The 331,281-nt window shown below is 46.2% G+C and carries 286 protein-coding genes, 13 tRNA genes, 6 rRNA genes and 5 pseudogenes (1 of these 310 only partly in view); 124 read left to right on the forward strand and 186 right to left on the reverse strand.

The genetic code is table 11. The features are described from left to right. The 4 genes and pseudogenes from ATG66_RS18760 to ATG66_RS18775 form a co-directional block, all read left to right on the forward strand. Positions 1-659, forward strand: partial view of a hypothetical protein gene (locus ATG66_RS18760; protein WP_098416724.1) — the 3' portion only. 622 nt of this gene lie to the left of the window's left edge; only the last 659 of its 1,281 coding nucleotides appear in the window; the start codon falls outside the window, past its left edge; it ends in the stop codon at positions 657-659. A 286-nt stretch (positions 660-945) separates the two neighbouring features. After that, positions 946-2,109 (forward strand): tyrosine-type recombinase/integrase, encoded by a 1,164-nt coding sequence (locus ATG66_RS18765; protein ID WP_098416725.1) that lies wholly within the window; start codon positions 946-948, stop codon positions 2,107-2,109. Beyond that, positions 2,106-2,717 carry a hypothetical protein gene (locus ATG66_RS18770; RefSeq protein WP_098416726.1) on the forward strand — a complete coding sequence of 204 codons (612 nt, stop codon included), beginning with the start codon at positions 2,106-2,108 and terminating at the stop codon, positions 2,715-2,717. The genes ATG66_RS18765 and ATG66_RS18770 overlap by 4 nt, the downstream gene beginning before the upstream one ends. Before the next feature lie 353 nt (positions 2,718-3,070). Continuing rightward, positions 3,071-3,460: pseudogene (locus tag ATG66_RS18775) on the forward strand (ATP-binding protein); the annotation flags it as partial. A 332-nt stretch (positions 3,461-3,792) separates the two neighbouring features. Here the strand turns inward: ATG66_RS18775 and ATG66_RS18785 are convergent. The 23 genes and pseudogenes from ATG66_RS18785 to ATG66_RS18885 form a co-directional block, all read right to left on the reverse strand. Further along, a complete protein-coding gene (locus ATG66_RS18785) occupies positions 3,793-5,220 on the reverse strand; it encodes a trypsin-like serine protease (protein ID WP_179885728.1) in 1,428 nt (475 codons plus the stop codon). 167 nt (positions 5,221-5,387) lie between these two features. Further along, entirely contained in the window at positions 5,388-6,512 is a 1,125-nt protein-coding gene (locus tag ATG66_RS18790) for an ISAs1 family transposase (protein WP_143699721.1), read from the reverse strand. Between the two features lie 228 nt (positions 6,513-6,740). Continuing rightward, positions 6,741-7,034: pseudogene (locus tag ATG66_RS18795) on the reverse strand (DUF6444 domain-containing protein); the annotation flags it as partial. Positions 7,035-7,441: 407 nt separating this feature from the next. Beyond that, entirely contained in the window at positions 7,442-7,615 is a 174-nt protein-coding gene (locus ATG66_RS20895; protein WP_179885717.1) for a hypothetical protein, read from the reverse strand. Positions 7,616-7,678: 63 nt separating this feature from the next. Continuing rightward, positions 7,679-9,640: a polysaccharide biosynthesis protein gene (locus ATG66_RS18800; RefSeq protein ID WP_098416728.1), complete on the reverse strand. Its 1,962-nt coding sequence runs from the start codon at positions 9,638-9,640 to the stop codon at positions 7,679-7,681. 132 nt (positions 9,641-9,772) lie between these two features. Then, positions 9,773-11,551 carry an asparagine synthase (glutamine-hydrolyzing) gene (gene asnB, locus ATG66_RS18805; protein WP_098416729.1) on the reverse strand — a complete coding sequence of 593 codons (1,779 nt, stop codon included), beginning with the start codon at positions 11,549-11,551 and terminating at the stop codon, positions 9,773-9,775. A gap of 1 nt (position 11,552) precedes the next feature. Then, positions 11,553-12,107: a sugar transferase gene (locus ATG66_RS18810; protein WP_179885729.1), complete on the reverse strand. Its 555-nt coding sequence runs from the start codon at positions 12,105-12,107 to the stop codon at positions 11,553-11,555. 79 nt (positions 12,108-12,186) lie between these two features. Next, positions 12,187-13,377 (reverse strand): hypothetical protein, encoded by a 1,191-nt coding sequence (locus ATG66_RS18815; protein WP_143699722.1) that lies wholly within the window; start codon positions 13,375-13,377, stop codon positions 12,187-12,189. A gap of 89 nt (positions 13,378-13,466) precedes the next feature. Continuing rightward, positions 13,467-14,273: an aldolase/citrate lyase family protein gene (locus ATG66_RS18820; protein ID WP_098416731.1), complete on the reverse strand. Its 807-nt coding sequence runs from the start codon at positions 14,271-14,273 to the stop codon at positions 13,467-13,469. Continuing rightward, the gene (gene murJ, locus ATG66_RS18825) at positions 14,266-15,744 is read right to left on the reverse strand and encodes a murein biosynthesis integral membrane protein MurJ (protein ID WP_098416732.1); all 1,479 of its coding nucleotides are present in this window, start codon (positions 15,742-15,744) and stop codon (positions 14,266-14,268) included. Before murJ ends, ATG66_RS18820 begins: the two co-directional genes overlap by 8 nt. Before the next feature lie 35 nt (positions 15,745-15,779). Next, positions 15,780-16,808 (reverse strand): EpsG family protein, encoded by a 1,029-nt coding sequence (locus ATG66_RS18830; protein WP_098416733.1) that lies wholly within the window; start codon positions 16,806-16,808, stop codon positions 15,780-15,782. A gap of 38 nt (positions 16,809-16,846) precedes the next feature. After that, positions 16,847-17,869 carry a glycosyltransferase family 2 protein gene (locus tag ATG66_RS18835; protein ID WP_179885731.1) on the reverse strand — a complete coding sequence of 341 codons (1,023 nt, stop codon included), beginning with the start codon at positions 17,867-17,869 and terminating at the stop codon, positions 16,847-16,849. After that, positions 17,856-18,563 carry an acylneuraminate cytidylyltransferase family protein gene (locus ATG66_RS18840; RefSeq protein ID WP_098416735.1) on the reverse strand — a complete coding sequence of 236 codons (708 nt, stop codon included), beginning with the start codon at positions 18,561-18,563 and terminating at the stop codon, positions 17,856-17,858. The genes ATG66_RS18835 and ATG66_RS18840 overlap by 14 nt, the downstream gene beginning before the upstream one ends. After that, entirely contained in the window at positions 18,560-19,624 is a 1,065-nt protein-coding gene (locus ATG66_RS18845; RefSeq protein ID WP_098416736.1) for a nucleotidyltransferase family protein, read from the reverse strand. Before ATG66_RS18845 ends, ATG66_RS18840 begins: the two co-directional genes overlap by 4 nt. After that, complete coding sequence (locus ATG66_RS18850; protein WP_098416737.1) at positions 19,621-20,295, reverse strand: acetyltransferase; 675 nt, start codon at positions 20,293-20,295, stop codon at positions 19,621-19,623. The genes ATG66_RS18845 and ATG66_RS18850 overlap by 4 nt, the downstream gene beginning before the upstream one ends. Further along, complete coding sequence (neuB, locus tag ATG66_RS18855) at positions 20,288-21,361, reverse strand: N-acetylneuraminate synthase (RefSeq protein ID WP_098416738.1); 1,074 nt, start codon at positions 21,359-21,361, stop codon at positions 20,288-20,290. Before neuB (ATG66_RS18855) ends, ATG66_RS18850 begins: the two co-directional genes overlap by 8 nt. Positions 21,362-21,368: 7 nt before the next feature. Further along, positions 21,369-22,562, reverse strand: a complete 1,194-nt coding sequence (gene neuC / locus ATG66_RS18860; RefSeq protein WP_098416739.1) for a UDP-N-acetylglucosamine 2-epimerase — start codon at positions 22,560-22,562, stop codon at positions 21,369-21,371. Positions 22,563-22,579: 17 nt separating this feature from the next. Next, positions 22,580-23,731, reverse strand: coding sequence for a LegC family aminotransferase (locus tag ATG66_RS18865; protein ID WP_098416740.1), 1,152 nt, complete (start codon positions 23,729-23,731; stop codon positions 22,580-22,582). A 17-nt stretch (positions 23,732-23,748) separates the two neighbouring features. Continuing rightward, positions 23,749-24,939, reverse strand: a complete 1,191-nt coding sequence (locus ATG66_RS18870; protein ID WP_098416741.1) for a UDP-N-acetylglucosamine 4,6-dehydratase — start codon at positions 24,937-24,939, stop codon at positions 23,749-23,751. Between the two features lie 208 nt (positions 24,940-25,147). After that, entirely contained in the window at positions 25,148-26,140 is a 993-nt protein-coding gene (locus tag ATG66_RS18875; RefSeq protein ID WP_098416742.1) for a Wzz/FepE/Etk N-terminal domain-containing protein, read from the reverse strand. 241 nt (positions 26,141-26,381) lie between these two features. Continuing rightward, positions 26,382-27,527, reverse strand: a pseudogene (locus ATG66_RS21250) (SLBB domain-containing protein); the annotation flags it as partial. A 111-nt stretch (positions 27,528-27,638) separates the two neighbouring features. Next, positions 27,639-29,084 (reverse strand): annotated as a pseudogene (locus ATG66_RS21255) (SLBB domain-containing protein); the annotation flags it as partial. 67 nt (positions 29,085-29,151) lie between these two features. Beyond that, on the reverse strand, positions 29,152-29,664 hold the full coding sequence (locus tag ATG66_RS18885; RefSeq protein WP_179885732.1) for a porin family protein: 513 nt from the start codon (positions 29,662-29,664) through the stop codon (positions 29,152-29,154). Between the two features lie 587 nt (positions 29,665-30,251). Between ATG66_RS18885 and ATG66_RS18890 the strand changes: the two genes are divergently transcribed. The 11 genes from ATG66_RS18890 to ATG66_RS18940 all read left to right on the forward strand — a co-directional run bounded on the left by ATG66_RS18890 (position 30,252) and on the right by ATG66_RS18940 (position 41,774). Further along, entirely contained in the window at positions 30,252-30,470 is a 219-nt protein-coding gene (locus tag ATG66_RS18890; protein WP_017449110.1) for a hypothetical protein, read from the forward strand. A 66-nt stretch (positions 30,471-30,536) separates the two neighbouring features. After that, entirely contained in the window at positions 30,537-31,211 is a 675-nt protein-coding gene (locus tag ATG66_RS18895) for a YjbF family lipoprotein (RefSeq protein WP_179885733.1), read from the forward strand. Further along, positions 31,208-31,969, forward strand: a complete 762-nt coding sequence (locus ATG66_RS18900) for a capsule biosynthesis GfcC family protein (RefSeq protein WP_098416746.1) — start codon at positions 31,208-31,210, stop codon at positions 31,967-31,969. The genes ATG66_RS18895 and ATG66_RS18900 overlap by 4 nt, the downstream gene beginning before the upstream one ends. A gap of 2 nt (positions 31,970-31,971) precedes the next feature. Then, the gene (locus tag ATG66_RS18905) at positions 31,972-34,173 is read left to right on the forward strand and encodes a YjbH domain-containing protein (RefSeq protein ID WP_098416747.1); all 2,202 of its coding nucleotides are present in this window, start codon (positions 31,972-31,974) and stop codon (positions 34,171-34,173) included. A 151-nt stretch (positions 34,174-34,324) separates the two neighbouring features. Then, positions 34,325-35,266: an ADP-glyceromanno-heptose 6-epimerase gene (gene rfaD / locus ATG66_RS18910; protein ID WP_098416748.1), complete on the forward strand. Its 942-nt coding sequence runs from the start codon at positions 34,325-34,327 to the stop codon at positions 35,264-35,266. Between the two features lie 130 nt (positions 35,267-35,396). After that, positions 35,397-36,572, forward strand: coding sequence for an O-antigen ligase family protein (locus ATG66_RS18915; protein WP_098416749.1), 1,176 nt, complete (start codon positions 35,397-35,399; stop codon positions 36,570-36,572). Continuing rightward, positions 36,529-37,266 (forward strand): glycosyltransferase family 25 protein, encoded by a 738-nt coding sequence (locus ATG66_RS18920; RefSeq protein WP_098416750.1) that lies wholly within the window; start codon positions 36,529-36,531, stop codon positions 37,264-37,266. Before ATG66_RS18915 ends, ATG66_RS18920 begins: the two co-directional genes overlap by 44 nt. Before the next feature lie 214 nt (positions 37,267-37,480). Further along, the gene (lpxM, locus tag ATG66_RS18925; RefSeq protein WP_098416751.1) at positions 37,481-38,470 is read left to right on the forward strand and encodes a lauroyl-Kdo(2)-lipid IV(A) myristoyltransferase; all 990 of its coding nucleotides are present in this window, start codon (positions 37,481-37,483) and stop codon (positions 38,468-38,470) included. After that, positions 38,467-39,525: a lipopolysaccharide heptosyltransferase II gene (gene waaF / locus ATG66_RS18930; protein WP_098416752.1), complete on the forward strand. Its 1,059-nt coding sequence runs from the start codon at positions 38,467-38,469 to the stop codon at positions 39,523-39,525. Before lpxM ends, waaF begins: the two co-directional genes overlap by 4 nt. After that, positions 39,519-40,772: a lipid IV(A) 3-deoxy-D-manno-octulosonic acid transferase gene (gene waaA / locus ATG66_RS18935; protein WP_098416753.1), complete on the forward strand. Its 1,254-nt coding sequence runs from the start codon at positions 39,519-39,521 to the stop codon at positions 40,770-40,772. Before waaF ends, waaA begins: the two co-directional genes overlap by 7 nt. A 3-nt stretch (positions 40,773-40,775) precedes the next feature. Then, entirely contained in the window at positions 40,776-41,774 is a 999-nt protein-coding gene (locus ATG66_RS18940; protein ID WP_257145774.1) for a glycosyltransferase 52 family protein, read from the forward strand. Here the strand turns inward: ATG66_RS18940 and ATG66_RS18945 are convergent. The 9 genes from ATG66_RS18945 to ATG66_RS18985 form a co-directional block, all read right to left on the reverse strand. After that, positions 41,737-42,447, reverse strand: coding sequence for an acylneuraminate cytidylyltransferase family protein (locus ATG66_RS18945; protein WP_098416754.1), 711 nt, complete (start codon positions 42,445-42,447; stop codon positions 41,737-41,739). The two genes, ATG66_RS18940 and ATG66_RS18945, sit on opposite strands and share 38 nt — an antisense overlap. Beyond that, positions 42,447-43,508 (reverse strand): nucleotidyltransferase family protein, encoded by a 1,062-nt coding sequence (locus ATG66_RS18950; protein WP_098416755.1) that lies wholly within the window; start codon positions 43,506-43,508, stop codon positions 42,447-42,449. Before ATG66_RS18950 ends, ATG66_RS18945 begins: the two co-directional genes overlap by 1 nt. A 14-nt stretch (positions 43,509-43,522) precedes the next feature. Next, entirely contained in the window at positions 43,523-44,176 is a 654-nt protein-coding gene (locus ATG66_RS18955; protein WP_098416756.1) for an acetyltransferase, read from the reverse strand. Continuing rightward, positions 44,169-45,242 (reverse strand): N-acetylneuraminate synthase, encoded by a 1,074-nt coding sequence (neuB, locus tag ATG66_RS18960; protein WP_098416757.1) that lies wholly within the window; start codon positions 45,240-45,242, stop codon positions 44,169-44,171. The genes ATG66_RS18955 and neuB (ATG66_RS18960) overlap by 8 nt, the downstream gene beginning before the upstream one ends. Positions 45,243-45,280: 38 nt before the next feature. Further along, positions 45,281-46,456, reverse strand: coding sequence for a UDP-N-acetylglucosamine 2-epimerase (gene neuC / locus ATG66_RS18965; RefSeq protein ID WP_098416758.1), 1,176 nt, complete (start codon positions 46,454-46,456; stop codon positions 45,281-45,283). A gap of 13 nt (positions 46,457-46,469) precedes the next feature. Next, the gene (locus ATG66_RS18970) at positions 46,470-47,621 is read right to left on the reverse strand and encodes a LegC family aminotransferase (protein WP_098416759.1); all 1,152 of its coding nucleotides are present in this window, start codon (positions 47,619-47,621) and stop codon (positions 46,470-46,472) included. A 12-nt stretch (positions 47,622-47,633) separates the two neighbouring features. Continuing rightward, a complete protein-coding gene (locus ATG66_RS18975) occupies positions 47,634-48,824 on the reverse strand; it encodes a UDP-N-acetylglucosamine 4,6-dehydratase (protein ID WP_098416760.1) in 1,191 nt (396 codons plus the stop codon). A 97-nt stretch (positions 48,825-48,921) separates the two neighbouring features. Next, positions 48,922-49,638 carry a 3-deoxy-D-manno-octulosonic acid kinase gene (locus ATG66_RS18980; RefSeq protein ID WP_098416761.1) on the reverse strand — a complete coding sequence of 239 codons (717 nt, stop codon included), beginning with the start codon at positions 49,636-49,638 and terminating at the stop codon, positions 48,922-48,924. Positions 49,639-49,649: 11 nt separating this feature from the next. Continuing rightward, positions 49,650-50,057: a diacylglycerol kinase gene (locus ATG66_RS18985; RefSeq protein WP_098416762.1), complete on the reverse strand. Its 408-nt coding sequence runs from the start codon at positions 50,055-50,057 to the stop codon at positions 49,650-49,652. A 108-nt stretch (positions 50,058-50,165) separates the two neighbouring features. Here ATG66_RS18985 and ATG66_RS18990 point away from each other — a divergent pair, with 108 nt between their 5' ends. The 5 genes from ATG66_RS18990 to ATG66_RS19010 are packed head-to-tail and all read left to right on the forward strand — an operon-like array spanning position 50,166 to position 54,468. Next, positions 50,166-51,221, forward strand: coding sequence for a glycosyltransferase family 9 protein (locus ATG66_RS18990; protein ID WP_098416763.1), 1,056 nt, complete (start codon positions 50,166-50,168; stop codon positions 51,219-51,221). Between the two features lie 35 nt (positions 51,222-51,256). After that, positions 51,257-52,039, forward strand: a complete 783-nt coding sequence (locus ATG66_RS18995) for a glycosyltransferase family 2 protein (RefSeq protein ID WP_098417122.1) — start codon at positions 51,257-51,259, stop codon at positions 52,037-52,039. 1 nt (position 52,040) lies between these two features. Continuing rightward, on the forward strand, positions 52,041-53,072 hold the full coding sequence (locus tag ATG66_RS19000) for a glycosyltransferase family 4 protein (RefSeq protein WP_098416764.1): 1,032 nt from the start codon (positions 52,041-52,043) through the stop codon (positions 53,070-53,072). After that, positions 53,069-53,548 carry a pantetheine-phosphate adenylyltransferase gene (gene coaD / locus ATG66_RS19005; RefSeq protein ID WP_098416765.1) on the forward strand — a complete coding sequence of 160 codons (480 nt, stop codon included), beginning with the start codon at positions 53,069-53,071 and terminating at the stop codon, positions 53,546-53,548. Before ATG66_RS19000 ends, coaD begins: the two co-directional genes overlap by 4 nt. Continuing rightward, a complete protein-coding gene (locus ATG66_RS19010; protein ID WP_098416766.1) occupies positions 53,545-54,468 on the forward strand; it encodes a glycosyl transferase family 90 in 924 nt (307 codons plus the stop codon). Before coaD ends, ATG66_RS19010 begins: the two co-directional genes overlap by 4 nt. An 18-nt stretch (positions 54,469-54,486) precedes the next feature. Here the strand turns inward: ATG66_RS19010 and mutM are convergent, their stop codons facing one another. The 6 genes from mutM to ATG66_RS19040 form a co-directional block, all read right to left on the reverse strand. Further along, the gene (gene mutM / locus ATG66_RS19015; RefSeq protein WP_098416767.1) at positions 54,487-55,296 is read right to left on the reverse strand and encodes a bifunctional DNA-formamidopyrimidine glycosylase/DNA-(apurinic or apyrimidinic site) lyase; all 810 of its coding nucleotides are present in this window, start codon (positions 55,294-55,296) and stop codon (positions 54,487-54,489) included. 104 nt (positions 55,297-55,400) lie between these two features. Continuing rightward, positions 55,401-55,877 (reverse strand): hypothetical protein, encoded by a 477-nt coding sequence (locus ATG66_RS19020; RefSeq protein WP_098417124.1) that lies wholly within the window; start codon positions 55,875-55,877, stop codon positions 55,401-55,403. A 164-nt stretch (positions 55,878-56,041) separates the two neighbouring features. Then, positions 56,042-56,212 (reverse strand): 50S ribosomal protein L33, encoded by a 171-nt coding sequence (rpmG, locus tag ATG66_RS19025; RefSeq protein WP_004410866.1) that lies wholly within the window; start codon positions 56,210-56,212, stop codon positions 56,042-56,044. Between the two features lie 13 nt (positions 56,213-56,225). Then, positions 56,226-56,462 (reverse strand): 50S ribosomal protein L28, encoded by a 237-nt coding sequence (gene rpmB / locus ATG66_RS19030; RefSeq protein WP_098416768.1) that lies wholly within the window; start codon positions 56,460-56,462, stop codon positions 56,226-56,228. Positions 56,463-56,766: 304 nt separating this feature from the next. Further along, a complete protein-coding gene (radC, locus tag ATG66_RS19035) occupies positions 56,767-57,441 on the reverse strand; it encodes a RadC family protein (protein WP_098416769.1) in 675 nt (224 codons plus the stop codon). Between the two features lie 113 nt (positions 57,442-57,554). Then, positions 57,555-59,228: a methyl-accepting chemotaxis protein gene (locus ATG66_RS19040; protein ID WP_098416770.1), complete on the reverse strand. Its 1,674-nt coding sequence runs from the start codon at positions 59,226-59,228 to the stop codon at positions 57,555-57,557. Positions 59,229-59,421: 193 nt separating this feature from the next. On the opposite strand from ATG66_RS19040, the gene coaBC reads away from it, so the two are divergent. The 3 genes from coaBC (at position 59,422) to ATG66_RS19055 (ending at position 62,340) form a co-directional block, all read left to right on the forward strand. Next, positions 59,422-60,621: a bifunctional phosphopantothenoylcysteine decarboxylase/phosphopantothenate--cysteine ligase CoaBC gene (gene coaBC, locus ATG66_RS19045; RefSeq protein WP_098416771.1), complete on the forward strand. Its 1,200-nt coding sequence runs from the start codon at positions 59,422-59,424 to the stop codon at positions 60,619-60,621. Positions 60,622-60,792: 171 nt separating this feature from the next. Next, complete coding sequence (gene slmA, locus ATG66_RS19050) at positions 60,793-61,383, forward strand: nucleoid occlusion factor SlmA (protein WP_098416772.1); 591 nt, start codon at positions 60,793-60,795, stop codon at positions 61,381-61,383. Between the two features lie 6 nt (positions 61,384-61,389). Continuing rightward, positions 61,390-62,340, forward strand: a complete 951-nt coding sequence (locus ATG66_RS19055) for a Kdo(2)-lipid IV(A) acyltransferase (RefSeq protein WP_098416773.1) — start codon at positions 61,390-61,392, stop codon at positions 62,338-62,340. Between the two features lie 85 nt (positions 62,341-62,425). Here ATG66_RS19055 and pyrE read toward each other — a convergent pair whose 3' ends face one another. After that, entirely contained in the window at positions 62,426-63,067 is a 642-nt protein-coding gene (pyrE, locus tag ATG66_RS19060) for an orotate phosphoribosyltransferase (RefSeq protein WP_098416774.1), read from the reverse strand. Positions 63,068-63,180: 113 nt separating this feature from the next. Next, entirely contained in the window at positions 63,181-63,897 is a 717-nt protein-coding gene (gene rph, locus ATG66_RS19065) for a ribonuclease PH (protein WP_098416775.1), read from the reverse strand. A gap of 182 nt (positions 63,898-64,079) precedes the next feature. Here rph and ATG66_RS19070 point away from each other — a divergent pair, with 182 nt between their 5' ends. The 9 genes from ATG66_RS19070 to ATG66_RS19110 all read left to right on the forward strand — a co-directional run bounded on the left by ATG66_RS19070 (position 64,080) and on the right by ATG66_RS19110 (position 75,014). Beyond that, positions 64,080-64,946: a YicC/YloC family endoribonuclease gene (locus ATG66_RS19070; RefSeq protein ID WP_098416776.1), complete on the forward strand. Its 867-nt coding sequence runs from the start codon at positions 64,080-64,082 to the stop codon at positions 64,944-64,946. A 219-nt stretch (positions 64,947-65,165) separates the two neighbouring features. Continuing rightward, the gene (locus tag ATG66_RS19075; RefSeq protein WP_098416777.1) at positions 65,166-66,521 is read left to right on the forward strand and encodes a tyrosine-type recombinase/integrase; all 1,356 of its coding nucleotides are present in this window, start codon (positions 65,166-65,168) and stop codon (positions 66,519-66,521) included. A 118-nt stretch (positions 66,522-66,639) separates the two neighbouring features. Then, entirely contained in the window at positions 66,640-66,855 is a 216-nt protein-coding gene (locus ATG66_RS19080; RefSeq protein ID WP_098416778.1) for a helix-turn-helix transcriptional regulator, read from the forward strand. After that, on the forward strand, positions 66,848-67,057 hold the full coding sequence (locus ATG66_RS19085; RefSeq protein ID WP_098416779.1) for a helix-turn-helix transcriptional regulator: 210 nt from the start codon (positions 66,848-66,850) through the stop codon (positions 67,055-67,057). The genes ATG66_RS19080 and ATG66_RS19085 overlap by 8 nt, the downstream gene beginning before the upstream one ends. Before the next feature lie 176 nt (positions 67,058-67,233). After that, a complete protein-coding gene (locus ATG66_RS19090; protein ID WP_098416780.1) occupies positions 67,234-67,851 on the forward strand; it encodes a YagK/YfjJ domain-containing protein in 618 nt (205 codons plus the stop codon). A gap of 309 nt (positions 67,852-68,160) precedes the next feature. After that, positions 68,161-69,732, forward strand: coding sequence for a type I restriction-modification system subunit M (locus ATG66_RS19095; RefSeq protein WP_098416781.1), 1,572 nt, complete (start codon positions 68,161-68,163; stop codon positions 69,730-69,732). Further along, positions 69,729-70,859, forward strand: a complete 1,131-nt coding sequence (locus ATG66_RS19100; protein WP_098416782.1) for a restriction endonuclease subunit S — start codon at positions 69,729-69,731, stop codon at positions 70,857-70,859. The genes ATG66_RS19095 and ATG66_RS19100 overlap by 4 nt, the downstream gene beginning before the upstream one ends. 87 nt (positions 70,860-70,946) lie before the next feature. Next, positions 70,947-71,963, forward strand: coding sequence for an Abi family protein (locus ATG66_RS19105; protein WP_098416783.1), 1,017 nt, complete (start codon positions 70,947-70,949; stop codon positions 71,961-71,963). A gap of 162 nt (positions 71,964-72,125) precedes the next feature. Further along, positions 72,126-75,014: a type I restriction endonuclease subunit R gene (locus ATG66_RS19110; protein WP_098416784.1), complete on the forward strand. Its 2,889-nt coding sequence runs from the start codon at positions 72,126-72,128 to the stop codon at positions 75,012-75,014. A gap of 421 nt (positions 75,015-75,435) precedes the next feature. Here the strand turns inward: ATG66_RS19110 and ATG66_RS20900 are convergent, their stop codons facing one another. From ATG66_RS20900 to ATG66_RS19145, 7 genes are all read right to left on the reverse strand, one after another. Beyond that, positions 75,436-75,597, reverse strand: coding sequence for a hypothetical protein (locus ATG66_RS20900; RefSeq protein WP_179885734.1), 162 nt, complete (start codon positions 75,595-75,597; stop codon positions 75,436-75,438). A 388-nt stretch (positions 75,598-75,985) separates the two neighbouring features. Further along, positions 75,986-76,411, reverse strand: a complete 426-nt coding sequence (locus tag ATG66_RS19120; protein WP_098416786.1) for a phosphate-starvation-inducible protein PsiE — start codon at positions 76,409-76,411, stop codon at positions 75,986-75,988. Between the two features lie 127 nt (positions 76,412-76,538). Beyond that, complete coding sequence (locus ATG66_RS19125; protein WP_098416787.1) at positions 76,539-77,423, reverse strand: ABC transporter ATP-binding protein; 885 nt, start codon at positions 77,421-77,423, stop codon at positions 76,539-76,541. 31 nt (positions 77,424-77,454) lie between these two features. Beyond that, a complete protein-coding gene (locus ATG66_RS19130) occupies positions 77,455-78,312 on the reverse strand; it encodes an ABC transporter ATP-binding protein (protein ID WP_098416788.1) in 858 nt (285 codons plus the stop codon). 9 nt (positions 78,313-78,321) lie between these two features. Next, entirely contained in the window at positions 78,322-80,148 is a 1,827-nt protein-coding gene (locus ATG66_RS19135) for an extracellular solute-binding protein (protein WP_098416789.1), read from the reverse strand. 37 nt (positions 80,149-80,185) lie between these two features. Then, entirely contained in the window at positions 80,186-81,229 is a 1,044-nt protein-coding gene (locus ATG66_RS19140) for an ABC transporter permease (RefSeq protein WP_098416790.1), read from the reverse strand. A gap of 1 nt (position 81,230) precedes the next feature. After that, positions 81,231-82,256 carry an ABC transporter permease subunit gene (locus ATG66_RS19145; protein WP_098416791.1) on the reverse strand — a complete coding sequence of 342 codons (1,026 nt, stop codon included), beginning with the start codon at positions 82,254-82,256 and terminating at the stop codon, positions 81,231-81,233. Positions 82,257-82,822: 566 nt separating this feature from the next. Between ATG66_RS19145 and gmk the strand changes: the two genes are divergently transcribed. The 6 genes from gmk to ATG66_RS19175 all read left to right on the forward strand — a co-directional run bounded on the left by gmk (position 82,823) and on the right by ATG66_RS19175 (position 90,633). Next, positions 82,823-83,446, forward strand: a complete 624-nt coding sequence (gene gmk, locus ATG66_RS19150) for a guanylate kinase (protein ID WP_098416792.1) — start codon at positions 82,823-82,825, stop codon at positions 83,444-83,446. Positions 83,447-83,633: 187 nt separating this feature from the next. Next, entirely contained in the window at positions 83,634-83,906 is a 273-nt protein-coding gene (gene rpoZ, locus ATG66_RS19155; RefSeq protein WP_098416793.1) for a DNA-directed RNA polymerase subunit omega, read from the forward strand. Between the two features lie 39 nt (positions 83,907-83,945). Continuing rightward, positions 83,946-86,066, forward strand: a complete 2,121-nt coding sequence (spoT, locus tag ATG66_RS19160; RefSeq protein ID WP_098416794.1) for a bifunctional GTP diphosphokinase/guanosine-3',5'-bis pyrophosphate 3'-pyrophosphohydrolase — start codon at positions 83,946-83,948, stop codon at positions 86,064-86,066. A 52-nt stretch (positions 86,067-86,118) separates the two neighbouring features. Beyond that, the gene (gene trmH, locus ATG66_RS19165; RefSeq protein ID WP_098416795.1) at positions 86,119-86,802 is read left to right on the forward strand and encodes a tRNA (guanosine(18)-2'-O)-methyltransferase TrmH; all 684 of its coding nucleotides are present in this window, start codon (positions 86,119-86,121) and stop codon (positions 86,800-86,802) included. Positions 86,803-86,915: 113 nt separating this feature from the next. Then, the gene (gene recG / locus ATG66_RS19170; protein ID WP_098416796.1) at positions 86,916-88,997 is read left to right on the forward strand and encodes an ATP-dependent DNA helicase RecG; all 2,082 of its coding nucleotides are present in this window, start codon (positions 86,916-86,918) and stop codon (positions 88,995-88,997) included. 235 nt (positions 88,998-89,232) lie between these two features. Continuing rightward, positions 89,233-90,633, forward strand: coding sequence for a uracil-xanthine permease family protein (locus ATG66_RS19175; RefSeq protein ID WP_179885735.1), 1,401 nt, complete (start codon positions 89,233-89,235; stop codon positions 90,631-90,633). Between the two features lie 178 nt (positions 90,634-90,811). Here ATG66_RS19175 and ATG66_RS19180 read toward each other — a convergent pair whose 3' ends face one another. The 6 genes from ATG66_RS19180 to ATG66_RS19205 form a co-directional block, all read right to left on the reverse strand. Continuing rightward, the gene (locus ATG66_RS19180; RefSeq protein ID WP_218925184.1) at positions 90,812-98,278 is read right to left on the reverse strand and encodes an Ig-like domain-containing protein; all 7,467 of its coding nucleotides are present in this window, start codon (positions 98,276-98,278) and stop codon (positions 90,812-90,814) included. Between the two features lie 483 nt (positions 98,279-98,761). Then, entirely contained in the window at positions 98,762-100,054 is a 1,293-nt protein-coding gene (gene envZ / locus ATG66_RS19185) for a two-component system sensor histidine kinase EnvZ (protein WP_098416799.1), read from the reverse strand. 98 nt (positions 100,055-100,152) lie between these two features. Beyond that, positions 100,153-100,872, reverse strand: a complete 720-nt coding sequence (gene ompR / locus ATG66_RS19190) for an osmolarity response regulator transcription factor OmpR (protein WP_098416800.1) — start codon at positions 100,870-100,872, stop codon at positions 100,153-100,155. Positions 100,873-101,001: 129 nt separating this feature from the next. Beyond that, on the reverse strand, positions 101,002-101,397 hold the full coding sequence (locus ATG66_RS19195) for a DUF1090 domain-containing protein (protein ID WP_098416801.1): 396 nt from the start codon (positions 101,395-101,397) through the stop codon (positions 101,002-101,004). Between the two features lie 107 nt (positions 101,398-101,504). After that, the gene (gene greB / locus ATG66_RS19200; protein WP_098416802.1) at positions 101,505-101,996 is read right to left on the reverse strand and encodes a transcription elongation factor GreB; all 492 of its coding nucleotides are present in this window, start codon (positions 101,994-101,996) and stop codon (positions 101,505-101,507) included. A 116-nt stretch (positions 101,997-102,112) separates the two neighbouring features. Next, positions 102,113-103,993 (reverse strand): putative ATP-dependent zinc protease, encoded by a 1,881-nt coding sequence (locus ATG66_RS19205; protein WP_098416803.1) that lies wholly within the window; start codon positions 103,991-103,993, stop codon positions 102,113-102,115. Positions 103,994-104,198: 205 nt separating this feature from the next. Here ATG66_RS19205 and ATG66_RS19210 point away from each other — a divergent pair, with 205 nt between their 5' ends. Next, a complete protein-coding gene (locus ATG66_RS19210; RefSeq protein ID WP_098416804.1) occupies positions 104,199-106,520 on the forward strand; it encodes a Tex family protein in 2,322 nt (773 codons plus the stop codon). 186 nt (positions 106,521-106,706) lie between these two features. Here ATG66_RS19210 and ATG66_RS19215 read toward each other — a convergent pair whose 3' ends face one another. Both ATG66_RS19215 and bioH read right to left on the reverse strand, forming a co-directional pair. Beyond that, positions 106,707-107,171 (reverse strand): ATP-dependent Lon protease, encoded by a 465-nt coding sequence (locus tag ATG66_RS19215; RefSeq protein ID WP_098416805.1) that lies wholly within the window; start codon positions 107,169-107,171, stop codon positions 106,707-106,709. A 120-nt stretch (positions 107,172-107,291) separates the two neighbouring features. After that, a complete protein-coding gene (gene bioH, locus ATG66_RS19220; protein ID WP_179885737.1) occupies positions 107,292-108,059 on the reverse strand; it encodes a pimeloyl-ACP methyl ester esterase BioH in 768 nt (255 codons plus the stop codon). Between the two features lie 84 nt (positions 108,060-108,143). Between bioH and ATG66_RS19225 the strand changes: the two genes are divergently transcribed. The 4 genes from ATG66_RS19225 to cysQ all read left to right on the forward strand — a co-directional run bounded on the left by ATG66_RS19225 (position 108,144) and on the right by cysQ (position 111,152). Then, entirely contained in the window at positions 108,144-108,869 is a 726-nt protein-coding gene (locus ATG66_RS19225; protein ID WP_098416807.1) for a ComF family protein, read from the forward strand. Positions 108,870-108,966: 97 nt separating this feature from the next. Next, positions 108,967-109,551: a Fe-S biogenesis protein NfuA gene (nfuA, locus tag ATG66_RS19230; protein WP_098416808.1), complete on the forward strand. Its 585-nt coding sequence runs from the start codon at positions 108,967-108,969 to the stop codon at positions 109,549-109,551. A gap of 159 nt (positions 109,552-109,710) precedes the next feature. Continuing rightward, entirely contained in the window at positions 109,711-110,280 is a 570-nt protein-coding gene (gene nudE / locus ATG66_RS19235; RefSeq protein WP_098416809.1) for an ADP compounds hydrolase NudE, read from the forward strand. Positions 110,281-110,324: 44 nt separating this feature from the next. After that, a complete protein-coding gene (cysQ, locus tag ATG66_RS19240) occupies positions 110,325-111,152 on the forward strand; it encodes a 3'(2'),5'-bisphosphate nucleotidase CysQ (RefSeq protein WP_098416810.1) in 828 nt (275 codons plus the stop codon). Between the two features lie 171 nt (positions 111,153-111,323). Here the strand turns inward: cysQ and ATG66_RS19245 are convergent, their stop codons facing one another. The 12 genes from ATG66_RS19245 to gspC form a co-directional block, all read right to left on the reverse strand. Continuing rightward, a complete protein-coding gene (locus ATG66_RS19245; protein ID WP_098416811.1) occupies positions 111,324-112,085 on the reverse strand; it encodes a type II secretion system protein N in 762 nt (253 codons plus the stop codon). 1 nt (position 112,086) lies between these two features. Next, positions 112,087-112,578 carry a type II secretion system protein M gene (locus ATG66_RS19250; RefSeq protein ID WP_179885755.1) on the reverse strand — a complete coding sequence of 164 codons (492 nt, stop codon included), beginning with the start codon at positions 112,576-112,578 and terminating at the stop codon, positions 112,087-112,089. An 8-nt stretch (positions 112,579-112,586) separates the two neighbouring features. Beyond that, entirely contained in the window at positions 112,587-113,789 is a 1,203-nt protein-coding gene (gene gspL, locus ATG66_RS19255; protein WP_179885738.1) for a type II secretion system protein GspL, read from the reverse strand. After that, positions 113,758-114,768, reverse strand: coding sequence for a type II secretion system minor pseudopilin GspK (gene gspK, locus ATG66_RS19260; RefSeq protein WP_098416814.1), 1,011 nt, complete (start codon positions 114,766-114,768; stop codon positions 113,758-113,760). Before gspK ends, gspL begins: the two co-directional genes overlap by 32 nt. Next, positions 114,761-115,429, reverse strand: a complete 669-nt coding sequence (gene gspJ / locus ATG66_RS19265) for a type II secretion system minor pseudopilin GspJ (RefSeq protein WP_098416815.1) — start codon at positions 115,427-115,429, stop codon at positions 114,761-114,763. Before gspJ ends, gspK begins: the two co-directional genes overlap by 8 nt. Further along, positions 115,416-115,805 (reverse strand): type II secretion system minor pseudopilin GspI, encoded by a 390-nt coding sequence (gene gspI, locus ATG66_RS19270; protein WP_098416816.1) that lies wholly within the window; start codon positions 115,803-115,805, stop codon positions 115,416-115,418. The genes gspJ and gspI overlap by 14 nt, the downstream gene beginning before the upstream one ends. Further along, complete coding sequence (locus ATG66_RS19275) at positions 115,792-116,391, reverse strand: GspH/FimT family pseudopilin (RefSeq protein ID WP_098416817.1); 600 nt, start codon at positions 116,389-116,391, stop codon at positions 115,792-115,794. The genes gspI and ATG66_RS19275 overlap by 14 nt, the downstream gene beginning before the upstream one ends. 30 nt (positions 116,392-116,421) lie before the next feature. Next, positions 116,422-116,865 carry a type II secretion system major pseudopilin GspG gene (gene gspG, locus ATG66_RS19280; RefSeq protein ID WP_098416818.1) on the reverse strand — a complete coding sequence of 148 codons (444 nt, stop codon included), beginning with the start codon at positions 116,863-116,865 and terminating at the stop codon, positions 116,422-116,424. Positions 116,866-116,928: 63 nt separating this feature from the next. Further along, on the reverse strand, positions 116,929-118,146 hold the full coding sequence (gspF, locus tag ATG66_RS19285) for a type II secretion system inner membrane protein GspF (RefSeq protein ID WP_098416819.1): 1,218 nt from the start codon (positions 118,144-118,146) through the stop codon (positions 116,929-116,931). Next, positions 118,146-119,648, reverse strand: a complete 1,503-nt coding sequence (gspE, locus tag ATG66_RS19290) for a type II secretion system ATPase GspE (protein ID WP_098416820.1) — start codon at positions 119,646-119,648, stop codon at positions 118,146-118,148. The genes gspF and gspE overlap by 1 nt, the downstream gene beginning before the upstream one ends. After that, the gene (gene gspD, locus ATG66_RS19295; protein ID WP_098416821.1) at positions 119,641-121,671 is read right to left on the reverse strand and encodes a type II secretion system secretin GspD; all 2,031 of its coding nucleotides are present in this window, start codon (positions 121,669-121,671) and stop codon (positions 119,641-119,643) included. Before gspD ends, gspE begins: the two co-directional genes overlap by 8 nt. A gap of 36 nt (positions 121,672-121,707) precedes the next feature. Then, positions 121,708-122,631 carry a type II secretion system protein GspC gene (gene gspC, locus ATG66_RS19300; RefSeq protein WP_098416822.1) on the reverse strand — a complete coding sequence of 308 codons (924 nt, stop codon included), beginning with the start codon at positions 122,629-122,631 and terminating at the stop codon, positions 121,708-121,710. Positions 122,632-122,873: 242 nt separating this feature from the next. Between gspC and hslR the strand changes: the two genes are divergently transcribed. The 4 genes from hslR to ATG66_RS19320 all read left to right on the forward strand — a co-directional run bounded on the left by hslR (position 122,874) and on the right by ATG66_RS19320 (position 128,409). Then, positions 122,874-123,260, forward strand: coding sequence for a ribosome-associated heat shock protein Hsp15 (gene hslR / locus ATG66_RS19305; RefSeq protein ID WP_098416823.1), 387 nt, complete (start codon positions 122,874-122,876; stop codon positions 123,258-123,260). Positions 123,261-123,291: 31 nt separating this feature from the next. Further along, positions 123,292-124,167, forward strand: coding sequence for an Hsp33 family molecular chaperone HslO (hslO, locus tag ATG66_RS19310; protein ID WP_098416824.1), 876 nt, complete (start codon positions 123,292-123,294; stop codon positions 124,165-124,167). 336 nt (positions 124,168-124,503) lie between these two features. Further along, on the forward strand, positions 124,504-126,132 hold the full coding sequence (gene pckA / locus ATG66_RS19315; RefSeq protein WP_098416825.1) for a phosphoenolpyruvate carboxykinase (ATP): 1,629 nt from the start codon (positions 124,504-124,506) through the stop codon (positions 126,130-126,132). Positions 126,133-126,306: 174 nt separating this feature from the next. After that, entirely contained in the window at positions 126,307-128,409 is a 2,103-nt protein-coding gene (locus ATG66_RS19320) for an AsmA family protein (RefSeq protein ID WP_098416826.1), read from the forward strand. On the opposite strand, the gene ATG66_RS19325 is transcribed toward ATG66_RS19320, so the two are convergent. The 3 genes from ATG66_RS19325 to ATG66_RS19335 form a co-directional block, all read right to left on the reverse strand. Next, the gene (locus ATG66_RS19325) at positions 128,389-129,306 is read right to left on the reverse strand and encodes a bifunctional GNAT family N-acetyltransferase/hotdog fold thioesterase (RefSeq protein ID WP_098416827.1); all 918 of its coding nucleotides are present in this window, start codon (positions 129,304-129,306) and stop codon (positions 128,389-128,391) included. The two genes, ATG66_RS19320 and ATG66_RS19325, sit on opposite strands and share 21 nt — an antisense overlap. Positions 129,307-129,414: 108 nt before the next feature. Beyond that, a complete protein-coding gene (dtd, locus tag ATG66_RS19330; protein ID WP_098416828.1) occupies positions 129,415-129,849 on the reverse strand; it encodes a D-aminoacyl-tRNA deacylase in 435 nt (144 codons plus the stop codon). Continuing rightward, entirely contained in the window at positions 129,821-130,765 is a 945-nt protein-coding gene (locus tag ATG66_RS19335) for a virulence factor BrkB family protein (RefSeq protein ID WP_098416829.1), read from the reverse strand. The genes dtd and ATG66_RS19335 overlap by 29 nt, the downstream gene beginning before the upstream one ends. Positions 130,766-131,066: 301 nt before the next feature. Between ATG66_RS19335 and ATG66_RS19340 the strand changes: the two genes are divergently transcribed. Next, complete coding sequence (locus ATG66_RS19340) at positions 131,067-131,708, forward strand: DUF2959 domain-containing protein (RefSeq protein ID WP_098416830.1); 642 nt, start codon at positions 131,067-131,069, stop codon at positions 131,706-131,708. 31 nt (positions 131,709-131,739) lie between these two features. Here ATG66_RS19340 and ATG66_RS19345 read toward each other — a convergent pair whose 3' ends face one another. After that, positions 131,740-132,282, reverse strand: coding sequence for an AAA family ATPase (locus ATG66_RS19345; RefSeq protein WP_098416831.1), 543 nt, complete (start codon positions 132,280-132,282; stop codon positions 131,740-131,742). 72 nt (positions 132,283-132,354) lie between these two features. Then, positions 132,355-134,184, reverse strand: a complete 1,830-nt coding sequence (gene typA, locus ATG66_RS19350; RefSeq protein ID WP_098416832.1) for a translational GTPase TypA — start codon at positions 134,182-134,184, stop codon at positions 132,355-132,357. 529 nt (positions 134,185-134,713) lie between these two features. Here typA and glnA point away from each other — a divergent pair. From glnA to add, 5 genes are all read left to right on the forward strand, one after another. Beyond that, complete coding sequence (glnA, locus tag ATG66_RS19355) at positions 134,714-136,123, forward strand: glutamate--ammonia ligase (protein ID WP_098416833.1); 1,410 nt, start codon at positions 134,714-134,716, stop codon at positions 136,121-136,123. A 193-nt stretch (positions 136,124-136,316) separates the two neighbouring features. Further along, positions 136,317-136,898, forward strand: coding sequence for a DUF4124 domain-containing protein (locus ATG66_RS19360; protein WP_098416834.1), 582 nt, complete (start codon positions 136,317-136,319; stop codon positions 136,896-136,898). A 131-nt stretch (positions 136,899-137,029) separates the two neighbouring features. Beyond that, positions 137,030-138,076, forward strand: a complete 1,047-nt coding sequence (gene glnL / locus ATG66_RS19365; RefSeq protein ID WP_098416835.1) for a nitrogen regulation protein NR(II) — start codon at positions 137,030-137,032, stop codon at positions 138,074-138,076. 62 nt (positions 138,077-138,138) lie between these two features. After that, on the forward strand, positions 138,139-139,542 hold the full coding sequence (gene glnG, locus ATG66_RS19370) for a nitrogen regulation protein NR(I) (RefSeq protein ID WP_098416836.1): 1,404 nt from the start codon (positions 138,139-138,141) through the stop codon (positions 139,540-139,542). A 191-nt stretch (positions 139,543-139,733) separates the two neighbouring features. Continuing rightward, positions 139,734-140,738, forward strand: a complete 1,005-nt coding sequence (add, locus tag ATG66_RS19375; RefSeq protein ID WP_098416837.1) for an adenosine deaminase — start codon at positions 139,734-139,736, stop codon at positions 140,736-140,738. Between the two features lie 69 nt (positions 140,739-140,807). Here add and hemN read toward each other — a convergent pair whose 3' ends face one another. The 5 genes from hemN to ATG66_RS19400 form a co-directional block, all read right to left on the reverse strand. Beyond that, positions 140,808-142,199, reverse strand: a complete 1,392-nt coding sequence (gene hemN, locus ATG66_RS19380) for an oxygen-independent coproporphyrinogen III oxidase (protein WP_098416838.1) — start codon at positions 142,197-142,199, stop codon at positions 140,808-140,810. A gap of 181 nt (positions 142,200-142,380) precedes the next feature. Then, positions 142,381-142,869, reverse strand: a complete 489-nt coding sequence (locus tag ATG66_RS19385; RefSeq protein WP_098416839.1) for a DUF2489 domain-containing protein — start codon at positions 142,867-142,869, stop codon at positions 142,381-142,383. A 7-nt stretch (positions 142,870-142,876) separates the two neighbouring features. Beyond that, complete coding sequence (gene yihI, locus ATG66_RS19390; protein WP_098416841.1) at positions 142,877-143,419, reverse strand: Der GTPase-activating protein YihI; 543 nt, start codon at positions 143,417-143,419, stop codon at positions 142,877-142,879. Next, positions 143,419-144,057, reverse strand: a complete 639-nt coding sequence (locus ATG66_RS19395; RefSeq protein WP_179885739.1) for a class I SAM-dependent methyltransferase — start codon at positions 144,055-144,057, stop codon at positions 143,419-143,421. Before ATG66_RS19395 ends, yihI begins: the two co-directional genes overlap by 1 nt. A 335-nt stretch (positions 144,058-144,392) precedes the next feature. After that, complete coding sequence (locus tag ATG66_RS19400) at positions 144,393-145,010, reverse strand: c-type cytochrome (protein WP_098416844.1); 618 nt, start codon at positions 145,008-145,010, stop codon at positions 144,393-144,395. Between the two features lie 159 nt (positions 145,011-145,169). Between ATG66_RS19400 and yihA the strand changes: the two genes are divergently transcribed. Continuing rightward, a complete protein-coding gene (gene yihA, locus ATG66_RS19405; RefSeq protein ID WP_098416846.1) occupies positions 145,170-145,829 on the forward strand; it encodes a ribosome biogenesis GTP-binding protein YihA/YsxC in 660 nt (219 codons plus the stop codon). 516 nt (positions 145,830-146,345) lie between these two features. Here yihA and ATG66_RS21260 read toward each other — a convergent pair. From ATG66_RS21260 to hemB, 4 genes are all read right to left on the reverse strand, one after another. Further along, positions 146,346-146,393 (reverse strand): hypothetical protein, encoded by a 48-nt coding sequence (locus tag ATG66_RS21260; RefSeq protein WP_438356636.1) that lies wholly within the window; start codon positions 146,391-146,393, stop codon positions 146,346-146,348. A gap of 193 nt (positions 146,394-146,586) precedes the next feature. After that, positions 146,587-149,373: a DNA polymerase I gene (gene polA / locus ATG66_RS19410; protein WP_098416847.1), complete on the reverse strand. Its 2,787-nt coding sequence runs from the start codon at positions 149,371-149,373 to the stop codon at positions 146,587-146,589. A gap of 618 nt (positions 149,374-149,991) precedes the next feature. Beyond that, on the reverse strand, positions 149,992-150,426 hold the full coding sequence (locus ATG66_RS19420; protein WP_179885740.1) for a GNAT family N-acetyltransferase: 435 nt from the start codon (positions 150,424-150,426) through the stop codon (positions 149,992-149,994). Between the two features lie 127 nt (positions 150,427-150,553). Next, positions 150,554-151,615: a porphobilinogen synthase gene (gene hemB / locus ATG66_RS19425; RefSeq protein ID WP_098417127.1), complete on the reverse strand. Its 1,062-nt coding sequence runs from the start codon at positions 151,613-151,615 to the stop codon at positions 150,554-150,556. A gap of 184 nt (positions 151,616-151,799) precedes the next feature. Here hemB and ATG66_RS19435 point away from each other — a divergent pair, with 184 nt between their 5' ends. Further along, positions 151,800-152,561, forward strand: coding sequence for a TatD family hydrolase (locus ATG66_RS19435; protein WP_098416849.1), 762 nt, complete (start codon positions 151,800-151,802; stop codon positions 152,559-152,561). A gap of 36 nt (positions 152,562-152,597) precedes the next feature. Here the strand turns inward: ATG66_RS19435 and tatC are convergent, their stop codons facing one another. From tatC to rmuC, 7 genes are all read right to left on the reverse strand, one after another. After that, on the reverse strand, positions 152,598-153,350 hold the full coding sequence (tatC, locus tag ATG66_RS19440; protein WP_098416851.1) for a twin-arginine translocase subunit TatC: 753 nt from the start codon (positions 153,348-153,350) through the stop codon (positions 152,598-152,600). 68 nt (positions 153,351-153,418) lie between these two features. Then, entirely contained in the window at positions 153,419-153,817 is a 399-nt protein-coding gene (tatB, locus tag ATG66_RS19445) for a Sec-independent protein translocase protein TatB (protein WP_098416852.1), read from the reverse strand. Between the two features lie 3 nt (positions 153,818-153,820). Beyond that, positions 153,821-154,066 (reverse strand): Sec-independent protein translocase subunit TatA, encoded by a 246-nt coding sequence (gene tatA / locus ATG66_RS19450; protein WP_098416854.1) that lies wholly within the window; start codon positions 154,064-154,066, stop codon positions 153,821-153,823. Between the two features lie 48 nt (positions 154,067-154,114). Beyond that, complete coding sequence (gene ubiB, locus ATG66_RS19455) at positions 154,115-155,749, reverse strand: ubiquinone biosynthesis regulatory protein kinase UbiB (RefSeq protein ID WP_098416855.1); 1,635 nt, start codon at positions 155,747-155,749, stop codon at positions 154,115-154,117. Next, positions 155,746-156,381: a ubiquinone biosynthesis accessory factor UbiJ gene (locus ATG66_RS19460; protein ID WP_098416857.1), complete on the reverse strand. Its 636-nt coding sequence runs from the start codon at positions 156,379-156,381 to the stop codon at positions 155,746-155,748. The genes ubiB and ATG66_RS19460 overlap by 4 nt, the downstream gene beginning before the upstream one ends. A gap of 11 nt (positions 156,382-156,392) precedes the next feature. Then, positions 156,393-157,172 carry a bifunctional demethylmenaquinone methyltransferase/2-methoxy-6-polyprenyl-1,4-benzoquinol methylase UbiE gene (gene ubiE, locus ATG66_RS19465; protein WP_098416859.1) on the reverse strand — a complete coding sequence of 260 codons (780 nt, stop codon included), beginning with the start codon at positions 157,170-157,172 and terminating at the stop codon, positions 156,393-156,395. 77 nt (positions 157,173-157,249) lie between these two features. Further along, positions 157,250-158,782: a DNA recombination protein RmuC gene (gene rmuC, locus ATG66_RS19470; RefSeq protein ID WP_098416861.1), complete on the reverse strand. Its 1,533-nt coding sequence runs from the start codon at positions 158,780-158,782 to the stop codon at positions 157,250-157,252. A 168-nt stretch (positions 158,783-158,950) separates the two neighbouring features. On the opposite strand from rmuC, the gene ATG66_RS19475 reads away from it, so the two are divergent. Then, entirely contained in the window at positions 158,951-159,859 is a 909-nt protein-coding gene (locus ATG66_RS19475; protein ID WP_098416863.1) for a DMT family transporter, read from the forward strand. 188 nt (positions 159,860-160,047) lie between these two features. Then, positions 160,048-162,486 carry an EAL domain-containing protein gene (locus ATG66_RS19480; protein ID WP_098417129.1) on the forward strand — a complete coding sequence of 813 codons (2,439 nt, stop codon included), beginning with the start codon at positions 160,048-160,050 and terminating at the stop codon, positions 162,484-162,486. A gap of 48 nt (positions 162,487-162,534) precedes the next feature. Here ATG66_RS19480 and ATG66_RS19485 read toward each other — a convergent pair whose 3' ends face one another. From ATG66_RS19485 to ATG66_RS19500, 4 genes are all read right to left on the reverse strand, one after another. Next, on the reverse strand, positions 162,535-163,551 hold the full coding sequence (locus ATG66_RS19485) for an AI-2E family transporter (RefSeq protein WP_098416864.1): 1,017 nt from the start codon (positions 163,549-163,551) through the stop codon (positions 162,535-162,537). A gap of 61 nt (positions 163,552-163,612) precedes the next feature. Further along, positions 163,613-163,972 carry a DUF883 C-terminal domain-containing protein gene (locus ATG66_RS19490; RefSeq protein WP_257145775.1) on the reverse strand — a complete coding sequence of 120 codons (360 nt, stop codon included), beginning with the start codon at positions 163,970-163,972 and terminating at the stop codon, positions 163,613-163,615. Beyond that, complete coding sequence (locus tag ATG66_RS19495) at positions 163,917-164,441, reverse strand: phage holin family protein (protein WP_098416868.1); 525 nt, start codon at positions 164,439-164,441, stop codon at positions 163,917-163,919. Before ATG66_RS19495 ends, ATG66_RS19490 begins: the two co-directional genes overlap by 56 nt. 72 nt (positions 164,442-164,513) lie before the next feature. Beyond that, the gene (locus ATG66_RS19500) at positions 164,514-164,762 is read right to left on the reverse strand and encodes a hypothetical protein (RefSeq protein ID WP_098416870.1); all 249 of its coding nucleotides are present in this window, start codon (positions 164,760-164,762) and stop codon (positions 164,514-164,516) included. A gap of 397 nt (positions 164,763-165,159) precedes the next feature. Here ATG66_RS19500 and ATG66_RS19505 point away from each other — a divergent pair, with 397 nt between their 5' ends. Then, positions 165,160-165,594 (forward strand): DUF2383 domain-containing protein, encoded by a 435-nt coding sequence (locus tag ATG66_RS19505; protein WP_098416872.1) that lies wholly within the window; start codon positions 165,160-165,162, stop codon positions 165,592-165,594. A 290-nt stretch (positions 165,595-165,884) separates the two neighbouring features. Next, positions 165,885-166,139 (forward strand): hypothetical protein, encoded by a 255-nt coding sequence (locus ATG66_RS21130; protein WP_257145776.1) that lies wholly within the window; start codon positions 165,885-165,887, stop codon positions 166,137-166,139. A 154-nt stretch (positions 166,140-166,293) separates the two neighbouring features. On the opposite strand, the gene ATG66_RS19515 is transcribed toward ATG66_RS21130, so the two are convergent. From ATG66_RS19515 to ATG66_RS19535, 4 genes are all read right to left on the reverse strand, one after another. Beyond that, positions 166,294-167,934, reverse strand: a complete 1,641-nt coding sequence (locus ATG66_RS19515) for a diacylglycerol kinase family protein (protein ID WP_098416876.1) — start codon at positions 167,932-167,934, stop codon at positions 166,294-166,296. 146 nt (positions 167,935-168,080) lie between these two features. Further along, entirely contained in the window at positions 168,081-168,512 is a 432-nt protein-coding gene (locus tag ATG66_RS19520; protein WP_098416878.1) for a hemerythrin domain-containing protein, read from the reverse strand. 103 nt (positions 168,513-168,615) lie between these two features. Further along, complete coding sequence (locus tag ATG66_RS19525; protein ID WP_048624594.1) at positions 168,616-168,813, reverse strand: hypothetical protein; 198 nt, start codon at positions 168,811-168,813, stop codon at positions 168,616-168,618. Positions 168,814-169,042: 229 nt separating this feature from the next. Then, positions 169,043-169,594, reverse strand: a complete 552-nt coding sequence (locus tag ATG66_RS19535) for a BON domain-containing protein (protein ID WP_098416880.1) — start codon at positions 169,592-169,594, stop codon at positions 169,043-169,045. A 432-nt stretch (positions 169,595-170,026) separates the two neighbouring features. Here ATG66_RS19535 and ATG66_RS19540 point away from each other — a divergent pair, with 432 nt between their 5' ends. Then, the gene (locus tag ATG66_RS19540; RefSeq protein ID WP_098416882.1) at positions 170,027-171,370 is read left to right on the forward strand and encodes a sigma-54 interaction domain-containing protein; all 1,344 of its coding nucleotides are present in this window, start codon (positions 170,027-170,029) and stop codon (positions 171,368-171,370) included. A gap of 83 nt (positions 171,371-171,453) precedes the next feature. Here ATG66_RS19540 and ATG66_RS19545 read toward each other — a convergent pair whose 3' ends face one another. From ATG66_RS19545 to ftnA, 3 genes are all read right to left on the reverse strand, one after another. Further along, on the reverse strand, positions 171,454-172,647 hold the full coding sequence (locus tag ATG66_RS19545) for an NAD(P)/FAD-dependent oxidoreductase (protein WP_098416884.1): 1,194 nt from the start codon (positions 172,645-172,647) through the stop codon (positions 171,454-171,456). A 185-nt stretch (positions 172,648-172,832) separates the two neighbouring features. After that, a complete protein-coding gene (uspB, locus tag ATG66_RS19550; RefSeq protein WP_098416886.1) occupies positions 172,833-173,156 on the reverse strand; it encodes a universal stress protein UspB in 324 nt (107 codons plus the stop codon). 90 nt (positions 173,157-173,246) lie between these two features. Further along, positions 173,247-173,774: a non-heme ferritin gene (gene ftnA / locus ATG66_RS19555; RefSeq protein ID WP_098416888.1), complete on the reverse strand. Its 528-nt coding sequence runs from the start codon at positions 173,772-173,774 to the stop codon at positions 173,247-173,249. 155 nt (positions 173,775-173,929) lie between these two features. On the opposite strand from ftnA, the gene uspA reads away from it, so the two are divergent. Both uspA and ATG66_RS19565 read left to right on the forward strand, forming a co-directional pair. Next, positions 173,930-174,355 (forward strand): universal stress protein UspA, encoded by a 426-nt coding sequence (gene uspA / locus ATG66_RS19560; protein ID WP_098416889.1) that lies wholly within the window; start codon positions 173,930-173,932, stop codon positions 174,353-174,355. 64 nt (positions 174,356-174,419) lie between these two features. Next, positions 174,420-175,298, forward strand: coding sequence for a carboxylate/amino acid/amine transporter (locus ATG66_RS19565; protein WP_098416891.1), 879 nt, complete (start codon positions 174,420-174,422; stop codon positions 175,296-175,298). A gap of 74 nt (positions 175,299-175,372) precedes the next feature. Here ATG66_RS19565 and ATG66_RS19570 read toward each other — a convergent pair whose 3' ends face one another. Further along, positions 175,373-175,945 carry a hypothetical protein gene (locus ATG66_RS19570; protein WP_098416893.1) on the reverse strand — a complete coding sequence of 191 codons (573 nt, stop codon included), beginning with the start codon at positions 175,943-175,945 and terminating at the stop codon, positions 175,373-175,375. A 187-nt stretch (positions 175,946-176,132) separates the two neighbouring features. Then, positions 176,133-176,912 (reverse strand): class I SAM-dependent methyltransferase, encoded by a 780-nt coding sequence (locus tag ATG66_RS19575; RefSeq protein ID WP_098416894.1) that lies wholly within the window; start codon positions 176,910-176,912, stop codon positions 176,133-176,135. A 134-nt stretch (positions 176,913-177,046) separates the two neighbouring features. Here ATG66_RS19575 and asnC point away from each other — a divergent pair, with 134 nt between their 5' ends. Continuing rightward, on the forward strand, positions 177,047-177,511 hold the full coding sequence (gene asnC, locus ATG66_RS19580; protein ID WP_098416896.1) for a transcriptional regulator AsnC: 465 nt from the start codon (positions 177,047-177,049) through the stop codon (positions 177,509-177,511). A gap of 63 nt (positions 177,512-177,574) precedes the next feature. On the opposite strand, the gene prlC is transcribed toward asnC, so the two are convergent. After that, the gene (gene prlC / locus ATG66_RS19585) at positions 177,575-179,617 is read right to left on the reverse strand and encodes an oligopeptidase A (protein WP_098416898.1); all 2,043 of its coding nucleotides are present in this window, start codon (positions 179,615-179,617) and stop codon (positions 177,575-177,577) included. 384 nt (positions 179,618-180,001) lie between these two features. Here prlC and ATG66_RS19590 point away from each other — a divergent pair, with 384 nt between their 5' ends. Beyond that, a complete protein-coding gene (locus ATG66_RS19590) occupies positions 180,002-180,841 on the forward strand; it encodes a 23S rRNA (adenine(2030)-N(6))-methyltransferase RlmJ (RefSeq protein ID WP_098417131.1) in 840 nt (279 codons plus the stop codon). Positions 180,842-181,098: 257 nt separating this feature from the next. Continuing rightward, the gene (gorA, locus tag ATG66_RS19595; protein ID WP_098416899.1) at positions 181,099-182,454 is read left to right on the forward strand and encodes a glutathione-disulfide reductase; all 1,356 of its coding nucleotides are present in this window, start codon (positions 181,099-181,101) and stop codon (positions 182,452-182,454) included. Between the two features lie 80 nt (positions 182,455-182,534). Here the strand turns inward: gorA and ATG66_RS19600 are convergent, their stop codons facing one another. Then, positions 182,535-183,440, reverse strand: a complete 906-nt coding sequence (locus tag ATG66_RS19600) for a LysR family transcriptional regulator (RefSeq protein ID WP_179885741.1) — start codon at positions 183,438-183,440, stop codon at positions 182,535-182,537. 121 nt (positions 183,441-183,561) lie between these two features. On the opposite strand from ATG66_RS19600, the gene xapA reads away from it, so the two are divergent. Beyond that, a complete protein-coding gene (gene xapA, locus ATG66_RS19605; protein ID WP_179885742.1) occupies positions 183,562-184,386 on the forward strand; it encodes a xanthosine phosphorylase in 825 nt (274 codons plus the stop codon). 125 nt (positions 184,387-184,511) lie between these two features. On the opposite strand, the gene ATG66_RS19610 is transcribed toward xapA, so the two are convergent. Then, complete coding sequence (locus tag ATG66_RS19610; protein ID WP_098416903.1) at positions 184,512-185,123, reverse strand: bifunctional 4-hydroxy-2-oxoglutarate aldolase/2-dehydro-3-deoxy-phosphogluconate aldolase; 612 nt, start codon at positions 185,121-185,123, stop codon at positions 184,512-184,514. Positions 185,124-185,132: 9 nt separating this feature from the next. Beyond that, a complete protein-coding gene (locus ATG66_RS19615) occupies positions 185,133-186,509 on the reverse strand; it encodes a GntP family permease (RefSeq protein ID WP_098416905.1) in 1,377 nt (458 codons plus the stop codon). A 154-nt stretch (positions 186,510-186,663) separates the two neighbouring features. On the opposite strand from ATG66_RS19615, the gene ATG66_RS19620 reads away from it, so the two are divergent. Next, entirely contained in the window at positions 186,664-187,191 is a 528-nt protein-coding gene (locus ATG66_RS19620; protein WP_098416907.1) for a gluconokinase, read from the forward strand. Continuing rightward, entirely contained in the window at positions 187,188-188,984 is a 1,797-nt protein-coding gene (edd, locus tag ATG66_RS19625; protein WP_098416909.1) for a phosphogluconate dehydratase, read from the forward strand. Before ATG66_RS19620 ends, edd begins: the two co-directional genes overlap by 4 nt. Before the next feature lie 215 nt (positions 188,985-189,199). Here the strand turns inward: edd and ATG66_RS19630 are convergent, their stop codons facing one another. Further along, a complete protein-coding gene (locus ATG66_RS19630; protein WP_179885743.1) occupies positions 189,200-190,207 on the reverse strand; it encodes a LacI family DNA-binding transcriptional regulator in 1,008 nt (335 codons plus the stop codon). Positions 190,208-190,427: 220 nt separating this feature from the next. On the opposite strand from ATG66_RS19630, the gene ATG66_RS19635 reads away from it, so the two are divergent. Genes ATG66_RS19635 through ATG66_RS19650 form a run of 4 tightly spaced genes read left to right on the forward strand, consistent with a single transcriptional unit; the run spans position 190,428 to position 195,412 of the window. Continuing rightward, a complete protein-coding gene (locus tag ATG66_RS19635) occupies positions 190,428-191,780 on the forward strand; it encodes a serine/threonine-protein kinase (protein ID WP_098416912.1) in 1,353 nt (450 codons plus the stop codon). A 16-nt stretch (positions 191,781-191,796) separates the two neighbouring features. Continuing rightward, positions 191,797-193,266 (forward strand): chromosome partitioning protein ParA, encoded by a 1,470-nt coding sequence (locus ATG66_RS19640; protein ID WP_098416914.1) that lies wholly within the window; start codon positions 191,797-191,799, stop codon positions 193,264-193,266. Positions 193,267-193,268: 2 nt separating this feature from the next. Then, positions 193,269-193,841 (forward strand): ECF-type sigma factor, encoded by a 573-nt coding sequence (locus tag ATG66_RS19645; protein ID WP_098416916.1) that lies wholly within the window; start codon positions 193,269-193,271, stop codon positions 193,839-193,841. Between the two features lie 2 nt (positions 193,842-193,843). Next, a complete protein-coding gene (locus ATG66_RS19650) occupies positions 193,844-195,412 on the forward strand; it encodes a hypothetical protein (RefSeq protein ID WP_098417135.1) in 1,569 nt (522 codons plus the stop codon). 9 nt (positions 195,413-195,421) lie between these two features. Here ATG66_RS19650 and ATG66_RS19655 read toward each other — a convergent pair whose 3' ends face one another. Next, positions 195,422-196,288 carry a hypothetical protein gene (locus tag ATG66_RS19655; RefSeq protein WP_098416917.1) on the reverse strand — a complete coding sequence of 289 codons (867 nt, stop codon included), beginning with the start codon at positions 196,286-196,288 and terminating at the stop codon, positions 195,422-195,424. 242 nt (positions 196,289-196,530) lie between these two features. Between ATG66_RS19655 and ATG66_RS19660 the strand changes: the two genes are divergently transcribed. Continuing rightward, positions 196,531-198,750, forward strand: coding sequence for a putative Ig domain-containing protein (locus ATG66_RS19660; protein WP_098416919.1), 2,220 nt, complete (start codon positions 196,531-196,533; stop codon positions 198,748-198,750). A 57-nt stretch (positions 198,751-198,807) separates the two neighbouring features. Here the strand turns inward: ATG66_RS19660 and ATG66_RS19665 are convergent, their stop codons facing one another. The 5 genes from ATG66_RS19665 to ATG66_RS19685 all read right to left on the reverse strand — a co-directional run bounded on the left by ATG66_RS19665 (position 198,808) and on the right by ATG66_RS19685 (position 205,409). After that, the gene (locus tag ATG66_RS19665; protein WP_098416921.1) at positions 198,808-199,803 is read right to left on the reverse strand and encodes an SPOR domain-containing protein; all 996 of its coding nucleotides are present in this window, start codon (positions 199,801-199,803) and stop codon (positions 198,808-198,810) included. A gap of 163 nt (positions 199,804-199,966) precedes the next feature. Beyond that, positions 199,967-200,923, reverse strand: a complete 957-nt coding sequence (locus ATG66_RS19670) for an ABC transporter permease (protein ID WP_098416922.1) — start codon at positions 200,921-200,923, stop codon at positions 199,967-199,969. A gap of 2 nt (positions 200,924-200,925) precedes the next feature. Further along, entirely contained in the window at positions 200,926-201,903 is a 978-nt protein-coding gene (locus ATG66_RS19675; RefSeq protein WP_098416924.1) for an ABC transporter permease, read from the reverse strand. Between the two features lie 144 nt (positions 201,904-202,047). Continuing rightward, the gene (locus ATG66_RS19680) at positions 202,048-203,601 is read right to left on the reverse strand and encodes an ABC transporter substrate-binding protein (protein WP_098416926.1); all 1,554 of its coding nucleotides are present in this window, start codon (positions 203,599-203,601) and stop codon (positions 202,048-202,050) included. A 92-nt stretch (positions 203,602-203,693) separates the two neighbouring features. Further along, a complete protein-coding gene (locus tag ATG66_RS19685) occupies positions 203,694-205,409 on the reverse strand; it encodes a dipeptide ABC transporter ATP-binding protein (RefSeq protein WP_098416928.1) in 1,716 nt (571 codons plus the stop codon). A 665-nt stretch (positions 205,410-206,074) separates the two neighbouring features. On the opposite strand from ATG66_RS19685, the gene ATG66_RS19690 reads away from it, so the two are divergent. Continuing rightward, positions 206,075-206,800 (forward strand): HAD family hydrolase, encoded by a 726-nt coding sequence (locus ATG66_RS19690; RefSeq protein ID WP_098416930.1) that lies wholly within the window; start codon positions 206,075-206,077, stop codon positions 206,798-206,800. Between the two features lie 180 nt (positions 206,801-206,980). On the opposite strand, the gene ATG66_RS19695 is transcribed toward ATG66_RS19690, so the two are convergent. The 5 genes from ATG66_RS19695 to ATG66_RS19715 all read right to left on the reverse strand — a co-directional run bounded on the left by ATG66_RS19695 (position 206,981) and on the right by ATG66_RS19715 (position 207,538). Next, positions 206,981-207,057: transfer RNA gene (locus ATG66_RS19695), tRNA-Pro, on the reverse strand. A 23-nt stretch (positions 207,058-207,080) separates the two neighbouring features. Next, positions 207,081-207,156, reverse strand: a tRNA-His gene (locus ATG66_RS19700). A 50-nt stretch (positions 207,157-207,206) separates the two neighbouring features. Further along, positions 207,207-207,283, reverse strand: a tRNA-Pro gene (locus tag ATG66_RS19705). 70 nt (positions 207,284-207,353) lie between these two features. Then, positions 207,354-207,429: transfer RNA gene (locus tag ATG66_RS19710), tRNA-His, on the reverse strand. 32 nt (positions 207,430-207,461) lie between these two features. After that, positions 207,462-207,538 (reverse strand) — tRNA-Arg (locus ATG66_RS19715). A 335-nt stretch (positions 207,539-207,873) separates the two neighbouring features. On the opposite strand from ATG66_RS19715, the gene ATG66_RS19720 reads away from it, so the two are divergent. Further along, a complete protein-coding gene (locus ATG66_RS19720; RefSeq protein ID WP_098416932.1) occupies positions 207,874-208,287 on the forward strand; it encodes a c-type cytochrome in 414 nt (137 codons plus the stop codon). A gap of 94 nt (positions 208,288-208,381) precedes the next feature. Here ATG66_RS19720 and rep read toward each other — a convergent pair whose 3' ends face one another. Continuing rightward, entirely contained in the window at positions 208,382-210,397 is a 2,016-nt protein-coding gene (rep, locus tag ATG66_RS19725; RefSeq protein ID WP_098416934.1) for a DNA helicase Rep, read from the reverse strand. Between the two features lie 169 nt (positions 210,398-210,566). Here rep and ATG66_RS19730 point away from each other — a divergent pair, with 169 nt between their 5' ends. The 4 genes from ATG66_RS19730 (at position 210,567) to ubiK (ending at position 215,789) form a co-directional block, all read left to right on the forward strand. Next, positions 210,567-211,148 (forward strand): TetR/AcrR family transcriptional regulator, encoded by a 582-nt coding sequence (locus ATG66_RS19730; RefSeq protein WP_098416936.1) that lies wholly within the window; start codon positions 210,567-210,569, stop codon positions 211,146-211,148. A gap of 18 nt (positions 211,149-211,166) precedes the next feature. Continuing rightward, complete coding sequence (gene vmeC / locus ATG66_RS19735) at positions 211,167-212,273, forward strand: multidrug efflux RND transporter periplasmic adaptor subunit VmeC (RefSeq protein WP_098416938.1); 1,107 nt, start codon at positions 211,167-211,169, stop codon at positions 212,271-212,273. Between the two features lie 11 nt (positions 212,274-212,284). Next, positions 212,285-215,407: a multidrug efflux RND transporter permease subunit VmeD gene (gene vmeD, locus ATG66_RS19740; RefSeq protein ID WP_098416940.1), complete on the forward strand. Its 3,123-nt coding sequence runs from the start codon at positions 212,285-212,287 to the stop codon at positions 215,405-215,407. Positions 215,408-215,537: 130 nt separating this feature from the next. Beyond that, the gene (gene ubiK, locus ATG66_RS19745; protein WP_098416942.1) at positions 215,538-215,789 is read left to right on the forward strand and encodes a ubiquinone biosynthesis accessory factor UbiK; all 252 of its coding nucleotides are present in this window, start codon (positions 215,538-215,540) and stop codon (positions 215,787-215,789) included. A gap of 204 nt (positions 215,790-215,993) precedes the next feature. On the opposite strand, the gene ilvC is transcribed toward ubiK, so the two are convergent. Further along, a complete protein-coding gene (gene ilvC / locus ATG66_RS19750) occupies positions 215,994-217,478 on the reverse strand; it encodes a ketol-acid reductoisomerase (RefSeq protein ID WP_098416944.1) in 1,485 nt (494 codons plus the stop codon). Between the two features lie 143 nt (positions 217,479-217,621). On the opposite strand from ilvC, the gene ilvY reads away from it, so the two are divergent. After that, positions 217,622-218,512 carry an HTH-type transcriptional activator IlvY gene (ilvY, locus tag ATG66_RS19755; protein ID WP_098416946.1) on the forward strand — a complete coding sequence of 297 codons (891 nt, stop codon included), beginning with the start codon at positions 217,622-217,624 and terminating at the stop codon, positions 218,510-218,512. A gap of 547 nt (positions 218,513-219,059) precedes the next feature. Here the strand turns inward: ilvY and istB are convergent. The 11 genes from istB to ATG66_RS19810 form a co-directional block, all read right to left on the reverse strand. Beyond that, a complete protein-coding gene (gene istB / locus ATG66_RS19760; RefSeq protein WP_098413846.1) occupies positions 219,060-219,815 on the reverse strand; it encodes an IS21-like element helper ATPase IstB in 756 nt (251 codons plus the stop codon). Next, positions 219,805-221,319 carry an IS21 family transposase gene (gene istA, locus ATG66_RS19765; protein WP_143699666.1) on the reverse strand — a complete coding sequence of 505 codons (1,515 nt, stop codon included), beginning with the start codon at positions 221,317-221,319 and terminating at the stop codon, positions 219,805-219,807. Before istA ends, istB begins: the two co-directional genes overlap by 11 nt. 269 nt (positions 221,320-221,588) lie before the next feature. Further along, positions 221,589-221,665 (reverse strand) — tRNA-Trp (locus tag ATG66_RS19770). A gap of 68 nt (positions 221,666-221,733) precedes the next feature. Next, positions 221,734-221,810: transfer RNA gene (locus ATG66_RS19775), tRNA-Asp, on the reverse strand. A gap of 44 nt (positions 221,811-221,854) precedes the next feature. After that, positions 221,855-221,971 (reverse strand): 5S ribosomal RNA (gene rrf / locus ATG66_RS19780). Between the two features lie 114 nt (positions 221,972-222,085). Then, positions 222,086-224,975, reverse strand: a 23S ribosomal RNA gene (locus tag ATG66_RS19785). Between the two features lie 293 nt (positions 224,976-225,268). Then, positions 225,269-225,344 (reverse strand) — tRNA-Val (locus ATG66_RS19790). 35 nt (positions 225,345-225,379) lie between these two features. After that, positions 225,380-225,455, reverse strand: a tRNA-Ala gene (locus tag ATG66_RS19795). 13 nt (positions 225,456-225,468) lie between these two features. Beyond that, positions 225,469-225,544 (reverse strand) — tRNA-Lys (locus ATG66_RS19800). 2 nt (positions 225,545-225,546) lie between these two features. Beyond that, a tRNA-Glu gene (locus ATG66_RS19805) sits at positions 225,547-225,622 on the reverse strand. A gap of 88 nt (positions 225,623-225,710) precedes the next feature. Beyond that, positions 225,711-227,263, reverse strand: a 16S ribosomal RNA gene (locus ATG66_RS19810). 534 nt (positions 227,264-227,797) lie between these two features. Between ATG66_RS19810 and ATG66_RS19815 the strand changes: the two genes are divergently transcribed. Then, entirely contained in the window at positions 227,798-228,346 is a 549-nt protein-coding gene (locus ATG66_RS19815; RefSeq protein WP_098416948.1) for a gamma carbonic anhydrase family protein, read from the forward strand. Positions 228,347-228,362: 16 nt separating this feature from the next. On the opposite strand, the gene ATG66_RS19820 is transcribed toward ATG66_RS19815, so the two are convergent. From ATG66_RS19820 to ATG66_RS19835, 4 genes are all read right to left on the reverse strand, one after another. Beyond that, a complete protein-coding gene (locus ATG66_RS19820; protein WP_098416949.1) occupies positions 228,363-228,626 on the reverse strand; it encodes a DUF1488 domain-containing protein in 264 nt (87 codons plus the stop codon). A 3-nt stretch (positions 228,627-228,629) separates the two neighbouring features. Continuing rightward, positions 228,630-229,463, reverse strand: coding sequence for a shikimate dehydrogenase (aroE, locus tag ATG66_RS19825; protein WP_098416950.1), 834 nt, complete (start codon positions 229,461-229,463; stop codon positions 228,630-228,632). An 87-nt stretch (positions 229,464-229,550) separates the two neighbouring features. Then, positions 229,551-230,468 carry an oxygen-dependent coproporphyrinogen oxidase gene (hemF, locus tag ATG66_RS19830; RefSeq protein ID WP_098416952.1) on the reverse strand — a complete coding sequence of 306 codons (918 nt, stop codon included), beginning with the start codon at positions 230,466-230,468 and terminating at the stop codon, positions 229,551-229,553. A 47-nt stretch (positions 230,469-230,515) separates the two neighbouring features. After that, a complete protein-coding gene (locus ATG66_RS19835) occupies positions 230,516-231,073 on the reverse strand; it encodes an L-threonylcarbamoyladenylate synthase (RefSeq protein ID WP_098416953.1) in 558 nt (185 codons plus the stop codon). Positions 231,074-231,272: 199 nt separating this feature from the next. On the opposite strand from ATG66_RS19835, the gene purE reads away from it, so the two are divergent. Both purE and ATG66_RS19845 read left to right on the forward strand, forming a co-directional pair. Next, entirely contained in the window at positions 231,273-231,758 is a 486-nt protein-coding gene (gene purE / locus ATG66_RS19840; protein ID WP_098416955.1) for a 5-(carboxyamino)imidazole ribonucleotide mutase, read from the forward strand. A gap of 4 nt (positions 231,759-231,762) precedes the next feature. After that, positions 231,763-232,884 carry a 5-(carboxyamino)imidazole ribonucleotide synthase gene (locus tag ATG66_RS19845; RefSeq protein ID WP_098416956.1) on the forward strand — a complete coding sequence of 374 codons (1,122 nt, stop codon included), beginning with the start codon at positions 231,763-231,765 and terminating at the stop codon, positions 232,882-232,884. 74 nt (positions 232,885-232,958) lie between these two features. Here ATG66_RS19845 and ATG66_RS19850 read toward each other — a convergent pair whose 3' ends face one another. From ATG66_RS19850 to ATG66_RS19865, 4 genes are all read right to left on the reverse strand, one after another. After that, positions 232,959-233,528: a DNA topoisomerase family protein gene (locus ATG66_RS19850; protein WP_098416958.1), complete on the reverse strand. Its 570-nt coding sequence runs from the start codon at positions 233,526-233,528 to the stop codon at positions 232,959-232,961. Positions 233,529-233,609: 81 nt separating this feature from the next. Further along, the gene (locus tag ATG66_RS19855) at positions 233,610-234,089 is read right to left on the reverse strand and encodes a DUF494 family protein (RefSeq protein WP_098416960.1); all 480 of its coding nucleotides are present in this window, start codon (positions 234,087-234,089) and stop codon (positions 233,610-233,612) included. A gap of 2 nt (positions 234,090-234,091) precedes the next feature. Further along, the gene (gene dprA, locus ATG66_RS19860) at positions 234,092-235,201 is read right to left on the reverse strand and encodes a DNA-processing protein DprA (protein WP_098416962.1); all 1,110 of its coding nucleotides are present in this window, start codon (positions 235,199-235,201) and stop codon (positions 234,092-234,094) included. Then, positions 235,185-236,279, reverse strand: coding sequence for a LysM peptidoglycan-binding domain-containing protein (locus tag ATG66_RS19865; protein WP_098416963.1), 1,095 nt, complete (start codon positions 236,277-236,279; stop codon positions 235,185-235,187). Before ATG66_RS19865 ends, dprA begins: the two co-directional genes overlap by 17 nt. A 137-nt stretch (positions 236,280-236,416) precedes the next feature. On the opposite strand from ATG66_RS19865, the gene def reads away from it, so the two are divergent. The 6 genes from def to ATG66_RS19895 all read left to right on the forward strand — a co-directional run bounded on the left by def (position 236,417) and on the right by ATG66_RS19895 (position 242,793). Next, a complete protein-coding gene (gene def, locus ATG66_RS19870) occupies positions 236,417-236,935 on the forward strand; it encodes a peptide deformylase (RefSeq protein WP_098416965.1) in 519 nt (172 codons plus the stop codon). 36 nt (positions 236,936-236,971) lie between these two features. After that, on the forward strand, positions 236,972-237,919 hold the full coding sequence (gene fmt, locus ATG66_RS19875; protein WP_098416967.1) for a methionyl-tRNA formyltransferase: 948 nt from the start codon (positions 236,972-236,974) through the stop codon (positions 237,917-237,919). Between the two features lie 80 nt (positions 237,920-237,999). Continuing rightward, positions 238,000-239,283: a 16S rRNA (cytosine(967)-C(5))-methyltransferase RsmB gene (rsmB, locus tag ATG66_RS19880; RefSeq protein WP_098416968.1), complete on the forward strand. Its 1,284-nt coding sequence runs from the start codon at positions 238,000-238,002 to the stop codon at positions 239,281-239,283. A gap of 64 nt (positions 239,284-239,347) precedes the next feature. Beyond that, the gene (trkA, locus tag ATG66_RS19885) at positions 239,348-240,727 is read left to right on the forward strand and encodes a Trk system potassium transporter TrkA (protein WP_098416970.1); all 1,380 of its coding nucleotides are present in this window, start codon (positions 239,348-239,350) and stop codon (positions 240,725-240,727) included. Between the two features lie 9 nt (positions 240,728-240,736). Beyond that, positions 240,737-242,182, forward strand: a complete 1,446-nt coding sequence (locus ATG66_RS19890) for a TrkH family potassium uptake protein (RefSeq protein WP_098416972.1) — start codon at positions 240,737-240,739, stop codon at positions 242,180-242,182. Positions 242,183-242,208: 26 nt separating this feature from the next. Next, positions 242,209-242,793: a DUF3157 family protein gene (locus ATG66_RS19895; RefSeq protein WP_098416973.1), complete on the forward strand. Its 585-nt coding sequence runs from the start codon at positions 242,209-242,211 to the stop codon at positions 242,791-242,793. A gap of 74 nt (positions 242,794-242,867) precedes the next feature. Here the strand turns inward: ATG66_RS19895 and trhA are convergent, their stop codons facing one another. Both trhA and ATG66_RS19905 read right to left on the reverse strand, forming a co-directional pair. Further along, positions 242,868-243,521 (reverse strand): PAQR family membrane homeostasis protein TrhA, encoded by a 654-nt coding sequence (gene trhA, locus ATG66_RS19900; protein WP_179885746.1) that lies wholly within the window; start codon positions 243,519-243,521, stop codon positions 242,868-242,870. Between the two features lie 69 nt (positions 243,522-243,590). Beyond that, positions 243,591-244,397 carry a sporulation protein gene (locus ATG66_RS19905; RefSeq protein ID WP_179885747.1) on the reverse strand — a complete coding sequence of 269 codons (807 nt, stop codon included), beginning with the start codon at positions 244,395-244,397 and terminating at the stop codon, positions 243,591-243,593. A 296-nt stretch (positions 244,398-244,693) separates the two neighbouring features. On the opposite strand from ATG66_RS19905, the gene ATG66_RS19910 reads away from it, so the two are divergent. The 6 genes from ATG66_RS19910 (at position 244,694) to ATG66_RS19935 (ending at position 249,974) form a co-directional block, all read left to right on the forward strand. Continuing rightward, positions 244,694-244,861 (forward strand): hypothetical protein, encoded by a 168-nt coding sequence (locus ATG66_RS19910; protein ID WP_098416978.1) that lies wholly within the window; start codon positions 244,694-244,696, stop codon positions 244,859-244,861. A 143-nt stretch (positions 244,862-245,004) separates the two neighbouring features. Further along, a complete protein-coding gene (locus tag ATG66_RS19915; RefSeq protein ID WP_098416980.1) occupies positions 245,005-245,271 on the forward strand; it encodes a YihD family protein in 267 nt (88 codons plus the stop codon). A gap of 263 nt (positions 245,272-245,534) precedes the next feature. Beyond that, positions 245,535-246,956 carry a cytochrome c oxidase accessory protein CcoG gene (ccoG, locus tag ATG66_RS19920; RefSeq protein ID WP_098416982.1) on the forward strand — a complete coding sequence of 474 codons (1,422 nt, stop codon included), beginning with the start codon at positions 245,535-245,537 and terminating at the stop codon, positions 246,954-246,956. Positions 246,957-247,011: 55 nt separating this feature from the next. Beyond that, positions 247,012-247,998 carry a serine/threonine protein kinase gene (locus ATG66_RS19925; protein WP_098417137.1) on the forward strand — a complete coding sequence of 329 codons (987 nt, stop codon included), beginning with the start codon at positions 247,012-247,014 and terminating at the stop codon, positions 247,996-247,998. A 50-nt stretch (positions 247,999-248,048) separates the two neighbouring features. After that, positions 248,049-248,651: a thiol:disulfide interchange protein DsbA/DsbL gene (locus ATG66_RS19930; RefSeq protein ID WP_098416983.1), complete on the forward strand. Its 603-nt coding sequence runs from the start codon at positions 248,049-248,051 to the stop codon at positions 248,649-248,651. Positions 248,652-249,017: 366 nt separating this feature from the next. Then, the gene (locus ATG66_RS19935; protein ID WP_098416985.1) at positions 249,018-249,974 is read left to right on the forward strand and encodes a DUF2860 domain-containing protein; all 957 of its coding nucleotides are present in this window, start codon (positions 249,018-249,020) and stop codon (positions 249,972-249,974) included. A 58-nt stretch (positions 249,975-250,032) separates the two neighbouring features. Here the strand turns inward: ATG66_RS19935 and ATG66_RS19940 are convergent, their stop codons facing one another. Then, positions 250,033-251,556, reverse strand: a complete 1,524-nt coding sequence (locus tag ATG66_RS19940; protein WP_098416987.1) for a YifB family Mg chelatase-like AAA ATPase — start codon at positions 251,554-251,556, stop codon at positions 250,033-250,035. Positions 251,557-252,020: 464 nt separating this feature from the next. Between ATG66_RS19940 and ilvG the strand changes: the two genes are divergently transcribed. Genes ilvG through ilvA form a run of 5 tightly spaced genes read left to right on the forward strand, consistent with a single transcriptional unit; the run spans position 252,021 to position 258,320 of the window. Then, on the forward strand, positions 252,021-253,667 hold the full coding sequence (gene ilvG, locus ATG66_RS19945; protein ID WP_098416988.1) for an acetolactate synthase 2 catalytic subunit: 1,647 nt from the start codon (positions 252,021-252,023) through the stop codon (positions 253,665-253,667). Between the two features lie 11 nt (positions 253,668-253,678). Continuing rightward, on the forward strand, positions 253,679-253,963 hold the full coding sequence (ilvM, locus tag ATG66_RS19950; protein WP_098416990.1) for an acetolactate synthase 2 small subunit: 285 nt from the start codon (positions 253,679-253,681) through the stop codon (positions 253,961-253,963). A 12-nt stretch (positions 253,964-253,975) separates the two neighbouring features. Then, positions 253,976-254,914 (forward strand): branched-chain-amino-acid transaminase, encoded by a 939-nt coding sequence (gene ilvE / locus ATG66_RS19955; protein ID WP_098416991.1) that lies wholly within the window; start codon positions 253,976-253,978, stop codon positions 254,912-254,914. Positions 254,915-254,928: 14 nt separating this feature from the next. Continuing rightward, a complete protein-coding gene (gene ilvD, locus ATG66_RS19960) occupies positions 254,929-256,770 on the forward strand; it encodes a dihydroxy-acid dehydratase (protein ID WP_098416993.1) in 1,842 nt (613 codons plus the stop codon). Positions 256,771-256,775: 5 nt separating this feature from the next. Further along, entirely contained in the window at positions 256,776-258,320 is a 1,545-nt protein-coding gene (ilvA, locus tag ATG66_RS19965; protein WP_098416994.1) for a threonine ammonia-lyase, biosynthetic, read from the forward strand. A gap of 33 nt (positions 258,321-258,353) precedes the next feature. Here ilvA and punR read toward each other — a convergent pair whose 3' ends face one another. Further along, on the reverse strand, positions 258,354-259,256 hold the full coding sequence (gene punR, locus ATG66_RS19970) for a DNA-binding transcriptional activator PunR (protein ID WP_098416996.1): 903 nt from the start codon (positions 259,254-259,256) through the stop codon (positions 258,354-258,356). Between the two features lie 153 nt (positions 259,257-259,409). Here punR and punC point away from each other — a divergent pair, with 153 nt between their 5' ends. Together punC and ATG66_RS19980 are read left to right on the forward strand one after the other, a co-directional pair. Then, on the forward strand, positions 259,410-260,615 hold the full coding sequence (punC, locus tag ATG66_RS19975; protein WP_098416997.1) for a purine nucleoside transporter PunC: 1,206 nt from the start codon (positions 259,410-259,412) through the stop codon (positions 260,613-260,615). Positions 260,616-260,667: 52 nt separating this feature from the next. Then, positions 260,668-261,006, forward strand: a pseudogene (locus ATG66_RS19980) (hypothetical protein). Positions 261,007-261,090: 84 nt separating this feature from the next. Here the strand turns inward: ATG66_RS19980 and glmU are convergent. The 17 genes from glmU to ATG66_RS20070 form a co-directional block, all read right to left on the reverse strand. Further along, positions 261,091-262,452: a bifunctional UDP-N-acetylglucosamine diphosphorylase/glucosamine-1-phosphate N-acetyltransferase GlmU gene (gene glmU / locus ATG66_RS19985; RefSeq protein WP_098416999.1), complete on the reverse strand. Its 1,362-nt coding sequence runs from the start codon at positions 262,450-262,452 to the stop codon at positions 261,091-261,093. A 148-nt stretch (positions 262,453-262,600) separates the two neighbouring features. After that, positions 262,601-263,023 carry a F0F1 ATP synthase subunit epsilon gene (locus tag ATG66_RS19990; protein WP_098417001.1) on the reverse strand — a complete coding sequence of 141 codons (423 nt, stop codon included), beginning with the start codon at positions 263,021-263,023 and terminating at the stop codon, positions 262,601-262,603. An 18-nt stretch (positions 263,024-263,041) separates the two neighbouring features. Beyond that, positions 263,042-264,445, reverse strand: coding sequence for a F0F1 ATP synthase subunit beta (atpD, locus tag ATG66_RS19995; protein ID WP_098417003.1), 1,404 nt, complete (start codon positions 264,443-264,445; stop codon positions 263,042-263,044). 35 nt (positions 264,446-264,480) lie between these two features. Beyond that, the gene (atpG, locus tag ATG66_RS20000) at positions 264,481-265,347 is read right to left on the reverse strand and encodes a F0F1 ATP synthase subunit gamma (RefSeq protein ID WP_098417005.1); all 867 of its coding nucleotides are present in this window, start codon (positions 265,345-265,347) and stop codon (positions 264,481-264,483) included. A 44-nt stretch (positions 265,348-265,391) separates the two neighbouring features. Then, positions 265,392-266,933 carry a F0F1 ATP synthase subunit alpha gene (gene atpA, locus ATG66_RS20005; RefSeq protein ID WP_098417007.1) on the reverse strand — a complete coding sequence of 514 codons (1,542 nt, stop codon included), beginning with the start codon at positions 266,931-266,933 and terminating at the stop codon, positions 265,392-265,394. A gap of 13 nt (positions 266,934-266,946) precedes the next feature. Continuing rightward, positions 266,947-267,480, reverse strand: a complete 534-nt coding sequence (gene atpH / locus ATG66_RS20010; RefSeq protein ID WP_098417009.1) for a F0F1 ATP synthase subunit delta — start codon at positions 267,478-267,480, stop codon at positions 266,947-266,949. Between the two features lie 14 nt (positions 267,481-267,494). Beyond that, complete coding sequence (atpF, locus tag ATG66_RS20015; protein WP_098417011.1) at positions 267,495-267,965, reverse strand: F0F1 ATP synthase subunit B; 471 nt, start codon at positions 267,963-267,965, stop codon at positions 267,495-267,497. 74 nt (positions 267,966-268,039) lie between these two features. Next, positions 268,040-268,294, reverse strand: coding sequence for a F0F1 ATP synthase subunit C (atpE, locus tag ATG66_RS20020; protein WP_002540812.1), 255 nt, complete (start codon positions 268,292-268,294; stop codon positions 268,040-268,042). A gap of 56 nt (positions 268,295-268,350) precedes the next feature. Further along, entirely contained in the window at positions 268,351-269,163 is an 813-nt protein-coding gene (atpB, locus tag ATG66_RS20025; protein WP_098417013.1) for a F0F1 ATP synthase subunit A, read from the reverse strand. 8 nt (positions 269,164-269,171) lie between these two features. Further along, positions 269,172-269,561 (reverse strand): F0F1 ATP synthase subunit I, encoded by a 390-nt coding sequence (locus tag ATG66_RS20030; protein ID WP_098417015.1) that lies wholly within the window; start codon positions 269,559-269,561, stop codon positions 269,172-269,174. Positions 269,562-269,750: 189 nt separating this feature from the next. Beyond that, positions 269,751-270,632 carry a ParB/RepB/Spo0J family partition protein gene (locus ATG66_RS20035; RefSeq protein ID WP_098417017.1) on the reverse strand — a complete coding sequence of 294 codons (882 nt, stop codon included), beginning with the start codon at positions 270,630-270,632 and terminating at the stop codon, positions 269,751-269,753. A 24-nt stretch (positions 270,633-270,656) separates the two neighbouring features. After that, on the reverse strand, positions 270,657-271,430 hold the full coding sequence (locus ATG66_RS20040; RefSeq protein ID WP_098417019.1) for a ParA family protein: 774 nt from the start codon (positions 271,428-271,430) through the stop codon (positions 270,657-270,659). A gap of 10 nt (positions 271,431-271,440) precedes the next feature. After that, positions 271,441-272,076 carry a 16S rRNA (guanine(527)-N(7))-methyltransferase RsmG gene (gene rsmG / locus ATG66_RS20045; RefSeq protein WP_098417021.1) on the reverse strand — a complete coding sequence of 212 codons (636 nt, stop codon included), beginning with the start codon at positions 272,074-272,076 and terminating at the stop codon, positions 271,441-271,443. Further along, the gene (mnmG, locus tag ATG66_RS20050) at positions 272,073-273,971 is read right to left on the reverse strand and encodes a tRNA uridine-5-carboxymethylaminomethyl(34) synthesis enzyme MnmG (protein WP_098417023.1); all 1,899 of its coding nucleotides are present in this window, start codon (positions 273,969-273,971) and stop codon (positions 272,073-272,075) included. Before mnmG ends, rsmG begins: the two co-directional genes overlap by 4 nt. Before the next feature lie 473 nt (positions 273,972-274,444). Next, entirely contained in the window at positions 274,445-274,879 is a 435-nt protein-coding gene (gene mioC, locus ATG66_RS20060; protein ID WP_098417027.1) for an FMN-binding protein MioC, read from the reverse strand. A 264-nt stretch (positions 274,880-275,143) separates the two neighbouring features. Next, positions 275,144-276,001 carry a hypothetical protein gene (locus ATG66_RS20065; RefSeq protein ID WP_098417029.1) on the reverse strand — a complete coding sequence of 286 codons (858 nt, stop codon included), beginning with the start codon at positions 275,999-276,001 and terminating at the stop codon, positions 275,144-275,146. A 195-nt stretch (positions 276,002-276,196) separates the two neighbouring features. After that, positions 276,197-276,580 carry a hypothetical protein gene (locus tag ATG66_RS20070; RefSeq protein WP_098417031.1) on the reverse strand — a complete coding sequence of 128 codons (384 nt, stop codon included), beginning with the start codon at positions 276,578-276,580 and terminating at the stop codon, positions 276,197-276,199. A gap of 93 nt (positions 276,581-276,673) precedes the next feature. Here ATG66_RS20070 and ATG66_RS20075 point away from each other — a divergent pair, with 93 nt between their 5' ends. Further along, positions 276,674-276,997: a helix-turn-helix domain-containing protein gene (locus ATG66_RS20075; RefSeq protein ID WP_098417032.1), complete on the forward strand. Its 324-nt coding sequence runs from the start codon at positions 276,674-276,676 to the stop codon at positions 276,995-276,997. A gap of 138 nt (positions 276,998-277,135) precedes the next feature. Here ATG66_RS20075 and ATG66_RS20080 read toward each other — a convergent pair whose 3' ends face one another. From ATG66_RS20080 to ATG66_RS20125, 10 genes are all read right to left on the reverse strand, one after another. Beyond that, a complete protein-coding gene (locus ATG66_RS20080; protein ID WP_098417034.1) occupies positions 277,136-277,834 on the reverse strand; it encodes a hypothetical protein in 699 nt (232 codons plus the stop codon). 107 nt (positions 277,835-277,941) lie between these two features. Beyond that, the gene (locus tag ATG66_RS20085) at positions 277,942-278,451 is read right to left on the reverse strand and encodes a hypothetical protein (RefSeq protein ID WP_098417035.1); all 510 of its coding nucleotides are present in this window, start codon (positions 278,449-278,451) and stop codon (positions 277,942-277,944) included. After that, positions 278,451-279,029, reverse strand: a complete 579-nt coding sequence (gene mobI, locus ATG66_RS20090) for a conjugative transfer protein MobI(A/C) (RefSeq protein WP_257145777.1) — start codon at positions 279,027-279,029, stop codon at positions 278,451-278,453. The genes ATG66_RS20085 and mobI overlap by 1 nt, the downstream gene beginning before the upstream one ends. A gap of 560 nt (positions 279,030-279,589) precedes the next feature. Next, the gene (locus ATG66_RS20095; protein WP_064489087.1) at positions 279,590-280,615 is read right to left on the reverse strand and encodes a virulence RhuM family protein; all 1,026 of its coding nucleotides are present in this window, start codon (positions 280,613-280,615) and stop codon (positions 279,590-279,592) included. Between the two features lie 32 nt (positions 280,616-280,647). Then, positions 280,648-281,490: a hypothetical protein gene (locus tag ATG66_RS20100; protein ID WP_064489088.1), complete on the reverse strand. Its 843-nt coding sequence runs from the start codon at positions 281,488-281,490 to the stop codon at positions 280,648-280,650. A gap of 2 nt (positions 281,491-281,492) precedes the next feature. Further along, on the reverse strand, positions 281,493-282,047 hold the full coding sequence (locus ATG66_RS20105; RefSeq protein WP_179885748.1) for a hypothetical protein: 555 nt from the start codon (positions 282,045-282,047) through the stop codon (positions 281,493-281,495). After that, positions 282,047-285,268, reverse strand: a complete 3,222-nt coding sequence (locus ATG66_RS20110) for a type I restriction endonuclease subunit R (RefSeq protein ID WP_098417039.1) — start codon at positions 285,266-285,268, stop codon at positions 282,047-282,049. The genes ATG66_RS20105 and ATG66_RS20110 overlap by 1 nt, the downstream gene beginning before the upstream one ends. Continuing rightward, positions 285,268-286,590: a restriction endonuclease subunit S gene (locus ATG66_RS20115; RefSeq protein ID WP_098417041.1), complete on the reverse strand. Its 1,323-nt coding sequence runs from the start codon at positions 286,588-286,590 to the stop codon at positions 285,268-285,270. Before ATG66_RS20115 ends, ATG66_RS20110 begins: the two co-directional genes overlap by 1 nt. Next, positions 286,587-288,569, reverse strand: coding sequence for a type I restriction-modification system subunit M (locus ATG66_RS20120; RefSeq protein WP_098417042.1), 1,983 nt, complete (start codon positions 288,567-288,569; stop codon positions 286,587-286,589). The genes ATG66_RS20115 and ATG66_RS20120 overlap by 4 nt, the downstream gene beginning before the upstream one ends. Positions 288,570-288,625: 56 nt before the next feature. Further along, on the reverse strand, positions 288,626-289,123 hold the full coding sequence (locus tag ATG66_RS20125; protein WP_098417043.1) for a type II toxin-antitoxin system RelB/DinJ family antitoxin: 498 nt from the start codon (positions 289,121-289,123) through the stop codon (positions 288,626-288,628). 579 nt (positions 289,124-289,702) lie between these two features. On the opposite strand from ATG66_RS20125, the gene ATG66_RS20130 reads away from it, so the two are divergent. The 3 genes from ATG66_RS20130 to ATG66_RS20140 are packed head-to-tail and all read left to right on the forward strand — an operon-like array spanning position 289,703 to position 291,955. Next, on the forward strand, positions 289,703-289,894 hold the full coding sequence (locus ATG66_RS20130; protein ID WP_000139304.1) for a helix-turn-helix transcriptional regulator: 192 nt from the start codon (positions 289,703-289,705) through the stop codon (positions 289,892-289,894). A 13-nt stretch (positions 289,895-289,907) separates the two neighbouring features. Next, entirely contained in the window at positions 289,908-291,566 is a 1,659-nt protein-coding gene (locus ATG66_RS20135) for a DUF927 domain-containing protein (RefSeq protein WP_098417044.1), read from the forward strand. A 53-nt stretch (positions 291,567-291,619) separates the two neighbouring features. Continuing rightward, the gene (locus ATG66_RS20140; protein ID WP_098417046.1) at positions 291,620-291,955 is read left to right on the forward strand and encodes a helix-turn-helix domain-containing protein; all 336 of its coding nucleotides are present in this window, start codon (positions 291,620-291,622) and stop codon (positions 291,953-291,955) included. A gap of 20 nt (positions 291,956-291,975) precedes the next feature. Here ATG66_RS20140 and ATG66_RS20145 read toward each other — a convergent pair whose 3' ends face one another. The 9 genes from ATG66_RS20145 to ATG66_RS20185 form a co-directional block, all read right to left on the reverse strand. Further along, on the reverse strand, positions 291,976-293,160 hold the full coding sequence (locus ATG66_RS20145; protein WP_098417047.1) for a site-specific integrase: 1,185 nt from the start codon (positions 293,158-293,160) through the stop codon (positions 291,976-291,978). A 171-nt stretch (positions 293,161-293,331) separates the two neighbouring features. Further along, positions 293,332-294,693, reverse strand: coding sequence for a tRNA uridine-5-carboxymethylaminomethyl(34) synthesis GTPase MnmE (mnmE, locus tag ATG66_RS20150; RefSeq protein WP_098417139.1), 1,362 nt, complete (start codon positions 294,691-294,693; stop codon positions 293,332-293,334). Positions 294,694-294,810: 117 nt separating this feature from the next. After that, positions 294,811-296,433 (reverse strand): membrane protein insertase YidC, encoded by a 1,623-nt coding sequence (yidC, locus tag ATG66_RS20155; protein WP_098417049.1) that lies wholly within the window; start codon positions 296,431-296,433, stop codon positions 294,811-294,813. A gap of 2 nt (positions 296,434-296,435) precedes the next feature. Continuing rightward, positions 296,436-296,693: a membrane protein insertion efficiency factor YidD gene (gene yidD, locus ATG66_RS20160; RefSeq protein ID WP_005378822.1), complete on the reverse strand. Its 258-nt coding sequence runs from the start codon at positions 296,691-296,693 to the stop codon at positions 296,436-296,438. Further along, the gene (gene rnpA / locus ATG66_RS20165) at positions 296,660-296,983 is read right to left on the reverse strand and encodes a ribonuclease P protein component (RefSeq protein WP_257145778.1); all 324 of its coding nucleotides are present in this window, start codon (positions 296,981-296,983) and stop codon (positions 296,660-296,662) included. The genes yidD and rnpA overlap by 34 nt, the downstream gene beginning before the upstream one ends. 46 nt (positions 296,984-297,029) lie before the next feature. Then, complete coding sequence (gene rpmH, locus ATG66_RS20170) at positions 297,030-297,164, reverse strand: 50S ribosomal protein L34 (RefSeq protein WP_005378825.1); 135 nt, start codon at positions 297,162-297,164, stop codon at positions 297,030-297,032. A gap of 244 nt (positions 297,165-297,408) precedes the next feature. Beyond that, a complete protein-coding gene (locus tag ATG66_RS20175) occupies positions 297,409-298,146 on the reverse strand; it encodes an amino acid ABC transporter ATP-binding protein (RefSeq protein ID WP_098417052.1) in 738 nt (245 codons plus the stop codon). Next, the gene (locus tag ATG66_RS20180; RefSeq protein ID WP_098417054.1) at positions 298,143-298,814 is read right to left on the reverse strand and encodes an amino acid ABC transporter permease; all 672 of its coding nucleotides are present in this window, start codon (positions 298,812-298,814) and stop codon (positions 298,143-298,145) included. The genes ATG66_RS20175 and ATG66_RS20180 overlap by 4 nt, the downstream gene beginning before the upstream one ends. A gap of 115 nt (positions 298,815-298,929) precedes the next feature. Continuing rightward, positions 298,930-299,676 carry an amino acid ABC transporter substrate-binding protein gene (locus ATG66_RS20185; RefSeq protein WP_098417056.1) on the reverse strand — a complete coding sequence of 249 codons (747 nt, stop codon included), beginning with the start codon at positions 299,674-299,676 and terminating at the stop codon, positions 298,930-298,932. A gap of 418 nt (positions 299,677-300,094) precedes the next feature. Between ATG66_RS20185 and dnaA the strand changes: the two genes are divergently transcribed. From dnaA to ATG66_RS20220, 6 genes are all read left to right on the forward strand, one after another. Then, positions 300,095-301,501, forward strand: coding sequence for a chromosomal replication initiator protein DnaA (dnaA, locus tag ATG66_RS20190; RefSeq protein ID WP_098417057.1), 1,407 nt, complete (start codon positions 300,095-300,097; stop codon positions 301,499-301,501). A gap of 63 nt (positions 301,502-301,564) precedes the next feature. Further along, on the forward strand, positions 301,565-302,665 hold the full coding sequence (dnaN, locus tag ATG66_RS20195) for a DNA polymerase III subunit beta (RefSeq protein ID WP_098417059.1): 1,101 nt from the start codon (positions 301,565-301,567) through the stop codon (positions 302,663-302,665). 9 nt (positions 302,666-302,674) lie between these two features. Then, positions 302,675-303,754, forward strand: coding sequence for a DNA replication/repair protein RecF (recF, locus tag ATG66_RS20200; RefSeq protein WP_098417061.1), 1,080 nt, complete (start codon positions 302,675-302,677; stop codon positions 303,752-303,754). A gap of 13 nt (positions 303,755-303,767) precedes the next feature. Further along, complete coding sequence (gene gyrB, locus ATG66_RS20205) at positions 303,768-306,185, forward strand: DNA topoisomerase (ATP-hydrolyzing) subunit B (protein ID WP_098417063.1); 2,418 nt, start codon at positions 303,768-303,770, stop codon at positions 306,183-306,185. Between the two features lie 359 nt (positions 306,186-306,544). Then, positions 306,545-306,979 carry a GreA/GreB family elongation factor gene (locus ATG66_RS20210; RefSeq protein WP_098417065.1) on the forward strand — a complete coding sequence of 145 codons (435 nt, stop codon included), beginning with the start codon at positions 306,545-306,547 and terminating at the stop codon, positions 306,977-306,979. Positions 306,980-307,495: 516 nt separating this feature from the next. After that, entirely contained in the window at positions 307,496-307,933 is a 438-nt protein-coding gene (locus ATG66_RS20220) for an Hsp20 family protein (RefSeq protein ID WP_098417069.1), read from the forward strand. 84 nt (positions 307,934-308,017) lie between these two features. Here ATG66_RS20220 and ATG66_RS20225 read toward each other — a convergent pair whose 3' ends face one another. The 4 genes from ATG66_RS20225 to glyQ form a co-directional block, all read right to left on the reverse strand. Then, positions 308,018-309,271: a valine--pyruvate transaminase gene (locus ATG66_RS20225; RefSeq protein ID WP_098417071.1), complete on the reverse strand. Its 1,254-nt coding sequence runs from the start codon at positions 309,269-309,271 to the stop codon at positions 308,018-308,020. Positions 309,272-309,499: 228 nt separating this feature from the next. Next, entirely contained in the window at positions 309,500-311,584 is a 2,085-nt protein-coding gene (locus tag ATG66_RS20230) for an alpha-amylase (RefSeq protein WP_098417073.1), read from the reverse strand. A gap of 219 nt (positions 311,585-311,803) precedes the next feature. Continuing rightward, the gene (gene glyS / locus ATG66_RS20235; protein ID WP_098417074.1) at positions 311,804-313,870 is read right to left on the reverse strand and encodes a glycine--tRNA ligase subunit beta; all 2,067 of its coding nucleotides are present in this window, start codon (positions 313,868-313,870) and stop codon (positions 311,804-311,806) included. 13 nt (positions 313,871-313,883) lie between these two features. Next, a complete protein-coding gene (glyQ, locus tag ATG66_RS20240; protein WP_098417076.1) occupies positions 313,884-314,801 on the reverse strand; it encodes a glycine--tRNA ligase subunit alpha in 918 nt (305 codons plus the stop codon). Between the two features lie 486 nt (positions 314,802-315,287). On the opposite strand from glyQ, the gene ATG66_RS20245 reads away from it, so the two are divergent. Further along, positions 315,288-315,842 (forward strand): TMEM165/GDT1 family protein, encoded by a 555-nt coding sequence (locus tag ATG66_RS20245; protein ID WP_098417078.1) that lies wholly within the window; start codon positions 315,288-315,290, stop codon positions 315,840-315,842. Between the two features lie 161 nt (positions 315,843-316,003). Beyond that, positions 316,004-316,264 (forward strand): hypothetical protein, encoded by a 261-nt coding sequence (locus tag ATG66_RS20250; protein WP_098417079.1) that lies wholly within the window; start codon positions 316,004-316,006, stop codon positions 316,262-316,264. 42 nt (positions 316,265-316,306) lie between these two features. On the opposite strand, the gene tusA is transcribed toward ATG66_RS20250, so the two are convergent. Then, the gene (gene tusA, locus ATG66_RS20255) at positions 316,307-316,555 is read right to left on the reverse strand and encodes a sulfurtransferase TusA (RefSeq protein ID WP_098417080.1); all 249 of its coding nucleotides are present in this window, start codon (positions 316,553-316,555) and stop codon (positions 316,307-316,309) included. Between the two features lie 132 nt (positions 316,556-316,687). Here tusA and ATG66_RS20260 point away from each other — a divergent pair, with 132 nt between their 5' ends. Together ATG66_RS20260 and ATG66_RS20265 are read left to right on the forward strand one after the other, a co-directional pair. Further along, entirely contained in the window at positions 316,688-316,870 is a 183-nt protein-coding gene (locus ATG66_RS20260) for a hypothetical protein (RefSeq protein ID WP_098417081.1), read from the forward strand. Between the two features lie 164 nt (positions 316,871-317,034). Next, entirely contained in the window at positions 317,035-317,979 is a 945-nt protein-coding gene (locus ATG66_RS20265) for a LysR family transcriptional regulator (protein ID WP_098417083.1), read from the forward strand. 51 nt (positions 317,980-318,030) lie between these two features. Here the strand turns inward: ATG66_RS20265 and acuI are convergent, their stop codons facing one another. The 3 genes from acuI to fadB form a co-directional block, all read right to left on the reverse strand. Next, positions 318,031-319,011: an acrylyl-CoA reductase (NADPH) gene (gene acuI, locus ATG66_RS20270; protein ID WP_098417084.1), complete on the reverse strand. Its 981-nt coding sequence runs from the start codon at positions 319,009-319,011 to the stop codon at positions 318,031-318,033. 238 nt (positions 319,012-319,249) lie between these two features. After that, the gene (gene fadA, locus ATG66_RS20275) at positions 319,250-320,425 is read right to left on the reverse strand and encodes an acetyl-CoA C-acyltransferase FadA (protein WP_098417086.1); all 1,176 of its coding nucleotides are present in this window, start codon (positions 320,423-320,425) and stop codon (positions 319,250-319,252) included. Positions 320,426-320,440: 15 nt separating this feature from the next. After that, the gene (fadB, locus tag ATG66_RS20280; protein ID WP_098417087.1) at positions 320,441-322,612 is read right to left on the reverse strand and encodes a fatty acid oxidation complex subunit alpha FadB; all 2,172 of its coding nucleotides are present in this window, start codon (positions 322,610-322,612) and stop codon (positions 320,441-320,443) included. 260 nt (positions 322,613-322,872) lie between these two features. Between fadB and ATG66_RS20285 the strand changes: the two genes are divergently transcribed. The 8 genes from ATG66_RS20285 (at position 322,873) to rrf (ATG66_RS20320) (ending at position 331,261) form a co-directional block, all read left to right on the forward strand. Further along, positions 322,873-323,496, forward strand: coding sequence for a YigZ family protein (locus ATG66_RS20285; RefSeq protein WP_098417089.1), 624 nt, complete (start codon positions 322,873-322,875; stop codon positions 323,494-323,496). A gap of 46 nt (positions 323,497-323,542) precedes the next feature. Then, entirely contained in the window at positions 323,543-325,000 is a 1,458-nt protein-coding gene (locus tag ATG66_RS20290) for a TrkH family potassium uptake protein (protein WP_098417091.1), read from the forward strand. 9 nt (positions 325,001-325,009) lie between these two features. Continuing rightward, positions 325,010-325,537, forward strand: coding sequence for a menaquinone-dependent protoporphyrinogen IX dehydrogenase (gene hemG / locus ATG66_RS20295; protein WP_098417093.1), 528 nt, complete (start codon positions 325,010-325,012; stop codon positions 325,535-325,537). 494 nt (positions 325,538-326,031) lie between these two features. Next, positions 326,032-327,584: ribosomal RNA gene (locus ATG66_RS20300) — 16S ribosomal RNA — on the forward strand. 68 nt (positions 327,585-327,652) lie between these two features. Next, a tRNA-Ile gene (locus tag ATG66_RS20305) sits at positions 327,653-327,729 on the forward strand. Positions 327,730-327,771: 42 nt separating this feature from the next. Then, positions 327,772-327,847, forward strand: a tRNA-Ala gene (locus tag ATG66_RS20310). A gap of 293 nt (positions 327,848-328,140) precedes the next feature. Further along, positions 328,141-331,028 (forward strand): 23S ribosomal RNA (locus ATG66_RS20315). Positions 331,029-331,141: 113 nt separating this feature from the next. Beyond that, positions 331,142-331,261 (forward strand): 5S ribosomal RNA (gene rrf, locus ATG66_RS20320). Positions 331,262-331,281 lie beyond the last annotated feature (20 nt).

Here is a 331,281-nt window from a genome sequence, read left to right on the forward strand (position 1 = left end):
CGCAACAAATGACCGAACTGTGTCGCCTCACCAGTGGTAACGAGATTGAGATCGCTCAGCAGGGCGAGGCGGTCACCTTTAAAGCGCCAGAATGTACCTTAACTTGCTCGATAGCGGGGGTCGAAGCGTTCTACCAGAAAAAGCCCGATCCGATACGCACATTAAAATATGTCGCTCTGAACCTGTTCGCGTTTAAAAAAGAGCTCGAGCATTGCTTTAAACATTACGGGCGGATCAAAAAAGCCAATGACGCCCTGCTTTACTTAGGCGAGAACCAAGCGGCGATTGCGGTGCTGACCGACCCTTATGAGTTTGTGCATCCCATTCATGTGTTTGAAGTCGGTCAAAGCGAACCTCATGCCGGCTCACTGTTTCGTTTCTCACCGCGTGATTTAGAGAACATCAAGATCAAAAACTCGTTAGACGCCAAAAAGACCCGAATCGACATTTTTGAAACGTCACACGGCGAGCTAAAGCTGGGTGTGTACTATTCTCTGGAAGAGAAACTGCCGTATGACACCATTGCCATCGAAAAAGACGAACGTCACCTGAAAAAAGTGTTCACGATGATAGAGAGCATTGAGATAAAACAAGGAGACACCTCATCCACTGCGTCAGAACAACAAGGCGATCTGTTTACCTTTGACGATGATGAGTAAAGCAAAGAGGATGAGTAAAAACACAAGTGGAAAGAAGAGGAAAGACAAAAACACTGGACAAACGCACAGTATGCCTTATAGTAAATGATGATATTTCAACCAATAGTGACGCTTTTCGCTCCTATTGAAAAAATAGAAAAGCAGTTGGGATAGGAAGGCGGCAACCTCCCTACCCCGCACCGGCTGCGACGACGTTTAACCCACCCCAGCCGATGGCTCAGATTCTAGCGAATTCCATCGGTCAGGGACAGATCTATTTATCGATCTCATACTGATGGAGGCCAGCATGGCACACATTCGTATTCGCCCAAACGGGCGCATTCAATTCGATCTTCATTTGTACGGCCGCCGCTTTCGTGAAGGCACAAAGCAAATGGCGACCTCAAAAAACCTCAGTCAAGCCAAAGCTCTTCTCAAGCAAATGAATGCGGAGATTGACTTGAACACCTTTCAGTATCGCGACTATTTCCCCCACAGCAAAAAGGTGCCCATTTTTGAGGCGCTACAACGAGCAAAGCACCCCGATCGCCTCTATCCGTTTTTTGATGAGTTCGCCAACGAATGGTTCGAGCGCCAAAAAGGCAAATGGAAAAGCAGCTATCAACAAACGGTGCGCAACACCTTAGACCGTTACCTGCTCCCCGCCTTTGGCAATACGCTCATTAATGAGGTGACGTTAGCGAATATGGAATTCTTTCGTGAAACGCTCATCAATCAATTGGACGATAAGGGCCATCGCAAGCTTTCCAATAAACGCATCAACGGTATTTTATGGCCACTGGTCGCCATTTTAGGCCTCGCCGCAGATGAGCACCAATTTACCTACCCACTTCGCCGCTACAAAACACTCAAAGAAGAACAAGCCGACTCGCATCCGATGACCGTGCAAGAGGTTCACCACTTTTTGGAGACGGTGCCCGCCAACTGGCGTGACTATTTTGTCGTCCGATTCTGGACTGGGATGCGCAGCTGTGAAATTCATGGTCTGCACTGGGAACACATCGACTTTGAGCACCGATTGATCCGTATTCGTCAAAACCTTGTCAACGGTGAGCTAGGCGACGTTAAGACCCCAAAATCCCGACGCGAACTCAAAATGTGCGACACACTTCTTGATGTCTTCACCCGTCTCAAAGCCCAACGTTTGGATGACTCGCCCTTTGTTTTTACTCACCAAGGCAAGCCTATCGATACGCATTTCGTGAGTAAACGCCTTTGGTATCCGACGCTTGAAAAAGCTGGGCTTAAACGTCGACGTCCCTATGAAACACGGCATACCGCCGCGGTGCTTCATATTGCAGCCCACGAAAACCCGCTGTATATCTCACACATGCTAGGACACAGCGATACCCAACTCTTGTTCAAAGTCTACGCGCCCTATGTGGCCAATGCGTCACGATCCGATGGCAGTTCGTTTAATGAATTGATGAAACAGGAGGGGTGTCGATGAACACGGCTCTTTCATTCGAAGCGCAGTGGGATAAGCTCAACACATTGCTTGATTTTCAGCACGCGCACGACAACACGCTGGTTATCCTTGCATTAGGCGGGTTATCTCAAGAGGTACAGCGGCTTTGGTGGCAGTCCGAAGCGCCTTTTGATTTGCAACCTTCGGCACTTTTACAAGACAGCCTGTCGTTGTATGCCCAGCGCGGCTGGCAGCAATACCGAAACGATACCCTTTTGTTTCATGCGCTCAATGAGCATGTGAGCGCATGTTTTGGCTCACAGAGCCATTGTTATTTCGATCTTGATCTGCACCAGCGTTATCCGCAACTACTGCTCATTAAGTTTTGGCTCGCGTCAGCATCATGTTGCTGCCGCGCCTACCCAGTGGATCAGGGAGAACTGTGGTTCAAGCACCTTCGATTGACTCAAGCCATGACCCTTGCGATGGAGCAGAAGTCATACTGTCCAGATAGTCTCGTCGGGTATGGCGAGAAGTGGATTATGATCTTAGATGTGGAAACTCGGTGGATTGTGATTTGTAGTAACCAACCATTTCTGCCATTCAAAGCATTGGGGTTTCAGTTTTGGCACTGTTGCTATCCCTCATAAAACATAAAACTGAGGTGACGGTGCGATAAAACGCAACGAGTCGCGATGGCCAACAAAAAGAGAGAAAAGACATAAAGAGAGAGCGCCGATCAGTCAATCGGTGCTCTGAATAAAACTGGATCACTACAGCGTCAATTACCTTCAGGATGACCCTCTCGTAATAACATTGCGATAGAATCAGGATCAAACGTCAGGCTATTTTTCCCCAGCATCACGGAAACCGCAGAACATCACCGTCACGTAGGCTTACAAGAACTTTGTTTAGGTAGTTTTCGTCCATTGCGCAGTTCACCCGTTAGCTACAGACCCCATTTATGCCAAGAATACAGGTACTTGATAATCCATTTTTAACAACAGCAGCGGACTTAATGCTTCAACTGTCTACAGCGAAAGCTCAGGGCAAACTTGAAAGCTATTTGAGACGAAGCGTGCTTGCGCCAAAGCTCCTTATCGTGGATGAAATCGGCTATCTACCGTTCGGCAGAGAAGAAGCTAACTTGTTCTTCAACGTCATCGCTAAACGATATGAGCAAGGCAGCATTATCGTAACCAGTAACTTGCCGTTCTCTCAATGGTCAAATGCGTTCGCCGACGATACGACGCTGACGGCGGCATTACTGGATAGGCTTCTTCATCACTCGCACATCGTACAAATCAGTGGAGAAAGCTACCGATTACGGGGAAAGAAGGCGGCTGGAACCATACCAACGGTTCTAGAAAATCTATCTGAAAGTAGAAGTTAATTACGTGGGTGGGTCAGTTTTACTTCGGCGATAACGCCGATAAGTGGGTCAATTTTAAACTGGCGTTGACAATATGGTGATCGACAATTTCTCGAAGCCATTTATAAGTAGATAGCTTCTGTAACTTTGCCGTAGGGTTCGTTCGGCAGCATTACTCGTCAGTGGACATTATGAGTCATCTATAAAGCGCCATACTATTGCATCATCAGCGATAATATTGAGACTCCGTCAATTTATTTTCAATGTACCTATGATGACACCTGAATACGCTATGAGCGAAAAAAAAGGGGCTAATAAGCCCCTAAAATGTGGTGTGTGTGGTGTTATTTGTTTTAATTTACCGCAACTTTACGTTTAAAGAACAATCCTAACAAAGCAAGTAGGCTGAATATGCCCGTTGAGCCACCGCTAGAGCCGCCTTCATCTGACCCATTACTACCTCCGTTACCAGTGTCAGCCTCACGAACCGCAGAGATAGGAATCTCAGTATTCATATTGTCGTTAAGGTAGATAGTGCCCTGTTCATTATCTACAGGCTCATCGACGCTTGCGTTAATGGTAAGCGTGATTTCACACCATTGTGTTGGCTGCAAAGTTTGCTCACAACCGGACACTTGTAATTTGCCATTACCGCTATCGACGGAGGGCATCAACGTAGCTGTAGAGGTAGACAGGTTTTGCACCGCAAACGTTCGTACTGTTGGCTGTGTTAACGTGTTTTGTAATGTGATAGCCATTTCACTTGGCGCAACCACTTTATTGATCATCTGAGTCAGGTCTTTTAAGTACCACCCAAGATGCGTAAATTGGTTGTATTCCGGCACAAGACTCATATGTTGCGTTTTTGCCAGTGCGACCACTTGGTTGTCAGCCAGTTCTAGTGGTGTGCCTGAATCACCGCCACTCGCCGTACCGCCGATGGTGGTTGGAAATGTGTGAATATAGTCGGTATCACCGTAACGGCAGTCGTATCCGTCCGTTGAGTTGCAGTCCTTGTTGTAAGTATTTTGAATTTTGCTTGGTATGTAGGCGATTGCTGATACCCACTTGTCGTTTTTTTCCATGACCAATGTGTTCTTCTTCATGGTGTCGGGGTATTGTTCGTCTTCGGTTTTCCCCCACCCCTTGAATGTAAATTTATGTTGCGCTTCGATATTGAAGTGTTGTTCCAGACTATCAAACATCGGAACCAATGCCGCATGGTCGTTTTGGCTGATTTTCTTGTTTAGCTTAATCAAGCCAATGTCATAGTGGTAGCCAGCATTTACAGTTTGGTCGATTCGGCTTTCTTCTGTTTCCCACAAGATTTGACCACGCCAGTCGATTTCAGGATGCAAGGAGCGTACATAAGACGCTTCTTCTACCCAACTGTTAAATACGTTCATGCCGTTACCAATAAAGGTAACGGGTTCGTAAGTTGTGGTGGTGACTTTTTCTGCATCAAATTTGATGCCTTGGTAAACCTTGATGCTGTTTGTAGCGCCGTTATCTGTCCACCATAAGTAGCGAGGCTCAATATCAATAGGGTTATGGTAACTATCATTATTCATATCCCCAATGCAGTGAGCAGCAGTTAAGATGTATTCACCACCAATTAATAGGCCACCACAAGACGCACTTTTACCGGACTGGTCAGGAATTTCTACTCGTACCGTGTAGTCACGGTATTCACTTGGCATAACGTCCGTACCAAAACGTACCGCGTGAGCAGATGGAATAGAGAGCGCAGTGAGTACGCAAAGAGTTAAATAGTTTTTCATTGGTTTAGATTCCTTTTTTATGTCGTAGATACCAATGTACCTCGTTATTTTTAAATGCAAGTCACTGACTAAAGGTGGTGTAACATCCATAGCCCACAGAAGAAAAGCGCAATACTAAACAGGCGTTGAAAGATCGCCATAGCACGGAAAAATCATGAACATCCCCGTCAATAAAGGCTCGCAAGAACCTTCAACAAGTACTCTGAATCCATCGCACACATCGCTCTTTTATGTTTAATACTCGCTTTCAAAGTCGTCTCACTCTTCAGCATGTTTAAACACATCTGTCTGATCCTTGCGAAGTTCTCTGCACTTTCTTCCGCTCGTTTTCGGCAAGCATATTCACCAAATGTCGTATCGAGGGACCAATGCATCGACTCGACCAACCAATGTGAACGCGTTGCATTTAACAATTCTTTAGCATTTAAATTCTTCGAGCTAATGTAGTATCTCACCGTGATTTCTGACTCTTTCGCCACGGCTTCTTCTTGTCTCACAGAAACAACGATACCCATCGTTTTTAGCTCGGGCCAATCAAACTCTAAATCACCTAAAACGCTTAAATCTGTGTTGGTTAATGCCAACCTGGTTTCTTGTCTGCCACGTGATTTTTCTTGTGTGCTGTAAGAATCACCATCGTGTTTTTGTAGCATACTCATATCGAAATAATTATCGAATGCTTGCTCTAAACGACCTTGATTACCTTTCACCGCCAATAAGTAATCTGCGTTTTTGTTTAACACTTTTTGAGCAATTTTCTTTTGGCATCCCATCGCGTCAATAGTGACTAAACAACCTGATATATCAAGCAGTTCGAGCAACTCTGGGATGGCGGTGATCTCGTTGCTTTTTTCGTAAACTTTATGTTGTCCGAGACTAACACCATTTTCAGTCGCAAAAGCGTTCACCATGTGAATTGCGCCTAGGCCGCGAGAGTCATCATAAGAGCCCCTGACAGTCTTACCATCAATGGCAATAACTTCACCTTTAGTGAGCTCACAGCAATCTTTCATCCATTCAATGAAGCACTTTTGTAGTCGAGTCGCATTAATCATTCCCATCGCTCTGGCTATCGTCGATGTTGATGGTATGCCATGGCTAAAATCACCAAGTCGCTTCAAGAAATCCAGCTTAGCTTCACCGTAAAGGCTAATCGCTTTCCAGTCGTCTTGACCAGAAAGCACAGCACAAATTGTTAACAGAATGATATCGGTTAACTTATGTTCGACTTTGCCTTGTTGTCGGTAATCTGGAATGACATCGAAATGCATAAATGGGTGCTGGTTACTCATCGTTGAACCTCCAATTTGTCTATGGAGGTATTAAAAAACACTGAAAATGATCTACAAATCGATCATCAGACAATTGGTTGTTATGTGATAACGCTAACTAGTGAGATTCTAAAATTGAGAACTCACTACGCCACGAACCCTTTAAACATGGGCATGTACGTGAATTTTCCCTGATCGCCATAGCGATGGTGAATAATACTCGCATTAATACCTTTGCTAACCAGATTGACATTGCAAATCAGGGAAACAATCAACAACCGTATCAGGTTCTTTTAGTTTTGAGAGTTGTCGCTTATGCCCTTCGTGACCTTGTTTAACTCCTCTCGGATTGCGACCACTAGGGCTTTGAGCTTTTTTCGTTCAGCCCGCTATTTAGGTCCATCAGAGGAGAGAGATTGGAAGAGTTAGCGCTGCTGGTTTTTAGCTTCATAACGGCGTAATTGTTCCATAGCTCCACGATCAACGCGTTTGCTTCGTTGATATCTGAGGCTATGGGGGTGAGGATGAGAATTTAGATTTTTTTTAGTCATGTAGTCAGCATGAAGGCTATGAATGATCACTCAATAGGCAAAGTGAGATCCAGTGTTAATGATCACGTTTTTGATGTGTAAATACCATGCTGGTGAACGGTTACGGTGCTGACATCTTGGAACTTCAAACACTAGAGTATCGCCCCGTGGGTTCATCGTGCGTTTACTTATTCACGGTTTACTCATTCGCCATCGAATCTCACCCGAAGAAAAGGAACACTTTACACACGCTGATGTTCCCCCAATAGGTGCTTTATCTCAGGCTATTAGAGCAAAATTAAGCGTAAAAAGCGTCTCAACTTTGTCTCAGCACTGAGACAAATATTGTCTTAAACCATCGTTTCTATTATAAAAAAAAGGATCTCTAAAGATCCTTTCTAATAGGTTCGACGACTGGGGTCAGGCATCAAGATTTGAACGCTGCTTTTCTTCTTCCTTGTCCTCAACCTCTTGCTGAAGCTTTTGGTAGTCGGTTTCCCCTAAGCGGTCTTCACGGCGCATCTGTTTGGCTTGGCGGTCATGTTCATCAAGATCAGTAAACCATTGTTTAATAGTGCGCAAAAACGTTAGCATCGGCGTACTTCCTCTTCTTTTTTTGACCATTTTGCGTACAGGTCACGGGATAATTATCAATAATTAGGTATTACCGATCCTGTAAATGGACGATGACTCGAGCGCCATCGGCTCTTCCTCGATTTGCCTGTTCCGCCAGACTAAATCACCGATGCCATCAGTTGGAGTAAACCCGGCTGGGGCCTCTAATAGCAAAGCGCGGATCTTCTCGTGCTCCATACCATGACACGCAGAGTCTAACTCATTGAGCAATGAATCATATTCATCGAGTGGTAAAAATACTTCATGCGCCGTCATGATCCGCTCATGAGCAGTTTGCTTAACATTATCCCCAATAAGCAACTCTTCATACAGTTTTTCACCTGGACGCAAACCTGAAAATTGAATTTCAATATCCCCATGCGGGTTCTCGTCTGATTTAACTTCAAGGCCCGATAGATAGATAAGGTTACGCGCTAAATCGGTAATTTTCACCGACTCGCCCATATCAAGCACAAATACATCCCCGCCTTTACCCATTGCCCCCGCCTGAATCACCAATTGTGCGGCTTCGGGAATGGTCATGAAATAACGCGTGATGTCTGGATGCGTAACCGTCACTGGACCACCTGCAACGATCTGCTTTTTAAACAGAGGAATAACCGAACCTGATGAGCCCAATACGTTACCAAAACGGACCATACAAAAACGTGTACCTTTAGGCTTATGATTTTCTTGCTCTGCTAGCGCTTGCAATCCGAGCTCAGCCATACGCTTTGTCGTCCCCATGACATTGGTCGGTCGAACGGCTTTATCGGTAGAAATTAACACAAATGACTCAACCCCTGCCTTAATGGCAGCACAAGCCGTATAATAAGTACCGTAAATATTATTACGCACCCCTTCTATCACATTGAACTCAACCAATGGAACATGCTTGTATGCAGCCGCATGATAAACCGTTTGAACTTTAAACGATGTCATCGTTGTTTCTAAACGATGCTTACGCTGCACAGAGCCTAATAGCGGGATGATCTCGCAACTTAGTCCTTTTTCGACTTTAAGTTGATTAAGCTCTCGATCAATTTGATACAGACCGAACTCAGACAACTCAAATAAGATTATAGATTTTGGGCTTTGCTCTACAATTTGTCGACATAGCTCTGCACCAATGGAGCCACCCGCTCCCGTCACCATCACAACCTTGTCTTTGATATTCGCTTCTAATAGCACTTGTTGTGGTGCAATCGGATCACGTCCGAGCAGATCCTCGATGGCAACATCTTTTAACTCATCGATTTTTGCTTTGCCTGAGACAATATCCGTCATATCAGGAACAGTAAGCACTTCAACAGGCAGCTTAGCTAATTCATCAAGAATTACTTTACGACGAGAACGTTTAGCACTAGGGACCGCAAGCAACACTTGAGAAACATCGTACTTGTTAATAATTGGCATTGCATCTTCAATAGCAATAACAGGTAAACCTAAAATCATGGTATTGCACAATGTTGAATCGCCGTCAATAAATGCTCTTACACGATAGTCCCCACTACTTCTCAATGCCATCGCGAGTTGACGACCACCAGAACCAGCACCATAGATAAGGACCTCTTTACTCTGTGTAGAGTAGCTCTGAGCAATCAAAGAGCGGACGATAACACGAGGCCCACCACAAAAAAGCGCAAGAAATGCGCCATAGATGATCGGAACAGTTCTAGGAAGCGGATCACTCATATAGAAGCTAAAAGCTGCTACGAGCAAGGCAGAAATGGTGGCTCCGGTAGCAACTACGAATAAAGTCTGAAAAGTCAAATAGCGAAGAACTGCTCTATAAAGCCCTAATCGCGCAAACACAGCAATTGTCACTATAGTAACTGAAATTTGAATCCCCCAAACAACGGGGGTATAAAAGCTATGCACTTCTCCGGAGCGTACGAGAATTGCCAGATAAAAAGCCATAATTATCAGTAACATGTCGATTATCACACTAACAATTCTTTTGTTAGTTCGAGAAAGCTGCCATATAAATTTGAGACGTTGCATAAAAAATTATTCTGTAGAAAAGAAAAGCCGATACCAAGTGATTATAATGAACATGCGCCCCTTTGACCAACGAGACGCATTCAAACACTAACGAGAAAAATAAACCAGACCGAAATATTACATTACATTACATTATAGGTGTACATCTAGAAACTCTCTGAACCATAGCTCGATAGCCATTAAAGCTCGAATTTCTCTCGTATTATTAGCACTACCTTTACAATGGTTTTCATATAAATCAATCACGTACTGAGGTTCGTATAAACCTCGAGCTAGTGCTCTATCACTAAATAAAAGATCCTCAACCATAGGTTTTAGTTCGAGCTTGAGCCATTCACCTATCGGTACAGTAAACATTTGTTTCTGACGGTAAGCCAAATCTGCACCAATCAGATTTTCCACTGCTTTCTTAAAAATGTATTTTGTCTCACCATTATTAAGCTTTAGCTGACCAGGGATAGAAAACGCTAGTTCAATCATCCGGTGATCAAGAAAAGGAGCTCTATTTTCGATAGATGCAGCCATCCCCATTCTATCCGGCTTCACTAGATTATTACCAGATAACAATAGCTTAGTATCCACATACAGGACTTGGTTTATTCTATCTTGATGGGGGACATTTTCAAAAAGCGCCCTAGCATTCGCATGACTATCAAAGTCACCAACAGCTGCTTTCATCGAAGGGCTGTAAAGTTTTTCTTTTTGTTCTTTTTGGAATAAAGAGATACTTTCTAGATACTTAGATTGAAACTCATCTTTCGTTAAATTTTCCGATTGTTTTTCGAAGAAATGTTTATATTTATCATAGCCAGCAAACAATTCATCAGCCCCATCACCTGTCAATACCATTTTAACTTGCTTGGAGGCTAATTCAGCGACCTTATAAGTTGGCATAAAAGACACGTCTCCATGAGGTTGATCGCAATGGTATGTAGCCTTACTCCATAACCCAAGTAAATTAGCTTCTACCTTCTCGCAAATATGTTCAGTACCAAAACGTTTCGCCGCTGTCTCAGCAAAAAGGGACTCATCATACTTCTTATCGTGAAAGCCTATTGAAAATGTTTTAACAGCTTTATCCAAGTTTTGGCTCATAAAACCGACAACTGAGCTTGAATCAACCCCTCCGGATAAAAAAGCCCCAAAGGGAACATCAGCCCTCAAACGAATTTTTGTAGCACTGTCTAAAGTACTATTCAACCTCTCAATCCATTGTTCCTCCGAATACTCTACGGGTTCGATGACAGCCATGTCCCACCACTCAATCTCTTCTACTTTATCATTTGATACTTTTAGATAAGTTCCTGGCATAACATGTCTTACCCCCTCAAACATGGTCAATGGAGGAACAACATAGTTGTATGAAATGTAAGTATCTAATGCCTGGTGGTTAAGTTTGCGCTCAACACCCGTTTGGAGAATTGACTTAATTTCAGAGCCAAATGATAAACACTGATGATTTTGGTGAAAATAGAGAGGCTTCTCTCCAACACGATCTCGAATTAGGTACATCGAATCAATGCGCTTATCATAGATAGAGATTGCAAACATACCATTCAACATACTAATAAATTCAATGCCATATTTCTGGTATAGTCTTAAGATAACTTCAGTATCGCATGATGTTTCGCAAGCAAAAGGACCATCTTCCAAATCTCTAGCAAGCTCAATATGATTAAAAATTTCACCATTTTGCACCACAATAATATCGTTATCGTCTGAGTAAAATGGTTGTTGACCATGATCAATGTCAAGTATGGCTAAGCGTTGATTACCTAAAGCACGTCCTTTATCATGGTAATATCCCATGCCATCGGGGCCTCTATACCAAATAACCTCCCCCATAGATTTGACAACAGCTTCATCTTTTGACTCATTTTTAAAATCAAAGTAACCAAAAATTCCACACATATTAATTGCCACCTTTACATATTATTTGTTTAATAGTCATTAAAATAATTTTCATATCAAACATAAAATTATTATTATTTATATATTTCATATCCAGTTGAATACGCTGCTCTGGATTTGCGCACGAACGAGCTGTCGCTTGAGCAAGTCCTGTAATGCCAGGTTTAATACTGATCCTTGCGTTCCATTGTTCTTTCGTATAATTTGCTTGTTGAATCGGAACATCAGGTCGGGGACCGACTATACTCATTTGTCCCAATAGAACGTTTATTAGTTGTGGCAATTCATCAATACTAGTTTTCCTAATAAAAGCACCAACTTTAGTTATCCTTGGATCGTTTTTTTCTGTGTAGTAGGGGCCAAGCTTTTCCGCATTAACCTTCATACTTCTAAACTTGTAAATCCCAAAAACTTCTCCTCCTTTTCCTACACGAAGCTGTTTAAAAAAAGGAGAGCCTCTATCTTCAACAATGATAAATATTGAGACTAAAACCATAAGTGGAGATAGTAATAACAAGGCCATTATTGTGACCACAATATCAAATAATCTTTTCATCAAACTTTCCATTTAACATGATAAACTCAATTGAAGCTTTATAATCATTAAATAACAACCTATTAATTTAAAAATAAAATCAAGAAGAAATCATAACATTAATACAATGATGAATGTTATCAACGGCAAAGCCTTTGTAAAAGCTCGTATTGATATTTTTGCTTCTTAAAAGCTGTTCATCAATTGCATCTTCTAAATCAAACTCTGAGAAAACAGGGCTTGAAAGATTATAGTCAAAATAAGAGTTTTCTTTACCATAAACTGTTCCCTCAATAGATACTAACCCAGCCCCGGACATGAGCCCCTCTATTCCAACTGTACTAATTGCAGTTACAACTATATCCGTACTAGCAAGAAGATCAGAAACATCATCCGTGGGTTTAGATAGAATAACATTTTTGTACTCAGTGTAATCATAATTCTGACTTGGGTGAGGCCTAAAAACAACGCTCCAAAACCGCTTAACTGCAAGAAAGTCCAATTGTTTTCGAATTTTTTCACCTAATTCAGGATCCGCAATAACCCCAGGATATAAAGGATGAGTGCTGGGTAGATCACAATCAGCTAAAAGTATCGTTTTTTTATCCTTTGACCTGCTTTGTATATTTTTTGATTTTACTTTTAATTTATCAAAGACAGGGGTACCTGTTACTTCGACATTAACCGAAGGGTTAATGTTTAGAAGCTTGCTCTTAACCGTATCGGATAGCACACAAATAGTATCTGTTAGACCTTTGCTTACTATTTCACTCGCGCCACCGGAAATCCATAAGTTATCATTTATACAGATCGTTTTTATACCCAATGATTTAGCTGAAATTAAAGCAGCTCTTTCTGCTCTCGGAGCATTAGTTGTCAATACGATATCAGGAAGTTCGAGTTTTAATATCTGGCTTAGTGTATCTATAGGTAAAAAAGCAGAACGCCCTTTATTCTTATAGATTAAGTAAGCTTCTTTCTCTCCATACTCTTTAACTAACTCATAAAAAGAGCAACCTAGGTAATAAATTGAATTTTCATGAGAAACTTGGGAAGAGGAAGACAAAGATTTTATTAAAACTTCTCCATATTCTCTTACTTTACCTTCAAACAACTTCGAATAATCTTTAAATGTTAGATATGGTATAGACAGGCTATCTAAAAACTCACCCGCTGTTGTCAATGCTAATATTTTAACATCATAAGAATGAATTAGCTTCTTATACAATGGGGCTATAATACGAACATGACCACCACCGTAACATACCATATAAATCTTTTTCTTTTTCACTTCAAGCCTCTGGTAAATTTCACAGTCTATTCAGGCACCTTTAAAAAACAAAGTAAATATTCAAGGCTATCATCTACTTCATAATGCAATCAATTCTTACATAAGCATTCTTTAACCTTAGAGTTAAACAAGTTTATTTTGTTTTCTAAATCAACTGGAGATAATTTAAGCATGCTTTTTCTTGTTACTTCTAACTTGTTGAACTCTTCATTTAAGTCAATTTGTCCCTTCAATTCCAAAAGTGATTTAGCACTCTTATGGAAGGCACGAGAAAGAATTACTCCCGAAGAGCCAAGCTTCAAATGTTGTGCTAACACTAGTTCAGCAGGAACAACTCCCTGACCAACTGTCGCTATTCCTCCAACACCAAAAGGCTTCTTTACATTTTTCGTGATTGAACTAATAAAACCAGAAGAAATTAGCTCAAACATAAAATTTAGTCCCATATCAAGATGTAAGTCGTTCAAACCGATATGAATCTCATCAACACCATCTAACTCACTTATTTCTTGAAACTTGCTCGCCGCATCATATGTCTCAACCAAAGGGATAAATTTAGCTCTGCCATTGATTAGTTTAATTACTGATTCTAACTCTTCAATTGTTTTAAACATAGGAAGCATTATTATATCTGCCCCTTCGTTTATAACATCGTTGACTTCTTTTTCAGTTAGTTGATTAAAAGGATTAATTCTCACAAGCAATTCAGCTTTTCGTAAAACTCTTTTTACTGGATTAATATCCGTAATTAAGTGCTTGCTTATAAATGTATTCAAATGCCCTTGACGTTCGACTTTACCTAGGACTTCTAAATCGATAAAAATCCTATTTACACCAGAATCCTCTGCATATGAAGCTATCTCTGGTACATTTGTTATATATAAATAATTAAACAAAATATTTCCTCATAATTAATTGTCTAATTTTCCCATGAGCAATAGAAATAATACACATCCAAAAAACTCCAAATGCGATAATTCCTGAAAAAAATATAAAACTGTTAAAGGCACTACTATCGTTAAATATGTAATTAGCTAAGCACCCACCAGAAAAAAGTGACAATATAAAAAATCCATCTTTAAAAAAATCGGTTGAATTGATAGATGAAGAATTAAACATCATCAAATGAATACATAGACATAAACAATAAGAAACTAGAAGACATGTAATAGCTTCGTAGGGTGATATATTACCCGAAAAACTAGAAAGCATGACAAAAAGAAAAGTAATACCAATAATATTAATAACCATTGGACGCTTTGCATTACCTTGAGAAAAACAGATTGTAGACATATAGGTATTCAATGCATGAAAAGGGATTGTAAGTGCGCCATAAGAAATCATTTTAGATACAACATATGAATCGTTAACATTGAGGCTTGAGAATATAATTGAAACGACTTGTTCAGATGAATAATAAAGTAAGACTGAGAGTACAACTGATAATCCTAACGCCAGATGAAATCCAGATATAATTAATTCACCGTGATATTTTTTGTTATTATTAAAAGAAGAAGACAACTTAGGTAATAATAAAGTTATTACAAAAGTTATAGATAACATCTGAGGAAGTTCAACTAAACGCATGGAATAATTGAACATTGCAAGGTAACCATCGCCATTAGATGATACAAATGTTCGAACAACGATAGGATACAAAACTAAAACACATCCTGCTCCCATAGCTTGAATATATCTAAAAACCAATTTTTTATCTATTAGCCACGGATAGAAGCTATTCCTTCTAAAATCAACTTTAGCGTAATAAAACTGTATGGAAAAACGAATCAATGAAGCTAATAGAATGAAGCCACACAAGAAATATAATGAGGACACTTTAAAAAGATATATTACAATTAGAGAGAAAATGATAACTCCGTTAAAAACAACGGTATTCAGACCTGAATAGAAATATTTACTCATGGATTGCAAATAAGCAGTATAAATCCCAGTAACTACAGATATAGGTATCGAAATTATGACAATAAAAAATAAACTTGAATACGCTTCAGCATCAGAGGTAGACATAGTGGGTGAGAATAACTTGAGTATTTCACTAGCATTTAAGCCAAGGAATAACGCTAGTATTAAAAATATGCCACCAAGTACTAATGACGTCTGAACTGCATATTTTTTTGCATGCTCTTTATTTTGAGAAAAAACAGGAATTAAAGCAGAGGAAATTGCTCCTCCAACTAAAATAGCAATTATAAGATCTGGAAATGTTAGTAATATCACAACTATATCGGCATTTATTGATACGCCATATATTTTTGCTACGAGAATTTCTCTCAAAAATCCCGAAAGCTTACCAGCTATTAGTAGAGAGTTGATAATAAAAGACGAGATGAAGATTTTTTTTATCATCTTAATTTACACCAATATTAGCAAGAATTATATCCTTACAGACTCAGAATCGTTTTAATATCCCATATATACAAGTTTTTGAAGTTACCTGATAATATAGAAAATGAAAAAACTGCAAAAAAAACAAAAATAATTAGACGATCAAACTTAAACCTAAAACATCCTATTAAATTTGGAATCAATATAATATCCAATACTTTAAAGAGAAGGTTAATTCTAGTTGCCAATAAGCCATTAAAAGAAAAAATCGAATAAAAAAGAAAACCAAAAACATACACTTTGGCTAAGCTCTTATTGAATTCATCTAGTCTATTATAGAAAATTAAAAGTGGTATTATTATGACAGCTCTTTGAATTATACTAGTAATCTTTACACTTGCATCATATTGTTCTGCATAACTTGACATTTTTACTGACAAAACATCAATTGGTAAAAGTATTATTACATTATAAAGATAAGGTGAAATTAAGAAAGCAAATATAGACCCTATAAAAATCATCCATAGTTTTTGAATTTCAACTTTACGTATAAATGTACAATAGACAAGATAAATGAAGATTCCAGATATGTGTATGGTTGCTGAAAATACCGATAATATAGCTACAGTTTTATTTCTATTTTCCTTTATCAGTAAAATAGAAGAGAAGAATATTCCTGAAATTAAACCTTGAGCTACTGCATTGAAATTTAATGGAATAAGATAAAGACAAAAATATATAGCCAACGATAATACTGGAAACCTACTATACTTCCAACAAGCATTGGCTACAGGAAAAATCGAAACTAATGCAAAAAAGAAAAATATATTATATGCATTGAAACCAAAATCTTTCAATAACTTAACTAAAACTGTAAATCCCGGTTCAAAATTAATATTGAACCAATCATCTAAACTAGAAAATAGCGAAAAATATATAGGATAGTCTTTTCCTGCATCTAGCCGTATTCCCGTAAGAATTATCATACATAACGATAATGAATAGAATAATATTCTCGAATTATAACCATATACATTTACGCAAGAAAAAAACAGAATAACGAGAGCAAATAATGATATTATCATAGTTATTGATGCGTTTTAAAAGTTGAAGATAATATTAATTACTTACGAATGATTTTTTTACATAAGAGTAACAACGAAAATCCAGAATCCAAAATGAATTTATGATTAAAAAGAAGATAAGAAAAAACACCATATTTCCAATTTTTTTTGCATTTATCTCTTAAGTATTCATTTTCTTTAAACTTAGGTAAGATGTTTTCAATTTCTTTTAAAACTTCGCAAACTTTATCTCTTTGAATTGGCTCAAAAGCAGTATAACATTTTGCAGCAGTATTAATTAGAAATGTTTCAATAAAGAAAAACTCTATAGCCTTATTTAATTCCGGATTAAACTTTTTTTCCTTAAAGTCATTAAGCAGCATTCTGCTACAATCTAATCTATCGAAAAAGTTATAGTTGTTGACAGAGCGTGTAACAGAGATATTACCTTGAAAATAATTAACTAACGCATCTTCAATTTTGTTTATATTTTCTGAATGACATATCAATAAAGGAACAAGGAAGTTATCTTCATAAAACAACTTTTCAGGAAATCTTAACTTAGCACAATCAAAAAAATCCCTACTATAAATCCCACTCCAAATCGACGAAGGCTTAATTAATAATTGCTTTTGGAGTTCCAATTGCTCTTCTTTACCCCAGTCTATTTGACTTGTTCGATTGATAACAGAAAAAACCTCTTCTGTTGTATATCTTGTATTATAATTACAGTAGCATATACTGTATGGTTTTTTGACAACATTTTCATACAATTTCTCAAACATTGTAAGCTCAGCCCAATCATCACTGTCTATAAAACCAATATAGTCACCTTGAGCTATTTGAATTCCTAAATTTCTTGCCCCTCCCTGTCTAAGGTTTACTTCTGAATCTATAACCTTCACTTTTCCTGGAAATTGCTCTTCATAATACCGTAGTATGTCAATTGAGTTATCTGTAGAAGCATCATTTACAAGTATTATCTCGATATCATTTAAAGTTTGATTGACTAAGCTATCGCAACAACGGTTTAAGTATTTTTCCATATTATAAACTGGAACTATAACACTAACTTTTGGCATAATATGAAACTCTTTCATTCAATAAAAAATCGGCAAATTTAAAATCTAGTTCTGTATCTATATCGATAGATGATTCATTGTCCATTAAATACGCATAACTATCCTTTGAGTACTTCATCCCACAGACTTTAAAGGTATCTATATCAAAAATGTAAATTGCACCATTTAACCGATAAAAAACAGGCAGTTCTTGGTATCTTTTAGTATTTTTTTCTGGAATAAACCTCCCCATATTAAAGTCTTCAGGAAGAATATTTGCCCATAATGGAGAGTGTTCACATTGTGTCACTGTTACGACAGATTTTGCTGATTTTTCTATGTAATACTCTAAAGATTTTTCAATATCTAGCGCGCTTCTTAAAGGAGATGTAGGTTGTAAAAGGACGATTATGTTTGCGTCTATTTCATATTGTTCTAAACAATACAATAATAAGCTTTCAGTCGTTGCGCTATCTGAAGATAAATGAGATGGTCTTAATTCAGGCATATGCACGCCATGCTGTAAGGCAATATTACTTATCTCTCTGTCATCTGTGCTGACTAAAATTTCATCGATATATTTACACTCTTTAGCTGCATCTATCGTCCATGAAATCAAAGGTTTCCCAGCAAGATTTAGTACGTTTTTCCTTGGCAACCTTTTACTACCACCTCTAGCAGGTATAATAGCGATTACTTTTTGTTTCCCAATCATTCGTTTATACCTAAAGAAAGAATATCAACTTGAGCTTTTTTAAAATCGTCCATACGACCAATATCAAGCCAATATTCGTGAATTGGGAACATCAATACTTTTTGTCTCTCTTTCATATGTTGCTCGAGCAACGTAGGCATGTCGATTTTCTGATTCTTTTCTACTGATTGAATCACTCGAGGAGACACAACATAGATACCAGCGTTAACAAAAAAGCGTTGAACTGGTTTTTCAACCATGCTGGTAATTTGATTACCGTCCCCATTAATAACACCATAAGGAATTTGGTAGTCGTACTCTCGAACACACATCGTTGCATCTGCACCATTTTCTATATGGAAATTTAACAAACGCTCGAAGTCTACTTTAGTCAACACATCGCCATTGATCATAATTAATGGTAGATCTCTTGGCATATCGTCTGGTAGCAGGCCTAGCGCACCACCAGTGCCTAAAGGAGCCTCTTCGTGTACATATGAAATGCTAACCCCCAAATCAGTACCATCACCAAAATGTTGGTGAATTTGTTCTGGCATGTAGTGCGTTGAAATGTAGAAATTGTTGAAGCCCGCTCTAATAAAACTCCTAATTACAGTTTCTAGAATGGGTTTATCACCAACTTTTAACATTGGTTTAGGACAGTTGTCCGTCAGCGGTCGTAAGCGAGTACCAAAACCACCAGACATAATGAATACTGGGTTCTGATATTTGTCTTTACTCAGCGCACCGTGAAGAGTTTCTAAACCTACAACTTTGTTGTCTTGGTCAAGTAATGGAACCGATAGAATTTGCTTTCTTTCCATTAACTCTACAAGATGCTCTTTTTTTGTACCTTGCTCTGCGGTAACAGGCTCAGAATTCATCACCTTTGAAACCGAGTCGGTTAACGCCAGATCATTTAATAAGCCACGTCGAATATCACCATCTGTAATCATGCCTAGAAGCTTTTTATCTTGATCAACAACCACAGCGACACGCAATGCTTCGCTGTTAATGATTTCTAATGCCTGCTTGATTGTACTTGATTCTGATATCAGCGTTTTTTGCCAACAATGACTCATATTCTACCTTTTGTTTTATAAGAATTTGTTTTAATTACTGCTCTAGCAGGATATGCAATGGTATTTTCTTCTAAAGACTTAGTGAGACTAGTACCAGCCCCCACGATAGCGCCACTGCCAATAGATATCCCTTGGATAACCGTTGAACCAGCTCCAACATAGACACTTTCTTTTGTCTTGACTTGACCACATAACGTTGCTTTAGGAGCAATATGGTTATAAGCACCTATTTTACAATCGTGCTCAACCAAAGCGCCCGTATTGATTATACTATGGCTCCCCACTGTAGCCCCAGTCTGAATCATCGCCATAGGTAAAATCTGAGCACCAATTTCAATTTTAGAAAAAGGTGAAACGAATGCACTGTCAGCGATGACCGTCTCAAATTGATAACCTAATGAGAGAAAGTATTCATTAATTTTTTTCTTAAAGCCGGATTTGGGCATCATTCCAATACCGTTGACCAAAAAAATCTTGTCTTTGTCAAACCTCAGAATATCTTCGTCTTTTTCAAGGATGGAAATTCCTTTAAATACAGAACGCTGACTGACATCTTCAGGGCTTATCACGGCAAGTATGTTTCTTCCCTGCGTAAGCAGTATTTCAGCAAGAACGGAGGCATGACCGCCTCCACCAATCATTACAATAGGAAGATTCACCTCATCACTCAATGATCAACTCTCCTGCTTTGTATCCTTTGGTTGCTTTAGTGCTCAGAAGTTCCCAATAGCGATAAGGGGACAAACCAATGCCTGGACGCTTAATTGTGAGGTTAGATTCTGTTAACTCCTCGCCTTTTTCAATATCCTTTGCTGCTACTAAGCTTTTGCGTGCTACGGATTTGTTTTTCACTTCAGAAACTGTAGGAGTTTTTACGCTAGAGCCTAATGCAATCTCAATCTGACGGATGGCTTTTACCATTGCCTCTAGCTCTTGTGGCTCTAGAGAGGCTTTGTGGTCTGGACCTTCCATGTTTTTATCTAACGTAAAATGCTTCTCTATAAGAACAGCACCGCGAGCAACAGCCGCAATTGGAATCGTAATTCCTTCACTATGGTCCGAATAGCCTGCCGCCAAGTCAAATGCTCGCCCTAGCGTATCCATTGCTCTTAGGTTGATTTCTTCCATTGGAGCAGGATATTCCGTTGTACAATGAAGAATTGTTACTTTCTCTTTTAGCGCTTTTTGACCAGCTTCTGATGCATAAGCTTCTTGGAAACCTAGCATCGAAGGTTCTGCTTTTTCATCTGTTGTATAACCGAAAGCAATCACTCCAAGAGCTGTCTCAATTTCGGAAAGTGTTGCCATACCTGTTGACACAATAAGATCACAACCAGTACGAGCATGAGCCAATACAAGAGGAGCGTTCGTTAACTCACCGGAAGGCAACTTCAAGCGCGTTAAACCAAGATCATTGACTAAGAAATCTAAACTTTCTAAATCGAAAGCTGTTGATAGAAACTCAATACCAAGCGAACCACAGTATTTGACGAGATCATGGTGGGTCTCGTACGACAGTTCTAAACGGCTTAACATCGCTAACTGAGACTCTTGCTTTTGAGTATTTGTTACTTGATATTCAGCTTGCTTAGCCTCTTCGGTAACTAGGTTTTTTGCTTTAAAAGTTTGGAACTTTACTATATCCGCTCCAGCTTTGTGAGCTGCATCGACCAAAGAAAATGCTAGTTCTTCTTGGCCGTTATGGTTTACACCCGCTTCGGCAATAATCAAGGTCATTATTGTCTCACTCTACTTTCTTGTTTAAGTCAGGTTCAATGTTTACATCATAAAAAGACTTACAAGGATCAAAATCCAGTCCTTTAATCATCTCTATGACTTGCTTGCTACTATCACCTTGCCCGTAGGGATTCGCAATATTTTCATCTTCAGCTTTATACTTTCGGCTCACAGCGAGGCCAATCGCGTTACTGATGGATTCTTTCGTAGCAGTGGTGTTTAAAACACTTTTTGCGGCCAAGCGTCCCTTTTGTCTGGCCCCTAAATTCACTGTAGGAACATCAAAGGCTGGTACTTCAATAATACCACTCGACGAATTACCAATAACTGCAGTCGCGTGCTTTACCGAGCTCAAATAACGCACTTGCCCTAGTGATGGGATTGCCAAGACACGTTTTGGTTGACTTGCCGCATAATCTTCTAGCATTGGGATAATGCGTCGACCACCGTCATCGGCGTTAGGGTAAGTCAATATAACTTGATGATCAGGGTATTCATCCAATGCGTCTAAAAGCGACTGAAAGCTTTCCTCTGGAGATTCATTACCCAAAGTAACAGGGTGATAAGTAACAACAAAATAAGGCTCTGTGAGTTCAAAACTTAGTGATTCACTCAACTCAGAAACCGTCATAAAAGACGCTCGGTTTAGGTGATCTAGGCCAATTGCACCAATATTTCTTACACGTGCTGGTGATTCACCAAGTTGAATCACTCGGTTTCGGTATTCGTCTGTCGATGTCCCATGTAGGTAACTCAACTTGGTAATCGCATGACGAATTGCATCGTCATAAGCACCTTCTGTTATTTCACCACCATGAAGGTGAATGATCGGAATACGAAGTATCATAGCCGTTTGCGCTGCAGCGAGCGCTTCAAAGCGATCCCCTAGAATGACAAGAACATCTGGCGCTAGTCGCGACAAGGCATCGGCAAACCCTAAGACACCCAGCCCCATACTTTTCGCTGTACCTACAGCGGAATCAGAAGACAACAAAATCTCTATTTTCTCATCGATATTGAAGCCATCTTTTTCAATTTGTTTGTAAGTATCACCGAATTCCGGTGATAGGTGCATACCAGAAACAAGCAATTGAAGTGTTAGGTCAGGATCGCTTTGTATGTCCTTTAAAAGCCAAAAGAGCAGACCATACTCTGCTCTTGTACCAGTAAAGACCGCAACCTTTTTATCTGTCTGCGTCATGTATGTATTAAACCTACTTAGCCTTTGATTTCCACTGGGGTACTTGGAAGATTGATTAGGTGCGCCTCAAAAAACTCTGAGTAAGTTAGATCACCACGTATTGCATTCTCAAACATAGGTAATCTGTGCATGAGCTGCCAAATAGGTCGAGTCATTACGCCTGAACCATTTGTGCCTTTAAGTACCTCTTCGCGACTTTCTTTATCCGGACAAATGACAGCATTTAGCCAATAGTTTGACTTCGCATACTCAGGCTCAGTGACAAAGTTAAAATCTGTACCTTTGAAGAAGTTTTTATAGCTTTCTGCAAGCAATCTCTTTTGCTTCAAATACTGCTCGATAACTTCCATCTGAGCACATCCCAGAGCAGCATTCAGGTTAGGCATACGGTAGTTAAAGCCAGGTTCATCATGGAAAAACTCATACGGATGAGGAACTTTTGCTGTCGTCGTGACATACTTAGTACGCACACCTAATTCTTGAGTCTTACATAACACCATGCCACCACCACCTGTGGTGATGATCTTATTTCCATTGAAGCTGACAGCACCAAAATCACCAATAGTACCGGTGTGTTTGCCTTTATAGAACGAGCCTAGGCTTTCTGCGGCATCTTCAACCAACGTGATGTTCCATTTCAAGCAAACAGCAACCAGTTCATCAAGCTCCACAGGGTGACCAAATGTATGCATAGGAATAACAGCTTTAATTCTCTTACCTGTTTGTTTATGAATACAACCAATCTTGGTTACTTCTCCATGCTCATTTAAAAAAGCATCTACAGCTTTAGGACAAAGTCCTAAGCTCACCGGAGAAACATCCACAAAGATCGGCTCGGCCCCCATATGATATAGAGCATTACAGGTGGCAACGAAAGTCAAAGCTTGCGTGATAACAAGGTCATCTCGTTGAACATCAGCCATATACAAAGCCGCATGCAATGCCGCCGTGCCATTAACTGTCGCTACCGCTTTAGCCGTGCCAGTATAAGCTTCTATCTTTCGCTCAAAGTCATCAACAAACTTACCTACGCTAGAAACAAACGTACTTTCAATCGTTTCCATTACGTAAGCTTTTTCGTTGCCATCGAACGTTGGACAGTGCAATGGAATAAACTCGTTGGTTTTGTAGGTATCCCTAACAAACTCAACAATAGATGCTGCCTTCATTGTTTGCTTTGCTCCACTTACATCTTGCTATCGAGGTATTTACCCGTTTCTTTGTGCCCAAAATCAGGGATCATTGTAAAAAACAGTTTTACAATTTTATCCTTAGTCCAAGCCCGTTCGCCTTTCATCTCAGAAATACTATCTTCAAAGAAAGTTAGTAGATCTTGCTCATAAACTGATTCATTTTTGATGATACCTAAGTTTTCAAAGCGCGCCATATCAAGGACTTCTTTATCAGTGAAGAACTCTTCAAAATCCTTCTCACCAGTAGTGTCACTCGATGTAAATAAACATGGCCATTTACCTTGTTCTGGTAGCGTTTGTACCAGTTGACGAGCTTCTTTTTCTGTCTCACATAAATGAGGTTCGTAGCCAAGCTGCTCTAAATATTTCACTGCAATATCAGCAAATGAAATAAGATGTAGGGCCTCACTTAATTTAGGGAAAAATATATCGCGGTTTTCACCAAATAGACACGACATTAGGCACAGCTCACCTGACTCTTGAGGTGTAACAAAGTAACGTTTGATATCATTTGGAGCTACGATTGGCTGACGCTTTTGAATGCGTTGGTTAAACCCATGTAGCAGCGAACCATCAGAAAAAGCGACATTAGCGAAACGTGCTGTAGAGATAGCAATTTGTTCACTTTTACGCATTAGGAACATTTCCATAATCCGCTTTGAAGCACCCATCATATTGACTGGATTTGCGGCTTTATCCGTTGAAACACAGAAATATTTTTTAGCTCCAGCGTCAATTGACTGCTGAATGGTTTTATCGGTATTGAACACGTTCACATCGATCATTCGCATCAATGTGTAAGGGTCTTTCTCACTTCTCACATGCTTAAGTGCTGATAAGTTCAACACATAATCAAACTTCCCATCGGCTTTAATGAATGCATCATACTCCAGAGAACCAATGTCTAAAGCGAATGTCTGAAAGTCACCATCGATGTACCCTAATGAACTACGAATATCTCGTACTAACTCAACCATATTGTTTTCGCTAATATCAACAACATGCAGTTTTTTCGGATTACGCTTAAAAATCTCTTTGGTGACAGCTTGGCCAATCGAGCCTGCGCCACCTAAAACTAAGAATCTTGATTCCGATACCATACGCTTTAACTCAGTTTCATGAGTTGAGATATCGGCACTAAATAACTCTTTTTCTCGTCCGATAAGAGGCAAAATATTACTCATATTTTCGATTCCTAATTCGTGTTTTTTCATCATTTAATCTCAGGAGTGAGATTAGAACTGAGACACTTTCTATTCATTTTGAGACAGTTTATTTTCACTATCTCTTTGTAATTTATTGATTTAGGTATTTTTCTCTAGCCCGCCCCAATAGCCCCTTTTTTTTTTTTTTTTTATTTTTTATTACTATTTATCCGCCTAAGAGAAGAAACTAAGCCATGCTCTCTTCAGGCGTTTCTTCTTTACGAAACGCAAAACGACCCAACACTATCGCAACACCTAACATGCCACCAAGCAAGGTCCCTAGAACACAAATAAGGGCCCGTTTGGGGCTATCTTTTAGCTCTGGCACTACCGCTGGGTCAACCACTTTAAACACAAACTCTTCTTGCACTTCTGCTAGCATCAAGCTTTTCGTTTGCTCTTCTATGAGTTTGTAAAAGGTACTTTGCATGTCGGCTACCGCGGTTTTTTGTAATTGTGTATTGAGATAAGCTAAGTTTTGTGAGACTTCTGCTATTGTGCGTTCTCGCATCACTTTGTTAATGTCTTCGACTAACCAGTTGACCCATTGTTGCGCTATGTAGGGAGAATAGTGCTTAACTGCTACTGTATATAAACCCGTTTCTTTATCTTGATTTACACTGATAGTGTCTTTACTAAATACTTCAAATGCTTCTTGTGCTGTTGGTTTTACACCGCGTAGCCCCTGCGGTTCACGGAGCCATTCACCGGTTGAAGCATTATATATTTCTTCATCAAGAATGAGCTTGTTATGTGTTATATCCCACTCTTTTGCTGCCATTAAAGGCACAAGTAATTCATGTTTGCTAATGAAGGCTTCGATAAATTGGCGCGACTTCATTACTTGCACTGCCAAGTCGGTTTGTGATGATTCCGCGCCGCCTAAGTTAACCCCTGCCAGTGCCGCGAGACCGCCTAGCTGTCCCGCCATTTTTGATAATCCACCACCGTTAGAACTTTCTGCAGGCGAAAGTAGCGCATCAGCTTTGTAAATATTCGGTAGGCTTAATGCGTAAAGGACTGCACCTACGGCAAACACAAAGGTGGTCACGATGATGAGCCATTTACCTTTCCACAATGCCATAAACAATTCACGGAGATCGATTTCATCTTCAGCGAGTTGAGGTTGGTATGGAGGATTTGGTAAATAGTGTTGTGGATGTTCTTTTTGTGGTTCCATGGGTGTTATAAAGTCCTAGCTGCCTAGAGCTTAGTATTCAGAATACTAGGCTTGGAAATTAGTAAAATCGATAAATTTTCGAATACTATGAGTGAATAGCGGTAACTACATACTTTTAGAGTGCAATTAATCACTGCGATCTCGCCTAGTCTTGTCGAATGACGTAAACATGCTCGGCATACGGTGATATTACATTCAGGAGTTAGGTCCTAGAGATCTCGTTCTTAGGACCTACCTTTTCTTATTTTAATGCATTGATCGCTACACCCGTTTGGTACAGGATTTGCGTAGCCGCTGTCCACGTACTTAATGCATCGCGGTAATCGGTATCAATTGGCACAACGATAGTATCGCCCGCTTTTAGCTCTTCGTGGTTGTTACCAAACCAGTAACCAGAAGTTGGTTTATACACTGAGCCGTCTGCACGTACAACGAAGATACGGTCTTCATCCGCTTGCTTTTTAGCACCACCGGCTTTGTTTAGGTAATCATTCACATCGAGCTTATTGTCGAGTAGATAAGTGATTGCCACTTGGACTTCACCCATGATAGACACTGTATTACGGAAAGTGGGCACAAACAGGAAGTCGCCATCTTCTAACATAAAATTCGCTGATCGCTCACCTTTTAAGATTCGATTTAACTGGACTACCATTCGCCCAAGCGCTTTGCTGCGACTCGCTTCTTCAACAAAGGTCAGTGTTTTTTCTGGGTCAGAAATTACGGAACCAATATTACTGTCGGCGCGAAAAGTCTTTTTAGCCGTCTCTGCACGCATATCTGCCGCGTATTGGTTTAGTAGTTTTTGCTCTTGTAAACGCAACGCTTCACGAGTAAAGATGGCTCCTTGAGGGTGCGCAAACTCGGTTAAACCACCAGCACGCTCGAGTAACTCGCTTAGCGTTTCACCTTGACGCACTGTGTAGGTTCCTGGAAAACGCACTTCACCTTGTAAAGTTACGGTACTCTGTAATTTCACATTTGGCTTTTCCAAAATATTTAAGCGATCTCGACCAACGATAATGGCATCGTCAGAAGCACTTCCTTGGATGGCTTTGCGCAAGTTTATACGTTCAACATCAATATAAGCGCGTTCATCCGCACTATTAATCGCAGTACGAGCTAACTCTGCATTGATTGTGAATGCGTTGTAAGTTAAGCCACCAGCCGCTTCAATCAATGTCGAAACGGTCATACTCGGTGTAATTGGGTAGCGTCCAGGATGCTTCACTTCACCAAAAACTTCTGCTATTTGAGGAGCAAGGCCTAGACGTGACTGTTGTTGGAGTTGTAACAGTACTGGAGCGAGCAAAGTACGACGGGTATTTTGTTTCAGCTTTTCCAAGTCTTCCTTCGTGATCTCTTGGCCACGGAAGATTATCTTATAGTCATTGTCTTTTACCGGTAAGCCATTAGTTGTCGTCTGGACACCTAAAGAAGGCTTGGATTGTAAACCCTGAGTCTGCTGAGAGTTAATCATAGCAATAGAGCCATTCATCTGTTGCTGAGCTTGCTCTAACGTCTTTGCTTTAACGAATTCTTCATCATTCGCGAGAGTATCTAAGTCTTCATGATTGAAGCGGTTAAAAACTAACACTCTGTCACGAGATTGCAGTTGAATATTGTCTCGACTATTTGGCGAGAGAATGGCACTGGCCAAATTTAGTTGTAAGACCTCGATATCACGCTGGGCGTTGATTTCTCTTACTACAACGGCATAGTTCACATCAGCAGTAGCGTTAAAAGCAGAATCTACCGACTTAAAAAGATCGGCAATACGGAGGCCTTTATACCATTCAATATACCCTGGATGGCGAACATCACCTTCTATTTGAATGTAACGGGTGAGCTCTTCACTTTTTTTCAGCACCTTGATAGCGTCACCATTTCTCACTTTGCTCTGCTGATCTTGCGCTTTAGAAAAGTCGAGTGTCAAAGCTTCTCGAGTGCCATGCGTGGCATAGCGTTTAATCTCTAACTGTTCGCTATAGGCATTTGCTGTAAAACCACCCGCCATCTGAACAACTTGTTTGTATGTTTCACCTGGCTTGACTTCGTAAATTGCAGGGCGGTTAATTTCACCTTCTAAGGAAACCGTATCTCCGACAGACCCTATTAATACAACGTCACCTGGCAATAAGCGTACGTCATTACTCGCATTACCTTTAAGCAATAAATCATACATATCCAACTTGCGGATAACTTTGCCGTCACGTTTTAGCTGAATATCTCTTAATGCCCCACTATCACCAAAGCCGCCGCTATAGTAAATAGCTTGCGAAATAGTGGTTAATGCACTCACTGTATACGCGCCAGGCTTATACGCGCCACCCATGACAAACACTTGCATGGTACGCAGTTCACCTAATGAAATATCGCTACGAACACCTATCATTTGCTCTTTGACACGCTGAGTCAGTGAGTTTCGAACCTCCGAAAAATGCATACCAGCCACATTGACTGGTCCAAGTGAAGGAAAATTGATCGTACCTGCACGATTCACACGTAAGCGATGCGTTTCATTTTCCTTGCCAAATAGCTGCACAATTATTTCATCACCAGCACCAACCGTATAGTTGGAAGGCACAGGAACGTCACTGATTGGAGCAAACGTACTCGGAGAGCCCGAGAAAAGCGCTAAACCAAACCGTTTAATCTCTTCCTTCTCTGCTTTTTTGAACCACGGTTCTTCCACGTCTGAGGAAGCAGCGTCACTAGCTTGCTCCCGAGGCTGGATCACTTGTGGATTTTTATATGATGCGCTTTGAGAGGAGGAACCAGAAGGGATAGAGAAGCCATATTTACTCGCTAAAGCTTGTTGTTGATCGGCCGGCAAGTTTTGAAACATTTGTACCTGTTCAGGCGTTGGAGATTGCGCATAAGTAAGCGGCGTAAATAGGCTTGCCAATACACCAACGGCAACTGAGAGATATCCTTTGAACATGATAATTCGCTATCTAAATCGAGAATAAAAAATCCTAGTTACTAACACTAGGCACTAGGTCTTTTGATTAAAATCGGTGCTGAAATCCGAGCGTAATTGCATTCAGGCGAACCTGATCTTCTGAAGCGCTGTCCACAAATTCAAACACCACTGCATTATGCTTATCCAACGCGTAGTGCATACCTAAACCAAAGCTAAAACCTTGCTTCCTGTCCGAGCTAATATTTTGTTGGTCTATCTGGACGCTAGAGTAACCAGCAAGTCCGTACAGTGCAACACGCTCAGAAACTGGCATATTTAACTTAACAAAGCCACTTGCCACGTTATCTACGGCGAGGCCACTATCACGCTGTATAGATGTTCCATAACGCGCTTCTAGAGCTAGGTAGTCATTAAAGAAGTAGCCTGCTTGTGCTTGAAGAAGGAAGGGGTTTCCTTCGGCGATAGAGGAGGAGTGTTGATACTCGGCGTTAGAGTAACTTACTAACGCACCTGCATAAAAATCTGCTGAGGCAGAAAATGAGCACAAGCCTAGGCTGACTGCACTCAACGCCCCTAGCCATGGTCGCTTATTAATCACGTAATTGTTCCCTAGGTATCGACTGACCGCTGCACATGAATAACGTCCGCAGTGGATGTCTGTTAATATCTTGCGTTTCCACGCTACCGCCCTGCGGCATTACGCATTAGCCACTGTTCGCTGATTACCGACTGACTCGGATTATTGATATAAATATTATCTTAAGCCTGACTTTTGCAGCGTCGAATAAAAAACAACGCTTGAAATACGCCACACAAAATCCGACGAATTATGCATGAATTGGCGTAAAACGACAAGTGGCTTGGCTCTAAGGTTTGCGGTTGGATGACTCCCCTAAAGCTCAAAAGTTCTAACCGGAAGTACTATTGAGTCGGCGAAAATTGTCAGCCACATCCCAACGTGTTTTGAGGGAATATGCAGTGCTTCGTTTACGAAATATCAAGACCAGAAAGGCAGGTTTAAGATTCTAAGCCCTTCTCCTTCTTTCAAGACGCGATCCTATTGAACTGAGTAAAACCCATAAGAAACTGTTTACATGCTGATTAGTTTTTAACTAGAATAACTAATGGTGTGCTATAAGCAGACCAAACATCGATGTTTTAAAACCCGAAATACAAGGATTAATAATGAAGAACACAGCTCTAGCCATTCTGATGGCTCTAAGCGCGTCAACTGCATTTGCAGCAACTGAAGCTGGTACGACTGGCACAGCAGCGGCTTCTGCAACAGGCACAACAGCGGTAGCAGTAGGTGCAGCAGCTGCAGTCACTGTCGTGGCAGTTGCTGCTTCAGACAGTGATTCAACGTCTACTTCTACTTCTACTTCTACTTCAGTAACTAAGTAATTTAGCTTCGTAGAATAGATAATCGCCCTGAGCTATTCAGGGCGATTTTATTTGTAAGAGGGAATAATGAACACCTTTCTATCGTTAAAATGGACGCGTTTGCTTGTTGCCCTGCCCGTATTAAGCCTTACCTTCGGTTGTACTCAAAAATTCAATGATGTTTCGGCCACCGTGCAAGAGGCCTATGGCAACTACATCGATGTGGAGCTGACTCCAAATGAAATTGAAGCCATTCCTTATGCCAGCGCCTACCTAAAAATTGGCAGTCAAAAACAAGTGTTCGTTGTGTTGGCCTTTGCCGAAAGAAATCCTTTGACTGGCAAAATCCAACAAAAATGGGTTAGCGCAGATAAAGCCATGGTCGTGACGGAAAATGGCTATATTGTCAAAACCATTGGCCTTCAAGCCACCAACCTTGCTGGGGTTTATGGGCAGATCCCCGTTTACTCACGCACACCTGAGCAGTACTCACTGTCTTACGATTGGTCAGACAAATACCGTTATGGCTTTTCTGCCAACGTTAAGCGCTCTTACCAAGGCAAAGAAACGGTTGTGACGCCTGTTTCAAGCACGTCGGCGCACGTCTACAAAGAAACGCTAGAATTTACTCGTTTATCAGAAACCGTTGAGAACCTTTACTGGGTCAATGACAAAGGGCAAGTAGTGAAAACGCGTCAGCACTTGGGACCAAACATGGTGGCGGTGGAATTGACCATTTTAAAAGGATACAGCAAATCATGAGTAGACGACTGTTCCCTTTATTAAGTCTGGCTTTGGTAGCCAGCATGCTGACAGGGCCCGTTGTAGCTAAAGCGGAATATAATAATGCGCCACCGTTGAGCGTGGCGTTACTTGGTACCGACAAAGCATTGCAATTCGAACAACCAGCACGTTTAGATAGAGTTCTTAAGCTCGCGCAAGATCAGCAGCAAGTCTTGCAATACTCTTTAGCGGTTACACTATTCGATGACTCAGAAAAAGCGCAACAAGAAAGTACCGCGTTAAAAAACTTTGTATTGAACCAGATGATTCAACACAATTTAGTGGCGCATCCGTTTTATAAGTTTCTTAAGCAAAGTCAGTTTGCGCCTCGCGTGTTATCGGCAATAGATATCGACCAAGTTCGCCTAGATAAATTTGACAATCCCTTGTTAACTGGCCAGTTCACTTTGAGCGCTTCTCCACGAGAAGAGAAGGTACTCTATGTGGGTAATGTCGACCAAATCTATAATGTTAAGAATCAAGCAGGTATCCCACTTCAGCAACAAGTTGAAAACTTACAAAATGGCGAAATTGGCAAGCTTGCTTATCCACCGATTGTGATTTACCCAGATGGAAACGTTATCCAACCTCACCACGGGAATTGGTTAACGACACAATATTACTTGCCACCGCTCACTATGGTGTATATCCCGTTTGGAGACTTTGAACAGTCACCAATGGATCAGGATATCGTCAAGCTGCTTGTGCAGCGTAAACCAACCTCATCGAAGAATTAATCATGAACCTGATTAGAACCAGTTTATCCCTTTCTTTAATGAGCCCGATGTTGGTTTGGGCTCAAGATATGCCGTTTGAAGCTCCCCCATTACAACCATCGCAAATGGACTTTGGTGGTGTCGGCCTACTGCAAATGCCAACCGGCCGTATGGCGCCAGAAGGGGAATTCAACTTTGCCGTCACGGGCAGTGATGAATACTTATTTTATAACGTGACGCTCCAAGTAATGCCTTGGTTGGAAACGACCATTCGCTACACTATGGTCAATGACCTATTCTACAGTAGTGATCCTGATTTTTCCGGCGATACCAAATACACTGACAAAGGTATCGATTTTAAAGTTCGCTTATTAAAAGAATCCGAGTACTTGCCGGAGCTTTCTGTTGGTGTACGTGATTTTGCAGGGACAGGCCTGTTTGATGGTGAATTTATTGCGGCAACGAAACGCTATTCTAACCCCAATTTAGGTACCTTTGATTTTACCTTAGGTATGGGCTGGGGCTACCTTGGTACCCGGGATAACATGAGCAACCCAGCCTGCAAATTATCAGACAAATTCTGCGAACGCCCTTCTGATTATAAAGGCAACGGCGGGAGTGTTGATTTCGAGCGCTGGCTTAAAGGGCCAGCCGCTCTGTTTGGTGGGGTTGAATATCAAACCTTGCATGATCCGTTACGGTTTAAGCTCGAATACGACAGTAATGATTACAGCGAAGATTTCCCAGTTGTACGTGGCGGCGTAGATATGACGCCTCATACTCCTTGGAACTTTGGCGTACTTTACCGTTTAGGTCATATGGCAGACTTACGTTTGAGCTATGAACGCGGTGATACCTTAGTCGCGGGAATAAGTCTGTATACCAACTTTAATGATATGCCTTCTTTCTGGCGGGACACGCCAACCCCTGAAATTGAAGATAAGCAGCCAGAACAGGTGTCTGATGTAGAGTGGAAGCAAGTTACCGAAGATCTGGATAAAATTGCTGGTTACCAAAACACGCAGATTTACGTCAAAGATAACACCGTCTCTGTCGTTGGCGAACAGAAAAAGTATCGAGATCGTCATGAAGCTCATGAGAAAATGGCAGCAGTATTACACAACCAAACGCCTGACAGCATTGAGAAATTTACCATCAACGAACGCAGTGGCGGTTTACTTGGTGACCAGACTGTCATTTCTAAAGACAAATACCGTGACTTTGCAGAAGTTAACTACCTCAACCCTAACATTGAAGATGCAACTTCAATATCAAGCGAGAAACCGCAAGGTAAGCCAGCCTACGACAGTTTTGAACGTTTTGATTGGGGGTTCTCTCCTAAACTGGCTCAAACCCTAGGTAATCCTGAAGAGTTCTACCTATTTAGTGTAGGTTTAAGGGGTAGCGCATCTTACTGGCTGACGGATAACCTTGAAATCGGCGGTTCGCTCTACTGGGATTGGTACAATAACTACGATAAGTTTAACTATGTCACTCCGCCTGATGGGACAGCGATCCCACGTGTTCGAACCATGTTCCGTGCTTATCAAAACGAACATGCGGTGACGATGTCAAACCTGCAATTAACTTGGTTCCAAGAGCATTCCGATACCGTAGACCAACAATTTTATGCCGGTTACTTAGAGAGCATGTTTGCGGGTGTCGGGACGGAATTTCTATACCGTCCGAAAGGCGCTAGCTGGGCGATTGGGGCAGATGCTAACTTAATTTCTCAGCGCGACCCGCAAAGCTACTTTGGCGTGTACGATGAGAAGTGGCAAAATGTGCCGGAATATGGGAACCGATTCCAAGTAATAGATAAGGGCTTCACTGGTTTTGTATCCGGTTACTACTATCCGCAGTGGCGTTTCCTACAGGACTTGATGATTCAAGTCGATATAGGTCAGTTTCTCGCTGGAGATGTCGGCACTCAAGTAAACGTATCGAAACAGTTCAAAAGTGGTGTGATTGCAGGGGCATTTGCTTCCATTACTGATTTGTCTGCGCATGAGTTTGGTGAAGGTAGCTTTACTAAAGGCTTCTATATTTCGCTCCCATTCGACATTATGACGGTAAAACCAAGTAACAATCGTGCCTTCTTCAGTTGGCAACCGCTGACTCGAGATGGCGGTCAGAAGCTGGGGCGTAAGTACAGCTTAATAGAGCTCACCGATGAGCGTAATCCTTGGTATCAAAGACCAAACCGTTCAGACACGGAGCAATAAAGCAGTTAAGGGAGCTTCGGCTCCCTTTTTTCGCAATAAGAGCCGTTTGTAGACTCATAGGTAACCAAAACCTATCTTTCTCCTTTCGTAGCGCAACTTTTCGTTTCTTGCTAGAATTCCTAAGAAAATTTTAACCTATGGTGGAAGTTCTATGATCATCGTAACTGGTGGCGCTGGCATGATCGGCAGCAATATTGTTAAAGCACTAAACGAAGCTGGTATTAACGATATCTTGGTTGTCGACAACCTGAAAAATGGCAAGAAGTTTAAGAACTTGGTTGATCTTGATATCACTGATTACATGGATCGCGATGACTTCCTCACGCAAGTGATGGCGGGTGATGACTTCGGCCCTATCGAAGCAGTTTTCCACGAAGGCGCTTGCTCTGCAACGACAGAATGGGATGGCAAATACATGATGCTAAACAATTATGAGTACTCTAAAGAGCTACTGCATTACTGCTTAGATCGTGAAATTCCATTCCTTTACGCCTCTTCTGCTGCCACTTACGGCGATACAGATACGTTTGTTGAAGAACGTGAGTACGAAGGTGCACTAAACGTATACGGTTACTCAAAACAACAGTTTGATAATTACGTTCGTCGCCTATGGCAAGATGCTGAAGAGCATGGTGATAAACTGTCTCAGATCACGGGCTTCCGTTACTTCAACGTCTATGGTCCACGCGAAGATCACAAAGGAAGCATGGCTTCGGTAGCATTTCATCTAAACAACCAACTCAATGCAGGTGAAAACCCTAAGCTTTTTGAAGGTAGCGGTCATTTTAAACGAGACTTCGTCTACGTTGGTGATGTTTGTAAAGTAAACCTTTGGTTCTTAGAAAACGGCGTATCTGGCATCTTTAACTGTGGTACTGGCCGCGCTGAATCTTTCAATGAAATTGCCAAAGCAGTCATCACACACCACGCAAAAGGCGAAATGGAGAACATTCCATTTCCAGAGCATCTAAAAGGCGCTTATCAAGAGTTCACCCAAGCCGATCTTACCAAGCTACGCGCTGCTGGCTGTGATGTTGAGTTCAAAACAGTTGCCGAAGGTGTTGCGGAATATTTAGCAATTCAAAATCGTTAGCAACTCCGCGTCACTCTCTCAAAGTCTATACCCAAGTTACCGCAGGGTTTTATTGGGTATAGTTGCATAAAAACTCGTATCTAAAAATGAGAGCGCATTGCATGCCCCCTCTCCAGTATGTAAGTGACTTATGACTAAGACTATTCGCACCATCGCAATGTTACCTTTTTTATTTACCTTCACTGCGATGTTTTGGTATTCCGATGCAACAAAAGATATCGTTATAATTACTCTACCTTCGATTGCGGTGTATCAATTCCTGTTTTACCGAGAAAATAATCATCTATCTCTTTGTTGGGACTGGCTCAGTAAAGCCTTAGTTATAATATCCATTTACTATGTCTTTAGTAAAACTTACCATGGCTTTAGCTCAAGCTCTTTAAGAATCGTGCTTTCCTTTACTCTATGCTCTCTTTTTCTTCCAAGGCCAAAATTATCAAGAAATATGCTGGCATGCTTTGTTGCGTTATCTGCTACATCAGCTTGCATCTACTATGTAGTGCTTGGCAGTGAAAATATCTGGTACTTGAATCGTATAAACTTTGCCACCTACACCGCTGCGATTGCAGTACTTAGCCTTTATTTGATAACACAAAAAAAACAGCACTTGATGTTCATCGGTATTGCCTCTTTTATACTGGTAAGTTTTCCATTCATTGGCGCTTCCTCTCGTGGGCCACTGCTTGCTTTTGCTATTACAGTTGGTGTCTTGCTCTTACAAACTCTCTTTGAGAAAAAACACATGAACGCCATACTCATTGTGATTCTCAGTATTGGCGTTCTGACTCCGCAAATATTTTCTAACTCTTTTCTGAGCCATAAGTTAAATCAAGTCAGTGAATACAACGAGAGTGCCTCAAATAAAGACTACAGCATCCACTCTCGACTTGAGCTCTGGAAGGCTGGTTTATCTATTATCCCATCAGCTCCATTACTGGGACACGGCTATGAGGATAAGCCTTTACTGGAGGAGCGGTTCGAAAATCATGGGGGGCTAGATTTAACCGTCCTATACCACTACCATAATCAAGTTATCTCAACTTGGGTACGTGATGGCTTGATTGGGGTGATAATTGTAATGGTTTTTTTATTAACACCGGTTGTTTATTACCTTCGACATTCTTTACCCCATACAGATGCAATGCTACTGGTGTGTTGTATATATGCTATCTCTGGTTTAACCGATATTCCTTTGAGTAATGCCAGTACTTTAAGCTTCTATTTATGTTGCTTTATTTTATATTTTTCAAAAGAGCGTTGTAATGAAAATCTTTGTCTTGAGCCTGAAACGATCAACCGAACGTAGAGAGCGTATAGAAGCGGCATTAAGTGCGGCTAATATTGATTTTGAGTTCTTTGATGCAATAACCCCCCAGGAATTGTCTCATGAACAAAGAAGTAGATTAAACCCAGCAAAAACACGCTATTTAAAAGGCTATGAGCTAACAGAAGGTGAAATTGCATGTTTTTTTAGCCATATGGCGATATGGCAATGGAGCGTCCAGCACAAACAAGATGTATTAGTGTTGGAAGACAACGTTGATATACACCAACAGTTTGCCTCTTTTGTTACCGATTTAAGCAAAGCTCGACCTCCATTAATGAAATCAAGAACACTTATAAAACTAGCGGCCTCTAAAAAAGGAGTTCCCTTTAAAAAAGCAAGCTGCCTCAACGACACTTTCGCTTTAGGCACCTACGTTCGACCAACAACAGGAGCAATGGGATACCTCATAAGCACAACGGCAGCACAAAGTCTTATAGAGCATGCAAAAGAAATACTAGCCCCTGTGGATGACTACATGGAAAAAGTATGGATTCATAAAGTTAACATCGTTAGTGTTTATCCCGATGTGGTTTCTCGAGCGGCAATCCCATCCACAATAGGCCGTATAAGGAAAAATAAAATCACATTAACATTGGCTGATAAAATGCTTATCGAAGCATTCCGTTTTTATGAACAAATGAGACGAAAGGTCTACACGTTGATAAATCGCTAAACGATATGGCTAAGTCACGGCAATTATAGGCTCATACGCAGTGAGTCGGGTAACCCAATAATGATAAGCTAACAATCCGATTCAAGATAAAATCAAAGCTCTCAGGACAGTGAATGAACGTACCGCGCTTACACCGAAAACGTCTATATAATTAACGAATAAGGCAGACAAAGCCCGTTCATGACTGCAAATAATATAGGTTACAAATACCCAAATGACTTCTGAACGTAATGACTTCGATCCCAAAGCATATAACCCTGAATTTAAGCGCCACTTTCTGTCGCCTAAATATTGGGGAACGTGGCTAGGTGTTATCTTATTCTTACCTCTGGCGTTAATGCCACTGAGCGTACAAAAGTGGTTAGCGAAAACCATCGCAAAAAAACTGTCTAAGTCTCACAAGGGCCCCGCTCATCGAGCGCGTGTTAACTTTGAACTGTGCTTTCCGGAAAAGCCTTTTCAAGAACGCGAAGCTTTGATTGAAAAAACACTCTATACCGCAGCCGTGTTCTTTTTCCGCTTTGGACTATTAAGTTTACGCTCCCCAAAATGGCTTCAACAGCGTTGCCACATCCGCGGCTTGGACATTTTACGCCAGCACATTGATAACAATGAGAACGTAATTTTGATGGTGCCGCACTCCTGGGCAATTGATGTTCCTGCCATTTTATTTACCGCTATGGGCATTCCAATTTCTGCTATGGCAAAAAAACAAAAGAATGAGGTTGCGGATTGGCTGATGCACAAACAGAGAGTGCAACATGGTGGTCGAGTATACGAACGCTCTGGCGGCATCAAACCTTTTTTGAAATCAATTCGTGATGGTTATGTGGGTTATTACCTGCCAGACCAAGACCATGGCCCTAAACATAGTGTGTTTGTCGACTTTTTTGCCACACGTAAAGCAACACTGCCTGGGCTAGGAAAAATAGCGAAACTATCTCACGCAAAAGTGCTGCCACTATTTACTTCCACTAATACGGAAGACGGCACGTTCGATATCGAGATTTTGCCGGCTTTTGACCTGGGTAAAAGTGAAGAACAAGACGCACGTACCTGTAACGAAGCGATTGAATACTTTGTAGGCCAAAAACCAGAACAATACATGTGGGTACTGCAACTATTGTACTCACAAGAAGACGGTAACAATTATTACAATATCTTTAAGCCAAGATATAAGACTGACTGGCAAATAAAAAAATGAAAAAGATTTTAATCATAGGCCCTGCTTGGGTCGGCGATATGGTGATGTCGCAATCATTATATATCGTGTTAAAACAACGCCATCCTGATAGCCAAATCGATGTGATCGCACCGAGATGGTGTAAACCGATCCTTGAACGCATGCCAGAGATCCACCAAGCGATTGAAATGTCTATCGGTCATGGTGAATTTAATCTATTAGGCCGCAGAGAGATAGGTAAGTCTCTGCGTGAAAAGCAATACGACCAAGCCTACATCCTACCTAAATCAGCGAAATCGGCATTGATCCCATGGTTTGCCAACGTCCCTCTGCGTACAGGATGGAAGGGAGAGATGCGTTATGGTTTGTTAAATGATTTACGACCTAATATGAAGTCTTTTCAATACATGGTCGAACGTTATGTTGCGTTGGCTTACCCCAAAGAAAAGATGATAGACTCCACCTCCCTAGGCGGACTCGAAACCTTACCTCGCCCACGCCTTGCGATCAACGAAGCCGAACAGCAAGCAACCATGCATAAGTTCAACTTAGAGCAAAACAGACCGATTATTGGTTTATGCCCGGGCGCAGAGTTTGGTCCAGCGAAAAAGTGGCCAGAAACGCACTATGCTGAAGTCGCAACACAAATGACTAAAACAGGGCATCAAGTATGGTTATTTGGTTCACAGAAAGATCTCGAAACCTGCAACAGTATTCGTTCGTTGGTACCACAGCAGTTGCAAACTCAAATTCATGTCCTAGCGGGGCAAACTAGTCTGATTGAAGCCGTTGACCTGCTTGCCGCATGTAAGACTGTCGTTGCAAATGACTCAGGCTTGATGCATGTGGCTGCCGCTGTTGGCTGTAATGTGGTTGCAGTATACGGGTCTACGTCACCTAAATACACACCACCGCTAGCGGAACAAATAGAGATAGTTCATACCGATATTGAGTGCCGTCCTTGCTTTCAGCGCGAATGCCAATACAAACATCTTAAGTGCTTGACGGAGCTCTCACCTCAACAAGTGTTAGATAGCATTCAAAAACTTGACGCGATTACTGTCATCCCATGTTAGTGCGTATTGTTTATACCTTTTTACTCGCTCTAGCGTCGCCACTACTTTTGTTTGGCTTGTATAAGAGCAAACCAAACAAGCCCAAATTTGGTACACGCTGGAAAGAGCACTTTGGTATCACACCTAAGCTAAAAAGCCACGACAAACCTATTTGGATACATGCTGTTTCGGTGGGTGAAAGTATTGCTGCAACACCTTTAATTAAAGCTCTTAAGGAACAAAGTCCTGAACAGCCTATTTTGGTGACAACCACGACAAGTACCGGAGCAGAACAAATTGCGAAGCTGGGGGAGATCGTCGAACACCGCTATATGCCGATCGACTTTGGGTTCGCGATCAACGGTTTCCTTAAAGTAGTACAGCCAAAGCAAATGCTGATCATTGAAACTGAGTTATGGCCAAACACGCTCAATATTGTTCATAAAGCAGGCATCCCCATTACCGTCGTAAATGCGCGATTGTCTGAAAAGTCATGCCAAAACTACGCTAAAGTGCAGTGGTTGTTTAACCAGCTTCACCCATGCTTAACCCAAGTACTCTGTCAGAGTAAATCTGATGCACAGCGCTTCGCGTGTTTAGGGGTTAACAAAGATAAACTAGCCGTGACTGGTTCAATTAAGTTCGACATACAGGTTTCTGAGCAAGTAAAGCAACAAGGCATAGAACTTCGCGCTCAGCTTGGCAATGATCGCCCAGTTTGGATTGCAGCCAGTACCCACAAAGGCGAAGATGAACAAGTATTAGAAGCGCATAAACAAATCTTAAAGTCTCATCCAAACGCTTTACTTATTTTGGTTCCTCGTCATCCGGAACGATTTGATGATGTCTTTGCACTTTGCCAACAGCAAGGCTTTGAGACTGTGCGCCGCACATCGACATTGGCGATAGAAAGCAACACACAAGTCTACCTTGGTGATACCATGGGTGAAATGCTGACTTTAATTGGCGCTGCTGATGTCTGCTTTATGGGAGGGAGTTTGCTTGGCGACAAAGTAGGCGGACACAATGTTTTAGAGCCTGCGGCGTTAGGTGTTCCTATTATTACAGGGCCAAGTTATTATAATTTTACACAAATAGTAGATACGCTGGCGGCAGATGAATCTATTCTTATTACAGATAATCTTGCCCACAGCTTGCATCAACTATTTACAAACTCAGCTACTCGCAACATGATGCGTCACCGCGCGCTGGCATTTATTTCTGCTAATCAAGGGGCACTAGCCACAACATTGAAGATGACAATCTAATAAATGATGAATCTCTTTTTAGTTACTTCACCCCTTCAATATCTTTGCGCTTTAGAGGCCAAGACCCATTTTCAGTGCGAGCAATCCATACTGGTTCTTATCAGCCAAAAAAGTGAACATGGACTGGCACAGCAAAACGCTCTCTTTCAGCCGAACGAATGGCAGCACATCATTCAAATTGAGCGTGGCAACCGCAGCTTTTCGATCCCTAGCGTCATCAAAAAAGTTAAGCGTATTATTGGCAACTCACCGCTCTCTTGTTTTTTTTACGCGGAATATAATGCTTGGTGGACCAAATTACTGATACGCAACTTACCCATTGAAAAAGAGTGTTATTTTGATGATGGCACCCTAACTTTATTAGAATACTCTGAGTATATAACATCGAAAAAGTCGTTTTATCGCCCTCGTTTGTTGCAAGACTTCCTAGTTCGCAGCCAGAGATGTCAACCTGTTGGTCGCTTACCACAATCAGATAACTTACACCTTTTCACCTTTTTTGAGCTTCCACCTTCGCACGTAAAGATCCACAAAAACAACTTTTCAAGGTTAAAGCAGACCTATGGGTGCGCTGATTTATATTCGCCTAATGCGCCCATTGGATTTATTGGGCAAGGCGCGGTAGGCGATAAACGACAAAAAACCACAGAGCAATATTTACACGAACTTGAGCAGCTATCTGAACATCTACAACAGAAAATATTATATTTCCCCCACCGAACAGAAAAACAAGAAGTCACAGCCGCATTAAAAAAAGCGGACTATATCACCTACTACCGTAATGAGTATCCGCTTGAAATAGAGCTTATCGATAAGCACATTCAGCTATCTGCACTAGTCGGTATGTTTTCGACTGTGATGTTCACGGCACGTACTCTCTATCCAAAAATGCCGATCTATTCGCTTTCTAGCACTCATCCAAATAAAACATTCCAGAAGCGGCTAGAAGAGCAGATGCAAACAATTAATGTTCAGCCTTTAGAACACTTAATTTCGACATAAAAAATTCGGCCAGTTCGAAATCAAATTGAGTATCAATATCCAATGAATATTGATTAGGCATAATGTAAGCAAATGAATGCTCGGTGTAGCGAATTTCACCTTTTTGTCTCAGAGTTTTGACGTCAAAAATATATACGGCACCATTAATACGGTAAAAGTCACCTAAATCTTGCGATCGCTGCAAGGCGTCAGGCCGGATGAAGCTTCCCATTGAGCCATTACACGGAAGTGTATTCGACCACAAAGGAGGATGCTCACAAGGAGTTAGTGATACTACTGACTCAGCGTCTTTTTGATGAAATAGACTTAGAGCTTCATCAATGTGCTGCGCGGTACGCAATGGGGAGGTCGGCTGTAAAAGCACTACAATGTCAGCATCAGCGGCAAACTTATCTAACGTGTAAAGCATTACACTAGCCGTTGTAGCGGTGTCGTTCGCTAACTCAACAGGGCGAAGTTCGGGCACATTCGCGCCAAACTGTAATGCGATATCCGCTATTTCTTGGTCGTCGGTGCTCACGATCACCTTATCGATGTACGAGCAGTTCTGCGCCGCTTCAATAGACCACCCGACCAAAGGCTTCCCATTAAGCGGCAATGTGTTTTTTCGAGGTAAGCGCTTACTACCACCTCGGGCAGGAATTAACGCGATAACTTTCTTGCCATGAATCATTACAGCACCCCTAATGTATGAATGTCTGCTTGGGCACGATTAAAGTCATCCATTCTACCGATATCCAACCAATACTCATGAATCGGGAACATTCGTACATTGTCGCGTTCATTCATGTGTTGCTCGAGTAAAGTAGGCATGTCGATACGATGATTTTTAGGCACCGACTTAATCACGCGTGATGAGACGACATAAATTCCCGCGTTCACAAAAAAACGTTGAATTGGCTTTTCTACCATTGAGGTAATTTTATTTCCCTCACCATTAATCACACCATAAGGAACTTGATAATCGTACTCTCGCACACACATGGTCGCATCGGCCTGCTGCTCCGCATGAAAAGTGAGTAAACGCTGAAAGTCGATTTTAGTCAGCACATCTCCGTTCATCATGATCAACGGCAAATCAACCGGTAAATCATTAGGCAGCAGGCCTAAAGCCCCTCCCGTACCCAGTGGCTCTTCCTCATGCACGTATTGAATGCGTACCCCCAGCTCGCTACCGTCGCCAAAATGTGCACGAATTTGCTCTGGCATGTAGTGGGTAGAAATATAAAAGTTCTCAAAACCGGCCTTGATGAAACTGCGAACTACCGTCTCTAAAATAGGTTTATTGCCAATTTTAAGCATGGGTTTGGGACAGCTATCCGTCAAAGGTCGCAGACGAGTCCCAAATCCACCCGCCATGATAAACACTGGATTTTGATATTTGGGTTTGTGCAGCGCGCCATGCAGTGTTTCTAACCCGACAACTTTTCCCTGAGCATCGACCAATGGTATCGATAAGATGCTCTTCGCTTCCATCAGTTTAATCAGCGTTTCGCGGTCGGTATTCACGGCAGCCGTGGTCGGTGAGGTATTCATCACCTTAGCCACTGACTCTGTCAGTTCTAGGTTATTCAATAATCCACGGCGAATGTCGCCGTCGGTCACCACACCTAACAGCTGCTTTTCTTGGTTAACCACCAAAGCGACACGCAATGCTTCAGTGTTAATGATTTGCAGTGCATCGCGTAAAGTACCTTGAACAGTAAGCAGCACATTTGTCCAACAACGACTCATGAGTATCCTATTTTCTAATTTGTATGTCGTTTGGTAATAGTTGAGCGACTGGAATAACAAACGGTATTAGCGGTTAAATGTTTTGTGACCACGGCACCTGCGCCAACTAACGCATGCTCCGCAAGGTGAACATCTTGTATCACCGTCGCTCCGGCACCAATAAAGACATGATCTTCTGTTTGTACCTGACCACATAACGTGGCTCTCGGAGCGATATGGTTATATTCACCAATCATACAGTCATGCTCTACCAGTGCCCCCGTATTAATGATGCTATGACTACCAATCATGGCGCCAGCCTGAACGATGGCATGAGTAAGAATTTGTGCACCTGCTTCAATTGTTGCAAAGGGTGACACCGACGCAGCAGGTGCGATGACGGTTTCAAACTGATACCCATGAGTTAAAAAATACTCATTAAGCCGGCATCTCAGCTTAGAGTGTGGAAGAGCGCCAATACCATTAATCAGTTTCACCTCATCACTAGGAAAGGACAAGATCGCATCATCCTGATACCAATGGCTCAAGCCATCGAACGCTGCGCGCGCAGTGAGCTCGTCTGGACTGACGACCCCCAATATTGCTCGCTGTTGGGAGCGAAGTATATCGACTAATACACTAGCATGCCCGCCACCGCCAATCACAATCAGAGGTTTCAAATCACTCAAAGATCAGCTCTCCTGATTGATAGCTGCGACTGGCCGCCTGCCCTTGTAGTTGCCAAAAACAATAAGGCGACATACCACTTCCCGGGCGTTTAATGGTCAAGTTTTCATCCGTAAACACTTCCCCTTCCTGAATGCATTTGGCCGCGACGAGACTTTTACGCGCAATGGGACGGTTTTTTACTTCTGACAGTGTCGGACTTTTTAACGAGTGACCGAGTGCAGATTCGACTTGGCGAATGGCCGATACCATGGCCGTCAACTCTTGAGGCTCTAGGGATGCTTTATGATCCGGACCCGGCATGTTTTTATCCAAAGTGAAATGTTTCTCGATTAGTACGGCTCCGCGAGCAACCGCCGCAATGGGAATAGTAATGCCTTCACTGTGATCGGAGTAGCCTGCTGGCAGCTCAAACGCATTCGCTAGGGTATCCATCGCCTTGAGGTTTATCTCGTCCATTGGAGCTGGATATTCCGTCGTACAATGCAATAATGTTACTTTTTCTTTTAACGCCTGTTGGCCAACTTCAGAGGCATAAGCTTGTTGAAATGCAAGCTCACTTGGCGTGGCATTGTTATCGACAGTATAACCAAAAGCGATAACCCCCAACACCGCTTCTACTTCCGATAGTGTCGCCATTCCAGTAGAGACAATCAGGTCGCAACCTGTGCGTGCATGCTCTAACACAAGAGGTGCATTCGTGATCTCGCCGGAAGGTATTTTTAATCGGCTTAGATTCAAATCGTTAACCAGGAAATCCAAACTCTCCGAGTCAAAAGCCGTGGATAAAAACTCAATCCCCAGCGACTGACAATGTGCAACTAATTGATTTTGAACCTCATAAGAGAGTTCCAACCGGCTTAACATCGCCAGTTGCGACTCTTGCTTTTGCGTATTCACGACTTGATAGTCAGCCTGCTGCGCCTGCTCCGTCACTAAGTTTTTCGCTTTGAATGTCTGAAACTTAACGATGTCCGCTCCCGCTTGATGCGCGGTATCGACCAATTCAAAAGCTAACTTTTCATCGCCGTTATGATTCACTCCGGCTTCCGCGATTATTAACGTCATGGACTCTCTTTCTAAAGTTGCTTTGCTCTGCAAGAAGATTATAAATGTTCACATTTGAGGTCATAAAAGATTTTGCTTGGCTCAAATTGTAAAGACTTGATCATCTCTATAATTTGACCACTGGCGTCACCTTGACCGTACGGATTCATTACCACTTCATTGTCTAACTTATATTGTCTAGAAACTGCCTTCTTTAGCGCTAAAGAAATACTTGCCACCGTAGGCTCAGCATCTATGACACTTTTAGCAGCTAAACGACCTTTCTGTCTCACGCCTATATTAACTGTTGGGACATCAAAAGATGGCACTTCTATGATGCCACTAGATGAATTACCAACGACAGCCGAAGCATTTTTTATTGCACTAAGGTAACGAACCTGCCCAAGAGATGGAGTAGCTAAAATACGTTGCGGGTTAGCTTGAGCATACTGTTCCAAAATCGGGATAATACGTCGTCCACCATCATCTGCATTCGGATAAGTTAGGATGACTTGATGATCAGGGTACTCATCTAAAGCGTCTAAGAGTGCCTGAAAACTTGCTTCATGCAGCTCATCACCCAAGGTTACAGGATGATAGGTCACTACAAAAAATGGTTGAGTCAGGTTAAAGTCTAACGACTTAGCAAGCTCATCTACACTCATAAACGTTGCGCGTTTGAGATGATCTAAACCAATCGCACCTACATTTTTTACTCGGGCTGGCATTTCCCCCAATTGAATAACACGCTGTCTGTAATCCTCTGTAGATGTCGCATGCAAATAGCTTAGCTTGGTAATCGCATGGCGTATTGCATCATCGTAAGCACCTTCGGTAATTTCTCCACCGTGTAAATGCAAAATTGGGATACGCAGTATCATTGCTGTCTGAGCCGCGGCGAGCGCTTCAAATCGGTCACCTAAAATAACCAATACATCCGGCTTTAAACGCGCGAGTGCATCAGTAAACCCAAGCACTCCCAGCCCCATGCTCTTCGCGGTGCCGACAGCAGAGTCTGACGAGAGCAAGATCTCGATTTTTTCATCAATGACAAAGCCATCTTGCTCGATCTGCTGGTAGGTTTCGCCAAATTCAGGCGACAAATGCATCCCCGAGACTAACAGTTGCAGTTGCAACTCAGGATCGTTTTGTATGTCTTTTAAAAGCCAAAAGAGCAGACCATACTCGGCTCTTGTTCCAGTAAAAACGCCAACTTTCTTTTTCTGTTGTGTCATTATTCAGCCTGTCTTAGCAATTTAATACGATCGGAGTACTTGGTAAATTCACCACATGCGCTTCGATAAATTCTGAGTGACGCAAGTCTCCGCGCAATGCATTCTCGAACATCGGCAAACGATGCATTAACTTCCAAATAGGTCGTGTCATGACGCCTGCGGCATTGGTCTCTTGCAATATAGTTTCTCGTGATTCGCTGTCCGGGCAAATGATCGCATTCAACCAATAGTTTGATTGCGCGTAGTCAGGCTCAGTCACAAGCTGAATATCACTCCCAGAGAAGAAGTTCTGATAGTGTTTGGCCAATTCACGCTTTTGAGCCAAGTACATTTCCATTACTTCCATCTGCGCACAGCCCAGCGCCGCATTGAGGTTGGGCATACGGTAGTTAAACCCCGGCTCATCATGATAAAACTCATAAGGATGAGGTACTTTGGCTGTCGTCGTCACATGCTTGGTATGTTGGCCAGACACTGTCGTCTTGCACAGCACCATACCGCCGCCACCGGTGGTAATGATCTTATTGCCATTAAAGCTAACCGCACCAAAGTCACCGATGGTTCCGGTGTGTTGCCCTTTATAAAAAGAGCCTAAGCTTTCGGCCGCATCCTCCACCAAAACAAGCTGCCACTTAAGGCAAACTGCCATCAATTCATCCAACTCAACGGGATGACCAAAGGTATGCATGGGCACCACCGCTTTAATCCGTTGTCCCGTGGTTTTATGAAAGCAACCCTCTTCGCGAAGCGTTGCATGCTCACTCAGATAAGCATCCACGGCTTTAGGGCACAGACCCAGGCTCACCATCGAGACATCAACAAAAATAGGCTCCGCCCCCATGTGATAAAGCGCGTTACACGTGGCGACAAACGTCAATGCTTGCGTGATCACCAAGTCGCCACGTTGCACTCCGGCCATATGAAGCGCAGCATGCAGTGCGGCAGTGCCATTAACGGTGGCGACCGCTTTGGCACTCCCAGTGTATTGCTCGATTTTCTGTTCGAACTGATCAACAAACTTACCAACGCTCGATACAAACGTACTATCGATAGTTTCCATTACATACGCTTTTTCGTTGCCTTGAAAGCTTGGTACATGTAATGGGATAAAGTCTTCGCTTTTATACGTCTCTCGTACAAACTCAACAATAGATGTTGGCTTCATTATTCGCTCCGCTTACATCTTGCTGTCTAGGTATTTACCCGTTTCTTTGTGGCCAAAGTCAGGAATCATAGTAAAGAACAACTCGACAATGTGCTCCTTCGTCCACTCACGGCTTTCTTTCATATATGCAATACGTTGCTCAAACAGAGTCAAAAGTTCTGGATCGAAAAGCGGATCATTTTTGATGATGCCTAAATTTTCAAAGCGCGCCATATCTAGGTTTTCTTTGTCAGTGAAGAATTCTTCAAAATCTTTCTCCCCTGTGGTATCGCTTTCTGTGAACAAGCATGGCCACTTACCTTGTTCAGGTAAGGTTTTCACCAACTCACGAGCTTCATCTTCATTACTACACAGATATGCTTCATAGCCCCGCTGCTGTAGATATTTCACCGCAATATCGGCAAATGAAATTAAGTGAAGTGCTTCACTCAATTTCGGGAAGAAGATGTCTCGGTTTTCACCAAAAATGCAAGACATTAGACAAAGCTCACCCGATTCTTGTGGCGTAACGAAATAGCGCTGGATGTCGTTAGGGGCAACGATAGGTTGACGCTTTTGAATGCGCTGGTTAAAGCCATGCAGTAAAGAGCCGTCAGAAAAGGCTACATTGGCAAAGCGCGCGGTAGATATCGCCATTTGCTCACTTTTACGCATCAAGAACATTTCCATAATGCGCTTAGATGCGCCCATCATGTTGACGGGGTTTGCCGCTTTGTCTGTCGATACACAGAAATATTTCTTCGCACCGGCATCGATGGATTGCTGAATCGTTTTATCGGTATTGAATACGTTCACATCGATCATGCGCATGAGAGTGAAGGGATCTTTTTCACTGCGCACGTGCTTAAGCGCTGACAAGTTCAACACGTAATCAAACTGGCCATCCGCTTTAATAAACGCATCGTATTCAACCGAGCCAATATCCAAGGCAAACGTTTGAAAGTCTCCATCAATGTAACCAAATGAGCTACGGATATCGCGCACCAACTCCACCATATTGTTTTCGCTAATATCAACAACATGAAGTTTCTTTGGATTACGTTTAAAAATCTCTTTCGTGACCGCTTGACCAATAGAGCCAGCGCCCCCTAAAACGAGAAAACGCGATTCAGAGACGATCTTTGATAGTTCAACTTCATGATTTAAGAGATCTTGAGTGAACAGGGCATCGGTTCGACCGATAAGTGGAAGTATATTGCTCATGGATTACCTTAGAGTTTTCGGACCCAACTTTAATTATATAGGCGCGCAAGAACGGAGGTAAGACTTTGCCATTAAGCAAGCGTTATCACTAAGGGCTTTATACTTTACCGCCGCGATCATAGCCTTCCTGCAAATGCTCAAAATCGGACTCTTGCCAAATAATCTGCCGCTTAAGCCGCTCTTTATTAAATGAACGCAGAAGCCTATCGAAATTTTTCTGCTTCCACCCACCCGAAGTTTCAAGACGACACTTATCAAAATCGATAAGCCACACCTTATCTTTGTCGTCGATCAAGATATTATGGATATTCAAGTCGGTGTGATTAACACCAGCATTATGCATTTTGGCAATTTCTTGCCCTATTTTCTGATACATTTCTGCCGATAAGGATTGTTTTAGCAAGATGCTGACCAGATCTCTTGCATTGGGAATACGCTCACTTAACAAGTCAGCTTGATAGGTGAGCCCAGTTTTAACCGCTCTTGCTGCAATTGGGTGAGGAACATGCACTCCAGATTCGCTTAAGGTTAACAATAACTGAAACTCTTGCACGCAACGGGTGTTATCCCAGCCAGAGAACCAATAGTGATCGTTAACTAACTTCCCAAACAAACCGCCACGACGATAATGACGCAATGCCGCCTGCATGTTCTCCAGTTGGATAAACCATGTCGTACCTCGCCCCGTCGCACTGCCAACCACCTTGTCGGACGACTGCCAGTATTCGGCATCAAATATCGGTTGACTAGGGTCTGTAATGATCTCGTCATCAAACCAAATCATCTGGTTATTGCTTTGATATTGCTGAATCATGTTCTTACTCTCTAGCCTAAGTATCGACAAGCTAATATGTACAACCAAGTAAATGCAGCGAACGCCAATGTAACCATAACGGCCGCAGAGCCTATATCTTTAGCACGCCCGCTGAGCTCATGCCGCTCAAATCCAATTCGGTCAACCACCGCTTCAATGGCTGAATTCACGAGTTCAACAATCAGTACGAGTACCACGACCCCGATCATCAAGATACGCTCAACCATACCGACATCCACTAGCCAAGCCAAAATCGCAGCGATGCATAGCAGAGCCAACTCTTGGCGAATGGCGGCTTCATGTTTAAAAGCGGCTTTTAATCCCTGTATCGAGTAACCCGTCGCTTTAATGATGCGCTTGATTCCTGTACTACCCGGTTTACCAGATTCTTGCGATTGGCGCGGTGTTGTCTTTGACATTGCAGAACACTTATCAGTACTTAGCTATATTCGAACCGTGTATTTTACATTTATTGGGGATGTCTGCATAATTTACCTGCCTCTATCCCTTTAACCAGACAAATAATTATGTTCACTTCTGCCCCATCGTCATTATGCATCTTGCGTTTATCCGCTATTGGAGACGTTTGCAATACCATCGCGACCGTTCAAGCGATTCAAAAACAATGGCCATCGACCCAAATCACTTGGATAACAGGCAAACTTGAAGCCCAATTACTAGCCGCAATTGATGGCGTAGAAGTGATTGTTTTTGATAAAAAAGCGGGACTCGATGGCTATAAATCGCTTTGGAGACAATTGAAAGGCCGAGAGTTTGATGCGCTATTGCATATGCAGTACGCGATTCGAGCCAGTATCGCGACGTTGGGCATTAAAGCAAAATACAAACTTGGTTTCTCTTCTGATAGAAGCCAAGATTTTCAGACGCTCTTTACCAATGTCAAAGTGCCTTCCCCACCATCTCTGCATGTCGCCGATGGCTTAATGGCTTTTGCCCATCAAATTGGGGTGCCAAAAGCAGAACTGGACTGGGCACTTTCCTACTCTGCACAAGACCAAGCGTGGGCAGAGACGCAGATTTCTCGCAATAAACCGAACCTATTAATTGTGCCGGGCGCGAGTAAAGCTTATAAAAACTGGAACGCTGAAGGTTATGTGGATGTGATTCATCACGCCAGAGCCAAAGGTTGGAACGTAATTCTTGCGGGCAGCCCCGCTCAGGTAGAATTGGATCTGGCAGAAGCGATTCAGTCTCGCTTGGAAGAGCCGTGTCTAAATTTAGTTGGACAAAGTTCGATCCTACAAATGCTGGCGTTAATTGATAACGTTGAAATGGTTATCGCCCCCGATACCGGACCTGCGCACATGGCAAATGCCATGCAAACGCCGATCATCGGGCTTTATGCGCACCATAATCCGCTTCGAGTGGGACCTTACCGCTACCTAAAATACGTTGTCTCGGTTTATGAAGAAACGATCTTTGCGGAAACAGGCAAAAACAGTCACGAGTTAAGCTGGCGAACTCGCGCTAAAGATGAAACGGCAATGAACCGCATTACCAGCACTCAAGTAATGAGCATGTTCGATCAAGTCTTAGAAGATTTGTATCCGCAATACCAGTAAACTTACTGTCTTGATTTGTTAAGAAGGAAATGACCTTGTCCAAACCCACCTTAGCCGTTGCCTTAATCGTAAAAAATGAAGAGAAGCACTTACAAGCTTGTCTCGACACTGTAAAAGATTGGGTCGATGAGATTGTCCTTCTAGACTCAGGCAGCACTGACCGCACGGAAGAAATTGCCCGACAATACACAGATAAGTTCTATAGCAACTTGGATTGGCCCGGTTTTGGTAAGCAGCGCCAACTTGCGCAAACGTATATCGAATCAGATTTCGTTCTTTGGTTAGATGCAGATGAGCGCGTTACAGATGAACTGCGCCAAGAAATACTCAATGCGATAAGCCAGCATAACGACATAAACATCTACCAAGTTAACCGTCTAACCACTGCCTTTGCCAAAGAAATTCGTTATTCCGGCTGGTCTCCTGACTGGGTAGTCCGTTTATATAAAACGTCAGAAACTCAATACAATGACGCATTAGTACATGAAAGCGTCGTTATCCCGAAGGGATTTAATGTCGTGTCATTGAATGGACGACTCAAGCACTTCACCTATGAAAGACTCGGTGAGTATACGCGTAAAACTCAACTGTATATGCAGTCTTGGGCAGATCAGCGTGAAGGAAAAAAAACGGCCTCTCTATTCAGTGCACTTGCCCATGGCTTTTTCCGCTTTATCAAAATGTACATCATCAAGCGGGGTTTCTTAGATGGACGACATGGCTTTTTACTGGCGGTGTTAAGCGCCAATACTACTTTTACGCGTTATGCCGATCTATGGCTGCGTGACTACGTGAAAAAGAACAACAAAGAACAGTGATATGAATATTTGCCATGTTAACTTAGCTTCTGGCTACCACGGAGGGGAAAACCAAACCCTCCAACTCATCAAACAACAAGTCAAATTGGGTTATCACCTTACGGTTGTTGCTAACCCCAAAAGTCCGTTCGCTGATGCGGTGAACAAGCTTAATGTTAAGCTCGTCCTAGCAAACCATTTTACTAAGGCACATTCAAAATCGATTACCAAAGATTGCTCACTCATTCATGTTCACGAAGGTCGTGCGATTTATTGGGCTCTCATTCAACATTTACTTTATGGTATGCCTTATATCGTTACTCGCCGTATTGATAACCTGTTGAAAAAGAAATGGCTAGCAAATTTGGCATATTCAAAAGCCAGTGCAGTCATTGGATTGAGTTCGGAAATCGTTCAAAGAGTAAAAGACACCTATCCTAATCTCACAACTCATAAAATTCCGAGCTCACCAGTCAACTACCCCATTGATAAAGAAAAGGTCCAAGCCATTCGAGATCGCTTTACTGACAAGTTTTTGGTGATTCATGCTGCAAACATGCTCAAACACAAAGGTTTTGATGTCTCCATTGCAGCTGCAACGTTACTTGAACAGTCAGAGCCATCTATCCACATATGCTTGCTCGGTGATGGTCCAGAAAGGCCGACTCTTGAGTTACAAGCAAAGGCTTTGAGTAACGTAAGCTTTGAAGGCAAGCAAAACAATATGGGGGACTGGTTTGAAGCGGCCGATTTACAAATCCACCCTTCTTATACAGAAGGCTTAGGCTCCGTGATTCTGGAAGGGATGGGTGCTGGCTTACCAGTGATTGGCACCAATGCTGGCGGAATACCTGACATAATAGAGGATGAGTCGAACGGAATACTGATTCAACCAGGTGATGCCAACGCACTTGCCAAGGCAATAACCAGAGTCGCTAAAGACGCGGTCTTGAGAGACTCTTTTGTCAAAAACGGACAAGAAAAACTAAAAACATTTCATATCACCTACACTGCAAACCAATACGCAGATGTTTATGAGAAAGTACTACGATGAAAAAAGTCATATACCCAGGGACATTCGATCCTATTACGAATGGTCATTTAGACATCATCACTCGCGCTGCAAATATGTTTGATGAAATCATCATCGCTGTAGCGGCGAGCCCGTCAAAAAGTACGTTATTTTCGCTAGAAGAGCGAGTGAGTTTGGTCGAAAAGTCTACCTCTCATTTAAGCAACGTGTCGGCTTTAGGGTTTAGCGGTCTATTAGTCGATTTTGCTCGTGATCAACAAGCCAATATTCTTGTGCGAGGCCTGCGTACAACGGTCGACTTCGAATATGAATTTGGTCTTACCAGCATGTATCGCAAATTGCTTCCTGATGTCGAAAGTGTTTTCCTGACGCCCGCTGAAGAGTTTGCTTTTCTGTCTTCAACCATCGTGCGTGAAGTTGCTATACATGGTGGCGACATAAAACAATTTGTGCCTTCTTGTGTTAACGAAGCTATCATTAACAAGGTAAAAAAGTGAGTTTAACCAAGTTTAACTATTACTTTAGTAATGCTTTACTAACTATCGTCCCTGCTGCGTTATTTCGAATTGCCAATCAGCATTTGCTGAAAAAACTTAGCCACTATGACATGGCATATATCCAAGATAGGGTGGACTACTACAACAAGCAGGCAGTTTCCTTTCATCTAGAGAAGGGCGAAACTATTGGCTCATTTAAGAAAACTGGCGGTACAACTTATTATTTTGACTTGTTAAAAGTGCTCAAAGGCTTTCCCTCATCTTTTACGTTTCGCTACTTAAATGGCGACATACGCCACGTTCCTGAAGTTCCAACTTTCTTAAAAAGCCGCCCTATCTCGGACAAAAATCAAAACTCCATCGTGTTAAAATTAAATGCGATAAGGCACTTTCAGTTTGTTGATGACAAATTGAGTTTTCGTGATAAAAAAGACATGGCGGCATGGCGTGGCGTTGGCTACCAGCCACACCGTAAAAAAGTCCTCGAGCAGTTTTATAATCACCCTCGCTGTAACATTGGACAAACCCAACCCAAAGATGGCAATCCTTGGGAAAAAGGCTTCATGTCAATCGAAGAGCAACTTCAATACAAATTTCTGCTTGCTATTGAAGGGAATGATGTTGCAACCAACCTAAAATGGGCGATGTCGTCGAACTCATTGGTAATAATGTCCAAACCTAAATACGAAACTTGGTTTATGGAGGGCCGCCTTCAAGCTGGTACTCACTACGTTGAAGTACAAGATGATTACTCAGACTTAATAGAAAAGATAGAGTATTACACCTCTCATCCTGAAGCAGCAGAAAACATCATCCAAAATGCGCACGACTGGGTGGAACAGTTTAGAACTGCGAAACGAGAAAGGTTGATATCTTTATTGGTCGCCAAGAAGTACTTTGAAAAATCAGGGCAAATATAGTTTGCCTTGATTCATGTTTCACTTTTGGCACTCACCACAAAAGAAGGTATTACGCTGTCCAATTTTTAGTTCTTGGAGTAATTCACCACATTCAGGACAAGGTTCTCCTGCTTTCCCATACACTAAGAGCTCTTGAGCAAAATACCCTGGCTTTCCATCCGCTTGAGCGAAATCTTTTAGTGTAGTACCACCTTGGTTGATGGCAATTTCGAGCGTCACTTTAATGTTTTCAACGAGCAATGCCCACTCTTGAGTAGTGACTTTTCCTGCAGGCTTGGAGGGGTGAATTCGCGACTTAAATAAGGATTCGTTAGCGTAAATGTTTCCTACACCAACCACGACTTTGTTGTCCATAATCAACTGTTTCACCGCTATTCGCTTGCCATTGGCTTTCTCCGCGACGTAGTCAGCGTTAAACTCTTCGGTTAAAGGCTCAGGCCCCATACGATCTAACACCGCATGCGATTCGCCTGAGGCGCACCACAACCAAGCCCCAAAACGACGCGGATCGTTGTAACGTAATACTTTGCCATTAGTCAGTTTGAGATCCACATGATCATGTTTAGCCGCTGGGAAATCCGCATCCAGTACACGCAACGAGCCCGACATGCCCAAGTGGACGATTGCCGTGCCTGCATCCGTCTCTATCAGTAAGTATTTCGCTCGGCGACTGATCGCACGGATAACTTGACCTTCAAGGTGTTTGAGCTCTTGAGGGATATCCCAACGCAATTTTGGCGTTCGAAAGACAAAAGCCTGAATAACTTGTCCTACCATGTGTGGACTGATCCCCATACGACTGACTTCTACTTCGGGTAATTCAGGCATTACTCTCTCCATTGGGCTGGACGAATTAAATTGCGTGGCTAGCATAATAGAAAAGAACCACGATAAATACTGGGTAGCCTTAAGGCTATTCATTCAAAATGGACTTACTCGGGCATGATAAAGTCTGCATCGACGGAAATAGCAATCCACTTATCTTGCCAGTTTTTAAATAACCAAAAACTAGGCAAGCGATAGAATGTTACTCGCTGTGGCTCCTCCAACTCTTGATACCACACTTCTACTGTTTCAGCAGAGGTGAGCTTAGGTTTTAAGCGCGTGTATTGTTCTTGCGTTAGCTCCGTTCCTTCTAATGATTGCCAACGTGAAACGAGCTCTTTAATCGACGTACTTGCTTTGAGATTGGATTGCCACTGCTCATTATGCCGCTCAAGCTCCCAACCATTAAAGTAGAGTGCACTAACCGTATAATCTGGGCGCAGCAAGTTGGGGTAAGGGTCGGAATCGTCCGTTAACAAATAAGTTTTGATCCACATGGGCGCATTTAAGATCACAATAAAAGCGATAATGCCCAGAATAAGCATATTGTTCCATCGACGACGACGGGCCGGACTCACACGCATAACCATTCCTGATCTCTTTAGTTAAGAATAAACTACCAAAGCGCATCAGTTTTGACTAGAACATCTGCGTGCAAACCTAATAAGGAAAAGAGAAGTAAATTTTAGATAATAAAAAACCCAACTCGAAAGCTGGGTTTTCAATTCATCAAAGAGACTGAAACCAATTATTTGATTTTTGCTTCTTTGTACATAACGTGCTGGCGAACTACTGGATCAAATTTCTTGATCTCAAATTTGCCCGGCATATTACGCTTGTTTTTATCAGTTGTGTAGAAGTGGCCTGTACCTGCAGAAGATACTAGACGGATTTTCTCACGAACGCCTTTCTTTGCCATTGCCTATTTCCTCTTAAACGTTTTCGCCACGTGCACGGATATCGACAAGAACAGTATCAATACCTTTCTTGTCGATGATGCGCATACCTTTAGCAGATAGGCGTAGTTTAACAAAACGTTTTTCGCTCTCTACCCAGAAACGATGAGTTTGTAGGTTCGGCAGAAAACGACGCTTAGTAGCATTTCGTGCGTGTGAACGGTTGTTACCCGTTACTGGACGCTTACCAGTTACTTGGCATACTCGTGACATGAATGTCTTCTCCAAAATCGTTTCAGCTCGATATCAACCTTGGTGGCCGAACCTCTCTATTTCTCGAAAAGAAGTTAGAGGTTAAGAACCGCTATGGAAAATCCATACAAGGCTATCAAAGGTCGCGCATTATACTAACTTGATATGCATTGCTCAAGACCCGAACAGATCCTTTTTACAGGTTTTCGTGATCTTTTTTTAGACAGCAGATTTTTTTCTAGCAGTCCAAGCTGAATTCAGTTAAAAATTTAGTGGCGAGGATGATAGCAGATTTTTAGCAACTAACAACCTAAAATACACACCATTATACCCAACCTCTTTCAGCAAAAGAGACACTTTCCCCATCACCAATGACGAAATGGTCCAAAACACGAATATCCACCAGCGCCAAAGCGTCGATTAACCGCTTTGTAATCCTTCTGTCAGCTTGACTCGGCTCGGCCACCCCTGACGGATGATTGTGTGCCAAAATCAAAGCCGCCGCATTATGGTGTAAGGCTCGCTTCACCACTTCTCGTGGATAAACCGACGCAGCATCTAATGTTCCTTCAAATAAAATTTCATCTTTTATTATTCTGTGCTGGTTATCGAGAAAAAGAATGTAAAAAGCCTCTCTTTGTCGGTCTCTTAATATAGAAGACAAATAAAGCTTAGTTTGTGCTGGACTGGTTAATGCGTCACCGCGCTTTAAGGTTTCCGCTAAATACCGCTGCGTCATTTCTAGTACAGCTTGTAATTGTACGTATTTTGCTTGGCCCAGCCCTTTATGTCGGCAGAACTGCTTTTCTGAAGCAGAAAAAAGCTGCCTTAGCGAACCAAAATCTTGAATCAGGAAGTCGGCAAGCTCGATCACATTCATCCCTTGCGTTCCAGTACGTAAAAAAATGGCGAGTAGCTCTGCATCGGTCAGCGCTTGTGGCCCTCGCTGCAGCAACTTTTCTCTGGGCATCGACTCACTTGGCATCGCTTTCAGTATCATCAGGTGTCTCTTTTGTGGAATAGGCCTCTATTCCACAAAACCAAAAACGAAAGTCGAGAGTGACTTTCGCTTTCTTCGTTCCATCAGCACTTTCAATGCAATTTAATAGTTTATCAGAGTTTAAAATTGCCAACTAAACCGTGAATTTCTGAACCAGATTGCGACAACTGATTACTGATCGTTTCAGCGTGCTGCAAGGTCTCATTGATGTTAGTTACGATCTGTTGAATCGCCACTAAATTTTGATTGATATCTTCTGCCACTGCACTTTGTTCCTCTGCCGCTGACGCGGTTTGAATTCCCATATTTCGAATCGTACCAATCGAATGATGAACGCCCGACAGTGATTGTTGGATGAGCGCCGACTCTTGCGCCGTTTTTACCCCACGCTCTTGACTAACCGACATCGTACTCACCGCCCTTGAGACGCCACTTTGTAGCTGTTTGAGCATATCGCCAATTTCATGAGTGCTGTTTTGGGTGCGACTGGCTAGCGAACGTACTTCATCCGCAACCACCGCAAAACCGCGTCCTTGCTCTCCTGCTCGCGCAGCTTCAATCGCGGCGTTCAAAGCCAGCAAATTGGTTTGCTCCGCAATCTCACCAATCACATCCAACACCTTGGTAATTTGTTCCGTTTGTTGGCTCAGCTCGGCAATCGCATCCGACGTGCTGTCTATCTCCGTCACCAGCTCAGTAATCCCTTCAATGGCTTGATCAACTTCACGCTGGGCTTCGGTAACTTGACTATTGGCATCTTCAATCGCTTGTGCGGTCGCATTCGTGTTACTCGCCACCTCCTTCGCTGTCATGCTCATTTGAGTTACCGCTGTGACAACTTTATCGGTTTCCAGACAGTGATCTTGCATTTGACCACTCGCCTGACTGGTTTGTGTATCCAGATTTTGAGAAACGCTTTGCACTGTGGTTGCAGAGCGATGAATATCTTGCATCAGTGGATGAAGCTTATCCATAAACTCGTTGAACGCCGCCGCCACTTCACCGACTTCATCCTTACTTTCCACTTTCAAACGAGCGGTTAAGTCGCCCCCACCCGCCGCAACATCTTTCAGTGAAGCCGCAACGTGTTGCAACGGTTGAATCCCTTTAGACACCACAATGCTGGTCAGAATACTGGTAATGACCAACCCAATGAGGGAGATCATCACAGCCGATAAGGTATGCTCATTTAATTCCTGGGTGCGCAACTCTCGCTGCATCGCGACTTGTTGGTCAACATCATCAATGTAGACACCCGTTCCTAGGACCCAGTCCCACTTAGGCAAATATTCCGCATAACCTAACTTCGGTGCTTGAGCGTCAATGGTCGGTTTATGCCATGAGAAATTCAGGAAACCATCCCCTTGTTGTGACGCGTCAATTAAACCAGCGATCACCGCCACACCATTTTCATCTTTGAGATCGTAAAGGTTTTTCCCTTCTAACGATGGTTTAATGGCATGAAGTGTATTTACCCCTTGAGAATCATAAGCAAAGAAATAGCCATCACTCTCAAAGCGCATTGCTTTGAGAATGTCTTTCGCCGCCTCTTTGTTATTACCATTCACGTCAGCATCGTAGAGTGGCTTTATCGCGGTCACTCCCATCATCATGTAGGCTTTAAGCTCTTTCTTTTTCGTTTCAATAAGCTCTTGCCTGTCTCTTGCCAATTCGGCTTCCAAACTATTACTACTGTTGATGTAGTACACCATTGAGATCAATGTGGTGATCAACAGTAGAGGAATGAGCGTTATCAGCAGCAATTTGTTTCGACTTTTCAACATCATGATTTCCACTACCTCTTTTTCTTATCAGCCTCGCAAAATTCGCGCAATTTGTCTGTGAGATAAACGAGCATTTTCTCTCCCTTGGTCAAATTTATATGATGGCGTTTGATATCGATTATCTTCTCGTTATATATGCACGGGCGGTCAGACTTTGAATTGTGTTAAAATCCGATCATCAAATTGGAGATCTCACATGCAAACACTAGCAGGAAAAAAAATTCTACTCGGTATTAGTGGCGGTATTGCTGCGTATAAATGTGCGGAGCTAACCCGTCGCCTCATAGAGAGAGGCGCGCAAGTCCAAGTCGTAATGACGAAAGCCGCACAAGAGTTCATTACTCCTTTGACCATGCAGGCCGTCTCGGGCCGTCCGGTCTCTAACAGCTTATTAGACCCTGCAGCAGAAGCGTCAATGGGTCACATTGAGTTAGCAAAATGGGCAGATTTAGTGCTGATCGCACCGGCAACCGCGGACTTAATTGCCCGCATGTCTGCTGGCATGGGGAATGATTTGCTGACCACGTTAGTGTTAGCGACCGAGTCGCCCGTTGCCGTCTCTCCTGCGATGAATCAGCAAATGTACCGCAATGTCACCACCCAAGAGAATATTGCGACGTTACTTCGCCGTGGTATGCATATCTGGGGACCCGCGGCAGGAGAACAAGCCTGTGGCGATATCGGACCGGGTCGAATGTTAGAGCCGATGCAATTGGTGCGGCAGTGTGAACGGTTCTTCCAACCTAAAGTATTGGAGGGTAAATCGGTGTTGATCACCGCAGGGCCCACTCGTGAAGCGCTTGATCCGGTACGTTACATCACCAACCATAGCTCCGGTAAAATGGGCTATGCATTGGCAAGTGCGGCGGTTCAAATGGGCGCAAAAGTAACCCTCGTGAGCGGCCCGGTAAGCTTAAGTACACCTGATGGTGTTGAGCGTATTAATGTTTCTAGTGCACAAGAGATGCATGACGCTGTAATGGCCAAGGCGACCAACCACGATGCATTTATCAGCTGCGCCGCGGTGGCGGATTATCGCCCAGAAACGATCGCGTCTGAAAAATTGAAAAAAACAGCAGACAACGATCAGATGGTCATCAATATGGTCAAAAACCCTGATATTGTTGCCTCGGTTGCAACAATGCCTGCACAACGTCCATTTACTGTTGGATTTGCCGCTGAAACCAATGACGTAGAAACCTATGCGCGCGGCAAATTAGTCAAAAAAAAACTCGACATGATCTGCGCGAATGATGTTTCAATCAAAGGACAAGGCTTCAACAGTAACGACAACGCACTGACCCTTTTCTGGCCTGAGGGTGAACTTGCACTCGCTTTGGAATCAAAAGAAGCATTGAGCTTTAAAATACTCGAAAAAATGCATGAATTGATGTAATTAACATCCGAGCCCATTCATATTTTCATCGAAAACTGGCATAAATTTGGTGCAAACATGACAACTGAGGGTGTTAAATCTCCCATTCCACTCTCAGTAGTCTAGTTTGAGATGACAGAGCGTCTTATAATCCCCTCCGCTCAACTTTGTATTTTGAAAGGAAGTAAACTAATGGCCGGCAGTAAAAAAACCAATCGTCGTGAAGAGATCTTGCAAGCATTAGCACAAATGCTTGAATCTACAGAAGGCGCTTCCCGCATTACTACGGCAAAGTTGGCGAAACAAGTCGGTGTTTCAGAAGCCGCTTTGTACCGTCACTTCCCAAGTAAAGCTCGTATGTTCGAAGGCTTGATTGAGTTCATCGAAGAAGCATTGATGACACGCATTAACCGAATTTTAGACGACGAGAAGGATACTCTAGAGCGCATTCGCATGGTGATGCACCTTATGTTGGCGTTCTCTGAGCGCAACCCCGGCCTAACACGCATTCTGTCTGGTCATGCCCTAATGTTTGAAAATGAACGCCTACGCGAACGCATCAACCAGTTGTTTGAGCGCATTGAAATGCAATTGCGCCAAATCTTGCGTGAACGTAAGATTCGAGAAGGTAAAGCTTTCCCTGTCGAAGAGCGCATTCTCGCCGCGCAGATTCTTGGGCAAGTAGAAGGTAGCCTCAACCGTTTTGTTCGCAGCGACTTTAAATACCAACCAACGGCAAACTTTGACGAGTATTGGGCGCTGCTTAGTGCACAAATTAAGTAAAAGATTATGAGTAAAGACAAATACACGCAGCCGGAGTTTTCTCTTTCACTTCTCCACCCACGAAACTGGAGTGTTTGGCTTGGATTTGGCTTACTGGCCATCCTCGTCAATATTCTCCCGTATCGATTGCTGCTGTTATTAGGTCATTCCGTCGGTAAGCTTGGCCTGCGCTATGGCAAAAGTCGCGTCCACATTGCCAAGCGTAACCTAGAACTCGCTTTTCCAGAAAAAACGCCGGAAGAGATCCAACACATCGTTGAAGAGAACTTTAAAAACACCGGTATGGCTCTAATCGAAACGGGCATCACTTGGTTCTGGCCCACTTGGCGTTTTAAAACGCTTATCGTGGAAAAAGACCTAAGCGCAGTCAGAGAAAAAGACGCGGAAGGTAAAGGCGTACTACTTTGTTGTGTGCACGCCTTAAATCTCGAAGTTACGGCACGCGCGTTTGCGGTACTTGGTGTCGCTGGCTATGGGGCATTTCGTCCACACGATAATCCCGCCTATAATTTCATTCAGTACTGGGGCCGTACGCACAATGGCAACAAACTGATTGACCGTAAAAATGTAAAAAAAATGATTCGCGTTTTACGCAGCGGTGAACGTTTATTTTATTTACCCGATCACGATTACGGTCGCAATAAATCCGTATTCGTTCCCTTCTTTGCCGTAGAAGATGCGTGTACGACAACCGGTACCACCATTCTAGCCTATACCTCTAAGTGTGCGATTATTATGGGTTCGGGCTTTCGTAATTCAGAAGGTAAGTACGACATCATCGCAGATAAGTGCATTGAAGCAAACTACCCGCAAAAAGATGAAGTGGCTGCCGCCGCTTACATGAACAAACATGTGGAAGAAGTGATCCTCCGTGCTCCAGAACAATGGATGTGGCTACACAAACGCTATAAAACCATGCAGGATGAAAGTGTAGAAAAAGGCATTCGCTACAAATAAAGAGCAAAACCCTCTAAAAAGAAGGAGCTGATGGATACCCACCAGCCCCTTTACACTTCACAATAACCAAAGAAACGCTATCTGGTTAAATACCGTATTCCGCGCGGTACGCTTTCACCGCTTCTAAATGTTCGGCTGAGTCGCCTTTTTCTGCTAGGTAAGTAACAAGATCGCCCAAGCTCACGATAGAAATCACGGCACAACCAAAATCACGTTCGACTTCCTGAATCGCAGACAGCTCACCTTTGCCTTTCTCTTCACGGTCGATAGCGACCAGCACGCCCGCTAAGTCTGCACCACTTGCTTGAATAATTTCCATCGACTCACGAATTGCCGTACCCGCCGTGATCACATCATCCACCAGCATGATACGCCCTTCTAATGCAGAGCCAACAAGGTTACCGCCTTCACCATGGTTTTTCGCTTCTTTACGATTAAAGCAGTAAGGCGTGTCGAGGTCGTGGTGATCAGCCAGCGCTACCGCGGTGGTTGTCGCAATCGGGATACCTTTGTACGCTGGGCCAAACAGCACATCAAATTCGATGCCAGAGTCAGCCAGTGCCGCAGCGTAAAAACGACCAAGACGCGCAAGATCTCGGCCAGTATTGAAAAGACCAGCGTTAAAGAAGTAAGGGCTTTTTCGGCCTGATTTCAAAGTAAACTCACCAAACTTAAGAACCTCTTTCTCAAGTGCAAACTCAATAAATTCACGCTGGTATGCTTTCATGGATTTCTCTCAATTGTCAGTGTGTGGGTATTCATCTCTAGGTCCTAGGCCTAGGCCTAGGCCTAGTAACATGCAAAAAAATAGCTTCCTTTATGAGGAAGCTATTGAAGTCATTATTTTTCTAACGCCGCCTTCTGCGCCGAGACAATGTCGGTAATACCGATTTTCGCTGATTCTAGCAATGCCATTAGCTGCTCATGACTGAACGGTTCACCTTCTGCAGTGCCTTGGATCTCAATCATCTTACCTTCTTCGGTCATCACCACATTCATGTCAGTATCCGCCGCTGAATCTTCAACGTATTCAAGATCACATAACACGTCATCACCTAACAAACCCACAGATACTGCCGCAACATGACCTTTCATCGGGTTCGCTTTTAATTTGCCGCGGTTGACAAGATGCTGAAACGCATCAGCCATTGCTACGCTTGCGCCACTAATTGATGCGGTGCGAGTGCCGCCATCCGCTTGGATCACGTCACAATCAACCGTGACCATGAATTCTCCCATGGCTTTCAAGTCTACAACTGCACGCAGACTACGTGCGATAAGACGTTGGATTTCCATGGTACGTCCGCCTTGTTTGCCACTTGCAGCTTCACGACGAGTACGCGAGTGTGTCGCGCGTGGCAACATACCGTACTCAGCAGTTACCCAGCCTTTACCTTGGCCTTTCAACCAACGTGGTACCGATTCTTCGACGGTCGCATTACACAACACTTTGGTGTTACCGAACTCAACTAACACTGAGCCTTCAGCATAAGCGGTGTAGTTACGAGTAATTTTGATAGGGCGAACTTGGTCCGCCTTGCGATCGTTTGGACGCATGGGCATCTACCTTAAATATGAGGAGAAGACGATTTGGTGGGCGAAGATTATAACGGAATCCATTCCTGATTCATAGGTTACGCCCCCAACACAGCGCAAACATTCAACACACTTCGCGCACCTAACGACGCTCCGTGATACACTCTTTAAGTAATTTTCAAAAATGAAGACAGGAAAATTCGATGATTTACAGTATGACTGCGTATGCGCGCAAAGAAGTAAAAGGCGATTGGGGCTCCGCTGTATGGGAAATCCGTAGCGTAAACCAGCGCTACCTAGAAACTTACTTCCGCATGCCAGAACAGTTTCGAGCTTTAGAGCCGGTTCTACGTGAGCGTTTTCGTAAGCGTCTTGCGCGCGGCAAAGTAGAATGTAATCTGCGTTTTGAAGCCAATCCCGCCGCTAAAGGCGAGCTTAGTATTAACGAAACACTGGCCAGCCAAGTCATTAAGGCAGCAGAGCAAGTGATGCACATGACTGGCGAACGAAGCCGCATCAATCCATTTCAATTAATGCAATGGCCGGGCGTAATGGAAACGCCAGAGCAAGACATGGACACCGTGAATAAAGCCCTGTTAGAAGCGTTTAACGAAACGATGGATGACTTTATTGACGCGCGCGCGCGTGAAGGCGACAACATGAAAGCGTTGATCGAACAGCGTCTGGCAGCGATCACTGCAGAGGTGGTTAAAGTTCGTGCGCGTATGCCAGAAATCCTAGAATGGCAACGTGAACGCCTGTTTTCTAAATTCGAAGATGCGAAAGCTGAATTAGACCCATCTCGTGTAGAGCAAGAGCTGATTCTGTTGGCACAAAAATCGGATGTGGCAGAAGAATTGGACCGCTTAGAGTCTCACGTGAAAGAAACCACGAACATCCTGAAGAAAGGTGGCGCTGTTGGTCGTCGTCTCGACTTTATGATGCAAGAGTTCAACCGCGAATCGAACACACTGGCTTCAAAGTCGATCAGCACCGACATCACCGCGTCTGGCGTAGAACTCAAAGTACTTATCGAACAGATGCGAGAACAGATCCAGAATATAGAATAAGGTTTCTACCAGTTTCTTACTGTTTACATAAACAACCTAAGCCCGTGACTTTCATGGGCTTTTTTGTTTTAATCGTTTCAGCTTGTTTCACATTACTCCCTCTAGTTACGTGCCAAATGATGACACAGATGATGACACAAACGGCTGTGTCATCATTTTAGAACAGAGAAGTGATGACCCGAAAATTCACTAACAACGCACTTTAAAAAGCGATAAACGATGAACAATAAACAGCTAGATGCATTAATAAGAAAAGGTGAGAACACCATGCTTAGCATTGGGGATGGGCTCTACTTTCGCATTGCCAGAAAGAACCCCTCTTGGGTGGTGAAATACATCATCGCAGGTAAGCGTTCACAAATTGCTCTCCCGCAGTCTTACCCTTCTTTATCAATCAGTGACGCAAAGCAGCAAGCTCTACAGATCAAACAAAACATCAAACTCGGCATTGACCCTAAATCAGAAAGGAAGAAAACCGAATTCAAAGTCATCCATAATATAGATGGCCTGTTTGACGACTGGTACCAAAGTTATGCGCTCAGGAACCTAAAGCACTCGGATATTCCCAAGAGTCATTACAACAACAAAATAAAGCAACACATCGGTGTAATGACCATCAAAGATGTTACGCCGCAGCACATCAGAAAAATTATTAACACCATTCTTGAGTCGGGTCATAACACCGTCGCCAATAAGGTGCTCGCTCTCTTAAAAACACTATTTAACCATGCGATAAAGTTAGATCTGACCGCCTTCAACCCTGCTCAGGCTTTCACGCCTAAAGATGCTGGTGGCACAGAAGAGAGCCGTGAACGCAGTCTACGCGTCGATGAAATTAGTTATGCATTTCCAATAATGCGCGCGCAAAGCCCCTCCTTTACCAGAGATAACTATCTTGCCTGCTGCTTGCTGCTTTGTTTAGGTTGCCGAAAAGGAGAGCTCATCTCTGCAAAATGGGAAGAGTTTGACCTGTTGGGCAAAATATGGCGTCAACTTCCCAACAAACAGAGAAAAAACGTTGCGGTCAGGCCTGTCACTATTCCTATCCCCAATATCGCTATCCCATGGTTAGAAGAACTCAAGTACCGATCAGGTGGTTCTGCGTATGTCTTCCCTGCACGAAAGACAAGCAAACGTGGATATATCTCTGACGATACGATCAATCATGCACTGCAAAAACTATTTGGCATAAACAAAACTAAAACCACCAAGGTCTACCCAAATGTAATGCCAAATATCGAGCACTTCACGCTACATGACTTGCGCAGAACATGCAGAAGCTTACTTTCTCAGCTTGGAGTTAATGAACAAGTCGCAGAACGCTGCTTAAACCACAAAGTAAAAGGCATCGTCGGCGTTTATGATCGATACCAGTACTTTGACGAACGAAGAGAAGCGTTAAATAAACTTGCTGACTTTCTCGCGCCCTACTTAGTGCCACAAGCAGCAGCGCAGAATAGCGCCAAAGCCGTTGGTGACAACGTTTCTAATCATATTGAACACCTTCAATTTGCAAAGGTGACACCGATAACATCTTTTGCCGAGCAAGATCACAAATCTAAAGAAATAGGCTGAACAGCATCTCAGTAGCCCTTTAGGATGTGCTTGTTGGAACGAAGAGGAATACTCTGAAACGCCAACAATTCAGTTTCCCCACCAAACTGAAACGCTACTATCACGAAGGAGAAATCCCATGGGTGCTAGTAGCAAAACAAACCTTGAGCTTGACCGTATTGTTCGAGAGGAAGAACGGAGAGCAATCACCGCCGTCTCGAGAACACAAGCTTGGCGTTTGGAAAAACGTGGACAGTTTCCACAGCGAGTAAAGCTGGGCGGTTCACACGCGGTAGGTTGGAGACTATCAGAGATAATGGCGTGGGTAGAAAGCCGAGGTGCAGGTCATGAGTAATTATGATTTTGCTAACGCGGTATCAAAAGACTCCCTAGCTTTAGTTAGAAAAAAGGAGTTGGCCCAAAGACTGAATGTCAGTGTGCGCACAATTCATCGTATGGTGGAACGCGGAGAGATTAAAAAGCCTTTGATATCCAAAAAAGGATACATTCGTGGTTGGCCAGAGAAAGATCTCTATAGCCTTTTTCTCAAAACGTAATTCAACCTACCACTAAGGGCCTTCGGGCCCTTATTTTTTACTCGAGGTGTCCCAATATGTCCTGATTTGACTCCAGATGGCAATAACTACTCAGCGAAAAAAGCTACCCCATTCCTGTCCAGATCTAAGGGCAGCACTCAAACGTAACAAGGTTATTAATATAGTTATAAATCTCTATGGCAGATAAAGAAATTACCATGCACCCAAGGTATCGAAATGTTGCCTACTACGAATACAAAGGAATGCAACAACCCATATTCTGTTATCAAAGTGGCATTGACTTAAAAGCTCTCGCCAGAGCCTATGACCAGCTAGACAATCTTTTCACTTATCATTCACGTGTTACTGTTGCTCTGATCCAGTTTAACCAGACGACTCAACTGCCACACAATAAACACCTCTCCAAGTTTATCTATAAACTCAAGACGCTCTGCGTAGAGCACTATAACATTAAAGGAGAGCGTTTTGGGTATGCGTGGGCACGTGAAGGAGGTAAAAACGGCAACAATCAGCATTATCACATTGCCATTATGATTGATGGTTCCGTTTGCAATAACGCCTATCAAATAACTCAACTAGCCAAAAAAGCATGTCAGGCCATCAATCCTAAATACTCCATATACGCCCCCAAAAGGAATGAGTTTAAGCTTCATCGCACAGGAGACGAACACAGGCTAAGAACCGCGCGTATGAGGGCAAGCTATGCGTACAAATACGCAACCAAAGAACATACCCCAAAAGGAGTGAGAAAGTTCGGTACGAGCAGCATTAAACCTAAGTTCACTGATCGTTAAATTGTTCCCTTTTTTGATCTTTTTGACCGAAAAATCGCAAATATCAGAGCCAAAAGACGCGCATAAAAAAGTAAAAACCCAATAGAACAACTGGTCTCACACCAAGGTGGAAAACACACATCCGGCGAGATTAAAAATAAACAGGAACAAAACAGGAGAACAAAATCCGGATCACACGTCATGATTTGTTCCTTTTTTAAATCGAAATGTGAGCTTCTCCACTTAAAAAATGCAAGTGGTCATTTCCCCGCTTCGAGCATAAACCAATTCTGATACACTACTGCACATCGTTTTCATTGAAGTATCACCATGGTCGAACAACATCAACAAGCATTAAAAAAACAACTTTGGAACATCGCCAACACGCTGCGCGGCAACATGGCCGCCGACGATTTCCGTGATTACATCTTAGGGCTGATTTTCTACAAGTACCTCTCAGACCACCTTTACCAGTACGCCAATGCCCTGCTGTCTGAAGATGGCATGACCTTTACCGATATTGATGAAAAGAGCGACGAAGGCAAAGAAATTTTAGACGCCATTCGTGAAGAGGCGATCGACAAGCTCGGCTACTTTTTCGCCCCGTCGGAGCTGTTCCATGTGATCGCCAAAGCAGGCGAAAACGGCGAGTTTATTCTCGATGATGTACGCGATGTACTCAACGATATCGAGCAAAGCACCATGGGGGCAGACAGTGCCGACGATTTCAACGGCCTGTTTGATGAACTCGATCTGCAATCCAACAAGCTAGGCAAAACCCCTGATGCGCGTAACAAGCTGATTGCGCAAGTGTTGGTCCACCTCGACAACATTGATTTCCACCTAAAAGACAGTGAAATAGACATTCTAGGTGATGCCTATGAATTCCTGATTGGCATGTTCGCCAGTGGTGCAGGTAAAAAAGCCGGCGAATTCTACACCCCACAAATGGTCTCGAAGCTGTTGGCGAAATTGGTCACACTTAATAACCCTGTGATCAAATCCGTCTACGACCCAACTTGTGGCTCAGGCTCTTTGCTGCTGCGCGTGGCGAAAGAGGCGCAAAACCAAGACATTAAATACTACGGCCAAGAGCGCAACCCGAGCACGTATAACTTGGCACGCATGAACATGATCATGCATGGCGTGCATTACAAACGTTTCGATATTCAAAACGACGATACGTTAGAAACGCCAATGCATTTTGATGATCGCTTTGATGCCGTGGTCGCCAACCCGCCCTTCTCGGCGCAATGGTCCGCTAACCCGCTGCACCTCAACAATGACCGCTTTGCCGATTACGGTAAACTCGCGCCCAAATCCAAGGCCGATTTTGCCTTTGTGCAACACATGATCCACCAGCTCAATGACACCGGCACCATGGCGGTGGTTCTACCACACGGGGTGTTATTCCGTGGTGCGGCTGAAGGGCACATTCGTCAGCACCTACTCAAAGAGAAAAACTACCTTGATATGGTGGTCGGCCTGCCTGCTAATATCTTCTTTGGTACTTCTATCCCGACCTGCGTATTGGTATTTAAAAAGCATCGCAAAGCCGATGACAACGTCCTATTTATTGATGCCAGCCAGCATTTTGAGAAAGGCACCAATAACAACTACATGCGAGAGGAAGACTTACAGCGCATTCTCGATGCCGTGGCTAAACGTGAAAACATCGACAAATTTGCCTTTGTTGCGACCCAAGCCGACCTTGCCGAGAATGACTACAACCTCAATATTCCGCGTTATGTCGATACCTTTGAAGAAGAAGCGCCCGTTGATTTGTCTGCCGTCGCGAAACAGCTGGTGGAGAATGATAACGCGATGCTAGAAACCGATAAGACCATTGCGGAGTTCTGTGAAGAGTTGGGGATTGATGCACCGTTTGAGGTGAGAGGATGAGGAAAAATACTAAGCCTCAGTTGCGCTTCCCTATATATGATTCAAACTGGGCAATAAGAAAGATAAAAGATGTCGCTCCCTTGCAAAGAGGATTTGACCTACCCACAACCAACGTAATAGAAGGTAAATACCCCGTCGTTTATTCAAATGGGATAGGTCGATACCATAACGAGTTCAAGGCTAAAGCTCCCGGCATTGTTACAGGTCGCTCAGGAACTATTGGTGCGCTAACTTATGTCGAGAAGGACTATTGGCCTCACAACACCTCCTTGTGGGTCACAGATTTTATAGACTGTACTCCAAAGTTTGTATTTTACTTGTACCAAAAAATTGGCCTTAAGCGGTTTGCAACTGGTTCTGGAGTTCCTACGCTAAATCGAAATGATGTACATGACTTTCGTACCCATATACCCGAACTTAACGAACAAAAAAAAATCGCTGACTTCCTTACCTCAGTCGACAGCAAAATCAGTCAATTGACCGAAAAACACCGCCTACTTAAAGAGTACAAGAAAGGCGTGGTGCAGCAGGTTTTTAGCCAGCAGATCCGCTTTAAGGATGAGAATGGAAAGGCGTTTCCTGAGTGGGAAGAGAAGCGTCTTTCGGAAATGTTAGTTGAATATAAAGCGAAATCCACTGTAGAGAATGAACATGATGTTCTAACCTCATCGCGTAATGGGTTAATTAAGCAGTCTGATTACTATGGGGAGGGTCGTATAACTGATAGGTCTAACGTTGGGTTTCATATTATCCCAGCGGATTATATAACCTTTAGGTCCCGTAGTGATGACAGGCTTTTCTTTTTTAATAGAAACACTACAGGCTGCACTGGAATAATAAGCCACTATTATCCTGTGTTTAGGATGAAAAATAATCAGAACCATTTTTTCATCGAGTTAACGCGATATCACTCTAGCTCATTTGGTAAATACGCTGTAGGCACATCACAAGTAGTTTTATCTTATAAGGCTTTGTGCAGCATGAAGTTTTCATTTCCCACTACTGATGAACAACAAAAAATCGCTCAGTTCCTGCAATCCATCGACCACAAAATCGATGCGGTAGCAGAACAAATCGAACACACCAAGCAGTTCAAAAAAGGCTTACTGCAACAGATGTTTGTGTGAGTAAATCAAGTCCGGACTTAGGAGATAAAAGTCCGGACTTCATGAGGGGAACTCCGGACCTTTAAGAAAGAAGGAAGACAAAAATTCATGCCCTACGATAAACCATGGCACTCCTGCGAAGAGATGATCGACAAGCTGCGCGCACGTGGTTTATCGATAACCGATGAGGAAAAGGCTCTCTCTTACTTATCACGTATTGGTTATTACCGTTTGAGTGGTTATTGGTATGCTTTTCGTCAATTCACTGGCCTATGCTGCCCGATACCCAAACAAAAAGGTAAAAAAGGCCGCCCTCAGCGTTTGGCATTGGACCACTTTGAGCAGGGTGCCCGCTTTGAAGACGCAATAAAGCTGTACGTGTTTGATAAAAAACTGCGCCTGTTAATCATGGATGCCCTTGAAAGAATTGAGGTTGCTTTTCGTGTCGAGATCGCACATTTACTCGGACAGAGAGACACATTCGCTTATTTAGATAAAAATCAATTTTTCTCAAAGTTTTCTCAATCTATTGATCCCCAAACGGGCTTAACAAAACACCATGAATGGCTCACAAAGCAAGCCGGACTGATTAGGCGTTCGCGTGAGAAATTTATCGAGCACAATAAAAATAAGCATGGTCTACCACTACCGATTTGGATTGCTTGTGAAGTGTGGGACTTTGGTGCGCTGTCATTACTTTATGACGGAATGAAAGAAGAAGACCAAGACGCCATTGCTGCTAAGTTTGGTCTACACAATGGTCGTGTATTAGCTAAATGGTTGCGTTCTCTCAACTATTTAAGAAATGTCTGTGCACATCATAGCCGCCTATGGAATCGTAATATTATTGACCAACCAAGCCTTCCTTCTAGTAAAGAGGTGCCTTGGGTGCAACATTTTGAAGGCACTGGAAGAGAAAAGGAACGCTTAAGAGCACGCCCATTTATGCTTTTTTGTATTACTAAACATCTGATGGATTACATCAACCCGAATTCCACTTGGTGGATGCGTCTTACTGACTTGATGATGAATGAATTTCCAGAGATGACTCATATCGGGCTTGATTTAAACAGCATGGGCGTGATCGAGAACTGGAATACGCTTTTCTTGGAAGAAGAGAAATAAAAAACCCCTAAGCGATTCGCTTCCACAAGGGATGCTAACCGATAGGGGCCGTGTTGATGCAAACTATAGGTGAGCAAGTGTCATTTCGCAATCACTTTTACTGTTTTTTTTGAACTAATACGCACTGAAATGCGCTGATCTATAAGGACCAATGGCAGGACAATGGCTTATCAATCTGAACAACAACTCGAAGATAATCTGATCACGCAACTCAGTATGCAGAGCTTTGACGTGGTCACACTCAAAGACAACGATGCGCTAGAGGCCAACCTCAAAGCGCAGTTGGAGCGCGTCAATCATTGCGTGCTCTCTGAATCGGAGTTTCGTCAGGTACTCGGTAAGTTGGAGCAAGGCAATATCTTCACCAAGGCCAAAACCTTGCGTGATCGCGTCGCGATTACACTCGATAACGGCGATGCCATCCACCTTTCTCTGTTGTTCGATAAGCCACAAGACAACCATTTCCAGATCGCGCAGCAAATTACGCTCAAAGATATCTACACCAACCGTTATGATGTGACCATTCTGGTGAATGGTCTGCCACTGGTGCAGATAGAGCTAAAACGCCGAGGCATTGAGCTGAAAGAGGCGTTCAACCAAATTAAGCGTTACCAAAAACACTCTTACCACGCTAACCATCGCCTGTTTAACTATATTCAGTTGTTTGTGGTTTCTAATGGCGTCAATACCCAATACTTTGCCAATAACGGCGAGCTTTCTGCCAAACAGACTTTTGACTGGACCGACGTTGAGAATAACCGTATCAGTAAGCTGCATGAGTTTGCCGAGGTATTTCTCACCCCGCAGCACCTCACCGTGATGCTCAATCGGTACATTGTGCTTAACGAAACCATGAAGTGTCTGATGGTGTTGCGCCCTTATCAGTTTTACGCGGTAGAGGCCATTCTGCACCAAGTAAAAACCTGCACCGACAATGGTTACATTTGGCATACCACAGGCTCTGGTAAAACCCTGACCTCTTTCAAAGCTGCTCAATTAATGACAGCTCTACCCGAGGTGGATAAGGTCGTATTTGTCGTCGATAGAAAAGATCTCGATTATCAAACAGCGGAAGAGTTTAACGCTTTCTCTAAAGACTGTGTCGATACCACCAGCAATACACGTATTCTCTTCCATCAATTGTTAGACAAGCCAATCAAGGGTCAAAAAGTTAACCAGAAGCGCAACAGTAAGCTGGTGGTCACGACACTGCAAAAACTCAATAGTATCGTGACCAAGCCACGCTACCTGCGCGAAATGGCAGCCATCAAAGACCAACGTGTGGTGTTTATCTTCGATGAGTGCCACCGTAGCCAGTTTGGTGACACGCACCAGAACATTGTGAACTTCTTTACTCGTGCGCAACTATTTGGCTTTACGGGGACGCCCATTTTTGTCGATAACGCCGTTGCTAAAAACTCGGTGAAAAAGACCACGCAAGATCTGTTTGGTCAACGTCTGCACGCCTATGTGATTGTGGATGCAATCCGTGATCAGAATGTGCTCAAGTTTGCAATTGAATACGTCGGACGCTATCAATACAAAGATGGCTCCAACAATAACCTTGATATCGAAGTAGAAGATATTGATACCAAAGAGCTGCTCACCTCCCCTGCTCGCTTAGAGAAAATCACCGACTACATCATTGCCAACCATAAGCGCAAAACCCACAGTGGCGATTACAACGCGATATTCTGCGTGTCTGGTGTACCTGAGCTGATCCAATACTACGAACTGTTTGCCAAGAAAAAAGCGGAAGGTAGACACAACCTCAAAATCGCCACCATTTTCAGTTATGAGGCGAACGAGGAAGAAGAATTTGAACTCGGTAGTAGTGACGATAGCAAAGTCAAAGAGGTTGCCGCTCAATACCTTAACCGTGGAGATAAGGTCAAACTGCACAGTCGCGAAAAGCTCGACGGGTTTATTGTCGACTACAACAAGATGTTTGGCTCAAGCTACAGCACCAAAGACAGTGATGCTTTCTACGATTACTACAAGAACATCTCTAAACGGGTGAAAGACCGAGAAATCGATATTTTGCTGGTGGTGAATATGTTCTTAACTGGTTTCGATGCGAAGAAGCTGAATACCATTTATGTCGATAAGAACCTCAAACACCATGGTTTGATACAAGCCTTTTCACGCACTAACCGCATTCTGGATGAAAAGAAATCGCATGGTAATGTTGTCTGCTTTAGGAACCTGAAAAAAGCCGCTGATGAGGCATTTACGCTGTTTTCTAATAAACAGCCAAAAGAGTGGATAGAACAGCCACCTTTTGAAGCCTTACTCGCCGATTTTAACCAAGCCTGCGCCGCCCTTAAGGCCATCACGCCTGATGTTGATGCCGTGGATACACTGCCAGACGAAGAGGCACAAAAGCACTTTGTGATGCAATTTCGCAAGCTGATGCAACTCAAGAATATGCTCAGTAACTACGCGGACTTTGCTATGTCTGATACCGATATGGATGAGCAGGAGTTCCAAGACTTCACCAGCAAGTATGCTGATCTCAACCGCCAGATCCGTGAGTCCACCAGCAAAGAGAAGGTTTCTATTCTTGAAGACGTGGATTTCGAACTTGAGCTTTTGCATCGAGACGAAGTTAACGTCGCTTATATCTTGCATCTACTACGTGAATTGCACGAAGAAGAGAGTCAAGAGAGCAAAGAGAATAAACGCCAAGTCATTGCCAACATCATTGGCTCGGACCCGCTCTTACTGAGTAAAAAAGAGCTCATCGAGAAATTTATGAATGAGCACCTCGATGGCATTCCGGCGCATGCCGATGTGGAAGAAGAGTTCGAGTATTTCTGGGAGCGCGAAAAACGCCAAGCCCTAGAAGTGATGGCAAAGGAAGAAAGTCTCGATACGAATAAGCTACAAATTCTAGTGAACCGTTACGAGTTAAGCGAAGAGATGCCCTTACGCGATGACTTTGCCAATACCCTAGAGGCCAAGCCGACTATCCTACAACGCAAAAAAATTGTAGGCCGACTGGCTGAACGGTTTAAAGGTTTTGTCGATACGTTTATTGGTGGGTTTTGATGGAGAAATTATATTATCTCGGATGGAGGGGATTATATAATTTGGATGGCAACATGATATAACGCGCAATAAAGCGGCATATCGGGTGGCAAAGTGAATAAGGGCAATATAGGCTTGCCCTCGCTAAATTGGCTAGTTAATTTTTACAACCATTTTTTTTGCATGTCACTTTACTGTTAGTGTTTGTCCAGTGACTAGGATTCTCTCTGGTATTAAAACCGCAACCGGTAGTTTCACCCTTTTGTCCTTTGTGAACAGTGCTTGGTCCATCTGGTGGGGTGTGTTTTACTGGCATATCATATCCTTATTCAAACTGCCTTTATTGGCACTAACAACATAGTTCAAAATTACATCAAATATGATAATAAGTGCATATTTTTTGTGTATTTGTGACTTTTAACGATGCCGTCACATCGCCACATTACAAAACGCCCGACACGGTATTACGCTTTTCACCTTTAAAACGATACAGTTCAAAGACAGCAACCAATAAACAGCTCAACGCAGATACCGTGATTAAAGACACCTGATACGCGCCTCCCGCCAACTCAATCTCTTTTAGTAGTTCGGTTATCGCAACCATAGAAAGCTAACTTTTCTCCTACCGAAAACTAGCTTACATATGTGAGTATGCGCATTCTCATTTTCAATATGCATGAGTCAGATCATAAGCTGTTTTTTAAGCACTTAATTTCCACATTTATAGATTATCGCAACGTCGTTGATGGCCTCCGGTAGTCACTCCACAAAGTAAAAAAGAACTAAAAAATAAATACTATTGGCGACTTGCAGGGTGACAAATGATGACACAGAGTATGACACAGGTTAAAAATAGCCAAACTAAATTAACATAAGATTATGTTTTAAAAGAAAAATAATAAATTAATCAACATTCAGATCCAGAATATTGAATGACAAAAATATCATCGCTTTATTAATAACAAAGCCCCGTTAATTAGCGGGGCTTTGTTTTATTCATCCTTTTCTAACGTGCGATGATCAACATACGGCCAGTAGTGATGTCCGACTCTGATGAGCAAGGTTGCTGCCGCCAATATAAAGGCTGCCACGGACAACCACACAACCAGCACCGCATCCAGCTCTTTCATTCCGAGGGTGATATAACGCGCAATGGCCATCATCGCGATATAAATAGGATAACGTACCGGAATTTTTCCGTTCATCGCGAATTGCTGCACCATGGCCAACACTTCAAGATAGATAAACATCAATAAGATATCAGTCAGCTGGACACGTCTTTCTACAAAAACATGTATAAACTCTTGCACCATGGCGTACAAGGTTGCCAAGGTAATCGCAACTAATAACACGGCTTCCAAAATATGGAAGACTTTCAAGAACGGTCGACTAAAAGATTTAGGTAAATTCGACGGCATGGCTAATTATCCAAACAAACCAAAGAGATGAGTTTTGAGTTTAGCATGCAACTATGCACAAGTAATCAGAGGAAATAAGGACACGGTCTAAACTTTACGGCGATGTGAGTACATCCAACCGCTCCATTTACTCACTGGGGCGTTTCTTAATTAGCGAGTCTGTGGTGCTGCTTACGCGACTTTCTGCTTTTTTTTCTGCCCGCCGCTTTTTCTTCCGATATTTAGGGTGCGTAATGGGAATCGCGGATAATAATTTCTTGGTGTAGTCGTTTTTCGGGCTGGTATAAACGTCTTTGGCATTGCCCATTTCCACGACTTTGCCAAAGTACATCACCGCGACTTGATCAGAAACATGCTTTACAACGGATAGATCGTGAGAGATGAAGATGATCGCAAGGTTCATCTCTTGTTGAAGTTGCAGTAGTAGATTGAGGATCTGTGCTTGCACCGAGACATCAAGCGCCGAAACGGATTCATCACAAATCAAAAATTTAGGCTTTAATGCAATGGCACGTGCGATACCGATGCGCTGGCGTTGACCGCCGGAGAACTCATGCGGATAGCGAGTTACTGCTGCTTCAGGCAACCCCACTTTAACCAATAACTCTCTCACCCACTGCTTACGCTCTGCTGGTGTCCCTACTTTATGAATAACGAACGGCTCTTGTAGAATCATCCCGATTGTATGGCGTTGGTTGAGTGATTCCATCGGATCTTGAAACACGATTTGCATGTCTTTGCGTAAGGCGCGCATCTCTTTAACAGGTAGGTGCGTGATGTCTTTACCTTCAAAGAAAATATTGCCTTCGGTCGGTTCATACAACTTTAGGATCGTGCGCCCCAACGTACTTTTGCCACAGCCAGATTCGCCAACTAAGCCCAGTGTCTCACCTTCGTTTACCGACAGCGACACGCCATCTACGGCTTTAATGGTGTAGCCTTTTTTAAACAACCCTTTACCAGAAACAAAGTGCTGCTTAAGATTTTCAATTCTTAATACTTCTTTTGCCATAATGTCCTCTTTGATGACTCGGCCACTTTGCTTAGTCAGCAAACATACTGACGTCAATCGGTTTAATGTCGATCATCTGCTTCGGCTCGTGATCCAAGCTCAGCATTAAGCCCATCAAACGTTCTGTATATGGGTGCTGCGGGTTATCAAACAATTCGAAGATTTCAGCTTTCTCAACGATGCGCCCGCCATACATAACAGCCACATCGTCACACACCTCCGCGACGACGCTGAGATCGTGAGTGATGAAGATCATCGCCATGCCCGTTTCATCTTGAAGCTCATTCATCAGCTCAAGAATTGACGCTTGTACTGTCACGTCCAATGCCGTCGTGGGTTCATCACAGATCAAAATGTCGGGTTTACATGCCAACGCCATCGCGATCATCACGCGTTGACGCATACCCCCAGATAAATGATGCGGGTATTCATTGAAGCGTTTGTCTGGCATGGGAATTTTTACTTTTGCCAGCATTTCAATCGCGTAGGCTTCACGCTCCTTTTTATTAAATTCCGGGCGATGCAGCTCAAGCACTTCGCAAATCTGACGCCCAACACTGTGCACTGGGTTTAGTGCGGTCATGGGATCTTGGAAAATGACGGAAATACGATTCCCACGCATGGCGTACATTTCTTGGGCTGGTAACGCCACCAGATTGGTGCCGCGGTATTTCACTTCGCCTTTAATGATATGGCCGTATGGTTTAGGCAAAAGCCCCATGATAGACATTGCCGTGACACTCTTGCCACTGCCTGACTCACCCACTAGGCCGAGTGTGCGCCCCGCTCGAACATCAAAGTCCACCCCATGCAATACTTTTACGGGGCCATCGTCGGTCATAAATTCAACTTCAAGATCTTTAATACTTAAGATGACATCGTTTCCCATAATCGATCCTTACAGCTTATAAGTGTCATCAACCACGACAACTGGCTGATAGGTTTTCCCTTCCTCCATCGCTTTTTGGGTGGCTTTCTTTATATCGCTATCAATCCAATAAGTGCCGTCACCGATAATCGCACCACTAAATAAAGCTTCTGTCATCCGGTGCATCGGTTGGTCTGGAAGCTTCAACCAACGCCAGTGGCCATAGCGTACATAAGGCACCATATAACCAGAGACAATCACGTGAGCATCCATAATGTCACGTTGGATCTCATGGCCCAGTCGGGTCTTTTTATCCATATCCATACTAAAACGGTACGCCATGATTTTTTTATCGAGCTCGGGAGTGCTGTAGTTGGTAAATGAATTGGTTTGCGGTTTATTCGCATTAACTGAGTGAAAATACTCCCAATATGTGGGGATCTCCGATGTCCCCATCTCCAAAAATGCTAGGTCGTGTTTTTTCTCTCGCACAAATTTGAACATTGAAGAACCATCGATTAACTTCAGCTCTATCTCTAAGCCTGCCAACTTGGCTTGTTCTTTTAAGTATGCGATTCGTGGCGTGTGGACTGGGGTTCCGTAGGTCAACTCAAAGCTCAAACGCTGACCTTTGTCGTTAATACGAATCCCGTCCGCGCCGATTTTATCAAAACCAGCCGCCTCAAAAGCAGCGATCGATTTATCCACATCAAACGCCGATGCTTTCACATCTGGTAGCGTATACTTACCGTGTCCAAAGCCCGTTGGGTTCGGCTTGCGCGTGTAGTCTCCGCGCATGACGTTTTCGATCATGCCATCAAAGTCCGTGGCGTAAGTCACCCCTTGACGAATATTTAAATCGTTCAACAACGGCTGCGCGGTGTTCATCCAAATACCGCCCGCTCCAACCGGATATTGGTTGTAACCCCAAAATTTTTCGATATAACCTTTCTGATAGGGTTCCGTATTCGATTTGTCATGCCATAAACTTGGCAGCACAAGTCCAAAGGCATCGAGCTTGCCTTTCTCGAAGTGTTTCATGGCAATATCGTTATCGCGAATCACCGTGATACGAATTTTGTCGACGTTATAGCGATTTTGATAATATTGATTGCTATACCCCCACCAATTCTCCCCCACATGCTTGAACGTCACGCTTCTTCCTTTTTTTACCTCTGCTAGGTAGTACGCGCTCGTTGTCGGCTCACTTTTGAAGTTGTAATAACGAACAAAATTGTCATGAATACCATCGCCGTTTTCATCCTTGGAAGGGTTTGCATAAAAGTGGGCAGGACGCGGGCGTAACGATCCCATACGCAATAATAACTCTTCAGGGTTAAACTCTTTTGCCGCTGTGACAGAAAAGGTATGCGCATCGTACTTAACGACATCCGCGACGGTTTTGTTGTAATAGTCGTTGTACCAAGGTTCCAAGATATCCTTGGAACGATAAAACTTAAGCATGAAGACAAAGTCATCAGCCGTAACTGGTTTGCCATCAGACCATTTCGCTTCTGGATTAAGCTTGAAGTAAACCGTTTTATTATCGTCTGCTAACGCCCATTCATTGGCTAATTCGGGAATAAACGCCAAAGTATCTGGGTGGCGTACGACTAATCCTGGCGTTTCATCTAAAAAGTAGGAACGCAATCCGGCATTCGCATCCGGCCCAACACTTCTCAATGTCTGAGGAAAGCTGGACATGTAAGTGCGGTATGTGCCGCCACGCTTTGCTTCGGCAGAGCCGTACTGCGGCTCATCCCAATTGGTTTGCCAGTCTAGATCGGTCGGAAGCGTCGCAGAGATCACGCCAAAACTTAGCGCGCTTAGCGTTGACGTCAATAATATTCTGTTCATAAAATTTCCCTTTTTATGTTCTTCTCACTGCGCTCATTTAAACATAGCGTGTGAATTTTTTCGGGTCGAAAGCCGCTCGGATAGCCTCACCGATGAAGGTGACCATCACCAGCACCAAGACAATGGAAGTCACTACAGACGTAACGATCCATGGCGAGTCCAAATTCGACTTACCTTGTTGCAGTAATTCACCCCAACTTGGTGTCGGTGGCATTAATCCCAAGCCTAAATAATCCAGTGCGGTTAGCGCAGTAATATTCGCTGCGATGGTAAACGGGGCTAGCGTCACAATCATCACCATCGTGTTTGGTAAGATATGGTTAAACAAAATACGAGCAGTTGATGCCCCCAGCGCACGCGCGGCCATCACGTATTCTCGCGCGGCCTCTTTGTACGTCATGGTTCGCATGTACCATGTCATCCCCATCCAGGTAAAGAGCACGTTGATCGCAACAAAAAGAGCGAAAGTGGGTTGTACAACCGAGACCAAAATCATGATGACGTATAAGAACGGCACCATTGACCAAATCTCGATAAGTCGCTGTAAAAACAAGTCAAACTTGCCTCCCCAAAAGCCCATTGCGCAGCCGACCGCAGTACCAATGGCATACGAAATCGCCATGGTTAACAGCGCAAACCCCATCGCGGTTCTAAACCCATAGAACAAGCGCGCTAAAATATCGCGGCCAATCACATCGGTGCCTAAGTAATGCTTATTCTCAGCACTTGGCGCTGTCGGTGGGAAATCACCACTAAAGTCTTGTTCGTATGGGTTCCACGGCACAAGAGGTAAAATCACAAAGTTGTCATTTCCTTCCGCCTCAAAGGTTTTTTTTAGCTCACGGTAATCCGCTTCACTTGATGATTCTTGGCCAAATTCGCGGCCAAGCCGCACATCACTCACCACCGGAAAATAGTAGCGTCCATCGTATTTGACGACCAAGGCTTGGCTATTAATCAGTAACTCGGCGAAGAGCGAAAGGATCAACAGGATAGAGAGAATCACAAACGACCAGTAGCCTCGTTTGATCTGCTTAAAGTGGCGGATTTTCTTTTGAGTTAATGGACTGATTTTAATCATGTTACGCTCCAAATCTCACCCGTGGGTCGACCAAAGCCACACAGATATCTGAGATTATGTTCCCGACCAACAGTAGCAAAGCGTTAATGGCAACAATGCCCATCACTACCGGGTAATCACGCTCCATGATGGATTCATAACCCAATAAACCGATGCCATCGATATTGAAAATAACTTCAATCAAAAATGCCCCAGTCATGAAGAACAGCAAAGAGTTACCAAAGTGGCTCGCCAGTGGGATTAAACTGTTACGCAGTGCATGTTTGCGAACCGCTTTTTTAAATGGTAGCCCCTTGGCGATAGCGGTGCGGATATAATCTGACGACAAGTTCTCCATCAGATTGTTTTTCATCATCATCGTGAGCGTGGCAAAATCACCAATCAGATAACAGATCAACGGCAGAACGGCATGCCACATGATGTCTTTTGCCCGTTCAAAGAAGGTTTCATAATCATCAAAGTCATCACCAACAAAGCCCCCCATCGGAAACCACTCTAGGTGATAACTAAACAAAGTGATCAGCAAAACCCCCACTACGTAGCCAGGCAAAGCGTAGCCGACAAAAATCAGAATTGAAGAAGCAGAATCAAATACCGAACCGTGCTTGAGAGCTTTGTAATAACCCAGCGGTATCGATATAAAATAACTGATAAAAAAGGTCATTCCACCATAAAACAAAGACACGGGTAAGCGTTCAGCGATCATGCCAGAGACAGGCTCGTAGTAACGCGTGGATTCACCCAGATCCAACTTGACCAAACGACTTAACCACTCAACATACGCTTCGATGACGGGCTTATCTAGGCCATAGAAAGCATTAAGTTCCGCCATTTGATCATCAGAAAGCGCGGTATTACCGCCAGCAGACGTCATCGATGCTGCGCCGTCTCCCTGAGATTGCATTTGTGATAGCATGCGTTCAACAGGGCCGCCCGGCACAAAACGGGTAATGGCAAAAATAAGAATAGTAATGCCAAGAAAGGTGGGAATAACTAACGCTAAACGGCGTAAAAAGTACGACAGCATATACAACTTGCTCCTTGTCTACTGTCCAATTTAGGCGGTACGGTAAGACCGTTCCTGCCCCAAAATGGTGCACATCTATTCTTGTCGTCACTCACAACGGTTGAAACACACTCCCTGCGTGTTCAGCGTCATATTTATCTTGAATCTACACTGGCTTCAAGTAGTTGAAGCCAAAACATGACAAACGGCTTACGATAGCGAAAAACAGATATGTTTTTGTAAAAATGATAAAAAACCACAAAAAAGCATTCACATAGCATATTTAATCTAGGTGGTTTAGTGTTAAAAACCAATCAAAATTAGAAAACATCGCCAATCATTGGGCCGCTAAGGCCTGCTGATCTTCCTTTGAAAAGATGGAATCAATGACAAGGAAAATACGCCCAAAAGATCAACTGGCAACTGCATAGAGTTCGTGATACCCTTCGCCTCCATTTTTCTGGCGGGATCATCACCAATCTCCATCCCTTTGGTGGTCGATCTATCATTGCCAGTACTATCATTATAAGAATGTCGGATCTTTCCTTCGGCACTCAATCTATCCAATCAAAAAGTGGAACAGTACAATGGGCAAAGGTACTCTCTATATCGTATCTGCACCGAGCGGGGCAGGTAAATCTAGTTTGATCTCAGCGATGTTGGAACGCAATCCGACTTACGCCATGAAAGTGTCTGTGTCTCACACCACTCGCGAGATGCGTCCTGGTGAAGAAAACGGTATCCACTACCATTTCGTCGCGAAAGACGAGTTTGAAGCATTGATCGAAAAAGGCGACTTCTTAGAGTATGCCGAAGTGTTTGGGAACTACTATGGCACCTCGCGCGTCTGGATTGAAGAGACCTTAAATAAAGGCATCGATGTTTTTCTCGACATCGATTGGCAAGGCGCACGCCAAATCCGCGAAAAAATGCCTGAAGCCAAAAGCATCTTCATTCTACCGCCATCCAATGGTGAACTAGAACGCCGCTTGAACACCCGTGGTCAAGATAGTGACAAGGTCATCGCCAAACGCATGGCAGAAGCGAAATCAGAGATCTCGCATTACAACGAATATGACTACGTTATTATCAATGACGATTTTGATAATGCATTGATGGACTTTAAAGCCATCTTACGTGCAGAAAGATTGAAGGAAGAAAAGCAAGCTGCTAAATATAAAGGTATGCTTGACGCGCTGTTAGCAGAATAACTCCAACCCGAGTCACCCTCTGCACAACAATAAAGAATTTCTATTGCTTTGCCCAGCGCAAAGAATAGCAATAATAACACCAGAGAAAGTCCACATATCGTGGCCTGTCTAATTGCTAGTAAATAAAGTAGTTAGGTTGTATACTTTCTCGTCATTCTAAAATTTTAGTTAACTATTTGGAGTCCTCATGGCACGCGTAACTGTTCAAGACGCTGTTGAAAAAGTTGGCAACCGTTTCGACCTAGTACTGATTGCGGCTCGCCGCGCTCGTCAAATGCAAACTGGCGGTAAAGATGCACTAGTGCCAGAAGAGAACGATAAGCCAACGGTTATCGCTCTACGCGAAATCGAAGAAGGTTTAATTACTAAAGAAGTGCTAGACGCACGTGCACGTCAAGAGCAACAAGAGCAAGAAGCGGCAGAGCTAGCAGCAGTAAGCAGCATCGCTCACAACCGTTAATTCTTACTTTAGTACTCAACAACCTCCCGGGCCTATAATTTGTATCTATTCGATAGCCTCAAAGACGTTGCCCAAGAATACCTAACAGAGCCTCAAATTGAGGCTCTGCGTCAATCTTATGTGGTAGCGAGAGATGCCCATGAAGGGCAAACCCGTTCTAGCGGTGAACCGTACATCATCCACCCAGTCGCTGTGGCTCGTATCTTGGCCGAAATGCACCTCGATATTGAAACCCTCCAAGCTGCTTTGCTGCATGACGTCATCGAAGATTGCGACGTCACAAAAGAAGACCTCGAAGAGAAATTCGGTAACACTGTCGCTGAGCTCGTTGATGGTGTGTCTAAACTGGATAAACTCAAATTCCGTGACAGAAAAGAGGCTCAAGCCGAGAACTTTCGTAAGATGGTTCTGGCCATGGTGCAAGATATCCGCGTTATTCTGATCAAACTGGCTGACCGCACGCACAACATGCGTACGCTAGGTGCACTTCGACCAGATAAAAAACGCCGCATTGCTCGCGAAACTTTAGAAATTTACTCACCGCTCGCTCATCGTCTTGGTATCCACAATATTAAAACCGAGCTTGAAGAGCTGGGCTTTGAAGCGCTATATCCAAACCGATACCGCGTACTAAAAGAAGTGGTCAAAGCGGCGCGCGGCAATCGTAAAGAGATGATCCAACGTATTCACAGCGAAATAGAAGGCCGTCTGCAAGATTTCGGCTTGAATGCTCGCGTGGTCGGCCGTGAGAAAAACCTGTTCTCTATCTACAACAAGATGAAAACCAAAGAACAGCGCTTTCACACGATTATGGACATCTACGCTTTTCGAGTGGTGGTGGATACTGCCGATACTTGCTATCGCGTTTTAGGCCAAGTACACAGCTTGTATAAGCCACGTCCTGGTCGCATGAAAGATTACATCGCGGTACCAAAAGCGAACGGCTATCAATCTTTACACACTTCGATGGTTGGTCCTCACGGTGTGCCAGTAGAAGTACAGATCCGTACGGAAGATATGGATCAAATGGCGGACAAAGGTGTGGCGGCACATTGGTCTTATAAAGACAAAGGCGATAAGTCAGGGACCACCGCGCAAGTGAAAGCACAGCGCTGGATGCAAAGCTTGCTAGAGCTTCAACAAAGCGCGGGTAACTCATTCGAATTCATTGAAAACGTCAAATCCGATCTTTTCCCTGATGAGATTTATGTCTTCACTCCCAAAGGCCGTATCGTCGAGTTACCGCTAGGCGCCACCGCGGTTGATTTCGCTTATGCTGTGCATACCGATGTCGGTAACTCATGCGTTGGGGCACGTGTTGATCGTAATCCTTATCCACTGAGTAAGGCATTGAAAAACGGTCAAACGGTGGAAATCATCAGTGCACCTGGTGCTCGTCCGAACGCGGCATGGCTGAACTATGTGGTGACATCCCGTGCTCGTACGAAGATCCGCCAAGTACTCAAAACCATGCGTCGTAAAGAATCCATCACGCTTGGCCGCCGGTTGCTCAATCATGCGCTCGGTCGTCACTCGATTGATTCCATCTACCCAGACAATATCCAAGAAGTCTTGAATGACCTTCGTTTAAATACCATCGATGACTTATTGGCCGCCATTGGCTTGGGTGAATTGATGAGTATTGTGATTGCGCGCCGTCTTCTCGGAGATACCGAAGAGTTGACGACGACCAGTTCAATTCCGACCGACTCGAAGAAGAAACTGCCAATTCGTGGTGCAGAAGGCATACTGCTGACCTTTGCCAAATGTTGTCATCCAATTCCAGATGATCACATTATTGCTCACGTATCGCCTGGTCGTGGTTTGGTTGTGCACCGTGAAACGTGTCCTAACGTTCGCGGTTACCAAAAAGAACCGGAGCGTTATATGGCTGTCGCTTGGTCTGAAGATTACGACAAAGAGTTCATCGCAGAACTTAAAGTCGACATGCTCAATAACCAAGGGGCTCTGGCTGAGCTCACTAACGTGATTTCGAAAACAGGCTCGAATATTCATGGCCTCTCTACGGAAGAACGCGACGGTCGTTTATACACCGTTACCGTACTGTTGACGACCAAAGATCGAGTTCACCTTGCTGGCATCATGCGTAAAATTAAAGCGATGCCACAGACCACTCGGGTTCGACGCAGAAAGAACTAACCTCTATCGCCACCCACTCCGTTGGGTGGCGATTTTTTATGTCTCTATAAATATGAATCTAGAACGTTATAACCGCATTCACCAAGTCCTAAAAGCTCGTCAAACTGACCTGACACTGTGTCTCGAAGAAGTCCATAAGCCTAACAATGTCTCCGCTGTGATCCGCACCGCGGACGCAACCGGCTTACATAAAGTCCACGCCATATGGCCAGATAAAATGCGCACCTTGAGTCATACCTCTGCTGGCGCGCGTAATTGGGTCGAGGTCGACACCCACGACTCCATCGAAGCGGCGATTACCGAGCTGAAAGCACAAGGTATGCAGGTGCTGGTGACCAACTTATCCGATACTGCGGTCGACTTTCGTGATATCGACTACACTAAGCCAACTGCAATCATTTTAGGCAGCGAGAAAGTTGGAGCATCAGAAAAGGCCAAGCAATTAGCCGATCAAGACATCATCGTTCCTATGGTGGGTATGGTGCAATCACTTAACGTTTCCGTCGCGAGTGCTGTGATCCTTTATGAAGCCCAGCGTCAACGTGAAGCGGCAGGTATGTATGACAGACAAGAAAGCGCACTGCCTAAAGAGGCCATCAATCGCGTTCTATTTGAACGCGGCCACCCAGTCTTAGCAAAAGTAGCCAAGCGCAAAGGGCTTACTTATCCTCCCCTTGACGACGAAGGTCAGATCATCGCTGATCAATCATGGTGGAAAGAGATGCAGAGCAAATGAGCGAGGCCGCGATTTGATTATGATGCAGACTAAAGCTTGGCGATTTTTTCCTGTACAAAAACACAGCTCCATGGTTAACATACTGCTCTGTTAACCATTTTCCTGAGCCTTCTATGTCTGCCCAAATGTTATCTGCTGTCCCATTAACCTCCCTTTCTGGGGTTGGCGCTAAAGTCGCAGAAAAACTCGCCAAAGTTGGCTTAGATTCCGTTCAAGATTTGCTGTTCCACTTACCTCTTCGTTACGAAGATCGCACTCGTATTTATCCCATCGCAAAACTGCATGCTGGTCTTTGGGCTGCGGTGCAAGGTAAGGTCATGACGGTAGATACCATTTTTGGTAAGCGGAAAATGCTCACCGTAAAAATCAGCGATGGTAACGGCACCATTACGTTGCGTTTTTTCAACTTTACCGCCGCAATTAAGAACAATTTCACGCAAGGTAAGTTAGTACACGCTTACGGCGAAATAAAGCGTGGCGGAATGGGCTTAGAAATTGTTCATCCTGATTACAAATTTTATGTCAGTGAACAAAAGCCACAAGTGGATCAAAGCTTAACCCCCGTTTACCCGACAACCGACGGCCTACGACAAGTCACGCTGCGCAATCTGACAGACCAAGCGCTGGCTTTACTCGACCAAGCCGCTATTCAGGAGTTACTCCCACCTGGGTTATACCATCATCAAATCACCATGAGTCAGGCGCTGCATACCATCCATCGCCCACCACCCAATATCAATTTGGATGAGTTTGATGACGGCAAGCATCCGGCGCAAATTCGCCTGATCATCGAGGAATTACTCGCGCAAAACCTATCCATGCTGGCCGTACGTAACCAAGGTCAAAAAGATATCGCGCTTCCTCTAGGGCCCTGCGGTCAGCTCAAAGAGCAGTTTTTAGCACAATTGCCTTTTTCACCCACCAATGCCCAAGCTCGGGTGGTGCAAGAGATTGAAGCCGATCTGGAAAAACCGCACCCTATGATGCGCCTTGTTCAAGGTGACGTTGGCTCAGGTAAAACACTGGTCGCAGCCTTAGCAGCGGTTCGCGCTATTGAACACGGTCATCAAGTGGCTTTGATGGCCCCCACCGAACTGCTCGCTGAGCAGCACGCGATTAACTTTGCTCATTGGTTTCAAGAAATGGGCATTCAAGTTGGTTGGTTGGCAGGCAAACTCAAAGGTAAAGCCAAAGAAGCCGAACTGGCGCGCATTGCCAGCGGTGAGGCTCAAATGGTAGTGGGTACTCACGCGCTATTCCAAGAACATGTCGAATTTCATCATCTCGCGCTGGTTATCATCGATGAACAACATCGGTTTGGTGTTCACCAGAGATTAGAACTGCGGGAAAAAGGGGCAAAACAAGGTGCTTACCCACATCAATTGATCATGACGGCTACGCCGATTCCGAGAACATTAGCGATGACGGCGTACGCCGATTTAGAAACCTCGGTGATTGATGAACTGCCACCAGGCCGAACGCCAATTCAGACGGTTGCCATTCCGGATACCAAACGAGACGATATTGTTGAGCGTGTGCGTCATGCTTGTTTAAACGAAGGCAAGCAAGCGTATTGGGTGTGTACCTTAATTGACGAATCGGAAGTTTTAGAAGCACAAGCGGCGGCGGATACCGCCGGAGAACTACAACGCACATTGCCTGACGTCAATATTGGTTTGGTGCACGGACGAATGAAACCTGCTGAAAAGCAAGCGGTCATGCAGGACTTCAAAGACAATAAGTTGCACCTGTTAGTTGCCACCACGGTGATTGAAGTCGGGGTCGATGTGCCAAATTCCAGCTTGATGATCATCGAAAACCCAGAGCGCCTAGGTTTGGCTCAGTTGCACCAGTTGAGAGGCCGTGTGGGACGTGGGTCAGTCGCGAGCCACTGTGTGCTGCTGTACCACTCACCACTTTCCAAAACCGCGCAAAAACGTTTAGCTGTGCTGCGCGAAAGCAATGATGGTTTCGTGATTGCTCAAAAAGATTTAGAGATCCGAGGGCCAGGTGAACTCCTCGGGACCAAACAAACCGGTCTGGCAGACTTTAAAATAGCGGACTTAGTGCGAGATCAACGCTTAATCCCTGAAGTTCAGCGCATCGCTCGTCATATTCACCACAACTATCCGACCCATGCAGCCGCCATCATCGACCGCTGGTTAGGCGAACGCGATATTTACTCCAAAGCTTAACAATGTCCAACGAGTCTCATCCGTTCGTTTGTCCTTTGTTTTTCATTTTTAAGCAAACGTTTGCTTTTTGGCTAAATCTCTCTATAATCGCGCACAAATTTTTAAGGTGTGTTTATCACACGCCACCAACCTGAGTTGACACTGATTAACAGCAATCACAGGTAATAACGTCAACTCCACCCAGCTCTCCCATTCAGCGAGATCTGGGCAAACATTGCGACTAGCGAGACAAACCATGACAACTTCAAACCGATCTTCGGAACTGGTCTATCAATTAAATGATCGTCCACCTCTACCTCAAACTATTTTTGCGGCCGTTCAACATTTATTAGCAATGTTCGTCGCCGTTATCACCCCTTCTCTGATTATTTGTCAGTCTTTAGGTGTGCCAGCAGACCAAACCAACACCATCATCAGCATGTCATTGTTTGCCTCTGGTGTGTCCTCGTTTATTCAAATTCGTACCTTTGGCCCAGTTGGATCTGGTTTACTCTCGGTTCAAGGCACCAGTTTTAACTTTTTAGGTCCAATCATTGGTGCGGGCCTATCGCTAAAGGCTGGTGGCGCCGACATTAGCACGATGATGGCCGCCATTTTCGGTACCATTTTAGTTGCCTCCTTTGCCGAAATTCTACTTTCTCGTGTGCTTGAGCACGCACGTCGTATCATCACCCCTCTGGTCTCGGGTATCGTGGTGACTCTTATCGGTCTCACTTTGATCCAAGTTGGCTTGGTATCGATGGGTGGCGGCTACGCCGCAATGGATGATGGATCGTTTGGCCGTTTAGACAAACTGGCGCTCGCAGGAACGGTACTTGGTTTGATCGTGATGCTGAATCGCTCCAAGAACCCTTATATTCGCGTAGCCTCGATTGTGATTGCCATGTTCGTTGGTTACGTGATGGCTTATTTCATGGGCATGGTGGATACGTCTGCGCTAGGCGAGACCGCTTTCGTTGCGCTGCCCGTGCCAATGCAATACGGCCTATCGTTTGACTGGTCGCTGTTTATTCCGCTGGTCTTGATTTTCTTTATTACCGCACTGGAAGCGATAGGCGATATTACCGCGACATCTGAAGTGTCTGGTGAGCCTGTAAAAGGGCCGGTTTACATGAAGCGCATTAAAGGGGGCGTACTGGCAGACGGTCTAAACTCAGCGATTGCGGCGATATTTAACAGTTTCCCGAACTCTACGTTCAGCCAAAACAACGGAATTATTATGCTCACCGGCGTGGCTAGCCGTTACGTCGGATACTTCATTTCCGGCATGCTGGTGATTCTCGGTTTATTCCCAGGTGTGGCGAGCTTTGTTCAACTGATCCCAGAGCCAGTGCTTGGCGGCGCTACCATCGTGATGTTCGGTACCATTGCCGCAGCCGGTGTGCGCATTATCTCCCGCGTTGAGCTCGACCGCCGCGCCATTCTGATCATGGCATTATCCTTTTCAATGGGACTTGGGATTGCACAAAAACCGGAAATTTTGCAGTTTATGCCAGAGTTCATTAAAAGCATTTTCTCAACCGGCGTGGCTGCAGGTGGTATTACGGCTATCATTTTGAACTTGCTGCTTCCAGAAAAGCTGGAAGAAGAGGATGAAGTTGCAACGTGCGAAACTCAAAAAGACACACAGTCTTAATACATCTCGTGCTCATGTTGCTCTAAAAACTATAAAGCCTAGCCAACTTGAGTTGGGCTTTTCGTGTTCAGAGCGTCAACAAAAAAGCATGCCATGTTGCCATGGCATGCTTTTTATCTCTTGTTATAAATTGCACTTATCTAGCTAGAAAAGTCGATATTTGCCGCTCTCTAGCATACTACCTTTTGACGGGCACTAACTCACTAGCATGTAACTCTGCAACTACTCGGCGGTTCAATTGGTGTGCTTTCGCTGTGTTTTCGTCGCTGAGCAAGCGAGTTTCACCAAAGCCGATGCCCGTGATTCGACTAGGGTCAACTTCGAACTTATTGTTCAAAATAGTGACAACCGAGTCTGCACGGCTTTGAGACAGCTTCAAGTTACTCAATGCACGACCCTGTACATCTGTATGTCCCTCAATCACCACTTGGCTATCAGGATGCGCTTGCATGAAATCCGCCACCTTTTTGAGCTCAGTAAAATACTTAGGATCAACTTGCGCTGAGTTCAAGCCGAATTGAATATTCAAACGAACACTTATGTTCAACTGTTCCAATAAAGTACAGCCCAACTCATCCACTTGAAAGGCAATATTACTGTCTGGACACTGATCTAACTCATCCGACACACCATCACCATCGGCATCCAGAATTTGTACTTCCACTAACAAGACTGGCTCAGGCTGAGGAACAACCTTTGACTTGATTTGAAGTACAGGCTTGAGCTCAGCTTCAGCCTCAGTTTGAAGCGTGAGCTGAGGCTCTGATTTTGTCTCTGGTTGAGGTGTGATTTTAAGCTCAGCCTTTGGTTCTGGTTTTGTTTCTAGGTGAGAAGACTCAACTGGCTCAAGCGTTATTGGCATTGGTTCATCCATTGCAGCGTATGCCCTAGTAAAGTAATAACGTACGCCGAGTGAAAAATTATTCACCCTGTCATTATCCAACTGCACTGTCTCTGCTGCTGCATACAACTGCCATTGCTTAGTCAGATCATAATTCACCCCCAGACCAAGTAGGAGGTCAGTACCACTAATACTGTCTGAGCCGACTGAGTGCGAATTGACCTGCGTATCGTAATCACGCTGCCAATTAAACAACCCAGCTTTACCCGAGATCGTCCAATCGTCCGCTAACGGATAGTAGATCAATCCCGAGAGTGCAAAACCTTTACCGGTATCTGGATAAAGATGCTCAACCGCATCATAAAAAGCAATTTCTTGACTAGCAGGGAGAGCGCCATTGATCGTCAATTGACGCGAACCTAAATCCAAATACTCTAGCTGCGCCGCCCACATCTGCGCGAACTGATAACCAGCAAATAGACTGTAGCTTGCGCCACTTTTATCCATATCGATTGCGGCATCACTGAGGTTAAAGTCACTTAAAGCCCCAGTAAGATCACCGTTAGAAACTGCAGTTTGAGCCACCCCTAATTGAGCACCTACAAACCAGTTCTGCTGCACACGATCACTGGCTTGGGTTACAAAGCTCGGCAGCAATATCATCATCGCTAAAATAATAGTTCGCTTGTGCTGACGCACCTGCCTTACTGTCAGTAGTAATACCGACATCAAAACAAACAGCGGATGTAATGCACCACCACTCGACTCTGTGACCGTTGCCACTCTGCTCATCTCTTTCACCGCCATCAACACCGTCCCAGTGGCTTGTCCTCCCTGCTCATCTTCAATAACATAAGTTAGGGTGTCGATACCAAAGAAATCAGCATTTGGCGTGTAACGCAGTTTTCCACTTACCGAGATACTAACCGAACCATGATTTGCTGCAGCATTAACCACGCGAATCACGTCAAACTCAGGATCACTCGCAAGTGAAAGTACGTCCACGACAACATTAGACGCGCCTTGATCGAGCTCGACCGTAAACTCATCACCAGCTTGTGGTGCTTGGTTAACAATAAAGTTAAGAGTTATCGTACCGAACGCAGTGCCACCGTTACCATCAGACACACCATACTGGATGGTATCTGGTGCGATGCTGTTTGCCATCGGTTGATACTCTATCAGCGTGCCCGTCCAAGTCGTCGAGCCCAGGTTTGCCGTTACTGACTGTACGACCAAAGCGTCGTTATCTGGGTCGGTAATCAAATCTGAGATATCAATGCTCACCGGCTGATTGTATTTAACGCTGAGCGTCTTATCTAACGCCTGAGGCAAAGTGTTTCCAGTATTCAGAACGCCAACAAAACCAGGGTCGACCACCGCACCATTTCGCTCACCGTCATCGTCGTAGAGACCACCATCTTCAATCTCAACTTGAACACACCAGTGCCCTTCCGTCAGACCTTGCGTCCATTCAGGATTTCTCGGTGGTGGACAGTAACCAGGCTCACCGGCGGCTGACCAAAGGCGATTTTTATTATCGTCTGCCGCAGGCTCAAAGGTATGCCAACCACGAGTTGCGTTGTATTTACGATAAAGGGCGTTAGCAGGGATTGGCTTACGTTGGGGGAAAACTACCGCTACCGACTGGCTGCTCTCTGGCAATCCATAAGAGATAAAGTCAAAAATACCGCCCACGTTGACCGCTGCGCTGTCAGCCACAATACCGCCGATTTGGTTGGTTACGTCTTGCTCAGTAATGTGCGCGCCGCCCGTTTCACCTTGCAAGGTAAACGCGCCACGGCGTAAACACACCCCCGGCTCTGATTCTACTAAGTAGCCATCTTGGGTGTCGATTTGCTCGAACAAAATGTTACATTCGTTGATGCGATCTTGTGCATCAGGAATGCCATCACCATCCGAATCGACAAAACCTTCTAGATAATCCGGAATATTATCACCATCGGAGTCCTCTTCACCCAACACCGGCAGACTATCGACTACCTGTACGTACACCGAGCTGCGGTTAGTTAAGCTGCCACTATCGGTGACCAATAGATCGATATGATACACACCAACAGTCAGTCCTTGAGGGTCGAACTGATACAGCCCTTGATCACTACTTACATTTGCCAGATCAAGGTCGCTTGGCACCCATCGATAATCGAAACTATCGGATAAATTGGGATCGTACACGTCCGATTGAATGCTCACCAAACCGCCGTCACGCGTGACCAACATACGCTGCTCATCGCTTTGGCTTACAACCAACTCGACCTCGGGCGCAATATTACCTTGCGTGATAGTAGTGGTATGGTTCGCTTTTGCACCTCGGTTAAGCGACGGATCTAATATCACCTCAACGCTGACCGCTTCACCCGCTAATACACTTCCTTCAACCGTATTAAACTGAATTCGCGCAGAGGTGCCGCGTTCAATCGTGAGACTACCCGACTGCAAATCATGCGTTTGGGTTTTGGAACTTGTGCTCACTGTAAATGGCACCACAACTGGATACTCGGGTGATGGTCCGTTGAGCAACACCTCAATCTCTACCGATTCACCTGCTAATACGGTTTGATCTTTTTGCAGAGAAATCAACGGACGAACACACACTTTTTGCGCAGTAATCGCCGAGTTTCCTTCTTTATCCGTCGCTTGCCAGTACACCGTACTAATTCCTGCTGGGAACAGCGTGACGCCATCCACTAACGAGACTGGAATATCGTTGCCATATTTATCCAGTGCTGACGCTTCACCTAAATTAACTTTGGTATACAAAGCTGTCGCTTGCACTTCCTGATCACCACAGCGATCAGTTGGTGCCGTAATGCTAGGTAAGCTGTTTGGATCGTTAGGCTCTACAGTCACAAATACCGACGCATTTGCCGTCTCTTTGTTGCCATCGCTGATGGTGTAAGTAATGGTCGTGTTGCCAATATAAGCCTCTGGCGGAATGTAGTTGAGCGTGCCATCACTGTTAATCTTGACTTGCCCTTGCTCTACGCTCGCAAATACCACACTGAGCGCATCACCATCGACATCGTAGTCGTTCGCTAGCACATTAATCGGTGTGTTCTGATAAATAGTGACACTACTGTGAAGTTCACTCACCATTGCGCTATCGTCTATCGCTACTGGCGCATCATTGATTGGGACGACATTGATGTTGCTGCCACTTGTGCTATTGCTTACGGCATCTTTAACGATAACCGTTAACCCAACATCACCATGGCCATTCTCCACATTGATAAACTCGACATTATCACCTTGCAAAAATGCCTGAATATCGCTAGCCAACCCCGTTAGCGTTAAAGTGCCAGTGTCGTTACCTGTCACAATCACAAGGTTGTTACCCAAAGCGTTTAAAGTGCCACTGTCCACTTGCAAGGTTACGGTCAATGAATCACCATCGTCATCGCGCAAAACAAGGTTCGCAAAACTCAGTGAGCCTTTGGTATCTTCAACGCCACTCAGGCTATCCGGTACGCCTGTCACCACGGGTATGTCATTGATATTCTCAATGACTGCGGTCGGTTCACTGTGTAATAAGGTTGCCGTATCTTGCGACTCATGCGTACCAAACCCATCCACGTACCAGACGGCAACCGACAACTGTTTATCAACATCCACATCGGAGGTCAGGTAAGTGTTTCGCGTTTCACCATTAAGAAGTTCGCCATTGCGATACCACTGGTAGTGCAATTCGCCCAAACCGTCTTCATCGGCCAAGGTACTCGTATTCGCCGTTAGAGTTTGATCCTCTTGCGCTAAACCGTCTATGGTCACCGCTCCAGTCGGCGCATCGTTGACATTGTCGATAGTTACGGTAAAGCACTTCTGCTCCGTGGTTGTGCCATCACTAATGTCAAAACAGAAAGTATGTTTTCCAATATCGTTCTGACTTGGAGTTCCGCTAAGCTGCGGTAGAACATGTTCGACTTTACGAAACTTTTTATTATCAAAATCGACCACATACAAATTTCCATCTCGATCAATGGTGATGCCTTCAGGTGAGGAGAATTGAGCGCTCGTACCACTACCATTTTGAAAACCCTTTTTTGACCCCGCTATATGACTCACTGTTTTGTCTGTGGAAATTTTAACCACACGATGAGCCATTCTGTCAGTGACAAATAGATTGCCTTCTGTATCTATGCTTAAAGAATGAAGAGTATCGAGCATCTCTAGAGGTTCACTTTGCGACCGCACATAAGTTGACACTAAACCGGTTGGGGTGATTTTTCGTATGCCGTCATATTCCATATCAATAAGGTAGAGATTATCATTGCTATCTACAACAATGCGCCAAGGACGACTAAAGAGCGCTGCAGTGCCTTGACCATCAACATAGCCACTGCTTGCACCAGCAAAGGTGGTTACCTCCCCTTCGGGAGTTATTTTTCGGATCTTGTGGTTTTTATAGTCAGCAACAAATACATTGCCTTTGCTATCTACAGCCAAACCTCGAGGTTGATTAAATTTCGCCGCGGTACCAACACCATCCACGTACCCAGGCCGACTTCCGCCTTTACCTGCTAGCGTAGTAACCCTACCATCATCGGTAGAAACCTTACGAATGGTGTTATTATCTAGATCACTGACATACAGGTTATCTTGTGCATCTATCGCTAACGATGAGGGGCGGTTAAACTGCGCGACATCTGCCGAGCCATCGAGATATCCCTGTTTACTGCCAATGGTTATTAACACTTCCCCTTGAGGGGAAACTTTCAATATCTTGTGAGCTGTATGGAAAGCTATGTAAAAATTACCCGCGCTGTCGATGACAATATCGCGAGCATAATAAACCTGACTCAACGGTAAAGATGAAAATACAGTGCTAACTTGCCATTCATCGAGCCTAGCCCAATTTGGTAGCTGAGATTGTTGGATGCCATCGTTAAATTGATACGAGGTCAAACGCCACTGCATTGCATCACCGTCAATATCAGTGCCAAGTGCGCCCAAATCCAGAGCATAGGCCTGCTCTTCATAGCCATGCAGCTGTTCCGACGTTGGCTGAGTAATGACAGGGGTATCGTTCGCTCCATGGATAGTGATCGCTAACGTCGCCGTATCGCTCAACGCACCATCGCTCACGGTATATGTCATGCTCTCACTCAGTGTTTCACCACCTTTTAGTGCATTGACGGCTGACAATGTATTATCAAGTTCATAATGATAGCTGCCATCCGTATTCAAGGTGATGCTGCCGTATTTAGTAGCAAGCTCTCTACCAACGTAACCCTCTGTGATGGCAGTAACACCAATAGCGTCTCCATCCGCATCGCTATCGTTGTCGAGCACGTTACCAGTTGCAACCGAGCTATTTTGCAGATTCGGCAGTTCGGTCACGCTTGCCATATCATCGTGAGCTTGGGGGGGACTGGTCACGGTCACGACATAACACTGCTCTGCAAAGCCTGCGCCATCGGTCACCTCGAAGCAGAAGGTATGTTGACCGACCTCATCAATAGTCGGTGCGGCACTCAGTTGGTCGGTAGCGGACAGTTTGGTGACATTGCCTGTTCCTAACTGGGTGAGATAAATCTCGCCAGAAGATGTGGCATCAATCGCAACTGGTCGAGAGAATGTTGCATCACTTGTTAGAGTGGTAACAATACCTTGTGACGAAATGGCACGAATTTTGTTATTAGAGGTATCGCTAATGTATAGAGTGCCATCGTCGCCAAAACTCATCTGCTGAGGTCGATTAAAACTAGCACTGACAGTGAGACCATCATCAATGCCTTGATCTCCAGTACCAGCAAATGTACTTACCATGCCATCTGGCGATATCACACGAATGCGATTGTTTTCGGTATCAGCAACATAAAGGCGGCCATCACTCGCCATGGCGAGACCTTTTGGCGTATCAAACTGGGCATTAGTCGCATCGCCGTCTGCAAAACCTTTCTCACCGGTTCCGGCAAAGGTGCTGACGGTGCCATCTGGTGCAATGCGACGAATACTGTGGTTTAGAGAGTCAGCGACATAGAGTGTGCCATCAACTCCCAAAGCCAACCCAAAGGGGTAATTGAAGCTGGCGCTATCGCTCGTACCATCCATAAAGCCTCTGCCACCACCTGCTAGGGTACTGACATCGCCGTTAGGCAGTACTTTACGAATACGGTGGCTTTGATAATCTGCAACATATAAGGCCCCATCTGCTGCTAATGCTAATCCACTTGGTTGCCAGAAACGCGCATTTTCGCTTGTGCCATCAGCAAAACCGTAATCCGTGGAGCCGGCTAATACGCTAGTGAGGCCATCTGGAGCAATATCCACGATATGGTTTTTGCTTGAGTTGCTCACATAAAGCATACCATTTGGACGAACAACCAAACCTCGTGGGCCCGAAAGACGTGTTATCTTTTCCGCTTGCCAGTTTTCACCTAAATGGGCCCATGCGGGCCAATCTGTTTGGCTCGGGCCACCGTTAAACTGATAGCTTTTTAGCTGCCAACGAAGGGAAGCTCCATCAGGTGCCGAACCTAAAGTTCCCAATTTCAGGGCATAAGGCACGCCTGCGCTTGCTTGCAGTTTGGCATCACTAGGGTCTAAATCGGTAAGCGTAAAGTCAGCTCGGACGAATAGATAAAGGAGAGCTTCCTTTGAAATATTGTAATCACTCAAAGTTCGAGTGTCTTCTAGTGCACTATCTTCAAAAATAAGTCGTTGAGCGTAATCGGGGATGCCTTCACGGTGCTGAATTTGGGTTTTGACAATTGCGATAGAATCGGACGCCTCCACATCCAATGTAATGGTTTTACCTGCTGGTGTTTTAACGAATATCTGCATTGCCATTAACGGTGGTGACAATAAAGAAAACAAAATAAAAAGCCCCAATTTGGGCAAAATATATCGAGGATATTTATTGTAAAGAAAAAACATCAAACAACCTTTTTTCAATTAGTTATATTAATTCATGCAATAGTTGTGACTATCGTTTTAACGAAATGGCGTAAAAAATTAATCTTATCTATCCAGTAAATAATTAAATGATAAGAACGACCTAAACTTTTGTTAACCGTTACTTCATATTATCAACAGGTCTGATCTGAAAATTTGTAGCGCGAAGTTATATTAATCTTGGACAGGAATCACTATTTTTTTTCAATCTTATGACACTACTCTGACTTAATTACAAAAAATAATGTCTAGTTATTGAGGTGCTAAAGTGATTTCATCAACGCGCTCGAGGTCCAAGACGAAGGGATAACTAAGATAAGATAGGCAAGGGAGCGACATCCCCCTTGGCTTGGCTTTTTGATTGGAAATGAATTAGCGTGTCGGAAAACTGATTTGTGCAATCAAGCCGCCTTCGCTGCGATTACGCATCACGACAGACCCAGAATGCTGGCTCACGATACGCTTGACAATGGCCAGCCCCAGCCCTGTCCCTTCGCTACCACGAGCGGTATCGCCGCGCGTAAAGGGCTCAAATAGCTTAGCGACTTGAGATTGCTCTATCCCCGGCCCGTTATCTTCAACGCATACCCAGACCAGTTGCTTATCTGCGGTGGCGCCCGTGCTGATTTTTACCCAACCATTACCGTAACGCAGTGCATTCACGACGAGATTACTCACCGCTCGTTTGATCGCAATCGGGTTGCCTTTCGCGGGAGGTAGATTGGGATTGAGATCGGTTTCAATTTCGACCTCATAACCACCTTCTGAACTGGCCACATCACTGGCAATCGTACTGATATCCACTGACTCAAGTGACTCTTTATTCACGGGTTTGAGATAATCCATAAATTGGCTGATGATTTCGTTACACTCTTCGGTATCACTGATGATCCCTTCCGCGAGGTAGCTGTCTTCAGGCGACATCATTTCCGTCGCCAAGCGAATGCGAGTTAACGGCGTGCGCAAGTCATGACTGATGCCGGCCATCAGTAAGGCGCGATCTTCTTCCAGCTCTTGAATGCCTTGGGACATTTGATTAAACGCTCGCGTTACCGAACGAATTTCAGATGCTCCTTTTTCAGGCAGGGGTGGCGGAATGTCACCTCGTCCTACGCCTTTCGCCGCTCTTTCTAAAGCCACCAGCGGACGGTTTTGTAAACGTATAAATAACCAACCGCCCACGATGATCAATAGCGCCATGATGAGGCTGTTACGAAACAGTGGCGCAAAGTCTTCTTCTTGAAGTTCAGAGAGAGGGATGCGAATAATCGAATTCGGTAGCTTTTCGATGTGCATCCATAAAATATAACTGTCACTCCCCAGCAGTAATCGCACTTCTGTCGGCGAACCTAACTCCTGGCTCATTTCTTCCGACATCAAATCAATCGACATGGCGTGATGAAATTCCGTGGTTTTTTCACTATCGAGGCTGTGAACCGTCACTCCTAACCTCTCGAGTAACTGGCGTCGCAAAGGCGCATCGGACTTTAAATCGCCTTCATCATCCAGCACGAGGTTTAATTCATGAGCGAGAATTTTATTGAACTGTTGCAAGCTTGGCATCAAGGCGTAGTTAAAAACGGCGTAATAAGAGAAGACTTGGCTAGCGAGCAGCAAAGAGATGAACAGCAAAATGGATTGTGTCAGTGAACTACGAATACGCATGCAACGTTCCTGGTGGTTATAATCGCAAGATTTCAGCCCTCAACAATGGTTGAAGGCTGAAGTTCTATCGCCCAGAGCAGGCGTTTGGAATCAGCGAGTTAAACCGCGTTACCATCCGGGACAAAAACGTAACCCAAGCCCCATACGGTTTGAATATAACGAGGCTTGCTCGGATCATCTTCCAGCATGCGACGTAAACGCGAAATTTGCACGTCAATAGAACGTTCCATCGCCGAGTATTCACGTCCACGAGCCATGTTCATCAACTTATCGCGTGACATAGGCTCACGCGCATTCATCACTAAAGCTTTCAGCACCGCAAACTCACCCGAGGTCAATGGCATCGATTCTTCACCTCGGAACATTTCTCTCGTGCCTAAGTTGAGGCGAAATTCACCGAACTCAACCACTTTTTCTTCCGTGCTTGGTGCCCCAGGCAGCTCCACGGTTTGGCGGCGTAATACGGCTTTAATACGCGCGAGTAACTCACGCGGGTTAAAGGGTTTCGGTAGGTAGTCATCTGCGCCCACTTCCAGGCCGACAATACGATCCACTTCATCACCTTTGGCGGTCAGCATTAAGATGGGTAACATGTTGTTGGCATGGCGTAAGCGGCGACAAATCGACAAACCATCTTCGCCTGGCAGCATTAAGTCCAGCACCATTAAATGAAAATTTTCGCGCGTGAGCAGGCGATCCATCTGTTCGCCATTGGCAACACTTCGGACCTGAAAACCTTGCTCAGAAAGGTAACGCTCCAATAGAGCACGCAAACGAGCATCGTCATCAACCACTAAAATTTTATGATTTTCTTGCATTGAAACATCCTTTCAGAAGCGTCTATTGTCGAAAATGTATCACTGTTTTTTCAAACGTGCTTGAGCAAATTGTTACTCTTTTTATCTTAAGTGGTTTATTCGCTCTTAAACGTGCGTTTTCAGCACCATTTATTGGCCGTAATTCCACTCCAGCTCGCGCTTAGCATCAAGTAACTCTTGCTGAGATTCTTCGAGTTTCTGACGCTTTTTCTCAATTTTATCTGCTTTTCCAGATCGTTTAGCCTCCGCCAACTCTTGTTCACGCTCTTGTACTTCTTGCGCTTTTTCTTCAACTTCAACTTGCAGTTCCTGACGCAATGTTTCTTCTGAACACTCGTTTTGAATCCCGGCCAATGCACGCTCTAAGCCCTTAATACGATACTCATTGCCTTGTGCTTTGGCGTACTCTATCTGCTGTTCAACCGCTAACTCTTTAGCCTCACAGCCTTTCACTTCATCTTTAGCGAAAGTTGGCAGAGAAAACCCCATCATGAGCACAGTGCCACACATTACTGCTTTGATCATTTTACGTCTCCGATAAACGCATACGCGCTTTTTGTATAGAAAGTATATTGGCGTTCAAACCTGTATCTAACTTGCCAATATCGACTCACCAAACAGGTGGTAAAGCCTTATTCCCCCGTGTTTGGCTTGGTGTATTCAATCGAGTTGATGAACCACTCTTTTTCCCCTTCCGGCGTTCGTACCGTGAACTCGTCATCCACTTGTTTTTTTAACATCGCTCTCGCCATAGGCGAATCAATGGAGATGTAATCTTTCGCATCGCCATAAATCTCTTCCGGCCCAACAATGCGAAACCGTTTCACATCGCCCGCTTCGTTTTCAATCTCAACCCACGCTCCAAAAAAGACTTTGCCTTCTTGTTGAGGTGAGTAGTCCACAATGGTGACGTCAGGCAAAAACTTTCTGAGAAAGCGAACACGACGGTCGATCTGACGAAGCAGACGTTTATTGAAGGTGTAATCCGCATTTTCTGAGCGATCGCCTAGGCTCGCCGCCCAAGTCACGATTTTAGTAATTTCTGGGCGCTTTTCATGCCAAAGGTAATCGTGTTCTTGTTTGAGCTTGTTGTAACCTTCACGTGTAATCAGCTTAGTTTTCAATTGAACTCCTTCCTCCACTAAAAAATGCCACTCTTCAGCAGCATTAAGGAAATGACATAACCAAAGCGTACCTCAAGGCAGGCTTTGGGGCTTAGTATGATAAAGCGGTCGAAAAGCTACTTTTCGTAATCCGGCTTTTTCGTCACGATATAGTTCGTATCACTGGAAACAACTGCACCATGTTTGAGAAAGTTTTTACCTAAAATCATGCTGTAATGAAAGCGGCCACGGTTTTGTAAATTGACTCGGATCTTCTTCTCAAGTTCCCCTAATTTTACCTGCATTTCGACCACGGGACGTACGTTGGCTTTTTCTCCTTTTTTTGCTTTGATACGCATCACATCGACCACTTCTCGGGTAAATTTTTTCGTCATGCCTAGGTCGTTTTCATAGGTGAAGCTGACCAGATTCTTGCCATCTTGTTTAAATTGTTTGATGTTCTTGGCGTTGATAGAGCTAACGTCAGCGCCAGTATCCAGTTTGACAGGGAAAGACATCCCTTCGACTTGCGCCACTTCGATGTGACCGGCTCTAAACAACGGTCTCGCATCCAATAAGTGGTCGGCTCGTGTGTTGAGCAACACTCCACCTTTGGCGATATCATGCCCAAAGACAAAGAACGGGTGAGGCTCATCTTCATCCAGTACATCGAGCGCAAACTCCATCGGTCTTTCTTGGCTACCGAAGAGGAAACTCCCCTCAACAACAGGGCGAGTTGAGTTACCCACCTTGAGCTTTTTCAAGACGAGCTTAGTGAGTTTTTTTTCTTTGCCCTGTTCATCATTCAAATAAAATGTGACTAACTCGTCTTTGCCTTTTTCGGTCAGCTCAAACCCATTCACACGCAATAACGGGGTTTTTACGGTAAAAGTTGGGTAAGCTGAGACGGTATAACCATCAATAGTGACTTGTTCTTCTGGCGAGATCACTAGGGGGTTTGACTTAAGCGCATTTTGGAACGTTTTTTCTACCCCACCTAATAAGTTTTCTTTGTCAGTATCAATCACAAAATGCTGGCTAGCGACATCCTTGCCAAGGCGAATTTGCGAGCTGAATTTGCTGCGATCACGTAAATACACCAACCACCGCTGGGTTTCATTTTCGCCCACCTTGACTGGCAAATACACCAGCGGGCGTTCCCCTTTTGTCGTTTTCAGCATGCGTACTAAAGGCAATGTGATGGGATGACGTTTACCGTTCTCACCCTCTAAGGTGAAAGACACTGTTTTTTGCTTCTTATCAATTTCGATGTCGAGTGCATGTGCGTTGGTGTAACGACTGGTGGTCGAAATGCTCATTTTGTAAGGTACGCCCTCTACAGCAACGGTTTCCTTCTTTCCAACCATTTTAGCCTTAGGTTGTGCTTGTAGGTAATCGTATCCCGCAAAGACCCACGCATGGTTATCGAGAAATGTTTTACCAACCAAGATGGGAGCAGAAAACTGAGTACGTTTAGTGAGGTTGACGACCGTATCGACAGTCTGTCCGGCAATGGTCATGGGCATTTTCACGGTTGGACGTAAAATGGGTTGCTTACTCGTGCGGCTGCGAATGGCACTCACCCGCTCAAGGTCGTCAGTGATTTTGATGGCTTTGCCTGTATAGGGGTGCGGGATAGTAAAACTCACCGAGACCTGATAAGGCGCAAAAGTACCGGCTTCCCACTTCGCTTTGGTCCCTCCCAAGTCATCGACAATGGCCCACAGTAACTGACTGTTTTTCAAACGCTGGTAGTCTGGATGAGTGCTGCTGACCTGAATATTCTCTGCATGCATGGAGGTGGTATCCGCCCCCGTATCAATCTTGCCGATAAAGGGCACATCTCTTAATTCTGGGATCTGACTGTAGTAAACGCTCTCCACCCGCCCTAACACCAGCTTGTCGTCTAGCTGATATACAGGCATTTGCGTGGTGGCTGATATGGATTGCGCCCAACTAAACGTGGCAACAAGTAAGGCACTCGTGAGAGCTAAAACCAAAGAGATTTTTTTCATCATGATGATCCGTATGAGTCGAGGGTGCATTTGTTAGTCGATAACTGAGGGGATAAGTTCTCAATTTAATTACAGTTTTGACATAAACCTAACCAATGTCCAACAGCGCTCGGTAAATTTTTGCCAAGCTAATTTTAAAACATTGCAAATTGTTTAAATAACCCCAATGTTCTATACAACTAAAACCGAATTGAAAGAGAATACACGGATGAGCCAAGCTATCTGTCGCATGATTGCTCAAGAGCTAAATGCTCGCCCTGAGCAAGTCAACGCCGCTGTCACCTTAATTGATGACGGTAACACGGTCCCTTTTATTGCACGATATCGTAAAGAGGTGACGGGTGGCCTTGATGATACCCAGCTGCGTACTCTGGACAGCCGTCTATCTTACCTTCGAGAATTGGACAGCCGTCGTCAAACCATTCTGAAATCCATTCAGGAACAAGGCAAATTAACCCCAGAGCTGGAACAAGAAATCACTCAAGCAGACAGTAAGACCCGCCTTGAAGACCTTTACTTACCTTATAAACCTAAGCGTCGCACCAAAGGTCAAATCGCCATTGAAGCGGGGCTAGAACCGCTCGCGGACACACTTTGGAACCACCCACACACGGAACCGGAAAGCGAAGCAAGCCACTATATTGATGCGGACAAAGGTATCGTCGATACCAAAGCGGCACTGGATGGTGCACGTGCGATCATCATGGAGCGCATTGCAGAAGACGCAAACTTACTTGAGAAGGTTCGTCACCACCTAAACCGTAACGCCGAGTTGGTCTCGCGTGTGGTCGAAGGCAAAGAACAACAAGGTGAGAAGTTTAAAGACTATTTCAACCATAGTGAGCCTCTGAGCAAAGTACCATCGCACCGCGCACTGGCCATGTTGCGTGGCCGTAATGAAGGCTGCTTAACCTTGGCGATGAATGCCGATCCTGAGCAACAAGAAGGGGCGCGTCAATCTTATTGCGAAACCATCATCGCCGACCATTATGGGGTGACGCTAAGCAGTGCTCCTGCGGATGCATGGCGCAAACAAGTGATCAGTTGGGCATGGCGCATCAAAGTATCGATGCACATGGAAACCGAATTGATGGGCGCACTGAAAGAGCGCGCAGAAATCGAAGCGATTGACGTCTTCGCGACGAATCTAAAAGATTTATTGATGGCTGCACCGGCGGGGCCTCGTGCCACTTTGGGTCTGGATCCCGGTCTGCGAACAGGCTCAAAAATCGCCATTGTCGACGCCACAGGTAAAGTGTTGGCAACAGAAACCATTTACCCTCACCCGCCACAAAAGCAATACGACAAGTCAGCACAACTCATTGACCAATTGGTACGTAAATACAATGTCGATTTGATTGCGATTGGCAACGGCACCGCCTCTCGCGAAACCGATAGCTTTGTGGCCGACGTTATCAAGCGTGGTAACCTGAAAGTACAGAAGATCATTGTCAGTGAAGCGGGCGCGTCGGTTTACTCGGCATCGGAGCTCGCCGCGAAAGAGTTCCCAAATCTGGACGTATCATTGCGCGGCGCGGTGTCGATTGCCCGTCGCCTGCAAGACCCGCTGGCAGAACTCGTGAAAATCGACCCGAAATCAATCGGGGTCGGCCAGTACCAGCACGACGTAAGCCAATCTATGCTCGCCAAGCGTCTCGATGCCATCGTTGAAGACTGTGTCAACGCGGTGGGCGTCGACGCCAATACTGCGTCAGCAGCACTACTCTCTCGCGTCGCGGGGTTATCGAGCACCATCGCACAAAACATCGTCGCGTTCCGTGATGAAAATGGCCGCTTCAACACCCGGACCACCTTAAAAAAAGTCCCCCGTTTAGGGCCTAAAGCGTTCGAGCAGTGTGCGGGCTTCTTGCGTATTATGGACGGAAAAAACCCACTGGATGCCTCTGCCGTTCACCCTGAAGCGTACCCTTTAGTTAAAACCATCGCCGAGAAGAACAACAAAGACATCAAAGCACTGATTGGGGATTCTCCCTTCCTAAAAGGTCTGCATGCGGTGGATTACACCGACGATCACTTCGGGGTTCCAACGGTGACCGATATCATCAAAGAATTGGATAAGCCGGGACGTGATCCGCGTCCTGAGTTCAAAACCGCCACCTTTGCCGACGGTGTGAACTCCGTTTCTGATCTAGAACTGGGGATGATTTTAGAGGGAGTGGTATCAAACGTGGCCAACTTTGGGGCCTTCGTGGACATCGGCGTTCACCAAGATGGGCTTGTACACATTTCTGCCCTCACAGACCGTTTTGTCTCCGATCCCCGCGAAGTCGTAAAAGCCGGCGATATCGTCAAAGTAAAAGTAATGGAAGTCGACGTCCAACGTAAGCGTATTGCCTTAACGATGCGTCTCAACGATGAGCCCGGTCAAGACAACCGCAGCCAACGCTCATCAGCAGCGCCGCGTCGTAACGATCAACCGCAACGTCGTCAGCCTCGCCGTGATGACTCTTCATCGAACAACGCGATGGGTGGTGCCTTTGCGGCCGCTTTCGCTAAAGCGAAGAAGTAGTCGAGGTTTAACGCCCATAGTCAAAATAATTGCAGTTGCCATTAGGTGACAAGTTATTCCAACCGTGATTAGGGTGGGATGGCATAGTCAACAACGCTGCAGCTTCAAGTAGGAAGAGTATAAAAAGAAAACGCTCCAATCAGTCAATCTGCTTGGAGCGTTTTATTTGCGTCGGATATTGAGTCGTCATAATACTGCTATCACTTCTGACGGTGTATGGGGCGCGACGGAATGACCATAATGGAACTTGATCACTTTCCGGCGCCTTTCCATTAATCCTTCATTGATCGCAGCATCCAAAATGCGCTTCGGTAAGCGAAAGCGTATCGTGTAGCCCTTGCCCTGATCTTCACTGTACGACTTGAGCGCCAGCAAACTGAAAAGCCGCTCCAAGGTTTCTTCTGGCTCTTCGTGATAATGCGTATCGACTTCAGTCCCTACTTCATAGTCGGGATGCTCGGAAGGATCCCAAGAAGATTGGCGTCGCCGCTTATCATCACCTTTTACTTTTCGCTCTGCATTGGTTTTTGCCAAGGCGATCGTTGGCGTCACAGGCTCTCGGACTTTGTTGTCACGAGCAGCTTGCTCCGTTTGCACATTCACGGATGGGACGATCAGTGGCACACTGATGTTGGTCGGTGACACAATCATTGCGGACCCTCCTCAGAGTCGCCCAACTCGTCAATATGGCGAGCTTATAAGATAAAGCTCAGCCAACCTTTATATCGACCAAAATTTAAACAACTTTAGTTTTTTTCAGCTCGCCATTCGTTAATTGTGAGCAAAGCCTCGGATTTGGGAGCAAAATTCATCATGTTCCGTCATAAACGGCGCATGAGAGGATTGGCTGAACACAAACTGCTGGGTATGCGGTAGCTGAAAGCTTAAATCGTTTGCCACTTTAATCGGTACCAAACCATCCAAGCGACCATAGAGGCGCAACATCGGCATCGTTAACGAGCTAAGTGCATCTCGCAAATCCACCTCCGCTAAAATATTTAACCCGACGAGAAGAGAGTCGGGGTTGGGTAGAGGGCGTGACAACACCGCTTGTTTGAGCTGTTTAACGTCTTGGCGAGCTGACGGACTCCCCATGGCCTGCAGAGCCATGAAGCGCTCAATCGTCAGCGCAAAATCTTCGTTCAACTGAGAGGTAAACGCGCTAAGCACATGAGGTTGAATGCCCCGCCACGGTTTTTCTGCCGCAAATTTAGGCGAACTGGCCACCGTGATCAGTTTATGGACGCGATCCGGTCTAGTGAGTGCAATGTGCATCGCCACCAAACCACCTAGCGACCAACCGAGCCAAATCGCTTTCTCTGGCGCGTCTTGTATGACCAAATTCGCAATATGCGCTAAATCTTCGCCATGCTGCTCGGCGCTATGTCCGTACCCAGGAAGATCCACCACATGGACACAGAAATCGGTTTCAAGCGACTCAACGGTTTGCTGCCACACCGCGCCATTCATTCCCCAGCCATGCAATAGCACCAGATCTGGCCCCTGACCGAACGACTGCCAGTGTAATTTCGTGTTCATGCTCTCAATCTCTCCCACTTATCCTATTCCTTGCCTCAGCGCCCAAGCGTTAGGCTGTCCACAACCCTACTTTGAATGAATTGTATGTTATCTCATCACTGGCAAAACATCATGCATCGCGTGCTCAGTAGCCAATGCGGCTTGTGTCGGCTCCCTATCCACCCACGGAGCCATTCTAATGCACTGCGCTGGTGTGAACACTGCTTGCAGTATCTCGCTCCAGTCAAGCGATGTCGGCGTTGTGGTTTGACCTTAAAGGAAGAAGAAGCCGAGATTGATAATGTATGTGGCGATTGCCTATCCGAACCGCCGCCTTGGCAACGGTTGTTTACGCTGGGCGATTACGACTTTCCCCTCTCACGAGAAGTACAGCGTTTTAAAGATCACGGTGAGTCTTGGCATGTAAAAGCCCTGACCCAGCACTTTGCGCAGCGTATTACCGCCCCTGCGTCACTCATTACCAGCGTGCCGCTGCACTGGCAACGTTACCTGCATCGCGGCTTCAATCAAAGTGATGTGCTCGCCAGACATTTGGCCCTGCATTTACAAGCGGATTTCGACGGCCAAGTTTTCCGTCGCGTGAAACATGCGCAATCACAACGAGGCCATACCAAATCGAGTCGGGAGCAAAACTTAACTGGAGCGTTTGTGCTTGCGAACAAGCCCAAATATTCTCGCGTGGCCATTGTTGATGATGTGGTTACGACTGGCAGCACGGTCCGACAATTATGTCATTTACTACTTGAAGTCGGCGTAGAAAGCATCGATATTTACTGTCTCTGCAGAACGCCTGCTCCTCATTCTCTCTAGATCGCTTCGCCATGCCTTAGCATCAAAAAGACTAGACCCATACGTCAACAAGAGTAGAATAGCAGCAGTAACCTACAAATTTACTCGGGTATTCGTCGTGTCAAATATTACTATTACAGAAACTGCGCAAACGCATTTCGCTAACCTTTTAGGCCAGCAGCCTGAAGGGACCAACATTCGTATTTTCGTTGTGAACCCAGGTACACAAAACGCTGAATGTGGCGTGTCTTACTGCCCACCAGAAGCCGTGGAAACGACCGACACTCAAATTCCTTACAGCGGCTTTTCAGCTTATGTGGACGAGCTAAGCCTGCCATTCCTGGAAGAGGCTGAAATCGACTTCGTTACCGATAAAATGGGCTCTCAACTTACGCTAAAAGCACCAAACGCAAAAATGCGTAAAGTGTCGGATGACGCTCCTTTGGTTGAGCGCGTTGAGTACGCTATCCAAACGCAAGTCAATCCACAGCTTGCTGGTCACGGTGGTCACGTTAACTTGGTTGAAATTACAGAAGATGGCATCGCTATCGTTGCATTCGGTGGCGGTTGTAACGGCTGCTCGATGGTGGACGTCACACTGAAAGAAGGCATTGAGAAAGAGCTGCTAAACCAATTCATTGGTGAATTAACAGCCGTTCGCGATGCAACAGAACACGACCGTGGTGACCACTCTTACTACTAAGCGGACACACTGTCAGAAAATGGGAGGCTTCGGCCTCCCATTTTTATATCTCACCGCGGCCTTAGCCAGAAAAATCAGCTAGAAACTCAAGCGGAGTTCTCATATATTAAGCATCTTACGCACCTCGTAATATGCCAACGACACCAAGGAGCCAGCGCCATGTCGAAAAGGACCCCTCCAGAGATTCTCTCTTGTCAGACGGTCGCACAGTCTAAACTGTTTGCCGTGGAAGCCCTGGATCTTCGCTTTTCTAATGGCGAACGCCGCACATACGAACGCATGAAACCAAGTGGCCGCGATGCCGTCATGGTGGTGCCTGTGACAGAACAAGGTGACTTACTGTTAGTACGCGAGTACGCCGCTGGCACTGAGCGTTATGAGTTGGGCTTCCCTAAAGGTCTTATCGACCCAGGCGAAACCGCGCATCAAGCCGCAAACCGAGAGTTAAAAGAAGAAATCGGTTTTGGTTGTGGCCAACTTACCCCGCTTAAACAAGTCATCCTCGCTCCTTCTTACTTTTCGAGCAAAATGACTCTATTTTTAGGCCAAGCGCTTTATCCAGAAAAGCAAGAAGGTGATGAACCTGAACCTCTGGAGATTGTGCGTTGGCCGCTTGCGCAAGCGGAAGAGTTATTAACACATTTGGATTTCTGTGAAGCACGAAGCATCACCGCGCTGATGCTGGCACTGAAACACTTACCAACCACCACTCACAGACATAATCAATAACGGCCATGAGAGCCGAATAACATTGTGAGTAAGGACCATAACTTATGCCAATGACAAAAGACCTCTCTCATCTGCTTCCTCACGTTATTGAGATCGCCCGCAGTGCGGGACAACTGATCCTCGATATCTATGAAAAAAAACAATATGAAGCGTATACCAAAAGTGATCAGACCCCTGTAACGACTGCCGATATTGCCGCACACAAACTCATCACCAAGCGTTTGAGTGAACTGACTCCTGACATTCCGGTGCTGTCTGAAGAAGACGCCGACATTAGCCTCGAACAGCGCGCTCAATGGAAACGCTATTGGCTGGTGGACCCTCTCGATGGCACGCAAGAGTTCATCGCCCGCAGTGGTGACTTCGCCACCGTCATTGCTTTAGTCGACAACAACAAACCTACCATGGGCGTGGTTTATGCGCCGGTATCTGGGGTTACTTACTACGCGTATGGCGGCAAAGGTGCCTGGAAGATTCCGGACATGTCAGATAGCGTGAAAATTCACACGCACAAGCATGAACAGCCCGGACACAATATTGCCATTGCCATTAGCCGTCGCCAAGACATCAACCGCATCACCCATCGCATGAGCAGGGCTTGGAATTACGATTTAATTCCTCTCGGTTCTGCCGCATTAAAGGCCTGCTTGGTGGCCGAAGGGGCTGTCGATTGTTATCTACGCTTAGGGCCAACCGGAGAGTGGGACACGGCAGCAACGCAATGTATTGTGGAAGAAGCCGGGGGACGCATTCTCAACACCCAATTAACCCCACTGTCATACAACGAGCGTGAAACTCTAGAGAACCCGAACTTTATCGTCTTAGGTGATGCCGACTTGCCATGGGATGAGATTCTACAACGCAAAGATTAGGCTCGCGCATTCTTAGTCCTTACGCTAACCGCATCAGCTAACGAATAGGCCGCGAATCCCATCCGTGGCCTTTGTTGATCTTCATTTACCGCGTTCAACGCATTGGATCTAGCATGACCCAAAAACAAGAAGAGCTGCCCATTGGCAGCCCTTCTTCGTGTTCGTTCGGATTTAAAACCGACCTTTATAGTCAAACTCATACTGCCCCTGAGCATTTGGCTTACCTAACCACTTTAGCTGCTCGCTCATGCTCGGCGGAAACTCAGCACCAGGCTTAAACCACGCTGTGGTTGAGTAACGTTGATTAGGCATTAACTGTGCTGAGAATGCCGCAGACACCTGCGGGCTGCTTTGCTCCCCTGATGCCGTCAATACACTGTCTTGGCAATGGAAGTCTGCAATCACAGGCCCGAGATCCAAGCTCCCCACCGGACTTTGAATGCCACTGGCATTCCATACCAGAGTGCCCTCGCCCGTTTTACACCAAGGCGCAGCATAAGTGGCATGACGAATATTGAGCTCTAGCTGTCCATCAACGCCAACTGGCACCGGAAGGCGCGCTTGCTCGACCACGTTAACTGCTGGGATCGATGCGACTAAGTTGTGTGCATAGGGTCCGTCACTCAGGCTATAGCCCACAAACCCTCGGCCTCGAACATCCATATCACTGCCTCGGCCAAAGCGCACTGCAAACTCAGCTTTACCAGTAAATAAGCTCGACCATTGGAAGTCCCAATTGACCTCACCAAGGTTTTGACCTTGCCAGCGAACACTGGCCGCTTGACCCTGCCATACCGATCCGTGGGCGCCTTGTATATCTAAACCTTTAACCGTTGGTGTTTGCTGAAGCACCCAAGACACGGGTAACCCCATCATCAAACTGACAGAAAAAAAGGTCATAAAGATCACAACGTAAAGTACTACTCGTTTCACCTTAACCTCGCTTAAACTGAAGGCGGTTTACATCAACCATGCCGGTTGGATCAGTTCGGTCGATATCTAAAAACTCAACGTCGATACCTTGTTGTTCTTTTAAATAACGCAGCCAATCCACCAGCTGGTTAAACACCAAAGGCTTGATCCACACTTGAACGCTCTCATTGCGAGGCTGCACTCGAATAAGTTCAACATTAAAACGGCGAGCAGAAGAAGCAACCAATTGGTTCAATGGTTGACTTGAGTAACTGACACCACGACTTTTACGCAGTGCTGTAATGTCATCCGCCTTGTTTTGCACCCACGTTAGCAGTTGCTTCTCACTTTGAATCCGCGATTGTGCGAGTTCTGCTCGTTGGCTCATCGGTTGTAAAACGCCCCAATAAACCATGCCAATAATGGCGATCGCACCACACCCCATCACTAGACGCTGCTCACGCTGTGAGATGCTACTCCACCAAGCTTGTGCTTGAGAAATTAACTGTTTCATCATCACCCTCACAAACGCTTCAAGACAAAGCTGCCCATCACGACGTTATCGCTGCGATTAAGCTGACCCTGTTCAACATTAAACTGCTCCGCCAACTTGACGCGAGCTTGCTCAAAAGGCTGAAAATCTGAACTGCGAGCTTGAATACGCACTTCACCACGTTGACCGTCATATTTGAAGCTGGTGATTTCCAAATCATTAATCTGCCCAAGGGTAGCAGGCAAAGCCGCCAGCCATGACAACATCGCTCGCTCATCACCACTGCCCAATAAACGACGTTCTTCATCGTTCATTTGTCGCTTAAGATAACTCACGGTCGGGATACGACGCTTATTCGGAAATATCTGGCGGAAAACACGTTCACTTTCAGCGCGGTAGGCTTGAGCCTGAGCTTCATATTTATGCACGGTAAGCAACTGCTGAGCGACCATAACCACCAGCAAGGCCCCCGCAGCAATAGCGGCTTTTTGCCATAGTTTCCAGTATTTCCCCCAAGAAGATTTCGGTTTAAAGACACCAGTCAGCAAATTAATTTTGCTCTCGGCGGCCCCCTTTGCCAGTAACCCCATGGTCATCTCTTCTGGCTGCGGAACCCAAATATCCGTCAACGTCGATTCTGGTACTGAGCTATAACAGTCAAGCTTCCAATCTGCATGATTTTGTACATAAGAAGAGAGATAAAGGTCTAACCATGAAGCGTCAACCACTGCACCTTCCGAGTGAGAATGTCGAATAAGCCACTGATCACCCATCACTGCAGCACTACTGTGATCCCCATTAACAGGCAATGCCAACACATCTGGCAAGATCCGCTTGATCACCATACCTTGACTGGTAAAACGCTGTAGCACCGTTTTCAGCCAGCCACGCTCGACGGCGCACACTTGCGCTTTATTCGCTTGTTTCCCCAACACGGTAAAATGAAGACCATCAACATCTTGCGCCACCTCATCTTCAATTAGGTAGGGCAACATGCTGTCGAATTGACGTGCAGCACCAGGCGGAATATCCACTTGTGTCAGAACCACATCATTACTTGCCAGCAAAGCCACGACTTGACGTTGACCAGCATAGGCAACCAATTCATCCAAGTGTTGCCAACCGGCAATTTCACCACTGGCAATCACTTCCTGCTGCTCTGTCGACCACACCACCCATGGAATGGTACTTTGTTGTTCGCTACTCAGCCGAACGGTCAGAAACTCGCTCACTGATCCCTCCAAAACGACGGCGAACTACGGTCACCGTTTCTCTATTAGTACTTTGCAAAAGGCTTCGGATTCGTACTCGTGATTCATCCACCAACACTTGTGCATCCAGTTCAAAAAAGGCGCTATCCACACCCAAATAGCCTTTGGCGTTTTTCTTTACATCTTCGCTCACGCCAGCTATTTCTGACTCCGCTAAAAACTCGTCAATACTATCCCACCCATCAAACGGGCGTTTTTCTATCAACTGAATTGCATCGCTGCGACTTAGGTTTGGCGCAAACATCGCGACGAAGATCACAGCTTGCTCGACTTCAATCGTATTGACGTTTAATCGCCAATCATCACTCGGGATCGCGCACACTAGTGGCTCCACCTTTTGATAAATCTCACCACTAACCTGATATACCGAGCGCCACTCAGTGGCATCAGCCATCCAACCGTTGGCCGATAAATAGGCGGGCTTCATCGCTTCATAGGTACTGTCTTCAACCCCCACCGTTGAGCGAACGATGTTATCAGAATCAATATATTCCCAAGTGGAGTCAGCGATAACCTCGGCCTGATAAGGATCGACATCGGATTCTTCAAGCAAACTCTGTAATACACGCACTAAATACGGTCGTACGGTTTGCTGCCCTGTCGGTTGCACACGACTCAATACATTCAGATTGAAGCAGGCCTGTTTGTCCCGGATACGCCCGGCCGCTTGGCCGTAATCGAGGGGGTACACCTGCTCTTTGATTGCCCACGGTTGGCTCATGTTAATCGTATCGGTATCTTGATAGCTTTGTTCAATACCGACTTTGGCGAGCGCTTCCACCCCCAAGCTATACCAATAAGCTTGTTGGTAATTAATCTGATTCGACCCCCGTTGAAACTGCAAAAACAGGCGTTCTGACATGCTGGCGGCGACTGTCGCCATGATTGCTAGCAGCATCAATACAATAATCAAAGCAACGCCACGTTGACGGTTAATCATTGCCGTCCCCCGCTTCGGTTTGGCGGAATGTGCCATCAGGAGTCAAGTAAGTACGGGCAATGTCACCGTAATCTTCCAGCTTAAGCTCTACAGATACCGCTTTAGGTAGTGCTTGGTCGTTCTCCCACTGTGTTGTCCATTGCTTGCCATCATAGAAACGCATGTCGAACGATTCGACTTGGGTTAACAATGGCGTCACAATGCCTTCTTGCCCGACTGGGGTATCTGGGTAACGCCACCACACCCGTTGCAATGTTTGATCTTTTAGACGGTAGCCCACTTTAGTGACTTCACCCCGAGGGAACTGTTGCTGTGGGTTGTGCCATCCTAAACGAGCAAACATTAAACCTTTGGTGTCCGAGTCCAACAAATAGTCTGACCAAAAAATCAGTTGGCTATCAGGGTCTTCGCCATTGGTTCGCGTTTGACGCAACGCCATTTGACGAAAATCGTTGTCCATCATGACCATGGCGCGCTGAAGTTCATTTAGGCGCTGGGTTCGCTCCTTTGACAACACGTTACTGCGCTGCACTTGCGACACCACTTGATACGCCGCGACACTGAGGCTGGCAAAGATAGCAATCGAGACCAACACTTCAATCAGTGTAAAGCCTTGCCCCCTTCGGCGCTTAGCCATGCGCTGGTTTTTATTGCGCCACATAACTTCTTACCGTCACGATTGGGCTCGCGTTTTTCTCTATCGCGACGCTGACATCAAATGCTTTCAGTAATGGCTGCGTGGTAGCAATAGGCGTGAGTTTCCAATACCAAGTGCGCCCGGCTAATTCTTCCGTCCCCTGTTGAGCTTTTAGCTCACCGGTACTTAACATCACATTGGCCATTTGATTATCCACCACCATGGCTGCAAACATTTTTTCTTCTAAGTAACCGATAGTATTAATATGTTGGCTGACTGAGCGAATGACACTGATCGCTGCAGTCGCAAAAATAGCCAGAGCAACTAACACTTCCAGCAGCGTCATGCCCTTCGTCCGGCGACGGCTCAAATGTGGGCGAGTTTGCTTAAAATAGCGCATTCTCATCCTCTTTTACTTCTTCACCTGGCGCCAATAGCAAGATTTGTCCGCTCTCCTTACCGACGACTCGCCAGCCATCATTAAACGCGTCACTGTTTTGCGGAAAGAATGACAACGTAAACGGCGTCACCTCTGCACTAGAAAAGATAAACACTTGCGGCGGCTTAATTTGCTTTTCTTCATCTTCTTCAACGAACATATCCTCGTCAAAAAGAGAGCCCGGTTTGAATAGGCGATCATCGTTATCCCAAGCCCCACCGCCAAGTTCGAGCTGCAAAGTGATGTCGTCTTCGAGTTTGGTTTTGCTTGGGATCTGGTTCAATTCCAGTGGTTGCCAACCGTCCGCGCTCAAACTTAACAACACATACGTCGATTTGGCCTCATCAACGCGCACACCAAAGTCTTTACCACTCAGCACCGCTTCTTCGTTAAGCAACTGTAAGCGTTGAAAGAAACTTTGAGCATGCTGTTTTGAGAGGTCTTTTTGACTGGTCGGTAATGTCGTGATCACCGCGACCGCAGTCAGAGACAGCAAGACCAGCACTAATAGAATCTCTATCAATGTAAAACCGTTGTGTTTTGGCATTTTTTCCATTAGTGCTGGCTTTAGCTCAATTTATTGAAAATCTTGCATGTTCCAGTTGCCAATATCCGCAGCTGGCCCTTCCCCGCCCTCTTGGCCATCAGCGCCTAGAGTGAAGATATCAATCGTCCCGTTATCACCAGGGCTTAGATACTGGTACTCATACCTCCAAGGATCATTGGGAAGACGCTTGATGTAACCGCCATCCCGATAGTTACGTGGCTCTGGGTTTGACGGCTTGCTGACTAATGCTTCTAGACCTTGATCTGTTGTTGGGTACACACTGTTATCCAGCTTGTACATATCCAGTGCGTTTTCCAGCGCGACAATGTCGGTGATGGCTTTTTGTTGGTCAGCCTTCTCTTTGTTCCCCAATAAGTTTGGTACGACAAAACTGGCCAAAATACCTAAGATAACGACTACCACCATCACTTCTAACAATGTGAAACCGTGTTGCTTACTACGCTTAAATTTCATTTTTTTCTCCGAAAGTTAGTTCAAGCCATGCCTACACAAAATAGACACGTCTTCACTCGAATATTATCCGCTCATCAAGTTATTCATTTCTAACATTGGCATCAAGGTCGCCATCACAATAAACAGCACGAGGCCTGCCATTAAGGCAATGAGAGCGGGTGTGAAGATCCCCAACGCAATATTGACTGTCGATTCAAAATTTTGGTCTTGGTTGTCTGCCGCGCGAGTGAGCATGCTTTCTAATTCGCCACTTTGCTCCCCGCTGGCAATCATATGCAGCATCATGGGTGGGAATAGTCGCGTTTGGTCTAGCGCTTTACGTAGGCTCGCCCCTTCTCGCACGTTATCGGCTGCAATCAACACTTGTTGTTTCACATAACGATTCGACATCACATCAACCGCAACACGCATGCCTTCTAGGATAGGAATCGCACTGGACGTACAAATCGAGAGTGTTCGTGCAAAGCGCGCCGTATTCAAGCCTCGAGAAATCTTGCCCAGTAGCGGCAAGCTCAAAATTTTTCTATCCCAAGCTAAGCGAAAGTCGGGCTTTTGCAACGCAAGTTTGAGCCCGTAAAAAAACACCACCAGCACGACGAAGATGATAAGCCCCCAATTTTGCACAAACTCACTCGCCGCCAGTAAGAACTGCGTTGACTGCGGCAACTCTTGCCCCATTTGAATGATAGGTTCAATGATTTTGGGGACGACAGTTGCTAACAAAAACGACACAATCACGACGGCAAATACCACCAATACCACTGGGTAGATCATCGCTTGGAGCAATTTCGAACGCATTTTTTGCCGGTTTTCTACGTAATCAGCCAAACGCTCTAATACGGTATCTAGGTGACCAGACTTCTCACCCGCGGCCACCATGGAGCGGTACAACTCATCGAATACATGAGGGTAATCGCCCAAACTGTCCGCGAGTGGATAACCTTCGGTGACTTTAGAGCGAACCGCAGCCAACATTGAGCGAATACGCGGTTTGTCCGCCTGCTCAGAAACGGCACGCAAACACTCTTCCAATGGCATGCCCGATTGAACCAAAGTCGATAATTGCCGCGTAATTAACGCTAGCTCTGCGGTTGAAATACCACGCTTAAAACTGACCGAACCAGAAGACTTCGCCGTCTTTGCTTTGGTTTCCACGACTTCAACTGGGAGCATGTCTTGCTCTTTCAGTCGTTGACGTACTTGGCGAGCATTATCCCCTTCTATGGTGCCTTTCTTTTGCTTGCCTTTCGCATCCAGCGCTTTGTACTCAAATGCCGCCATTACGTTTCCTTCGTCACTCGCATCACTTCTTCAAGTGATGTAATTCCTCGGCGTACTTTGCTTAAACCATCGCTGCGAATACTTGGCGTATGGGCACGAACGGCTCTCTCAATTTCTTGCTCGCCCGACTCTTTATGAATGAGTTCTTGAACCTGGTCGTTCATCATTACAAGTTCATGAATACCGGTACGTCCTCGATAACCTTTTTGGTTACACGTCTCACAACCTTTCGCACGGTGAAGCACTAAAGCGTCATGCTCTTCCATATCGAACAATTTCTTTTGTTCTGAATCAGCTTCATACGGCTCTTTGCAATCCGCGCAAAGCGTACGGACCAAACGCTGAGCTAGCACGCCTAACAACGAAGATGAAATCAGGAATGGCTCAATCCCCATATCACGTAAACGCGTGATTGCCCCCACCGCGGTGTTCGTGTGTAGAGTCGACATGACTAAGTGACCAGTCAAAGACGCTTGAACCGCAATTTGTGCCGTTTCCAAGTCACGGATCTCACCGACCATCACAACATCCGGATCCTGACGTAGGATCGCACGCAACCCTCGTGCAAAGGTCATCTCCACTTTCGGGTTAACTTGAGTCTGGCCAATACCATCGATATCAAATTCGATCGGGTCTTCAACCGTTAAGATGTTGCGCTCGTTACTGTTGATCTCTTGCAGACCGGCATACAAGGTGGTGGACTTACCAGACCCTGTCGGACCGGTCACCAAAATGATGCCGTGAGGGCGCTGGATCAGGTGACGGAAGTTATTGTGCACAGAGGCTGTCATACCCAAGCTGTGTAAATCGAGACGGGTGGCGTTTTTATCCAACAAACGCATGACCACTCGCTCTCCATGAGAAGACGGCATGGTAGACACACGCACATCGACCGCACGACCGCCAATTCGCAAAGAAATACGACCATCTTGAGGTACGCGCTTTTCGGCAATATCGAGTTTCGCCATCACCTTGACACGCGATACCAATAATGGCGCCAGTTTGCGACTTGGCGTTAACACCTCGCGCAACACACCATCAACACGAAAACGGATCGACAAGGTTTTCTCGAAGGTTTCGATATGGATATCCGACGCACCTTCTTTGATTGCTTCACCTAACATGGCGTTGATCAGCTTGATGATCGGGGCATCACCTTCCGACTCGAGCAAATCTTCATCATGTGGTAACTCTTCAGCCAGAGAGAAGAAGTCGTCGCTATCGGCACCGATGTCTTCCATTAGTTGGCGAGCTTCTGAGGAGTCACGTTGGTAAGCTTCGGTCAGTTTTTTATCGAATGCTTCTTTATCGATAGGCTGAGGCACGAAGCTTCGCTTCAGGACGCGACGCACTTCAACCAAAGCCGCAGGGTTTATCGGCTCCACATAGTAAAGAATGGGAGGACGCTCTGGGTGCTCTGTCTCCAACACCAGTTTAAAGCGATTGGCAAAACTGAATGGCAGACGACGCATACTGGGCGCAGTGTCTAACATATCAACCATTAGTTTTTTCCATCTGATCAATAAACGCTTGAATTTCTGCTGGGTGCTGACGTTCTTGGCCGAATGCTGGCATAACTGGAATTTTTTCATCACCCATTAATTTCAGACCTTGCTCCGCTCGATACAACTGCTCGGCGCGAATAAAATTGTACTTACGTTGTGTAATACCGTCAGCGGTCACACCATCACGAATGATGGTCGGCTTAATAAATACCATCAAGTTACGCTTTTGCGTCTCCGTGCTGGTTGATTTAAATAAGTGACCTAGCACAGGAATATCCCCCAGCAGTGGCACTTTCGATTCGCTTTCTAATGCTCGTTCGTCCACCAAACCACCAAGCACCAACATTTGCCCATCTTGGACCATCACCGATGTATTCAGTTGTCGTTTAGCAAAACGTACATCGACCGCTCCATTTGCGCCCAACACGTTAGAGACTTCTTGTTCAATATCCAGTTGAACCGAATCTCCTTCGTTGATTTGTGGTACCACTTTAAGTTTGATGCCCACTTCTTTACGATCGACCGTTTGGAAGGGGTTGTCATTGTTAGAGCCGGCTGTAGAGCCAGTAATGACAGGCACTTCTTCACCAACAATAAATGATGCTTCGCCATTATCCATGACGGTGATACTTGGAGAAGATAAAATGTTTGAGTTGGAATCGGTCGCCACCGCACTCACCAAAGCCGTCCAGTCACCCATTACGATGCTCATCGCCGCGCCATTGACGCCGCTTAGAGCCGAGGCCAAAGTAGAGTAATCGCCTTTCGTCGTGGTTTCTTCGTAGTACTTGATAGCACCTGTATCCGAATCTCGGATCAGCTTTTTCTCTACAGTATCCTTAGACTCTTCCAAGCCAACAATCACCTGACCGATGGGCGCCCCGTTATTCCCGTATTGAATCACCGCTCCGGTTTCCAACGAGCCCCATTGCACCCCTAAGTTGATGCCATCACCTTCCGACATTTCAACGATCAACGCTTCGATAAGAACCTGCGCACGACGAATATCCAACTGAGCAATGACGTCTTGGAGTGCATTCATAATGTCTGGCGGGGCAGTTAACACCAGCGCGTTGGTGGGCGCGTGAGCGGCAATCACCACTTCACCTCGCTGTGCACCTGATGATTGTTGGCCGACTTGCTTTTCCGCTTGTAGGTTGTCGGAAACGCCTTTTAGGACGTCCACCAAATCTTCTGCTTTGGCGTTTTTAAGGTATACCACGCGGTTGTTGCCTTTGGTCGCCATTTCAACGTCAAGCTGACGAATCAAGCGCTTAAGACGGGCACGTACTTTCGGCTCACCCGAAATCAAAATCGCATTAGTACGCTCATCAGCAACAATCTTAGGTTCAAGGAATTCTGGGGTGCTCTTCTGGTTCGCACTCTTATTCAACGCAACCACAATTCGCACCATTTCTGCTGCAGAAGCATTACGCAATTCCACTAGCTCAATTTCTTTGTCGCCAGCTTGGTCCACACGTTTGATGATTTCGGCCAAACGATTCACCACCGCAGCGCGTCCAGTGATCAAGATGATGTTGGCTGGGTCGTAGTGCACAACGTTGCCCGCACCTGCATTATTAATTAACTGGCGCAGTAAAGGAGACAACTCACGGACCGACACGTTGCGCACCGCAACGACTCGCGTGATCACACTGTCGCCTTGCGCACTGCCGTCACCTAACACTGGAATAGCCGACGTTTTGGAGTCTTTCGCTTTGATAACCTTAAGTACACCGTTGTCCATTTCTACGACGGCGTAGCCGTATACTTCGAGTACGTTAAGGAAGAAGCTGTAATATTGCTCTTCGTTAAGCACGTCATAGCTGCGGACGTCGATTTTCCCACGCACGGATGGATCAACGATGATGGTCTTTTCTAAGTTACGACCAACGATATTGATGAACTCTTGAATATCAGTACCTTTGAAGCTGGCACTGAATTCGTTTGCTATTGCACTTGGAGTGCAGAGTAAACTTCCTGCCAGTAGCCAAGCGCTTTTGCTGAACCAATGTTTCACGTATGTCTCCCTGAACTTACGCCGGTTGCCTAAGTATTACAATTGGATATAGATCTCGTACTGTTGACCATTGCGCTCAACAGTTAAATTTAATTCTTGCGGATCGCGCATGACTTGCATCAGTTGGACTGAAGAAGATGGATCACTTAAATCGATCCCGTTTAGCTGTACTGCGATATCACCGGGTTTTAGGCCCACATCATTAAACAGCGCCGCATCACGCCCCGGTGACACTCGATAACCGACAATGCCTCCGTCTCTTTTCACTGGTGAAATAGCGATGTATTTGAAAACACTTTGTGGATCTTTCGCTATTTCTTCTCGGATTTGCGCTAATTCGTCCCCGATGCCAGCGCTAGACTCGACTTGTTGAGCTTGGCTGCGCGCAGACCGTGACGATTCGGATAGCTTCTTATACTCGAGCCCCTGCATCATTAAGGTCTCATCTCGCCCTTGGTTGTCAATGATAACGCGATCCACCAACACCGCTTTTAACGTTGCACGCGTCCCTTCAATTTCTTCTCCAAGTCCGTAGGTTGCTTGCTTCCCGCGGTTGGCAACCACGGCCAAACTCGTATTGGGGTCACTACTCGCCACAGCGCCAACAAGGGTTAAGTTGAGACGCGTCTTAGGGGCATCTTTCACCACGGGTTGCTCTATTGCGACAGGCTTTTGCTCAGTGTACTTTCCGAATAGGTTGGCATTTTGAAGGGCGTTGAAATCAATCGCGCTATTTTCATTACTGGCGACAACGTTGCTCACTGCTGGTTGCCATTGCGGCACATCCGACGCTTGCGGTATGGCTAACCACACGATCTTACCCAGTATCCAGCCAATGACCGCAATGAAAAGGCAGGTTAGCAACAAACTGAGCTTTGCTTGAATCGTATGATTATTGGACTTTAACTGAGCCAGTAGCGGTCTGCTTGATAATCCTGCACTTAGCTCTAAACGTTTCACTGCGTGGATTCCTTTATTCTATTCAGCTATAACAATAACTATCGACTTTAACTTGCTAAATTTGCAATAAAATTATTACTCAACAAAGAGCAGTGAACTATATCACAACTTGGATTTTGTACCTTTTTCTTATGCCGTTTTTGCCAACTACCTTGAAAAAAATCCACCTTGACTCCATCTGTAGGTGAATAATCACTCACTCATTGCCACATTCAGGCAGTGATTAGATAGCGTTGTGTTCTATGAGTTCCTTAAATGAAGCCGTGAGGCTAGATAAATGGCTGTGGGCCGCAAGATTCTATAAAACCCGCTCTATCGCTCGTAACATGGTCGATGGCGGCAAAGTCCACTATAATGGCCAACGAAGCAAACCAAGTAAAATCGTTGAAGTGGGCGCTGAAGTAAGACTTCGTCAAGGCAACGAAGAAAGAACTGTGATCATCGAAAAAGTCTCTGATCAACGTAAAGGCGCCCCTGTCGCACAAACCTTGTATCGTGAAACTACTGAAAGTATCGCGAAACGTGAGGAACACGCGACACAACGTAAGCTTAATGCCCACAACCCAAGTCCAGATCGCCGCCCAGATAAGAAGCAGCGCCGAGACATCATTAAGTTCAAAAATCAATAAAAGCCGGAATTACCAACGAGGAAAGCACTCCATGGCAAATAATGTTTTAAACCGCTACCTATTCGAAGACCTTTCCGTACGTGGCGAGTTGGTACAATTGGATGAAGCGTACCAACGTGTTATCTCCAGCAAGGAATATCCGGCAGCAATAGAAAAACTGCTGGGTGAGCTACTCGTTTCAACCACTCTTTTAACTGCCACTCTTAAGTTCGAAGGCTCTATCACCATTCAGCTGCAAGGCGATGGTCCTGTGTCTCTTGCCGTTATCAATGGTGACCACAAGCAACGTGTTCGTGGTGTCGCTCGTTGGGAAGGCGATATTGCCGATAACGCCAACCTTCACGAGCTCATGGGCAAAGGTCACCTCGTGATCACTATCGAACCAAAACATGGTGAGCGTTACCAGGGGGTGGTTGGGCTAGAAGGTGACACGTTAGCTGACGTTCTAGAAGGTTACTTCGCAAACTCAGAGCAGCTCAAAACGCGCCTATGGATCCGCACGGGCGAGCACGAAGGCACGCCACACGCTGCCGGCATGCTGCTTCAGGTGATTCCAGATGGCACTGGTTCACCGGATGATTTCGAACATCTAGAGCAACTGACGGACACCGTCAAAGACGAAGAGCTATTTGGCCTAGAAGCCAACGAACTACTGTACCGTCTATATAACCAAGACACAGTGCGTCTTTACGAACCACAACCAGTCGAATTCCATTGTGGCTGTTCTCGTGATCGTAGTGGTGCCGCTATTATCACAGTTGAAAAATCTGAAATTTATGACATTTTGGCTGAAGTTGGTTCGGTTTCATTACATTGTGATTACTGCGGTACAACATATACGTTTGATCAATCAGAAGTGACCGAACTCTATGCGCAAGCTTCTACAGATAATAAAACCCTGCATTAATTCTTACGACTTATCAAGCACGTAATTCACCCAAAAAAGGCCAGCTCAATGCTGGCCTTTTTGTGATCCACCCCCCGTAACACTTGGCTTTAGACGTAATAAAACAACCACTTAATTTTAAATAATTAATAACGCTCCCGCCCTAGCGCAAAGGATTGCGCGCACGATAAACTATTCCCCACCAATATGTGACGGGTCACCTAAAAACTCACTGAAATCATGGATATTTTTTGAACTGTCTCCCTGTTTTCTCTCCGCCCCGTTGCTAGCATGGTGAGCAGATTAAAATAAAAACATCTTTACAAAATCCCTACAAAATCCTTATAAGGAGCACCTATGACCGTTATGGAACATACTAAGGCTGCAACACTTGATCTAACCAAACACGGACTGCATGACGTCAAAGAGGTTGTACGCAACCCAAGCTATGAAATGTTGTTTGAGGAAGAAACGCGTGAAGACTTAACCGGTTATGAGCGCGGTGTGGTTACTGAACTAGGTGCGGTTGCCGTTGACACTGGCATCTTTACTGGTCGCTCACCAAAAGATAAATACATCGTCAAAGACGCTACCACTGAAGAGCATATGTGGTGGACGTCTGATCAAGTAAAAAATGATAACAAACCAATCTCTCAAGAAGTATGGAATGAGTTGAAGGAATTGGTGACAAACCAACTGTCTAACAAGCGTTTGTTTGTCGTTGACGGTTACTGTGGTGCAAACCCTGATACACGCTTGAGCATTCGTGTTATCACGGAAGTCGCTTGGCAAGCGCACTTCGTTAAAAACATGTTTATTCGCCCAACCGAAGAAGAGTTGGCAACCTTTGAGCCCGACTTCGTGGTCATGAATGGCGCAAAATGCACTAACCCAAAATGGGAAGAGCAAGGTTTGAACTCGGAAAACTTCACCGTCTTTAACCTCACTGAGCGCATGCAGCTTATCGGTGGTACTTGGTACGGTGGTGAGATGAAGAAAGGTATGTTCGCGATGATGAACTACTTCCTTCCTCTCAAAGACATCGCATCGATGCACTGCAGTGCAAACATGGGCAAAGAGGGTGATGTGGCAGTATTCTTCGGTCTGTCTGGTACCGGTAAAACAACGCTTTCTACCGACCCTAAACGTGCGCTGATTGGTGATGATGAGCACGGCTGGGATGACGATGGCGTCTTCAACTTTGAAGGCGGTTGCTACGCGAAAACCATCAAACTATCGAAAGAAGCAGAGCCCGATATCTACAACGCCATCCGACGTGATGCGCTACTCGAAAACGTCACCGTTCGTGGCGACGGCTCTATCGATTTTGATGACGGTTCGAAGACAGAAAACACCCGTGTTTCTTACCCGATCTACCACATTGACAACATCGTGAAACCGGTATCAAAAGGCGGTCACGCGAATAAAGTGATCTTCCTCTCTGCAGATGCGTTTGGCGTACTGCCTCCTGTGTCTAAATTGACTCCTGAACAAACTAAATACCACTTCCTCTCTGGCTTTACTGCGAAGCTTGCAGGTACAGAGCGTGGTATTACTGAGCCAACACCAACCTTCTCTGCTTGTTTCGGCGCGGCGTTCTTAACGCTTCACCCGACAAAATACGCAGAAGTATTGGTGAAACGTATGGAAGCGGCGGGCGCAGAAGCCTACCTCGTAAACACAGGTTGGAACGGCACAGGTAAGCGCATCTCTATCCAAGATACGCGTGGCATCATTGATGCTATCCTAGATGGCTCTATTGAAGAAGCAGGGACTAAACATATCCCTATCTTCAACCTTGAAGTGCCGACGTCACTGCCTGGCGTAGATCCAAGTATTCTCGACCCTCGCGAAACTTACGTAGACCCACTACAATGGGAAAGCAAGGCGAAAGATCTGGCTGAGCGCTTCATCAATAACTTTGATAAGTACACAGACAATGCGGAAGGCAAATCTCTGGTTGCCGCTGGGCCACAGATTGATTAATCCCAAGCCAATCTAAGTCGACCGTGACTTAGTTACAAAAAACTTCTTCAAGCCCCTCTTTTGAGGGGCTTTTTATTGAATACCGCACAAGATTGATACAAGCTAACACTTATCTAAATCATTTGAGAAACTGATATCTCAGTTTCCATGCACCCACAATAGGTTCTACTAGGGATGAAAACAGCGCGTCGAGTTCTAATTTTGTTACTTGTGTTAGTGGTTGCGATTCCGGCCGCTGTGATTGCGCTGCTCACCACGTCCTACGCTAACGCCACTTGGCAACGGCTTTCGCACCAGCTTAATCTGCCCTTTAACGCCGACAGCATTCATTATGACTTTCCATACCACCTGACTTTACAAGGTGTGAGTGCCGCAACTGCCGATTACCCTTATATCGAACAAATTGATCTCTGGATGAATCCCGATGTTTATCGTGATGGTCAGTGGATCGTCGACAGCTTGCTCATTGACGGACTCAGCTTACAACAAGGACTACCCGCTTTACCCAGCCTAGAGCATATTCAGTTTCATCAGGTCGCCCTCAAGAATCTTGATTACGCTGACGAACAGTTTTCTGCCAATGGTATTAACCTCCAAATTCAATCGCCACGATGGAATGGCGACTCTATACCGTATGGAGAGGTTCAACTCGCGGCCGATCAAATATATTGGAGTGGCGAAGCCTTTAATCAAGTTTTGGTCGACATGGACTACAAGCCGGAAAACAGCACGCTTTACGGCGCTTCATTTAGCTGGCGCAATAGCCAAGTGTCCGGCCAAGGTGAGCAGTACGCACAAGGGTGGTCTTTAGTGAACGTCACCATCAATAAACTGCAGATGAGTAACGCGCAGCGCGATTCCCTTCTAGTGAAACCCTGGCAAACATTACCTTTCCAAATCAGTCACATCAATAGTCTCGATGTTCTGAATGCCGATATTGCGTGGGGAGACTGGCATTGGCAAAACCTCGAACTGTCGGTTGAGGACGCCACACTGCCTCTCTCACTCTGGAACACCACCGCACAGATTTCTTTGCAAGCCGATAGTGTTCAATTCCAGCAGCAAACGGCTGTGGAACCACGTTTAAGCGCCATGCTCAAGCCAGGTCAACTCCTACTGAATGACCTAAGTTTCGATTGGCAACAAGGCCGAGTGCAAACCTCCGGGAAATTTAGTCCTACCCAATGGCAAATCGACGAGGCTTCCGTCCGCGGTTTGAAGTGGACCATACAGCCAGAAGACCGCCACGACTGGTGGCGCACCGCCACAAGCAAGTTAGATCATGTGGCGATTAAACGACTCGATATTCAACGCAGCCAAATCATTCAACTCTCCGAAACGCCTTATTGGCAACTCTCTGGTTTCAGCATCGACGGTGAACAGCTTGAAATAGCAAGGTCGAACAAACGCTGGGTTCTTTGGAATGGGCATCTCGATGCCAGTGTGGTTAATGCCAGTTATGAGCAGACTCTCTCATCTCATGCGGCGCTTTCTATGCAAAGCGACAATGGCTTCTGGCAATTGACTCGTCTATTTGCGCCACTAGAGCAAGGCTACATCGAAGGGTTTGGACACATCGACTTAAACACCACCAGTCAGCCATGGGCGTTAAATGTAAATGCTGACGGCATTCCACTGAAGCTGCTCAACCGTTACTTACCTACAACATTTGCATTCGAAGGATTCACTGACCTAAGCCTCGACCTGCAAGGACTCGTCGGTGATCGCAATATGCTGGCTTACAGTTTGTCTGGTGAGGTGGCCGCGAATATGCGTGATACGACCTTAAAATTACAAGCCGACCATGATCTCAAAGCCGTGACCTTTAGCCCATTGCGTTTAGAGGCTCAGCGTGGGAAGGTGGCGATTCAACCAATCACCATGTCAGGAAAAACCATGACTGGTAAGGTATTGGGCGAATTTGATATGACCAACACCCCGCTTAGTGGCATTGTCTACCAATTGGACGGGGTATGTGGTGTGGTTCAAGGCGACCTTCTAAGCGGCGAAGTAAGTCGTAATGACTGCGTAGAGCCCCCATCATCAGTAAAGACTGACAAATCGCGGCAGAGATCCGAGGCGTCGATGGAACCCACGACATTGATTGATGATATCAATCTAGAGCTGCATGAAGAACAACTCAGCGAAGAGGTGGTTGAAGAAGAGCAAGAGCCAGTCGCACCAACCATCTCAGCAGAGCAAGTGCTTCCTACTGAAAATGAAAGCGCGACGGAGGGAACGCTTGAGCCTACTCACCTAACAACTGAGGAACTTTGAATCGTTGGGTAGCAGCATGTAGGTACCAACAAAATCCACTGCGGGGGTCTCACCGCTATAAATCACCACGTGAATGACGATGCGTGCTTTTCTTCCTGATGCTAAGCGGTCTAAGTCGCCACTGATGCCATCCAGTGATGTGCTCGCCACTGGATTTTGCTCTACGGGCTGACGATAACGAATCGAACTATCCGCCAATACAATATCCCCGTGCAACCCGCGCTCTTTAAGCAAAAGCCATGTCATCCCCCACCCTGTCAGTGTGGCTAGGGTAAAGGCAGAACCTGCAAACATGGTGTTGTGAGGGTTGAGGTTAGGGTTGAGCTGCGCACAACACTCAAATTGGTAACCCGTGTACTGATTAATTTTGATCCCCATCTTGTCACTGATTGGGATCTGTTGCTCCCAGCGCTGCTGCAGCTCAGTACACCACTCAGGGCGACGTAAAACATTCGCCATCGGGTCAAGCGGCTTCACCATCTGTTGGTGGCACACTGGCCCGCGCCCATCGGTCAGCTCACCACGACGTTCAAAGTCATTTTTTTCATAAAAGGCAATCGCATCTTCACGGGCATTACATACCAAACGTTTCGCACCTTCTTGGCGCGCCAGCGACTCCAGAGCAACCAGAAGCAACGACCCCATTCCTTTGTTACGGCGATTACTTTTTACCGCCATATAGCGAATCTGGCCATCGTTACCCGGTGTGATGTATAAACGCCCGATGGCAATGGGACGGCCTCGACCATCGACAATCATACGATGATGGCTCATGCCATCATATTCATCCCGTTCTGAACCTATCGGCATGCGCCATGGTTCACGAAGCATCTGCCAGCGAAATTGATAGTACTTCTTCAGCTGGTTATCCGTTTTAGGGGTAATGAGTTTGAACATATCAATCCTTTGAACGTGCAAAGCAAACAAAAAGTCTGAGGAAAAAGCCCCAGTAAAATAACATCATTTAGGGTGTATAGCTTAGACCATGATCGTGTCAGCGCCAGATTAGACTTGTAGCCAAAACGTCACCGGCCCGTCATTAACTAAGGACACTTTCATATCAGCAGCAAACCGGCCACGCTGTGTCGGCAGAACCTGCTCACACTGGTCAGAAAAATAATCATACAGATGCTCGGCATCGGTTGGGTGAGCACCACGAGAAAAGCCAGCTCGCGTGCCTTTTTTGGTATCGGCCGGTAACGTAAACTGAGACACGACCAACACTTTGCCTTCCACTTGTTTGACGTTGAGGTTCATTTTACCTGCATCATCTTCAAACACACGGTAGGTGGTAACGCGTTCCATCAAACGCTTGGCTTTGGCTTCATCATCGCCTTTCTCTACGCCCAGTAAAACAAGTAAACCTTGATCGATTTCACCAACCACTTCTCCACCGACTCGAACGGCGGCCTCACTGACTCGTTGAATTAGCGCTATCACTACTTTCGCTTCCTTCATTTTCTAACTGAGATTCCGCGGACGAGTCTATCATGTCTAAGTCCTCACTCCAGTGTTCTTGTTCACCAAGCGCAGCGGTGACCTCGGCGGCCAATAAAACAATCATCCAGCACAAATAGACCCAAACAAATAAAATAGGAATCGCGGCTAAAGCCCCATAAATCAACTGATATGATGGAAAATGGGTAATATACAGCGCGAACCCTTTCTTACTCAACTCAAACAATACCGCGGCCAACAAGGCACCCAATGCACCATGCGCTAGGTGTACCTTCTTGTTTGGTACTAAGATGTATAAGCCTAAAAACGCAAAAAAAGACAGCAATAACGGTAACCAACGCAAGAATAGATTGAACGCACCAGAAAGGACTTCATGATCTAAGACTTCCAGTGATGTGGCGTACGAGGTCGCGGCGATACTCGCGCCCACCATAATGGGACCTAGCGTCAGCACCATCCAATACATGGAAAAAGAAAACACCAAGCGACGCTTGTCTTTCACTCGCCAAATATAGTTTAAGCTCTTATCAATGTTTGAAATCAACATCAGCGCAGCAATAAATAGGAACCCGCCCCCTACTGCACTCATTTTTCCGGTATTCGCCACGAACTCTTGCAACGCCGTATCCACCACTTCCCCTGATGCAGGCACAAAATTTTCAATAACGTAGCCTTGCAGCACTTCGCCGACATTCGAAAAAACAGGGAATTTCGACAATATGGATAACAGTACCGTCAACATCGGCACAATGGACAACAAAGTAATATAAGCAAGATAGCCCGCGTTGACATTCACGCGATCGTGCGTTAATCGCTTAAGAAGATACTTAAAAAACGCGACGCAACTTGGCAGTAAATGGCTTACCCTTGCCTTGTAACTCTCTAATAACTGGTTCATAGTTCATCCCATAATAAGGGTCTGTTGACCTTTTGAGCTGATTTTTGCAGCAGTTTGTGGATTCTTTATACAAGGCAGAGGCTTTGAATTGTAGTTAACCTACTAGAGAAGCCGATAACGCAGTAGAAAGAAACCACAAGCGCTGCCCGAAGGGTTCGTCTAGAAGCGTTTTACTCTTTGTTGAGAGGCGTTTTGCTTAGAATGACTATGCTACAACCCTCTCGCCGCGATTAAAACGCTTTTATATCGAACAAAAAACAACCACAAAAGGTCGACAGACCCTATTGTCGAGGACATAAGAATGCCTTATTTATTAGCAATTGTACTATCAATTTTCACATTGACAGGGTGTCAATCTGCTTATTACTCCGCGATGGAGCAAGTCGGGTACCATAAACGAGATATTATGGTCGACCGTGTCGAAGATGCCAAAGAATCCCAACAAGATGCGCAAGAAGAATTCTCCAGCGCACTTGAGGCGTTGTCTGCCCTAACCAACTTTGATGGTGGCGAACTGGAAAGCATCTATAACAAGATTAATGACCAGTACGAAGACAGCGCAAAAGCCGCGCAAGAGGTGCGTGACCGCATCGCTGCCATTGAAGACGTCTCTGATGCTTTATTTGATGAATGGCAAGACGAACTCGACTTGTATACCAATACCAAGCTGCGTCGCTCTAGCGAACAAAAACTGCGTGAAACCAAAGCGTCTTACCAAACCATGCTCAGCGCGATGAAACGTGCCGAGAAAAAGATGGCACCAGTATTAAACACACTGCGCGATAATACGCTGTATCTAAAACACAACCTCAACGCGAGTGCGATTGGTTCGTTGCAAGGTGAGTTCTCTAGTTTAGAGAAAGACATTCAATTCGCTATTAAACAAATGAACGAAGCGATTGCTGAATCAGATAAATTCCTGCAAAAGCTTAATCAAAAGTAAATGATTCAGACCTCCTCCTCGCGAGGAGGTTTTAGTCTGCTGCCTCGTCGACTAAGCCTATTACTCTTCGAACAAAGTCCACGCGCTCTTCGACCCTTCCCCAAGGCACTTCCACCACTTCGTAACCCAGATCAACATAGGTATCCACTAAGGATTGATGAATCTTCAATGCCTCTTCAAAGCTGTGCGGACGCACTTCATCTTGCACGTAAATAGATGCTTCAGGTCGACAAGTAAACACCTGACTATGGTACCCAGCAATTTCAGTTAAGAAAGCTTGGTCAACGTGACAACCACCCACTTGCAGATAAGCGACAATATCTGGAATCGCACGATCAACAAAAGCCACGTTAGCACTCAACGCCTGACGCTTTTGCTTGCCCATCAACTCAAGGCACAACTTGGCAAACTCAGGCAGATTCGTCCACGGTAAAATGCCATTATCTAACTGGCTTTGCTGCTCAATCAAGTGGCGAGATCCTTCAGGGAAAGTGGCGTATCCACACGCTTCTAGCGCACTCAGCAATGTCGTTTTTCCCGCACCAGGCCCGCCAGTGATAATGATCGGGTTCATATTCAACTCCAGAAAACAAAAAGCCCCGAGCATAACTCGAGGCTTCTTCTTAATTGAATCGCTTAACGAAAATTATTTCGCGCCACGAGAAGCACGCTTACGATCGCTTTCCGTTAGGAACTTCTTACGAATACGAATGCTTTCGGGTGTTACTTCTACTAGCTCGTCGTCATCGATAAACTCTAGCGCTTGCTCTAGCGTCATAATGATAGGCGGAGTAAGAACCTGAGCATCATCAGTACCCGATGCACGAACGTTGGTTAACTGCTTACCTTTTAGGGCGTTTACTGTTAGGTCATTGTCGCGGCTGTGAATACCGATAACCATGCCTTCGTAAACTTCCACACCATGACCGATGAATAAACGGCCACGCTCTTGCAGGTTAAACAGCGCGTTCGTTAGTGCTTTACCTGCTGCGTTCGCAATCAACACACCGTTAACACGTTGACCGATGTTACCGCCTTTGTGTGGGCCATAGTGATCAAACGTATGGTATAGCAGGCCAGAACCAGAAGTTAACGTCATGAATTCGGTTTGGAAGCCGATCAGACCACGAGATGGCATGATGAAGTCCATACGTACACGGCCTTTACCGTCTGGAGACATGTTTTTCAGCTCACCTTTACGTAGGCCAATATTCTCCATGATGCCGCCTTGGTGCTCTTCCATCACATCGATCGTTACCGTTTCAAACGGTTCCATTAGCTTACCATCTTCTTCTTTGATGATAACTTCTGGGCGAGACACAGCAAGCTCAAAGCCTTCACGGCGCATGTTTTCGATCAAGATAGATAGGTGAAGCTCACCACGGCCTGACACGCGGAATTTGTCTGGATCATCGGTTTGCTCAACGCGTAGAGCCACGTTGTGTACCAATTCTTTCTCTAGACGCTCAAGGATATTACGCGAAGTAACGAACTTACCTTCTTTACCCGCAAATGGTGATGTGTTGACTTGGAACGTCATCGTTACCGTTGGTTCATCAACCGACAGAGGAGGTAGCGCTTCTACTGCGTTTTGTGCACAAATCGTGTCAGAAATTTTCAGTTCGCCAAGACCCGTGATTGCGATGATGTCACCCGCATTCGCTTGGTCAACTTCGTGACGGTCTAGGCCAAGGTAGCCCATTACAGTACCAACTTTGCCATTACGCGTTTTACCGTTTGCGCTAATAATCGTCACTTGTTGGTTTGGCTTCACGCTACCACGAGTCACACGAGCCACACCGATAACACCCACGTAAGAGCTGTAGTCCAGCTGAGAAACTTGCATCTGTAGTGGACCGTCTAGGTCAACTTCAGGAGCCGCGACTTCATCAACGATAGTTTTGAATAACGGTTCCATGTTTTCGCCCGTTTCGCCTTCTTCTAGAGAAGCCCAACCGTTAAGTGCTGAAGCGTAAACCACTTTAAAGTCTAGCTGTTCGTCAGTTGCACCTAGGTTATCGAACAAGTCGAACACTTGGTCCATCACCCAGTCAGGACGTGCACCAGGACGATCAATCTTATTGATCACAAGGATTGGCTTTAGGCCATGCGCGAACGCTTTTTGAGTCACGAAACGAGTTTGCGGCATTGGGCCGTCCACTGCGTCAACGATAAGCAGAACTGAGTCTACCATCGACATGATACGTTCAACTTCACCGCCGAAGTCCGCGTGTCCCGGAGTATCTACGATGTTGATACGGTAATCGTTCCAGTCGATTGCTGTATTTTTAGCAAGAATGGTAATACCGCGCTCTTTTTCGATGTCGTTCGAGTCCATGACTCGCTCTTCAGCTTCACCGCGAGACTCAAGCGTGCCTGATTGTTGTAGCAGCTTGTCAACCAACGTAGTTTTACCGTGGTCAACGTGCGCGATAATCGCGATATTTCTTAATTTATCAATCTGTGGAGTAGCCATGGATAGTGATTCACTTCGATATATGAAATGCCCCCATGCTGAGAACGGGTGTTCTCTGGTGACATTTTCTGATTAAAAAAACGGCCATAATGTACCAGATTCTAGCAAAAATCCTAGAAATATGTGATCTACTCCCGAGCATTTTTTCGATTTTTACGCTTAATGCCCACTTTCTTCCGCAGAACGAATTGATTAAGCGCAACTTTATTCTTATCGATGCATAATTAAAATTGACTCTTGCTTAAAAGCTAGGCTGAATGAACAATGCGGCTGTCACATTGTGGTGCAACGAGCTTTAAAGCACCACAATAGTGCAAACTAAGATCATTTTGGTGCAGCGGCCTGCACCAAACTAGCCCCAAGAATCGCAATTTATTGAAATTAATGGAATATTTTTTTTGGCACGGTTCTGGCTTTAATAAAACCAGCATCGATTAATGAAAAATCTTAAATTGATTAATCAATGCTGGTTTCATGAATAGTTCATAAATCGAGCTTTTACCGCTTATAACACTGGAGGTTATCCAAGATGTCAGTAGAAAACGTTTTATCACTGATCCAAGAAAACGAAGTAAAGTTTGTTGACCTACGCTTCACTGATACAAAAGGTAAAGAGCAGCACATTTCGATCCCTGCTCACCAAATCGACGCAGATTTCTTCGAAGAAGGTAAAATGTTCGATGGTTCATCAGTGGCTGGCTGGAAAGGTATCAACGAGTCAGACATGGTAATGATGCCAGATGCCTCATCAGCCGTTCTTGACCCATTCACAGAAGACGCAACATTAAATATCCGTTGTGACATCCTAGAACCAGCTACGATGCAAGGTTACGACCGTGACCCACGCTCAATCGCTAAGCGCGCAGAAGACTTTATGCGTTCAACTGGCGTTGCAGACACTGTACTTATCGGCCCAGAACCAGAGTTCTTCCTATTCGACGATGTGAAATTCTCAACAGATATGTCAGGTTCTTTCTTCAAGATTGACGACGTGGAAGCTGCTTGGAACACTGGTACTGACATCGAAGGTGGTAACAAAGGTCACCGCCCTGGCGTAAAAGGCGGTTACTTCCCAGTCGCGCCTGTCGATTCCTCTCAAGATATCCGCTCTGCAATGTGTCTGGTGATGGAAGAAATGGGCTTAGTTGTTGAAGCGCACCACCACGAAGTAGCGACCGCTGGCCAGAACGAAATCGCAACTCGTTTTCACACGCTAACAACGAAAGCGGATGAAATCCAAATTTACAAATACGTCGTGCACAACGTGGCACACGCATTCGGAAAAACAGCAACCTTCATGCCTAAACCACTCGTTGGCGATAACGGCTCGGGTATGCATGTTCACCAATCTCTAGCGAAAGACGGCGTTAACTTATTTGCTGGCGATAAGTACGGCGGTCTATCTGAAATGGCGCTGTATTACATTGGCGGTATCATCAAGCACGCTCGCGCAATCAACGCGTTTGCGAACCCATCAACTAACTCGTACAAGCGTCTTGTACCCGGCTTCGAAGCGCCAGTGATGCTCGCTTACTCAGCACGTAACCGCTCTGCTTCTATCCGTATCCCTGTGGTACCAAGCCCTAAAGCGCGTCGTATCGAAGTTCGCTTCAGTGACCCAGCGGCAAACCCATACCTATGCTTCGCATCAATGCTCATGGCTGGTCTTGATGGTATTAAAAACAAGATCCATCCAGGCGAAGCTATGGATAAAGACCTTTACGATCTACCAGCTGAAGAAGCAGCAGAAATCCCAACCGTTGCTTACTCACTGAAAGACGCACTAGCAGAACTGGATGCTGACCGTGAATTCCTAACCGCTGGTGGTGTATTTTCTGATGACTTTATCGATTCTTACATCGAACTTAAGTCTCAAGATGTTGAGCGCGTAAACATGACAACTCACCCAGTTGAGTTTGAGCTTTACTACTCGGTATAAGAGCATCGCCGTGTAAAATGTAAACACCGCAACAAAATATTAGGCTCGCCTCGCAGGCGGGCCTTTTTTGTATTCGTTCGATCCACTGCCCCGTTTAACATGAATAAATAATTACAATACGCTCAGACTCTTTTTTTTTATCAAGAGCCGAAGCAACCAAAACGTGAAATCATCTATCAAAAGAAGGTGAGCCATGAAAGTTCAGCTTATACCATCTCTGTGTGCGCTCGGCGGATTACTGATAGCCTCCGCTGTCCCTGCGCAAGTCGCTTATACTTGGGTGGACGAAAGTGGGGTGATCCACTTTAGTGACACCCCTAGCCAAGGTTCAAAGGCCATCGCACTGCCAAATTTAGAAGCCAGTGCCCCTGCGCCTAAAGTGGAAAGCACTGAATCGCTCACCCCACAAGCGAACACTACGACAAAACCCGAGAAAAAGCCGGAAACCAAAACGGATCAATTGCAGCCATTGCAACTCTCAATACAGACTCCTCAACATAACGAGACCATCCGCAGTAATCGTGGACTCATCAATATTACACTTGAAACCAACCGCAAACTTGGTATTGGCGAGCAATTGCAGCTGCTACTCGACGGCAAACCTTATGGTGCACCACAAGGCCGCATGACTTGGCAGTTAAATAATATTGACCGAGGAACTCATACGCTGGCAGTGCACGCAAAGAGAAGCGGCAAGCTTATTGCATCAACTAGCCCTATAACGGTGCATTTACACAGAGCAAGTGTTAAGCCGACCGTAAAAGGGGCAAAATAGACTATTTGATGGAAAAGTAGCATCACCGCGATGCTTTTCACTTTTTCTTCTGAGATTTATTCGCCATACTTAACGTTCCATTGCACCATTATTGTGCGTCGCACAATCTTAACGCAAAACAAGGACGTAATGTGGATACCAGTCTCCCTAGTGCCATTCTCAACAACATGGTGACAGCAACGCTGATTCTTGATGAAGGATTGGCCATCCGCTATGCCAATCCTGCCGCGGAGCTGTTATTTTCTCAAAGTGCTAAACGTATAGTCGAGCAGTCTCTGTCTCAACTTATTCAGCACGCTTCGCTGGATCTCGCGCTTCTCACGCAGCCTCTACAGAGTGGTCAAAGCCTCACCGATAGTGACGTCACCTTTGTGGTCGATGGCCGTCCTCTTATGCTAGAGGTCACCGTTAGCCCCATTACTTGGCAAAAACAGCTCATGCTGCTTGTCGAAATGCGCAAGATTGATCAACAGCGTCGACTGTCACAAGAACTTAACCAACATGCACAACAACAGGCCGCTAAATTGTTGGTGCGAGGTTTAGCACACGAGATCAAAAACCCTTTGGGTGGTTTGCGTGGGGCGGCACAACTGTTAGAAAAGATGCTGCCAGATCCCTCTCTCACCGAGTACACACACATCATCATTGAGCAGGCGGATCGATTAAGAGCATTGGTTGACCGCTTACTTGGGCCACAAAAGCCAGGTAAGAAGACACAAGAAAACCTGCATCAAACTCTAGAAAAGGTTCGTCAACTGGTCGAACTCGAGTCACAGCGATCGATGGTCATTGAGCGTGATTACGACCCCAGTTTGCCGGAAATATTGATGGATGCGGATCAAATAGAACAAGCCATGCTCAACATCGTTAGCAACGCAGCGCAAATTCTTAGCCATCAGGATCACGGCACAATAACCATCCGAACCAGGACGGTACACCAAGCCAATATCCACGGAAAACGCTGCAAGCTAGCAGCCCGTATCGAAATCACCGATAACGGTCCTGGCATTCCGCCAGAATTACAGGACACGCTTTTCTATCCCATGGTCAGTGGTCGTGAGGGCGGCACTGGTTTAGGGCTGTCCATTTCACAGAACCTTATCGACCAGCACAACGGAAAAATCGACGTAGAAAGCTGGCCAGGCCATACCACGTTTACAATTTATCTGCCGATCTGACGGCGCGAATGGAGTTCGCTACGCGTCAGTTTTTTCAGTTTTGCTGCAAGGATTAATAACACATGAGTAAAGGATATGTTTGGGTCGTCGATGACGACAGTTCAATTCGCTGGGTAATGGAAAAAACGCTCTCCTCCGCCAATATAAAATGCGAAACCTACGCCGATGGGGAAAGCGTTTTAATGTCACTGGAGCGCGAAGTGCCCGATGTCTTAGTATCAGATATTCGCATGCCCGGTATCGATGGCTTAGAGCTGCTCAAACAAGTACAACACGATTACCCTGACCTTCCTGTTATCATCATGACGGCGCACTCGGATCTCGATGCTGCGGTCAATGCCTACCAAAAAGGCGCCTTTGAATATTTGCCAAAGCCGTTTGACATTGATGAAGCCTTAACTTTGGTCGAACGTGCTATTGCACATAGCCACGAAAACAAGCGTGAACAACTCTCACCGGAAGACCTTCCTGCAGAAACCCCGGAAATCATCGGCGAAGCCCCCGCAATGCAAGAGGTATTTCGAGCTATTGGTCGCCTTTCACGTTCGTCGATTTCAGTACTCATCAATGGCGAATCCGGTACAGGCAAGGAGTTAGTCGCTCATGCCTTACATCGCCACAGCCCACGCGCCAACAAGCCGTTTATTGCTTTGAACATGGCCGCTATTCCCAAAGACCTGATTGAATCCGAGCTGTTTGGTCATGAAAAAGGCGCATTTACGGGAGCAAACAGTATCCGTCAAGGGCGCTTCGAACAAGCCAATGGCGGCACGCTATTTTTGGACGAAATCGGTGATATGCCGCTAGACATCCAAACTCGTTTATTGCGTGTGTTGGCGGATGGGCAGTTCTATCGAGTAGGCGGTCACTCTCCGGTCAGTGTTGATGTCCGTATCGTCGCCGCTACTCACCAAAACCTTGAAAAACTGGTTCAGAATGGGGGATTTCGTGAAGATTTATTCCATCGCTTGAACGTCATCCGCGTACAAATCCCTGCCCTGCGTGAACGCAAACAAGACATTGAAAAGCTAACTCTGCATTTCCTTATCAGAGCTGCCGATGAGCTTGACGTTGAAACAAAAACGCTGCATCCATCGACCATTGAAATTCTTAATCGTCTCGATTGGCCGGGCAACGTACGTCAGTTAGAGAATATTTGTCGTTGGTTAACCGTGATGGCCAGTGGTAGCGAAGTACTTCCCAATGACTTACCAAGTGAACTCCTCGAAGAGAAAAAGACTATTTCAGACGCCACACACGGCAGTTGGCAAGAAAACCTAGCGGAATGGGCTCGACAATCTCTCGCGGAAGGGGATAAAGAACTGCTGTCTTACGCTTTACCAGAATTCGAACGCATTTTATTGGAGGCGGCCTTGGAGCACACTAAAGGTCATAAACAAGATGCAGCTAAAGTACTAGGCTGGGGACGTAATACACTAACTAGAAAACTAAAAGAACTGTACTGACCATCACTTACGTCGTACACCAACATATTTGGTTAACGTGAAGCAGAAAAGAGCGAGAATCGTTGATTTCATAGTCATCGTCTGCTGACAATCGACTAACCTATTATTTATACTTCGGGAAGCCTTACCCATTTATTGTCACAGATGATGTTTGGGCTTTGTTCCTGTTCACCACTATCCGGATCGACATAATGATAACGAAGAATCTTCCTCTCACTGACTTGCACCGTCACCTTGACGGTAACATTCGCACTAAGACTATTCTCGAGCTTGGCCAAAAATTTGGGGTCACTCTACCTGCATACGATATCGAGTCGTTAACGCCATACGTTCAAATTGTCGAAACAGAACCTTCTCTTGTTGCTTTCCTTTCTAAGCTCGACTGGGGGGTGGCCGTATTAGGCGATCTAGACGCATGTCGTCGTGTGGCGTACGAAAACGTGGAAGACGCACTGAACGCACAGATTGATTATGCTGAGCTGCGTTTCTCTCCATACTACATGGCGATGAAACACAAATTACCCGTTGCAGGTGTGGTTGAAGCGGTCGTGGATGGGGTTCAAGCGGGTATGCGTGATTTTGGCATTAAAGTCAATCTTATCGGTATTATGAGTCGCACTTTTGGCACCGACGCTTGCCAACAAGAGTTGGACGGTATTCTGAGCCAAAAAGATCATATCGTTGCCGTCGACTTGGCGGGTGACGAGCTTGGCCAACCGGGTGATCGCTTTGTGTCTCACTTCAAGCAAGTACGTAATGCCGGCCTTGGGGTAACGGTTCACGCTGGTGAAGCGGCAGGTGCAGAGAGCATGTGGCAAGCAATCCATGAGCTGGGCGCAACTCGTATCGGCCACGGCGTAAAAGCGATTCACGATCCAAAACTGATGGATTATCTCGCAGAACACCGCATTGGTATTGAATCTTGCCTAACATCAAACTACCAAACTAGCACGGTAGAAACGTTAGAAAACCACCCTCTCAAACAGTTCCTAGAGCATGGCGTTCTTGCGTCTCTAAACACTGACGATCCAGCGGTAGAAGGCATCGAGCTACCATACGAATACGAAGTAGCGGCACCAGCAGCTGGTCTGAGCCAAGAGCAAATTCGTCAAGCGCAAATCAATGGTCTTGAGATTGCATTCCTTTCAGAAGCAGAAAAAGCGGAACTGAAAGAGAAAGTAAAAGATCGCGCGTAAATCCAGCGAAAAAACAGAAAAATGCCAGCGCATGCTGGCATTTTTTATATCTTGAATCGGATTCTCTGATTAAATAACACGAGAGAATTGTTGCTGACGCGCCTTCGCTCGCAGGTACTTATCGAAACACATACAAATATTACGGATCAGCAAACGACCTCGCAGCGTCACACGGATTTCACTGTCATCCACTTCGACCAATTCATCATTGATAAAGGTTTGCAGTAGCTGCAAATCTTCTTTGAAATATTGATCGAAGCTCAGTTTGAATTCTGACTCGATGGCTTTCTTGTCTAATTGAAAGTTACAAATCAGCTGCTTAATCACTTCACGACGCAGTAGGTCATCAGAGTCCAACGACACTCCTTTCCACAGTGCGTGACGAAGTTCGTTGACTTGAGCGTAGTATTTCTTCAGCTCTTTCTGGTTTTGCGCGTACGCATCGCCGATCATCGAAATCGCTGACACACCAAAGCCAACCAAATCACATTCACCTTGTGTGGTGTAGCCTTGGAAGTTGCGATGCAAAATACCTTCGCGCTGGGCAACGGCAAGTTCATCGTCCGGCAAAGCAAAGTGGTCCATGCCGATAAATTGATAGCCAGCGCCAGTCAGTGTCGCGATGGTGTCTTGCAGAATCGCCATCTTCTCTTCGGCTTTAGGTAAGTCTTCATCTTTGATCTTACGCTGCGCTGCAAACAGTTGTGGCATGTGCGCGTAGTTAAACACCGACAAACGACCTGGCTGCATTTCTAGCACTTGTTCAAGCGTTTTAGCAAAAGACGTCTTCGTTTGCTTCGGTAAGCCGTAAATCAAATCAAGGTTCGTTGAGCGAAAGCCCAGCTCTTTCGCACGGGCCGCCATCGCGAAGATAAACTCTTCATCTTGTTCGCGGTTGACCAACTGCTGCACTTCTTTGTTAAAGTCCTGCACACCAATACTCAGGCGATTAAATCCTTCGCAGCGCAGATGGTCCAGCACCGTGAGCTCGATTTCACGCGGGTCAACCTCAATGCTGATTTCTGCATCGGAACTGAAGGTAAACTCTTGACGCAGCAGGCTCATGACACGTGTAATTTGCTTTTCAGAAAGAAACGTTGGTGTACCACCACCAAAGTGTAATTGAGTCACCGTGCGACCAACCAACAGCGAAGCACGTTGGCGAATTTCGTGTTCGAGTACGTCGAGGTATTCGTCCGCTTTGTGTGAGTGGCGCGTAATCACTTTGTTACAGCCGCAGTAATAGCAAAGCTTGTGACAAAACGGGATGTGAACGTACAACGATAACGGACGATCTGGGTACTGAGTGCATGCCATATCATAATCAGAAATGGTAAACGCTTCATGAAATTCCAGCGCCGTTGGGTACGACGTGTAGCGAGGACCGGAATAATTGTACTTATCCAATACCGCTTGATCCCAGACGATTTGCTGTTTCGATTCAGTGTGTTGATTCGACATGGTGGTACTTTCCGTTAAATGCGAGGGCAACGAAAGTCGTCACCCGATATTCAGAGCCGCTATTTTGCCACATGATGATGACAACCGCGGCGCGCCGACTGGCTTTTTAATTATAAAACTAAAGAAGTGCCAACGTGATCACGATACCTCCAATAGTCATCAAAAAACCAGTGGGTCAGTGTTAAATCATCTGAATATTAATTTGATTATTCAGTGGCTGGACGTTTTTTTGCAACAATTTGAGTTCTTCGACAATCGCATCCGTTAAGCGGCTCTCCGCTTTATGACGAGTCAAGTTCTGCTGCATACGCTCTTTCTTGGCAAGCTGTTGGCGTTCTTCACCACGCGGCATATCTTTCACAATATGAAAAAGCTCAGAAATTGCAGGGTACGTTTTATCGAAATCGACACGGTCTTCACCCTGTACGTAATCCATAATGTTATACACACGGATACTGATTTCGGATAAATCGCATTGGCCTTGAATGCCTGCCTGACACAAAGTATGCACACTCTCAAAAATGTTAGCGTTACGTTTATCAATCGCCAACTTTTGATGCTTCAGCTGCAATTCCTTTTGCTTTTTCAATTGAAGCAGAAGGTAACCTGCATAAGAAGCGAGCGCGATGATAATAACCACACCGGCAATAGTTAATAAGGTTACGTTCATTGCTCCATTACCCTTTGTAATCGTCGAAGTTTATATCGTCGAAGTCTGCAAGCAAGTCATCATCATTACGCGCGCTTTTTTCAGCAGGCGCAGTGAAGTCTTCATCTTCTTCAGGCTCCAACAGACCCAATTGATCCATTAGCTTCTCGATGCGGTTCAGTTTCTCATCAACGTATTTCTGTAAACCAGTACCTAGGCTTTCACCCGCTTCGATACGATCCAGCAATACGTTCAATTGCGCATCATTTTCTAGCATTTCTAGCTCTTGCTCTGCGGATAGACGACGTTCTTGCTTTGTCATCTTCTTCGCTGGCTCAACCACTAAAGGGATTTTCTTCTTGCTACCCAAGCGCGGATCACGGTTTTGTGCTGCGGTTTGTTTTTTCTTCTCGTTCGCTTCTGTGTTGCGGTTGCCAGTCTGCAAGCCTTTGCGCTTTTTAGCACGCTTACGTAGACGGCCTTCAACATCAGACTCGGTGCGGTTACGAGTAACAACAGGTTCAGGCGCGCCTGCGGCACCTGGCTTTCTAGATTTCTTTGTACGGCTCATTACTGGGTCTTCCTCAGTAAAATTACATCATTACCAATAAATTCGAGTTCGAGCTTATCCCGCTCAGCGAGGAACTGGAAAGTATCACGACTAAAAAACACCACGTGGGTTGGATCGTTCTTATAGTGCCATGACTTAAATGCTTCTGCATCGATGACCATTTTCGTCATCAAACCAATCCAGCCCCTAGGCTTAACTAAATTCAACCATTGCTTCCACACCAAATTGGGGTGGTAGAGGTGCTCAATCACCTCAGTTGCTGTCATGAAGTCATACTGCACTTCTAACACCGAAGTATCAGGGTGATAGTAGAGGTCGTATAACGCCATGTTATGCCCCGCTTCTTCTAGCATCAAGGAAAGCGTTGGGCCCGGACCACAACCAAAGTCGATTCCATTCGATTGTGGTGAAATTCGCTCTGAAATTGGCTCAGCCATTCTCGACAAAAAACGTCGATACCCCAAGTCTTCGGGGTTGTTCTCATGCAAATCATAGTGAGCTTTTTCAGTTTCCGCATCCAAACGTTGGTCTGGATTAACGAACACCAAACTGCACTGCTCACATTGAAGATATTCACGTTGCTGATCTTCGAAATAATGGTGAGCGCGCTGATTTTGGCATAAAGGACAGGTGTGCATGCTGACTTCCTCAAACAGGGATGCGAAACATACCAGAAAGTTGACTCAGATTGGAGTGTTACTGAACGTTTTTTCAACGATTTTTGTTAAAAAATTTTGATTGGAAGGATAAACGTAACAATGCTAATTGTGGTTGATATCGAGCAGATATAAAAAGCGACAGTAAGCCTGTCGCTTTCAAGTGCCACCTCGGTGACGAAACCGTGACCAACCTTACTAACAACAATGCCCCAGCGAATTCACAAGGGCATTGTTGTAAAAGGTTGCTCGAACCATATAAGGGGGTATCTACCCAATTAACTTCAAGATGCGGGATCTCAAATCGCTTGGGTATATTAGTGCAGACCGCCAACGTATTTCGACAGAACTTCAATATCTTGGTCTGTCATTTTCTTAGCGATGTCACCCATCATGCCATTCATATCGTTACCACGGTTGCCATCGCGGAATTTTTCTAGCTGAGCTTTGATGTAGTCTGCATGCTGACCAGAAATTTTAGGAAAACCTGAAAGCTCAGTACCATTACCTCGTGGACCATGGCAAGCAATGCATGCGGTTAGACCACGCTCAGCATCACCCGCGGTATAAAGGTTTTTTCCTTTCGCTACCACATCTTCAGGCGTTGAGTTCTCTGAAATGGGTAGAGACGCATAATAAGCGGATAGATCAGCGATATCTTCATCACTTAGTGGCATTGCCATCCCACTCATTACCGGGTCATAACGACCTTGTTTACCACCACTTGTCATGCCTAGCTTAAGATCTTTTAACTGCTTCTCAAGATACTTCGCGTGTTGGCCTGCGAGTTTCGGGTATGTTGTTATTGCACTGTTGCCATCTGCTCCGTGACAGGCGACACAGGTTTGTGATTTTGCTTTACCAGCCTCAATACTACCTTGGGCCCATACTGAGCAACTGGCTAAAAGACTCAAAATTAGCGCTAATTTCTTCATGACATTCCATTATAATTATCAAGCTTCCAGTACCACGGAATATGAACATACCGCGTACACTCATGGTACAATAGGCGCCCTTATGCCGAGCACGGTTATTTTACACATTTTCACAAAAAAGTAATCAATCGACTACACAAAGTCGAGATGGAGTTAACAGTGAGCGTAAAAATTCATTACCAAAATACGCATTTCATCACCAGCGCACCCGATATTCGTCACCTGCCGGAAGACGAAGGTGTCGAAATTGCGTTTGCAGGACGCTCAAACGCTGGTAAATCAAGTGCACTTAACCGTCTAACTAATCAGAGAAGCTTAGCCAAGACATCCAAAACACCTGGTCGCACCCAATTGATCAACCTTTTCAAAGTAGAAGAAGGTTGTCATATTGTCGATCTACCGGGATACGGTTTTGCTCAAGTACCACTAGAAATGAAAAACAAATGGCAGAAATCTTTGGGTGAATACCTGCAGAAGCGCCAATGCCTAAAAGGCTTGGTGGTTCTGATGGATATCCGTCATCCAATGAAAGATCTCGACCAGCAAATGATTTTCTGGGCTATTGACAGCCACATCCCAGTACAAGTCTTACTCACCAAGGCAGACAAGTTAAAAAGTGGGGCGCGCAAACAAACATTGTTGAAAGTGCGCCAGCAAGTGGAAACTTTCGGCGGCGATGTGGCTGTTGACGTATTCTCTTCATTAAAGGGATTAGGCGTTGATCAGCTGCGCGCTAAACTGGACACTTGGTTTGCACCTGCGTTCGCTCACCTGATGGAAGAAAGCGAACTGGATACACCAGAGAACCACGAAGAATAATTAACAATTTTTGTTAATTATTTTTGACACAGCCCTGCCTTTTGGTCGGGCTTTTTATTGCTCTGAGGGTGGAAAGCGCGAATTTCAGGTAATAAAAATCCCCACCTTCCTGGTAGGGATAACGGGAGAGAAAAATTGGTACTTATTATTATGTGCCAAAGCATTGCTGAACTATCGGATGATTTCAATAGCTTAAAAAGCCGTCTAACTTTAGCTTTCGCTTAATCAACTCACAACCATAACAAGTAAAGAAATTACAATTCAATAAGTTAGACAGTAACCTGCCCATTTCCACGTCAACTTAGTTTCCTTCAAGAAAAAATCATAGTGTGATTGGCATAAATTTACAGACTGATAGTTTGTGAGTTTTGAAGAAAATTGAAGTGTAGATAATAGGTTAAGGGTGAGTGAAATATAAAGACAAGTCGTTACCAGCCCAAATCATTGAACAAAAAGAAAAATTTTCTTTCGCCCAATAAAAAACGCCCCAGTCAAAAAGTGACTGGGGCGGCTGAATCAGCCTAATCCAATAACGTGAAACAAAAGGTCTGAAAGATAGAACATCTTACCTCTGTACCCTACGAGTATTAATGTACAACAATTGGTCAGAATTGCAAAGAATTTTTGTAGTTTTTTTTCATGAAATTTTTATTAAGCAACATTAAAGCTAACTTTGCGCTCGCTTTTTTAATCGCTCAAAAAAGCCAACGTTTGTGCGCTGGCTCATACTAAATTGGCAGAAATGGTTTAAAAGTGACTAATGGGCTTGATCCCAGTTATCACCATGACCAGCTTCCGCGATTAAAGGCACTTTCAGTTCTGCTGCAAACTCCATCAGTTTCTGTACTTTACTTTCAATTTCGGACAATGATGACTCTTCAACTTCAAAGACCAATTCATCGTGTACTTGCATTAACAACTTCACACGACCATTGCCTTCTTCCTGAATCCACTGGTCCACAAGCAACATCGCTTTCTTGATGATGTCTGCTGCCGTGCCTTGCATCGGCGCGTTGATTGCCGCTCGCTCTGCCGCTTTACGACGCATACCATTACGCGATTTAATTTCGGGTAGGTGCAAACGTCGACCAAAAATCGTTTCAACGTAGCCTTTATCAGCCGCCGCACTGCGTGTGTCTTCCATATACTGCATTACGCCAGGGTAACGTTCGAAGTATTTATCCATGTAGGTTTGCGCTTCACCGCGAGGGATCCCCAATTGCTTCGCCAAGCCAAACGCACTCATGCCGTAGATAAGCCCGAAGTTAACGGCTTTAGCGCGGCGACGCTGTTCACTCGATACTTGATCAATATCCAACCCCATGATTTCTGCCGCGGTTGCGGCGTGGATATCTTTTCCGTCACGGAATGCATCCAATAGTGCTTGGTCGCCAGAAAGGTGCGCCATGATGCGCAGTTCGATTTGCGAGTAATCGACCGCTAAGATTTTGTGACCTGCTTGCGCGACAAATGCTTGGCGTATGCGACGACCGGCTTCGTTACGAATTGGAATGTTCTGTAAGTTCGGATCGGTAGAAGATAGACGACCTGTTGCGGTGACCGCTTGATGGTAAGAAGTATGCACTCGCCCTGTGTTTGGGTTGATCATCTTTGGCAGCTTGTCCGTGTACGTCGATTTAAGCTTCGCCAAACCGCGATATTCCAAAATCAATTTTGGCAATGGGTAATCGAGCGCCAGCTCCTGTAATACTTCTTCATTGGTCGACGGCGTACCTGATGGCGTTTTCTTCACAACCGGTAAACCCATTTTTTCAAACAGGATGGCTTGAAGTTGTTTGGGCGAGTTCATGTTGAACTCTTGCTCTGCAATTTCGTATGCCTTCTTCTCAAGTTCATCGAGGCGTGCCGCAATTTCTACCGACTGTGCGCTTAATTGCATTTCGTCAATGAATACGCCGGTTCGTTCAATGCGAGACAGCACAGGCACCAACGGCATTTCTATTTCTTCGTAAACGGTCTTTAAACTTTCATCTTGCTCGATATTAGCAAACAGGCGATTATGCAGACGAAGGGTCACATCCGCATCTTCTGCCGCATACGGTGATGCTTGATCTAATTCGATTTGGTTAAACGTGAGTTGTTTTTTACCCTTACCCGCAATTTGCTCAAAGGAGATGCAACTGTGCTGAAGAAAGCGCAGTGCCAAGCTGTCCATATCGTGTTTACCACCCACACTGTTGTAAACGTACGATTCCAACATGGTGTCGTGCTTAATGCCTTTTAGCTCAATATTGTACCGAGCCAATACAGACGCATCGTATTTGAGGTTTTGACCGACCTTAGCTAACGACTCATCTTCCAAAATCGGTTTTAGTTGCTCAAGAACCCAGTCGCGATCCAGTTGCTTCGGTGCATCTAAATAGTCGTGAGCAACTGGCACGTATGCCGCGATACCTTCATCGATAGCAAATGACAAACCAACTAGGTTTGCGACCATGTAATTTAGACTGTCAGTTTCGGTATCGAAAGCAAATAACTCAGCAGCTTTGAGTTTTTCTAACCACGTATTGAACGCTTCTTCATCTAGGATGGTTTCATATTGGCTACGATCGAGAGTAACAGCGGAAGTTTCCATCCCTGATGGAGAAGATGAGGCTTGAGCTGAGCCTGCCAGCTCGACCGCGACAACAGAGCCAGAGCCGCCTTCCAGTAATTCATTCAGCCAAGATTTAAACGTCAGTTGACCATACAGCTTAATCAGTTCGTCTTTATTTGGCTCCGCTTTTAGTAACGAGTCTGGCGTTTCTTCTAACGCAACATCTAGCTTAATGGTCGCCAGCTCGTACGACAGCATCGCATTTTCTTTGTTGTCGATAAGTTTCTTCGCCATCGTTTTTGAACCACGGAAGCCAAGAGCAGCAACATCATCAAGATTTTCGTACAACTTGCTGATGCCGCCAATACCTTGTAGCAATGCGGTGGCGGTTTTATCACCCACACCAGGAACACCAGGAATGTTATCGACTTTATCCCCCATCAACGCGAGATAATCGATGATCAACTCTGGTGGAATGCCGAACTTTTCAATCACACCGTCGCGATCCATGACCACATTGGTCATGGTGTTGATCAACGTAATGTTGTCATCCACCAGCTGCGCCATATCTTTGTCACCAGTACTGATCAATACAGGCATGCCCTGTTGTGATGCTTGGTAAGCAAGTGTTCCAATCACGTCATCGGCCTCGACACCAGGGACGCAAATCAGCGGTAGTCCCATCGCACGAATCACATCATGCAGCGGTTCAATTTGGCAGCGCAGATCATCTGGCATTGGTGGACGGTTTGCTTTGTATTCCGGAAACATATCGTCTCGAAAGGTTTTCCCTTTCGCATCAAAAACTACCGCAATACGGTCAGAGGCGAACTGGCGCATCATGCTGCGTAACATATTCACCACACCGTAAACAGCATTAGTGGGAATTTCACCATTACTCATCGTGCCAGGATAGGCATGAAAAGCGCGGTATAGGTAAGAAGAACCATCAATGAGGATCAACGGGTTTTCAGGAATACTTGCCATAATTGTCTGTATCCAAATCAGTACTTAATAGATCTACTTAGAATGCCATGACTACAGATCTGAATCTATCTTGTTCGCTCGATTCAACTCGCGTAAATATTCCGGCGTTATTCACAAAACCCACACCATGCTGTGGATAAGTCTGTTCATAGAAATTATCCACTGGTTATCCAACACTAGATAAAACACAAGGCATCATTCCCAAAGCATTGTTTTTATTGTACTTATTAAAAAAACGGCGAACTGATCAACGATCCTTAAATGATCATCACGTGTGGAAAAGTTATGGATAGAGACGTCAAATAGAAATTGTAGAAAGAAAAAAGCGACCCAAATGGGTCGCCTAGCAGAAGTGATAAAGCAAATTCTGTCATTAGAATCGCTTCATCAAGAAGCTATAAATTACACTGGAAGCAATGTGAGCAATGTCGTGTCAAAAAGAATTCGTGCAAGTTCTCAGAAAAATGTTTCATCACTTCTCAACTTTCAGTTAATCAACTTCTGTTAATAAGTCATTCAACGTTCTTGTGAGCTCTTCCTCATTCCCTAAGACAGGGTTAATAATAATGATTCTCATTTCTCAGTCAATAGTTAAATGAGAGAAAGTCTCATTTATTTTCACATCGCTTTAATGAAATGAACTCGAGATTCACGAAGGTTAACTTTTTCTTCAAATTTTTCAATGATATAGCCATTTCTCAATAACAATCGAAGCATGGCGGGAAACTGATTTCGAGATTTCACTTTTAGCGTGTTATAGCCTTGCTCTGCTGCCCAGTCTTCTTGCGCCTCCAAAAGCATCTGTGCCACACCTTCGTTACGAGCTTCTGGTACGACACCGCCAAGCCAACTATAAAAAACACTCTCATCCAACTCGTAACCTATTTTGAAGCCTACGATCACGCCATTTTTTTCCGCAACTAGGATTAAGCTGTTTCTTTCTCCTAGCCGCTGCGTCATGGAATCAACGGTTTCTCCTTTAGCGAACTCTGTCACACGAGCCACCACTTTAAGCGCTTCTTCCAATGTTCCTTCACGAATCAACATTGTCATTATTTTATTCTCCAGAAATAAATATACCCAAGCTCCTTAGATTGTTTACTTTTGTAATCCGTCTGAGGTTACTTGGGTATATACAGACGAACACTCTTGTTAGTCCGGTGTTTCTCACAAGCAATAATTACTCTTCTGTCGCTTCCTGTGTACGATTTAGGTGTTGAGCCGTTTGTGCGTTCTCTTCTGCCAGCCACTCTGCTACGTCTTTAGCAAAGTAAGTTAAAATGCCGTCCGCACCTGCACGTTTGAAACACAGGAGTGATTCCATCACAATTTCACGCTCTTTGAGCCAGCCATTCATGATCGCGGCTTTGTGCATTGCGTACTCTCCAGAGACTTGATACGCAAATGTCGGTACTTGCAACTCGGTTTTTACACGGCGGACTACGTCTAAGTATGGCATACCAGGCTTAACCATCACCATGTCCGCACCTTCATTAATGTCCAGCGCCACTTCGTGCATCGCTTCATCAATGTTAGCGGGATCCATTTGGTAGTTTTTCTTGTTGCCACCTTTTAGGTTGGAAGAAGAACCGACCGCATCACGGAATGGTCCGTAGTAGTTCGATGCGTATTTCGCCGAGTACGCCATGATTTGTGTATGAATGTAACCCGCATCTTCTAGTGCTTCGCGGATCTTACCAATACGACCATCCATCATATCTGAAGGCGCGACGACGTCAGCCCCCGCTTCTGCGTGAGACAGCGCCTGCTTCACCAACACTTCTGTGGTTTCATCATTCATGACATAGCCATCTTCATCGATGATGCCGTCTTGGCCGTGTGTGGTAAAAGGGTCGAGTGCAACGTCTGTGATCACACCGATTTGAGGGATGTGTTCTTTAAGCGCACGCACTGCGCGTTGAACCAAACCTTCTGAATTATAAGCTTCTGTAGCACATAAGCTTTTAGCGTCTTGGTTTACGACAGGGAAAAGCGCGATTGCTGGAACGCCTAGATTGGCAAGGTATTGTGCTTCTTCTAGCATTAAATCAATCGACAAACGCTCTACACCCGGCATGGACTCCACGCTCTCACGGCGATCTTTCCCCATCAAAATGAACATCGGATAAATCAGATCATTCACAGAAAGTTGGTTCTCAGCCATCAAACGACGGCTAAAATCGTGCTTACGTAAACGACGCATACGGCGTGCAGGGAATGGACCTTGAATTGATACAGACACCATTTTCTCCTTGTCTGGACGGTTAGGATGATCGAATCATCTGGTGACTAAAATCATATCACTCTTGATGCACCTTGCGAGTGGCAATCTGGAAAAAGGGACTGAAAAAAACTGAAAATGACCCAACACTCACACTCAAGTATACTTCTCATCTTACACAAACGATAAAGTATAGAGACCAACGATGATCGATACCCACGCACACATATACGCCAGCGAATTTGATAATGACCGCGACGAGGTTGTAAAACGTGCCTTAGCCCAAGGCATTGATAAAATCCTACTGCCTAATATCGATCTCGACTCTATCGCACCCATGCTGCAAACCGAAGCAACGTATCCTGACGTGTGCCATTCCATGATGGGGCTTCATCCCTGTTATGTGGATGGCAATGTTGCACAAACGTTGGACATCATCCGCGGCTGGTTTGAAAAGCATAAATTTATTGCTGTGGGCGAAATCGGCATCGACCTGTATTGGGATAAAACCTATCGTGCCGAGCAAGAGATGGCATTTACTACACAGCTTAACTGGGCAAAAGAGCTAGATTTACCGGTCGTGATTCACACTCGTGACTCGATTGAAGAGACACTAACACTGCTACGTCAGGAGCAAGATGGCCGCCTACGTGGTGTGTTCCACTGTTTTGGTGGCACATTAGCGGAAGCCCAAGCCATTAATGCGTTAGGCTTTCACCTTGGATTGGGTGGCGTGTCGACATTCAAAAATGGGGGAATGGATAAGGTGATTCCTCACCTAGACATGGCGTGGGTCCTCTTAGAGACCGATTGTCCATACTTGGCCCCCGTGCCTCATCGAGGTAAGCGCAATGAGCCCGCTTACACTGCATTGGTTGCGCAGCGTGTTGCCGATTTACGCGAGGAAGAGGTGACGAAAATCGATGCAATCACAACCGAAAACGCGAAAACTCTTTTTCATCTTTAGCGGCTCGATTGAGCCGCTTTTAAAGCCCGATTAGCATTACTCTTCAGTTTCTGTTTCCGTGTTTTCACTTCTTCGCGTATAGAAACGGGCAAAGAACAAGCCAACTTCAAACAGCAAACACATTGGGATTGCCAATAAGGTTTGCGAGATCATGTCAGGTGGTGTCAAAACCATCCCGACAATAAAAGCCGCAACGACAATATAAGGGCGTTTTTCTTTTAACTCTTGCGGTGTCGTTGCGCCCGTCCAACACAGCAAAATGATGGCAACCGGCACCTCAAATGCAATACCAAACGCCATAAATAGCGCCAGAACAAAGTCTAAGTAGCTAGAGATATCCGTTGCGAATTCAACACCACCAAGTGAAATCGCCGTAAAGAAGCCAAAGACTAGTGGGAAGACGACAAAGTAAGCAAACGCGACACCACAGTAAAAGAGCAAGGAACTCGAAAATAGCAACGGCATGATCAAGCGGCGTTCGTGTTTGTACAAGCCCGGCGCAATAAAGGCCCAGACTTGATGCAAGATGAAAGGCACCGCAATAAATACCGAAGCAATTAATGTCAGCTTAAGTGGCGTAAAAAAGGGTGACGCCACATCCGTTGCAATCATGGTTGCCCCTTCCGGTAAACGCTCTACCAAAGGCGCGGAAACAAACTCATAAATGTGGTTGGAGAAATAAATTAGCCCAACAAACACCACCAACACTGCCAAGATTGCGCGCAGTAGTCGGTTGCGAAGTTCTAACAAATGACTAATTAAAGGTTGTGTCTGCTCGACGGTAGACATGGCAAACCTCTTATTAAAAAACAGATCAAAAAGGAGCTACCAATCACTAGCAGCTCCTCCTAATGAGACTATTCGGCTTTCTTATCTGCCGCTGTAACCTTACTCTCTTCCGCTTTTGCTACCTTATCAAGCTCTGATGCTGCTTTTTCAGGCTCAGCGTCTGACTCAGTTTTGTCTGCGTAAGGGCGGTTTACAGATTGCGCTGCTTTCTTGAGCTCTTCGACTGAAGATTTCAACTCAGGAGACAGATCTTCCATCCCCATTTTCTCAGCTTTACGCAAGTTTTCTTGCAGTTCTTGGACTTTCAGCTCGTGTGACAATTCGTCTTTAACGTTATTTGCCATACTCTTAGCGGCACCGATAAAACGAGACACACTACGAATAGCATGAGGCAAACGCTCCGGGCCAAGAACGACCAGACCAACGACAGATATTAATACCAGTTCCCAAAAACCGATATCAAACACGTTTTATGCCTGCTCTTTGTCTTTTTTTGTTTCGGTCGCAGCTTCTTTTTTCTGCTGCTCTTCTAAGCTTTTTGGCTCGAAGTCTGCGTCTTTGTCATCCTTCGCCGCACCTTCATCACTCATCGCTTTTTTGAAGCCCTTAACGGCACCGCCCAGATCACCACCGATACCACGCAGTTTCTTCGTTCCGAACAACAATACGACAATTACAGCAATAATTAGAAGTTGCCAAACACTGATACCACCCATTCTCTTTACCTCGGGTCTTTAAACTAAATTATTTCAAGAGTTTAACGTCTATTGACGATAAGCTCGCCAACTAAACAGCCAAAATGTGATTCCTGCGATACCGCTGGCCACCGACAGCTGCTCAAAAGCGTTATTCACCAATATTGCCGAGCATACGGCTAAAGTGGCGCCAACGCCAAATAAAAAATTCCCCGTTGCCTGCTGACGCTTGCTTTGACGGTACCCTTGATAAAGCTGATCCATTCTTTGGTTCATGGCTTTACCTTGCTTGAGGCTATCGTAAAGCAGCTCTGGCAACTCTGGTAACTTCTCCGCCCAAAATGGTGCGCGATCTTTAATCGCATTCACTAGCGCTTGCGGCCCAACTTGATTCATCATCCATTCTTCTAGAAATGGTTTTGCGGTCGCCCACAAGTCAAGCTGAGGGTACAACTGGCGACCAAGCCCTTCCACGTACAACAACGTTTTTTGCAGCAGCACCAACTGGGGCTGAACCTCCATGTTGAATCGACGTGCTGTGTTGAATAAGTTCAACAGCACATGACCAAAGGAGATTTCACACAGCGGCTTAGCAAAAATCGGCTCACACACTATGCGTATCGCGAACTCAAACTCGTCGACATTAGTATCAGCAGGTACCCACCCTGAATCCACATGTAACTCCGCTACTCGACGGTAGTCACGGTTGAAAAAGGCCAGGAAGTTTTCCGCTAGATAACGTTTATCTTCACTGTTAAGTGTACCAACGATCCCGCAATCTAGCCCGATCCACATTGGGTTTTCTGGGTGTTCGGGGTTAACGAACACATTACCCGGATGCATATCGGCATGGAAAAAGCTGTCTCGGAACACCTGAGTGAAAAAGACACTCACACCGCGCTCCGCAAGCAACTTCATATTGGTGCCATTGGCTTTCAAGCCTTCAATGTCAGAGACTTGAATGCCATATATTCGCTCAGAAACCATGACAGTTTCATTACTGAAGTCAGGAAAAATTTCAGGAACATACAATTCTTCACTGCCTTCAAAGTTGCGACGCAACTGAATCGCGTTCGCGGCTTCACGTCGCAAATCGAGTTCATCGAGCAGCGTTTTTTCGTACTCACGCACCACTTCAACCGGTTTCAAACGACGTGCTTCAGGCATCGCTCCGGCGACTATACGCGCCATTCGGTGCATCAGTTTTAGATCTGAATCAATCACCGGGCGAATATCTGGACGAATAACCTTTAATACCACTTCTTGGTTAGTGTCTTTTAAACGCGCAGTATGCACCTGTGCAATCGACGCCGACGCCAGTGGTTTGATATCAAACTCGGTAAACCAGTTTTCTAACGAGCCACCTAACGCTTGCTCCATCTGCTTTTTTGCTCGCTCACCATCAAATGGGGCGACTTGGTCTTGAAGTAACGCAAGCGGATCAGCAATATGCGGAGGAAATAAGTCCCGTCGCGTCGACATCATCTGACCAAACTTGATCCAAACTGGGCCAAGCTCTTGCAACGCCAAACGCAAACGCTCACCAAGCGGCTTCTCAGGGTGCTTATTCTTAATCCAAAATAGGCTTTTGCGCATTAAAAGTGGCGCTTTAGTCAGTTGATGCTCCGGCAACAACTCATCCAAGCCGTATTCCAGTTGTACTTTGGCGATGTGGTATAAACGCTTGAGTTCTGCAGGGGTCATGATGTCTCCTGCGCAGAGTTATCTGAATCGAGCTGACTCAGCAAAGCCGTCAAGCGCGCTTCAACGCGAGAGGCTTGACTGCGAACCTCGTCCACCTGATCACAAAAATACGCAACTTCTAACGGTCCTGGTGCCAATTTCCACTCTTCTGTCACCACTTGCGCAAGATGACGTTGGTGTTTGTCTGCTTGAAAGGCAAAAAAACTGCCGATGTCTTTTGAGCCTTGTACGAAGGTATGCGCGGCGACATCGCCAATCACGCGAGACAACCACTCTTCGACATCGGGTTTACAATCGACCATCAATTGAGAGAACTTTTGCGCCAATTGGATATCGCCTTCAAGCTCAAGCTTGTCTTGTTTAATAAGGCGAGTGATATTGGCTTGATCACGCAGTTCTGGCAATACACTTACGTTTAATGATAGGTAGCAATCGGGCTGCCCTTCGTAATGACCCAACACATCAATTTGTTGACTAAAAATGAACGTCAGTGTCTTGTTGAGCTCTTTAAGGTGAACTTGAATAACCTGACCTTTTAGCCGCGCCAAACGACGACCTAGCGCAGGGTCATCTTTAATCAATGTGTTCAGCGAGGTTTCAATCACAGCAGTGATCAGCGATTCAAATGGCATGCCGTTTACCCTTAGAATTTATAACCGCGATGCAACGCCACAATACCACCGGTTAGGTTGTAGTATTTGGTGTTTTCGAACCCCGCATCAACCATCATCCCTTCCAGTGTTTCTTGGTCTGGATGCATGCGGATTGACTCTGCTAGATAGCGGTAGCTCTCTGAATCATTCGCCACTAACTCACCTATTTTCGGTAAGAGGTGGAATGAGTACGCGTCGTACACTTTCGATAACGGATCCAGCATGGGTTTTGAGAACTCCAGCACCAATAGGCGTCCACCGGGCTTAAGTACGCGGAACATTGAGCGAAGCGCTTTGTCTTTGTCGGTCACATTACGCAGACAGAAACTGATGGTGATCACATCAAAATAATCATCTGGGAACGGCAGTTCTTCCGCATTGGCTTGAACATAATGCACGTTACCGACAATGCCGTTGTCGCGTAGCTTGTCGCGCCCAACGTTAAGCATTGAGTTATTAATATCGGCCAAGATGACATGACCTTCATCGCCAACAATGCGCGAGAACTTCGCGGTTAAGTCACCGGTACCGCCACCAAGGTCAAGAATACGCTGTCCTGGGCGAGCGCCACTACAATCGATGGTAAAGCGCTTCCAAAGGCGGTGAATACCACCCGACATCAGGTCATTCATGATGTCGTATTTCGCTGCTACTGAATGGAAAACTTCAGCAACTTTGGTCACTTTTTCGTTTTTCGCCACGGTGGAGAAACCAAAGTGGGTGGTTTCATTCTCTAACGCTGGATTGGATTGCAAGCTTGTGTCCGTCATTCTAATTCCTCTTAGGCAGCACTTTCTCACTACGGGCGTTTGCTGACAAATATAATCGCCCACTGCACTGCGGGCGATTAGTTTACTTTATCCTCAGCCGGATGTCTTTCTACTAACGGGTCATTTTCTGAAAATGCATCACGTTGCGCCAGCTGTGTGAGATCGGAAGAAATTGGACGTTTAATTTCTACCCCAAGGTGCTTAAAGCTTTCAGCTTGACGAATCACATTTCCGCGCCCCGTCGCGAGCTTATTCATTGCGCCTTGATAGCTTTGGTTGGCTTTGTCTAACGCCCCACCTAGCCCTTCCATATCATCGATAAACAAGCGCAGCTTGTCGTACAGTTTGGTCGCGCGCTGCGCAATTATTTTGGCGTTTTCATTCTGGCGTTCATTACGCCAAAGGTTGTCGATGGTACGCAGCGCCACCAGCAACGTGGTTGGGCTAACCAAAATAATGTTCTGTTCCATCGCATCTTTGACCAAACTCGGATCAGCTTGAATTGCGACTTGGAATGCTGGCTCGACCGGAATAAACATCAGCACATAATCCAAGCTCTGAATGCCTTTGAGTTTGTGGTAGTCCTTCATGCTTAAGCCTTTGATGTGCGCGCGCAGAGCGGCAAGGTGGGCGTTCAAGGCTTGGTCACGTTCGACATCGGTTTCCGCATTAAAATAGCGCTCGTAGGCGACCAACGCCATCTTCGAGTCCACGACCACTTGTTTATTTTGCGGCAGATGAACAACCACGTCGGGTTGGTAGCGCTTACCCGCTTCATTTTGTAAATTGACCTGAGTTTGGTATTCATGCCCTTCACGTAAGCCAGATTCAGCCAACACACGGGCAAGTACCACTTCCCCCCAGTTACCTTGCTGCTTATTGTCGCCTTTTAAGGCTTGCGTTAAGTTCACCGCTTCACGCGTCATTTGCTCGTTCAAGCGTTGCAGGTTTTTCAGTTCGTGAACTAATGTGTGGCGCTCTTTCGCTTCTTGGCTAAAGCTGTCATTCACATGCTTTTTAAACCCTTCTAGCTGCTCCCTAAGCGGCGAGAGTAAGCCCTCCAAACTCTGGCGATTTTGCACATCGACCTTGGCGGTTTTGTCTTCAAATAATTGATTGGCGAGATGCTCAAACTGCTGTTTTAAGCGAGATTCGGCGTGTTCCAGAATTTGTAGCTTCTCAGCGTTGGCTTGGTTGATTTGCTCGTGACGCGCTTGTTGTTCCCGCAGTTGCGTTTCTAGACGAGATTTGTGCTCACGCATTTGTCCAAGCTCATCAAAATATTGTTGACGCTCTTGCTTGACCGCGTCGAAGTAACGCAATTTTTCCATGGCGGCCATGAGTTTTCCGTGCGTTTGACGCACGTCAAACGCTGCTTTGTCTCGCTCGTCATCTAGTTCATCCAGCTCTTGCTGAGCATTGGCAAGGCTTTGCTTCACCTGCTCAAGCTGCTGTTGATGCAATTGTTTTTCTGAAGCGAGTTGCTGTTCGAGAAGCTGAGTTTGGGTGATAAAGCGCTGTTTCACCCACCAACCTACTGCCGCGCCGCTGATGGTCGCCGCACAAAGAGAAGAAAGAATGAGAGATTGGTGCTCAAGAATCCATTGCATAATCGCGAGTTAGCCTGTGTTTTATATCTGTATCAATGGTATTTAGACACTGGATAAATGTCCAGTTTGTTGAATGAAAAATCCTCGCATACACTAGGCTCTCCTTCAACCTTCTCACTGACGCTCATATGAATACGACAGAGCGATACATCATCACACAGAGGCATCATGAACGAGCGTCGCGCCCTAGGATTTGGGCTCTCAGCAGTATTACTTTGGTCTACGGTTGCAACCGCATTTAAACTCACGCTGGCAGAGTTTACGCCGATTCAGATGCTAGGCGTGGCCAGTATCGTTTCTGCCATGGCGCTGACCTTCATCTGTGGTGTGCAAGGAAAGTTAAGCCAATTAACGGCTACGTTTCTCTCTAATCCTTGGTATTACTTGCTGCTCGGATTAATTAATCCTTTGGCGTATTACGTCATCCTTTTTAAAGCGTATGACTTACTTCCAGCGTCTCAAGCGCAAGCCATTAACTACAGTTGGGCGATTACGCTCACCTTAATGGCGGCGTTTTTCTTAGGTCAAAAAATCCGCAATAAGGATTGGATTGCCTGTGGCTTCAGCTACTTGGGAGTCATTATCATTGCCACTCAAGGCAATGTACTGGGCATGGAGTTTGAAAGCCCACTCGGCGTCGGCCTCGCGCTACTTTCCACGTTGCTATGGGCTGGGTACTGGATTCTGAATACCAAAAATAAAGCCGACCCCGTGATCGGTGTCCTCCTTGGCTTTTTAGTCGCCATCCCACTTGCCATCGGCTTCAGTATCTATGAAGGCGCAAGCTGGCAAGCCATCTCGCTCAAGGGTTGGGCGGCCGTGACTTATGTGGGCCTGTTTGAAATGGGCATTACTTTCGTCCTTTGGTTAAATGCACTTAAGTCCACCGAAAATACGGCTCGTATCAGTAATCTCATCTTCGCTTCCCCCTTTATTTCGCTCATGCTCCTCGCGACCATCATCGGCGAAGAGATTCACCCTTCAACCTTGATCGGTCTCATCCTGATCATCAGTGGTTTGGTTATCCAACAGGTGAGGTGGAGCAAAAAAGCCAACGCGGCTGACGTCTCTCACTAGTGCGTTGTTGCCGAAATACACTGCAACGAGTTGGGTAAAAAGGAGAGATAGCTAACAGTTTAACGATCTAAAGCGACTTACGCTGCGTCAAATTGTCGGTGCGTTGGATACGATGTCAATATAGCCCCGTCGCTTAAGATCGATTCTTATACATACACCCATGGTCGCTTCAGGACACGTTATTAATGATGTTTCACTTCGCTATTCCTTCACCTTTGCTGGCAGATTGGCAACATGCCCTGCGACAATGCTGTGATGCCACTCAAGCTCAGGGGCAACTTTACACTCTGAGCAATTCCCAGCAGTGGCGATCGACTGAGGTATCGACTACCAAACAAACTCATCACGCCATCGTCGCTGTGATTGAGCAAATCGCAGCTCAATTTACCCCACTCAGCTTTGAAGTGATCAGTAAGCCCTTTGAAGCGCAAGCTCTCAGCGTCGCTCCGGTTTGGCTGCCGAATGGCGAACTGTTTGCCGTGTTCACCCTGACCCACTCAAACGCTCAGGCTACGGTGGTGTCAGCGTGGCTAAGCGCACTGGCAGGGCGAGTGAGCTTTGATGTCAGCTCGCATTATTATCAACAAGCCCCAAAACATCATCCAACCGCGACAACAACGCCACTGCCAACGTTACAAGAGTTTATTAACTGCCTCGACGATCATATTTGGATTAAAGGGGTGGACGGTCTCTACCTGATGACCAACCGAAGCGTGGAACAAGCCTGGCAAAAAACGAACCATGAGATCATCGGCACAGACGACTTCGCACTGTTTAACCAAGAGCGTGCAGAAAAGTTCATTGATGCAGATAAGTTGGTCATGGCAACAGGCTCGCAGAAGATCGTCGAAGAGTGCCGGAAAAGTGATGAACATACCCGCCCAACCTGGTTGGAAACCATTAAATCTCCTATCCATGACCATGCCGGTAATGTGATCGGCATCTTGGGCATGACACGCAACATTACTCGCCGAAAAATGGTTGAGACTCAGCTTTCGCTGGCCTCGAGGATTTTCAACAACTCACAAGAAGGCATGGTGATCACCGATCGCAATGCCAACATCATTGATGTCAACCCAGCATTCACGCACATCACTGGTTATAGTTCGGAAGAAGTCATGGGAAAAAACCCCAGCCTGCTTCGCTCTGGCCATCATGACGACAGCTTCTACCAACAACTATGGCATCAACTCAAAACGAAAGGCCAATGGAAGGGAGAGTTCATCAACCGTAAGAAAGATGACAGCATTTACCCTCAGCTCGCGACCATTAGTGCGGTCATGGACGACAAAAACCAGCTGATTAACTACATTTGTGTGTTTGAAGATATCTCCGTGCGTAAAGCCCATGAAGAAAAACTGCAGCGCATGGCGTTTTATGATCCACTCACTAACCTGCCCAATCGTCCCCATTTAATCCGCCTACTTGAGCAGCACATCGACATGGGGCAAGAGTTTGTCACGCTGTTTTTAGATATCGACCATTTCAAACACATCAACGATAGCATGGGGCATTTCTGTGGTGACCAATTGCTGTCTAAGTTAGCCATCCGGCTACAAAATATTCTTCAAGTGAATGCACATGTGGCGCGCATTGGTGGTGATGAGTTCGTGATCATTTTGCCGAGCACCAGCAGTGACATGGCATTACTCGAGACGGTAGGCAATATCTTAGCTGTCTTCCAGCAGCCTTTCGATTTGGTCCATCATGATTCATTGCGCGTCTCGACCAGCGTCGGCATCGCTTTGTATCCCAGAGATGGGCAAGACAGCGAAACCTTGCTGAAAAATGCAGATACCGCTATGTACTTAGCAAAGAAAAATGGTCGTAACGGCTACGCGTTTTATTCGCCGGATTTGACGGATAAATCGGTGTCACACGTACGCATTCAATCCGCGTTACATCAAGCGATAGAAAAGCAGCAGCTCCATTTGGAGTTTCAGCCACAATACCATGTAGAGCAAAACGTGATGATGGGTGTCGAAGTCTTATTACGCTGGCACCACCCTGAATTTGGACCTGTCTCTCCCTCCGATTTCATTCCGATTGCCGAAAAAACCGGGCTCATCCAAAGCATTGGCGAATGGGTGTTAAAACAGGCTTGCTTGCAGGGTAATGCCTGGCTTGAGCGTGGTATCGAATTTGGCAGGATTGCGGTCAATGTGTCGGCTTTACAACTGCAGCAATCCAATTTTATTCATCGACTCCGTACGATACTTGACGAAACAGGATTTCCAGCTCAACGCTTAGATTTAGAAATCACGGAAAGCTTTTTGCTGATCGACCCGAAACACGCCATCACGTCGTTGAATCAACTGCGAGACTTGGGTATTGAAATCTCGTTGGACGACTTCGGCACGGGGTATTCATCATTGTCTTACTTAAAGGGCTTACCCATTAATAAGCTGAAAATCGATAGTTCCTTTGTCAGTGATGTGCCAAGCCACAACGACAGCAACGCCATCGTGAATGCCATCATCGCAATGGGCAAAACGCTCTCGTTAAAAATCGTGGCTGAAGGTATCGAAACCCAAGAACAAGCCGACTATCTGTCCGATAACGGCTGCATTTATGGACAAGGGTTCCTGTTCAGTCGCCCAGTAACGGCGGACAAGCTCTTTCACTGACGTACAGGCGCGGTGCGCGCTGATCCCTAAAACCTCACGAGGCAGGGATCAGTGATACCGCACTAATCGCTCAATAAAAATGTTAATGCAGACCAACAGCGGCATGCCGATGAGCAACCCCATACCGCCCCACAGCCAACCCCAAAAGACCAGCCAAATAAAAATGACCAACGGGTTTAAGTTGAACCTTTTGCCCAATAACGTCGGTGTCACAAACTGGCTCTCAATCAAATTGAGCAGCAAATAAAGAGACACGACGGTGAACATAAAGCTGACAGATTCCAACTGTAGGTAAGCAACAAAACCGAAGCTGACCATCGAAATAACGGGCCCTAGATAAGGGGCGAAATTCATTACGCCTGCAAATGCCCCCCACAAGAACGGATCTTCCAGCCCCAACACAAAAAAGACCGCCCCAACACCCAAACCCAATCCGGCGTTGACGAAAGTAATGGTGCCGATGTAGCGAGATAAGTCTTTTTGCAACGCTTTGACCAATGCTACCGCTTGGCGCTGTTTGGAAAATCCATGTAAGTTCGACACCGATTTGCGAAATAAGCTTCGTCCGTGATTGAGCATAAAGTAAACCATAAACAGCACAATCATCGCTTGTGTCAATATGGTCGGCGTCGTGGTCGCGAGTGTTTTCACTAAAGAAAATACCGTGTTGTTCCCGACTTCATCCATGCTCATGTTGCTGGCAATGTTCAGCGGAGTATTGAGGTGATCAGCTGATGCTTGAGTCACTTCGCTCACTTCTTGTGACACATTTTTCACGATACTGGGTAATTCGGACCACCACTGCTTGGCTGGTTCGGACATCGCCGCGACGCCCCCCACCGACGTCCCCACTAACAAGGTCAGGGTGGCCACTACAACAATGGTCCGAGGCAGGCCTTTACCTTCAAGATAATTGATCAAAGGACTGCATAGCAAAGAGATAAAAGTGCTGATTATCATCGGCAGCAAAACTGGCTTAGCAAAGTACAGTCCAGGGACAAGCAACAAAATAAGCAGTGCGACGCTGATGGCCGTATTGGTAGGAAGGGTCCGTTTTGCATTCATAATTAATTACTAATTCTTCGCGGTCATCACGAAGCTCGGTGAGACAAAGGCGCCATTGTGACTAGTCATCTGTCGGAGCCGTTTCAGGGCCGACGTTTAGTTCAGCACCTCCCACTCCCGCGCGCTCATTTTCAGCGTGCGCCGCAACTGGGTATGATAATGACGCCGTGATATCAGAGACACTGTTCACAAAAAATCCCATTGAAGAGATGGAAGACGTGAGACGAGACAAACGCCCTGCTTTCGCGGCGATCACCGCCACCAGAGCACTAACCCCCAGTGTCGTCCATGGGTGTTCTCTCACAAACTTCTTAGTGGTGAAGGTGAACATTTCCATCGATAAACAGCACTGTTCCAGCGATGCCTTACCTTCCATCCGCTTGACTTGCATTGCTCGATTGAGCTTTTGTAGCGAGCGCATTCCACCCCTCCTGCAACTGTTCCGTCGTATTTTTGAAGCCAAGGAAACCAACTAAACGTTTCTGCCACCAAGCCAGAGCAAATAGCGCCAAGCCTAAAGACGCGATAAAAACCCCGACAGCAACATACACGTTAGTGGTCAATTGATAAGCCACCACACCAGAGGCAAGACACAAACTGAAAACAAACAGTACCGACAGTAAGGTAAAGACAACCGCACACAGCAAGATCTGCTGAGCGGCCGCGGAGTTGACTTTGAGTTCCAACAAGAACAGATCCAAAGTCGAACCCGACCAAGCTCTCAGCGATTTCGTCAGTTGTTCCAGCTGTAAGAGGATGCTGTTTAAACCGTTAATGGTTTGCTGCACCTCATGCTCTTCAGCCCCATCAGGGGCTTGGCCACTGTTTTCTGTGGCCGAGCTTGGTTGCTCACTTGGTTGCTCATTAGCGATGTGTCCGGAGTTACTCATTGAAACACTTACCTCTATGGCGTGGCTTTACTCATTGTGTATACACGACAAGCTAATTTCGTTGAACTGAGGTTACTTAATCAATTTAGAAACCGCCCAACCTGCAAGAAAGGCACAACCAATGCTGAGTAGTGGACGCTCTTTGATCACGTTCTCGGCGGACTGCGTCGCTTTTTGAACCTGCTCTGCGCCAACATCCAGTTTCTCCTGAGCTTGACCCTTCACTGCGCTTACCGCTTCCGTCGTGGCCTGCTCCGCTAAGTGATATGCTTCTTCCAATTGTTCTTGAGGTTTTACTGCGCTTTGTTTTGTCGTAGCCATAATCAGCCTCCATTGATGAATTGAGCATTGAGCATTGAGTGAGAAATGATGTTTAGTTCTCTTATACCCTCACTACTTTTGATGCTACAAGTACAACAAGAAGCTATAACCATGCCAACTATTTAACTCATTGCTTTTAAAGAAATAAGAGTTAAAACCCGTCATGTCATCTGCGAAAGCTTGTAATTATTTCTGCTGCTATCCCTTCAGGCCTGTAATTTTTTCTCGGTGGTTAACCGTCATGTTACGTTTCACCCAACAAACCCTTTATAACAAATTGATTAAAAGGAAGTTTAACTCCCTTGGCATACAACATGCTTATTAAGGTGAAAGGTCTGGTGCTTGAGTCAAGATGTACAGACATAAGTAATCGTCAACATATAAAAAGGAGTGATATATGAAAAATGAAAATATCGCCTCAATCATTGAACTCATCGAAAGCGGTAATGACATTTACAACAAGGCAATCGACAACATTAATAACACTTCTCTGAGTAATGTGTTACTCGACCTTGTACAAGTGCGTGAGCGGGCCGTGCTTGAGCTTAAGCCTTACGCGCTGGTAAGCACCGATGAGTCTGCCGATGACACGCCTGTCTCGTACACCATTAAAGCGCGTGAAGTGTATAGCGACGTCATGAAGGAAGTGTCTACCGACAAAGAATCGATGTACCTCGAACAACTTGAGGGCGTAGAAAGCAAAGTCTTGAAAGAAATTGAAAACCTGATCACGACTCAATCAGCACAAACCGATCACAGTGTTTTAATCAAAGTACGTAGCGACATTAAGAGTTGTAAAGAAAAACTCGGCAGCATCAGCCTGATTAGCTAGCCGCTGAATTGCAGCCTGAATCAATACGTCAAGCACAAGCGATGGTCAATGATGGTTGGCCATTCGCCAGCGCGGAACCATCACGACAGACATGTGTAAAAATAATCAGCTGACTCGGTCAGCGCGGTCATCATATTAAAGAGGTCAGTATGACACTGGATAATCATCGGGTAAGGGAGCTACTCGTAAAAATGGTACACCATCGCCAAACTTGTTTGCCCCTCGTCAATCAGCATTCTCACATGGCACTCGCTCGGTCGGCCTCTCGATTCGTGAAAATAGAAAAAGTCATGATTAAGAAGATGGCTAAACTGTTTTTTGATCAGGACGGCGATCAGTTCATGGCAGAAAATGCCACCGTGTACGGTGTTGCTGAACTGGGAAACTACAAAGAAATGCACTTTATGAATAAGCAGCTGTTGAACAATTTGAAAACGTTGCTCAAAGCGATCGATGATGCCAACCTAACTGCGCTTGTTTCGTATTGGTTAGCCGCTTTACAAGTTGAAAACGACGAGCTTGAAAAGCAGTTACCTCAAGGGTGAGCAGCCACACTCACCCTCTTTGTTCTGTTTACTGTTGACATACCTTGTTCACCAATCCAATGCTCATAAACATCAATCAACCCCATTCAAATCGCCGCGGCACCAACGCAGCACCCTAGCTTGTTTAAACCTCACCCTACACTTCGTTAGCGGATCAACTCGGTACAAAAACATTCAATGATTGCGGACGAATACGGATAGTCAATTGCTTATCTGAGTAGAGCTCACCATCAATCACATACTCGATCGGTTTATCGGCACAAATGGTCATGTGTTGAGCAGTGGTGTATTTGAAGCGTGTCGACTTTTCCTGCGCTCCAACGCTGGTTAATGTCAATTCCGAAAGCGCCACCAAGCGTCCGCCTAAAGATTCGGTATTATCTAAGTAAGTGATATGTAACTTGCCATCGTCTGGTTGAGGAGCCCCACCACCTTGTGCCAAAAGCGTACTAAACGGCGCGATATTCGCTACAACGAAGCTATGAATTGCTAAAGTTTGCTCGGCGCGGTGGTTTGGATCAGAAGATGGCGTATTATCCATCACCACTTTTAAGGTTTGCGTGTCTTTCGCCACAACGGCATTGAAAAAACCGGTTAAATAGGCCAGTTGGCCAAGGGTGTTTTTTTCTTCTCGCTGAGCGTGCTTAATCATTTTCTGCTCGAAGCCGATGCCTAACACTAACAAGATAAGTCGCTGATTACATTCCGCCGTATCGATGCGCTGGCAGCGGCCCGACAGTAATGCCTCACACGCTTTTTCTACTGGTGACAACTTTGCCCCCACGCCATACAGCACATGACACAACGCATTGGCCGTCCCCAGCGGGACAATACCGAGTTTGATGTCTGTATCCACCAACTGGCTCGCCACTTCGGTCACTGTGCCATCGCCACCCGCTACAATGATCTGCTTAGCCCCCCTTTGTTTTGCCTGCTGCGTGAGTTGCTCTGCGCTGAGGCTTTCACTGGTTTGATGGATACTCAAGCGGTATTTTTTGGTTAGCTCACGAATCAGATGTTGTTCGTTTTCCTCCCATTTACCACCGCCAGCAACAGGGTTGACCACCATCCAGGTGGATTGAGCTAGCCCAAGCACGCCTTTTTCACTGATCGCTCGTAAGGTTTTGATCTGCAATTTGTTCAATCTCGCGGTACTGCGCACGTCATTAATTTTTTTCATCACAGATTCAACCGTCAGAGAAGGATCTTTGCTCAGTAGATACGCCGCAACAACAAACACCGATCGACCACGCCCTAACGCGCAATGCACAACCACAGAACGCGAGCACGAGGTTTGGGTATCAATCCAATTAATCGCATGGCGCAGGCGCTCCAGCGTTGGGGCTTTGTGGTCGAGTACCGGAATCGAAAGGTAATGAAATTGCTTGTCGGTCATCGCACTTTCAAGCCCAGCAAATTCTGCGGTGACATCGACAATACAAGAGATGTCATTGGATTCGAGAAAGTCTAAATCGCTCTGAAATAAGCGGCGGGATAGGTATAAATTATCGCTGACCTTTTGGATGGGAGGCACGATGTCGCGCCGTCTTTCCCAGGCGTTATACGCTCTAGCCCCCAATAAAAAGGGGATAAATGCCCAGCGGATCCATCTGACAATCTTGCCATCTTGGTTTTTTCTAAAAATGGAGGGGATGTCGAAAACGTAGGCTACGCTGACTAATGTTAAAGAAAGAGATACCCACAATAACAGCAGGCTAATTATGATTTGGGGAATATAAATAGCGGCCAATAAACTGATCAGAGCGCCAAGAATATAATATTTGATGATAAACATTCGCTCTCCTTGCCTGCAGCGAGTACGCTTTTTTAGTGGGAAGTTTTAATACGCTGGTTGTTAGTTTAGGCAAATTAACTTAGGCGAAACGCCTTCATTGAGCCCCTTTCCGTGCCAAAATGGCACGAAAAGGACAAAAACGCATGCTAACTGGATGTTTCTTCAACATAGCCATCCGCTAGTTTCATTTTCTGCTTATCGGTCATCACCTTCCCAGCAAGCTGGAAGAAACGCTGCTCTTCTTCTTCAAGGTGATGCAATACTTTGTGACGCAAGGTTTTCATTAGGTTGAGCCATGCTGGCGAGCTCATGTCGGTTGCATCAAGCTGCGTAATCACTTTATCAATCTCGTGGTGCTCTGCGATGCCATGACGAGTTAGATCGATGGTTTTATCGCTCTCGATTAAAGGAGCGTAGAAAAAACGCTCTTCTGCGGCGGCATGCTGTTCGAGCTCATCCTTAAGATTGTGGTAAAACTCTTCGCGTGCAGGGGAATCTCCAGACGTTTCCATCAGAGCATCGAGTAAAAGGCGTTGCTTTTCATGACTCTCTTTTAGTACATCAAATATGTTTTTCATCTTTGACTCCTCATCTGATTGTAAACACTTGGGATAAAAGGAAGGGCGGTGATTGACCGCCCTTCTCTGACATTGCTGTGAACAAAAAGCTGACCTGACTCGACTAACAATCTTGGTCTTCTGCGTTCAAGTTCTCTTTAATATTTTCACACTCATCTTCAATCGCATTTTGAGTTTCTTCGGCGGCTTCATCGATCTTCTTGCCTGCTTGTTCCATTGGCCCTTCTTCACTACAAGCAGCCAGTGCGAACACCAAACCAAATACTGCGGCGATACGGTAAATTAATGACGTAAGTCGCATGAAATCTCCTATCTATTTACGTTTTTTCTTCCTAGCAGAACCATCACTATTGAGATAATTAATGACAATAGGAATAGGTAAAACACCACTTGCACGATGGAGGCGCGGCCTCGGCACTACTCGTAAATCCAAGTAGTGCCGAAACCAGTGCCAAAGCCAGAAAAATAAACATCCAACGAACCATAGTGTTACCTCCTAGTAAAAGTGGGTTAGGTCACTCGGCTCGTTATTATTTAACCACTTCTAGCTTATCAATCACCTTATTTACATCATTGGTATTATTTGCAATTGAAAGTGCAAGATCATGCTCCGCATCTGAATTAACCTTACCTGCCAACGTTACCGTTTTACGTTCCGTCGTGACATCAATGTCCGTACCACTTACATTGGTATCCATCAGTAGGCGCGTTTTAACTATAGTCGTGATTTTAGAGTCGGTCAGTGTGGCTAATGCCTCTGAATCGGTTTCTTTCTTACCTTCATTCATCACTAACAATTCGTTATTTACTTTTTTCACACCATCAAGACCTGTTACAAGCTCTTCAGCAAGCGATTTTTCAAGGTCATTGTTTACCGAACCAGAAAGGGTAACCACCTGATTTTCAACATCAGTGTTGATATCAAAAGAGTTAAGGTTACTGTTTAGCAGCAGCGTCGTTTCAGCCTTACCATCTAGCCAAGCGTCCATGGATTCTTTTTCCCATTTATCACTCGCTAAGACTGCTGTAGATGAAGTAGCTAGCACTGACGTAAGTACAATTTTAGCTGCGATGTTTTTCATGGTAATTCTCCTTTATTGACGTTGCATTTAAATAGGGGCAAAGCATATGCCAAGTTTATAAGTTTTTATTTTTAAAGGACTAATTTAAGTATGAAATAAAATTATGCTAAAAAGGAAACATAAGCATGAATTATTTACACAACAAACATGTAATTTTTAATCAGTGGCAGAGGAAGAATATATACCGCCAGAATCAGAAGAACTAAGGAGTAACGAAACTATTTAACGATAAAATAGGAATGATAAAGATATTATTTCAGCTAGGCACATAAACCTCACCTAATAAATCATATCAACATGAGGCGCTGATATTTTAGGTCAATCAGGTGGTGAAACCCCATGAGTCGTTAAACCAATACTGACAATACTTGCCTTGTATACCCAGAATAATCCACGTACATTTATTGTTGTCATCGTGAAGAGGACATTTCTATGTCACTGCCAAGCCTATTTCTACGAATACAAGACCCGATACTTAAAGATGCGATTGCCTCTTGCCAGGAACTGAACAAATTCCGTCTGCATGATACTGATGCCGCAGACAATTGGATTGAAGACTTTCTCCAGCTTAAACCTGAAGTTGCGATTGTAGAAGTGGCTCACTTTACTCACGCCGATTACCAACACCTTTCCAATATCGAAGATATCTACGATATGGATTTGATCATCATTAGCTCTGGTACTCCAAACGAAAACTTGGACAAGCTCATGAACTTAGGGGCAGTTTTTCATTACAGAAAGCCCGTCGACATCGCGATACTGTCTGACACCCTCAGCGAAGTCAGTCAGTACTATCAGCATAAACAGGTTCAAGGGCGTAAAGTCTCCACCAGCGATTTAGACCAATTTGGTTTGTTAGTGGGTTCCTCACCTCCGATGCACCAGCTCTACCGCATGATCCGACGCGTCGCCAAAACAGCCGCCAACGTTCTGATTGTCGGTGAAAGTGGCTCAGGTAAAGAATTGGTGGCACAGACCATCCACTTAGCAAGTGATCTCAAACAGCAACCCTTTATTGCAATTAACTGTGGCGCGATTAGCCCCGAGTTGGTCGATAGTGAACTGTTCGGCCATGAAAAAGGGGCCTTTACTGGGGCGAATAAAGCCCACCAAGGTGTGTTTAAGCAAGCTGAAGGGGGCACACTCTTTTTAGACGAAATCACGGAAATGCCCCTCGAGCATCAAGTAAAGCTATTACGCGTACTGGAAACTGGCGAATACCGTCCGGTCGGCAGTAACGCCGCTCACATCGCCAATACTCGAATCATTGCAGCAACCAACCGTGACCCAACCGTCGCCATCGAAGAGCATTTCTTGCGTGAAGATCTGTTTTTCCGGTTATCGCACTTCCCATTAACAGTACCGCCATTACGAGACCGAGGTGGGGATATTATCGGCCTTGCCAAGCACTTTATTGCGCACCGCAATGCCAATGAAGCGCAAACCAAAACCATTTTGGACTCAGTGATTCAGAAAATCGCCGCGCATGATTGGCCTGGAAATGTACGTGAGTTGAAACACTCCATCGAGCGTGCATTTATTTTGGCCGATGACACCATCAGAGATGAGCATTTGATTTTCGATACTCCACCACTTGAAACGGGCACCAGCATCGAAGAGGTGATCCCGGCGGGAGTATCTCTGGAAGCCTTGGAAAAGGCCGCCATTCTCAACACGCTGGAAGAGAATCAAGGAAATAAAACAGAATCCGCTCAGGAGTTAGGTATCAGCGTCAAAACGCTCTACAACAAACTCGAAAAGTATCAAGACGAGTAGCTTTCAGCGGACAAAAAAAGAGCACTGAATCTAACTCAGTGCTCTTTTTTATCTTATCTTTTATGTGGGTGTGCCGCCTTTGCTCACACTCTCTGACCCGCAACAAAGCCGCTCGACCAGCACCACTGGAAGTTATACCCCCCTAACCAGCCTGTGACGTCCATGACTTCGCCGATGAAGTACAAGCCCTTGATGTTTTTGCACTCCATGGTTTTCGAGGATAAGTGGTCGGTATCCACACCACCGAGTGTCACTTCCGCTGTTCGGTAGCCTTCCGTCCCATTTGGGGCGATATCCCATTGCTCTAGGCGCTCCACTATCGCAGTCAGCTCTTTGTGGTTGAACTGCTTGAGCGGCTTATCAACCAGCTCTTTACGCTCTATCAGTACTTCGACTAAGCGCTTGGGTAGCACTTTAGCTAGCGTATTCTTGAGCGATTGATTCGGATGCTTGTCACGGCTGCGTTCTAATAACTCGGCAACATCATCGTTTGGCACTAGGTTAATCGTCACCTTTTGTCCCGCTCGCCAGAATGAAGAAATCTGTAAAACGGCTGGGCCAGATAACCCACGATGTGTGAACAACAGGGCTTCTTTGAACATGGTGCCATCTTCTGCGGTGATTTGCGCTGGCACTGCAATACCGGATAACTCGGCAAAATCTTCTTTGTCTTCTTTATGCAGCGTAAATGGCACTAAGCCTGCGGTGGTAGGAATGACTCGGAGACCAAACTGCTCAGCGACTTTGTAACCAAATGGCGTCGCCCCCAATTTAGGCATCGACAAGCCACCAGTGGCAATCACCAAAGACTCACACTCGACCAATTCGGTATCTGCGTACAATTGAAAACCATTGTCGGCTTTCTTAATCGAGTGAACATCACACTGGTAACGCTGCTGAATATTAGGCATATCGCACTCAGCCAACAACATCTTGACGATGTCTTTCGCGCTCGACGTGCCCACACAGAACAGCTGCCCATGATCGCGCTCTTCAAACTCGATACCATGCTTACACACCATCGCGATAAAATCCCAATTGGTATACTGAGACAGCGCCGATTTAACGAAATGTGGGTTTTGACATAGGTATTGATGAGCTGACACATCGTAGTTAGTGAAATTACAGCGGCCCCCTCCCGAGATAAGGATTTTACGCCCTGGCTTTTTAGCATGATCGAGCACCAATACATTGCGGCCTCGTTTGCCCGCTTCGGCAGCACACATCAAACCCGCGGCGCCTGCGCCAATAACAACAACATCAAATTTCTTACTCATCGGGTAGCTCTTAGACTGATTGGTATCGCATCGAAATAAAAAAAGGATGTGCGTGTTGCACATCCTTGCTTTCTAGGAACGACATTCTACCGACAAATATCCAAAGGGAAAAGCGCTTAAACTCTAAGCGCTGGTTGTCCCTAATCATCTCAGAGGCTTACCTCAGCAAGTAATGACGAGACCCGCTATAGAATGAAGGCCGCAAGTAAGGTCACACCGAGTAAAGCCGTCGAGAGGACAAATAACTCACGCACCCGCTCGCACTTCCCAGTAAAGACCTCATCGTGGTGATGGTGGTACTCTTTACTCTTGATATAGTGGAACAAACGTACCTGTTTGGTGACATTACCATGGGTGGTAAAAAAACCATTGCCGTCCACTTGTTGATACAGCAGTGGATGCGCTTCACGCATGATGTAAATTAAAGAACGAAGAGTGGTGAGATACCGGACCATATTGACCCCAGTGACTACCATTAGCGTAAATAAGATTGTGTCTACACTGATCATCTTTTCCTCCCTACATCTTCAACAATGCCCAAGAGAAAAAGACGAGCAACTTCGTCCTTTAACCGCTACTTAGTGCGTCCAACGACGCGTTTATGCAGCTGGGGCACCCATGATTGAAGATGAACCTTCTTTCGCCATTTGTGCTAGATCTTTGTCGATGAAGAACAACGCTTTACCGTCTTCACCTACCAATTCGATCTTATCTAAAATCCCTTTAAACAACTTCTCTTCTTCGTGCTGTTCAGACACGTACCACTGTAGGAAGTTAAACGTTGAGTAGTCTTGGCTAGTAAATGCAACATGCGCCAGTTTATTGATTTTTTCCGTTATCATTTGCTCATGCTCGAAGGTCTCGCGGAACACGTCACCTAAGCTAGCAAAGTCATGTTTTGGAGCATCAATAGTACCTAAAATCGGCATCGAGCCAGTTTCACTTACGTAGGTGAACAGGCGTTGCATGTGCTCCATCTCTTCTACGGCGTGCGCACGTAAAAATTCAGCTGCACCTTCAAAACCTTTGTCTTCACACCAAGCACTCATTTGTAAGTATAGATTGGATGAGAAAAATTCTAGATTAATTTGCTCATTCAATTGTTCAACCATAGTTTGAGACAGCATGTTAACTCCTATTTATGTGCATGCGTTTGATATCACTATAACATGATTACCGAGACAAGACTTTGTACCTACAGCACTGATATGAGATCATTTCAGCAAATTTTTTTGAAGGTTAGTGCTACTCTAAAACTATGACCTTACAAGGAGATAGCAATATGAGTTACAAACACATACTTGTGGCAGTCGACCTTTCAGACGACAGTAAAGTGTTGATTAAGAAAGCCGTATCACTGGCTAAACCTCTGGATGCGAAAGTCTCTTTTATTCACATCGATGTGAACTACGCCGAGCTCTACACTGGGCTTATCGATATTAATATGGCAGAAGCGCAGCACCAAGCCATGGAAGCTTCGCATACGCAATTGGCTAATTTTGCTGAATACGCACAATATCCCATTGCCCATACTTTAGTCGGCAGTGGCGATTTGAGTAATGAGCTGTGCGATACCATTCAAGACCACAGTATCGACTTAGTGGTTTGTGGTCATCACCAAGACTTCTGGAGCAAGATCCTGTCTTCAACTCGACAGCTGATTAACTGCTCACCGGTCGATATGCTGGTCGTACCGCTAAAAGACTGATTGGCGCAACGATAAAACTTGGTTAGACTGCGGATACATTTGTTGTTGATAAAGATTCTCATCTATGGCTTATCTATCTGCAGTTACCCTACTTTGGGCATTCTCATTTAGCTTGATCGGCGTTTATCTCGCCGGTCAGGTGGATTCTTGGTTCTCGGTATTCATGCGCGTCGCGTTGGCGAGCTTGATTTTCCTTCCTTTCTTAAAGTTCCGTGGCGTAAGCAAACCTCTGATCGCGAAGTTAATGACCGTTGGCGGTTTCCAACTCGGTTTGATGTACTGCTTCTATTACCAATCTTTCTTACTCCTTTCTGTACCAGAAGTCCTGCTGTTCACCGTGTTTACACCGATTTATGTCACACTGATTTACGATCTTCTTAAAGGTCGCTTTTCTCCGTGGTATTTAATTACGGCGGCGATTGCCGTGTTGGGCGCCGCATGGATTAAGTTTGCAGGTATTAATGAAAGCTTTCTGATGGGATTTTTGGTCGTACAAGGAGCGAATCTGTGTTTTGCCATCGGTCAGGTCGGCTACAAATACATCATGGAAAGTGAGCCCGTCGATTTACCGCAGCACACCGTGTTCGGTTACTTCTACTTGGGGGCGCTTTGTGTCGCCACCGTGGCTTTCGCGTTGATGGGCAATCTCGACAAATTGCCAACAACAGCGACCCAGTGGGGGATTCTGACGTACCTTGGTTTAATCGCCTCTGGCTTTGGTTATTTCGCTTGGAACAAAGGCGCCACACTGGTGAACGCGGGCGCATTAGCCGTCATGAACAATGCATTGGTTCCGGCAGGCTTGGTGGTAAACATTGTGATTTGGAACCGTGATGTTGACATCATGCGTTTAGCCGTTGGTGGGGCGATCATCATGTTATCACTGTGGATGAATGAAACCTGGGTGAAAAAACGGGTTGAGATGAGCTACGCCAAGAAGTAACGCTACCGCTTCCAACACACATACCGACAATAAAAAAACGTTCTCCATCATTTGGAGAGCGTTTTTTGATTAGATTAATGTACTTTCACTTGCGAACTTGCGCTCATCAACGCCTTGGGCGACGTTGGCAACAACACTTCTAGCTTTGCATTGCGCGCTTCAAGCTTGCGCTGATGCTTAAGTAACTTTTGTTGTTTTTTCGCTACTTTTAACAACTTCTTCTGCTGTTTGTAATGCTTTTTGAGGGCTTTCTTGGCCTTCTTCAGTGCTTTCTTATCCGCTAAATCAAACACCCGTGGCGCGTCTGCTTTCACAGCCGCCAATACTTTTTCAGCTTGCTTTTTCTCTTTCACTCTTTCCACCACACACTTCACCATCGCCGCTTTTTCTGCGCTTTGTGTTGGCATTGCTGAAAGTACTGGAGCTGGTAAGGCTTTGGTCACCAAACCCCTCGCTGGTTGCTCGGTAAGTGACTTATCTTGGCATTTTGATAAGGGAATGGCGGCTGGTTTGCACAATGTGTCTTTGGAAGCAGAAGCGCGCGCACAAGAGCGACAAACAAATTTAGGCGCTATCACCAAACGATGAATTTCGTCGAGATCAGCCACAATCTGTTTGCGACTCATTTTACATAAGTGTTTCGCCATACCCGCCTCCCAATGATCGACCGCATCACAATAATTGTAATAATAATGATTCTTACTTAGATATACAATCAGTCTGCCCAATTGGCAAGAGAAAACTGCGATTAAATATGACCAAGAGTAAACACACTCACCGCGCCGAATTGGGCGCGGTGCAAAGAAGCATTATGGCGTCAGGAAGTTACGAGGTTTACGCCATCGAGGCCTTCACATAAACATCAAAACGATTTTTTTTGGTCTCTATCGCCATGGTGGGTTTTTGCTCATTGAGCCAACCCGCGTAGTCTGGACGTTTGACCACCACACGCTTGGTCGCCAATATCATGGCGGGCTCAAGTAAACCATCGGCATCCAAGTCCGCCCCCACCAACGATTGGAACACGCGCATCTCTTTTTTCACCAACGCCGATTTCTTTTTGTTTTCTGGGTGTGGGTACATCGGGTCGAGATACACGACATCTGGCTGAACAAAGTCGCTATCTTGCGCGAGCTGCTCTAACGCATCGTGACTGGACGCGTGGATCAAAGACAGCCTCTCCGTTACCCAAGCGCCGATGTCAGGGTCTTGCTTTGCGCGTGCTAATCCATCATCGAGCAACGCCGCCACCACGGGGTGACGCTCCACCATCTGTACTTTACACCCGAGCGAGGCTAACACAAACGCATCCCGCCCCAGACCCGCGGTGCCATCAAGGACCGTCGGCGTTGCCCCTTTATTCAATCCCGCCGCCTTGGCAATCGCTTGCCCTTTGCCACCACCGAATTTACGGCGGTGCCCCACCGCGCCACCAATCAAATCGACAAAAATCGCGCCCAACTTGGGTTCATCGACTTTACGTAGCTCTACACGCTCCGTAGTCAGCACCAACGCAAAATTGCTCTCGTCAGTATGAGAAAGCTGCCAGCGCGCCGCCAGTTCATCAAGATGAGATTGTTGAGAAAGGTCTTCACAAATCAATTGCAGTTGCAAAAGGAGGCTCCAATAAAATCGTCGTTATTGGCGCTGAGTTTAACTTACTACCGCTTTTCTTGCAGTAACTGTACGAGCGGCTCGGAATCAGTATAGAATGAAACTTAGACCCAATCCCCCACGGAACGAACTGCATGAATGCGAACCTGCCGAAACTCGACGACCTTGACCGCGCAATCTTAAAAACACTGATGGCTGACGCGAGAACGCCTTACGCTGAAATGGCAAAGCAGTTCGATGTTAGCCCCGCGACCATTCATGTGCGTATTGAGAAGATGAAATCGGCTGACATCATCGAGGGGACGGAAGTGATCATCAATACCAAAAAACTCGGTTACGATGTGTGCTGCTTTATTGGTATCAACCTCAACGCAGCGCGTGATTACCATTCTGCGCTAGAAAAACTCAATGCGCTCGACGAAGTCGTTGAGGCTTACTACACCACGGGCGCGTATAACATCTTCGTCAAATTGATGTGTAAATCGATTGAAGAGCTGCAGTTTGTGTTGATCGACAAGCTGCAAGCCATTAATGAGGTACAGTCGACAGAGACCTTGATATCGTTGCAAAACCCAATCAATCGCAACGTGAATCCATAAATTTTTATCCAACAAAAAACAAGGCCAACCGCATGGTTGACCTTGATGATGTCGAACTCGAGCTTAGACTGCGATACCGGAATGGCGCAATAGTGCGTCGATTTGTGGCTCACGACCACGGAAGCGCTTAAACAGCTCCATTGGCTCTTCGCTGCCCCCCATTTCTAGGATGTTATTCAGGAAGCTTTGACCGGTTTCTTTGTTGAAAATGCCTTCTTCTTCGAAGCGTGAATACGCATCCGAAGACAAGACTTCAGCCCACAAGTAGCTGTAGTAACCTGCGCTGTAACCACCGGCAAAGATATGACTAAAACCATGAGAAAAACGCGCCCACTCAACGGCTGGAACCACCGCGACTTTCTTTTTCACTTCTGCCAACGTTTCTAGCACGCGCGCGCCCACGTCTGGGTCGTACTCGGTATGCAGGGTGAAATCAAACAGACCGAATTCCAACTGACGTAAGATGCCCATTGCCGATTGGAAGTTCTTCGCCGCGAGCATCTTATCTAGCATCGCTTTTGGCAGTGGTTCGCCCGTCTCATAATGGCCAGAAATAAACGCCAGCGCGTCTTCTTCCCAACACCAGTTCTCTAGGAACTGACTGGGTAGTTCCACCGCGTCCCATGGCACCCCATTGATGCCGGATACCGCGCCCGTATCCACTTGGGTCAGCATGTGGTGAATACCGTGGCCAAATTCGTGGAACAAGGTGACCACTTCGTCGTGGGTAAACAGCGCTGGCTTGTCGCCTATCGGTCGGTTGAAATTACAAGTCAGGTACGCCACTGGCGTTTGTAGCTCGCCAGACAGCGTGACACGACGACCACGGCAGTCATCCATCCATGCGCCGCCACGTTTGTGTTCGCGAGCATAGAGATCGAGGTAGAAGCTGCCACGCAGTTTGCCTTCTGCATCGAAGATATCGAAAAAGCGCACCGATTCATGCCAGGTATCCACGCCTTCGCGCTCGGTAACGGTCATACCAAACACGCGGTTTAGGACTTCAAACAGACCGCTGACAACTTTTGATTCTGGGAAGTACGGGCGCAGTTCTTCATCCGAGATTTGGAACAAGTGCTGCTTTTGTTTCTCGCTGTAGTAAGCGATATCCCACACATTCAATTCTTCCACGCCAAACTCACTTTTCGCAAACTGACGCAACGCTTCCACTTCACGTTCCCCTTGCGGTTTGGCGCGAGTCGCAAGATCGTTCAAGAAGCCCAACACCTGATCCGGCGTTTCCGCCATTTTGGTTACTAGTGACTTCTCGCTGTAGGTATTGAAACCCAACATGCGGGAAATTTCATGACGCAGCCTCAGTTGCTCGGTAATGATTTCTGAGTTGTCCCACTGACCCGCATTTGGGCCACGATCAGAGGCGCGCGTCACGTACGCTTCGTACACTTCTTTCCGCAACTCTTGGTTATCACAGTAGACCATGACGGGTAGGTAAGACGGGATATCGAGCGTGATGAGGTAGCCATCCAGCTCTTTGGCTTCTGCCGCCGCTTTGGCTGCAGCCAGTGCCGACTCTGGCATACCCGCGAGATCTTTTTCATCGGTAATGTGCTTGGTCCATCCCATGGTGGCATCTAGCACGTTATTAGAGAATGTTGAGCTTAACTCAGACATGCGTTTGCTGATTTCGCCATAGCGGTGCTGCTCGTCCGCGGGCAGGCCGATCCCTGACAACTCAAAATCACGCAGAGCATCGGTAATGGTTTTCTGTTGCTCGCGAGTCAGCGTCGCGAATGCATTGCTGGCCTTGATCGCTTTATAAGCTTCATACAAGCCTTTGTGCTGACCAACCCAAGTGCCGTATTCCGACAAGATTGGTAGGCAACTTTCGTACGCATCACGCAGCGCTTCGCTGTTGACGACCGAATTCATGTGGCTGACTGGTGACCAAATGCGGCTTAAGCGGTCATCCGCTTCTTCAATTGGCGCAATCACACTATCCCAAGTTGGATTAGCATTATCTTTTAGAACCTCATCGATTTTCGCTCGGCAGTCAGCAATCGCTTGTTCAACGGCAGGCTTGATGTGTTCTGGTTTAATTTGCGAAAACGGCGGTAAATCCGTAAACGTCAGAAGTGGATTAGACATGAAGCATTCCTTTTGTGTTTTGGCGCTGTGATTGCCTATCTGCTAGGCCAACTCAATGCACAGGTAACCAACAACATGGATTGGGGAAATCCGTTCCCTTTCTCTATGCGGTGATGGCCATGTTGGCCAACCAGAATCACTCTGTCCTTGAGTCTTATTATACCTAAATGAGACTTCACACTCTTTGAGCACGAGAAACTCACCTAGTTCAATTCGATTACCACTAGTAAGTGTGGGTGACTGAAAGAAATTTCAATAGCGCTCTCCTATCAGGTGAACGGATTTGATTGGAAGTTCTACATCTTCAAGTTAGTTGAGTATAATACCGCCATAGAGTGAAAATCACAGACCACACTCAGCCAAAGAGTGTTTCGAGAGTTTAATTTGTTAAGTTACCGCCACAGCTTCCACGCTGGCAACCATGCTGACGTGGTCAAACACATCGTTCAAAGCCTCATTCTTGATGCGCTGAAACAAAAAGAGAAGCCGTTTGTTTATCACGATACCCACTCGGGTGTGGGTCGTTACGATCTGACTCACGAATGGTCTGAAAAAACGGGCGAATACAAACAAGGCATCGCGCGTATTTGGGATAACCCAAACATTCCTGAAGACATCAAAAGCTACATCGATGCCATCAAAGTACTCAACAACGGTGAGAAGCTTCGTTACTATCCGGGCTCTCCTCGGGTGGCACGCGCGCAAATCCGCCCACAAGATCGCATGGTGCTGACTGAGTTGCACCCAGCCGATCACCCACTACTAGAACAAGAGTTCCAGCGCGATCATCAGGTCAGCATTTTCAAAGAAGATGGCTTTCAGCGTCTTAAAGCGAGCCTACCGCCGCAAGAGCGTCGTGGTTTGGTACTGATTGACCCACCCTACGAGCTCGCCAGAGAATACCGCGATGTGGTGCAAGCGATTTACCAAAGCCATAAACGTTGGGCGACCGGTATTTACGCAATTTGGTACCCCGTGGTAAACCGCCACGACATCGAAGACATGATCGAAAGCTTGGAAGCACTAGGCATTCGTAAAATTCTGCAAATCGAGTTAGGTGTCGCACCCGATACCAACGAGCGCGGCATGACGGCATCTGGCATGATTGTGATTAACCCACCGTGGAAACTGGAAAGCCAGATGAAAGAGGTTCTGCCATTCCTGCAAGACGCGATCGCGCCAGCCACAGGCCACTGGAAAGTGGACTGGATTGTGCCAGAGTAAGCACTTCTCACCGATATCTCCCAGCGCAACGACGCTCTCGTTGCGCTTTTTATCCTCTCAAGTTCGCCGTCTCATCGCGCTTATTCTTCTTTTTGTGCCTCTCATCGCTATTTGTCATAAGCAATGTCACTTTTTCCCATTTAGGAATTCGTTACATTCGATTTATGATAATGGGATAACGGTGGCATTGAGTTCAGGCAAGGTCATCCCAATCTATCTATGTACCGGATAAAATTTATCAGCTCTTGGAGAAAGTAATGGCGACTCATTTTGACTATATCTGTATCGGTGGCGGCAGTGGCGGCATCGCATCGGCAAACCGTGCAGCGATGTACGGCGCGAAAGTTGCGCTAATCGAAGCTCAAGATCTTGGTGGCACCTGTGTAAACGTAGGTTGTGTACCGAAGAAAGTGATGTGGCATGGCGCGCAAATCGCAGAAGCGATGAACTTGTACGCAGAAGATTACGGTTTTGATGTCGACGTGAAAGGTTTCGACTGGGGCAAACTGGTTGAGAGCCGTCAGGCGTACATTGGTCGTATTCACCAATCTTACGATCGCGTGCTTGGCAACAACAAAGTCAACGTGATTAAAGGCTTTGCTAAGTTTGTTGACCAGAAAACCGTGGAAGTAAACGGTGAACATTACACCGCCGATCACATCCTGATCGCGGTGGGTGGTCGTCCTACTATTCCAAACATTCCAGGCGCTGAATATGGCATCGATTCAAACGGCTTCTTCGACCTAGCAGAGCAACCAAAACGCGTTGCGGTTGTGGGCGCAGGTTACATCGCGGTTGAAATTGCCGGCGTGCTGCACGCACTCGGTACAGAAACACATCTGTTCGTACGTAAAGAGTCACCACTACGTAGCTTCGACCCAATGATCATCGAGACCTTGGTTGAAGTGATGGACGCAGAAGGTCCAAAACTGCACACCCACTCTGTACCAAAAGAAGTGGTAAAAGAAGCCGATGGCAGCCTGACTCTGCACCTAGAAAACGGTGAGAGCCAAAACGTTGACCAACTGATTTGGGCAATCGGTCGTCACCCAGCGACGGACGCAATCAACCTAGCGTCAACTGGCGTGGCAACCAATGAAAAAGGCTACATCAAGGTAGACGAGTACCAAGAAACCAACGTGAAAGGCATCTACTGTGTGGGTGACATCATGGAAGGCGGTATCGAACTAACACCCGTCGCGGTAAAAGCGGGCCGTCAACTGTCTGAACGCCTGTTCAACGGTAAAACTAACGCGAAAATGGATTACGATTTGGTTCCAACCGTGGTCTTTAGCCACCCGCCAATCGGCACCATCGGTCTAACGACTCGAGAAGCAGAAGAGAAATACGGCCAAGACAACGTCAAAGTTTACACTTCTGGCTTTACCGCGATGTACACCGCCGTCACTAAGCACCGTCAACCCTGTAAGATGAAACTCGTGTGTGCGGGCGAAGACGAAAAAGTGGTTGGCCTGCACGGCATCGGTTTCACCGTGGATGAAATGATTCAAGGCTTCAGCGTAGCGATGAAGATGGGCGCAACCAAAGCCGACTTCGACTCGGTTGTGGCGATTCACCCAACAGGTAGCGAAGAGTTTGTCACCATGCGATAAATAATTGATTTTAAAGCATTTAGTTTAAAGTCGCTCAGGGTCACCTTCGGATGGCCCTTTTCTTTATTCGCGATATTTTTTTAATTAATATTCTCCAATAAGGTGCGAATAAACTCAGCTTTGATAGCACTCTTCTGCTTACCATCATGAATCAGACACAAGTCTGCACGCAGTGACTCTTTCAGTTTGATAAAACGAATCCCATGCCAATGATGTTGAGAAAACGTCGACGGCACCAAGGTGACGGTATTGCTGTTTGCTACATACGCCATCAAGGTGCTTGGCTCCACCACTTGTTTACCAATATGGGGTGAAAAGCCTGCTTGTAGGCAAGCATTGATGATGAAGTTTGCCGAGGCAGAGTTCGCTAAACTCATAAACGCAAACTCACTCGCCTTTAAATCCTGGAGCCGCAACAAATATTTGCTGGCTAACTCATGCTGCTCCGATACCGCCACCACAAATTCGTCCTTGCCCAGCGAGATCGATTGATATGGGGAAATATTAAGTGCATCGGCAAAGCGCACAATACCCACATCGATTTTCTTCTCACTCAAGTGCTTTTTCTGCGTTTCTGGATTGAGGTCGAAGATGTCCGCTTGGTAGTTGCCGTGCTGGCTATGAAAGCGCTGTAAGTGTCGATCAAATCCCCCCCAAAAAGCGCTGCTCACGACACCAACGCGCACAATGTTGCGTTGGTTAAGCCCTATTTGTTGTACTTGGTTGAGAGACACGTCGAGGGTTTGAAAAATCAGTTGGCACTTGGACTCCAACAACCGTCCGGCCTCCGTCAGCATGACGTTTCTTGAGTCTCGCTCAAGCAGTTTGACGTTAAGCACCGCTTCCAGCTCTTTGATGCGATTGCTCAACGGCGAATTGGTGATATTGAGGTTCTCAGCGGCCTTAGTGAAATGCTTGGTTTGTGCGACCTCGTAAAAGTAACGCAGCATCTTCAGCGTCACGCGCTCAAATGGTTCTGACTTCATGCATTGAATCCTAGCGAATTTAATCATCCTCTTTTTAAGCATGATAGTAGCGAATAAAGCAAAGATAACCAGCGCAGAAAGTCACACAATGGAATCAACACACAACCAGAAGGTGACCAACATGAATCATGATCCAGTAATCGGCGCGCTACAAACCATTCGCGAACGCAAACCTAACTTCCAACCTAAAGCGGCGTTTATTTTAGGCTCTGGCTTAGGCGTATTGGCCGACGAGCTACAAGACAAAGTGGTCATTCCATACGAAGAGCTCGAAGGCTTTCCGGTTAGCACCGTACAAGGCCACTCTGGTGAGTTGGTACTTGGCACCATGGGCGGCGTGGACGTCGTGTGCATGAAAGGTCGCGGCCACTACTACGAACACGGCTCAATGAAGGTAATGACGACACCGGTTCGCACCTTCAAAAAACTGGGTTGCGAGTTTTTGCTCGTCACCAATGCGGCAGGCTCGCTTCGCCCAGAACGCATTGATGTTGGCTCGCTGGTGGTCTTTCATGACCACATCAACACCATGCCCGAGTCGCCAATGATTGGCCCGAATGACGAAGAATACGGCCCGAGATTCTTCAGCCTCGCCAATGCGTACGACAAAGACCTGCGCGCAGAAGCGTTTGAAGTCGGCAAAACCAACGACATTCATCTGAATGAAGGCGTGTTTGTCTCTTACACCGGCCCCAACTTTGAGACCGCCGCTGAAATTCGCATGATGCAAATCATCGGTGGTGATGTGGTGGGCATGTCGGTTGTGCCAGAGGTGATTTCTGCGGCGCATTGCGGCTTACCCGTATTGGCGGTGTGCGCGATCACCAACATGGCAGAAGGCTTGGGAGATGTGGAACTGTCTCACGCCCAAACATTGAAGTGCGCCAAGTTGGCCGAGGCGGATTTCATTCGCTTTATTAAGCGCTTTATGCAGCATCACTTCTAAAGCCGATTCAAACCAAAAAGCAAAAGGGTCATCAAGTAACTTGATGACCCTTTTTCGTATCACGCTTTACAACGTTCGGGGTTGTGGAGCGGTTGTTGCTAAGGGGCGAAATGAGTGGGCGGAAATTACTTAACCGCGCGCACCAATTCGGCAATGCCTGCCCAATCGCCGTTGTCCATCATTGCCGTTGGCACCATCCACGTACCGCCACACGCCACAACCGATTTCAGCGCGAGGTAATCTTCGACGTTGGATGGGCTGACGCCACCTGTTGGCATGAATTCCACTGGGTAAACCGCGGTGAGTGCTTTTAACATGTTTACGCCGCCCGACGGCTCTGCTGGGAAGAACTTCAGTGTACGCAGACCCATTTCCATCGCTTGCTCAACCAAACTTGGGTTGTTTACACCCGGTACGATAGTCACGCCACGTTGTTGACAGTATTTCACTGTAGTTGGGTTAAAGCCTGGGCTAACAATAAAGTCCACCCCCGCTTCGATTGCAGTGTCGACTTGCTCTGTGGTCAGCACCGTCCCCGCGCCGATCAGTAACTCTGGGTACGCTTCACGCATGAGGCGAATCGACTCCGCCGCCGCTTCGGTGCGAAACGTCACTTCCGCACAGGGTAAACCGTTTTCGACCAACACTTTTGCCAGTGGCAAAGCGTGTGCTACGTCGTTAATTGCGATAACTGGGACGATTTTGATGTCTCTTAATCGTTGTTCAAGTGTTGTCATGAGGAACCTCTAAAGAATATAGCTTAATAGTGCGACGATAATAAATGCGATGCTGCCAAGCAACGTTTCCATTACCGTCCAAGTTTTTAATGTGGTTTTCTCATCCATCTCAAGCAGGCGAGATACCAACCAGAAACCAGAGTCATTGAAGTGAGACAGTACCGTTGCACCACCCGCAATTGCGATCACGATAAAACACAGATCAAGCTCGCTCAAACCGGTTGATGCCGCAACCACAGGTGCGATAAGAGCCGCGGTGGTGGTCAGGGCGACGGTTGCAGAGCCTTGAGCCACACGCAGACAGGTTGAAATAACAAACGCCGCCACAATCACTGGCATCCCTGTGTCCGTCAGCACGCCCGCAAGTGCGTCACCGATACCACTTGCACGCAATACACCACCAAACATGCCACCCGCCCCCGTGACCAGAATAACGCCACAGATCGGAGCCAATGATTCACCACACAATTTTTCTAGTTTTGCCATGCCGTAATCTTTAGCGAAAACACCCAAACAGACGAGCAAGGTAATCAGTAGCGCCACTGGAGTTTTACCTAGCATACGTAGGAACTCAACCAGTGCCGTGTTGCCATCAATCACACCCGCCACCGCCAGTGTGTTCAATACTGTATCCAAACAGATTAGCAGGACAGGCAACACCAGGATGGTCATGACCGTGGTAAATTTTGGCGCGTTGCGCTCATCCACCATCGCTTCGCCATTAAAGAAGGCTTTAGATAATGGGATATCAAATTTTTTGCCGGCGTATAAGCCGAATAAGTATGCGCCAAGGTACCACGTTGGAATCGCGACCAAGATACCCACCACCAACAATAGACCGATGTTGGCGCCAAGGAACTCCGCCGCCGCAACCGGACCCGGATGTGGAGGGACAAACGCGTGCATAACCGCAAAAGCACCAGCTGCAGGCAACGCGTATTTAATTGGTGAGCCACCAAAACGAGCCGCTACACTGAGAATGATTGGCATCATCACCACAAGGCCAGCATCGAAGAAAATCGGGAAGCCAAACAGTAATGAAGCCACGCCCAATGCTAATGGCGCACGCTCTTTACCGAATCGACCAATCAAAGTGTCTGCCAGCACTTTTGCCCCACCAGTCACTTCGAGGATTTTTCCGATCATCGCACCAAGACCAACCAGCAAAGCAACGGAAGCTAATGTGCCGCCAAAGCCGCCCATCATCGTCGGTACAACTTGTTCAGAAGAGACGCCCGTTGCGATTGCCGTACCTAAACTCACCATAGTGAGCGCAGCAAAGGCGTGGACTTTTAATTTAATGATAAGTACGAGTAACGCTGCAATGGCAAGGCCTGCAATCGTTAACAAGAACGTAGGATCTGGGGTTAGGGTTAAGGACTCCATGAGTTCACCTTGTAAGAGTTATTGTTTGTGTGATGGTTCACATTTATCTAAGTTACCGGTAACATGTTACCGATAACATGAATAAGATAAACTCATATTTCAAAATGAATTCAAAAATTGAGATCACGCGCAAGTTTAGTTATGAGGATAAATTATGGCTGGTAGTAGTGTCATCGTTATGGGCGTTTGTGCTAGTGGTAAAAGCACAATTGGTGAGCAATTGGCGAAAAAATTGGGGCGTAAATTCATTGATGGTGATGATCTTCATCCACGAGCAAACATTCAGAAAATGGCATCGGGCCAGCCTCTGAACGATGACGATCGCAAGCCATGGTTAGAACGCATTCGTGATGCGGCATATAGCCTAGAAAATAAAAATGAACACGGCATTATCGTCTGTTCTGCACTAAAAAAGACTTACCGCGATCAGATCCGTGAAGGCAACCACAACGTGACCTTCCTCTTCCTCGACGGTGATATCGATTTGATCCTAGATCGCATGCGGATGCGTAAAGGCCACTTTATGAAAGAGAACATGGTGAAAAGCCAATTCGACACGCTTGAGCGCCCAGATAATGAGCCTCAAACGCTCGTCGTCAGCATCGACGGCGACATCAGTGATGTGGTGGAACGCTCTGTTGTCGAACTATTAAAACAACAACCGGTTGAGGTGGCATCATGATTCATCCCGTCGTACACAAAGTCACACAAAAATTGATTGAACGCAGTCACGAAGCTCGAGCTGAGTTTCTCGCGCGTACGGAAGTCCAAGCGAATGCTGGCAAAGGCCGCGTCGGTTTATCTTGTGGTAACTTAGCGCACGCCGTTGCCGCTTCATGCTCTTCAGAGAAAAAAAGCATTCTCGATTTTACGCACTCAAATGTGGCGCTGATCAGCGCCTATAACGATATGTTGAGTGCTCACCAGCCGTATCAAGATTACCCAATACAAATCAAACATGCGCTCGCAGAATACGGCCACACTGCACAGGTGGCCGGTTGCGTACCAGCGATGTGCGATGGGGTGACTCAAGGTCAAGCCGGCATGGATATGTCGCTGTTCTCACGCGACTTAATCGCGCAATCAACGGCGTTATCTTTGAGCCACAATGTCTTTGATGCCACCTTACTGCTTGGCATCTGCGACAAAATCGCACCAGGGCAACTGATGGGCGCGCTGTCTTACGCACATCTTCCGACCGCGTTTGTACCAGCAGGCTTAATGGCCACGGGCATTAGCAACGAAGAAAAAGTCGACGTTCGCCAAAAATACGCAGCCGGAGAGGTGGGGAAAGACGCTTTGCTTGATATGGAGTGCAGCGCCTACCACTCGTCGGGGACCTGCACGTTTTACGGCACCGCCAACACCAACCAACTGGTGTTTGAAACCATGGGCTTGATGTTGCCAGGTTCCGCGTTTATCCATCCACACACCAAGCTACGCAAAGCCCTAACCAACCACGCGGCTCTGAAAATCGCCTCAATGACGGCCGGTACCAGTAACTTCCGGCCTCTGTCTCAAGTGGTGACAGAAAAAAGCTTGGTCAACGGCATCATCGCTCTACTCGCTTCTGGCGGCAGCACCAACCACACCATTCACATGATTGCGGTGGCGCGTGCCGCTGGCATCTTGCTCACGTGGCAAGACATCAGCGATCTGTCGGACGTGGTTCCTTTGTTGGCTCGCGTTTACCCAAACGGTCCCGCTGACATGAACGCGTTCCAAGACGCGGGTGGCGTACCTGCGTTATTACACCGCTTGAACCAATCCGAGCTTTTACATCGCGATGTAAAGCCAGTATTTGGTGAGTTTGAAGACCAAATGACGCTACCAAGTCTTGTCGATGGCCAACTGATTTGGACGCCGTGCCAAGGCAGCCAAGACGGGGAAGTAATTGCCAAACCAGAAGCCACTTTCCAAAACACGGGCGGCACTCGGGTGCTGACTGGCAACTTGGGTAAAGCGGTTGTGAAAGTGTCAGCGGTGAAAGAAGAGCAACGCGTGATCGTCGCACCAGCAATCGTGTTCCAATGCCAACACGAAGTGGAAGCGGCGTACAAACGTGGCGAGTTGAATAAAGACTGCATCGTCGTGGTCACACACAATGGTCCCGCCGCGAATGGCATGCCTGAGCTGCATAAACTGATGCCCATTTTAGGCAACGTGCAAAAAGCCGGATTTAAAATTGCACTGGTGACCGACGGTCGCTTGTCGGGTGCGTCAGGTAAGATCCCATCGGCCATTCATCTCTCACCAGAAGCCATTCGTGGCGGTGCGATTGGTTTGGTACGCAATGGCGATTTGATTCGTCTCGATTGCCAAACGGGAGAGTTAAACAACTTAAGCGACACCACAGGTCGCGAACCGACTCATTTCGACACCGAATCCACTCAACAAACATGGGGACGAGGTTTGTTCAGCGCGATCCGCCAAAACGTCTCAAGCGCCGAAGAAGGCGCAAGCTTTATTGTTTAAGGTAAGCACCACTTCACCGTCCTAACCACGAGCCTAGGTACAGTCAGTCAGGGTTGCGTCGCAAAGTGTGGTGATATTAGCAGCGGCACTTGTTCTCACTACACTTTTTATTCATCGAGGGTGAAAGCGCTTCAAGCGGTTTCACCCTCCCCGCCATCTTCCCCATAAGGAGGATTAACCTGCCGATATGCGAAACACGCAGTACTCACCATACGTTAAACGCTCTCACCCGCGGTGATTCGATACCCCATATCGACCACTTTGTCTTCCAGAGGCTCCCCTTTTAAACGTGCAATCAAAAGCTCCGCGCTTTTTTGCCCAATTTGGAAACGCGGTGTATCGACGCTCGTTAACTTGGGGCTAATCGTTTGCCCGATATCTAGTGCATTATAACCAATAACCGCCAACTGCTGAGGCACTTGAATACGACGCTGTTGGGCGCTGAGCATAGTACCAATCGCAATATCATCGTTGGTACAGAACACCCCATCAAGTGCGGGGTACAGCGCTAGCGCGCGCCCAAGTAAGTCATGTGCTAAAGAGAAGCTTGAATGGTCGCCGGTTAAGACGTGTTTTGGCTCAAGGCCTGCTTCGAGCATCGCACGATCGTAACCTTGCTTACGCAATTTGGTTCGTGTGTCCAACCGCGCCCCAAAATAAACGATGCGACGTTTACCCGATAACAACATACGTTTTACCGCCGTGTAGGAGGCATCTTCGTGATCTAAGCCAACCGCCATATCGATCGGCTGTGGTGGCAATTCCATGGTTTCGACCACGGGTATACCGGCGCTTTTAATCATTTGTAACGTACGCGCGGTATGGTGGCTCTCCGTCAAGATGAGCCCATCAACCTGATAAGAAAGTAATGCGGCGATTTTGCGTTCTTCTTCTAACTCATCGTAGCTAAAGTGCGCCAACAGCGTCTCATAGCCATTGACCTTGGTCACCATCTCGATGCCCTGAACAAAAGAAGCAAAAATTTGATTGGATAACGAGGGAAGTAAAATACCAATGGCTTTGCTGGACGATTTTGACAACATCGCCGGCGCACGATTTTCGATGTACCCCATCTCCTCAATCGCGGCCGCGATTTTGGTTCGAGTCTTTTCTGCAACCGAGTCAGGATTACGCATATAACGCGAAACCGTCATCTTGGTTACGCCAACTTGGGCTGCGACATCCTGTAATGTCGTGCGTGTTTTTTTATTCTGTTGAGCCATAAATGTGTGACTTATTATTAATGTTACTAGTAACATTATGACCAATAGACTCTCCGCCGACAAGCAAAGTGAAAATAATATATAAAATCAACAGGTTGATGTGTGTTTTTTCGCCAAATCAGGTTGCTCACAGTGTGATTTAAGGCCCAATAAATAAATGACATTTATGTCAAGTTTCTTATAAAATGACGCACCTAATAAGAATAAGACATTACGCACAGTGCAGTTAGGCTCAAAAGAAACCCAGATTTACTACCACCTGCTTGATCTGGACGACGCGCAACAGCAGCAATACCTCCAAGCCTTGCAACAAAGCCAACCAGAGCTCCATCAACAACTCGTTCTCCTTTTAGCAGAGGCAACAACTGATGAACAACTGACGCAATTGTTCTGTTTTGGCGCTCACCAGGCAACGAATCGGGAAGTCGATCTGAGTGGCCAAGTGATTAGTAAATATCGTCTAGACCATGAATTGGGCCGCGGTGGTATGGGGGTTGTTTACGCCGCACAGCGTGCCGATAAGACCTTCGAGCAAGACTTAGCGATCAAATTCATTCAAAGTCACTTGAGTCATGTGCTGGGGCAACGTGCCTTATTCGACGAAGCTCAACTGCTTGCACGCTTGAACCACCCTTACATCGCTAAAGTGTTTGACGGCGGTCTTCATCAAGATTCGGTTTACATCGTGATGGAGCGGATATTCGGCCAAACCTTGGATAATTACTTGTTGGACACCGAGCGACAAAAGGGTCAAAAGCTGCGGCTGTTTAAGCAGATTTGTCAGGCGGTGGAGCACGCTCACCAGCATGGCGTTTTGCATGCCGATCTTAAACCAGACAATATTCTGATCGACCATAGTCACCAACCCAAACTGCTCGACTTTAACTTAACTCAAAAAGTGTCCCCCAACCAAGGTGACTTACCCTCGGTATTGGTGGCATTCAGCCAGAACTTTGCCAGTCCGGAACAACAAGCCGGACAATTTCTGACAGAACACAGCGACGTTTACTCTTTGGGCAAAATTCTCGCGTTAATGTTTCCATCACCAGCGGTTTGGTCTGATATTTATTGGGTGATAAGACGAGCGACGCGTCCTGCCATCCCGCAGCGATATCAGAATGTCAGCGCATTGAGAATGGACATCGAGAGAATCATCGAACGTCGCCCCATCGAGCAGAAAAAACACTGGCCTTTCTATAGCGCGCTTCGCTTAGTGCAGCGCAGGCCACTCGCATCTATATTGTCAACCACCATTGTACTCTCAGGGGTACTATTTGGCAGTGCAATGATGCAAAAGAATAGTCAACTGCAACACGAGAAGAAAATAGCACAAGATATGATGTTCGAGCTCACTCGTCTTATCTTTCATGCTAAAGGGCAAAACCTCGAGCAAATGTCAGTTAGTGCCATGATGGAGCTAACAAGACGGCGGATTCTCTCTAATCCAGACATCCCAAAACAGATAAAACAAAAAATGTTATTGGCAATGATGACACCAGTGCCAGAGAAGCACCTAACCACAGCCAAAAAGTGTCATTCTAATTGCGCGTCTAAGGACAGCACCGATCAGTAAGGCTTAAAAAAACAAGATGTATACACGTTCATTATTACTATGGTTGTCCACATATACGGCAGCCGCCGCTTTAACCGCGGCCCCTTCTGTTGCAACCCAACTCCAAGATACAACGCTCAAGCAAGGCTACTTTATCGATGCACCAGTCACTGGGCTTTATTACAAAACCAGTTCCGAGATCACCGGCGTGACAAAGCAAGGCGCATTCCAGTATCAGCCGGGGGATGTGGTCAGCTTCTTTCTCGGTAACGACGATACGGGTTACTTACTGGCCACGGTATCGAGCCAAGAAGTGCTCACCCCCACGATGGCCACAACGAAACCAAGTCGCAGCATCAATATGACCCGCTTACTGCTGTCGCTTGACAGCACGCCAGAAAACCGCAAAGAGATCGTGCTGGCAAATAAAGTGCTGTCAGATCCTCACTTTCAACGTCAGTTAAAAAGCCTTGACCTGAATTACTTAGACGACGCAGCAAATCTGCTTAATCTCGACTGGGTTTCTACCAAAGACGCCATCGCGCACCTCAATGAGAGCCAAGCCTACATTGAAAAAAACTTCGCGTCCGATGACATCATCTTTCAACCTCGCGGCGTCACATTCAAAAATATTGTCATCAAGAAAAAAGACTGGCAGGGCCGTGCGTGTGCGTACGATCTTCGCTACCAACATCATCCCAAATATCGTCCCCCCTTTACCGAGATGACGTATACCATCACGCAAGATTCGCTCATTCAACACCCAAGTGCAGGCGACCATTTTCAGGGCTGTTTTCTGTCATTGAATCATCAAGTAACCGAAGACATCATTGAACCACTCCACCATTTTTCTGATTGGTATAACCTGGTCGGGTGCTCGCTAACAGGCTGCACGAGAAACGATTTAAATGGCTTCTCCGTTGAAGATTTTGATGATGAAGGTGACTGGAAATACCGCTCTGCCGCTCTTAACTTCGACCCTAGTACTGAACTGTTAATGGAGAAAGTTCAAGGTTTAGGCCACCACAAACACATTCAACACAGCAACCGCACCGAAATGTTGTGGTTTACCTATCCACAATCACAGGACCATAGCATTGACTACCGTGGTATCTGGCAGCAAACCCAGTATCGCGGCCAAACGATGACTCAATCATGCCTGCTGATACGCCACCAGCAAGTACTGCGCTTACCGAAGTCCGCAGAAACCTGTCCAATCAATCCAAGTGTATATACCCAAGACGTCACCATGGAATATGCCGACATGTGGTGGGTTAACAATGCTAAACCACAAGCCGAACTTGCCCAAATGAATGTGATGGTACGTTGGTACCCTACTCCCGCTGAAATTAACTACACCACCTGGGAGTACCTACCTGCTGGCAAAACTTGGGATCAAGGTATTTTATATCGCTATCAACAAGAGGTTCACCGTAACCATGACAGATCTGATCGCATCGAAACCCACACCATTTCCGAATTTGTCAAAGTGAGCGAGGATGTATAACGATGGCAACCACTGCAGTACTGACAAAAATCATTCAACAATGGCAAACCGGTGATAAACAAGCGGAGAGTGAATTATACCAGTTTGCTTATTTACAACTGCGCAAGATTGCTCAGCAAGAGCGCGATCGCAACGCCAAAAAATATGGCATGGACAACAAAGTATTGGCCGATAGCGTCAACAGCACCACCGCCTTGATCCATGATGCCTATCTAAAAATGTCCCATTGTGACATGCGTGACATTGAGACAAAACGTGATTTCTTCTTGATGGCAGCCAAAGTCATGCGCCAAATTCTGATCGATAACGCACGCTCACACCAAGCGCAAAAGCGTCAACACATCACGGTGATGAACGATGAGGAAGATCGCTTCGAGCAATTACTCATCATGGATAAAGTGCTAGACAGTTTCAGTAACCGTTATCCACGCCAATCCAGTGCACTAAAACTCAAGTATTTGATGGGGATGAAAAATCAAGAAATCTGTGAACTGCTCGAATGCAGCGCCAGTTTGATTGAAAAAGATCTCAAATTCTCTCGCAGTTGGCTGCACTTACGAATGGCACACACGTAATGATGACGAAAAAATTTTGGATAACCGGCGTACTTTGCGCCAGTTTACTGGGTCTTTATTGGGTTTCTGCTGAAAGCAACTTGGCCTCTGCGGCCAATCCGTCGGACATCGCAATAAGCTCGGCCGATAACACGAAACAGCAGAATGAACGCACACCTTTAATCGAAGTAAAACAAGCACTAACAGCATCGGCCCTCAATCGCCCCCACCAGCAGACTGATGAGGACGCATTTCGTTCCGCCCCTTTGGGACAGGAAGGATCGCTGACCAGTCCGTTGAATACTATTGAAACAAGCTCACCTTACAGCACGACGGTTGGGGGCGACCAGAACCCCGCTGAAGATGGCCCAACAGGCAACCGCAAACCGATCATCAACCTCATGGTAGAACAACAGCTTCAAACCATGATTTATGCTTGGGAGTTGAGCCAAAATTCACCCATCAATTATTCATTAAGCCTCAACCATTTATTTGAGGACCCAGACGACGATTTCCTCACCACACGGATTTGGCTCGACAATGCCAATGGGTTAAGTGTGATGAATCAAGGGTCAATCATGGTGCAAGGTGCCGCTGAAAATATTGAAACGACCACATACCTTACCGTCGCCGCTCGCGATGATTACCATGGCGATAGCGACCACGCTTGGACCACCACGCGCTTTGAGCTGCCTGCCGTAACCCAAGAGCAAAATGACACGAAGCATCCATTGGAGGGGGATATCGTTTATCGCCTTGAAACCACCCACCGGTTAAACGGCCAATACACGCTGTATGAAGTTGTGTACTGCGAGGCATTCAAATTTGTTCAGCAAGACGTGTTTTATGCCGCTTCCAACAATAAAACACACTGTCCATCTGATAGACAACTGACCAAAGTGGGCACCTATACCGTTAACGCAGATGAATTAACCGTTTCCAGCCAGTTATCGTCCCTCGACGCACAACAGACCTGGACGTTGCAAAAGCAATACCCATCACTTAAACACCCACAAGTCAGTAACTATTTTGTCAGCGTCTACAATGGGAAACAGTTCGAAAGCTACACCATGCAAAAAAGCCGCTCTGCGATGGAAGCGCGCATTAACGCATCCACGGGGCAATATCTGTATCAGATGGCATTTTTTGACTATTTGCTGCCACTTCCTAACGGCGAGTATCTGGTCAGCGAAATAGGTAACTTTATTTATAATCATGAGACTCAGGTGGTGGGCCCGTTTGGTGAGACCCTCGACTCCGATCTTAACCTGCGAACTTACGAGCAAACCCTGCGCTGCGCCGATATCGCACCTTGGTATGACAGCCACGTCATCGCCGGCCAAGGCAATTATCAGATAGACATCATCTCGACACCGTATCCAGACGATCCAACGTATAAAATTGATTGTTACCAATACACCAGCGACCGAGAAACAGGACAAAAATCCTTAGCGTTTGATCTGAATTATTCGCCCTATGATGAGCTACTCGAAGGTGAAGTTTACAGTTATATTCTTCGTCCCAAGCCCCAGTACGCACAGAGGGTGGAAGAGATAAAATTAAATCTGATTTATCACGCTCCACCCCAGTAACTGTGATGTTTAGAAGCTCCACAGAGCTTTTAAACCAGTGCTCCATGTCAGCGTTTCCGATTCAGGTAAAGTCGCTTTCACATGCTGTGTCGCCTGTTCCTGACAAATGCCATCGGTCATGGTTTTGCAGTAGGTGGCACTCACGGTATGAGAATCCGATTCAAGACGTTTCTCAAACCCAAGCATAGCAAACCAACCCAGATGTAGGCCTTCGAAAATCTCGTAACTGATCGTACCTTCCACACTGGTACGAAGGCTGTGACTATCGAAATCCGTGTCGCTAAATTGGGTAGAAGAGGTCTGGCTGTACAACGGAAGACCAATCAACGCCTTACCTGAGATATGCCACTTATCCTCAGCGAATAATGTGCCGTCATCGTAAACCATGCCCAAATTCGCAAAGATACTGGTGGTGGTTTCTTCCCATGTGCCGTGAAAAAATTTGTTGCCCTGCGCGGTGTAGTTCTTGAGGCCGTAGCGGGTAAAAGTCTGATAGCTCAGCGATGGACCGACCACAAAGCGCCAGTTATTTTCCAATTTGTAATGCACGAGAATATTGGTGGCGGTTTTTAAGTATTCCGCTTCATTATGTTGAATCACTTGACCGTTCCAACGCCACTCTTCTTCACTGTTCACCGGTGAGAAAGTTGCCAGTGCATCGATAGAAAAATCGAAATCCTCATTAATGCGATAAAGCCCACCGGTATTGATCACCGGATTGAGTAAATTGACACTCGAGCGTGCAGCACCAGCTTCCTCGTAATTGACGTTCTCGACTCCTAGAGTAAAGTACGAATAACCATGGCGATCATCGAGCTCATTCGCCGTGACCGACGAAGCAACGCCCAATAACGCGAAAGCCACATAACTCTTCATTAGTCTTATCCTTTATATCCTTAACGGCGGCAGATAATAACGTTGCGCTATGTAATTCCAAACCTGTTGTTGATAAAAAAAACAAAAATAAATTTTACGGTTTTTCCGCTATTTTTCGTGTCTTGAAATCGCGCCTCAATCGCTGATAAAAACAGCGCCATCTATGCCAAAGTCGGCATGTATGACGATTTCTTTCCTCTTGGGAAATGAAAGTTGAATTCGATTTAAGGACATAATAAAAAATGAAAAAGCTTAGTTTACTCGCAGCGTCAGTGGCTATCGCCCTTACTGGATGTGGGGGCTCAGACGGAGGGTCTTCCGACAGCACGCCGGCTCCCGGTGGCTTGGTCATCACGGCCATTGATGGCTACCTACAACAGGCTCAAATCTGGGTCGATGAAGACGGCAATCGTAGCAACGGTTGTGAGCTTAATACTGGAGAGCTGACCGATGAAAATGGTCAAGCGACCATCAGCAAAGCCGACTTTGCCGGTATGGATGTGTGTATCAAAGCGGTGGCGAATACCACCATTGATAAAGATCGTGGCCTTGTTGCATCCGGTTTCACTCTCGCGTCACTGGCAAACGACCATGACCAGATCATCGTTAACCCGATGACCAACATGGTAGTTGCAAAGGTTAAGAGTCAACTCGCTGGCGATCCAACACTGGATGTCGTTGCAGCGAAGAAAGCGGCAGAAGATGAAGTTGTCGCCGCCGTGACTCAATCAGGCTCAGGCCTAAAAGCAGATGCCGCAATGATTTTCGGTGATTATATCGCTAACTCATCAACCTCTGACGAAGCAAAAGCACTGAAAGTGATTGGTGAAACGCTGGTCGACCATAAAGATCAATCCGTTGAAAAACAGCTAGCCATCACAACCGCCGTCGCAGAAAAAACTCAAGAAATCATCAACAGCAATGCCCCTGAAGAGATTGATGACTTTGCCCCCGAGATCAACGTCTCTGGAGATGGCACAGTCACCGTCACCAAAAATAGCCGCCCTGTGGTATCAAACCCGTTGACACCAGTCACCATGCAACTTAGCGATGCATTCACAAGCATGGATGCGAGCCAAAACTTCAGCGATGCAGAAGGCGACACACTGACGTTCAGCATGCAAGCGATTGGCGGCAATACAAATGGGCTAGCGATTGATGCAACAACCGGTGTCATTACAGGCAAACCAAAGGCAGCAGGCGAGTTTATTTACCAAATCTTTGCCGAAGATGCGAAAGGCTCACTGTCTTACCCAGCGACTCTGACGGTCACTATTGAAACGCCAAATACCGCGCCAACGCTTAGTGAACCAACGCTAGCGACTCTTCAAACAGAATTGAATGCTCGCATTTTCACTCAAGGTGAAGCGGTGAATGAAGTAATCACCTCTACTGGGTTATTCCAAGATGTTGATGGTGACAAACTAACCTATACGGCAAGCAATGTTCCTAGCGGTATGACCGTCACTTTGACAGATAACCAGCTAATGTTAACTGGTACCCCAACTGTAAAAGGTGCTAACGTTGTGACACTTTCTGCAAAAGATGAGATCAACCACACCGCAGCCACCGCAAATATTACCATCAATATCAAAGAAGCGGTCATTGAGCCAACCCTGCACCCGCTTGAAGGTAAGACTTGGTATCGCCTAGAACATGGCGGCGGTACGGATTCCATCAGCTTCGATTACTCACGTATCTGGTGTGATTCAATTCGTTTCGAAGATGGTCAAGTGCTCGGTAACCACCGAGATTTAACCAACCTCATTCAGTGTGGCGATATTGCCACAGAGTCGTTCTCAAATGGTACCTACGTCATCGAAGGAAATACATTGATCGCGACTTTTGCCGGTGAAAACGGTACGCCTGAGACAGCGGAGCTGACCGTTAGCGATGCCGACGCCGTATCTACAGGTGCGAAGTCTTTACAATGGAAGTACGCGGACACTCAAGAGATTGAACTGTACACCTTATTTAGCAACAAGGTTGATGCTGAGGCGCGTATCCAGATCCAATCGGATGACATCGCAGATAAGCGCATGTTCCCGATGACACTACCAACGGCCATTGAAGGTCAATACGCCACGGGTAAAGCGTCGGTATCGCTGTTAGAAAACACACACATCGGTGATGACGGTATGATGGATGCCAACCTGATTCTTGAATTCGATAATCAAGATTTTACGTGTGCTGATGTGAGTGAGTTTTACCAAAGCATGCGATTCACTGGCGAAGACTTGTCACCATATGGCGTGGATTCTATCGACCCTTCAACCAATGGCTTCGAGTGTTATAACAATGTCGAAAACAGCATCACTCACGCCGCCATCGACTTTGATTTACCACAATTGACAAAGAACGAGGTTTACAGCTTTGTTGGTAAAGTGAAACCAAGTCAAGGCGCCTTTATTGAAGCGGTCAAATTTAATATCAAATGGACTGGACAAGGTAACAACGAGTAATTTTGTTCACATTTCTAAGCCCCGCATTGCGGGGCTTTCTTCGTGATTAAAGCCTGATTATTTCACGCACATCACGTTCAACAATGAAGTGCCGGTGAGCTGATTCGACTCACGATCAGCAAACAATCCTTTTCTACTTTGGCCCCAATACGGCAACTGCAGTGGCCAATGATTTTTTTCCATCACGCCTGAGGATCTTAACACCTTAAACTCATCTGGCGTGGCTAACCTCATTCCGAGCTGCTGACATATTTGCTGCGCATTTTCATAGTTAAGACGATTCCACGGCTTACCGTATTCCATATAAAACTGGTTATTGTCGTCAAGCGAGTATGGCACCACATAGGTTTTATCTTGCAACGAGGTTTTCAGCCGAACTTCAAGGTCATCATTCCCCGTGACGATTAGCGTCGGCTTAGGCCTAACGACAGATTTAGTCGATGACTTACCACGCGTATTTTTGGACTTGGTCTCAGGGTTCGTTGCCGGTGCTTTAAACGCCTCGGTATCCGCACGAATGGCGAGTTCTGGAGCGGCTTTGGGGGCAATCGGCGGGGTTGGTGTCACCGAGGACGTTGCAGGTTTAGGTGGTGTCACAGACTGTGTAGCGCCTTTTCCAACCACCCGGATAAACGCTTCTTTGTAACTCGACAAGGTTTTGACTCCGCGCAAATCCTTCATCGCGATTGACAGCACTTTGTATGGCCCTATCAAACAACGGTAGCCATTCGGTTCCGGCTTCATCCATACGTCTGTAGTGATGTGACTATAAATCGGTTTCGCTTTCGCGAGTGATATTGGTTTAGGCAGTAACCCGCATTGGATCCAGTAGAGGTGATTGCCTCCTTGCGGCACTTTACTTCCCCACACCCCGTTACCAATCGGGCATGTTTGCTCAAGCACCGGCAGCTCTTTGTCACTAGTCTGGGTCGCCTGACAAAAAAACTCTTGTGCAAATACCGAGCTAGAAAACTGAACGCACCCGATTAACAACCCGAAGCTTAGGCTTGTTGGGATGAGATGAGAGGGGGATCGTGCCTTCTTCATTTCCATACGCTTCACTCTACTATTAGTTAGTGGGTAAGGTCATTATGGCGGCAAAGCGCCAAAAAAATGTGAATAAAGAATAGCTAGCAAAAAAAGAGCCGGAATTGTGTATCCGGCTCTCAATTCTAGAAGGAATCAAGCGAGTTGACAGCGCTTGGTGAAAAAAGTCTTACCCTTTATACAATTTCGGGTTAAACACATCACGTAGCCAGTCACCCAGCAGGTTGATAACCAAAACCAGCGTCACGAGCACAATGCCCGGGAAGGCGGTGATCCACCAAGCGCCGGAGAAAATGTAATTAAAGCCAATGCTGATCAGTGCGCCGAGCGATGGCTGATCAACAGGCAGACCCAAACCTAGGAACGACAGTGCCGCCTCCGACATGATGGCATTCGCGACCTGTACGGTTGAGATAACCAAGATAGGCGACAGGCAGTTTGGCAAGATATGACGAAACATGATGCGTGGCGCTTTAAAGCCCATCACGCGCGCCGCTTCTACGTACTCTTTCTTCTTCTCTGCAAGTACCGATGCACGAATCGTTCGCGCATACTGTGGCCATTCCGCGACGCCGATGATCACCACCAGCATCACGACCGCATATTGACTGTAGAAATCACTGCCGAAGCTGGCTTTAAAAATGGCCGATACAATAATAGCCACCATCATGGTTGAGAACGATAACTGCACATCGGCAAAACGCATCAAGAAGCTATCGATACGACCCCCGAAGTAACCTGCTGACAAACCAATAATGATACCCAGAATTAGCTGTAGACCGACCGCTAGGAAACCGATGGTGAGCGATAAGCGTGAGCCGTAAAGAATGGTCGATAAAATATCACGGCCTTGCTCATCTGTACCTAAGACAAAACGCTCATCACTGTCTTCCATCCAGGAAGGTGGCAGTTCTGAGTCCATGATATCGATAGAAGTTAAATCATACGGATCGCTCGGGGCTAGGATCGGCGCTGCTAATGCCAATACTAAGAACACCATAAAGACCGTAAAGCTCGCCATCGCCACTTTATCGCGCTTAAAATAGTATAAAAAGTCCGAATTTTTGAAGCGCTGCCACGCCGTTGGCACAGCGGAAGGAGCAGCAGGAGTATGGGTTTGGCTCATGATTAAGCTCCTTTTCCAGTCAGGTCCACAGTTGGGTTAATGATGCCGTATAGCAAGTCAACGATGGTATTGGTTACCACAAAAATCAAACCAACAAAAATAACGTAAGCAGTGATCAACGGTGTATCAACACGGTTGATTGCCTCGAGGAAAAGGAAGCCGGTTCCCGGCCACTGGAATACCGTTTCGGTAAGAATGGTGTAAGCCACCATGGTGCCAATTTGCACCCCACCGACGGTCAGTACCGGTAACATCGTGTTCTTGAGAGCGTGTTGGTAATAAATCTTTTGTAAATTTAACCCTTTGGCTTTGGCGAACTTAATGTATTCCGAACTCAAAACTTCGAGCATCTCTGAACGCACCAACCGAATAAACAACGGTAACATGATCGATGCTAGCGCAATACACGGCAGGATCAGGTGCTTAATGCCATCAATGGTGAAGAAACCCGACTCCCATCCGAGAACATTCGCCGTTTCCCCCCGTCCATACGACGGTAGCCAACCAAGCTCGATAGAAAAAACGTACATCAGCATGATGGCGGTTAAGAAAACCGGTATCGAGATACCGACACTGCTCATCGCCATGACAAATTTAGTAAAGACACTCTTTGGGTGAATGGCGGAATACACCCCGAGTGGTATAGAGAAAACGATGATGATGAGCGTCGCGCCCAACACCAGCTCGAGCGTGGCCACCAGCTTGTCGAGGATAACCTCAACCGCAGGTCGCTTGAAAAAGTATGATGTACCCAAATCACCTTGCAGCGCATTACCGACAAAGCGTGTGTACTTTGTGATAAAGGGATCGTTCAGGCCCAATTCGTCACGCAGCGCTTGACGCTCCGATTCTGAAACCGACTGACCTACAAGCTCACGCAGCGGATCACCCAGGTTGTCCTGAATGGCAAACGCCACCAAACTGATCACAAACATCACTATCAGTGCCTGAAACAGGCGCTTGACCAGAAACGAAAACATTCCTTGCCCCTTAACTGTCCATAGTTCTCTAAACTTAGAGAGAAAATTCAGTCTGTAAAACGAACTCAATCCGACTGAAATAAAACTGAGCCAAGTGTCGAAAACAGAGAAGGACTGGCGCCCCTCTCTGTCATGACTCAATGATTACTCAACCACTAGGTCACCAAAGTAAGGCATGACCATTGGGTTAACGATGTCAGCCGCTTTCACGTTAGACTTCGCACCCCACGCTTCACTTTGCCAGTGTAACGGTACGAATGCAGCGTCGTTGTATAGCGTCGCTTCAACGCCTTTCAGCATTGCTGCACGTTTCGCTGGGTCCGTTTCGACGTTCGCCGCTTCAACCGTTTTATCCATTTCTGGGTTTGAGTAGTAACCACAGTTGTACTGACCACGACCGGTTTCTTCGTTACGAGTCATGGTTAAGAACTCGTTGAAGTTGGCCGAGTCCTCTGTATCCGAGTGCCAACCGATCATCAACATGTCTGCGGCACATTTATCAAATTCAGGCCAGTATTGCGCTTTAGGCATGGTTTTCAGATCAACTTTGATGCCGATCTTAGACAGCATTGCGGCCGATGCTTGTGCTACTTTTGCATCGTTTACGTAACGGTTGTTTGGCGCCATCATGGTCAGCGTAAAGCCTTGCTCGTAACCAGCTTCTTTCATCAGCTGTTTCGCTTTTTTCAGATCGTAGCGCGGAACCAGTTTTTCGTCATGCCCCACGTAGCCAGTCGGACTTTGTTGGCCTGCTGCCGTGGCGAAGCCTTTCATGATTTTCTTCACGATGCCTTCGTTATTGATGGCATGCACAATCGCCTGACGAACGCGTACATCTTTCAGCGCTTCATTGCTGTTTTGGTTCATTTGGAAGGTGATGATACGTGTACCTGGCAAGGTAACGAGGTCGATACCGTCCGCACCTTTCACACGCTTGTGATCGTTTGGTGCGACTGGGTGAATCATGTCTACACCACCGGAAAGCAGCGCTGCCACACGTGTCGCATCTTCTTTAATTGGCACTAGCGTTAACTTGTCTACGTTCCCTTTTGACGCTTTATCCCAGTAATCGTTAAAACGCTCAAATTCAACTTTTACCCCTTGCTCACGTGATGTCACGATGAAAGGACCCGTACCGGATACGTGAGTCGATGCAAATGAGTTACCATGCTTTACGAGCTCGGACTTGTCTTTGCCGTCTTCTGTCTTACCCGTGTAGAACTTGCTGTCCATAGGGAAGATGTACGTCGCCGTTTGCAGTACCAGTGGGTATGGGCCTTTTGTGACTAAATCGAACGTGTTGTCGTCCACTTTGACGATTTTTTCGTAAGGGTCAAAGATGTTTTTAAAGTCTGGCGAATTTTGAAGACGCTCGAACGTCCACACCACATCATCAGCCGTTAGTGTATTACCTGAGTGGAACGTCACGCCTTCACGCAGGGTGAAGCGAACGGTCGTATCGTTAATACGCTCCCAGCTTTCTGCTAGGCGAGGTTCGAAGTCCATGGTTTGCGTGAAACGAACCAGTGGATCAAACACCATGTGTGACATTTGCAGTGTGCCGCCAGACAGCTGTTCATGTGGGTCAAGCGAGACAGGGTCTGCGGCGTAGCCCACGGTAATATCAGCTGCTAATGCGTTAAAACTTAGGCCAGCGGCCATTAGCGCCACTGCTAATTTGCTTTTCATGGTTTTCATTTGCATAACTCCTTCATGCGGGGATCCGGATCCCTTGTTGTTGTGTTTGCGTCTTTATTATGACTAAAGGTTGGCCAAGCGAGTCACTTGGTTTATGCCATTTTTATCTCTTCTCTCAAGCCCGTAAATTCAGGCATCAAAGAAATCAATTTTTGGCTGTACTCGTGTTGAGGTGCCGTAAATAGCTGTTCTGTTGGCGCCACTTCCAATAACGTGCCCATTTGCATGACACCCACTCGGTCACACATTTGACGAATAACCGGTAAGTCGTGGCTGATAAACAACATCGTCAAGTTCAGCTCACTTTGTAGATCTTTCAACAAATTCAGAATTTGTGCCTGTACCGAAACATCCAATGCTGAGGTCGGTTCGTCACAGATCATAAGTCGAGGGCGGGTTGCCAGAGCGCGTGCAATTGAAATACGTTGACGCTGGCCACCGGAGAATTCATGAGGATATTTAAGCCCTGCCATACGGCCTAAGCCAACGTGATCAAGCAGGTCATGAACAATTTGGCGAGTCTCTGATTCATTTTTAGTCAATTTATGAAAGCGAATTGGCTCGGCAATAATATCGAACACCTTCATTCGAGGATTCATTGACGTGTACGGGTTTTGGAACACCATCTGCATTTGACGACGCATTGGGCGACGCGCTTTCTCTGACTTCAACGCCGTCAGATCAATACCTTCAAATTTCACCTGCCCGGCGTCTGGTTGATACAACCCCGCAATCACACGGGCGATGGTGGATTTTCCTGAACCAGACTCACCCACTAGACCAAACGTTTCTCCCTCATGCACTTCAAAACTCACGTTATTCGATGCCTGCACGTATTCACGGCGGCTTTCAAACAATGAATCTTTGGTCACAAAGCGAAGGTTGACGTTTTTTACATCCAGCAGAGGGCCTGTGTACTCGCGCTCATCCTGAGTTTGTCCTAGCCAATGGTTCTTAATGTCTAGCGGCTCCATTTCTACGGCTTCTTCGATGTAACTCACCAAAGGAAAACGATCAAGCTTTCTGTCTGAGCGCGGAACCGCCGAAATCAGGCTGCGGGTGTACGGGTGGTCTGGATCACCCAACACTTTCGAGGTTGGACCAAACTCGACCAAGTCGCCACGGTACATGACCGCCACTCGATCGGTAACGTTCGAAACCACCCCCATATCATGCGTCACTAGCATGCAGCCCACATTGTTCTTGATGCACAGCTCGCGAATCAAATTCAAGATCTGGTCTTGGATAGAAACGTCTAGGGCCGTGGTGGGCTCGTCGGCAATGATCAGATCGGGCTCGCCCGCCAAAGCAATCGCGATCACCACACGCTGACGCATACCACCAGAGAACTGGTGAGGGTACTGTTTAAGGCGATTTTCCGGCTGAGGAATGCCCACTTGTTGCATCAGAGAAAGTGCACGTTGATACGCCTCTTCATCCGACACCTTCATGTTGGCATGAATGGTCTCTTTGAGTTGCTGTTCAACTGTAAAGAGCGGGTTCAGTGAGGTCATTGGATCTTGGAAAATAAAACCAATCTTAGACCCACGAACCTTACGCATCGCTTCTGGTGATAAACCAGAAATCTTCTCTCCATCCAAGAATACATCACCATTGGCAACGCGACCTGGAGGGCTTAACAAATCAATCACGGCGTTACCAACGGTGGATTTACCCGCACCTGATTCGCCAACCACCCCCACAATTTCACCACGATCAATATGAAAAGAAAGCGATTTCACGGCCGCGTGAATGCCGTGTCGGGAGGGGTATTCGATACGAAGGTTTTTCACTTCTAATAGTGACATTTCAGACCTCTACTGCCTTGTCTGTGATATAGAATCGCGCTAAAGGCGCCATTCATCACCTAAATGAATCCGTTCAAGTTCAGAATAATACTCTGAAATTTTAATGCGGAAACAATTTGGCAAAAATCACACAAAAAAGCAACAATTAAAGTCTATTTCGCCGTAAAAACATAAAAATAACGCACAATTATCGAATAAAAATGCATTACAAAGTATTTAACCTTTTTCATATCACGCTATTTTTGTGCGCTTTGCACCATTAAAACCAGAAAAATGCTCTAAAAATAAACATCATCTCCCGCCAAACAGTAACCATATTATTCACATGTGCTTATTAACATCTACCAAACAATACCATATATAAAAAACGATTTTCCGACATAAAATATTACTAATAACATAGTCGACAAATATAAAAAGCCAAACTTCACTCTCATTATATGAGATTAAAACGTGAGCACATCAGCAAAACCACTCAAATTCCCTGTCTAAGCGAAATATGCGCCCCTTATGCGATTTAATGACCTAATGATGAAATAACGCCAACACAAGGATACTGCCCGTTTGTCGTAAAAAAGTGCCAGCTTTAGCACTTTACGGTGTGATTGAGAGTGAGATAATAGAAAATCAATGTCAGAGCCAGTTGTAAATGAAAAGGAGCCCCTGTGCTGAAAGCGATTTTTTTTGATATGGACGAGACTTTATGTGCAACATCACAAGCCGATAAAGTGGCAGGACAAGAGTTTACAACTTGGGTTCAACAGACCTACCCACAAGTCACCGAACCCCAAGCTTTTTTACAGCGCTACTTACAAGGAGTGTACAAAAAACTGAATGCGGAGTTCCCTCACCTTGTGACTCTGCTACCCGATGAAAATGCGTTCCGTTGCGGCCTGATCCAAACGATTCTAGCTGAGTATGGGATCAGCATTAATGCTGCGCAAGCGCAGCAGGCGCAAGACTATTTTGACGCTGCTCGTATGGGGGCTTTTACCTTCTTCCCTGGGGTAAAAGAGATGCTCAGCGAACTGCGCCAGCACTATAAGCTCGTGGTGATCACCAACGGCCCAATTTTCTCACAGCATCCAAAACTCAAAGCAACACAAATGAGCGACTGGGTAGACCATATTATTGTGGGTGGGGAAGAGCCTGAAGAAAAGCCAGCCGCGAGTATTTTTCAAAAAGCCCTCAACTTAGTCGATGCAAAGCCCGAAGAAGCCTTACACATCGGTGACTCTTTACCTGCAGACATCGCAGGGGCCAACAAGATGGGCATTTTAAGTGTTTGGGTAAACCCAACAGGCGCAGACAACCCAACGGGCATCAAGGCAGATTATGAAGTGAAAGAGACCGTCGAACTAAAAGAAATTCTCAAAACACTCGCACAATAATAATCAGGTTTTAGAAACTCAGCCCCAAGCATCAATCTAGGGGGGATTGTGTCAGATGGCACCGCTTTTGGAGCATAGATGGTTACACTCCCTTTAGCCCCTTCTCTCACAAACAAAAACAGAAATAGAGCGTTCAGAATGCAAAAAAGCCTCGATATTTCTATCGAGGCTTTTTAATGGTGGTCGGTGAAGAGGGATTCGAACCCCCGACCCTCTGGTCCCAAACCAGATGCGCTACCAAACTGCGCTATTCACCGAGCATATATTCTTTAAATAAGAATGGGGTGGCTAACGAGACTTGAACTCGCGACAACCGGAATCACAATCCGGGGCTCTACCAACTGAGCTATAGCCACCATCAAAATTGTTACGTTTACCGCTTAATGTTAGCCATAAACAAAAATAGTGGTCGGTGAAGAGGGATTCGAACCCCCGACCCTCTGGTCCCAAACCAGATGCGCTACCAAACTGCGCTATTCACCGACAATGTTTTATCTTGACTCAAATCAAGATTGGAAGCAATGCTACCGCATTCAATCTAAAAAAGAAAGAATGGGGTGGCTAACGAGACTTGAACTCGCGACAACCGGAATCACAATCCGGGGCTCTACCAACTGAGCTATAGCCACCACTGATTTTTACCGATTATCCTCCGGGATAATGGTACGCCCGAAAGGATTCGAACCTTCGACCTTTGGCTCCGGAGGCCAACGCTCTATCCAACTGAGCTACGGGCGCATGCCCTATCGGCGGAGTGGAATAATACGGATATCACACTATGCCGTCTAGTACTTTTTTTACTTTTTTTATCGTTTGGTCTCTTTTTCGACAGTTCTCTTTCTTTAAAGTGAATTTTTGATGTGATTCACGCCCTGTCATGGATAACTTGTTGTTTATTGCAACAAGTTATCGGGATATAATCACCCGTTATTTACATTGATTTAACAGCCGCAACCGAGTTGTCTAATCATTCTATGCCATTTGCAGGAAATTTCGATGTTTTCTATGATCGGCATTAATACTCTAACTATAAATAGGTAAGTCACTTACCTCGGGAATGTAAAGTGGGTTTAATGGATATGTCTCGACAAATGATTAGCGTTTTGTTCGCTGCCTTAACGTTTTCTACGGCAGCCTTAGCTTCTGACATCAGCCAAACTGAATACGATGCGATTGCAGAACGCATCCAACCTGTCGGTGATGTTTATCTAGCAGGTTCTGAGCCTGTAAAAGAAGAACCAACCGGTCCACGTGATGGCGCCACCGTTTATGGGACTTTTTGTATTGCTTGTCACGCATCGGGGGTCAATGGAGCACCAAAAACAGGTAATGCCGACGACTGGGCTCCGCGCATTGCGCAAGGTCAAGATGTTCTCGTCAAGCATGCGCTTGAGGGTTTCAATGCAATGCCTGCAAAAGGCACGTGTATGGATTGTTCTGATGATGAAATCATTGCAGCTATCGACCACATGATTGAAGGCTTGTAATTTCGCAACCATTCATGCTGAAAAATTAAGAAAGGCTTGCCGATTGGCAAGCCTTTTAGTTTAGTGTGTTCTCTTGTATGTCTTTATATCGAAATCACTTCTTAAACATTGAACGTAGGTTCGCGATGTGTGCTTGCCCTTTTGCCATTCGCTCTTCTTGTGACACCGGCTTTTTATTGACTTCCCACTCGACATCGTCAAACGGTAATTCATCCAAAAAGCGGCTTTGCGTTGGCTTAATGAGCTCACCAAACTGACGGCGTTCTTTACACATCGTAAAGGTTAGCTCACGTTGCGCACGCGTAATACCTACGTACATTAAGCGACGTTCTTCTTCGACATTCTCTTCATCAATACTGGATTGGTGTGGCAAAATTCCCTCTTCCGAACCAATCAGATAAACATAGGGAAACTCCAGGCCTTTAGAGGCATGCAGGGTCATCAACTGAACCGCATCGTTGTCTTCGTCGTCTTCGCCACGCTCCATCATGTCGCGCAACGTTAAACGCTGAACCACCTCTTTGAGCGTTTTCTCCTCTTGGTCGTAGTTATCACCTTCAAGGTCAGCCACTATCCAAGAATAAAGATCCGACACGTTTTTCATCCGCATTTCGGCGGCTTTCGGGCTGGCTGAGGTTTCGTATAACCAGTCTTCGTAGTGGATATCACGCACCAAAGCGCGCACCGCTTCGACGGTATCCCCTCGCTCAGCTTGGTCTGAAATAGCGACGAGCCATTGAGTGAATCGACGTAAATTCTCCAAACCACGACCTGTTAAGTGCTGCTCAAGCCCCATTTCAAAACTCGCTTCGAACAAACTTTTGCCACGCATATTCGCGTAACTGCCTAGCTTCTCCAGTGTCACGGGCCCTATTTCACGTCGCGGTGTATTCACGATACGTAAGAATGCGTTGTCATCATCAGGGTTCACGAGTACTCGTAAATACGCCATGATGTCTTTAATTTCTGAGCGCGCAAAAAACGAGGTACCACCAGAGATTTTATACGGTACTCGGTTTTGCATCAGAGATTTTTCAATTAAGCGTGATTGATGGTTGCCGCGGTACAAGATCGCGTAGCCACGGTATTCGGTTCGATTTAAAAACTTATGGGCGATCAGCTCACCGGTCACACGTTCGGCTTCATGCTCTTCATTTTTTGCCAATAGGACTTTGAGCTTCTCACCATCAGGAATTTCAGAGAACAGTGACTTTTCATATACGTGTGGGTTATTGGCGATCAGGATGTTTGCCGCGCGTAGAATTCGACTGGTTGAACGATAATTCTGTTCCAGTTTGATCAGACGCAAGTTAGGGTAGTCTTCACCCAGTAATACCAAGTTCTGAGGTTTGGCACCACGCCATGAATAAATCGACTGGTCGTCATCCCCCACAACGGTCAAACGCCCACGTTCACCCACAATCAATTTTACCAACTCATATTGGCTGGTGTTAGTATCTTGATATTCATCCACCAACAAGTAACGAATTCGAGCCTGCCAACGCTGACGTACGTCTTGATTATTACGCAGCAGCAACACGGGCATGAGGATAAGATCGTCAAAGTCGAGCGCGTTGTAGGCTTTCATTTGCTTCTGGTACATATCAAAGCAGAACGCAAACAACTGCTGTTGCTCACCTTGCGCATACGCTTTGGCTTGTTCGGGCGTCAGCATGTCGTTCTTCCAATTGGAAATACAGCTGAGCAACTGACGCAACAGATCTTTATCACCATCAAGCTGCTTTTCTGTTAGCTCTTTTAATAAAGCCAGCTGGTCTTGATCATCAAACAGTGAGAAGCCCGCCTTTAGGCCTAACTGTTTGTATTCACGCTTAATGATGTTCAACCCCAAGGTATGAAAGGTGGACACCATTAACCCTTTAGATTCTGCCTTACCCAACGTTTGACCAAGACGCTCTTTCATTTCACGCGCGGCTTTATTGGTAAAGGTTACCGCAGCAATATTCCGGGCTTTATAACCGCACTGCTGAACCAAATAAGCAATCTTGTTGGTAATAACGCGAGTTTTGCCTGAGCCAGCACCGGCGAGCACTAAGCATGGGGCAGACACGCATTTTACGGCTTCATCTTGACTAGGGTTCAGCTTCATACAAATTCTCTGCAGATGATAAATATGCCGCCTATGATAAAGGGGTGTCCACATGAAAGCTACGCTGATTTCTCGTAATTTTTACACGTAAAAATGCAGATTTCTGTTGCATAATGAACCTGATTTCACGCTATAATGAATGAACGTTCATTCATTTCTGGGAGGGATGATGAAGGATAACCCTGCTGCAGAGAAACGAGAACAAATTCTGACCGCGGCGGAACAGCTCATCGCAGAGTCTGGTTTTCAAGGACTTTCGATGCAAAAACTCGCTAACGAAGCAGGTGTGGCAGCCGGAACGATTTATCGTTATTTCTCAGATAAAGAACATCTTTTGGAAGAGTTACGCCTCAACGTTGCAAAGCGAGTTGCTACTGCTGTGCAAACAGGCGTCAGTGACGAGATGCCGTTGAAAGAACGTTATCAGGCCATGTGGCTCAATATCTGGAGCTTGGCAAGCTCTGACTTAAACGCGCTCTGCAACCGAGTTCAATATGAATCTTTACCCACTTCAAATAGAAGCAATACTCGGGAACTTGAAAGACAAATGTTTGCTCAAGTAGAGCTTCTTTTCGATCAAGGGAAAGCAGAAGGGGTGTTCAAGCCTCTCGATAATGAAGTTCTTTCTGGGTTGAGTTTTGAAGCAAGTGTCACACTTGCCAGAAAACACGCTTTAGGATTTTATCAACTGGACAACAAGGCATTAAAAGCTACCATTGAAGCCAGTTGGGATGCAATTATTAAACACTAACTTGGAGTTCTTAATAGAATGAAAAAGTGGACTTTCTTTATGTTACTTATCGCCATTCTCTTGTTTGGCAGCGTGATAGGTTTCAACATGTTCAAGCAACAAAAAATTGCTGAGTATATGGCGAACCGGCCTGAACCTGAATTCCCTGTCACCGTGACAGAAGTAAAAGCGGTAGATTGGGTACCAGTGATCGAGGCGATTGGCTTCATCGAACCAAACCAAGGCGTAACTGTTGCCAATGAAACCAGCGGCGTCATTGATAAAATTGCCTTTGAGTCTGGCACTCAAGTCGAGGTGGGCCAGCCTTTAGTACTACTAGACTCTGATGTAGAAAAAGCCAACCTAAAAAGTTCACAAGCGAGGCTCCCCGCCGCAGAAGCGAAGTATAAGCGCTACCAAGGCCTATTCAAAAAGGGGTCAATATCTAAAGAAGCGTACGACGAAGCTGAAGCAAATTACTTTTCATTACAAGCCGATATTGAAAGCCTAAAAGCGACTATTGACCGTCGTGAAATCAAAGCGCCCTTTGCTGGTGTGGTTGGGATCCGAAATGTGTATCTTGGCCAATACATTCAAGCCGGTAGCGATATCGTGCGCTTAGAAGACAGCAGTGTAATGCGCTTACGCTTTACGGTGCCACAAACGGATATTTCTCGTATCAACCTCAAGCAAGAGATAGATATCTTTGTTGACGCTTATCCGGATCAACCTTTCAAAGGCTCTATTTCAGCAATTGAACCCGCGGTTAATGTACAAAGTGGCCTTATCCAAGTTCAAGCTGATATACCCAACAGCGACGGCAAATTACGCAGCGGTATGTTTGCACGGGCAAACATCATTTTGCCTAAGCTAGAGAATCAAGTGACTCTCCCTCAAACCGCGATCACCTTTACGTTATACGGCGACAATGTGTATATCGTGACGGAAAAAGATGGCGAAAAACGCGTAACACAGCAAGTAGTGCAAGTGGGCGAACGTACCAAAGATATCGCACATATTTTAGAAGGCGTGAAGCCAGGTGATGTCGTGGTGACATCGGGCCAAGTCCGTTTGAGTAACCACGCCAAAGTCAGCATTGTTGAAAGCGATGCAACTACCCCACCTGCTGAAACACCAATGCTTTAATTGGAGGCATCATGCGCTTTACTGATGTTTTTATAAAACGTCCAGTTTTGGCGGTATCGATCAGTTTTTTGATTGCATTGCTTGGTTTTCAAGCCGTGTTCAAAATGCAAGTTCGCGAATACCCTGAAATGACAAATACGGTGGTTACTGTTACCACCAGTTACTACGGTGCAAGTGCTAACTTGATCCAAGGCTTTATTACTCAGCCCTTGGAACAAGCGGTCGCACAAGCCGATAACATTGATTACATGACCTCACAGTCGGTGCTGGGTAAATCAACCATTACCGTCAACATGAAGTTAAATACCGATCCGAATGCGGCGTTGTCCGACATCCTGGCCAAGACCAACTCGGTACGCTCTCAGCTTCCAAAAGAAGCGGAAGATCCGACCGTAACCATGTCGACAGGTTCGACTACGGCGGTACTGTACATCGGTTTCACCAGTGACGAACTGTCTTCAAGTCAAATCACTGACTACCTTGAACGTGTAATCAACCCGCAGCTGTTTACCGTAAACGGCGTTTCAAAAGTGGACCTATACGGTGGTATGAAGTACGCACTGCGCGTATGGCTAGACCCTGCAAAAATGGGCGCTTTGAAGCTTACCGCCACTGACGTTATGAGCGTTTTGAACGCCAACAACTACCAGTCAGCAACGGGTCAGGCGACCGGTGAGTTCGTACTGTACAACGGGAGTGCCAACACACAGGTCTCTAACGTTGCAGAGCTCGAAGCCTTAGTTGTCAAAACAGGCCAAGGTGATGTGATTCGTTTAGGTGACATCGCCAAAGTCACCCTCGAAAAGAGCCACGATGTTTATCGAGCCAGTGCTAATGGCCAAGAAGCGGTGGTGGCCGCAATCAACGCTGCGCCAAGTGCTAACCCAATCAACATCGCAGCGGATGTGCTTGAGCTATTGCCTCAACTTGAACGCAACCTGCCAAGCAACATCACCATGAATGTGATGTACGACTCGACGATTGCCATCAACGAATCGATTAATGAAGTAGTGAAAACGATTCTAGAAGCGGCGCTGATCGTTCTTGTGGTTATCACTCTGTTCTTAGGTTCGCTCCGAGCGGTCATTATTCCGATTGTAACCATCCCGCTATCACTGATTGGTGTCGCGATGGTGATGCAGGTCATGGGCTTCTCTTGGAACTTGATGACACTGCTCGCCATGGTACTCGCCATCGGCTTGGTGGTGGATGACGCGATTGTCGTATTAGAGAACGTCGACCGTCATATCAAAGCGGGAGAATCCCCGTTCCGTGCTGCCATCATTGGGACGCGTGAAATTGCCGTACCGGTTATCGCAATGACGCTAACACTCGGTGCAGTATATGCCCCGATCGCACTGATGGGGGGAATTACAGGCTCGCTATTTAAAGAGTTCGCTCTCACACTAGCAGGTTCGGTATTTGTGTCAGGCATCATCGCGCTGACACTGTCTCCAATGATGTGTTCAAAAATGCTTAAGGCAAATGAAAAGCCGAGCAAGTTTGAACTGAAAGTACATCATCTGTTAAACGGTCTGACTAACCGCTACGAAAAAGTACTAACCGCTGTGATGGCGCACCGTCCTGTTGTGCTTGCATTCGCGGTGATTGTATTTGCAAGCTTACCGGTTTTGTTCAAATTTATTCCAAGCGAACTCGCACCATCGGAAGATAAAGGGGTAGTGGTATTACTGGGTACAGCACCATCGAACTCGAACTTGGATTACATCCAAAACACCATGGATGATGTGAATGAAATTCTGTCAGCTCAACCTGAAGTGGAATACGCTCAGGTCTTTAACGGCGTACCAAATTCAAACCAAGCATTTGGTCTAGCCACACTGAAACCTTGGAGTGAACGAGAAGCGAGCCAGTCTGATATTACCAAACGCGTGGGCGGTCTCGTATCCAGCGTACCGGGTATGTCAGTTACCGCATTCCAGATGCCAGAGCTCCCTGGTGCAGGTTCTGGTCTACCGATCCAGTTTGTTATCACGACACCAAATAGCTTTGAAAGCTTATTCACTATCGCCAGTGATGTTCTAACCGACGTGGCAAGCAGTCCCATGTTTGTCTATTCGGATTTGGATCTGAACTACGATTCAGCGACGATGAAGATCAAGATTGATAAGGACAAAGCTGGCGCATACGGCGTAACCATGCAAGACATCGGTATCACGCTTAGCACCATGATGGCCGATGGTTACGTTAACCGTATCGACCTCAATGGGCGTTCATACGAAGTGATTCCACAAGTTGAACGTAAATGGCGCTTAAACCCAGAGTCGATGAAGAACTACTACGTGCGTTCTGTAGACGGAAAAGTCGTACCACTTGGGAGCTTAATCACCATTGATGTGGTAGCAGAGCCGCGCTCTCTACCACACTTTAACCAGCTCAATTCGGCGACTGTCGGTGCCGTTCCATCGCCGAATGTTGCGATGGGCGATGCTGTTAACTGGTTTGAAGACATCGCGCAAAACAAACTCCCTGCGGGTTACAACCATGATTATATGGGTGAAGCGCGTCAGTTTGTGACTGAAGGGAGCGCGCTCTATGCGACATTCGGTTTGGCGCTAGCCATTATTTTCTTAGTATTGGCGATTCAGTTTGAGTCCATTCGCGATCCGATCGTTATCATGGTATCGGTGCCATTGGCTATTTGTGGTGCCTTAATCGCATTAGCGTGGGGGACAGCGTCGATGAACATCTACTCACAGGTTGGTCTGATCACGCTGGTTGGCTTAATCACCAAACACGGTATCTTGATCTGTGAGGTCGCGAAGGAAGAGCAGCTACACAACAAGCTGTCGCGTATCGATGCGGTTATGGAAGCGGCGAAAGTTCGTCTTCGTCCAATCCTAATGACGACAGCCGCGATGATTGCAGGCCTGATCCCTCTGATGTACGCAACAGGGGCTGGTGCAGCGCAACGTTTCAGTATTGGTATCGTCATTGTGGCTGGTCTAGCAATTGGTACTCTGTTCACATTGTTCGTGTTGCCAGTGATTTATAGCTACTTAGCAGAAAAACACAAACCACTGCCCGTTTTTGTCGAAGACAAAGACCTAGAAAAACTCGCGCGAGTAGATGAAGCCAAAGCCGCGCATCGTGATTTAGCGGATAATAGATAAACACTCAAAGTAGAGAAAAAGGTCACTTCGGTGACCTTTTTATTGCCGTTCTCTTTTTTGCCATCTAAATGGCGACTTTCACGTATCATTTACTTAGAATGAGAGCAAATACAAAGGAGTTTTAGCCACTATGTTTGACCCGAAAAAATTAGAGCAAATTGCTAAACAAATTCACGAATCAATGCCTCAGCCAGTTAAAGAGCTAGGCGCAGATGTTGATCAGAAAGTTCGCCAAGTTATCCAAGGCCAACTTAACAAGCTGGACGTCGTTAGCCGTGAGGAGTTTGATGTACAAACTCAAGTTCTGCTTCGTACACGCCAAAAGCTTACGGAAATGGAAAAGAAATTAGCCGAGCTTGAACAAAAGCTGGCTGACAAATAAGTCCCTCCTCTGACAGGTGCGTTTTTCTTATTAGATCTACACTGGCTTATGTTACAAACAATTCAAAACAAAAAAGGCTTGGTCAACGGCGACCAAGCCTTTTCATTATTAATTAGATGCTGTGTTTGTGGTATTTATCAACGCCGAAGCATCAGGGTCTCATTGTCAACATTCAATGGGTAATACTTAAATAACCGAAGAAAATTAGTCGCCCACCGCGATGCGCTTCATATCCGTCATATAACCACGTAGTTCTTCACCGATATATTCCACTGGGTGATGACGGAGAGCTTCATTTACCGCAATCAATGTTGCGTTATCGACTTGGTTTGAAGTGTCACCGAGCCCTTTACCGATCACATCAGTGCTGACAGAAGGCATGAACTTCTCACGCAGTAACGGGGTGGCCACATTAGCAAATAGGTAGTTGCCATACTCAGCTGTGTCTGAGATTACCACGTTCATTTCGTATAGACGCTTACGGGCAACCGTGTTCGCAATCAGTGGGAGCTCGTGTAAAGATTCGTAGTACGCCGACTCGTCAATGATTCCCGATGCCGTCATTGCTTCAAACGCCAATTCAACACCCGCTCGAACCATAGCAATCATCAAAATACCGTTGTCGAAGTATTCCTGTTCAGCGATCTCGATATCAGACTCTGGGTAATTTTCAAATGCGCTTTCACCCGTTTCTGCACGCCAGCCAAGCAGGTTTGCATCATCATTCGCCCAGTCGGCCATCATGGTACGAGAGAAATGACCGGCGATAATATCATCCATATGTTTGTTATATAGTGGACGCATTAGATCTTTTAGCTCTTCTGACAGCTCAAACGCTTTGATTTTAGCCGGGTTAGATAGGCGATCCATCATGTGTGTGATACCACCAAACTTCAGTGCTTCTGTGATAGTTTCCCAGCCAAATTGCAGTAATTTCCCTGCATAGCCTGGATCAATACCTTCTGCAATCATCTTCTCGTAACATACAATAGACCCCGCTTGTAGCATGCCACACAAAATAGTTTGTTCACCCATTAAGTCAGATTTAACTTCAGCAACAAAAGAAGACTCTAAACAACCAGCGCGGTGACCGCCTGTAGCGGCCGCCCAAGCTTTTGCAATATCCCAACCTTCACCTTTTGGATCGTTCTCTGGGTGAACCGCAATCAGAGTAGGCACACCAAAGCCACGTTTATATTCTTCACGAACCTCAGTACCAGGACACTTAGGTGCAACCATGACTACCGTCAGGTCTTTACGGATCTGCATGCCTTCTTCAACGACGTTAAAGCCGTGGGAATAACCGAGCGCCGCACCTTCTTTCATTAGCGGCATTATCGTCTCAACGACGTTTGTATGCTGCTTATCTGGAGTGAGGTTGACCACAAGATCTGCTTGCGGAACAAGAATCTCATAGTTAGCGACTTCAAAACCGTTGTCTTTGGCGTTTTTAAACGACTGACGCTGTTCGTCGATCGCAGTCTGGCGAAGTGCATAGGCGACATCGAGACCAGAGTCGCGCATATTAAGACCTTGGTTTAAGCCTTGAGCACCACAACCGACGATGACCACCTTCTTACCTTTTAGATAATCCGCTTCTGATGCAAATTCACTGCGGTCCATAAAACGACAACGACCCAATTGGTCTAACTGCTCGCGTAAATTTAAGGTATTGAAATAATTCGCCATCTTGGTGCTCCTTTTGGATTCTTCCATTTAGGTCGGTAACCATTTTACCGAATGAGTTCATACTAAAACAGACACCTGATTGCTTAAAGTGATATATTCACAATTAGTTATTGCAATTTATGCAACATGGAAGTGAACAGTTAATGAACATCAAAAGCCTACAAATTTTCATTCATCTCTGTGAGAGTAAGAGCTTTGCGAAAACAGCCACAGCGATGCACATCAGCCCCTCAGCATTGAGCCGACAGGTACAAAAGTTAGAAGAAGAAACCAATCAACAACTGTTTCTGCGCGACAATCGCAGCGTCGAACTGACAACTCAAGGTAAGAAACTTGTCCCTGTCGCATTAAAAATTCTCGGAGAGTGGCAGCACTATCAAAGCCATATAAAAGGAACTGTGGGAGAACTCAAAGGGGAGATTCGCCTGTTTTGTTCGGTAACCGCAAGCTATAGTCATCTCCCAGAATTGATTTCTGATTTTCGTCTACAGCATCCGTTTATTGAGTTTAAACTTTCTACTGGTGATCCTGCGCAAGCGATCGACAAAATCTTAGCCGATGAGGCCGACATCGCTATTTCAGCCCAATCCGAACAAATGCCAAATAAGATAGCATTTGAAACAATCAGCGAAATTCCACTGTCAGTAATTGCCCCTGTGGGCGTCAGCGCCTTTGCAAAAGAACTGCAAAAAGAGCGACCGAACTGGTCGGCGATTCCATTTATATTACCTGAGGCTGGAACAGCAAGGGACAGGGCTAATACTTGGCTCAAGAAAATGAAAATTAAGCCCAAAATCTATGCTCAGACCTCAGGCCATGAAGCGATTGTCAGTATGGTTGCCTTAGGATGTGGCGTTGGCATCGCACCTGACGTCGTGATCAACAACAGCCCTGTGAAAGAGAAAATTAATCGCTTAAAAGTATTACCGATTAAACCATTTGCACTTGGTGTTTGTTGTACTAAAAGCCAGCTGGAAAACCCATTAGTAAAAGCTTTTTGGAAAGTGGCGGAGAATAAGTTCATTACTCCTTAATTCAGTCTAGGGAAGGGGAAGGTCAAACTCTAACTCAAATGCCTAAAAGTCTATCGAACCAGTATTGACAAGTGGGATCAGACTTGGCTTAAAGAAGGGTTAGACAGACTGCACGTACTCGGCCGCCCTTACTTTCCATCCGAACGTAACAGCCCCATATATTAAATTTAAGACGATGTTAAAAAATCAAAATAAAAACAATTCTCAAGATCTTTGGCCATAAGAGATTGAGTGGTTGATATATGGTTTCAGACAAAGCAAGACACAGGAAACAGCAGATTCTACCTTTGAGCTGAACAAGAACTCGAACTAGAACGGTGAAGCTGCAACAATTCAAATACACACTCATTTATTTGGTTTAATCAACCCTGCTAGAGGTATCATGGGGCAGTATAGTTATGCCTTAGGTAACCAAGAAATCATGAGTCAGCGTCAGACGTGACAGAGAAGGCCATTGTTAATTTGCACTTAAATCTGATCCACCATTTGCACTGAAAAGTGATCCACCTAAGTAAGTCTATTCTAGACTACATTTTTACGTTAGTTTCTATTTGGTTTTCTCCTTCGACTTCTTTTTTGATTCCTTAAAACGATAGCTGTCGTTACCCGTTTCAATGATGTGACAATGATGAGTCAGCCTATCCAGCAATGCCGTTGTCATCTTTGCATCACCAAACACTTTCGACCATTCCGTGAAGTTGAGATTGGTGGTAATGACGATACTCGTACGCTCGTAGAGTTTACTGAGTAAATGGAACAGCAATGTCCCACCCGCTTGGCTAAAAGGGACATACCCAAGTTCATCTAGTATGACTAAGTCGCAGCTCACTAATCGATTAGCGAGGCGGCCCACATGACCCGCTTGCTTCTCCTGCTCTAGCGTATTGACGAGTTCTATGGTCGATAGGAACCTGACCCGCATTTGATGGTGTTGTATGGCTTGTACGCCCAACGCCGTCGCTAAGTGCGTTTTCCCTGTGCCTGGACCACCAACAAGCACGATGTTTTGGCTGTCTTTGATAAACTCACAGCGATGCAGACCTCGTATTAGATACTCATCGACTGTACTCTCGCTAAAGTCAAAACCGTATAGGTCTCGATAGACTGGGAACTTTGCCGCTTTCATTTGGTAAGCGATACTGCGCACTTCACGGTCTGCTATCTCTGCTTTTAACAAGGTTTCAAGGATGGGTTGAGCTTGTTGATAAGCAGGAGAGTTTTGAGAGGCAAGTTCAACAATACTGCTAACCATGCCGTGAAGCTTGAGTGCCTTTAATGTGCTTAATAACGCTTCATTGTGCATGACGTTTTCCTCTTAATTCGTCATATCGCGACGTATCACTGGTTGGCTCGGTAACCAGTCGCAACCCTTGAGAGACGGGGACGGGTACAACTGGAGAAGGATTGAGTAAGCGGCTTAAACAGTTTATGACGTGTTGTTTTGATGGTGTGCCTGCTTCCAGTGCCATATTAATGGCTTGCTCTACCAGCTTTTCATCGTGATGAATAACCAATGACAAGATTTCGACCATTTCCTTATCGCCGCCAAGACGCTGTAATAATATTGATTGCAGGTGCTTAAAGCTCTCAGGGAGCAAGTGAAACGGTGCGCCATTACGCAGAGAGCCTGGTTTACGTTGCGCAACCAACAGGTAATGTCGCCAGTTATAAACAATGTGTGGCGGCTCATGTTTAGGATTAAAGACTCTTTGGTGCTCTGCTATGGGCTGACCTTCTGCCACCAAAACAATACTATCGGGGTAGGCGTGCAGACTCACTCGTCGGTTTGCGTAACTTGCAGGCACGGAGTATTTATTTCTGTCGAAGTTCACCAAACAGGTAGAGGAGACTCGCTTGCTTTGCTCGATAAAACCATCAAACGGCGCTGTGACTTTCATTAATTGGGAGCGCTCACTTAGCCACGTTTGCTCTATGGTCATATCACGATATTGAGGGTGTCTACGTGACTGCCAGTCCCGTAAACATTGGGCTTCAAGCCATTGATTAAGCTCTTCTAAGGTTTTCACCTTAGGAGCGCGCTGCCAGATGATAGAACGCACATCCCGCACGTTCTTCTCGATCTGCCCCTTTTCCCAACCTGCGGCTGGGTTGCAGAAGTCGGCTTCAAACAAGTAGTGACTAACCATTGTTAAAAAGCGACGATTCACTACTCGATCTTTGCCATTTTTGACCGCATCAACCGCAGTTTTCATATTATCGTAGATCCCCCGTTCTGGAACGCCTTGGAACACGCGAAAGGCATGGTTATGGGCATCAAATAACATTTCATGACTTTGAGAATAATAGGCTCGAAGGAGGAATGCGCGGCTATGACTGAGTTTGAAGTGAGCGACCTGTAGCTTGGTTTTATGGCCATTGATATAGGCCCAATTTTCGCCCCAATCAAACTGAAAGGCTTCACCAGGGGCAAACTCTAGCGGCATATACGTTCGTTTAGACGCATCGAGTTTTTGTTCTTCGCGCCATTTACGTGCAAATGAAGCGACTCTGTCATACGAGCCGCTATAGCCTAGCGGAACGAGGTCTTGAAAAAGGTTTTTGACCGTTTTGCGCTGCTTTCTCGGTCGCTTCATTTCTCGTTTTAGCCAAGAAGTCAGTAATTCTTTAAACTCGTCTAGTTTACTCAATGAATGCCGCTTTGGATAAACAGGTTCGATAGTTTGATCTTTCAAATAACGTTTAACGGTATTTCGGGATAGTCCAGTACGTCTGGCTATTTCTCTTTGCGACATTCCTTCGCGGAAATGCCAACGACGAATAACACTTAATAATGACACGTCAATCACTCCATATTCTCCTGCTAAGACTCAGCAGGATTTAGGTTAGATGATGTGGATCAGTTTTCGGTGCAAATCAGGGGGTGAAGTGGATCAGTTCTGGATGCAATTTAACAGATATGAACCAGAAGGAAATTTGGAAAGCTGTACAGGGCGATTCTGATGGGTATTTTCGAGTGGGTATGGGGCAGAGATCGGAAAGTATCTATTTTTCATAACGCTAGATAGCAAAAAGCCTCAACCGAAATTGAGGCTTTTTATATCCCCTAAGGGAAATTTGGCAGGGGTGGAGAGATTCGAACTCCCAACACGCGGATTTGGAATCCGCTGCTCTGCCAATTGGAGCTACACCCCTAAATTTGAACCACAGTTTATCACAGTGTAGATTCAAAAAAACCTCGCTAATCGAGGCTTCTCAATAAATGGCGGAGTGGACGGGACTCGAACCCGCGACCCCCGGCGTGACAGGCCGGTATTCTAACCAACTGAACTACCACTCCGCAGTGGTATCACCCGTTGTAAAAACGAATGTCCATAATGTAAAGCCTGGCGATGTCCTACTCTCACATGGGGAAACCCCACACTACCATCGGCGCTATTTCGTTTCACTTCTGAGTTCGGCATGGAAGTCAGGTGGGGCCAAAATGCTATGGTCGCCAAGCAAATTCTTTTTAACTACCGCCAACGCAGTAATTAATAATCTGGAAAGCTGTTTCAGTTCTTAACACAATCAAGTTTTCTTGTATTGAGCCCATCAAAACCCCTTGGGTGTTGTATGGTTAAGCCTCACGGGCAATTAGTACAGGTTAGCTCAATGCCTCGCAGCACTTACACACCCTGCCTATCAACGTCGTAGTCTACGACAACCCTTTAGGATACTTAAAGTATCAGGGAGAACTCATCTCAAGGCTCGCTTCCCGCTTAGATGCTTTCAGCGGTTATCGATCCCGAACTTAGCTACCGGGCAATGCGTCTGGCGACACAACCCGAACACCAGAGGTTCGTCCACTCCGGTCCTCTCGTACTAGGAGCAGCCCCTTTCAATTCTCCAACGCCCACGGCAGATAGGGACCGAACTGTCTCACGACGTTCTAAACCCAGCTCGCGTACCACTTTAAATGGCGAACAGCCATACCCTTGGGACCGACTTCAGCCCCAGGATGTGATGAGCCGACATCGAGGTGCCAAACACCGCCGTCGATATGAACTCTTGGGCGGTATCAGCCTGTTATCCCCGGAGTACCTTTTATCCGTTGAGCGATGGCCCTTCCATTCAGAACCACCGGATCACTATGACCTGCTTTCGCACCTGCTCGAATTGTCATTCTCGCAGTCAAGCGGGCTTATGCCATTGCACTAACCACACGATGTCCAACCGTGTTTAGCCCACCTTCGTGCTCCTCCGTTACGCTTTGGGAGGAGACCGCCCCAGTCAAACTACCCACCAGGCACTGTCCTCACCCCCGATGAGGGGGCTAAGTTAGAACATCAACACTACAAGGGTGGTATTTCAAGGTTGCCTCCACACATACTGGCGTACGTGCTTCAAAGGCTCCCACCTATCCTACACATGTAGGGTCAATGTTCAGTGCCAAGCTGTAGTAAAGGTTCACGGGGTCTTTCCGTCTAGCCGCGGGTACACTGCATCTTCACAGCGATTTCAATTTCACTGAGTCTCGGGTGGAGACAGCGTGGCCATCATTACGCCATTCGTGCAGGTCGGAACTTACCCGACAAGGAATTTCGCTACCTTAGGACCGTTATAGTTACGGCCGCCGTTTACCGGGGCTTCGATCAAGAGCGTCGACCGAAGTCTAACCCCATCAATTAACCTTCCGGCACCGGGCAGGCGTCACACCGTATACGTCATCTTACGATTTTGCACAGTGCTGTGTTTTTAATAAACAGTTGCAGCCACCTGGTATCTGCGACTCCTAGTAGCTCCATCCGCAAGGGACTTCACCGCCAAGAGCGTACCTTCTCCCGAAGTTACGGTACCATTTTGCCTAGTTCCTTCACCCGAGTTCTCTCAAGCGCCTTGGTATTCTCTACCCGACCACCTGTGTCGGTTTGGGGTACGATTCCATCAAATCTGAAGCTTAGAGGCTTTTCCTGGAAGCATGGCATCAATGACTTCACATCCGTAGATGCTCGACGTCGTGTCTCAGCCTTAAAAAGAGCCGGATTTACCTAACTCTTCAGCCTACGCACTTGAACCTGGACAACCGTCGCCAGGCCCACCTAGCCTTCTCCGTCCCCCCATCGCAATTTGATTGAGTACGGGAATATTAACCCGTTTCCCATCGACTACGCCTTTCGGCCTCGCCTTAGGGGTCGACTCACCCTGCCCCGATTAACGTTGGACAGGAACCCTTGGTCTTCCGGCGTGGAGGTTTTTCACCCCCATTATCGTTACTCATGTCAGCATTCGCACTTCTGATACGTCCAGCGTGCCTTACGACACACCTTCAACCGCTTACAGAACGCTCCCCTACCCAATACTCAAAGAGTATTGCCGCAGCTTCGGTTTACTACTTAGCCCCGTTACATCTTCCGCGCAGGCCGACTCGACCAGTGAGCTATTACGCTTTCTTTAAATGATGGCTGCTTCTAAGCCAACATCCTGGCTGTCTGAGCCTTCCCACATCGTTTCCCACTTAGTAGTAATTTGGGACCTTAGCTGGCGGTCTGGGTTGTTTCCCTCTCCACGACGGACGTTAGCACCCGCCGTGTGTCTCCCGGATAGTACTTACTGGTATTCGGAGTTTGCAAAGGGTTGGTAAGTCGGGATGACCCCCTAGCCTTAACAGTGCTCTACCCCCAGTAGTATTCGTCCGAGGCGCTACCTAAATAGCTTTCGGGGAGAACCAGCTATCTCCAGGTTTGATTGGCCTTTCACCCCTAGCCACAAGTCATCCGCTAATTTTTCAACATTAGTCGGTTCGGTCCTCCAATTGATGTTACTCAATCTTCAACCTGCCCATGGCTAGATCACCTGGTTTCGGGTCTATATCCAGAGACTAAGTCGCGCAGTTAACACTCGCTTTCGCTACGGCTCCCCTAGATGGTTAACCTTGCCACTGAATATAAGTCGCTGACCCATTATACAAAAGGTACGCAGTCACACCACGAAGGTGCTCCTACTGCTTGTACGTACACGGTTTCAGGTTCTATTTCACTCCCCTCACAGGGGTTCTTTTCGCCTTTCCCTCACGGTACTGGTTCACTATCGGTCAGTCAGTAGTATTTAGCCTTGGAGGATGGTCCCCCCATATTCAGACAGGATATCACGTGTCCCGCCCTACTCGATTTCACTGCATATGCGTCGTCAGTTACGGGGCTATCACCCTGTATCGCCAAGCTTTCCAGCTTGTTCACCTGACGCCTATAAAGCTTAAGGGCTAGTCCAATTTCGCTCGCCGCTACTTTCGGAATCTCGGTTGATTTCTTTTCCTCGGGGTACTTAGATGTTTCAGTTCCCCCGGTTCGCCTCGCTACGCTATGTATTCACGCAGCGATACTTACTTATGTAAGTGGGTTTCCCCATTCGGAAATCCCAGACTCAAGTGGCTTTTACTGCCTAATCTGGGCTTATCGCAAGTTAATACGTCCTTCATCGCCTCTGACTGCCAAGGCATCCACCGTGTACGCTTAGTCACTTAACCATACAACCCGAAGGAGTTTCGAGTTGATGTTCAAATCACCAAAGTTGTCTCTCATTATTTGAATGAGCGAGAGACATTTCGATTTTGCCGGACTCAATTTCGAATAATCACTGTAATAGTGATATTCCCAAGAACACTTGAATGTGTTGTTTTGGTGTTTATCTTTACGATAAACATTGAGAACTTTATTTGATAACAACGTTGTTGTTATCAGTCAGCTTTCCAGATTGTTAAAGAGCAAAGTTTTCTAATGAAAACCATGTTTAAACACACTCATTGAATGCGCTTAAAGATGGTGGGCGATACTGGGCTCGAACCAGTGACCCCCTGCTTGTAAGGCAGGTGCTCTCCCAACTGAGCTAATCGCCCACATAAGTTTTTCGTCTCGTAGTAGACGTCAATAATGGTGGAGCTATGCGGGATCGAACCGCAGACCTCCTGCGTGCAAGGCAGGCGCTCTCCCAGCTGAGCTATAGCCCCATATCTTGAAGAATGGTGGGTCGTGCAGGATTCGAACCTGCGACCAATTGATTAAAAGTCAACTGCTCTACCAACTGAGCTAACGACCCAATGGTATCCCGTAGGGGAGTCGAACCCCTGTTACCGCCGTGAAAGGGCGGTGTCCTAGGCCTCTAGACGAACGGGACACTAGTGTAAGTGTTGGGCACTTACTTTCTCTTAAACTTTATAAACCGTATCAATCTGTGTGAGCACTCATCGCAATAATCTTTCGTATAAGGAGGTGATCCAGCGCCAGGTTCCCCTAGCGCTACCTTGTTACGACTTCACCCCAGTCATGAACCACAAAGTGGTAAGCGTCCCCCCGAAGGTTAAACTACCTACTTCTTTTGCAGCCCACTCCCATGGTGTGACGGGCGGTGTGTACAAGGCCCGGGAACGTATTCACCGTGGCATTCTGATCCACGATTACTAGCGATTCCGACTTCATGGAGTCGAGTTGCAGACTCCAATCCGGACTACGACGCACTTTTTGGGATTCGCTCACCATCGCTGGCTCGCCGCCCTCTGTATGCGCCATTGTAGCACGTGTGTAGCCCTACTCGTAAGGGCCATGATGACTTGACGTCGTCCCCACCTTCCTCCGGTTTATCACCGGCAGTCTCCCTGGAGTTCCCGACATTACTCGCTGGCAAACAAGGATAAGGGTTGCGCTCGTTGCGGGACTTAACCCAACATTTCACAACACGAGCTGACGACAGCCATGCAGCACCTGTCTCAGAGCTCCCGAAGGCACACCAGAATCTCTTCCGGCTTCTCTGGATGTCAAGAGTAGGTAAGGTTCTTCGCGTTGCATCGAATTAAACCACATGCTCCACCGCTTGTGCGGGCCCCCGTCAATTCATTTGAGTTTTAATCTTGCGACCGTACTCCCCAGGCGGTCTACTTAACGCGTTAGCTCCGAAAGCCACGGCTCAAGGCCACAACCTCCAAGTAGACATCGTTTACGGCGTGGACTACCAGGGTATCTAATCCTGTTTGCTCCCCACGCTTTCGCATCTGAGTGTCAGTATCTGTCCAGGGGGCCGCCTTCGCCACTGGTATTCCTTCAGATCTCTACGCATTTCACCGCTACACCTGAAATTCTACCCCCCTCTACAGTACTCTAGTCTGCCAGTTTCAAATGCTATTCCGAGGTTGAGCCCCGGGCTTTCACATCTGACTTAACAAACCACCTGCATGCGCTTTACGCCCAGTAATTCCGATTAACGCTCGCACCCTCCGTATTACCGCGGCTGCTGGCACGGAGTTAGCCGGTGCTTCTTCTGTCGCTAACGTCAAAGAATACCGCTATTTACGATATCCCCTTCCTCACGACTGAAAGTACTTTACAACCCGAAGGCCTTCTTCATACACGCGGCATGGCTGCATCAGGCTTGCGCCCATTGTGCAATATTCCCCACTGCTGCCTCCCGTAGGAGTCTGGACCGTGTCTCAGTTCCAGTGTGGCTGATCATCCTCTCAGACCAGCTAGGGATCGTCGCCTTGGTGAGCTCTTACCTCACCAACTAGCTAATCCCACCTAGGCATATCCCGACGCGAGAGGCCCGAAGGTCCCCCTCTTTGGCCCGTAGGCATTATGCGGTATTAGCCATCGTTTCCAATGGTTATCCCCCACATCAGGGCAATTTCCTAGGCATTACTCACCCGTCCGCCGCTCGACGCCCAACAAATCACCCGAAGGCTCAATGTTGTCGTTTCCGCTCGACTTGCATGTGTTAGGCCTGCCGCCAGCGTTCAATCTGAGCCATGATCAAACTCTTCAATTTAAGATTTTGTCGGCTCAACGAATACTGACTTCAAAACTACAAACGTAATTTTAAAGCTATTATCGTTCCAACAGAACGATAATGAATTGACTGTGCCAAGATTAAACAAGTTAATCTCGATTGGTCACTCAGTTCATTGAAACCGTATTTGAAGCAAAAGCTTCTAATTCGATTATCATCAACGAGTGCCCACACAGATTGATAGGTCTATATTGTTAAAGAGCTTGCCAATTGAGCTCTGCTCAAATCGGACGGCCATTTTAGCGACTTAAAGTTTAGTGTCAATCACTTTTTTTCAAACTTTTTTAAGCGTTTCCGCTTGGCTAATTTGGCTTGCTAACTCAGACTCCGTCTCATTCGAAGCGTTGCCCTGTCAGCGAGGTGGCATTATAGGGATTGCGATCACATTGGCAAGCCATTTTTGTCATTTTTTTTGATTTTTCCGCTGTTTGAGTGTTTTTTATTCTAAAGGAGAGTTTTTACGACTCTTCTAACTTTATATCCCCAATTAATCACCCTAGTTAAGGAGAAAAGATGAATTCAATAAGAAGCTACAAAGGGATAAAACCTCAACTTGGTGAGCGTGTTTACGTCGACTCTACCTCAGTGTTAGTTGGAGATATCCGTGTTGGGGACGATTCTAGTATTTGGCCATTAGTAGCCGCACGTGGAGATGTAAATCATATTAACATTGGCGAGCGGACGAACATCCAAGATGGCAGTGTTTTACATGTCACCCATAAGAATGTTGAAAACCCAAATGGCTATCCATTGATTATTGGTAATGATGTCACTATTGGCCACAAGGTGATGCTCCACGGTTGTGAGATTCATGATCGAGTGTTGATTGGGATGGGGACTATTGTTCTTGATGGTGCGGTCATTCAATCTGAAGTGATGATTGGCGCCGGCAGTTTGGTACCACCAGGCAAAGTATTAGAAAGCGGTTATCTCTATGTCGGCAGGCCAGTGAAACAAGCTCGTCCTTTATCAGAAAAAGAACAAGCCTTTTTACAAACGTCTTCTGATAATTATGTTAAGAATAAAAATGACTACTTGAATGAAGTCGAAGTCATTAGTTAGTTCTTCAATGACCCCATTATACAATCACAATGTGGCCTTCTTCATCGAAGGCTTCATCTTCTATCAATTCTTCGGCGATTTCTTCCAGATCAAATCGGCAGGCTAAAAATGCCTCCATTGCTTGTCGCTCACCTTCAACGTCCGACCGATTCATTGTTGCCAGTTTCTGTTTTGTTACATAGCATTCGATAAGTGCGCCCGCCTGCTGCGCTGGAAAGTTTACCGATTGGGAAGATTCATCCCACGACTGCAGATCTGGGAACAAAATGGCTTGGTTCATTGATTATTGACCTTCAAGGTTCTTTCTTAATTCACGTAAAATCTGTTTGGCCCCCGGACGTAAGCCTCGCCATAGCATAAAACTCTCAGCCGCTTGGCTGACCAGCATCCCTAATCCATCATACACATGAGCAGCGCCATGTTCTTTCGCCCATTGATTGAATGCTGTTTCACCTTTGCCATACATCATGTCATAGCCGGTGCTGTTTGCTGCGAAAATAGTAGATGAGATATCAGGAAGCTCACCACTTAATGAAGCAGACGTTGAATTGATAATGAGATCGTACGCTTCAGTAATGGCACTCATCTCTTTTGCTTTGACAGGACCATAAGCTGAAAACAACTCTGCTAGTCCTTCCGCTTTAGCAAAAGTGCGATTGGTGATGGTTAATGATGTTGGTGTTTGATCGAGCAATGGCTTGACCACGCCACGAGCGGCACCACCAGCCCCGATGATCAGAATACGGGCACCTTCTAAAACCACCTGATGCTGCACTAAATCTTGTACTAAGCCAGCACCATCTGTGTTATCACCGATTATTTCACCATCATCCAGCTTTTTAAGTGTATTCACAGCCCCGGCCAGTTGAGCACGTTCGGTCAAACGATTAGCAAATAGATAGGCGTCTTCTTTAAAAGGCAAGGTCACGTTACATCCTTTGCCGCCGTCAGCAAAAAACGTCTTTGCGGCTTCAATAAAGCCATCAATAGGTGCCGTTTCTGCGGTATAGATCAGTGATTGATTGGTTTGCCGAGCAAAGAGTGTCTGGATGAATGGCGACTTACTGTGCCCAATGGGATTACCAAACACAGCATAGCGATCGATTTGCTGGGTCATTTCTTTACCTTTATAGAGAAAAACAGAGCCATCTGATTACAAATGACCCTATCACTATCTATCTATATAGAAAAGGAGATTCCGCGCTTACCACTCACGTGGTTTTAGGTATTGCTCGTAAAGCTCAGCTTCAGGCGTTCCTGCTTCTGGTTCGTAGCGGTACTCCCAGCGCGCTAATGGCGGCATTGACATCAGAATCGACTCCGTGCGCCCGCCACTTTGCAAACCAAATAAGGTGCCACGATCGTACACTAAGTTAAACTCAACATAGCGGCCACGACGATACAGCTGGAAGTCACGCTCACGTTCGCCATATTCAATACCTTTGCGACGCGCGACGATGGGCAGATAAGCGAGGCAGAAACCTTCGCCCACCACTTTGATGTAATCAAAACACTTCTCGAATTCCCAATGATTCAAATCATCGAAGAACAAACCACCCACACCGCGTGTTTCGTTGCGATGTGGCAAGAAGAAGTACTTATCACACCATGCTTTGTGTTCGGCATACACGTCATCACCAAATGGAGCACAGATGGCTTTCGCCGTATCGTGCCAAGACTGGCAGTCTTCTTCGAAAGGATAAAAAGGTGTCAGGTCAAAACCACCACCAAACCACCATATTGGTGCTTCGCCCTCTTTCTCAGCAATAAAGAAGCGCACATTGGCATGAGAAGTCGGTACATAAGGATTTTCAGGGTGAATCACTAAAGAGACCCCCATCGCTTCAAAGCGTCGTCCTGCAAGCTCGGGACGGTGAGCCGTTGCTGACGCTGGCATTTCTTTCCCTTCAACGTGAGAAAAGTTCACTCCACCTTGTTCAAAAATGTGACCATCACGCAGAACACGTGAACGGCCACCGCCACCAAGGCGCTCGCCCGGTTCACGCTGCCATGCATCTTCGACAAAGACGGCCTTTCCATCTTCTTGTTCTAACTGCTGACAAATGGAATCCTGAAGCGACATCAGGAACTGCTTTACGGCGTACTTATCGATTGCTGACATACGTTATTACCTATTACGTGATACCTATTGATGGCTGGCAAGCAGGGTTAGCCCTGTCTTAATATTTGTGAAGTTTTGGCGTCACGAATCTCGCTGGGTTTATCACGGCCGCTGGTTTCACCACGAAGAATGGCCACCAGCTTGTCACCCAATTGCTCTTTGACTTCTTCCGTGGTCATACACGGTGGCAAGCCGGAAAGATTCGCGCTGGTCGAGGTTAACGGCTTTCCGAATGCATTACACATCTTTTGTACTAAAGAATGGTCGGTCACACGCACGGCAATCGAATCAAACTGCCCTGAAACCCAACTCGATACTTTATCACTTGCTGGCATAATCCACGTGTACGGACCCGGCCAAGTTGCATGAACGTTATCTAGCTGCTCTTGTGTCAATTGAGATTCATCAATGTAAGGTAATAACTGCTCATAACTCGCAGCGATAAGAATCAGTCCCTTTTCAACCGGACGCTGCTTGAGCTCCAGCAGTTTTTGAATTGCTTCTGGGTTATCTGGATCGCATCCGACACCAAAAACCCCTTCTGTCGGATAGGCTATCACTTCGCCTTGTTGTAGCGCACTCAGCACCTGTTCAAAGTTATCCACCAATGACTTCCTGATTATCTGACTTTTACATTTACACGTTAGTGTACAAACATTCATTCTCAGAGACTAAAGCAATTTGTTTATAAAATGTATCAATCGCGCTCACGACAAAGGCAAACGTTTGCTTGAGATAAAAATCCCCGTATAATGCGCACAATTTTATAGCTCATCTAATTTTTGCAGCTTGAAGGAGTGTGAGATGAAAGTCGGTATCATCATGGGTTCTAAGTCAGATTGGCCAACCATGAAACTAGCAGCAGACATGTTGGATCAATTGGGCGTGTCGTACGAAACAAAAGTGGTGTCAGCTCACCGAACTCCTCAATTATTGGCAGATTATGCCAGCAGTGCAAAAGAGCGTGGTATTAAAGTAATCATCGCGGGCGCGGGTGGGGCGGCTCATCTACCAGGGATGGCCGCAGCGTTTACGAGTGTTCCAGTGCTTGGGGTGCCCGTTCAGTCTCGCGCGTTAAAAGGGCTAGATTCGCTACTTTCTATCGTACAAATGCCAAAAGGCATCGCGGTTGGTACGCTAGCGATTGGCGAAGCTGGCGCCGCAAATGCAGGCATTCTAGCCGCACAAATTCTAGGTACGCATGATGAAAGCATCATGGAGAAAGTCGAAGCGTTCCGTAACAAACAAACGGAAACCGTACTGGCGAACCCAAACCCAGCAGAGGATTAATCGGATGCATGTATTGGTTCTTGGTGCGGGTCAATTGGCCCGTATGATGTCTCTGGCTGGTGCGCCACTAAATATCCAAATCTCCGCTTACGATGTGGGTAGCGGGAATATCGTCCACCCTCTTACTCAACACGTACTTGGCCATGGCTTGGACAATGCGATTGAACAAGTGGATATGATCACCGCAGAATTCGAACATATCCCTCACGATGTACTCGACACCAGTGAAGCAAGTGGAAAATTCCTTCCTAGTGCCGAAGCGATCAAAGCAGGCGGAGACCGTCGTCTTGAAAAAGCCCTACTCGATAAGGCTGGCGTACGTAACGCAAAATACTACGTGATTGAAACACGTGAAGATTTTGAGCGCGCCATTGAACATGTCGGCATGCCAATGGTACTGAAAAGTGCATTAGGCGGTTACGATGGCAAAGGCCAATGGCGTTTGAAACAAACTGCTCAAGTGGATGCTATCTGGACAGAAATGGCCGAGTGCATCGCAGCCACACCAAATCAAGCCATCGTCGCGGAAGTGCTTGTGCCCTTTACGCGTGAAGTATCGTTAGTCGGCGCACGCGGTAAAGATGGTAGTTTTGAGGTTTACCCACTGGCAGAAAACATCCACACCAATGGCGTGTTGAGCTTATCTACCGCTATTGATGCACCAGAGCTTCAAGCTCAAGCCAAGCAGATGTTCACGGCCATCGCAGATAATCTAAACTACGTTGGCGTATTGGCGCTCGAGTTCTTTGATGTCGATGGCACGCTGTTAGTGAATGAGATTGCTCCACGTGTGCACAACTCCGGTCACTGGACACAGCAAGGTGCGGAAACCTGTCAGTTTGAAAACCACCTGCGCGCCGTGTGCGGCTTGCCGTTAGGCAGCACCAAACTGATTCGCGAAACCTCGATGGTAAATATTCTTGGAGAAGATACGCTGCCAGAAGCGCTGCTCGCCATGGATGGTTGTCACATCCATTGGTATGGCAAAGAGAAACGGGCTGGGCGTAAGATGGGTCATATCAACGTGTGTGGTGACTACCCTGGTGAGCTGCATCGTAGGCTATGCGCGCTAGCGGACGTTCTGGATCAGAACACCTTTCCTGCTGTGCATGCGTTCGCCAAGTAATCACACACTTAAAACCTAGCCACACAAATAACAAAGGGTCGCATGATGCGACCCTTTTTAATTCGTACGTTCGTTTACTGAACTTGCGCATGCTGACACTTGCGATTGGCGCATTGTAACTTCACACCACTCGCAAGCTTCTTCTTAACCAGCAAAGCAAAACCACACTCTTGGCAGCGACCTTTGACCGGCGGTAGGTTCACTGCAAACTTGCATTTAGGGTAGTTATCACAAGCATAAAATGTTTTACCGAAGCGCGTTTTACGCTCAACGAGCTGTCCTTGACCACATTCTGGGCAAGCATGCTGAGTCTCAGGTTGCTTTTCTGGTTCAGGCTGATTAATCGACTCGATGTGATGACAAGCTGGATAATGACTGCAGCCGACAAACATTCCATATCGACCTTGGCGTAACACTAACTCGTTACCACAATCTGGGCACGGAACACCCAGGTCTTTGACGATGTGACCATCGTTGTTGTGCAATGCTTTAATGTAATCACAGCTGGGATAATGGCTACAGCCGAGAAATGGACCGTGTTTACCGTGTTTGACCATCAACTCTGCACCGCATTTAGGGCAGAGTTCATGCTCCAAGGCATGTTCATGGGCAGGGAACAGATTGTTGTCGATTTTACTACTCATAGTCACCGTTTAATGAAAGGCACACCAAATAGACAAGCTCGCGTTCTTATGTCATTGAACTCGAACTTATCTAGATTAGGTTTAGTGAAGAATTCCTTGCTCTTTGGTATACAACAGCTCTTCCATCAGCGTATAAGCGTTTTCATTGCCCGGCACATTAAACAGCACCATCAAAATGATCCACTTGAGATCTTCTAGCTCAAACTCGTTGGTTTCAAGCCCCATCACACGGTCAACCACCATTTCACGCGTTTCTGTCGTCAGTACATTCACTTGCTCGAGGAATAACAAGAAACCTCGGCATTCTAAATCCAAACGTTGCATCTCTTTCGCGGTGTAGATACGAGTCGATGACGATGCCATGCAAGTCGAGATAGCCGAAGAGGTGTCACTTTGCTGCAGCGCAGCTAGCTCTTCTAACCAGACAAGGGCTTTATAGATATCTTTTTGCTGAAAGCCGGCACGAAGCAACTCCTCTTCCAACTCGTCTTGTTCGACCTGTAACTCTGCATCGCTATGGATGTAGGTTTCGAATAGATACATCAGTATATCCATCATCATAGCTAGCCCCTCCCCTTTCGAATATAGCCACCTGAAACCGCAACAACATGCCCAGAGAGTTCTAGCTCTAAGAGCTGCATCATGACTTCTTGGACAGGTATATGGGTCCTGTTTGCAAGAATATCAACCGGTGTAGCTTCAGTTCCTACGTTAGCTAACAGCTGAGGAAATGGCAATTCTTCTTCATCATTTAACGTAGAAAATAAATCAATACCCTGATTAATAGACCAAGCAAGCAAGGATTGTATTTCATCCAAGACATCTTGAGTCTTTTCTACGAGGCAAGCGCCATGACGAATCAATTGGTTACCACCACTGGCATTCGGCGCGTGAATCGAAGCAGGTAAAGCAAAGACTTCACGTCCTTGTTCAAGTGCATACCGAGCCGTAATGAGAGAGCCACTTTTCCCCGCCGCCTCCACCACGAGCACACCCAGCGATAATCCACTAATAATGCGATTTCGGCGCGGAAAGTTTTCAGCTCGAGGTTTAGCGCTGGGACGAAATTCAGACACAAGTGCGCCATTGTCGACCACTCGCTTGGCAAGACCATGATGACGAGCCGGGTAAATATGCTGCAATCCAGAACCAAGCACGGCAATTGTTTTGCCTTTCGCTTGCAATGCCCCGTCGTGGGCATGACCATCAATGCCTAAGGCTAAGCCACTGGTGACAATCAAATCATGTTGAACAAGCTCTGCTGCAAATGTGCGCGCATGCTGCAGACCATCAATACTCGCATTGCGACTGCCCACTATCGCTATCTGCGGTTGAGACAAATACGTAAGACTTCCTTGGACAAACAGCAATGGTGGCGGTGCTACAATTTGTTTGAGTTGTGGAGGATAAAGTGGGTCATTCAGTGTCAATATATGATGATTTGGAGAAGCAGCAAGCCAAGTTAAGCAGGCTTCAACTTCCTTGTCCGTTGAAGCCCATGCTTGGATTTGCTTTGTCGTCAACCCTAGTTGTTGCAGCTCTTCAGGAGAGAAGTTGACGATGTTACGCGGCGTATCTCTGGCAAGCAGCTTATTCATTTTGACCCCGCCAATACCTGGCAAGCAACTCAGCTTAAGCCAAGCAGCAAGGTCGCTATCATTGCGTGTCGTCATCAGTGGTTGGCTCTTGAGTGAGAGGCGAAACCACAGAGACCTTGTTATTGATAGGCTTAGTACTATTGGTGATCAAAGCTAAACTGAAATACTCATAAGGGCGAATCACTACTAACTCGCCCACTTTACTCTGGGGTAACGTAATTTCCTTATCAAGCACACCGAAATCTTTTTTGAAGTGGTCGCCATCTTGATAAACCGGATGCGCATCTTCTTTTAGGTCAAAAATGCTTCCTTGTTGCAGCTTATCTGCCGTCCCTTTGTCAATCACCACCACCTGATTGGTCGAACTAAAGCGGATGCCTTCGATATTGCCGAGTAACTTCGCCGAACTGCCATGAGGGGAAGGTAATGGGTAAAATGTAGTGGTAAATTTCCCGCTTTCTAACATTTGATTTGGCAAAGCGATGTCGTTACGTAAAATCTCTTGCAGCTGTGACGTAATTTGTAACCCAGAATAATCCCTCGTAGCTTCTACCAACTCACCTTTCGCAATCAAACGCAGTGCGGTAATCTGATGCGACACATCATCACGAGAAAAGGTTTCGACAGGACGATAAATAGCCCAGCCTGTCGCAGTTTGCTCACCACTGATGTACAACGTATCTTCTGCCGTCAGGTATTTACTGCCCTTATTACTGCCCATTACTTTAGCCGCATTTTCTAAAGTAGCATCATCGACCAACCGGTCCGATTTTAAGTAAGGGGTAACTAACCCTTCTGATACCGTTGGCACGGCTTTCTTTTCCGTGATGCGCGCTTTAGGGCTCAATTTTTTGACTGGCTTTAAGCTCAATACCGGTTGACCGTTAATCCACACTAAAGACAGCTTATCTCCAGGGTATATTAAGTGCGGATTATCAATCTCGGGATTCACTTGCCACAAACGAGGCCACAACCAAGGGCTGTCGAGGTACATCGCCGAAATGTCCCATAACGTATCGCCCTTAACCACAACATACCTCTGGGGGGCATCATCTTTTACGGTCAGTGGTTTCGCGGCTGTATTTGCTACGGTATTGAAAGAGAAAAGTAACGGCAACGTAACACTCGCTACGTTACGGAAAATTCGATTCATGACCTTCGTCCTTGGTCTATTAGCAGTAATCGGAATGGAAATTGGTGCAAGGATGCTGTCATTTAGGCTATAAAATGTCTAGAATTGAGCCAACAAGGTTTGTGCTGTTTCGGCACAGTTCAATATTTCGAGTGAATATGTCTGTATTACAAGTATTAACATTTCCAGATGATCGCCTGCGCACAGTCGCGAAGCCTGTGGAAGCGGTGACTCCTGAGATCCAAAAAATCGTCGATGACATGATCGAAACCATGTACGACGAAGAAGGTATTGGCCTAGCAGCAACACAGGTTGATATCCATCAACGTATCGTAGTGATTGATATTTCAGAAACTCGTGATGAGCCGATGGTGCTGATCAACCCTGAGATTCTGGAAAAGCGTGGCGAAGATGGCATTGAAGAAGGCTGTCTGTCGGTACCCGGCGCACGCGCACTTGTGCCTCGCGCTGCGGAAGTGACGGTTAAAGCTCTCGATCGCGAAGGCAAAGAGCTCACCTTTGACGCGGACGATCTGCTCGCAATTTGTATTCAACACGAACTGGACCACCTACAAGGTAAACTGTTCGTTGACTACTTATCGCCACTCAAGCGTAAGCGTATTCAAGACAAGCTAGCAAAAATCAAACGCTTTAACGAGAAACAGCACAGCGCTTAATCTAGTTACTACAAATTAATCAGAAGGAAGCCTACCTTGAGTCAGTCTTTACGTATTGTCTTTGCAGGTACTCCAGATTTCGCCGCCCGTCACTTGGCGGCGTTGTTGTCTTCGGAGCACGAAGTCATCGCGGTTTACACAAACCCAGATCGTCCAGCGGGTCGTGGCAAGAAATTGGCTGCGCCACCGGTAAAACAACTGGCGCTGGAACACAACATCCCGGTTTACCAACCAGAAAGCTTTAAGTCCGACGAAGCGAAGCAAGAACTTGCCGATCTGAACGCCGATCTAATGGTTGTCGTGGCGTACGGTATGCTACTGCCACAAACGGTTCTTGATACCCCTAAACTGGGTTGTATCAACGTACATGGTTCTATCCTACCTCGTTGGCGTGGTGCCGCGCCTATCCAACGTTCTATTTGGGCGGGCGATACCGAAACAGGCGTGACCATCATGCAGATGGACATCGGTCTCGATACTGGTGATATGCTGAAGATTGCGACCTTGCCAATCGAAGCGACGGATACCAGCGCTTCAATGTACGAAAAGCTGGCAGAACTTGGCCCAGAAGCATTGATTGATTGCCTAGACGACATTGCGGCGGGTAAAGCAGTGCCAGTGAAGCAAAACGATGAGCTAGCGAACTACGCAAAGAAACTCAGCAAAGAAGAAGCACGCATCAACTGGAACGACGATGCGGCGCACATCGAGCGCTGCGTTCGTGCATTTAACCCATGGCCAATGAGCCACTTTATCGCGGCTGAAAACAGCATTAAAGTGTGGCAAAGCCGTGTGGCGGAGCAAACTAGCGATAAGCCTGCCGGTACTATCATTCAGGCGGATAAAACCGGCATTTACGTGGCAACAGGCAACGGCGTACTGATATTGGAACAACTGCAAGTTCCTGGCAAAAAAGCCATGTCAGTTCAGGATATTCTGAACTCACGAGCGGCTTGGTTTGAAGTCGGCACTCTGCTGGTTTAAGCCATACTAGGGGTTATCATCCCCAATAATACGAACTTTTAGAGGGCAGAGATGCCCTCCTTTACTTTAAGGTACTCATCATGAATGTTCGCGCTGCAGCTGCTAACGTCTTGTATCTTGTCGTTGACAAGGGCCACTCACTTTCAAGCGCTCTTCCAGCGGCGCAACAAAATGTAAGACCTCGTGACCATGCGCTTTTACAAGAGATCTGTTACGGTACGCTGCGTTACCTACCTCGCTTAGAAACGATCGCTAGCCAACTGATGGACAAGCCGCTCAAAGGCAAGCAGCGGGTTTTCCATCACCTCATTCTGGTGGGCATTTACCAATTAAGCTTTATGCGCATTCCCGCGCACGCGGCGGTTGGTGAAACGGTGGAAGGCACGAAAGAACTAAAAGGCCCTCGCCTACGTGGTCTAATCAACGCCGTATTGCGTAACTATCAACGCAGCCAAGAAGAACTCGACCAAATTGCCGTCAGCCACAACGCTGGTAAATACGCTCATCCAAGCTGGTTGCTCAAGCTGTTACAAGAAGCGTACCCAGAACAATGGGAAGGTATTGTTGCAGCAAACAACCAAAAAGCACCAATGTGGTTGCGGGTGAACCACCAACACCACACTCGTGATGAATATCTTGCGCTACTCAAAAATGAAAACATTGATAGCACACCACACTCCCAAGCAATGGACGCCCTACAATTGGCCGCGCCCTGTGATGTGACCCATTTACCTGGCTTTGAAAAAGGGTGGGTATCGGTACAAGATGCGGCGGCGCAGCTGGCTATCAACTACCTAAAACCACAAGACGGCGAACTGATTTTAGATTGCTGTGCAGCGCCAGGTGGCAAGACGGCGCACATTCTAGAGCGCACGTCGGGCAGTGAAGTGATCGCGATCGACTGCGACGAAACACGCTTAAAACGCGTGCATGAAAACCTGAAGCGTCTCAACCTTCAGGCAAAAGTGGTTTGCGGTGATGCGCGTAATCCACAACAATGGTGGCAAGGTGAGCAATTTGATCGCATTTTACTCGATGCACCATGTTCTGCGACGGGCGTGATTCGTCGCCATCCAGACATCAAATGGTTACGTCGTGCAGACGATATTGCGGCTTTAGCCGAACTGCAACGTGAGATTTTTGACGCGATGTGGACGCAGCTGAAACCGGGCGGCACCATGGTTTACGCGACGTGTTCTATCACACCGCAAGAAAACGTCGAGCAAGTGAAAGCGTTTTTAGCACGCACCACGGATGCACAATTGATGGATTCTGATCCCACTCAGCCTGGCCATCAAATTCTACCAGGCGAAGAAAACATGGACGGTTTCTACTACGCGGTACTCACCAAAACACTCGCGTAATAGCATACTAAATAGGGCGATTGGGATGAATTCAATCGCCTTTTTCAGATAACGAGAAAAGAGTATGAAGATCATTATTCTTGGTGCAGGTCAGGTTGGCGGCACATTGGCGGAAAACTTAGTCGGTGAGAACAATGATATCACCGTCGTTGACAATAACACCGACCGACTGCGTGAACTGCAGGACAAGTATGACCTGCGGGTTGTGAACGGTCATGCGAGTCACCCAGACGTGCTGCATGAGGCCGGCGCGCAAGATGCTGACATGCTCGTCGCGGTAACCAATACCGACGAAACCAACATGGCGGCCTGTCAGGTGGCATTTACTCTGTTCAACACGCCAAATCGCGTTGCCCGTATTCGTTCGCCCGAATATCTGGCAGAAAAAGAAGCCCTATTTAAATCGGGGGCCATTCCTGTCGATCACCTTATCGCCCCCGAAGAGCTGGTCACGAGCTACATCGAGCGTCTGATCCAATACCCAGGCGCACTGCAAGTCGTGAGCTTTGCCGAGCAGAAAGTCAGCCTCGTGGCGGTAAAAGCCTACTATGGCGGTCCGCTGGTCGGCAATGCGCTGTCTGCCCTACGCGAGCACATGCCACATATCGATACCCGCGTGGCGGCCATATTCCGTCAAGGCCGTCCAATTCGTCCACAAGGCACCACCATTATCGAAGCCGATGATGAAGTATTTTTTGTCGCGGCAAGTAACCACATTCGGTCGGTGATGAGTGAACTGCAACGCCTTGAAAAGCCTTATCGCCGAATCATGATTGTCGGTGGCGGTAACATTGGGTCGAGCTTAGCGAAACGCCTCGAACAAAACTACAAAAGTGTAAAGCTGATCGAGCGTAACTATCAACGCGCAGAGCAGCTTTCTGAACAGTTAGAAAACACCATCGTATTCTGTGGCGATGCGGCCGATCAAGAGCTCCTGTCTGAAGAAAACATCGACCAAGTAGACGTTTTTATCGCACTGACCAACGAAGATGAAACTAACATCATGTCAGCCATGCTGGCAAAACGCATGGGTGCGAAAAAAGTCATGGTACTGATCCAGCGTGGCGCGTACGTAGACTTAGTACAAGGCGGCGTGATTGATGTGGCGATCTCACCACAACAAGCCACCATCTCTGCCCTCTTGACGCACGTTCGTCGTGCCGACATTGTTAACGTCTCTTCTCTACGCCGTGGGGCGGCAGAAGCCATTGAAGCCGTCGCCCACGGTGATGAGAGCACATCGAAAGTGGTTGGCCGTGCAATTGGCGATATCAAACTCCCGCCCGGGACCACCATTGGTGCTATCGTTCGTGGTGAAGAAGTACTCATCGCCCACGACCGTACCGTCATTGAGCAAGATGACCATGTGGTGATGTTCTTGGTCAACAAAAAATACGTATCAGACGTCGAAGCGCTATTCCAACCGAGTCCATTCTTCCTTTAGGATTTCCCTATGGTCAACTTACGTCCCGTACTCTTGGTCATTGGGCTGGTTTTATCCAAACTGGCCCTGTTTATGTACGTGCCGACTTTGGTCGCTTTCTTCACTGGTACGGGTGGATTCCTCGATTTCGCTCAAGCCGTTGTGATCACGCACCTCGTTGCCTTTATCTGTTTGACGATTGGCCGAACCGCCAAATTCAAACTCAGTGTGCGCGACATGTTCCTCATTACCAGCTTGGTGTGGACCATCGCCAGCGTCTTCGCTGCGCTGCCATTTGTGTTTATCAACCATATCAGCTTTACTGACGCCTACTTTGAAACCATGTCAGGCATCACCACGACAGGCTCTACCGTACTGACTGGCTTAGACAACATGGCGCCGAGTATCTTGCTCTGGCGTTCGATTTTGCAATGGTTAGGCGGTATCGGCTTTATTGTGATGGCGGTTGCTGTACTCCCTATGCTCAATGTCGGCGGTATGAGACTGTTCCAAACCGAATCGTCCGATTGGTCAGATAAAAGCAGCCCGAGGGCCAAAACGGTCGCCAAAAACATCGTGATTGTCTACCTGATGCTGACGGGTTTGTGCATTATCGGATACTTACTCACCGGCATGAACCTGTTTGAAGCCACCAACCACGCTCTGACCACACTGTCTACGGGCGGATACTCAACGTCTGATAATTCAATGAACACCTTCTCCAACGGCGCACATTGGGTCGCGACGGGCTTTATGTTCTTGGGTGGCTTGCCGTTCTTGCTCTTCATCGCGGCTTTACGCAAACGCCGCCTCAATGCATTGGTCAAAGACGCTCAAGTACGAGGGTTTGCTTACCTGTGCCTTTTCTCAAGCTTAGTGATTTCTGCCTGGTTAGTGATTCGAGATGGGTACACTATTTGGGATGCGCTACGAGTATCGATGTTTAATATCGTTTCTGTCGTCACCACAACAGGTTTTGGCTTAGAAGACTTTACGGCATGGGGCACATTGCCCACAACGCTATTCGTCTTCTTGATGATGGCAGGCGCATGTTCAGGCTCAACGTCTGGCGGGATCAAAGTCTTCCGCTTTCAAATTGCGATGACATTGCTGAATAAACAAATGATGAAACTGGTTCACCCTTCCGGTGTGTTTGTTCAACGTTACAACCAACGCCCAGTGAATGACGATATTGTTCGTTCACTGGTCGCGTTTGGTTTGATGTTCTTGATCACCATCATTTTTATCGCAGGCTGTTTAAGTATTCTGGGGTTAGGTCCTATCACTAGCATTTCTGGCGCAATTACCGCCGTAGCAAACGTCGGCCCAGGTATAGGAGCGGTTATTGGTCCAACAGGTAACTTTGCCCCATTGCCCGATACTGCGAAATGGCTATTAAGTTTTGGCATGTTAATGGGACGCTTGGAAATTCTGACCATTCTTGTCCTGTTCTTCCCGGCGTTTTGGCGCCGTTAACCTCTCTTCACCCCAAAGGTATAATAATGAAAACATGGATCACTCTGGCGACCCTCCTCGCCACCTCATCCACTTACGCCGCTGAGGTTGTCACTTTAGCGGATGGACGAGAAGTGAAGTTGAACGATGACTTTACTTGGGAATACGTGATGAACAGTCCTGCGCCACAAGCGGCAGAGACTCAAGCGACAACCAGCGCGATTGAAACGGTCGCAACTTCTGCGATTGCGACGATTCCAGTCGTAACGAAAACTGTCAGTACTACCGTGATGGTAAACGCAAAAAAACCAACCATGCAACTGTCTGACTCTGGTGTCGACGTACTGATTGGCTCCGCGAGCTATGAAGGTGGTGAGCTCGTACTGCCAACGTCCATTACCAACCAAAGCTCACAGTCGGTGATTCAAATTGATGTGGAAGTTCAGGTATTTGATATGTCTGGCAAGCCACTAACCAAGAAAAACGTGACGGTTTGGCAATCCATCAAGCGAATGGCGGATACTTACCTGCGTCCACAGCAAGCGGAGCAAGGGAAAGCCATCAAACTGGCTGTGCCGAAAGCTCAGCAATACCAATTTTCCGCGAAAGTGTTAGACATCAAAACGCGTTAATCTATTAAACTTTGATAGACATAGCACCTCGCGAACAGAACATGCTTTGTCGGACCAATCTCTGTCTCGCTGGCTTAGATAGGCTCGACAAAGTAATAAATCGCGAAGAAGTGACACACGCACCCCGCTAAGACAAAACCATGCCAGATCGCATGATTAAACGGAATACGCTTAGCGACATAGAAAACCACCCCGAGCGAATAGATGATCCCACCAGCCGCCAACAATGTCAGTCCACCGATATCAAGATTAATCGCGAGTTGGTAAATGACAATCAACGACGACCAACCCATCAGCAAATAGGTCATCAGTGATAGCTTTTTAAAGCGATAAACAAACGCCACTTTCATCATGATGCCAATCAGCGCAACACTCCAAATGAAAATCATCAGCCCAATAGCCAAGGGCGTGCGCAAACTCACCAGTAAAAAGGGCGTATAGCTGCCAGCAATGAGCAGATAAATAGCACAGTGATCGAAGGTTTTTAGCCAACGTTTGGTCCGAGGATGAGGGATTGCATGATACAGCGTAGACGCCAAAAACAGCACAATAATACTGGCGCCGTACACGGCCATGCTGGTCAAGGTCAGTGTATCGGCTTGCTGATCTATGGCTTTGCTTAATAATAGAATCAGACCAACAATGCCAAAAATCATCCCAATCCCGTGAGTGAGGGTATTGGCCAGTTCTTCACTTTGACGGTATTGAGGCTTCTGCGGTAAGGACATCAATGAGCCTGTTCCAGAGTTTGAAATTGTCCTAGTATCGCACATTAAGCTTACACGTGTAAGCTTAAATTAAGACTCGTGCGTAACTGTCGTTTGGTCGAGATAACTGAGAACAAGCTCACCAACCTCATCTAGGTTCGTGCTCACAGGGATGCTCAATTCTCGCTTGAGTTTTCCACTCCCAAGTAAGCTTGCGAGCATGCCACCCTCGCCCTTGCGTGTACGATCGACTTCAAACCACAACTTGAGTTCTTGCTCGTTACGGTGAGCGACAAATTCTAACTCACGCCACACACCATGGTATGGCCCATCAGTCGGCACCATCTCAAATTCTTGCACAAATGGTAGGTCGAACCCTTTTACTTCCTCACACTCCACTTGGCGAAGGCGCAAACCTTGCGCTTCAAATGCCGATAATACCGCATCCATCAGTGGGTCAGGTCGAACGGTGAGGGTATCTTTATCGGTCGGATCCAGAGCAGCGGCGACGTCTAAACCGGTTTCAAGCCACACTTTGGCATCTCCAATCGTGACCGGTGTATTCCAAGGCACCTCGAGCGTCACATCGAAGGTGCGCTCTTCACCGGAATGGATAGTAAATGCATAAGGGAGGCTCCACTTCGCAAGCACATGAGTTTGTGGGACTCGGCGCATGCTGTGTCCTTCTTGCGCCCCTCGGTCATCTGGCGCTTCCGCGATGTAACGACAACAAAGCTTTAAGTCAATGTTATCGATCGCCTGTTCGGTTGCACCACCATAAACATGGATAGACACATTCACACTTTGACCAGGGTATAGCACGTCTTGGTTTAGAATTGAGTCGACCTTCGCGCTCCCAATCCCAAAGCTTGCCAGTGTCTTCTTTAAAAATGACATAGCCACCTCCTTTGTCCAGATTTCATACTACTCCTGCTGATCATGGGATCAAACAAAATTCACCTCGTTATTTATCATAAAATGACAAAAACCAAACAATTCAACTGTTCAACTATCGACCAATTATTACAAGAATGCTAACCTTACACTTGATATGCATGCATATCAGTATTCCTGACTCATTAACTGGATTGGCGAGAGCCAAAAGAGTGATTCTTCAATCTTGTTGGAGCCTAGCTCATAATGATTCAGGCCATAACATCGGCAATGGAGATGCCTGACAGTTAGGTAATTTAATGCGCCCAACAACAGTCAGGTTCGCACACACTAATACTAGTGCAATGCGCCGCCGCAGTGGCTTTACTACTGCACCAAAGGCAAAGCAAGTTGCGCCAGCAATGACATTGGTTGAGAAGACGGCAATGATGTCGAGTGTTCCGACCAAAGTTATCAAAGCAGCTTAATCAAAAGCGCAGCGCAAGCTGCGCTTTTTTTTGTCTATCCGCTACGAGAATGACTGGGTATGAATCCTATTCTTGTTTGGTCTTCACCAAGCAATTTGATACCTTTAGGCTCCATTACACCAATACACTCTGTGGAGAAAGAAATGAAGTGTCATCGTATTGAAGAGTTGCTTGAGCTGCTAGAACCCGAGTGGCACAAAGATCAAGACATGAACCTATTAGCGTTCATCGTGAAATTAACCCAAGAAGCAGGTTACGAAGGAAGGTTGGAAGATCTCACTGACGACGTGCTGATCTACCATCTTAAAATGCGTAACAGCCACAAAGATGACATGATCCCAGGTCTAAAGAAAGACCAAGAAGAAGATTTCAAAACCGCCATCTTACGCGCTCGCGGCATCATCAAATAAACCGGCCAATAACGACTTTTTGCGGCGATTTTTTAGAACCAAACATTTCAGCACCACGACGGTTGTAACTGATCAGCCAATTATTGGGTTAACTGTACTGACTTTTGTTGTTAAAGGTTGACTGCGTTAAAGAAAAGAAATTGTTATTGATTGTATAATCGCCGTCCATCAGTATTTACTAAAATATAAAAACAGCAATGTCATCGAGCGACATCAATAGAAATGACGCCGTACATTATAAAAAGCCTAAGAAGGATGAGTGCATGAGTCAGGATAAGATCGATATCAAAGATGTGACTCCTAAAACCTTTAATCCCAAAACTCACAAAGGAAACGGAGATCGGTTCAACCCAAGCAACCGCATCTACGTACGCGAGAGTAAAGGGACTTACCAAAAACTGCGTCGCTACGGTGGGTGGTTTTTATTGTTACTGTTTGCACTGGTACCGTGGATCCCTTACGGTGAACGCCAAGCGATATTGCTCGATATCGGTAATCAACAATTCAACTTTTTCGGCACGACCCTTTACCCACAAGACCTCACCCTACTCGCGCTACTGTTTGTGATCGCCGCCTTCGCGTTGTTTTTTATCACCACCTTTTTGGGTCGAGTTTGGTGTGGCTATTTGTGCCCGCAAACCGTGTGGACGTTCATGTACATCTGGTTTGAAGAAAAGCTCGAGGGCAGTGCCAATAAACGCCGCAAGCAAGACTCCAACAAGATGACGGCAAACTTAGCCATGCGCAAAACACTGAAACACATCGCGTGGTTTGCTATTGCACTCGCTACCGGCTTCACCTTCGTTGGTTACTTCGTGCCGATGCAGCAATTAGTCATTAATTTCTTCACGATTAACGCCAGCTTCTGGCCTGTGTTTTGGGTGATGTTCTTTGCGCTCTGTACCTACGGCAATGCTGGGTGGATGCGCTCGATTATGTGTATTCACATGTGTCCTTATGCACGATTCCAATCTGCCATGTTTGATAAAGACACCTTTATCGTCGGGTACGATGTAAAACGCGGTGAAAAGCGTGGTCCTCGCCCGCGTAAAGCAGACCCAAAACAGCTCGGCTTGGGTGATTGTATTGATTGTAATTTATGTGTCCAGGTGTGCCCTACGGGCATCGACATTCGTGATGGCTTACAGTATGAATGCATCAACTGCGGTGCGTGTATTGATGCATGTGACCATACCATGGAACGTATGGGCTATGAAAAAGGGCTGATCAGCTACACCACTGAACATCGCTTATCAGGGAAAACGACGAAAGTGATGCGCCCTAAACTACTCGGCTATGGCGCCGTACTATTGGTAATGCTAGGCTTATTCTTCGCTCAGGTCGCTGCGGTAGATCCAGCCGGCATGAGCGTAATTCGCGACCGTAACCAACTGTTCCGCGTCAATAGCTCGGGTGAAATAGAAAATACCTACACACTGAAAGTGATCAACAAAACACAACAAGTACAACAATACTCGCTAGATGTTGAGGGATTGCCGGATGTAAACTGGTACGGTAAGCAAACTATCCAGGTTCAACCGGGTGAGGTATTGAACTTGCCCATGAGTCTTGCCGTTGATCCTGACACGCTAAACTCTGCGATCACGACAATTCAGTTTATACTCACCGATAAGAGCAACGAATTCACCATCGAAGTAGAAAGCCGCTTTATTAAGAAGTTATAACGGCAAACTTCGATGACTAATGGAAAAAGGCTCAGCAATGAGCCTTTTTGTTTATATGTCCCACAGTATGTTTAACTTTAACGCCCTTACCCCAGATCTCATGTGGTACGCGTTAGAAAGTATTGGTGTTCGCGCGGAATCTGGTTTTCTTCCTCTAAACAGTTATGAAAATCGTGTTTATCAATTCATCGACGAAGAGCGCCGTCGCTACGTCGTCAAATTCTACCGTCCAGAACGTTGGAGCAACGAACAAATCCAAGAAGAGCACAACTTCACCTTGGAACTGATCGAGAACGAAATCCCAGTTGCGCCACCAGTACGCATTAACGGCCACACTCTTCACCACTATCAAGGTTACAGCTTTGCGTTATTTGATAGTGTCGGTGGGCGTCAATTTGAAGTGGATAACTTAAACCAATTGGAAGGGGTTGGTCGCTTCCTTGGTCGTATCCATAACGTCGGCAGTCGACAAGTATTCCGACATCGCCCAACCATTGGTTTGCAAGAGTACCTTTACCAACCGCGTGAAACACTGCAGCGCTCAAACATGATTCCTATGCATTTAGAGAACAGCTTCTTCAATGATCTGGACATGCTGATCAAATCCATCGAAAACCGTTGGCAACAAGGTTTTAACACCATTCGCCTGCATGGGGATTGTCATCCAGGCAATATTTTGTGGCGTGATGGACCAATGTTCGTCGATTTAGATGACTCACGTAACGGCCCTGCGGTGCAAGATTTGTGGATGCTGCTGAGTGGCGAACGCCAAGAGAAATTGATGCAACTGGATATTGTTTTGGAAGCTTATCAAGAGTTTTGCGATTTTAACTCGGCGGAATTGAAACTAATCGAACCTCTTCGCGGTCTACGAATGGTGCACTATATGGCATGGCTAGCAAAACGTTGGCATGACCCTGCGTTTCCACTCGCTTTTCCATGGTTTAATGAGCCAAAATACTGGGAAGATCAGGTTCTCGCATTTAAAGAGCAAATTGCCACTCTAGAAGAAGCCCCACTATCTTTAATGCCTCACTGGTAATAACAACCTAAATAAGTCAGGCCGAACAATTCGAAAATGGAGATATTAAAATGAAAAAGCTGTTTGTACTATTTTCTATGCTGATGCTTAGCCTGTCAGCACATGCAGCACAATTCCAAGCAGGTGAACATTACAAAGTATTGGATCTTGAGGCATCAAAAAGACCTCTGGTTACTGAGTTTTTCTCTTTTTACTGCCCACACTGTAGTAGTTTTGAGCCAGTGATTCAGCAACTGAAGAAGCAACTACCTGAAGGCACCAAGCTACAAAAGAACCATGTCTCGTTCATGGGGGGTAACATGGGTCCTTCAATGAGTAAGGCATACGCGACGATGGTTGCACTGAAGATTGAAGATAAAATGGTGCCAGTGATGTTTAACCGCATTCACAATATGAGTAAAGCACCACGTGACGATGCAGAACTTCGCCAGATCTTCCTCGACGAAGGAGTAGAAGCGAAAAAATTCGACGCGGCTTTCAAAGGCTTTGCCGTCGACTCTATGGTTCGTCGCATGGACAAACAGTTTGAAAACAGCGGTCTAACTGGCGTACCTGCGGTTATCGTCAACAATAAATATTTGATTCAAGCACAAAGTATTAAAACGATGGATGAATACTTTTCTCTAGTGAATCACTTGCTAGCACTAAAATAAGCCAAACAACTTCATCAAAAAGGGAGCGCATCGCTCCCTTTTTATTTATCTCTCTTATTTAATCGCTGTACTTTATCTTGCTCCTCCCAGCTATCTTGCTAAAAAGCCCCTCACCACCTTAAACACCCGACTCTACTCGGTTGGAAATCGCTGAAATACCTGCATGAGTCGTTGCCCGCAGCCACATCATCTTATTGGCTGTTGTTGTGATCGCTTTCACGCTTAGAAACAACACTTTAAAACCGTGGTAATACATGAACAATAAAACTGCGTGTAATTATACTGCGCCACTAGACTGTGTATGAGAGTGGTCAGATTTGTTACCTCACCCCTCGCACCATTCATGTCACAATAAGGAGATAACGAATGAAACCAAGGCTAACTCTTTTGTCTTTGGCCTTTATCGTCAGTGCTGCTCAGGCTCAACTCACTGAAACCGCAGGTTTTGGCGGTGAAATTTCGCTGAATGCCGGATTTGTCTCATCAGAATCCAACTTCAATACAGAAAATAGTAACACCATCGACTCTCTCAATAAGCGGGCCGATAGTGACAACTCTGTTATCGCTGCGCCGCTAGGAAGCGTGACATACACCTTTGGTAACCGACTCAACCACCAACTTTACGCGGGTACCACACGTTCCGATGTCGCGGTCGGTACACTCGCTTTTCAGTTGGGCTATCAACACGAGTTGCCGTCCGGCACCGTACTCGATATTTCCTATCTACCGACCGTGCTCAAGGGCGAAACCTGGCGCAACCCCTATCAAATCGGAACCGCTCGTCAAGAAACGGATGTGGACGGCAATGCCTATCGATTTCAAATCAAAGGTTTGATTGATAAAAACTTTAACCTTGATCTCGCTTATGCTGATAAAGACATTGAGCAAGAAGAAGTAACCGACCGTTCACTCGCTCGCGATTCGAGCCTTTACTACGTTAAAGGTGACTATCGGATTTCACTTAATCAAACATCCATGTTGCAACCGGCGTTTACCTATATTAATCAAGATGCCGACGGTAAGGCGGAATCATTTAATTCGTACGGATTTGACATCAGCTGGTTTAAATTTATCCATCGCCATCGGTTGGCCCTCACTGCAGGTTATGCATGGAAAGACTATCAAGCCGCTAGCCAAACTTTTGCTAAAACACGAAATGACGACACCATCAGCCTATTTGCGGCCTATGAATATCAAAACGTATTTGACTGGCAAAACTGGTCATTCATCTCTTTAGCCGGTTACAGCCAAACAGACTCGAATATCATGTTCTATGATGAAAAAGAGTATCTAGTGTCACTCGGTTTAAACTACACCTTCTAGCGCCCTTCATCGCAGCAAGTCGCTTACTGACTTGTTGCGATGGGATTGGTCTCTTTCTCTAAACCGCTTGTGCCGTGAGTTGTTTCAATAATCTATCCATCGCACGATACCCAAGCGCTTCCGCTAAATGAGCTCGACCTATTTGCTCAGCACCTTCAAGATCAGCGATAGTGCGCGCCACTTTAATGATTCGATGATAAGCACGGATCGACAGCCCCAGTCGATGCAACGCAGTCTCAAGAAATTCCGCATCACTTTTGTGCAAAGGGCAAAACGCTTCTATTTCTCGGCTGCCCAACAGCGCATTCACTTTGCCACTGCGGTTAAGCATATGATTGCGTGCATGATTCACACGTTTTTTGACCACAAAGGTCGACTCTCCTCGCTCCCCACCTTCAGCCAACGTTCCTTTGGGCAACGCTGGTATTTCTAATGACATATCAAAGCGATCAAGCAACGGGCCCGATAAACGACCAAGGTAGCGCAAGATCGCTTGCGGATTGGTGCGGGTTTGGTTGCCCTCGTAAAACCCTGTCGGACTGGGGTTGAGCGCCCCGACCAGCTGAAAACGTGCGGGAAAACGGGTTTTACCTTGCGCACGTGAGATAATGATTTGGCCAGATTCGAGTGGTTCTCGCAAAGAATCCAGTACTTTGCGATCAAACTCAGCCATCTCATCTAAAAACAGTAACCCATTATGAGCGAGTGAAATCTCCCCAGGTCGAGGTATCGAGCCACCACCAACTAACGCCGCCATTGAACTGGAATGATGCGGAGAACGAAACGGTCGTGACTTCCAATTGTGTTCGTTAATTTCGCTCTGGGTCAGCGATGCAACCGAAGCAGTTTCCATCGCTTCTTCGTCACTCATCTCCGGTAATAAATCACACAGCCGCGACGCCAGCATCGTCTTACCGGTACCGGGAGGGCCTAAAAACAATAAATTATGGTTTCCCGCTGCCGCTATCTCCAATGCACGCTTACCCTGTTGCTGGCCAATAATATCTTGCAAGTCTCGACCATGCTTTTCGACCGTTTTTCGCTTCGGCGTTTGAAAAAGATTCAGTCGATGTTGACCACACAACTCGGCACATACTTCCAGTAAAGACTGCGCCGATTTATGTTGCTCTTTGCCCACCAACGCCGCCTGATCACCATTAACATGAGGAACGACCAAATGGCGCGGGATCTTGCTCGCTTCTAATGCAGCAGGCAGCACACCTTTCACCGGTCTTAAACCTCCAGATAATGCCAATTCACCAATAAATTCGTAATTTTTTAGCCTATCTGTCGCGATTTGGTCTGAAGCAGCCAAAATGCCTAATGCAATAGGCAAATCAAAACGCCCCCCCTCTTTCGGCAAATCTGCCGGGGCTAAATTGACGGTGATGCGCTTCGCTGGAAATTGAAAATTAGAATTGATGATCGCACTACGCACACGGTCTTTGGCTTCTTTTACGGTGGTTTCTGGCAGGCCAACCAACGTAAAACCCGGCATGCCGTTACTGATATGAACTTCTACACTCACCGATGGTGCTTGCACCCCGACACTTGCTCGACTGTAAATGATTGCTAGGCCCATACGCTCCCCAAATTATTGAACACTCTATAAGCAAATGTTTTATCTATGTGGTTATGTTATATACCGCGTCCAAATTGAGAGTTAATGTGAAAAAAGAATGACTTTTTGCTTGTCATGCAGCGGAATTGTGTGATACCACTAATAACGCAAACAATTTCGTAGAACATGACACAATAAAATTTAACGACAACAAAAAGACAGACAGATGAACCTACTCGCTCATATCAACACTCTGCTAGCCCTGATTATCGTGGTCATTATTGGCACCGCGCGGGGGATTGTGGGCGATAGGTAACCACAAATTAGAAAAAACCCCCGCACTGAAAGGTCCGGGGGTTTTTTTACAACTACGAGTTGTCATCTGTCTAACCCTTGGACAGTTTAACGGGAAGAATGGGAGCGCACATGAAGTGCACACAATATGGCAATCGCTACGAGCCACAACGTAGCAAAGGAGGTTTACGATGACTGGTGCACAACTTGTCGTAGCCGCTTTAAGACAGCAAGGCATCGAAACCATTTTTGGTTACCCTGGTGGAGCCATCATGCCAATTTATGATGCCTTGTACGACGGAGGTGTCGAACACATTTTATGTCGACACGAACAAGGGGCCGCCATGGCCGCCATCGGAATGGCAAGAGCAACGCAAGATGTTGCCGTTTGTATGGCCACTTCCGGACCCGGCGCCACCAACCTCGTGACTGGCCTTGCTGACGCTTTTCTTGATTCCGTTCCTCTTGTCGCCATCACAGGCCAGGTTGCTAGCTCTCATATCGGTACCGATGCATTCCAAGAGATGGATGTGATTGGTATGTCTCTCGCCTGTACGAAACACAGCTACTTAGTCACTGACATCGACGACCTTGCTCCAACACTCGCCGAAGCCTTTGAGGTCGCTAAAACGGGTCGTCCGGGTCCAGTGCTTGTGGATATCGCCAAAGACGTTCAGCTTGCTCAAGCCCCAACAGATTTGTTACCTCCCTACGTAGCGCCTGCCATTGAAGATGTCAGCGCTGAAGACATCAAACGCGCGCAAGACGTACTGGCAGCCTCAACTCGTCCGGTATTGTATGTTGGTGGCGGCGTGCAGATCGCAAAAGCAACCGATGCCGTGCGTGAGTTTTTACGCCTAAATCCAATGCCAACAGTCAGTACACTAAAAGGCCTAGGCAGCATAGAACGTCATGATCCTCACTATTTAGGCATGCTTGGTATGCATGGCACCAAAGCCGCCAACTTGGTGGTTCAAGAAGCGGATTTATTGATTGTGGTCGGTGCACGTTTTGATGACCGAGTAACAGGTAAACTGGATACCTTTGCGCCGCATGCCAAAGTCATCCATATCGACATTGATGCCGCTGAAATCCATAAGCTTCGCCACGCCAACGCCCCACTGCGTGGCGACATCAACACCATTCTTCCTCAGCTAGAGCTGTCTCAAGATATCTCACCGTGGGTGCATCACAGTGAGAGCCTGCGCAGCGGTTTTAAATGGCGTTACGATCACCCGGGAGAGTTAATCTACGCACCGCTTCTGCTTAAGCAGCTTTCAGACATGATGCCGGATAGCTCAATTGTGTCGACTGATGTCGGTCAGCACCAAATGTGGGCCGCGCAACATATCCAACCACGCGATCCACAAAACTTCATCACTTCAGCGGGGCTTGGCACCATGGGGTTTGGCTTACCTGCCGCGATGGGCGCGGCCGTCGCACGGCCGGATGATCAGTCTATCCTGATTACAGGTGACGGGTCATTCATGATGAATATTCAGGAATTGGGCACGCTGAAACGCCGCCAAATTCCAGTGAAGATTGTTCTCCTCAACAACCAACGTCTTGGCATGGTGCGCCAGTGGCAATCGCTGTTTTTCGACGGTCGCCATAGTGAAACCATTCTTGATGACAACCCAGATTTCGTGATGTTGGCAAAAGCCTTCGACATTCCGGGCAAAACCATCACCAAAAAAGAAGAAGTGGAGCCAGCGCTGAAAGCGATGCTGGCAAGCGAAACTTCTTACATGCTTCACGTTTTGATTGATGAAGAAGAAAACGTGTGGCCATTGGTGCCACCAGGCGCATCAAACAGTGATATGTTGGAAAATACATAGGAGACCATCGCATGGACAGATATTTACTCGACATCAAAGCCGATGACAAACCGGTATTGTTGGAGCGCGTTCTGCGTGTGATTCGTCACCGAGGTTTCGTGATCAAACAAGTCGCTGCCACACAAAACCACGCAAGTAAAGTCGCCAGCGTTGAGATCATCGTCGACAGCGATCGGCCAATCTCGTTTTTGATCAATCAAATAGAGAAGTTGTGGGACGTTCGTAACGTTGAGGTACTGAAAATCCGCAACGATGAACTGCCAAATCACAACTTACAACAACATGTCAGTGCATAAGGAAGGCAATAAATGGCAACAAAAACTGCAGATTTCATTTGGTTTAATGGCAAGATGGTTCCATGGGCAGAAGCAAACGTCCACGTATTGACGCACGCCATGCACTACGGTACCTCGGTATTTGAAGGGGTACGTTGTTACAACACGCCAAAAGGACCCATTGTCTTCCGCCACCATGAGCACGCAAAACGTTTAAAAGATTCCGCCAAGATTTACCGCTTCCCGATCCCTTTTTCTGTAGAAGAAATCATGGAAGCCACCCGCGAAACACTGCGTCAAAACCAGTTGGATAGTGCTTACATCCGCCCACTAGGCTTTGTCGGCAATGTGGGTCTGGGCGTTTGCCCACCAGTGGGCACAGAAATGGACCTGATCATTGCGGCCTTCCCTTGGGGGTCTTATCTGGGTGAAGAAGCGCTAGAAAAAGGGGTAGATGCGATGATTTCTAGTTGGAACCGCGCGGCACCTAATACCATCCCAACCGCCGCAAAAGCAGGTGGTAACTACCTGTCCTCACTACTGGTGGGTGGTGAAGCGCGTCGTAATGGGTATGACGAAGGCATCGCACTTAGCGTGGATGGTTACCTATCGGAAGGCGCCGGTGAAAATATTTTTGTGGTTAAAGACGGCGTGATCACAACGCCACCAGCAACCAGTGCAATCCTGCCAGGTATCACGCGTGACTCAATCATGACCATTGCACGTGACCAAGGTTACGACGTCCGCGAAACGACCATTGCTCGTGAAGCGCTTTACCTTGCTGACGAAGTATTTATGACCGGTACCGCCGCGGAAGTCGTGCCTGTGGCAACCATCGACAAAATTGAGGTGGGCAGCGGTAAGCGCGGTCCAATCACCAAAGAGTTGCAACACGCCTACTTTGGTCTTTTTAACGGCACCACGGAAGATAAATGGGGCTGGTTAGACTATGTGTACCCAGAGCAGAAGTAAGAAGGAATTAGGAAATGCCAAAATATAGATCAGCAACCACCACACATGGACGTAACATGGCTGGTGCTCGTGCGCTCTGGCGTGCAACAGGGGTAAAAGATGAAGACTTCGGCAAGCCCATTATTGCAGTGGTGAACTCCTTTACTCAATTTGTTCCAGGTCACGTGCACTTGAAAGACATGGGTCAGTTAGTTGCGGGTGAAATCGAAAAAGCAGGCGGTATCGCCAAAGAATTCAATACTATCGCAGTCGATGATGGCATCGCCATGGGCCACGGCGGCATGCTGTATTCGCTACCATCACGTGAATTAATTGCCGACTCTGTAGAATACATGGTCAATGCGCACTGTGCCGATGCCATGGTATGCATCTCTAACTGTGACAAAATCACACCGGGAATGATGATGGCCGCGATGCGCCTCAATATTCCGGTTATTTTTGTTTCAGGTGGCCCAATGGAAGCCGGGAAAACCAAACTCTCTGATCAGATCATTAAGCTCGATCTGGTTGACGCCATGATCCAAGGCGCGGATCCTACCGTCTCGGATCAACAAAGCGAGCAGATCGAACGCAGTGCGTGTCCAACCTGCGGATCGTGCTCAGGCATGTTTACCGCCAACTCAATGAACTGTTTAACCGAAGCGCTAGGACTCTCTCAGCCGGGTAATGGCTCGATGCTGGCGACACACGCCGACCGTGAACAGTTATTCATTAACGCCGGTAAACGTGTCGTTGAGCTAACGCGACGTTACTACGAGCAAGATGATGAGTCCGCGCTACCTCGCAACATCGCTAACCGCGCCGCCTTTGAAAACGCCATGGCGCTGGACATCGCAATGGGCGGATCGAGCAATACCGTTCTGCACCTTTTAGCTGCCGCACAAGAAGGTGAAGTAGATTTCGATATGAACGATATTGATGAAATGTCTCGCCGTGTTCCACACCTTTGTAAAGTGGCCCCCTCGACTCAGAAGTATCACATGGAAGATGTGCACCGTGCTGGTGGCGTCATGGCTATCTTGGGTGAGCTCGACCGTGCGGGGTTGTTAAACGGCAGTACGCACACGGTACTCGGCATGACCATGCAGCAGCAGCTTGCTGAGTACGACATCATGCAAACAGAAAACCAAGAGATTCTAACATTCTTCCGCGCAGGCCCAGCAGGCATCCGTACGACCCAAGCCTTCTCACAAGACTGCCGCTGGGATCGTCTCGACGATGATCGCGTTGATGGCTGTATTCGCTCAAAAGAAAACGCATTCAGCCAAGAAGGTGGCCTAGCGGTGCTGTCTGGGAACATTGCCGTCGATGGTTGTATTGTAAAAACCGCAGGTGTGGATGAGGAAAATCTTACCTTCCAAGGCCCTGCGATTGTCTTCGAAAGCCAAGATTCCGCGGTTGATGGCATCTTAGGTGGTAAGGTGAAAGCGGGAGAAGTGGTCGTGATCCGTTACGAAGGTCCGAAAGGCGGCCCTGGCATGCAGGAAATGCTCTACCCTACCACTTACTTAAAATCGATGGGACTGGGTAAGTCTTGTGCCTTACTCACTGATGGTCGCTTTTCCGGTGGTACCTCGGGCCTGTCGATTGGTCATGTGTCTCCAGAGGCCGCCAGTGGCGGTACTATCGGTTTGGTTCAAGATGGCGATATCATCACTATTGATATCCCTAGCCGTGCTATCACCCTCGATGTGACAGAAAATGAGATCGCTGAGCGCCGAGCAAAGCAAGATAAACAGGGCTGGAAGCCAGCCGCCCGTCAACGTGAAGTTTCTTTTGCACTCAAAGCGTACGCCAGTATGGCAACCAGTGCAGATAAAGGGGCTGTGCGAGACAAATCAAAGCTAGAGGGTTAGCACTGATGGATTCTCAACCCGAAAAGAAAGTGGCTCAAACAGGCGCAGACTATCTGCGCCAAATCCTCCGTGCACCGATTTATGAGGTAGCAACCGTCACACCTCTGCAAGATATGCCTCGCTTGTCGGCGCGAATTGGTAATCATGTCCAAATCAAACGTGAAGACCGCCAACCCGTGCATTCATTTAAGTTGCGCGGTGCTTACAACATGGTGGCAAGCTTAACCGAAGAGCAAAAATCGTCAGGGGTGATTGCCGCTTCAGCAGGTAACCACGCTCAGGGAATGGCACTCTCTGGCACAAAACTGGGCATTAAAACCACCATTGTGATGCCAAAGACGACTCCAGATATCAAAGTCGACGCCGTACGCAGTTTTGGCGGCAATGTGGTTCTGCATGGCAACAACTTTGATGAAGCCAAAGCCGAGGCAGAGCGTTTGTCAGCGGAACATGGCTACACGTTTGTTCCCCCTTTCGACCACCCATTAGTGATTGCGGGCCAAGGTACGATTGGCATGGAAATGCTGCAGCAAAATGGCCACCTTGATTACATTTTTGTTCCAGTTGGCGGCGGGGGCTTAGCGGCGGGCGTCGCGGTACTGGTCAAACAGCTGATGCCAGAAATCAAAGTCATCGCGGTTGAACCAGAAGACTCTTCCTGTTTAAAAGCGGCTCTCGATGCTGGCGAACCCGTTGTCTTGGATCAGGTCAGCATGTTTGCTGATGGTGTAGCGGTTAAACGCATTGGGGAAGAAACCTTCCGTTTATGTCAGAAATACATTGATGGTCATGTCGCCGTCTCAAGTGATGAAATCTGCGCGGCAGTAAAAGACATTTTTGAAGACACTCGTGCGATTGCGGAGCCTTCTGGAGCATTGGCGCTGGCAGGTTTGAAGAAATTTGCCGAGCAAAACAAACTCAAGAACAAGAGCCTTGGCACCGTACTCTCTGGGGCTAACACCAACTTCCATGGCTTACGGTATGTATCAGAACGTTGTGAGTTGGGTGAAAAACGAGAAGGCTTACTCGCGGTTACGATTCCTGAGCGCCAAGGCGCTTTCTTTGAGTTCTGTCATTTGATTGGTGGTCGTGCGGTGACGGAGTTTAATTACCGCTACAACGACGACGAACTGGCCAATATCTTTGTGGGTGTACGCCTGCTAGGTGGCCAAGAAGAGCTTAAACAGATCATTCACGACCTACGAGCAGGTGGCTACCCAGTGGTGGACTTATCTGACGATGAAATGGCCAAGCTGCACGTTCGCTACATGATCGGTGGTAAACCCTCGAAACCGCTGAAAGAACGTCTGTATAGCTTTGAATTTCCTGAATACCCCGGTGCACTGTTGAAGTTCTTAAGCACGCTTGGTACGCATTGGAACATCAGCTTATTCAACTACCGTAACCACGGTGCAGACTACGGACGCGTTTTGTGTGGTTTCGAATTAGATGAAAGCGATTTGGCTCAGTTTTCCGCGCATTTGCGTGAACTAGGTTACCAATGCAAGGACGAAACGGAGAATCCATCCTATAAATTCTTCTTATCGTAACCGAAAAAAAACCTCGCCTTAGCGAGGTTTCTTTTAAGACTGTAGCCAATCTTGATGCAATTGCGTGGACGATCCTAAATAGTCCACCATCCATTGGATTAACTTATGATTATCATCTTTACGCCACACCAGACAACAGTGGCTGAGCGGTTTATCATCTGGCAATACTTTCTCCACCAGCGTACCATCATTGATCAACGGCATCGCAATATGGCGGGGCATATACCCTACCCCTATTCCATTTTTTAGACACTCAATCGCCGCGTACCAGTTCGGTAATAACAAGCGGCGTTGCTGTGGATAGTGGCCTGTATGACGTTTAGGCAATACATTTGATGTATCATCCAAACAGATGGCCGGAAATTGGCTGACGGCTGCTTCCGTCAACGTTTGCAGCCTCACACAAGGATGGGCGGGTGACATCACCAATGCCCAGTCTAACGATCCCATGTCTCGAACTTCAAAATCACCTCCAACCGGAACCGCCGAGGTGGCTCCAATGACAATATCCGCACGCTCTTGGGCGATCGCCTCCCAAGAGCCATTAAAGACTTCCATATTGATCTGCAGCTCTGCAAACTCAAACTCTCGATAAAAATCTTCAATCAGAGGTTTAAGTTTATCGAGTTTCACTACGTTATCTAACGTCAGTTTTAACGTTGATTTCCAACCGTGTGCTGCGCGGCGTGTTTGCGCCTTAATCTCGGCCATTTGCCGGAGCAACATGCGTGCTTCGGTAATAAACAGTTCACCAGCTGCGGTCAATTCCACTTTACGCGGAAGACGACGAAACAGCACCACATCCAGATCTTGCTCCACTTGGCGAACACCATAGCTAATCGCCGAAGGGACTTTGTGCAAGACCTCGGCTGCGGCGGTAAAACTGCCTAATCGAGCCACAGTATCCAGCATTTCCAATGATGATTTGGAGAACATGTCATTCTACCTTTCAAAAAATTTGATTGATAACTAAAAATTTTAACGTTTTATTTTCTTAAAATCTAAAAATAGAATGGTTAAGTAAGTAAATCAGGGCTATTTCCGACTGATTTTCACTAATAATTAATTAAATAATTTGATTGGTTGAAAATGAAAATATCAAAACTACAACTCGTATATCTCATAGCTCTTTCGATGCTCGGCTTTGTGGCCACCGATATGTACCTTCCAGCCTTCAAAGCGATGGAAATTGACTTTGCCACTGGACCAGAACAAATCGCACTCTCTTTAACTGTCTTTTTGGGAGGGATGGCGATTGGTCAACTTATGTGGGGACTGGCATCCGATAAGTTTGGTCATCGTAATACACTGGCCGTAGGCTTGGTGCTGTTTACCATTGCATCATTTGGTTTAGCTTTCTGTGACCAAGTGTGGCAATTGTTAACCCTGCGCTTTATTCAAGCGATTGGTGTATGCGCTCCAGCGGTTATCTGGCAAGCGATGGTCATCCAGCGTCACTCCAGCAGTAGTCAGCAAATATTCGCAACGATTATGCCATTGGTCGCGTTATCGCCGGCGTTGGCTCCTCAGTTCGGTGTTTTATTGGCTGACAATTTTGGTTGGCACAGTATTTTTTTCGCGCTAACACTGGTCGGAGTGCTGCTTATCATCGCAACCATGCTTCAGAAAGATGAAAAAGCAGAAGTCAAACAAACCAGTGTGTCTGCCGACATCAAAGCACTTCTTGGGTCTAAGAAGTACCTCGGAAACGTATTTATGTTTGCTACGGCTTCAGCGGCATTCTTCGCTTACCTAACCGGTATGCCAGAAATCATGGCTCAGCTCGGCTACGAAGCAAAAGACATCGGCCTCAGCTTTATCCCACAAACAATTGCGTTTATGGTCGGCGGCTACCTCGGTAAAGTGGGTGTGCGTAAATTTGGGGACGAAAAAGTGCTGCGTCAGTTGATTGGCTTATTCAGTGTGGCATCACTGATGATTTTTATCGCATCGCAATGGGCATTGTCGTCTATCTGGCCAATTCTCGCACCATTTTGTTTGATTGCCGTGGCAAACGGGGCGCTGTACCCTATCGTGGTCAACCGCGCCTTAGCCAGTGCAAAACAGAGCCCTGCCACTGCAGCTGGGTTACAAAACAGTTTACAAATTTGTGTGAGCAGCCTTGCAAGTGCGCTCGTTGCAGCCATGGCGAGTCAAGCTCAAACCGTAACCGGCGTCGCCATCATGATTTGTATGGGTGGTTTGTGGATGGGGTATGTTTTATCCAATCGCGATCTGTCCAAGCACTTCACCACGCCTGATAATTCACGTGTGGTGAGTGAAGACGAGCTTTAATCGTTCTGACCATAAAGAGCCCGCATGCTGATGCGGCTCTGTATGAGCAAATATGACCTATCGATATCTATGGCTGATTTCTTTATTGTTGCTAACGGGGGTGCTCTAATGATCAGTGGAGTTGGTATGTGCTCGCTCCGTCTACTGAACAAGGCTTGATAAACTTTAAATTTCTCATGGCAGGGTTCAGCGATACGATCCAAGTAGTATGCTCTTTGCCATGACACTCGGTTTAAGCGATCTCACGCGGCGAGCGAATAAGCTGGTGGTGAATGAGTACTTACTCTTGGAGATTTATACCTTTCGCGTTCTGGAGTACTTGTTACTCATCCTATTCGTTTCTCAAACGGTTCGGTGGCTAAAAAAATGCATCGTCATACCCAGCCACTAATTGTTCAGCACACGCTAAAAACAATCAAGCCGCTCATTGTAAGCAGCTTGATTTCACCTATTTAGGAATGCTGTGTAAGAAGCGTTATTTCTGTTTCACTGGACGTTTCCAGCCAGTAATTTTGCGCTCTTTAACGCGAGTAATCACTAACTCACCTTTTTCAACATCTTTGGTCAACGTTGTACCCGCGCCGATAGTCGCACCATCAGCAATAGTGACGGGTGCCACTAACTGGCTGTCAGAACCAATAAATACGTCATCGCCGATCACGGTTTTAAACTTGTTCGCGCCGTCATAGTTGCAAGTGATCGTGCCCGCACCAATGTTAGTGCGCTGGCCAATTTCGGCATCACCTAGATAAGTAAGGTGATTCGCTTTCGACCCTTCACCAAGACGCGTGTTTTTCACTTCAACAAAGTTGCCGACGTGAGAATCGTTGCGCATCTCTGCTCCAGGACGAAGACGAGTAAATGGTCCCACCGTACACTCTTCACCGACTGTCGCGCCTTCGATCACGCTGTAAGGGCGAACAATGGTATTGTCATCGATTTCACAGTCTTTCAACACACAGCCGGCACCGATAATGACGTTATCACCGAGTGATACGTTACCTTCAATGACCACGTTTACATCGATTTCACAATCCATGCCGCACTGCAGTTCCCCGCGTAGGTCAAAGCGTGCTGGGTCGCGTAGCATTACGCCTTGTTCTAATAGCTTTTGAGCTTGCATGGCTTGGAACGCACGCTCTAGACGTGCCAATTGAGCACGGTCGTTAACCCCTTCAACTTCAATCGCATTGACTGGGTGTACCGCTTCCACGGCGCGGCCTTCATCGTGCGCCGCCGCAATAACGTCGGTCAGGTAGTATTCGCCTTGCGAGTTATTGTTGTTTAAACCTGACAACCAACGTTTAAGATCGCCCCCCGTCGCCACCATGACGCCCGTATTAATCTCTTTAATCTGCTTTTGCTCTTCCGTCGCATCTTTTTGCTCAACGATCGCGACCACAGGGCCATTTTTACGAATAATACGTCCATAACCCGCTGGGTTATCCAACATCACGGTTAACAGCGCAATACCACCAGTTGGTTGAGCATCAAGTAAGTTTTCTATTGTTTCAGCGGAAATGAGTGGAACATCGCCATACAGTACTAATATTTTTTCATCGTCTTCAAAGCGCGGTGACGCTTGATCAACCGCATGACCGGTACCTAGCTGATCTGCCTGAAGCACCCAATTAACAGGCTCATTAATAAGAGTGGTTTGCATTTGGTCGCCACCATGACCAAACACTAAGTGAATATTTTGTGCGCCAAGGCAGATACATGTATCAATCACATGTTTTGCCATTGGCTTCCCGGCTAAAGGGTGTAGCACTTTAGGCATATTCGAATGCATACGGGTGCCTTTACCCGCAGCAAGAATCACAGCACTGAATTTCATTGAGAACCTATGGACGTTTATGTTAATTGGCCGTTATTTTAAACAGCTCTTTTTAAATAGTTAATGGAGTAAGGTAAATTTCCAACTAAAATTAATCAAAAAGGCGACCAATTGGCCGCCTTTTTTCATGCAACGTTGCTAATTGAGCTTAGCGACGCTTTTTTGTCAGCTCGATAACTCGTAGCTGAGCCATGGCTTTAGCCAGTTCACTGGCCGCTTGTGCGAAGTCCATGTCACCATGCTGATTTTGGATTTCCTCCTCAGCGCGGCGTTTGGCTTCTTCTGCCTTCGCTGCGTCTAGTTCTTCACCACGGATAGCTGTATCCGCTAGTACAGTCGCTGTACCAGGCTGGATCTCAACCATACCACCAGAAACATAAATAATTTCTTCGTGGCCGTGCTGTTTCACAATACGCACCATACCAGGCTTGATAGCGGTCAGCAGCGGTGTGTGACCATGGAAAATACCAAGTTCACCTTCGCTACCGGTCACCTGAAACGTTTCAACACGTCCAGAAAAGATTTTCCTCTCGGCGCTTACTACGTCTAGGTGAAAGGTTATTGCTGCCATATCGCCTCCTAGTTAGCCTTATAGCTTCTTCGCATTCTCAATAGCATCGTCGATGCTACCGCAGTACATAAATGCCTGCTCAGGAATGTCGTCGTATTCACCAGCTAATAGACCTTTAAAGCCACGTAGAGTCTCTTTTAGAGATACGTAAACACCAGGGTCGCCTGTAAATACTTCCGCTACGTGGTAAGGCTGAGTTAGGAAACGCTCAATCTTACGTGCACGAGATACAACTTGCTTATCTTCTTCAGATAGCTCGTCCATACCTAGAATCGCAATGATATCTTTCAGCTCTTTATAGCGCTGAAGAGTTTGCTGAACGCCACGAGCCACATCGTAGTGATCTTGACCAACAACTAGGGGATCAAGCATACGAGATGTTGAATCTAGCGGGTCGATCGCCGGATATAGGCCCATCGCCGCGATATTACGGTTAAGTACAACCGTTGCATCCAAGTGCGCGAACGTCGTAGCCGGAGACGGGTCAGTCAAGTCATCCGCAGGTACGTATACCGCCTGGACAGACGTGATAGAACCCGTTTTCGTTGACGTGATACGTTCCTGAAGTACACCCATCTCTTCTGCAAGAGTTGGCTGGTAACCTACCGCTGAAGGCATACGCCCTAGTAGTGCTGAAACCTCTGTACCTGCTAGCGTGTAACGGTAGATGTTATCAATGAACAGTAGTACGTCACGACCTTCGTCACGGAAACGCTCTGCCATTGTTAGACCAGTCAGTGCAACACGTAGACGGTTGCCTGGTGGCTCGTTCATCTGACCGTAAACCATTGCTACTTTTGATTCTTCAGGCTTCTCAACGTTTACAACGCCCGCTTCCTGCATCTCGTAGTAGAAATCGTTACCTTCACGAGTACGTTCACCAACACCTGCAAATACTGATAGACCTGAGTGCTGAAGTGCGATGTTGTTGATAAGTTCCATCATGTTAACGGTCTTACCTACACCTGCACCACCGAATAGACCGATTTTACCACCCTTAGCGAATGGACAAATTAGGTCGATTACTTTAACACCCGTTTCTAGAAGCGTTGTTTCGTTTGACTGTTCTTCGTAGCTTGGTGCGCTGCGGTGAATAGAGTAAACTTCTTCCGCTCCCACTTCACCACGCTCGTCAATCGCGTCACCTAGGACGTTCATGATACGACCTAGAGTTTTAGTACCGACTGGTACTGAAATTGGAGCGCCTGTGTTAACCACTTCCACTCCACGACGTAAACCATCAGAGCTACCCATAACGATACAACGAACTACACCACCGCCTAGCTGTTGTTGAACTTCAAGAACCAAACGTTCTTTTGAGTCCGTTACGTTTAGAGCGTCATATACACTAGGTACATTGCTCTGTGGGAACTCTACGTCGACTACCGCACCGATGATCTGTACGATCTTACCTGTAGCCATCGTTAATCCTCTAAACTGTTTCGTTTTACCTAAGCCTAAACCGCAGATGCACCGCCAACGATTTCAGACAGTTCTTGTGTGATCGCAGCCTGACGGGCTTTGTTGTACACAAGTTCTAAATCATCAATCAAGTTGGTTGCATTATCCGTTGCAGCCTTCATCGCAATCATTCGAGCCGCTTGCTCACAAGCAAGATTCTCAACCACACCTTGGTATACCTGAGACTCTACGTAACGCACTAATAGCGTATCCAGTAAAGGTTTCGGCTCAGGCTCATAAATGTAGTCCCATGAGTGCTCACGCTGCATATCTTCGCTGTTCGATTTAGGCAAAGGTAGCATTTGATCGATCGTCGGTTGCTGAACCATAGTGTTAACAAACTTGTTGAACACTACATATAGACGGTCCAGTTTACCTTCATCGTATTTTTTCAGCATTACGCCAACAGAACCGATTAGGTCTTCTAAACTTGGGTTATCACCCAATCCAGAAACCTGTGCCGCAACTTTTGCGCCACCATGTTTGAAGAAAGCAGTTGCCTTTGAACCAACAACCGCTAGCTCAATTTCAGCACCTTTCTCTTTCCATGCTTTCATGTCTGTCACCGACTTTTTGAACACGTTAATGTTCAAGCCGCCACACAGACCACGGTCTGTCGAAACGATGATGTAACCAACACGTTTGGCTTCACGCTCTTCTAGGTACGGATGACGGTACTCTAGGTTTGCGTTAGCCACATGACCGATCACTTTACGCATTGTTTCAGCGTATGGACGAGAAGCTTCCATTGCATCTTGAGAACGACGCATTTTTGAAGCTGCCACCATTTCCATCGCTTTCGTAATTTTCTGCGTGCTTTTAACACTACCGATTTTATTACGTATCTCTTTTGCGCCGGCCATCGTTACTCTCCGTTAGTTGGTGGCAGAAACTGCCACCGATCTAATTACCAAGTTTGGGTTGCTGTGAATTCGTCAGTCAGTTTCTTCAACTGAGCTTCGATTTCATCGTTATAAGCACCAGACTTGTCGATCTCAGCTGCTAGTTCAGCGTATTGACCGCGAGCGTACGATAGTAGAGCCGCCTCGAAATCTAGAACTTTGTTGAGTTCTACATCATCTAGGTAACCACGCTCTGCTGCGAAGATAGTTAACGCTTGATCAAATACAGACATTGGAGCGTACTGCTTCTGCTTCATTAGCTCTGTTACTTTTTGACCATGGTCTAGCTGTTTCTTCGTCGCTTCATCAAGATCAGAAGAGAACTGAGCAAATGCCGCTAGTTCACGGTATGCAGCTAATGCTGTACGGATACCACCTGATAGTTTCTTGATGATTTTCGTCTGAGCTGAACCACCTACACGAGAGACTGAGATACCTGGGTCAACGGCTGGACGAACACCGGCGTTGAATAGCTCAGTTTGCAGGAAGATCTGACCATCGGTAATCGAGATTACGTTAGTCGGTACGAATGCTGACACATCACCGGCTTGAGTTTCAATGATAGGTAGTGCAGTTAAAGAACCTGTTTTACCTTTCACTTCACCATTAGTGAAACGCTCTACATACTCTTCGTTTACACGAGCAGCACGCTCTAGCAGACGAGAGTGTAAGTAGAATACGTCACCTGGGAATGCCTCACGGCCTGGTGGACGTTTCAGTAGTAGAGAGATCTGACGGTAAGCAACGGCTTGCTTAGATAGATCATCATAAACAATCAGTGCATCTTCGCCGCGATCACGGAAGTATTCACCCATCGCACAACCTGCATATGGCGCTAGGTATTGCAGCGCTGCAGATTCAGAAGCGGATGCAACCACTACGATAGTATTTTGTAGTGCACCATGCTCTTCTAGTTTGCGAACTACGTTAGCGATAGTCGATGCTTTTTGACCGATAGCTACGTAGATTGAATAAATACCAGAGTTTTTCTGGTTAATGATCGCGTCAATAGACAGTGCAGTTTTACCAATCTGGCGGTCACCGATGATAAGTTCACGCTGACCACGACCGATAGGGATCATTGAGTCAACTGACTTATAACCAGTTTGCACTGGTTGGTCTACCGATTTACGTTCGATTACACCTGGTGCGATCATTTCTACAGGCGAAGTTAATTTCGCTTCGATTGGACCTTTACCATCGATAGGCTCACCCAGCGTATTAACGACGCGGCCTAGTAGTTCTGGACCAACTGGCACTTCAAGAATGCGGCCAGTACCTGTAACTTTCATGCCTTCCTTAAGGTCAGCATATGGGCCCATTACAACCGCACCAACAGAGTCACGCTCTAGGTTAAGTGCCAGTGCATAACGGCCACCCGGTAATTCAATCATTTCACCTTGCATCACGTCCGCTAGGCCGTGGATGCGGATGATACCATCACTTACCGAGATGATAGTACCCTCGTTGCGAGCTTCACTAACAACGTCGAAAGATTCGATACGTTGTTTGATCAGTTCGCTAATTTCCGTGGAATTAAGTTGCATGCTCCAATCCCCATTAAGACTGCAATGCATCGCTCAGGCGGTTCAAACGACCACGCGCTGAGTTATCGATGACTAGGTCTCCGGCTCGAATAATAACCCCACCAAGTAGGGTCTCTTCTACACTGCAATTCAGCTTCACTTTGCGTTCAAGACGCTTTTCAAGTTTGCTGCTAATATTTGCAAGCTGCTCATCAGAAAGTTCTGTTGCTGAAATGACTTCAACATCAACTTCTTTCTCATGTTCTTTCTTCAACGCGAAGAACTCTATACAAACATCAGGAAGGGCCGCTAAACGACCATTCTCAGCCATCACCTTCAAAAGGTTTTGACCGTGTGCATCAACTTGTTCGCCGCAAACTGCAACAAATATTTCCGCCATTTTCTCAGCAGAAACAGACCCCGTTAGAAGTTCTTTTATTTGTTCGTTTTTAGCCACTTCAGCAGCAAAAGACAACATTTGGCCCCATTGGTCCAACTGGTCTTCCCCTAAAGCAAAGTCGAAGGCTGCTTTAGCATAGGGGCGTGCGATAGTAGTCAAATCAGACATATGCGCCCCCAGACTTAAAGTTTTGCAGTAATGTTGTCGAGAATATCTTTTTGCGCATCTTTATCGATAGTACGCTCAAGGATTTTCTCAGCACCAGCTACAGCCAGAGTAGCAACTTGTTTGCGCAGCTCATCGCGTGCACGATTGCGCTCAGCTTCAAGTTCTGCTTCTGCTTGCGCTAGGATTTTCTGGCGTTCTACCTGAACTTCCTCGCGAGCTTCATCAAGAATTTGAGACTTGCGCTTATTCGCTTGCTCGATGATCTCAGTTGCTGTGCGCTTCGCTTCTTTCAACTGATCAGAAGCGTTGGCTTGTGCTAGATCCAAGTCTTTTGCAGCACGTTCTGCTGCTTGAAGACCATCAGTAATTTTCTTCTGACGTTCTTCAATCGCTTGCATAATTGGCGGCCATACATACTTCATGCAGAACCACACAAACAGTGCGAACGAAATTGCTTGACCTAGCAGAGTTGCGTTTATGTTCACAACAGCTACCCCTCTATTTGGACTTAGTGTTAATCAGTGACAAGCGCTAATCGCTCGTCCCGAGTTGAAGGTGATTAACCTAGTTGACCAACGAATGGGTTTGCGAAAGTGAATAGTAGCGCGATTACGATACCGATCATTGGAACCGCATCAAGCAGACCCGCGATGATGAACATCTTAACTTGTAGCATAGGAGCCATTTCTGGTTGACGTGCTGCACCTTCTAGGAATTTACCACCTAGTAGTGCGAAACCAATCGCTGTACCAAGAGAAGCAAGACCGACGATAATACCTACCGCGATTGCAGAAAAGCTCAGTAAAGTTTCCATTACTATCTCCAATTTATAGTTGTTGGCTTAGTGCCCAAATAAAAAGCTTAAAAAAATTAATGATCAGGATCTTCGTGTGCCATTGACAGATAAACAATTGTCAACATCATAAATACGAAGGCTTGGATCGTAATAACCAAGATATGGAAGATTGCCCACGGTAGTGAACCCATCCATTGTAAGTACCATGGTAGCATTGCCGCACAAAGAATGAATACAACCTCACCTGCGAACATGTTACCGAATAAACGCATACCCAGTGATAGCGGTTTCGCGAGTAGCGATACCACTTCAATTAATAGGTTAAACGGGATCATGAGTGGGTGATTGAATGGATGTAGTGCAAGTTCTTTTGCGAATCCACCTAGACCTTTCACTTTGATGCTGTAGTAAATCATCAAGGCAAAAACGCCTAGAGCCATAGCCATGGTGATATTCACATCAGCAGACGGTACAACCTTAAGATAAGGAATACCTAGCCAATGTTCTGCTGGGTAAGGTAAGAAGTCGATAGGAACTAAGTCCATCACGTTCATCAAGAATACCCAACAAAAGATAGTCAGTGCTAAAGGCGCGATCAGTGGGTTGCGTCCATGGAACGTGTCTTTGACGTTATTAGCGACAAATTCCACGATCATTTCTACAGCACACTGAAGCTTACCCGGTACACCTGCTGTTGTTTTCTTTGCTACTTTGTAAAAAATTCCAAGGAAAATTAAACCAGTAAACCAAGAAAAAAACAGGCTATCGATATGTACGTTCCAGAAACTTGTCTCCGACCCTACTAAACCCAATTTATACAGCGATAGGTTAGAAAGGTGGTGGGCAATGTATCCGGACGATGTTAGCGCTTCACCTGGCGCAGCCATAACTCATCCTATTTTTTGTTGTTAATGAATAGCACTGGTGCACAGATATTAATACCTAGTACCAGCAAATAGGTTAGTTTGAGGGGAACAAGTTCCACCTGCATATACATGTAGGCAACATAGAACAGTGCAACCGTGATGAGAATTTTCAGTACTTCCCCCGCATAGAAGGAAGCCGCGATGCGCTTGGCAGCGCGTGCTCCACTAAACATGAAAGCACACAGAGCGAATACAGCATTGGCAACAACAAAAATGCCTCCGCCAATCAGCGCTGAAAGTCCCCAATCAGGATTTACGGCTACCGCCATTCCTGCCGCCACAAAAATAACCGCGCCAGACTGGATCATTAACAATTGCCTTGCGAGCTCTCGTCCTGGTCTAGCTAACGCAGCTACCATGTATTCGTACCTCTAGTAATATCCACTTCGCACTAAACTCTCTGTGCAGGGAAATTGACGAAAATTATACGTTCAGTTCAACGTAAAGCAATTCGATTGCATCAAAAACTTACAGTTTTGTTTACAAAACGACAACTTTCGCACAAAATTTGATTAATTAGATTAATTGACCTAAATCAATTATCTCACTTAGGCCTCAAGCTTAGCAATTAGTTGGTCTAATCTGTGAGGATCATCAAGACTTATCGTCAATTTCGCTTTTCCGTTTACAGAACGGGTCAGAGAAACTTTCGCATCAAGCTGCTGACTCAATTTATGCGATATTTGCTCAGCTTCGGTATCTTCTTGTTGCGCTTTTTGCTCATTTTGTGGAGCTAAGCACTTTTTTACTAACTGTTCGGTTTGGCGAACGGTCATCTGCTTCTTCGCAACTAGGTGAGCGACTTCCACTTGTTGTTCGCCCTGCAATACCAAGAGCGCACGAGCATGACCCATCTCAAGCCGTTTATCGGCAACCAAATTTTTCACGTCTAACTCTAGCTGATTTAGCCGTAGTAAGTTACTGACGGTCGTTCTCGACTTACCAATTACTTCGGCGACTTGCTGATGCGTTAGTGTAAATTCATCTTGTAGGCGCTCTAAGGCTTGAGATTCTTCAATCACATTCAAGTCTTCACGTTGAATGTTTTCAATCAACGCCATCGCTATCGCAGCGCGATCTTCAACTTTTTTCACCAAACAAGGTACACGCCTTAAGCCTGCTTGCCTCGCTGCACGCCAACGTCGTTCACCAGCGATGATCTCAAACTGACCATTTTCCACTTGACGAACCACGATCGGCTGAATGATACCTTGAGACTGAATCGAAGCAGCCAGTTCTTCCAACGCTTCCGGTGCCATATCTTTACGCGGTTGGTATACGCCCGGTTGCAATTGACCTATTGTCAAATCGGTCAACTCACCATCCGCCGATAATTCTTGGCTGTGTGATGCGATATGCTGTTTTTCACGAGCATACGAACTGGTCGACAATAACGCATCCAGTCCTTTTCCGAGACCACGCTTAGACATGGGATTGAATTCCTTAGGTTAGTGTTAAACTGGGATTTCTTCGCGGCGGAGCATTTCGCCTGCTAGAGCAAGATACGCTTTGGCACCTGCAGAGTACTTATCGTAGTACATCGCAGGTTTTCCGTGACTTGGCGCTTCGGCCAAACGAACATTACGCGGAATGACCGTGCGGTAAACTTTATTACCAAAGTGTTTTTTAAGTTGATCAGATACTTCATTAGACAAGCGGTTACGCGGATCGTACATCGTACGCAGTAAACCTTCTATTTTGAGGTTTTCATTGACCACGGCCGCTAATTTGCTAATCGTATCCATAAGAGCAGTTAAACCTTCTAACGCAAAGTATTCACATTGCATCGGCACCAGCACAGAATCAGCGGCTGCCATGGCGTTGATTGTAAGAAGGTTTAGCGAAGGAGGACAATCAATAAAGATGAAATCATAGTTATCGCGAACTGACGACAATGCATTTTTCAACCGCACTTCGCGAGCAAACACTTCCATCAATTTAATCTCAGCGGCAGTAACGTCACCGTTCGCCGCAATTAAATCGAATTTCCCCGTTGTTTGGGTGCACACCACTTGCTCAAACGGAGTATCTTCGACCAGAAGGTCGTACGCCGTGGCGTCAACCATGTATTTATCCACACCACTGGCCATCGTAGCATTGCCTTGAGGGTCGAGATCGATCACCAAAACCTTGCGCTTTGTTGCCGCCATCGAAGCCGCTAAATTAATGCACGTTGTTGTTTTGCCGACCCCACCTTTCTGGTTGGCGATTGCTACAATTTTACCCACGACTACCTCGCTAATTTTCCTTACGCGATAAGATTACTAGATGACGATCACCTTCCAGCTCAGGAACAGCCAAAGATATGATCTCTATCACACTGCACCACTCAGGAAGCTGATCCATTTCATCTTTAGGGTGCTGTCCTTTCAGCGCTAGAAACACCCCATGCTCTTCTTCCGGCAAATGATGGCACCATTCCACCATGTCCGTCATTGAAGCAAAAGCTCTACTTAAAACGCCATCAAATTTTTCTTCCGGCTGGAATTCTTCGACGCGACTTTGAATGGGTGTCACGTTTACCAGCCCTAACGTGTGCACGACTTGCTTAATAAAACGAATCCGTTTACCAAGACTGTCGAGCAAGAAGAACGTTTTTTCCGGCGCCATGATCGCCAGTGGAATCCCTGGTAAACCAGGACCTGTACCAACGTCTATAAATCGCTCACCGGGTAAGTGAGCGCTAACCACTATACTATCAAGAATATGTTTTACTAACATCTCATGCGGATCTCGCACGGATGTTAAGTTGTACGCTTTGTTCCACTTATCGAGCAGCTCAACGTAACCGACTAACTGCTCGCGCTGTCTATCTGAGACATTTAACTCGGTTTGCGCGATCAGCGCATCCAGTTTTGTGCGAAGTGCACTCATGACTCTTCCTCACCTTTTTTCAGCAAACCGTGCTTCTTCAAGTGAACGAGTAGAATCGAGATAGCTGCCGGGGTAATACCGGCAATACGCGAAGCTATACCAACGCTTTCAGGCTTCGCTTCCGTCAGCTTGGCCACCACTTCATTCGACAAACCTTTCACGTCGCTGTAGTCGATATTCGCCGGCAGTTTTGTGTTCTCATGGCGAAGGGATTTTTCAATCTCATCTTGCTGACGTTTGATGTAACCATCGTATTTAACTTGAATTTCAACTTGCTCAGCCGCTTGTTGATCCTCTAGCGCTGGTGCAAACGCATCCAATTGAGTCAACTGAGCGTAGCTCATCTCAGGACGACGCAGCAGATCCTCACCACTTGCTTCACGTGCCATTGGCGTTTTCAGTAATAGGTTTAACGCCTCAACCCCTTCTGAGTTTGGGTTCATCCACGTCGATTTTAGGCGCTGACGTTCGGTTTCCATGTTATTAATTTTTTCGTTGAAGCGCGCCCAACGAACGTCATCAATTAGACCAAGTTCACGTGCTTTCTCAGTTAAGCGCAAATCGGCGTTGTCTTCACGAAGCAGCAGGCGATATTCCGCGCGGGAAGTGAACATTCGGTACGGTTCTTTAGTCCCCATGGTCGACAAGTCATCAATCAAGACGCCCATGTAAGCTTGATCACGACGCGGATTCCAACCTTCTTTGTCTTGGCTGTACAAGCTTGCATTCAAGCCTGCCATTAGGCCTTGTGCGGCCGCTTCTTCGTAGCCTGTTGTGCCATTAATCTGACCCGCAAAGAACAAGCCGTGGATAAATTTAGTTTCATATGTTTGCTTCAAATCGCGAGGATCGAAGAAATCGTATTCAATCGCGTAACCAGGACGTACGATATGCGCGTTTTCAAAACCTTTCATCGAACGTACGATTTGTACTTGAACGTCAAACGGCAAGCTCGTCGAGATACCATTCGGGTACAACTCATGCGTAGTAAGTCCTTCAGGCTCGATAAAAATCTGGTGGCTGTTCTTATCCGCAAAGCGCATCACCTTGTCTTCGATAGACGGGCAGTAGCGCGGACCAATGCCTTCAATCACACCAGCGTACATTGGGCTACGATCCAAATTGTTGTGGATCACATCGTGCGTTTGATCGTTGGTATGGGTGATAAAACATGGGATCTGGCGAGGATGTTGATCTCGCTTCCCCATGAACGAGAATACCGGGGTAGGATTATCACCGTGTTGTGCTTCAAGCACAGAAAAATCGACACTGCGAGCATCAATGCGCGGTGGTGTTCCCGTTTTCAAACGATCCACTCGAAATGGCAGCTCACGCAATCGATCCGCCAATGCGATCGAAGGAGGATCTCCTGCACGACCACCGGAAGAACTTTCCATACCAATATGAATCTTACCACCGAGGAAGGTGCCAACCGTTAACACTACCGCTTTGGCATGGAATCGAAGTCCCATTTGCGTTACAACGCCAACGGCGCGATCTTGCTCAACAATCAGATCGTCAACCGACTGTTGGAACAACGTTAAATTGGGTGCATTTTCTAATGCATTACGAACATACGCTTTGTACAGAGCCCGATCCGCTTGAGCTCGGGTCGCCCGAACTGCCGGACCTTTAGAGGCATTTAGTGTACGAAATTGAATACCTGCATGGTCGATAGCTTCGGCCATCAAACCGCCCATAGCATCCACTTCTTTTACTAAGTGACCTTTACCGATACCACCGATCGCCGGATTGCAAGACATCTGACCTAACGTATCAATATTATGGGTAAGGAGAAGCGTTTTTTGTCCTGTGCGTGCAGATGCGAGTGCGGCTTCCGTTCCTGCGTGTCCGCCACCGACAACAATGACGTCAAAGTTTTCGTGATAAAGCATGAACTGACCTCAGGTATTCAAAGGATTTATTGGACAGATAAAGGAGCCGCATTTTACCTGCTTTATGCCACAGAGAAAAACGTTTTCTTGCTTTATCTTTTTTAGGTTCCAAGCCTATATATAATAGATCTTTATATATGATCTTTTATTAGATCTATTATTAGGATCGACCTCTTCTGTGGATAACGTAAAAATGATCAACAAGATCATGGATCTTAATTGGATCATATCTTGTGATCATGCTTGGATCAGATCGCGTATAAGCTGGGATCAAAATGCCTTGTTATCCACAGGGGTTAAAAAAATAAAAGTTATTCTTTGGATAACTAAAGGAAATTCACTGGATATTACCGTTGTTATACACAGACTGTTTGGTTGTTTTTTGAGCGGTTGAACGCCGTTATTTGGGGAAAGTTATTCACATGAAAAAAAACAGAGCCGAATGGCGGCTCTGTTAGAAGGGTAATTGAGGACTAAAATCGCTCAATGTGCTCGTTTAACCATGCTTCTGCCGCATCTTCTGGGACCATATGATTGAGCACGTCGATGAGAAAGCAGTCTGCAATCGGGGCTGCTCCGATATCCTCTAAAAGATCGTATGCGTGTCGACCTGCAGCACAAAACGTGTCATAGCTTGAGTCACCAATCGCGATCACGGCAAACTTCACATCCGACATTTTGGGTGGCGTATCTTGCAATGCGGCGATGAAAGGTTGGATATTATCTGGATATTCCCCCGCGCCATGAGTAGAGGTGATCACAAGCCAAGTGCCTTGATTTTTGATCGATTGTAGCGAGGGTTGGTTGTGGATCGTGGTTTCAAATCCGTTTTCATTAAGTAGATCACTGAGGTGATCGCCTACGTATTCGGCGCCACCTAGCGTGCTGCCTGTAATAATGTGGATCATACTTCTTCCTTATTGAATGCGACGGCTAAAGCTCATGGATGGCTTGCCGTACAAAAGAAACGCGGTGTGAGTTAAGCTCAGCACCGCGCGTTCGATTATTTATTTCCCGATACAGAAAGTGAAGTTTCCCATAATAGCTGGCCTCGCGCGACGTCTTGGGGACCGATTGGGGACCAAATTGCAATTTATGGTCAAATTCTTACTTCCCAAGATGACTTCCATCATAGATCAGGATGGGAAAAGTGGGAACGGTGGGAAACCGGATCAGCTTTCACTATCTTTCTCTTCAGCAACGACAAACAAGAGAGGTTTTCCACTCTCTAGCAGGTAAGGTGTGATTATCGTTTCCTTACCAAAGTGAATCTTCCCTTTTGCTATATAAATGAAGATCCAATCGGGCAACTTACTACTAATAGCAGCACAAAGTGCATCAGAAGGGATGTTACTATTCTTGCCTGGCGAAATTCTAAATCTCTGGTAGTAGACGTGATGGTTGGATTCAAATGCAAAACTTTCCTGTCCATCGTTGACGAAAGGCGGTGACATCGTTCTTCTCGGTTCGAAAACTTCTGCGGTGATATAGCATAGGTCCTGGTTTGTCATACCAGCTTGGTATTTTGGACATTGGTAGTCTGCACTATGGAAGTAGAACTCTATCTTTTGTTCTGAATTGCCATTCGTGCGCTCATAGTTAATAGATTGTTCTTGAAGCACGGTTTCGATGGCTGCGTTGAAGTGGTAGAGCAACTTTTGCTGAGCGTCTCGAGCGGATGTCGCTTCTTGTATAGGCATCCAAGCAATAATGCTGTTTCGTGAAGTGGTATCAGGCTGTTCCAGCAATGATGTTAGCAAACCAAGGCTTAGTCCTTCACTTAACTCAAGTCCCGCGCCTACTGAAGACGTGAGCAACAATGTATTTCCTGCGGCAGCTTTCGCGAACTTAAATGCCTCAAAATCTTTCATTGGAATGACTTTGTCTTCTGTTTGGTAGAGCCCACCTGCATGAGCAATGTTATGAGCACGGCTGTGGCTGTTGTCATATTGGATAGGAGTTGATGTAGAGGCGCATCCAGTGAGCAAAATGAGTAACGATAATGGAGTGAACCTAGCCTTCGGTTTCATGAGAAGTTTCCTTTTCAAAACAATTTGATTTTGCAGTTATTTATCGGGTGATCACCAAATTGACACATTGTGGATAAGCAGGAGATATCTTTTGATCTTTAAACTCACCAGTTGTTGATCGGGGGCTTTGCTATGGATCGTTTTGTTATTACGATCCTTCCCAGTAGGAGCGAAAGTGATCATCACCTACCCATATCAATCAATCTTCCAGCCATAAGCTTCACCTGTCATGTCAAAGTGTCTGTTCTTCATCAACAAACCAGTGCTTGGGTTGATGCGTCGAGGCGCTCGCTTAACGCAAGACGAGTCATTGAGCGGAATGTTCTGTTGGTGCAAATGCCAGGTATGAATGAAGAAATAGGTGAGGGCGGCGGCACTAGCGAATAGCCAGTTTATATAAAAGAGTACAAACCAAAATAACAACGCGATGTACTTATTTTTGTGGATAACATCCAGAGGCTTATGTAGCCAAATAACGCTTGGGAAGGCCATCAACATCACACCCCAGCTTTGATATACAGTCACTAACGCACCAAGACAAAAAAGGCAAAATAGTGCGAACTTTTTTAGTGTTTTCATCTTAGTCTCCATCTTGTGCTTAGTTTTCCTAAGTATACAGGTATAATTAAAACTTAGAAAATCTAAGCATTGTAGGTTGATGATGATTCTCACTTGTCTAAAACAAATCCATTTCCACAGCGCCTTAAACAGGCAAGAAATCGCGTTGGTATCAGCCAGAGGGAGCTTGGTATCCGTTTAGGTATGGACCCAAGTTCAGCGAGTGGCCGTATGAATCATTATGAAAAAGGGCGTCATATGCCCGATATCGGTACGCTACAAAAGCTTGCTCAGGAGCTTGGTGTGCCAGTTGCGTTTTTCTTTTCAGATTCCGACAGCTCAGCAGAACTGGCATGTTTGATTGAAAAGCTCAGCGAAACTAAAAAGCAGGCGCTTATTGATCAGATCAGGCAGGAACTCGATAACATCGACCAGTAATAAAGCTATCGCTCTCGTCCGGAATACCAAAATACCCCGCCAACTGCGGCGACTGTCAGTAATAAACCACCCAGCCAAATCCAAAGTTCCATATTCACCTCCTGTAAGTATCTTCTATCTCTGTTTAGCTTAGCTTTCCTAAGCATGAATTTCATTGAAAGCATGCGTTACCTGAGAAAAAACCGTCACAACTAACTTGTGTTCCGCTAAGGATGCAATTTGGAAGTAAATATTGCCTGTAGGGTTGGCCCAAATCTCATGTTGCTCGCTTCCGTAGCGGAGTAGCTTTTGAAAGCGTGTTCTTGATGACAAAGTCAGTTTTTCTAGGTTTGGGTGGGAGAGTTGCTTCTGTAAGCTGTGCCATGGATTGCGAATATCACCTTGCTTGTGCCTTTGTTGGTAGCGTTGCATTGCATGGTTACTGATGGCGATGGTGCCAAGTTTTGCAACCTCAAATGTCGGATAGGGTGAAGCATAAGGCGTAATAATGTCTTTTGTTTCTGGATGAGTGATATCAACAATCTCGTCAGAATAAAGTTTGATACCGGATAGACGGTTGGACAGAAACAGTGCGGCCGCTTTGAGAGCTTCATTCTTAGCCGCTAAAATTGTTTCTTTGGTTAGGCTGAGTGTGAGACCTTTACCGCTGTTTGGTACGCGCCCGAATACCTGTTTGTCGAGTAGTAAGAACCTTGCCGCCGTTAACTCCGCGATAGCGCACCGGAACTCACTTTGAGCAATTTGAACCGTAACGATACCGTGATTGTTCAATCCCGCGAACCAAGCTATATCGATGCTTTCAGCATTGATTTTTTCAACCTGAACTTTCAATCTCATCACAGCATTTTCTCCTCACTTTACTACCAGCGTATCATCGATTTTGAAAATGCAAACTGTGGGGAGAAGCTTCATTTCACGGCATGCAGCTTCCTGATTGGATAGAACTAAATTTGCAGTTTTTTTATCGCTTGCATCGTTTTTCTCACCTGACTAGACAGTTCTCTTGTAGGCTTCACACGCTGTTCCAGTCGGTTGATCTGGTCTAGCAAATGAAGATACAGCGGGATCTCCCAGGGCATTGCGTTTGAAAAACGTCTCAATACCCCTTCGGATACTTCTTTTTCTTCAAGCTCTTCGTCTGGATAGCGATGAAGAATGATGCGATACCATGTGATCTCTGGTAAGCCTTTTGATTTTTTGACTTTGAATTTGTAGCGTATTGGATATTTCACTTTGTACTCAGCTGTCAGAGCTTTGCACAGCTTTTCCAATCGTGCTTCAAGGTCTTTAGCCGCAACCGTTAGTATCTTCGATTCATCGGCGACAAACAGAGGTAAATCTTTGATTAATTCTGGCAACGGAGATTGTTCTGGCAGTGCAATATCAAAATCTGATAGATCTAGCTCTCCGCAATAGTCGGTAATACCGACGTTTGGTATGGTTTTCTTAGTCATTATGCTTCTCCATTTTGGGATTTTTGAAAGTGCTCACGAAGCTTGTGAAGTCGTTTTGTACAAATTTGCGCTTTTTGTTTGATGGTGAGGATTTCATGCCGTATTTCGCGGATCAGTGCGAAGGCATCTTCTGTGTACTCAATAAGATCGGATTCCCATTTCACGTTGGCTTTTGAAAAGCGACCCGGTGGGTAACGAAAGCCTTTACCTTTCGATAAATGCTTAGAACGAACACGTTGTTCTTTGTTGTTTCTCAGTGACATTTGATTAGCACTGAGATACCAGTTGTAATACCAAGCCGCTTCAAAGCGATGGTTGCGAACCCGAACACGGCAGCCGTAGCGGCCAGGTGAGGTGTCCTTATGAGCTCGATGGATTCGCCAAAATTGGTTAGCGTAGCAACTGGCTAAAAACTCAAGCAGATAGGGCTCCTGCATTGCAAAGTTCTCTATATCATCAAGGGCTTTTAGCGATTGTGATAGCGCGAGTTCAAAGCACTCTTGTTCACTTTCGGGGTGTCGCTGCTGGGCTCGTTGATGCCATTGATAGGCGGCGGAATGTTCATTTAATACAGTCATAGTGGCTCCTTGTTTGTTTTGCTCAAGGTAGCGCAAACGTACGGTTACTTATGCATCTGTAATTGCCCTTTTTGAGCGCATAATTTTCCTCGTGTCCCACCGCTGATTGGGAAGCATGGCAGCGATTCCTCTCCTGGGACCTATCCCTGTACTTTCCAGATACCTATCATTGTGGGACGTTGCTACGGATTATTTTCGTTGCTTTATTGTTTTGGCGGGGATGTAGGGCGTTGTACTCCAATAATTGTGGGACCTGAGCATCGATTATTTTTTTGATGGGATTGTGACGGTAAATTTCTAGATTATTGTGGGATTTTGCCTGTTTGTAGTGCATGAGGGATGATGTACTTTCACATGTGAAAGCCCATGGAGCAGCACGCGGTGGGCTGTGAGCAAGAGCGCTTTTGGGTTGCTTTTCGATATGCCAGTTGTATGAGACAGCAAGTTGAAATCTCAAAGTGGCTTTTAGATGGTGTTTTGGCGAGATAAATAACAGACCCGAGAACGATGGTACCGACATCAATGTCGGTACCATGGCTGGTTCAACTTAGTTAGTCGCGTTATTTGTCTTTTTTGAGTATTGCCTTGAGGGCTGCAATATTAGCAAGTGCGCCTTCGGATTCTTTTAAACGGCGGCGTTGCTCAGCAAAGCGATCAAACTCCAATTTCGCCTTATTATCAGCATCCTTTTTGGAGATTTTTCCCGCTCCGCTTAATACGTCCCGATCATTAAAACTTAGAAACTGGTCTAGCTTATCGGCCCAGTCTTGTAAGAACACTTGTTTGCGACGCAGCGCTTGATCTTCAGCAAAATCGAGCCACATATTGACGATGCGATTGAGTTCTTTAATCTCATCTTCGCGCAGGTAGTTTTTGGCAATGGTAACGTCTGTTTTGCGTACTTCGTCACCTTTGAAACTGGTTAATCCCATATCTGGCTTATTGGCATCCACACGGCTAGCAATCAGCTCAGCTGCCGTCATGTGCGTACAGGCATAATGCAGCTTGTTCTGAATGGTTTGAAAGAAGCGATTAGTTTCTTGGTTGGATGGCTCGTAATCGGCTGCCATGGTAAAGATTTCTTTGACTCGCAGATAAACACGACGCTCACTGGCTCGAATGTCGCGAATGCGTTCGAGCATCTCGTCAAAGTAGTCAGGAACCGCAGAATGGCCAACAGGCGGGTTTTTCAGACGCTCGTCATCCATTACGAAGCCTTTGATCAGATACTCTTCCAAGGTTTGTGTTGCCCATTGGCGGAATTGAGTACCACGGCTTGAACGGACGCGGTAACCAACAGCTAATACTAGTGGTAAGCTAAAGTATTGAACGTTGTATGACTTACCATCAGCCGCAGTTGTTCGGTATAACCGAACAACTGAATTTTCGTCCAATTCACCTTCAGCAAAGATATTTTTAATATGCTCGCTAATAGTCGCCTTTGCCTTACCATAGAGCTCTCCAATCATTGCTTGTGAAAGCCACAAGGTATCTGACTCAAAGCGGCACTCTACGCGAGTTCTACCATCGGCACTGGTAAACAGGACAAATTCACCATGCGGAGCTTGTGGGGTGTTTTTGGTCATTGAGTCAACCTTCTTACGTTACTTATAAGGGGCTATTTTTTATCCATAGCGGTTACAGAGTTAGCGAGCCTTTTTTCTTTGCCAAATGGGGTCGTATAAAAGCGTTGTTCAATGCCATAAAGCAGTAACTTCAACTCATCGTCATTAGATATTTCAAACTTCTGATTTTCTTTATCGAATTTAAGTTTCTGTTCACCGCAGTAACCGTCGATATAATCAAGCATGTTGGCTTTATCATCAGCAGACATAGCATCAAGTGTTGCCATAGCAAGGCCAATACGTTTTCTATTGGGTTTTGAGACGCTATCTACGTTGTAGTCGTTACCGAGCTCTATAAACTGTGCATCTAAAAACTGTTCAACCTCTTCTTTTGTTGCTTCTTTGTATAACTCATCAATGCCTTTAAATATGCTCGATATTGTTGCCAGATTTTTGAATATCAAGGTATCTGCCGCTTTGAAGTACAGAGCATCTGGTAAAGCGTTTATCACTAAACGTGTTTGGCTTTTCTCTATCTCTGCTACTTCACCAAAAACGAGCGTTTTGCGTTTTACAAATAGACTTGGAGTAATTTTTTGAAAATAAAAATCATTACCTTGAACTGCAAATAAGTAGGCAATCTTTGAGAAGTTATCTTTGGTTAAATCATCGTAGTCTTTTGAATCATAGTCTTTTTTTAGTAGCTCAATACAAAACTCTTTTTGACTAAAGCCTTCAATTTTAAACCATGAATCTTCATCAAGGTTATGATCTGGGTTGTAAGGAACACACGCATTTAAGTCGACTGCGACTCCGTCAAAAAGAGATTGATCAGAAACCAATTTAAAAATGCGTTTTTTTGCTCTAGTTTTTATATGTGCCAGTACATGGTCCATCATTATCCTCGCTCGATAAATGTGTAATTATTGATTCGATAAGCCAATGGTATTTGGATGTCATCTGGCTTCTTGTAGCGCTCTCGGCTAATCAGGAAAATGGCCGTTCCGTTTTTGGTTGTAATGTTATAAAACTCATAACCAAATAGTAAAAACAATGGGTTAAAATAGAGTGCTTGCGATAAGAGAGTAAAAACAAACAAAACTCCGTAAACAAACCACAAGGTTTCCCAGTTACCAATGCTCAACGCTACGAAAAAGTAACCCAAATAACTTGGCAGGAAGCTGTTGTTGGCATGCTCAATACTTGCTATTTCACCAGCCTTAAACTCGTCTTTCCCCAAGTATTTACTCAGCCAAATACTCAATCCAGTCGATAAAACAGGGATAAGAAAATAGAGTAAATATGATACTGCGTTCGGAAATGCTGCTATCCAATCGAAGCAAGCGAAATCACCAAAGAAATATCCGAGTGAGTACCCTTTTTGTACCGCAAAGATAATCACTAGTAGTGATGTTGCATTGAACGTAAGTAAAACTCGAAACGCAGTATTCATTATTTCACCGTCACCTGTTCTGCACCTTGCTTCATCATGTCAAAAATCAGCTCAACATAACTTGCCATTACCTGTGGGTCTTTGAGTAGCGTTCGGGCGATATCGCCTTCTTTCAGCAGGGCTTGTACAACGGCTTGCTTCACCGCTTGTGGTAAGTCGCCTTTGAGAGCAATTGACTTCTCATGCTTCTCTACCTGCTCAACCACAATAGGATTTTCTGCCACACGGGTAATGGTGCCGTTGGCAAAGTTTCGGCGGCCTGGCTCATCGCCGACATCACCAAACAGTTCGTTTAGGCGGCGAATGATATCGGTAAGAAATGCCTGTTCGCGATCGGTTGGGTCGTTGTAATTGGGGCGGATAGGTTCAAGTACCTGATTAATAGCTTCTGGAAGCGGGTCTTTGTCGTATTTGATTTTGAATTTTTCTAGTACCAGTGCACTGAGGTCGATGTTCTCTGGTGTCACCCCTTTCAATCGACGTGATAGCAAATGGGCAAACGCGGCAAAGTTTTCCAGTTCAGGATCACCAAACTCAATCAATTGCGCCATGTAGCTGTAGTGCTTCACAAATCGAGCTAAATCCGATTTAAAACGCATTAGAGCTTCGCGCTGCTTGGTGAACTCGCTGCGTTGCGATTCTGCGTAGGTCGCCGCTTTCTCATCACCCGCAAGGTGCGCTTTGTTGTATTGCTGATCCCAATGGTTTGCGGCATCAACCAGCTCTTTCAGCTTAACGTTGAACACATCGGTAGGGCGTTGCGTGGCAGCAAGCAGCTTTTTGTGCGCGTGTGACTTTTTGTCAGGAGCTTGGCCGAGAATCGATTTACCGCGCGCTTGCTTAAACAACTCTAAATCTTGATGGTTGTAGATGCTTTGCTCATCCAGAATCTCTTTGATGTCATAGATGACGTTTACATCTTGCACTTCGTTGAGCTGCGCGCCTTTATCGTACTTTTTGAACGCATTGAGAATGGTCTGCGGCTCATTGGCAAAATCAATCACGTAAGTGGTGTCTTTGCCTGGGTAGGTGCGGTTTAGGCGCGATAGAGTTTGTACCGCTTCTACATCCGAGATCTTCTTATCCAAATACATGGCAACCAGTTTTGGTTGGTTAAAGCCCGTTTGGAACTTGTTGGCGACTAACATGACGCGATATTCGGTTTTCTCGAACTCGTGGCGCAGATCAGCCCCATGCGTGTCGGGATTTAAGTTGTACTCGGTGTACTCTTTGTCGAAATCAATCCCCAGTGGGTCTTGGCTGTCTTCATCACCCAAATCTTTACCCGGTACTTTGCCTGAGAAGGCAACCAAGGCTTGGATACCTTCGATGCCATGCTTTTTGATGTACTTATCAAAGGCAAGCTTGTATTTCACCGCCTGCGGCCTGCCAGATGTGACCACCATGGCTTTGGCTTCACCTTCCAGAAGGTGGGCGATATTGGCCTTGAAGTGCTCAATAATGAATTCGACTTTTTGGCTGACAGTGGTTGGGTGCAGTGACATCCAACGCGCCAAAGCACGACGGGCTTGTTTGCTGTCTACGCGCTTCTCATCTAGATTGTTTTCACCAATTTTGTAGGCTGTATCGTAGTGGGTGTAATTCTCCAGCACATCGAGAATAAAGCCCTCATCAATGGCCTGACGTTGGGTGTAGAGGTGGAACGATTCTGGTTTGTTTTCATCTGACACTGGTTGGCTTTGGTTTTTCGGGCGACCAAATAGCATCTTAGTGCTGTGCTTGGGTGTTGCCGTAAAAGCAAAGTGCGAGACGTTCTTGGGCATGGCACGTGCTTCTTGCACCTTAGTAAGAATGTCCTCAATACTCATTTGCTCTAACTCTTGAGGGCTCAGGTTTAGCGTAAGCGCTGCGCGTAAACCTTTGGCGGTAGAGCCAGTTTGCGAGGTATGAGCCTCATCAATGATCACAGCAAAGTTACTTTGCGCCAAAGATTGATTGGTCAGAATTGCCTCTAACGCATATGGGAAGGTTTGAATCGTCACCACAATGATCGGCGTGCCTGTTAGCAGCGCTTCAGTCAGCTGCTTTGATTTCGACTCGCTACTCTTTTCGCGGTCAATCGCCTTAATCACCCCATATTGATGATCCAGCTGCTGCACCGCATCTTGCAACTGCGAATCCAGCACGGTGCGGTCGGTCACAATGATTACGGATTTAAAGACCGCTTTACCATCGGTGCTGCGTAAACGAATCAAATCATGGGCTGTCCACGCAATGGTAGAGGTTTTGCCTGAGCCTGCGCTGTGCTCACAAAGATACTGCATGCCTGCACCGTTCTGGCGGGCATCGTCAATCATTTTATTTACCGCATCAAGCTGATGGTAACGCGGGAAAATCTGCGTCTCTTTACGCTGAACCTTGCCACTGCTATCGGCGACTTCATTGGTTTCGACATACACGAAGCTGTAGAAGATACGCAACCAGTTATCTTTTTGGGCGATCTCTTGCCAGAAATAGCTGACCGGATACTCTCCATCTTCACCTGGCAAGTTGATGTGCACGGGTAAATCAGAGGTAGAACCGTCATGGCCTTTGTTAAAGGGCAGAAAATAGGTGTTTTCTCCCGCCAGTTTGGTCGCCATGGCTATTTCTGTGTCAGACATGGCAAAATGCACCACTGCGCCACGTTTAAAGGTTAACAGCGGCTCTTTGCGCTTGGTTTTTTGGTCAACGGGTAAGCGGTCTTGCTTGTACTGCGCTATCGCTGATTCTATCGATTGAGTGAAATCGGTTTTGAGCTCGGCGGTGGCTACGGGTAGGCCGTTGATAAAGAACACCAAGTCAATTTCCCACTCGCGGGTCGGGCAATATTTTAGCTGGCGCACCACGCGCAAAATGTTGTGCTCATAACGGGCAATACGCTCTTCATTGCGCGCATCTTCGGGTTTGCGTTGGCCCATGGCAATGGTGCCGCAACCTGCAATGGTAAACCCTTTGCGCAACACATTAATGGTGCCACCTGTTTTACTGGCAAGTGCTTTTTCTAAACGCTCTAGTAGCACCTGCTCGGTATTCGCGCCATGCAGTTTATTCAGCTTGTGCCAGGCATCAGGTTGAGTGGCCTTTACCCAATCCATGACATCTTGCGGGTAAATGGCGCGCTGCTGGTCATAATGGCTGGAGTGGCCTTCTTTCCAGCCATTGTTCACCAGCTGCTCGGTAATATATTGTTCAAAATGCACTTCATGATGTGCTGCCATTACACCGCCTCCCTGACGTCGATTTTCCCTGTTACAGCCGCGCTGATCAGCGATGTGCGGTGTTCTTTCAGTAGTTCTATTGAATCTAAAACTTCAAGCATCAAACGATCGATTTGACTGGTTTTATTCTTTATACCTTGCACGATAGATTGTTGTTCCGGAAGCTCTGGAGCTGGTATAGGCATGTTTAAAATAGTGCCTTGTCCGATATTCAACATAGAGCTACTGGTGCCAGTAGCGTCAATTTCTATTTGTTCTCGTGCTTGGTCAGAAGCTAGATAATAAGCAAAAAACTCTGGGTCAGCTTTTTCTAGGTCCAATTTGATTCGATAAATTTTGTCGCATAGCAGTAGGTTATCGTAATCACGGTCAGGAACGGCAGCGCTACCTACCCACTCTTTTGCATTTGCCCTTGATACTAGTAAATCACCTTTTTTGATGATGTACTCTTTCCTTGGTTCCAGTTCTTCTGGCAGTTTTTTGTTCTGTTCTGGATTGAAAATCCCACGATTTACACAGCCAACTTTAACTACTCCCCAAGTGTGATCGTCCTGTACTGGTGTACTTTCACATTGAGGGCTCCAGCCTTGTTCTATGCCGAGTACATCATATTTAATTTTTTTCACCACCCAATGCTTCGGCACTTGCCCAATCCACTCGATACCAGAATCCTGCATCTCCACATTGGGGTTAAGCCCCTTAGTGACCACATGGCTGATCAGCGCTTGGCGTTTTTCTTTGAGCAGCTTCATAAAGGTCTGCTTTTCCTCGATCAGACTGTCGATGCGCTGGGTTTCGCGGTCGAGGAACTTTTCAATCGCTTGTTGCGTTAATTCAGGTGGCAATAAAATAGGCAAGCGCTTTAATTCGTCATATTTAAGAGATTGACGCATGCCTGCCCCAAGGTTGTAAAAAACCTTGCTTTCATCATATGCTCGCATCAAATAATGAAGATATCTTGGCCTAATCGCGTTTGGGGTGACCGCAACGTATGCCGACGTGATAATGCCTCGTTCCATACATTGGGCAGAGCGAAGACTGCGCTTATCATTCTGTAAATCCGTTAGTCTAAAAATAATGTCATTTTCATTAACTATCTGATAAGTCTCGAATGATGCAGGTAGAAGCCCACCTTGTGTATCAATACTTTTTCGCTTAATACGGCCAAAGCTCAACGATAAAAGGTTATCTTCTATCATGCCCTTATTTGACAGTTTTGATTCAGAGGCAACAGTGTAGAAAGGAACTGATTTCCAATCCGCAGGTACAGCCTCAACCCACTTAATATCGCTACCAACATAGTTTGGATAAGGTGTGATCATTCAGCCACCTCATTGAGTAGTGCCTGAATGCGTACTTCACATGCCTTTAGCTCACTGTCAATTACACTCAACTCACGTGGCGACACGTACTGATAGAAATAGCGGTTAAAGTTAATTTCATAACCGACAATGCCCACTTCGCCATCTTTTTCATCACGTACTGAGTGATCGATAAAGGCATCCTGTACATGTGGCAGCACCTCTTGTGTAAAGTAATCTTCAACATCACGATCAAAGGGAATGCTTTCGGTGTCTTTGAGTTTTGGATCAGCAATTTTTTGGCCTTTTTCATCCAGTGTTGGCTCGAATTGCGGATCTATCAACATAAAGTGCGTAGTTAAGGCCGTAGCCAGTGCCTTCGGGCACTTACCAAAGTCACCTTTATTGTGATTGTGTTTCGCTGCCAAACGCGCCCATTCATATGGCCGGAGGCCAAGGTTATCAGTGAGGTGTTGCATCCAAGCAGTTTGTTGTTCTGGTTTGAGCTTTTGGAACGCTGCTAAGCTTTTCAGCCGAGCGATACCATCCTCAGTGATGTTGAGTTTGGCGCGCAGCGGACGTTGAATGGTCACTTTTCGGTAGGCAAAGTCAGTAGTGTGAAAGAGCTTACAGTAGTCACTAGCTTCAAAGCCATCGTAAGCACGCACAATATCGTCAATCTGTTCATCGCTGAGGTACTTGCGCTTATCTCCTTGCTTTTTACGCATGGGCGTCCAGATGCCCGCCAAGTTAATCAGTTGTACTTGGTTCTTGCGTCTTGGCTCTTTATGGTTAGACAAAATCCAGATGTAGGTACCTATTTCGGTGTTGAAGAACATATCGGTTGGCAGTGCAACAATCGCTTCTACCAAGTCTTGTTCGAGCAGCCAGCGGCGGATTTCTGATGGGCCTGAGCCTGCGTCGCCAGTAAATAATGGTGAGCCAGAAAGTACAATGCCCACACGGCCACCACCATTTTCCGGTGTTTCCATTTTTGATACCAAGTGCAGCAAGAACAGCATGGAGCCATCAGAGATACCCGGCAGACCAGGCCCAAAACGCCCTGCGTATTTGAGCTGTTTGTGCTCACGTTCCACTTCTTTTTTAGCTTTTTCCCACTTAATGCCAAATGGCGGGTTGGCTAGGCCGTAGTGGAACTTGTCGGCACGTAATTGATCGTCTGATAGGGTATTACCTTGCTTGATGTTGTTGGCATCAAAGCCACGGATCATCATATTCGTCAGCGCCATGGCATGAGTCGCGGGGTCGAGCTCTTGACCAAAAGGCACCACTTTGGCGCTGCTGCCCATCTCTTCAATTTGGCTAATAGCATCGGAAAGGAAGCCGCCCGTGCCACAGGTTGGGTCATAGATGGTGCGGATCACGCCCTTTTCACTAAAGATATCTTCATCTGCCGCCAGTACCAGTTTGGTGGCAAGACGCACGGCATCGCGCGGGGTCATAAATTCCCCCGCCTTTTCATTAACCGAGCTGGCGAACTTGAAAATCAGCTCTTCATAGGCATCTGACAATACGCGATCAGACACCACATCAGGATGTAGGTCGAGATTGGCAAAGTAGCTCACCATGCGGTAGAGCAGCTTGGCTTTTTCCAGATCTTCTATGGTTTGACCAAATTTGAACTCATCAAAGATGGTACGAACGTTTTTGCTGAACTGGCTGATGTAGTGTTCTAGGTTGTCGCCTGTATCTGACGCGCCTAAGGTTTCTAGGCTGTATTCACTGGTGTTGTAAAAAGCGAATCCCGCAACTTCTGGCAACACTAAACCAAGGTCTATGCCGGATTGTTTTTCGGCCAGATAGAACTTACGAACTTCCTCTCGAGTGGGTTCCAACACGCATTCAATACGACGCAGTAGCAAAAAGGGCAGGATGATGCGTGCAAAGTCGGTGTGTTTGAAATCACCCCATAGGTCATCTGCCATACGCCAAATAGCACTGGAGAGTTTGGCGCTTTGTTCTTTGTCTTGTAAGTTCATTGATACTGCCTAAATAAAGTTAAATCGTTAAAAATCAGTGTTTTGTTTTTTGCGTGCTAGCTAAAGATGGCTTGCCAACGACAAAACGCATTGCGGTGCCTGTCGGTCCATTGGGTGCAAATCACGTAGGTTTTTTCATCTCGCTGGGCCACTTTCGTGGTGGAGTAGCGGTTTCGATCTTTGGCATCTTTGGCTGCACTGCGAATGTCTTCTGGCCGTGGAGATTTAGCCAGTTTAAGCACTGGGAATGACAACCCAAAGGTGTTGCGACAATAGGTTAGCTGGGTGAGGTTTTCTATTTCACTCTGTGGCAGAGCGTGCTCAACTAGCTCTTGGATAGACTCGGTAATCTCGGCATTGCTGATTTTTCTCTGTGTTTGACTGTTTGAGGAGTCCTGTTCCTCAATATCAAGAGCAACTGAAAACGGAAAACCTTTGGCCTGAACGGACTTTGCTAGAAATACGTTGATGGCCTGCTCAATCGGTAAACCTAATTCAGCAAAGATACTCGTGGCTTTTTCAAGTAGCTGAGGGTCTATCTTGGTTGTTTTCATATGACTCACAAAACCTACAAATTGTAATTTTTGTATCTTAGCGGGTTTAGTGTGTAGTGGCGAGTGCTTGAGTCAAAAAAGCGAGAAGAAATGAGTGTAGTGATTGCTTTGGATGAGGGATATGTACCGTTTTCGTCAAATCGGTACAGTTTTGCAATATAGTAATTAGAAAAAGTTTAGCTATAACAGACTCTTACATGTTCTGTTAGGTTGAGCTGTAGCGTTTTATGTGTACCGGATAGAAGCGGTACACTTGGTTGTTCTATCCGTTCAAAGCTTCATATTTTGCTACTTTCACATGTGAAAGAGAGTCTCTAATCACTATACGTTAACCATAGTAAACAGCTTGACGTATTAGCGGGTTACTTAACGCATAGCGCTTTGTGGCTTGATGAATAACGGTGAAGCAATGCCTAATCACATTACCGCACCATTATCTGCTTCTGTAATTCTAAACCATGAATTCGACAGGCTTCTTTTCACGCGAAACTGCCCAAAATGGGCCTGAGCACCGCACGCCTTTGCGTTGCTCATCCTGCAAACTATTCCTTGATTATTCATTAACTGTCAGGAGTAGTTATGACCGAACAAAAACAATCAAATCAGCTATTAAGCTATCAAGAAGTTTGTCAGTTGACTCAGTTGTCTCAGGCAACCATTCGGCGTTATGTGAAAAACGGTTCCTTTCCTACACCAGTCACACTATCACCTGGCGCTCGAAGTGTGAGATTTCGCCTTGAAGATGTGCAGAAGTGGCTGCTGAGCCTGTGACGGTGAGGTGTGTATGTATCGAAACAAAAATAACGCACTGGAATACTGTGACAAAGAAGAAGGTTGGATGGCTATTAGCTCTGAACTTTCTGTCGTAGCGCGAGTGAGGGCACAAGATAAAAAGTCAGGTTATGGTGCCTGTATAGAACTTATCAATATGGATTTGATTCCTATTCGGATAGTTGTCCCTGCAAGCAGAATACTGGGTAGCACGAACAATATTCTGCGTGAAGAGCTCTTTGACCTTGGCTTTTGGTTAGAAGATGAGAAACATAACTGGAGCCTTGTTCTGCGCTACTTGCGGCAAGAGATCAAATGCGCATCGACGGGTATCAGTGCCTTTAACACAGGCTGGCATGGCGATGTATTCGTGACAACTGAAACCAGTTTTGGCGTATCCGAGGAGCCATATTTCTACGCTGGAGCAATTGTTGATAGTAATTTTGAAGTAAAAGGTAGCTTAGATCACTGGCAACAGGAGATAGGCTGTCTTTTAAGCGGAAACCCAACCTTGATATTTTCTGTTGGAGTCGCACTTGCCGCACCCCTATTAGCGCCTTCTGGAGGGGAAAGCTCGGTATTTCATCTAATGGGCTCGTCAAGTCAGGGGAAGTCAGGTGCTATTTATGTTGGCTCGTCAGTTTACGGCTCACATTCATATAAGAAGACTTGGCATAGCACGAATAATGGCATCGAATCTGTATCTGCCAATTATAACGATGTCATGCTGCCGCTCGATGAGATTGGTATGGCAAGAGGTGAAAATTTAGACACAGCGGCTTACCAGATAGTCAATGGCGATGGAAAGCTAAGATCGTTAATTACAGGGGCGTTAGGTAAACAAGCAAAGTGGCGAACCTTAGTGCTTAGCACTGGTGAAGTTGGTTTGATCGATTTGCTGGAAGAAATAGGCAAAAAGCCCGCCGCAGGCCAATTGGTCAGAATTGTGGAGATACCGCTGACGGAAAAATATGGCTGTTTTTCTAGCATTCACCGATTTAATGATTCTCATGAATTTGCCAAACATTTGGAGGAGGCAACGAAAAAGTATCATGGTTCGCTATTTCCAGCTTGGATGTGCTTGATAGTAAAGCAACCAGATCTGGAACTACTGTTGAGATCGGAAACGGATAGGTTGATGCAGCGCTGGAAAGAAAGCTGTATGTCAGCTCAAGTTCTTAGGGTGCTGCATCGCTTTTGCTTAGTTGCCGTTGCACTCTCACTGGCCTCGCGACACAAAATTGTACCGTGGAGCGAAGAAGAATCTCTTTTCTCAGTCCATAGTATTTTTCAGCGGTGGATTGCAGCGAGAGGGCACACTCAAAATCACGAAGAGTTTGAAGTGCTTTTGGCATTGAAGCAGGCACTCTCCAAATGGGAAAAGCAGTTAAGTGAGATATCCAGCGGCAGAGCATCAAAAACTGGTTACTTCCGGCAAGACGGAGACGAGGTGCAGTGGCTGATTCATAAAAATGTGTTTATTCGTGATCTCCAGCTGCGCAAGCAATACATCAGCCAACTGACTCCTTTGGTTCAAAGGCGGTGGTTTGAATCAAACGAGGGGGCTAGAGGGACGCTACGAGTAAAAGTGAACGGCAAATTGGAAAGGTTCTTTGCCTTTACACCTTCTCAAATTATCGAAGAACTAGAGGAGCTGACAGCCGATGCGTAATCCGTTTCCCAGTTTTCCCACATTTCCCAACGCAGCGACATGGAGGGGGAGTTATGACAAGCAATGAACAGATCCTTCTCCAGTCCATTTTGGCTAAAATCGATCATGTCGAGCGGGTTGTGTTAGAGCAGCGTTTGCAGCAGCAAAAGGTGGAGTTGCTTGGAAAGGACATTCTAACCGTCGATGAATGTGCAACCTTGCTGGGTTTATCAACCAATCAACTTTATAAGCTAACGAGCTCGGCAGAGATCCCTTACTTTAAGCTTGGCAAACACCTCCGATTTGAGCGTCAAGCAATCATGGATTGGGTTGAGGAGCAGCGCGTTTCATCTCGCCATGAGATAGAAAAAAGGGCAGCAAACTATGTCGCCACCACTTCTCGTAAGTAGTACCTTCTATAGCAGCGGCCTTAGGCCGCTGAATCCTTTCCAGAAGAAGCAAAAATATCGGGGAATGTGAGCATGGCTTCCATCCTACGTTGTTCTATGATGTCAGCGTAGATCTCGGTTGTCTTGAGTTCGCTGTGGCCGAGCAGTTTCGATACTGCGTATATATCGATTCCTCGGCTAAGCTGAATTACAGCAAAAGTATGACGACCAGCATGGAACGTAACGTGCTTACTTATTCCAGTAGCCAGAGCCCATCTAAGCAGCTCTACATTTATATAAGAAGAGTATTTTAATCCCTTGAATACGCGCTCGTGAGAGGCTTTGGGGCTACCCAAAAGTGATTCTGCTGACTTTGGTATGTCTAAATATTGAAGGCTCTTAGCATCGCCGTGAGAGAGTTTGGCTTGGTCGAAGATAATTCGTTTGTGATTATTGAATGTCTCTACTTCTGACCAGGTAAGTCTATGGATATCGCACCAACGCATACCCGTCACGCATGAGAATAAAAACGCACGTTTAAGGACAGGATAGCGACACTCCGTTTGGGCTAACGCGTTGACCTCATCCAGTGTTAAATAAACTCGCTTAGTTGTTTTGGCTTTGATACTGGTCACTTGTGAAAGCGGGTTATCGCGAATAATACCTTCTCGATGTGCTTCGTTGATCGCCGCTCGAACTTTATTGAAGTAGGAGCTTTGTGTGTTGCGAGATAACGGTGTATCACTTTTGGTTTTCGCTTCATTGGTTAGGTAATACTTAAACCCGTCTAACCAGTCTTTATCCAGCTCATCAAAACTAAGATCATGTTTTCCGCAGTAGAGCAGCAGGTGCTTACGAGCTGAAAGCCAGATCGAATGGTTGGAGGTTGAGGTGGTTTGTTCTTTTATGTCAATTTGCCGTTGAAAGTAATCAATGAAGCTAGCTGAGCGCTTGGTTCGCTCCTCAAAACCATGCTTCTGAGATTGCCACTCAACCAGTCGTTTACTCTTAATGGTTTCGGCGAGAAGCATGTGCTCTTTGTTGTGTTGGCGCTGGGTGGGTGTTTTAGGTTTGTCGTGAACGTACAGGTCTAAAGTTTCGTAGCTGCGTTTACGTTTATTTTGGCGTCCACCTAGTGTGTTTGTGGCATAACCATGATTATAAACCAAACGTAGTGAGCGTGTGCCATCAGCTCTAAGTGTTCGTTTTTCAATGGAAATTTTCATTTTAGCCCCCAATTGGTCCCCAATACGGCATTTATCATGTCATTGGGGGCCAACTGGGGACTAGATTTGGCAATTAACGGCAACGGATGGAAACAAACGGCAAGTGACGATCTAATAAAATCAGTGTGTTATCTACCGTTGCTTGCTGTTGTTTTCCGTTATTTGCCCACTTTACTTCCCGATACAGAAGGAGGAGAAGATGCGACCGAGTAAATCATCTGAACTGAATTCTCCGGTTATCTCATTTAAATGCTGCTGAGTGATACGTAGCTCCTCGGCTAGTATCTCGCCCGCCATATAGCCTTCCAGCTGTTCCTGGCCTATTTGAAGGTGCTGTGCGGCGCGCTCCAACGCATCGAGGTGGCGGCGACGTGCCATAAAGCCCCCTTCACGACTCCCCGAGAAGCCCATGCATGCTTTGAGGTGTTCACGCAGTGCCTCAATCCCAGCGCCAGTTTTAGCCGATAGGCGGATAAGCGTTGGATTGTTGACGTGGCAGATCCCCATGTCTTCACCGGTTTGATCGGCTTTATTGCGGATCACTGTCATGCCGATGCTGCTTGGCAGACGATCCACAAAATCTGGCCAGATATCTTTTGGATCGGTGGCATTGGTCGTGGTGCCGTCTACCATAAAGAGTACGCGGTCTGCTTGAGAAATCTCATCCCATGCGCGCTCAATACCAATTTTTTCTACTTCATCAGATGCATCGCGTAGGCCTGCTGTATCAATGATGTGTAGTGGCATACCATCAATATGAATGTGCTCACGCAGTACATCACGTGTGGTGCCTGCTATGTCTGTTACGATTGCGGACTCTTTGCCAGACAGTGCATTGAGTAAGCTTGATTTGCCTGCATTCGGACGGCCTGCGATCACGACTTTCATCCCTTCACGCATGATGGCCCCCTGATTCGCCTCTTTACGCACCGCATCGAGGTTGTCGATAATGGCCTGTAGGTCACCTGACACTTTACCATCGGCCAGAAAATCGATTTCTTCTTCAGGAAAGTCGATGGCGGCTTCTACGTAGATCCGTAAGTGGATAAGTGACTCTACTAACGTTTGTATACGCTGAGAAAACTGACCTTGCAGTGACTGTAAGGCTGATTTGGCGGCTTCTTCTGAGCTGGCATCTATCAAATCTGCAATGGCTTCGGCCTGTGTAAGGTCGAGCTTATCGTTAAGGAATGCGCGCTCAGAGAACTCACCCGGACGAGCGGCGCGAATGCCATGAATACCGAGAATACGCTTGATCAACATATCCATCACGACAGGGCCGCCATGCCCTTGCAACTCAAGCACGTCTTCACCAGTGAAAGAGTGCGGATTTGGGAAGTAAAGAGCGATGCCCTGGTCAAGCACAGTGCCATCTTCGGCTTTAAACGGCAGGTACTCTGCGTAGCGAGGCTTTGGTGTCTTGCCTGTGACGGCCTGGGCCACCTGAGTGGCCTTTGGGCCTGAAACACGAATAATACCGACACCGCCACGACCAGGCGCGGTCGCTTGAGCGACAATCGTATCTGTAGTCATAATTTTGCCTTTTGAGCTGGGCTCAAATTGAGCCATAACGTTAATTAGCTGAATTGTAATCAGCCAAAAACAAAAAGGCGACCTTTTGGCCGCCTTTCTCACTCATTTCCTAAAGGATTACTTGCTGTGTAAGCCTTTTTTCTCCAACCCTTTGTAGATTAGAGTTTGCTGGATAAGCGTCACAATGTTCGACACCAACCAGTACAGGACAAGGCCTGATGGGAAGAACAAGAAGAAGAAGGTAAACATCACCGGCATAAAGGTCATGATCTTCTGCTGCATTGGATCCGTCACGGTCGTTGGACTCATCTTCTGGATCAGGAACATTGAAGCACCCATCAACAGTGGCAGGATGTAGTACGGGTCCTGCGCGGATAGGTCATGAATCCAACCGAAGAATGGTGAGTGACGTAGCTCAACCGATTCCATCAGTGCCCAGTATAGCGAGATGAAAATAGGCATCTGTAGAATAAGAGGTAAACAGCCACCGAGTGGGTTTACTTTCTCTTTTTTGTACAGTTCCATCATTTCTTGGCTCATGCGCTGACGGTCATCACCGATACGCTCACGCATTGCTTGCAGCTTAGGCTGTAGCATACGCATTTTGGCCATCGACGTGTATTGCGCTTTGGTGAGCGGATACATGGCACCACGAACAATAAAGGTCAAACAGATGATGGCTACACCCCAGTTACCAACGAAGCTCTGGATGAATGAAAGCAACATGTGCAGCGGTTTGGCGATAAACCACAACCAGCCGTAATCCACGACGAGATCTAGGTTCGGTGCGACCGCGGCCATTTCATCTTGCAGCTTTGGACCAACCCATAGTGTTGCTTCAAAGCTCGCTTGATCACCCGTTGCGATGGTTTTGTTCGGCATACGCACACCGATATCGCTGAGGTTACCAATCACACGTGTATAGAGGTTAGTGCCTGGCTCATTACGTGGAATCCAAGCAGTTGCAAAGTAGTGCTGGATCATTGCTGCCCAACCTTGGCCATTGGCTAGATTAAGAGACAGGTTGCGATCCTGCATATCATCAAAGCTGTACTTTTTGTAACGCGTGTCTTCTGTGGAGTAAGCACCGCCACGATAAGTTGGCATTGTGATGCTGCCGCCATCGTCCATCAAACTTTGGCGCAAATGAGCGTACATACCGAAGGTGGCATTGTTACCAGAGTTATTCACTACATCGTATTCAACATTAAGCGCGTAGCTACCGCGTTTAAAGATATAAGTCTTGGTATATTCGATGCCATTGGTAGTGAAAGTCATCGGAACACGAAGTTCATCTTGACCATCAGCCAGCGTAAAGCTGTCTGCACTAACATTGTAGTGAGGGCGATTCGTGCTGCTCAGATCGATACCTTGAGGACCAACAAGACCGCTCTGTGCGATGAATTGGTGACCTTGAGTATTTTTCAGCAGAACAAATGAATCTGATGAATCAAGCTCAGCAGAGTATTCGTTAAGGTTGGCATGTACCACATCGCCACCAACGGTGTCGATCGACAGAGTTAAAACATCAGTCGTTACTGTGATAGTTTTTGCAGAAGCTTGCTGCTGACCAGGAACTGGATCTAGCTCATCAGCAAAAGATGGTGCAGGTAGAGTGCTGCTTGATTGAGCCTGTTCAACTGCTTGAGGTTCTGGATTCTTCGCTACTTGCCATTGTTGAAACAGCAAGAAAGAAACCAGGGCCAGAGCAATGAGCAGGATATTACGTTGAGAATCCATCGTTAGTTATCTCTGTCTTGTTTTTGGACTGGTGGAACGGGGTCATACCCCCCTTCATTCAAAGGATGGCATTTTAATAGACGTTTGCCTGATAACCAACATCCTTTTACAAAACCGTGAGCTCTCAAAGCTTCTAGCGCGTAAGTGGAGCAGGTTGGTGTGAACCGGCAACGAGGACCAATCAAAGGGCTGATAAACCAGCGATAAAGATAAACGAGCCCAATGGCTATCCACGTGAAGGGCGAGACAGGCGTTGCCATAGCTTATCAAACAACTTAAAAATTTCCTCATTGCTTAAATCTTGCGCGCTTTTCTTCGCAATCACAACAAAATCTTTATTTGGAAGTTGATGTTGATTGTGACGAAAGCTTTCACGAGTCAAACGCTTAAATCGGTTACGACCGACAGCAGTTTTGATTTGCTTTTTCGGAACAGCTAAACCTAATCGTGGGTGAGAAAGTTTGTTGTTGCGAGCAATGATGGTGAAATGAGGCGAGCCAGCTCGATGAGCTTGCTGGAAGACGTTTTGATAATGCTCGGGAGTTAACAAACGTAACTCCCGATTAAACGCGTACGTGTTCAAAATAAACTAGCGATTATTTTGATAGGCGCGCACGGCCTTTTGCACGACGTGCGTTGATAACTTTACGACCGTTCTTAGTTGCCATGCGAGCACGGAAGCCGTGAGTGCGCTTGCGCTTTAGAACTGTAGGTTGAAAAGTGCGTTTCATGATAATTACCTTTACTGATCAGTAGTTTTAGGTTCTTGTTAAACCCAGCGTTGGTTTTTGTTTTCTTTGTCATAAAGAAACTCTTTATATAGAGAAGAAAAACCGACGCCTCTCAACAAAGAGGCGGAATTGTAATCACACTCACATAATGTGTCAATGACTCAATGAGTACGAAATTCCGGCTGGGCGATTATACGTAGTGTGAGTGAAATCTCAAGGATCAATCGATCTTGATGCCAGATCGTTACTCTATCCCGACTTGGTTAAGGAATTTTTTCAAACGAGGATCGTGTGGATTATTGAAAATATCCTGTGGAGAACCTTGTTCGACAATGTTTCCTTCCGCCATGAAGATCACGCGATCCGCGACCTCTTTCGCAAATTGCATTTCGTGCGTTACCACCAGCATGGTTTGATGTTGGTTCGCTAACTGCTTCATTAAAGAAAGAACTTCGCCGACCAGTTCTGGATCCAGCGCTGATGTCGGCTCATCAAATAATAACAACTCTGGTTGCGGTGCCATTGCACGGCCAATACCGACACGTTGCTGCTGCCCCCCTGAGAGGGCGGCTGGGTAGCTGTCGCCTTTATCTCCCAGACCGATATCATCCAAAATTTGCTGGGCGCGTTTCAGCGCGTCACTTTTTTTCCAGCCACGCACGGTGATCAGACCTTCAGCAACATTTTGGCGAGCATTCATGTGGGCGAACAGCGCATAGTTCTGAAATACAAAGCCAGTACGCCGACGCAGAGCAAGCACCTCTGCTTTCGTGTGCTTCTGCGCATCCACAGAAACATCATCTATAGAGATGCGGCCCTCATCGGCTTGTTCAAGAAAGTTCACGGTACGCAGTAGGGTGGATTTACCTGTACCACTTGAGCCGATGATAACGATGATCTCACCTTGTTGGATATCGAGGTTAATACCTTTCAATACCTCTGTCTCACCAAAACGTTTGTGGATATTTTCTAATTTGATCATCGTACGTACGCCTTATTCAGTTTCACTTCTGCCCAAGTCTGCACGCGAGTCAAAATGACCACTACTCCCCAGTAAATTAATGCAACCGCGAGGAAGGCTTCAAAAAAGCGGAAACTCGATGAGGCTTCCATCTGCGCTTTGGCCATAATTTCTGCTACGCCAAGCGTAAAGGCAAGGGACGTCGACTTAATCATATCGATGAAGTAGTTCATCAGCGAAGGCAGGGCGACACGCGTTGCTTGCGGCAAGACTACGCGACGCATTGCTTGTGAGGTTGTCATGCCAACAGACAAGCTGGCTTCCATCTGGCTGCGATCGATACCAATAATGGCGGCACGAATGCTTTCTGCCATATAAGCGGCAAAGTGCAACGTCAAGCCGATAACCGCCGCTGAGAAAGCGTCGATGCCGACCATCAAGGGGAAGATTTGCGGCAAGCCATAATAAAGCAGGAAAAGTTGAACTAAAAGCGGGGTGCCACGGAAGAAGCTAATGTACAGTTGACTTAATTGATCAAGCACTGGCAGTTTAAATACGCGAATATTGGCTAAAATGACGGATAAAATCAGTGAAAATACTAACCCCCACGTCGCCATTTCCATGGTTGTGCCGAGATATTTCAGTAATATCGGCAGCAATTCCAACATGTAATTAAAGTCAAATCCCATACGGCTTACCTAAAGGCTAGAGAAAAGAAAAGGTGGAAAACCGTGTTCCACCTTACTATGAGTCAATTTTAGGCCGAGAGTGATACCACTTTGCGTCCTAAAGTACAAAGAGTTCTTACTTCGTGATGTCGGCGCCAAACCATTTCACTGAAATTTTTTCAACGGTACCGTCTGCACGCATCTCAGCCAATGCTTTGTTTACGTCGGCTTGCAGTTTTCGACCTTTTTCGTTATCAACGAAAGGCCATGCGTTTTGAATGGTTTCAAATGGTTCGCCAGCAAGCTTGAGTGGCAGTCCCGTTTTTTTGATCAGGGCTAGGGCGGATAAACGGTCCATCACAAACGCATCAGCGCGACCGAGTGCCACATCATGTTCGATACCAGTGTCGTACGTTTTAATGTTGATGGTTCCATCTGTATCGTACTGGCGAAGCAGCTGCTCGAAGTTTGAACCTAAGTTGACAGCAACGGTTTTACCGGCTAAGTCTTCAACACCCTTGATGCTGTCATTGCCTTTACGTACCGTAATCTGTGCGCCATCGACGACATACGGATCAGCAAATAGGTATTTCGCTTGACGTGCGTCAGTCATCGTAATCTGGTTAGAGATAGTATCAATACGGCCTGTCTCTAACAGGCCAAACAAGCCAGAAAAGTTGGCGGTAACGTATTCGATCTTGTAATCGTTGCGTTTGCCGATTTCATCCCACATGTCGACTTCAAAGCCTTGTAGCTTATCTTGTTTAACAAAAGTAAACGGGAAGTAACGACCTGACATGCCAACTTTGACTTCAGTCGCCGCTTGAACGGTAGCGGCAGACAAAGCGATGGCTGCAACGGCAACCTTAATCCAGTTTTTCATAATACATCTCCATAATTTTATGGTTGGAAATACTACTGTTAGTCAGCTTAATGATAAATAACCAAGAGCAATAACCTAGACCAGAGAGTAATAAGTACTCAAATGATAGAAGACTGATGGCGAAGATGATAAAAATGCGATCGGATTATAGCTATCGATGATCGACAAAATCGCGGTGGCTAATAAAATAATGCACAGACTTATCACCAGTCGCTTGATCTTACCTTTTTCATTCAATGTGGATCGTTGTGTGGGTAAAGTAGGGGTAAGGTGTGGTGATCTCATCTAATTTGCAGAAACAATTGTGCATAACTTGGATCTTATTCACTGGATCATCGATCAATCGCTGGCGATCTTGGTTATCAACAGGTAAAATTGCCAGTCTTTTCCGATAATCCAACTACTCAGTGGGGGCACCGTGTCATCTTCGCTTTGGCTGCAATGTATGCAGCAGCTTCAAGAAGAGCTACCAGCTACAGAATTCAGCATGTGGGTTCGTCCGCTACAAGCGGAGCTCAATGACAATACTCTCACTCTATTCGCGCCAAACCGCTTTGTGTTGGACTGGGTGCGTGATAAGTATCTGAACAGTATTACTCGGTTACTGCAGGATTACTGTGGTGGCGATATCCCTAACTTGCGTTTTGAAGTAGGTAGCCGACCTGTTTCTAAACCTAAACCGGTACCGACACGCACACCCGCTGATGTGGCGGCAGAATCGTCTGCCCCTGCCCAATTACAGGCACGGAAACCTGTACATAAAATGTGGGACGATGACGCACAGGCTATTGCGAACATTCATCACCGTTCAAACGTAAACCCAAAGCACAAGTTCAACAACTTTGTGGAAGGTAAGTCGAACCAGCTTGGTTTGGCAGCGGCACGTCAGGTATCGGGTAACCCGGGTGCAGCCTACAATCCTTTGTTCTTATATGGTGGTACGGGTTTAGGTAAAACGCACTTATTGCATGCGGTGGGTAATGCGATTGTGGATAACAAGCCAAATGCGAAAGTGGTATACATGCACTCTGAGCGTTTTGTGCAAGACATGGTAAAAGCGCTACAAAATAACGCGATTGAAGAATTCAAACGTTATTACCGCAGTGTTGACGCATTGCTTATCGATGATATCCAGTTTTTTGCGAATAAAGAGCGTTCGCAAGAAGAGTTTTTTCATACCTTTAACGCATTGCTTGAAGGCAACCAGCAGATCATCCTGACTTCAGACCGTTACCCAAAAGAGATCAACGGTGTCGAAGATCGTCTTAAATCGCGTTTTGGTTGGGGTCTCACGGTTGCGATTGAGCCTCCTGAGTTAGAAACGCGTGTTGCGATCTTGATGAAAAAAGCGGAAGACCATCAAATCCACCTTGCCGATGAAGTGGCATTCTTTATTGCGAAACGTTTACGTTCTAATGTCCGTGAGCTGGAAGGCGCCTTGAACCGCGTCATCGCCAATGCCAACTTTACTGGTCGTCCAATCACGATCGATTTTGTGCGTGAAGCGCTGCGCGACTTACTGGCGCTTCAAGAAAAGCTTGTCACCATTGACAATATTCAGAAGACGGTGGCGGAATACTACAAAATTAAAATTGCGGATCTACTGTCTAAACGTCGGTCTCGTTCAGTTGCTCGTCCTCGTCAGTTGGCGATGGCACTGGCTAAAGAGCTGACTAACCACAGCTTGCCTGAGATCGGGGATGCATTTGGTGGTCGTGACCACACGACCGTATTGCATGCGTGTCGCAAGATTGAGCAGCTGCGTGAAGAGAGCCACGATATTAAAGAAGATTACTCAAACTTGATTCGCACCCTGTCTTCGTAATCGGTTAGAATAACCGTATTCTAAGCCAATCATTTATTAAGCTGACAGCGTAAAGAGCCAAGCATGAAATTTACCATTGAACGTAGTCATTTAATCAAACCGCTACAGCAAGTTTCGGGCGCTTTAGGTGGCCGACCAACTCTGCCAATTTTAGGTAACCTACTGCTCAAAGTAGAAGAGAACGTGTTGTCGATGACCGCAACCGATCTAGAAGTGGAATTGGTGAGCAAAGTGACGCTAGAAGGGGATTGTGAAACGGGCAGTATTACCGTTCCTTCTCGTAAGTTTCTTGATATCTGCCGTGGCCTGCCGGATGATGCGATCATCACTTTCGTACTCGAAGGCGATCGTGTGCAAGTTCGTTCTGGCCGTAGCCGTTTTTCATTAGCCACGCTCCCAGCCAATGATTTCCCCAATATCGAAGATTGGCAAAGTGAAGTGGAAGTCTCACTAACCCAAGCGGATCTACGTGCACTGATTGAAAAAACACAGTTCTCAATGGCGAACCAAGACGTTCGTTATTATCTCAATGGGCTGCTGTTTGAAATTGAGGGGACAACACTACGCAGTGTGGCTACCGATGGTCACCGGATGGCGGTCTCGCAAACCCAGCTCGGGGCGGATTTTGCGCAAAAGCAAATTATCGTGCCGCGTAAAGGTGTCCAAGAGTTAGTTAAGTTGATGGATGCGCCAGAACAACCTGTGGTATTGCAAATTGGTAACTCTAATGTGCGTGCTGAAGTGAATAATTTTACCTTCACTTCTAAATTGGTTGATGGTCGTTTTCCTGATTATCGCCGCGTATTGCCGCAAAACACCAACAAAACCTTAGTTGCGAGTTGTGATGAATTGCGCCAAGCCTTTTCTCGAGCTGCGATTCTATCAAATGAAAAATTCCGAGGGGTTCGAGTCAACCTAGCGGATACCGAAATGCGCATTACCGCCAACAACCCAGAGCAAGAAGAAGCGGAAGAGATGCTGGATGTGACCTTTGAGGGTGACGCCATCGAAATCGGCTTCAATGTCAGTTATGTTTTGGATGTTCTGAATACACTGCGTTGTGAACATGTGCGCGTGTCGATGTCGGATGCCAACGCCAGTGCGTTGATTGAAAATGCGGACGATGACAGTGCCATGTACGTGGTGATGCCAATCCGTCTATAAGCCAACTGAATGCCTCTTTCTCGCCTCATCATTCAGCAGTTCCGCAATGTTAAAGCCTGTGATATTGCGTTATCAGCAGGGTTTAACTTTCTTATCGGGCCGAATGGCAGCGGTAAAACCAGTGTCTTGGAAGCGGTGTATCTGCTCGGGCATGGCCGCTCATTCAAGAGCTCTTTAACCGGGCGAGTGATACAAAATGAGTGCGATGAGCTGTTTGTTCATGGTCGTTTTTTGAACTCGGATCAATTTGAGCTACCTATCGGCATTAATAAGCAGCGTGATGGCTCGACAGAGGTTAAAATAGGCGGTCAATCTGGGCAGAAATTAGCGCAGTTGGCACAAGTGCTGCCTCTGCAGTTGATACACCCGGAAGGGTTTGATTTATTGACTGATGGACCAAAACATCGGCGTGCGTTTATTGATTGGGGCGTGTTTCATACTGAGCCTGCATTTTATCAAGCGTGGGGTCGGTTTAAACGACTCAACAAACAACGAAACGCACTGTTAAAAAGCGCCAATGGTTATCGAGAGCTCAGTTACTGGGATCGGGAAATGGCGCGTTTGGCAGAAAACATCAGTCAGTGGCGAGCGTATTATATCGAACAGATGAAAACGGTCGCAGAAAGTCTCTGTCAGACATTTTTGCCAGAATTTGAGATCCAATTGAAGTATTATCGAGGCTGGGATAAAGATACCCCATACCAAGAGATACTAGAAAAGAATTTTGAGCGCGATCAGGCCTTGGGATACACCTTTAGTGGCCCAAATAAAGCTGATTTGCGCATTAAAGTGAACGGAACGCCCGTTGAAGATGTTCTGTCACGCGGTCAATTAAAACTCATGGTGTGTGCATTGCGTGTCGCGCAAGGGCAACACCTGACGCAAATGACCGGTAAACAATGCATTTACCTAATTGACGACTTCGCGTCGGAATTAGATAGCCAACGTCGCAAGCGTCTTGCTGACTGCTTAAAAGAGACGGGTGCACAAGTATTTGTAAGCTCTATCACTGAAAACCAGATCGCCGATATGTTGGACGAAAATGGTAAATTGTTTCATGTGGAACACGGCAGGATAGAGTCAAACTAGAAGAGAGAAACTCATGTCTGAAAATTACGATTCATCGAGTATTAAGGTACTGAAGGGTCTGGATGCGGTACGTAAGCGTCCAGGAATGTACATCGGCGACACGGACGACGGCACCGGCCTTCACCACATGGTTTTCGAGGTGGTGGATAACTCAATTGATGAAGCGTTGGCAGGTCACTGTAAAGACATCGTTGTGACAATTCATGAGGATAACTCGGTTTCCGTTAGCGATGATGGTCGTGGCATTCCAACAGAAATCCACTCAGAGGAAAATGTCTCTGCAGCAGAAGTCATCATGACGGTACTTCACGCGGGTGGTAAGTTCGACGATAACTCATACAAAGTCTCTGGTGGTCTTCACGGGGTTGGTGTTTCAGTAGTAAACGCACTGTCTGAGAAAGTTGAGCTGACTATTCATCGTGGTGGCCATACTTATACCCAAACTTACCGTCATGGTGAGCCTCAAGCGCCACTAACAGCGGTGGGGGAGACTGATAAAACCGGTACGACGATCCGTTTCTGGCCAAGTTCTGAAACCTTCACCAACACTGAGTTCCATTACGATATCTTAGCGAAACGTCTACGTGAGTTATCGTTCCTTAACTCTGGCGTGTCAATCAAACTGGTTGACGAGCGTGAAGCGGATAAACACGATCACTTCATGTATGAAGGTGGTATTCAAGCATTTGTTGATCACCTAAATACCAACAAAACACCCATTATCGATAAAATCTTCCATTTCAACTTTGAGCGCGAAGATGGCATTTCAGTGGAAGTGGCGATGCAATGGAATGATGGTTTCCAAGAGAACATCTTCTGTTTTACCAACAACATTCCTCAACGTGATGGTGGTACTCACCTTGCTGGTTTCCGATCAGCGCTCACTCGTACGTTGAACAACTTTATGGATAAAGAAGGTTTTTCCAAGAAAGCGAAAACGGCGACCTCAGGCGATGATGCACGTGAAGGTCTCACGGCGGTGGTTTCTGTCAAGGTGCCCGATCCTAAGTTCTCAAGCCAAACCAAAGACAAGCTGGTTTCTTCGGAGGTGAAAGCCGCGGTTGAATCTGCAATGGGTGAGAAGCTATCAGAGTTCTTGATAGAGAACCCAACTGAAGCGAAGATGGTTTGTTCGAAAATCATCGATGCAGCGCGTGCGCGTGAAGCAGCACGTAAAGCACGTGAAATGACGCGTCGTAAAGGTGCGCTCGATCTCGCCGGCCTTCCAGGTAAATTGGCGGATTGTCAGGAAAAAGATCCGGCACTCTCTGAACTTTACATTGTGGAGGGTGACTCTGCAGGCGGCAGTGCTAAGCAGGGTCGTAACCGTAAGAATCAGGCAATCCTACCGTTAAAAGGTAAGATCCTGAACGTAGAGAAAGCCCGTTTCGATAAGATGCTGTCTTCGCAAGAGGTAGCAACACTAATCACCGCGCTTGGTTGTGGTATCGGTCGTGACGAGTACAACCCAGATAAACTGCGTTACCACAACATCATCATCATGACGGATGCGGATGTCGATGGTTCGCACATCCGTACCCTATTGTTGACTTTCTTCTACCGTCAAATGCCAGAGCTTATTGAGCGAGGCTACGTGTACATTGCTCAGCCACCGCTATACAAAGTGAAAAAAGGCAAACAAGAGCATTACATTAAAGACGAAGAAGCGATGAATCAGTACCAAGTCTCATTGGCACTGGACAACGCCGCTCTGCATGTCAATCCTGATGCTCCAGCTTTGGCGGGTGAAGCGTTAGAGAAAATGGTGCAACAATACAATGCAGGTATTAAGCTGGCAGAGCGCATGAGCCGCCGCTACCCAAGTGCGTTAGTGAACGAACTGATTTACACCCCTCGTCTAACGCCAGAACAGTGTCACGATGCTGCGGCAGTAGAAGCGTGGACTAAGCAGCTTATCGAACAGCTAAACGCGAAAGAAGTGGGTGCAAGCCAATACAGCTATCAAGTCGAGCAACACGCTGAACTGGGCTTAAACCTACCTAAGATTATCGTGCGTACTCATGGTGTGACTCATGAGCATGCGATTAGCGTTGATTTTCTCAACTCGAAAGAATACGGCAAACTGGCGGATTTATCAGAAGCGTTGGATGGGCTGTTAGAAGAGGGGGCTTACATCAAACGTGGTGAACGAACGCTTGCGGTTTCTAGCTTTGCAGAAGCATTAGAGTGGTTGGTTAAAGAGTCCATGCGAGGTCTAAGCCGTCAGCGTTACAAAGGTCTCGGTGAGATGAACCCCGACCAGCTGTGGGAAACGACGATGGATCCAGAAACACGTCGCATGATGCAAGTCACGATTGAAGATGGCGTAGGCGCAGACCAACTGTTTACGACACTAATGGGTGATCAAGTTGAGCCGCGTCGTAACTTTATCGAAGAGAATGCACTCAAGGTTGCAAACCTAGACGTGTAACAACCCCTGCTCTTCATAGCGAAATAATCATCATTAAAAAGCAGCGATTTATCGCTGCTTTTTTTTGTTTTTTATGAGGGGTAAATCGCCACTTTATTCCAAGTCTTCTGCTTTTCCGGTACAAAACGCCAACGCTGTACTCAATGTTGCGATTTTATATTTGTTTTATTGCTTCTTCGCCACTTTGTGCGCTTTGGTGCTTTTGCTTTCTTTTTTCCTCTCGCTATAGTGCTGGAGAGCTTACAAATAAGAGGTTGAGACAAATGGTGATGACTTTCCTGAATTAAGCCGGAGGTGGCGCACTTCCGGTCCAATGCACTGAATTATCTGTAAGACAAGGCATTAAGAAGGAAATAATCATGTTTGAACGCTGGTTCTCAGTGTGCTGCTTGGCGCTGAGAACGTGGTGGTTAACCAGTCGCTTTTTTACTTACCAGTCACCATTGAGATTATTGTTGCTATTTGAAGCTTACGAACGACAAGCGAGGTGCCGTAATTTAGCCCGCATTGTCGTCGGCGATATGGTTCGTTTCATGGATATTGAGCGTTCGTATCAATATCGGATGACGTTGGTTGACTCTCGCAAAAGCGAGCCTTTAATGGGCATGCTTGCGGTTGATTCCTACTTGGGAGCGAACTTATTAGGGCGAGCTCAGAATGACAGGTTCGAAATAGAGATTTTTAACCAGCGACGCTGCTTTGTGATTACTGAAATTGTGCATCAATCACAGCCACCAGCTCAACAACTGCTGTGTAGCTGTATGTTGTGTCAGTCTATAGAGGTGAAGTCATGAGTAAAAAAGACAAGAAACAACCGCAGTTAAGTCTTAAAGAAAAGCGTAAGTTAAAACAGGAAAAAGCGGGAGAAAAAAGCATCGTAAAAGCACGTAAATCATCGCGTAAGTAGAGCACGGATTGAGCCCACCAGATAGGTGGGCTTTTTCACTCAAGGTCGTAACATGCGGGTTAGCTTCGCTTGTTAGCGAGCATAATAAATGCGTTTAAAATTTTTATTTTTCCCCTTGAAAGTCATTTTTGACGACCTTATATCTAGTTGTGAAGAGGATGACTGGCTTGCTAAGAAATTAGAAGACTGGCCTCTGAAATCGCTAAAACCCGATTGCTCCAAAGAGGATATGGTGTTTTAGCACACAACTTAAACCTTTAGATTTCTTATTATGTCTCCGAGCCAAACGAAGGCCTGCAGAATAATAAGGATCTCTTAGCTCGGCGTTGGTTTTTGCATCAACACGCCAGTTGGATGAACGTCATCTGAGCTAAGACTATTGCTTAATTAAGAGGATAGATTTATGCGTAATGTAGATTTCTCACCACTATACCGTAATGCCATTGGTTTTGACCGTCTGCTAAATCTGATGGAAGCCAACACAGCGAAAAATGCATCTGGCGGTTACCCTCCATACAACATTGAACAACAGGACGATCACAACTACCGTATTACTATGGCAGTTGCAGGGTTCTCTGAAGACCAACTCGACCTGACTCAAAACGAAAACATGTTGATTGTGAGAGGGGAGCGTAAAGCGGAAGAAGGTAAAAACTACGTTTACCAAGGCATTGCCGAGCGCGACTTCGAACGCAAGTTCCAACTAGCGGATTACGTGAAAGTGACCGGCGCTTCGATGGAAAATGGGCTACTGCACATTGATTTGGTTCGTGAAATTCCAGAAGCAATGCAACCACGTAAAATTGCTATCGGCAGCAATAGCTTGCTAGAAAATAACTAATCAGCGAGTGACTGCCCTATAGAGTGAGAAAGAGCGCCAGTTGGCGCTCTTTTTAATTGGAGTCGTCGAAGCGATTATTGCGTATTACAGACCTTGTTGGTAAGCCTTTTCCACTTCTTCCGCGATGATCGCAATGCCTTTCTGCATCATTTCATCGTCTTGCACGTAGTTCATGCGCAAGCATTGATGAGCATGCTCCCACTCGTCTTGCTGACCAATAAAGAAGTATTCACCCGGAACAATCAATACCCCACGCGCTTTCAAGCGTTGGTACAACGCCATTGTCGTAATTGGCAGCTCATCAAACCATAACCACAAGAAGATAGCGCCTTCCGGTTTGTGGATGCGGAATCGCTCATCGGTAATGGCTTGTTGCAGCAATTCAACCGCGCGTTGCGACTTCTGCTTGTAGAACGGCTTAATCACCTCTGAACTCAGTTTAAGCAGATCGCCTTTACCGATGATGTGGTTTGCCAGTGCCGGGCCGAGACTGCCCGGTGCTAAGCTGATGATGCCATTCATATTGGTTAACGCTTGAGTGATTTCTTCACTCGCAATCACAATCCCGCAACGCACCCCCGGTAAGCCAAGCTTAGATAGGCTCATGCATAGGATGGTGTTGTCATTCCAGAACGGCTCGACATCTTCAAAGATGATATTCGGGAACGGCAAACCGTAGGCGTTATCGATGATCAACGGAATGTGATTCTCACGTGCGAGTTTATCCAGCTTACGTACTTCTTCGTCGGTCAGTACGTTACCCGTTGGATTGGTTGGGCGAGATGCACAGATGGCCGCAACAGAGTCGTCGACGGTTAGCTGCTCAAAATCGACGTGGTATTTAAACAATCCGTTGTCGAGTAGCTCGATTTCTGGGTGGTAAGAGACAAAGATATCTTCATCAATGCCCGCGTCCCCATAGCCGATGTATTCAGGTGCGATCGGCAGAAGGACTTTCTTGTGTGAACCGTCTGGCTGCTTCCCTGCCAGCAAGTTGAACAAGTAGAAGAACCCGCTTTGGCTGCCGTTGGTTAGGCTGATGTTCTTCTCTGAAATGTTCCAACCGTAGGTTTCACGAAATAATTGCGCGAGCGCTTTTACAAATGCATCTTTACCTTGCGGGCCATCATAATTGGCGAGAGCAGCAACGAGTTCGCCACTGGCGAGCATTTCTTCACTGGTTTGGTGAAAGTAGTCGAGCATGGCAGGAATGGCGGCGGGGTTACCTCCACCGAGCATAATGGCACCTGGTGTGCGTAGACCATCATTCAAATCGTCCATTAACTGCGTAATACCTGAATACTGATTAAATTTTTCACCAAACTTTGAAAACTGCATGCGTACTTATACCTAATTCATAGTGATTGCTTTATGTATTTTGAATACTGACGAAATACCAGCTCATAGAGTAATACTTGACCTTACCCTAATGTTATTACGACGCAAAGTGTGAATTTACTCGAACAAGGAAAAAGTTTGTCATCAGGGTTGGTGAGGGAAGCTTGCACAGAAAGAGGTGATGAAAAAGGGAAGCGCGTTGCTTCCCTTGCTGGTGGAGTGAATCGGCTATTCGCCCGTGTAGACGATCAGCACTTTGTCGTCTTGGTATTGACGCTCGAATGCGTAATACCCTTCTTGATGGCGTGTGATGTGCTTACCTTGTGCAACAGCAGGATGGCGTTGACGAAACTCGCCCAGTTTTTGCCAGTGTTGCAGCAAGTCTTCGCGTTCACCATGAATCTTATCCCATGGCATATCTGAGCGAGTACCTTGGTGAGCATCTGAGCCTGTAATGCCAAAATCACGGGCGATCTCATCGCCGTAATAGATTTGCACCGCACCCGGTGCCAGCATTAACGCATTGGCGGCACGTGCTTGGTCATCAAAGCTGCGGCTGCGTGCTGACCAAAACAGCTGTGTATCGTGTGAAGACAGGTAGCTCAACACGTTGAACTCCGGATCCGAGTTAATACGTTCTGCGTAGCGGTGGTAATCACTATCAAGTTGAGCAAAGCATTTCAGCGCTTTTGGTGCGACGTCGGATTGGAATTCAAAGTTGATGATCGAATCAAACCCATTATCAAAATATGGACTCTTCACCACGCTGTGCGCCCACACTTCACCCGTCATCCAGAATGGCAAGTTATCTAACGCTTTATCAGGGTGGTTTTCCTTCCATTGTGCCAGTGCTTGAGTGGTGCTGGCTTTGAGTTCTTCCCACGCCTGCATTTCGACGTGTTTGGCGGTGTCGACGCGGAAGCCATCAATGCCGTAATCCCGTACCCAATCCGATAGCCACGTAATCAGATGCTCACGTGGGGTTTTCAACGCATCTTGCGCATTGGTGTCTTTATTGTGGAAGAAGTTAGGCAACCCCGTTTTTTGCGTCGATTCGGTTTTGAGATCGGGTAGGAAGTTCAAAGACATGTTGATGTCGTTGTATCCCGGCGCATCGTAATCGCCAATGTCGGTGCGAATCCAATCTTTGCCCCACCATTTATTCCACGCTTCGTCATCACCGTATTTGATGTAGTCGTTAAAGCTGTGCCAGCTTTGACCGGATTTTGGCTGCCAATCAGTCCATTTCTCACCAAGGATTTCTTTAGCTTCTTGCTCATCAAGGTAAAGCTGACCAAATCCAAATTCCTGCATGTCGGCCAATGTCGCATAGCCAGTGTGGTTCATGACCACATCCCAGATCACGCGGATGCCTTTCTTGTGCGCGGTATCGATGAAGGTTCTGAGTTCCTCTTCGGTACCCATGTTGGCATCGAGCTTGGTCCAATCTTGATGGTAATAGCCGTGATAACCGTAATGTTTAAAGTCGCCTTTGTCACCACCGCCAACCCAGCCATGGATTTGCTCAAGCGGCGAGGTGAGCCAAATGGCATTCACGCCAAGTGATTCGATGTAATCGAGCTTTTTCGTCAGACCGGCTAAGTCACCACCGTGGAAGGTACCGATTTCGTGCTTGCCGTCTTTGCTGCGACCGTAGCTGTTGTCATTATCTGGATTGCCATTGTAGAAACGGTCGGTCATCACGAAGTAGACCGTTGCGTTATCCCAATTGAAAGGTTTCTCGGCTTGCTGCTCAACCTCTTCTAGCAACAACAGACCTTGGCTCATCGGGCCTGGCTGCATGGTTACGCTGCCATTGGCGACGGTGGCTTGTTGTCCGGTGAGCGCATCACGAACGACCGTGTCATCATTAAAGGTTTGGGCAACGTTGATGGTTTTTGGCGTATCGGTTGCGATAGGGCAAGAGTAGGTAATGTCTTGGTTCTGTTTGGGCTTGAGTTTTACCGTCAGCTCGTTAGTGTCTGGATTAAGCGTAAATTGGTAGATGTTGGCTTTGAAGATGCGCAGCGGTATTTTGGCATCGGTGGCGCAGTTATCCATTTTTAACGGACGATTGAATTTGATGCGATCTTCTTCTGCCAAAGCAAAGCTGCTGCCACAGGTTTGGTTGCTGTCGGCAATGGTAAAGGTGTAGCTGCCTTTTTCTAGTTTTTGCTCGGCGACAACTAAGCCGTCAGCGTTTGGTTCGAAGACGGCGGTATTGTCTCCTACACTTAATGCGATGGCATTTTCTGGAATCTGGCTGCAGGCACTCAGTAGTCCGATAGAGAGTGCGATAACTGTTTTTTTCATTGTGTCCTTCCCCCGAATAAACAGTCCTGTTATAGCAAAACTGTGCCTCTACAATCCGAGCTCTACAGCAACAAGTTAAACGCGTTTCACCCTACAAATTTTTGCCTTGTTCACAAAATGAATAATAAGAACCAGTTATCTCCATTTGAAGGCAACAAAAAAGGGAAGCCGATGCTTCCCTTTTACTTATCTCTTAATGACTTCTGAATCAGTAATGAATTACTTTTGAAGAACAGAGATGTCTGCGATCTGTAAGAACAGGTTACGTAGGTTGTTTAGTAGTGTCAGGCGGTTCTTCTTAAGCGCTTCGTCGTCTGCCATTACCATTACGTTATCAAAGAACGCATCCACTGGCTCACGGAGGTCTGCTAGCTTGCTTAGGGCTTCTTGGTAGTTACCGGTTGCAAATGCAGGCTCTAGCGCTTCAGTCATGACTTCAACGCTTTCTGCTAGTGCTTTTTCTGCGTCTTCTTGTAGCAAGGCGAGGTCAATCTCATCTGCAAGCTCGCCGTCGAATTTCGCGAGGATGTTACCGACACGTTTGTTCGCAGCTGCTAGAGACTCTGCCGCTTCTAGTTCACGGAAGTGAGAAACTGCTTTAACACGTTGGTCGAAGTCTGTTGGTTTCGTCGGGCGACGCGCTAGAACCGCTTGAATGATGTCGACGCTGAAGCCTTCGTCTTGGTACCAAGCACGGAAACGACCAAGCATGAATTCAATTACGTCTTGCTCAACGTTGTCGTTGGTTAGACGGTCACCGAACAGTGATTTTGCTTTCGCTACTAGGTCAACGAGATCTAAGTTGTAGCCGTATTCAACGATGATACGTAGTACACCTAACGATGCGCGGCGTAGTGCGAATGGGTCGCTGCCTTTTGGCGCTTGACCGATACCGAAGATACCGACGATAGTGTCCAGCTTGTCAGCCATTGCAACTGCGGTTGACACGCCGTTAGATGGCAGTTCATCGCCTGCGAAACGAGGCATGTATTGCTCGTTCAGTGCGACTGCAACTTCTTCTGCTTCACCGTCGTGGCGAGCGTAGTGCATACCCATGACACCTTGAGTATCGGTAAATTCGAATACCATCGAGGTCATGAGGTCACATTTTGCTAGTAGACCAGCACGCTTTGATTTCTCAACGTCAGCACCGATTTGCTCTGCAATGTAGCCAGCAAGCTCGGTGATGCGGTCGGTTTTGTCTTTGATCGTCCCTAGTTGCTTTTGGAAGATCGCTTGCTCTAATTCTGGCAGACGGTCGATAAGCGGATGCTTACGGTCTGTGTTGAAGAAGAATTCGGCATCAGCAAGACGAGGACGAACTACTTTCTCGTTACCTTCGATTACGTAACGAGGCTCTTTCGACTCGATGTTTGAAACGAAGATAAAGTTCGGAAGCAGTTTGTTGTTCTCGTCATAGACTGGGAAGTACTTTTGGTCACCTTTCATGGTGTAAACCAATGCTTCAGAAGGCACAGTTAGGAACTCTTCTTCGAACTTCGCGGTGAGTACCACGGGCCATTCCACCAGAGAGGTGACTTCTTCTACTAGATCATCTTCTAGGTCAGCGATACCGCCAACTTCTGCTGCCGCTTTTTGTGCGTCTGCGAGAATGATGGCTTTACGTGCTTCGTAATCGGCCATGACTTTACCGCGCTCTTCTAGGATCGCAGGGTACTGCTCAGCAGAATCAATAGCGAACTCTTGTTCACCCATGAAGCGGTGACCACGGATAGTACGGCTTGATGCAACACCAAGGATCTCGCCTTCGATGAGATCGCTGCCCATGAGCATGGTGAGGGTCTTAACTGGACGGATAAATTGTGTGGTTTTGTTACCCCAGCGCATTGGTTTTGCGATAGGTAGATTTGCTAGGGCTTTCGCTGCAAGTTCAACGACGATTTCAGTTGTTGGCTTACCTTGCACTTCTTGTTTGAACAGTAGCCATTCGCCTTTGTCGGTTACCATGCGCTCTGCTTGATCAACCGTGATGCCACAACCGCGTGCCCAGCCTTGAGCCGCTTTTGTTGGGTTGCCTTCCGCGTCAAATGCTGCAGAAACCGCAGGACCACGTTTTTCAACGATTTTGTCTGATTGGCTTTCTGCTAGTGCCGCGACTTTTAGCGCCAGACGACGAGGTGCCGCGAACCATTTCACGCCTTCGTGAGCAAGCTCAGCGCTTTTTAGTTCTGCTTCGAAGTTTGCTGCGAATGCTTCAGCTAGCGTACGAAGTTGCGTTGGTGGTAGCTCTTCGGTACCTAGCTCGATTAGAAATTCTTTTGCCATGTTACTCTACCTCTTACGCTTGTTCTTTCTTACACATTGGGAAGCCAAGCGCTTCACGTGATGCGTAGTATGCTTCTGCAACTGCTTTGGTTAGGTTGCGGATACGAAGGATGTAACGTTGGCGCTCGGTAACCGAGATCGCTTTGCGCGCATCAAGGATGTTGAATGCGTGACCCGCTTTTAGAATGCGCTCATAAGCAGGAAGCGGCAGTGGCTTCTCAAGCTCAAGCAGTTCTTTACACTCTTTCTCGCACTGATCGAAGAAAGTGAATAGAAAATCTACGTCAGCGTGTTCGAAGTTGTAAGTCGATTGCTCCACTTCGTTTTGGTGGAAGATATCACCGTAAGTAACGTTCGATCCGTCAGGCGCCACGTTCCAGACTAAGTCGTATACCGAGTCTACTTCTTGGATGTACATGGCTAGACGTTCGATACCGTAAGTGATTTCACCAGTCACGGGTTTACATTCAAGGCCGCCAACTTGTTGGAAGTAAGTGAACTGAGTCACTTCCATGCCGTTGAGCCAAACTTCCCAGCCTAGACCCCATGCACCGAGTGTTGGGTTTTCCCAGTTGTCTTCTACGAAACGGATGTCGTGAACCAGTGGGTCAATACCAAGAACTTCAAGGGAGCCAAGGTACAACTCTTGAATATTGTCTGGCGATGGTTTTAGCGCTACTTGGAATTGGTAGTAGTGCTGAAGACGGTTAGGGTTTTCACCGTAACGGCCATCAGTTGGACGACGTGAAGGTTGTACATAAGCTGTCGACATTGGCTCTGGGCCAAGCGCTCGTAGACAGGTCATTGGGTGAGAGGTACCCGCACCCACTTCCATGTCGAGTGGTTGAACTATGGTGCAACCATTTTGAGCCCAATAATCCTGCAGCGCGAGGATCATTCCCTGGAAGGTTTTGATATCGTATTTTTGCATAAGTCAGGTTCGCGCGATTCTCTTGTTACTCGTTAATCTGTCCTTTATATAGCGAGTTTTTCAACGCTAATAAAGGTGATAAAGAGTAATTTTGGTTGAATAAATTAACAATCTAGTATACCGAGATATTGAGCATGGGAGTAGAGCAAATCTTGATTAATTCGTGGGCATCTTTCTCCTTTAATCGAAATTTAATGGCTTATTTGTCTAAATTTTCTTAAAAGGGAGTTTTCACATGTATTGACGCTTGAGATGCCCATCAAAGGTGGCTAGAATTGCGCCCGTCTTTGGGGAGTAGCTTACCCGGTGAAGTTTCTGTTTCATCTGGTTCGTTCGTCAACATAATTGGTGCAAAATCACCATGGCGTTCGAGACTTGAAGCCTTTCAAGTTTAGCAAGACCTTAGACAAATCATCACGAACCGGGGTAGGGGCGTGAGGTTTGTCTTTGGTTCAATATCATAATCCCTGCCCCAATGAGCATGTCGTGAGCGTTTTAGCTATTTCAATTACTACTGTAGCGTTAGCAGAAATTGGCGATAAGACCCAATTGCTATCTCTATTACTCGCCAGCCGTTACCGCAAACCAATCCCAATTATTGCCGCCATCTTTTTGGCAACCATTGCCAACCACGCTTTGGCGGCATGGTTAGGCGTGGTTGTCGCTGACTATTTATCACCGGATATTTTAAAGTGGGTGCTGGTGGTCAGCTTTGTCGCCATGGCGGCTTGGGTACTGATTCCTGATAAGTTGGATGATGACGAGCCGATCTCCAATCGCGGTCCGTTTATTGCCAGCTTTATTGCTTTCTTTGTGGCTGAGATTGGCGACAAGACGCAAATTGCGACCTCTATCCTAGGCGCACAATACGCGGATGCGCTGAGTTGGGTGATTTTGGGAACCACCATCGGTATGTTACTGGCCAATATACCTGTGGTGCTGATTGGTAAACTGTCTGCGGATAAGTTGCCTTTAGCTCTGATCCGTAAGGTGACCGCGTTCCTGTTTATTGCACTAGCGATTGGCGCAGCATTGGTCTAATTTTTCATTTTATAAAATGGTGCGAATTATCAATAACTAGTGGAGCAGTGTGTCGCTTGAAACTCTGAGCGAAAATCGTTCCGTTACGTGACGGATGATATATTAGTGTCATACTTGTCATGGTAGTTTAATGATGTGAATGATAGCGAGAGGGCAAGTTTATGCTTACACGTTACATGGGGATGTCCCCAAAAAATCAGAGTTATTTATTCACTTTTGGTTTAGCGCTGTGCTTATTAGCCATGGTATTAACCGATATGTGGTTACCGATTGTGGCAGGATCGTTCGTTCTTACTGGGTTAACCGTCGAGGCGTGGATTCGTGTTGCTCACATCATCCCGATGCATGAAGAGATGCGGGCAATGAAAAAACAACTCAACAAGCTTCAATCGGAAGTTCGCACACTCGAATACGATGAATAAACAAACGGCAGCCTATTGGCTGCCGTTTTTAATTCGACCCAGTTATACCAATCCTTTCTTGATCAGGTACTGATACGGAACTTGTTCCGTTTGTGCCGCCATTAATTGGTGATCCATAAAACGGCAGAAACTCGGAATGTCTCGAGTGGTGGATGGGTCGTCGGCTTTGACCAGCAAAGTCTCACCATCTTGCATGTTGCGAATTGTCTTCCTGACCATCATCACTGGCTCCGGGCAGCGCAGTCCTTCCGCCTCTAATGTCTTTGTCGCCAGTTCAGGATTAAAGCTCATAGTGTGATTCTCGTAACTAACTTAGCGGTGAATTCTACGTTCGTTGAAAAAATATTCAATAGCCTCTTGGCAAAGTGAATTTTTTGTTTTACCTTAAATTAACAAGTTGGTAACAAATAACAAGGGAGGACAATGGTGACCGCGTTAGACAGACTTACGATTTACTCTGTGCTGTGTTTTCTCTCGTTTTGTGCATTGGTCTTTAAGACGTCAGCTGACACCTCATTGATGCCTTTAATCGGTATGATGGCCACTATTACTGGGATTTGGATTGAGATGCACAAATGGTCAGGTGGATCAGAGCAAGAAAATTAGCGCTTCTTGCCTCAACCACAACACGTTCATACCGCTCACCTATTTCTTACGACACTTCATTCCGACACTATCCCCATTTTTCTTGGGCTTCCCCGCTGAAAGGCGGGATTTTTTTTGCTCGAAGAGTACAATTTACTCAAACCTTAAAGAGTCAGTAGCAAATCGTGGAACTAGAAGACATCTACCGCCGAGATCTGAATTTATTAGTCGCATTGCGAGTATTGATTGAAGAGAGCAGTGTCAGTAAAGCGGCAACACGTTTAAATTTAAGCCAATCAGCGATGAGTCGAGTGCTTGGCCGCTTGCGTGATTTGTTGGGCGACCCGTTGTTTACTCGCCAGGGTCAGCATTTGATTCCAACTCAAAAAGCCTTGGAAATCGATCGTTTATTGGGTGAGCCTTTAGAGTCGCTGCGCCAGTTATTATCGCCGATTGAATTCGACCCGCAGCAATGTGAGCAGACATTCAAGATCGCGACCACAGATTATGCGATGCAAGCGATTTTACCTTTTGCCTTGCCGCGTATTTATCAGGAAGCTCCCCATGTATCATTTAATTTCTTGCCGCTACAGCACGATCGATTAGCCGATCAACTGACCTATGAAGGGGCGGACTTAGCGATTTGTCGCCCAACCCACCCTATAGCGCCGTTACGAAGTGAGATCTTAGGTCGAGTTAGTGTGTTGTGTTTGTTATCCAAACAACATCCGTTGGCGGATAAAGACATGAATTTGAATGACTATTTAAACCATCCTCATGCGATGATCGCGATCAGTGATGGTGTGAGCACCCTCATTGAACAAGCTTTGGTCGATCAACCTCCGCGTAAAATGGTGTTGCGTGCGTATCATTTGGAAGCTGCGCTGGCGATTGTCGATACGTTACCCATCATTATTACTGTGCCTGCTGACTTAGCCTATTTAGTCGCTGAGCGTTATGACTTGGTGGTGAAGCCACTGCCATTCCAATTTACCCCTTTTGAGTATTCGATGATCTGGCATGCGCGCTGCGAACACTCTCCCGCTCAAGAGTGGTTAAGAACCATTGTACGTGAAGAATGTAGCCGCTTGATTGCTAAGCGTATTGAAGACATGGGACTGAACCGCTAACAAAAAGAGCCAGCAATGCCGGCTCTTAGTCTGTTGGTATTGGGTCGGCGTTTATAGCTTGATGACCACACGACCAGTTACTTGACCGTTAGTGATGTCTTCAGCGTATTTTGGCGCTTCAGCGAGTGCTACTTCAGTACAAGCTTGCTCGAAGTAGCTGTCTGGGAGTAGCTCAACCAATTTTTCCCAAGCTGCGATGCGTTTCTCGGTTGGGCACATGACTGAGTCGACACCTTGTAGACGAACGTTACGGAGAATGAACGGCATCACGGTGGTGGGTAGATCAAAGCCACCTGCAAGGCCACAAGCTGCGACTGCGCTGTTGTAATCCATTTGCGCCAATACTTTTGCTAGTACTTTACTACCTACTGTGTCTACTGCGCCTGCCCAGATTTGTTGTTCTAGCGGACGGGCTGGCTGTTCAAATTCAACGCGGTCGATGATGCGGCTAGCACCGAGTTTTTCAAGTAGCGGGCCGTTTTGCTCTACACGGCCTGTCACGGCAGCAACTTTGTAACCAAGCTGAGCGAGAAGCGTAACGGCTACCGAGCCGACACCGCCACTTGCGCCCGTTACTAGAATTTCACCATCTTCAGGTTTGATGCCCGCATCAAGCAATGCTTGAACACATAGCATGCCAGTAAAGCCTGCTGTACCCACCATCATGGCTTTCTTGCTGTCTAGACCTTTCGGTAGTGGTACCAGCCAATCTGCTTTTAAACGTGCGCGTTGAGCCATGCCACCCCAATGGTTTTCACCTACGCCCCAGCCAGTTAAGACCACCTTGTCGCCTGTTTGGTAACGCGCATCTTCAGAGCTGATGACCGTACCGGCTAGGTCAATGCCTGGCACCATCGGGAAGTTACGGATGATTTTACCTTTACCTGTGATCGCCAAACCGTCTTTGTAATTCAACGATGAGTAATCGACCTCAACCATAACGTCGCCTTGCGGCAGCTGTGTCTCATCGATCTGCTCGATGCTAGCGATAGTGCGTTTGTCTTCTTGATTTAGAACTAGAGCATTAAACATAAGGTTCTCCGAATGTGCGATAGGGTGACTTAGGTGCCACATGCAGCAAAATATCAACTGGCTATAAGTGTATGTCTTCTCTATCTATGAATAAAATGAAAGTTACTCATTTTATATATGCTTTTTGTGCATATTTACTATATTTGGCGTAAAAAAAGGGCGACATTTGATGTCGCCTTTAAGTGTAATAGCAAAATTTTCAGTCTTGGTTCATTTCATCATAATTGTGAAGCGTTCACTATGGCCGTTCAAATACCGTAGCAATACCTTGACCCAAACCGATGCACATGGTGGCCAGCCCGTATTTCGCATCCTTATCTTCCATCAGGTTGATTAAGGTGGTTGAGATACGGGAACCGGAACAGCCCAGCGGGTGACCCAGTGCAATTGCGCCGCCGTTGAGGTTGACTTTCTCGTCCATGACATCAAGTAAACCTAAGTCTTTCGCACAAGGCAGAGATTGCGCAGCAAAGGCTTCATTGAGCTCAACCACACCCATATCATCAATCGATAGGCCTGCACGTTGCAGAGCTTTTTGAGTGGCTGGAACCGGACCGTAACCCATAATTGATGGGTCACAACCTGCGATTGCCATGCCTTTAATGCGAGCACGAATCTTCAGGCCAAGTTCGTTGGCTTTCTCTTCACTCATGATCAGCATCGCTGACGCGCCATCTGATAGCGCAGAGGAAGTCCCCGCCGTTACGGTGCCGTTGGCTGGGTCAAACACAGGACGAAGCTGAGACAGGCCTTCAACGGTTGTCTCTGGACGAATCACTTCATCATAGTCGAGAGTAAACAGTGTGCCGTCAGCCGCATGCCCTTCAATGGGCAGAATTTCATTTTTAAAGCGACCTTCTACAGTAGCGGCTTGGGCACGAGCGTGAGATCGTGCGGCAAAGGCATCTTGTTGCTCACGGCTAATGCCATGAATTTTGCCGAGCATCTCAGCCGTTAGGCCCATCATGCCTGCTGCTTTGGCGACGTTTTTTGACAGGCCGGGATGAAAGTCGACACCATGGCTCATCGGTACGTGACCCATGTGTTCGACACCACCGATCAGGCAGATTTCTGCATCCCCCGTCATAATCGCACGAGTACCATCGTGCAGAGCTTGCATTGACGAACCACACAAACGGTTCACGGTGACAGCACCAATTTCGATAGGTAGACCAGCAAGCAGCGCCGCATTGCGAGCCACATTGAAGCCTTGCTCCAGTGTTTGTTGTACACAGCCCCAGTAGATGTCTTCTATCTCACTTGGGTTCACTTGTGGGTTACGCGCCAGAATGCCTTTCATTAAGCGAGCAGAGAGATCTTCTGCACGGGTATGACGGAAAGCACCGCCTTTGGAGCGACCCATAGGGGTACGCAGACAATCGACTACGACCACGTTTCTTGTTTGATTAGTCATTTTGGGAATCCCTCCTTAGATAGAACCTTGCTGTTGTGCGTCGTAGAAGCTTTCGCCTTTCGCCGCCATGTCAATCAGCGTTTGCGGTGCTTGGTACATTGCGCCTAGTTGTGAGTACTGTTCTGCCATTTTGACAAATTCAGCAATACCCACGCTGTCTAGATAGCGGAATACACCACCGCGGAATGGAGGGAAGCCAAGGCCGTAAACTAATGCCATATCGGCTTCTTGAGGCGAGGCGATGATGCCTTCTTGTAAACACAGCACCACTTCGTTGATCATGGGAATCATCATGCGTTGGATGATGGTTTGGTCATCAAAGTCTTGCTTATCGGCACAAACTCCCGCCAAGACTGGCAAGACATCTTCAGAGAAGGTTTTCTTCGGCTTACCTTTTTTATCAAGGGTGTAGCTATAGAAGCCGTTGCCATTCTTCTGGCCATATTTGCCAGATTCAAAGAGTGCATCAATCGCGTCACGACCTTGTTTGCCCATGCGCTCAGGGAAGCCTTCTGCCATGACCGCTTGCGCGTGGTGCGCGGTATCAATGCCGACCACATCCAGTAAGTAAGCCGGACCCATCGGCCAGCCAAACTGACGCTCCATGATTTTGTCGATTTTAGTAAAATCCGCACCATCACGTAGCAGCATGCTGAAGCCGCCAAAGTAGGGGAAGAGTACGCGGTTGACGAAGAATCCCGGACAGTCATTCACAACGATTGGTGATTTACCCATTTTCGCGGCATACGCGACAACACGGTTGATGGTTTCATCAGAGGTTTTTTCGCCGCGGATTATTTCAACCAATGGCATGCGGTGCACAGGGTTAAAGAAGTGCATACCACAGAAGTTTTCTGGGCGTTTTAACGACTGAGCCAAAAGGTTGATCGGAATCGTCGAGGTGTTTGACGTGAGAACAGTATCATTACCGACGTATGTTTCTACTTCACTCAATACTGCTGCTTTCACTTTCGGGTTTTCAACCACCGCTTCAACAATCACGTCTGAGTTTTCAATACCGGCGTAGTGTAGGCTTGGGGTGATAGAGGCCAAAATACCGGCCATCTTGAAACCATCAATACGACCACGAGATAAGCGTTTATTGAGTAGTTTCGACGCTTCGGTCATGCCCAAATCTAGCGAGGCTTGCGCGATGTCCTTCATCAATACTGGCACGCCTTTCAGCGCCGATTGATAAGCGATGCCGCCCCCCATGATGCCCGCACCAAGTACCGCTGCACGTTGGGTGTCTTTACTCGCAGACTTCGCTGCTTGCTTCGCGATACCTTTGATGTATTGGTCGTTAAGGAACAGACCAACTAACGATTTGGCTTCTTCTGTTTTCGCCAGTTTCACAAAGTGCTTACGTTCAACGTTGAGTGCTTCATTACGCGCAAAACGTGCGCCTTCTTCAATCGTTATTACCGCAGCCATTGGCGCTGGGTAGTGAGGGCCCGCTTTTTGCGCTACCAGACCTTTCGCCATGGTGAAACTCATCATTGACTCAAGCTTGCTGAGTGTCAGTGGTGAGGTCTTTTGTTTACGACGTACTTGCCAGTCCAGTTTCTCATTAATCGCTGCAGTCAGTGTTTGCCGTGCGGATTCGTATAGAGAGTCTGTTTCTACAATGGCATCTAACAGACCAATCTTCAGAGCCTCATCCGCGCGGCATGCTTTGCCTTGAGTGATGATTTCCATGGCGCTGTCTGCCCCGATAACACGAGGTAATCGAACACAGCCACCAAAACCTGGCATGATGCCAAGTTTGGTTTCTGGTAAACCAATGCTGGTGGTGTTATCACCGATACGCATATCGGTCGCAAGGACACACTCACAGCCTCCGCCAAGCACATGGCCTTTTATTGCGGAGAGGGTTGGAACGGGTAAGTCTTCTAGTTTATTAAAGACGCTATTAGCAAACTGCAGCCACTCATCGAGTTCGGCATCTGTTTTAGCAAACAGACCTAAAAACTCGGTAATGTCCGCGCCAACAATGAACGTGTCTTTATCAGAAGTGAGCAGTAAACCTTTTAAGCCTTGGTGAGCGATCAGTGCATCAAGGGCTTTATCTAACGATTCCAGCGTTGCTAGATCGAGTTTATTGACGGATGTTGGTGAGCAGAAGTTAAGCTCTGCAATACCAGATTGTATTTCCTTTACCTGTAGGGTTTCGGCTTGGTAAATCATTGTCTATCTCCATGACATGCAATCGTGGATTGTCTGTATACCTATTCAACGGTGCCGTGTTCCTCGACAAAGAGCAGTCGAGGAAGTCGTGTTATTTTTATTCTGGTTTGACCAGTGAGCTTAGTTTGGATCGCGGATTGGTTAATTTCAATACATTTTTTAAACAAGTGTTTAACATTGTGCGCTGTGGCAGATCTTATGCGACGTGTAAATGGCACTCGTGATAGACTGCGGGTAAATAGTTCTGAATCCATAATCCTATGAATGACCAGCCTTATCTGATTCCTGCTGAGCCGACTCAATTTGAAGAAGAGATCAAAAAAAGTGTCTTTATTACATACTTAGCGCATACCCCAAGTGTAGAAGCAGCCAAAGCGTTTGTGGAACAAGTCAAAGCAAAACACGCCAATGCAAGACACCATTGTTGGGGGATTGTGGCTGGCCGACCAGAAGATTCGATGAAATGGGGCTTTAGTGATGATGGTGAACCATCAGGCACCGCAGGTAAACCGATCCTGGCGCAGTTATCCGGTTCTGGAGTCGGTGAAATCACTGCGGTGGTTACCCGTTATTCGGGGGGGATCAAGCTAGGAACGGGCGGTTTGGTGAAGGCCTATGGCGGAGGTGTACAACAAGCACTCAAGCTGCTTCAAACTATTGAGAAAAAAATAACCACAAAGCTCAGACTAACGTTAGACTATGGGTTTCTGCCTATCGCACAATCAATACTGGCTCAATTTGAGGCGGTTGAAGTTGAGGCAGACTATAGCGATCTGGTCATATTCGTGGTGGAAATTGAGCTTCGAGAAGTGAGCGCGTTTACCCAGGCAATCATCAATAAAAGTGGGGCGAAAGCAATAGTTACCCCTCTAGACGGACAATAATGAAAAATAAGAAGCAACAAAGACAGCTTCGCTAGTCAATCTATCCATGCAATTTCGTTCAATAATTCGAATCGTCGGGCTATTGCTCGCACTTTTTAGTGTCACGATGCTCGCGCCAGCACTGGTTGCGCTTATCTATCGAGATGGTGCGGGTGTGCCTTTTGTCACGACATTTTTTGTTCTGCTATTTTGCGGGGCCGTCTGCTGGTACCCAAATCGCAGGTACAAGCATGAGCTTAAAGCACGGGATGGCTTTCTTATTGTCGTTCTATTCTGGACGGTACTTGGTAGCGCTGGCTCGATTCCCTTTCTCATCTCTGACAACCCAAACGTATCTGTGACGGATGCCTTTTTTGAATCGTTTTCCGCGCTGACGACAACAGGGGCGACGGTCATCGTCGGGTTAGATGAATTACCTAAAGCGATTTTATTCTATCGGCAGCTGCTGCAATGGTTTGGGGGGATGGGGATCATCGTATTAGCCGTCGCAATTTTGCCAGTGCTTGGCATTGGTGGTATGCAGCTATACCGCGCTGAGATCCCAGGACCAGTTAAGGATACCAAAGTTACGCCGCGTATTGCAGAAACAGCCAAAGCGTTATGGTACATCTATCTGAGTCTGACCATCGCATGTGCTTCTGCGTTTTGGCTAGCAGGCATGACACCGTTTGACGCGATTAGCCATAGCTTCTCTACGATAGCGATTGGAGGCTTCTCAACCTACGATGCTAGCATCGGTTACTTTGACAGTTACGCGATTAACCTGATCACCGTTGTGTTTTTATTAATATCAGCATGTAACTATACGTTGCACTTTGCCGCATTTGCATCCGGTGGCGTTCATCCAAAGTATTATTGGAAAGACCCCGAATTCCGCGCTTTCCTCTTTATACAAGTGTTGTTGTTTGTGGTTTGTTTTCTTTTGTTACTTAAACATCACTCTTACACTTCGCCTTATGACGCCTTTGACCAAGCGTTATTCCAAACCGTGTCGATTTCGACCACGGCAGGCTTCACTACAACAGGGTTTGCAGAGTGGCCACTGTTCTTACCGGTATTGCTACTATTTTCTTCTTTTATCGGGGGCTGCGCGGGTTCGACGGGGGGCGGAATGAAAGTGATCCGTATCTTGCTTCTAACCTTACAAGGTGCCCGCGAGCTAAAACGCTTAGTCCATCCTCGCGCGGTTTACACCATCAAAGTTGGTGGTAGCGCACTGCCTCAACGAGTAGTCGATGCAGTATGGGGGTTCTTCTCAGCATACGCGCTTGTTTTTGTGGTATGCATGTTGGCATTGATTGCCACTGGAATGGATGAGCTCAGTGCATTTTCGGCAGTAGCGGCGACCTTGAATAACCTCGGCCCTGGCTTAGGCGAAGTTGCTCTGCATTTTGGTGATATTAACGACACGGCTAAATGGGTGTTGGTTGTGTCTATGTTATTTGGGCGTCTGGAAATCTTTACCTTATTAATTCTGCTCACGCCGACGTTTTGGCGTAGCTAAGGAAAAATCGTGACAAAAGCATTGTTTCTATACTCTTCACGTGAAGGGCAAACCAAAAAAATATTTCACTATATAGATGAACAATTGGCGGACTTTGATTGTGAGTTAATGGATTTACATAATGTAAATACCATCGATTTTAGCCAATACGACAGAGTACTGATTGGCGCATCTATTCGTTATGGTCACTTGAACAAAAAGCTTTACCAATTTATAGAGCGTAATCTAAATCAGTTAGAGAGTAGTAAAGTCGCATTTTTTTGTGTCAATTTAACCGCGCGTAAAGAAGACCAAGCAAAAGATACCCCAGAGGGGAGCGCATATATCCGTAAGTTCCTTCTCAAGTCACCATGGAAACCGACTCTCATTGGAGTGTTTGCTGGAGCACTTTACTATCCTCGTTATGGTTGGTTTGACCGAATGATGATTCGATTCATCATGTCGATGACAGGGGGGGAGACCGATACAACAAAAGAAGTGGAATATACGAATTGGGGGAAAGTGGCACTTTTCGCAGATAGATTCAAAAGATTGTAGAAAAAATATGCTTTTTTGAAGCCTTTTGATGTTTTCTTATCCGAAAGGCAAAAAAAACAGAAAAAGCGATAAAAATGGCTTGCCAATGTGATCGCAATCCCTATAATGCCACCTCGCTGACAGGGCAACGCTTCGAATGAGACGGAGTCTGAGTTAGCAAGCCAAATTAGCCAAGCGGAAACGCTTAAAGAAAGTTTGAAAAAAAGTGATTGACACTAAACTTTAAGTCGCTAAAATGGCCGTCCGATTTGAGCAGAGCTCAATTGGCAAGCTCTTTAACAATATAGACCTATCAATCTGTGTGGGCACTCGTTGATGATAATCGAATTAGAAGCTTTTGCTTCAAATACGGTTTCAATGAACTGAGTGACCAATCGAGATTAACTTGTTTAATCTTGGCACAGTCAATTCATTATCGTTCTGTTGGAACGATAATAGCTTTAAAATTACGTTTGTAGTTTTGAAGTCAGTATTCGTTGAGCCGACAAAATCTTAAATTGAAGAGTTTGATCATGGCTCAGATTGAACGCTGGCGGCAGGCCTAACACATGCAAGTCGAGCGGAAACGACAACATTGAGCCTTCGGGTGATTTGTTGGGCGTCGAGCGGCGGACGGGTGAGTAATGCCTAGGAAATTGCCCTGATGTGGGGGATAACCATTGGAAACGATGGCTAATACCGCATAATGCCTACGGGCCAAAGAGGGGGACCTTCGGGCCTCTCGCGTCGGGATATGCCTAGGTGGGATTAGCTAGTTGGTGAGGTAAGAGCTCACCAAGGCGACGATCCCTAGCTGGTCTGAGAGGATGATCAGCCACACTGGAACTGAGACACGGTCCAGACTCCTACGGGAGGCAGCAGTGGGGAATATTGCACAATGGGCGCAAGCCTGATGCAGCCATGCCGCGTGTATGAAGAAGGCCTTCGGGTTGTAAAGTACTTTCAGTCGTGAGGAAGGGGATATCGTTAATAGCGGTATTCTTTGACGTTAGCGACAGAAGAAGCACCGGCTAACTCCGTGCCAGCAGCCGCGGTAATACGGAGGGTGCGAGCGTTAATCGGAATTACTGGGCGTAAAGCGCATGCAGGTGGTTTGTTAAGTCAGATGTGAAAGCCCGGGGCTCAACCTCGGAATAGCATTTGAAACTGGCAGACTAGAGTACTGTAGAGGGGGGTAGAATTTCAGGTGTAGCGGTGAAATGCGTAGAGATCTGAAGGAATACCAGTGGCGAAGGCGGCCCCCTGGACAGATACTGACACTCAGATGCGAAAGCGTGGGGAGCAAACAGGATTAGATACCCTGGTAGTCCACGCCGTAAACGATGTCTACTTGGAGGTTGTGGCCTTGAGCCGTGGCTTTCGGAGCTAACGCGTTAAGTAGACCGCCTGGGGAGTACGGTCGCAAGATTAAAACTCAAATGAATTGACGGGGGCCCGCACAAGCGGTGGAGCATGTGGTTTAATTCGATGCAACGCGAAGAACCTTACCTACTCTTGACATCCAGAGAAGCCGGAAGAGATTCTGGTGTGCCTTCGGGAGCTCTGAGACAGGTGCTGCATGGCTGTCGTCAGCTCGTGTTGTGAAATGTTGGGTTAAGTCCCGCAACGAGCGCAACCCTTATCCTTGTTTGCCAGCGAGTAATGTCGGGAACTCCAGGGAGACTGCCGGTGATAAACCGGAGGAAGGTGGGGACGACGTCAAGTCATCATGGCCCTTACGAGTAGGGCTACACACGTGCTACAATGGCGCATACAGAGGGCGGCGAGCCAGCGATGGTGAGCGAATCCCAAAAAGTGCGTCGTAGTCCGGATTGGAGTCTGCAACTCGACTCCATGAAGTCGGAATCGCTAGTAATCGTGGATCAGAATGCCACGGTGAATACGTTCCCGGGCCTTGTACACACCGCCCGTCACACCATGGGAGTGGGCTGCAAAAGAAGTAGGTAGTTTAACCTTCGGGGGGACGCTTACCACTTTGTGGTTCATGACTGGGGTGAAGTCGTAACAAGGTAGCGCTAGGGGAACCTGGCGCTGGATCACCTCCTTATACGAAAGATTATTGCGATGAGTGTTCACACAGATTGATACGGTTTATAAAGTTTAAGAGACGATACTGGGTCTGTAGCTCAGGTGGTTAGAGCGTTCGCCTGATAAGCGAGAGGTCGGTGGTTCGAGTCCACTCAGACCCACCAATTTCCTTCCCAGAAAATTGGCATACAGTATCGACACCTGATGGGGCTATAGCTCAGCTGGGAGAGCGCCTGCCTTGCACGCAGGAGGTCTGCGGTTCGATCCCGCATAGCTCCACCATCTTTAAGTGCATTCAATGAGTGTGTTTAAACATGGTTTTCATTAGAAAACTTTGCTCTTTAACAATTTGGAAAGCTGACTGATAACAACAACGTTGTTATCAAATAAAGTTCTCAATGTTTATCGTAAAGATAAACACCAAAACAACACATTCAAGTGTTCTTGGGAATATCACTATTACAGTGATTATTCGAAATTGAGTCCGGCAAAATCGAAATGTCTCTCGCTCATTCAAATAATGAGAGACAACTTTGGTGATTTGAACATCAACTCGAAACTCCTTCGGGTTGTATGGTTAAGTGACTAAGCGTACACGGTGGATGCCTTGGCAGTCAGAGGCGATGAAGGACGTATTAACTTGCGATAAGCCCAGATTAGGCAGTAAAAGCCACTTGAGTCTGGGATTTCCGAATGGGGAAACCCACTTACATAAGTAAGTATCGCTGCGTGAATACATAGCGTAGCGAGGCGAACCGGGGGAACTGAAACATCTAAGTACCCCGAGGAAAAGAAATCAACCGAGATTCCGAAAGTAGCGGCGAGCGAAATTGGACTAGCCCTTAAGCTTTATAGGCGTCAGGTGAACAAGCTGGAAAGCTTGGCGATACAGGGTGATAGCCCCGTAACTGACGACGCATATGCAGTGAAATCGAGTAGGGCGGGACACGTGATATCCTGTCTGAATATGGGGGGACCATCCTCCAAGGCTAAATACTACTGACTGACCGATAGTGAACCAGTACCGTGAGGGAAAGGCGAAAAGAACCCCTGTGAGGGGAGTGAAATAGAACCTGAAACCGTGTACGTACAAGCAGTAGGAGCACCTTCGTGGTGTGACTGCGTACCTTTTGTATAATGGGTCAGCGACTTATATTCAGTGGCAAGGTTAACCATCTAGGGGAGCCGTAGCGAAAGCGAGTGTTAACTGCGCGACTTAGTCTCTGGATATAGACCCGAAACCAGGTGATCTAGCCATGGGCAGGTTGAAGATTGAGTAACATCAATTGGAGGACCGAACCGACTAATGTTGAAAAATTAGCGGATGACTTGTGGCTAGGGGTGAAAGGCCAATCAAACCTGGAGATAGCTGGTTCTCCCCGAAAGCTATTTAGGTAGCGCCTCGGACGAATACTACTGGGGGTAGAGCACTGTTAAGGCTAGGGGGTCATCCCGACTTACCAACCCTTTGCAAACTCCGAATACCAGTAAGTACTATCCGGGAGACACACGGCGGGTGCTAACGTCCGTCGTGGAGAGGGAAACAACCCAGACCGCCAGCTAAGGTCCCAAATTACTACTAAGTGGGAAACGATGTGGGAAGGCTCAGACAGCCAGGATGTTGGCTTAGAAGCAGCCATCATTTAAAGAAAGCGTAATAGCTCACTGGTCGAGTCGGCCTGCGCGGAAGATGTAACGGGGCTAAGTAGTAAACCGAAGCTGCGGCAATACTCTTTGAGTATTGGGTAGGGGAGCGTTCTGTAAGCGGTTGAAGGTGTGTCGTAAGGCACGCTGGACGTATCAGAAGTGCGAATGCTGACATGAGTAACGATAATGGGGGTGAAAAACCTCCACGCCGGAAGACCAAGGGTTCCTGTCCAACGTTAATCGGGGCAGGGTGAGTCGACCCCTAAGGCGAGGCCGAAAGGCGTAGTCGATGGGAAACGGGTTAATATTCCCGTACTCAATCAAATTGCGATGGGGGGACGGAGAAGGCTAGGTGGGCCTGGCGACGGTTGTCCAGGTTCAAGTGCGTAGGCTGAAGAGTTAGGTAAATCCGGCTCTTTTTAAGGCTGAGACACGACGTCGAGCATCTACGGATGTGAAGTCATTGATGCCATGCTTCCAGGAAAAGCCTCTAAGCTTCAGATTTGATGGAATCGTACCCCAAACCGACACAGGTGGTCGGGTAGAGAATACCAAGGCGCTTGAGAGAACTCGGGTGAAGGAACTAGGCAAAATGGTACCGTAACTTCGGGAGAAGGTACGCTCTTGGCGGTGAAGTCCCTTGCGGATGGAGCTACTAGGAGTCGCAGATACCAGGTGGCTGCAACTGTTTATTAAAAACACAGCACTGTGCAAAATCGTAAGATGACGTATACGGTGTGACGCCTGCCCGGTGCCGGAAGGTTAATTGATGGGGTTAGACTTCGGTCGACGCTCTTGATCGAAGCCCCGGTAAACGGCGGCCGTAACTATAACGGTCCTAAGGTAGCGAAATTCCTTGTCGGGTAAGTTCCGACCTGCACGAATGGCGTAATGATGGCCACGCTGTCTCCACCCGAGACTCAGTGAAATTGAAATCGCTGTGAAGATGCAGTGTACCCGCGGCTAGACGGAAAGACCCCGTGAACCTTTACTACAGCTTGGCACTGAACATTGACCCTACATGTGTAGGATAGGTGGGAGCCTTTGAAGCACGTACGCCAGTATGTGTGGAGGCAACCTTGAAATACCACCCTTGTAGTGTTGATGTTCTAACTTAGCCCCCTCATCGGGGTGAGGACAGTGCCTGGTGGGTAGTTTGACTGGGGCGGTCTCCTCCCAAAGCGTAACGGAGGAGCACGAAGGTGGGCTAAACACGGTTGGACATCGTGTGGTTAGTGCAATGGCATAAGCCCGCTTGACTGCGAGAATGACAATTCGAGCAGGTGCGAAAGCAGGTCATAGTGATCCGGTGGTTCTGAATGGAAGGGCCATCGCTCAACGGATAAAAGGTACTCCGGGGATAACAGGCTGATACCGCCCAAGAGTTCATATCGACGGCGGTGTTTGGCACCTCGATGTCGGCTCATCACATCCTGGGGCTGAAGTCGGTCCCAAGGGTATGGCTGTTCGCCATTTAAAGTGGTACGCGAGCTGGGTTTAGAACGTCGTGAGACAGTTCGGTCCCTATCTGCCGTGGGCGTTGGAGAATTGAAAGGGGCTGCTCCTAGTACGAGAGGACCGGAGTGGACGAACCTCTGGTGTTCGGGTTGTGTCGCCAGACGCATTGCCCGGTAGCTAAGTTCGGATCGATAACCGCTGAAAGCATCTAAGCGGGAAGCGAGCCTTGAGATGAGTTCTCCCTGATACTTTAAGTATCCTAAAGGGTTGTCGTAGACTACGACGTTGATAGGCAGGGTGTGTAAGTGCTGCGAGGCATTGAGCTAACCTGTACTAATTGCCCGTGAGGCTTAACCATACAACACCCAAGGGGTTTTGATGGCTCAATACAAGAAAACTTGATTGTGTTAAGAACTGAAACAGCTTTCCAGATTATTAATTACTGCGTTGGCGGTAGTTAAAAAGAATTTGCTTGGCGACCATAGCGTTTTGGACCCCACCTGACTTCCATGCCGAACTCAGAAGTGAAACGAAATAGCGCCGATTGGTAGTGTGGGGTTTCCCCCATGTGAGAGTAGGACATCGCCAGGCTTTATTTATCGCTTTTGAAT

The organism is Vibrio sp. ES.051 (genome assembly GCF_002563795.1).
Classification (GTDB): domain Bacteria; phylum Pseudomonadota; class Gammaproteobacteria; order Enterobacterales; family Vibrionaceae; genus Vibrio.

Bases quoted from the DNA above. Each gene is read 5' to 3' on its own strand.
- vmeC (WP_098416938.1), top strand. From the start codon at position 211,167: ATGAAAAAGTGGACTTTCTTTATGTTACTTATCGCCATTCTCTTGTTT.
- ATG66_RS18870 (WP_098416741.1), bottom strand. From the start codon at position 24,939: ATGAGTAATATTTTGCCTCTTATCGGACGAGAAAAAGAGTTATTTAGT.
- lpxM (WP_098416751.1), top strand. From the start codon at position 37,481: ATGACTTCTGAACGTAATGACTTCGATCCCAAAGCATATAACCCTGAA.
- ATG66_RS19195 (WP_098416801.1), bottom strand. From the start codon at position 101,397: ATGATCAAAGCAGTAATGTGTGGCACTGTGCTCATGATGGGGTTTTCT.
- ompR (WP_098416800.1), bottom strand. From the start codon at position 100,872: ATGCAAGAAAATCATAAAATTTTAGTGGTTGATGACGATGCTCGTTTG.
- ATG66_RS20250 (WP_098417079.1), top strand. From the start codon at position 316,004: ATGCTTACACGTTACATGGGGATGTCCCCAAAAAATCAGAGTTATTTA.
- ATG66_RS20065 (WP_098417029.1), bottom strand. From the start codon at position 276,001: ATGAAACCGAAGGCTAGGTTCACTCCATTATCGTTACTCATTTTGCTC.
- atpA (WP_098417007.1), bottom strand. From the start codon at position 266,933: ATGCAACTTAATTCCACGGAAATTAGCGAACTGATCAAACAACGTATC.
- ATG66_RS19925 (WP_098417137.1), top strand. From the start codon at position 247,012: ATGTCCCACAGTATGTTTAACTTTAACGCCCTTACCCCAGATCTCATG.
- atpE (WP_002540812.1), bottom strand. From the start codon at position 268,294: ATGGAAACTTTACTGAGCTTTTCTGCAATCGCGGTAGGTATTATCGTC.
- ATG66_RS18945 (WP_098416754.1), bottom strand. From the start codon at position 42,447: ATGATTCATGGCAAGAAAGTTATCGCGTTAATTCCTGCCCGAGGTGGT.
- ATG66_RS18900 (WP_098416746.1), top strand. From the start codon at position 31,208: ATGAGTAGACGACTGTTCCCTTTATTAAGTCTGGCTTTGGTAGCCAGC.
- ATG66_RS19215 (WP_098416805.1), bottom strand. From the start codon at position 107,171: ATGATTGTGTCACCGACCAACATCAGTGTGCCACTGATCGTCCCATCC.
- ATG66_RS19075 (WP_098416777.1), top strand. From the start codon at position 65,166: ATGAACAATAAACAGCTAGATGCATTAATAAGAAAAGGTGAGAACACC.
- neuC (WP_098416739.1), bottom strand. From the start codon at position 22,562: ATGACGCAGACAGATAAAAAGGTTGCGGTCTTTACTGGTACAAGAGCA.
- ATG66_RS18875 (WP_098416742.1), bottom strand. From the start codon at position 26,140: ATGGAACCACAAAAAGAACATCCACAACACTATTTACCAAATCCTCCA.
- ATG66_RS19435 (WP_098416849.1), top strand. From the start codon at position 151,800: ATGATCGATACCCACGCACACATATACGCCAGCGAATTTGATAATGAC.
- glmU (WP_098416999.1), bottom strand. From the start codon at position 262,452: ATGAAATTCAGTGCTGTGATTCTTGCTGCGGGTAAAGGCACCCGTATG.
- ATG66_RS19140 (WP_098416790.1), bottom strand. From the start codon at position 81,229: ATGATTAAAATCAGTCCATTAACTCAAAAGAAAATCCGCCACTTTAAG.
- trhA (WP_179885746.1), bottom strand. From the start codon at position 243,521: ATGTCCTTACCGCAGAAGCCTCAATACCGTCAAAGTGAAGAACTGGCC.
- ATG66_RS19335 (WP_098416829.1), bottom strand. From the start codon at position 130,765: ATGAACCAGTTATTAGAGAGTTACAAGGCAAGGGTAAGCCATTTACTG.
- ATG66_RS20030 (WP_098417015.1), bottom strand. From the start codon at position 269,561: ATGGTAGCTGCGTTAGCTAGACCAGGACGAGAGCTCGCAAGGCAATTG.
- rsmG (WP_098417021.1), bottom strand. From the start codon at position 272,076: ATGAGTGCACTTCGCACAAAACTGGATGCGCTGATCGCGCAAACCGAG.
- ATG66_RS19180 (WP_218925184.1), bottom strand. From the start codon at position 98,278: ATGCAGATATTCGTTAAAACACCAGCAGGTAAAACCATTACATTGGAT.
- polA (WP_098416847.1), bottom strand. From the start codon at position 149,373: ATGGCAAGTATTCCTGAAAACCCGTTGATCCTCATTGATGGTTCTTCT.
- dprA (WP_098416962.1), bottom strand. From the start codon at position 235,201: ATGACGACACGCAATGATAGCGACCTTGCTGCTTGGCTTAAGCTGAGT.
- mutM (WP_098416767.1), bottom strand. From the start codon at position 55,296: ATGCCTGAATTACCCGAAGTAGAAGTCAGTCGTATGGGGATCAGTCCA.
- ATG66_RS19910 (WP_098416978.1), top strand. From the start codon at position 244,694: ATGCGCCCAACAACAGTCAGGTTCGCACACACTAATACTAGTGCAATG.
- ATG66_RS19660 (WP_098416919.1), top strand. From the start codon at position 196,531: ATGAAAAAGCTTAGTTTACTCGCAGCGTCAGTGGCTATCGCCCTTACT.
- ATG66_RS20095 (WP_064489087.1), bottom strand. From the start codon at position 280,615: ATGACCAAAAACACCCCACAAGCTCCGCATGGTGAATTTGTCCTGTTT.
- ATG66_RS19090 (WP_098416780.1), top strand. From the start codon at position 67,234: ATGGCAGATAAAGAAATTACCATGCACCCAAGGTATCGAAATGTTGCC.
- ATG66_RS18800 (WP_098416728.1), bottom strand. From the start codon at position 9,640: ATGCAACGTCTCAAATTTATATGGCAGCTTTCTCGAACTAACAAAAGA.
- ATG66_RS19570 (WP_098416893.1), bottom strand. From the start codon at position 175,945: ATGGCGAAACACTTATGTAAAATGAGTCGCAAACAGATTGTGGCTGAT.
- hemF (WP_098416952.1), bottom strand. From the start codon at position 230,468: ATGTCAGCAATCGATAAGTACGCCGTAAAGCAGTTCCTGATGTCGCTT.
- ATG66_RS20035 (WP_098417017.1), bottom strand. From the start codon at position 270,632: ATGTCTAAGCGTGGTCTCGGAAAAGGACTGGATGCGTTATTGTCGACC.
- ATG66_RS19540 (WP_098416882.1), top strand. From the start codon at position 170,027: ATGTCACTGCCAAGCCTATTTCTACGAATACAAGACCCGATACTTAAA.
- ATG66_RS19120 (WP_098416786.1), bottom strand. From the start codon at position 76,411: ATGCCGTCGAATTTACCTAAATCTTTTAGTCGACCGTTCTTGAAAGTC.
- ATG66_RS19665 (WP_098416921.1), bottom strand. From the start codon at position 199,803: ATGGAAATGAAGAAGGCACGATCCCCCTCTCATCTCATCCCAACAAGC.
- ATG66_RS19730 (WP_098416936.1), top strand. From the start codon at position 210,567: ATGAAGGATAACCCTGCTGCAGAGAAACGAGAACAAATTCTGACCGCG.
- ATG66_RS19905 (WP_179885747.1), bottom strand. From the start codon at position 244,397: ATGTCATTTTTAAAGAAGACACTGGCAAGCTTTGGGATTGGGAGCGCG.
- punR (WP_098416996.1), bottom strand. From the start codon at position 259,256: ATGTTCTCCAAATCATCATTGGAAATGCTGGATACTGTGGCTCGATTA.
- ATG66_RS19890 (WP_098416972.1), top strand. From the start codon at position 240,737: ATGGTCAACTTACGTCCCGTACTCTTGGTCATTGGGCTGGTTTTATCC.
- ATG66_RS19460 (WP_098416857.1), bottom strand. From the start codon at position 156,381: ATGCCATTTGAATCGCTGATCACTGCTGTGATTGAAACCTCGCTGAAC.
- ATG66_RS19565 (WP_098416891.1), top strand. From the start codon at position 174,420: ATGGCTTATCTATCTGCAGTTACCCTACTTTGGGCATTCTCATTTAGC.
- murJ (WP_098416732.1), bottom strand. From the start codon at position 15,744: ATGATAAAAAAAATCTTCATCTCGTCTTTTATTATCAACTCTCTACTA.
- radC (WP_098416769.1), bottom strand. From the start codon at position 57,441: ATGATACTGAAAGCGATGCCAAGTGAGTCGATGCCCAGAGAAAAGTTG.
- ATG66_RS19085 (WP_098416779.1), top strand. From the start codon at position 66,848: ATGAGTAATTATGATTTTGCTAACGCGGTATCAAAAGACTCCCTAGCT.
- nudE (WP_098416809.1), top strand. From the start codon at position 109,711: ATGTCGAAAAGGACCCCTCCAGAGATTCTCTCTTGTCAGACGGTCGCA.
- ATG66_RS18970 (WP_098416759.1), bottom strand. From the start codon at position 47,621: ATGAAGCCAACATCTATTGTTGAGTTTGTACGAGAGACGTATAAAAGC.
- neuC (WP_098416758.1), bottom strand. From the start codon at position 46,456: ATGACACAACAGAAAAAGAAAGTTGGCGTTTTTACTGGAACAAGAGCC.
- glyS (WP_098417074.1), bottom strand. From the start codon at position 313,870: ATGGCAAAAGAATTTCTAATCGAGCTAGGTACCGAAGAGCTACCACCA.
- ilvA (WP_098416994.1), top strand. From the start codon at position 256,776: ATGGATTCTCAACCCGAAAAGAAAGTGGCTCAAACAGGCGCAGACTAT.
- envZ (WP_098416799.1), bottom strand. From the start codon at position 100,054: ATGCGTATTCGTAGTTCACTGACACAATCCATTTTGCTGTTCATCTCT.
- dnaN (WP_098417059.1), top strand. From the start codon at position 301,565: ATGAAATTTACCATTGAACGTAGTCATTTAATCAAACCGCTACAGCAA.
- ATG66_RS20115 (WP_098417041.1), bottom strand. From the start codon at position 286,590: ATGATCACACCTTATCCAAACTATGTTGGTAGCGATATTAAGTGGGTT.
- rsmB (WP_098416968.1), top strand. From the start codon at position 238,000: ATGAATGTTCGCGCTGCAGCTGCTAACGTCTTGTATCTTGTCGTTGAC.
- ATG66_RS19600 (WP_179885741.1), bottom strand. From the start codon at position 183,440: ATGAAGTCAGAACCATTTGAGCGCGTGACGCTGAAGATGCTGCGTTAC.
- trmH (WP_098416795.1), top strand. From the start codon at position 86,119: ATGAATCTAGAACGTTATAACCGCATTCACCAAGTCCTAAAAGCTCGT.
- ATG66_RS19495 (WP_098416868.1), bottom strand. From the start codon at position 164,441: ATGAGTAACTCCGGACACATCGCTAATGAGCAACCAAGTGAGCAACCA.
- ATG66_RS19515 (WP_098416876.1), bottom strand. From the start codon at position 167,934: ATGTTTATCATCAAATATTATATTCTTGGCGCTCTGATCAGTTTATTG.
- rfaD (WP_098416748.1), top strand. From the start codon at position 34,325: ATGATCATCGTAACTGGTGGCGCTGGCATGATCGGCAGCAATATTGTT.
- ATG66_RS20145 (WP_098417047.1), bottom strand. From the start codon at position 293,160: ATGAAAATTTCCATTGAAAAACGAACACTTAGAGCTGATGGCACACGC.
- ATG66_RS19135 (WP_098416789.1), bottom strand. From the start codon at position 80,148: ATGAACAGAATATTATTGACGTCAACGCTAAGCGCGCTAAGTTTTGGC.
- ATG66_RS20185 (WP_098417056.1), bottom strand. From the start codon at position 299,676: ATGAAAAACTGGATTAAGGTTGCCGTTGCAGCCATCGCTTTGTCTGCC.
- ATG66_RS19055 (WP_098416773.1), top strand. From the start codon at position 61,390: ATGAGTAAAGACAAATACACGCAGCCGGAGTTTTCTCTTTCACTTCTC.
- ATG66_RS20210 (WP_098417065.1), top strand. From the start codon at position 306,545: ATGTTTGAACGCTGGTTCTCAGTGTGCTGCTTGGCGCTGAGAACGTGG.
- ATG66_RS20900 (WP_179885734.1), bottom strand. From the start codon at position 75,597: ATGGTTGCGATAACCGAACTACTAAAAGAGATTGAGTTGGCGGGAGGC.
- ATG66_RS18905 (WP_098416747.1), top strand. From the start codon at position 31,972: ATGAACCTGATTAGAACCAGTTTATCCCTTTCTTTAATGAGCCCGATG.
- pckA (WP_098416825.1), top strand. From the start codon at position 124,504: ATGACCGTTATGGAACATACTAAGGCTGCAACACTTGATCTAACCAAA.
- ATG66_RS21130 (WP_257145776.1), top strand. From the start codon at position 165,885: ATGATTAAGAAGATGGCTAAACTGTTTTTTGATCAGGACGGCGATCAG.
- asnC (WP_098416896.1), top strand. From the start codon at position 177,047: ATGAATGCGAACCTGCCGAAACTCGACGACCTTGACCGCGCAATCTTA.
- ATG66_RS19145 (WP_098416791.1), bottom strand. From the start codon at position 82,256: ATGCTGTCGTACTTTTTACGCCGTTTAGCGTTAGTTATTCCCACCTTT.
- ATG66_RS18895 (WP_179885733.1), top strand. From the start codon at position 30,537: ATGAACACCTTTCTATCGTTAAAATGGACGCGTTTGCTTGTTGCCCTG.
- ATG66_RS19620 (WP_098416907.1), top strand. From the start codon at position 186,664: ATGGCTGGTAGTAGTGTCATCGTTATGGGCGTTTGTGCTAGTGGTAAA.
- hslR (WP_098416823.1), top strand. From the start codon at position 122,874: ATGAGTTCCTTAAATGAAGCCGTGAGGCTAGATAAATGGCTGTGGGCC.
- rmuC (WP_098416861.1), bottom strand. From the start codon at position 158,782: ATGCAATGGATTCTTGAGCACCAATCTCTCATTCTTTCTTCTCTTTGT.
- tusA (WP_098417080.1), bottom strand. From the start codon at position 316,555: ATGAGCTTTAATCCTGAACTGGCGACAAAGACATTAGAGGCGGAAGGA.
- ATG66_RS19325 (WP_098416827.1), bottom strand. From the start codon at position 129,306: ATGTTCAAACTCATTACCCCTAAAACGGATAACCAGCTGAAGAAGTAC.
- ATG66_RS20135 (WP_098417044.1), top strand. From the start codon at position 289,908: ATGTATCGAAACAAAAATAACGCACTGGAATACTGTGACAAAGAAGAA.
- ATG66_RS20230 (WP_098417073.1), bottom strand. From the start codon at position 311,584: ATGAAAAAAACAGTTATCGCACTCTCTATCGGACTACTGAGTGCCTGC.
- ilvY (WP_098416946.1), top strand. From the start codon at position 217,622: ATGAACATCAAAAGCCTACAAATTTTCATTCATCTCTGTGAGAGTAAG.
- ATG66_RS20070 (WP_098417031.1), bottom strand. From the start codon at position 276,580: ATGAAAACACTAAAAAAGTTCGCACTATTTTGCCTTTTTTGTCTTGGT.
- ATG66_RS20085 (WP_098417035.1), bottom strand. From the start codon at position 278,451: ATGACTAAGAAAACCATACCAAACGTCGGTATTACCGACTATTGCGGA.
- ATG66_RS19020 (WP_098417124.1), bottom strand. From the start codon at position 55,877: ATGCGTGTGAGTCCGGCCCGTCGTCGTCGATGGAACAATATGCTTATT.
- ATG66_RS20225 (WP_098417071.1), bottom strand. From the start codon at position 309,271: ATGCAGTTTTCAAAGTTTGGTGAAAAATTTAATCAGTATTCAGGTATT.
- ATG66_RS19080 (WP_098416778.1), top strand. From the start codon at position 66,640: ATGGGTGCTAGTAGCAAAACAAACCTTGAGCTTGACCGTATTGTTCGA.
- ATG66_RS19340 (WP_098416830.1), top strand. From the start codon at position 131,067: ATGCCTTATTTATTAGCAATTGTACTATCAATTTTCACATTGACAGGG.
- rph (WP_098416775.1), bottom strand. From the start codon at position 63,897: ATGCGTCCAAACGATCGCAAGGCGGACCAAGTTCGCCCTATCAAAATT.
- ATG66_RS19610 (WP_098416903.1), bottom strand. From the start codon at position 185,123: ATGACAACACTTGAACAACGATTAAGAGACATCAAAATCGTCCCAGTT.
- glnA (WP_098416833.1), top strand. From the start codon at position 134,714: ATGTCAGTAGAAAACGTTTTATCACTGATCCAAGAAAACGAAGTAAAG.
- def (WP_098416965.1), top strand. From the start codon at position 236,417: ATGTCTGTATTACAAGTATTAACATTTCCAGATGATCGCCTGCGCACA.
- gspG (WP_098416818.1), bottom strand. From the start codon at position 116,865: ATGAAATTTAAGCGTAGTAAGCAACACGGTTTCACATTGTTAGAAGTG.
- punC (WP_098416997.1), top strand. From the start codon at position 259,410: ATGAAAATATCAAAACTACAACTCGTATATCTCATAGCTCTTTCGATG.
- gspI (WP_098416816.1), bottom strand. From the start codon at position 115,805: ATGCGCTATTTTAAGCAAACTCGCCCACATTTGAGCCGTCGCCGGACG.
- ATG66_RS19670 (WP_098416922.1), bottom strand. From the start codon at position 200,923: ATGAGCCAAACCCATACTCCTGCTGCTCCTTCCGCTGTGCCAACGGCG.
- ATG66_RS19865 (WP_098416963.1), bottom strand. From the start codon at position 236,279: ATGAATCGAATTTTCCGTAACGTAGCGAGTGTTACGTTGCCGTTACTT.
- rpmH (WP_005378825.1), bottom strand. From the start codon at position 297,164: ATGAAACGCACTTTTCAACCTACAGTTCTAAAGCGCAAGCGCACTCAC.
- atpB (WP_098417013.1), bottom strand. From the start codon at position 269,163: ATGGCTGCGCCAGGTGAAGCGCTAACATCGTCCGGATACATTGCCCAC.
- aroE (WP_098416950.1), bottom strand. From the start codon at position 229,463: ATGACCCAGCAAATCGATCGCTATGCTGTGTTTGGTAATCCCATTGGG.
- ATG66_RS19420 (WP_179885740.1), bottom strand. From the start codon at position 150,426: ATGACAATGTTGATTCGTGAAGGAACATTGGAAGAAGCGCTTAAAGTG.
- ATG66_RS18810 (WP_179885729.1), bottom strand. From the start codon at position 12,107: ATGAAAAGATTATTTGATATTGTGGTCACAATAATGGCCTTGTTATTA.
- ATG66_RS19100 (WP_098416782.1), top strand. From the start codon at position 69,729: ATGAGGAAAAATACTAAGCCTCAGTTGCGCTTCCCTATATATGATTCA.
- ATG66_RS18865 (WP_098416740.1), bottom strand. From the start codon at position 23,731: ATGAAGGCAGCATCTATTGTTGAGTTTGTTAGGGATACCTACAAAACC.
- ATG66_RS19400 (WP_098416844.1), bottom strand. From the start codon at position 145,010: ATGAAGAAATTAGCGCTAATTTTGAGTCTTTTAGCCAGTTGCTCAGTA.
- ATG66_RS18765 (WP_098416725.1), top strand. From the start codon at position 946: ATGGCACACATTCGTATTCGCCCAAACGGGCGCATTCAATTCGATCTT.
- ATG66_RS19485 (WP_098416864.1), bottom strand. From the start codon at position 163,551: ATGAATGCAAAACGGACCCTTCCTACCAATACGGCCATCAGCGTCGCA.
- ATG66_RS19850 (WP_098416958.1), bottom strand. From the start codon at position 233,528: ATGAGTAGTAAAATCGACAACAATCTGTTCCCTGCCCATGAACATGCC.
- coaD (WP_098416765.1), top strand. From the start codon at position 53,069: ATGAAAAAAGTCATATACCCAGGGACATTCGATCCTATTACGAATGGT.
- tatA (WP_098416854.1), bottom strand. From the start codon at position 154,066: ATGGGTGGTATCAGTGTTTGGCAACTTCTAATTATTGCTGTAATTGTC.
- ATG66_RS18985 (WP_098416762.1), bottom strand. From the start codon at position 50,057: ATGTCAAAGACAACACCGCGCCAATCGCAAGAATCTGGTAAACCGGGT.
- ATG66_RS20100 (WP_064489088.1), bottom strand. From the start codon at position 281,490: ATGGACCATGTACTGGCACATATAAAAACTAGAGCAAAAAAACGCATT.
- ATG66_RS18845 (WP_098416736.1), bottom strand. From the start codon at position 19,624: ATGAGTCATTGTTGGCAAAAAACGCTGATATCAGAATCAAGTACAATC.
- ATG66_RS19535 (WP_098416880.1), bottom strand. From the start codon at position 169,594: ATGAAAAACATCGCAGCTAAAATTGTACTTACGTCAGTGCTAGCTACT.
- neuB (WP_098416738.1), bottom strand. From the start codon at position 21,361: ATGACCTTGATTATTGCCGAAGCGGGTGTAAACCATAACGGCCAAGAA.
- ATG66_RS20895 (WP_179885717.1), bottom strand. From the start codon at position 7,615: ATGCTAACGTTTTTGCGCACTATTAAACAATGGTTTACTGATCTTGAT.
- ATG66_RS19500 (WP_098416870.1), bottom strand. From the start codon at position 164,762: ATGGCTACGACAAAACAAAGCGCAGTAAAACCTCAAGAACAATTGGAA.
- ATG66_RS19475 (WP_098416863.1), top strand. From the start codon at position 158,951: ATGAACGAGCGTCGCGCCCTAGGATTTGGGCTCTCAGCAGTATTACTT.
- ATG66_RS19040 (WP_098416770.1), bottom strand. From the start codon at position 59,228: ATGATGTTGAAAAGTCGAAACAAATTGCTGCTGATAACGCTCATTCCT.
- hslO (WP_098416824.1), top strand. From the start codon at position 123,292: ATGGCAAATAATGTTTTAAACCGCTACCTATTCGAAGACCTTTCCGTA.
- fadA (WP_098417086.1), bottom strand. From the start codon at position 320,425: ATGACTAATCAAACAAGAAACGTGGTCGTAGTCGATTGTCTGCGTACC.
- ATG66_RS18770 (WP_098416726.1), top strand. From the start codon at position 2,106: ATGAACACGGCTCTTTCATTCGAAGCGCAGTGGGATAAGCTCAACACA.
- ATG66_RS20175 (WP_098417052.1), bottom strand. From the start codon at position 298,146: ATGATCAAATTAGAAAATATCCACAAACGTTTTGGTGAGACAGAGGTA.
- gorA (WP_098416899.1), top strand. From the start codon at position 181,099: ATGGCGACTCATTTTGACTATATCTGTATCGGTGGCGGCAGTGGCGGC.
- uspB (WP_098416886.1), bottom strand. From the start codon at position 173,156: ATGATCAGTGTAGACACAATCTTATTTACGCTAATGGTAGTCACTGGG.
- ATG66_RS20080 (WP_098417034.1), bottom strand. From the start codon at position 277,834: ATGAGATTGAAAGTTCAGGTTGAAAAAATCAATGCTGAAAGCATCGAT.
- prlC (WP_098416898.1), bottom strand. From the start codon at position 179,617: ATGTCTAATCCACTTCTGACGTTTACGGATTTACCGCCGTTTTCGCAA.
- ATG66_RS18950 (WP_098416755.1), bottom strand. From the start codon at position 43,508: ATGAGTCGTTGTTGGACAAATGTGCTGCTTACTGTTCAAGGTACTTTA.
- ATG66_RS19210 (WP_098416804.1), top strand. From the start codon at position 104,199: ATGAGCCAAGCTATCTGTCGCATGATTGCTCAAGAGCTAAATGCTCGC.
- gyrB (WP_098417063.1), top strand. From the start codon at position 303,768: ATGTCTGAAAATTACGATTCATCGAGTATTAAGGTACTGAAGGGTCTG.
- ilvD (WP_098416993.1), top strand. From the start codon at position 254,929: ATGCCAAAATATAGATCAGCAACCACCACACATGGACGTAACATGGCT.
- ATG66_RS19520 (WP_098416878.1), bottom strand. From the start codon at position 168,512: ATGAAAAACATATTTGATGTACTAAAAGAGAGTCATGAAAAGCAACGC.
- hemN (WP_098416838.1), bottom strand. From the start codon at position 142,199: ATGTCGAATCAACACACTGAATCGAAACAGCAAATCGTCTGGGATCAA.
- trkA (WP_098416970.1), top strand. From the start codon at position 239,348: ATGAAGATCATTATTCTTGGTGCAGGTCAGGTTGGCGGCACATTGGCG.
- ATG66_RS19000 (WP_098416764.1), top strand. From the start codon at position 52,041: ATGAATATTTGCCATGTTAACTTAGCTTCTGGCTACCACGGAGGGGAA.
- rpmG (WP_004410866.1), bottom strand. From the start codon at position 56,212: ATGGCAAAGAAAGGCGTTCGTGAGAAAATCCGTCTAGTATCTTCTGCA.
- ATG66_RS19505 (WP_098416872.1), top strand. From the start codon at position 165,160: ATGAAAAATGAAAATATCGCCTCAATCATTGAACTCATCGAAAGCGGT.
- ATG66_RS19895 (WP_098416973.1), top strand. From the start codon at position 242,209: ATGAAAACATGGATCACTCTGGCGACCCTCCTCGCCACCTCATCCACT.
- ATG66_RS19615 (WP_098416905.1), bottom strand. From the start codon at position 186,509: ATGGAGTCCTTAACCCTAACCCCAGATCCTACGTTCTTGTTAACGATT.
- gspF (WP_098416819.1), bottom strand. From the start codon at position 118,146: ATGGCGGCATTTGAGTACAAAGCGCTGGATGCGAAAGGCAAGCAAAAG.
- acuI (WP_098417084.1), bottom strand. From the start codon at position 319,011: ATGTTTAATGCTCTAGTTCTAAATCAAGAAGACAAACGCACTATCGCT.
- slmA (WP_098416772.1), top strand. From the start codon at position 60,793: ATGGCCGGCAGTAAAAAAACCAATCGTCGTGAAGAGATCTTGCAAGCA.
- ATG66_RS18835 (WP_179885731.1), bottom strand. From the start codon at position 17,869: ATGCCAAAAGTTAGTGTTATAGTTCCAGTTTATAATATGGAAAAATAC.
- coaBC (WP_098416771.1), top strand. From the start codon at position 59,422: ATGCAAACACTAGCAGGAAAAAAAATTCTACTCGGTATTAGTGGCGGT.
- edd (WP_098416909.1), top strand. From the start codon at position 187,188: ATGATTCATCCCGTCGTACACAAAGTCACACAAAAATTGATTGAACGC.
- ATG66_RS19275 (WP_098416817.1), bottom strand. From the start codon at position 116,391: ATGCCAAAACACAACGGTTTTACATTGATAGAGATTCTATTAGTGCTG.
- ATG66_RS19915 (WP_098416980.1), top strand. From the start codon at position 245,005: ATGAAGTGTCATCGTATTGAAGAGTTGCTTGAGCTGCTAGAACCCGAG.
- ilvG (WP_098416988.1), top strand. From the start codon at position 252,021: ATGACTGGTGCACAACTTGTCGTAGCCGCTTTAAGACAGCAAGGCATC.
- ATG66_RS18890 (WP_017449110.1), top strand. From the start codon at position 30,252: ATGAAGAACACAGCTCTAGCCATTCTGATGGCTCTAAGCGCGTCAACT.
- ATG66_RS20125 (WP_098417043.1), bottom strand. From the start codon at position 289,123: ATGAAAACAACCAAGATAGACCCTCAGCTACTTGAAAAAGCCACGAGT.
- waaA (WP_098416753.1), top strand. From the start codon at position 39,519: ATGTTAGTGCGTATTGTTTATACCTTTTTACTCGCTCTAGCGTCGCCA.
- cysQ (WP_098416810.1), top strand. From the start codon at position 110,325: ATGCCAATGACAAAAGACCTCTCTCATCTGCTTCCTCACGTTATTGAG.
- ATG66_RS19095 (WP_098416781.1), top strand. From the start codon at position 68,161: ATGGTCGAACAACATCAACAAGCATTAAAAAAACAACTTTGGAACATC.
- rpmB (WP_098416768.1), bottom strand. From the start codon at position 56,462: ATGTCACGAGTATGCCAAGTAACTGGTAAGCGTCCAGTAACGGGTAAC.
- xapA (WP_179885742.1), top strand. From the start codon at position 183,562: ATGAATCATGATCCAGTAATCGGCGCGCTACAAACCATTCGCGAACGC.
- ATG66_RS18840 (WP_098416735.1), bottom strand. From the start codon at position 18,563: ATGATTGGGAAACAAAAAGTAATCGCTATTATACCTGCTAGAGGTGGT.
- ATG66_RS19845 (WP_098416956.1), top strand. From the start codon at position 231,763: ATGCATGTATTGGTTCTTGGTGCGGGTCAATTGGCCCGTATGATGTCT.
- rpoZ (WP_098416793.1), top strand. From the start codon at position 83,634: ATGGCACGCGTAACTGTTCAAGACGCTGTTGAAAAAGTTGGCAACCGT.
- mnmG (WP_098417023.1), bottom strand. From the start codon at position 273,971: ATGCTTTATCACGAAAACTTTGACGTCATTGTTGTCGGTGGCGGACAC.
- bioH (WP_179885737.1), bottom strand. From the start codon at position 108,059: ATGAACACGAAATTACACTGGCAGTCGTTCGGTCAGGGGCCAGATCTG.
- atpG (WP_098417005.1), bottom strand. From the start codon at position 265,347: ATGGCCGGCGCAAAAGAGATACGTAATAAAATCGGTAGTGTTAAAAGC.
- ATG66_RS19680 (WP_098416926.1), bottom strand. From the start codon at position 203,601: ATGAAAACCATGAAAAGCAAATTAGCAGTGGCGCTAATGGCCGCTGGC.
- ATG66_RS18980 (WP_098416761.1), bottom strand. From the start codon at position 49,638: ATGATTCAGCAATATCAAAGCAATAACCAGATGATTTGGTTTGATGAC.
- gspK (WP_098416814.1), bottom strand. From the start codon at position 114,768: ATGATTAACCGTCAACGTGGCGTTGCTTTGATTATTGTATTGATGCTG.
- ATG66_RS19250 (WP_179885755.1), bottom strand. From the start codon at position 112,578: ATGAAACAGTTAATTTCTCAAGCACAAGCTTGGTGGAGTAGCATCTCA.
- gmk (WP_098416792.1), top strand. From the start codon at position 82,823: ATGGGCAAAGGTACTCTCTATATCGTATCTGCACCGAGCGGGGCAGGT.
- ATG66_RS19720 (WP_098416932.1), top strand. From the start codon at position 207,874: ATGGATATGTCTCGACAAATGATTAGCGTTTTGTTCGCTGCCTTAACG.
- ATG66_RS18830 (WP_098416733.1), bottom strand. From the start codon at position 16,808: ATGATAATATCATTATTTGCTCTCGTTATTCTGTTTTTTTCTTGCGTA.
- ATG66_RS20120 (WP_098417042.1), bottom strand. From the start codon at position 288,569: ATGAACTTACAAGACAAAGAACAAAGCGCCAAACTCTCCAGTGCTATT.
- mioC (WP_098417027.1), bottom strand. From the start codon at position 274,879: ATGATCCACATTATTACAGGCAGCACGCTAGGTGGCGCCGAATACGTA.
- ilvC (WP_098416944.1), bottom strand. From the start codon at position 217,478: ATGGCGAATTATTTCAATACCTTAAATTTACGCGAGCAGTTAGACCAA.
- ATG66_RS19990 (WP_098417001.1), bottom strand. From the start codon at position 263,023: ATGGCAGCAATAACCTTTCACCTAGACGTAGTAAGCGCCGAGAGGAAA.
- ATG66_RS19940 (WP_098416987.1), bottom strand. From the start codon at position 251,556: ATGGGCCTAGCAATCATTTACAGTCGAGCAAGTGTCGGGGTGCAAGCA.
- yidD (WP_005378822.1), bottom strand. From the start codon at position 296,693: ATGGCAACGCCTGTCTCGCCCTTCACGTGGATAGCCATTGGGCTCGTT.
- glnG (WP_098416836.1), top strand. From the start codon at position 138,139: ATGAGTAAAGGATATGTTTGGGTCGTCGATGACGACAGTTCAATTCGC.
- glyQ (WP_098417076.1), bottom strand. From the start codon at position 314,801: ATGCAAAAATACGATATCAAAACCTTCCAGGGAATGATCCTCGCGCTG.
- ATG66_RS20290 (WP_098417091.1), top strand. From the start codon at position 323,543: ATGCAATTTCGTTCAATAATTCGAATCGTCGGGCTATTGCTCGCACTT.
- waaF (WP_098416752.1), top strand. From the start codon at position 38,467: ATGAAAAAGATTTTAATCATAGGCCCTGCTTGGGTCGGCGATATGGTG.
- istB (WP_098413846.1), bottom strand. From the start codon at position 219,815: ATGCACAATGAAGCGTTATTAAGCACATTAAAGGCACTCAAGCTTCAC.
- ATG66_RS19345 (WP_098416831.1), bottom strand. From the start codon at position 132,282: ATGAACCCGATCATTATCACTGGCGGGCCTGGTGCGGGAAAAACGACA.
- ATG66_RS18920 (WP_098416750.1), top strand. From the start codon at position 36,529: ATGAAAATCTTTGTCTTGAGCCTGAAACGATCAACCGAACGTAGAGAG.
- ATG66_RS20180 (WP_098417054.1), bottom strand. From the start codon at position 298,814: ATGGGATTTGACTTTAATTACATGTTGGAATTGCTGCCGATATTACTG.
- ATG66_RS19320 (WP_098416826.1), top strand. From the start codon at position 126,307: ATGAAAACAGCGCGTCGAGTTCTAATTTTGTTACTTGTGTTAGTGGTT.
- gspE (WP_098416820.1), bottom strand. From the start codon at position 119,648: ATGGTTGATATGTTAGACACTGCGCCCAGTATGCGTCGTCTGCCATTC.
- ATG66_RS19935 (WP_098416985.1), top strand. From the start codon at position 249,018: ATGAAACCAAGGCTAACTCTTTTGTCTTTGGCCTTTATCGTCAGTGCT.
- ATG66_RS19640 (WP_098416914.1), top strand. From the start codon at position 191,797: ATGTATACACGTTCATTATTACTATGGTTGTCCACATATACGGCAGCC.
- ATG66_RS19070 (WP_098416776.1), top strand. From the start codon at position 64,080: ATGATTTACAGTATGACTGCGTATGCGCGCAAAGAAGTAAAAGGCGAT.
- ATG66_RS19480 (WP_098417129.1), top strand. From the start codon at position 160,048: ATGTTTCACTTCGCTATTCCTTCACCTTTGCTGGCAGATTGGCAACAT.
- gspJ (WP_098416815.1), bottom strand. From the start codon at position 115,429: ATGTGGCGCAATAAAAACCAGCGCATGGCTAAGCGCCGAAGGGGGCAA.
- ubiB (WP_098416855.1), bottom strand. From the start codon at position 155,749: ATGACCCCTGCAGAACTCAAGCGTTTATACCACATCGCCAAAGTACAA.
- ATG66_RS19630 (WP_179885743.1), bottom strand. From the start codon at position 190,207: ATGGCTCAACAGAATAAAAAAACACGCACGACATTACAGGATGTCGCA.
- yidC (WP_098417049.1), bottom strand. From the start codon at position 296,433: ATGGATTCTCAACGTAATATCCTGCTCATTGCTCTGGCCCTGGTTTCT.
- ATG66_RS19685 (WP_098416928.1), bottom strand. From the start codon at position 205,409: ATGTCACTATTAGAAGTGAAAAACCTTCGTATCGAATACCCCTCCCGA.
- ATG66_RS19105 (WP_098416783.1), top strand. From the start codon at position 70,947: ATGCCCTACGATAAACCATGGCACTCCTGCGAAGAGATGATCGACAAG.
- ATG66_RS20260 (WP_098417081.1), top strand. From the start codon at position 316,688: ATGGTGACCGCGTTAGACAGACTTACGATTTACTCTGTGCTGTGTTTT.
- ATG66_RS19525 (WP_048624594.1), bottom strand. From the start codon at position 168,813: ATGCGACTTACGTCATTAATTTACCGTATCGCCGCAGTATTTGGTTTG.
- ilvE (WP_098416991.1), top strand. From the start codon at position 253,976: ATGGCAACAAAAACTGCAGATTTCATTTGGTTTAATGGCAAGATGGTT.
- rep (WP_098416934.1), bottom strand. From the start codon at position 210,397: ATGAAGCTGAACCCTAGTCAAGATGAAGCCGTAAAATGCGTGTCTGCC.
- ATG66_RS19360 (WP_098416834.1), top strand. From the start codon at position 136,317: ATGAAAGTTCAGCTTATACCATCTCTGTGTGCGCTCGGCGGATTACTG.
- ATG66_RS19130 (WP_098416788.1), bottom strand. From the start codon at position 78,312: ATGGGAAACGATGTCATCTTAAGTATTAAAGATCTTGAAGTTGAATTT.
- ATG66_RS19820 (WP_098416949.1), bottom strand. From the start codon at position 228,626: ATGAACCAAGCCATTTTGTTCCCAGATCTGCAGTCGTGGGATGAATCT.
- ATG66_RS19175 (WP_179885735.1), top strand. From the start codon at position 89,233: ATGACAACTTCAAACCGATCTTCGGAACTGGTCTATCAATTAAATGAT.
- asnB (WP_098416729.1), bottom strand. From the start codon at position 11,551: ATGTGTGGAATTTTTGGTTACTTTGATTTTAAAAATGAGTCAAAAGAT.
- ATG66_RS19545 (WP_098416884.1), bottom strand. From the start codon at position 172,647: ATGAGTAAGAAATTTGATGTTGTTGTTATTGGCGCAGGCGCCGCGGGT.
- ATG66_RS19675 (WP_098416924.1), bottom strand. From the start codon at position 201,903: ATGTTTTCGTTTCTGGTCAAGCGCCTGTTTCAGGCACTGATAGTGATG.
- ATG66_RS19110 (WP_098416784.1), top strand. From the start codon at position 72,126: ATGGCTTATCAATCTGAACAACAACTCGAAGATAATCTGATCACGCAA.
- yihI (WP_098416841.1), bottom strand. From the start codon at position 143,419: ATGAGCCGTACAAAGAAATCTAGAAAGCCAGGTGCCGCAGGCGCGCCT.
- vmeD (WP_098416940.1), top strand. From the start codon at position 212,285: ATGCGCTTTACTGATGTTTTTATAAAACGTCCAGTTTTGGCGGTATCG.
- ubiE (WP_098416859.1), bottom strand. From the start codon at position 157,172: ATGACGGACACAAGCTTGCAATCCAATCCAGCGTTAGAGAATGAAACC.
- ATG66_RS19385 (WP_098416839.1), bottom strand. From the start codon at position 142,869: ATGAACGTAACCTTATTAACTATTGCCGGTGTGGTTATTATCATCGCG.
- ATG66_RS18990 (WP_098416763.1), top strand. From the start codon at position 50,166: ATGTTCACTTCTGCCCCATCGTCATTATGCATCTTGCGTTTATCCGCT.
- neuB (WP_098416757.1), bottom strand. From the start codon at position 45,242: ATGACGTTAATAATCGCGGAAGCCGGAGTGAATCATAACGGCGATGAA.
- ATG66_RS19645 (WP_098416916.1), top strand. From the start codon at position 193,269: ATGGCAACCACTGCAGTACTGACAAAAATCATTCAACAATGGCAAACC.
- recG (WP_098416796.1), top strand. From the start codon at position 86,916: ATGTCTGCCCAAATGTTATCTGCTGTCCCATTAACCTCCCTTTCTGGG.
- ilvM (WP_098416990.1), top strand. From the start codon at position 253,679: ATGGACAGATATTTACTCGACATCAAAGCCGATGACAAACCGGTATTG.
- ATG66_RS19655 (WP_098416917.1), bottom strand. From the start codon at position 196,288: ATGAAGAGTTATGTGGCTTTCGCGTTATTGGGCGTTGCTTCGTCGGTC.
- ATG66_RS20140 (WP_098417046.1), top strand. From the start codon at position 291,620: ATGACAAGCAATGAACAGATCCTTCTCCAGTCCATTTTGGCTAAAATC.
- ATG66_RS20220 (WP_098417069.1), top strand. From the start codon at position 307,496: ATGCGTAATGTAGATTTCTCACCACTATACCGTAATGCCATTGGTTTT.
- ATG66_RS19855 (WP_098416960.1), bottom strand. From the start codon at position 234,089: ATGATGATGGATATACTGATGTATCTATTCGAAACCTACATCCATAGC.
- ATG66_RS18915 (WP_098416749.1), top strand. From the start codon at position 35,397: ATGACTAAGACTATTCGCACCATCGCAATGTTACCTTTTTTATTTACC.
- ccoG (WP_098416982.1), top strand. From the start codon at position 245,535: ATGAGTCAGGATAAGATCGATATCAAAGATGTGACTCCTAAAACCTTT.
- uspA (WP_098416889.1), top strand. From the start codon at position 173,930: ATGAGTTACAAACACATACTTGTGGCAGTCGACCTTTCAGACGACAGT.
- pyrE (WP_098416774.1), bottom strand. From the start codon at position 63,067: ATGAAAGCATACCAGCGTGAATTTATTGAGTTTGCACTTGAGAAAGAG.
- ATG66_RS20105 (WP_179885748.1), bottom strand. From the start codon at position 282,047: ATGAATACTGCGTTTCGAGTTTTACTTACGTTCAATGCAACATCACTA.
- mobI (WP_257145777.1), bottom strand. From the start codon at position 279,029: ATGACTGTATTAAATGAACATTCCGCCGCCTATCAATGGCATCAACGA.
- ATG66_RS19490 (WP_257145775.1), bottom strand. From the start codon at position 163,972: ATGCGCTCGCTACAAAAGCTCAATCGAGCAATGCAAGTCAAGCGGATG.
- mnmE (WP_098417139.1), bottom strand. From the start codon at position 294,693: ATGACTACAGATACGATTGTCGCTCAAGCGACCGCGCCTGGTCGTGGC.
- atpH (WP_098417009.1), bottom strand. From the start codon at position 267,480: ATGTCTGATTTGACTACTATCGCACGCCCCTATGCTAAAGCAGCCTTC.
- typA (WP_098416832.1), bottom strand. From the start codon at position 134,184: ATGGCTACTCCACAGATTGATAAATTAAGAAATATCGCGATTATCGCG.
- ATG66_RS19815 (WP_098416948.1), top strand. From the start codon at position 227,798: ATGAATTCAATAAGAAGCTACAAAGGGATAAAACCTCAACTTGGTGAG.
- ATG66_RS19125 (WP_098416787.1), bottom strand. From the start codon at position 77,423: ATGGCAAAAGAAGTATTAAGAATTGAAAATCTTAAGCAGCACTTTGTT.
- recF (WP_098417061.1), top strand. From the start codon at position 302,675: ATGCCTCTTTCTCGCCTCATCATTCAGCAGTTCCGCAATGTTAAAGCC.
- fadB (WP_098417087.1), bottom strand. From the start codon at position 322,612: ATGATTTACCAAGCCGAAACCCTACAGGTAAAGGAAATACAATCTGGT.
- ATG66_RS20285 (WP_098417089.1), top strand. From the start codon at position 322,873: ATGAATGACCAGCCTTATCTGATTCCTGCTGAGCCGACTCAATTTGAA.
- ATG66_RS19930 (WP_098416983.1), top strand. From the start codon at position 248,049: ATGAAAAAGCTGTTTGTACTATTTTCTATGCTGATGCTTAGCCTGTCA.
- ATG66_RS18790 (WP_143699721.1), bottom strand. From the start codon at position 6,512: ATGAGTAACCAGCACCCATTTATGCATTTCGATGTCATTCCAGATTAC.
- ATG66_RS18975 (WP_098416760.1), bottom strand. From the start codon at position 48,824: ATGAGCAATATACTTCCACTTATCGGTCGAACCGATGCCCTGTTCACT.
- atpD (WP_098417003.1), bottom strand. From the start codon at position 264,445: ATGGCTACAGGTAAGATCGTACAGATCATCGGTGCGGTAGTCGACGTA.
- add (WP_098416837.1), top strand. From the start codon at position 139,734: ATGATAACGAAGAATCTTCCTCTCACTGACTTGCACCGTCACCTTGAC.
- ATG66_RS19205 (WP_098416803.1), bottom strand. From the start codon at position 103,993: ATGATGAAAAAAATCTCTTTGGTTTTAGCTCTCACGAGTGCCTTACTT.
- tatC (WP_098416851.1), bottom strand. From the start codon at position 153,350: ATGTCTACCGTCGAGCAGACACAACCTTTAATTAGTCATTTGTTAGAA.
- purE (WP_098416955.1), top strand. From the start codon at position 231,273: ATGAAAGTCGGTATCATCATGGGTTCTAAGTCAGATTGGCCAACCATG.
- ftnA (WP_098416888.1), bottom strand. From the start codon at position 173,774: ATGCTGTCTCAAACTATGGTTGAACAATTGAATGAGCAAATTAATCTA.
- ATG66_RS18940 (WP_257145774.1), top strand. From the start codon at position 40,776: ATGATGAATCTCTTTTTAGTTACTTCACCCCTTCAATATCTTTGCGCT.
- ATG66_RS20130 (WP_000139304.1), top strand. From the start codon at position 289,703: ATGACCGAACAAAAACAATCAAATCAGCTATTAAGCTATCAAGAAGTT.
- ATG66_RS20110 (WP_098417039.1), bottom strand. From the start codon at position 285,268: ATGGCAGCACATCATGAAGTGCATTTTGAACAATATATTACCGAGCAG.
- ATG66_RS19650 (WP_098417135.1), top strand. From the start codon at position 193,844: ATGACGAAAAAATTTTGGATAACCGGCGTACTTTGCGCCAGTTTACTG.
- ATG66_RS19225 (WP_098416807.1), top strand. From the start codon at position 108,144: ATGTTATCTCATCACTGGCAAAACATCATGCATCGCGTGCTCAGTAGC.
- ATG66_RS19395 (WP_179885739.1), bottom strand. From the start codon at position 144,057: ATGCACACCTGTCCTTTATGCCAAAATCAGCGCGCTCACCATTATTTC.
- ATG66_RS18785 (WP_179885728.1), bottom strand. From the start codon at position 5,220: ATGAAAAACTATTTAACTCTTTGCGTACTCACTGCGCTCTCTATTCCA.
- ubiK (WP_098416942.1), top strand. From the start codon at position 215,538: ATGTTTGACCCGAAAAAATTAGAGCAAATTGCTAAACAAATTCACGAA.